General features: G+C 57.5%; 354 protein-coding genes, 4 tRNA genes and 1 pseudogene (1 of these 359 only partly in view). 187 read left to right on the forward strand and 172 right to left on the reverse strand.

Annotation, left to right across the window (positions count from 1 at the left end):
- Positions 1–180: the 3' portion of a carboxymuconolactone decarboxylase family protein gene (locus tag AC2FGB_RS05135; protein ID WP_496693530.1), read on the forward strand. 222 nt of this gene lie to the left of the window's left edge; 180 of the gene's 402 nt are visible here — the last part of the coding sequence; its start codon lies off the left edge, out of view; the stop codon is at positions 178–180.
- A 130-nt stretch (positions 181–310) separates the two neighbouring features.
- Here AC2FGB_RS05135 and AC2FGB_RS05140 read toward each other — a convergent pair whose 3' ends face one another.
- From AC2FGB_RS05140 to ubiA, 3 genes are all read right to left on the reverse strand, one after another.
- A complete protein-coding gene (locus AC2FGB_RS05140; RefSeq protein WP_142635291.1) occupies positions 311–631 on the reverse strand; it encodes a hypothetical protein in 321 nt (106 codons plus the stop codon).
- Position 632: 1 nt separating this feature from the next.
- Entirely contained in the window at positions 633–2,531 is a 1,899-nt protein-coding gene (locus tag AC2FGB_RS05145) for an OmpA family protein (protein WP_496693531.1), read from the reverse strand.
- A 65-nt stretch (positions 2,532–2,596) separates the two neighbouring features.
- Complete coding sequence (gene ubiA / locus AC2FGB_RS05150; RefSeq protein WP_496676706.1) at positions 2,597–3,559, reverse strand: 4-hydroxybenzoate octaprenyltransferase; 963 nt, start codon at positions 3,557–3,559, stop codon at positions 2,597–2,599.
- Positions 3,560–3,571: 12 nt separating this feature from the next.
- On the opposite strand from ubiA, the gene AC2FGB_RS05155 reads away from it, so the two are divergent.
- From AC2FGB_RS05155 to AC2FGB_RS05205, 11 genes are all read left to right on the forward strand, one after another.
- A complete protein-coding gene (locus AC2FGB_RS05155) occupies positions 3,572–4,297 on the forward strand; it encodes a 16S rRNA (uracil(1498)-N(3))-methyltransferase (RefSeq protein WP_271948572.1) in 726 nt (241 codons plus the stop codon).
- The gene (locus tag AC2FGB_RS05160; RefSeq protein WP_496693532.1) at positions 4,294–5,142 is read left to right on the forward strand and encodes a GNAT family N-acetyltransferase; all 849 of its coding nucleotides are present in this window, start codon (positions 4,294–4,296) and stop codon (positions 5,140–5,142) included. The genes AC2FGB_RS05155 and AC2FGB_RS05160 overlap by 4 nt, the downstream gene beginning before the upstream one ends.
- Complete coding sequence (locus AC2FGB_RS05165) at positions 5,139–5,666, forward strand: hypothetical protein (RefSeq protein ID WP_496689087.1); 528 nt, start codon at positions 5,139–5,141, stop codon at positions 5,664–5,666. The genes AC2FGB_RS05160 and AC2FGB_RS05165 overlap by 4 nt, the downstream gene beginning before the upstream one ends.
- Before the next feature lie 65 nt (positions 5,667–5,731).
- Complete coding sequence (locus tag AC2FGB_RS05170; RefSeq protein WP_281995270.1) at positions 5,732–7,102, forward strand: glutamate--cysteine ligase; 1,371 nt, start codon at positions 5,732–5,734, stop codon at positions 7,100–7,102.
- A gap of 70 nt (positions 7,103–7,172) precedes the next feature.
- Positions 7,173–8,246 (forward strand): phenylalanine--tRNA ligase subunit alpha, encoded by a 1,074-nt coding sequence (gene pheS, locus AC2FGB_RS05175; protein ID WP_281972601.1) that lies wholly within the window; start codon positions 7,173–7,175, stop codon positions 8,244–8,246.
- A 79-nt stretch (positions 8,247–8,325) separates the two neighbouring features.
- On the forward strand, positions 8,326–8,553 hold the full coding sequence (locus AC2FGB_RS05180) for a hypothetical protein (protein ID WP_496693533.1): 228 nt from the start codon (positions 8,326–8,328) through the stop codon (positions 8,551–8,553).
- 269 nt (positions 8,554–8,822) lie between these two features.
- Positions 8,823–9,614, forward strand: coding sequence for a CE1 family esterase (locus AC2FGB_RS05185; protein ID WP_496693534.1), 792 nt, complete (start codon positions 8,823–8,825; stop codon positions 9,612–9,614).
- Between the two features lie 66 nt (positions 9,615–9,680).
- Positions 9,681–10,088, forward strand: coding sequence for a cupin domain-containing protein (locus AC2FGB_RS05190; protein WP_271948559.1), 408 nt, complete (start codon positions 9,681–9,683; stop codon positions 10,086–10,088).
- 85 nt (positions 10,089–10,173) lie between these two features.
- Positions 10,174–12,570: a phenylalanine--tRNA ligase subunit beta gene (gene pheT, locus AC2FGB_RS05195; protein WP_496693535.1), complete on the forward strand. Its 2,397-nt coding sequence runs from the start codon at positions 10,174–10,176 to the stop codon at positions 12,568–12,570.
- Between the two features lie 263 nt (positions 12,571–12,833).
- A complete protein-coding gene (locus tag AC2FGB_RS05200) occupies positions 12,834–13,793 on the forward strand; it encodes a hypothetical protein (RefSeq protein WP_496693536.1) in 960 nt (319 codons plus the stop codon).
- A 63-nt stretch (positions 13,794–13,856) separates the two neighbouring features.
- Positions 13,857–14,306: a YtoQ family protein gene (locus AC2FGB_RS05205; protein ID WP_271948554.1), complete on the forward strand. Its 450-nt coding sequence runs from the start codon at positions 13,857–13,859 to the stop codon at positions 14,304–14,306.
- A gap of 36 nt (positions 14,307–14,342) precedes the next feature.
- Here the strand turns inward: AC2FGB_RS05205 and AC2FGB_RS05210 are convergent, their stop codons facing one another.
- Complete coding sequence (locus AC2FGB_RS05210) at positions 14,343–15,041, reverse strand: glutathione S-transferase family protein (RefSeq protein ID WP_496693537.1); 699 nt, start codon at positions 15,039–15,041, stop codon at positions 14,343–14,345.
- Between the two features lie 134 nt (positions 15,042–15,175).
- On the opposite strand from AC2FGB_RS05210, the gene mscL reads away from it, so the two are divergent.
- Complete coding sequence (gene mscL / locus AC2FGB_RS05215; RefSeq protein ID WP_142635318.1) at positions 15,176–15,604, forward strand: large conductance mechanosensitive channel protein MscL; 429 nt, start codon at positions 15,176–15,178, stop codon at positions 15,602–15,604.
- 98 nt (positions 15,605–15,702) lie between these two features.
- A complete protein-coding gene (locus AC2FGB_RS05220) occupies positions 15,703–16,512 on the forward strand; it encodes a mechanosensitive ion channel family protein (RefSeq protein ID WP_246097177.1) in 810 nt (269 codons plus the stop codon).
- A 169-nt stretch (positions 16,513–16,681) separates the two neighbouring features.
- On the opposite strand, the gene ald is transcribed toward AC2FGB_RS05220, so the two are convergent.
- Positions 16,682–17,800: an alanine dehydrogenase gene (gene ald / locus AC2FGB_RS05225; protein WP_271948547.1), complete on the reverse strand. Its 1,119-nt coding sequence runs from the start codon at positions 17,798–17,800 to the stop codon at positions 16,682–16,684.
- A gap of 136 nt (positions 17,801–17,936) precedes the next feature.
- On the opposite strand from ald, the gene AC2FGB_RS05230 reads away from it, so the two are divergent.
- The gene (locus tag AC2FGB_RS05230; protein WP_142635322.1) at positions 17,937–18,395 is read left to right on the forward strand and encodes an Lrp/AsnC family transcriptional regulator; all 459 of its coding nucleotides are present in this window, start codon (positions 17,937–17,939) and stop codon (positions 18,393–18,395) included.
- Position 18,396: 1 nt separating this feature from the next.
- Here the strand turns inward: AC2FGB_RS05230 and AC2FGB_RS05235 are convergent, their stop codons facing one another.
- A complete protein-coding gene (locus AC2FGB_RS05235) occupies positions 18,397–19,236 on the reverse strand; it encodes a CPBP family intramembrane glutamic endopeptidase (protein WP_496693538.1) in 840 nt (279 codons plus the stop codon).
- Positions 19,237–19,512: 276 nt separating this feature from the next.
- On the opposite strand from AC2FGB_RS05235, the gene ppk2 reads away from it, so the two are divergent.
- Positions 19,513–20,430, forward strand: coding sequence for a polyphosphate kinase 2 (gene ppk2 / locus AC2FGB_RS05240; protein WP_496689073.1), 918 nt, complete (start codon positions 19,513–19,515; stop codon positions 20,428–20,430).
- 58 nt (positions 20,431–20,488) lie between these two features.
- Here the strand turns inward: ppk2 and AC2FGB_RS05245 are convergent, their stop codons facing one another.
- Together AC2FGB_RS05245 and rpsU are read right to left on the reverse strand one after the other, a co-directional pair.
- On the reverse strand, positions 20,489–21,616 hold the full coding sequence (locus AC2FGB_RS05245; RefSeq protein ID WP_496693539.1) for a CAP domain-containing protein: 1,128 nt from the start codon (positions 21,614–21,616) through the stop codon (positions 20,489–20,491).
- A 267-nt stretch (positions 21,617–21,883) separates the two neighbouring features.
- Complete coding sequence (gene rpsU, locus AC2FGB_RS05250; RefSeq protein ID WP_005614280.1) at positions 21,884–22,090, reverse strand: 30S ribosomal protein S21; 207 nt, start codon at positions 22,088–22,090, stop codon at positions 21,884–21,886.
- A 111-nt stretch (positions 22,091–22,201) separates the two neighbouring features.
- On the opposite strand from rpsU, the gene AC2FGB_RS05255 reads away from it, so the two are divergent.
- Positions 22,202–22,894 (forward strand): COQ9 family protein, encoded by a 693-nt coding sequence (locus tag AC2FGB_RS05255; RefSeq protein WP_496693540.1) that lies wholly within the window; start codon positions 22,202–22,204, stop codon positions 22,892–22,894.
- A gap of 62 nt (positions 22,895–22,956) precedes the next feature.
- On the forward strand, positions 22,957–23,943 hold the full coding sequence (locus AC2FGB_RS05260) for an NAD(P)H-quinone oxidoreductase (protein WP_496693541.1): 987 nt from the start codon (positions 22,957–22,959) through the stop codon (positions 23,941–23,943).
- A gap of 9 nt (positions 23,944–23,952) precedes the next feature.
- Here the strand turns inward: AC2FGB_RS05260 and AC2FGB_RS05265 are convergent, their stop codons facing one another.
- Positions 23,953–24,810 (reverse strand): DUF2189 domain-containing protein, encoded by an 858-nt coding sequence (locus tag AC2FGB_RS05265; protein ID WP_496693542.1) that lies wholly within the window; start codon positions 24,808–24,810, stop codon positions 23,953–23,955.
- Positions 24,811–25,005: 195 nt separating this feature from the next.
- Between AC2FGB_RS05265 and AC2FGB_RS05270 the strand changes: the two genes are divergently transcribed.
- Entirely contained in the window at positions 25,006–25,989 is a 984-nt protein-coding gene (locus tag AC2FGB_RS05270) for a quinone oxidoreductase family protein (RefSeq protein WP_496693543.1), read from the forward strand.
- A 44-nt stretch (positions 25,990–26,033) separates the two neighbouring features.
- On the opposite strand, the gene AC2FGB_RS05275 is transcribed toward AC2FGB_RS05270, so the two are convergent.
- From AC2FGB_RS05275 to AC2FGB_RS05325, 11 genes and pseudogenes are all read right to left on the reverse strand, one after another.
- Positions 26,034–26,567 (reverse strand): outer membrane protein, encoded by a 534-nt coding sequence (locus AC2FGB_RS05275; protein ID WP_271948532.1) that lies wholly within the window; start codon positions 26,565–26,567, stop codon positions 26,034–26,036.
- A 262-nt stretch (positions 26,568–26,829) separates the two neighbouring features.
- The gene (locus AC2FGB_RS05280; protein WP_496693544.1) at positions 26,830–27,306 is read right to left on the reverse strand and encodes a YHS domain-containing (seleno)protein; all 477 of its coding nucleotides are present in this window, start codon (positions 27,304–27,306) and stop codon (positions 26,830–26,832) included.
- Positions 27,307–27,522: 216 nt separating this feature from the next.
- Positions 27,523–27,891 (reverse strand): annotated as a pseudogene (locus AC2FGB_RS05285) (fatty acid desaturase); the annotation flags it as partial.
- Positions 27,892–27,990: 99 nt separating this feature from the next.
- Positions 27,991–28,359, reverse strand: a complete 369-nt coding sequence (locus tag AC2FGB_RS05290) for a hypothetical protein (protein ID WP_496693545.1) — start codon at positions 28,357–28,359, stop codon at positions 27,991–27,993.
- A 65-nt stretch (positions 28,360–28,424) separates the two neighbouring features.
- Positions 28,425–28,967 carry a GbsR/MarR family transcriptional regulator gene (locus tag AC2FGB_RS05295; protein ID WP_496693546.1) on the reverse strand — a complete coding sequence of 181 codons (543 nt, stop codon included), beginning with the start codon at positions 28,965–28,967 and terminating at the stop codon, positions 28,425–28,427.
- 81 nt (positions 28,968–29,048) lie between these two features.
- Positions 29,049–29,657 carry a glycerol-3-phosphate 1-O-acyltransferase PlsY gene (gene plsY / locus AC2FGB_RS05300; protein WP_142635346.1) on the reverse strand — a complete coding sequence of 203 codons (609 nt, stop codon included), beginning with the start codon at positions 29,655–29,657 and terminating at the stop codon, positions 29,049–29,051.
- Positions 29,657–30,937, reverse strand: a complete 1,281-nt coding sequence (gene pyrC, locus AC2FGB_RS05305; RefSeq protein WP_496693547.1) for a dihydroorotase — start codon at positions 30,935–30,937, stop codon at positions 29,657–29,659. The genes plsY and pyrC overlap by 1 nt, the downstream gene beginning before the upstream one ends.
- On the reverse strand, positions 30,934–31,320 hold the full coding sequence (locus tag AC2FGB_RS05310) for a hypothetical protein (RefSeq protein WP_496693548.1): 387 nt from the start codon (positions 31,318–31,320) through the stop codon (positions 30,934–30,936). The genes pyrC and AC2FGB_RS05310 overlap by 4 nt, the downstream gene beginning before the upstream one ends.
- A complete protein-coding gene (locus AC2FGB_RS05315; RefSeq protein WP_496693549.1) occupies positions 31,305–31,823 on the reverse strand; it encodes a hypothetical protein in 519 nt (172 codons plus the stop codon). The genes AC2FGB_RS05310 and AC2FGB_RS05315 overlap by 16 nt, the downstream gene beginning before the upstream one ends.
- Positions 31,820–32,755: an aspartate carbamoyltransferase catalytic subunit gene (locus AC2FGB_RS05320; RefSeq protein WP_496693550.1), complete on the reverse strand. Its 936-nt coding sequence runs from the start codon at positions 32,753–32,755 to the stop codon at positions 31,820–31,822. The genes AC2FGB_RS05315 and AC2FGB_RS05320 overlap by 4 nt, the downstream gene beginning before the upstream one ends.
- Positions 32,756–32,829: 74 nt before the next feature.
- Positions 32,830–33,489: a scavenger receptor class F, member 2 gene (locus AC2FGB_RS05325; RefSeq protein WP_496693551.1), complete on the reverse strand. Its 660-nt coding sequence runs from the start codon at positions 33,487–33,489 to the stop codon at positions 32,830–32,832.
- 40 nt (positions 33,490–33,529) lie between these two features.
- On the opposite strand from AC2FGB_RS05325, the gene AC2FGB_RS05330 reads away from it, so the two are divergent.
- The 6 genes from AC2FGB_RS05330 to AC2FGB_RS05355 all read left to right on the forward strand — a co-directional run bounded on the left by AC2FGB_RS05330 (position 33,530) and on the right by AC2FGB_RS05355 (position 41,022).
- Positions 33,530–34,294: a uracil-DNA glycosylase gene (locus AC2FGB_RS05330; protein WP_496693552.1), complete on the forward strand. Its 765-nt coding sequence runs from the start codon at positions 33,530–33,532 to the stop codon at positions 34,292–34,294.
- Entirely contained in the window at positions 34,294–34,890 is a 597-nt protein-coding gene (locus tag AC2FGB_RS05335) for a metallophosphoesterase family protein (RefSeq protein WP_271948518.1), read from the forward strand. Before AC2FGB_RS05330 ends, AC2FGB_RS05335 begins: the two co-directional genes overlap by 1 nt.
- Positions 34,890–35,510 carry a LysE family translocator gene (locus tag AC2FGB_RS05340; RefSeq protein ID WP_281995253.1) on the forward strand — a complete coding sequence of 207 codons (621 nt, stop codon included), beginning with the start codon at positions 34,890–34,892 and terminating at the stop codon, positions 35,508–35,510. The genes AC2FGB_RS05335 and AC2FGB_RS05340 overlap by 1 nt, the downstream gene beginning before the upstream one ends.
- 6 nt (positions 35,511–35,516) lie before the next feature.
- Positions 35,517–36,059 carry a molybdenum cofactor biosynthesis protein B gene (gene moaB, locus AC2FGB_RS05345; protein WP_496693553.1) on the forward strand — a complete coding sequence of 181 codons (543 nt, stop codon included), beginning with the start codon at positions 35,517–35,519 and terminating at the stop codon, positions 36,057–36,059.
- Between the two features lie 104 nt (positions 36,060–36,163).
- Positions 36,164–37,618: an efflux RND transporter periplasmic adaptor subunit gene (locus AC2FGB_RS05350; RefSeq protein ID WP_281995251.1), complete on the forward strand. Its 1,455-nt coding sequence runs from the start codon at positions 36,164–36,166 to the stop codon at positions 37,616–37,618.
- Between the two features lie 5 nt (positions 37,619–37,623).
- The gene (locus AC2FGB_RS05355) at positions 37,624–41,022 is read left to right on the forward strand and encodes an efflux RND transporter permease subunit (RefSeq protein WP_496693554.1); all 3,399 of its coding nucleotides are present in this window, start codon (positions 37,624–37,626) and stop codon (positions 41,020–41,022) included.
- On the opposite strand, the gene AC2FGB_RS05360 is transcribed toward AC2FGB_RS05355, so the two are convergent.
- Positions 41,019–41,435 (reverse strand): NUDIX hydrolase, encoded by a 417-nt coding sequence (locus AC2FGB_RS05360; protein ID WP_496689045.1) that lies wholly within the window; start codon positions 41,433–41,435, stop codon positions 41,019–41,021. The two genes, AC2FGB_RS05355 and AC2FGB_RS05360, sit on opposite strands and share 4 nt — an antisense overlap.
- 7 nt (positions 41,436–41,442) lie before the next feature.
- Complete coding sequence (locus tag AC2FGB_RS05365; RefSeq protein WP_496693555.1) at positions 41,443–42,255, reverse strand: protein-disulfide reductase DsbD domain-containing protein; 813 nt, start codon at positions 42,253–42,255, stop codon at positions 41,443–41,445.
- A 145-nt stretch (positions 42,256–42,400) separates the two neighbouring features.
- On the opposite strand from AC2FGB_RS05365, the gene AC2FGB_RS05370 reads away from it, so the two are divergent.
- Positions 42,401–42,955: a YqgE/AlgH family protein gene (locus AC2FGB_RS05370; RefSeq protein ID WP_142635367.1), complete on the forward strand. Its 555-nt coding sequence runs from the start codon at positions 42,401–42,403 to the stop codon at positions 42,953–42,955.
- Here AC2FGB_RS05370 and AC2FGB_RS05375 read toward each other — a convergent pair whose 3' ends face one another.
- The gene (locus AC2FGB_RS05375; RefSeq protein ID WP_142635369.1) at positions 42,956–43,906 is read right to left on the reverse strand and encodes an L-threonylcarbamoyladenylate synthase; all 951 of its coding nucleotides are present in this window, start codon (positions 43,904–43,906) and stop codon (positions 42,956–42,958) included. It abuts the gene before it with no gap.
- Between the two features lie 138 nt (positions 43,907–44,044).
- Here AC2FGB_RS05375 and AC2FGB_RS05380 point away from each other — a divergent pair, with 138 nt between their 5' ends.
- The 7 genes from AC2FGB_RS05380 (at position 44,045) to AC2FGB_RS05410 (ending at position 50,558) form a co-directional block, all read left to right on the forward strand.
- Positions 44,045–45,751 carry an acyl-CoA dehydrogenase gene (locus tag AC2FGB_RS05380; protein WP_282027238.1) on the forward strand — a complete coding sequence of 569 codons (1,707 nt, stop codon included), beginning with the start codon at positions 44,045–44,047 and terminating at the stop codon, positions 45,749–45,751.
- A complete protein-coding gene (locus AC2FGB_RS05385; protein ID WP_496693556.1) occupies positions 45,751–46,797 on the forward strand; it encodes an MBL fold metallo-hydrolase in 1,047 nt (348 codons plus the stop codon). Before AC2FGB_RS05380 ends, AC2FGB_RS05385 begins: the two co-directional genes overlap by 1 nt.
- A 5-nt stretch (positions 46,798–46,802) precedes the next feature.
- On the forward strand, positions 46,803–47,252 hold the full coding sequence (locus AC2FGB_RS05390; RefSeq protein ID WP_142635374.1) for a DUF6173 family protein: 450 nt from the start codon (positions 46,803–46,805) through the stop codon (positions 47,250–47,252).
- A gap of 36 nt (positions 47,253–47,288) precedes the next feature.
- On the forward strand, positions 47,289–49,154 hold the full coding sequence (locus tag AC2FGB_RS05395) for a glycerophosphodiester phosphodiesterase family protein (RefSeq protein WP_271948505.1): 1,866 nt from the start codon (positions 47,289–47,291) through the stop codon (positions 49,152–49,154).
- Positions 49,141–49,701 carry a hypothetical protein gene (locus AC2FGB_RS05400; RefSeq protein ID WP_142635376.1) on the forward strand — a complete coding sequence of 187 codons (561 nt, stop codon included), beginning with the start codon at positions 49,141–49,143 and terminating at the stop codon, positions 49,699–49,701. The genes AC2FGB_RS05395 and AC2FGB_RS05400 overlap by 14 nt, the downstream gene beginning before the upstream one ends.
- 68 nt (positions 49,702–49,769) lie before the next feature.
- Positions 49,770–49,904 (forward strand): aa3-type cytochrome c oxidase subunit IV, encoded by a 135-nt coding sequence (locus AC2FGB_RS05405; protein WP_142635378.1) that lies wholly within the window; start codon positions 49,770–49,772, stop codon positions 49,902–49,904.
- A 21-nt stretch (positions 49,905–49,925) separates the two neighbouring features.
- A complete protein-coding gene (locus AC2FGB_RS05410; protein WP_142635380.1) occupies positions 49,926–50,558 on the forward strand; it encodes a hypothetical protein in 633 nt (210 codons plus the stop codon).
- On the opposite strand, the gene AC2FGB_RS05415 is transcribed toward AC2FGB_RS05410, so the two are convergent.
- Both AC2FGB_RS05415 and AC2FGB_RS05420 read right to left on the reverse strand, forming a co-directional pair.
- A complete protein-coding gene (locus AC2FGB_RS05415) occupies positions 50,547–50,879 on the reverse strand; it encodes an AzlD domain-containing protein (RefSeq protein ID WP_142635382.1) in 333 nt (110 codons plus the stop codon). The genes AC2FGB_RS05410 and AC2FGB_RS05415 overlap by 12 nt on opposite strands.
- Positions 50,876–51,586, reverse strand: coding sequence for an AzlC family ABC transporter permease (locus tag AC2FGB_RS05420; RefSeq protein WP_281972575.1), 711 nt, complete (start codon positions 51,584–51,586; stop codon positions 50,876–50,878). The genes AC2FGB_RS05415 and AC2FGB_RS05420 overlap by 4 nt, the downstream gene beginning before the upstream one ends.
- On the opposite strand from AC2FGB_RS05420, the gene AC2FGB_RS05425 reads away from it, so the two are divergent.
- The 5 genes from AC2FGB_RS05425 to AC2FGB_RS05445 are packed head-to-tail and all read left to right on the forward strand — an operon-like array spanning position 51,585 to position 55,447.
- Positions 51,585–52,523, forward strand: coding sequence for a formate dehydrogenase accessory sulfurtransferase FdhD (locus tag AC2FGB_RS05425; protein WP_496693557.1), 939 nt, complete (start codon positions 51,585–51,587; stop codon positions 52,521–52,523). The two genes, AC2FGB_RS05420 and AC2FGB_RS05425, sit on opposite strands and share 2 nt — an antisense overlap.
- Positions 52,520–53,056, forward strand: coding sequence for a hypothetical protein (locus tag AC2FGB_RS05430; protein WP_496693558.1), 537 nt, complete (start codon positions 52,520–52,522; stop codon positions 53,054–53,056). Before AC2FGB_RS05425 ends, AC2FGB_RS05430 begins: the two co-directional genes overlap by 4 nt.
- Complete coding sequence (gene mobA, locus AC2FGB_RS05435; protein WP_496676636.1) at positions 53,053–53,697, forward strand: molybdenum cofactor guanylyltransferase MobA; 645 nt, start codon at positions 53,053–53,055, stop codon at positions 53,695–53,697. The genes AC2FGB_RS05430 and mobA overlap by 4 nt, the downstream gene beginning before the upstream one ends.
- Positions 53,694–54,185 (forward strand): molybdopterin-guanine dinucleotide biosynthesis protein B, encoded by a 492-nt coding sequence (mobB, locus tag AC2FGB_RS05440; RefSeq protein ID WP_142635390.1) that lies wholly within the window; start codon positions 53,694–53,696, stop codon positions 54,183–54,185. Before mobA ends, mobB begins: the two co-directional genes overlap by 4 nt.
- Positions 54,182–55,447 carry a molybdenum cofactor synthesis domain-containing protein gene (locus AC2FGB_RS05445; RefSeq protein ID WP_496693559.1) on the forward strand — a complete coding sequence of 422 codons (1,266 nt, stop codon included), beginning with the start codon at positions 54,182–54,184 and terminating at the stop codon, positions 55,445–55,447. The genes mobB and AC2FGB_RS05445 overlap by 4 nt, the downstream gene beginning before the upstream one ends.
- Here AC2FGB_RS05445 and AC2FGB_RS05450 read toward each other — a convergent pair.
- From AC2FGB_RS05450 to AC2FGB_RS05460, 3 genes are all read right to left on the reverse strand, one after another.
- Positions 55,444–56,436, reverse strand: a complete 993-nt coding sequence (locus tag AC2FGB_RS05450) for a hypothetical protein (protein WP_142635394.1) — start codon at positions 56,434–56,436, stop codon at positions 55,444–55,446. The genes AC2FGB_RS05445 and AC2FGB_RS05450 overlap by 4 nt on opposite strands.
- A gap of 17 nt (positions 56,437–56,453) precedes the next feature.
- The gene (gene greA, locus AC2FGB_RS05455) at positions 56,454–56,924 is read right to left on the reverse strand and encodes a transcription elongation factor GreA (protein WP_142635396.1); all 471 of its coding nucleotides are present in this window, start codon (positions 56,922–56,924) and stop codon (positions 56,454–56,456) included.
- Between the two features lie 238 nt (positions 56,925–57,162).
- Positions 57,163–57,543, reverse strand: coding sequence for a VOC family protein (locus AC2FGB_RS05460; protein WP_142635398.1), 381 nt, complete (start codon positions 57,541–57,543; stop codon positions 57,163–57,165).
- 86 nt (positions 57,544–57,629) lie between these two features.
- Between AC2FGB_RS05460 and soxR the strand changes: the two genes are divergently transcribed.
- The 4 genes from soxR to AC2FGB_RS05480 all read left to right on the forward strand — a co-directional run bounded on the left by soxR (position 57,630) and on the right by AC2FGB_RS05480 (position 62,495).
- Complete coding sequence (gene soxR / locus AC2FGB_RS05465) at positions 57,630–58,085, forward strand: redox-sensitive transcriptional activator SoxR (RefSeq protein ID WP_142635400.1); 456 nt, start codon at positions 57,630–57,632, stop codon at positions 58,083–58,085.
- Between the two features lie 136 nt (positions 58,086–58,221).
- Positions 58,222–59,868 (forward strand): electron transfer flavoprotein-ubiquinone oxidoreductase, encoded by a 1,647-nt coding sequence (locus tag AC2FGB_RS05470; protein WP_281972570.1) that lies wholly within the window; start codon positions 58,222–58,224, stop codon positions 59,866–59,868.
- 7 nt (positions 59,869–59,875) lie between these two features.
- Positions 59,876–61,684, forward strand: a complete 1,809-nt coding sequence (locus AC2FGB_RS05475) for a tetratricopeptide repeat protein (RefSeq protein ID WP_496693560.1) — start codon at positions 59,876–59,878, stop codon at positions 61,682–61,684.
- Positions 61,674–62,495, forward strand: a complete 822-nt coding sequence (locus tag AC2FGB_RS05480; RefSeq protein ID WP_496693561.1) for a 4-(cytidine 5'-diphospho)-2-C-methyl-D-erythritol kinase — start codon at positions 61,674–61,676, stop codon at positions 62,493–62,495. Before AC2FGB_RS05475 ends, AC2FGB_RS05480 begins: the two co-directional genes overlap by 11 nt.
- Here the strand turns inward: AC2FGB_RS05480 and AC2FGB_RS05485 are convergent.
- On the reverse strand, positions 62,488–63,486 hold the full coding sequence (locus AC2FGB_RS05485; RefSeq protein ID WP_496693562.1) for a polyprenyl synthetase family protein: 999 nt from the start codon (positions 63,484–63,486) through the stop codon (positions 62,488–62,490). The genes AC2FGB_RS05480 and AC2FGB_RS05485 overlap by 8 nt on opposite strands.
- Positions 63,487–63,542: 56 nt before the next feature.
- Between AC2FGB_RS05485 and AC2FGB_RS05490 the strand changes: the two genes are divergently transcribed.
- The 3 genes from AC2FGB_RS05490 (at position 63,543) to AC2FGB_RS05500 (ending at position 64,814) form a co-directional block, all read left to right on the forward strand.
- A complete protein-coding gene (locus tag AC2FGB_RS05490; RefSeq protein ID WP_142635410.1) occupies positions 63,543–63,758 on the forward strand; it encodes a putative signal transducing protein in 216 nt (71 codons plus the stop codon).
- The gene (locus AC2FGB_RS05495; protein WP_496689021.1) at positions 63,755–64,528 is read left to right on the forward strand and encodes a tRNA1(Val) (adenine(37)-N6)-methyltransferase; all 774 of its coding nucleotides are present in this window, start codon (positions 63,755–63,757) and stop codon (positions 64,526–64,528) included. Before AC2FGB_RS05490 ends, AC2FGB_RS05495 begins: the two co-directional genes overlap by 4 nt.
- Positions 64,529–64,649: 121 nt before the next feature.
- On the forward strand, positions 64,650–64,814 hold the full coding sequence (locus AC2FGB_RS05500) for a YdcH family protein (RefSeq protein ID WP_142635414.1): 165 nt from the start codon (positions 64,650–64,652) through the stop codon (positions 64,812–64,814).
- On the opposite strand, the gene yddG is transcribed toward AC2FGB_RS05500, so the two are convergent.
- From yddG to AC2FGB_RS05555, 11 genes are all read right to left on the reverse strand, one after another.
- Entirely contained in the window at positions 64,811–65,677 is an 867-nt protein-coding gene (gene yddG, locus AC2FGB_RS05505) for an aromatic amino acid exporter YddG (protein ID WP_496689020.1), read from the reverse strand. The two genes, AC2FGB_RS05500 and yddG, sit on opposite strands and share 4 nt — an antisense overlap.
- The gene (locus AC2FGB_RS05510; RefSeq protein ID WP_142635418.1) at positions 65,674–66,621 is read right to left on the reverse strand and encodes a transcriptional regulator GcvA; all 948 of its coding nucleotides are present in this window, start codon (positions 66,619–66,621) and stop codon (positions 65,674–65,676) included. Before AC2FGB_RS05510 ends, yddG begins: the two co-directional genes overlap by 4 nt.
- A gap of 301 nt (positions 66,622–66,922) precedes the next feature.
- On the reverse strand, positions 66,923–67,645 hold the full coding sequence (gene phbB / locus AC2FGB_RS05515) for an acetoacetyl-CoA reductase (protein ID WP_271948478.1): 723 nt from the start codon (positions 67,643–67,645) through the stop codon (positions 66,923–66,925).
- A gap of 113 nt (positions 67,646–67,758) precedes the next feature.
- Positions 67,759–68,145: a hypothetical protein gene (locus AC2FGB_RS05520; RefSeq protein ID WP_496689016.1), complete on the reverse strand. Its 387-nt coding sequence runs from the start codon at positions 68,143–68,145 to the stop codon at positions 67,759–67,761.
- Between the two features lie 7 nt (positions 68,146–68,152).
- Positions 68,153–69,328 (reverse strand): acetyl-CoA C-acetyltransferase, encoded by a 1,176-nt coding sequence (locus AC2FGB_RS05525; protein WP_142635424.1) that lies wholly within the window; start codon positions 69,326–69,328, stop codon positions 68,153–68,155.
- A 179-nt stretch (positions 69,329–69,507) separates the two neighbouring features.
- Entirely contained in the window at positions 69,508–70,341 is an 834-nt protein-coding gene (locus AC2FGB_RS05530; protein ID WP_271948473.1) for an EAL domain-containing protein, read from the reverse strand.
- Positions 70,342–70,426: 85 nt separating this feature from the next.
- Positions 70,427–70,615 carry a hypothetical protein gene (locus AC2FGB_RS05535; RefSeq protein WP_281995235.1) on the reverse strand — a complete coding sequence of 63 codons (189 nt, stop codon included), beginning with the start codon at positions 70,613–70,615 and terminating at the stop codon, positions 70,427–70,429.
- Between the two features lie 88 nt (positions 70,616–70,703).
- Positions 70,704–71,675: a sterol desaturase family protein gene (locus tag AC2FGB_RS05540; RefSeq protein WP_496693563.1), complete on the reverse strand. Its 972-nt coding sequence runs from the start codon at positions 71,673–71,675 to the stop codon at positions 70,704–70,706.
- Positions 71,672–72,058 (reverse strand): hypothetical protein, encoded by a 387-nt coding sequence (locus AC2FGB_RS05545; protein WP_281995234.1) that lies wholly within the window; start codon positions 72,056–72,058, stop codon positions 71,672–71,674. Before AC2FGB_RS05545 ends, AC2FGB_RS05540 begins: the two co-directional genes overlap by 4 nt.
- A gap of 117 nt (positions 72,059–72,175) precedes the next feature.
- The gene (locus AC2FGB_RS05550; RefSeq protein WP_496693564.1) at positions 72,176–72,541 is read right to left on the reverse strand and encodes a dihydrodipicolinate reductase; all 366 of its coding nucleotides are present in this window, start codon (positions 72,539–72,541) and stop codon (positions 72,176–72,178) included.
- 66 nt (positions 72,542–72,607) lie between these two features.
- Entirely contained in the window at positions 72,608–73,174 is a 567-nt protein-coding gene (locus AC2FGB_RS05555) for a TlpA disulfide reductase family protein (RefSeq protein WP_281972560.1), read from the reverse strand.
- A gap of 21 nt (positions 73,175–73,195) precedes the next feature.
- Between AC2FGB_RS05555 and argH the strand changes: the two genes are divergently transcribed.
- The 5 genes from argH (at position 73,196) to AC2FGB_RS05580 (ending at position 78,910) form a co-directional block, all read left to right on the forward strand.
- Positions 73,196–74,584, forward strand: a complete 1,389-nt coding sequence (argH, locus tag AC2FGB_RS05560) for an argininosuccinate lyase (protein WP_281972559.1) — start codon at positions 73,196–73,198, stop codon at positions 74,582–74,584.
- On the forward strand, positions 74,584–74,766 hold the full coding sequence (locus AC2FGB_RS05565) for an argininosuccinate lyase (protein ID WP_281972558.1): 183 nt from the start codon (positions 74,584–74,586) through the stop codon (positions 74,764–74,766). Before argH ends, AC2FGB_RS05565 begins: the two co-directional genes overlap by 1 nt.
- Positions 74,767–74,848: 82 nt before the next feature.
- Entirely contained in the window at positions 74,849–75,004 is a 156-nt protein-coding gene (locus tag AC2FGB_RS05570) for a hypothetical protein (protein ID WP_185956656.1), read from the forward strand.
- Between the two features lie 65 nt (positions 75,005–75,069).
- Positions 75,070–76,335, forward strand: coding sequence for a diaminopimelate decarboxylase (lysA, locus tag AC2FGB_RS05575; RefSeq protein WP_496693565.1), 1,266 nt, complete (start codon positions 75,070–75,072; stop codon positions 76,333–76,335).
- 37 nt (positions 76,336–76,372) lie between these two features.
- Positions 76,373–78,910 carry a TIGR02302 family protein gene (locus tag AC2FGB_RS05580; RefSeq protein ID WP_496693566.1) on the forward strand — a complete coding sequence of 846 codons (2,538 nt, stop codon included), beginning with the start codon at positions 76,373–76,375 and terminating at the stop codon, positions 78,908–78,910.
- Here AC2FGB_RS05580 and AC2FGB_RS05585 read toward each other — a convergent pair whose 3' ends face one another.
- Positions 78,911–79,645: a zinc-ribbon domain-containing protein gene (locus AC2FGB_RS05585; protein ID WP_496676603.1), complete on the reverse strand. Its 735-nt coding sequence runs from the start codon at positions 79,643–79,645 to the stop codon at positions 78,911–78,913.
- Between the two features lie 182 nt (positions 79,646–79,827).
- Between AC2FGB_RS05585 and AC2FGB_RS05590 the strand changes: the two genes are divergently transcribed.
- The 5 genes from AC2FGB_RS05590 to AC2FGB_RS05610 all read left to right on the forward strand — a co-directional run bounded on the left by AC2FGB_RS05590 (position 79,828) and on the right by AC2FGB_RS05610 (position 83,880).
- A complete protein-coding gene (locus tag AC2FGB_RS05590) occupies positions 79,828–80,505 on the forward strand; it encodes a cell division ATP-binding protein FtsE (protein WP_142635446.1) in 678 nt (225 codons plus the stop codon).
- Positions 80,502–81,404: a cell division protein FtsX gene (locus tag AC2FGB_RS05595; RefSeq protein WP_496693567.1), complete on the forward strand. Its 903-nt coding sequence runs from the start codon at positions 80,502–80,504 to the stop codon at positions 81,402–81,404. Before AC2FGB_RS05590 ends, AC2FGB_RS05595 begins: the two co-directional genes overlap by 4 nt.
- Positions 81,404–82,144 (forward strand): lysophospholipid acyltransferase family protein, encoded by a 741-nt coding sequence (locus AC2FGB_RS05600; protein ID WP_496693568.1) that lies wholly within the window; start codon positions 81,404–81,406, stop codon positions 82,142–82,144. The genes AC2FGB_RS05595 and AC2FGB_RS05600 overlap by 1 nt, the downstream gene beginning before the upstream one ends.
- Positions 82,131–82,736 (forward strand): pyridoxamine 5'-phosphate oxidase family protein, encoded by a 606-nt coding sequence (locus AC2FGB_RS05605; protein WP_496693569.1) that lies wholly within the window; start codon positions 82,131–82,133, stop codon positions 82,734–82,736. Before AC2FGB_RS05600 ends, AC2FGB_RS05605 begins: the two co-directional genes overlap by 14 nt.
- Positions 82,737–82,827: 91 nt before the next feature.
- Positions 82,828–83,880, forward strand: coding sequence for a sterol desaturase family protein (locus tag AC2FGB_RS05610; protein ID WP_496693570.1), 1,053 nt, complete (start codon positions 82,828–82,830; stop codon positions 83,878–83,880).
- A gap of 102 nt (positions 83,881–83,982) precedes the next feature.
- Here AC2FGB_RS05610 and AC2FGB_RS05615 read toward each other — a convergent pair whose 3' ends face one another.
- On the reverse strand, positions 83,983–84,576 hold the full coding sequence (locus AC2FGB_RS05615) for an NAD(P)H-dependent oxidoreductase (protein WP_142635456.1): 594 nt from the start codon (positions 84,574–84,576) through the stop codon (positions 83,983–83,985).
- Between the two features lie 99 nt (positions 84,577–84,675).
- On the opposite strand from AC2FGB_RS05615, the gene AC2FGB_RS05620 reads away from it, so the two are divergent.
- Positions 84,676–85,254, forward strand: a complete 579-nt coding sequence (locus AC2FGB_RS05620) for a TetR/AcrR family transcriptional regulator (protein WP_142635458.1) — start codon at positions 84,676–84,678, stop codon at positions 85,252–85,254.
- Between the two features lie 16 nt (positions 85,255–85,270).
- Here the strand turns inward: AC2FGB_RS05620 and lpdA are convergent, their stop codons facing one another.
- From lpdA to mdh, 13 genes are all read right to left on the reverse strand, one after another.
- Positions 85,271–86,659, reverse strand: a complete 1,389-nt coding sequence (gene lpdA / locus AC2FGB_RS05625) for a dihydrolipoyl dehydrogenase (protein ID WP_142635460.1) — start codon at positions 86,657–86,659, stop codon at positions 85,271–85,273.
- 84 nt (positions 86,660–86,743) lie between these two features.
- Positions 86,744–87,133 (reverse strand): MAPEG family protein, encoded by a 390-nt coding sequence (locus AC2FGB_RS05630; protein WP_142635462.1) that lies wholly within the window; start codon positions 87,131–87,133, stop codon positions 86,744–86,746.
- A 43-nt stretch (positions 87,134–87,176) separates the two neighbouring features.
- A complete protein-coding gene (locus tag AC2FGB_RS05635) occupies positions 87,177–87,446 on the reverse strand; it encodes a hypothetical protein (protein WP_142635953.1) in 270 nt (89 codons plus the stop codon).
- 2 nt (positions 87,447–87,448) lie between these two features.
- Complete coding sequence (odhB, locus tag AC2FGB_RS05640) at positions 87,449–88,951, reverse strand: 2-oxoglutarate dehydrogenase complex dihydrolipoyllysine-residue succinyltransferase (protein ID WP_496693571.1); 1,503 nt, start codon at positions 88,949–88,951, stop codon at positions 87,449–87,451.
- A 2-nt stretch (positions 88,952–88,953) separates the two neighbouring features.
- Positions 88,954–91,911: a 2-oxoglutarate dehydrogenase E1 component gene (locus AC2FGB_RS05645; RefSeq protein ID WP_496693572.1), complete on the reverse strand. Its 2,958-nt coding sequence runs from the start codon at positions 91,909–91,911 to the stop codon at positions 88,954–88,956.
- A 37-nt stretch (positions 91,912–91,948) separates the two neighbouring features.
- Entirely contained in the window at positions 91,949–92,647 is a 699-nt protein-coding gene (locus AC2FGB_RS05650; RefSeq protein ID WP_281972552.1) for a sulfotransferase family 2 domain-containing protein, read from the reverse strand.
- A 57-nt stretch (positions 92,648–92,704) separates the two neighbouring features.
- Positions 92,705–93,247, reverse strand: a complete 543-nt coding sequence (locus AC2FGB_RS05655) for a DUF805 domain-containing protein (protein WP_425596244.1) — start codon at positions 93,245–93,247, stop codon at positions 92,705–92,707.
- A gap of 27 nt (positions 93,248–93,274) precedes the next feature.
- On the reverse strand, positions 93,275–93,523 hold the full coding sequence (locus AC2FGB_RS05660) for a hypothetical protein (protein WP_142635470.1): 249 nt from the start codon (positions 93,521–93,523) through the stop codon (positions 93,275–93,277).
- 204 nt (positions 93,524–93,727) lie between these two features.
- Positions 93,728–94,609 (reverse strand): succinate--CoA ligase subunit alpha, encoded by an 882-nt coding sequence (gene sucD / locus AC2FGB_RS05665; protein WP_496693573.1) that lies wholly within the window; start codon positions 94,607–94,609, stop codon positions 93,728–93,730.
- 13 nt (positions 94,610–94,622) lie between these two features.
- On the reverse strand, positions 94,623–95,024 hold the full coding sequence (locus tag AC2FGB_RS05670; RefSeq protein ID WP_058281906.1) for a hypothetical protein: 402 nt from the start codon (positions 95,022–95,024) through the stop codon (positions 94,623–94,625).
- Between the two features lie 82 nt (positions 95,025–95,106).
- The gene (gene sucC / locus AC2FGB_RS05675; RefSeq protein ID WP_496693574.1) at positions 95,107–96,300 is read right to left on the reverse strand and encodes an ADP-forming succinate--CoA ligase subunit beta; all 1,194 of its coding nucleotides are present in this window, start codon (positions 96,298–96,300) and stop codon (positions 95,107–95,109) included.
- A 216-nt stretch (positions 96,301–96,516) separates the two neighbouring features.
- A complete protein-coding gene (locus tag AC2FGB_RS05680; protein WP_185956640.1) occupies positions 96,517–97,365 on the reverse strand; it encodes a putative nucleotide-diphospho-sugar transferase in 849 nt (282 codons plus the stop codon).
- A 69-nt stretch (positions 97,366–97,434) separates the two neighbouring features.
- Positions 97,435–98,397, reverse strand: coding sequence for a malate dehydrogenase (mdh, locus tag AC2FGB_RS05685; RefSeq protein ID WP_142635480.1), 963 nt, complete (start codon positions 98,395–98,397; stop codon positions 97,435–97,437).
- A gap of 161 nt (positions 98,398–98,558) precedes the next feature.
- Here mdh and AC2FGB_RS05690 point away from each other — a divergent pair, with 161 nt between their 5' ends.
- Entirely contained in the window at positions 98,559–99,314 is a 756-nt protein-coding gene (locus AC2FGB_RS05690; protein ID WP_271948427.1) for a sulfite exporter TauE/SafE family protein, read from the forward strand.
- On the opposite strand, the gene AC2FGB_RS05695 is transcribed toward AC2FGB_RS05690, so the two are convergent.
- Positions 99,311–99,610: a hypothetical protein gene (locus AC2FGB_RS05695; RefSeq protein WP_496693575.1), complete on the reverse strand. Its 300-nt coding sequence runs from the start codon at positions 99,608–99,610 to the stop codon at positions 99,311–99,313. The two genes, AC2FGB_RS05690 and AC2FGB_RS05695, sit on opposite strands and share 4 nt — an antisense overlap.
- A gap of 171 nt (positions 99,611–99,781) precedes the next feature.
- Here AC2FGB_RS05695 and AC2FGB_RS05700 point away from each other — a divergent pair, with 171 nt between their 5' ends.
- The 8 genes from AC2FGB_RS05700 (at position 99,782) to sdhA (ending at position 105,960) form a co-directional block, all read left to right on the forward strand.
- Entirely contained in the window at positions 99,782–100,639 is an 858-nt protein-coding gene (locus tag AC2FGB_RS05700) for an HpcH/HpaI aldolase/citrate lyase family protein (protein WP_496688979.1), read from the forward strand.
- A gap of 6 nt (positions 100,640–100,645) precedes the next feature.
- Positions 100,646–101,200 (forward strand): NnrU family protein, encoded by a 555-nt coding sequence (locus AC2FGB_RS05705; RefSeq protein WP_496693576.1) that lies wholly within the window; start codon positions 100,646–100,648, stop codon positions 101,198–101,200.
- Between the two features lie 12 nt (positions 101,201–101,212).
- Positions 101,213–101,419 carry a DUF1737 domain-containing protein gene (locus AC2FGB_RS05710; protein ID WP_142635490.1) on the forward strand — a complete coding sequence of 69 codons (207 nt, stop codon included), beginning with the start codon at positions 101,213–101,215 and terminating at the stop codon, positions 101,417–101,419.
- Entirely contained in the window at positions 101,419–102,447 is a 1,029-nt protein-coding gene (locus AC2FGB_RS05715) for a MaoC family dehydratase (protein WP_496688975.1), read from the forward strand. Before AC2FGB_RS05710 ends, AC2FGB_RS05715 begins: the two co-directional genes overlap by 1 nt.
- A 50-nt stretch (positions 102,448–102,497) precedes the next feature.
- On the forward strand, positions 102,498–103,160 hold the full coding sequence (locus AC2FGB_RS05720) for a DUF1194 domain-containing protein (RefSeq protein ID WP_496693577.1): 663 nt from the start codon (positions 102,498–102,500) through the stop codon (positions 103,158–103,160).
- A gap of 199 nt (positions 103,161–103,359) precedes the next feature.
- A complete protein-coding gene (gene sdhC / locus AC2FGB_RS05725; protein WP_142635496.1) occupies positions 103,360–103,743 on the forward strand; it encodes a succinate dehydrogenase, cytochrome b556 subunit in 384 nt (127 codons plus the stop codon).
- A gap of 11 nt (positions 103,744–103,754) precedes the next feature.
- Complete coding sequence (locus AC2FGB_RS05730) at positions 103,755–104,126, forward strand: succinate dehydrogenase, hydrophobic membrane anchor protein (protein ID WP_142635498.1); 372 nt, start codon at positions 103,755–103,757, stop codon at positions 104,124–104,126.
- 25 nt (positions 104,127–104,151) lie between these two features.
- Positions 104,152–105,960: a succinate dehydrogenase flavoprotein subunit gene (gene sdhA, locus AC2FGB_RS05735; RefSeq protein WP_142635500.1), complete on the forward strand. Its 1,809-nt coding sequence runs from the start codon at positions 104,152–104,154 to the stop codon at positions 105,958–105,960.
- Between the two features lie 78 nt (positions 105,961–106,038).
- Here sdhA and AC2FGB_RS05740 read toward each other — a convergent pair whose 3' ends face one another.
- Positions 106,039–106,905, reverse strand: coding sequence for an FkbM family methyltransferase (locus AC2FGB_RS05740; RefSeq protein ID WP_496693578.1), 867 nt, complete (start codon positions 106,903–106,905; stop codon positions 106,039–106,041).
- Positions 106,898–107,869: a glycosyltransferase family 4 protein gene (locus AC2FGB_RS05745; RefSeq protein ID WP_496693579.1), complete on the reverse strand. Its 972-nt coding sequence runs from the start codon at positions 107,867–107,869 to the stop codon at positions 106,898–106,900. Before AC2FGB_RS05745 ends, AC2FGB_RS05740 begins: the two co-directional genes overlap by 8 nt.
- Before the next feature lie 254 nt (positions 107,870–108,123).
- Between AC2FGB_RS05745 and AC2FGB_RS05750 the strand changes: the two genes are divergently transcribed.
- The 3 genes from AC2FGB_RS05750 to AC2FGB_RS05760 all read left to right on the forward strand — a co-directional run bounded on the left by AC2FGB_RS05750 (position 108,124) and on the right by AC2FGB_RS05760 (position 109,428).
- On the forward strand, positions 108,124–108,903 hold the full coding sequence (locus tag AC2FGB_RS05750; RefSeq protein ID WP_496693580.1) for a succinate dehydrogenase iron-sulfur subunit: 780 nt from the start codon (positions 108,124–108,126) through the stop codon (positions 108,901–108,903).
- Positions 108,904–109,039: 136 nt separating this feature from the next.
- Positions 109,040–109,180: a hypothetical protein gene (locus AC2FGB_RS05755; protein WP_496693581.1), complete on the forward strand. Its 141-nt coding sequence runs from the start codon at positions 109,040–109,042 to the stop codon at positions 109,178–109,180.
- Between the two features lie 50 nt (positions 109,181–109,230).
- A complete protein-coding gene (locus AC2FGB_RS05760; protein ID WP_496693582.1) occupies positions 109,231–109,428 on the forward strand; it encodes a hypothetical protein in 198 nt (65 codons plus the stop codon).
- A gap of 39 nt (positions 109,429–109,467) precedes the next feature.
- On the opposite strand, the gene deoD is transcribed toward AC2FGB_RS05760, so the two are convergent.
- The 3 genes from deoD to AC2FGB_RS05775 all read right to left on the reverse strand — a co-directional run bounded on the left by deoD (position 109,468) and on the right by AC2FGB_RS05775 (position 112,621).
- A complete protein-coding gene (gene deoD / locus AC2FGB_RS05765) occupies positions 109,468–110,178 on the reverse strand; it encodes a purine-nucleoside phosphorylase (RefSeq protein WP_496693583.1) in 711 nt (236 codons plus the stop codon).
- A 17-nt stretch (positions 110,179–110,195) separates the two neighbouring features.
- Positions 110,196–110,513 carry an H-NS histone family protein gene (locus AC2FGB_RS05770; RefSeq protein ID WP_281995213.1) on the reverse strand — a complete coding sequence of 106 codons (318 nt, stop codon included), beginning with the start codon at positions 110,511–110,513 and terminating at the stop codon, positions 110,196–110,198.
- A 125-nt stretch (positions 110,514–110,638) separates the two neighbouring features.
- The gene (locus tag AC2FGB_RS05775) at positions 110,639–112,621 is read right to left on the reverse strand and encodes a protein meaA (protein ID WP_281995289.1); all 1,983 of its coding nucleotides are present in this window, start codon (positions 112,619–112,621) and stop codon (positions 110,639–110,641) included.
- 129 nt (positions 112,622–112,750) lie between these two features.
- Between AC2FGB_RS05775 and AC2FGB_RS05780 the strand changes: the two genes are divergently transcribed.
- The 6 genes from AC2FGB_RS05780 (at position 112,751) to AC2FGB_RS05805 (ending at position 119,661) form a co-directional block, all read left to right on the forward strand.
- Positions 112,751–114,136: a 1-acyl-sn-glycerol-3-phosphate acyltransferase gene (locus tag AC2FGB_RS05780; RefSeq protein WP_496693584.1), complete on the forward strand. Its 1,386-nt coding sequence runs from the start codon at positions 112,751–112,753 to the stop codon at positions 114,134–114,136.
- Between the two features lie 115 nt (positions 114,137–114,251).
- Positions 114,252–115,538: a crotonyl-CoA carboxylase/reductase gene (gene ccrA / locus AC2FGB_RS05785; RefSeq protein ID WP_142635517.1), complete on the forward strand. Its 1,287-nt coding sequence runs from the start codon at positions 114,252–114,254 to the stop codon at positions 115,536–115,538.
- 363 nt (positions 115,539–115,901) lie between these two features.
- On the forward strand, positions 115,902–116,621 hold the full coding sequence (locus tag AC2FGB_RS05790; protein ID WP_142635521.1) for a helix-turn-helix transcriptional regulator: 720 nt from the start codon (positions 115,902–115,904) through the stop codon (positions 116,619–116,621).
- 82 nt (positions 116,622–116,703) lie between these two features.
- On the forward strand, positions 116,704–117,342 hold the full coding sequence (locus AC2FGB_RS05795) for an acyl-homoserine-lactone synthase (protein WP_496688967.1): 639 nt from the start codon (positions 116,704–116,706) through the stop codon (positions 117,340–117,342).
- A gap of 61 nt (positions 117,343–117,403) precedes the next feature.
- On the forward strand, positions 117,404–118,936 hold the full coding sequence (locus AC2FGB_RS05800) for an ATP-dependent DNA helicase (protein ID WP_142635525.1): 1,533 nt from the start codon (positions 117,404–117,406) through the stop codon (positions 118,934–118,936).
- Positions 118,933–119,661 (forward strand): SDR family oxidoreductase, encoded by a 729-nt coding sequence (locus AC2FGB_RS05805; RefSeq protein ID WP_496693585.1) that lies wholly within the window; start codon positions 118,933–118,935, stop codon positions 119,659–119,661. The genes AC2FGB_RS05800 and AC2FGB_RS05805 overlap by 4 nt, the downstream gene beginning before the upstream one ends.
- A 4-nt stretch (positions 119,662–119,665) precedes the next feature.
- On the opposite strand, the gene AC2FGB_RS05810 is transcribed toward AC2FGB_RS05805, so the two are convergent.
- From AC2FGB_RS05810 to trpS, 13 genes are all read right to left on the reverse strand, one after another.
- A complete protein-coding gene (locus AC2FGB_RS05810) occupies positions 119,666–120,433 on the reverse strand; it encodes a TIGR02186 family protein (protein WP_142635529.1) in 768 nt (255 codons plus the stop codon).
- A 2-nt stretch (positions 120,434–120,435) separates the two neighbouring features.
- A complete protein-coding gene (locus AC2FGB_RS05815) occupies positions 120,436–121,356 on the reverse strand; it encodes a sulfite exporter TauE/SafE family protein (RefSeq protein ID WP_496693586.1) in 921 nt (306 codons plus the stop codon).
- 356 nt (positions 121,357–121,712) lie between these two features.
- Complete coding sequence (locus AC2FGB_RS05820) at positions 121,713–122,681, reverse strand: ABC transporter permease (protein ID WP_142635533.1); 969 nt, start codon at positions 122,679–122,681, stop codon at positions 121,713–121,715.
- Between the two features lie 3 nt (positions 122,682–122,684).
- A complete protein-coding gene (locus tag AC2FGB_RS05825) occupies positions 122,685–123,776 on the reverse strand; it encodes an ABC transporter permease (RefSeq protein WP_142635535.1) in 1,092 nt (363 codons plus the stop codon).
- Position 123,777: 1 nt separating this feature from the next.
- Positions 123,778–125,307: an ABC transporter ATP-binding protein gene (locus AC2FGB_RS05830; protein ID WP_496693587.1), complete on the reverse strand. Its 1,530-nt coding sequence runs from the start codon at positions 125,305–125,307 to the stop codon at positions 123,778–123,780.
- Between the two features lie 92 nt (positions 125,308–125,399).
- Positions 125,400–126,398 carry a BMP family lipoprotein gene (locus tag AC2FGB_RS05835; RefSeq protein ID WP_142635539.1) on the reverse strand — a complete coding sequence of 333 codons (999 nt, stop codon included), beginning with the start codon at positions 126,396–126,398 and terminating at the stop codon, positions 125,400–125,402.
- Between the two features lie 158 nt (positions 126,399–126,556).
- Entirely contained in the window at positions 126,557–126,970 is a 414-nt protein-coding gene (locus AC2FGB_RS05840) for a GNAT family N-acetyltransferase (protein WP_496688963.1), read from the reverse strand.
- On the reverse strand, positions 126,967–127,554 hold the full coding sequence (gene tsaB / locus AC2FGB_RS05845; RefSeq protein WP_496693588.1) for a tRNA (adenosine(37)-N6)-threonylcarbamoyltransferase complex dimerization subunit type 1 TsaB: 588 nt from the start codon (positions 127,552–127,554) through the stop codon (positions 126,967–126,969). Before tsaB ends, AC2FGB_RS05840 begins: the two co-directional genes overlap by 4 nt.
- The gene (locus tag AC2FGB_RS05850) at positions 127,544–128,107 is read right to left on the reverse strand and encodes a NifU family protein (RefSeq protein ID WP_496688961.1); all 564 of its coding nucleotides are present in this window, start codon (positions 128,105–128,107) and stop codon (positions 127,544–127,546) included. Before AC2FGB_RS05850 ends, tsaB begins: the two co-directional genes overlap by 11 nt.
- 75 nt (positions 128,108–128,182) lie before the next feature.
- Complete coding sequence (locus AC2FGB_RS05855) at positions 128,183–128,770, reverse strand: 2-hydroxychromene-2-carboxylate isomerase (protein ID WP_496688959.1); 588 nt, start codon at positions 128,768–128,770, stop codon at positions 128,183–128,185.
- 10 nt (positions 128,771–128,780) lie between these two features.
- Positions 128,781–129,236, reverse strand: coding sequence for a universal stress protein (locus AC2FGB_RS05860; protein ID WP_142635548.1), 456 nt, complete (start codon positions 129,234–129,236; stop codon positions 128,781–128,783).
- A gap of 60 nt (positions 129,237–129,296) precedes the next feature.
- Positions 129,297–130,160, reverse strand: coding sequence for a branched-chain amino acid aminotransferase (locus AC2FGB_RS05865; RefSeq protein WP_496693589.1), 864 nt, complete (start codon positions 130,158–130,160; stop codon positions 129,297–129,299).
- 60 nt (positions 130,161–130,220) lie between these two features.
- Positions 130,221–131,249: a tryptophan--tRNA ligase gene (trpS, locus tag AC2FGB_RS05870; protein ID WP_281995207.1), complete on the reverse strand. Its 1,029-nt coding sequence runs from the start codon at positions 131,247–131,249 to the stop codon at positions 130,221–130,223.
- 86 nt (positions 131,250–131,335) lie between these two features.
- Between trpS and AC2FGB_RS05875 the strand changes: the two genes are divergently transcribed.
- On the forward strand, positions 131,336–132,022 hold the full coding sequence (locus AC2FGB_RS05875) for a rhomboid family intramembrane serine protease (RefSeq protein ID WP_142635554.1): 687 nt from the start codon (positions 131,336–131,338) through the stop codon (positions 132,020–132,022).
- Here the strand turns inward: AC2FGB_RS05875 and murJ are convergent, their stop codons facing one another.
- The 3 genes from murJ to AC2FGB_RS05890 are packed head-to-tail and all read right to left on the reverse strand — an operon-like array spanning position 132,023 to position 137,512.
- Entirely contained in the window at positions 132,023–133,564 is a 1,542-nt protein-coding gene (murJ, locus tag AC2FGB_RS05880; protein ID WP_496693590.1) for a murein biosynthesis integral membrane protein MurJ, read from the reverse strand.
- Complete coding sequence (locus AC2FGB_RS05885) at positions 133,561–136,380, reverse strand: [protein-PII] uridylyltransferase (protein WP_496693591.1); 2,820 nt, start codon at positions 136,378–136,380, stop codon at positions 133,561–133,563. Before AC2FGB_RS05885 ends, murJ begins: the two co-directional genes overlap by 4 nt.
- Positions 136,340–137,512, reverse strand: a complete 1,173-nt coding sequence (locus tag AC2FGB_RS05890) for a penicillin-binding protein activator (RefSeq protein ID WP_142635560.1) — start codon at positions 137,510–137,512, stop codon at positions 136,340–136,342. The genes AC2FGB_RS05885 and AC2FGB_RS05890 overlap by 41 nt, the downstream gene beginning before the upstream one ends.
- 87 nt (positions 137,513–137,599) lie before the next feature.
- Here AC2FGB_RS05890 and rsmI point away from each other — a divergent pair, with 87 nt between their 5' ends.
- Genes rsmI through gshB form a run of 3 tightly spaced genes read left to right on the forward strand, consistent with a single transcriptional unit; the run spans position 137,600 to position 139,826 of the window.
- Entirely contained in the window at positions 137,600–138,457 is an 858-nt protein-coding gene (gene rsmI / locus AC2FGB_RS05895; RefSeq protein ID WP_496693592.1) for a 16S rRNA (cytidine(1402)-2'-O)-methyltransferase, read from the forward strand.
- 1 nt (position 138,458) lies between these two features.
- A complete protein-coding gene (locus AC2FGB_RS05900) occupies positions 138,459–138,833 on the forward strand; it encodes a YraN family protein (RefSeq protein WP_142635564.1) in 375 nt (124 codons plus the stop codon).
- A gap of 60 nt (positions 138,834–138,893) precedes the next feature.
- Positions 138,894–139,826, forward strand: coding sequence for a glutathione synthase (gene gshB / locus AC2FGB_RS05905; protein WP_281995201.1), 933 nt, complete (start codon positions 138,894–138,896; stop codon positions 139,824–139,826).
- Here gshB and AC2FGB_RS05910 read toward each other — a convergent pair.
- From AC2FGB_RS05910 to cobU, 4 genes are read right to left on the reverse strand one after another with little or no spacing between them, the layout of a single operon-like run.
- Positions 139,823–141,334: a YifB family Mg chelatase-like AAA ATPase gene (locus AC2FGB_RS05910; protein WP_282021625.1), complete on the reverse strand. Its 1,512-nt coding sequence runs from the start codon at positions 141,332–141,334 to the stop codon at positions 139,823–139,825. The genes gshB and AC2FGB_RS05910 overlap by 4 nt on opposite strands.
- A gap of 45 nt (positions 141,335–141,379) precedes the next feature.
- Positions 141,380–142,264: a glutathione S-transferase N-terminal domain-containing protein gene (locus tag AC2FGB_RS05915; protein WP_496693593.1), complete on the reverse strand. Its 885-nt coding sequence runs from the start codon at positions 142,262–142,264 to the stop codon at positions 141,380–141,382.
- A 58-nt stretch (positions 142,265–142,322) separates the two neighbouring features.
- On the reverse strand, positions 142,323–142,901 hold the full coding sequence (locus AC2FGB_RS05920) for a histidine phosphatase family protein (protein WP_496691771.1): 579 nt from the start codon (positions 142,899–142,901) through the stop codon (positions 142,323–142,325).
- Positions 142,898–143,419: a bifunctional adenosylcobinamide kinase/adenosylcobinamide-phosphate guanylyltransferase gene (gene cobU, locus AC2FGB_RS05925; protein ID WP_496693594.1), complete on the reverse strand. Its 522-nt coding sequence runs from the start codon at positions 143,417–143,419 to the stop codon at positions 142,898–142,900. The genes AC2FGB_RS05920 and cobU overlap by 4 nt, the downstream gene beginning before the upstream one ends.
- 100 nt (positions 143,420–143,519) lie before the next feature.
- Here cobU and AC2FGB_RS05930 point away from each other — a divergent pair, with 100 nt between their 5' ends.
- From AC2FGB_RS05930 to AC2FGB_RS05955, 6 genes are all read left to right on the forward strand, one after another.
- On the forward strand, positions 143,520–144,398 hold the full coding sequence (locus AC2FGB_RS05930) for an RNA polymerase factor sigma-32 (RefSeq protein WP_142635576.1): 879 nt from the start codon (positions 143,520–143,522) through the stop codon (positions 144,396–144,398).
- On the forward strand, positions 144,395–145,210 hold the full coding sequence (locus tag AC2FGB_RS05935; protein ID WP_496693595.1) for a ChaN family lipoprotein: 816 nt from the start codon (positions 144,395–144,397) through the stop codon (positions 145,208–145,210). The genes AC2FGB_RS05930 and AC2FGB_RS05935 overlap by 4 nt, the downstream gene beginning before the upstream one ends.
- Before the next feature lie 63 nt (positions 145,211–145,273).
- Positions 145,274–146,470, forward strand: coding sequence for a bifunctional phosphopantothenoylcysteine decarboxylase/phosphopantothenate--cysteine ligase CoaBC (gene coaBC, locus AC2FGB_RS05940; protein ID WP_496693596.1), 1,197 nt, complete (start codon positions 145,274–145,276; stop codon positions 146,468–146,470).
- Between the two features lie 15 nt (positions 146,471–146,485).
- Positions 146,486–146,941: a dUTP diphosphatase gene (gene dut / locus AC2FGB_RS05945; RefSeq protein WP_496688939.1), complete on the forward strand. Its 456-nt coding sequence runs from the start codon at positions 146,486–146,488 to the stop codon at positions 146,939–146,941.
- Positions 146,941–147,984, forward strand: a complete 1,044-nt coding sequence (locus AC2FGB_RS05950) for a HesA/MoeB/ThiF family protein (protein WP_496693597.1) — start codon at positions 146,941–146,943, stop codon at positions 147,982–147,984. Before dut ends, AC2FGB_RS05950 begins: the two co-directional genes overlap by 1 nt.
- A gap of 59 nt (positions 147,985–148,043) precedes the next feature.
- Entirely contained in the window at positions 148,044–150,059 is a 2,016-nt protein-coding gene (locus AC2FGB_RS05955; RefSeq protein WP_496693598.1) for a M3 family metallopeptidase, read from the forward strand.
- On the opposite strand, the gene AC2FGB_RS05960 is transcribed toward AC2FGB_RS05955, so the two are convergent.
- The 6 genes from AC2FGB_RS05960 to AC2FGB_RS05985 are packed head-to-tail and all read right to left on the reverse strand — an operon-like array spanning position 150,056 to position 156,619.
- Complete coding sequence (locus AC2FGB_RS05960; protein ID WP_496693599.1) at positions 150,056–150,988, reverse strand: 2-hydroxyacid dehydrogenase; 933 nt, start codon at positions 150,986–150,988, stop codon at positions 150,056–150,058. The genes AC2FGB_RS05955 and AC2FGB_RS05960 overlap by 4 nt on opposite strands.
- Positions 150,989–151,003: 15 nt before the next feature.
- On the reverse strand, positions 151,004–152,143 hold the full coding sequence (gene rodA, locus AC2FGB_RS05965) for a rod shape-determining protein RodA (protein ID WP_496693600.1): 1,140 nt from the start codon (positions 152,141–152,143) through the stop codon (positions 151,004–151,006).
- Entirely contained in the window at positions 152,140–154,089 is a 1,950-nt protein-coding gene (gene mrdA, locus AC2FGB_RS05970; protein ID WP_496693601.1) for a penicillin-binding protein 2, read from the reverse strand. Before mrdA ends, rodA begins: the two co-directional genes overlap by 4 nt.
- Positions 154,089–154,622, reverse strand: coding sequence for a rod shape-determining protein MreD (locus AC2FGB_RS05975; RefSeq protein ID WP_496693602.1), 534 nt, complete (start codon positions 154,620–154,622; stop codon positions 154,089–154,091). Before AC2FGB_RS05975 ends, mrdA begins: the two co-directional genes overlap by 1 nt.
- Positions 154,615–155,517 (reverse strand): rod shape-determining protein MreC, encoded by a 903-nt coding sequence (mreC, locus tag AC2FGB_RS05980; RefSeq protein WP_496688931.1) that lies wholly within the window; start codon positions 155,515–155,517, stop codon positions 154,615–154,617. The genes AC2FGB_RS05975 and mreC overlap by 8 nt, the downstream gene beginning before the upstream one ends.
- A 55-nt stretch (positions 155,518–155,572) precedes the next feature.
- Positions 155,573–156,619 (reverse strand): rod shape-determining protein, encoded by a 1,047-nt coding sequence (locus tag AC2FGB_RS05985; RefSeq protein WP_142635599.1) that lies wholly within the window; start codon positions 156,617–156,619, stop codon positions 155,573–155,575.
- A 154-nt stretch (positions 156,620–156,773) separates the two neighbouring features.
- Between AC2FGB_RS05985 and rlmJ the strand changes: the two genes are divergently transcribed.
- The gene (rlmJ, locus tag AC2FGB_RS05990; protein ID WP_496688929.1) at positions 156,774–157,559 is read left to right on the forward strand and encodes a 23S rRNA (adenine(2030)-N(6))-methyltransferase RlmJ; all 786 of its coding nucleotides are present in this window, start codon (positions 156,774–156,776) and stop codon (positions 157,557–157,559) included.
- A gap of 181 nt (positions 157,560–157,740) precedes the next feature.
- Here the strand turns inward: rlmJ and AC2FGB_RS05995 are convergent, their stop codons facing one another.
- Positions 157,741–159,312, reverse strand: coding sequence for a 2-isopropylmalate synthase (locus AC2FGB_RS05995; protein WP_496688927.1), 1,572 nt, complete (start codon positions 159,310–159,312; stop codon positions 157,741–157,743).
- Positions 159,313–159,595: 283 nt separating this feature from the next.
- Here AC2FGB_RS05995 and AC2FGB_RS06000 point away from each other — a divergent pair, with 283 nt between their 5' ends.
- Complete coding sequence (locus AC2FGB_RS06000) at positions 159,596–160,261, forward strand: SDR family NAD(P)-dependent oxidoreductase (RefSeq protein WP_142635605.1); 666 nt, start codon at positions 159,596–159,598, stop codon at positions 160,259–160,261.
- A gap of 6 nt (positions 160,262–160,267) precedes the next feature.
- On the opposite strand, the gene AC2FGB_RS06005 is transcribed toward AC2FGB_RS06000, so the two are convergent.
- Positions 160,268–161,737, reverse strand: coding sequence for an MORN repeat-containing protein (locus AC2FGB_RS06005; protein ID WP_142635608.1), 1,470 nt, complete (start codon positions 161,735–161,737; stop codon positions 160,268–160,270).
- Between the two features lie 146 nt (positions 161,738–161,883).
- Between AC2FGB_RS06005 and AC2FGB_RS06010 the strand changes: the two genes are divergently transcribed.
- From AC2FGB_RS06010 to AC2FGB_RS06020, 3 genes are all read left to right on the forward strand, one after another.
- Complete coding sequence (locus AC2FGB_RS06010; protein ID WP_496693603.1) at positions 161,884–163,542, forward strand: NAD+ synthase; 1,659 nt, start codon at positions 161,884–161,886, stop codon at positions 163,540–163,542.
- A gap of 288 nt (positions 163,543–163,830) precedes the next feature.
- Positions 163,831–164,082: a hypothetical protein gene (locus tag AC2FGB_RS06015; RefSeq protein ID WP_281972510.1), complete on the forward strand. Its 252-nt coding sequence runs from the start codon at positions 163,831–163,833 to the stop codon at positions 164,080–164,082.
- Between the two features lie 154 nt (positions 164,083–164,236).
- Positions 164,237–165,565 (forward strand): NAD(P)/FAD-dependent oxidoreductase, encoded by a 1,329-nt coding sequence (locus tag AC2FGB_RS06020; protein WP_496693678.1) that lies wholly within the window; start codon positions 164,237–164,239, stop codon positions 165,563–165,565.
- A 3-nt stretch (positions 165,566–165,568) separates the two neighbouring features.
- Here the strand turns inward: AC2FGB_RS06020 and AC2FGB_RS06025 are convergent, their stop codons facing one another.
- Positions 165,569–166,501 (reverse strand): MBL fold metallo-hydrolase, encoded by a 933-nt coding sequence (locus tag AC2FGB_RS06025; RefSeq protein ID WP_496693604.1) that lies wholly within the window; start codon positions 166,499–166,501, stop codon positions 165,569–165,571.
- Positions 166,502–166,641: 140 nt separating this feature from the next.
- Between AC2FGB_RS06025 and gltX the strand changes: the two genes are divergently transcribed.
- Entirely contained in the window at positions 166,642–167,967 is a 1,326-nt protein-coding gene (gene gltX, locus AC2FGB_RS06030; protein ID WP_281995370.1) for a glutamate--tRNA ligase, read from the forward strand.
- Between the two features lie 51 nt (positions 167,968–168,018).
- Here the strand turns inward: gltX and AC2FGB_RS06035 are convergent, their stop codons facing one another.
- Positions 168,019–168,588: a gamma-glutamylcyclotransferase family protein gene (locus AC2FGB_RS06035; RefSeq protein WP_142635620.1), complete on the reverse strand. Its 570-nt coding sequence runs from the start codon at positions 168,586–168,588 to the stop codon at positions 168,019–168,021.
- Positions 168,589–168,681: 93 nt separating this feature from the next.
- Between AC2FGB_RS06035 and AC2FGB_RS06040 the strand changes: the two genes are divergently transcribed.
- A complete protein-coding gene (locus AC2FGB_RS06040; RefSeq protein WP_142635622.1) occupies positions 168,682–169,128 on the forward strand; it encodes an RrF2 family transcriptional regulator in 447 nt (148 codons plus the stop codon).
- Between the two features lie 2 nt (positions 169,129–169,130).
- Here the strand turns inward: AC2FGB_RS06040 and AC2FGB_RS06045 are convergent, their stop codons facing one another.
- Together AC2FGB_RS06045 and AC2FGB_RS06050 are read right to left on the reverse strand one after the other, a co-directional pair.
- Positions 169,131–171,659, reverse strand: coding sequence for an ABC transporter permease (locus AC2FGB_RS06045; RefSeq protein WP_496693605.1), 2,529 nt, complete (start codon positions 171,657–171,659; stop codon positions 169,131–169,133).
- The gene (locus AC2FGB_RS06050; RefSeq protein ID WP_496693606.1) at positions 171,656–172,351 is read right to left on the reverse strand and encodes an ABC transporter ATP-binding protein; all 696 of its coding nucleotides are present in this window, start codon (positions 172,349–172,351) and stop codon (positions 171,656–171,658) included. The genes AC2FGB_RS06045 and AC2FGB_RS06050 overlap by 4 nt, the downstream gene beginning before the upstream one ends.
- A gap of 26 nt (positions 172,352–172,377) precedes the next feature.
- On the opposite strand from AC2FGB_RS06050, the gene AC2FGB_RS06055 reads away from it, so the two are divergent.
- A complete protein-coding gene (locus AC2FGB_RS06055; protein ID WP_496693607.1) occupies positions 172,378–173,037 on the forward strand; it encodes an arylesterase in 660 nt (219 codons plus the stop codon).
- On the opposite strand, the gene AC2FGB_RS06060 is transcribed toward AC2FGB_RS06055, so the two are convergent.
- The 5 genes from AC2FGB_RS06060 to AC2FGB_RS06080 form a co-directional block, all read right to left on the reverse strand.
- The gene (locus AC2FGB_RS06060; RefSeq protein ID WP_142635628.1) at positions 173,038–173,595 is read right to left on the reverse strand and encodes a L,D-transpeptidase; all 558 of its coding nucleotides are present in this window, start codon (positions 173,593–173,595) and stop codon (positions 173,038–173,040) included.
- 179 nt (positions 173,596–173,774) lie between these two features.
- Positions 173,775–173,981 carry a cold-shock protein gene (locus AC2FGB_RS06065; RefSeq protein WP_142635630.1) on the reverse strand — a complete coding sequence of 69 codons (207 nt, stop codon included), beginning with the start codon at positions 173,979–173,981 and terminating at the stop codon, positions 173,775–173,777.
- A 311-nt stretch (positions 173,982–174,292) separates the two neighbouring features.
- Complete coding sequence (locus AC2FGB_RS06070) at positions 174,293–175,039, reverse strand: hypothetical protein (protein WP_142635632.1); 747 nt, start codon at positions 175,037–175,039, stop codon at positions 174,293–174,295.
- Complete coding sequence (gene ettA, locus AC2FGB_RS06075) at positions 175,036–176,691, reverse strand: energy-dependent translational throttle protein EttA (protein WP_282021610.1); 1,656 nt, start codon at positions 176,689–176,691, stop codon at positions 175,036–175,038. Before ettA ends, AC2FGB_RS06070 begins: the two co-directional genes overlap by 4 nt.
- A gap of 81 nt (positions 176,692–176,772) precedes the next feature.
- Positions 176,773–177,297: a DUF2059 domain-containing protein gene (locus tag AC2FGB_RS06080; protein ID WP_496693608.1), complete on the reverse strand. Its 525-nt coding sequence runs from the start codon at positions 177,295–177,297 to the stop codon at positions 176,773–176,775.
- Between the two features lie 400 nt (positions 177,298–177,697).
- On the opposite strand from AC2FGB_RS06080, the gene AC2FGB_RS06085 reads away from it, so the two are divergent.
- The 3 genes from AC2FGB_RS06085 (at position 177,698) to dacB (ending at position 180,150) form a co-directional block, all read left to right on the forward strand.
- The gene (locus AC2FGB_RS06085; protein ID WP_416383917.1) at positions 177,698–177,949 is read left to right on the forward strand and encodes an MOSC domain-containing protein; all 252 of its coding nucleotides are present in this window, start codon (positions 177,698–177,700) and stop codon (positions 177,947–177,949) included.
- A gap of 32 nt (positions 177,950–177,981) precedes the next feature.
- Positions 177,982–178,602, forward strand: a complete 621-nt coding sequence (locus AC2FGB_RS06090) for a nicotinate-nucleotide adenylyltransferase (protein ID WP_496693609.1) — start codon at positions 177,982–177,984, stop codon at positions 178,600–178,602.
- Between the two features lie 66 nt (positions 178,603–178,668).
- A complete protein-coding gene (dacB, locus tag AC2FGB_RS06095) occupies positions 178,669–180,150 on the forward strand; it encodes a D-alanyl-D-alanine carboxypeptidase/D-alanyl-D-alanine endopeptidase (protein WP_496693610.1) in 1,482 nt (493 codons plus the stop codon).
- 2 nt (positions 180,151–180,152) lie between these two features.
- Here the strand turns inward: dacB and AC2FGB_RS06100 are convergent, their stop codons facing one another.
- The gene (locus tag AC2FGB_RS06100; RefSeq protein ID WP_142635642.1) at positions 180,153–180,575 is read right to left on the reverse strand and encodes a tellurite resistance TerB family protein; all 423 of its coding nucleotides are present in this window, start codon (positions 180,573–180,575) and stop codon (positions 180,153–180,155) included.
- Between the two features lie 81 nt (positions 180,576–180,656).
- Positions 180,657–181,124, reverse strand: a complete 468-nt coding sequence (locus AC2FGB_RS06105) for an Lrp/AsnC family transcriptional regulator (RefSeq protein WP_246097185.1) — start codon at positions 181,122–181,124, stop codon at positions 180,657–180,659.
- 106 nt (positions 181,125–181,230) lie between these two features.
- On the opposite strand from AC2FGB_RS06105, the gene phhA reads away from it, so the two are divergent.
- The 4 genes from phhA (at position 181,231) to AC2FGB_RS06125 (ending at position 184,539) form a co-directional block, all read left to right on the forward strand.
- Complete coding sequence (gene phhA / locus AC2FGB_RS06110) at positions 181,231–182,031, forward strand: phenylalanine 4-monooxygenase (protein WP_496693611.1); 801 nt, start codon at positions 181,231–181,233, stop codon at positions 182,029–182,031.
- A 7-nt stretch (positions 182,032–182,038) separates the two neighbouring features.
- Complete coding sequence (locus tag AC2FGB_RS06115; RefSeq protein WP_496693612.1) at positions 182,039–182,392, forward strand: 4a-hydroxytetrahydrobiopterin dehydratase; 354 nt, start codon at positions 182,039–182,041, stop codon at positions 182,390–182,392.
- A gap of 122 nt (positions 182,393–182,514) precedes the next feature.
- Positions 182,515–184,089: a lysine--tRNA ligase gene (locus AC2FGB_RS06120; RefSeq protein WP_281972498.1), complete on the forward strand. Its 1,575-nt coding sequence runs from the start codon at positions 182,515–182,517 to the stop codon at positions 184,087–184,089.
- 48 nt (positions 184,090–184,137) lie between these two features.
- The gene (locus AC2FGB_RS06125; protein WP_496693613.1) at positions 184,138–184,539 is read left to right on the forward strand and encodes a DUF4864 domain-containing protein; all 402 of its coding nucleotides are present in this window, start codon (positions 184,138–184,140) and stop codon (positions 184,537–184,539) included.
- Here AC2FGB_RS06125 and AC2FGB_RS06130 read toward each other — a convergent pair.
- Positions 184,536–184,694 carry a hypothetical protein gene (locus AC2FGB_RS06130; protein ID WP_496710095.1) on the reverse strand — a complete coding sequence of 53 codons (159 nt, stop codon included), beginning with the start codon at positions 184,692–184,694 and terminating at the stop codon, positions 184,536–184,538. The genes AC2FGB_RS06125 and AC2FGB_RS06130 overlap by 4 nt on opposite strands.
- Here AC2FGB_RS06130 and AC2FGB_RS06135 point away from each other — a divergent pair.
- On the forward strand, positions 184,678–186,966 hold the full coding sequence (locus tag AC2FGB_RS06135; RefSeq protein WP_496693615.1) for a glycosyl hydrolase family 28-related protein: 2,289 nt from the start codon (positions 184,678–184,680) through the stop codon (positions 186,964–186,966). The two genes, AC2FGB_RS06130 and AC2FGB_RS06135, sit on opposite strands and share 17 nt — an antisense overlap.
- A gap of 43 nt (positions 186,967–187,009) precedes the next feature.
- Here the strand turns inward: AC2FGB_RS06135 and AC2FGB_RS06140 are convergent, their stop codons facing one another.
- Positions 187,010–187,693 carry a hypothetical protein gene (locus AC2FGB_RS06140; RefSeq protein WP_246097186.1) on the reverse strand — a complete coding sequence of 228 codons (684 nt, stop codon included), beginning with the start codon at positions 187,691–187,693 and terminating at the stop codon, positions 187,010–187,012.
- Between the two features lie 123 nt (positions 187,694–187,816).
- On the opposite strand from AC2FGB_RS06140, the gene AC2FGB_RS06145 reads away from it, so the two are divergent.
- The 4 genes from AC2FGB_RS06145 to AC2FGB_RS06160 all read left to right on the forward strand — a co-directional run bounded on the left by AC2FGB_RS06145 (position 187,817) and on the right by AC2FGB_RS06160 (position 189,568).
- Positions 187,817–188,137: an antibiotic biosynthesis monooxygenase family protein gene (locus AC2FGB_RS06145; protein WP_142635654.1), complete on the forward strand. Its 321-nt coding sequence runs from the start codon at positions 187,817–187,819 to the stop codon at positions 188,135–188,137.
- Positions 188,138–188,208: 71 nt separating this feature from the next.
- Positions 188,209–188,616: a universal stress protein gene (locus AC2FGB_RS06150; RefSeq protein ID WP_281972496.1), complete on the forward strand. Its 408-nt coding sequence runs from the start codon at positions 188,209–188,211 to the stop codon at positions 188,614–188,616.
- 158 nt (positions 188,617–188,774) lie between these two features.
- The gene (locus tag AC2FGB_RS06155) at positions 188,775–189,176 is read left to right on the forward strand and encodes an excalibur calcium-binding domain-containing protein (RefSeq protein ID WP_246097187.1); all 402 of its coding nucleotides are present in this window, start codon (positions 188,775–188,777) and stop codon (positions 189,174–189,176) included.
- A 38-nt stretch (positions 189,177–189,214) separates the two neighbouring features.
- Positions 189,215–189,568 (forward strand): MmcQ/YjbR family DNA-binding protein, encoded by a 354-nt coding sequence (locus AC2FGB_RS06160; RefSeq protein WP_142635658.1) that lies wholly within the window; start codon positions 189,215–189,217, stop codon positions 189,566–189,568.
- Between the two features lie 43 nt (positions 189,569–189,611).
- Here the strand turns inward: AC2FGB_RS06160 and AC2FGB_RS06165 are convergent, their stop codons facing one another.
- Positions 189,612–189,836: a hexameric tyrosine-coordinated heme protein gene (locus AC2FGB_RS06165; protein WP_142635660.1), complete on the reverse strand. Its 225-nt coding sequence runs from the start codon at positions 189,834–189,836 to the stop codon at positions 189,612–189,614.
- Between the two features lie 110 nt (positions 189,837–189,946).
- On the opposite strand from AC2FGB_RS06165, the gene AC2FGB_RS06170 reads away from it, so the two are divergent.
- The 4 genes from AC2FGB_RS06170 (at position 189,947) to AC2FGB_RS06185 (ending at position 192,121) form a co-directional block, all read left to right on the forward strand.
- Positions 189,947–190,393: a MarR family winged helix-turn-helix transcriptional regulator gene (locus AC2FGB_RS06170; RefSeq protein ID WP_496693616.1), complete on the forward strand. Its 447-nt coding sequence runs from the start codon at positions 189,947–189,949 to the stop codon at positions 190,391–190,393.
- A 275-nt stretch (positions 190,394–190,668) separates the two neighbouring features.
- The gene (locus AC2FGB_RS06175; RefSeq protein ID WP_496693617.1) at positions 190,669–190,959 is read left to right on the forward strand and encodes an antibiotic biosynthesis monooxygenase family protein; all 291 of its coding nucleotides are present in this window, start codon (positions 190,669–190,671) and stop codon (positions 190,957–190,959) included.
- Positions 190,960–191,295: 336 nt separating this feature from the next.
- Complete coding sequence (locus AC2FGB_RS06180; protein WP_496693618.1) at positions 191,296–191,724, forward strand: hypothetical protein; 429 nt, start codon at positions 191,296–191,298, stop codon at positions 191,722–191,724.
- Between the two features lie 31 nt (positions 191,725–191,755).
- Positions 191,756–192,121 (forward strand): hypothetical protein, encoded by a 366-nt coding sequence (locus tag AC2FGB_RS06185; RefSeq protein WP_496710096.1) that lies wholly within the window; start codon positions 191,756–191,758, stop codon positions 192,119–192,121.
- 22 nt (positions 192,122–192,143) lie between these two features.
- Here the strand turns inward: AC2FGB_RS06185 and uvrB are convergent, their stop codons facing one another.
- On the reverse strand, positions 192,144–194,333 hold the full coding sequence (uvrB, locus tag AC2FGB_RS06190; protein ID WP_496693620.1) for an excinuclease ABC subunit UvrB: 2,190 nt from the start codon (positions 194,331–194,333) through the stop codon (positions 192,144–192,146).
- Positions 194,334–194,414: 81 nt separating this feature from the next.
- The gene (locus AC2FGB_RS06195) at positions 194,415–194,894 is read right to left on the reverse strand and encodes an SRPBCC family protein (protein WP_271948305.1); all 480 of its coding nucleotides are present in this window, start codon (positions 194,892–194,894) and stop codon (positions 194,415–194,417) included.
- Positions 194,895–195,052: 158 nt separating this feature from the next.
- On the opposite strand from AC2FGB_RS06195, the gene AC2FGB_RS06200 reads away from it, so the two are divergent.
- Together AC2FGB_RS06200 and AC2FGB_RS06205 are read left to right on the forward strand one after the other, a co-directional pair.
- Positions 195,053–195,364: an ETC complex I subunit gene (locus tag AC2FGB_RS06200; RefSeq protein ID WP_142635668.1), complete on the forward strand. Its 312-nt coding sequence runs from the start codon at positions 195,053–195,055 to the stop codon at positions 195,362–195,364.
- Positions 195,365–195,841, forward strand: coding sequence for a GNAT family N-acetyltransferase (locus AC2FGB_RS06205; protein WP_142635670.1), 477 nt, complete (start codon positions 195,365–195,367; stop codon positions 195,839–195,841). It begins immediately after the preceding gene.
- An 8-nt stretch (positions 195,842–195,849) separates the two neighbouring features.
- Here AC2FGB_RS06205 and AC2FGB_RS06210 read toward each other — a convergent pair whose 3' ends face one another.
- On the reverse strand, positions 195,850–196,719 hold the full coding sequence (locus tag AC2FGB_RS06210; RefSeq protein ID WP_496693621.1) for a LysR family transcriptional regulator: 870 nt from the start codon (positions 196,717–196,719) through the stop codon (positions 195,850–195,852).
- Between the two features lie 103 nt (positions 196,720–196,822).
- Here AC2FGB_RS06210 and glyA point away from each other — a divergent pair, with 103 nt between their 5' ends.
- Positions 196,823–198,130: a serine hydroxymethyltransferase gene (glyA, locus tag AC2FGB_RS06215; protein ID WP_496693622.1), complete on the forward strand. Its 1,308-nt coding sequence runs from the start codon at positions 196,823–196,825 to the stop codon at positions 198,128–198,130.
- Between the two features lie 101 nt (positions 198,131–198,231).
- Here glyA and hutU read toward each other — a convergent pair whose 3' ends face one another.
- The 3 genes from hutU to hutI all read right to left on the reverse strand — a co-directional run bounded on the left by hutU (position 198,232) and on the right by hutI (position 202,751).
- The gene (gene hutU / locus AC2FGB_RS06220) at positions 198,232–199,905 is read right to left on the reverse strand and encodes a urocanate hydratase (protein ID WP_496693623.1); all 1,674 of its coding nucleotides are present in this window, start codon (positions 199,903–199,905) and stop codon (positions 198,232–198,234) included.
- Between the two features lie 105 nt (positions 199,906–200,010).
- A complete protein-coding gene (hutH, locus tag AC2FGB_RS06225; protein ID WP_496693624.1) occupies positions 200,011–201,546 on the reverse strand; it encodes a histidine ammonia-lyase in 1,536 nt (511 codons plus the stop codon).
- Positions 201,543–202,751, reverse strand: a complete 1,209-nt coding sequence (gene hutI, locus AC2FGB_RS06230) for an imidazolonepropionase (protein ID WP_496693625.1) — start codon at positions 202,749–202,751, stop codon at positions 201,543–201,545. The genes hutH and hutI overlap by 4 nt, the downstream gene beginning before the upstream one ends.
- Before the next feature lie 216 nt (positions 202,752–202,967).
- Here hutI and hutC point away from each other — a divergent pair, with 216 nt between their 5' ends.
- The 5 genes from hutC to AC2FGB_RS06255 all read left to right on the forward strand — a co-directional run bounded on the left by hutC (position 202,968) and on the right by AC2FGB_RS06255 (position 206,698).
- Positions 202,968–203,672 carry a histidine utilization transcriptional repressor HutC gene (hutC, locus tag AC2FGB_RS06235; protein ID WP_496693626.1) on the forward strand — a complete coding sequence of 235 codons (705 nt, stop codon included), beginning with the start codon at positions 202,968–202,970 and terminating at the stop codon, positions 203,670–203,672.
- A gap of 96 nt (positions 203,673–203,768) precedes the next feature.
- Positions 203,769–204,572 carry an N-formylglutamate deformylase gene (gene hutG / locus AC2FGB_RS06240; RefSeq protein WP_281995358.1) on the forward strand — a complete coding sequence of 268 codons (804 nt, stop codon included), beginning with the start codon at positions 203,769–203,771 and terminating at the stop codon, positions 204,570–204,572.
- A gap of 44 nt (positions 204,573–204,616) precedes the next feature.
- The gene (locus AC2FGB_RS06245) at positions 204,617–205,993 is read left to right on the forward strand and encodes a formimidoylglutamate deiminase (RefSeq protein WP_496688875.1); all 1,377 of its coding nucleotides are present in this window, start codon (positions 204,617–204,619) and stop codon (positions 205,991–205,993) included.
- Between the two features lie 175 nt (positions 205,994–206,168).
- Positions 206,169–206,432, forward strand: a complete 264-nt coding sequence (locus tag AC2FGB_RS06250; protein WP_496693627.1) for a hypothetical protein — start codon at positions 206,169–206,171, stop codon at positions 206,430–206,432.
- A 188-nt stretch (positions 206,433–206,620) separates the two neighbouring features.
- Positions 206,621–206,698 (forward strand) — tRNA-Arg (locus AC2FGB_RS06255).
- A gap of 37 nt (positions 206,699–206,735) precedes the next feature.
- Here the strand turns inward: AC2FGB_RS06255 and AC2FGB_RS06260 are convergent.
- Genes AC2FGB_RS06260 through AC2FGB_RS06285 form a run of 6 tightly spaced genes read right to left on the reverse strand, consistent with a single transcriptional unit; the run spans position 206,736 to position 217,434 of the window.
- A complete protein-coding gene (locus AC2FGB_RS06260; protein ID WP_496693628.1) occupies positions 206,736–208,718 on the reverse strand; it encodes a DNA/RNA non-specific endonuclease in 1,983 nt (660 codons plus the stop codon).
- A 36-nt stretch (positions 208,719–208,754) separates the two neighbouring features.
- On the reverse strand, positions 208,755–211,892 hold the full coding sequence (locus AC2FGB_RS06265; protein WP_496693629.1) for an ATP-binding protein: 3,138 nt from the start codon (positions 211,890–211,892) through the stop codon (positions 208,755–208,757).
- On the reverse strand, positions 211,889–213,697 hold the full coding sequence (locus AC2FGB_RS06270) for a S1 family peptidase (RefSeq protein ID WP_496693630.1): 1,809 nt from the start codon (positions 213,695–213,697) through the stop codon (positions 211,889–211,891). The genes AC2FGB_RS06265 and AC2FGB_RS06270 overlap by 4 nt, the downstream gene beginning before the upstream one ends.
- Positions 213,698–213,704: 7 nt before the next feature.
- A complete protein-coding gene (locus AC2FGB_RS06275; protein ID WP_281972481.1) occupies positions 213,705–215,312 on the reverse strand; it encodes a S8 family peptidase in 1,608 nt (535 codons plus the stop codon).
- Entirely contained in the window at positions 215,299–216,000 is a 702-nt protein-coding gene (locus AC2FGB_RS06280; protein ID WP_281995353.1) for a copper chaperone, read from the reverse strand. The genes AC2FGB_RS06275 and AC2FGB_RS06280 overlap by 14 nt, the downstream gene beginning before the upstream one ends.
- Positions 216,001–216,006: 6 nt before the next feature.
- Positions 216,007–217,434, reverse strand: coding sequence for a tyrosinase family protein (locus AC2FGB_RS06285; RefSeq protein ID WP_496693631.1), 1,428 nt, complete (start codon positions 217,432–217,434; stop codon positions 216,007–216,009).
- Between the two features lie 365 nt (positions 217,435–217,799).
- Between AC2FGB_RS06285 and iolG the strand changes: the two genes are divergently transcribed.
- The 9 genes from iolG (at position 217,800) to AC2FGB_RS06330 (ending at position 227,492) form a co-directional block, all read left to right on the forward strand.
- Complete coding sequence (gene iolG, locus AC2FGB_RS06290; RefSeq protein WP_271948273.1) at positions 217,800–218,813, forward strand: inositol 2-dehydrogenase; 1,014 nt, start codon at positions 217,800–217,802, stop codon at positions 218,811–218,813.
- Positions 218,814–218,930: 117 nt separating this feature from the next.
- On the forward strand, positions 218,931–219,851 hold the full coding sequence (locus AC2FGB_RS06295; protein WP_142635704.1) for a sugar ABC transporter substrate-binding protein: 921 nt from the start codon (positions 218,931–218,933) through the stop codon (positions 219,849–219,851).
- A gap of 68 nt (positions 219,852–219,919) precedes the next feature.
- A complete protein-coding gene (locus AC2FGB_RS06300) occupies positions 219,920–221,026 on the forward strand; it encodes an ABC transporter permease (RefSeq protein ID WP_142635706.1) in 1,107 nt (368 codons plus the stop codon).
- Between the two features lies 1 nt (position 221,027).
- Positions 221,028–221,849, forward strand: coding sequence for an ATP-binding cassette domain-containing protein (locus tag AC2FGB_RS06305; RefSeq protein WP_142635708.1), 822 nt, complete (start codon positions 221,028–221,030; stop codon positions 221,847–221,849).
- Positions 221,850–221,932: 83 nt separating this feature from the next.
- Entirely contained in the window at positions 221,933–223,765 is a 1,833-nt protein-coding gene (gene iolD, locus AC2FGB_RS06310) for a 3D-(3,5/4)-trihydroxycyclohexane-1,2-dione acylhydrolase (decyclizing) (RefSeq protein ID WP_496693679.1), read from the forward strand.
- The gene (gene iolE / locus AC2FGB_RS06315; protein ID WP_142635712.1) at positions 223,762–224,661 is read left to right on the forward strand and encodes a myo-inosose-2 dehydratase; all 900 of its coding nucleotides are present in this window, start codon (positions 223,762–223,764) and stop codon (positions 224,659–224,661) included. The genes iolD and iolE overlap by 4 nt, the downstream gene beginning before the upstream one ends.
- 48 nt (positions 224,662–224,709) lie before the next feature.
- Positions 224,710–225,891: a phytanoyl-CoA dioxygenase family protein gene (locus tag AC2FGB_RS06320; RefSeq protein ID WP_496693632.1), complete on the forward strand. Its 1,182-nt coding sequence runs from the start codon at positions 224,710–224,712 to the stop codon at positions 225,889–225,891.
- Positions 225,892–225,930: 39 nt separating this feature from the next.
- Positions 225,931–226,737 (forward strand): 5-deoxy-glucuronate isomerase, encoded by an 807-nt coding sequence (iolB, locus tag AC2FGB_RS06325; protein ID WP_281972475.1) that lies wholly within the window; start codon positions 225,931–225,933, stop codon positions 226,735–226,737.
- Complete coding sequence (locus AC2FGB_RS06330) at positions 226,734–227,492, forward strand: SDR family NAD(P)-dependent oxidoreductase (protein ID WP_496688858.1); 759 nt, start codon at positions 226,734–226,736, stop codon at positions 227,490–227,492. The genes iolB and AC2FGB_RS06330 overlap by 4 nt, the downstream gene beginning before the upstream one ends.
- A 49-nt stretch (positions 227,493–227,541) precedes the next feature.
- On the opposite strand, the gene AC2FGB_RS06335 is transcribed toward AC2FGB_RS06330, so the two are convergent.
- The 3 genes from AC2FGB_RS06335 to iolC are packed head-to-tail and all read right to left on the reverse strand — an operon-like array spanning position 227,542 to position 230,192.
- On the reverse strand, positions 227,542–228,381 hold the full coding sequence (locus AC2FGB_RS06335; RefSeq protein WP_496688856.1) for a class II fructose-bisphosphate aldolase: 840 nt from the start codon (positions 228,379–228,381) through the stop codon (positions 227,542–227,544).
- On the reverse strand, positions 228,378–229,214 hold the full coding sequence (locus AC2FGB_RS06340; RefSeq protein WP_496688854.1) for a 5-deoxy-glucuronate isomerase: 837 nt from the start codon (positions 229,212–229,214) through the stop codon (positions 228,378–228,380). Before AC2FGB_RS06340 ends, AC2FGB_RS06335 begins: the two co-directional genes overlap by 4 nt.
- 9 nt (positions 229,215–229,223) lie before the next feature.
- Positions 229,224–230,192 carry a 5-dehydro-2-deoxygluconokinase gene (gene iolC, locus AC2FGB_RS06345; protein WP_496689155.1) on the reverse strand — a complete coding sequence of 323 codons (969 nt, stop codon included), beginning with the start codon at positions 230,190–230,192 and terminating at the stop codon, positions 229,224–229,226.
- A gap of 126 nt (positions 230,193–230,318) precedes the next feature.
- Here iolC and AC2FGB_RS06350 point away from each other — a divergent pair, with 126 nt between their 5' ends.
- Together AC2FGB_RS06350 and AC2FGB_RS06355 are read left to right on the forward strand one after the other, a co-directional pair.
- Entirely contained in the window at positions 230,319–231,422 is a 1,104-nt protein-coding gene (locus AC2FGB_RS06350) for a Gfo/Idh/MocA family protein (RefSeq protein WP_496693633.1), read from the forward strand.
- Positions 231,423–231,459: 37 nt separating this feature from the next.
- Positions 231,460–232,593: a Gfo/Idh/MocA family protein gene (locus tag AC2FGB_RS06355; RefSeq protein ID WP_496693634.1), complete on the forward strand. Its 1,134-nt coding sequence runs from the start codon at positions 231,460–231,462 to the stop codon at positions 232,591–232,593.
- Here the strand turns inward: AC2FGB_RS06355 and AC2FGB_RS06360 are convergent, their stop codons facing one another.
- Complete coding sequence (locus tag AC2FGB_RS06360; protein ID WP_496693635.1) at positions 232,594–233,592, reverse strand: LacI family DNA-binding transcriptional regulator; 999 nt, start codon at positions 233,590–233,592, stop codon at positions 232,594–232,596.
- A 381-nt stretch (positions 233,593–233,973) separates the two neighbouring features.
- Here AC2FGB_RS06360 and AC2FGB_RS06365 point away from each other — a divergent pair, with 381 nt between their 5' ends.
- From AC2FGB_RS06365 to AC2FGB_RS06405, 9 genes are all read left to right on the forward strand, one after another.
- A complete protein-coding gene (locus AC2FGB_RS06365; protein WP_271948255.1) occupies positions 233,974–234,162 on the forward strand; it encodes a Flp family type IVb pilin in 189 nt (62 codons plus the stop codon).
- 163 nt (positions 234,163–234,325) lie between these two features.
- Positions 234,326–235,153, forward strand: a complete 828-nt coding sequence (gene cpaB / locus AC2FGB_RS06370; RefSeq protein ID WP_142635731.1) for a Flp pilus assembly protein CpaB — start codon at positions 234,326–234,328, stop codon at positions 235,151–235,153.
- A gap of 30 nt (positions 235,154–235,183) precedes the next feature.
- Entirely contained in the window at positions 235,184–236,668 is a 1,485-nt protein-coding gene (locus tag AC2FGB_RS06375; protein WP_496693636.1) for a pilus assembly protein TadG-related protein, read from the forward strand.
- Complete coding sequence (locus AC2FGB_RS06380) at positions 236,665–237,156, forward strand: TadE/TadG family type IV pilus assembly protein (RefSeq protein WP_271948250.1); 492 nt, start codon at positions 236,665–236,667, stop codon at positions 237,154–237,156. Before AC2FGB_RS06375 ends, AC2FGB_RS06380 begins: the two co-directional genes overlap by 4 nt.
- Positions 237,153–237,791, forward strand: a complete 639-nt coding sequence (locus tag AC2FGB_RS06385) for a TadE/TadG family type IV pilus assembly protein (RefSeq protein ID WP_496693637.1) — start codon at positions 237,153–237,155, stop codon at positions 237,789–237,791. The genes AC2FGB_RS06380 and AC2FGB_RS06385 overlap by 4 nt, the downstream gene beginning before the upstream one ends.
- An 11-nt stretch (positions 237,792–237,802) precedes the next feature.
- Positions 237,803–239,008 (forward strand): CpaE/TadZ family protein, encoded by a 1,206-nt coding sequence (locus AC2FGB_RS06390; RefSeq protein WP_142635739.1) that lies wholly within the window; start codon positions 237,803–237,805, stop codon positions 239,006–239,008.
- Between the two features lie 48 nt (positions 239,009–239,056).
- Positions 239,057–240,454 (forward strand): TadA family conjugal transfer-associated ATPase, encoded by a 1,398-nt coding sequence (locus AC2FGB_RS06395; protein ID WP_496693638.1) that lies wholly within the window; start codon positions 239,057–239,059, stop codon positions 240,452–240,454.
- Between the two features lie 11 nt (positions 240,455–240,465).
- Positions 240,466–241,494: a type II secretion system F family protein gene (locus tag AC2FGB_RS06400; RefSeq protein WP_496688845.1), complete on the forward strand. Its 1,029-nt coding sequence runs from the start codon at positions 240,466–240,468 to the stop codon at positions 241,492–241,494.
- Between the two features lie 13 nt (positions 241,495–241,507).
- Positions 241,508–242,491: a type II secretion system F family protein gene (locus AC2FGB_RS06405; protein ID WP_142635745.1), complete on the forward strand. Its 984-nt coding sequence runs from the start codon at positions 241,508–241,510 to the stop codon at positions 242,489–242,491.
- A 13-nt stretch (positions 242,492–242,504) separates the two neighbouring features.
- Here AC2FGB_RS06405 and AC2FGB_RS06410 read toward each other — a convergent pair whose 3' ends face one another.
- Positions 242,505–242,996 carry an A24 family peptidase gene (locus tag AC2FGB_RS06410; RefSeq protein ID WP_496688841.1) on the reverse strand — a complete coding sequence of 164 codons (492 nt, stop codon included), beginning with the start codon at positions 242,994–242,996 and terminating at the stop codon, positions 242,505–242,507.
- The gene (locus AC2FGB_RS06415; protein WP_496689153.1) at positions 242,996–243,841 is read right to left on the reverse strand and encodes a helix-turn-helix transcriptional regulator; all 846 of its coding nucleotides are present in this window, start codon (positions 243,839–243,841) and stop codon (positions 242,996–242,998) included. The genes AC2FGB_RS06410 and AC2FGB_RS06415 overlap by 1 nt, the downstream gene beginning before the upstream one ends.
- A 758-nt stretch (positions 243,842–244,599) precedes the next feature.
- Here AC2FGB_RS06415 and AC2FGB_RS06420 point away from each other — a divergent pair.
- The 5 genes from AC2FGB_RS06420 to AC2FGB_RS06440 all read left to right on the forward strand — a co-directional run bounded on the left by AC2FGB_RS06420 (position 244,600) and on the right by AC2FGB_RS06440 (position 249,813).
- Positions 244,600–245,946, forward strand: coding sequence for a substrate-binding protein (locus AC2FGB_RS06420; protein ID WP_142635750.1), 1,347 nt, complete (start codon positions 244,600–244,602; stop codon positions 245,944–245,946).
- Positions 245,947–246,042: 96 nt separating this feature from the next.
- Positions 246,043–247,074, forward strand: a complete 1,032-nt coding sequence (locus tag AC2FGB_RS06425) for a branched-chain amino acid ABC transporter permease (protein ID WP_142635752.1) — start codon at positions 246,043–246,045, stop codon at positions 247,072–247,074.
- 3 nt (positions 247,075–247,077) lie between these two features.
- Complete coding sequence (locus tag AC2FGB_RS06430; RefSeq protein WP_142635754.1) at positions 247,078–248,283, forward strand: branched-chain amino acid ABC transporter permease; 1,206 nt, start codon at positions 247,078–247,080, stop codon at positions 248,281–248,283.
- Between the two features lie 9 nt (positions 248,284–248,292).
- On the forward strand, positions 248,293–249,048 hold the full coding sequence (locus AC2FGB_RS06435; protein WP_142635756.1) for an ABC transporter ATP-binding protein: 756 nt from the start codon (positions 248,293–248,295) through the stop codon (positions 249,046–249,048).
- Between the two features lie 9 nt (positions 249,049–249,057).
- Entirely contained in the window at positions 249,058–249,813 is a 756-nt protein-coding gene (locus tag AC2FGB_RS06440; RefSeq protein ID WP_142635758.1) for an ABC transporter ATP-binding protein, read from the forward strand.
- A 324-nt stretch (positions 249,814–250,137) separates the two neighbouring features.
- On the opposite strand, the gene gph is transcribed toward AC2FGB_RS06440, so the two are convergent.
- Positions 250,138–250,803 carry a phosphoglycolate phosphatase gene (gene gph / locus AC2FGB_RS06445; RefSeq protein WP_496688840.1) on the reverse strand — a complete coding sequence of 222 codons (666 nt, stop codon included), beginning with the start codon at positions 250,801–250,803 and terminating at the stop codon, positions 250,138–250,140.
- Positions 250,804–251,023: 220 nt separating this feature from the next.
- Between gph and hemP the strand changes: the two genes are divergently transcribed.
- The gene (gene hemP, locus AC2FGB_RS06450) at positions 251,024–251,191 is read left to right on the forward strand and encodes a hemin uptake protein HemP (protein ID WP_142635762.1); all 168 of its coding nucleotides are present in this window, start codon (positions 251,024–251,026) and stop codon (positions 251,189–251,191) included.
- Positions 251,188–251,664, forward strand: a complete 477-nt coding sequence (locus AC2FGB_RS06455) for a hypothetical protein (RefSeq protein ID WP_142635764.1) — start codon at positions 251,188–251,190, stop codon at positions 251,662–251,664. Before hemP ends, AC2FGB_RS06455 begins: the two co-directional genes overlap by 4 nt.
- A gap of 52 nt (positions 251,665–251,716) precedes the next feature.
- Here AC2FGB_RS06455 and AC2FGB_RS06460 read toward each other — a convergent pair whose 3' ends face one another.
- The 7 genes from AC2FGB_RS06460 to AC2FGB_RS06490 all read right to left on the reverse strand — a co-directional run bounded on the left by AC2FGB_RS06460 (position 251,717) and on the right by AC2FGB_RS06490 (position 260,137).
- Positions 251,717–254,782, reverse strand: a complete 3,066-nt coding sequence (locus tag AC2FGB_RS06460) for an aminotransferase class III-fold pyridoxal phosphate-dependent enzyme (RefSeq protein ID WP_496693639.1) — start codon at positions 254,780–254,782, stop codon at positions 251,717–251,719.
- Positions 254,783–254,890: 108 nt separating this feature from the next.
- Positions 254,891–255,763, reverse strand: a complete 873-nt coding sequence (locus tag AC2FGB_RS06465; protein WP_496693640.1) for an NAD(P)-dependent oxidoreductase — start codon at positions 255,761–255,763, stop codon at positions 254,891–254,893.
- 97 nt (positions 255,764–255,860) lie between these two features.
- Positions 255,861–256,250, reverse strand: coding sequence for a Cu(I)-responsive transcriptional regulator (gene cueR / locus AC2FGB_RS06470; protein ID WP_142635768.1), 390 nt, complete (start codon positions 256,248–256,250; stop codon positions 255,861–255,863).
- Complete coding sequence (locus AC2FGB_RS06475) at positions 256,247–258,727, reverse strand: heavy metal translocating P-type ATPase (protein WP_496693641.1); 2,481 nt, start codon at positions 258,725–258,727, stop codon at positions 256,247–256,249. The genes cueR and AC2FGB_RS06475 overlap by 4 nt, the downstream gene beginning before the upstream one ends.
- A gap of 103 nt (positions 258,728–258,830) precedes the next feature.
- Positions 258,831–258,992: a hypothetical protein gene (locus AC2FGB_RS06480; protein ID WP_185956647.1), complete on the reverse strand. Its 162-nt coding sequence runs from the start codon at positions 258,990–258,992 to the stop codon at positions 258,831–258,833.
- Between the two features lie 47 nt (positions 258,993–259,039).
- Entirely contained in the window at positions 259,040–259,660 is a 621-nt protein-coding gene (locus tag AC2FGB_RS06485; RefSeq protein ID WP_142635772.1) for a pyridoxamine 5'-phosphate oxidase family protein, read from the reverse strand.
- Between the two features lie 12 nt (positions 259,661–259,672).
- Complete coding sequence (locus AC2FGB_RS06490; RefSeq protein ID WP_496691709.1) at positions 259,673–260,137, reverse strand: nuclear transport factor 2 family protein; 465 nt, start codon at positions 260,135–260,137, stop codon at positions 259,673–259,675.
- 296 nt (positions 260,138–260,433) lie between these two features.
- On the opposite strand from AC2FGB_RS06490, the gene AC2FGB_RS06495 reads away from it, so the two are divergent.
- A complete protein-coding gene (locus AC2FGB_RS06495) occupies positions 260,434–261,009 on the forward strand; it encodes a TetR/AcrR family transcriptional regulator (RefSeq protein WP_496693642.1) in 576 nt (191 codons plus the stop codon).
- Between the two features lie 106 nt (positions 261,010–261,115).
- Positions 261,116–262,273 (forward strand): acyl-CoA dehydrogenase family protein, encoded by a 1,158-nt coding sequence (locus tag AC2FGB_RS06500; RefSeq protein ID WP_496693643.1) that lies wholly within the window; start codon positions 261,116–261,118, stop codon positions 262,271–262,273.
- 55 nt (positions 262,274–262,328) lie between these two features.
- On the opposite strand, the gene AC2FGB_RS06505 is transcribed toward AC2FGB_RS06500, so the two are convergent.
- Positions 262,329–263,222 carry a LysR substrate-binding domain-containing protein gene (locus AC2FGB_RS06505; RefSeq protein ID WP_496693644.1) on the reverse strand — a complete coding sequence of 298 codons (894 nt, stop codon included), beginning with the start codon at positions 263,220–263,222 and terminating at the stop codon, positions 262,329–262,331.
- Positions 263,223–263,320: 98 nt separating this feature from the next.
- On the opposite strand from AC2FGB_RS06505, the gene AC2FGB_RS06510 reads away from it, so the two are divergent.
- The 4 genes from AC2FGB_RS06510 to AC2FGB_RS06525 are packed head-to-tail and all read left to right on the forward strand — an operon-like array spanning position 263,321 to position 269,034.
- Positions 263,321–264,490, forward strand: a complete 1,170-nt coding sequence (locus tag AC2FGB_RS06510; protein ID WP_496693680.1) for a pyridoxal phosphate-dependent aminotransferase — start codon at positions 263,321–263,323, stop codon at positions 264,488–264,490.
- 10 nt (positions 264,491–264,500) lie between these two features.
- A complete protein-coding gene (locus tag AC2FGB_RS06515) occupies positions 264,501–266,693 on the forward strand; it encodes a dehydrogenase E1 component subunit alpha/beta (protein ID WP_496693645.1) in 2,193 nt (730 codons plus the stop codon).
- Positions 266,690–267,724, forward strand: coding sequence for an ACP S-malonyltransferase (locus AC2FGB_RS06520; protein ID WP_496693646.1), 1,035 nt, complete (start codon positions 266,690–266,692; stop codon positions 267,722–267,724). The genes AC2FGB_RS06515 and AC2FGB_RS06520 overlap by 4 nt, the downstream gene beginning before the upstream one ends.
- Positions 267,725–267,765: 41 nt before the next feature.
- The gene (locus tag AC2FGB_RS06525) at positions 267,766–269,034 is read left to right on the forward strand and encodes an NAD(P)/FAD-dependent oxidoreductase (RefSeq protein ID WP_496688824.1); all 1,269 of its coding nucleotides are present in this window, start codon (positions 267,766–267,768) and stop codon (positions 269,032–269,034) included.
- Here the strand turns inward: AC2FGB_RS06525 and AC2FGB_RS06530 are convergent.
- On the reverse strand, positions 269,021–269,926 hold the full coding sequence (locus AC2FGB_RS06530) for a LysR family transcriptional regulator (protein WP_496688822.1): 906 nt from the start codon (positions 269,924–269,926) through the stop codon (positions 269,021–269,023). The two genes, AC2FGB_RS06525 and AC2FGB_RS06530, sit on opposite strands and share 14 nt — an antisense overlap.
- Positions 269,927–270,002: 76 nt before the next feature.
- On the opposite strand from AC2FGB_RS06530, the gene AC2FGB_RS06535 reads away from it, so the two are divergent.
- The 5 genes from AC2FGB_RS06535 to AC2FGB_RS06555 all read left to right on the forward strand — a co-directional run bounded on the left by AC2FGB_RS06535 (position 270,003) and on the right by AC2FGB_RS06555 (position 277,179).
- A complete protein-coding gene (locus AC2FGB_RS06535) occupies positions 270,003–273,215 on the forward strand; it encodes a reductive dehalogenase (protein ID WP_496693647.1) in 3,213 nt (1,070 codons plus the stop codon).
- Positions 273,216–273,343: 128 nt separating this feature from the next.
- Positions 273,344–274,210 carry an FAD binding domain-containing protein gene (locus AC2FGB_RS06540; protein WP_142635792.1) on the forward strand — a complete coding sequence of 289 codons (867 nt, stop codon included), beginning with the start codon at positions 273,344–273,346 and terminating at the stop codon, positions 274,208–274,210.
- Positions 274,207–274,686: a (2Fe-2S)-binding protein gene (locus AC2FGB_RS06545; protein ID WP_142635794.1), complete on the forward strand. Its 480-nt coding sequence runs from the start codon at positions 274,207–274,209 to the stop codon at positions 274,684–274,686. The genes AC2FGB_RS06540 and AC2FGB_RS06545 overlap by 4 nt, the downstream gene beginning before the upstream one ends.
- Positions 274,686–276,941, forward strand: a complete 2,256-nt coding sequence (locus tag AC2FGB_RS06550; RefSeq protein WP_496676366.1) for a xanthine dehydrogenase family protein molybdopterin-binding subunit — start codon at positions 274,686–274,688, stop codon at positions 276,939–276,941. The genes AC2FGB_RS06545 and AC2FGB_RS06550 overlap by 1 nt, the downstream gene beginning before the upstream one ends.
- Positions 276,934–277,179, forward strand: a complete 246-nt coding sequence (locus tag AC2FGB_RS06555; protein WP_142635798.1) for a MoaD/ThiS family protein — start codon at positions 276,934–276,936, stop codon at positions 277,177–277,179. Before AC2FGB_RS06550 ends, AC2FGB_RS06555 begins: the two co-directional genes overlap by 8 nt.
- On the opposite strand, the gene AC2FGB_RS06560 is transcribed toward AC2FGB_RS06555, so the two are convergent.
- A complete protein-coding gene (locus tag AC2FGB_RS06560) occupies positions 277,176–277,883 on the reverse strand; it encodes a lysophospholipid acyltransferase family protein (protein ID WP_496688816.1) in 708 nt (235 codons plus the stop codon). The two genes, AC2FGB_RS06555 and AC2FGB_RS06560, sit on opposite strands and share 4 nt — an antisense overlap.
- A gap of 143 nt (positions 277,884–278,026) precedes the next feature.
- Here AC2FGB_RS06560 and AC2FGB_RS06565 point away from each other — a divergent pair.
- A tRNA-Trp gene (locus AC2FGB_RS06565) sits at positions 278,027–278,102 on the forward strand.
- Between the two features lie 145 nt (positions 278,103–278,247).
- Here AC2FGB_RS06565 and AC2FGB_RS06570 read toward each other — a convergent pair.
- Both AC2FGB_RS06570 and AC2FGB_RS06575 read right to left on the reverse strand, forming a co-directional pair.
- Positions 278,248–279,267 carry a hypothetical protein gene (locus tag AC2FGB_RS06570; protein WP_496710097.1) on the reverse strand — a complete coding sequence of 340 codons (1,020 nt, stop codon included), beginning with the start codon at positions 279,265–279,267 and terminating at the stop codon, positions 278,248–278,250.
- Between the two features lie 73 nt (positions 279,268–279,340).
- On the reverse strand, positions 279,341–280,222 hold the full coding sequence (locus AC2FGB_RS06575) for an EamA family transporter (protein WP_496693649.1): 882 nt from the start codon (positions 280,220–280,222) through the stop codon (positions 279,341–279,343).
- Positions 280,223–280,299: 77 nt separating this feature from the next.
- On the opposite strand from AC2FGB_RS06575, the gene AC2FGB_RS06580 reads away from it, so the two are divergent.
- The 3 genes from AC2FGB_RS06580 (at position 280,300) to AC2FGB_RS06590 (ending at position 282,783) form a co-directional block, all read left to right on the forward strand.
- A complete protein-coding gene (locus AC2FGB_RS06580) occupies positions 280,300–280,782 on the forward strand; it encodes a MarR family winged helix-turn-helix transcriptional regulator (protein ID WP_281995324.1) in 483 nt (160 codons plus the stop codon).
- Between the two features lie 162 nt (positions 280,783–280,944).
- Positions 280,945–282,084 carry an LPS export ABC transporter permease LptF gene (gene lptF / locus AC2FGB_RS06585; protein WP_142635808.1) on the forward strand — a complete coding sequence of 380 codons (1,140 nt, stop codon included), beginning with the start codon at positions 280,945–280,947 and terminating at the stop codon, positions 282,082–282,084.
- 108 nt (positions 282,085–282,192) lie between these two features.
- Positions 282,193–282,783: an HD domain-containing protein gene (locus AC2FGB_RS06590; RefSeq protein WP_496693681.1), complete on the forward strand. Its 591-nt coding sequence runs from the start codon at positions 282,193–282,195 to the stop codon at positions 282,781–282,783.
- Here the strand turns inward: AC2FGB_RS06590 and speB are convergent.
- The 10 genes from speB to AC2FGB_RS06640 form a co-directional block, all read right to left on the reverse strand.
- Positions 282,780–283,622, reverse strand: coding sequence for an agmatinase (gene speB / locus AC2FGB_RS06595; RefSeq protein WP_496693650.1), 843 nt, complete (start codon positions 283,620–283,622; stop codon positions 282,780–282,782). The two genes, AC2FGB_RS06590 and speB, sit on opposite strands and share 4 nt — an antisense overlap.
- Positions 283,619–284,788 carry a carboxynorspermidine decarboxylase gene (gene nspC, locus AC2FGB_RS06600; RefSeq protein ID WP_496693651.1) on the reverse strand — a complete coding sequence of 390 codons (1,170 nt, stop codon included), beginning with the start codon at positions 284,786–284,788 and terminating at the stop codon, positions 283,619–283,621. Before nspC ends, speB begins: the two co-directional genes overlap by 4 nt.
- An 87-nt stretch (positions 284,789–284,875) precedes the next feature.
- Complete coding sequence (locus AC2FGB_RS06605) at positions 284,876–286,099, reverse strand: saccharopine dehydrogenase family protein (protein WP_496688810.1); 1,224 nt, start codon at positions 286,097–286,099, stop codon at positions 284,876–284,878.
- A 21-nt stretch (positions 286,100–286,120) separates the two neighbouring features.
- Positions 286,121–288,010, reverse strand: coding sequence for a biosynthetic arginine decarboxylase (gene speA, locus AC2FGB_RS06610; protein ID WP_281972444.1), 1,890 nt, complete (start codon positions 288,008–288,010; stop codon positions 286,121–286,123).
- A 99-nt stretch (positions 288,011–288,109) separates the two neighbouring features.
- Positions 288,110–289,192 (reverse strand): DUF1513 domain-containing protein, encoded by a 1,083-nt coding sequence (locus tag AC2FGB_RS06615; RefSeq protein WP_496688807.1) that lies wholly within the window; start codon positions 289,190–289,192, stop codon positions 288,110–288,112.
- 3 nt (positions 289,193–289,195) lie between these two features.
- Positions 289,196–290,206 (reverse strand): imelysin family protein, encoded by a 1,011-nt coding sequence (locus AC2FGB_RS06620; protein WP_496693652.1) that lies wholly within the window; start codon positions 290,204–290,206, stop codon positions 289,196–289,198.
- The gene (locus tag AC2FGB_RS06625) at positions 290,206–291,747 is read right to left on the reverse strand and encodes a di-heme oxidoreductase family protein (RefSeq protein WP_281995321.1); all 1,542 of its coding nucleotides are present in this window, start codon (positions 291,745–291,747) and stop codon (positions 290,206–290,208) included. Before AC2FGB_RS06625 ends, AC2FGB_RS06620 begins: the two co-directional genes overlap by 1 nt.
- Positions 291,707–292,192 carry a bacterioferritin gene (gene bfr / locus AC2FGB_RS06630; RefSeq protein WP_142635826.1) on the reverse strand — a complete coding sequence of 162 codons (486 nt, stop codon included), beginning with the start codon at positions 292,190–292,192 and terminating at the stop codon, positions 291,707–291,709. The genes AC2FGB_RS06625 and bfr overlap by 41 nt, the downstream gene beginning before the upstream one ends.
- Positions 292,140–292,433 (reverse strand): (2Fe-2S)-binding protein, encoded by a 294-nt coding sequence (locus AC2FGB_RS06635; RefSeq protein ID WP_142635828.1) that lies wholly within the window; start codon positions 292,431–292,433, stop codon positions 292,140–292,142. The genes bfr and AC2FGB_RS06635 overlap by 53 nt, the downstream gene beginning before the upstream one ends.
- A 128-nt stretch (positions 292,434–292,561) precedes the next feature.
- Positions 292,562–293,833, reverse strand: coding sequence for an imelysin family protein (locus tag AC2FGB_RS06640; protein WP_496688803.1), 1,272 nt, complete (start codon positions 293,831–293,833; stop codon positions 292,562–292,564).
- A gap of 249 nt (positions 293,834–294,082) precedes the next feature.
- Between AC2FGB_RS06640 and AC2FGB_RS06645 the strand changes: the two genes are divergently transcribed.
- The gene (locus AC2FGB_RS06645) at positions 294,083–294,604 is read left to right on the forward strand and encodes a ZrgA family zinc uptake protein (RefSeq protein WP_496688801.1); all 522 of its coding nucleotides are present in this window, start codon (positions 294,083–294,085) and stop codon (positions 294,602–294,604) included.
- Between the two features lie 57 nt (positions 294,605–294,661).
- Here AC2FGB_RS06645 and AC2FGB_RS06650 read toward each other — a convergent pair whose 3' ends face one another.
- From AC2FGB_RS06650 to AC2FGB_RS06665, 4 genes are all read right to left on the reverse strand, one after another.
- Entirely contained in the window at positions 294,662–295,234 is a 573-nt protein-coding gene (locus AC2FGB_RS06650; RefSeq protein WP_496693653.1) for a bacteriocin fulvocin C-related protein, read from the reverse strand.
- Between the two features lie 249 nt (positions 295,235–295,483).
- Entirely contained in the window at positions 295,484–296,545 is a 1,062-nt protein-coding gene (locus AC2FGB_RS06655) for a YeeE/YedE family protein (RefSeq protein WP_496688797.1), read from the reverse strand.
- Positions 296,546–296,586: 41 nt separating this feature from the next.
- Positions 296,587–296,895 carry an ArsR/SmtB family transcription factor gene (locus AC2FGB_RS06660; RefSeq protein WP_142635976.1) on the reverse strand — a complete coding sequence of 103 codons (309 nt, stop codon included), beginning with the start codon at positions 296,893–296,895 and terminating at the stop codon, positions 296,587–296,589.
- 100 nt (positions 296,896–296,995) lie between these two features.
- Positions 296,996–297,370 carry a hypothetical protein gene (locus AC2FGB_RS06665; RefSeq protein WP_271948177.1) on the reverse strand — a complete coding sequence of 125 codons (375 nt, stop codon included), beginning with the start codon at positions 297,368–297,370 and terminating at the stop codon, positions 296,996–296,998.
- Positions 297,371–297,450: 80 nt separating this feature from the next.
- On the opposite strand from AC2FGB_RS06665, the gene AC2FGB_RS06670 reads away from it, so the two are divergent.
- The 14 genes from AC2FGB_RS06670 to AC2FGB_RS06735 all read left to right on the forward strand — a co-directional run bounded on the left by AC2FGB_RS06670 (position 297,451) and on the right by AC2FGB_RS06735 (position 310,364).
- Positions 297,451–298,191 (forward strand): cytochrome c biogenesis CcdA family protein, encoded by a 741-nt coding sequence (locus tag AC2FGB_RS06670; protein ID WP_496688795.1) that lies wholly within the window; start codon positions 297,451–297,453, stop codon positions 298,189–298,191.
- A gap of 14 nt (positions 298,192–298,205) precedes the next feature.
- Positions 298,206–298,781 carry a thioredoxin family protein gene (locus tag AC2FGB_RS06675; protein ID WP_496693654.1) on the forward strand — a complete coding sequence of 192 codons (576 nt, stop codon included), beginning with the start codon at positions 298,206–298,208 and terminating at the stop codon, positions 298,779–298,781.
- Between the two features lie 134 nt (positions 298,782–298,915).
- On the forward strand, positions 298,916–299,392 hold the full coding sequence (gene soxX / locus AC2FGB_RS06680; RefSeq protein WP_142635844.1) for a sulfur oxidation c-type cytochrome SoxX: 477 nt from the start codon (positions 298,916–298,918) through the stop codon (positions 299,390–299,392).
- A 46-nt stretch (positions 299,393–299,438) separates the two neighbouring features.
- Positions 299,439–299,855 (forward strand): thiosulfate oxidation carrier protein SoxY, encoded by a 417-nt coding sequence (gene soxY, locus AC2FGB_RS06685; protein WP_142635846.1) that lies wholly within the window; start codon positions 299,439–299,441, stop codon positions 299,853–299,855.
- 34 nt (positions 299,856–299,889) lie between these two features.
- Positions 299,890–300,219: a thiosulfate oxidation carrier complex protein SoxZ gene (gene soxZ, locus AC2FGB_RS06690; RefSeq protein ID WP_142635848.1), complete on the forward strand. Its 330-nt coding sequence runs from the start codon at positions 299,890–299,892 to the stop codon at positions 300,217–300,219.
- 70 nt (positions 300,220–300,289) lie between these two features.
- Positions 300,290–301,135 carry a sulfur oxidation c-type cytochrome SoxA gene (gene soxA / locus AC2FGB_RS06695; protein ID WP_281995318.1) on the forward strand — a complete coding sequence of 282 codons (846 nt, stop codon included), beginning with the start codon at positions 300,290–300,292 and terminating at the stop codon, positions 301,133–301,135.
- An 87-nt stretch (positions 301,136–301,222) separates the two neighbouring features.
- The gene (soxB, locus tag AC2FGB_RS06700; RefSeq protein WP_496693655.1) at positions 301,223–302,920 is read left to right on the forward strand and encodes a thiosulfohydrolase SoxB; all 1,698 of its coding nucleotides are present in this window, start codon (positions 301,223–301,225) and stop codon (positions 302,918–302,920) included.
- A 24-nt stretch (positions 302,921–302,944) separates the two neighbouring features.
- Complete coding sequence (soxC, locus tag AC2FGB_RS06705; RefSeq protein ID WP_496693656.1) at positions 302,945–304,207, forward strand: sulfite dehydrogenase; 1,263 nt, start codon at positions 302,945–302,947, stop codon at positions 304,205–304,207.
- Complete coding sequence (locus AC2FGB_RS06710; RefSeq protein WP_496693657.1) at positions 304,191–305,516, forward strand: c-type cytochrome; 1,326 nt, start codon at positions 304,191–304,193, stop codon at positions 305,514–305,516. The genes soxC and AC2FGB_RS06710 overlap by 17 nt, the downstream gene beginning before the upstream one ends.
- A gap of 2 nt (positions 305,517–305,518) precedes the next feature.
- The gene (locus AC2FGB_RS06715; protein ID WP_142635858.1) at positions 305,519–306,223 is read left to right on the forward strand and encodes a c-type cytochrome; all 705 of its coding nucleotides are present in this window, start codon (positions 305,519–305,521) and stop codon (positions 306,221–306,223) included.
- A gap of 27 nt (positions 306,224–306,250) precedes the next feature.
- Positions 306,251–307,513, forward strand: a complete 1,263-nt coding sequence (locus AC2FGB_RS06720) for an FCSD flavin-binding domain-containing protein (protein WP_496693658.1) — start codon at positions 306,251–306,253, stop codon at positions 307,511–307,513.
- A gap of 80 nt (positions 307,514–307,593) precedes the next feature.
- Positions 307,594–308,028, forward strand: a complete 435-nt coding sequence (locus AC2FGB_RS06725; protein WP_496688783.1) for a DUF302 domain-containing protein — start codon at positions 307,594–307,596, stop codon at positions 308,026–308,028.
- Position 308,029: 1 nt separating this feature from the next.
- A complete protein-coding gene (hemA, locus tag AC2FGB_RS06730) occupies positions 308,030–309,253 on the forward strand; it encodes a 5-aminolevulinate synthase (protein ID WP_496693659.1) in 1,224 nt (407 codons plus the stop codon).
- A gap of 52 nt (positions 309,254–309,305) precedes the next feature.
- Complete coding sequence (locus AC2FGB_RS06735) at positions 309,306–310,364, forward strand: YeeE/YedE family protein (RefSeq protein WP_496693660.1); 1,059 nt, start codon at positions 309,306–309,308, stop codon at positions 310,362–310,364.
- 1 nt (position 310,365) lies between these two features.
- Here the strand turns inward: AC2FGB_RS06735 and AC2FGB_RS06740 are convergent, their stop codons facing one another.
- From AC2FGB_RS06740 to AC2FGB_RS06775, 8 genes are all read right to left on the reverse strand, one after another.
- Positions 310,366–311,310 carry an MBL fold metallo-hydrolase gene (locus AC2FGB_RS06740; protein WP_496693661.1) on the reverse strand — a complete coding sequence of 315 codons (945 nt, stop codon included), beginning with the start codon at positions 311,308–311,310 and terminating at the stop codon, positions 310,366–310,368.
- A complete protein-coding gene (locus AC2FGB_RS06745; protein ID WP_496693662.1) occupies positions 311,307–312,233 on the reverse strand; it encodes an MBL fold metallo-hydrolase in 927 nt (308 codons plus the stop codon). Before AC2FGB_RS06745 ends, AC2FGB_RS06740 begins: the two co-directional genes overlap by 4 nt.
- Before the next feature lie 341 nt (positions 312,234–312,574).
- Positions 312,575–312,651 (reverse strand) — tRNA-Met (locus AC2FGB_RS06750).
- 82 nt (positions 312,652–312,733) lie between these two features.
- The gene (locus tag AC2FGB_RS06755) at positions 312,734–313,708 is read right to left on the reverse strand and encodes an alpha/beta fold hydrolase (RefSeq protein WP_496693663.1); all 975 of its coding nucleotides are present in this window, start codon (positions 313,706–313,708) and stop codon (positions 312,734–312,736) included.
- A 102-nt stretch (positions 313,709–313,810) separates the two neighbouring features.
- Positions 313,811–316,231 (reverse strand): GcvT family protein, encoded by a 2,421-nt coding sequence (locus tag AC2FGB_RS06760; protein WP_496688715.1) that lies wholly within the window; start codon positions 316,229–316,231, stop codon positions 313,811–313,813.
- Positions 316,232–316,356: 125 nt separating this feature from the next.
- A complete protein-coding gene (locus AC2FGB_RS06765) occupies positions 316,357–316,581 on the reverse strand; it encodes a hypothetical protein (protein WP_142635874.1) in 225 nt (74 codons plus the stop codon).
- A 47-nt stretch (positions 316,582–316,628) separates the two neighbouring features.
- Positions 316,629–317,783, reverse strand: coding sequence for an aromatic ring-hydroxylating oxygenase subunit alpha (locus tag AC2FGB_RS06770; RefSeq protein ID WP_142635876.1), 1,155 nt, complete (start codon positions 317,781–317,783; stop codon positions 316,629–316,631).
- A gap of 91 nt (positions 317,784–317,874) precedes the next feature.
- On the reverse strand, positions 317,875–318,780 hold the full coding sequence (locus AC2FGB_RS06775) for a LysR substrate-binding domain-containing protein (RefSeq protein ID WP_282021563.1): 906 nt from the start codon (positions 318,778–318,780) through the stop codon (positions 317,875–317,877).
- Positions 318,781–318,929: 149 nt separating this feature from the next.
- Here AC2FGB_RS06775 and AC2FGB_RS06780 point away from each other — a divergent pair, with 149 nt between their 5' ends.
- From AC2FGB_RS06780 to AC2FGB_RS06795, 4 genes are all read left to right on the forward strand, one after another.
- A complete protein-coding gene (locus AC2FGB_RS06780) occupies positions 318,930–319,076 on the forward strand; it encodes a hypothetical protein (protein WP_416383911.1) in 147 nt (48 codons plus the stop codon).
- Positions 319,077–319,195: 119 nt separating this feature from the next.
- Positions 319,196–320,737 (forward strand): trimethylamine methyltransferase family protein, encoded by a 1,542-nt coding sequence (locus AC2FGB_RS06785; protein WP_496693682.1) that lies wholly within the window; start codon positions 319,196–319,198, stop codon positions 320,735–320,737.
- Positions 320,738–320,804: 67 nt separating this feature from the next.
- Positions 320,805–321,536 carry an SDR family NAD(P)-dependent oxidoreductase gene (locus tag AC2FGB_RS06790; RefSeq protein ID WP_142635880.1) on the forward strand — a complete coding sequence of 244 codons (732 nt, stop codon included), beginning with the start codon at positions 320,805–320,807 and terminating at the stop codon, positions 321,534–321,536.
- Positions 321,533–322,267 carry an SDR family NAD(P)-dependent oxidoreductase gene (locus AC2FGB_RS06795; RefSeq protein ID WP_496693664.1) on the forward strand — a complete coding sequence of 245 codons (735 nt, stop codon included), beginning with the start codon at positions 321,533–321,535 and terminating at the stop codon, positions 322,265–322,267. Before AC2FGB_RS06790 ends, AC2FGB_RS06795 begins: the two co-directional genes overlap by 4 nt.
- On the opposite strand, the gene AC2FGB_RS06800 is transcribed toward AC2FGB_RS06795, so the two are convergent.
- Genes AC2FGB_RS06800 through AC2FGB_RS06815 form a run of 4 tightly spaced genes read right to left on the reverse strand, consistent with a single transcriptional unit; the run spans position 322,268 to position 326,740 of the window.
- On the reverse strand, positions 322,268–323,608 hold the full coding sequence (locus tag AC2FGB_RS06800; protein WP_496693665.1) for an NAD(P)/FAD-dependent oxidoreductase: 1,341 nt from the start codon (positions 323,606–323,608) through the stop codon (positions 322,268–322,270). It lies immediately after the preceding gene.
- Complete coding sequence (locus AC2FGB_RS06805) at positions 323,605–325,101, reverse strand: aldehyde dehydrogenase (protein ID WP_496693666.1); 1,497 nt, start codon at positions 325,099–325,101, stop codon at positions 323,605–323,607. The genes AC2FGB_RS06800 and AC2FGB_RS06805 overlap by 4 nt, the downstream gene beginning before the upstream one ends.
- Before the next feature lie 3 nt (positions 325,102–325,104).
- Positions 325,105–326,022 (reverse strand): dihydrodipicolinate synthase family protein, encoded by a 918-nt coding sequence (locus AC2FGB_RS06810; protein ID WP_281972422.1) that lies wholly within the window; start codon positions 326,020–326,022, stop codon positions 325,105–325,107.
- 7 nt (positions 326,023–326,029) lie between these two features.
- Positions 326,030–326,740: a GntR family transcriptional regulator gene (locus tag AC2FGB_RS06815; protein WP_496693667.1), complete on the reverse strand. Its 711-nt coding sequence runs from the start codon at positions 326,738–326,740 to the stop codon at positions 326,030–326,032.
- Between the two features lie 154 nt (positions 326,741–326,894).
- Between AC2FGB_RS06815 and AC2FGB_RS06820 the strand changes: the two genes are divergently transcribed.
- The 3 genes from AC2FGB_RS06820 (at position 326,895) to AC2FGB_RS06830 (ending at position 329,943) form a co-directional block, all read left to right on the forward strand.
- Positions 326,895–327,845, forward strand: a complete 951-nt coding sequence (locus tag AC2FGB_RS06820) for a GlxA family transcriptional regulator (protein ID WP_271948134.1) — start codon at positions 326,895–326,897, stop codon at positions 327,843–327,845.
- Positions 327,846–328,254: 409 nt separating this feature from the next.
- Complete coding sequence (locus AC2FGB_RS06825; protein WP_496688700.1) at positions 328,255–328,761, forward strand: hypothetical protein; 507 nt, start codon at positions 328,255–328,257, stop codon at positions 328,759–328,761.
- 183 nt (positions 328,762–328,944) lie between these two features.
- A complete protein-coding gene (locus AC2FGB_RS06830; RefSeq protein WP_496710098.1) occupies positions 328,945–329,943 on the forward strand; it encodes a formylglycine-generating enzyme family protein in 999 nt (332 codons plus the stop codon).
- A 29-nt stretch (positions 329,944–329,972) separates the two neighbouring features.
- Here the strand turns inward: AC2FGB_RS06830 and AC2FGB_RS06835 are convergent, their stop codons facing one another.
- Positions 329,973–330,881, reverse strand: coding sequence for a LysR family transcriptional regulator (locus tag AC2FGB_RS06835; RefSeq protein WP_496693669.1), 909 nt, complete (start codon positions 330,879–330,881; stop codon positions 329,973–329,975).
- A gap of 143 nt (positions 330,882–331,024) precedes the next feature.
- Between AC2FGB_RS06835 and AC2FGB_RS06840 the strand changes: the two genes are divergently transcribed.
- Complete coding sequence (locus tag AC2FGB_RS06840; protein ID WP_496693670.1) at positions 331,025–332,764, forward strand: arylsulfatase; 1,740 nt, start codon at positions 331,025–331,027, stop codon at positions 332,762–332,764.
- Between the two features lie 175 nt (positions 332,765–332,939).
- On the opposite strand, the gene AC2FGB_RS06845 is transcribed toward AC2FGB_RS06840, so the two are convergent.
- The 3 genes from AC2FGB_RS06845 to AC2FGB_RS06855 form a co-directional block, all read right to left on the reverse strand.
- The gene (locus AC2FGB_RS06845) at positions 332,940–333,275 is read right to left on the reverse strand and encodes a hypothetical protein (RefSeq protein WP_281995305.1); all 336 of its coding nucleotides are present in this window, start codon (positions 333,273–333,275) and stop codon (positions 332,940–332,942) included.
- A gap of 224 nt (positions 333,276–333,499) precedes the next feature.
- Positions 333,500–334,222: a hypothetical protein gene (locus AC2FGB_RS06850; protein ID WP_496693671.1), complete on the reverse strand. Its 723-nt coding sequence runs from the start codon at positions 334,220–334,222 to the stop codon at positions 333,500–333,502.
- 66 nt (positions 334,223–334,288) lie between these two features.
- A tRNA-Val gene (locus AC2FGB_RS06855) sits at positions 334,289–334,364 on the reverse strand.
- Between the two features lie 318 nt (positions 334,365–334,682).
- Here AC2FGB_RS06855 and modA point away from each other — a divergent pair.
- The 4 genes from modA (at position 334,683) to AC2FGB_RS06875 (ending at position 337,736) form a co-directional block, all read left to right on the forward strand.
- Positions 334,683–335,462: a molybdate ABC transporter substrate-binding protein gene (gene modA, locus AC2FGB_RS06860; RefSeq protein ID WP_281995303.1), complete on the forward strand. Its 780-nt coding sequence runs from the start codon at positions 334,683–334,685 to the stop codon at positions 335,460–335,462.
- Between the two features lie 3 nt (positions 335,463–335,465).
- Positions 335,466–336,158 carry a molybdate ABC transporter permease subunit gene (modB, locus tag AC2FGB_RS06865; protein WP_271948121.1) on the forward strand — a complete coding sequence of 231 codons (693 nt, stop codon included), beginning with the start codon at positions 335,466–335,468 and terminating at the stop codon, positions 336,156–336,158.
- Positions 336,155–337,255, forward strand: a complete 1,101-nt coding sequence (gene modC / locus AC2FGB_RS06870; protein ID WP_496693672.1) for a molybdenum ABC transporter ATP-binding protein — start codon at positions 336,155–336,157, stop codon at positions 337,253–337,255. Before modB ends, modC begins: the two co-directional genes overlap by 4 nt.
- A gap of 73 nt (positions 337,256–337,328) precedes the next feature.
- A complete protein-coding gene (locus AC2FGB_RS06875) occupies positions 337,329–337,736 on the forward strand; it encodes a hypothetical protein (RefSeq protein ID WP_496688687.1) in 408 nt (135 codons plus the stop codon).
- Positions 337,737–337,776: 40 nt separating this feature from the next.
- On the opposite strand, the gene hemF is transcribed toward AC2FGB_RS06875, so the two are convergent.
- Genes hemF through clpS form a run of 4 tightly spaced genes read right to left on the reverse strand, consistent with a single transcriptional unit; the run spans position 337,777 to position 340,845 of the window.
- The gene (gene hemF / locus AC2FGB_RS06880) at positions 337,777–338,661 is read right to left on the reverse strand and encodes an oxygen-dependent coproporphyrinogen oxidase (protein WP_281995301.1); all 885 of its coding nucleotides are present in this window, start codon (positions 338,659–338,661) and stop codon (positions 337,777–337,779) included.
- A 4-nt stretch (positions 338,662–338,665) separates the two neighbouring features.
- Complete coding sequence (locus AC2FGB_RS06885; RefSeq protein WP_142635913.1) at positions 338,666–339,469, reverse strand: SDR family NAD(P)-dependent oxidoreductase; 804 nt, start codon at positions 339,467–339,469, stop codon at positions 338,666–338,668.
- 37 nt (positions 339,470–339,506) lie between these two features.
- Complete coding sequence (locus AC2FGB_RS06890; RefSeq protein ID WP_496693673.1) at positions 339,507–340,472, reverse strand: class I SAM-dependent methyltransferase; 966 nt, start codon at positions 340,470–340,472, stop codon at positions 339,507–339,509.
- Positions 340,473–340,503: 31 nt separating this feature from the next.
- On the reverse strand, positions 340,504–340,845 hold the full coding sequence (gene clpS / locus AC2FGB_RS06895; RefSeq protein ID WP_142635917.1) for an ATP-dependent Clp protease adapter ClpS: 342 nt from the start codon (positions 340,843–340,845) through the stop codon (positions 340,504–340,506).
- Between the two features lie 93 nt (positions 340,846–340,938).
- On the opposite strand from clpS, the gene AC2FGB_RS06900 reads away from it, so the two are divergent.
- Positions 340,939–341,640 (forward strand): HAD family hydrolase, encoded by a 702-nt coding sequence (locus AC2FGB_RS06900; protein ID WP_496693674.1) that lies wholly within the window; start codon positions 340,939–340,941, stop codon positions 341,638–341,640.
- A gap of 281 nt (positions 341,641–341,921) precedes the next feature.
- Positions 341,922–343,295 (forward strand): D-alanyl-D-alanine carboxypeptidase family protein, encoded by a 1,374-nt coding sequence (locus AC2FGB_RS06905; protein WP_496791767.1) that lies wholly within the window; start codon positions 341,922–341,924, stop codon positions 343,293–343,295.
- Between the two features lie 95 nt (positions 343,296–343,390).
- Here AC2FGB_RS06905 and AC2FGB_RS06910 read toward each other — a convergent pair whose 3' ends face one another.
- The 4 genes from AC2FGB_RS06910 to AC2FGB_RS06925 form a co-directional block, all read right to left on the reverse strand.
- A complete protein-coding gene (locus tag AC2FGB_RS06910) occupies positions 343,391–344,638 on the reverse strand; it encodes a hypothetical protein (RefSeq protein WP_496688679.1) in 1,248 nt (415 codons plus the stop codon).
- A 148-nt stretch (positions 344,639–344,786) separates the two neighbouring features.
- The gene (locus AC2FGB_RS06915; RefSeq protein WP_271948108.1) at positions 344,787–345,548 is read right to left on the reverse strand and encodes a LamB/YcsF family protein; all 762 of its coding nucleotides are present in this window, start codon (positions 345,546–345,548) and stop codon (positions 344,787–344,789) included.
- Positions 345,549–345,559: 11 nt separating this feature from the next.
- Positions 345,560–346,558: a 5-oxoprolinase subunit C family protein gene (locus AC2FGB_RS06920; RefSeq protein ID WP_496688677.1), complete on the reverse strand. Its 999-nt coding sequence runs from the start codon at positions 346,556–346,558 to the stop codon at positions 345,560–345,562.
- Positions 346,555–347,310 (reverse strand): 5-oxoprolinase subunit B family protein, encoded by a 756-nt coding sequence (locus AC2FGB_RS06925; protein WP_496693676.1) that lies wholly within the window; start codon positions 347,308–347,310, stop codon positions 346,555–346,557. The genes AC2FGB_RS06920 and AC2FGB_RS06925 overlap by 4 nt, the downstream gene beginning before the upstream one ends.
- Positions 347,311–347,830 lie beyond the last annotated feature (520 nt).

Genomic DNA, 347,830 nt, shown 5'->3' on the forward strand with positions numbered 1-347,830 from the left:
GGCAAGATGCACGAATGGGAACTCCACTGTCGCGGCGCCATCAGCAACGGCGTCAACAAAGAAGAAATCCGGGCCATTATTCACGTGATCGGCATCTATTGTGGCGTGCCGCAGGCGCTGGAATGCTTTCGTGTCGCGCGCAAGGTTCTGGACGAGGCAGAAACAACCTCTGAGACATGATCATGAATTGAACTGTGCCCAAGCTGCATCAAGCTGAAGGGATTTTCGGGCCCGGTTTGGCAGGTGTCTGAAACACACAACGGGGCCCTATATTTGCGGGTGTCGCAAGTTGCCGATTCCTCTGGTTCTCTTAGTCCGCGTTGTTGATCCGGCCGCGTAATTCTTCGGCCTCCTGCCGCGCGGCGCGCAACCCGTCCATGGCAGCGCCCAGTTCCGCCTCGGTCTGGGTGAGCTGATTGGTTAGCTCGGCCTCACGCTGTTGCAGATAGGTGATGGCCTGATCGCGGGTTTCTTCGGCCTCATGCAATTCCTGGCTCATGCGATCCAGATCGGCGACGTCGCTTTGGCGAACACGAGACAGACGATGGGCCAGCCAGTTGGCGAACCACCCCATGCAGAAGGCTGCGAACAGGATGATGGCGGTGGCAATGATGAATTCTATTCTGTTCAACTTACTGATCCTCTGCGCCGGTATCTGCGGCGTCTTCTGGCGTCTCTGTCTCGGCCTCCAGCGCCTCAAGCCCGGTCTCGGAATTGGCAATGGGCTCGGGCCGGATCAGGCGGAATTCAATGCGACGGTTTTCTTCTCGGCCTGCCTCGATATCGTTGTCTGCGATCGGTTGCGTTTCACCATATCCCACGGCCGAGTAGCTTGACGTTGGGATGCGGCGTCCGCGCAACTCATTCAGGATCGACTGAGCCCGCGCCTGGCTGAGTTGCTGGTTCATCTCTTCGCGGCCCTGACTATCTGTATGGCCCTGAATTTCAATCCGGATGGGGCCGCATTCGCGCAGAATCTCGGCGATCTGATTGACGGTATCGCGCGAATCCGCGGCAACCGTGGCCGATCCCGGTTCGAATGCGATTTTGCTGCTGGCCTGAACCTCAGCAAGCTGGTCTTCGCACAGCTCTGGGTCGGGCAGGCTGTCTGCGGGTTTCGGCGGCTCTTGATAGGTGATCGAAAGGGTGAAACCTTTGGCATCCCCAAGCTTTTCCGACAGCAATCCGGCGATACGGGCTTTGGCGTCCGGGTCGTAGCTGACCCCGCTGAGAGAAACGTCGTCAGGGGTAACAGTCAGAGCGCCGTTATGCAGCAGAGACAACGCTTCCAGCCCCGCCAGAACACGCACCGGCCAGTCTGCGGGTAAGTCGGAGGCGATGCGGGTGGCGGTATAAACCTGTTCCGATCCAAATGCCGCGCGGGCAAAACTGTCGGCCATGTCGCGCGATGTCTCATTGCTCAGACGACCGCGCATTTGGACCAGCCCTTCGGGGCTGCGCGTGGTCGAGAACTCGGGGGGGCCGGTGGAGTCGTCGGTTTCGGGTTCGGGCAGGACGGCGTGCAGGGCGAAAACCTCGGGCAGCGCATTTTCCAGCTCGCCCACCACACGGTCAAAGACCCCAGCCTCTGTTCCCTGCGCCGCCACCAGCGTGATATCCGCATCCGAAATCGTGACCGAACCCTGACCAATCTTGGACAGGGCACGAATGCTGAGCGTTGCCGCTTCGGGCCAACGGGGTGAGGGCACGCCCAAACCGATTGTACAGTTAAACGGGCCAGCAAGGCCTGCTTCTTTGGCAGCAGCGACGATGGCATCCCGCGCTTTTTCATTCTGGGCCGAGCAGGCATCGAACTGGCCGCCGTTGGCATCAATCAGGTAGCGCAGTGTAAAGGGGGTGATTACGGGGCGCGGAGCCGAGATCGACAACCCGATTCGCAAACTGGGAGGTGCTGCGCGGGTCAGGCTCTGTTCCAGTCGTTCTTTTTCCCGCAGGCTGTCTGCAATGGCGGTGATTTTCACCAAACCGGGGCTGGCCGATATTTTGGCGCGCGGCAGGCGGGTCAACGCTTCGAGCGCATAGTTCAACGCGTCGTCCCAGCCTTCGGGTATAGGGTAATCCGCCGTTTCCATCAGGTCCGAAACGGTGTCGCCGTCCATCCGGCGCAACCTTTCGATCAGCTCGCTGCGGTCTTGGCTTGCGGGTATCAGACCAATAATCGAAATACCGCTGTCGTTTCGCAAAATTTCAGCGGAAAAGCGCGGTGCTGCCAGTTGCCGGGTGGGGGCGACCTGCATGTCGTCAATAACGCGTGAGGTATCAACCTCGGTCCCGGCTGCGGTCAGCGCATTGAACCGCGTTGCTTCGTCAATGGCTATGCCGGTCAGGACAACGCGCAGGCCATCGGATTCGACTTCGGCCCAGTCATGCCCTTTTAGGTCAAGCGCACGCCGCACGGCGAGTTCCGACGCTTCTTCAACTTTGGTTACCGCATATCCTGCGGCCACAAGCGATAGGCTGGCCGAAACGAGGAATATCAGGGAGGCAGCTAGGAAATAGGGCAGGCGCATGTGCGGGCAGACGACTCCTGAAGTTATTGAGCAGGACTCTTACAGAGGCCCGCGCCGAGGTGCAATCAGAGCAACCCAGCAATGCAAAGGAAGATCAGCGGAATAAGGCCGGTATCCCGGTTGGCCCGGAAAAGCTGCAGCAATTTGGCGTTGTCTTCGGTGTCCAGCCCGCGCAGTTGCCACGTCATATGCCACCCCATTGCCCAAGGTCCCGCCAGTGCAACGAACATGGCTGTAATCGGCTCCTGCCCTGTCATGGCGTCGATAATGGCCAGCGCCATCAGGGATACGGTTGCGGCCAGAAAATACTTCAACCACCGCGCGGTATCTGCGCCGAACAGGCGGGCGGTGGATTTGATACCGATCAGCTCGTCATCTTCGGCGTCCTGATGCGCATAGATCGTATCATAGAACAGCGTCCAGGCGATGCCACCCAGGTACAGAGTGATCGCCGGCCCGCCGACCGTTCCGGTATGCGCGGCCCAGGTCAGCAGGATGCCCCAGTTGAAGGCCAGTCCCAGAAATACCTGTGGCCACCAGGTGAACCTTTTGGCGAAGGGGTAGACAGCGACGGGCAACAGGGACAGCACGCCCATGGCGATGGCGGCCTGGTTGAAACTCAGCAGAACCAACAATGCCAGCAGGCATTGCAGCACCATCCAGATCGCGGCCTGCCGAACACTGACCTGCCCAGAAGGGATCGGGCGCGACCGGGTCCGTTCCACTTTTGCATCAAAGTCGCGGTCCGAAATGTCATTCCAAGTGCAGCCCGCGCCGCGCATCAAAAAGGCACCGATGGCACAACCGATGGCGATCCAGAGGTCCTCCCACCGCGGGGTGCCGTCGCTGAGGATGGCCAGCGTCAGTCCCCACCAGCAGGGGATCAGCAGCAGCCATGTGCCGATAGGCCGATCAGCCCGGCTCAGCCGCAGGTAAGGGCGCGAGAATTCCGGCGCATAGGTGTCGACCCAGTTGCCGCTGACCGCATCAGCGACCTGACCGTCTGGTGTTGGCGCATTGCCTTGCATATGTAAGGTCTCATGAGTGCAAAGATCAGACTGTATGTAGAGCACCCTTTGGGTCCGGGGCAATCGGTAGAATTGACGCGCGAGCAGGCACATTACCTGTTCGGTGTCATGCGCCTGGCTGTGGGGGGGCAGGTTGCCTTGTTTAACGGACAGGACGGAGAATGGCAGGCCGAAGTGGCCGAAGCGGGAAAGCGTGGCGGTGTACTGACCTGTGTCGAACAGACCAAACCGCTGCAACGGCCACCTGACCTGTGGTTCCTGTTCGCCCCGATCAAAAAGGCACGCACCGATTTCATCGTTGAAAAGGCGGCGGAAATGGGTGCGGCGCGGATCATGCCGGTGCAGACAGAATTCACCAATTCCGAACGTATCCGTCAGGACCGCTTGCAAGCCCACGCGGTCGAGGCCGCCGAGCAATGCGGCGGTACCTTCGTGCCCGAGGTCGCCGATCTGCAGCGGCTGGACCGAGTTCTGGATGGCTGGCCCGAGGGGCGTCAACTGATGTTTTGTAACGAGGCCGAGGTCGGCTCGGCCCTGCGCCTGGCGGCGCATGAAAAGGGGTTGCCATGGGCGATCCTTATCGGACCCGAGGGCGGCTTTTCCCAACGTGAACGTGCCCGGCTGACCGCCTTACCCTATGCCCATGTCGTCAGTCTTGGCCCGCGTATCCTGCGCGCGGATACTGCAGCCGTTGCGGCTCTGACCATGTGGCAGCAGGCGCTGGGGGACTGGTCATGATTTGGCGTCTCGCGCAGGAGGCGGATGTACCGAAGATCGACCAGTTTCTAATGCGCCACATTCAGACGTCGATGTTCCCCTTGGCCAATCTGCGTGATTTTGGATTGCGGGGCACGGACCGACGTGCCGTTAATATCTGGGTGTTGGGCGACGATCCCCGTGCGGCGTTCTCCATCACGAATGAGGGCATGGTTTTACCGCAATGTCCCGATTGCACAGATGAAGAACTGGCCGCTGCGATTGATCTGATCCGGGGGCGTGCCTTGTTCGGAATGGCGGCTGAGGCAACACAGGCCCGCCGGATCATGCGTCTTGCGGGGTGGGAGGATCGGCCGGCAACGCTGAACAGCGATGAACCGGGTTTCACGCTGGATTTGGAACAGCTTGCTATTCCGGATGCCACAAGCGCAGAATTGGTGCCTTTAGGTGCGTTTGATCGTGAAATCGTCGAAAGGTGGCGGTCTGACTACCTGATCGAAGCAATGGAATTCAATTCGTCACGAGCGCAAAAACAGTCTGGCTTGGATTGCGACGCCTATACCGCACGTGATTCTCATCGTGTGTTGCTGGTCGACGATCGGCCTGTCGCCATGACTGGTTTTAACGCGTGCTTGCAAGAAGTCGTGCAGATTGGTGGGGTCTTTACACCTCGTGAAATGCGCGGCCGTGGATATGCGCGTCTGGCCGTCGCGCTGCATCTGGAGGAGGCGCGCCGTACGGGTGCGAAACGCGCGGTTTTGTTTGCGGCTTCCGATTCCGCTGCGCGTGCTTATATCGGTATCGGTTTTCAATCCGCGGGGCAGTACTCGCTCATCCTGTTCATAAACCCAGAGGATACCGCATGAGTTTCATCCGACCCGAAGCGAAACTGGCCCTGTGGCGCTGGCGCGAAGTGCTGGTTGCCGGTGTCATTCTGTTGGTTGGCCTCAGCTGGATCAGCGGCCCGGGTGGGTTGCTGGGCTGGTTGGGCTGGGTTTTGGTGGCGGTGTCGCTTGCACTGGCCGTGATCGGGGTTCAGCGCTCCAGGTTTCGCACCGGCGTCGGTGGCCCCGGAGTTGTGACCATCGACGAAGGCCAGATATCCTATTTTGGCCCGCTGGACGGTGGCATGGTAGCGACGCGGGAAATCGAACGGTTGGCGTTGGATCCATCCTCGAATCCGGCGCATTGGGTGTTGGAACAGCCTGGCCAGCCGACGCTTCACATTCCTGTGAATGCCGAAGGGGCCGAAGCGCTGTTTGACGTGTTCTCGGCGCTGCCGGGGTTGAAAACAGAACATATGTTGTCGGAATTGAACGGTGGGGCCGTACATCCCGTAGTAATTTGGGAGCGTCAGTCGATGCGCCCTGCGCATATGCGGTTGCATTGACACCGCCCTCGTTTGCGACCACGACTGACCAACAAGACAGACACATCAGGATCGGAGCACGGTTCATGTCCATCCCCCAGTCCGGCGGCGGACCGATCGAACGCCACGAGCAACTTGCCGAATATCTGGAAGCGGGCTGCAAGCCCAAAGCCGATTGGCGTATCGGAACCGAACATGAAAAGTTCGGCTATTGTAAAGACTCACTGAAACCGCTGCCATTCGAAGGCACGCGGTCGATTGTGGCGGTGCTTGAAGGGCTGCGCGACCGGCACGGCTGGGCCGAGGTGCGCGAAGCGGGCCACCTGATCGGTCTGGAAAAAGACGGCGCCAATGTCAGCCTTGAACCGGGCGGTGCACTAGAGCTGTCTGGTGCGCCGTTGGAGACGATCCACGAGACCTGCGACGAGGTGAACACCCACCTGCGCGAGGTTAAGGATATCGCTGATGAAATCGGCGTGGGCTTTATCGGTCTGGGCGCGGCCCCGATCTGGACCCATGAGCAGATGCCTCTGATGCCCAAAGGCCGTTATCGGCTGATGAACGATTACATGGAAAAAGTAGGCTCCATGGGCCGCGCCATGATGCGGCGCACTTGCACGGTTCAGGTCAATATCGACTTTGGGTCCGAGGCAGACATGGTGCAGAAACTGCGCGTGGCGCTGGCTTTGCAGCCTGTGGCGACTGCGCTGTTTGCCAACTCGCCATTTTTTGAGGGTAAGCCCAACGGCCAGAAAAGCTGGCGCAGCCATATCTGGCGGCATCTGGACGATGCACGCACCGGTATGTTGCCCTTTGTGTTCGAAGAAGGCTTTGGGTTCGAGCGCTACGTGCAATACGCGTTGGATGTGCCGATGTACTTTGTCTATCGCGATGGCCAGTATATCAACGCGCTGGGCATGTCCTTCCGCGATTTCCTGCAGGGCAAACTGCCCGCGCTGCCTGGTGAAACACCTACCCTGTCTGATTGGGCCGATCACCTGACCACCGCCTTCCCCGAGGCGCGGATCAAGAAATTCATGGAGATGCGCGGCGCGGATGGTGGCCCTTGGCGGCGTCTGTGTGCGCTGCCTGCCTTCTGGGTTGGCCTGACCTATGATCAGGGCGCGCTGGATGCGGCCTGGGATCTGGTCAAGGGCTGGGATGCCGAAACGCGCGAGGAACTGCGCGTTCAGGCGGCCGTCAATGGCCTGCAGGCGCAGGTTGGCGACATCAACATGCATGATCTTGCCCGCGAAGTGGTTGCGATCTCGGAAAGTGGTCTCAAGGCCCGGGCCTATCCCGGCGCAGGTGGTCTGGTTCCCGATGAGACGCATTTCCTGAATGCGCTGAAGGAAAGTCTCGATACCGGCAAGGTTCCAGCGGATGAGTTGCTGGAACACTACAATGGCGACTGGAACGGCGATCTGACTCGAATTTATCCCGAATACAGCTATTGACCCACCGCGTCCCGCTTGCATTCGCGGGGCGGGGCCGATAGCAGGTTGGCGACCAAATTCAGAGGGCGTCATGGACGATCTTAAGGCAAAATATCTGGGGCAGATCGCCGAGGCGGGCGATGAGAACGCGCTTGAGGCGATCCGCGTCGCCGCCGTGGGCAAAAAGGGCGAGGTCGCGCTGAAGATGCGCGAGCTGGGCAAGATGACCCCCGAGGAACGTCAGGTCGCAGGCCCCGCGCTGAACGCCCTGAAGGATGAGATCAACTCGGCGCTGGCCGCCAAGAAAGCCGGTCTTGCCGATGCCGCGCTGGATGAACGTCTGCGCACCGAATGGCTGGACGTTACCCTGCCGACGCGCGCGCGCCGCCAAGGCTCGATCCACCCGGTCAGCCAGGCGACCGAGGAGCTGACCGCGATCTTTGCCGAACTGGGATTCTCGGTGGCCGAAGGGCCGCGGATTGAGACCGATTGGCACAATTTCGACGCGCTAAACATCCCCGGCCACCACCCCGCGCGGGCCGAGATGGACACGTTCTATATGCACCGTGCCGAGGGCGACGAGCGCCCGCCGCATGTGCTGCGCACCCATACTTCGCCGGTCCAGATCCGCTCGATGGAGCTGCAGGGCGCGCCGATCCGCATCATTTGTCCGGGCGGCGTTTATCGCGCTGATTATGATCAGACCCACACGCCGATGTTCCATCAGGTCGAAGGGCTGGCCATCGACAAAGACATCTCGATGGCGAACCTGAAATGGGTTCTGGAAGAGTTCGTGAAAGCGTTCTTCGAAGTCGACGATGTCGAACTTCGTTTCCGCGCCTCGCACTTCCCCTTTACCGAACCGTCGGCAGAGGTCGATATCCGCTGTTCCTGGGATAACGGCCAGCTGAAGATCGGCGAGGGCGACGACTGGATGGAGATTCTGGGCTCGGGCATGGTCCACCCCAAGGTGATCGCCGCCGGTGGCATTGATCCCGAGGTCTATCAGGGCTTTGCCTTTGGTATCGGCATCGACCGTCTGGCGATGTTGAAATACGGCATTCCGGATCTGAGGGCGTTCTTTGATAGCGATCTTCGGTGGCTGCGCCACTACGGGTTTGCGGCGCTGGATATGCCGAACCTGCATGGTGGTTTGAGCCGGTAGGTGTATCCACTAGGCGTATATCTGGCTCGATACATCGAATGGTGGCGCCGCCGTGTAGCCAATGCTCCCTTTTTTGTGGATGGTTGGAATAATTGTTGCGGGAAACTTTCTTCAATATTTGGCTATCCGTTTCTTCGGATCGGTTTTTGCGTGGGCATTACCAATTGTAGGGCTTGCTCTACTGCCCGGCCTTTGGGCGTCTTTTTCGATTTTTTCAAATAAAATGAACCAAATGAAAGAGGCGCAAAGGCAAAAAGATATGGGTAAAAAACTCATTGATGAATACGCAAAACAAAAATCGAAGTAGTCTCCTCTGTCTAGTTCAGGCTTTGAATTGCAAAAAACTGGTGCGGAGCAAAGGCCGATAGGCCGCCGCGCCATCGCCAGACCGCCCGCACGGGCTGGCGATTTGTCTCAGCTAGCGCAACGCTCGAACAGCGCACGGATTTGGCTAAGATAAACTGCCCTCCACAGCCCAAGGATCGCCACCCCACGGTCTGGCGATAGCGCGGCTTGTTTCAGCCTCCCACGGGGTTGTGACGTGACTTCGTGCGCTGGCCGGGTAGGCTCCGAGTTATGTTCCGGATTCTGACCTGCCTGTTTTTCCTGATCCCGCTCCAAGCTGTAGCAAATGGCTGCCACGGCGACACAGCCTGCCCGCTGGGCGACCGTTCCTATCATGTGCTTGAACCCGATGGCTGGGACGGCGAAACCCTTCTGCCGGTATTGCTGCACTTCCATGGTTGGGCGCGGCAGGGGGATGTGGTGGTCAACCACGAAAGGATCGCGGGGGCCACCAAACTGCGCGGCGTGCTGCTGGTGGCCCCGAACGGGCGCGGCAAAAGCTGGGATTTCTGGACGTCCGACACTGATGACGTCCCCTTTGCGGATCGGGTGCTAGAGGATGTGGCGGCGCGCTATCCCATCGACCCGGATCGCATCTATGTCTCGGGCTATTCCTATGGCGGCGCGATGGCGTGGCGCTATGTCTGTCAATCCGGCAATGATATTGCGGCCCTGCTGGCTGTGGCTGGCAGCATTCGCCAGACCGAGGACTGCCCGCAGGCCCCGCGTCAGGTGCGACATGTGCATGGGTTGGATGACACGGTGATGGATTTTCCCTTGGGGCCGGGCGGGGACACGACCTATCCGGTGGCGTTGTGGAAGGCGAAGTTCGATTGCAACGGTGCAACCCCGCGTGGCGATTGGAGCGTGAAGCCTTTCCTGACCCTCAGCCGCGTGGAGTGGACCGATTGCGCGGAGGGGCAGGTCACGTTGGACACGCATCCGGGCGGGCATTTCATCCCGCATGGCTGGATCGGCTGGCAGTTGGATGAGCTGGCCGGGCGCACACCAGCCTATCCCTGACCCGTTTGACAGCCCCCTACATCCGGGGTCATCTGCGCAGGCCATCTGACCAAGGAGCCTTGCCCGATGAAACCCCTGCTGGTGACCGCCGCGATCCTGACCGCAACCTCTGCCCTGGCGCGCGACGCCTATCCGCCTGTTGATGTGTTGGTGCAAACGGACAAGTCCGTGATCGGAGAGCCACTGGAATACCCGGACGGCATGCCGCAGATCACCATGGCCATCATCACCATGCAGCCGGGTCAGGTGACCGGTAGTCACCGGCATAATGCTCCGCTGATGGCCTATGTGCTGGAAGGGGAAATCACTGTCGATTACGGCGCGGCGGGGACAAAGACCTACAAAACCGGTGATGCCTTTGTCGAAGCGTTCCGATCCCCGCATGTGGGGGAGAATACGAGCGAAAACATCGCGCGGATTTTGGCGGTGTTTGCCGGATCGGACAGCGTCGCCAACACAGTTGCCGCACAGTAGGCGATCATGTGGCACACGGCCTCTTTCCCCTTGTCTGAATATCCGTTACACGCGGGCTGACCCAAGATTATGCGGAATACGACCGATGAAATTCACCCTTTCCTGGCTCAAGGATCACCTGGACACTGACGCGTCGGTCGATGAGATCGCCGAAACGCTGACCGATCTGGGGCTCGAAGTCGAAGAGATCGTCAATCCGGCGGACCGACTGGCGGGTTTTACGCTGGGAAAAGTGACCTATGCCGAACAGCACCCTGATGCCGACAAGCTGCGGGTCTGTACGGTTGCGACGGATGAGGGTGATCTGCAGATCATCTGCGGCGCGCCCAATGCGCGCGAAGGCATCACCGTCGTGGTCTGCAAACCGGGCATGTATATTCCGGGCCTGGACATCACCATCAGCGTCGGCAAGATCCGCGGTGTTGAGAGCTTTGGCATGATGGCCTCGGAGCGCGAGCTGGAGCTGTCGGAAGAGCATGACGGCATCATCGAGCTGCCCTCGGGTGAGGTCGGCGATCAGTTCGTTGACTGGCTGGCCGAGAATGATCCCGCAAAGGTCGATCCGATGATCGAGATTGCAATCACCCCGAACCGCCCCGATGCGTTGGGCGTCGCCGGGATCGCGCGCGATCTGGCGGCACGCGGGGTCGGCACGCTGAAAGAGCGCGACTATGTGCCGGTGCCGGGCGATTTCGTCAGCCCGATCAAGGTGACGATTGATGATGACACGCTGGACGGAGCACCGCATTTCACCGGACGTCTGATCAAAGATGTCAAGAACGGCCCCAGCCCGCAGTGGCTGCAGGATCAGTTGAAGGCGATCGGCCTGCGTCCGATCTCGGCCTTGGTGGATATCACCAACTATATGACCTTCGACCAAAACCGTCCGCTGCATGTCTTTGATGCGGACAAGGTTCAGGGCAACCTGCGCGTACATAGGGCCAAGGGCGGCGAAAAGCTGGTGGCGCTGGACGAAAAGGAATACACGCTGCAACCGGGCATGATGGTGATTTCGGACGACAACGGCCCGGAATCCATTGCAGGGATCATGGGCGGCGAAGAAACCGGCTGTACCGAGGATACCGTGAACGTCTTCCTCGAAAGCGCGTTCTGGGATCATGTGCAAATTGCACTGACAGGCCGGGCGTTGAAAATCAACTCGGATGCGCGGTACCGATTCGAGCGCGGCGTCGACCCGGAATACACGCTGGAAGGATTGGAACATGCAACGCAGATGATCCTGGATATCTGCGGTGGCGAGGTCTCTAAAGTAGTTGAGGCAGGCAAAGCACCAAACCATGCGCGATCCTACAAGTTGGACTCGGCCCGGGTGCAATCGCTGGTCGGGATGGTCATTCCCGAAAGCGAGCAGCGCCAGACCCTGACCCGTCTGGGTTTCCGCCTTGAAGGCGAGATGGCCCATGTCCCCAGCTGGCGCCCCGATGTCATGGGCGAGGCTGATCTGGTGGAAGAGGTCGCACGAATTGCCTCCCTGACCAAGCTTCAGGGCAAGCCGCTGCCGAGGGTCACTGATGGCATTCCGAAACCGGTTATGACTCCCACTCAGCGCCGCCAGTCGATGGCGCGCCGCACCTGTGCCGCATTGGGTTATAACGAATGCGTCAGCTATACATTCATTGATCAGACTTCCGCGGCGCTGTTTGGCGGTGGCGATGAAGCGACGCAACTGGAAAACCCGATTTCGTCCGAGATGAGCCATATGCGCCCCGATCTGCTGCCGGGGCTGTTGCAAGCGGCGGCCCGCAATCAGGCGCGCGGCTATGCGGATGTGGCGCTGTTTGAAGTTGGCCCAGTTTTTCACGACGGCGAGCCAGGCGATCAGAAAATCCAGATTACCGGCCTGCTAGTCGGTCGCGACGGCCCCAAGGATGTGCATAGCGCCACACGCCCGGCGGATGTGTTCGACGCCAAGGCAGATGCCGAGGCCGTTTTGGCCGCCATCGGCGCACCCGCCAAGGTTCAGATCCTACGCGAGGGCGATGCCTGGTGGCATCCGGGCCGGCACGGCAAAATTTGTCTGGGTCCGAAAAAGGTACTGGGCGTTTTCGGCGAGTTGCATCCGCGTGTGTTGCAGGCGATGGACATCAAGGGCCCGGCGGTGGCTTTCACTATCTGGCCGGATGAGGTGCCTCTTCCGCGTAAAGCCGGGGCGACCCGCGCGGCGCTGGAGCTGCGCGATCTGCAGGCGGTCGAGCGTGACTTTGCTTTTGTCGTCGATGAAGGCGTCGAGGCACTGACGCTGGTGAATGCCGCTGCCGGGGCCGACAAGGCGCTGATCGAGGATGTGCGCGTCTTTGATGAATTCATTGGCGGCAGCCTGGGTGAGGGCAAGAAATCTCTGGCCATCACTGTTCGGCTGCAGCCAACAGATGTGACCCTGAAAGAAAAAGACATCGAAGCGGTGGCCGAGAAGATCATCGCCAAGGTTTCCAAGGCAACAGGCGGCGTTCTGCGCGGCTAACGCGACCGTAATCCAAATGCAAAGCGCGCCAATTGGCGCGCTTTTCTCGTTTCTCAGACGCCAGTGTTGCCGTGCTGCAACGTCCCTGCGTCCTGAAAATCCAGGGGTTGAGTGGAATCACCCCCTGGCCGTAAGTCCAGCCCCCTGATGCAATCACAATCCGGAGTCGGCCCAATGCCAGATCCCAGCCTCGCAAAAGCAATGCCCAAACCCTGATTGCCCGCCAACTGACCGGCGGGCCTGTTTCCCGTTGGAGAGTTGTCATGAAACGCCAAGACGTCTCGATGATCCGGCAGATTCTGCCGGAAGAGATGCCATTCTACTATTATACCGACCGGCAAAGCCCCTGGTTGCTGTGCCAGTCGATGGAGGCCGAAATGTCGGTTTCGGATCTAAAGCAATCGGGGCTGTCCCGTTTGCTGGCGCGTCCTTTGCTGAAACCCATGATCGCGCGGTGCGGCGGGGTTTTGCGGCGGCACGATGTGCTGGCCGTGGCCCATGCGGATCGCGCCGTGCGTCTGAAGGGGCTAAGCCCTGCGGCGTTCCATGGTTTAGAAGCGGTCTATCAGTCCGAATGGCTGGATTTCTGCCTGAGCTTTGAGCGCTGGTCTGATGAACAAACCACGCGCAAGGCGCATAACCTTGTGGTGCAGTTGGGCTTCCCGACCGAGCATGCCGAACTGTTGTGGAAATTCGAACAGCGCGCGGCGGCGGGTGCGTTCCAAAGCTGTTGGCACCCGGTACGCACGCATGGCCGTCCGACTCTGGCCTGGTGCCGCTTGGATATAGATTTAACAAGTGGCTATTGTCTGATTGAAGAAATTCAGTCCGACTGGTTGCGCTTTGTCGGCCATGCCCGGCGTCGACTGCAATGCCGGGCGCCCCGGTCGCGTGAGTTGCGTTTGACGCGTGAATACGAGCAGGCGCTGCAGCAGAAATACGCGAAAATATGGGCCGAGGTCATGATGTTGGCAGTGTTGGTGCTGCTGCGCGACGAATTCGCCATTCGCGAAGTCTGGATGCACCAGCCAGAACCGGGCGCGCAGCTGAAAGGGATCACCTGGGGACGGTTGCCGCCTCGGTCGATCTATACCCGTTTGCCCCGCAGTTTCGGGTTCGAGCCAACATCCGAGATGCCGGGGTTTCTGGGAAGCAAGCAGCGCAGCGCGGCCCGTAAGGCAGTTCCCAACGGGCAGCCGGTGTTTTGGCGGCTGGCTTTCTGAGCCCCCCCTTGGGTCAGGTCCATTTTGTCTTTAGGGTCGCCAATAAAATCAAAGGAGAAATCAATGGGCCTGAACGTCTACCTGTCCGGAGAGATACACACCGACTGGCGCGAGCAGATCATTGACGGGGCGAAAGGGTTGGACATTTCGTTCAACAGCCCTGTCACGGTTCACGAAGCCAGCGACGATTGCGGCGTTGCAATTTTGGGGTCCGAGCCAAACAAGTATTGGCATGACCACAAGGGTGCGATGGTCAATGCGATCCGAACCCGCAAGGGCATTTCAGACGCGGATGTCGTGGTCGTCCGCTTTGGCGATCAATACAAGCAATGGAACGCAGCCTTTGACGCGGGATATGCGGCGGCTTTGGGCAAGTCGATCATCGTAGTTCACGGGCCAGATCATCAGCACGCGTTGAAAGAGGTTGATGCAGCTGCCCTGGCTGTTGCTGAACATCCCTCGCAGGTGGTGGATGTGCTGCGGTATGTTTTGACGGGTAAGCTTCCAAGCTAAATGGATGGGGTGAGGTATTGCCTCACCCCACACGTGTTAACCTGGGGAAGGAATCTGCAGCCCGCGCTGAACGGCGGGACGCGCAAGAAACCGATCAAGATAAGGTTGGAGATTTGCGTACTCATCCCAGCCAACAATGTCTCGGGCATCATAAAAATCCAACCCGCGCAGCCAGGGGACGATTGCAATGTCGGCGATCGAGTAATCCCCGGCGATCCATTCCTGGCCATCAAGTTGATTGTTCACGACATTCAACAGCCGCTTTGCCTCGTTGAGATAGCGCTCACGGGGGCGCGGATCTTCGATCTCTTTCCCGGCGAATTTGTGGAAAAAGCCAAGTTGCCCAAGCATGGGACCAATTCCACCCATCTGGAACATGAGCCATTGGGTAATGCGATGTCCGTCGCTTTGTGTCTGGCCCATGAATTTCCCTGACTTCTCGGCCAGATACAACAGGATCGCACCGCTTTCAAACAGGCCCAGGGGATGTCCATCAGGACCGTTCGGGTCAATGATTGCAGGGATTTTGTTGTTTGGGTTCAGCGACAGGAACTCGGAGCTTTTGACATCCGCATCCGCAAGCGTGACCAGATGTGCCTCGTAGGGCAGGCCGGTTTCCTCAAGCATGATCGAGGCTTTGACGCCATTAGGCGTCGGATAAGAATAGAGCTGAATGACCGAAGGGTCTTTGGCGGGCCATTTGTCTGTAATGGAATAAGACGCAAAATGTGTCATGGGGTCTCCTGAATAAGCCGATTGGGGAAAAATAGTTACGATTTCCCATAAAAACATACATTTTATAGTGCAATTAGCGCACAGTTGCCGTGCGTTTAGGCGCATAAAAATGACAACAGGGAAAGAGGGAAGTTATGTTCCAGGAGTTCAAGACATTCATTGCCAAAGGCAATGTCATGGATATGGCGGTGGGTATCATCATTGGAGCCGCATTTACCGCAATTGTTACGTCGCTTGTTGGTGATCTGATCAATCCATTGATTGGCCTGTTTACGGGTGGGGTTGATTTCACCAACAACTACTCCGTTCTGGCCGGTGATGTCGCCGAAGGGGCGAGCCTGGAAGCGGCGCGGGAAACCGGTGCTTCTGTTTTTGCATATGGTGCGTTCATAATGGCGATCATCAACTTTCTGATCATCGCCTGGGTGGTTTTCATGCTGGTCAAAATGGTGAACCGGGTCAAAGAGGCGGCAGAAGAGGAAGCACCGGCGGAAGAAGAAGCGCCAGCCGGGCCAAGCGAGCTGGACATCCTGATGGAAATCCGCGACGCACTGAAAAAGTGACTCCTGCAGTTACGGCAGAAGAGGAGCCCACCAGATAGGTGGGATTCAATTAACGATCTGAAAGCAGAAGGAAACCCGAATTGGAGCAGACGATGGAAATGGCAAATCAAGCCATGGATATGGCAAACGGCTATGTGCCAATCTTGATGAGTGCGGGCAAGGCTCTGATTGTTCTGATATTGGGCTGGATTGCGGCAGGAATGATCGCTGGGGTTGTTCGCCGCCGTATCAACAAAACGCCCCATATTGATCCGACGCTGGGCAATTTTGCCGCCAGCATGATCAAATGGGCCATTCTGGCCATGGTAATTGTGGCTGTTCTGGGCATCTTCGGGATCGAAGCAACCAGTATCGTTGCCATTTTGGGCGCTGCTTCGCTGGCCATTGGCCTGGCGCTGCAGGGTACACTTAGTGATCTGGCAGCAGGCGTGATGTTGGTTGTCTTCCGGCCGTATAAGCTTGGCCAATATGTCGACATCGGCGGAACAGCCGGAACTGTCAAAGATCTGAATCTGTTCACGACCGAACTCGTGACCCCCGACAATGTGCAGATCATTGTACCCAATGGCCAGGCTTGGGGGTCAGTTATCACCAACTACTCGGCACACGAGACGCGTCGTGTAGATTTGGTGTTTGGTATCGACTATGGCGATAGCGCGGATGAGGCGATGAAAATCATTCTGGACCTCGCAATGGCTGACGGGCGCATCCACGGCGATCCCGAGCCCTGGGTGCGGGTCACAAATCTGGGGGACAGCTCGGTCGATCTGACGGTGCGCTTGTGGTGTGCCGCTGTCGATTATTGGGATGTCAAATTTGAAATGACCAAAGCAGTCAAAGAAGCGTTTGATGCAAAAGGCGTTTCGATACCATACCCGCATTCGGTCGAGATCCAGAAACAGGGATGATGCTCCCGCCCGTCGCTCGGGCATTGAAATACCCTCCTCCGGTTGGGCCCGGCGCCGCGCTAATCGCGCGGCGTCGTTGTTTTTGGTGCCCCGTTCAACGCTGTGAACAGGTCACGCCGCTTCGAAGAGGCGGCGCTATGCCCAACGCTTCAGGGGTTGGAGGCTTCCGTCAGGATTTGATGACGACGTTGGGGGATACCACGTCAATCCCAAGCGCTTTGCCAACCGCATAATAGGTGAGTTGGCCGGCGTGAACGTTCAAGCCAGCCAGCAGGTGCGGATCATCCTGACAGGCCTGTTTCCATCCTTTATCCGCCAGTGCTAGCATGAACGGCATTGTGGCGTTGCCCAGTGCTATTGTTGATGTTCTTGCAACCGCGCCGGGCATGTTGGCCACGCAGTAATGCATGACGCCGTCAACTTCATAGATCGGGTCCGCATGGGTTGTGGCCTTTGAGGTTTCAAAACAGCCGCCCTGGTCGATGGCAACATCCACAAGAACCGCGCCGGGTTTCATGGTGGACAGCTGCGCGCGCGTCACCAGTTTCGGCGCTGCAGCACCCGGAATCAGCACAGCGCCAATCACCATGTCGGCTGTCTGGATCAACTCCGCGGTCGCACCTGCAGTTGAATACTGGTTCTTGAACTGACCGCCGAACACGTCGTCCAGATAACGCAGCCGGGGCAGAGACCGGTCCAGTACCGTCACATCCGCGCCCATACCTGCAGCGATCTTGGCGGCATGGGTACCGACGACGCCCCCACCGATAACCACAACTTTTGCTGGACCAACGCCGGGGACGCCACCCATCAGCACTCCGCGGCCGCCATTCGCCTTTTGCAGCGTCCAGGATCCGACCTGTGGTGCCAGACGGCCCGCAACCTCGGACATGGGTGCAAGCAGGGGCAGACCTCCATTTGCATCGGTCACTGTCTCATAGGCGATAGCCGTACAGCCCGATTCCAGCAGGTCATGGGTCTGATCCGGATCCGGGGCCAGATGCAGGTAGGTGAACAAAAGCTGCCCTTCACGCAGCATCTTGCGTTCGCCCGCCTGGGGTTCTTTGACTTTGACAATCATCTCTGCGGTGGCAAAAACTTCTTCTGCACTGTCCACGATGCGGGCACCTGCGGCGACGTAATCATCGTTGTCAAACCCGGCGCCAATGCCAGCTCCGTTTTCGATTATCACGTCATGGCCACGAGACACCGCCTCTTGTGCGGCGTTGGGCGTCATGCCGACACGGAATTCCTGCGGCTTGATTTCTTTGGGGCAACCGATTTTCATTAGGTCTCTCCGTTCCTAAACTGCCTAAATAATGGGCGGTTTCGGGTGCAATTTCTGTGAAACTCTGCCCGCATTCCGGCTTTTCTTCGGGAAAATCTTCGCTACAATGGGTAAAACCCGCAAAGGAATTGCGTGGATGAGCCTTGATACGACAGATAGAAAGATTTTGGCTGCCTTGCAGCGGAATGGTCGTATGTCGAATGCTGAATTGTCCGAGCAGGTGAATTTGTCGCCTTCGGCCTGCCATAGGCGGGTACAGAGGCTTGAGGCCGATGGCTATATCCGCAACTACGTTGCCTTGTTGGACGCGCGCAAGATGAATGTGCCAACAACGGTGTTTGTCGAGATCACCTTGCAGGGCCAGGCCGAGGAAGTACTGGAGGCCTTCGAAAAAGCTGTTGCGCGGATCCCGGATGTTTTGGAATGCCACCTGATGGCAGGAACTGCGGATTACATCCTGAAGGTCGTTGCCGAAAACACCGAGGATTTCGCCCGCATCCATCGCCAATATCTGTCTCGACTTCCAGGCGTGGCGCAGATGCAAAGTTCATTCGCGCTTCGGACTGTGTTCAAGACGACGGCGTTGCCGGTTTAACCTAGGCTGGGCCGGGATAGGTGAAAATCACCAGATGCGCCGCGTTAAAGGCGAAATGCATCAGAACCGGAACCCAAAGCCGTCCTGTCGCGTAATATCCCAGGCCACATGCCGCGCCAAGAAGGGCTGCAAAGACAACCAATGCAGGTCCACCTGCAAAATGTGCAAGCCCGAAAAGCAGGCTGGTCGCAGCAATCCCCGCAGCAGCCCCCAGGCGTTCGGAAAGTGCTGATTGCAGATAGCCACGGAAAAAGGCCTCTTCCGTGAGGCAGGTCAGAAACAGGTTGGAAAGTGCAAAGATCATCCACCAATGGGGAAGGGTGAACTCTGGCCGGATGGCACCGACTGAGAGGCCCAGTAGAAACAGGGCCGGCAATGCGACCAGCCCGACCGCCAGCGGCGATTTGCGTATATACGCTACTCCATCATTCATGCGTGGCCAGGCCAGAAGGACGGCGAACAGGATCAGAGGCTTGTCCAGGTTCAGGTACATCGTGAAATCGGTGCTGCCCGGACCGGCATGAACCCGGTCCAGTACCAGTAGGTTATGAAAGCCCGGAACCAGATGTGCGCCCATGGCCAGGCACCACAGGATCAAGGCGATATGTCCAACAAAGGAAAACGCACCGTTCAAACCGCGTAGCATCAACGCTCCGGTAAGACCTGCTGACGCAATAGCTGCGGCAAAGGGCGTGACCAGACCCAAGGTCAGAGCAATCAGGCCAAAACAGGTCAGCAGAACGAACCCCAAAGACCATTTCCCTGAAACAGCGCATATCTGCGCGGCGATCAGGATAAACCAGGGCCAAACAACCGGCAGAACAGATATGAAATGCGCCACGGCCCCTCTCTGAAATGACCTGTGCTTTGATGCCCTCAGAACACTCGGGCTGGCAAGTCATGTTAACAGGCTTCATACAAGCTGAAGTAGGGGTGGCTCTGGCGATTGAATGATCCAGCCGAGCGGAAATGCCAAGTTTCCGAATTCCTGGGGCAGTGATCTTGCTGACCCCGGCAGATAAGCTTAGAAAAAGGCTTTCATCTACCTCTGTGATGACATCAGGCGGTTACACGCGCCTGATAGGGTCCTGACCCGTTAATTGATAAGGAGCAGACCTTGACCGACGAATTTAACCATGCACCAAAAGACTGGCTCGAAGCCGAGTTGGAAGACGCGCTGGACGAAGATTTTGAGATCGAATTCAGCGAGCCCATGCTGTCGGTGGAAGTGCGGAAGATCTACAAGGATCAGCATCCCGACATGCTGGATCGCAAGGTCTATTTCCGTAACTTGCTGCGACTTCAGGCTGAACTGATCAAGGTGCAGGACTGGGTGCAACATACCGGTGCCAAGGTCTGTATCCTGTTTGAAGGCCGGGACAGTGCTGGCAAGGGTGGGGTGATTAAGCGGATTACGCAGCGCCTGAATCCGCGTGTTGCCCGGGTGGTTGCTCTGCCGGCGCCCAGTCGTCGTGAGCAGAGCCAGTGGTATTTCCAGCGTTACGTCCCGCATCTGCCCGCCGCCGGTGAGATCGTTCTATTCGATCGGTCCTGGTATAACCGTGCCGGGGTCGAAAGGGTGATGGGGTTTGCCAGCAAAGATCAGGTTGATCAGTTCTTTCAGGACGTTCCCGAATTCGAACGGATGTTGGTTCGATCCGGGATCATCTTGCTGAAATACTGGTTCTCGATCACGGATGAGGAACAGCAGCTGCGATTCCTTATGCGGATTCACGATCCTATGAAACAGTGGAAACTGTCCCCAATGGATCTGGAATCCCGTATCCGCTGGGAGGCCTATACCAAAGCCAAAGAGGACATGCTGTTCCGTACCAACATCCGAGAGGCGCCCTGGTACATCGTCGAAGGCAACGACAAAAAGCGTGAGCGCCTGAACTGTATTGAGCATCTTCTGACCAAGATCCCCTATACGGATGTACCGCAGGAAAAAGTTGATCTCCCGGATCGCAAATATAATCCGGAATACGAACGGCGTGTTTTGCCGGACGAGCTGTACGTGCCCAAGATTTACTGATCACGAAAAACGCCCCCGGATTCCGGGGGCGTGGCTTTAGTTTTCGCTTGTCCGGCCTTCAGAACACAAAGTCGTCTCTGGCCAGGTCCGATAACAAGGTATCTTCTAGTGTCAGGGTGTGGCCGTTACCGGCATCGATGATGACGTCATTTCCGGATTGCGAAATGTGGTTCTTCATCAGATCGTTATACCCAACGATAGACTTGGCCTGCCGGAGGTTGACGATATCCTCGTCGGTGAAATCCGTCACAGTATCCGCGCCCTTGGTGAAGTAGAATTGATCCACTCCGGTGCCACCGGTCATGACATCTGCTCCATTGCCACCAAGCAATTTATCGTTGCCAGCGCCACCGATAAGAATGTCGTTGTCCTGCCCGCCTTTAAGCACATCGTTTCCGGCGCCGCCGTCCAGCTGGTCAATGCCATAGCCGCCTTTCAGAAGGTCTTTGCCATCACCCCCATTCAGGTCGTCATTATCAGCTCCGCCAACCAGAGTGTCATTTCCGCCTTCGCCGTTCAGGGTGTCGTCGCCGGAGCGGCCAAGCAGCTTATCTCGGCCGCCGCCACCAACCAGGGTATCATCACCGCCGCGCCCATCCAAAAGGCCAGACTGTCCGGATTTCAAAACGAACCAGTCATCCGCAGCAGTGCCGATCTTGCCAGCCCTGACGTCCAACTGCCCCGAGGGCGGTGGAGGTGTGGAACCACCGGAACCACCCGAACTGCTGGTATCAAGCTGCAAAGGCGCAGAGGTCCGTGCAAAGTTCTGGGTCACCATGATGGCGTTCCAGCCGTCATAGTTTCCGACCTCAATCCCAATTCCGATAACGGTCACGTTGGCGTCCAGAATATTCGCGCGATGGCCGGAACTGTTCATCAGGCTGTTGTGCAGATCCTGAACGTCATCCGACAGCCCCGGCGCACCGCGGACACTCTGCCATGCGATGTTTTCAGTCGCACGCCAGCTTCCGGAGAATTCGAAGCCCGCATCTTCCATTCTGTCCGATGGTCGCGAACCTCCGGCGCCGGTATGGCTGAACTTATCGACGTTCAGCATCCACTCGCTGTGATCCTCCGCCGCTGCGTTCAGCCGAAGCTCAAGCTTGACCGGTTGTAAGCCCGCCTTTGCCCGCTCTGCATTGATCAATGCGAGCATCTGCCGCTCTAGATCGCTGGCCGTTGACATGATTCTGCCTCCAATAGATTGCGTTATTTTGGCGGGACATTAGTGGCGAGAACTTGGCGACGAGAAGACACAATCGTGCCGCTCGCGGTTGGTGGGCAGATCGCCACCGGAAGTTGAATCTGAGTTCGCGATTTATCGCGCATTGACGCGGGGTTGCGTCAGCCAGTCGCGAAAAAGCGCGCAACGTCACCCTGAAAACGACAAACCCCCGGGCGATGCCTCGGGGGTCGTCAAATAGTGTCATCCAAAACTGGACGAGGAAGGTGCTTAGAGCAAACCTTCGCGCTGTGCTTTCTTACGTGCCAGTTTACGGGCACGGCGGATCGCTTCAGCTTTCTCGCGCGCTTTTTTCTCGGACGGTTTCTCGAAATGTTGCTTAAGCTTCATTTCGCGGAACACGCCTTCGCGCTGCAGCTTTTTCTTCAGGGCACGAAGCGCCTGATCAACGTTATTGTCGCGAACACTAACCTGCATGTGGTTGTCACCACCTTTCTAGATAGAGTTGCAAGGAAATTGCAGGAATTGGCCGTATAGCAAAGCGCCTCTATCTTGTCTAGTACTGGTCCTGATAACCGGAGAACCGCCATGACCACCACCTATGAAGACGCCAAGCAGCAGCTTTTGGATGCGATGCTGACACATGTTCCCTTCGATGGCTGGTCGGAAACCAGCTTTCGCGCGGCGATTGAAGAATGTGGAATGGATGACGTTCTGGTGCGGGCGATTTGTCCGCGTGGTGCCGTTGACCTGGCGTTGGCATTTCATGCGCGCGGGGACGCGGTGATGGCAGATCGCCTTAAAACTGAGGATTTGGGCGATATCAAATTCCGTGACCGGATCGCTGCTGCCGTCCGGTTCCGGCTGCAGGCCGTGCCGGATAAGGAACTCGTGCGCTGGGGTATGACCATGTTTTCGCTGCCAAGCCACGCGGCTGATGGCGCAAGGGCAGTATGGCAAACCTGTGATCTGATCTGGGACACGTTGGGAGATACTTCGGACGACGTGAACTGGTACACCAAGCGGGCGACATTGTCGGGGGTCTATTCCTCGACCCTGTTGTTCTGGTTGGGGGATGATTCGCCCGGGAATCAGAAAACGTGGGAGTTTCTGGACCGTCGTATCGACAATGTCATGCAGTTCGAAAAGCTTAAGGGGCAGGTGAGGGACAATCCTCTGTTCAGACCGTTTCTTGCTGTTCCGAATTGGTTGGCCGGGCAGGTTAAAGCTCCGGCTAAAACCCACGGCACGCTTCCCGGATTCCTGACACCGCGCAAGTAGTCCTCTTGCTACTGGGCCTTGACGTTTCAGCCTGCTAGGCATTGGCCAAAGGAGATCTACCCATGACTCAGATGATGCGCGCCGTTGAAATCGCCGAACCCGGCGGTCCGGATGTTCTGCAACTGACAGAACGCCCGATGCCCCAAGCTTTGGCCGGTCAAGTGATCCTCAAAGTCGCCTATGCGGGGGTGAACCGCCCGGACGCTCTGCAGCGCGCCGGTGCCTATAATCCACCTCCGGGTGCCAGTGATCTGCCGGGTCTTGAGGCCGCGGGTGAGGTCGTGGCCATCGGGGCGGGGGTCGAAGACCTATCCGTTGGCGATCAGGTCTGTGCCTTGCTGCCGGGCGGCGGCTATGCCGAATATGTGGCCACACCTGCGGCGCATTGTTTGCCGGTGCCAGCGGGGATGGGCCTAAAAGAAGCCGCCTGCCTGCCCGAGACCTTCTTTACCGTCTGGTCCAACGTCTTTATGCGCGGCAGCCTGAAGGCCGGTGAGCGGTTTCTGGTGCATGGTGGTTCCAGTGGTATCGGCACAACGGCGATTCAGCTGGCGAACGCCTTTGGAGCGCGGGTTTTTGCTACTGCAGGCTCGGCTGAAAAATGTGAGGCCTGTGAAAAGCTGGGTGCCGAACAGGCGATCAACTACCGTGACGCGGATTTCGTAGCCGCGATGCGGGCCGAGGGCGGGGCGAACCTGATACTGGACATGGTGGGCGGCGACTATATCCCACGCAACGTCAAGGCGCTGGCCGAGGATGGTCGGCTGGTGCAGATAGCCTTCCTTCAGGGGCCCGTGGTCGAGCTGAATTTTGCGCTTATGATGGTCAAACGGCTGACCTTGACTGGCAGTACCCTGCGCCCGCAAAGCGATCTGGCCAAGGCAAAAATTGCTTCGGATCTGCACGAAGCGGTCTGGCCTTTGCTCGAGGCGGGAAAAGTTGCCCCTGTCATGGATAGTGAGTTTGATCTGGCTGATGCGGCGGCGGCCCATGCCCGGATGGAAAGCTCTGGCCATATTGGCAAGATTGTTCTGAAAGTTGCGGGATAAAGCTATGTTTCAGGCCACAGCACACCGATAGAGATGCCAGGTGGCGTGGCCCAGTACCGGCATCACGACGATCAGGCCCAGCAACATCGGGATCGCTCCGATGACCAGCAGCGCGGCAACGATGAATCCCCAGCTCAGGATGACGCCCGGATTGCGACGCAACACCCGTACGGATGTCACCACGGCGACCGGAACGCCCACTTTGCGGTCCAGCAGCAGCGGAAAGCTGACGACGCTGATTGCCAGGGCGACGAGGGCAAACAGAAACCCAACAGCATGCCCGAACAAGATCATGGTCCATCCAGCGGCGGTGGTGAACACTTGGGTTAGAAAGGCACCCAGCGACGCGGGCAGGTCAGGGCCGAGTGTCTGAACATAGATGCTCTGCGCGACCATCAGCCAGACCAGAAACAGCATGACCATGTAAAACGCCAAAGCCAGAATTGCACCCAGGGAAGGGGACCGGAACACGCCAAACGCATCCAGCCATCCAGCCTCGCCACCTTGTTCTCGTTTGCGGCTGATTTCGTACAGGCCAAGGGCGGCTAACGGACCCACAAGCGCAAAACCACCAACCAGCGGTGCCAGCAGTGGAACCATGTTTGTGTTCAGCCCAATTCCGAACATCAGAAAACCTGCGATCGGATAGATGAGCACCACGAATATCGCATCGGCCCTTGTATCCAGAAAATCGCTGTATCCTGCCCTCAGGCAGGCCCAAAGATCATCCATCGTCAGCGTACGAACCACTGGCAGGTGCCGTGTATCCGCGCTGCCGATATGGCTGATGTTTTCAGCTAGGTGATCCCCGGTTGCACCTATGTTCCGTGCCGCCCAGGTGATCGGATTGCCAATCGTTTTGTCCATTGCCGTCCCCTCCTGCATTGCGATGTTGCGCAGCGGGGTCAATCCGGCGACTTGTTGCTTTTGGCCGGACCAGCCAGCAACGCCTTGGGCATAGTATAGCACAAATTTTCGCGTTTGGGTTGCGCCTCGCGTAATCGTGTCGATTGCCCTGCGTCACAGGCATGTTAGCTTGGCCTGAGGCTAGAGGAGGACAACATGCAGAAAACGGCACGAACCGTCGTCATCCATGAACACGGCGGCCCCGAGGTTCTGAAGATCGAAGATCGCCCACTTGGTGAACCCGGCCCCGGTGAGGTTCGTATTCGTCATCATGCCTGCGGGCTGAATTTCATTGATGTATATCAGCGCACTGGGCTGTATCCGCTGGATCTGCCGCAGGCTTTGGGCATGGAGGCCGCTGGCGTGATCGAAGCCGTCGGGGAAGGTGTAACGCATCTGGAATCCGGGCAGCGCGCGGCCTATGCTGCCTCTCCGCCCGGAGCCTATTGCGAGGCACGGGTCATGCCCGCCGCACAGGTGTGCCCGCTTCCGGATGGAATTTCTTTTGATGCGGCGGCCGCGATGATGCTCAAGGGGATGACAGTCGAATATCTGTTTCATCGCACCACACCGCTAAAACGCGGGGATACCGTGTTGTTTCATGCAGCTGCCGGGGGTGTTGGCTTGATTGCCTGCCAATGGGCCAAATCCGAGGGGATCACGTTGATCGGTACTGCCGGAACCGATGAAAAATGCAGTCTGGCGCAGTTCAACGGTGCCTCGCATTGCATCAATTACCGGACCGAGAACTTTGCCGAGCGTGTCGCGCAGATCACCAAAGGCAAAGGCGTAGACGCGGTGATGGATTCCATCGGGTCGGACACGTTTGACGGATCGCTCGACAGCCTGAAACCGCTTGGCATGATGATCTCGTTCGGCAATGCCTCGGGCCCGGTGCCTCTGATTGATATCGGTATTCTGGCCAAGAAAGGATCGCTCAAGATAACGCGGCCAACGCTCTTCACACATATTTCGGACCACGCGGTCTGTCAGGCCATGGCGCGGCGCCTGTTCAACAAGGTCGAAGGCGGCGAGGTCAAAATCCACATTGATCAGAGGTTCCCGCTGGATCAGGTGGCCGAGGCCCATCGCGCACTTGAGGCGCGCCAAACCACAGGCAGCACAGTTCTTGAACTGTAAATGAAAGGAACCCGGCGTTTGTGCCGGGTTCCGTCACTGTTTTCTTAGAACCGGTAGGTGGCGCGGGCCTGGATTGTGGTCGCGTCCACATCAATTCCGGTCGAATCGAAATCGTTGAATTCGTGATACAGGATTTCGCCTCCAACGCTGACATTGGGGGCGACAATCTGTTCATACCCAGCGCCGATGAACCAACCATCGTCACTGCCAAGATTGTCCGTACTCGCCTCGGCATAGCCCCCGATACCATATAGCAGCCCCACCGGAGTCACTTTGTATCCGGCGCGTGCTTTCAGGCGCCAAACGTCTTCGACCTCGACGCCGGGGGTCAGTTCAATGCTGGTCCAGTCATAGTCAAAGCCGCCACCGACAACCCAATCCCCCAGATCATAATCATATCCCAACACGATACCACCAATCGCGCCATCACCGTCGACGCCCGAAACATTGGTGTCGATATCGGCATAGCCGACCTGAAGGCCGCCGTAAAAGCCCGTCCAGTTGCCCGAGGATTGCGCCGAGGCGCCTCCGGCCGCAATAGAGGCGATAAAGGCCGCAATAAAAAATCTACCTGTCATTCTGTTAACCTTTCTTTCGAATTGGTCTTCAGCAAACCTGTGCTGCTCATTTGTACGTCGTATTGTCAGGGCCCGGTCTGACGACCGGATCGCTGTCTTTTGGCTGTTTCCGTACCTGATTTCTGTGCCGCAGCTTCGGGGCACTGGCCCACGTTTTTTTGGGCTCGTTCCTGCTTGAACAACTAGGGTGAAAAATGGCGGTTTCAAATGACAATCGGCGGCAGGGTGAACTGCCGCCGATCCGGTGTTTTTCTTAGGCGGATTATTGCGCCTGCAACTCGGCCGGGCTCTTGTCGGCGATATCTTTCCAGTTGGTGTCGGCGCTCTTGTTAAAGCCGGGGATGTCGCCTTCCCAGCGTTCCTGAATATCTGCGGACAGATTCAGGTACAGCTTGTTGTCGACGATTCTCCAGTAGTTCGGGTCGCCGTCAAACTTGAAGCCCATCGCGGTGCCGAATGCGCAATAGCCACCATAGGCGGGCAGGTAGGCTTCGGGGTTTTCTTCAAACGCGACTTTGTTTTCTTCCGAGGCAAAGCGGTACAAGGCTTCGTTGTGCAGCGCAGTGATGCGGTAATCGCCCTTGGTGGCTTCGCCAGCGGTGAAGTAAGCGACCGGGTCATAGCCCTGTAGCGCCAGACCGGTCGAACTTGCGTTCAGTTCGACGCCTGCAGCCAGGGTTGAGCTAGCGATGGCAACAGACAGCGCGACGCCGCCGATAAGGGATTTGATCTTGTTCATTGTTTTCACCTTTCGTGAATCGAGCTGCCGGGGGATTCCGTAATTGAGTCTGGGCAACTCTGATTGTTTTGTTCCGTGCGGTCGGTAATTGGCCGCCACGACCCCGAAGTGGGCAGCGTATTGATCACGTTCAAAACAACTAAAGGTGATTGTGTGCTGGCAAACGGATCCTGTGCATTTCCGCTCAGGATCCTTGGGTGCGCGTATCAGTAAGGATTAGGGTTCTACCCGGAACCGGCGGGGTTCCAGCCAGCCGATGACCGGCTTGCGACTTGCGGCATATCCTGCAACCGAACGTTCCAGCCGATCCGCGAGAACGGGCAACCGGCTGACAGGAACCTTCGGGAACAGATGGTGTTCGCGGTGGTAGAACATCAGATAGGCCAGCCGCGCCAGCACCCCGCGCTGACTGCGCGCGGCAACGCCACTGTCATGCGTGCCCTGATGGGTTATCCAGACCGCAAACAGGGCGGCAAGGCATTGGGCTGTGCTCATCGCAGCCACGTGCAGCAGCAGGGTTTGCGATCCGCTCAGCACAGCAGCGGCGATCACGGCAAGCACCAGCCCCCAGTCGATCAGGATGCGACGACGGGCCTTGGTGTTGGCGACCCGCTAGGCCGCACGGTTGATGTCGAAGGGAAACCGGGGTCCGTATACCAAGACCTGCGCCAGGGTCATGTGCCCTCAATTCCCCTCGCAATCGCCCGGACCCATGGCGTGTTTGTGATGCAGCAGGTGGCATTGGCAGAAAGCGTGATTAGAACCCAACATAAGCGCGCTGAGCACATGCATCACCAAGGAATCCTGCCGCCGCGACAGCCCGAGATTGCCATGGATCGCTTCGTGGTTCAGGCGCAGGGCGCACAGAAAGAACAGAAAGCTGGCCATAGCACCAAGTGGCCAGAGGGCAGTACTGTAGAGCGTCAGAGACAGCAGCAACCAAGGCAGCGGTAGCATCAGTTCCTTGATCTTGTCCCAGCGGTTCAGGGGAACCAGGTCGGCCCATTGGATGCCTTTCGGGGCGCGTTCGGGCGGGCGTTTGGGCTGGATCATGTCATGCTCCTTCTTACATCATATTCTGAGATTTCTGTATTGAGAGAAATTTAAGGGTAAAATTTTTAGGGCGACTTGTCCCCTTGTCCCTTGGGCAGCAGCCGGGCGATGCGTCCGCCAAGTTTGACGATTGCCAGTTGAACGCGGCGAGGTAGACGGTTCACATCGACATACCAGTCGTCGAACATCTGCATGGTCTCTAGCGTCTCATCAATCCGCTGGCGCACTTTGGGCGAGGTGCCGTCAATCTGAGCCTCTTGGGCAACGATACGCAGCGCGGCCAGAGTGGGCGCATATTCACGTTCGCGGCGGCCTTCGACCACAGCTTTGGTCAGGTCAAACATGTCCCGGATCGAATGAAAGTGATCGCGCCGGTCACCCAGGTTTCGGCTGGCTTTGATCAGCTTCCAGCCTTGCAGTTCCTTCAGCCCGGTCGAGACGTTCGAGCGGGCCAGCCCGAGCGTTTCACAGATCTCATCTGCAGTCATCGGTTCGGGCGAGATGTGCAATAGCGCGTGGATTTGCGCGACCGAGCGGTTCACACCCCACTTGGTACCCATTTCCCCCCAATGGAGGATAAAGTCGCGCATGGATTCAGTAAGGTGCATAATTGTATCCAGTAATTTCTGTAATGACAGAAATTACAGATAGAATTGATTCGATCAAGAACCAATTAACTCGGGCGGATATCAGGTCTTGGACCCGATCCTGGGTTCGGTGCCAGCTTTGATGCGCGAGATATTGGCGGCATGGCGCCAGTACACAAGCAATGTCAGGACGATTCCCAGAATAAACGTCGACCCGTCACTCAAAACCATGACCCAGGTTGTAGACAGGGACGCTGCTGCAAGGGCCCCAAGCGACGAAATCCGCCAGATGGCAGCGGCCACCAGCCAAGTTATGCAGCAGGCAATGCCCACGCCCCAGTCAAGCGCTAGCCAGAGGCCCAGAAAGGTCGCGACACCCTTGCCACCTTTGAAGCCCAACCAGACTGGAAAACAGTGGCCCAGAAACGCGGCCAATGCGGCGACCTGTACGGCGTCTTCCCCGGCCATGGCACGGGCGAGCAAGACGGCAGCGGCCCCTTTCCCGGCGTCAAAGATCAGAGTCAGCGCGGCGGCGGCCTTGTTACCGGTGCGAAGTACATTGGTCGCCCCAATATTGCCCGATCCGATATCGCGCAGATTTCCCAGTCCCATCACCTTGGCGATGATCATGCCAAAGGGGATCGACCCCATCAGGTATCCAATCGCGGCCCAGAGGATCAGCTGGGTCATCGTACTGTCGATCAGGGGCATCAGGGTCTCCGGTATACTTCTTGGCCTGCCACAAAGGTTGCGGTGACCTTACCTTGCATCCTCTGGCCGTCAAATGGCGTATTCTGCGATTTGGATCTAAGCGTGAACCGGTCCAGCACAAAGGGCACATCCGGGTCGAACAGAACCAGGTCGGCCGGCGCGCCCTCAGACAGGCGACCGCTGTCCAGACCCAGTCGTTTAGCTGGGTTCAGAGCCATCGCGCGGAACAGAGTCGGCAAGTCCAGTTGATCAGAATGGTACAGGCGCAAAGCCGCAGGCAGCAAAGTCTCCAGCGCCACCGCGCCCGAGGCCGCCTCTTCAAACGGGAGGCGTTTGCTTTCTTCGTCCTGTGGCGTGTGCATGGAACTGATCGTGTCGATCAGACCTGCCCGCACCGCTTCGATGACAGCCTGCCGGTCATCTTCCGACCGCAGCGGAGGTTTGACCTTGAAGAAGGTGCGATAGTCGGCCACGTCCAGCTCATTCAGCGTCAGATGGTGGATCGAGGTGCCAGCAGTGATGTCCAGCCCGTTCCGCTTGGCCCGTTCCAGCGCGGGCAGGGCGCGGGCGGTGGTAATCTGATCGGCGTGATAGGTCGCACCGGTCATTTCCAGCAACGCAATGTCGCGGTCCAGCCCCATACGCTCGGCCATTGGGGAAACGGCGGGCAATCCGCGCAAGGCGGCGAATTTGCCGCTGGTGGCGGCGGCGCCAGCGCTCAGCCCCGGTTCCTGAGGGTGGGCGATCACCAGCGCACCGCAGGATTTCGCATAGGTCAGCGCGCGGGTGAACACTTTGGTATCTGCAATGACATGATCACAGTCGGTAAAGGCGACGGCACCGGCATCCAGCAGAAATCCGATCTCGGTCATCTCGCGCCCTTCGCGCCCTTTGGTCAGGGCCGCCATGGGCAGCACGTTGACCGGGGCATCCGCCTGTGCGCGCCGGGTCGCAAATTCCAGCGTTTCCGGCGTGTCCACGGCGGGTAAGGTATCGGGGCGCGTCACGATCGTGGTCACACCCCCTGCCGCCGCCGCCAGGCCTGCGGATTTATAGCTTTCCTTGTGCCGCTCGCCCGGCTCGCAAACCTTGACGCCGAGATCGACTATGCCCGGTGCCAGGCAATGCCCGCCGCAGTCGATGACCTGCGCGTCAATCGACGGGGCCGCACCTTCGCCGTTGGCCACGATACGGCCATCAGCCACATGCACCCATCCCAGTGCGTCTGCGCCAGTTTCGGGGTCGATCAGGCGGGCGTTGGTGAAGATCAGATTGCTCATGCCATGGCCCTTTCAATAGCGGTTTTGGTAGCGGCGGGATCTGCCTGATACTTGATCAGGTGCTTGTCCCCGCCTTTTGTGACGATTTGAACAAAGCTACCCATGGTTTTGACAGCCTCGATCTGGTTCAGCGCCACTTTGCGCGGGCCAGGACCGGTCAGAGTAGTGTCGGTCATTTCCCATGCGGCCGTCAGCTCTTCTGAGGCCAGATACCACGCACGAATGCCGATTGCAGCAAGGCCCGCTGGCGCGCCGGTCCAGACATAGGGATTACCGATCAGCCAAAGGATGACCATGGCCCCTGCCATAGCCGCGGCTGCCATCCACGTGTTGGTGCGGATATAGGCCCCTTTGTCGGGCGGGAAAGTCACAGGATCAGCCATAGGGCACCTCCGATAACCAGAAGGATCAGCAGCGCCAGAACCGCAGAGCCCATGCGACGCGGTTTGTCATTTTGCGGTGCGGATTGCGACGCCGAATACGGTTTCGCGCTTTCCGTCTCAATCCGGCCACCTGCCCAGCTTGTTGCTTCTTCAGTATAGAGCCCGATCAGGCGCAGCCTGCGGTCGGGGCGCAAAGCGGCTGCACGACCGCGAAATGCGGCGCTGCGGACTACCAGAACCCAGCCGTCAATCGCATCCAGCGCTGTGCGGTCCAGCTGATCTGCGGACACGTCGCAGCCCTCGGTCAGATAGCCATAGAGGCCGAGGTCTTCGAGGTCCGAGACCGGAAAGACGTCGACCTGCTCGGGATCCAGCCCCGCTACCCCTAGAATCTGATCGGCGGCTCCGGGTTCGCGCAGAAACTTGGCCTCTTCCGGGCGCATGTCGAGTGCGAACAGGCGGATAACGCCGTGTTCATGGGATGCGACGGCCAGATCGCTCATGCGGCCTCGCGCAGATTGCGGGCCAGCAGTTCCATCGTAGCCATGCGGACGGCGACACCCATCTCAACCTGCTCCTGAATGACCGAGCGGTTGATATCATCGGCTAGCGTTCCGTCAATCTCGACCCCGCGGTTCATTGGGCCGGGATGCATTACAATGGCATCGGGTTTGGCCTGCGCCAGTTTGGCGGCATCCAGCCCGTAGCGATGATAGTATTCACGTTCCGAGGGGATGAACCCGCCATCCATCCGCTCTCTCTGAAGGCGCAGCATCATCACGACATCGACGTCTTGAAGGCCTTCGTTCATATCGTCATAGATCTCGGCTCCAAACTCGGCAAATTGGCTGGGGACCAGCGTTGGCGGGCCGATCAGGCGAATGCGGTTTTCCATCTTGCCGAGCAGGATCAAGTTCGACCGCGCCACGCGGGAATGGGCAACGTCGCCGCAGATCGCGATGTTCAACCGGTGCAGGCGACCCTTGGCGCGGCGAATGGTCAACGCATCCAGCAGCGCCTGTGTCGGGTGCTCATGCCGCCCGTCGCCTGCGTTCAGTACGGCGCAATTCACCTTCTGCGCCAACAGATCGACCGCGCCGGAATGCGGGTGCCGCACCACCAGAAGGTCGGGATGCATTGCGTTCAGCGTCATCGCCGTGTCGATCAACGTCTCGCCTTTTTTGATCGAGCTGGCCTGCATTGCCATATTCATCACATCCGCACCCAGCCGCTTGCCTGCCAGTTCGAAACTGGCCTGAGTACGGGTCGAGTTCTCAAAGAACATGTTGATTTGCGTCAGCCCGGCCAGCACATCCGAGTGCTTGTTCGGTTGCCGGTTCATCTCGACATAGGTCTCGGCCAGATCAAGAATGGCAGTAATATCGGATTGGGACAGGTGCTCGATGCCAAGAAGGTGACGATGGGCGAAACGCATGGGCGGACTCCTGTCTGACAATCGGCCCGCTTATAGAAAGCCGCGCCGCGCAAGGCAACCTTGGGATCAAGGCGTTAGGGCAGTTTCTCGCACCCCCCCTCGGGCAAGCACTGTTCGCCGGGTTTGCACCATTTGCCATAGCCGCAGTCGATCGCCTTAACCGGCACACATCCTTGGTGGTTCGAACATTTGAATCCAGGGCGGCATTGTGATCCGGTTTTCTCGCACAAGAACCAACCGGGCTGTGCGCATCCTCCGCCTGGCAGGCAGGATGATCCGGCCGCACAGGTCAAGCCGTCGTCACAGGTGATGGGGCTGCCGCTGGTGGCTGAATCCGGGTCGAATTCGGGGGTGTTTCGCTGGCATTCCCCGCGCGCGTTGCAAAAGCTGTCGCCGGGGCAGTCCAGACGCGTGGTGCATGCGTTGGCCCCTTTGGGTGCGCAGCGCAACCCGCCTGCCACGCAGCGCTCGAACGGCCCGCAGCTGCGGCCGCCGCCGCAATAGGTGCCGCCCAGCGGGATGCAATGATTGTCGAAACTGCATCTTTGCCCACCGGAACAGCACCGACTGCCACAGGCGAACTGCCCCGCGCGGCACTGGTCGTTACGGTCAAACAGCTGCGCCGAAACCGGCCCACTGGCCAAGGCCAGCAGCGCCCAAATTGAGAGGATTCGAAACAGGATCAGCATGATTGCCCCAATGGTCGGTGCGACCGAGCGCGCAATCAAGGCCAATTCGCTTTCCCTCGGTCAAAAGGAGGTTAGATTGAGGTCTATGGAATCGGCTTTGGATTATCACACAGCGCGGGCTCTGCTGGATTGGCAGATTGAACTCGGCGCGACGGATGCGATCGGGGATGCCCCGGTGGACCGCTATGCGTTGCCCGACACTGCGCCCAAATCCAAAAAGCCCACAGCGGTACAAACGGCGCCGGAAAAGCCCAAGCCGGTCGATGCGTTGGCGATTGCCGATTCAGTCGCCAAGACTGCTGGATCGCTGGACCAGTTGCGCGCTGCGATGGATGCGTTTGATCATTGCGATTTGAAACGTGGTGCGCGCCAGTTGGTGTTTGCCGACGGGACGCCGGGTGCTCGGGTGATGATTATAGGCGAGGCTCCGGGCCGGGATGAAGATCGCGAGGGCAAGCCCTTTGTTGGCCGGGCCGGGCAGTTGCTGGACAGGATGTTGTCCGCGATTGAGCTGAACCGTGCCGAAAACGTCTATATCACCAATGTTCTGCCCTGGCGGCCCCCGCAGAACCGGGATCCCAAGCCCGAAGAGATCGGCATGATGAAGCCGTTTCTGGAGCGCCACGTCGCATTGGCCAAGCCCGAGGTTCTGGTCGTGATGGGCAATATCAGCTGTCAGGCGGTGCTGGGCAAACGCGGTATAACTCGGTTGCGCGGCCAGTGGGATCAGGCTTGGGGGCTGCCGGTCATCCCGATGTTTCACCCTGCTTACTTGCTGCGGCAACCGCCAATGAAACGGCAGGCCTGGGCAGATCTGTTGGAGTTGAAGGCCCGGCTGGAGGGCAAGTGATGCGCATCCTGGCCTTTTCCGACCTGCATATGGCGCGCAGTCGGGCGGTAGAATTGGTTGCCGCCAGCGCCGAGGCGGATCTGGTGATCGGTGCTGGTGATTTCTGCAATATGCGGCAAGGGCTGGATCAGGCGATGGAGATGCTTGCGGGCATTTCGGCCCCTCTGGTCCTAACCCCCGGCAATGCCGAAAGCGTCCAAGAGCTGACAGCGGCTGTGCCCGAAGGTGTCCACGTGCTGCACGGTACCGGGATGACTGTGGACGGGGTGCGCCTGTTTGGTCTGGGATATGGTGTGCCCGTGACGCCTTTTGGCGGTTGGTCCTGCGATCTGACCGAGGCCGAGGCCGCCGAGTTGCTGGATCGGTGCGACGCTGCCGATATTCTGATTACGCATTCTCCGCCCAAAGGGCATGGCGATGTCACGTCAATGGGCGGCGCCGTCGGTTCGGTCGCGGTGCGCGACGCGATCGAGCGGGTGCAGCCGCAGCTTTCTCTGCATGGCCATATCCATGACAGCTGGGGGTATCGCGGGGCAATCGGGCGCACCCAGGTGGCCAATCTGGGGCCCAGACCAAATTGGTTTGAGCTGCATTGATGATCGAAACTGTAACCCTTCTGGCGTTTATCCCGGCTGCGCTCGCTCTGAACCTCACACCCGGAGCTGATATGATGTTCTGCTTTGGGCAGGGCCTGCGCAAAGGCGCACGGCCCGCGCTTGCGGCCAGCGCCGGTATTTCTGCAGGGTCGATGGTGCATGTCCTGCTGGCTGGGCTTGGGTTTGGCGCGGCGGTATCGACGCTGCCCTGGCTGTTTGATGTGATCCGTTGGTTGGGGGTGGCCTATCTGCTTTATCTGGCCTGGCGTTCGATCCAAAACGGTGCTGTGCCGGCCGAGGCACCGGCACATAGCGGGAAACTTGCGTTTCGTGATGGGCTGCTGGTCAATCTCACCAATCCAAAGGTCATCCTGTTCGTGCTGGCCTTCATCCCGCAATTTGTGGACCCGACCTTGGGGCCAATCTTGCCGCAGTTCCTGACCCTTGGCCTTATCATCGCGGTGGGCGGCTTTGTGGTGAACGGGATGGTCGGCATGTTTGCCGGTGGCGCGGGCCGAGTCTTGGTCTCGAACCCGCGTGCCTCGCGTTTCATGGGCTGGGTGACCGGAGGGATTTTTACGGCGCTCGCCATTCGGCTTGCGATTATGGAAAGGGCCTGACGTCATATGTCAAGCATCGACGAAAGCAAAAAATTCATTCCAGTTCGGATCGCCGTCCTCACTGTCTCGGATACGCGGACGCTGCCCGAGGACCGATCGGGACAGACTTTGGTGGATCGGATTCAGGCGGCGGGCCATTTGGTCGCGGACCGCAAGATCCTTCCGGATGAGCGCGCCCAGATTGTAGAACAGCTGCGCGTGTGGATCGCAGATCCTGAAATAGATGCCGTCATCTCGACCGGGGGTACCGGCCTGACAGGGCGCGACGTTACAGTCGAGGCGCATCGGGATGTCTACGAGAAGGAAATCGACGCGTTCGGCACGGTTTTTACAATCCTGTCGATGCAAAAGATCGGCACCTCTGCCGTCCAGTCGCGCGCCACAGGTGGCGTCGCCGGGGGCACCTATCTGTTTGCATTGCCCGGCAGCCCCGGTGCCTGCAAGGATGCCTGGGATGGAATATTGCTAAAACAGTTCGATTATCGTCACCGGCCCTGCAATTTCGTGGAAATTATGCCCAGATTGGACGAACATCTGCGACGGAAGTAAGCTGGTTACACGTTCAAATGTGTATTACCGCTTTGTGGCTTGGCATTTTTCGGGGCAAAGCTACCTTCTGAAATGCTAGCCTGATGCGAACGGGGTGATAGTAAATGCGCTTTCTGAGGCAGAGCCTTGCCGGAGTTTTCCTGACGTCCTTGACGTTGGCACTCTTGTTTGTGGCGGTTCAGATGATCGCGGGTGCAGTGCAGGATGTTCTGACGCGCGAGGATGCCGCTCCGCAGGCGCGGGAGCGCATTTTTGCGGTTACTGTCCGGAATGCCGAAGTGGAAACCGTAACGCCTTATCTTGAAGCATTTGGCGAGGTGCAAAGCCGCCGCCGCCTGGAACTGCGTGCAGCGCTTGGTGGCCGTGTGATTACCTTGTCCGAAGATTTCGAAGATGGCGGTGCTGTCACTGCAGGAGAGGTTCTGGTCGAGCTTGATCCGGCGGATGCACAATCGGCGCTGGATCGCGCCAAGTCGGACCTGCTGGATGCTCAGTTTGAGGAACGCGATGCCGAACGGTCGCTGCTACTGGCGCAGGATGAGCTGAACTCGGCCGAGGCGCAGGCCGAATTGCGGGGCCGTGCCCTGCAGCGTCAAAAAGACTTGAAAAGCCGGGGGGTGGGCGCGGCGGCATCCGTGGAAGAGGCGGAACTGGCCGAGGCATCGGCACAGCAATCTGTTTTGGCCCGGAGGATCGCGCTGGCACAGGCGGAATCGCGCGTCGATCAGGCAACGACTTTGCTGGCACGTGCCCGTATCGCGCTTGCGGCTGCCGAACGTGATTTAGAAGACATGACCATCCGCGCTCGGTTTGGGGGAACATTGACCGACGTGACTTTGGTTGAGGGTCGCCTGGTGTCAGCCAACGAAAAACTGGCCGAATTGGTTGATCCCAAATCACTTGAGGTGGCCTTTCGCGTCTCGACCGCGCAATTCGTGCGCCTGCTGGATGCTGAAGGGGATCTGATCAATTCCCCGGTCACTGTATCGCTAGAGGTTACAGGAGCCGATCTTGCGGCACAGGGCCGCATAAGCCGCGATAGCGGCTCGGCCGGAGAAGGGCAAACCGGTCGCCTGCTTTATGCCTTGCTCGAGGATACTTCGGGATTCAAACCCGGTGATTTCGTGACAGTCTCGGTTCAGGAACAGCCGCTTGAGAACGTGGTGCGCCTGCCGTCTTCGGTTCTGGATTCAGCAGGGACGGTTCTGATTCTGGGCAAGGATGACCGGCTTGAGGTTCTACCAGTGCAGTTGATCCGCCGTCAGGGGGATGAGGTGCTGCTGCGCGGGCGGGGGTTGGAAAGTCGCGAGGTTGTCGTTGGTCGAACGCCTCTGCTTGGGGCCGGTGTCCGGGTCAGGCCGCTGCGGGATGAGGCCAACGCAGGGGGCCAGACGGATATGGTCGAGCTGTCCGAGGAACAGCGTGCCCAGCTGGTGGCGCAGGTCGAAGCCAGTGATGCATTGCCTCAAGATGTCAAAGCCCGCGTGCTGGGCCAACTGGGCGAAGCCAAGGTTCCCGCGTCGTTGGTGCGCAGCATCGAAAACCGAGCCGGAGGTTAGGCGCGATGATGCGCGAAATTCCCGGCGCGGCTGGGGGGATACTCAGCTATTTCACGCGCCACAGGACGGTCGCCAACCTGCTGCTGCTAGTTATGCTGGTGCTGGGCGCGGCGGCCATCCCGAATATGCGGGCGCAGTTCTTTCCCGATGTGATCCTTGAACGGGTGGATGTCAGCGTTAGCTGGGATGGAGCTGGCCCTGAAGATGTTGATAATGGCATCGTTCAGTTGTTGGAGCCGGCCCTTCTGGCCGTTGAAGGCGTGTCCAGCACCTCTTCGACTTCGCGCGAGGGCACAGCCCAGATCCGGATGGAGTTCGAGCCGAACTGGGATATGTCTCGCGCGGTCGAAGAGGTCAGAACAGCGGTCGACAGTGTCACCAACTTGCCAGACGACGCTGATGAGCCGACCATCCGACGCGGTGCCTGGCGCGATCGCGTCACGGATGTTGTCGTCACCGGCCCTGTCGATCCTGAACAGCTGGCCAAGTTCACCGATGAGCTGATCAACCGTTTGTTCGCTGTTGGCGTGACCCGCACCACGATCCGGGGCCTCGCCGCGCCGCGCGTTGTAGTCGAGGTGCCCACAGCACAGCTGATCGCCAACGACATCACCCTGTCCGAGATCGCATTGGCCATCGCTGCCGAGGTCAACGCCAATCCGGCAGGGGATGTGACAGGGGCCAATGCGCGCATTCGCACCGGCACCGAAAAGCGCAGCCCGGAAGAGATCGAAGGGATTACGCTGCGCAATTTCGCCGATGGCTCAAAGCTGTTGATCGGTGACGTGGCGCAGATCCAGATTGAAGGTGTCACCAGAAATCGTAGCTATTTTGTTGGCAAGAATCCGGCAATGTCCGTTCGTGTGGACCGGTCAAATCTGGGCGACGCGATAGAAATTCAACACACGGTCGAAGATGTCGTCTCGCAGATGCAAGCCAGCCTGCCCGAGGGCGTAAAGGCCGAGCTGATCCGGACACGGGCGCAAGCGATCACCGACCGGCTGGATATTCTAGTCGATAACGGGCTGGTTGGGCTGGGTCTTGTGGTCTGCCTTCTGTTTCTGTTTCTGAATGCGCGGATTGCCTTTTGGGTTGCCGCGGGTATCCCGGTGGCAATGTCGGCAGCGATTGCGTTCATGTATATTGGTGGCCTGTCGATCAACATGGTGTCGTTGTTCGGCTTGATTATCACTCTGGGTATCGTCGTGGATGACGCCATCGTTGTGGGTGAACATGCCGATTTTCGCGCGCGACGGCTGGGTGAGCCACCAATGGTGGCCGCCGAACGCGCCGCACGTCGCATGGCGATGCCGGTCTTTGCTGCGACGCTGACCACGGTTATCGCCTTTTTCGGCCTGACTGCGATTGGTGGCCGTTTCGGAGAGTTGATCCGCGACATCCCCTTCACGGTGATAGCGGTATTGATCGCCTCGCTGATCGAATGCTTTCTGATTCTGCCCAACCATATGGCCCACGCGATTGCGCACTCTGCCAAGGAACATTGGTATGATCTGCCGAACCGTGTGGTTAACAAGGGGTTTCGCTGGGTGCGTGATACGCTGTTCCGACCGCTGATCGCCTGGGTAATCTGGGCACGCTATGTGGTGGTGTCGGCGATGATCGTCATTCTGGCCAGCCAGATTTCCCTGTTCATCCGCGGGGACGTGAACTGGCGGTTCTTCAATGCGCCCGAGCGTGGATCAGTTACAGGCAATTTTATCATGGCCGAGGGCGCAGGCCGCGCGGATACGTTGGCCATGATGCACCAACTACAGGCCTCGGTAGAAGCGCTTGGCCAACGCTATGAAGAGCGGCACGGGCGCAACCCCATTGATTACGTGCTGGCCGAGATCGGGGGATCCGCGGGCCGTGCACTTTCGGCAGCGGATGGCAAGGACACGGATTTGCTGGGCGGGATTTCGATCGAGTTGATAGATGCCGACCTGCGCCCCTATTCGAGCTTCGAGTTTGTCGGAGAGTTGCAGGAAATGGCGCCAAGCCATCCCAAACTTGAGCTGCTCAGCTTCAGGGGCTGGCGGTCTGGTCCGGGAGGAGATGCGATTGACGTGCAGCTCTACGGCGCCGATGTGAACACGCTTAAAACGGCTTCCGAGGACTTGCAGGTCGCGCTTTCGAAATACCCTGAGGTTTCAGCGCTGGAAGACAATCTGGCCTATGACAAGGAAGAATACATTTTGGATCTGACCGCGCAGGGACAGGCGCTGGGCTTTCGGATCGAAACATTGGGCCGGGTGCTGCGGGACCGTCTGAACGGGATCGAGGCCGCGACCTTCCCGGATGGCCCGCGCAGTGCCGAGATCCGGGTTGAATTGCCTGAAGGAGAACTGACCGCCGATTTCCTGGAACGCACACTGATGCGCACGCCCGATGGAGTCTATGTCCCGTTGGCCGATATCGTTTCGGTTCAGCGTAAATCCGGATTCTCGACCGTGCGGCGTGAAAACGGACTGCGGGTGATTTCGGTCTATGGCGATATCTCCGAGGATGATCCAACACGCGCGGCCGAGATCGCCCGTGCGATGAGCGAGGAAATTCTGCCCAATATCGCAGCCACACGTCAGGTCGAGTGGACCATGGCAGGTCTGAGCGAGCAGGAAGAAGAGTTTCTGTCCGAAGCCCGTACCGGTCTGATCCTGTGCCTGACGGGCATCTATCTGGTGCTGGCCTGGGTCTTTGCCAGTTGGACCCGACCATTGGTGGTGATGGCGATCATTCCGTTTGGTTTGGTCGGAACCATTTGGGGCCATTATATCTGGGAGGTCCCGCTCAGTATGTTCACGGTTGTTGGCCTGCTTGGGATGACCGGAATCATCATCAACGACTCGATTGTTCTGGTGACGACGATTGACGAGTATCAGCAGACTCGTGGGCTGATGCCCTCCATCGTCGAGGGGACATCGGACAGATTGCGGCCAGTAATGCTGACGACGCTGACCACGGTTCTGGGCCTGACCCCACTGTTGTACGAAGGATCGCAGCAGGCACAGTTCCTCAAACCGACCGTGATCACGCTGGTCTATGGGTTGGCGTTTGGGATGGTGCTGGTATTGCTGCTCGTTCCTGCCCTGCTGGGGATCCTGAACGATCTGTCGCGGCCAATGACGGCCATGCGTCGCGCAATTCGGGCGCCGGATCGTGTGGTGCAGGGGGCGCTTGTTGTCACCGGGTTTGCCTTGATGCTCTGGTTTGCGTTGACGATGATCTGGCCTGCGGTGACCGGGTCTCCACCGGGCCTTGTTTCGGGGCTTTATGCCGGGCCAGAGGGCCCCTCAATCCTGCGGATGGGGTTTGGAGCTTTTACTGCCGGCGCCACGGTGATTCTGGTGGTGAGCATTGTTTTGTCGGGCCTGTTGTACGCCCGTCTCAAAGGACGCACTGCCTAGCCCTGACGCAGGGCGGTTTCCAACAGGTTTGAGACTCGGTCGCTCATGGGCAGTGCGCCTTGTCGGATCAAGTCCAGTGGGAACCAGCGTGCATCCATTGCGTCATCCCCCGCAACCGGTAGCCCGGTCTGATACTGGCAGGCCACGCCAACCAACAGGTAATGAGACAGAACCGCGCCATGAGCGTCGCGGCGCAACAGGTCCAGATTGTCCAGATACCGCAACGGCTCGGCAATCACCGAGGTTTCTTCGCGCAGTTCCCGCTGTGCTGCCTGCAGGACGGTTTCGCCCCATTCCACATGGCCGCCGGGAAAGCCCCATAGCCCCTTATCCGGTTGCTTGCTGCGCTGAACCAGAAGGACGTGCCCGTCATGAATGACGACCGCAAGCGCACCGATTTTCGGAGTTTGCATCATGGGGTCAGCCAGCGCTGCACCCCAGAATGTCCACCGCGTGATTGGCACCCAGAACAGTGATCCGGATCTTTGAGCGATCCAGCGCAAACGGACCGCCCGAGGCGTTGATCACCTCGGATGTGGCGACCAGAGTACCGCCCTGCCGTTTGGCGTCGGTTTGCGAGGCCCACAGCTCGGGGTTGCCGGGTTCGATCACGGCGATCTCGCGGCCACCTGCGGATGGCATGGTGACGCGCGCCTCGATCTGCATTCCGTCAGACGTCGGGGTCAGGTGGCACCGCGCGTTGGCGACCCGGGCTTCTTTGGCGGAATAGGGACGCTTGGCCAGTGCCGCCGCGATCGTCGGGTTGCGCTCTGCTTCGGCGTTCAGGGTATGATCGAAGCCCAAACGTTCCGGGATGCAGACGTCTTTGCAGACCCCCAGATCCACCGTGCCTTTCAGCCGCACGGGTTTGGCCGGGTTCTTCGGCGAAATCTCGACCGGCAGGACCATTTGATTTTCGTATCCAATCGACTGCAGGCCATTCTGGTCAAAGACATCCGGCGCGGGCCATGTGATCGACACGCTGCCGACATTGGTTGATCTTTTCCAGTCGAACTGTGGCGGAATACCCGCATCGCCCGGCGCCCGCCAATAGGTCTTCCAGCCGTCCTGCAGGGTCACCCGCAGCGCCCCAAGATAGGCTCCATTTGCTGTGCGCCCGCCGTCCAGGATATCCAATTCGGCCACCGAGCCGACCACTTGTGCAGATGCCGGTCCAATCGCGCCAACGGTCACGGCAAAGGCGGCTGCCAGAAATGTCTTGTGAATGTTCATACCCTATAAATGCGTGGTCTCGAGGCGAATTCCAAGTCACGTTCGGGTCACTCGAATGAAATCTAGCGAAATCGCCGCTCGTCCCTTGCCAATACCGGGACTGCGGGGGCATTGTTGATGGGAGCTCAGCAAGAGATGTCGTCTTATGGATCTGACCGGTAAACTGTTGATTGCGATGCCTGGGATGGGCGATCCGCGTTTCGATCATTCGGTTGTCTATATTTGCAGCCATGGCGACGATGGCGCGATGGGTCTGATCATCAACAAACCTTCGGATTTACGCATAAAGACGCTGCTGGGTCAGTTGAACATCGCTTGCCGTATCCCGATCGTGGGTGAGCGTCTGGTGCATTTCGGCGGCCCGGTCGAGATGTCGCGCGGATTCGTCCTGCACAGCGCCGATTATGACGCGAACCTCCATTCCCTGCAGATTTCGGACGATTTCAGCATGACTGCAACGTTGGACGTGCTTGAAGACCTGGCCTCGGGGCAAGGACCGCTGAATTCTATGCTGACGCTAGGGTATTCAGGCTGGGGACCCGGGCAGCTTGAGGATGAGATCGCGATGAACGGATGGCTCACAACCGAGGCGGATTCGAAGCTGGTGTTCGATGTCCCCGATGATCAGAAATGGGAGGCGGCGCTGGCAACGCTGGGCGTCGATCCTCTGACTCTGTCGGCCAGTGCAGGGCGCGCCTGATCAACTGTCACGCGGTGCTGCAGCCCGGCGCAACCGGTCGTTGATAGCGGCGCCCAATCCGTGGTCCGGAATAGGGGACACGGCAATCGGGCGTCCGGTGCTGTTGAGCTTGTGCAAAGCGGCAAAAAGATTGGCCGCTGCCTCGGTCAGGTTACCATCAGCGGACAGGTTCAGGTCGCATTCGACCGGTCCAAATCCCAAGAGAATCTCGTCACCATGTGTAGTCTGCGCGTTCAACCGGACCGCCACGTCCGGGGCGTAATGCGACAGCATCTGTCCGGGTGCTGTTAGCGTGTCGCCCGATTGGTGTAGATGCAATGCCGTACCGAGAGCTGCCTCGATCTGGTCCAAAGCCACCCCTCCGGGGCGTAGCAAAGCGGATTCTCCAGCGAGGCCGACAATGGTGGATTCCAGCCCGACACCGCAGGGACCGTCATCCAGAATGGCAGCGATGCGCCCGTCCAGACCGGCGCGGACATGCGCGGCTGTTGTCGGGCTGATCTGTCCCGAAGGGTTGGCCGAGGGCGCAGCGACCGGCCCGTCGAACATCTCGAGAATAGCCCGGGCAGAAGGATGCGCAGGCACCCGAACCGCCAATGTATCCAGCCCGGCAGTGACAAGCGACGATACACCGTGCCCTTCCCGCAGCGGCAGAACCAGAGTCAGCGGGCCGGGCCAGAACGCCTGTGCCAACGCCTCGGCCTGATCTGACCATTCAACAAACCTGCGCGCGGACTCTACCGATGCGACATGCGCAATCAGAGGGTTGAAACTGGGTCGGCCCTTGGCGGCATAGATGCTGGCGACAGCCTCTCCGTTGCGGGCATCCCCACCCAGCCCATAGACCGTTTCAGTCGGGAAAGCGACCAGCTGTCCCTGCCTCAGAAGATCCGCAGCCTGAGCAATTCCCGCCGGGTCGGCTGACAGTTCGAGTGTACCGTTAGAGATCATTGTGAGTGACGCCGCGTTTTGATTGCTTGTAGCATAAGGATGGGTACGTAATCGTTCAAACCCAGATGAATAACGGCGAGTCAGCGGATTTCCAACCCCGGCGTCGCGGACCGTTCAAGACAGCCCCGAGGTAATATTATGCCCTATCGCGCACCAGTTGCAGATTACGAATTTCTGTTCCGCCATGCGGTTGATTTTGATCGTATTGCAGCGACCGACAAGTTCGCGGAAGCAAGCGAAGACGTCGTCAGCGCCATCCTGACCGAGGCTGGAAAACTCTGCGAAGAGGTCATGGCGCCGCTTCAGCGGAACGGAGACCTAGAGCCCGCGCGTCTGGAAAACGGCGTGTTGCGTACCTCGCCAGGATTTAGCGACGGTTGGAACGCTATAGCTGAGGGGGGCTGGATCGGCATGAGCGCTGATCCCGAATATGGCGGTATGGGGCTGCCGATGACCTTGACCACTGCCGTCAACGAGATGATGTCTGCGGCCTGCCTGTCACTGCAACTGGCGCCGCTGATGACGCAGGGCCAGATCGAAGCACTGGAGCACCACGCAAGTGATGAGCTGAAGAACCTGTACCTGCCCAAAATGATCGCTGGTGAATGGTCGGGCACGATGAACCTGACCGAGCCGCAGGCGGGATCGGATGTGGGTGCGCTGACGTCGAAGGCAGAACCGAATGGAGATGGCACTTATTCGGTGTCTGGTCAGAAGATCTTCATTTCCTGGGGTGACAACGATTTTGCTGAAAACGTGTGCCATCTGGTGTTGGCACGCCTGCCCGATGCAGTTCCCGGAACCAAGGGAATATCGCTGTTTCTGGTCCCCAAGCACCTGCCGGACGAGAATGGCAATCCAGGTGTGGCAAATGACCTGAAAGTGGTTTCGCTCGAGCACAAGATGGGCCTGCATGGTTCGCCAACTTGCGTGATGCAGTATGATGGCGCCAAAGGTTGGCTTGTGGGTAAGGAACATGGCGGAATGGCTGCGATGTTCACCATGATGAACAACGCGCGACTGGGCGTCGGCGGACAGGGTATCGGTGCCGCCGAAGGCGCCTATCAGCAGGCCCTGGAATATGCGCTTGAGCGGAAGCAAGGCAAGACACCTTCGGGCACAATCCTCGATCACGCCGATGTACGCCGGATGCTGATGAGTATGCGTGCGGATACTTTTGCTGCGCGCGCGATCATGCTTGCAAACGCAGCCGCGATTGATATGGCCAATGCAACAGGCGACGCGGACTGGGTTTCGCGCGCGGCCTTGTTGACGCCGATAAACAAGGCCTTCGGTACCGAAACCGGTATGCGGGTTTCTGAAGAAGGCGTGCAGGTCCATGGCGGTATGGGCTTTATCGAGGAGACCGGCGCGGCACAGTTCTATCGCGACGTCCGTGTGACCGCGATTTACGAGGGCACCAACGGCATTCAGGCCATGGACCTTGTCGCACGCAAGATGATGGATGGCGGCGAAGCGGCGTCCCGTTTGCTGGACGAAATCGAGGATCACGCCGAACGCGCGCGTGGGTCAATGCCGGAACTGGCGGGTCCTGTCTGGGAGGCCACGGAAAGCCTGCGTGAAACGACCGAGTGGCTGATATCGCAGCCCGACATGAACACGCGATTTGCCGGCGCCGTGCCCTATCTGAAGGCATTCGCCCGCGTTCTGGGCGGTCACTATCACCTCAAGGCGGCCCTGGCCGAGCCAAACGGCACCCGTTTCAAGCTGGCACGCTTTTATATCAATGCGCTGTTGCCTGAGTTTTCGGGGCTTTTGGTTCAGGCGCAGAACGGTGCGGATGACGTCTTTGCTCTCAGCGCCGAGGAAATGGTAGCTGCCTGATGGACGGTGATACACATTTGACGATCCGCTATCCTTGGCCCGAGGCTCCGACCCTGGGTGAAGCCGTTGAAATTGCCGAAGGCGTGCTTTGGATGCGGTTGCCGCTGCCTATGGCGCTGGATCACGTCAATATCTATGCGCTGGATGATGGCGACGGATGGACGGTGATCGACACTGGCATGTCCTCGAACAAGACGCGCCGTATTTGGGCGGACCTGATGGCGGGACCGCTGGGGGGCAAACCCGTGACGCGCGTGGTGGTGACCCATCACCATCCCGATCACGTTGGCAATGCTGGTTGGTTTCAATCTGAACACGGGGCCGAGCTGGTCACGTCGCGTACTGCATGGCTGTTTGCACGGATGCTGACGCTGGATGTGCAGGAAAACTGGCCGCAGGAAACGCTGGATTACTACCGAAGCGCCGGGATGGATGCCGATTTCCTTGCCAAAAGGATGACAGAACGGCCCTTCAATTTCTGCGACACGGTCTATCCGATGCCGCTGGGCTTTACCCGGATCAAGCAGGGCAGCGTCATTCGTATGGGCGGGCGCGACTGGGATGTTCATATGGGCAATGGCCACGCTCCCGAACATGCAACTTATTGGAGCCGTGACGATAATCTGGTGATCACGGGCGACCAGGTTCTCAGCTCGATCAGCCCCAATCTGGGCGTCTATGTTACCGAGCCCATGGCGGATCCCGTGGCGGAGTGGATGGAAGCCTGCGAGCGCCTGCAAGACCTGGCGCGCCCGGATCATATGGCGCTGGGCGGGCACAAACTGCCCTTTACCGGCCTGCCGGTCAGGATGAGGCAGTTGATCGACAACCACCACAGCGCGCTGGACCGTCTGCAGAATTATCTGGACCAGCCCAAAACCGCTGCTGAGTGCTTTGTGCCCTTGTTCAAACGCCAGATCGGTGAAGGAGAGTATGGGCTTGCTCTGGTCGAAGCAGTTGCACATCTGAACCATCTCTACCACATTGGTGCTGTTACCCGAACGCGGCGCGCGGACGGGGCGTGGGAGTTTCAGCGCAAAGGGTAGAAGGCATGGACAAGATCGAAACCTCAGCCGAGGCAGCGGAATCAGCAGCATTGCCCCGATGTTACGAGGTGCATGCCAACCCGGATGCGAAATCCGGCGCCAAGGACCTGCCCGGCCAGTTGCAAAAGCCCGTAGCCACCAAAAGCTCGGCGCAATGGGCCTATGAACGGTTGATCCTGTATATCCAGAATTTCGAGAATACGCTGGATGCGGATCATGAGGTCGCCATGGGATTTACTGGCGGTGATGCCGGGGTAATGCGGATCGAAGGAATGGGCTATTTCGACCCTGATATCATCACTTTTTACGGCGCAGATGGGTCCGGGGCGCGAACCCAACTCGTGCAGCATGTCAGCCAGTTGAATGTAATGCTGCGAGCGCTGCCCAAATCGGTCGAGGATAAGCCCGCCAATCGCATCGGATTCCGGCTGGCGGCTGATCTCGAAGAAAACTGATAGCCTGACTTGCAATTCACGTCTGCGCAGCCTTGAATGAATCAATCATTTGGGGGGCGCAACGTGGCCACTTTCTCTGCCGTTACAAAAGCATACAAGGGCGCGTGGGCACGCCGCCGGGTCTTTGTGCCGATCTATGTCGCCGTGCGCCTGTTGCTGATTGCGCTGATTGCGCCGGGCGTGGCGATTGCGGTGAACCTAGCAGTTTCGCTCTCCAGCCAGACCGCCCTGACGGATCAGGATATTGCCGCGTTCATCCTGTCTCCGCTGGGGTTTGCGGTCGCAATCGCAATGCTCAGCCTGTTCCTGCTGGCCGAGGTCTTTGTCTTCTCGGTCATGGCCGGGTCGCTGAGGATGGGTGAAAGCGATCCGTGGCGCGCGGGGAGCGCGGCGATCAAGTTGATCCTGTCGCGGCTGCCTGCGCTGTTTGGATTTGCTGCACGCCTGGTTCTGCGGATCATCCTGTTGATCCTGCCTTTCGCCGCTATCGCTGCTCTGATCGCCTGGTGGACGCTGACCGAGTATGACATCAACTATTACCTGACCTTCCATCCGCCATCTTTCTGGATCGCCGTTGCGCTGATCGGAGTTGTGGTGCTGGTCATGGCATGGGTGCTGATCCGCAAGCTGTCCGCATGGGCGCTGGGACTGCATCTGGTTCTGTTCGAAAACCTGCCACCGGCTGATGCTTTCCAGGTCAGCGCGGATCGGATGGAGGGCAAGCGCGGGCGGCTCAAGATCGCACTGGTGTTCTGGCTGGGGCTGAGGGCAGTTCTTGCCGCGCTGATCGCTTGGGGCGCGGGATCATTATTCGCGTTGGTGCCCCTGCAGGGGGCAGAGCATCTTCGGCTGGCGCTAGTCTACAGCCTTCTGGTCGCCGGGCTCTGGTCGTTGGCTGGGCTGGTTTTGGCAGCCACAGCGCTGGGAGCACTTGCGGTTTTGCTGGACGGTTTTTTCGAGATCCGGACCTCTGAACCACCACATCCCGCGCCAGGCAATCTGCGCATTGGTCTGCTGAGTGCTGTTGGCATTGCGGCGGTGGCGGTATTGGTCGGGCTCTGGTTCGGTCAATCCCTGCTGGAACGCGTTCAGGCCCCTGACAGGGCCGAGGTGATCGGCCACCGTGGTGCCGCTGCGTTACGGCCGGAAAACACCATGGCCTCGGTTCTGAAGGCGATTGAGGACGGGGCGGACTGGGTTGAAATCGACGTGCAGGAAACGGCGGATGATGAGATAATCGTCGCCCATGATAGCGATTTCATGAAGCTGGCCGGGGTGAACCTGAAGGTCTGGGATGCCACGATGGAAGACGTGGCCGAGATCGATATCGGCAGTTGGTATGACCCGGAATATGCCGATGAACGCACGCCAACGCTGCGCGACGTGCTGGCTGCGGCCAAAGACAGGGCCAAGGTGATCATCGAGTTGAAATATTACGGTCATGACGTCGATCTGGAAAACCGCGTTGCGGCCTTGGTCGAGGAATTCGGCATGCAGGATGACATCGCTACCATGTCGCTGAAATACCCTGCCGTGCAAAAGATGAAGGCTCTGCGTCCCGATTGGCGCGCGGGGGTTTTGGCGGCAACCGCTGTTGGCGATCTGTCGGGTCTCGAAGGGGATTTTGTGGCTGTCAACGCCGCCATGGCCACGCCGGGGCTGGTACGTTCGGTGCAGGCCGCGGGCAAGGATATCTATGTCTGGACGGTGAATGACCCGTTGCAAATGTCGGCCATGGCCTCGATGGGGGTGGATGGGCTGATCACGGACCGACCGGCAATGGCCAAAGAAGTCTTGCGTATCCGCGCTGAAATGGGGCCGGCAGAACGTCTGATGCTGTGGCTGGCAACGGTGCTCGGCATGGCCGTTGATACCGATGCGATGCGCGATGAAAGCCCGTAATCTGGCCGTTTCTCTGGCGCTGATCGCGGCGCCAGTCGGGGCGCAGGACTTTATGCGCAGTCTTGAGATGCCCGCCCATCGCGCGCTGATCGCACAGCGGGGCGCTGCGGAATTGACGCCATTTGAAACGGATGGCTGCTCGGGCGGGTTGTCAGCCAGTTGGCGCTTTGTGGCCGACACGTTTCCCAGCTTTCAGGCCCTGTTCGAGGCGCATCCCCCATGGGAGAGTTGCTGTGTCAGCCATGACCGGGCCTATCACCACGCGGGCGGAGGCCTGCGCCCCGAAGACAGTTATGACGCGCGCCTGTCAGCCGATGACAGCCTGAGAGCCTGCGTGCGGCAACACGGGGATGAGAACGCCGAAATTTACGCCGAACGCTATGACATGACTTCGGATCAGATACGATCCGCCCATGCCATAACCGCCGAGGCCATGTATGGCGCGGTGCGATTGGGCGGGGCGCCCTGTTCGGGTCTGCCCTGGCGGTGGGGGTTCGGATATCGCGGGTGTTCGGTCTTTGATTCCGTGTCACCTGCGCCCGAATGACGTGGTGACAGGCCCGGGATTTTCGATTATCCAACGTATCAAACACGCGAATTAGGATTCTGAAAATCATGGCTGAACATAAGCACGGCGAAATGGACATCACCGTTCAAACCAAAACCTTCAACGGTTTCGTAAAAGCGACCACATGGTGCGTGGTGGCGATTGCTTTCCTTTGCCTGTTTCTGGCGGTTTTCGCCGCTTAATCCCGGGCGAGGCTGACCGCCGTGATCAGATTTGTGATTGCCTGCCTGCTGGCAGCAACAGTGGCTGGCTGTGCCGGTTCGCAGCGTCCGCAGGCCGATCAGACCGAAGTTGTGGCCCGTTCCTATCGTGATCCGGGGCCATCAACACTGACGCTCTATACCATGATCAGCACCCGGACCGGTTCGGGGGCGCATACCTCGCTGATGATAAGCGGCAGCGAAAGGGTGATCTTTGACCCCGCAGGCTCGTTTCGCGCCGATGTGGTGCCGATCCGAAACGATGTTCTGTATGGCATCACGCCGAATGTCGAACGCGCTTATCGCAGCAGCCACGCACGCGAAACGCATTATGCGCGTATCCAGACGATTCAGGTGACACCACAGCAGGCCGAAATTGCCCTGCAACTGGCCAAGCAGATGGGCCCTGTATCCGAAGCGTTCTGCGCCAACTCGACCTCGCAGCTATTGCAGCAGGTGCCGGGTTTCGAGCAGATCAATACGACCTTCTACCCGGTCAAGCTGTCCGATCAATTCGGTGAATTCCCCGGCGTCGTGACCACCGAGTACCGTGAGAATGACGATGCTGACCTGCAGGCCGGTTTGGCCTCGAACAATGCGCGCCTGAACCAGTTGGAAGCGGCTTCAACCCAATAGGTATAGCAAGCCATAGAGCGTGCCCGCCCCGGCAAAGATGGCAATGACCACGTTTTTTGTGATGACACCAACCGCCAAAGCAACCGCTGCGGCGGCCATGCGCGGCACGTCGGGCTGACCATCCGTTGCGGTTGGCCAGACCACCAGCGGCGCAATCAGGGCCGGGACGATGGCAACGGCGGTATAGCGCAGGTGGCGTAACAACCAGGGTGGCATCGGGCGGTCTCCGACGATGCCGATAAAGGTAAAGCGTAGGGCAAAGCTGCCAATCGCCAAGCCAACGATAATGCTCCACATGGTCACCGGATCAATCTGTGTCATGGCCTATTCCGCTCTAACATCAATTCGGCCTGCGCCCCTGCGATCATCCCGGCGGTCCCGGCGATCAGCAGGCCTAGGTTGAACGGCACGCCTACGGTCAACAGAGCGACGGTTATGGCGACTAAGGCGGCGATGACATGGGCAAGCGTCCTCATCATCGGCCCGATCATTGCCAGGAATGTGATCGGAAGTGCAAAATCCAGCGCCCAGCTTTCTGGAATCTGTGCGCCCAAAACTGCGCCCAGATAAGTTGCCAAAATCCAAAGCGGCGTGATCGGTGTGACCGAGCCAAAGAAATAGGCCATGCGCTGCGGCACGGTCATATCCGGCTCTTTTTCGAACTGTACAATGGAGCAGGCATAGGACTGATCGACCGTCAGATAAGCGGCGCAGGCCCGCTGCCACAGGGGGGCCGCCCCAAGATAAGGTGTCAGTGAGGCCGAATACATTGCCACGCGTAGGTTAACCGCCAGGGCCGATGCCAGAACGATCAGGCTGGGTGTGTTGTCCTGCAACAGCTGCAGGGCAGTGAACTGGGCCGCCCCGGCAAAGACAGCCGCCGAAAAGGCGATTGTCTGGACAATATCCAGCCCAGCCTCGGTCGCAAATACGCCGAAAAGGGTGCCGAACGGAATTGCCACAAAGATAAACGGCGCTCCATCACGAAAACCCTTCCAGAAGTATGACTTGGATGTGGTGTAAGCCATGGCAAATTCCTATGGTATCGCCAACAGCAGTAGCGATCTTGGGAAAGGGTTGCAATTGGCCACGAAACCGGATGCCACCGACTACATCATCGCCCCTGATCCTGGCGCGGTCCGCCTGACCCGTGCGGTCGAAGGCATCGACCAGAATGGCGCGGTCAGCCGGATCTCGGTTGTCGAGGAACGCCCCCTGACGATTTTCCTCAACGCGCAGGAAATCGTGACTGCAATGACAATCGGCGATTACCCTGAATATCTGGCGCTGGGGTTCCTGCGCAATCAGGGGATGCTGTTAGCCGATGATGACATTACCGGCGTGGATTACGATGACGATCTGGAAACCGTGGTGGTGCGCACCGCGCGCGAAACCTCATATGAGGACAAGCTGAAGAAAAAGACCCGGACCAGCGGCTGCGCGGTCGGCACTGTGTTTGGTGACATGATGGAAGGGCTGGAGGACGTGCGCCTGCCGCAGGTTCAGGTCCGCACCTCATGGCTGTATGATCTGGCAGCCAAAATCAACCGAACCCCTTCATTGTATCTTGAGGCTGGTGCAATTCACGGCACGGTCCTGTGTCGGGAAAACCGGCCGTTGGTCTATATGGAGGACGTGGGCCGCCACAACGCGGTCGACAAGATTGCAGGCTGGATGCTGTCCGAAAGTGTAGGGGCCGAAGATAAGATCCTCTACACCACAGGTCGTTTGACCTCGGAAATGGTGATCAAGACCGCGATGATGGGCATCCCGGTGCTGGCGTCACGGTCAGGCTTCACCGCCTGGGGTGTCGAAATCGCGCGTGAGGTTGGCCTGACCCTGATCGGCCGCATGCGGGGGCAGCGGTTCGTGTGTCTTGCGGGCGAGGACCGGTTGGTGCGCGACGTCGACCCGTCGACAGTGGCGGTCGAAGATAGAAAGCATAGACGGAAGAGTGCGGAATGATTTTGGAAGTCTTTGGTTTATCTATTTTATTCGTCGCGACATTGGGCTTGCTGCCAATGATGGTCTATGTGTTCTGGCTCCTTGAGCGGTCGAAACGCGCGATCATTGAGGGTATGGCGCAATTGGACGTCAACCTGCGTAACCGTCTGGGGTGGGCGCCAGAGGAATACATCAGCATTTGGAACATCGCTGCCCCCTTTCGGCTTGGTTGGCAGGCATGGGGGGAGTTGTCTCAAAAACAAGCACTCGTGCTTCAGCGGGTTTTGATGCACGGTCTGCCAGAGTTTGCCGGGATACCAGATGAGGTCAGAAAGGCGGTGCGCACGTATCGGTGCTGTTTTGGTCTTATCTTTGCTGTTGGGGCCGTCTTAGTGTTTTTGCCAGCCCACTATAGCCTGAGTTACAAGGCGGCCGAATTGACGGGGTGGCCTGCAATTATTTGGTTTACAGCATTCGGATTGGCCGTCTGTCCATTGCTTTTCCTGCCCACCCAGAAATTCAGGAAATGGCCCGCGCCTGAGGAGATCAAATGACCCGCCCTCTCGGCATCATCCTCGCAGGAGGCCTTGCCACTCGGATGGGTGGTGGCGACAAAGGCTTGCTGACAGTCGGTGGGCAGAGCCTGCTGTCTCATGTCATTGACCGGTTTGGCCCGCAGGTGGTCGGTCTGGCGCTGAATGCCAATGGTGATCCCGAACGGTTCGCCGACCTCAACCTGCCGGTTCTTCCCGACACGATTGAAGGTTTCGCCGGGCCTCTGGCGGGTGTGCTGGCGGGGCTCGATTGGGCAGCAGAACAGGGGGCCGACAGTATCGTCACCGCCGCTGCCGACACGCCGTTTTTTCCGCGCGATCTTGTGGCGCGCCTAATGGATGCTGCTCAAGGGCAAACCCATCCGCTGGTGCTGGCGACTACGCCTCGAAACGGGGATGAAGCACTGAAATCCGGCGGCGGCAAACGGGTCAACCGGCATCCGACATTTGGCCTCTGGCCTGTCGCGTTGCGAGATGATTTGCGGGGCGCCTTGAATGACGGGCTGCGCAAGGTTGTGCTGTGGACCGATAAACATGATGGGCGTGAGGCGTTGTTTCCGGCTGAGCCGTTTGACCCCTTCTTCAATGTCAACACGCCCGACGATCTGGCGCGTGCGCAAAAGCTGCTGGAGCAGGCATGAAGGTCTATGGCGTCACCGGCTGGAAAAACGCGGGCAAGACCGGCCTGATGGAGCGTTTGGTGGCCGAGATCACCGCGCGTGGCTTTTCGGTTTCGACCGTCAAACATGCCCATCACGCCGCCGATGTCGACCAGCCCGGCACGGACAGTTTCCGCCATCGAGAAGCCGGTGCGTCCGAGGTGCTGTTGGCGTCCGGCAAGCGCATTGCGATGATGCAGGAACTGCGCGGCGCACCCGAGCCGCCTCTCTCTGATCTGCTGGCACGCTTGGCTCCGGTTGATCTTGTGCTGATCGAGGGGTTCAAACGCGAAGCCCACCCCAAGGTCGAGGCGTATCGGGTGGCCGCAGGAAATCCGTTGATTGCGGCCGAGAACGAAACTGTGCGCGCGGTTGCCAGTGACACAGAGCTGAACTTCGACCGTCCGGTTTTTGATCTGGACGACACCGCAGCCATCGCAGGGTTCATTCTGCAAGAGGTAGGATTATGAGCAAACCGGACATTGCCCCACCGCCCTTGCGCAACGATTGTTTTGCCTTGCCTGCGGGCGTGAGCTGGACGCCGGTTGACGAAGCGTTGGCCCTGCTGCGCGACCGCCTTTCGGTCGTGATGGGGGCTGAAACCGTTCCGTTGGCACAAGCCGCAGGTCGGATTTTGGCCGCCGATGTATATGCCCAACGTTCGAACCCGCCGCAGGCAAATACGGCGGTAGATGGCTATGGCTTTGCCGGTCCGGTTCCGGATGGGCCTCAGGTGATGCCGCTGCAAGACGGGCGTGCTGCGGCTGGTGTTCCCTTTGATGGTCAGCTTGCGCCCGGCCACGCCATACGGATTCTGACTGGTGCGGCCCTGCCCGTTGGGGTGGACACCGTTATTCTGGAAGAGGACGTGACAGTTCAGGACGGGCATATCGCCTTTCGCGGCCCCCTGAAACAGGGTGCCAATACCCGCAATGCGGGCGAAGATGTGGTTGGAGGTGATCTGGCTTTGCCCGCTGGACGCCGGATGACACCTGCCGATCTGGCTCTTCTCTCCGCGACGGGTGCTGGTGATCTGCTGGTTCGCAAAGCTCTGCGGGTGGCCGTCCTGTCAACGGGGGATGAGCTAGTCGAGGCCGGCGAGGTTGCTGAGCCAGGGCAAATCTACGATGCCAATCGCCCAATGTTGCTGGCTCTGATCCAGCGGATGGGATTCCAGCCACTGGATATGGGCCGCGTTGCCGATGATCGTGAAACCCTGCGCGAGCGGCTGAACGAAGCTGCGAAAGAGGCGGATGTTGTTCTGACTAGCGGCGGCGCGTCGGCAGGGGACGAAGACCATGTCTCCGCGCTGTTGCGGCAGGCCGGAGCGATGCAGGAATGGCGTATTGCCCTGAAACCGGGGCGACCTCTGGCTTTGGGGATTTGGGACGGAGTGCCGGTTTTCGGACTGCCCGGCAATCCAGTAGCGGCATTGGTCTGCACCCTAATCTTTGCCCGCCCGGCGCTGGGCCTGATGGCTGGCGAGGGCTGGCGGGACCCGCAGGGGTTCGATCTGCCAGCCGCCTTTGATAAGCGCAAGAAACCCGGGCGGCGGGAATATCTGCGGGCCCGCATCCGAGACGGAAAAGCCGAAGTTTTCACTTCGGAAGGGTCCGGGCGGATCAGCGGGCTCAGCTGGGCCGAAGGGCTGGTCGAGATCGAAGACGGAGCGCGCCACATCCAACCGGGTGATCTTGTCCGGTTCATCCCCTATGGAAGTTTCGGAATCTAGTCGAAGGTTCCGGCCACACGCCCCAGCAACATGAAGGCCCGCGCGGTTCTTGTATCACCCAAAGCGGTCAGCTCTGCATCACTGGCACGGGGTTCAAACTCGATGATCATGTGATCGAACCTGCGTAGAAAGTGATGGGCGGCGTCCCGGAAAATGGGATCCTGCTTCATCCGGGCCGAAGTCAGCGCCAGCGAGGAGCGGTCGCGAATGCCGCCCAAGGCCGCGACAGCCCGTCCGCGCCCACCCTGCGCAAATTGCCGCCAGATCTCGGGGCGGGCCATGTCAGGGCGCAGGTCATCCATATAGATGCCCTCTTGGCTGAGCAGGGTCAGCACGTCCTGAGAGGCCTGTACAAGCTTGGCTGTCTTGCGGTCCTTGAGCGCCAGCCGTAGGGCATCAAAGCCTTCGGTATCTTCCTGTGTTTCCGGAAAATTCAGCGCACGGATAAAGATGTCGGTGCCAAGCGGGGGCACGATATCCCCAGCTTGTGTACCCAGTTCCAGCGAAGTCTGATCGCCGTTCCCCACGGCTGTCGGTTGCTGTGCGGGTTCCCTGCGCTTGGTTGAAAACGTGGCCAGCGCGCTTTCGGCTTTCTTGGCCGTTTCCGCGATCTGATCCAGCTTTTTGGATACGGCTGGCTCATAGGTGCTGGAAGATCGCTGTTGCTGAGCGATATATGCGTTTCGGATGGCGTCAATCGAGGTTTGTAGTCGTGCGCTTTCCTCGCGCATGATCCGGCTGGCGCGCATGGCCATTGCCGCGACCCAGATCATCGCTACCGGCATAAAGACCGCCAGTAAGGTCACGACAAAGCCTCCGCCGTCGACCTCGTCGGGCAGCACCAGAAAAACAACCGAGACGATCAGCCAGATCACGCTGAGGGCGACGGCTGCAATTTCGATCTCGGTTATCGAAGGCTTGGTTGGCCTATCATATATGCCCAGTGAGGTTGGCCGATTGGCTTCCTGCTCTGGCGTGGGCTCGGACATTGTGAACGCTCCGGGGCTCAGGCGTAGGTGATACTCAGGACTTCATAAGAACGTACGCCGCCAGGTGTGCGTACCTCGACACTGTCGCCTTCGTCCTTTCCAATCAGGGCGCGGGCAATAGGGGATTTGATGTTCAGCAGGCCGGCTTCGATATTGGCCTCATATTCCCCTACAATCTGCCAGGTCTTTTCCTCGTCAGTGTCTTCGTCAACAAGCGTGACCTTGGCGCCAAATTTGATAGCACCAGACAGTTTGGCAGGGTCGATCACATCGGTCAGTGAAAGAATGCCTTCCAACTCTTTGATGCGGCCTTCGATAAAACCCTGCTTTTCCCGGGCCGAATGATATTCGGCGTTTTCTTTCAGGTCACCCAGTTCCCTGGCCGAGGCGATGGCTTCGATAATAGCTGGCCGCTCGACGGATTTTAGGTTCTTGAGTTCGGCCTGAAGCGCAGCATTGCCCGCAGGCGTCATGGGAATTTTTTCCATATTCTTGTCGTCCACGCTGAAATTGTAACGCCCCGCCGCATGGAACCAGCGTCGGGGCGATTTGATGGGTTGGCAAATACCTGACCCAAATGATGCGTGAAATGCAAGAGGTCAAAGAAGACAGCAAGCTGGATTTGCGACTTAACGCCGTTGGATTGTGCGCCGTGGGCACCTGTTACGCTGTCCAAACAGCTGACCGCGCTGCCATTTCCAGGTGGTTGAGGCCATCCAGAGTGTTTCAAGCATATTGCACCACCTCAAACTCGATGCCGTTCTCATCATCGAAATAGAACCGCCTGCCGGGCTCGTAATCTGCATGCGACTTGGGGGTGAAACCTGCTTTGACCACCTTGTCTTCGGTTGCGTCGATGTCTTCGACCAGAACGCCGACATGATTCAGCCCCCCGATGATGTCATAGCTGCTTTCACCCGAGGGTTTGGGATCGCTGGGTGCATAAAGCGCCAGGTAGGTATGTGCGCTACCGACATGCACGGTATAGCCACCCGCGATTGCAGGGCCTTCCCAGCGGGTTTTCCAACCGAAGACGTCCTGCATCCATTTTGCCGAAGCCTGCGGGTCGCGGACAGTGAAATTGGTGTGTTCAAGTGTCGCCATCATGGGATCTCCTATTCAATTTGAGGCTTGTCCCGACTCACCGTAATTTCTAAACCTAACTTTAGGTCAAGGAATTTTTTGAGGGCGAGATGGCGATTTCAGAGGGGCTGGCAATAGGCGCTTTGGCCCAGCGCACCGGGCTGGCGGTTTCAGCGATCCGATATTACGAGGCGCAGGGTCTGATCGCCCCATGGCGCAACGCGGGTGGGCAGCGGCGATATCAGCGCGCCGACATAAGACGGTTGAGTTTTGTGATGATAGCGCAGCAATTCGGATTAACCCTGCCCGAAATCCGAGAAGTCCTGTCCGGCTTGCCCGGAAATCGTACACCAACGCCGCAGGATTGGAAAAACATCAGCAAGGATCTGCGGTCGCATTTGGATCAGCGAATCGATACGTTGATGCGCCTGCGTGACAATCTGGACGGATGCATTGGCTGTGGGTGCCTTAGTTTGCCCAAATGTGCTCTTTACAATCCTGATGACCGTGCCAAATCCAAGGGAAGTGGCCCCAGATACCTGATGGGTGACACTCCGGACACGTGATCTGCCGCATAGCGGCATAGTTACGCCGTGTTTCGATTGACCTGTGGCTTTCCCAGCATGTAATCAGCCGTGAAACAAAATTGCGCCGACCGTGCGTTAGATGCGCCAATTCGGAAAGTTAGCGAAGGAGCCCGCAATGGCCGAGATTGAACGCGAAGCGATGGAATATGACGTGGTGATCGTGGGCGCCGGCCCCGCGGGACTGTCGGCGGCCATCCGTCTGAAACAGCTGGATGCCGATTTGAACGTCGTCGTTCTGGAAAAGGGCTCGGAGGTGGGTGCGCATATCTTGTCAGGTGCGGTGCTGGACCCGTGCGGCCTGGATGCGCTGATACCGGACTGGAAGGAAAAAGGTGCGCCGCTGAACACGCCGGTTACCGAAGATAACTTCTATATGCTGGGTGAGGCCGGAAAAATCCGCATTCCGAACTTCCCGATGCCGCCGCTGATGAACAACCACGGCAACTATATCGTGTCGATGGGCAATGTCTGCCGCTGGATGGCTGAACAGGCCGAAGAGCTGGGCGTGGAAATCTTCCCTGGCATGGCCTGTTCCGAGCTGGTCTATGGCGACAATGGTGAAGTCAAAGGCGTTGTTGCCGGTGTGTTCGGCCTTGAGGCCGATGGCTCCTACGGCCCGAACACCGAGCCGGGCATGGAGCTGCACGGCAAATATGTCTTCTTGTCCGAAGGTGTGCGCGGGTCGCTGTCCAAGGAAGTGATCGCGAAATACGATCTGCAAGCCGGAAAAGAAGTCCAGAAATACGGCGTCGGCATGAAAGAGATCTGGGAGATCGACCCGGCCAAGCACAAGGAAGGCACCGTCACCCATACGATGGGCTGGCCCCTGGGCAGCAACGCGGGCGGCGGGTCGTTCATCTATCACCTGGAAAACAATCAGGTCTATGTCGGGTTTGTGGTTCACCTGAATTACAAGAACCCGCACCTGTACCCCTATATGGAGTTCCAGCGCTTTAAGCATCATCCGATGGTGGCCGAGCTGCTGAAAGGCGGCAAGCGCGTGGCTTATGGCGCTCGTGCGATTACTGAGGGTGGATATCAATCGATGCCCAAGCTGGTCGCGCCAGGCGTGGCGCTGCTGGGCTGTTCGGCGGGCATGGTCAATGTGCCGCGCATCAAGGGCAACCACAACGCGATGCTGTCTGGCAAAGCTGCGGCCGAGGCGGCATTTGATGCCATCAAAGCCGAGCGTTCGGGCGATGAATTGAATGTCTATGAAGCAGATGTTCGCGAAGGTGCCATCGGCAAAGACCTCAAGAAAGTGCGCAACGTCAAACCGATGTGGTCAAAGTGGGGTCTGATGCCCTCGCTGGCGCTGGGCGGTTTGGACATGTGGACAAACACTCTGGGCTTTTCGCTGTTTGGCACTCTGGGCCACGGTAAGAACGACGCGGAATCGACTGAAGAAGCCAGTAAACATAAACCGATCGACTATCCAAAGCCGGATGGCACGCTGTCCTTCGACCGCCTGACCAACGTCTCGTTCGCGATGACGAACCACGAGGAAAGTCAGCCTTGCCATCTAAAACTCTCGGACCCGGCGATTCCGGTCAGTGTCAATCTGCCCGAATTCGACGAACCTGCGCAGCGCTATTGCCCGGCGGGGGTGTATGAGATGGTCGAGGATGAAAATGGCCCGCGATTCGTGATCAACTTTCAGAATTGCGTTCACTGCAAGACCTGCGACATCAAAGATCCCAGCCAGAATATCACCTGGACCACGCCGCAGGGAGGGGATGGCCCGAACTATCCCAATATGTAAGCGAAAAATGGGCAATGGCGGCGTCGTGAAGGCTCTGCCATTGCCTCTTTCTGGTCAAAGCCCTAGCTTATTGCGCAACCGACAATCGCAAGGCAGGAATTTGGTGACTTTTCTCATTCGTCGCACAGCGTTGGCTGTGCTGTTTACCACGTCATTCGCCATTCCGGCTTATGCCGACACTGGGTTCGGTGCGTATCTTGCCGGGCGTCAGGCGATTTTTCAGGACGACTATACGGCGGCTGAGAAATACTTTGCGCAAGCATTGCGCGCAGATCCTCAAAACGACCGGTTGCTGGAGAATGTCGTCGTTGCGCGCTTGTCGCTGGGCGAGGTTAAGCGCGCTTTGCCGATTGCCCAAACCATCGAAGAGTTGGGCCTGCCCAACCAGCCCGCGAAAATGGCGATTGCCGCTAATCTGGTGGCTGAAGGCAAGCTGGATGAACTGCTGGCCCGCGACCCCGAAACGCAAGGTGTCGGGCCGCTGGTTGACGGGTTAATATTGGGCTGGGCCCATATGGGCCAGGGCGCGATGACCAGCGCGCTGGAGCAGTTTGACCAAGTTGCAGCGCAGGAAGGTCTGCGCGAGTTCGCGCTTTACCACAAAGCTTTGGCACTGGCCTCGGTCGGAGACTTTGAAGGCGCCGAGGCAGTCTTTGCGGCCGATAACGGTGTTGTGGCGCGATTTACCCGCCGCGCAGCGCTGGCACGGACCGAGGTTCTGTCGCAGCTGGACCGCAATGAGGATGCGCTGCAGTTTCTGGATGACGTGTTCGAGTCCGGCTCTGATCCCTCGATTGAAGGGTACGAATCGCGTCTGAGCGCTGGCGAAACGCTGCCCTTTACTCATGTCCGCACATCGCAGGACGGTATCGCAGAAGTGTTCTTTTCCGTGGGAGCCGCGCTCAGCAGTGAGGCGGCTGAGAATTACGTCCTGCTTTATGCGCAGGTCGCAGCCTTTCTGCGCCCGGATCACGTGGACGCAATCTTGTTGAGTGCCGAACTTTTGGACGAGTTGGAGCAATACGATCTTGCCGTCGAGGCCTATCGCAAAGTGCCCACGAGCAGCAGTGACTATCACGCTGCTGAACTGGGCCGGGCCGAGGTGCTTGTCACGGCAGGCAAAACCGATGCGGCGGAAGAAGTCTTGCAGACCCTTGCGACGCAGAGACCGGATCTGCCAAGTGTTCACGTGGCGCTGGCTGATTTGCAAAGACGTGAAGAAAACTATGCTGCGGCTGTCGAAACCTATAGCACAGCGATTGAATTGATTGATGCTGATGGTGGCGGCAACTGGTTCCTGCACTACGCCCGTGGTATCTCGTACGAGCGACTAAAGCAGTGGGACAATGCTGAGGCCGATTTCCGCCGTGCGCTAGAACTTAACCCCGACCAACCGCAGGTCCTGAATTATCTGGGTTATTCGCTTGTAGAACGGCGCGAAAATCTGGACGAAGCGCTTGGCATGATCGAACGCGCCGTCGCCGCACGCCCTGGTAGCGGCTATATCGTCGACAGCTTGGGATGGGTTCTGTTTCGACTGGGCCGCTATGAAGAGGCGGTCGAGCATATGGAGCGTGCCGTCGAGCTGATGCCGGTAGACCCAGTGGTGAATGATCACCTGGGTGACGTTTACTGGGCCGTGGGCCGCGCACGCGAAGCCGAGTTCCAGTGGAAGCGGGCATTGTCTTTCATTGACCTCGAAGACGCCGATGGTGAGGCCGACCCCGAGCGTATTCGCCGCAAGATCGAGGTCGGGCTGGACGAGGTTCTGATCGAAGAAGGTGCCGCGCCGCTGAAGGTCGCCAATGAAGGCTAAGGCTTTCGCGCCCGCCAAGATCAACCTTACCTTGCACGTCACCGGCCAGCGCGTGGACGGCTATCACCTGTTGGATTCGCTCGTGGTGTTCGCCGATCTGGGCGATACGCTGCATTTCACCGCAGGTGAGGCGCTGTCGATCTCTGTCACCGGCGAACATACGGCGGGTGTGCCAAGCGATAGTCGCAATCTGGTGTGGAAAGCCGCCGAGGCTGCAGGCTGGACTGGGCATATTGACCTGAACAAAGTGCTGCCGCATGGAGGCGGGATCGGTGGCGGTTCTTCCGATGCCGCCGCAACTTTGCGGATGATCGAGGGCCAGGGTGGGCACGTCCCGCCGGGAACTGCGCTGCGCCTAGGGGCGGATGTTCCTGTTTGCACGGCGGCCAGTCCCAGCCGTATGCGCGGCATCGGAGAACGTTTGGACCCAGTCACGCTCCCGCATCTACCGGCCTTGTTGGTCAACCCGGGCGTAGAGGTTCCAACCCCTGCTATTTTCGCGGCTTTGCAATGCAGGGAAAACCCGCCCATGGCAGAGGATATCCCGGTATTTGAGGGGCCTCAGGATTGTGCCGAATGGCTGGGGAAACAGCGAAACGACCTGGAAGATCCAACCACATTGCTGGCCCCCGAAGTCGCGCAGGTGCTGGATGCGCTGAGCGATACAAAAGCGGCGTTGTTGGCGCGCATGTCGGGGTCAGGATCGACCTGTTTCGCGCTGTATCCGACGATGAAAGCTGCCCATTTCGCCGCCTATGAGATTGGAGCAGCCCATCCCGACTGGTGGTGCCGTGCGGTTCAGCTTAACTAAGGCGCGCGACAACGAAGTCTGCCAAATCGCTCAGCAGGGTGCGGATCTCATGTTCGGGCAGGATGGTCAGCGACGCCTTGGCCTTATTGGCCCAGCCAAGCGCATCTTTGCGCGTCGCAGCAAGCGTACCGTATTTGCCCATAAGACCAAGAGCGGTTTCGAGATCACCGCTTTCCTGACGACCCTTACCTATGGTGCGCTGCCAAAACGCGCGTTCTTCAGGCGTGGCCTGCGCCACGGCCTTGATCACCGGCAGCGTCAGCTTACGCTCGCGGAAGTCGTCGCCGACATTCTTGCCGGTCGCTTTGCTGTCGCCCTGATAATCCAGCAGGTCATCAGCGATCTGGAAGGCAATCCCCAGCGCATCGCCATAATCGAAGAGCGCCTTGACCTGGGCTTCTGACGCTTGGGCGATGACCCCGCCCACCTCGGTTGCGGCTGAGAACAAGGCTGCGGTCTTGCCGCGCACAACCTGAAGATAGATGGCCTCATCCGTGCCCAGATCGGTTGCAGCAGTCATCTGAAGCACTTCGCCCTCGGCGATCGTGGCAGACGCATTGGCAAGGATGTCCAGAACCCTAAGAGACCCGGTCTCGACCATAAGCTGGAAGCTGCGTGAGAACAGGTAATCCCCAACCAGAACGCTGGATTTGTTATCCCAAAGCAGATTCGCTGTTGGCCGTCCGCGCCTTTGTGCGCTTTCGTCGACAACATCGTCATGCAACAGGGTCGCGGTGTGGATGAACTCAACCGTTGCCGCCAGACGCAAATGATGGTCGCCAGCATAGTCGAACAGCCGCGCCGCGGCCAGTGTCAGCATCGGACGCAGGCGCTTGCCACCCGCTTCGACCAAATGTGCGGTGACTTCGGGAATGCGAGGCGCGTGTTCTGAGGCCATGCGCGTGCGTATCAGGTCATTGACCGCGTCCATTTCACCCGAAAGAATCTCGGCCAGCCGCTCATGCGGTTTTGAGACTGTGCTGATGTTCATCACACTCCTGATACAAGGCTCGACTTCCGCCTCACCTTGCCCTTACATCCATCCCCATGAAAGAACTTTTGCGCAGCACCGATCCGACGATCCTGGCCTTTGCATCCGCCCTTCTTCAGGGCGAGGATATAGACTGCTTTCAGATGGACGTAAATATGAGCATCCTAGAAGGCGGCATTGGTATTTTCCCCCGGCGCCTTATGGTGCGGACCGATGATTTGACCCGCGCTGAACGGGTGATGCGCGACAACGAGATCCCGCTGGGCCGATGACGCAATTCACTGACCCAGAGCTAAGTTTGAACGACTTTCTGAATGGGCGCGTTCGGCTTTGGCAGCCCCTGTCCGGCTATCGCGCCGGGGTCGATCCTGTCTTGCTGGCGGCAGCGGTACCGGCCAAGGCTGGGCAATCCGTGCTGGAGCTGGGATGTGGCGCTGGTGCCGCCATCTTGTGCCTGATGGCGCGCGTGCCGGGATTGAACGCCACGGGTGTTGAGCTGCAATCGCCCTATGCCGATCTGGCCACCCGCAACGCGGATCAGAATGCGCAGGCGCTGACAGTGGTGCAGGCCGATCTGAGCAAACTGCCCGCTGAACTGAAACAACAGCAGTTCGATCATGTGATTGCGAATCCGCCCTATTACTTGGCCGGTGCCCACAGCCCTGCGGCGGACTCGGGTCGCGGAATTGCCTTGGGCGAGGATACACCGTTGCGCGATTGGTTCGATTGTGCGGCAAAGCGCCTTGCACCGCGGGGCTATCTGCACATGATCCAAAAGGCCGATCGGTTACCCGACATGCTGTCAGCCTGTGCGGGGCGGCTTGGCTCAGTCGAGGTTCTGCCTCTGGCCGCGCGGGCAGGTCGGAAGGCTGAATTGGTGATCATTAGGGCCAGAAAAGGCGGTCGGGCTGCGTTTCAACTGCATGCCCCGCTGATTTTGCACAAGGGTGTGCGCCACGAAAAAGACGGCGAAAGCTATACCTCTCAGATATCGTCCGTTTTGCGCGACGGTGCTGCGCTGAACGGGTTTTCGGATCAATAGGCGCCAACCAGCCGAATTTGTCAGATTTATTATAGAATCTGTGCGTCTGCAGCGTGACAGGCTGGAAACGATGTGCTCAACTTCCTACGTTATTCAGAGACACCAATGAAGGAGTATCGCCATGAGCGTGAGCGCACATCTGACGGAACTGAAGAAGAAGCACGAAACTCTCGGTCTCGAAGTAGAACAAGCCCAGCGCGCGCCAGGCATCGACGATCTCCATATCGCTCAACTCAAGAAACAGAAGCTAAGGCTTAAGGAAGAGATAGAGCGACTTTCCAGTTAACTTTTAAGGCTGGCGCGCGCGGCGATGGCCGCGCCGCCGGTGACCAGGACGGCTGCGATTGCCAGGCCCCAGGATGGGGCTGCGATCCCGGCAACCACCAAAACGACGGTAGACAACAGGGGCGCTGCATAAGACGCGGTGCCAAGAATCTGAATGTCGCCTTGTTTGACCCCGATATCCCAGACATAGAACGCCAGACCAACAGGCCCCAGCCCAAGTGCCGCGATCGAGGCCCAGCCAAAGGCCGTGTCCGGCCAAACGGTTTCTTCGATGGCTAGATGCAGACCACCCGAGGCGATGGCGGTAAAGATGCAGAACACAGCGACAGAGCTTGTGGGCGTATCCCCAAGACGACGGGACATAACGGAATAGCCCGACCAGGTCAGAGCACACAGCAGCGCCAGCCCGTAACCGGGTAGGTGGCTGGCCTGAAATCCTGCGCCACCACCCCCGGCGATGATCACAGCCGCCCCAGCAAAGCCCAGGCAGGCTCCGATCAGGTGCCCTGCACGCAGATGCTCGCCCGGTAGCAAGCCTGAGAACAGCACAATCAACAGGGGCCAGAGATAGGCAATCAGCCCGGCCTCGGCTGCAGGGGCCATGCGCAGGGCCGAGAAGTAGAGTGCGTGATAGCCAAACAACCCGATGGTGCCAAACAGATAGGTGGTCCAACGCACGGTCCGCAGCTGCCCCAGCCCGCCATTGACCCAGGTCCAGATCAGCCCCAGCGTCCCCCCGATCGAGAAACAGATCGTATTCAGCAAAAGCGCAGGAACGGGGGCTGAGCCGACGGTGAACAGGGCCAGAAGGGACCAGAGTAAAACGGCGACAAAACCGATAGTAGTGGCGCGGTTTCGGGTCATGCGGCTGACAGGTCCTCGACTGGAATGATGTCGAACTCATCGGATATATGTGCGGTCTTTTCAATCTCGGCCAGAAACCAATCCCGAAACGCCGCAATCTGAGGGCGGTTCTCGGCCCCCGAGAGGCACAGGAAGCGAAAGCGCCCCTTTGTTTCGATGGCGGTCTTGAAAGGTGCGACCAGCGTGCCTTCGGTCAGATCTTTCAGGATCATGGCCCGGCGGCCAAGCGCGACGCCAACGCCAGCAACAGCCGCGTCAATTGCGTGATCGGCGTTCGAAAACTCGGCACCATGGGTCGGGGTATGTGCGATGCCCACGGCCCTGAACCAGGCGGGCCAATCACTGGGTGGGGTCAGAAAGCGGATCGAGGCGTCATGGATCAACGGTGCATCCCGCAGGCTTTCCGGCGTGGTGAACTGGCGGGCGAGCTCGGGCGTCATGACCGGCGTCAGCCATTCCCGGCGCACTGGCACGGAATACAGCCCCTTATCCGCACCTTCGCCAAATCGGATGGCCACATCCACATCATCCCGTTCAAGGTCGATGATGCGTAACGTGGCCGAGAATTTCAGATCTATTTCGGGATGTGCGCGGGCAAATTCGTACAGGCGGGGCGCCAGCCATTTGGCCGTCAGGGCAGGGCCCGCTGTGACGGTCAGGCTAGTGTCGTCACCCTGTCTGCTCACGGCGCGCCATGCGGCTTGTAACGTGGCAAATCCATCCGCGGCGCCCGGGGCCAGGGTGCGCCCAGCCTCTGTCAGCTCCACCGCGCGGTTCAGGCGGTGAAACAGAGGGCGGCCCAAATGCTCCTCAAGGGATTTGATCTGAAAGGACAGGGCCGCAGGCGTTACATGCAGCTCTGCCGCGGCTTTGGCAAAAGACATGTGCCGGGCGGCGGCATCAAAGGCACGCAAAGCGGTCAAGGGCGGCAGGTAGTCGCTCATAGTATAGAAATTCTTAACTGAATGTTCAAAAAAGCTCGTTTGCGGCTTTGTCAACTAGAGTTCATATTGCTCATAAGTCAAGGAAAACTGTTTTGAACTGAGAGGCTGCCATGATTGAGATGACAACAAATCCAGCTGCACAATCGGCGATTCTGCGCGCGCATGAGGCGCGGGGCAAAGCGGTTCTGAATGTGTTGAAGTGGATTTTCGGTTCCCGCTGATCGCAGCGCGCGCGGTCTTACGGGATAAAAGAAGGGCCGGTTCTGCTTAGAACCGGCCCGCTTGCATTTTGACAGCCAACTTAGGCGAAGAACTGAGCACCATTGGCCGAGATAGTCGATCCGTTGATGAATTGCGAGTCTTCAGAGGCCAGGAAAGCAACGCAGCGTGCGATCTCTTCCGGTTCGCCCAGTCGGCCCGCCGGAATCTGGCTGATAATGGAATCACGAACCTTCTCGGGGACAGCCATGACCATTTCGGTTGCGATATAGCCAGGGCAGATAGCGTTGGCGGTGATGCCCGCGCGCGCGCCTTCCTGCGCCAGCGACTTCACGATTCCCAGATCGCCCGCCTTGGTGGCGGCATAGTTCACCTGAGCGAACTGACCCTTTTGACCGTTGATCGAGCTGATGACGATGACACGGCCAAACTTGCGCTCACGCATGCCAGGCCAAACCGGGTGAACGGTGTTGAATACGCCGGTCAGGTTGGTGTCGATCACCTGATGCCACTGCTCGGGTGTCATTTTGTGGAATGGGGCGTCCTTGGTGATGCCGGCATTGGCAACAACGATGTCGATCGGGCCAATCTCGGCTTCGACCTTTTCGATGCCCGCTTTGGATTCGTCATAATCCGCAACGTTCCATTTGTAGGTGGCGATTCCGGTCTCGTCGGTGAAATTCGCGGCGGCTTCGTCGTTCCCCGCGTAGGTGGCTGCAACATTGTACCCTTCGGCCTTAAGCGCCTTGGAAATTGCTGCGCCAATGCCGCGGGAACCGCCGGTGACGAGTGCTGTTCGTGCCATTTAGGAATCCTCCAATTTATGTCGTCTTGGTAATGCTGTTACTATTCCGAACCAGCCAGCGCAACAATATTGCGCAGGCAAGTTGCCGCAGCGCTGGGGTTTTTGGTTTCGCCTCAGGGTAGTGTGAGGCCACGATCTTTACCCAATGCACGGCAATAGTCGATCCAGTCCCTATTTTCCTTCAGCAGAGCCAAATTGCCAAAGCGAACGTGCCATGTCTCGGACAATCGAACCTGCGCGGACTGGATGTGTTTGTAGGGGTTCTTAATGCCTTCCATTGCGGCCTGATCACGAGCTTCCACAACGAATAACGCCGCGCTGGCAAGCGCGGCGTCTGTGGTTGTTTGGTCCTTGTTCCGGCGTGCTCTCAGCTCGGCCAGCTCTGTAAAGATGACGCTGCACTCCGTCAGGCTGGTCGAAAGCGGTTGACGGTTCTGTGCGTCTGCGGCCCCTGCAAAGCAAATCACAAGGGCCGAAATAAGAGTGGGCCGAGAAGGCATTGTTAGATCAGTCGCGCTCGACACATAGGGCGACGCCCATGCCGCCACCGATGCACAGAGTCGCCAGACCTTTTTTCGCGTCCCGCCGCTTCATTTCGAACAACAGAGTGTTCAGAACGCGGCAGCCCGAGGCGCCGATCGGGTGACCGATGGCAATGGCGCCGCCATTGACGTTCACGATGGACGGGTCCCAGCCCATGTCTTTGTTCACTGCACAAGCTTGTGCTGCAAAGGCTTCGTTGGCTTCGATCAGATCCAGATCGTCAACCGACCAGCCCGCCTTTTCCAGCGCCTTGCGCGAGGCATAGATCGGGCCGACGCCCATAATCGACGGGTCCAGACCAGCGGTAGCATAAGATGCAATCCGCGCCAGAGGCTCAATCCCGCGCTTTTCGGCATTTGCCGCCGACATCAGCAGGGTCGCAGCCGCGCCGTCGTTCAGGCCCGAGGCATTGGCGGCGGTGACCGATCCGTCCTTAGCAAAAGCCGGGCGCAGTTTGGCCATGGCTTCCATGGTTGCGCCGTGGCGGATGTATTCGTCCTTGTCCATCACGATGTCACCCTTGCGGGTCTTGATGGTAAAGGGGGTGATCTCATCGGCGAATTTGCCTGCCTTCTGCGCAGCTTCGGCCTTGTTCTGACTTGCGACGGCGAATTCATCCTGCATATCGCGGCTGATCTGCCACTTTTCAGCAACGTTTTCGGCGGTTTGACCCATGTGATACCCGTTGAACGCATCCCACAGTCCATCGCGGATCATTGTGTCGATATACTTCATGTCGCCCATCTTTTGTCCGGCGCGCAGAGCGGCGGCATGGGGCGACAGGGTCATGTTCTCTTGTCCGCCAGCAGCGACGATATCAGCATCGCCCAGTTGGATATGCTGTGCGCCCAGTGCCACGGCGCGCAGGCCGGATCCGCAGACCTGGTTGATGCCCCAGGCCGCGCTTTCTTGCGGCAGACCGGCGTTGATATGTGCCTGACGCGCCGGGTTCTGACCCTGGGCTGCGGTCAGAACCTGACCCAAAATTGTCTCGCTGACTTCGCCTTTTTCGATTCCGGCGCGTTCGACAACGGCTTCAAGAACGGCTGTGCCCAAATCATGGGCTGCGGTGTTCGCAAACGAACCACCAAAGCTGCCGACGCCTGTACGTGCGGCGGATGCGATAACTACATTGGTCATTATGATCAGTCCTTTACCGTCATGGTCCGGCGGAATGTCTGACGGCGCAGGTCGAGAGGTTCCCCCCGCAACAAGAGCGCCCCGTAATCCCCCGCTCAAGTATCACTGCAATAGCGCAATGCTGCATTTGCAGCAACGGGCAGCTTGTCTCAGGACCCAAGGTCCCTAGTTTTTTGGGGTTAACCCGCCGATTTCTGTTCGTTTTCCGTTTTCCAGGGCGCAGAAACCGTAGGTGCGCCGAACAGAAATCCTTGCAGACAATCGACGCCATTGGCCACCAAAAACTCAGCATCCGCCTTGGTTTCGACCGATTCGGCCGTGACCAGAATCTCAAATTCCCTTGCTACTGCGATCAGGGCACGAACCAGCGCCTGATTATCCGGGTTTTCACTGATGCCGCGGATGAACTGGCCATCAATCTTGGCGGCATCAAAAAGAAACTCGCGGAAATGGCGGAAGCAGAAATTGCTGGCCCCAAAATCATCCAGCGCAAATGCAACGCCACGTGGTTGCAACCGGTCCATGAAATCGACCACGAGTTCCGGCACGGTCATGGCCGAACTTTCGGAAATTTCAAGGATCAGCCTTTCACCGATACTGGCATCTTTTTTCATGAACCGGTCAAGAACACGCGACCAACGTCCATATCCGATCGACCGTGCGGACATATTGATCGACATGCGGATGTCCGGGGTGCGTGCCAATGTGCGCAGGCCCATTTCAAGCGCGATGCAGTCCAATTCGCGGCCAATCGGGGTGTTTTCAAGCTGAGGCATAAACTCGCGTGCCGGGATGACACGACCGGTTTCGTCCAGCACCCGGATGAAGCCCTCATAGAAGGCGATACCATGTGGCGCGTTAGCCTGCATGACCGGTTGAAAGGCCAGTTTGCACTGTTTGTGTTTGACAGCATCCGTAGCCATCTGGATCGTTGAGTTGTCGCGCGACAGCACAGCCGCGTTTAACGGGCTGTCTGATCCTTCGGGTAAATCTGCCAGTTTCCTGTCCCGCATGATCGAAATCGCTTCCCTACCGTCGTCGGTCAGGATCCAATTTCAGGGCAAAGATGTGAATCTGCGGTTAATGGAAATGAAAATGTCAGCGGGCTGCGTCCAGAACACGTCCCAGAGATCTCGCGGCACCAATAACTGCACCCGTAAAACCCAGCACCATCATGGCCAGTCCAAACGCGATCAGCGTTGCGGTCCCGGCGGCCAGCGCTGTCAGCATTGCGACAAGCAGGCCTATCAGTCCTAAAACTGTGGAAAATGTTGTCCAACGGGTCATGATAATCTCCGGTCACTCGTAATGCACATCGTTTGGATATGTGCAGGCTAAGCTAATTTTCAAGAAAATCAGCACATGACCGGCGGATTCAAGCTCGTTTTGCTTCGGATTTGTGCGTTTCGGTCTCAAAATGCTCAAATCCAGGCGTCCCTCGATCCCTGGGGTTGCGCGAGATATGCTTGGCTTTGATCTGCTCCGAGCTATCCCGGCTGCCGTCATGGCTGTAACCGGGTGGGGCAAAGCAATAGGCCAACCGCTGACGCAAAGTTAGCCCCGATTGCGTGGCATCCTGCCAGATTCCGACCCATTCGTGAAAAGCGACGCGCAACGGGTTGAAGGTTCCGATATTGTGAACCAACCCATAGTCGACCTTGTCATCGACCTGCTCTGGCACAAAGGTGCCAAACATCTTGTCCCAGATGATGAACACGCCAGCATAGTTGCAATCCAGATAGCGCGCGTTGCGGCCATGATGGGCGCGGTGGTGGCTGGGGGTGTTCATAACCGCCTCGAACCAGCGGGGCATCTTGCCGATGGCCTCGGTGTGAATCCAGAACTGATAGATCAGGTTCAGACCGCCGACAAACAGAACCATTGCCGGATGAAACCCCAGCAGGATCAGCGGCGCGCGCACGACCATCATGAAGGTGAATGTATAAGTCCAGGTCTGACGCAACGCTGTGGTCAGGTTGTAATGCTGAGAGCTATGATGGTTCACATGGCTGGCCCAGACCCAACGGATGCGATGCCCGAACCGATGCACCCAATAGTAACGCAAATCGTCCAGCAAAAAGCACAGGACAATCACCGGGATCGAGGTGCCCAGGTTCAGCGGAGTAATCTGCCACAACCACATAAAGAACCCGTAGGCGATGAAACCGAGCAGAAACCCCGAGGCAATATTGCCCGCGCCCATGATCAGCGAGGTGACCGCATCCCGCGTTTCATAGCGCCCGCCCCGGCCTTTGAAAGCGATCCAGACGAACTCGGCCAGAATTGCGGCAATAAAGAACGGGACTGCCCATTGCACGGCATCGGGAAAGGAAATCTGGTCGGTCATGCGGGCTCCATCAGGTGTCGCCAGTGGGCGCGTTCGATGTCATCGAGGTGGATGCGGGTTGAGGGGGTTCCGAAATCATGAAACTGAACTTCGAATCCGTCCGGATGCTCGATCCAGTCATAATCCTGCAGGTGGCGGGCCACGGTATCCGCGCCGAACGACCACAAAAGGCCCGAACCGGTTGTGGTTCGGATCAGCGCGGAACGTTGGTCATGCGCTACGGTTACATCTGCGATCACGTCATCTGGGAAATGGCGCGACCATTGCGCGCGCGCCAGATCAAGTGTCAGGGCAAACTGCCGCGAACGGCCAGTCAGATGCAGCAGAATAGTAATTCCGCCTATCCCCCCGATGACCAGAACTAACAATATCTCCAGCGGCATGACTTCCTCCTGACCCACAAACTGCAAAGCGGAGGCTTGGCTGTCAAAGGTGGCGTCGCGTAAGCTGAAATTCGACCTGAAGCACCGGTTGGGGATCACGGTACCCGTGCAAAGAGGTCAGTTGGAAATCGTATAGGTCCCCCCGGAATCACCCTTGCCCTTGTTGCGGGTAAAGGTCACCTGGTTCCCTTCAATCGTTACTTTCTGGCAATCCTGCGGGATCTGATTTCCGCCAACAACAAGCGTTCGGCACCAAAAACGTTTGTTCCAGATCCACGCGCCCGAGAATTTGACCTTGTCGCTGGTTTGTCCGGAAATCTTCCCGTCGGGTGAAATAAGCACCCAAGTGCCTCCATCTACCAGTTTTTTACCAGCGACAGCATTCTGAAAATCTTGCTTTTTCTTGATGTCTTTGGCCTCGGCGACCAATGCCGAGCCCAAAATCAGACAGGCAGCAGTGGCCAGAGTGAATAGGTTCTTCATAAAGAAAGCCTCCTCGTTACAACGACGGGGAGGCTATCATAAATTCAGGACTTCAGGAAAACGACCTTAGCTTTCTTCCGCTACCAGTGCCGCAATGATCGCCTTGGCACTGTCTGAATTCCACTCGGCATCCCCGATCAGGCGGGCGACTTCATTGCCATCGGGGTCAAGAATGACCGTGATTGGCAGGGCAATGACACCGAACTCACGTGCCACAGCCGAGCCCGGATCTTGATGGCGCGGCAGGTTCTCGATGTTGTTTTCCTCGAAAAACTTCTTGATCCCCGCGGGTGAGTTGCGCCCAGTGGCCAATGTCAGGACTTCGAATTTGTCACCCCCGAATTCCGCCTGCAACTCGGCGATCTGAGGCATTTCCTTGCGGCACGGTGCGCACCATGTGGCCCAAAAGTTCAGCAGAACGTATTTGCCCTGATAGTTGGCAAGCGTTGCGGTGCCACCGTCATCTTCCAACTGAAATTCGACCAAGGTGTGCGGTTTGGGCTCTTTGTGCAGGATCAACCGCTTCAGGGTGCCTTCGCGCAGCGGACCCAGAGTTTCCGCATCTGTGGCCAAAGCCGCGTTTGCACCTAGCGCAAGGGCCATATAAAGGGGGATCAGACGAAATAGGCGCATATCAACTCCGGGTTTTCTTACATGACCGATCAATCTTCGAACCAGATGTGGGGCGGCCGCTTTGCCGCCGGTCCAGACGCGATCATGGAGGCAATCAATGCCTCGATCGGGTTCGATCAGCGGATGGCAGCCCAGGACATTGCAGGCTCGCGCGCCCATGCCGCCATGTTGGCTGCCACAGGCGTTATAACTGATAGTGATGCTGAAGCTATTCGGGAAGGGCTGCTCACCGTATTGTCAGAAATTCAGAGTGGCGCGTTTCAGTTCTCGACCGCGCTGGAAGACATCCACATGAATGTCGAGGCACGGCTGAAAGAGGTCATTGGCGAACCTGCAGGCCGTTTGCACACAGGCCGGTCGCGCAATGATCAGGTGGCAACCGATTTTAAACTGTGGGTGCGTGATCAGTTCGATGCCGCCGATACCGGTCTGCTGGCCCTAATCCGCGCGCTTTTAGCGCAGGCAGAGGCCGGGGCGGACTGGGTCATGCCGGGCTTTACGCATCTGCAAACCGCCCAGCCTGTGACCTGGGGTCATCACATGATGGCTTATGTCGAAATGTTCGGGCGTGATCTGTCGCGCGTCCGCGATGCCCGCGCGCGGATGAACGAATCCCCACTGGGGGCTGCCGCGCTGGCTGGAACCTCGTTCCCTATTGATCGGGTCATGACCGCCGAGGCGCTGGGCTTTGACCGTCCCGCTGCCAATTCGCTGGACGCCGTCAGTGACCGCGATTTTGCGCTGGAATTTCTGTCAACTGCTTCGATCTGCGCAATGCACCTGTCGCGCTTTGCCGAAGAACTGGTGATCTGGTCTTCTGCCCAGTTCCGCTTTGTCACCCTGTCTGACCGTTTTTCGACTGGCTCGTCTATCATGCCGCAAAAGAAGAACCCGGATGCGGCAGAACTGATCCGTGCCAAGGTCGGGCGCATTTATGGCGCCAACACCGCGCTGATGATGGTGATGAAGGGCTTGCCGCTGGCCTATTCCAAGGACATGCAGGAAGACAAGGAACAGGTTTTTGACGCTGCCGATAACTGGATGCTGGCGCTGGCAGCGATGGAAGGCATGGTCAAGGATATGACCGCCAACCGCGAAAGCCTGGCTGCGGCTGCAGGGTCGGGTTTTTCGACCGCGACTGATCTGGCCGACTGGCTGGTGCGCGTTCTGGGCCTGCCGTTCCGCGATGCCCATCACGTCACCGGATCGCTGGTTGCGATGGCCGAGAGCAAGGGCTGCGATCTGCCGGACCTGACGCTTGCGGATATGCAAACAGTGCATGCGCAGATCACCGATGACGTCTTTTCTGTCCTTACGGTGCAAAATTCGGTAAACTCGCGCCAGTCTTACGGCGGCACGGCACCGGATCAGGTGCGGGCTCAGGTCAAGCGATGGAAGGCGTTGGTGTAATGCGAATTCTGACTGCGGTTCTGTTGATTCTGGCCGGGGTAACCCTGGCCGGATGCGGTGCGGATGGTGAACCGATCCAACCAACGATGAGCGCCAATATCGGCGTCGGCACCAGCGGCGCCTATGTCGGGGGCGGCGTTGGCCTGCAACGCGGCCCCCTGAGCGTTTTTCTCGGGCGGTAGTGTTTCCCGAGTTGCAGTTTCAGCACTCAGTTCCCATTTCAGACCGATCAATGGCGCTTGGCCGTAAACCTTGGAAAAAGAAATGAATATGAAGATTTTAGGCCTGTTCTTTGGCCTCGCCATTCTTGCGGCTTGCGACCCATCCTATAAACCGCGACCCGATCCCGAACCCCAATCCGGCGGATCTGGAATTTCGATATCCGGTTATGGGCGGGTCGGCGTTTCGCATATTGAATGACGCGACACCCCTGTTTGCGTAGAATCCATTGATCCGCCGGGGCATTCTGGTCTAAGCGCGTCTTTATGGATCACTTTCTTTACCGCGACGGCGCGCTTTACGCCGAGGATGTCCCGATCTCCGAAATCGCAGCTGCGGTTGGGACACCCTTTTACGTCTATTCGACGGCGACGCTGCTGCGTCATTTCCAGCTGTTCGATGAGGCGTTGGACGGGACCGACCACCTCGTATGTTATGCGATGAAGGCCGCCAGCAATCAGGCGATCCTGAAGACGCTGGCCGAGGCAGGCGCGGGGATGGACGTTGTTTCGGGTGGAGAATACCTGCGGGCCAAAGCTGCCGGAGTGCCCGGCGATAAGATCGTGTTTTCGGGCGTTGGCAAAACAGCCGAAGAAATTCGCACCGCTCTGACCGGTGGCATTCGTCAGTTCAACGTGGAATCCGAACCCGAGATGGAGGTGATCAACGCCGTTGCGCTTGATTTGGGCGTCGTTGCTCCGATCACCGTTAGAGTAAATCCGGATGTGGACGCCAAGACCCACGCCAAAATTGCCACCGGAAAATCCGAGAATAAATTCGGCATTCCGATCGCCCGTGCGTCAGAAGTCTATGCCCAGGCTGCCAGCCTGCCCGGGCTGGAGGTCATTGGCATCGACGTCCATATCGGCTCGCAACTGACCGAGCTGGAGCCTTTTGCATTGGCCTATCAGAAGGTTGCTGAGCTGACTGAGACGCTGCGCAGTGAGGGCCACAATATTCGCCGCCTCGATCTGGGCGGGGGGCTGGGCATTCCTTATGCGCGCTCAAACGAAGCGCCGCCGCTGCCTTTGGAATACGGTGCGCTGATCAAAGACACTCTGGGTCATCTGGGATGCGAAATCGAAATAGAGCCGGGCCGCCTGATTGCCGGTAATGCTGGTTTGATGGTCAGCAAAGTGATCTATGTGAAATCCGGCGAGGGCCGGGATTTCCTGATCCTCGACGGTGCCATGAACGACCTGATCCGCCCGGCCATGTACGAAGCCTATCACGATATCGTACCGGTGATCGAACCCGTGCCGGGCACGGAACAGCAACCTTATGATATCGTCGGTCCGGTTTGCGAAAGCGGCGATACATTTGCCAAGCAACGGCAGATGCCGCTACTGGGTGCTGGTGATCTGGTCGCCTTTCGCAGCGCAGGGGCCTATGGCGCGGTCATGTCCAGCGAATACAACACGCGGCCCCTGATACCCGAAGTTCTGGTGCACGGAGATCAATTTGCCGTAATTCGTGAACGTCCGAGCTTTGACGAAATCATAAACCGCGATACCATACCCGAGTGGCTCTGACGCAATAGACGCGCGGGCCGGTGAACGGAGGCCCGACTTGACCGCAAGAGAAACCTTGCCGATCCCCAGATTGTCTTTGCTGCTAACGCAGGTGGGGATGCTAAGCGAGCAGGTTTGGCGGTCTTTCTGGCCGTTTTTCTCAATTTCCATGGCGCTGTTGGCCGCGCTGATGCTCGGACTGCAGGACCATGTCGGGGTGGAAACCGTTTGGGTCGCGGGGTCGGCGGCGTTGATTGGGCTGTTGGTTGCACTGATCCACGGCGCGCGGCGGTTCCGTATCCCAACACGAAACGAAGCGTTGATCCGGATGGATGAGACCCTGCCAGGGCGTCCTATCCAGGCTCTGATGGATGAACAGGCCATCGGCGCGATGGATGCTGATTCTGTGGCCCTGTGGCGGGCTCATCAGGCGCGTATGGCTGAACGTGCCGCGCAGGCTGCGCCGGTAAAGCCCGATCTCCGACTGGCCGACCGCGACCCCTATGCTCTGCGGTTCATAGCTTTGCTGGCGCTGGTGATTGCCGTGCTTTTCGGCTCATTTTGGCGCATAGGATCCGTGACAGAGATGACACCGGGTGCAGCTGTTGCCGGGCAGGGACCAAGTTGGGAAGGCTGGGTCGAGCCGCCACGCTATACCGGCTTGCCAACGCTTTATCTGGCAGATCAATCCGACCCGGCACTTTCGGTCCCGCAAGGCAGCCGCATCACATTGCGATTCTACGGCGAGGTCGGTGCGCACAGCTTGACCGAAACCTCGACACCGCTGGGCACGGAAGCGGTCACCGACCCTGAACAGGAATTTGTCGTCGAACGTTCGGGCCGAATGACGATAGACGGGCCTTCCGGGCGCGATTGGGCGTTAGAAGTGATCGCAGATACGTCTCCGCAGATCACTGTGTCGGATGTTGCCAAATCCGAAGCGGGCGGCCAGATGAAACTGCCCTTTGCGGCCAAAGATGATTACGGTGTGATAGCAGGCTCTGCACTGATCGAACTGGATCTGGATGCAATTGATCGGCGCTATGGTCTGATGGCGATTCCAGAACCGCGTGAGGTGATCGAGGTTGAGTTACCGATGCCCATTACAGGCGACCGGGCTGATTTCACCGAGAATCTGATCGAGGATTTCTCACAACATCCCTGGGCGCATCTGCCAGTCAAGATCACTTTGATGGCGCGTGATGCTGCCGATCAGCAAGGGCAGTCTGAACCCTATACAACAGCGCTTCCGGCGCGTCGGTTCTTTGATCCGCTGGCGGCTGCGATCGTTGAACAGCGGCGCGATCTGCTGTGGTCACGGGACAACGCGAAACGGGTATCTCAGATTCTGCGGGCGGTATCGTATCTGCCCGAGGACCTGTTCCGCTCGGATACGGCCTATTTACGCCTGCGGGTGACACTTCGGCGGCTTGAGACATTTACCGAATACGGGTTGAAGCCGACGCAGCAGGAAGAAATCGCGGCCTCACTATGGAAGCTGGCCGTATTGATCGAGGACGGTACGCTTGCCGACGCTCTTGAGCGGATGCGCCGGGCGCAGGAGCGCCTGACGGAGGCGATGCAGAACGGGGCAAGCGACGAAGAGATCGCTGAGCTGATGCAAGAGCTGCGCGAGGCCACCCAGGACTACCTGCAACAGTTACAGCGGTTGGCAGAGCAGAACGGTGAAGAAGGTCAGCAGGGGCAAGACGGAGAATCCTTGCAGATGACGCAGGATGATCTGCAACGGATGATGGATCGAATTCAGGATCTGATGGAGCAGGGCCGTATGGCCGAGGCGCAGCAGGCGCTGGAGGAATTCCAGCAGATGATGGAGAACATGCGCGTCACGCAAGGTCAGGGTCAAGGTCAGCAATCCGAAGGCCAACAGGCGATGGAGGGTTTGGCAGAGACATTGCGCGATCAACAGGGGCTGAGCGATCAGGCTTTCCGCGATCTGCAAGAGCAGTTCAATCCCGGTGCGCAGACTGGTGAAAACCAGGGCAATCAGGGCCGCAATGGCGGTCAGGGCCGTGGTCAGAGCCACGAAGGCCAGGGCGGACAGGGGCAGGGTGCGGACCAGGCTGATGAAGGTCAGCAGGGTCAGGGTTCGCTGGCCGATCGTCAACAGGCCCTGCGCGATGAACTGGGCCGCCAGCAACAAAACCTGCCCGGTGCCGGTACCCCGGAAGGCGAAGCCGCCCGTGATGCGCTTGGGCGCGCTGGCCGCGCCATGAATGAGGCTGAGCAGGCTCTGCGGAATGACGAGCTGGCTGATGCTATCGACAACCAGTCCGAAGCGATGGATGCGCTGCGGGAAGGGATGCGCTCGTTAGGTGAGGCCTTGGCCCAGAACCAGCAGAATCAACCAGGTCAAGGCAGCCAGGAAGGCGATATGCAGGCCAACAACCGCGATCCACTGGGCCGCAACCCTGGGGCAAACGGGTCGATGTCAACCGATGAGAGCCTGCTGCAGGGTGAGGACGTGTATCGCCGTGCCCGCGAGTTGCTGGACGAAATTCGCCGCCGGACCGGTGAATCTGAACGTCCCGAGATTGAATTGGAATATCTCAAGCGCCTGCTTGAACGGTTCTGATCAGTTCTGAGAAGCGCCAGCCTGGGTATCCAGCCAAAGCCGGGCTTGATCCACCAAAGACACATAAGGTTTGAGAACTGCATCCGCCTGAGGAACAGCCTCACTGATTTGCGGAGCATTGCCGTAGATCAGGAACAGGATCACACCAAGTATCAAGATCAGAGCGAACCCACGCAGAAAGCCACCGGATTTGCGGGGCGCAGGCGCTGATACCTCGGGCGCATCTGCAGAGGCGTCGCCGCGGAATCCGGAATTGATCGTCTCGACATCGGGCAGGGTGTCACCTTGCCCGGAATCTTTAGCGGTTTCTGTAGCTGTCAGTTCCTTGACCGCCTGTTCGGGGTCTGGTTCCGGCTCGGAAGGTGGATCAAGAGCAAGATCAGGCTGGCTTTCAAGGCTGCTGCCTTCCTGGGCCCGCAATTCGGCTTCGCGTGCGGCTTCTTCCTTCAGAATATCGGCGACCGAAGGATCCACATTGCTGACCGGCGCACCATCCTTTGGTGGGGTTTCGGGCTCGGGCTCGGTCTGGTCGGCGGTTTCTGGCTCCGCCGGTGGAACAGCCTTATCCTCGGCAGTCGTTTCATCTGCAGGTTGCTCAACGGTTGGATCCGCCGGATGTTTGGCCTGGAACCACGTTTTCTCGCAATTCGAACACTGAACATCGCGGCCTTCCTCTGGAATGACCTCGTCTGGCACCTCGTATTGGGCACTGCAGTTGGGACAAGTAAGACGCATGCTGCCTCCGGGCCGGGGGTTGGCCTGATAATAGTTTTTTTAAGAATGATATTCCGTTAGAACCAAACAGCAAAGCGCGTTTTCGGTTTCGCGGGCCAAGTGTCACCATTTGGACCCGGTACGGGCATTGAAACCTGAACCGCGCTGGGGCAAGAAGAGCGGCACAAAAATTGGGGGCCCCCGTGATCGAGCTGGACCATGTCAGCTACACCTATGGTGGAGGTGAATTGCTGAGCGACGTATCGCTTAAGCTTCAACCGGGGTCGTTTCATTTCCTGACCGGGCCGTCCGGTGCTGGCAAAACAACCCTGTTAAAGCTCTGCTATGGCGCATTGCTGCCCACATCGGGAAGGCTGAGCGTGTTCGATCAGGATATCGCCCGCCTTAACCGCGATCAGATGGCCCTGATGCGCCGCCGGATAGGTGTGGTGCATCAGGATTGCCGGTTTCTGGATCACATGACTTTGGCCGAGAATGTCGCTTTGCCGTTGATGGTATCCGGTAAGGCGGAAATTGCCGAGCAAACAGATCTGTCAGATCTGTTAAACTGGGTCGGGCTGGGTGCGCGTCTTGACGCGCTGCCACCAGAGCTGTCAGGCGGTGAACGCCAGCGTGCGGCGCTGGCCCGTGCGGTGATGCTGTCGCCCGATGTCGTGCTGGCCGATGAGCCGACGGGCAATGTGGATTGGGAAATGTCTCAGCGCCTTTTGCGCCTGCTGGTCGAGTTGAACAAGATGGGCAAGACAGTCTTGATTGCGACCCATGATCTTAGCCTGATCCGTGCGGCGAAAAGCCAGGTGCAGGCGCGTGTTTTGCGCATCTCGCAGCGCCAAATTCAACTGGCGGGGGCGGATCTATGAACGTGGAAACCTTCCGCAACCTGTTGAAACGTGATGGTCGTGCCGATCGGGTTGTTCCGCCCACTGGCTATACTGCACATCTCACACTGTTCGTGTCCGGTGCGATGGGCTTTCTTGCGGTGTTCGCGCTGGCTCTGTCATTGGCGTCGGGGCGAGTGGCAGACCGCTGGGCAAGCGAACTTGCCGGCGCTGCCACGGTGCGGATCAATGCCCCGGCCGACCAGATGGCCGCCCAGACTGAAACCGCGCTGACGGTGCTGTCGCAAACACCCGGTGTCGCCTCTGCCCGGGCGTTGACCATCGAGGAGCAGATTGCGCTGTTGTCGCCCTGGTTTGGCCCGGATTTGCCACTGGACACGCTGCCCGTGCCGCAGTTGATCGAAATTGTCGAAGGTGAGCCAGGTCTGGATGCAGCAGGATTGCACCTGCGTCTTGGGGCCGAGGTGCCCGGAGCCGTTCTGGACGACCACTCGCGCTGGCGCGAACCTTTGGTTGATGCGGCCCGCTCGCTCCGGAGGCTTGGCTGGGTCTCAATCCTTCTGATTGGCGGAGCGACCGCCGCCATGATCACATTGGCGGCCAATGCGTCGCTGGCAGCCAACGCGCAGATTATCGAGGTGCTGCGTCTTGTCGGGGCCCGGGATCGATTTATTGCCAATGCGTTTGTTCGCCGCTTCACCTACCGCGCATTTTTTGGCGCGATGGTTGGTGTGCTGTTCGGAATGACAGGTGTGTTGTTGCTGCCCGAGGCATCGTCGGACGAGGGCGGCTTTCTGACGGGCCTGGGCTTTCAGGGGGCAGGGTGGCTGTTGCCAGCCCTCATCCCGGTACTGGGTGCTGCGGTGGCCTTTCTAGCCACATGGACTGCGGCAAACCGCAAATTGAAGGAGCTTTCGTAATGGCCACTCCAATTCAATGGATCCGCTCACTGGTCTTCATGATCGTGATCTACATGTGGATGCTGGTCCTTGGCCTCGTGTTTGCTCCTTACGCCATGTTTGCAAAGCGCGGAGCGCTGCATGCATGCAAGACCTATGCGCGCACAACCATGTGGCTGGCGCGTTGGATGGTTGGTATTCGATGCGAAATTCGCGGGACTGTGCCAGTGGACGAGGTGGTCATCGGGGCCAAACACCAGTCTTTCCTCGATATCATCATGATCTTTAGCGCGATTCCTCATGGCAAGTTCATTATGAAGCGCGAATTGCTGTGGACGCCAGTCATTGGGCTTTACGCAAGCCGCCTAGGGTGCATCCCGGTCAATCGCGGCAAGAAGGGCGCCGCTGTGGCCAAGATGGTCCAGGATGTGGCGAAGGAATTTACAGAACCTGGCCAGTTGGTGATCTATCCGCAGGGCACCCGTGTCGCGCCAGGCGTTCACAAACCGTATAAGGTTGGAACTGCCGTCCTGTACGAAGGCTTGGGAATCCCTTGCGTACCTGTTGCAACAAATGCCGGAGTGTTCTGGCCCCGAAGCGGCGTGATGCGCAAACCCGGCCTTGCGATCGTCGACTTCCTTGATCCGATCGAACCCGGCGTCGAACGTGCGCGCTTTCTGGACCGATTGGAAGATGTGATCGAGACGCGCTCGAACGCTTTGATGACAGAAGTGGGGTTTGATCCTGATGCAGTTCATTGACGATATCGAAACGCTCCAGGGACATTACAGCGCACCGGGCGCCCCATCATTGCGTAAAGTAGCGCACCGGTTGACGCCTCTGTACCGGCAATGGGTCATGGCTTCGCGGCTATGCGTACTCAGTACGGTTGGGCCCGAAGGGGTCGATGGCAGCCCACGTGGCGATGATGGTCCGGTGATTCTGGAACTGGATCCAAAGACATTGGCGATGCCCGACTGGCGCGGAAACAACCGGCTGGACAGCTTGCGCAATATCGTGCGCGATCCGCGTGTGTCCTTGATGTTCATGGTCCCAGGGTCGAACAATGTTGTGCGCGTCAACGGGTCGGCCCGACTGACAGCGGACCAAGACCTTCGAACCCGGTTCGAAAAACAAGGCAGGCTTCCGGCCACCGTGATCGTCATCGACATTACAGAGGTCTACACTCAGTGTGCCCGTGCGCTGATGCGTGCGCGGACTTGGAGCAGCGGGGACGAAGCCGCCATATTGCCGACAATGGGTGAAATCCTGGCCGAAGCGTCAGACGGCGAGGAAGGTGGCACGCAATATGATGAGGCCTGGGGGCAACGCGCCGCAAAAACGATGTGGTAGCCTGTTTACTTATCAAGGTTTGGTCAAAGAATCGTCACACGGGTAAGTAAGTAGATAACCGTGAGGCAAATACAGAATACAGGAGCCGTCAATGGAGCAGCTTAGTTCAGTTTGGGATTCTTTCCTGAACCACGCCCGCTATGTGTTTACGTCTCCTTTGGATCCCACGAACCGGATTTTCTATGTCTATGTCGGCAGTTCTCTGCTGATTGCCTTCGCCATCTATGCCGTGAAGCGCAGAAACGCGTCACATGTAGACGGAGAGAGCAGCTTTCTGGGGTTCCTGTTTCCCCGCAAGGTCTGGAACCATCCTTCTGCATGGCTCGATATCCGCTATTTCTTTTTCCACAAACTGATCGGGCATTTCCTGATATTGGGTCTGCTGGCCGGATCAGCCGCCTTGTCCTATCAATGGGCAAGCGGTGGGCTTGACCCCAATTACTCACCCCGGGCAGAGCCCTTGGTTGGCTGGTTGGGGGCTTTGGCTACCTTCACCTACATGCTCATTCTATTCCTGATTATGGATTTCATCGGCTACGCAGCCCATTACCTGCAGCATAAGGTCCCGCTGTTGTGGCAATTTCACAAAGTTCATCACAGCGCCGAGGTGATGCACCCGTTGTCGAATTTTCGCGAACATCCGATAGACAATATCCTCTACAATGTTGCGATTGGGTTTGGTGCCGGCGCAGTAACCGGGTTTGCGTTTCGACTGTTAGGGTACCAGCCGAACATGCCGGCATTGCTGGGCGTGCCGGTGCTGATGTTCTTGTTCAATGTCGGAGGCTATAATCTGCGACATTCCCATATCTGGTTGCGTTGGCCGGGTGTGTGGTCGAAAGTTTTTCCCTCGCCTGCGCATCACCACGTGCATCACAGTTGCCACCCGGACCATCTGGACAAAAACTTCGCCTTCATGTTTCCGTTCTGGGATGTGTTGTTCGGCACCTACATCATGCCCGAGGATAACAGGGACGTAAAATTCGGCGTGACCGAGAAGGACAAGGGTCACGAGATGGACACCTGCATGAAGCTCTATTTCCTGCCGTTCAGAGATGCGTGGCGTATTCTGAACAAGAAACGGCGGCCAACGTCTTACCAAGCGCCCGATGCAGATGCCGCCAGTCGCCATTCGGTCAAATAGCGAGCATCTGAGGTGGTTGCCGGCCTGACGTGATCCGCTGATCGCCTGTGTCCGCCAACGCCTTGGCGGTGGTTTCGGCTGGGCATAGTGACGCAAACGCCCTCAAGCCGCGGCGGCTCCGATCTTGGCGATCTTGCTGACCCAGCGGTCCACGTGACCCGGTTTGGGATAACTTGCCCCGGCAAAATAGGTGAACCGGGTCGGCTTGAAGCCAACAAATCCCAATATCTGATCGCGTACCTGGCGGATCAGGGCCTGGCGATAGATCAGGCGCATGAACCAACCCGGCGTATCTGATGTCAGAATGACGCGCGCGGTGCGTCCGCTCAGCATCGGGGCGGGCAATCCAATCTTAGTGGTGTTTCGCGTGTCAAAGGTGCGTCCGGGGATGAACATCCGGTCGATCAGACCTTTGAGTTTTGCGGGCAATCCGCCCCACCACATTGGTGTGGTCAAGACCAGATGCTCGCTCCATTCGAAATCTTGCAATACCTGCTCAAGAACCGGTTCTAGCGGTTTGAAATCGTGATAATTGCCCTGGCCAAAATCAAAGTCGAACTGCATCTCACTCAGATGGACTAGACGTACGTCATGTCCCTTGCCTCGGGCGGCGTCGGCATAAGTTTCAGCAAAGGTCCGCGACAGGCTGCTATCGGCGGGGTGTCCGTCGAGGACGAGTATTTTCTTCGGTTGCATGGGGCTCTCCTGAAAATGACCGTGGTCACTTATAGAATCAGAAAATGACCGCGGTCAATAAAAATTTGACCATGGTCAGAAAACATGCGAGCAAACCATATGCAAAAACCACCCCAGAAACGAACTCTCAAAACTCGGGCCCGGCTTTTGGCGGCTGCCGAGGCGCTCATTGAAAACAGCGGATACGAGGCGCTGAGGGTAGAAGAGGTCGTCCAGAGCGCTGGCGTCGCCAAAGGGACGTTCTTCGCGCATTTTCGCGACAAGGATGCCTTGATGGAGCTTCTGATCGCAGATCGGCTGAATGCCTGCCTCGATCAGGCCGAGGCTGGGACAGCGCCCAAATCGGTGAATGATATCATGACCGCCCTGCAGCCGGTTCACAGCTTCATGACATCCGAACGGTATGTCTTTGACTTGTTGATAAGATATTCGGGGGCGACGGCTATCGCCGATATCGGACCGATCGCATATTGCTTTGAGCGCTACTTTCGTGTGGTGATGATGTGGCTTGACGCTGCGGATGTCCGACAGGACATTCCGACCGAGCTGTTGGCCGAAGGTGTTCAGGCCTTTGCCATTCAGGCCATGTCCCTTAAGTTCTGCGCCTTGCACGCCTCGACCGGTTTTACCGACCGGTTGAGGGTCTATCTCGATGCATGGTTGACCCCGGCGACCTAGTCACCGGGGTCCTTTTTTAGCTGTGAATTGGCCCGTCACCGCAGGCCAGGGCCGCCTCACGCACCGCTTCGGAATATGTCGGATGCGCGTGACAGGTCAGCGCCAGATCTTCGGCCGAGGCGCCGAATTCCATCGCCACGCAGACCTCGTGAATCAAATCACCCGCAGCCGGGCCAATGATATGCGCGCCCAGAATGCGGTCGGTTTCCTTGTCTGCCAGAATCTTGACGAAACCATCCGAGGCAAAGTTCGCCTTGGCGCGGCCATTGCCCATGAACATGAACTTTCCGACCTTATAGGCACGGCCCTGTTCCTTGAGCGTCGCCTCGGTCTCGCCGACATTGGCGACCTCGGGCCAGGTGTAGATCACGCCCGGAATGACGCCATAGTTCACATGCCCATGCTTGCCCGCAATCTGTTCGGCAGCGGCCATGCCTTCGTCTTCGGCCTTATGCGCCAGCATCGGGCCTTCGGTCACGTCGCCGATGGCGTAGATGCCGGGGACGTTGGTCTGCCAATCGGCGCCTACCTTGATCTGACCGCGGGGTGTCATTTCAACACCCAAAGCGTCCAGCCCCAAACCATCCGAGAACGGTTTGCGCCCAGTAGCGACAAGGACGGTATCGGCGTCAATCACATGCTCGCTGTCATCCTTCAGCAGCTTATAAGTTACCTTGGCCTTGGTCTTGGTGGCTTCGGTCTTTTGCACCGCAGCACCCATGACAAAGTTCAGGCCCTGTTTCTTGAGGATGCGCTGGAAGGTTTTCTGAACCTCAGGGTCCATGCCCGGGGTGATTTCCTTGAGGAATTCGATAACTGTCACTTCGGCGCCCAGACGGCTGTAGACCGAGCCCAGTTCAAGCCCGATCACACCTGCGCCGATGACGACCATTTTTTTCGGGATTTTTCCCAGCGCCAACGCACCGGTCGAGGTCACGACAACCTTTTCGTCCACTTCGACACCGGGCAGCGCGGATGGCTCGGACCCGGACGCGATGATGATGTTCTTGGCTTCATGCACCTCGTCACCCACCTTGACCTGCCCAGCGGCCGGGATCGAACCCCAGCCTTTCAGCCAGTCGATCTTGTTCTTCTTGAACAGGAATTCGATGCCCTTGGTGTTGCCGTCAATGACTTCGTCCTTATAGGCCTGCATCTGCTTCCAATCGACCGAAGGGCTTTTGCCCTTGAGGCCCATCTTGGCAAAGTTATGTTCGGCCTCGTGCAGCTGATGGCTGGCATGCAACAGCGCCTTGGACGGAATGCAGCCCACGTTGAGGCAAGTGCCGCCCAGCGTCTCACGCCCTTCGACCACGGCGGTTTTCAACCCCAGCTGCGCGCAGCGGATGGCGCAGACATAGCCGCCGGGGCCTGCTCCGATTACGATGACGTCATAGTTTGCCATTTGTCCGGTCCTTGTATTTGGTGGGGTCGGATGCGCTTGTCCGCGCAATGCACCCCCATTGAATAATCTATGCGGCAGCTCGAATCAAAACACAGCTGCCAACAGCATTGCAGTGGTCGCCAGCAGCCCGATCATCCAGATCACCGTACGCCATGGTGTCCAGCCAAATGCATAGGCCGGAACATAGGAAGCGCGTGCGATCAGGTAGACCCAACTACAGGCGGCAGTAAAAGCGCTGGATTGCCCCGAGGTCGTAATGACCAAAGATGCGATAGAGAACAAAACCAACCCTTCGGAATGGTTGCTAAGTGCACGGTGCAGACGTCCCATTGCAGCAGGTTTGTCAAACGGGGTATCACGAGGTCCCAACGCGTGCAGCACATCGACCTTACCGTGGCCAGAGATCAAATAGGCGACAAATTGAGCGACCCAAAGAAGGGCTGCCAGCGACAAGACGGTCAATTCCGTGGTCATTCAGTTTGTTTCCTCGCACTAGGAACGGATGCGATAAATCGGTTTAAACTGGCGTCAGAAGCTTCACCTGAATATGCGCGATCCCGCCACGTTCGTGATGCATGGCCAATTCCTCGGAATCAAAGAAACTCAGGGCCTTTTCAAGATCAACCACCTCAAACATTGCAACGGCATGATCACGCTGATCGGGGTCTTTCCAGATGTGGAGGTCGCGGATACCCGCAGCCTCCCGCATTGGCTTGTCTTCGCGAAACACCTTTAACCAGACATCGAAATCGGCAACGTCAGCCTGCCAGAGAACATGAGTTGCCATGGTTATAGATCCATCAGCAGACGACGTGGGTCTTCCAGCGCCTCTTTCACGCGCACTAGGAAGGTCACAGCACCTTTGCCGTCCACGATCCGGTGGTCATAGGACAGAGCCAGATACATCATCGGGCGGATCTTGACCTCACCGTTGATGGCCATCGGACGGTCCTGAATCTTGTGCATACCAAGAATACCCGACTGCGGCGGGTTCAGGATCGGCGAGGACATCAGCGAGCCATAGACGCCGCCGTTCGAGATGGTGAACGTGCCGCCCTGCATTTCTTCCATGCTCAGCTTGCCGTCACGGGCGCGCCTGCCCTTTTCGGCGATGGCCTTTTCGATCGCGGCAAATGACATCGAATCCGCATCACGGATGACCGGAACAACAAGACCGGTCGGCGTGCCTGCGGCGACACCCATATGCACAAAGTTCTTATAGACTATGTCGGTGCCATCAATCTCGGCATTCACTTCGGGCACTTCTTTCAGTGCATGACAGCAGGCCTTGGTGAAGAAGGACATAAAGCCCAGACGGACGCCGTGCTTCTTCTCGAACTGGTCTTTGTACTGGTTTCGCAGGGCCATCACCTCGGTCATGTCCACCTCGTTATAGGTGGTCAGCATGGCGGCGGTGTTCTGGCTGTCTTTCAGGCGTTTGGCGATGGTCTGGCGCAGGCGTGTCATGCGCACACGTTCCTCGCGGCTGGCATCCTGTGCAGCAACGGGTGCGCGTGGCGCCTGGATCGCAGGTGCGGGTGCCGCGACAGCGGGCGCTGGGGCCGCGACTGCCTTGGCCACATCTTCCTTCATGATACGTCCGTCGCGTCCGGTTCCCGTGACCTGATCGGCGGACAGGCCAGCCTGGGCCATGGCTTTTTCGGCCGAGGGTGCATTGGCCACATCTTTGCCGCCAACGGAATCACTTCCGCTTGCAGGTGCAACCGCTGCCGGAGCGGCTACTGCCCCTGCTGCTGAACCCGAGATCACCGCCAGCTTGGCAGCGGCGTCTACAGTTGCGCCTTCAGGGGCAACGATTTCTGCCAGAACACCCGCCGCAGGAGCGGGAACCTCGACCGAGACCTTGTCGGTTTCCAGCTCACACAGCATCTCGTCCTGTGCGACGCTGTCACCGACCTGTTTGAACCAGGTCGAGACCGTCGCTTCGGTCACGGATTCGCCCAGCGTGGGCACCATCACATCAACGCTGCCGCCCGAGGCTGCCGGTGCTGCGGCAGGCGCAGGCGCGGCGGCTGGGGCTGGGGCGGCGCCTTCTCCGGCGACGATTGTCGCCAGCAGGGCATCAACACCAACGGTTTCGCCTTCGGCGGCGACAACCTCACCCATCACGCCAGCGGCGGGTGAGGGGACCTCGACCGTGACCTTGTCGGTTTCAAGCTCGCACAGCATTTCATCGACCGCGACTGCATCACCGGGTTTCTTGAACCAGGTGGCAACGGTGGCTTCGGTAACGGATTCGCCCAGCGTGGGAACACGAACTTCAATGGACATCATTACTTTCCTTCAATGCTCAGCGCTTCGTTCACCAGCGCTTCTTGTTGGGCTTTATGTTGGCTGGCCAGACCCGTTGCAGGCGAGGCCGAGGTGGCGCGGCCGACATAGACCGGGCGGGTATTCTTGGCGCCGATCCGGGTCAGGACCCATTCGATATTGGGTTCGATAAAGGACCACGCCCCCTGGTTCTTGGGCTCTTCCTGACACCAGATGATTTCGGCTCCCTTGAACCGTTCCAGTTCATTGATCAGCGAATGCGCGGGGAACGGATAGTACTGTTCGATCCGCATCAGATAGACATCGTCGATGCCGCGCGCGTCACGCTCTTCCAGCAGGTCGAAATAGACCTTGCCGGAACACATCACGACCCGTTTGATTTTGTCATCATTGACCAGGGTTGTGTCCGAGTTACCCTTTTGCGCGTCGTCCCACAGCACCCGGTGGAAGCTGGAGCCGGTGGTGAAATCCTCGGCCGTGCTGATCGCCAGCTTGTGGCGCAACAGCGATTTCGGTGTCACCAGGATCAGCGGCTTGCGGAAGGTTCTGTGCAGCTGACGGCGCAGGATGTGGAAGTAGTTCGCAGGCGTCGTGCAGTTGGCTACGATCCAGTTGTCCTGACCACACATCTGCAGAAAACGTTCCAGACGCGAGGACGAGTGTTCAGGCCCTTGCCCTTCGAACCCGTGCGGCAGCAGGGTCACCAGACCGGACATGCGCAGCCATTTGCTTTCGCCCGAGCTGATGAACTGATCGAACATGATCTGCGCACCGTTGGCGAAATCGCCGAATTGCGCCTCCCACAGGGTCAGAGCGTTGGGTTCAGCCAGGGAAAAGCCGTATTCAAAGCCCAGAACCGCGTATTCCGACAGCATCGAGTCGATCACCTCATATTGTGATTGACCAGCCCGGATGTTGTTCAGTGGATAGTACCGCTCTTCAGTTTCCTGATTGATAAAGCCGGAATGGCGCTGGCTGAACGTACCGCGCGTTGCGTCCTGTCCCGACAGGCGAACTGGATAGCCTTCGGTCAGCAATGACCCAAAGGCCAGCGCCTCACCCGTGGCCCAGTCAAAGCCTTTGCCGGTTTCGAACATCTGCTTTTTGTGGTCCAGCAGGCGGCCGACAGTTTTATGTAGTGCAAATCCCTCGGGGGCCCGGGTTAGCGATGCGCCAACCTCGGCCAGGGTTTCTGGTGCAATCGCAGTATCGCCGCGAACATATTCGTCTTTGTTCTTATCCAGATGCGCCCAACGCCCGTCCAGCCAGTCGGCCTTGTTGGGCTTATAGTCTTTGCCGGCTTCGAACTCATCATTCAGATGGGCCTGGAAGGCGGCTTTCATATCTTCGATCTCGCCTTCGGGGATCAACCCGTCCTTGACCAGCCGTTCCGTGTATAGTGACAGCGTGGTCTTATGGGTCTTGATCTTCTTGTACATGATCGGGTTGGTGAACATGGGCTCGTCGCCCTCGTTATGCCCGAACCGGCGATAGCAGAATATATCCAGAACCACGTCCTTGTGGAACTTCTGGCGAAACTCGGTCGCAACCTTGGCTGCGTGTACCACCGCCTCGGGGTCGTCGCCATTCACGTGGAAGATCGGGGCTTCAACCATCAGTGCGATATCCGTGGGATAAGGGCTGGAGCGCGAGAAATGCGGTGCGGTTGTAAAGCCGATCTGGTTGTTCACCACGATATGCATGGTGCCGCCGGTCCTGTGACCGCGCAGGCCGGACAGGCCGAATCCTTCGGCAACGACACCCTGACCGGCAAAGGCCGCATCGCCATGCAGTAGAATGGCCATGACTCTGGTCCGGTCGGTGTCGTTCAACTGATCCTGCTTGGCGCGGACCTTGCCCAGAACAACAGGGTTCACCGCCTCAAGGTGGCTTGGGTTAGCGGTCAATGACAGGTGTACGCTGTTGCCGTCAAATTCGCGGTCGCTTGAGGCGCCTAGGTGGTATTTTACATCGCCCGAGCCATCCACGTCCTCAGGCTTGAAGCTGCCCCCCTGGAATTCGTTAAAGATGGCGCGGTATGGCTTGGCCATTACATTCGCTAGAATGTTCAGACGTCCGCGGTGTGGCATGCCGATGACAATATCGCTTAGGCCTAGGGCCCCGCCGCGTTTGATGATCTGTTCCATCGCGGGGATCAGTGCTTCGCCGCCGTCCAGACCAAAGCGCTTGGTGCCCATGTATTTCACGTGCAGGAACTTTTCGAACCCTTCGGCCTCGACCATCTTGTTCAGGATGGCCTTGCGGCCCTCTTTGGTGAACGCGATTTCCTTGCCATAGCCTTCGATCCGTTCCTTCAGCCAGGCAGCCTCTTCCGGGTTCGAAATATGCATGTATTGCAGCGCGAAGGTGCCGCAATAGGTGCGTTTCACGATCTCGACGATCTGGCGCATGCTGGCCATCTGCAGGCCCAGCACGTTGTCGATAAAGATCGGGCGATCCATATCGGCATCGGTAAACCCATAAGTCTTGGGGTCCAATTCCGGATGCGTGCTGGCAGCCCGCATGCCCAACGGGTCCAGATCGGCGGCCAGATGACCCCGAATACGATAGGCTCGGATCAGCATCAGCGCCCGCAGACTGTCCAGAACTGCGCGCTTAATCTGGTCTTCGCTGACGGCAACACCTTTGTCGGCGGCTTTTTCCTTGATCTTCTTGCCCGCCGCCTTGGCGTCGATCTCGGCCCATTCGCCAGTCAACGCACCGGTCAGATCATCCGTCGGCATCGGCGGCCAGTCGGACCGCGCCCACGAAGGCCCCTCGGCCTCGCGCTGGACATCAGGCGAGGCGTCGCCCATGGCCTTGAAGAACTCGGCCCAGGCGGCATCCACCGCGCCGGGGTTCTTGGTATACTGGGCGTAGAGCTGCTCCAGATATTCGGCATTATGCCCCTGCATAAAGCTTGAGGCGTGGAAGGCAGAGTTGGGCGAATGTTCGGTCATTGTAGGACCTCAAATGCGATTTCGGATTTGGTAGGATTTAGTCTTGCGGATCTTCGGGGTAGTTTCCGGCCTCGAATACCCAGGTCATTCTTCGTCGAACGATGTCTATCGTATCTGCGTCGAAATAATCGGGCACTGGAATGCCTTTTCGTCGTTCGGCCATCGACTTTTCGTGCGGCAATTCAAAGCTGTCTTCCGGCAGCCCAAAGGAGCGATAAATCTCTTTCAGATCTGACTGCAGGTTTTCCTTGCGGACGAACTTGTCCACGATCAGCTTGTTGTTGATCGAGACTATCTCCCAGTTATTGCCCCAGGCCTTTGACCGGATGAACTCTTTGAACTGAGCAATTTCGGTCTGCGGGTCTTCCGAGGGCAATCCTTGCTGATGTTTCCGAAAGTGGTAGTCGGATACAGCACGATCGAAAGGATTTCGTACGTTGGCGATCTTTGTATAGGAATCAAAGGTCTTTGACCCAAGATTGGCTCGAACCTGTTTCGCAGGCATATGGTTGCGCCATGCGTATTTGCGCCAAAACTGCCATTTTGGCCGGACCAAACCTGCAGTTTTCCCACGAGCACCGACAATACCGTATTTCGATACGCGGATTTGCCCATTTTCAAGCCGCGGAAGACCGGGTTCTTCGCATAAAGGCTGTAGCGCTATCTCGGTAGAGGTTCCCGCAGTCTTCGTCGTCTTGAGATAGATGAATTTGTGCTCATGGCAAACCAAAACCATGTCAGATGGCCTTTCTGGCCACAGGGGCCGCTTGTAGAGAGTTTACGCTCAGCAGGTTCATTGAGGGACCTCTGAAGGATTGGGACCGTATTGGTTGGTGCCTGGCTGGCTGGGGCGGGTCAGCCACCATAGGACCAGGAGGGGCGACACAAACAGGATCAGAAGCGTCGGAATGACGATCAGCAAAGTGGCGCGGGTGAACAGGATGTCCAGATTGCCACCATGCTGGAAATGCGAGGCGAGGCCGATGCCAAAGACCAGTACGGCCCCGGCGCCAAAGAACAGCAGGATTGGCAGCAGCGCATACAGCCCGCTGCGCCCGGTATCATGCATCCGCCGCCATGCGACGGCCAGATGCGGGAAGAACACGATTAGACCAACAATGCCCTGCACAGGCTGCGAAGACGTGACGGACACGGATCTGGACGTCTCGGTCTCAGTCACAGCGACTTGCGTGAAGAACTGCGCGTCTATGATCCCGGCAATAATGCTCCAGATCAGGATGAACAGGAAAAAGAACCAGTATTCGGGCCTCGAGGCCCTCCCTGAGAAGGTGAAGAACTTGGCGAAACAGGTGCGGATGGCGTCAGAGAAGGTCATGGTTGTTGTTTGGCTCATGCCTTGCCCCTAATTTTGGACCGGGCAGTCGAAAACTGACTGGCGGCGTTCAAATAGCAGAAGTGAGCTGCCGACCGAAGTATCGGAAACAAGTCTAGCGGATCCTTCAAATTGCGAGCACCAAAAATCGGCAGCTGCTTGCAACTCTTCATCGTCGACACGAATGCTCAAATAAGTAAATGAGATGCGGTCATCGCCCAATGTTTTTGTCGAGCCACCTGTGACGCCAGGAATGGCGCGAACGATGAATTGATCCATCGGTGCTTCACTAGATGCGTCGGCGCTGGCTAGGTTACCTAAGCAGGCGACCGCTACAACGAGTCCTGCCCAGCGGCATCGCCGGGCAGCGTCCGTCCACCCCGTTTTGCCGAAGGCAAACCAAAGAATTGACGGGCAGGTGCTTCGCACCCACCCGCAGTTGGGCGCCGCCCTCAGCTCATATGGGCAACAGGGAGTCACAGCTCACCCAATCGCTTCCAGCACAGCCTCACCCAGCTGCGCCGGGCTTTCGGCCACGACGATACCGGCCGAGCGCATGGCTTCGATCTTGTCCTCGGCACCGCCCTTGCCACCGGCGACAATCGCGCCCGCGTGGCCCATGCGGCGGCCCGGAGGGGCCGTGCGGCCTGCGATGAAACCGGCGGTCGGCTTGGAGCGACCCTTCTTGGCCTCATCCGCCAGGAACTGCGCGGCTTCTTCTTCGGCCGAGCCACCGATCTCACCGATCATGATGATCGAGTGGGTCTCGTCATCGGCCAGGAACCATTCCAGCACGTCGATATGTTCGGTGCCTTTGATCGGGTCGCCGCCGATGCCGACGCAGGTGGACTGACCCAGACCCACATCGGTGGTCTGCTTGACGGCCTCATAGGTCAGAGTGCCCGAGCGGGACACAACGCCGACCGAGCCGCGCTTGTGAATGTGGCCGGGCATGATGCCGATCTTGCAGGCGTCGGGCGTGATGACACCGGGGCAGTTCGGGCCGATCAGGCGCGAGTTCGAACCTTCCAGCGCGCGCTTCACCTTCATCATGTCCAGAACCGGGATGCCTTCGGTGATGCAGACGATCACTTCCATCTCGGCGTCAATCGCTTCGAGGATCGAGTCAGCCGCAAAGGGTGGCGGAACATAGATCACCGAGGCATTGGCTTCGGTCACGTGCTTGGCTTCGTGGACCGAGTTGAACACGGGCAGGCCCAGATGCTCCATCCCGCCTTTGCCGGGGGTCACGCCGCCGACCATCTTGGTTCCATAGGCGATGGCCTGTTCAGAGTGAAATGTGCCCTGCGAGCCAGTAAAGCCCTGACAGATCACTTTGGTATTTTCGTCGATGAGGACTGCCATTTTTAGGAGTCTCCTATTTCAGTTTCTCTGCGGCGACAGAAAAGAAGCCCGTCGCCTTATCGAATTCTTGGATGCGCCAACCATGGTTTGCGCGCTGCGCGGGCAACCAAGGATCAGCAGCGCCATATCCTTGTCCGGGAACACCATTGACTACGATCACATCTACCCAACCATCGAACTCCGAAACTGCACGCTCAACGTGATTTGCGCGCTTTTTGTGTCCGGGTTGGTTTTCCCAATCAGTTGAGCCAGGCGTCCCCCGTGTCCAAAGATCAAGACGCGGAGGTACAGGGGTCCATTGAACTTCGGATTTCCAGAGTGTGATGCAGACTCCATCATCTTTCTCGGCGCTCCAATCCTGACGTGGATTTGGAACTTCGTACCCAAGTGAATTGAAGGCTTCTACATATTGCATCACATACCCCCGGGGCTCCGCCCGTTCGTGCCTCAAACGCACCGCTGGAGCGTTTGCCGGGGCAAAAGCCCCGGATTGGCCCTCACCCCTTAACCGCCTTCACGATCTTCTCGGCACCGTCTTTCAGGTTGTCCGCTGCGATCACGTCCAGGCCAGAGGTGTTGATGATCTCTTTGCCTTTTTCGACATTTGTGCCTTCCAGTCGCACGACCAGCGGAACCTGCAGGCCGACCTCTTTCACCGCGGCGACAACGCCCTCGGCGATGACGTCACAGCGCATGATACCGCCGAAGATGTTGACCAGAATGCCTTTGACTTGCGGGTCCGAGGTGATGATCTTGAACGCTTCGGTGACTTTCTCTTTGGTGGCGCCGCCGCCGACGTCGAGGAAGTTGGCAGGTTCAGCACCGTAGAGCTTGATGATGTCCATCGTTGCCATCGCCAGACCGGCACCGTTCACCATGCAGCCGATCTCACCATCCAGCGCGATGTAGTTCAGGTCGTATTTGGAAGCTTCGAGTTCCTTGGGATCTTCCTCGGTCGTGTCGCGCAGCTCGGCGATGTCGGGGTGGCGGTAGACCGCGTTGCCGTCAAAGCCGACCTTGGCGTCCAGCACTTTCAGGTCGCCGCTGTCGGACACGATCAGCGGGTTGATTTCCAGCATTTCCATGTCCTTCTCGACGAAGGCGGCATAGAGCTGGCTCATCAGTTTGACGCATTGTTTGACCTGTGCGCCCTGCAGACCCAGCGAGAAGGCGATGCGGCGGCCGTGATAGGCCTGATAACCGGTGGCTGGGTCAACCGAGAAGGACAAGATTTTCTCAGGCGTGGCTGCGGCCACCTCTTCGATATCCATGCCGCCTTCGGTCGAGCAGACGAATGAGATGCGGCTGGTCTGGCGGTCTACCAGCAGGGCCAGGTACAGTTCGCGTTCGATGCCGGAACCGGCCTCGATATAGATGCGGTTGACCTGTTTGCCCGCGGGACCGGTCTGATGGGTGACCAGTGTGCGGCCTAGCATCTTTTTGGCTTCCTCCGCGGCCTCTTCAACCGACTTAGTCAGACGGACACCGCCTTTTTCCCCGGCATCGGATTCTTTGAAAGACCCCTTGCCGCGGCCGCCCGCGTGGATTTGCGCTTTGACGACCCAAAGAGGTCCGTCCAACTCACCGGCTGCGGTTTTAGCTTCCTCGGCGCGCAGGACCGCGCGACCGTCGGAAACCGGGGCGCCATAGCTGCGAAGAAGCGCTTTGGCCTGATATTCGTGAATGTTCATCGAAACTGTCCCGTCTGACTACGATTGACCGATATAGGCGTGTCTAAGGGGTAAGTTTAAAGGCTTTTTTGACGTAAAGGAGGTTTTTCACGAAGATTTTCATTATTTGTGATCACAGCTTTTCAGGGTGTGATCACAAAACTTGAGCTGGTATTGAGCGTTGATTCGGCAGGAAATTCACCCAATAGAATATGACGTTTTCAAGCTAGCGCTAACCTATCCGCGTCTGAGGCGGACGATACCCTTTTTCACAGACATCACCAGTTTGCGCAGTTTGCCCAACAAGCCTTTGTCGACCAGTGGTCGGACTTTTTTCGACGCGCCGGGCGTGAGCTGTGCGTCGGCTTCGATAAGGCTGTTGATATGACGTTCGAGATCGGGCCCTACCAAACCGGCGACAGTTCTAGCGCTGTCCAGCCGCTTGTCATGACGGCTGTGAAATTTGTAGTGATGCAGCAGGCGCGGGGCGCTGTGCAGAAAACCGAACATCTCGGCCTGACGATAATCGAGGAAGTTGTACTCGGGTGGCAGAACTGCCAGTCGCAACGCGCTGGCAAACAGCTTTTCGCGGATCAGCGCCTGATCTGAGGTCAGGTTTTCCGAGATGATAGTCTCTTGTACATCTCGCAGGAAATCCAGCACTGCGTCCGAAGTGCGAATTCCAACCAGCCCGCCATTGAGATGGGGAAATGCGTTGGGCAGCGGAGTTTTCCAAACACGTTGCGCATGGGCCGAGTTGCGCAAAGGGTCATGGACCATCGCGATATCAAACTGCTCTAGGACGGTGAAGATATCCGACATATCTGCCAGACAGCGCACATCGGCATCCAAATAGACCGTCTTTTCGAACCGGGACCGCACAAGGCTTTCGAACTTGGGTCGGAACCAGCTTTTGTCCAGCATGTGGATTTGGTCAAACACTTCTGTTCCCGGGATGTTTTCGAGGTCGGTGAACAGGTCGACCGGTACATCCGGCATGGCGACCTTTAACGACCGAGCCGCTGCCACCGCTGTTTCGATGTAATCCTTACCGCTTGCGGCAATGACAAATCCCTGAGACGACATGGCAATCTTCCAAAAAATGACCCGGCCCACCATGGGTGAGCCGGGTTCTGTTTAACCGTATAAGACGGATCAGGCCAGAGAGCTGTCGATGCCTTTGCATGCTTCGATCAGGCCCTTCACGGCGTTGACCGAATTGTCGAAACCAGCCTGCTCTTCTTCGTTGAGCTTGATGTTGACGATACGCTCGATACCGCCTGCGCCGATCACGGTGGGGACGCCGACATACATGCCTTCGACACCCAGCTCTCCGTCGCAATAAGCGGCGCAGGGCAGGACGCGTTTCTGGTCTTTCAGATAGGCTTCGGCCATTTCGATTGCCGATGTGGCAGGCGCATAGAAAGCCGAACCTGTTTTCAGCAGGCCAACGATTTCAGCCCCGCCGTCTCGGGTGCGCTGCACGATTGCGTCCAGTTTCTCTTGTGTGGTCCAGCCCATCTCGACCAGATCAGGAAGCGGGATGCCCGCAACGGTAGAATAACGAACCGAAGGAACCATGGTGTCGCCGTGGCCACCCAGAACAAAGGCAGTGACGTCGCGCATGGACACGTTGAATTCTTCCGACAAGAAGTGGGCAAAACGGCCTGAGTCCAGAACGCCCGCCATGCCGCAGACCTTGTTGTGCGGCATGCCCGAGAATTCACGCAGAGCCCAGACCATCGCGTCCAGCGGGTTGGTGATGCAGATGACAAAAGCATCGGGCGCGTTGGCGGCGATGCCTTCACCGACCGACTTCATGACTTTCAGGTTGATGCCCAGCAGGTCATCACGGCTCATGCCTGGCTTGCGTGGGACACCTGCGGTGACGATGCAAACGTCGGCGCCTGCGATGTCCTCGTAGGACTGGGTGCCTTTCAGCTTGGCGTCGAACCCTTCGGAAGGGCCGGATTCTGCGATATCCAGCGCCTTGCCTTCCGGAGTGCCCTCGGCGATGTCGAACAGCACGACGTCACCGAGTTCCTTCATTGCTGCGAGGTGGGCGAGCGTGCCGCCGATCTGACCTGCGCCGATCAGCGCGATCTTGGGTCTGGCCATTTGGAAAATCTCCGGTCGGTATTGAAATCGCGGTTTTGCTAGTCCTAAAACCGGCGCTGCGCAAGCCTTCTGCGGCGCGGCATGCCACCGCATACCGTTTGCATGTCTCCTACCGATTGCGCTAAACCGCCTGTGACTCATGCATATTTACGGGACGCCGCATGTTCGAGATGGACCTGATGTTTTTTGCCGTGGCGATCCCTGCTGTGATCTTCGCCGGCATCTCGAAGGGTGGGTTCGGCTCGGGGGTGGCGTTTGCCGCGTCATCGATTCTGGCACTGATCCTGACACCGGGACAGGCGCTTGCACTGATGTTGCCAATTCTGATGGTAATCGACGTCGCTACGCTGGGCCCCTATTGGAAACGCTGGAGCTGGCCGGATTCACGCCTGCTGATCGTGGGGGCAGTGCCGGGTGTGGCTGTGGGCGCCTGGCTGTATCGCGCCACGAATGACGACCTTCTGCGCCTGCTGATCGGAGGGATTTCAGTGGGGTTCGTGATCTGGCATGTGGCCCAGAGAAAGGGCTGGATCCGCGGCTTTGCCAATCGCCTGCCGCCATTTGCGGGAATTCTTGCGGGGTTGGTCGCCGGATTCACCAGCTTTGTCAGTCATGCGGGCGGCCCACCCGCCGCCGTCTATCTGATATCGCAGCGTCTGTCTAAAACCGAGTTTCAGGCGAGCACAGTGCTGGTCTTCTGGGTCATCAATGTCGCTAAATTCATTCCGTATGCCTATCTGGGTCTGTTCACATGGCACACTGCGCTGGCCGACTTGTTGCTGGCTCCATTTGCCGTGCTTGGTGCATGGCTAGGTGTGCGCGCGCATTTCATGATATCCGAACGCCTGTTCTTCGGTATTGCCTACGTTTTGCTGATGCTGACCGGAACAAAACTGATCTGGGAGGCCCTGAGCTAGACATTGGGCGGCAGTGCTTCGGCCATATCTTCGTAGGACTGGCCCGAAGCCACAAGGCAGGTCATTCCATCCGGTAATGTCACCGTAATAGTCCAGCTTCCGCTTTGATCAGAGGCAAAGACTTCCATCACCGCACTTTGTCGGGCGATGCCAATGCTCTTACGCGTTTCGCCATAAGTCTCGGCCAGTCGAGTTATGACCTCGTCGCGGGGGGCGCAGCTTTGAGCCTGCACCTGCTGGGCGGCCAGAACCATGATACCCAGCCCCATTGTCATATTGAACAGCGTCTTGCTCATCGGTGAACCCTTTTGATTGCGATCTGCCAAGACGGTGACCGGTGCAGACCGAAATACGGTTAAAGGAACGCACGTTGCGTCGTTAATGCTGCGGTGCGGCAAGTTTACGCTTGAACTTTCCTGCAGAAAATGCCCCATTCTGCGCAACATTATTTCAAGAGGCCGAAGCCAATGGACTCCCGTCAGCGACCCTACCGTTCCGTATTGTACATTCCCGGTTCCAAAGACCGGGCGTTGGACAAGGCCCGCAACCTGCCTGTTGATGCGGTTATTTTTGACCTCGAAGATGCGGTCGCGGCGGAGGAAAAAAACAACGCGCGCGAAACGCTGGGGGCTGCCTTGGCTGCTGGCGGTTATGGGGCGCGGGTCAAGATCGTACGAATCAATGGCCTAGATACCGAATGGGGCCGGGCCGATGCCCTAGCCGTGCGGGACATGGACGTGGATGTGGTTCTGCTGCCCAAAGTGAATTCTGCCGCAGATGTGGATGCGTTGGCCGCAATAACCGGTGAGCTGCCGATATGGGCCATGATGGAGACGCCGCGCGGGATGCTGAACGCCGCCGAAATTGCCGCGCATCCGCAGATGGCGGGCTTCGTCATGGGCACCAACGATCTGGCTAAGGAATTGCAGACACGGTTCCGCCCAGACCGCCTGCCGTTGCAGACGTCGCTGGGCCTGTGCCTGTTAGCCGCGAAGGCCGAGGGGCTGATCATCGTAGATGGCGTCTATAACGCCTTCAAGGACAGCGAAGGCCTGGCGGCCGAATGCGCGCAGGGCCGCGATATGGGCTTTGACGGCAAGACCCTTATCCATCCCGCACAGGTCGATGTCACCAACGACGCCTTCGCCCCATCGGATGAGGAAATCGATCTGGCCCGCCGCCAGATCACCGCCTTTGAAGAGACCGAAGCACAAGGGCAGGGCGTCGCGGTCGTCGATGGCAAGATCGTGGAAAACCTGCACGTTGCAACCGCCCGTGAAACTCTGGCAAAAGCAGAGGCGATTTCAGCTTTGCAAGCGGGGTAAGCCAGCATGGGCTTTGTTCTTCTGATTCTTGGTGTGGCGCTCTGGTGGGCCGCACATCTGTTCAAACGCGTGATGCCGGACCAGCGCGCGGCGATGGGCAAAGGCGGTGCGGGCGCGGTGGCGCTGGCGCTGCTGGCGTCAATCCTGTTGATGATCTTCGGTTATCGCATGACCGATTTCATCCCAATATGGTCGCCGCCGACCTTTCTGATCCACGTCAACAACCTGCTGGTGCTGATCGCTATCTATATGATGAGCCCCGCAGGCCAAAAGGGTCGTCTGCTGAACAAGCTGCGTCACCCGATGCTGGGCGGCATGAAGCTCTGGGCCTTTGCGCATTTGCTGGTCAATGGTGATCTGGCCTCAATCGTCCTGTTCGGCGGCTTGCTGGCCTGGGCGGTGGTCGAAGTGATCGTGATCAACAAATCCGAGCCGGACTGGATACCGGGCGAGCCGGGCACTTACGGCAAGGATGCGATGTTCTTTGTCGCGTCGATCGTTCTGCTGGGCATTATCGGCTATATTCACGGGTTGGTCGGCCCGTCGCCGTTTGGTTCATAAAGGTTTGACAACATGGCAACACTCTATCGTCTGCTGACCGAGGAAGACACCGCAGCCTTCTGTCACAAAGTGTCGGACGCGCTGGCAAAAGGGTGGGAGCTGTATGGCGACCCGTCCTATGCCTTTGACACTGCAAACAACGTGATGCGTTGTGCGCAGGCCGTGACCAAAGAGGTTGCGACCGACTATTCCCCTGAAATGAAACTGGGACAGCAATAATGGCAAAAACCAATCCGGGCCGTTTCTTCGAGGATTATTCTGTAGGGCAAGTGCTGCACCACGCGGTGCCTCGCACCGTGACCGATGGCGAACGGGCGTTGTATCATGCGCTCTATCCGGCGCGTCATGCTCTGTATTCCTCGGATGAGTTCGCCCGGAATTGTGGCCTGCCGCAAAGCCCGATCGATGATCTGGCGGCGTTTCACGTGGTGTTTGGCAAGACTGTCCCTGATGTATCGCTGAATGCAGTGGCCAATCTGGGCTATGCTGAGGGGCGTTGGTTGAAGCCGGTTTATCCCGGCGATACGCTGCGGTCGGAATCCGAAGTGATTGGGGTCAAGCAGAACTCGAACGGAAAAACCGGTGTTGTGTGGGTGCGAACCCGTGGCCTGAACCAGCGCGATGAGGTGGTTATTGAGTATGTCCGCTGGGTGATGGTGCGCAAATCGAACCCTGACGCGCCCGCCCCGGACACGGTGGTGCCCGAGTTGAAACAGGCGCTGGAGCCTCAGGATCTGGTAGTGCCACAAGGGCTGAACTTTTCCTCCTATGAATTTGTTCAGGCCGGTGAGGCGCATCGGTGGGGCGATTACGCGATTGGTGAAAAGATTGATCATGTGGACGGCGTCACCGTGGAAGAAGCCGAGCATATGCTGGCCACGCGGCTTTGGCAGAACACTGCCAAGGTTCATTTCGATCTGACCTTCCGCCCCGAAGGCCGTCTTATCTATGGCGGGTACGTGATCTCGATGGCGCGGACCCTGTCGTTCAATGGATTGGCAAATGCGCAGATGATCGTCGGGTTGAACGGTGGCGCCCATGCCAACCCTTGCTTCTCAGGCGATACCATTAAGGCCTGGTCTGAGGTGCTGGACAAAGCCGAAACTGGCATCCCCGGCGTTGGGGCGGTCCGGTTGCGGCTGGTCGCCACGAAGGGTGGAGAGCCATTCGAGTTGAAAAATGACGATGGCCGATATCTGCCCAACGTTCTGTTGGACCTCGACTACTGGGCTTTGATGCCAGTCTGACCCCACATTCATTTGAACGCAGCCTGCAATATTCGTGCTAGGCTGCAACCATGTCTCTGCTTCGCTCTTTCGTCGCCTGTTTCTTTCTGGCCCCGACCGCCGAGGCGTGTGATCTTGCTTTGGCTCTGGCCGTTGATGTCTCGGGATCGGTGGATTCGAACGAATACCGCATACAAATGGACGGCCTGGCCGCTGGATTGCGTGACCCCATCGTCTCCGAGGCGCTGGTGCGCGGGAATGCGCGGTTGATGCTGGTCCAATGGACCGGAGCCTCTCGTCAGAAGGTGACGATCCCCTGGACACCTATGGATAGCTTTGAAGCCATAGATAGCTTCGCCAGACAGGTGGCTGCGGATGCCAGAGTCTGGCGCAATTTTTCGACTGCAATCGGTGAGGCGCTTGAGACCACAATGTCCAGTTTCAGCGAGGTAACCGAATGCAAACGGCACCTGATTGATATTTCGGGTGATGGGGTTTCCAACGAAGGGGTTGAACCGTCCGAGATTCACGATGTGTTGCGTGGAAAAGGTGTCACGGTAAATGCCATCGCCATCGAGGAAAGCGAACCCGACTTGACGGCCTATTTCTTTGAGAACGTCATTGTAGGTGAGGGAGCGTTTGTCGTTTCGGCGGCCGGGTTCGAGGATTATCCGGCCCGCATCCGAAAGAAACTGTTGCGGGAAGTGACCCAGCAAACGGCCGGTCTGAAATAAGTGTGGCAGGGATTCGGAGCTGCAGGCGCTAACATCTGTTTCGTCTGATTTGATTTGTGATCACAAGAATATTTTGTGTGATCACTTTATCGCTTAATCTGTCATTTTGCGCGAATTCTGAGCTTTTTTGCGGCTGCAGCACGTGACAGTGTCGCAAAAACCAGTAAAACCTTCGGAAGCCAACCGAAAAGGAGCCGCCATGAGCGATGTAAATCGGGGCAACCGCCCGCTCTCACCGCATATCCGCATCTACCGCCCACAGATGACGTCTCTGTCGTCGATCATGGTTCGGATGACTGGATTGGCCGTGTTCGCAATCGCAGCACTTGTGGTGTGGTGGCTGTTGGCGGCGGCAACCTCTGAGGCGGCCTTTGCAGGCATAGACGGGTTTCTGCGCAGCTGGTTCGGTGATCTTGTCATGACCGGAGCGGCCTGGGGTTTGTGGTACCACACATTGGGCCGGTTGCGTCATGTCTTTTGGGATTTCGGCTACTGCCTGGATGTCGATCTATCTGAAAAGCTGGGATGGGGCATGTTCGTTGGTGCCACGATCCTGACCATCATCACCGTTCTTGTGGTTTAAGGAGACGTTCGATGCGATACCTGACTGACCGTAAACGCGCCGAGGGTCTGGGAGCGGGCAAATCCGGAACCCAAACACATTGGAACACAATGGTCCGGGCCATGATCCTGACTGTTCTGATTCCTCTCTTCATCTTCACATTTGGTGCCGGTCTGGGCGGAACCTACGAAGAGGTTCTGGCTTATTTCAGTCGCCCCTTCCCGGCGATCGTATGCGCGCTGACACTGATCGTTGCCCTGTTGCAGCTGATGTACGAAGCGCAGGAGGCCATCGAAGACTATATCCATGGTGTCGCCGAAAAAGTGACGCTGGTTGCGATGTGGGCGTTTGGCTACACGCTGATGGTTGCGGGGCTGTTCGCCCTGGTGAAACTCGCCCTGTGATGATGCGCGGTAAGGAATAAGAACAATGACAGCAGCATATGAATACGAAACCCACGAATACGACGTCGTTGTCGTAGGCGCAGGTGGTGCAGGTCTTCGCGCAACGCTGGGTATGGCGGAACAGGGTCTGCGTACGGCATGCGTGACCAAGGTGTTCCCGACCCGCTCACACACGGTTGCCGCGCAGGGCGGCATCGCGGCGTCGCTGTCGAATATGGGTCCTGACCACTGGCAGTGGCATATGTACGACACGGTCAAGGGCTCGGACTGGCTGGGCGACACCGACGCGATGGAATACCTCGCACGTGAGGCACCCAAGGCGGTCTATGAGCTAGAGCATTACGGTGTGCCCTTCAGCCGGACCGAGGAAGGCAAGATTTATCAGCGTCCCTTTGGCGGCCACACCACCGAATTTGGTGAAGGCCCCGCGGTTCAGCGGACCTGTGCCGCTGCTGACCGGACCGGCCACGCAATCCTGCACACGCTCTATGGTCAGTCGTTGAAAAACAATGCTGAGTTCTACATCGAATATTTCGCCATCGACCTGATCATGTCCGACGACGGACAGTGTCAGGGTGTCGTCTGCTGGAAGCTGGACGATGGCACCATGCATGTCTTCAACGCCAAGATGGTGGTGCTGGCGACCGGCGGCTATGGCCGGGCGTATTTCAGCGCCACTTCGGCCCATACCTGCACCGGTGACGGTGGCGGTATGGTGGCCCGCGCGGGTCTGGCGCTGCAGGATATGGAGTTCGTTCAATTTCACCCGACCGGCATCTACGGCTCGGGCTGTCTGATCACCGAAGGGGCGCGGGGTGAGGGCGGGTACCTGACCAATTCCGAAGGCGAACGGTTCATGGAGCGCTATGCGCCTCAGTACAAAGACCTGGCACCGCGCGACTATGTCTCGCGCTCAATGACTATGGAAATCCGCGAAGGGCGCGGTGTGGGTGCAGAGGGCGACCACATCCACCTGAACCTTAGCCACTTGCCTGCCGAGGCTTTGGCCGAGCGTCTGCCGGGTATTTCCGAAAGCGCCAAGATCTTTGCCGGTGTGGACGTGACCAAAGAGCCGATCCCGGTTCTGCCGACCGTGCACTACAACATGGGCGGTATCCCGACCAACTATTGGGGTGAGGTTCTGAACCCTACCGCCAAGGACCCAACCGCCGTGGTCCCGGGCCTGATGGCTGTGGGTGAGGCTGGCTGCGCCTCGGTCCATGGGGCGAACCGTTTGGGCTCAAACTCGCTGATCGATCTGGTGGTCTTTGGCCGCGCGGCGGCGATCCGGGCCGGCAAGGTTGTGGATGCCGATAGCGCCAACCCGGTTCTGAACCAGGGGTCGGTCGACAAAGCCTTTGATCGCTTTGACACCGTCCGTAACGCCAGCGGAGCGATCCCGACCGCCGATCTGCGGCTTGAGATGCAAAAGACCATGCAGGCTGACGCGGCCGTATTCCGCACCGCCAAAACCATGGCCGAAGGTGTTGAAAAGATGACGGCGATTGCCGCCAAGATGGACGACCTGAAAGTCACCGACCGCTCGTTGGTCTGGAACAGCGATCTGATGGAAACGCTGGAACTGACCAACCTGATGCCAAGTGCGCTGGCCACCATCGTCGGTGCCGAAGCGCGTAAGGAAAGCCGTGGTGCCCATGCGCATGAGGATTTCAGCGAACGCGACGACAAAAACTGGCGCGTTCACACGGTGTCCCGCGTGGATGGTAATAAAGTGAACCTCAGCTATCGCCCGGTGATCGTCGATCCGCTGAGCACCGAAGCAGAAGGCGGAATCAGTCTGAAGAAAATCGCGCCCAAGGCGCGGACTTTCTGATGTGATTGGGCAGTCCGCGACCAACCACCGGACTGCTCAAATTCTATGGGTCAGTAATATCTGTACTTAGCCAATCGGCTATGGCGAGATGAATGTTTCAATGTACTGATTCACATCGGCTTCAGAGATTTCCTGACGCTGTGCCAATATGTCGAGAATTTTCAGGCTGACATCTGTGAACCCAAAAACACCTTCGGTTAGAATTGCCAGTCGCTTTAGTATCTGGCTGTTCAGCTCTGCAGGATCAGACAAGTCCCTGAGATAGATAATGTCCCCGTCCAGCATTTGTGTCGATTCAAAGTCCGAAAGAACTCCCGACCATTTCGATACGACCAGCCTGTTCTCGATATGCGCAAAACTATGGGGCAAAAACCCCAATTTTCTGAGAAATGTGTCAACCTCGCCAAAACCTGGCTGATTCTCGTACAATGGAAAAAACGATACTTCGGTCTGTATGGCGGCGACATTTTTCAGCGTGTTTTCCGCCGAGGTAAACACCGAAAGTTCGGCACCCTGAATGTCAATTTTCAGAAAATCCACTGGACCCAAACCTGCGATATCATCCAGCCGCTGGGTTTGCATCTCCATACTGCCAATTTGCCTTGCAGCATTGCGTAGGCCACGTAGGTAAAGAAGTGTTTTTTCCCTTATTTTCAGCAAGGATGTCAAGCCCGAGCCCTTGTAGATATTCAACAAGGCCGGTTTGCCGTCTCCGACTGCAAAGTTGAAATACTCTTCATTTGCACCTTTATTGCGGACGACCTCTTTCATCGTGTCTTCCTGAGGTTCAAAACCGACGACATTGCAGAGGTCGTTCTTTAGCAAATCACGGTAAGGGGCGTCATGGCGCATTGGATTGGCGCCAATATCGGCAATGCGTACAAAACTGCTCAAATCCAGAAGATCGTACAAAGCAGAAATGCGGGCGCTGAAAAGATTATCCATTTCTTAGAACCGTAAGCGCTTCGGCCAACTTGCGGCTGATCCGCTCTGGCGCGCGTTCCTGAGCGAATTCGAAGCACGCCCTACGTTTTTCAGCGAGTTCTGAATCGGACATTTCCATCACCTTCATCATCATGCGGATCAGTCCTCGAGGGTTTTGTGCCGGATACAGTAGATCATGACAGGATTCCGGGGTCGTCTGCCGGTGGGGTTCAATGTCCGGAGCGACAACTGGCAAGCCGAAGGTCATGGCAAGCATTGCGGTTCCAGAGGTGAAGGTTTGTGTAGATGGCAAAACATAGGCGTGAGCTTGGGAAAAAACACTCGGAATAGCCTCATCTTCTACGCGTTCGCCTATCACGGTTACGTTTGAAATGGCGTCCAGCCGTCGTACCAATCGCCGACTGGGCCGGAAGACTCGGCCTACCACTGACATATGAAAGTCGAAACCCCTGTTGGTTAGCTTGCGGATGGCGAAATGAAGCCGGTCCAACTCGCGGTTTCCGCGCATCGCGCCAAAGGTCAAAAAATGGGTCTGATCGCGTGGTTGCATCAGGCGCGCAAGCGTGATTTCAGCGCTTTCATAAACGCCTAGATAGCTTGGGTGAGGGATCAGGCAAATCTTATTCGGTTCCGCGTCATATTGGGCGATCATATGTTGTCGCGCGTTTGGGGTATGGACATGGATCATATCGACCAGCTCTGCCAACTTGCGTCGCGCCGCGTGAAACCCATCGTTGCCCTCACGCGCTGAATGCGCGGCGCGATTGTGAATGGTCCAGATGACGCGACCACCGTTTGATTTATACAGCTCAAGTCCCGACACGGCATCTTGAAACAGAGCGTTGTTCGCGGGATCTTCACCATCCTTGATCGGAAACAGCCTGTCATCCCATTGGATATGCAGGATTCCGTGTTCGGTCTGAAACTCTGGTTTCGCAATCTCTGCAAAGTTCAGCTGTTTCATTGCAGCTAGAGAAAACTCTGGCTCGCATGCGCTGTACATCATGTTTTGGTAGGGGTTTTTGGTGCCGTAGGGAATATTCAATACTCGTGTCTGCATACGGCACTCAGCTTTTGCTTTCTCGGGTGCAGACTCCACGCACATAAGCTCAATGTAAAGGTGAAATCACCCATCTTTATTGACTGTTTTCAAGGCTAAATGGTTGGCTTTCGCACTTGCAGCGTGTATCTATACACGGGAATTTAGCGAGGTCGGAAATGGTACAACTCACCCTGCCAAAAAATTCTCGGATTACCACCGGAAAGACATGGCCCAAGCCAGAGGGCGCGACGAATGTGCGCAAGTTCCAGATCTATCGCTGGAATCCTGACGACGGTCAAAATCCCCGGGTGGATACCTATTTCGTCGATATGGACAGCTGCGGTCCGATGATTTTGGATGCGCTGATCAAGATCAAGAATGAGATCGACCCAACCTTGACCTTCCGCCGGTCTTGTCGCGAGGGCATTTGTGGGTCCTGTGCGATGAATATCGACGGGATCAACACGCTGGCCTGCATCTATGGCATGGATGAGATCAAGGGCGATGTGAAAATCTATCCTTTGCCCCATATGCCTGTGGTCAAGGACCTGATTCCGGACCTGACCCATTTCTATGCCCAGCACGCAAGCATCATGCCCTGGCTAGAAACCAAGACCAACCGGCCTGCGAAAGAGTGGAAGCAATCCATTGAAGACCGCAAAAAGCTGGATGGTCTTTATGAATGTGTGATGTGTGCCAGCTGCTCGACCTCGTGCCCAAGTTATTGGTGGAATGGCGACCGCTATCTTGGCCCGGCGGCTCTGCTGCATGCATATCGTTGGATCATTGACAGTCGAGATGAGGCAACGGGTGAGCGCCTGGATGAGTTGGAAGATCCGTTCAAGCTGTATCGTTGCCACACGATCATGAACTGCGCCAAAACCTGCCCGAAGGGTCTGAACCCTGCAAAGGCAATCGCCGAGATCAAAAAGTTGATGGTCGAACGCACGGTGTGAGGCGGACTTGATCCATGTGCCTGCTGTGTTGCGGCAGGTGCAATTCCCATTTGCAAGAATATGTGGTGTGAACGCCTGCAGCCTGTCCTATGTTCGGCTCAGGGAGGAGTGATTATGTCACAATGGGATCACTCCGATGAGAACCAAAACCAATTCCGCTGATGCCGCCGAAGCCCTGGAATTTCTGGAACAGGCATGGGCCTATTATACGCCAGAAACGGTAATCCCCACTTCAGAGCGGATGCCAGAGCTGTTCGAATACGCAAATGCTGCCTGATCTGCGATTGCAGGGCTTGAAAACAACCGACTGATCAGCAAAGCAGGAGAATGCCTGTTATTCTTCTGCTTCTTGCTGCCGCCGTATTCGCCTATTTTCTGTGGCGCGCCCGCACTTCGTCACTGACACGTGAATGCCGCTGGCGCCAGCACCGAAAAGAAGGGCAATGGGTCTGCTCGTTTTGCGGTGCTCAGACCGATGGGGCGGAAAGTCCCAAGCAGTGTTTAAAGGGATCGACCGGTGGATAGCCGATGCGGGACAGGGTCGACCCTGCCCCAACCCGTTTGCTAAGCCTTTGGAAACGCCGCCTGAAGTGCGATCTCAACCATGTCGCCAAAGCTGCTTTCACGTTCGGACGATGGCAGAGCTTCTCCTGTCAGCAAGTGGTCGGAAACAGTCAGCACGGCAAGGGCCCGGCACTTGTGGCGCGCGGCCAGGATGTAAAGTTCGGCGGCTTCCATTTCGACGCCCAGAATGCCGTGACGCACCATCTGTTCGTTCAGATCGGGACGTTCATCGTAGAACACATCCGAGGAATAAATCCCGCCAACATGAGTTGGTGTTCCTTTGTTTGCCGCAGCCTCAAAGGCGGCCTGCAACAGGCTCCAATCCGCGCAAGGTGCAAAGTTGAGCTCTTTCATGATCCCCCGAGACGGCGTGCTGAGCGTGGTCGAAGTCATCGCCAAAATGACATCACGAATGTTCAAACTGTCCTGCATCCCGCCACATGACCCAATACGGATCAAAGTTCTGGCGCCAAAATCGCGGATCAATTCATTCACGTAAATTGACAGCGAGGGCATTCCCATACCGCTGCCTTGAATCGTGACCGGATTACCTTTCCAGGTTCCGGTGAAGCCCAACATGCCACGCACGTCATTCACCAGTTTGGCGTTATCCAGAAAAGTTTCTGCCGCCCATTTTGCCCGGTAAGGATCACCGGGTAAAAGAACTGTTTCAGCGATTTCGCCTTTTTCGGCGCCTATATGAATCGTCATTTCGTTATCAATTCCATTCAGATTTCCATATCCGAAATATCCGCTCCGGCTTTCAAAGCTTCGTGTACCCAATGCGGCTTGCGACCGCGCCCCGACCAGGTTTGATCGTGGTTGGATGGATTTCGGTATTTTGCTTTTGTTTTCGATATCTTAAGAGATTTCGAGGACCCATCAGAAAGTTCGGAAAGGGAAAACCCAAATTCCGCTGCGGCTTTCTGAGCAGCTTTCAAAGCCTCTTTCCTATCACGTCTTTCGGCTGCTTTCAGCGCCACATCTACATTGGCACGCAATTCCAACAGTTCATTGCGCGTCATCTTTTCGAGATTCATTCCCATTTACATTCCCCTGATGTTACCGAATTACAATGTCCCCGAAGAGTCACCGTAGTTCTAAAAGTATCCATTATCTATCCCTTTTGCGAAGGCGATAGATACGGGGAAAATGGGTGGCAAATCGGCGGTTATTCAGCGGCCAGGTTTTGCGGATCAACCAAGGAAACTATGTCGCCCATGATTGCATTCAACTCGAAGTTTTTTGGCGTGTAGATTTTGGCCACACCCATCGCTTTGAGTTTTTCAGCATCGTCATCTGGGATAATGCCACCGACAACAACAGGAACATCGTTCAGGCCCGCCTCGCGCAGACGGTTCAGAACGTCCTGAACCAACGGAATGTGACTGCCGGACAGAATTGACAGGCCGATCACATGGGCTTTGTCCTCGATTGCGGCGGCCACAATTTCCTCGGGTGTCAGACGGATGCCGTCATAGCTGATGTCCATGCCGCAATCGCGGGCGCGGAAGGCGATCTGTTCAGCGCCATTTGAATGGCCGTCCAGACCGGGTTTCCCGACCAGGAATTTCAGGCGACGTCCAAGCTTGTCGCTGACCGCGTCAACGGCCGAGCGCAAGTCCTCCAGCCCTTCGGTTTTGTTTGAGACCGAGCCGGAAACGCCGGTCGGGCCGCGATATGTGCCATAGACTTTGCGCATCTCTTCGGCCCATTCGCCGGTGGTGACGCCAGCCTTGGCGGCGACGATTGACGGCTCCATTACATTCGCACCGGATTGTGCGGCCTCACGCAAAGCGGCCAGCGCTGCTGCAACTGCCGCGCCATCCCGTTCGGTGCGCCATTCGTTCAGGCGGTTGATCTGTTCCTGCTCTACTGCCGGATCAACGACCATGATGCCGCCGTCTTCGGTTTCCAGGGGTGAGGGCTCGCCCTCGGTCCATTTGTTCACGCCGACCACAATGGTCTCGTTGCGCTCGATCCGGTTGAGGCGCTCTGCGTTCGAATCCACCAGGCGTGACTTCATGTATTCGATCGAAGCGACAGCGCCGCCCATCGAATCCAGGTTTGCCAGCTCCGCACGCGCGCCTTCTTTCAACTCTTCAACCTTGGCATCAACAGCCGGGTTGCCATCAAACAGATCGCCATATTCCAACAGGTCGGTCTCATAGGCCAGAATCTGCTGCATCCGCATCGACCATTGCTGATCCCAGGGCCGCGGCAATCCCAGCGCCTCGTTCCAGGCGGGCAATTGCACCGCACGGGCGCGGGCCCTTTTCGACAGTGTTACGGCCAGCATCTCAATCAGGATGCGGTAGACATTGTTTTCAGGCTGCTGCTCGGTCAGACCCAGCGAGTTTACCTGAACGCCATAGCGAAAGCGGCGGAATTTGGGATCCTCAACGCCATAGCGTTGTTGCAAAATCTCATCCCAAAGGTCGACAAAAGCCCGCATTTTGCACATTTCGGTAACAAACCGTATGCCGGCGTTCACAAAGAACGAAATCCGGCCACACAGCGCCGGAAAATCCTCGGCCGGTACCCGTGGGCGCAACTCATCCAGAACTGCAATCGCTGTTGCCAAGGCGTAGGACAGTTCCTGCTCGGGCGTCGCGCCAGCCTCTTGCAGGTGATAGGAACAGACGTTCATCGGGTTCCATTTTGGCACGTTGGTATAGCAATACTCGGCCACGTCGGCGATCATCTTCAGCGACGGTTTCGGCGGGCAGACATACGTTCCGCGGCTCAGGTATTCCTTAATCAGATCGTTCTGAACCGTGCCCTGCAGTTTAGAGACATCAGCACCCTGTTCCTCGGCAACCGCTATATAGAGCGCCAGCAACCAAGGAGCCGTGGCGTTTATCGTCATCGACGTGTTCATCTGTTCCAACGGGATCTGGTCGAACAAAACCCGCATGTCGCCCAGATGGCTGATCGGCACACCCACTTTACCAACCTCGCCGCGTGCCAGCGTGTGATCGCTGTCATAGCCGGTTTGCGTCGGCAGATCGAAGGCCACCGACAGACCCGTCTGACCCTTGGCCAGATTCCCGCGATACAGCGCGTTGGACGCTTTGGCGGTGGAATGACCGGCATAGGTTCGGATGAGCCAGGGGCGATCTTTCTGCGTCTGCGTCATAACTGGGCCTCGTATTGCGGGTGGGCAAGAAAATTACGTTCATGGGTTCTAAAGCGCAATTTTCGGGACATGTCAATTCGCTGCGCCGCGGCATTTCCGGTTGTGCCGATTGTGGGATGCAGCGATTGGTGGCAGGGTGCATTTATGACACAGACCGTGGAACTTCCGCTTTGGCTGTTTTTGTTGATCCTGGTATTCGCCGCGGTCACACTGGCCTCGCATTTTCTGTTTCCGTCAGTGCGGTGGTTTTTTCGCCGTAGGTTGGAGCGCGCGGTCAAACGCCTGAACACGCGCCTGCAGCGCCCGATACAGCCGTTCAAGCTGGCCCGACGCCACGATATGATTCAACGTCTGATCTATGATCCTCAGGTAGGGCAGGCCGTGCAGCAGCACGCACGTGAAGAAGGCATTCCCGAAGCGGTCGCCTTTGAGCAGGCCCAGCGGTATGCGCGCGAGATCGTGCCTTCTTTTTCCGCCGTTGCCTATTTCAGTATCGCCATCCGGTTGGCGCGGATTCTGAGCAACGCCTTTTATGATGTACGGCTTAGTTATCAGGATGAAGATGCCCTGAAAGATATTGATCCAAATTCGACAGTTGTTTTTGTGATGAACCACCGCAGCAACATGGATTATGTGCTGGTCACCTATCTGGCGGCCCAGCAATCGGCTTTGTCTTATGCTGTTGGCGAATGGGCGCGTGTTTGGCCGCTCAGTCGGTTGATTCGTGCGATGGGGGCCTATTTTATTCGCCGCAAGTCCGGCAGCGAACTCTATCGTCAGGTATTGGCCTGCTATGTCCGGCATGCCACCGATGCCGGTGTTACACAGGCCATGTTCCCTGAAGGCGGGCTGAGCCTGACGGGGGCCATGGCACGCCCCAAGCTGGGGCTTTTGAAATACATAATCGATGGTGCCAGGGTGGATGGGGCGGATGTGGTGTTTGTTCCCGTTGCGCTAAACTATGACCGGGTTCTTGAAGATACGATCCTGACCAAGGCCGCACTTGGCAATCAAAGGCAATTTCGTGCCCGAATCGGGGTTATAACTGGGTGGATGTTGAAACAGATAGGCAGGCGTCTGACCGGTCGCTACCAGCGGTTTGGATTTGCTGGAGTGCGATATGGTCACCCTATCTCATTGAAGGAATTCCGCACCGCCCATGACGATGTGATGACTGATCTCGCGCGCGAACTCATGCAACGGATCAAAGAAGCGATTCCGCAGGCGCCTGTTCCTGCAGCGTGCTGGCTGGTTCGCACCAAAGGAGAAATGCCCGAAGACGAGCTTAAAAGCTTGATCACCGGATTTTTGCAACGTGACGGAACTTTGGGTGATCAGGATGAGTCCGCGGTTTCAGCTGCCTTGGATCAGCTGGTCGAACGCAGAATTCTGAAACGAGAAGGTGGGAAAATATCTCAATCCGGGCAAAGGGTTGATCTGCTCGACTACTATGCAGCCTCAGCCCCGATTGGCGACGGCTGGCCTGATGCTGCGGCAGCGAAAGAAGTTTCTGCAGGCGCTGGGTCATAAAATTACAAAAATGATGCAAAATCTATTGCATTATTTCCTTCAGGCCAATATCTCATCATCCAACGCAAGCGCTTCTGCATCGCGGCAAACAGGAATGAGAAATAAGGAGGCCAACATGGCTCTGGACACCGACAGCGGTATCGCAACTTACGACGCGCCGGAAAAAGACCTCTATGAAATGGGTGAAATCCCTCCGATGGGGTTTGTGCCTAAGAAAATGTATGCATGGGCAATCCGTAAGGAACGCCACGGGGAACCGGATACTGCGATGGTCCAGGAAGTCGTGGACGTACCAGAGCTGGACAGCCACGAGGTGTTGGTTCTGGTGATGGCGGCGGGCGTTAACTATAACGGCGTCTGGGCATCCCTGGGCAAGCCGATCTCGCCCTTTGACGGCCACAAAGCCCCGTATCATATCGCCGGTTCTGACGCTTCGGGGATCGTATGGGCCGTGGGTTCGAAAGTAACGCGCTGGAAAGTGGGCGACGAGGTTGTCATTCACTGCAACCAGGACGATGGCGACGACGAACATTGTAATGGTGGCGATCCGATGTATTCGGACAGCCAGCGAATCTGGGGTTATGAAACGCCGGATGGGTCTTTTGCACAGTTCACCAATGTTCAAGCCCAGCAGTTGATGCCGCGCCCCAAGCACCTGACCTGGGAAGAAAGCGCTTGCTATACTCTGACGCTGGCGACCGCGTATCGGATGCTGTTCGGGCACGAGCCGCATGATCTGAAGCCGGGCCAGAACGTTCTGGTCTGGGGTGCCTCGGGCGGTCTGGGCTCTTATGCGATCCAGCTGATCAATACCGCAGGCGCCAACGCAATCGGCGTGATCTCGGACGAAAGCAAGCGTGACTTTGTTATGGGGCTGGGCGCCAAGGGCGTGCTGAATCGCAAAGACTTTAACTGCTGGGGTCAGTTGCCCACAGTAAACACACCGGAATATGCGGACTGGTTCAAAGAAGCGCGCAAATTCGGCAAGGCGATCTGGGAAATCACCGGCAAAGGCAAGAATGTCGACATGGTGTTTGAACATCCCGGCGAAAGCACATTTCCGGTGTCGACCTTTGTCGTGAAAAAAGGTGGTATGGTTGTGATCTGCGCCGGTACCACAGGCTATAACCTGACTTTCGACGTTCGCTATATGTGGATGCATCAGAAACGCCTGCAAGGTTCGCATTTTGCGCATCTCAAGCAGGCTGCTGCCGCGAACCAACTGATGGTCGAACGCCGTCTGGATCCCTGCATGTCCGAAGTGTTCGCCTGGGGTGAATTGCCCGACGCGCATATGAAGATGATGCGGAATGAGCATAAACCAGGCAACATGTCGGTTCTGGTTCAGGCGCCGCAGACGGGCTTGCGCACGCTTGAAGAGGTTCTAGACGCAAAAGGCTGAGCCCCCAAAAAAAGAATATTAGCACCCGCGAATCGCATCGAGCGAGCGCGGGTGTATCTATTTCGAGGCATAAGGAAATAATTACAGTGGGTTACAGAATCGTGACCCGCTAGTTTTGGGGAGTAGAAACCAGTGAATAGGCTTAAAATCATCTCACATGTTATGGTTGTGTTAACCCTTCGTTAACCGTTTCGGAGAGACTTTAGATGGCGCATAATGAGTGGATACTGGACGTTTTGTCGGACCTCAACGCCTTCGCTGTTGAAAACGGTTTGACCGCACTTGCCGAGCAGCTTGATGATACCAAGTTGATCGCAGCGGCCGAGATTGCGTCCATGCAGGATAAGGCACAGGCGCTCGCGAATGGGAACACAACTCGACATGAGTCAGGTCCTAGAGGACTTGGAAAGCACCAACACGCTTGACGAGTTGGGCGATGTAGCCGTTCGATTGCGCGACCGGCTGCAGGTTGAACATCTTATCTATCATTGGGTTGATGGTGCCGGGGATCAATACGGCTATACAACTTACCCGGACGCTTGGGCCGAGCGATACCGTGAGCGGAATTATCACCGCATAGATCCGGTGATCCTGGGGTGTTTCCAACGGTTCCACCCGGTTGACTGGAAATTTCTGGACTGGTCTGGAAAAGTGGCGAAAGCCTTTTTGCAGGATGCCCTTGAACATGGGGTTGGCAATCAGGGTTATTCGATCCCCATCCGGGGGCCGAACGGCCAGTTTGCCTTATTCACAGTGAATCACTCATGTGATGATGAGAAATGGAAGTCCTTCATCGAGGCCCATGGCCGCGAGCTGATTTTGATCGCGCATTACTTTAACCGAAAGGCTCTGGAGTTCGAAACCGACAGGCAGCCGGATACGACCCGAGGCCTGTCGCCTCGTGAGACGGATGCCATGACCTTGCTGGCGCTTGGATACAGCCGGGCACAAGTCGCGCACTCACTGTCAATCTCGGAACATACGCTGCGTGTCTATATTGAAAGTGCGCGTGCCAAGCTTGGGGCGCAGAACACAACCCATGCCATCGCAACAGCACTCAGCCGTGGATTAATAGTGGTTTAACAAGCGCGCGCGCCAAAAACGGGAAATTAACCACGACTTTGTACCCCCTTCGTTCCTGCACAGGACGACAAGGGGAAAAGTCATGTTGCGCTATTTGTTTGCCGACGAACTACATAAGTTTCCGAATTTGGCCCAAGGGATGTTCCGGGATCGAGCGGATCAGTTCAAAACGCGGCTGGGCTGGGATGTTCACGTGGACGAAAAAGGAGAAGAGCAGGATCAGTATGATGACCTGAATCCGCTCTATGTCATCTGGGAAGAAGAGGATGGCAGTCATGGGGGGTCGATGCGGGTTTTGCCGACGACAGGACCTGTCATGGTGAATGAGGTGTTTGGGCATCTGACAGGAGGTAAGCCTGTCCACAGCCCGCTGATCTGGGAGGTGACGCGGTTCTGCCTGTCACGAACGGCCAGTGCCCATACTGCCGGTGCCATCATGCTGAGTGGCGGCGAAATCATGGAAGGGTTCGGGCTGACCCATATTGCTGGCGTCTTTGATGCGCGCATGATTCGGATCTACCGTCTGATCGGATCGTCTCCAGTCGTTCTGGGGTCACAAGGAAAAGGGCGTGATCAGATTTCGGTTGGGCTCTGGCCCTATTCGCCCGAGGATTGCAATCGGGTGGCTGAACGGGCGGGCATCCCACGTGAGCTGTCCAGGATGTGGTTCAAAGCCGCGTTTGGCACTGTCCGGCAACACCGGTTTGCCCTGTCCGCCTGACGGGGTCTGAAAGCCAATTCCATATCTGGCGATAGCTGGCGTGGCCCTGTAGGGTCGCGCCATGTCTATACCCACAGTAACCTTTTCTGACGATCAAGCCGCCGCCTATGACAGCATTTCCGAGATGCTGAAATCTGCTGGTGTGGACCTGGATGATGATGCCCTGCTGAAAATGCCCGGCAATGGCGAATCCGGGGTGATGGCCGTGATCGGCAAGGCGGGTTCAGGGAAAACGCTACTGCTGGCAGAGCTTTACAAAGCATTAGCTGACGCGGGTCTTCAGATTGTTTCCGGTGATTTCGAAAGCCGCAAAGCGCGCGAGAAACGCAGTTTGGCCATTCTTGCGCCAACGAACAAGGCCGCCAGTGTTTTGCGCCTGCGGGGTGTGCCTGCGACCACGATCCACCGCATCCTCTATACGCCGGTTTATGACCCGGAATATGAACGCATTGCCGAATGGCTGGCGGGCAACGATGAACGCCCCGAGGTTGAAGGGTTGACTGACGAAGCCCTGGACCGGGCCGCTGCTTTTTATCAGAACAACAAGTCGATCCCCGGCGCGCTGGCCGCTGCGGGCCTTCGTGGGTCCGACTTTATCACCGGCTGGAAGCGTCGGGAGGAGCCGCTGGACATAGGCTTTGTAGATGAGGCCTCAATGCTGGATGACCGGCAGTTCGAAGACCTGAAAGAGATCTTTCCGACCCTGTTGCTTTTTGGCGATCCGGCGCAGCTCGCCCCGGTCAATCAGTCCGGCAGCATGGTATTCGAGACGCTGCCCGAGCCGCGAAAGCAGGTATTGCACAGGGTCCACCGGCAGACGGCAGACAACCCGATCCTGGACCTCGCGCATGCGCTGGCCGACCCTCAGATGGGGTTTGAGGATTTTGAACGGCTCGTCGAACAGACCGCCCGACAGGATGACCGAGTTGTTTGGGGGCAGCGTGTTGAAGTTGACCTGATGGCCCGCAGCCCGGTTCTGGTCTGGCGAAATGCCACCCGAATTCGCTTGATTCAAGCCTTCCGCAATGTTCACGCTGCACCCGACACCGAGCTTCTGGCGGGAGAGCCGCTGATTTGCGATGGAATCGAACTGCCGCTGAAGCACCGCAAGAAAAGGCTGGATCTTGAGGCGCGCGGGCTAATCAAGGGTGCTCAGGTCATCTATCTGGGGCCAGGACGAAAACCGGGGTTTTCGCGCCTGCATGTGATGGGAGCCGAGGATCCTCAGGTCAGCGCAGCGTCGATTGTCAAAATAGAAATGCCTGATGAGGAGGAACCGTTTATTCCGTTTGCAGCGCGTATGGGGGCAACCTTTTTGCATGGCGCAGCAGTGACCATTCACAAGGCGCAGGGGTCGCAGTGGGACACGGTACAGGTGTTTGCGCCGGATATATATGCGGCTGCCCGGATGGGGCGAACCGAGGCTGGGCAACCGTTGTGGAAACGTCTGGCTTATGTTGCGATCACGCGAGCGCAAGAAAGGTTGATTTGGGTGGTGCGCAACAGGCTGGCCAAGCCCACTTATCCGCTGCGCGTGGATGATTTGCGCGCGGCTCCGGCGGCGACGCTGACCCTGGAGGCCGAAGAGATATGAAATCCATCATCATTACAGGCGCCAGTTCAGGCATCGGACGGGCAACTGCCGAGCTGTTTTTGACCGAGGGCTGGGCGGTTGGGCTGCTGGCGCGCAGCGCGGATGTGCTGAGCAAATTGGCTGAAAGGCACAAGAATGCGATCCCCTTGGTGACCGATGTTACCGACCCCACCGCTGTTTCGGGTGCTTTCGAGACATTCCAGAATGAGACGGGACGTCTTGACGTATTATTCAATAATGCCGGAATCTTTGCCCCCGGCGGCACGATAGACGAAATCCAGTTGGAGGATTGGTACCAGAGCGTCAGCGTGAACCTGAACGGGATGTTCCTGAGCGCGCGCGAAGCCTTTCGCATCATGCGGCATCAGGCCCCGCAAGGGGGAAGGATCATCAATAACGGTTCGATCGCCGCGCATGTACCGCGTCCGAATTCGGTCCATTACACCGCTACGAAACACGCGATAACAGGCCTGACACGCAGCCTATCACTGGACGGGCGCGCCTTTGGTATCGCCTGTGGTCAAATCGATATTGGCAACGCGCGAACACAGATGGTGCAAAACCTGGTTGAAAACGCCATCGCGGGCGGGCAGCAGCCCGACCCGACGATGGCTGTTGACGATGCCGCACGTTCTGTACTGCACATGGCGTCTTTGCCTGCAGAGGCAAACGTCCAGTTCATGACCGTCATGGCCACTACGATGCCCTATATCGGGCGTGGATAGGGCTTTAGTTCTCGCGCAATAGTCGGAAGGCTGTGGACGCTCCCCAACCCGCCGCGATGGCGATGACCAAAGACATCAGGCCGTACCAGACCGGCTGCTGACGGGACATGTTGTAGAGGAACCGTTCCAGCCCGACCTTCCGCACGTCGATTGTGGTCTCGAACTGGGAAACAACTTCTCGGCCGCGGGTCAGGTATATGCGCGCGAAATAGGCGCCTTCGGTCAAATCGGCTGGCATGTCGATTGATGTTCGGAACAATGTCTGCTCGTCCACCGCAACCGTATTTTCGCGGATAGAATACAGGCCCTCATCCTCACGGATGCGAACGACGGCCTCGGCAAAATTCTGCGCGCCCCGGATATTCATCGCGGCACCCACTGATCGAATGGCCCGTTCAATCGAGATCCTGTACCGCAGGTCTTCTGTATCTGACAGGATTTCTGTAAGCGGAGCGCTGGTGGCAACCGCATAAAAACTGGGCGCAAGGTCGACCAGGACGCTGTCGGTGTTGACCCAGATACCCAGCCTGCGTTCTTTTCGCCGGACCGTCACTGGGCTCGAGGGGCCTGCAACGGCCACGATAACTTGAAGCGGTGGGCCGGAAGGGATCGGCGTTTCACGTTTCACGGCACCGAAAATAAGAATTTCCGAGCCATCGAAATTCGCCGTGATGGCAACCCGGTCTTGGCTTAGGCCAAGCACGACCTGTTCCTCCTCGGCGATGGCCGGGGTGACACAGAGGGCGAGTAGCAGGATCAACCGTCTCAGCATGATCAGTGCCCCCCTGCAACGCCGAGCGAATAGAGCTCGGAGGGTTCCAGAAGCAGATCCAGCGCCAGTTTGCCACAAACCACCAAGACCAGTGCAGCCAGCAATACGCGCAGCTGCTCGGCAGGCATTCGTGCGCCGATCACCGTTCCGATCTGCGCCCCGATCACGCCGCCGACCAGCAACAACACAGCCAGAACAATGTCGACTGTGTAGTTGGTTGTCGCGTGCAGCATCGTGGTGAACGCTGTTACGAAAATAATCTGGAATAGGGAGGTGCCGACAACGACTTTGGTGGGCATTCCCAGCAGGTAAATCATGGCAGGAACCATGATAAAGCCGCCTCCGACACCCATGATCGCAGAAAGGATACCTACGCTAAGCCCGACCAGGACGGGGGGGATGACCGAGATATAGAGGCCCGATGTACGGAACCGCATTTTGAACGGCATCGCGTGAATCCAGCCGCGCTGACGACGTGCAACAGGGGCGGCGGTGCCCTTTTTGGATTTACGCAGCGCGTTCAGGCTTTCGATGAACATCAAGCTGCCGACGACGCCCAGAAAGACCACGTAACACAGGGTTACGAGCAAATCGACTTGTCCGAGGCTTTTGAGATAATTGAAGATCACCACCCCGATCGCAGCACCGATCAGTCCCCCGACCAGCAATACCGTGCCCATCTTCAGGTCGACCGTCTTTCGGCGGAAATGGGCCAGAACACCAGAAAAGGACGAGGCGACAATCTGGTTCGCTTCGGTGGCTACGGCAACTGCTGGTGGGATGCCAATGAAAAACAACAGCGGGGTCATCAGAAACCCGCCGCCGACCCCGAACATCCCTGACAGGATGCCGACCATGCCGCCCAACCCCAGCAGCAGAAAGGCGTTTACGGAAACTTCAGCGATAGGAAGGTAAATTTGCATGAGGTACTAGTAATTAGGGCCAGCTGCGTCGCGCAATGTGACACATTCGACTTCTGGAATTTGTGAAAGGGTTCGTATCTGACGCGCAGAATCACGCCCTTGGCGAGGCAGGGTAAAGCAGGGCTGGCGGCTTGGACCAGTCTGAAACTGTGCATCCGCAAAAGGCGTTTTGACAGGGAGTATCCCCTTAGACCAAGCGCAAGACCTAGCATCCGGCACCCCGGCGAGAAACTCTCTCAAATCAGCTGTCACTGGAAACACATCCATGCCCCTTTAGAGCCGTTGCGGCATGTAAAATCAACTCTACATGCCGCCATGCAGCGAACAGGACTGACGTGTGTTTCAAACTGGACCTATTACCGCTCTTTTACATAGGGTTCGCCACCGGCTTTCGGTGGAACGGCCTTGCCGACAAAGCCGGCCAAAATGACGACGGTCAGGATATATGGCAGCGCATCCATGACCTGCACAGGAATCACCACGCCACCCAGGTCAATATTTTGGAACCGCAACGCAACCGCTTGCAACAGTCCGAACAGCAGGCAAGCCCACATCGCGTGCCATGGCCGCCATTTTGCAAAGATCAGTGCCGCCAGCGCGATGAACCCGCGACCGGCAGTCATTTCCTTGACGAATCCAGCTTGCAGGGCCGTGGCCAGATAGGCACCGGCAATGCCGCAAAGCACGCCACAGATCGCGACGGCCGCAAAACGCAGCCCAACGACAGAAACCCCGGCCGTATCCACCGCGGCTGGGTTTTCACCCACCGCGCGCAGGCGCAGGCCAAAGCGGGTGCGGTACAAAACCCACCAAGTTGTCGGGACCAGAAGGAAAGACACATAGACCAGGATCGAATGGCCGGACAGCAGCTCGGAATAGATTGGCCCAAGAAATGGGACATCACTCACGGCATCCGCAAAAGGGAAGGTGATCGGTTCAAAGCGCCCTCCGCCGAACAGCGAGGGGGTACGCCCGCCTTGCTTGAACCAGCTTTGCGCGATCAGGACCGTCAGCCCCGAGGCCAGAAAGTTGATGGCGACGCCTGAAATCAGCTGGTTGCCCCGAAAGGTGATCGAGGCCACCCCATGCAGGGCGGACAGAACAAGAGAGGCCGCGATCCCGGCCAGCAATCCCAGCCAGACCGATCCGGTCACGGCGGCGACGGCAGCAGAAAAGAAGGCCGCGATCAGCATCTTGCCCTCAAGCCCGATGTCGAAAATACCGGCGCGTTCGGAATACAGACCGGCCAGACATGCCAGCAACAGCGGCGTGGCCAGGCGGACGGTCGAATCGAGGACCTGGATGAGGGTAACGAAAGTATCCATCGCTTAGCCCTCCTTCCGCATGGCAAGGAACAGTTTCTCAAGCGGCATGCGGACCATGTTGTCAAGCGCGCCGGTGAACAGGATCACCAGGGCCTGAATGACTACGATCAGCTCGCGCGGGATAGACGTCCATAGCGCCAGCTCGGCCCCGCCTTGATAGAGGAAACCAAACAGCAGCGCCGCCAGAAACACCCCAAACGGATGGGATCGACCCATCAGCGCCACGGCGATACCGATAAAGCCAGCGCCCTCGGTCGAGTTCAGAACCAGCCGCTCTGCCTCACCCATCACGTTGTTCGTGGCCATCAGACCAGCCAGCGCGCCCGAGATCAGCATGGCGATGATGGTGATCCGAACCGGAGAAATACCGGCATAGACGGCACCGGTTTCCGAATGCCCATAGGCGCGGATCTCATAGCCCAGCCGGGTGCGCCAGATCAGCGCCCAAACGATCACACAGGCCAGGACTGCAACAAAGAATGAGATATTGGCAGGTGCGCCACGGAATACGACGTTTTCAGCGGTCGAGAACATCGACTGGAACGTCGGCAGATGCACCGCCTCGGGGAAGCGTGCAGTTGCCGGGTCTTGCGAGCCCTGCGGGCGCATGACGTTGACCAGCATATAGTTCAGCAAGGCAGCAGCGATGAAGTTGAACATGATCGTGGTGATCACGATATGGCTGCCGCGTTTGGCCTGCAGATAGGCCGGAATGGCCGCCCAAGCGGCCCCAAACACCATCGATGCGGCACAGGCGGCCAGCAAGGCGATGCTCCAATGCGGCCAGTCGATGTAAAGGCACACCACGGCCACGCCAAGCCCGCCCAGCATCGCCTGACCTTCGCCACCGATATTGAACAGCCGTGCGTGAAAGGCGACCGCCACAGCGAGTCCGGTGAACATGAAATTCGTGGCGTAATACAGCGTATAGCCCCAGCCATAGGTCGATCCCAGCGCGCCGGTGACCATCAGGTTCACCGCTTCGATCGGGTTTTCGCCAATGGCGAGGATCACCAGCGCCGACAGGATTGCAGCCAGAAGCAGACTGATCACCGGGATCAGAACGACATCGGCCCATTTGGGCATTTTTTCCATGTTACGCTGCCTCTCCCGCAACACCGGCCATCAACAGGCCAAGTTCTTTTTCATCAGTTTCATGGGGCAGGCGTTCGCCCATGATATGTCCGTCAAACATGACCGCGATTCGATCCGACAGCGAGAAAATCTCTTCCAGCTCGACCGAGACCAGCAGGATCGCCTTGCCCTGGTCGCGCAGATCGACGATCTGTTTGTGAATGAATTCGATCGCCCCGATATCCACGCCTCGGGTCGGCTGACCGACCAACAGCAGGTCCGGGTTACGTTCGATTTCACGCGCGACGACGATCTTCTGCTGATTGCCGCCCGAAAAGCTTTTAGCCGACAGCCAGGGGTTCGGCGGGCGCACATCGAATTTTTCGATCTTGGCTTCGGTATCGGCGCGCAGGGCGGCGTTATCCATGAAGAGGCCACGCTTATAGGCCGGGTCTCGGTGATAGCCGAAGGCCACGTTCTCCCAGGCGTGGAAATCCATGATCAGGCCTTCGCGCTGGCGGTCTTCGGGCACATGCGCAATGTGCTGCGCGCGCCGCGCCTGGCCATCTGACCCCGCCCCGCTGAGCGCAAGCGGCGTGCCGTTCAGTTTGATCTGGCCCTGGCCCGGGCGCATCCCGCCCAGAACCTCTAGCAGTTCGGATTGGCCATTGCCGGCGACGCCTGCGATGCCCACGATCTCACCAGCGCGCACGGTCAAGTCGATGCCTTTGACACGCTCGACGCCCGCGCTGTCGAAAACACGCAGGTTTTCAATCTCGAGGATGGGCTTACCGGGCTGTGCCGGAACCTTGTCGACCTGCAGCAGAACCTTGCGGCCCACCATCAGCTCGGCCAGTTCTTCGGGGCTGGTCTCGGCGGTTTTCACGGTGGCCGTCATTTGCCCGCGGCGCATGACCGACACGGTGTCGGTGTTTTCCATGATCTCGCGCAGTTTGTGGGTGATCACGATGATCGTCTTCCCCTCGGCCCGCAGCCGGTCGAGGATGCGGAACAGCTGATCCGCCTCGGATGGGGTCAGCACGCCGGTTGGTTCGTCCAGAATCAGGATCTCGGCCTTGCGATACAGCGCCTTAAGAATCTCAACCCTTTGCTGCATCCCCACACCGATTTCGTCGATACGCTTTTCGGGGTCAACGAACAGTTCGTATTCTTCTTCCAGCTCTTTCAACTCTTTGCGGGCTTTATTCAGGGACGGGGCCAACAGCCTTCCATCCTCGGCGCCCAGCACGATGTTTTCCAGAACGGTAAAATTCTCGACCAGTTTGAAATGCTGAAACACCATCCCGATGCCCGAGGCGATCGCGGCCTGGCTGTCAGGGATTTCGGTCTTTTGACCATTGATCCAGATTTCACCTTTGTCGGCTTTGTAAAAGCCGTAGAGAATGCTCATCAGCGTGGATTTGCCCGCACCGTTTTCACCGATGATCCCATGGATCGTACCGGGGGCGACGCTGATGGAAATGTCTTTGTTGGCCTGAACCGGCCCAAAGGATTTGGATATCCCTTTGAGCTCAATGGCGGGGACGGTCATGTCTTGTCCTCAGTTGCCGAAAGGACTGCCCGGTCATCCCGGTGCAGCAAAGTGGAATCGGGCCGGGAGCATCACCCCCGACCCGCGCGATATCAGAACTGCAGTGCTGGGCAGCTGTCGTTCTCGTAATAGCTGACAACTGAAACATTGCCGTCGATGATGTCCTGACGGGCTTTGTCGACTGCTGCTTTCATATCATCCGAAACCAGCGGAGCGTTGTTGTCGTCGATCGCATAGCCAACGCCGTCTTCGGCCAGACCCATGATATATACGCCGGTCTCAACGTTCTCGCCTGCGCTCATCGCCTCGTAAACAGCGACGTCCACGCGCTTCAGCATCGAGGTCAGAACTTTGCCCGGGTGCAGGTGGTTCTGGTTGCTGTCGACACCGATTGACAGGATGCCTTCGTCAGCAGCGGTTTGCAGAACACCAACACCGGTGCCGCCAGCTGCGGCATAGACCACGTCGGCACCCTGGCTGATTTGTGCCTTTGTCAGTTCCGAGCCCTTAACCGGGTCGTTCCATGCCGCAGGCGTTGTGCCGGTCATGTTGGCAACCACGTTGATATCGGGGTTCACCGCCTTGGCACCCTGAGCATAGCCGCAGCCAAAGTGACGGATCAGCGGAACATCCATGCCGCCGATGAAGCCAACAGTCCCGGATTCGGATGCCATCGCCGCCATCATACCAACGAGGTAAGACCCTTCGTGTTCAGCGAATCCAACCTGACGCAGGTTAGGCGCGTCCAGCCAGGTTACATCGACAACGACAAATTTCGTGTCCGGATAGTCGGCAACAACCGCGCTGAGCGGGTCAGCCATACCGAAACCCATGGTGATGATCGGGTTCGAGCCTGCTTCGGCAAAGCGGCGCAGGGCCTGTTCGCGTTGCGCTTCGGACTGCATTTCGATCTCGCGGTATGTGCCGCCCGTTTCTTCCGCCCAGCGTGAGGCGCCGTTATGCGCGGCTTCGTTGAACGATTTGTCGAACTTGCCGCCCAGATCAAAGATCAGTGCCGGTTCGGCCAGTGCGGCACCCGCTGTCAGTGCAACCGCCGCTGCGGCGCCCATCAAGGATTTCATCAGGGTCATTTGTTACTCCCGTTTGTTTTTTCGGTCGGAGCCAAGATAGCCCCGTTTACCCACTGTTAGCGAGCATAACCGTTGTGATGGCGGGAATTAAGGCCGTTTGCAACCGCCGCGGTCAACAGATTTTTGACCATTTGGTCCAAGAAAATTCGCGACCTGTCTCAGGTTAAATTGCATTCCATGACGATGGCATCAATTTTCTGATTATTTTCAACCGTATAGTAATTCTTGCGCGTGCCGCACACACGATACCCGCAATGCTTGTAAAGTGTAATCGCGGGCTGGTTGGCGATGGAAACATCCAGAATCGCCCGGATAGCGCCCAGTTTTTTGGCAGCCGCGTGCCATTCGACCATACGCTTCCTAGCCAGTCCCTGACGCTGAACTGTGGGATGGGTGGCAATCGTCAGCAGTTCGGCATCGTCAGCGATTGCCTGAAAAAGGGCAAAGGACTGGGTGTCGCCGACGATATGGGTAAAGCGATTCTGCAGCAGCTCTGCAAACTCTGTGGCGGTCCAGGGGCGCGCTTGCGTAAAAGCCGCCGCATGGGTATCGGCCAGGTCTTCCGGGGTCATCCGTCCAGCAACATCGGCGGTTGATCCTTGGAGGGCGCCGCGTCTGCGGGGCGTATGTATAGGGGGGCCGGTGCCTCGGTCGTAGTCTGCCATCTTTGCGCTGCCACGCGGGCAATAGCGCAGACCTGAGCCTTGGGGTTGTCGTTGAACATCAGTGTGCCCAGCGATTTTGCCTGATCAAGCTGGATCAGTGCCGGTTCCATATCAGGCTGAGAAACATAGACCTGATCTCTGGGCGCGCGAATTGCGGGCAACGCATCGCTGTCCAGGGTGGCAAGCGCGTCAAAGCCCGACACACCGATGGCCGGTATCCCCAGACCTAAGGCCAGACCCCGCGCGGCCGAGACCGAGATGCGGATGCCTGTGAAATTGCCTGGGCCTATTCCAACGCCGATCGCTGACAGGTCGCGCCATGAGCATTGTTCTGATGACAGCACCTCTTCGAGCAGCGGCATCAGACGTTCGGCTTGTCCCCGCGACATGGGCTCGACACAAGACGCCACAATCCGGTCACCGCGCAACAAAGCGGCCGCGCAATGCGCGGCCGATGTGTCAAACGCCAGAATGAGTGGTTCAGACGGCAACAGGGCGAACCTCGGTCACTTCGGGAATGTAGTGACGCAGCAGGTTTTCGATTCCCATCTTCAACGTCAGCGTCGAGGATGGGCAGCCTGCGCAGGCCCCTTGCATATGCAGGTAGACAATGCCGCGGTCAAAACCGTGAAACGTGATGTCGCCCCCGTCCTGCGCGACTGCCGGGCGCACACGGCTGTCCAGCAGGTCTTTGATCTGGTTGACCACCTCGGCGTCTTCGCCGCTGTGTTCAGCATGGCCCGAGGCCGTATTGGCATCCGCTCCCATGATCGGCTGGCCGGATTGATAATGCTCCATCACCGCGCCCAGAATGGCGGGTTTGATGTGGTCCCACTGAACGTCGTCCGCTTTGGTCACGGTCACGAAGTCATTGCCGAAAAAGACTCCGGTCACGCCACTCACAGCGAAAATGCGGTTGGCCAGCGGCGACTTTTCCGCAGCCTCAGCCGATGGGAAATCTGCAGTGCCCGCTTCCAGCACGGTCTGGCCGGGCAGGAATTTCAGGGTTGCAGGGTTCGGTGTGGATTCGGTCTGGATGAACATGGCGCGGCTCCGTATCTGTTGTCTCTGATATGCGGGTCCGCGCACTGGAAGTCAAGAATTGGAACGATTCTAAATTTATGCAGCCAAGCTTATCGCGTCGTCCAACCGATCATCGCCCCAGAACAGCTCATCCCCGACCAGAAAGCTGGGCGCGCCAAAAAGCCCTTTGGCCTGAGCGGTTTCTGTCTGCGAGATAAGCGCTGCTTTGATCGCCGGATTCTGGGTCTGGGACAGCAAATCTGTGGCAAGCCCGGCTGAGTTCAGGCATCCGGCCAGAACAGTATCATCTGCGATGTTCTGCCCTTCGGCAAATTCGGCGGAATAGACGGCGCGCACAAAGGCAGCTTTTTGCATCTGGTCGTCAATCGCCAGTGTTAACCTGGCCGCTTTCAGGCCGTTCTGCGGAAAAGGATCGGGCCGGACAAATGGCAAGCCGCGCTGGGCGGTCAGGCGTTCCATATCGCGCCACATGTACCGGCCTTTCGCCGGATACAGATTGAACGGAGAATTATCCCACCCTTGGGCGGCAAAGATCGGCCCCAGCAGAAAAGGCTGCCATTCAACCGACACGCCCTGGCGTGCGGCGACCTCTTCGATACGCATCGCGCTGAGATAGGAATAGGTCGAGGCGAATTCGAACCAGAATTGAATGCTGCGTTGCATCGGTGTGGCCTCAGGTAATCGCTTCGAGTTTTTCTTTGCTCAGATCACCAGGAACAATAGTGATTGGGATCGGCAGGCTGCCTGAGTTTTTGGTCAGTTGAGTCACCAATGGGCCAGGTCCCTTTTTGTCAGTGCCTGCACCCAGAACCAGAACGCCGATATCAGGATCGGATTGCACATGCTCGATGATCTGGGCAACGGGCTCGCCTTCGCGGATGGCCAGTTCAGGATCAACGTCTTGCTTGTCGCGCATCCATTTTGCGAAAACTTCAAAATGCGCATGGATACGCTCGCGCGCTTCTTCACGCATGACGGTGGCAACGCCGATCCAATGGTTGAATTCGTCCGGTGGGATTACCGACAGGATTGTTACGCCGCCGCCGGTATGGGCCGCGCGCATAGCCGCGAATCGCATCGCATTCAGGCATTCGCGACTGTCATCCAGAACCACTAGGAACTTGCGCATGGGTGTCCTCATTCATTTCCGGGGATCATGCCCGACTAGGTGCGTGCTGGCAACCAGAGCCTAACGCCCACTGGCGGCCCAGTCCCAATACAGGTCGCGTGCACGCCGGGCGACGGGCCCGACCTGAAACCGGGTGTCCTCCAGCGCGGTCACCGGGGTGATCTTGCTCATGTTGCCAGTCATGAATACCTCGTCGGCCCCGTAGAAATCCTCGAAACTCAGAACCGCCTCATGCACAGCCACGCCGTCGGCCCGCAGGTTTTTGATATGTCGTGCACGGGTGATGCCGGCAAGGAAGGTGCCGTTGGGGACGGGGGTAAAGACCTCGCCGTCGCGGACCATAAAGATATTGGCGGTTGCGGTTTCGGCTACGTTGCCCAATGCGTCAGCCACCAAAGCATTCGAAAACCCGTTCGCACGTACCTCGTTCAGCATCCGTGCGTTGTTGGGATACAGACACCCCGCCTTGGCATTCACCACTGCTGATTCCAGTACCGGACGGCGGAATCGGGTCAGTCCCAGCGTGTCCGAGGCGGTCTCAGGCGCCATCGGAATCTCTTCCAGGCAGACAGCAAACCCGGTGCTGTTTTCCTGCGGTACGATCGCTGTCGCATCTCCGTCGATGCCCCAATACATCGGGCGGATATACACGGCCGCGTCGGGCGCATAGGCTTCAAGCCCTTCCAGCACGATCTCGACCATCTGGTCTTTAGTGACGGTCGGGGTCAGCATCAGCGCCTCGGCAGAGCGGTTCACGCGGGCGCAATGGGCCTCCAGATCCGGGGTCAGCCCGTTGAAGAACCGCGCGCCGTCAAAGACGGATGATCCCAGCCACGCACCATGATCTGCAGCGCGCATGATCGGTGCATCCCCATCATGCCATTGCCCGTTGAAATAGGTGCGGATGTTCTTGCCGACTGCCATGACGCCCTCCCAAGCTTTGAGGCAAACCTAGGAAGGCGTTAAGGCAACGTCCAGAGCCAATCAGCCCCGTTTCGCACCAACCATGCCGACGATGTCATAGGTCTGCTGCAGGATCGGGGCTGCAATCGCCCGCGCCTTTTCTGCGCCATTGGCCAGAATGCGATCAATCTCGGCCTCTTCACCCATCAGGCGGGCCATTTCGGTCGAGATCGGAGACAGTTTGGCAACCGCCAGATCGGCCAGCATCGGTTTGAACTCGCCAAATTGCTTGCCGCCAACGTCGGCCAGAACCTGATCCGCCGTCTGATCGCTGAGGGCGGCGTAGATATTCACCAGATTGCGGGCCTCGGGGCGGTTGTCCAAGCCATCGACTTCCGAAGGCAGAGCGTCCGGGTCGGTCTTGGCCTTTCGGATTTTCTTGGCGATCGTCTCGGCATCATCGGTCATGTTGATCCGGGTCATGTCAGAGGGGTCGGATTTGGACATCTTTTTTGACCCATCGCGCAAGCTCATGACCCGAGTTGCCGCACCTTTGATGACGGGTTCGGTCAACGGAAAAAAATCGACGCCATAGTCATGATTGAACTTAGTTGCGATATCTCGGGTTAGTTCCAGGTGTTGCTTTTGATCATCTCCGACGGGTACATGTGTCGCGTGATATACAAGGATATCTGCGGCCATAAGCGCCGGATAGGCGAATAGGCCCAACGATGCATTCTGTGCGTTCTTGCCAGCCTTATCTTTGAACTGTGTCATGCGCTGCATCCAGCCAAGCCGGGCAACGCAGTTAAAAATCCATGCTAGTTGCGCGTGCTCAGGAACCTGGCTTTGGTTAAACAGGATCGATTTTTCGGGATCTAATCCTGATGCGATATACCCCGCGCACAGCTCACGCGTTGCGTGCTGCAACTCTTTGGGGTCCTGCCAAACGGTGATCGCGTGCAAATCGACCATACAGTAGATTGTCTGATAGTCGGACCCTTGCATCCGAACCCAGTTCCGCAATGCGCCCAAATAGTTGCCAAGGTGCAGGTTACCGGATGGCTGTGCACCGGAAAACACGCGCGGCGTGAACTTGGAATCGGTCATCGAAGGGAACTCCCGTCTGGAAAAATCAGCCCCCGTCGCTTACCCATGAGGCAAAGGGACGTCAACAGCCGCGAAAGGCCCGCCCAATGAGCAGTGAGCATTATACACCCGCCGTGAACCCTCTGCCGCCCGTGGTGGTGGCTTTGTGTGTGTTCATCATGGGGGTTGAACTGGCATTTACTCTAGGTACGCGCGGGATCATTGGGGGGCCAACTGCTGTAGGCTGGCGCCTGGACGCTTTGCAGCACTATTCGTTTTCGCCGGATATCTTCGACTGGATGGTGGAAAACGGGCGCTGGCCGTTCGAGCATCTGATCCGCTTTGTCACCTATCCGTTTGTATCCGGTACGTTCACACAGGCCATCTTTGTCTGCGTCTTTGTGCTGGCCATGGGTAAAATGGTGGCCGAGGTTTTTGGCAGCGTTCAGATGCTGGTGATCTTTGTGCTGTCGGGCGTGGGTGGTGCGCTGGCTTATGCACTGTTGCTGGATCCGCGCTTTCCGCTGGTGGGTGGGTTCCCTCCGGTCTATGGGCTGATCGGAGCGTTTACGTGGATATTATGGCGCAAGCTGTCGCTGGTGGGCGCAAACCAATCCCGCGCCTTCAGCCTGATCGCCGTTTTGATGGGCATTCAGTTGTTGTTCGGCCTGCTGTTTGGCGGAACGCTGGACTGGGTGGCTGATCTGGGCGGTTTTGCCACTGGTTTTGCCCTGTCGTTCCTGGTTGCTCCGGGGGGGTGGGCGCGGATTGTCGGGCGCATCCGACGCGACTGATCAGGATCGACGCAGAGCCTTTCTGAACTCGGAAAGTTTGAATGCACCAATCAGGTGGCCGAGCAGGAAATACGTGACTGCAGCAACGATGATCAAACCGAGCAGTGCCAGGTAACGCCAGCCTTCCAGGGCAAAGGCCCAGCCAAACAGCTCAATAGCGGCATACAGGACAGATCCCATCCCCAGGGACGCCGCAATGATCCGCCATGCCCTGTTCTTGAACCGGTCGTCAAACTGCGCTTCTTCCCCCATTTTTCGCGCGCCCAAGGCCAGCAGTCCAACCATGGCCCATCCGGCCACCGAGGCGGCAATCGCAGGTGCGAACCATCCCACCAACGGATACAGCCCGAAAGCCAGTGCAGCGTTCACGACCATCGCAAACACTGCATAGTGAAAGGGCGAGCGTGTATCTTCACGCGCGAAATACAAAGGCTGCAACAATTTCTGCAGCATGAACGCGGGCAGGCCGATGCCATAGATCGCCACGGCAAGTGCGGTGGCGGCGGTGTCTTCGGGGGTGAACTGTCCGCGCTCGAACAGAACCGAGACCAGCTGGGTGGGGATGAGCACAAAGGCAACGGTCGACGGGATGGTCAACAGCAACGTAAACTCACCTGCGCGAGAAAACGCATCGCGGGCGCCCGATTTGTCCCCAGCGCGCAGGCGGCGAGATAGATCGGGTAACAGGACGATGCCGACGGCGATGCCCACGACGCCCAATGGCAACTGGTACAAGCGATCCGCTGCAAACAACCAGCTGACGGCCTTTTCGGTTTTCGAAGCAACCAGCTGGCCCACCACCAGATTGACCTGTGTAACCCCCATGGCCATGGCGGCCGGAACCGCAATGCGGACCATGTTGCGCATTTCAGGGCTGAGTTTCGGCAGGCCCGGGCGGATACGGATGCCCGCACGTTCGGTTGCAACCCAGACCAGCGCTAGCTGCGCAACACCAGCGATGGGGATGACGGCGATCAGCCAACGGATGACCTCTCCGCCTGATATAGCGCCGGCGATCAGTGCTATGCAGGCAAAGATGTTCAGTAAAATCGGCGCGGCGGCGGCAGCCGCGAAACGGCCGGTTGCGTTCAGCACGCCCGAGAACAGCGCCGCAAGCGACATGAAAAAGATGTAGGGAAAGACCACATATCCATAATCAACGGCAAGGTCGAAGCGGTCGTCACCGTAAAAGCCCTCAGCCGTCAGCCAGACCAGACCAGGCATGAAAACCATCGCCAGCCCGACCAGCGCCAGCACCGCCACGGCCAGCAGGTTGAACGCGTCCTGTGCAAAGCCTTGCGCGTTTTCCCCGCCTTCCAGCCGTTTGGAAAACATCGGCACAAAGGCTGCGTTAAACGCACCTTCGGCAAAGAAGCGGCGGAACATGTTGGGCAGGCGAAAGGCGGCGACGAATGCATCCATTACTGGCCCGGGCCCGATGTAGGCGGTCAGCAGGATTTCCCGCAGAAAGCCCAGAATACGGCTGGCCAGGGTCCAGAACCCGACAGTGAACAGGCCTGAAAACAGCCGGATCTGCTTCATGAGACCGCGCGCTCGGCGCCTTCGGAGATGGCCTTGCGCAGCTTGGTCTCAAGCCCGCGCTGCTTGCTTTCCGAGTGATATTTCAACCCAAACATATCCTTGACGTAAAAGGTGTCCACCACCTGTTCGCCATAGGTAGCGATCACCGCATTGGCGATATAGACATTGGCGGCAGCAAGCGTTCGTGTCAGATCATAGAGCAGGCCGGGCCTGTCCCGGGTATCGACCTCGATGATCGTGTAGATCTCGGACCCGTCATTGTCGAAGATGATATGGGTCGGCACGTTAAAGGCCCGTTCGCGTTTCTTGATCTTGTCGCGTGATTTAAGGGCATCCCGCGCCACGACCTCGCCTTTCAGGGTCTTGTGGATCATCTGTGTCAGGCGCGGCAAGCGGCTGGCCTCGAACGGGTGTCCATCGGCGTCCTGAATCCAGAACGCATCGGTGACATAGCCGTCTTTGGTGGTGTAACTGCGCGCATCAACCACATTAGCCCCGACCAGCGCCAAAGCGCCTGCGATACGGGCAAAAATGCCGGGGTGATCACCCATGGCAAAGCAGGCCCGCGTCGCATCGCGGTCTTCATCCGGGTGCAGACGGATTTCCATCGCGCCAGCATCACCGCTGCGGTCCAGCTCTTTCAGCATCTCGGCAAATTCTACATGGGTCGAAAGGTTCAGGCCCTGCCAATAGGGGTCATAGTGCCGACCCGTCTCGGTTTTGAGGGCGGCTTTTGTCCATCCCGCCAGCTCGGCCCGCAACGCCTTTTTGGCACCGGCACCGCGATTGGCACGGTTGAGGTCTTCCATCCCGGTCTCAAGCGCGCGCTTGGTTTCTGCATGCAGCGCGCGTAGCAGGGTGGCTTTCCAGTTGTTCCAGGTGTTGGGTCCAACGCCGCGAATGTCGCAGACGGTCAACACGGTCAGTAGGTCCAGCCTTTTGACCGTTTTCACGGCCTTGGCAAAGTCGCGCACCGTGCGCGGGTCGGAAATATCGCGTTTCTGCGCCATGTCCGACATCAACAAGTGATAACGCACCAGCCATTCCACGGTTTCTGAATCCGATTTGTTCAGACCCAGCCGAGGTGCAATCTTGCGGGCCATCTGTGCGCCCAAAATCGAATGATCCTCGGGTCGCCCCTTAGCAATGTCATGGATCAGCAGGGCAACATACAGAACCTTGCGATTGACCCCGCCCTCCAGGATTGAAGACGCCAGCGGCAGGGATTCCCCCAACTCTCCGCGTTCAATCTGGGCCAGATTGACGATGCACTGAATGGTGTGCTCATCCACCGTATAGCTGTGGTACATGTTGAACTGCATCATCGCCACGATGTGTTCGAACTCGGGCAGAAAGGCCGACAGCACCCCCAGTTCGTTCATGCGGCGCAGGGCGCGTTCCGGGTTGCCGTGTTTCAGCATCAGGTCGAGAAAGATGCGCCGCGCCTCTTTGTCTTCGCGCATGTCGTCATCAATCAGGTTCAGGTTGGCGCTGACCAGCCGCATCGCGTCCGGGTGGATCAGCATGCCGGTGCGCAGACCTTCCTCGAACAGGCGCAGAAGGTTCAGCTTGTCCGCCAGAAACTTGTTCGGGTCGGCTACATCCAGACGTCCATGGACGACTTTATATCCGGCTTTGATCCTGGGGCGGCGGCGGAAAATACGCTCTAGCAGAGGCGCGCCTTTCATATGCGTCGCCTCGAGTTTGGTCAGGAAGATGCGCGTCAGCTCGCCAACCTTCGTGGCCTCGCGGAAATAGCGCTGCATAAACACTTCGACCGCCCGACGACCGGCCCGGTCTTCGTATCCCATTCTGGAAGCAACCTCGACCTGCATGTCAAAGGTCAGTTGTTCGGTTGCGCGCCCGGTCACCAGATGCAAATGCGAGCGAACGGCCCACAGGAAATCCTCGGCTTCCACAAAAGTGCTGAATTCCTCGGGGGTGAACAGACCCAGCGGTACCAACTCGGCCACGTCCTGAACGCCGTAAATATATTTGGCAATCCAGTAGAGCGATTGCAGGTCGCGCAATCCGCCTTTGCCCTCTTTTACGTTGGGCTCGACCATATACCGCTCGCCCTGTTTCAGATGGCGCGCGTCGCGTTCCTGCAGCTTGGCCTCGATGAACTGGCGCTCAGTGCCTTTGAACAGATCGTCTTTCAGGCGCGTTTCCAACTCATTTGCCAGATCGGCGTCGCCAGCCAAATAGCGCTGTTCCAACATCGCGGTGCGAATGGTGAAATCCTCGGATCCCAGGCGCAGGCAATCCTTGATGGTGCGCGAAGAATGCCCGACCTTCAGCCGCAGATCCCACAGGATATACAACATGGATTCGATCACACTCTCTGCCCAGGCAGTGATTTTGTAGGGGGTCAGAAACAGCAGATCGACATCCGAGGACGGGGCCATTTCCCCGCGCCCATAGCCGCCCACTGCCAGCACGGCCATTTTTTCTCCCTGTGTCGGCGTGGCCAGCGGGTGAAGCTCTCGACTGGCCACTTGCATCGCGGTGCAGACCAGCCCGTCGGTCAGGTAGGTATAGGAATGGGTCAGCCGCCGCGCGTCAAATGGATCGCGGACAAAGGCATCGGCGATTGCCTGACGACCGGATTTCTGGACGTTGCGCAAAATCCGCACGGTTTCGCCGCGCCTTTCGGCGTTATCAGATGTCTTGTCGAAGGCCTCTGACAGCTGTGCCATAACGGCTGCGCTGTCAAAGATTTCTTCGGGCTGGCAAATCAGGTCACCCCTTGGGATGAGTGTCAGAGCCAGCCGATCAGAATCCGGCGCCAGAGAAGCTTTGGGGGGCAGGGTCAATCACAACCACCTGTTTGTTCTGGATCGTGGCAATGGCCAGACCACGTTCATTCGTACCGTTGGGTCGCAGACGGAAGATACCGCCAACGCCCTGAAAACCGGCGTTCTGAGTTAGGGCAGATGCGGTCAGAGCGTCGGATTTGCCCTGGCTGACCAAGGCAGCAATCGCGGCTATGCCATCATAGGCTAGGCCACTGATCGGATGTGGTGCCTCGCCATAGGTGTTGTTGTACCGCTGACGATAAGCCTGTGCCTTGGATGGGTCCGGCAATGCGAACCAGCCACCCTGAACGCCTGGCAGTTCCAGTGTCTGGGCCGGGATGTCCCAGCGGGTCAGGCCCATATATTGCGTGGTTGCCGGGGAAACGCCTGCTTCTGGTAGAAGCTGGGAATACAGCGGCAACGCCCCTGCTGTGGTCGAAGTCAGAAAGATCGAATCCGCCCCCGAGGACGCTACAGTAGCCTTGATTGTCGGCACCGAGTTGATGACCCCCTGCTGAGAGCGGTCATAGCCGACCGTGCCTGCATTACCCACTCGGCTGTTGCTCAGCGCGGTTGCGATAGCCGATTGTCCAAGCCGCCCTGCGGCATCGTTGCTATGCACGATGACCGTTCCGGTCTTGCCGCGCGAACCGGCATAGTTGACCAACCGGTTGGCGGTGTTTTCAAAAGTGGGGCCGAGCACGAAGACATTGCCGCCTGCGATGCTGGTATTGTTCGAAAACGACAGCAGGTTGACCTTGTTGTTCAGTACCGCAAGACCAGCTGAGTTTGCCGCCTGGGCGTAGACCGGACCGATGATTATCTTTGCACCGTCTGCCACGGCTTGCTGCGCGACTGTTGCGGCGGTACCCGAATTGCCCCGGGTGTCGTAGACCCGCAAATCAATCTGTACATTCTGCAGATCGGACATCGCCAGGCGGGCTGCGTTTTCAAGGCTGCGCGCCAGTTCAGCGTCCCCGGAATTTCCAGATCCAGCCGGAACCAGCAAAGCAACCGGTACAGGTTTTGAAGTGTTGATCGACGGGCCTCCGCCGATACTGCTGACGTCACACGCCGTCAGAATGGTCGCGGTGGCCAAGACGGCGGCTGCACGCGCCAACTTGCGAACGGGCTTGCAAACGGTAAACATCTAAACGAAAACTCCCTGATCCGGCGGCTTGGGATGCTGCCATTATTTGCGCCGCGATAATAGACGTCACGCTGTGAGGGTCCAGCTTTGAATTTTCAAAAAGTCAAATTGGGCACGGGCCTGTATTTTGTTGCCACTCCGATCGGGGCGGCGCGCGACATTACACTCAGGGCGCTAGACGTGTTGGCGTCGGCGGATATGATCGCCGCCGAAGACACGCGCAGCCTGCGCCGGTTGATGGAGATTCACGGCGTTCCTCTCGAGGGGCGCCGCATTCTTGCCTATCACGATCACAGCGGTGCAGGCGCCCGCGGCAAAATCCTGGACGCGCTGGCTGAGGGGAAATCGGTGGCCTATGCGTCTGAGGCCGGAATGCCTCTGATCGCGGACCCGGGATATGATCTGGGACGACAGGCGGCCGAGGCGGGGCATACTGTCACCTGCGCGCCGGGGCCGTCCGCCGCGCTGATGGCGCTGACGCTGGCCGGTTTACCGACGGATGCCTTTTTCTTTGCGGGGTTTTTGCCCAATGCCTCAGGCGCGCGCCGGACGCGGATCGAGACGCTGCGAGATGTGCCTGGGACGTTGGTATTTTATGAATCTCCGAAACGTGTGGCGTCCTGTCTGTCGGATCTGGCCGAGGTTCTAGGGGAAAACAGGCAGGCCGCGATGTGCCGCGAATTAACCAAGAAATTCGAAGAAGTTCGGCGCGGGTCGCTGGCAGAGCTGGCAGAAGAATTGGCGAGTCAGACGGTCAAAGGCGAAATTGTTCTGCTGGTAGACCGTGGCGCTTCGGAAACTGTTAACGATTCAGACATAGAAGAGGCTTTGATACGCGCCCTGGAAACTCATTCAGTACGCGATGCGGCGGATTTGGTGTCGCAGATGTATAAACTGCCGCGTCGACCGATCTATCAGAAGGCGCTGAAACTCGGGAAAAGGTAAGATGACCTCACGCAGCACTGTCCGAAGTTCGGTTTCTTATCATGCGGGTCAGGCGGCGGAACAGCAGGTTGCGGCAGATTACGAGCGGCGGGGATATTCCATAGCACATCGCCGTTGGCGCGGGGCAGGGGGCGAGATTGATCTGATCGTCCGCAACGGCGATGGATTGGTTTTCGTCGAGGTCAAGAAAAGCACAAGCTTTGAGATGGCTGCTGCCCGGATCAAACGGCGCCAGATGGACCGTATCTGTGCCTCGGCTGCCCAATTTCTGGAAGGGGAACCCAACGGCCAGCTGACAAATGTTCGGTTTGATGCGGCTTTGGTGGATGCGTTCGGCGCGGTGCAAATCATCGAAAACGCCTTTGATCAGGTCTGACCCCATTGAACCCCCGGCCTGGCTGGGCCATGTATCTGGCGTGAAACTGAGGGACACGCCATGAAAATTGCCTTTCAGATGGACCCGATCGGGGCCGTGGATATCAATGCCGACAGCTCATTCCGTCTGGCCGAAGAGGCACAGGCGCGCGGGCATACGCTGTTCTTCTACAGCCCTGACAAACTGGCTTATCAGGAGGGCCGGATCACGGCCCGCGGCCACGATATGACGGTGCAGCGCGTGGCTGGAAACCCGGCAGAATTGGGGCCCGAGCGCGAGGTTGATCTGGCCGAGTTCGACGTGGTCTGGCTGCGTCAGGATCCCCCGTTTGACATGCACTATATCACTTCCACCCACCTGCTGGACCGGCTTAAGGGACAGGCGCTGGTGGTAAATGATCCATTCTGGGTTCGGAACTATCCCGAAAAACTCCTGGTGCTGGATTTCCCTGATCTGACGCCACCGACAACCATCGCCCGCGATCTGCAGACGATTAAGGCGTTCAAAGAAAAGCACGGCGATATTATCCTGAAACCGCTTTATGGAAATGGCGGTGCGGGGGTGTTCCGGTTGGATGGCAACGACCGGAACCTGACATCTTTGCACGAATTGTTCACCGGGTTTTCGCGCGAACCTCTGATCGTTCAGAAATTCCTGCCCGATGTCAGCAATGGCGACAAACGGGTCATTCTGGTGGACGGTCAGGCTGTGGGTGCAATCAACCGTGTTCCCGCCAAAGGTGAAACACGATCCAACATGCATGTGGGGGGACGGCCCGAAAAGGTTGGTCTGACGGATCGCGATCTTGAGATTTGCGCAGCCATTGGACCTTTGTTGAAGGAAAAAGGGCAGGTTTTTGTTGGTATCGATGTAATCGGCGATTACCTGACCGAGATCAACGTGACTTCGCCAACCGGAATTCAGGAATTGGAACGGTTTGATGGCGTGAACATCGCAGAAAAGATTTGGCAGGCCATCGAAGCCAGGCTTTAAGATGCAATATTGGCGCTGATGCGAAAGCTCAGCGCCTCGGCCACATGGGGTCTTCGGACATCTGATGCGCCGTCCAGATCGGCGATGGTGCGCGCGACCCGCAAGATGCGGTGAAAGGCGCGCGCTGACAAACCAAATTTCTCGGCCGCTTTCAACAGCAGCTCTTTTCCTTCGGCATCCGGCGCGGCGATTTCTTCCAGCACATTGCCCTCAACATCCGCATTCTGGCGCGCGGACGTTCCAGTGTATCTTTGCGCTTGAACCGCACGCGTCTGCTCGACACGCGCGGCAACCGTGGCCGAACTGTCCCCGGATGGAGGCAGGTCAAGGTCGGTGAACCCGACCGGAGGCACCTCGATCCTCAGGTCGAACCGATCTATCAGCGGGCCTGATATGCGCCCCAGATAATCCTCGCCGCAGACCGGCGCACGCGAGCAGGCCCGCGCCGGATCTGTCAGGTAGCCGCATTTGCAGGGGTTGGCGGCGGCAACCAGCATAAAGCGGCAGGGATATTTCACATGCGCATTGGCACGTGCAATCATGACTTCTCCGGTTTCGATGGGTTGGCGCAGGGTTTCCAGAACGGTTCGTGGGAATTCGGGAAATTCATCCATGAACAAAACCCCGTTATGGGCCAATGAGATTTCTCCTGGTTTGGCTCCTTTCCCTCCACCAACAATGGCCGCCATCGATGCCGTATGATGCGGCTCGCGAAATGGTCTGGTGCGGCTGATGCCGCCTTCGTCAAGCAGGCCGCACAGGGATTGGATCATCGAGGTTTCAAGCGCCTCGGTCGGTGTCAGCGGCGGCAATATCCCCGGCAGGCGCGCGGCCAGCATGGATTTCCCGGACCCCGGCGTGCCGATCATCATCAGGTGGTGCCGCCCTGCGGCGGCAATCTCCAACGCGCGTTTCGCCCGCTCCTGCCCTTTGACATCGCGCAGGTCGCGGGTGCTGGGGGAAAGGTTGACCTCGCCGGGCAGGGCAGCGGGCAAAGGGGCTTGGCCCGAGAAGTGGCGGACAACATCGCCCAAAGATTCAGCGCCGATCACCTGAGTAGCGTCAACCCAAGCCGCCTCGGCGCTGGAGGCCCGAGGGCACAGCAGGGTTCGGTCCTCGGCCGCGGCGGTCATCGCGGCAGGAAGCGCCCCGACAACAGGCACAAGAGACCCGTCCAGTGACAATTCCCCCAGTGAAACGGCCCCTTCAGCCGCGTCCTTGGGAATGATTTCCAGGGCTGACAGCAGAGCCACCGCAATGGGCAGGTCGAAATGGCTGCCTTCTTTGGGCAGGTCAGCGGGGGATAGGTTGATGGTGATACGCTTTGACGGCAGGGCAATGGCCATCGAGCTTAGCGCGCTTCGGACGCGATCGCGGGCCTCTGAAACTGCTTTGTCGGGCAGGCCGACGATGGAAAAGGCAGGCAACCCCGGTGAAACCGCGCATTGCACCTCGACCGGGCGGGCGTCGACACCTTGAAAGGCGACTGTATGAGAACGAGCGACCATGAACGACCTGCTTGGTTAACAGGTCGTTACTGGCACGCCGCCGGTTTAGGAATCGTTAACGGCGCTGACCATCTGAGTGAATTTCGGCCATGCCTCCGGATCGGCGAGGGTTTTGTCGCGGCAGAACCGATTGCAGAATCCCCAGCGCTGACCGTCCAGGTCCAGAAAATCTGTGACGGGCTCTCCGGAATAGGGGCAGGTCTGGTTGACCGAGGGACCGCTCTGGGCGGCCACAGCAGACGATGCCCCGCCGATTGGCCAGGGATCCGATTGAAGGTCCAGCGAATACGGGAAAGGGTCGTACTGGACTGTCAGACCCATCGCACGCCACTGCCTGACAACCGGATCCGACAGGAGGGTCAGGCAATAGTCCCGGTTGGCGTCCGAAACAGGTAGCCCATAACCGATGATCCGCGCGGCAACGGGCGTGTAAAACACATCCACCAAAGAATATGTACCGAACAAAGGGCCGGTGTTCGCCCCAGACACTTGGCGCGCATGATCCCAAAGGGTTTCGATCCGGCGCAGGTCAGAAAGCGTTTCGGCCGCCGGTTCGAACCCCTTCCAACTATGAAGCAGCTGCATCGCGCATTCCCCGCGGAGGGCTGAAAACCCGGCCACCATCTCGGTGCAAAGCCACCGTGCAGTGGCGCGGGCAGCCGCGTCAGAGGGCCACAATCCGACCTGTGGGTGGCGCTCAGCCAAGGTCTCGGCCATGGCAAGGCTTTCACCAACCACAGTTCCGTCTGGCAGGCGCAGAGCAGGCACCAGACGCGCCGGGAACAGGGTTTTCATATCCTCGGCCATAGTGCCTGAATAAAGGCCGATCATGTGGTTTCGATAGGGCAGGTCGAACTTCTCCAGCATCAACCAACCACGCAAGGACCAACTGGAAAACAGGCGGTCTCCGATAAACAAATCATAGGTCATGGGTCTAGGATGACTCAGGCTATTCAATCCGTAAAACAGAGATTTGTGCGCGGCCTGATCACGGGCAGTGATTGATCCGACCGACCGACCAACGGTCGCCGTGATGAGTAATCTCAGTCACGGAAAGATTGTCGATCCGGTGGCCGAAAGCCTCTTGCGCGTCCACATCCATGGCACGCTGGACCTGTGTCAGGATGACGCCGAAATGGGCAACAATGATCAGGTCCTGGCCGGTGTGATCGCCAATCAACCTGTCAATAACCGCGTTGACGCGGGCTCGGACTTCATTCCAGCTTTCGCCGTTTGGCGGGCGAACTTCACCGGGATTGTCCCAGTAGGCGAAGGTTAGTTCGGGGTCTTCGGCCTCGATTTCCTCGAAGCCCCGCAATTCCCAACTGCCAAAATTGATCTCACGCAGGTCGGGGTGGTGGGGCAGGCGGTGCCGGGTGCCCTGTACCGCCGAAGCCGTGTCAGCGGCACGGCACAGGTCGGATGAGATCAACAACCCGTTGGCCGGCAGGTAGCTTTGTAGCCGACCAATGGCGGCGTGGTCGCTTAGGTCAGCAGGCAGATCGGACCAGCCGACCATGGTTTTGGCATGGGTCGGACCATGCCTGACTAGATGCAGACGCGTCATGGCAGTTGCCCTTTCAACACCACAGGAAGCCCGGCGGTGACCTGAACCACCAGATCAGCCTGCGCGGCGAGCGCGATGTTCAGGCGGCCTTGCGCCTCGCGGAATTGGCGAGACAGGGCGTTGCCCGGGACGATCCCGTGGCCAACCTCGTTCGAGACGATGACGACCGGGGCAGGACAGTCTCGTAACGCATCAAGCAGTGCTGTCTGGGCCTGCTGCAGGTCGTGTTCCGCCAGCAGGTGATTGGTTAGCCACATGGTAGCACAATCTATCAGACAGATCTGATCCGGGGTCAGCTCGGCCAGCGTTGCGCCAAGGTCCAGGGGGGCCTCGATCGTGTACCAACCGCTGCCGCGCTGTGAAACATGGCGCTTAACCTTATCGCGCATCTCATCATCAAACACTTGTGATGTGGCCAGATAAACGCGGCTTTTCCCTGATAAAACAACAAGTTGCTCGGCGAATGCCGACTTGCCTGAGGCTGCTCCGCCCAGCACAAAGGTTAAATCCGAACCCACGATCATTACCTTTTAAGTGATCCACCTGGTGTTGTTCTGCGTATCGACCATGGGTCGGCAAGGCAAGCCCGGGCCGCGCCAGCGAAAAAGGGAGATTTCCATGGCACTGGACAGCGCAAACGATTTCTCGATGTCGCGCAGGGCGATGAAGGCCGAGTTACTGGATGCAGAAACCGAGTTGAAGCTGGCCTATGCCTGGCGCGACCAGCGCGATGAAAAGGCGCTGCACCGGTTAATCACCGCCTATATGCGACTGGCAATTTCGATGGCGGCCAAGTTCAAACGTTATGGCGCGCCGATGAACGACCTGATCCAAGAGGCCGGATTGGGTCTGATGAAGGCCGCTGACAAATTTGACCCGGATCGCGGGGTTCGGTTCTCGACCTACGCCGTCTGGTGGATCAAGGCGAGTATCCAGGACTATGTAATGCGAAACTGGTCAATGGTTCGGACCGGGTCCACCTCTGCCCAGAAATCCCTGTTTTTCAACATGCGTCGCGTCCAGGCCCGGCTTGAACGCGAAGCGGCCACTGATGGGATGGCGCTGGACCGTCACCAGTTGCACCAGATGATAGCAGCCGAGATCGGTGTTCCGTTGCGCGACGTTGAGATGATGCAAGGCCGGCTGGCAGGGTCGGATTTCTCGTTGAACGCTGTGCAATCCACGGATGAAGACGGGCGCGAATGGATCGACGCGTTAGAGGATGACCGGGAACAGGCCGCTGAAACCGTTGAAAACAAGCACGACACCGAACAGTTGCGCGAATGGCTGGTGATGGCGATGCAGGCCCTCAACGACCGAGAGCGCTTCATAGTGCGCGAACGCAAGCTGCGTGAACCGGTGCGCACACTGGAAAGCCTGGGTCAGGAACTGGGCCTGTCGAAAGAGAGGGTGCGTCAGCTTGAAGCCGCGGCTTTTGTAAAAATGCGTAAGAACCTTGAAGCTCAATCGCGCGAGGTGCAACACTTCATCGCATGAAACAGATTGCGATTCTGATGTGTACGCTGATGGTTATGGCTGGGTCCGGTCATGCCGATGACCTGATCCCTGACGATGTCGCGGCAGCGATGCGAATGGCAGACGTTGTTTTGCTGGGCGAAACCCATGACAATCCCCGCCATCATCTGGTTCAGGAACGGGCGATTACATTGATCGACCCCTCCGCCGTGGTCTGGGAAATGGTCACCGAGGAAGGCGCGCAGCGCCTGGCGCAAAAAGCGGCGTCCGATCCCGAAGAACTGTCACGCATCCTGCGTTGGGCGGAATCCGGCTGGCCCCCTCTCAGCCTGTATTACCCGATCTTTCAGGCCACGGATGCGCCGGTCTATGGCGCAATGGTCCCGCGTAAGGCAGCGCGTACAGCGATGGAACGTGGCGCTGCAACTGCGCTGGGCGCTGACGCAGCGCGGTTTGGGTTGACCGTTCCTCTGTCAAAGGCGGAACAGGCGGCGCGCGAGGCTGACCAGATGGCGGCGCATTGCGATGCGCTGCCGGAAAGCGCTCTGCCGCAGCTGGTTGCGATCCAAAGGTTGCGCGATGCGGTGCTGGCACGGGCCATATTGCGTGCCGTTGACGAAACTGGTGGCCCGGTTGCAGTTATCACCGGAAATGGCCATGCGCGAAAGGACCGCGGTATTCCGACATTCCTGTCGCGTCTGCGTCCGGGTCTTAAAGTGTATGTCCTGGGTCAGTCTGAAGACGGTACGATCCAAGGGGACTATGATGCAGTCATCGACAGCCCGACCGCGGACCGAGAAGACCCCTGCCTGGCCTTTCAACCGCAGAATTAACCGCTGGAACTGTCGGGCGCGCTTGCCTAATGTCGGGGCCGACCGAGACGGGAAGGGCACAACATGCTGGCATCGAAACGGATTCTGCTGATCATTGGTGGCGGTATTGCTGCCTATAAGTCACTTGATCTGATCCGGCGACTGAAGGAACGCGGCGCCGCCGTTACGCCGGTCCTGACCCGCGCAGCAGAAGAATTCGTGACACCTCTGTCTGTTGCCGCGCTGGCCGGCGAGAAGGCCTATCGCGATCTGTTCGATCTGACCGATGAGGCCGAGATGGGGCATATCCAGTTGTCCCGCTCTGCGGATCTTGTCGTGGTTGCTCCGGCGACTGCGGATTTAATGGGCAAAATGGCAGGTGGGTTGGCGAATGATCTGGCCTCGACCCTATTGATGGCGACTGACACACCGGTTCTGTGTGCGCCTGCGATGAATGTCCGTATGTGGGATCACCCGGCGATGCGTCGTAATTTTGAACAGTTGCAGGCGGACGGCATTCGTTTTGTCGGGCCGAACGAAGGCGACATGGCCTGTGGCGAATATGGTCCGGGCCGCATGTCGGAACCGCTTGAGATCGTCGCCGCGATTGAGGCATCGCTGGGCAGCGGACCGCTCAGCGGTAAACGCATTCTTGTGACCTCGGGTCCCACGCACGAGCCGATTGACCCGGTGCGCTATATCGCGAACCGCTCATCCGGGGCGCAGGGCACAGCGATTGCACGTGCTCTGTCTGCGTTGGGTGCAGAGGTTGTGTTTGTAACCGGACCTGCCGAGGTTCCTGCACCCGATGGGGTCGAGGTTGTGCGGGTTGAAACAGCCCAGCAGATGTCAGACGCGGTGGATGCAGCATTGCCTGTCGATGCCGGGGTATTTGCCGCCGCCGTGGCGGATTGGCGGGTGGCCAGCGCGTTGGACCGCAAGCTGAAAAAGACGCGCGACGGTCTTCCGGCGCTGGATTTTGCTGAAAACCCGGACATTCTGAAGCGGGTCGCCAAGCTGGACGATGGACGCCCCGCGCTAGTTGTTGGCTTTGCTGCGGAAACCGACAACGTGATCGAACATGCGACCGCCAAACGCGATCGCAAAGAGTGCGACTGGATCGTTGCCAATGATGTCAGCCCTGCGACCGGGATCATGGGAGGGGCCGAAAACGCGGTGATCCTGATTTCCGACGATGGGGCCGAGGAATGGCCACGCATGGGCAAAGACGCAGTGGCCGAAAAACTGGCACGCAAGATTTCCGACGCGTTGGCCGGTTAGACAAGAGGATATCCGATGGTAGCAATTCGTGTGATCCGTGAGGACGGGGCCGACCCTTCGGTGCCCTTGCCATCTTATGAAACCACCGGAGCGGCAGGTGCGGATGTGCGTGCAAACTTGCCGGACAAGACGCCGGTCACGCTGCTGCCCGGTCAACGGGCTCTGGTTCCCACCGGACTGCGGATTGAAATCCCAAATGGGTATGAGGTGCAGGTCCGGCCCCGCTCGGGCCTTGCGTTGAAATACGGGATCACGCTGCCCAATACGCCGGGTACGATCGACAGCGACTATCGCGGCCCTCTGGGGGTGATCCTGTTGAACGCTGGGCAGGAGAGCTTTGAAATCACACATGGGGAACGTATCGCCCAACTGGTCGTCGCCCCGGTGGTGCAGGCGTCATTTGAGGCCACGGATACGCTCAGCGATACTGACCGCGGTGCAGGCGGGTTCGGTTCGACCGGGCGCGGCTGATGTTACTTGTCCTGATCATCGCCGCAGCGCTTTGGGGGCTCGGCTATCTGGCCGGCGTGTCACGCAATGCACTGATGATTTCGGTTGGGGTGTTGTTGCTGGGGGTAATCTCGGCACAGCTGGTTTTGCCCCTTGGTAACCCCCTGCGTCAGGCCACGGGTGGTTCTGCTGCGACCTGGTTGATTTTGGTTGGTACGGCGGTTCTGGTTCTGATCTATGGAAAGGGACTGAAAGCGCTGCGAAAACGCGCGGCGCCGGCCTCGAACAAGGAGCCAGCCATGCCCTCAGACAAATTCTCCGAGACCGAGCTTGACCGCTATGCCCGCCATATCGTGTTGCGCGAAATTGGTGGGCCAGGGCAGAAAAAGATGAAGCAGGCCCGCGTGCTTGTGATCGGCGCCGGGGGGCTTGGGGCGCCCGCTTTGCAGTATCTGGCTGCGGCCGGGGTCGGCACGATCGGGGTGATTGATGATGATGAGGTTGAGAACGCCAATCTTCAGCGTCAGGTGATCCACCAGGATGCGGATATCGGCATGCCCAAGGTTTTTTCGGCCCAGCAGGCCATGCTGGCGCAAAACCCGAATGTGGTTGTTCTGCCCTATCACCGCCGACTGACCGAAGAGGTCGCCACCGAGCTATTTTCCGATTTTGACGTCATCCTGGACGGAACTGATAATTTCGACACGCGCTATTTGGCCAATCGCACGGCGGTCGCGTTGGGCAAGCCGCTGATTTCGGGGGCTCTGTCGCAATGGGAAGGCCAGCTCAGCGTTTTCGACCCGGCCAACGATGCGCCTTGTTATCAGTGCATTTTCCCCGAGGCTCCGGCTCCAGGTCTGGCCCCGTCCTGCGCCGAGGCTGGGGTGATCGGCCCCTTGCCTGGCGTCGTCGGTTCGATGATGGCTGTTGAGGCGATCAAGGTGATCACCGGGGCGGGTCTGGCACTGAGGGGTGAGATGCTGATTTACGACGCTCTCTATGGCGAAAGCCGCAAGATTACACTGCCTCGCCGTGCAGATTGCCCCGTTTGTGGCAAAGGATAACCCCCCTGCTCTGGATCGAACGCGCCGTCGTTCTTAGGTAGGGGACAAAGGAGACTTCAATGACCAACCCGATTCTGTCCGCCTGGACCAGCGCGTTCGAAATTGCACCGTTCGACACGATATCCGACACGGATTTCGCCCCGGCCCTGGACGCGGCCATGCAGGCCCATAACGCTGAGATTGGCGCGATTGCCTCTAACCCGGAGGCCCCGACTTTTGCCAACACGGTCGAAGCGCTGGAAGCTGCAGGAGAGATGATGGACAAGGTTCTGTCTGTATTCTTCACGGTCGCGGGCGCAGACAGCAATCCCTTGCGTGAGGAGTTGCAGCGCGAATTTTCACCCAAGCTGGCCGCGCATTTCTCGGGGATTTCGTCCAACAAGGCGTTGTTTCAGCGGGTCGCCGACCTGTGGGCGCGCAAGGATGAACTGGGCCTGACGGATGAGCAGGCACGCGTTCTGATGCTGTCGCATCGCGGGTTTGTGCGCGCTGGTGCGGCGCTTGAGGGAAACGAAGACACGCGGATGCAAGAGATCAAAGCGCGGCTTGCCTCGCTGGGGACGTCCTTCACCCAGAACCTTCTTGCCGATGAGCGCGATTGGTTCATGGAATTGTCCGAAGATGACCTACAGGGGCTTCCTGATTTTGTGGTCAATTCTGCCCGGGCAGCGGGTGAGGAAAAGGGTGCAAAAGGACCGGTTGTCACCCTGTCCCGGTCACTGATCGTACCGTTTCTGCAGTTTTCACCGCGCCGGGATTTGCGCCAGAAAGCCTATCGCGCATGGACTGCCCGGGGGGCAAATGGCGGCGAGACTGACAACCGGGAAATTGCCGCCGAAATCCTGCAGTTGCGTCAGGAACGTGCAAAGCTGCTGGGCTATGAAAGCTTTGCCGATTTCAAACTGGAAACCGAAATGGCCCGCACGCCCGACCGCGTCCGTGATCTGCTGATGCAGGTTTGGGAGCCTGCCAAAACGCGCGCCAATGCTGATGCCGAAATCCTGACGCAGATGATGCAGAATGATGGGGTCAATGGGCCCTTGGAAGCGTGGGACTGGCGTTACTACGCCGAGAAACGCCGCAAGGCTGAACACGATCTCGATGAGGCGGCGCTGAAACCGTACCTGCAGTTGGATCGCATGATCGAGGCCTCTTTTGCCTGCGCGAACCGTTTGTTCGGGCTGGAATTCAAGCAGTTGGACATACCGCTGTACCATCCGGACTGCCGGGCCTGGGAGGTGACACGGAACGGGCAACATATCGCGGTGTTCATTGGGGATTACTTTGCACGCGGCTCCAAACGGTCAGGCGCTTGGTGCAGCGCGATGCGCGGGCAGGCAAAGTTTCCCAAGGTGCAGGCTCCGGTCGTGATCAACGTCTGTAATTTCGCCAAGGGTGATCCGGCGCTGCTGTCTTATGACGACGCTCGGACTTTGTTCCATGAATTCGGCCATGCGTTGCACCAGATGCTGTCGAACGTGACCTATGAAAGCATCTCGGGCACCTCCGTTGCGCGCGACTTTGTCGAGCTGCCCAGCCAGCTATACGAACACTGGCTTGAAGTCCCAGAGGTTCTGGCCGAATTCGCCACTCATGCCGAAACCGGCGCGCCGATGCCGCAGGAGATGCTAAAGAAAGTGCTCAAGGCCGCCAATTTCGATCAGGGGTTCCAGACTGTAGAATATGTGGCCTCGGCGCTGGTTGATCTGGCCTTTCATGAGGGCGCAGCGCCCGACGAGCCGATGGCGAGACAGGCAGAAGTTCTGGCGGATCTGGGAATGCCCGCGGCAATCGGGATGCGCCATGCCACGCCGCATTTTGCGCATGTGTTTGCTGGTGACGGCTATAGCGCTGGCTATTACAGCTATATGTGGTCCGAGGTCATGGATGCTGACGCCTTCGCCGCGTTCGAAGAGGCGGGGGGCGCCTTTGATTCCGAACGCGCAAAAGCGCTTGAGGAAAATATCCTGTCCACCGGCGGTTCCCGCGAAGCCGAAGAACTATATCTGGCCTTCCGCGGTCGTTTGCCGGGGGTTGAGGCCCTGCTGAAGGGGCGCGGCCTTATCGCAGCCTAATATCCCAATTCGCGGTCAACGAGGTGCAGGAAAGGCTCGCCCGCCTCACCTCTGCGAATATTTTCACAGATCACCTGCGCCGATGTAACGGGGCGGGTTTCAGAGGCAATGTGAGGCGTCACCGTGACGTTTGGATGCGTCCAATACGGGTGGCTCGCAGGCAGCGGCTCGACCCGGAAAACATCCAGCGTTGCGTGACCGATCTGGCCCGTATCCAGAGCTGCCAGCAAGGCGTGATCGTCGATCAGCGGTCCTCGGCCCGGGTTGATGATATGCGCACCCTTAGGCATCAGCGACAGGGTTTCGGCGTTCAGTGTGTTTTCCGTGGCAGGCGTATCGGGCAGCAATAAAACCGCGATCTCGGCCTGTGTCAGTGCCGCACGCAACCCATCCTCACCGTGAAAGCAGGTGACCCCGGGGATGGCCTTGGCCGAGCGGCTCCAGCCGGTAACGTTGAAATTCAGTGTCGACAGCGCGCGGGCTGCGGCCTCTCCCAATGCGCCAAGGCCCAGGATGCAGACGGTTCTGTCCGAGGCCAGCGGTGGTGGATCTGGGGCCCAAACCCCATCCTGAACCGTGATGTGCCGGTCCATACCCAGATGATAGCGCAGCACGTGACCGACGACCCATTCGGTCATTCCCTGCGTCAACCCGTGGTCCACCATTCGCGCCAGCGGCACAGTCAGAGTGTCATTCTCGACGATGCTTTCGATCCCAGCCCATAGGCTGAGCACGGCCTTGAGGCGGGTGTAAGGTGCAAAATCCCGTAAGCCGCTATTGGGCGCATAGACGACGTAATCCACCTGATCTGGTTCAAACGTGGTGCCTAGCTGAAACGCGACCCCGGCATTAGTCAGGTACTGTGTCATCAAGGGTTGATACACGGGCCATAGTTCGGGGCGTGCCGAGAACAGGATGTTTGCAGTCATAACGGGCCTTTCGGATCAGCGGGGGCGGTGAATATGGGCACTTTGGACGATGCCGAAAGCTGCCATCAAAACCAGCATGGCCGAACCGCCATAGCTGACCATCGGCAGGGGAACTCCTACGACTGGGGCCAAGCCCATGACCATCGACATGTTCACGGCAAAGAATAGGAAGAAGTTCAGTGCGATACCCAGCGTGACCAAAGAGGAAAACCTGTCTTTGGTTGTCAGGGCCGTAACCAGGCAAAAGATCAGGATCAGCCCATAGAGAACCAGCAGGGTGATGCCGCCGACAAATCCGAATTCTTCGGCCAGTGTCGTAAAGATGAAATCTGTGTGTTTCTCGGGCAGGAAGTTCAGGCGCGATTGTGTGCCCTGCATGAACCCGCGCCCGTTCCAGCCTCCGGACCCCAGCGCGATCTTGGACTGGGTGATGTGATACCCCGCGCCCAGCGGATCGGTGGAGGGATCAAGGAAGGTGTCGATCCGGCGGAACTGGTAATCCTTGAGCAACTGCCACTCGGTTCCGCGGCTGTTGAAGACCGTAGCGATCAGACCGACACCTGCGGCAATAACCGCAGCGAAATAGGCCCAGTGAACGCCGGCCAGAAACATCAGGCCTCCCCCCGCCGCCAGCAGCAGGATCGAGGTGCCGAGATCCGGCTGGCGCAACACCATGAAGGTGGGGATCAGGATCAGGATGACAGGGATCAGAACCCAAAGGGGGCGTGACGTTTTATGCGATGGGAGCCAGTCGTAATAGGCCGCAAGCACCATCACCAGTGCTACTTTCATCACCTCTGATGGCTGCAGGCGCATGAACCCCAGGTCGATCCAGCGTTGCGCGCCCATGCCAACCGTTCCGAACAACTCGACCACCACAAGTAGAGCGATCGAGGCCAGATAAGCCAGAACCGACATATTTCGCCAGAACCAGATCGGGACCAGTGCCACAGTGAACATCGCGATCAAGCCCAACCCAAAGCGTTCCATCTGAGGTTCGGCCCAAGGGGTCCATGATCCACCCGCCACCGAGTACAGCATCAGGAACCCTGCGCTGGCCACGCTGATCAGCAGCAGGGTCAGGGGCCAGTTCAAATACAGGAACTTGCGGAACCCCGATGGCGTGGATTTGACGGCATATTCAAGATAGCTCATGCGCGGTCCTTCTGGGGCGGACGCGCTTTGGGGCGGCGGTCGCCCTCCAGCCGTTTTTGCTGTTCCTTGATACGCTCACGATCGGCGGCCGGATAGGCTTCGAGTGGTGGCGTACCGTTGTACAGCGCCTGCAGCATGATATCCCGTGCAACCGGTGCCGCGGCCTTCGACCCCCCGCCGCCATGTTCCACCACGACGGCTACGGCGTATTTCGGGTTGTCATAGGGGGCAAAGCTGACGAACAGCGCGTGGTCACGGCGTTCCCACGGCAGGTCTTCGTTGCGGATAACGCCAGCCGCACGTTCTGCCTTGGTGATATTGCGGACTTGGCTGGTGCCGGTCTTGCCCGCCATACGGAACTCATCCGAGATGATACGGCTGCGATAAGCCGTGCCGCGCCGGTCGTTCGAGACCGAGAACATCGCCTTGCGGACATATTCCAGATTAGTCCGATTGACCGCGAGCGGTTCCCCCGCGCCCAAGGGTTGTTCAACCCCATTGACCGAACGCACAAGGCGTGGCGAGACCGCACGCCCAGTTGCAATCCGGGCTGTCATGACGGCTAGTTGCAGCGGTGAGGCCAGCATAAAGCCCTGACCGATTGAGGCATTGGCAGTGTCACCTACCAGCCATTCTTCGCCGTGGACACGCTCTTTCCAAGCCTGATTGGGGGCAAGCCCTGCAGCCACTGCGGACATCGGGATATCGTGTTTCACGCCCAGCCCAAAGATACGAGCCATGTCGGAGATATTGTCGATGCCTGTGCGCAGGGCAACGTCGTAATAATACACATCGCAGCTGCGTTTCAGAGACAGACCAAGATCAACTGTACCATGCCCGCCGCGTTTCCAACAATGGAACCGGCGACTGCCGACTTTCAAGTGGCCGGGGCAGTAAACAGTGTTTCCAGGACCGATGACCCCAGCCTCAAGCGCGGCCATGGCAGTGATCATCTTAAAGGTCGAGCCGGGTGGATAGGTGCCCTGTACTGTCTTGTTGGCCAACGGGCGATAGTTGTCTTGTGTCAGAGCCCGGTAATCGGCAACCGAGATTCCGCGCACAAAAAGGTTGGGATCAAAGCTGGGTGCGGAACTGATGGCGCGGATATCACCGGTCTCACAATCGATCACCACTGCTGCGGCGCTTTCACCAGCCAAACGGGCCTGAGCGTATTGTTGAAGATCGGCATCGACCGACAGTTGCAAATCGGCCCCGGCCAAACCTTCTTGACGGTCAAGTTCACGCATCACGCGGCCGGTGGCGTTCACTTCGACGCGTTTGGCGCCTGCTTTGCCACGCAGACTGATTTCCTGTTTGGCCTCAAGCCCGACCTTACCGATCTGAAAACGGGGAATGCGCAGAACGGGTTCCGGATCTTCTATCTGACTGAGGTCGTAATCGCTGACCGGTCCGACATAGCCGACGATATGCGCGAAATCCTCATATCTGGGATATTGCCGGGTCATCCCGACCTCGGGTGTGACACCGGGCAGGGCGGGGGCGTTGACGGCAACTTTCGAGATATCTTCCCAGGTGACTTGATCGGCCAGAGTGACCGGCAGGAACGGGGCCGATCTGCGCATTTCGGTCATGGCGCGTTCGACCTCATCCTCGGTCAGTGGGATCAGTTCAGAAAGCTTGGAGATGACTGCTTCAACATCGCCCGCATCTTCGCGCACCATGACGATACGGTAGGACGGAGAGTTTTGCCCGATGATCTGCCCGTTGCGATCGTATATTCGACCACGTGTGGGCGGGATCAGGCGGATGTTAATCCGGTTTTCCTCGGCCAACAGGCGGTATTCGTCAGCCTGATCTACCTGCATAAACCGCATCCGGGCGGCCAGACCTCCGATAAAAGCGGCTTGCAGGCCTCCAAGGATCAGCGCACGGCGTGGCAATCGTTTATAGGCGAGGCCCTGTGACTTGGGTTTGCGCTGTTTCATTACCGCCCTCCCGACAGGCCAGGGTCAGAAGGTGCTACACGACGCACACCAAAACCGTTCTGACTGAGCAGAACGATCAATGGGTAGATCCCGATTGTCAGAACCACTTGCACCACGACCATCCCCAATGCCGCTTGTTGCACGGACAGAATAGCAAGAATGACGCGATTCAGGAAAAAAACAGCTGTGATCACGACGGCAACGGTGGTCCATTCGCCCAAAAATCCCGCTTCGCGCAACCCGGGAGTTGCGGACCGAAGATAGGCAGTACCCAACACAACAAGCGCGGCCAGCAAGCCGGGGGGACGTTGAAACAGAAGGTCGGCTGCCAGCATGATCAGGGCGACCAGCAGGGTTGGCACATATTCGGGGCGCCGCAGAACCCAGGCAAAGGTCAACGCAATCAGGAAATCCGGAAACGGCCAGCGATCCGGCTGCGTGTCCAGTGGCAGCAGGTGCAGGAACAAGACCAGCAGCGCCAACAGCAGATACAGGCCACGTTTGAGCCACAGATCGGACGCGGCACTATCCATCGCCGGTCTCCGTCGGTGTCAGTGCCGCCTCGGGTTGGCGTGGGCCGACAATTCCTCCGGGGTTCTGAATAAGTGGCGCAGACTGATAGCGCAGCACTCTTAGAAATTTGAGCCGTTCAAAATCTGCAGACAGCCGCACCCGCAGGCGGCCACCCGGATCAGCGGTAATCTGACCGATCAGCAGGCCGCCAGGGAAAACGCCGCCATCCCCCGAGGTCACAACCCTGTCGCCCGGGCGGACCAGTTCGCGATTCTCCAGAAACTCAACCACAGGCGCGGCGGTGTTGTCCCCGGCAATCAGAGCGGTCTGCCCCGACGGTTGAATCGTGGCAGGTATCGCGCTGGTTGCGTCGGTCATCAGGATCACCCGTGCGGTATCTGGACCAACTCCCGAGATACGGCCGACAACGCCAATCCCGTCCATGGTGGCCCATCCATCCATGATTCCGTCACGCTCGCCCACGTTCAACAGAACCGACTGCCGGAACGGAGAACCGCTATCGGCCATGACGACCCCGGTAATATAGGTCAGGCGCGGATCGAGACGCACATTGTTTAGATCCAGAAGCCGGGCATTTTCCTGCTCAAGTTGCAGTGCGGCCTCTTTCCAGGCGCGCATCAGACGCAACTCGCTGCGCAATTCCTGGTTCTGCTCGCTCAGGCGTTGATAGCTCTGAAAATCCCGTGCCAGATTGACCGCAGCGGTAACCGGAACCATCGCCCAATCCATCGAGGGCACCACGTTGTCGACAACCTGCGCCCGAAACCGTTCGACGCGAGGGCTGTCAATGCGCCAGACCAGAAAGATGCCCAGAAGGCACAGAACCACGATCCCCAGCAGCAGACGGCGGAGCGGGGTGGTGTATTCATCGCGCTGTGATCGGTCCTTTGCCACAGGACTCCTTCCCGTGCTGCTCGCGCCCGAATGTACCCTTTAGAGGGTGCGCGCCTTAGCTTTCGTAGTCAATCGCGTGGCGCAGCTGTTTTTCGTATTCCAGTGCCTTGCCGGTGCCCAAAGCCACACAGTTCAGGCTTTCATCAGCAATTGACACGGCCAGACCTGTCTGTTCCCGCAGTGCCAAATCCAAATCGCCCAACAAAGCACCGCCACCGGTCAGCATGACGCCGCGGTCCACGATATCTGCGGCCAGATCAGGTGGCGTGGTTTCAAGTGCGGTCATAACGGCTTCGCAGATTGCCTGAACCGGTTCCGACAGGGCCTCGGCGACCTGCGCCTGGCTGATTTCGATTTCTTTGGGCACGCCATTCAACAGATCGCGGCCACGGATATGCATCGACTGGCCGCGCCCGTCATCAGGCATACGGGCGGTTCCGATGGTGGTCTTGATCCGCTCGGCGGTGGATTCACCCACCAACAGGTTCTGCTGGCGGCGCAAGTATGAGATAATCGCCTCATCCATCCGGTCTCCGCCGACGCGGACCGAACGGGCATAGACAATGTCGCCCAGCGACAGAACGGCAACCTCGGTGGTACCGCCGCCGATGTCCACAACCATGTTGCCGGTCGGGTCGGTGATGGGCATTCCTGCACCAATAGCCGCAGCGATGGGTTCGGCGATCAGGCCCGCCCGGCGAGCGCCTGCGGACATAACCGATTGGCGAATGGCCCGTTTTTCAACAGGCGTAGCACCATGGGGGACGCAGACAATGATTTTGGGCTTTGAGAATGTGGAGCGTTTATGCACCTTACGAATAAAGTGCTTGATCATTTCTTCAGCGGTGTCGAAATCCGCAATCACGCCTTCGCGCATGGGGCGGATCGCTTCGATCGAACCAGGGGTTCGGCCCAGCATCAGCTTGGCATCCTCACCGACGGCGAGGACTTTCTTAACCCCATCCTTGACGTGGTAAGCCACAACTGAAGGTTCCGACAGGATCACACCGCGCCCTTTGACATAAACAAGCGTATTTGCTGTTCCAAGGTCGATCGCCATGTCCGCTGAGAACAAGCCGCCCAGATTGCCAAAGATGCCCATGTTGTACTGATCCCGTTCGTCAGAATTTCTACTGCCCGCGACTCGACGGTTCCGGGACGGATGTCTTATAGGGTGCCATCTCGCCCGGTAAAAGGGCTGATTCCGCGTAACTCAGCACCTTTCCGCCTTATTGAGAGGGACTTTAGAAGGCAACATGCTCTCTTATCAACACATTTACCACGCCGGGAATCTGGCTGATGTTCAAAAGCACGCTCTTTTGGCATGGGTACTGGACTATCTGACGCGAAAAGATAAGCCGATAACCTATCTGGAAACCCATTCCGGGCGTGGCCTGTACCAGTTAGACGCAGCAGAAGCCGTGCGCACAGGCGAGGCCGCAGTAGGTATCAAGCGAGCGCAGCGCGAAGGGTGGTTTCCATCTGATCATCCTTTGTCGCAGGCGCTGGCCAAGGTTCATGAACGGCACGGAGAAAACAGCTATGCCGGTTCGCCGCTGATCGCGGCCAACCTGCTGAGGGATCAGGACAGCCTGCATTTCGCAGAGCTGCACCCGCAGGAATACGCGGCATTGTCGATGACCATGTCCCCCTTTGGGGCAAAGGAGTACAAACAGGACGGGTTTGAGCTGGCGCAGTCGTTGCTGCCGCCAACGCCGCGGCGCGGGATGCTGATGATTGATCCCAGCTATGAGGTGAAGGCGGATTATGACCGGCTGCCGGGCGTGATCTCAAAACTGCACCGTAAATGGAATGTGGGCGTCATCGCGCTGTGGTATCCGATCCTGACCGATCAACGCCAGGCCCCGATGATTGCCGCGTTGAAGGCGCAGGGCTTTCCCAAGGCGATCTGTCATGAAGTCCAGTTTGCACCTGCGCGGGAAGGTCATCGAATGGTCGGATCAGGGATGTTCCTGCTGAACGCGCCCTTTGGAATCCAAGATGAAATGGACCGTCTGTCAGAGCTGTTCAAAGGGCTGTGACGCCAGTCTGATTTCGGACCACAGGGTTCTCCCGCCCCATTTGCCAGCATCTAAAGATGCCATCAAACGTGTTGGGCCCGGCAGCGCGCCGCAGGCGCGCTGCCGGGCCCAAAGCCGCAAGGGCGTCCGGCGTAGCCGGGCACCCGCGGGTGCGGGAGCCCTTGGGAGTGTCATCCGGCTGTCAGGTCAGGTCCTTATAGCTGATTTCACGCGTGTCTGCTCCTGGCCCGGCCTTTTCACGGCGCATGATCAGGCGGTTCAGTGCGTGGATATAGGCCTTGGCGGATGCCACGACCGTATCGGTATTCGCTGACTGACCGGTGGCGATCATGCCGTCCTCTTCCAGCCGAACCGATACGGTTGCCTGCGCATCAGTACCCTCGGTCACAGCATGGACCTGATACAGTTGCAGGCGGGCGGTGTTGGGATAGATTCGGCGAACGGCTTTGAAGGTGGCATCGACTGGACCGTCGCCATGTTCGGTCGCGACAATGTCCTTGCCATCCACTTCCAGCTCGACCGTCGATTCCGCCTGACCGCCGGTGCCGCAGGTGACTTTCATCGAAACCAACTGCAGGTGATCGTCGGCCTCATCATCCTGGCTCATCAACGCGATCAGGTCGTCGTCAAAAACCTCTTTCTTGCGGTCGGCCAGATCCTTGAACCGCACGAAGATGTCCTTGAGCTGATTGTCACCGACCTCAAAGCCGAGCGTTTCCAGCTTATCGCGCAACGCAGCCCGGCCCGAGTGTTTGCCAAGCGGCAAAGAGGTGCCCGACAGGCCGATATCTTCAGGGCGCATGATCTCGAAATTCTCTCGGTTCTTCAGCATGCCGTCCTGATGGATTCCGCTTTCATGCGCAAAGGCATTCTTGCCGACAATGGCTTTGTTGAACTGAACCGGGAAGCCCGCAACCGTCGCAACCCGGCGCGAGATATGCATGATCTTGGTGGTGTCGATGCCGGTATGCCACGGCATGATGTCATTGCGGGTGCGCAGCGCCATCACAACTTCTTCCAGCGCAGTATTGCCCGCACGCTCGCCAAGGCCATTGATGGTGCACTCGATTTGACGCGCACCACCAGCGACAGCCGCCAGTGAGTTCGCCGTCGCCATGCCAAGATCGTTGTGGCAATGGGTGGCAAACACCACCTCATCCGCGCCCGGAACCGTTTCGATCAGGCGCTTGATCAGGTCAGCGGATTCGACAGGTGCCGTGTAACCGACAGTGTCGGGGATGTTGATCGTCGTGGCACCGGCCTTGATCGCGATCTCGATCACACGGCACAGATAATCCCACTCGGTCCGGGTCGCATCCATCGGTGACCACTGTACATTTTCGCACAGGTTGCGGGCGTGGCTGACGGTTTCGTGGATCTTGTCGGCCATCTCGTCCATGGTCAGGTTCGGAATGGCACGGTGCAGTGGAGAGGTGCCGATGAAAGTGTGGATGCGGTTCTTGCCAGCGTGTTTGATCGCCTCCCAGCAGCGGTCGATATCAGCGAAATTCGCACGGGCCAACCCACAGATGCGGCTGTTTTGTGATCGCTCGGCAATCTCGCTGACGGCTTTGAAGTCGCCTTCTGATGCGATCGGGAAACCGGCCTCGATGATGTCAACACCCATCTCGTCCAGCAGTTCCGCGATTTCCAGCTTTTCGGCATGGGTCATGGTCGCGCCGGGGCTCTGCTCGCCGTCGCGCAAAGTGGTGTCAAAGATCAAGACGCGGTCTTGGTCGGTCACATTGGTCATGGGATTCTCTTTCTTCTTCTGTCCTAAAGCCTATGGCGCGCGGGCGTCCTCCTCTGAGCGGGCGCGCCGGGTGGCACGCTCAGAGGCGGATTAGGATCAGTAGGCCACGCAGAGACGCACCGCAGGGGGCGGTGTCGGCAACAAGGATATCTGCGCGGTTGATCATGGGGTTGAGCTTATACAGCGCATGCGGGGAATGAAAAGTAGGAATTTCATGCAGACGTCAAAACCTGCACGAACCGTGACGGTTGATTGCCGAGTGAAGACCGCTAGTTGATCCGGAATGGAAAAAGCTCTCATCATAGGTGCCTCGGGTGGTATCGGTGCCGCGCTGCAAAGGCTGTTGACCATGCAATCCGTAGACGTAACCACCTTGTCGCGTTCTGCTGATGGTTTCGACCTCACGAATGTCGAAGCTGTCGGCCCGGCTCTGGAAGCATTGCAATGCCCGTTTGACATGATCTTCATTGCGACGGGTGCTTTGGAAATCAATGGTGCACAGCCAGAGAAGTCCATCAGATCAATTTCAGCGCAAGCAATGATGGACCAGTTTGCCCTGAATGCGGTTGGTCCGGCCCTTGTGCTGTCACACGCTGCGCGGCTGCTACCACGGGACAGGCGATCTGTCGTGGCGGTGTTGTCCGCCCGCGTCGGATCAATCGGAGATAATCAGCTGGGTGGATGGATCAGCTATCGGGCCTCAAAAGCTGCGGCCAACCAGATTGTGCGCACATCCGCGATTGAGCTGGCCCGCACCCACAAACAGGCGATCTGTGTGGCCCTGCATCCGGGCACAGTGCGTACAGAATTCACGCGCAAATATGTCGGGCGACACCCGGCCGTTGAATCGGATGAAGCTGCGCGAAACCTGCTGAGCGTCGCCAAGGCGCTTGTGCCCGCAGACACGGGCGGGTTCTTCGACTGGGCTGGAAAACCTGTGCCGTGGTGAAACCCGCTAACCGTCAGAGGCAGGGCTGGTTGCCGTTGTCGCGCTGTCGTCTGCCGGAGCACTCTCCTGCGGCTCGCTGGTGTTTTCACCCGGCAGAACACCGTTTTCCCAGACGCCGGTTTCTTCTTTGCCGTCTGCATAGCGCATCGTGCCGTCACCGTGGCGTTTGTTGTCCAAAAACCCACCTTCGTACACGTCACCAGTCGCATAGGTAGCGGTTCCGGTGCCGCTGATCTTCCCCTCGACCCAACCGCCTGTATAGGTGAAGCCGCGCGGTGTGGTTATCGATCCTTGCCCGTGGCGCTGCCCATCTTTGAAATCGCCCTTGTAGGTCGTTCCGTCCGGGAAGCTGGCTGTGCCCTCGCCCTGGCGCGCACCGTCGACCCAATCGCCTTCATATTTGTACCCGTTTGCAAATGTCAGAACACCGGTGCCGTGGTTCAGACCGTTCTTGAACTGCCCATCGTAGATGGCGCCGTTCGGGTAAGTGGCCTTGCCCTGACCCTCGAAGACGCCGGCGATCCAGTCGCCGTCGTAAATCAGGCCATCAGGATAGGTGTGCATTCCTTTGCCATGGGGCAGGTCTGCACTGAAATCACCGACATAGGTCGAACCGTCAGGATAGGTCAGCTCTCCGAGGCCCTCAATCTGGCCGTCTTTCCATTCACCAGTATAGTCAAACCCGTCCGTGCCCAGAAAACGGCCTTTGCCGTGGCGGCGATCATCGTGATAGTCACCTTCGTAAATGGCGCCACTGGCATAGGTTGCCTTGCCCTTGCCTTGTCGGCGCCCATCAAAAAAGTCGCCTTCATACAAATCGCCATTGGCTTGCAGTAGACGGCCTTTTCCGGTCATGCGATTTTCGGACCAGTCACCCGTATAACTCATACCTTCCGGCCGTGTCAGGCTACCTGTGCCATGACGCTTGCCGTCTTTGATGTCGCCCTCATACACGTTGCCTTTGGCTGAGGTGATCTTGCCTTTGCCCTGCTTGACCCCGTCGACCCAGTCGCCCTCGTAGACCTCTCCGGTCGGGTCGGTCAGAGTGCCTTTGCCGTGGTGCCGGGCATTCTTGAACCCACCTTCGTATTTCGCTCCGTTGGCATAGACGGCGACTCCTTGGCCGTTGAACGAGCCATCGGCCCATTCCCCTTCATAGCTGCCACCATCAGCATAGATGATCGTTCCGAACCCTTCGGGTTGACCGTTGGCAAAGGCGCCCTGATAGATCGACCCGTTAGCATAGCGCGCGATACCCTGACCCTGAATTTCGCCTTCGATCCATTCGCCTTCGTATTCGAAACCATCCGGCAACTGGTAGGTGCCGGTTCCGTGCCGCAGGCCATTTAGGAACGTGCCTTCGTATACGCCGCCCACTTCGTCATCGGCCACGACTACCTGATCGTTCTGCGCGAAGGCGGTCAGCGCTGACAGGGTCAATGCAACTGCGGCGATTGAAGTGCGAAAAACGTTCATGTTTGGTCCTGTCTGCGCGAGCATCGTGCTTTTGCGCAAAACTAGGATACCGACGCAGGCAGGGCAACGGCTTTTGCCTTATTGGTCTTTCACTCGCGGTGCGATCTGGTAAATGGCAATAGGACAGACGAGGGCAAGAGGGCAGTATGGCCGACCGTTTCCGTATCACTCTGGCGCAACTCAATCCCATTGTCGGGGATTTGGAAGGCAATGCGGCCAAGGCTTTTTCTGCGTGGGAACAGGCGCGCGAGGCCGGTGCCCAACTTGTTGCTTTCCCCGAGATGTTCATCACCGGCTATAATACGCAGGACCTTGTGATCAAGCCCGCGTTCCACAAAGCCGCAATGAAAGCTGTTGAGGCGCTTGCGGAACGTTGCGCCGATGGACCTGCGATTGCGATCGGTGGGCCGTGGTTCGAAGATGACCGGCTGTATAACGCCTATCTCATCCTCAAGAACGGCAGGATCAGCAGTAAAGTGCTGAAACATCACCTGCCGAATGAGACAGTCTTTGACGAAGTGCGCCTATATGATTCCGGCCCGCTGGGCGGTCCCTATTCGGTTGGCAACTCTCGGATCGGCAGCCCGATCTGCGAAGACAGCTGGCATCCGGATGTTGCCGAGACGCTGGAGGAGACAGGAGCCGAGTTTCTGCTGATCCCCAACGGCTCGCCTTATTTCCGAAACAAATATGATGTGCGCCTGAACCATATGGTGGCGCGCGTGGTTGAGACCGGATTGCCGCTGATTTACCTGAACATGGTCGGAGGGCAGGACGATCAGGTCTTTGACGGGGCGACCTTCGGGTTGAATCCAGGCGGAGAACTGGCATTCCGAATGCCTGTGTTCGACGAAGCGATAGCGCATGTGGATCTTGAACGCGGCGATGCAGGTTGGCGCATAATTCCGGACGAGATTGTGCCGCAGCCAGATGCGCGGGAGCAGGACTATCGCGCGATGGTCCAGTCTCTGCGTGATTACATGGCCAAAACCGGGTTCAAAAAGGGTGTTCTGGGTCTCTCTGGCGGCGTTGATTCAGCCCTTGTCGCGGCAATAGCGGTGGATGCGATTGGCGCTGAAAATGTTCGCTGCGTGATGTTGCCGTCGGAATATACCAGCCAGGATTCTTTGGATGATGCCGAAGCGGTGGCTAAGTCGTTGGGTGTTCACTATGATTTCGTCCCTATTGCACAGGGGCGCGCGGCGATCACGGATACGCTTGCCCCATTGTTTGCCGGGCGAGACGAAGATCTGACCGAAGAAAACATCCAGTCCCGCCTGCGGGGGCTGTTGCTGATGGCCCTGTCGAACAAGTTCGGCGAGATGCTGCTGACCACAGGCAACAAATCCGAAGTCGCCGTTGGATATGCCACGATCTATGGGGATATGAACGGTGGTTATAATCCGATCAAAGACCTGTACAAAACCCGCGTGTTCGAGACCTGCCGCTGGCGCAATGCCAATCATCGCGGCTGGATGAAAGGCCCTGAGGGTGAAGTCATCCGACCCTCGGTCATCGACAAACCTCCTAGTGCCGAGTTGCGCGAAGACCAGAAGGACAGTGACAGCCTGCCGGATTATCCGGTTCTGGACGCCATTCTGGATATATTGGTTGATCAGGATGGGTCGATCGCGGATTGCGTAGCCGCCGGGTTCGAAGAAGCCGTTGCGCGCCGGATCGAACATTTGGTCTATATCAGCGAATACAAACGGTTTCAGTCCGCCCCGGGGACACGTTTGACCAAGCGGGCATTCTGGCTGGATCGTAGGTATCCTATCGTGAATCGTTGGCGCGACAGGACCTGACGCCTTACAGGAATCACCATTCTGACGCGAAAACTGTTTCCAATTTATGGGCAATAGTCGCCTGCTTCTGGAACTGTTTTTGTTTTTGAATGCAGCGGCTTAGATTTTCTTGGGCGTATCCGAGCCCCACTTGATGCTCGGTCTTTTTTTTGCCACATTTTAGCTTGATTGTTGCCCCATGTGGGGCGGATGCGACGCATTGTGGGAAATAGGTGTTTATGAGCTTTCCCTTCGGTCTTTAGCGACGCGTCCGAAATTGGATGTCTGAGTTAACGATTTGGTGCCATTATGTACGATGAATACGATAAACCGCTTCATTCACCGCCAAAATGGCGGTCTATGCAATCCGAAGGTCGGTCTCTGGATGAGGCAAAGGTAGATGCTGCCATTGCCAATTTGTTGAATGAAGAGGTGCCCAAAGAGGAATCCACGACGGTGGGCCCCGGCGCGCAGTTTCTGGAAACAGAAGCCAAGGTGCCGGAAGGCAGTATCGCTACCTCTTTGCGTCAGAAACTGGCTGAATTGTGCGGCGCGGCCTGAAGTTTTCAAAATCCTGAATTAGATGCGCTGGCTTGCCACGTTGGCCGAATGGTCACAGGCCTGAGCAATAGTCATTGAAGCGAAGTTTCTTCTGTTGCGTCTGTCCTGATCCCGCGCCTTCATTGCGGTCCGTGCAATGAGTTATGAGCGGTTGATGCCTGGCCCCAAGCCTAATGCTGTTGAACCCGATCTAAAGCTGCCAAAAGCCGTTGATGTTGTTGTCATTGGTGGAGGAATTATTGGGGCATCAACCGCCCTCGAACTGTCAGAGCGGGGAATGTCTGTCCTTCTGTGCGAAAAGGGACAAATTGCCTCTGAGCAGAGTTCACGGAACTGGGGATGGGTGCGTTTGGGTATGCGCGATCCTCGGGAAATCCCGCTGATGCAGGAATCACAGCGTATCTGGGCGCAGCTCGATCAACGCACCGGGCGCAAGACAGGTTTCACACAGGCCGGTATCCTGTTCGGCGCCTCAGGCAAGCGGGAACAGAGCAATCTTGAACGCTGGCTTCGCCATGTGGAGGGGTTGAATACTGGGGCAAGGATGTTGTCCGGGGCTCTGTTGGCGGAACTTATGCCAGACCATCAGACGGGGTTGGATTGCGCATTGTTTATGCCGCAAGACGGTAGGGCGGAACCGCAATGGGCTGCACCCGCAATCGCCGAAGCTGCGCGTGACCGGGGGGCCCTGTTGATGACCAACTGTGCAGTGCGCTGTCTGGATACAGAGGCGGACCGTGTCGTCGGTGTCTTCACAGAACGCGGTCGCGTGGCCTGCGGCAATGTCGTACTGGCGGGCGGTGCGTGGTCGCGCTTGTTTGCAGGGAATGCTGGAGTTGATTTTCCACAACTGAAGGTGCTGAACACCGTATTCCGAACCTCTCCGGTTTCCGGTCCTGAGGCTGCCTTGTGGTCGGACAATTTTGCAATACGCAAGCGGGACGACGGAGGGTATACGATTGCGTCCGGGCACGAAAACACCGTTGATATCGTGCCGGATAGCCTTCGTCTGGCGTGGCAATTTCTTCCTGCGTTTCGCCAGGAGTGGCGGTCGCTGCGGTTTCGGGTGTCGAAGCGGTGGGCCGAAGAGGCGCGACAAGATCGGAGGTGGTTGCCCACGGATGTGACACCGTTCGAACTTTGCCGCACTCTGGATCCCGAACCATCGCTCCGGGTGTTGCGGCGGGCTTGGAAAAGCGCAATCAGTGGTATTCCCGCGCTAAAGCAGGTTGAAATCGTTCAAAGCTGGGCAGGGATGATTGATGTAACGCCGGATGCGATCCCGATCATCTCGCACGTGGACCACAGGCCCGGCTTGTTCATCGCTACGGGTTTCTCGGGTCATGGGTTCGGAATCGGGCCCGGTGCCGGGCGGCTGATGGCTGATCTGGTCTCGGGCAATGTCCCCTGTGTTAATCCGGCCGTTTTCCGCCTGTCCCGCTTTACGGACGGGTCGAAAATCCGGCCGGACCTGGGGTACTAGACGTTAACCCATCATCTGATAGCTGACCGGGACAAATCGGAACCCATCGCCGCGCGTCTCGACGAAACCGGCGGCAGGGAAGGGCATGTGATATCCGATCATCGGGATTTTGTCCGCCGCCAGCATTCCCAGCACATTACGCCGAGAAGCGGCGGCTGCGGCTTTGTCCATGTCGAATTTCACTTCCCACTCGGGTTGGGCGAAGGACCAGACATAGTGATTGGCCAGATCGGCCGTCAGCACCAGACGTTGACCGTTGCTTTCCAGATGAAAGACCGTGTGTCCGGGGGTATGCCCATGCGCTGAAACGGCGGTTATTCCGGACAGAACCTCGCCGCCATCGCCGACAAAGGTCATCTTTTCGGCCATTGGGGTCACTTTGGCGGCGACCAGATCGCCGACCCGATTGCCGGAATCCTGTGCGGCCCAGAAGTCATACTCGGATGCTGCGGTGACATAGCGCGCATTCGGGAAGGTGGGCGCGTCATTTGTGGTCATGCCGCCAATATGGTCAGGGTGCATATGGGTGATGACGACGACGTCGATTTGATCCGAGCTCACGCCTGCATCTGCCAGTGCCGCCTGAATGCCGCCTTGCCCAAGGCCAGTATCAAACAGCACAAGTTCAGACCCGGTATTGACCAGCGTTGGTGTGAAAAAGAATTGGGCCATATCTGCCGAGATGAAATTCTGGGCCGAAACGTTTGCAAATTCCTCATCCGTGGCACCGCCGCCGAAAATTTCTTTGGCGCCATCGCGCGGCAGGCTGCCATCCAGCAGAGTTGTTATGGTGAAATCGCCCAGCTGGAACGATTTCGCGATGATTGAATTCGCTTTGGTATCGCTTGCTGCAGCCAGGATTGGGGTAGCAGCTGATGCAAAAGGCAATGCTGCCGCCGCGCCCAGTGCGGCCCTACGAGTCAGTGTAACGGTCATTTTGAGATCTCCCTGTGTGTGCCAGCACTTTGAAGATAGGGTATCGCCCGAGGATTGCCACCTGACGTTGGCGTGAACCGGTGCGGTGGCTGGACAATTTGCCCATCCTGTGAGAAGAGCCGCGCCAACAGGAGACTCCTATGACAACCACCCGTTTCGCCCCGTCACCCACCGGTTACATCCATGTGGGCAACCTGCGCACAGCGCTGATGAACTACCTGATTGCCCGCAAGGCTGGCGGCACGTTCATCCTGCGTATCGACGACACAGACCCCGAGCGATCGAAGGAAGAATATGTCGATGCCATCAAGCAGGACCTCGAGTGGCTGGGCCTGCATTGGGACCGGGTCGAACGACAGTCCGAGCGTCTGGACCGCTATGCCGAGGCAGCCGACAAGCTGCGCGAGATGGGCCGGTTCTATGAAGCCTTCGAAACCCCGACCGAGCTGGACCTCAAGCGCAAGAAACAACTGAACATGGGCAAGCCGCCGGTTTATGACCGCGCAGCATTGAACCTTAACGACGCCGAGAAAGACGCGCTGCGGGCAGAACGTGGTAACGGTGTCTGGCGCTTTAGGCTGGATCATGAACGGATCGAGTGGACCGACGGCATTCTGGGCGATATCTCGATTGATGCATCCTCGGTGTCGGATCCGGTACTGATCCGGGGCGACGGTCAGGTTCTGTACACGATTGCGTCGGTGGTCGATGATACCGAAATGGGTGTGACCGACGTGGTGCGTGGCTCGGACCATGTGACCAATACCGCGACGCAGATTCAGATCATCCAAGCGCTGGGCGGTACTTGCCCGCGTTTTGCACATCATTCTCTGCTGACCGGCCCCCAGGGCGAGGCGCTGTCTAAGCGACTGGGCACGCTGGCTCTGCGTGATCTGCGCGAGCAGGGCGTACAGCCGTTAGCATTGCTCAGCTTGATGGCGCGTCTGGGCTCATCCGACCCGGTTGAGTTGCGGACAGAGATGGCCGAGCTGATCGATGGATTTGACATTGGTCGTTTTGGTGCCGCACCGACCAAGTTTGACGTTCAGGACTTGTTTCCGTTGACGGCAAAACACCTGCAATCTTTGTCATTGGCCGACGTTGCGGATGCTGTGGCAGATGCGGGCGTACCGGCCGAACTGGCCGAACCATTCTGGGCCATGGCCCGCGAGAACATCACCACTCTGGCAGACCTGAAAGGGTGGTGGGAGCTGTGCCGTAACGGTGCCGAACCACTGATTGCCGATGAAGACCGAGAGTTCATCACCGAGGCCGTGGCGTTGTTGCCAGAAGGCCCTTTCGACGGCGCGACCTGGGGGCAGTGGACCAGCGCGGTGAAAGACGCGACAGGCCGCAAGGGCAAGAGTCTGTTCATGCCTTTGCGCAAGGCACTGACAGGAATGGAGCGCGGCCCCGAGATGGCCACCCTGTTGCCCCTTCTGCAGGTGATCCGCGCGCGCGGCTGATCTTAGTGCGTTAGATTGTGATAAGGCGTGGTCTGCTGGCCGCGCCTTTTTCTATAAGGTCTTTACGATCTGGGCTGCTATTCGCTTCAGCCGATCATCCACAAAACAAGTCTCATCCGGTTTCAATGCCTGGTGGCGCGGATACCGCGGCTCTGCCCGGTCATTCAGGATCGGGGCGTCCCAGCCATCAGTGGTGGCAAAAAAGCGATCGGCGCCCTCGGACCCGAACGCACGCAAATAGCCCTGCACAACCACATCGATATAGCTCATCAGCAGGGGGTGGCGCCGGCTGGCCGCGGATTGACGGTCATCAGGTACGGCATAAACAGCGATCTCAACCTCGTGTGGCAGAGAATGGGTGACGGCCTTAGTCGCTGGAACGCGGTCGTAGGCCCACTCACGTTGATCCAGCGCGTCCCAGTCATTGCCCGGGACATGGGCAATCATGCCGTCGATTTCAGAAGTGGGATCCGGAATGGCAGTCAGGAAAGCGACCGGGCGCAAATCGGTATGCCGCCAGGCCCGCCGCCATCCCTTCAACTGCGCGGGATGCGGGTCGGGGAAATCGTGGGTCGCGAGGTTCACGAGGCTGCCGTAGCCAAAGAAATAGGGATCTGCCATGCGGGATCACTTCTGACCGGGAATTGATGTATGTCAAACCGCTTTTTTGCCCAACATGCAATAAGGCAGCATGTTGAACTTAGGGAGGCAAACATGCGGATAACCAAGCGGACAAATATTGCTGTGCGCCTACTGATGTATTGTGCAGCAAATCCAGACAGGTTGGTGACCAAATCCGAGATCGCAAAGGCCTGCAATATCTCGGAAAACCACTTGGCGCAGGTGATCAACCAACTCAGCCAGTTAGATTATCTGAGCACTCATCGCGGTCGCAATGGTGGTATGGTACTCGCTAGATCTGCTGATCAGATACGGATCGGTTCGGTTTTTCGACATATCGAGGGCGACTTGCCGATTGCCGAGTGCTTTGCGGATGCCGACAATACATGCCCGCTCACCAACGCCTGCCGGCTGCGCCTTGCGCTGCGGGACGCGGCCGAGGTCTTTTATGCCTCGCTGGACGAAATCACGCTGGATTCGCTGGTGTGTGACAATGCAAATCTGCTGACGATTTTGCAGCCCGTCGCCTGCGTCCGATAAACTCAGTCGCTGGCGCGCAAGATGCGCGCCGGGCGAACGGCAAGGGGTTTCAAGGCAAAGATCAACCCCGCGCCCAGCGTGACGATGATCCCGGCCAATACGATGCCGATGGCAGATGGCCAAATGACGTCAAAGCTGGTGTCGAAAATATATGTCGCAACCGCCCAGCCGCCGAGGATGCCCACCATCAGGGCTACAATTCCAGCGGCAGACCCCAGCAGAACAGCCCGAAGGGCAAAGCTGATCAATATGCGCCGTCGGTCGGCACCGATGGTCTTCAGGACTGCGGCCTCGTACCGCCGGGCTGGTTCACCCGCTGCCGCGGCGCCGATCAGGACCAGAAAGCCGGTTAGCAGCGATACACCAGCCCCATAAGACGTCGCAGCGGCCAACCCCGCCAGCAGACCCGAGACCCGGTCAATCGCATCGCGGACACGGATTGCGGTGATATTGGGGAATCTACCCGCCAGATCACGAAGGATCGCGGCTTCAGCCTGCTCTTCGGCATAGACGGTGGCAATGAAGCTATGCGGTGCGCCGGCCAGGGCCGACGGGTTCATGGACATGATGAAATCCATGCCGGCGGTCGAGAAATCCACCTCGCGCAGAGAGGTGAGCTCTGCGGTGATGTCGCGCCCCAATATGTTGACGGTCAGTTGGTCACCCAGCTTCAGGCCCATCTCTTCGGCCTCTTCAGCGGCGAAGCTGACCTGAGGCGTTCCGGAATAGTCTTCGGACCACCATTCCCCGGCGGTGACCCGTGCGTTCGAGGGCGGGGCGTCAGAATAGGTGACCCCGCGGTCGCCTTCCAGAACCCAGTGGTCCCCGGCGATCTCAATCGCGGGCTGCCCGTTAATCTGTGTGATGATCCCGCGCAGCATGGGCGCGCTTTGGATCCGGCTTACGGCAGGGTCGTTTTCCAGCCGTTCGGTAAAGCCAGGCATCTGCTCTTTCTGGATATCGACGAAGAAATAAGAAGGGGCGACATCGGGCAGGTTTCCTGAAATCGCGTTTCGCAGCGTGCCGTCGATTTGTCCGACTGCGGCCAGTACCGACAGGCCCAACCCCAGCGACAGGACAACCGATGCGGCCCCTTCGCGCGGATCGGAAATGGCCGACAGGGCCCATCGCAGGGGAGGATTCCCTCGGGCGGGTTTTGTGGTCAGGCGCGCCAGTTTGCGGATCGCCAGCGCTGCCATCGAAAGCAGAACCAGCGCTCCGGCCAACCCGCCGCTGGTCCAAAGGGTCAGGCGCGCCGATCCGCTGAAAAAGGCAGCTGCGCCGATCAGCGCCGCAAGCCCGATGCCTGTCGCTAGGATGTATTTTGCACGGGGCAGGAAGCGCGCCGAAGACAGCGCATCGCGAAACAGGGTCGCAGCGCGGACTTCTTCAGTACGGGCAAGGGGCCAGAGTGTGAATAAAAAGGCGGTGAGCACGCCGTAAAGCGCGGCTTCAGCCAGAGGCTGCGGATAGAACGAGAACACTGCGGGCACAGGCAGGCGAGTTTCGATCAGCGGCGCAAGCAGCAGAGGCACCGATCCACCCAATATGATGCCCAGAAAAATGCCGATGCCAGAGAGAATACCGATCTGGATCAGATAAGTCTGAAACACGGTCGCCCGATCGGCACCCAAAGTACGCAAGGTAGCAATGGTTTCAGTCTTTTGCGCCAGATAGGCGCGCACCGCTGCAGATACGCCGATGCCGCCAACAGCCAGCCCGGATAGTCCAACCAGAACCAGAAAAGCGCTGAGCCGGGCAACAAATTCTGAAATGCCGGGGGCACCGTTCCGTGCATCGGTCCACCGCATTCCGCTGCCTTCAAGGGCTTCGCTTGCCTGCGCCGAAAGAGCTGTAAGATCAGACCCCGGCGGTAGATCCAGGCGGTATTTGGTGGAAAACAGAGTACCCGGTGCCAATAATCCGGAAGTCAGCAAGTCCTGTGTGCGGATCAGCGTGCGCGGACCCAATCCAAACCCGTCTGCCGCCCCGTCCGGTTCGTGGATCAGGGCTGCCATCAGGACAAATTCCTGAGTTCCAAGTGAAAACCGATCCCCAACCGATAGCTGAAGCCGGTCGATCAGAGCGGGAGCCATTACGGCACCGGGCGCCCCTTGCTGGCCTGTAAAGGCGTCACGCAGGGGCATCTGGGGCTCTAGTATTGGCTTGCCCAACAATGGATAGGAGTCGTCAACGGATTTGACCTGCGTAAGCGCCCGCTGTGGGTCACTATTCTGCTGCGCGACTGCCATTGACCGAAAATCGACGACTTCGGAGATGGCTAAGGCCGCGTCGTTCATCCATGCACGCTCAGCCTCATCCGCAAAGCGATAGGTGAATTCCAGCTGTGCATCCCCGCCCAGCAGAGCCGCGCCTTCTTGCGTCAGTCCGGTTTGGATGGCGTGGCGGACCGAACCCACTGCGGCAATGGCAGCGACCCCAAGTGCAAGACAAGCCAGAAACACCCGAAAACCGCGCAGACCTCCGCGCAGTTCCCGCCGCGCCAGCCGCCCGGCCATCCGCAGGCTCATTCGGCGCCCTCTTGCCTTGTGTCATCGGCAATCCTTCCATCGCGCAGCCGGACAACACGGTCACATCTGCGCGCAAGGCTGTGGCTATGGGTCACCAGAACTAAAGTAGCACCATGCCTGTCGCGCAGGCCAAGCAGCAGATCAATGATGGCGGCTCCGTTTGTTTCGTCCAGATTGCCGGTAGGCTCATCCGCCAGCAGGATCTGTGGTCGCGGGGCAGAGGCACGGGCGAGCGCGACGCGCTGCTGCTCTCCACCGGAGAGCTGCGCCGGATAATGGTCGCGTCGATGCGTCAGCCCTACGGACTCCAATTCGGCTTCGGCCCGTTGAAAGGCATCTTTGTGGCCGGCCAACTCCAGCGGTGTGGCCACGTTCTCAAGGGCAGTCATCGTGGGGATCAGGTGGAAATTCTGAAATACAACGCCCATGCTGTTGCGTCGGAACCGCGCGAGCTCGTCTTCGTTCATGCGGGTCAGATTTTGCCCGAGTGCGGTTACCTGGCCGCCCGTCGCCTGTTCCAGCCCGCCCATCAGCATTAGTAACGACGATTTTCCTGACCCGGACGGCCCAATCAGACCCAGTGTCTCGCCCTTGTGTACGGAAAGCGTGATGTCGTGCAGGATATCTACCCGACCGGCATTGCCATCCAGCGATAAAGCGGCATTTTCAAGCGATAGAACAGTTGCGATCATGGGTAGGTCCGAACCGAGGTAATCAAATGGGATATGGAGCAGTTGAGATGTTGCGCAAGGCTTTGATGCCGGTGCTTATCACGTGTTGCGGCTTTGCGGCCACAGCAGAAACCGTAGTGATTGCAGCTCTCGGGGATTCTTTGACTCAAGGGTACGGCCTGCCCGAGCAAGACGGATTTGTTCCGCAGCTGGATCGTTGGTTGAAAGATCACGGAGCGGATGTGCGCCTGATCAATGCGGGTGTATCCGGGGACACCACCGCCGGAGGGGCGGCACGTGTGGACTGGACACTGACGCCCGACGTGGATGGGATGATCGTCGCATTGGGCGGGAACGATCTGTTGCGAGGGCTTGATCCGGCAGTTGCACGCGCAAATCTTGAGACGATCCTGAAAGCAGCAGATGGCGCTGAGGTCGCCGTGTTGTTGGTCGGGATGCAGGCGCCGGGGAATTACGGTCCAGATTACAAAGCCGCATTTGATGCGATCTACTCCGATCTGGCGGATCGATATCAGACTGGATATGCGCCAAGTTTTTTCACAGGTTTGACTGCGGCAGGAAACCCCGAAGAAGTACGGGAACACATGCAGGCAGATGGCATCCATCCCAACGCCAGTGGTGTGGCCCTCATCGTTGAAGACCTTGGACCAAAGGTTTTGGAACTTGTGAATTCAGCAGAAGATTGATCAGACGACCGTCACAACTGTTCCAATCGGCACCCGCTGGTACAGGTCGATGACATGCGTGTTCAGCATGCGTATACATCCGTTCGAGGCCGCACGGCCTATGGTCTGCGGCTGAGTGGTCCCGTGAATTCGGAAATAAGTGTCAACGCCGTTCTGGAACAGATAAAGCGCCCGTGCACCTAACGGATTGCCGTCACCGCCAGGCTGCACATAGTCGTTATCCTTGAAACGAGCATATGTAATTGGTTCACGCTCGATCATTTCATTGGTGGGGCGCCAGGTGGGCCACTCCTTTTTGACGTCTATGGTCGCTGTTCCGGTGAACTCCAGCCCGGCTTTGCCCACCCCACACCCGTAACGGATTGCCTTGCGAGGTTCTGTTACGAAGTACAGATAGAACGAGCGTGGAACCACCAGAAGCTGGCCTGGCAGGAATTGCTTTTTGATTCGAACAAATTGTGGAGTAGGGTCGTATTCGACGGCTTTCTTTGCCGACGCGGCGGTCGAAACAAGGCTTGCTGCTGCTGTTGCAGTCAGGAATGTACGGCGTGTCAACATATCAGCTCTCTTCAATACAACAGAAAAATCATGACCATAGTGTCCGGATGATATCCGATCCGGTCAATCGTCGGGGAAGAGTAACTGAATTGTGATGTAATCGCCGAGACACACTTTTACAGGTGGTCGCTCAGGCACAAATAGAAAAGGGCAGAGGAAAACCCTGCCCTTACAGCGGCTTACGCCAGCTGGATGTCGTCGGCGCTTTCGCGACCGTCACGACCCGAGCGCAGCTCGTACGTGACTTTCTGGTTGTCGGCCAGACCGGTCAGGCCCGAGCGTTCGACGGCCGAGATGTGAACGAAGATGTCTTTGCCGCCATCTTCGGGTGCAATAAAGCCGTAGCCTTTGGTGGTGTTGAACCATTTTACGGTGCCTGAAGGCATATCCGTGTTCTCCTTATCTGGTGCTGCCCACGGAGTTGCGACAGCCTGGCGTCGTCGTCTGTATCGATAGACTGAACGCCGTAGAAGGAGACAGTGGGTCGAAATAGAAAAACGGTAGCACTCTGAGTATGCCAGTTCAGACGAGATGTGACAAGCCGGATTTGCAATCCTGAACGACTGAAACTAGCGCCAGGCATCAGAATCTACGCATCAGAATATCCTGAAACAATCTATACAATGTATGTGGTTAGACTGAATTTTTTGGATTCGCGAGCGCCCGGAAGAACGTCACGCGCCAGACCGTCCGAGGATCACTTTGCGAGCGGCAATTTGCCCACGATCTCGTTCATTTCGGGCGAGGCCACAAAACATCTGGGAAGCTGGGAAATCACTTCGTCAATCGGATCGTAGATTTGGCTCGCGGCCTTTCGCAGATCTTCCGGAATATCTTTTTCAGCCCGTTCACGCCGCGGAGCCGGTACAAATTTCAATCCGGTAAATTCAGAGATTTCGTCCTGATATTCCCACAACGCATCGTAGTGAACGCACAATACCGGGATGTCGTCATAAGTGACCCATTCCTTGATCTGCCGTGCCTGTTGCAGCACATCACGTTCGAAAAGCTCGTCATATGTGCCCGTCGCATGCAGATTGTAGAAGTGCTTTTTTATCCACTCAGGGCCATAGCCTTCCATCGCTGTGTAGACTGAAAAGGTAGAGTCCTTTGTCGAGCCAAAGCAAAAGACGACTCGGGTATCTTTTGACCAGTTTGACAAAACCTGCGGAAAATCATGCGTCTTGTAAAGAAACGGCGCCTGGAAGGTGGCGTCGTCCAACCGAGACACGAAACTGGCCTGACCCGAGAGGTTTGGGTCCAGCCTTTCCAGTGCATCGCGCAGCGCATGGTAGGTCATGGTGCTGCCCGACCGGCCATTGCTTGCGACGATCACACAGTAATCTGTCTTGTACATTTGCCGGATGCGCTTGCGCAGCGGCGCGCTGATTTTCAGCGCGCTACGTTGCCATTTTTCCAACCGTCTTTTGAGCTTCCGTCTCATCGCGCAAACTTCTTATGCTTCAACCGCTTCGGCTCCAGCGCGTCTGGTCCCAGACGGCGTTTCTTGTCCTCTTCGTAATCCTCGAAGTTGCCCTCGAACCATTCGACATGGGCATCACCCTCAAACGCCAGAATATGCGTGCAGATCCGGTCGAGGAAGAAGCGGTCGTGGCTGATGACCACGGCGCAGCCGGCGAAATCGACCAGCGCGTCTTCCAGGGCGCGCAGGGTTTCGACGTCCAAATCGTTGGTCGGTTCATCGAGCAGCAGGACGTTGCCGCCCTCTTTCAGCAGGCGGGCCATGTGGACGCGGTTGCGCTCACCCCCTGACAGCAAGGAGACCTTTTTCTGCTGGTCGCCGCCCTTGAAGTTGAAGGACGAGCAATAGGCGCGGGAATTGACCTGCGCATCGCCCAACTGAATGATCTCGGCGCCGCCGGTGATCGCCTCCCATACGGTGTCGTTGTCCTTGAGGTCGTCGCGGGACTGGTCGACATAGGACAGTTCAACCGTGTCGCCAAGCGTGATGGTGCCTGCGTCGGGCTGCTCTTGACTAGTAAGCATCTTGAACAGGGTCGATTTACCGGCGCCGTTGGGCCCGATGACGCCGACAATTCCGCCGGGGGGCAGGGTAAAGTCGAGGTTCTCGATCAGTTGCTTATCACCCATGTGTTTGGACAGGCCTTCGACCTCGATCACCTTACCGCCAAGGCGCTGGCCGTTGGGGATGACGATCTGTGCGCGGGTCAGCTTTTCGCGCTCGGACTGTTCCGCCAAATCATTATAGGCGTTGATCCGGGCTTTGGATTTGGCCTGACGGGCCTTCTGGCCTTGGCGCATCCAGTCGAGTTCGCGTTGCAGGGTCTTCTGCTTAGACTTGTCCTCGCGGGCTTCCTGCTCCAGCCTCTTGGCCTTTTGTTCCAGCCACGCGGAATAGTTGCCCTCATACGGCAGACCACGACCTCGGTCGAGTTCGAGGATCCAGCCGGTGATACTGTCGAGGAAATAGCGGTCGTGAGTGACGATCAGGATGGTGCCTTTGTAATCGATCAGGTGCTGTTGCAGCCAGGCGATTGTTTCGGCATCCAGGTGGTTGGTCGGCTCGTCGAGCAGCAGCATGTCGGGCGCTTCGAGCAGCAATTTGCACAGCGCGACGCGGCGTTTTTCACCGCCTGAGAGGTTGGCGATATTGGCATCGTCTGGCGGGCAGCGCAGCGCCTCCATCGAAACGTCGATCTGGCTGTCGAGATCCCAGAGGTTCTGGCTGTCGATCTCGTCCTGCAGCTTGGCCATCTCATCCGCGGTTTCGTCTGAGTAGTTCATCGCCAGTTCGTTATAGCGGTCGAGGATCGCCTTTTTCTCGGCCACGCCCAGCATGACGTTTTCGCGCACGCTGAGGCTTTCGTCCAGCTTCGGTTCCTGCGGCAGGTAACCGACTTTGGCGCCTTCGGCCGCCCAGGCCTCGCCGGTGAAATCCTTGTCGAGGCCGGCCATGATCTTCATCAGCGTCGATTTACCCGCGCCGTTGACGCCGACAACACCGATTTTCACGCCGGGCAGAAAGCTCAGGTGGATGTTTTCAAAGCACTTCTTGCCACCGGGATAGGTCTTGGAGACACCCTGCATGTGGTAGACATATTGATAGGCGGCCATGTCGCGTCCTTTGGGTCGGAGGAATTTGGTTGGACGGTGTGATACCCGAGCCGACAAGGGCGAGCAAGAATAGTTCTGAGCTTATTCGAAGGCTTCCAGCAATTTGTCGGTGAAAGATCTATTTTCGATTACGAGACCTTCTTCGTGGATGCGCCGAACAATTTCGGGTTGAACCATCTGAGCCGCTTTTGCACCGGCCACCTGACCCGTTTTTGCGCCATGCTGCATCATTGCAGGCGTTAATCGGAGTAGCTTCTTTCCCGTCGGGCTGTCGTAGAACTGGGTTATTTCGTGCAATTCAGAAGCTGAGAAATTTTCAACATAGAATTGAGCCGTTGGAATCCGCAGTTCGTGGATGAATCCATCCATGAATACGTCCATCACAATGTCGAAAAACGCTTCGGTATCAGATACTTTTATGCCCCTGGAAATTAGATCTTGTTGCACCGCTTGTATCAGGACCGGACGCATTGCGACCAGCACACCTTGCATGACTTCTTCGTTTACGGTGACGTTGGCTATATAATCGGCATCCTCCTGTGCGCCTGCATACAAAACATTCGACGAGAGGGCGAGGAAAGCAGTGGCCAATGATAGGTTGCGCAATAGATTGTTCCTATTGATTTAGTGTTTTTCTGTCGGGGTAGTGCTTATCCAGTCAGTACAGGTGCTGCAAGCTATGGCAGTGCCTTGACTCTGCAAATAATCCTTGCGTTGTGGGCTTGGAGGGAAGCTAGGAAACTGCAAGAAGGTCCGTTCAGTAACGCAGACTGAAGGAACCGCTATAACAACGGCATTCCAATACGTTATTTCTTGCTACTCACAAGCAGGTTGCGCTGACTGGATTAGTTTGCGGCCTGCGCTGCGGAATGAGATAGTCGCTGTAGAGGGGGCCATGTTCTCTGCTAATGGGCCGGACGGAGACCGCAGCTGCGCGGGCAAGCGAGCCGTGACCCTGATCCAGCGGGAACATCTGTCTGCGATAGGCTCCTATCTCGGGTAGGGTCTGGTTGCGCCTGAAACCCTGCGACGCAATCTGGTGGTATCAGGAATCAATTTGGCGGCGCTCAAGGGGCGTGAGGTGCAGGTGGGCGAGGCCATCCTGCGTTTCACTGTGATCTGCGCGCCGTGCAGCCGGATGGAGGAGGCGCTGGGCAAGTGTGGTTATTCCGCCGTTCGGGGTCATGGCGGTTGGTGCGCCGAGGTGGTGCGGCCCGGGCGGGTCAGGTTGGGCGACGCTGTGCAACCTGTTGATTGACAACCCCGCCGAGTTCTGAACATCAGCAAGAGATGCAGCGTAGCTCTATCCCATATGTACGGCCCGGGCAGGTTGTGGGGTTGTTCGGGGGGTCATTTGATCCGCCGCATAAGGGCCATGTGCATGTGACACTCGAGGCAATGAAGGCCTTTGGGCTGGATCGGGTGTGGTGGCTGGTCTCTCCGGGCAATCCTTTGAAAGAGCGCGGGCCTGCGCCATTGGCGCGGCGGGTGAAGGCAGCGCAAGCTGTGATGCAGCATCCACGTGTCGAGGTGACGGATATCGAGACCCAGATCGGCACGCGCGCCACGGCGGATACTGTCGCCGCCCTGCAGAAGCTTTATCCGCAGGTCAGGTTTGTCTGGCTGATGGGTGCAGATAACCTGGCGCAATTCCATAAGTGGAAGGATTGGCAGTCGATTATTGAAACCGTACCGGTTGGCGTTGTTGCCCGTCCCGGAGACCGCATCTCTGCACGTATGTCCCCTGCGGCGCGTCGCTATGCCAAATACCGCATCGACGGGCAGGCGCGGCATTTACTGGGCCGGGCACAGGCCCCGGCGTGGTGTTTTGTGAATGTGCCGATGCTGGATGTCAGTTCGACCCAGTTGCGCATTCAGGGGGTTTGGGGCAACAAGGTGTTGCCTGAATAGCCCCTGTGGGCCCATAATTCGGATCTCAGGTTGTTTGCCTGTGATCTCTGGGATTTTAATTAACCCATGAATGATCGTTATTCGCGACGAGGATTTATTGCTGGGCTGGGCGCGGCCCTGATGCCTGTAGCCGTTATGGGTGAGGCACCGCTTACATCATTGAGGCCTCAGATTCGTGATGAGCCGATCGTAGGTGTTGTGCGCTTGGTCGAAGCCGCGAACCTGCGCGGCGAAGTCGCCTTTGCTGTAGCCGACGCTGATACAGGCACGGTGCTTGAAGCCTATGGTGGCGACCGGGGTTTGCCACCGGCAAGTGTTGGCAAGGCCCTGACCGCGCTTTACGCGCTGAATGTGTTGGGTGCTGACTACAGGTTCGAAACTGCGTTGGTCGCTGAGGGGCCCATAGAAAACGGCATTTTGAACGGCGATCTTGTTCTTGTTGGCGGTGGTGATCCTTTGCTGGATACGGATGCGCTGGCCGCGATGGCGGCAAACTTGCGCGAGGCCGGAATCACCGAGGTCCGCGGCGCGTTCAAAGTTTATGATGGCGCGTTGCCTTACGTGTTCAGCATTGATCCGGGGCAGCCAGATCATTTGGGGTACAGCCCTGCGATCAGCGGCATTTCTCTGAATTTCAATCGCGTGCATTTCGAGTGGAAAAAGCAGGGCGCCAGCTATGACGTGACCATGGATGCCCGAAGCACGCGCTATACCCCTGCAGTGGAAGTGGCGTCCATGAAGGTCGAGGGCCGCAACCTGCCGATCTATACCTACGAACCCAGCGCCCGTCAGGACCGGTGGACTGTTGCCAAAGGCGCGTTAGGTAGCGATGGGGCGCGGTGGCTGCCTGTCCGCAAGCCCGCGCTTTATGCAGGTGACGTTTTCAGAACATTGGCCCGATCCAACGGAATTGTGCTGGGGCGGACGCAGGTCACGCGGCAGATGCCGAATGGAACCCCTTTGGTCATTCATCAAAGCGACCCGCTCGAGAGCATATTGCAGGGCATGCTGAAATACTCGACCAACCTCACTGCCGAGATGGTAGGGCTCGCTGCCTCGAGGGCGCGCGGTACGCGACCGCAGACTTTGGCGGAGTCAGCCGCCGAGATGAACAGATGGGCCACAGAGACCTATGGTGTGACCGGGGTTGCGATGGTCGATCATTCAGGGCTTGGGGGCGATTCACGCGTAGCGCCCGAGGATTTGGTGGTCGCGCTGCTGGCGGCGCAGAAAGCCGGAGACCTCCGGCCTTTGCTGAAGAAATTTACCCTTGCCGACAGTCAGGGGCGGCCGGTCAAGGATCATCCGATCAGAGTGAATGCGAAAACCGGAACCCTGAACTTTGTCTCGGGCCTGGGTGGGTTCATAACCTCACCAGATGGGGCAGAGCTGGCCTTTGCGATATTCACGGCCGACATAGAACATCGCGCAACGATCCCCCGAGCGTATCGTGAACGGCCCGAAGGCGGGCGGAGCTGGAATAACAGGTCGCGCAAATTGCAGCGCGCACTGATCGAAAGGTGGGGGAAGCTGGCCGGCAGCAGCTGATGTCAGGTCGTGTGCCGTGCTCGCGCGCCGCGCTCGATGGCAGCGGCATGCAAACGGTCGATGTCCAACTCGTAACGGATTTCCTCGAGCAGCCGCAATTCGGATTCTGCCAGCGTACCATCTGCAGCCGCAACATCACATGCAAGCGCATAGGAGGTTTCGTTCAGGCGTTCGGGCAGGTTGTCGCGAATCAGTCCAAACAGGGCATCCAGACCATCTTCTTGTTCAAACAGATCGAAGACGATCTGGGAAACGCGATACATCCGGTCGATGTCATATTCTGCAAAGACAGGCAGCATGTTGACCGCGCCCTCGATTTTGACCAGCTCGGCGGTGCGGATGGTCTCATCTGATGCAGAGATCGCAACCATAATCGCCACGAGGCAATCTTGAGGAGACATCGGGTGTGGCACTTGGTTGGTCATAGGGGTGTCCTGATTGAACTGTTCTGATCCCGCACGATAGGTGGGGCAGGGAATAGGTTCAACGGATTTTGGAGCGATAGATCAAAGAATGGGCAAAGGGCCACGTGTTTTCGTCTGCCGCAGTACAAAATTGCTGCGAGTGTCGCGGACTAACCCCGATTTCAACAGCCTTTGCATGATGAACGCCTCAAGATCTTCGGGTGTTTTCGAATAGACTTTCAGAATGAAGTCATGATCCCCGGTGATTGAGGCGCACTCGACAATCTGAGCCTCGGTCTCAACCAGCCGCAAAAACGAAGTGATGCTGTCTTCCTGATGATCGCGCAGCGCAACATGAACATAGGCTATTGCGTTCAGGCCGACGGATTTGGCGGGCACACGAGCGGTATAGCCTGCCACAACCCCAGCAGCTTCGAGATCGCGAACCCGCCGCCAACATTGCGAGGCAGACAGGCCGGTACGATCCGCGAGCTCTTGCATAGACAGACGGCCATCGGTCTGAAGCTCTTGCAGGATGGCGATATCCGCGTTTTGAAGCATTTGCGTCATATCTTTTGAGTTTGTGAAATGTTTCGTTCATATTGTATGATCCTGAAAAACATTCAAATGAAATTTTTCACGATGGCTGGCTATGCTCTTTTCAGGAGGAGCTTCCATGCCAAAGTCGACAAAATACGTCGCCAAGGTGGCCAATGCCGATGGTCACATCACATATACCGACGAAGAGGATGCTGTCTGGGCTGATCTTTATGCCGCTCAGCAAGAGAACATACAGCGCTATATGGCGCGTGATTATCTCGCGGGGCTGGACCGGCTGGAGCTTCCGAAAACCCGTGTTCCATCATGCGCTGATATTTCTGAGAGGCTTCTGGATATGACAGGCTGGAAAGTGCAGCCTGTACCCGCGCTGATCGGGTTCAAGACCTTCTTTGGCATGTTGGCCGACCGGGTTTTCCCGGCCGCCTCGTTTATCCGGTCCCGCGAGGATTTCGATTATATCGAGGAACCGGACATCTTTCATGAAATTTTCGGCCATACTCCGTTGTTGAGCGATCCGCGATTTGCTGCGTTCAGTCATGCTATCGGAATGGCTGGGGTGCGGGCCGGTGAAAAGGACTATGCTTGGCTGATCCGACTGTATTGGTTTTCGATCGAATTTGGTCTGCGGCGTCAGGATGGGGTGATCAAGGCGCTGGGATCGGGGCTTGCCTCATCCCCGACCGAACTTGTCTACGCGGTGGAAAGCGAAATACCCGACCGCGATCCCTTTGACGTTCTGACGATCCTGCGCACGCCCTACCGGATTGATATGCACCAGATGGGCTATTTCGTGCTGGACGACCCCGAGGAACTGTTTGCTGCCGCCGATCGGGATTTGCTGGCGGATGTGCATAAGGCGCAATCACTGGGCCTGTTGCCGAATAAGTTTCCCGAAAAGGCAACAGCGGCGGAGTAAGCTGGACATGACCACATCAGAACAAACCTGCACCCTATCGGATCGGACCTGTGCCCCTTGTTCCGGCGGCATTCCAGCTTTGAACCGTGATGCGGCAAGCGCGCATCTGGCCCAGTTGACCTCCGATTGGTCGCTGGATGCGGATGCAAAAACTCTCAGCCGTCATTTCAAATTCAAAGGCTTTGCCAAGGCGACCTATCTGGCAAACCTTTGCGCCTGGCTGGCCGATCAGCAAGGGCATCATCCCGACATTAGATTTGGATGGGGATATGTGGATGTTCAGCTGATGACCCACGAAATTGACGGCCTTAGTGAGAATGATTTCATCTGGGCGGCCAAGTTGGATCAGTTAGTCGTCTGAGGCCAGTTTCCAGACAGGAAAAACAGCTTGCTTTATTGACTCATGCTGCACCGGCACAATAGGAGGGGTCGGTCGGCGGCAAACGAAAGCCGACGCTGTTTTCCCGATGGAGCTTGAAGAAAATGTCTGAACTGCGTGAAACCGCGATGTCGTCCAAGGCTTGGCCTTTTGAAGAGGCGCGCCGGTTGCTCAAACGCTATCAGAAAGGGGCTCCGGACAAGGGGTATGTGTTGTTCGAGACGGGCTATGGCCCGTCCGGCTTGCCGCATATCGGGACATTTGGCGAGGTGGCGCGGACCACCATGGTCAAGCGTGCGTTTGAGGCGCTGTCGGATATTCCGACCAAGCTGATCTGTTTCTCGGACGATCTGGACGGTATGCGCAAAGTTCCCGGCAACGTGCCGAATCCCGAAGCGCTTGAAGAGCATTTGCAGCGTCCTCTGACTTCGGTCCCTGATCCGTTCGGCGAATACCCAAGCTTTGGCGAATACAACAACGCAATGTTACGCCGGTTCCTCGACACTTTTGGGTTCGAGTATGATTTCTATTCGGCGCGCGACTTTTATCGCTCGGGTCAGTTTGACGAGATTCTGAAGCGGGCGGTCGACAACTATGATGCCGTAATGGCCATCATGTTGAAAAGCCTGCGAGAAGAGCGGCAGCAGACCTATTCGATCTTCCTGCCGATCCACCCCGAAACGGGTCGGGTTCTGTACGTGCCGATGAAAAAGGTCTGCGCCGAGACCTATACCGTCACCTTTGATGACGACGACGGCAAGGAATGGACGCTGCCGGTCACGGGTGGCAACGTAAAGCTGCAGTGGAAGCCGGATTTCGGTGCGCGCTGGGCCGCGCTGGGCGTTGATTTTGAAATGTATGGCAAGGAACATGCAACCAACGAAAAGATCTATGACGCGATCTGCCGGGCGTTGGGTGGCCGTGCGCCAGAGCATTTCAGTTATGAGCTGTTTTTGGATGAGAACGGTCAGAAGATTTCGAAATCTTCGGGCAATGGCGTCTCGATCGACGAATGGCTGACCTATGCACCGACTGAGAGTCTTGCGTATTTTATGTATCAAAAGCCCAAGACCGCCAAGCGGATGCATTTTGATGTGATCCCCAAGGCCTATGATGAATATCATCAGCAACTGCGGGCCTATCCGGGGCAGGAGCTGAAGGCGCAGTTGAACAATCCGGTGTGGCATATCCACGGCGGGGAGGTTCCTGAATCGACCCTGATGGTGCCGTTTGCGATGCTGTTGAATCTGGCGTCGGTTTCGGGGGCTGAAGACAAAGAGGCGCTGTGGGGGTTCATCCGCCGCTATGCGCCTGAGGCCACGGCTGAGACGCATCCTGATCTGGATCAGGCGGCGGGCTTTGCGGTCCGCTACTTTAACGATTTCGTCAAGCCCACCCGCCAGCACCGGGCGCCGACGGATCAAGAGCGCGAAGCGCTGGAGGCGTTGAAAGCAGAGCTGGCGGCATATGACGGACCGATCGAGGATGAGGCGTTGCAATCGGTGGTTTACTCTGTCGGGCGCGAGCGGTTTGACCCTATGCGGGGTTGGTTCACCGCGCTGTATGAAGTGCTGTTGGGCGCATCCCAGGGGCCGCGATTTGGCGGGTTCATCGCGCTTTATGGCGTGCCGGAAACCATTGCGCTGATCGACAAGGCGCTGGCCGGAGAGCTGGTCTGATTTGACCTGATCGCGCGTGGGGCTATCCTTCGATCAGGAGGTGGCCCCATGCGTCGTTTATTGCTTGCTGTATCTTTGAGTGCCGGACTGGCATCCGGAGCCATTGCCCAAAACGCCGAGATCGAGGCGAATATCGCGGGGCAGATACAGGCGTTCAAGGCGGATGATTTCGCAACCGCCTTTACATTTGCCAGCCCCACTATCCAGCGCCTTTTCGGAACGCCTGAGAATTTCGGGGTGATGGTCCGGCGTGGCTATCCGATGGTCTGGCGGCCTGCGGACGTGCGGTTTCTGGAACTTCGCGAAATTTCAGGGGCGTTGTGGCAGAAGGTGATGATCACGGATGGCGACGGGCAGGTTCACATTCTGGACTACGAGATGATCCCTCAGGGACGGGGCTGGAAAATCAACGGCGTGCAGCTTTTGGGAAATTCGGATCCGGCGGCCTAGCGCAACACCACCGTCACGGTGATATGAGCGGCGGTTAATTCCTTTTCGATACTCAGGCTTTTGCGTTCGGGGCCGACCCCGAACACTGGGTTTATGCGCGTGGTGATTGGCCGCTGCGCGAATGGGAAAGGGATTTCTATGAACAAGGCAATCACCGACGGCATCGTGTTCATGCCGCCTGCTTTCGCAAACGGTCTGAACGTATGGTCAAGTGGTGACGGAACACCGGGTTCGCCAACCTATCATGGATCGGGGAATGGTATATTTGTTCCGGCAGATGCGGATTTTGGCGGATGTCTGGAAATTCTGAAGGTGAACGCAACACAACAGCTGCGCTATATGGGTCAGACACCGCTGCTGCCCGGGTGCTACTTACAGATCAAAGCCCGGATAAAAGCGATTAGCGGCCCCTTGCCCGAGGTTCGTATCGCCGCCTGGGCGGGCGGGGCAGGTGATGTTCAGGTGCCGGGCGTGGTCAAACAGGGCCCGGCAACACAGCTGTCCGGGTACGGCACCGTGCATGAAATCACTGCGATTGTGGGCGCGGGGCAACGGACGGGTGTGGATATGCCTTGGGGTGTTTCCACCCTGTACGGGCATTTCGGGCTGGATATTGAAGGCACCAACGGCGCTGTGGTCCGGATCGACGATATCGAGATTACGGATGTCACCAATGTGTTCCTGCGCGACATGATCTCTCTGGTCGATATCCGTGATTTCGGGGCGGTCGGTGATGGTGTAGCGGATGACACAGCAGCGTTTGTCGCCGCTGATCAGGCAGCGAATGGACGACGTGTCTTTGTCTCGGATGGCACCTACCTGTTGACGGAAAACACGACGATCTCGTCTGAGATTGAATTTGAGGGCATGGTCACAATGCCCGATGACAAGATGCTCTTGCTGACGAAGAACTTTAACCTGCCGGCCTATATCACGGCCTTCGGCGCCGAGGACCTGGCATTCAAAAAGGCCTTTCAGGCTTTGCTGAACAACTCGGATCATGAATCGCTGGATCTGGGCGGGCGCAAGATTTCGGTGAGTGAGCCGATTGACATGGCAGCGGCGGTTCCGAACAAACAAACAGGGTTTTCGACACGCCGGATCATCCGCAATGGCCAGTTCGATGTTCAAAGCAGTTCGGCCTGGGGCACCGAGACATTCACATCTCTGGCAACCTACAGCCCGTCGGACCCAACGCGTTTGACCAATGTTGCGAATGTTGCCAACATTCCTGTCGGCGCGCTGGTGCAGGGCAGCGGCGTTGGCCGCGAGATCTATGTCCGGTCCAAGGATGAGGGGGCGGGAGAGATCACTTTGAACGCGCCGATCTATAACGCATCCGGGACGCAGACATTTACCTTTTTGTCTTTCAAATATTTGCTTGATTTCAGCGGTTTCAGCACGTTGCGCAAGTTCGGAATGGAAGAGATCGAGTTTCAATGCAATGGCCGCTGTAGCGCAATCCGCCTTGCGCCGTCAGGCAGCACATTTGCCATAACGAACTGTTTTATCAGCCGACCTTTGGATCGCGGTATCACCTCGATCGGTACAGGGTGTCAGGGCATGTTGGTCGATAATTGTCAGTTCCTGTCTTCTGAAGAGTCCTTTGACGTCTCGGATCGCAAGTCGATTGCGTTGAACTCAACGGCCAATGACATCAAGTTGCGCCACAATCGCGCGGTTCGTTTCCTGCATTTTGCGGTGCTGGCAGGGACCAACAACATGGTCCTAGGCAACCATTTTTTCCAGGGAGACAGCATCACTCAGGGGGTGCGCTCGGCCGGTTTGGTCATGATCGGAACTTACAACAGCTCGACCATCGCCGAGAACTATGTCGATAACTGTTTTGTCGAATGGACAAATGAGCGGGATTCAGACCCTGTTTACACCGCTGGCTTCTCATTCAGCGCCATGAGCATTACCGACAATATCTTCTACTCGAACGAGGTCGCGCCCTGGTTCAGCAGCATTGTCATTCGTCCCTATGGCGCCGGGCATTTCCTGAACGGCGTCGTCGTGACGGGAAACAAATTCCGGTCCATCAACGGAGGGATCGACCGGGCCGAACGCGTGGACACGACATTCGCTGATCTGAACAACACAGCCCATTTGAACGTGACGTTTGAAAACAATACGTTCCATGGTGTCACTGCTAAAACCGCAAATCCACTGAGGGTACGGCACGCACAGAACACAGCTGCAACGGCGTGGACGGTGTCTTCTGAGGACCGGTTGCCCTTTGGTGGCAAGGCGCGCAGTTGTGACTCGGTTACCGTTCTGGGACCTTTGAAGACAGCGCTTGGGTCAACCAAATATTCGCACCCCTATGTCCTGCTGGAGCACGGGGTGGATGGATCTGATATCCAGTTACGCTGGCCTGAGGGTCTGAAGGGCGAGGTTTCAGCAATCCTGAGGATGGAGCGCTGACGGTGCGGGCGTCTGCCGGAATTAATGTAGGAACGGATTGGGCTTAGAATTCGTTCCACAAAGCCAGTTTGATGCCCGTGTTTTTGCGGGCATCATTTCTTTCCACCCCCAGAACCCAGGTAGTAGAACTGTCTTTGGTTCGGATCATGACCGAGGGGCGTGCCTTCCAATATATCGAGTGCCCAGACCTGTAGGCCGTTTCGATTTGGATTAGGGGATTGATCAACCTGTCCGATGAAAGCCCTGTTGTCAGGTCGAGCTTTCGATAGATGTCATCATGTGTTCGGTTTTCGATGGCGGCATCAATCGCGATCCAACCGCTTCCCAAGGCGCTCTGGAATCCTTTGCCGTAAGACAGCGTCACTTTGTACTGTGCCCAGGCCCGTTCATGTTTGTGATATGCACCGGCACCAAATTCAGCAGCGAACCGACCCCATTGGCCCAAATCCGCTACTGGGACACGGGCAAAGATGAGTGCATGGCCATAGAGGTCTTGGTTTTGTTCGAAATCAAAGCCGACCGTCAGGTTCTGGCTGTATCCCCATTCCGCATAGAGAGAGGTTTTATAGTCGTACCCATCCTCAGGGAGCCGAAAAGCTGTCAGTGAGGCGGCTGTGAATGCTGCATCCTTTTCTCGCAGCCATGCACCTGACCAGGCAGGAGAGGCCATCAGCAACAGGTGCAATATCAGGGCAATGCGATACATGCTTGCAGCTTCCGTCAGCATGGTTAACGGAGTGTTAGTGTTTTGTTTATTTTTCGAATTGAAAAGAGCGCGCCTAGGCCAAAAGGAAACACAAGACCTTTCAGAATCCTGTGTTAGGTTTGAGACAGACAAGGGAGTTTCAAGATGCCAAAGATTTCCAAAAACGCTACTGTGCAGACCGTAATCACAACATTTGAAATGACGCCTGGCACCTGCCAGGATCTGCTTGAGGCGTTGACGGATGCCTATGCCAGCTTCATCTCAAAGCAACCTGGATTTGTTGCAGCGGGATTGCACGTGAACGACGCCCAGACCCGGATTGCCAATTATTCGCAATGGGAGCGTCGCGAGGATTTTCTGGCCATGCTGCGTACGTCAGAAATGCGTGATAGAAACCGTAAAATCAACGAGTTGTGCAAGAGTTTTGAGCCCGTCATGTACGATGTTGCGGAAACCTTCAACTGATCCTGACCTGGATCAAGGTCACGCGTCTGGTAATCGACCAGTATACTTGAGCAACCAAGGAGGCGCGTGCCATGTATCACAATATTCTTGTACCAATATCATTCGACGACGCGCGTGATATGCCGTCCGCATTGAAACTGGCGCAACTGTTGGCGGCACCCGAGTCACAGGTCACGCTGCTGCACGTGGTCGAACATATACCGGCCTATGCCAGCGCTTATATGCCGGTCGGGTATCTGGACGATGCGCGCAAGGCCGTTCAGGCCGAGTTGGATGCGCTGGCGGAAAATATTTCGGGCGCCCGCGGAGTCGTTGTCGAGGGGCATTCCGGTCGGACGATCCTTGACTGGGCCGACGTGAATAAGCCGGATCTGATCATCATCGCGTCTCATCGACCAGGTATGCAGGATTTGCTTTTGGGCTCCACCGCTACCCATGTTGTCCGCCACGCTGCATGCTCAGTGCACGTGGTACGTTAGGTCTCTGCCAGATCACAAGCGAGCAGCCAAGAAATTGGACGGTCTGTCTTGTTTGCTTGGCCCAGGTTCGTAGAGCGTCCTGCATCGTGACAGAGTTTCACAGATATGTTTGTCCCTTAGGTATCGGCATCCCACGGATACTGGTGTATTGATCGGGAATGCAGCCAGAAAAGACCACTCCCAAGGCGCTGTTCACGGATCCGAAATCGGCCAAACGTGTTCAACGCGCCGAAGCTCTGCGCCGGCGCGCATTGTCACCGGTGCGGATTCTGCTGATGGTCCTCATGTTGCCGCTGACGACAGGCATCATTGCCCTGAGCGTCTGGTTGCGCACTTCAGAATTCGAGCGTGATGAGGCGGTTTTACATCTTGTTGCCCTTGCCGGATGTGGTGCTGCGCTCTCGGTTCTTCCTGGTCCGTTTCTGGAGGGCGAGCCGGGCTATCACCTGCAAAACGATCCCGATCAGGATGGTGTGGCCTGTGGGGTGATTGCCCCGAATGCAGAACAAAGCGCTGCCCCTCAAAAACGCGTTGGCAATGCCAAATTCGTGAGGCCTTGACAGGTGGGTAAGGACTTCGGAACAAAGAGGCAAAGCCGATGACGCGAGCAGAGTTCAACAGTTTCTGCGCGGGCCTGAAGGCCAGCTCTCATGTGGTTCAATGGGGCAACGCAGACGTGTGGAAAGTGGGGGGCAAGGTGTTTGCGATCTGCGGCTGGAATGACGGTCAGGACGCCTTCACCTTCAAAGCCACTGAACTGGCCTTTGAGGTGTTGAGCGACGAACCCGGAATTCGCCCTGCGCCATATCTGGCCTCGCGCGGAATGAAATGGCTGCAGGTCTATGAGGACCGCGGGATGAGCGACACGTCGCTGCGCGAGCATATCGTGACGTCCTATGATCTGGTCGTGGCCAAGCTGACCAAGAAGATGCGGGCGGAACTGGGCGTATAGGAATAGGTCATCCCATCCGCCACCCAGCCCATTTCACCTTTACTCACTTGCGCCAATAGTTGTTCGCTGCCGCCACGGTCTGGTAATTTGTCGCCACGACATGCGACACCATAGTCAGGCTGTCCGCATCGTTTTCGTAGATCGGCCTCAGGCGCTGACGAATCTCGTCATTGGGCTGCGTCTTCTTAACCGCCATCCGTGATAGTTTGATTGCCAGGTCAAATCCCTCCTCGGGTGTCTCGGTGATGAGCGTTGGTAGCCAGGACATGTGTTGTCTCCTATATCGCGTACGATAATATCGAGCACGATATAAACTGCCTTGTGGGCGTGGGTCAATGAATTATATCGTGCACGATATAAGCGAGCGAAGGTGCTGCCGTGACAGATTCTCCGACCCAACCGAAGACCGATGAGATGTTTTGCCATGCGGTCTATACGTCATGGCATGTAATCAACCGCGCTTATAAGAGACACCTCGGCCCGCTAGGGCTGACCTATCCGCAATACATCACCCTGACTCTGCTGTGGCAGAGAGACCGGCGAAATGTCAGTGAGTTGGCCAACGCGTTGTCGATGGAAACCAGCACGCTGACCCCGCTGCTGAAACGCCTTGAGGCCGACGGGCTTGTCGACCGAACCCGTAGCAAAGAGGACGAACGCCAGGTTGTTGTTTCTCTGACCGGGGCGGGATCGGCCTTGCGGTCTGTGGCGCATGAGATCACCGCCTGCATGATCGCCGATACCGGGCTGGACGAAGCTGACCTAGACCGCCTTTTGAATACGCTGGAGAAGCTGAAAGCCGGCTTGTCTCAGGCCGGCAATTAGCTCAGGCCGCAAACACCGTGAACGGCGCTTTGGTTGTTCGGGTTCGGTCTGGCTGAGGCTGTGGAATCAAAATATGTGAATTCAGATGTCGCGCCTTCCGCGCTGGGCAGCAACTCTGACGTGTCAGTGGCCCAAATACAGTGAGGCGTATGGTTGAAAATGGCCGCAAATCACGCCTATCAATATGAGATTTCAGGCTGCCATGCTAGGTTGCATGCGGCGAGGCCGCTCCGGTTTCGCCCTATGGCGATTTCGCCGGACGAGGGAGGAAAATCATGTTTGCACGTATTACTCAATTCAAGATGAAGCCCGGCACGCGTGAGGCGGCGACGGCGAAAATGAACGCATTGAAATCAGAAATCATGGGCATGCCCGGCATGCACAGCTTTACCAATGTGATGAACGAGGACGGGTCGGGCTATGTGATCTCGGTCGTTGAAAGCGAGGAGACCTCAAACGCAAACGCACCCAAAGTGGCCGAGCTGTGGGGCCATTTCGCCGAGTTCATGGAAAGCCCGCCAACGCCGGTTGGGTATGATGTGATTGCCCATTGGGATAAGGGGTAAGGTATCGGGCGGGATATTCCCGCCCTTTTTTTGCAAAAGAACCTGTGCCAGATCCTCGGCCAGCACCACACGGGTGCCGCGCACCCGGTGAATGGCGCTTTGGACCTCATGGGTGCTGGGCAGGGTGTTCGGGTTTGTCATGGCAACCGTTTGGAATCACAATTTGTGATTTCAAACGTGGAGGAGAGGGCGCTGGGCTGGAAGGGTGGAGTATGAGGTGGCGAGTAGGATGAATGATCCCACCCATCGTGGAGCGCAATCGAAAATGGTGGGTGCGAGCATCCATCCTACGCTTGCTGGGGTTTTCCCATCAAACGTTTAGGTCGCCTAGGAGTGATGGTTGGAAACTCATCCTACGCCTGCCGGACTGTATTGCTTAGAAGCAGAAAATTTGGTAATTTTTGGATTTGTGGAGGAAGAGTATTGGAAGGCCTCAAAAACAAAGAAAATAAACCAGACAAACAAACTATTAGCCGATGGCCATTGGCGGGATTACTCGTTGGCTTACCGCTATTTTTTGCTCTGATTTCGATATTTGGGTTTGCGCCGGTGTATTGGGAAGATTTGGAATTCCCGAGGTCTTTGCTGAGTTCTTTCCTTGGACCGTTATTGGCCGTAATTGCTTTGTTAGTTACTGTAGCGCTTTGGGCCCTTTTGTTCAGTGCTCATCTAAAACTTTCTAATGTCGAAAGAAAGTTACAGGCAATGAAGGAACAGCTTGAAGTACTTGATAAGTTGAATTTTGGTAAAAAATTCAAACAATAGTGTACAAATGTATTCGCACGATTTCAGACATGTGAACGTTGATGACCTCAATGACCTGCTACGCGACAATGGTAGCCAGCTTGTAGAGATTGCTCAGAGAATAGAAGATAACCGAATTCTCGTAGATCAGGAAAAAGATAGGCTAAGAGAACTTGCGCCACGAGCTTTCATAGAAACATTTGGAAACATTGCTTCTGCTTTTGCGGCCACATTAAACCCTATTGGATTTCTATTTCTCTTAGTTAGTTTGGGATACTCTTTCAAGGACGCATGTAGTGCTGCCGAAATCTATGCTAGAATTTGCTCACTTTCTGAGGAAGTAGATAGGCTGGAGAATGAAGCTCACATTCGTTTGAACGAAAAGCAGCTGATTGAATTGGAACTTTCAAAGAGATAATTGACTGTATCCAGTCGATCAATTATTTCTGCTTCCTCCGCTTCACATTCCCACCCCGTTGTCCCGGCCTGCCAGCGGTTGACCGTCCGCGTGATTTCACCGCGTCCTCGGATGCTTTCTCGACCGCCCATTGGCGCGCCATAGGGTCGTCGGCGATGGCCAGATCGACCGCTTCCAGACGCTTGATCTCGTCCCTAATATTGGCGGCCTCTTCGAACTCCAGGTTCTCGGCGGCCTTGCGCATCTTGTCGCGCAGCCCGTCCAGATGCGCCTCGAGGTTCGCGCCGTGCATTGGTTTGTCGATGGTGGCGGTGACGCGGTTCATGTCGACGTCGCCTTTGTAGAGACCGGCCAGAACATCCTCGACGTTTTTCTTCACCGTTGCTGGGGTGATGCCGTGTTCCTCGTTATAGGCGATCTGCTTGGCGCGGCGGCGATCGGTTTCGTTCAGCGCGCGCTCCATGGAACCGGTGATCTTGTCGGCATACATGATCACCCGCCCGTCGGCGTTGCGCGCGGCGCGGCCAATGGTCTGAACCAGTGAGGTTTCCGAGCGCAGGAAGCCTTCTTTGTCGGCGTCCAGAATGGCGACCAGCCCACATTCAGGGATGTCGAGCCCCTCACGCAGCAGGTTGATGCCGATCAGCACGTCAAACGCGCCCAACCGCAGGTCGCGCAGGATTTCGATGCGTTCCAGCGTGTCGATATCCGAGTGCATGTAACGGACCCTGATGCCCTGTTCGTGCATGTATTCAGTCAGGTCCTCGGCCATGCGTTTGGTCAGAGTGGTGACCAGCGTGCGATATCCATCGGCAGCGACCTTGCGCACCTCGTCCAGCAGATCGTCGACCTGCATGCCGACAGGGCGGATTTCGACCTCGGGATCCAGCAGGCCGGTGGGGCGGATCACCTGTTCGGTGAAGACGCCGCCGGTCTGTTCGATCTCCCACTTGGCAGGCGTGGCAGAAACGAACACGGATTGCGGGCGCATGGCGTCCCATTCCTCGAACTTGAGGGGTCGGTTGTCCATGCAGGATGGTAGGCGGAACCCGTGTTCGGCCAGGGTGAATTTACGCCGATAGTCGCCCCGGTACATGCCGCCGATCTGCGGCACGCTGACGTGGGATTCGTCGGCAAAGACGATGGCGTTGTCGGGGATGAATTCGAACAGCGTCGGGGGCGGCTCGCCCGGCGCGCGACCGGTCAGATAGCGCGAGTAGTTTTCGATTCCGTTACAGACGCCGGTGGCCTCCAACATCTCCAGATCGAAATTCGTGCGTTGTTCCAGACGTTGCGCTTCCAGCAGTTTGCCCTCTCCGACCAGTTGATCCAGTCGGATGCGGAGTTCCTTCTTGATGCCGATGATCGCCTGGTTCATCGTTGGCTTCGGCGTCACGTAGTGCGAGTTGGCGTAAACCCGCACCTGTTCCATATTCGCAGCGCGTTCACCGGTCAGCGGGTCGAACTCGGTGATGGTTTCCAATTCCTCACCAAAGAACGAGAATTTCCAAGCGCGATCTTCAAGGTGGGCGGGCCAGATTTCCAGGCTGTCACCCCGCACCCGGAACGAGCCCCGTTGGAATGCCTGATCATTTCGGCGGTATTGCTGGGCGACCAGATCGGCCATGATCTGGCGCTGGTTGTATTCGCCGCCAACCTTCAGGTCCTGCGTCATCGCCCCATAGGTTTCGACCGAGCCGATACCGTAGATGCACGACACTGAGGCGACGATGATCACGTCATCGCGTTCCAATAGCGCCCGCGTGGCCGAGTGGCGCATCCGGTCGATCTGTTCGTTGATCTGGGATTCTTTCTCGATATAGGTGTCGCTGCGCGCGACATAGGCCTCGGGCTGGTAATAGTCATAGTAGGACACGAAATACTCGACCGAGTTTTCCGGGAAGAAGCCTTTGAACTCACCATAGAGCTGCGCCGCCAGCGTCTTGTTGGGCGCAAGGATGATGGCGGGTCGCTGGGTTTCCTCGATCACTTTGGCCATTGTGAAGGTCTTGCCCGTCCCGGTCGCGCCCAGCAGGACCTGTTCTCTTTCGCCGTCGAAGATACCGTTGGTCAGCTCTTTGATCGCGGTGGGCTGGTCGCCTGCCGGTGAGAACTCGGTATGCATGACGAATTCTTTACCGCCTTCCAGTTTCAGGCGGGCGCGGACGTCATCAGCAGTCAGCTGAGTCTTGTCGGAATGGGCGTAAGGCATGGGCAGGCTCCGGGTCAGGCCACTACATTTGTTCTTATTTTGTCCAACTGCAAGACCTGATCCGATCTAGAAACGGCAGTTTCAGTAATACGCAAACCGATGATCCGGTATTTGATCCGAACGCACCTTTTCTTCAAGCGCTTTCAGGTTGTCACCCAGGACACGCCCCATCATCGCTTTCAGCACAGTCTGCCCCATCAGCCATCCCAATGGACCAAACTTCATTTGATAATCCATGCTCCAGACTACTCTGGATTGGTTGTTGGCAAGGGGTTCAACGGCGATTGCTGCATGTGCTTGGGTCAGAGGCATTGCAGACATCTCAGACAGGCGGACACGGTAGCCCCGGTTGATTTGCCAATCCGTGACTTCTTCTACCAGAGACGTCCCATTTTCAAAATGGCATCGTCGTTTCGATCCCACCCCATCCGCACCTTGTGTTAGCGCATCTACTGATGTCACCTGCGGGGCGAAATCGTCGATATGCATGAACCGGCTCAAAATGGCCCAGATATCTTCGGGTCGGGTATCAATGTCGAGGCTGCGTTCGTGGTGGATCATCTTGCTGTCCTTGTTGTGGCGTTTGAATGATTATACCATTTCCCTAATGACAGTTTTCGTCATCAGAACATCCTTGTCCTCCGCGACATTTGCCACCTTGTCCCAGGCCTCGCTCTGACGCATAAACAACTTCAGCCAAGTGAGTACGGAGAGGCGACATGCGCGCACGGATCTACCAGCCTTCGCGGAATGCGATGACATCGGGTACGGCCAAGACCCGGCATTGGGTGTTGGAATATGCCCCAGCATCCACGCGCGAGGTTGATCCGTTGATGGGCTGGACGTCTTCCAGTGACACCCAGACCCAGGTGCGTCTGAATTTCGACACCAAGGAAGAGGCGCTGGATTACGCCAAGGACAACGGTATCGACGCACAGGTCAGTGAACCGCATAAACGCAAGCCGAACCTGCGCGCGCGCGGTTATGGCGAGAATTTTGCCACCGATCGGCGCGCACCCTGGACGCATTAAATGATCGACATTCGCGAGGCTGACCCAACCTCCGACGCATTGCGCCCGGTGGTCGAGGCGCATTTTGCCCATAGCGAAACCGCCGGGCCAGCCGAGAGCAATCACACGATGGATGCCAGTGCCTTGGCCGGGCCCGGAATGCGGTTCTGGGCTTTGTATGAGGGTAACAAGGTGCTGGGCTGCGGCGCGCTCAAGGCGCTGCCGGATGGGACCGCCGAAGTCAAATCCGTGCATATCCTTGCAACCGCACGTGGCCGCGGTCTGGCGCGAGTGATGATGACCCATCTTGCTGATCACGCACGGGTCGAAGGGACCTCGGCGCTGGTTCTTGAGACGGGCGCCGATCATCTGTCCTACTACGACGCCGCGCGCAGGCTGTATGAAGCGCTGGGCTATTCCTATTGCGGCCCGATCTACGGCTATGAGGCCGACCCCAACAGCGCCTTCATGCGATTGGATCTAAAGCCCGCAGAATAGGCCGGTTGTTAGGCACTACCTTCGTTCAGCAATGCCACGACCTGTTGCGTTTCGGGCCTTTGCCGCGTTGCGCCAGGTATGTGGACGAACAGAAAGCGGCCCGTTGGGCAGGTGTATTCGCTTGCAGACTTAAGAGCGCGGCTTGCCAGGGCATCCTCAAGCAAACATAGATGCCCCATCAGAATACCCGCACCTGCCTTCGCTTCCTCCACGGCCAGGCTGTACAGAGAAAACTGCGGCCCGGTCTGCGCATCCTGCAGTTCAATTCCCGTGTTCTGTGACCAGATTGTCCAATCGTCGTTCCAGGTCTGGTCATGCAGAAGGACGGTGTCGACAAAGTGGTTCATATGTTCAATCAGGCTAGGCGCGCCGACCGGAGAGATGAGATCGGGGCAAATGCAAATCTGCTCGGGCTCAGCATCGGGTTCGCCAATGAATATGGCCAGATCGAACAATTCCCGATCAAGACTGGGTGGATTTTCCATCGCGGTCACCGAAAAATTGATATGCGGAAACTGCGCCCTGACCCGGCTTAGCCGTTTTGGTAGCCAAAGCTGCGCAACAGATGGCAAGGCGGCGATATGAAAATCGGCGTTGGGTTTGAGGTTGCGGAGGGCACGCGCCGCCTCGGCCAACCCGTCGAACGCCGCAGAGAATTCAGCCACCAGCGAAGCCCCGGCCTTGGTCAGTTCCACCCCCTGCGCGTTGCGCCGAAACAACGCGGTACCTGCCCAGCCCTCCAATGTCTTGATGTGCTGCGAAATCGCTCCGGGCGTGACGCTCAATTCCTCAGCGGCGGCGACAAAGCTGACATGACGTGCGGCAGCTTCAAAGGCGCGCATTGCATTCAGCGGGGGCCCTTTCGGGCGTTTGGGCATGACACTCATTTCAAGCCTTAGTTTTTCTACGCCAAGAAATAGCAAATCTGCTTTGCGCTGTCACGAAATGGCTGCCACCATGCTGCAAAACGGAGGACGTCCAATGACGCTTGCACAACGAGATTGGGTGCCGAGCACCAGTGAAACCCTGATTCAGGACATAGCGGCCACGACGGCGTCCGCAACGTCTGCCGATCTGCTGGCCCGTATCGAGCAGCTGGCCGAGCAGAACCGAGTGATCCATGAGGAAGAGTGCTTTAACCTCAACCCTGCGACCAATGTGATGAACCCGAAAGCCGAAGCGCTATTATCCTCTGGCATCGGGTCGCGCCCCTCTTTGGGGTATCCCGGCGACAAATACGAAATGGGACTGGAAGCGATCGAGGAAATCGAAGTGATCGCGGCCCAGCTTTGCGCGGATGTGTTCGATGCCAAATTCGCCGAGGTTCGTGTGCCTTCTGGTGCGATTGCCAACCTCTATGGCTTTATGGCCACCTGCAAACCGGGCGACACAATCATTGCGCCGCCCGCATCCCTAGGCGGGCATGTGACGCATCATGTCGATGGCTGCGCCGGCTTATACGGCTTGCGCACGATAGAGGCCCCGGTGAATGCCGATGGCTATACCGTTGATCTGGACCAACTGCGGGCGCTGGCACGGGCCGAGCGGCCCAAGTTGATTACGATTGGTGGCAGCCTGAACCTGTTCGAGCATCCCGTGTCCGAAGTGCGGTCCATCGCCGATGAGGTCGGGGCCAAGGTCATGTTCGATGCGGCCCATCAATGCGGCATTATTGCCGGGCGCGCCTGGTCCAACCCGCTGGCCGAGGGCGCGCATTTCATGACGATGAGCACCTATAAAAGCCTTGGTGGCCCTGCAGGTGGGCTGATCGTTTCGAATGATGCAGAAATCGCCAAAGTGCTGGACGCTATCGCCTTTCCCGGCATGACGGCCAATTTCGATGCGGCGAAAACTGCCGCACTTGCGGTCACGATGCTGGACTGGAAAGACTTTGGCGTGGCCTATGCGAAAGAGATGATCGCTATGGCGCAGGCATTGGCTGCGGCTTTGGATGCACAAAATGTGCCTGTGTTCGCTGGGGCCGAGGGCTTTACCAACTCTCACCAGTTCGCTGTGCTGGCCGAGCCATTCGGGGGCGGGCAAGCGGCCTCAAAAACCTTACGCCAAGCTGGGTTCCTTGCCTGCGGCATCGGTCTGCCAGTGGCGGCGGTTGAAGGTGATATGAACGGTCTGCGAATTGGCACGCCTGAGCTTGTGCGCTGGGGGATGACCGCAGGCGATGCGGATCGTCTGGCTGGGTTGATCAAACAAGGTCTGCAGGGCGCGCCGATTGCCTCCGAGGTTTCAGCCTGGAGACGCGCGTTCAATACGCTGTGCTTTGTCCATTAGATCACCGTTTCCAAAAGCAACCGGCGCGCACGGTGTTTGGTGATCGTTCAATCCCGGCCTTCACAAATGAATGGCCGGGATCTGTTCCGCTTGATCCAAACTTAGTTTCCCAGAATTCCAGGCAGGCGCAGCCCGTGTTCACGAGCGCAATCCTTGGCCAGGTCATAACCCGCATCGGCGTGACGCCACACACCCGAGGCAGGGTCGTTCCACAAAACGCGCTCCAGGCGTTTGGCAGCATCATCGGTGCCGTCGGCGCAGATCACCACACCCGCATGCTGGGAAAAGCCCATGCCAACGCCACCGCCATGGTGCAGAGATACCCATGTCGCGCCCGAGGCAGTGTTGACCAGTGCATTTAGCAGAGGCCAGTCCGAGACCGCGTCAGACCCGTCCTTCATCGCTTCGGTCTCGCGGTTGGGCGAGGCGACTGAACCGGAATCCAGATGGTCACGACCAATGACCACCGGCGCGCTTAGCTCGCCCGTTCTAACCATCTCGTTAAACGCCAGACCCAGGCGATGTCGGTCACCCAGACCAACCCAACAGATACGCGCAGGAAGGCCTTGGAATGCGATCCGTTCGCGCGCCATATCCAGCCAGTTGTGCAGATGTGTGTTGTCGGGCAGCAGTTCCTTGACCTTTTGATCGGTCTTATAGATGTCCTCGGGGTCGCCCGACAGGGCCGCCCAGCGGAACGGGCCGATGCCACGGCAAAACAGCGGGCGGATATAGGCAGGCACAAAGCCGGGGAAGGCAAAGGCGTCTTCCAGACCTTCCTCAAGCGCCATTTGCCGGATGTTGTTGCCATAGTCGACGGTTGGAACACCATCATTGTGAAAGGCAACCATCGCCGCGACCTGCACCTTCATCGAGGCGCGGGCTGCCTTTTCCACTTCCTTCGGAGCGGTTTCGGCCTTGGATCGCCACTCGGCTACGGTCCAACCTTGAGGCAGGTACCCATTGATCGGGTCATGCGCGCTGGTCTGATCGGTGACGATGTCGGGCTTGACGCCGCGTTTGTGGATCTCGGGGAAGATATCGGCGGCATTGCCGATCAGCGCCACGGATTTGGCTTCGCCCGCTTTGGTCCAACGCTCGATCATATCCAGCGCCTCGTCCAGGCTGTGGGTTTTCTCGTCGACATAGCGCGTGCGCAGTCGGAAATCGGCGGATTTCTCGTCGCACTCCACGGCCAGACAGCAGGCACCCGCCATCACAGCAGCCAGTGGCTGAGCACCGCCCATACCACCCAGACCCCCGGTCAGGATCCAACGGCCTTTCAGACTGCCACCATAGTGCTGGCGTCCTGCTTCCATGAAGGTCTCATAGGTGCCTTGGACGATGCCCTGCGACCCGATGTAAATCCAGGAACCCGCAGTCATCTGGCCATACATCGCCAGACCTTTCTTATCCAACTCGTTGAAGTGATCCCAATTCGCCCAATGCGGCACCAGGTTCGAGTTGGCAATCAGCACGCGCGGTGCGTCCTTGTGGGTTTTCACGATGGCGATAGGCTTTCCCGACTGCACGACCAGGGTTTCGTCCGCTTCCAGATCTTTCAGGCTGTCGACGATCAGGTCGAAATCCTTCCAGGTTCGCGCGGCCCGGCCTATGCCGCCATATACTACCAGCTCGTGCGGGTTTTCTGCCACGTCGGGATGCAGGTTGTTCATCAGCATCCGCAGTGGTGCTTCGGTCAACCAGCTTTTGGCATTCAGTTCGGTCCCGGTTGGCGGATAGATGTCCCGGCTGTTCTTACGAGGATTGCTCATCGGTCATTCCCTTCAGATTGGATAGAGCCCGGCAGGGCAAGGGCATTGAAGTTTTCAATCATGTGTCTCGGCTGCGGTCGCGCGCCATCATGGCAAAGACCGCCATCAGTTAAGGCCCGGCAAAGAGGCGTTCAGCGCGTTCAGCAACGCGCCCGACGCGACTAATTCCTTTGCCGCTTTCAGATCGGGCGCCATATAGCGATCCTCTTGCAGGCTCGAAACATCCTCGCGCAGCCGTGCGATGGCCTGTTGCAGCAACGGGCTCGTCTGGAGGGGGGCGCGGAATTCGATGCCACGCGCGGCGCAGAGCAGCTCGACCCCAAGGATATGGTTGAGGTTTTCGACCATGCGGGACAGCCGCCGCGCACCATGCGCTGCCATCGAGACGTGATCTTCCTGATTGGCGGAGGTGGGTGTTGAATCGGTGACACATGGGTTGGCCAGATGCTTGTTCTCGCTCATCAAAGCGGCTGTCGTCACCTCGGCAATCATCAGGCCGGAATTCAATCCGGGTTCAGGTGTCAGAAAGGGCGGAAGATCGAAGCTGAGCGTTGGATCGACCATCAGAGCAATACGCCGTTGACTGATCGCGCCAATCTCGGACAATGCCAGCGCAATCATGTCAGCAGCGAACCCAACGGGTTCCGCGTGAAAATTACCACCGGACACGATCATATCCGCTTCGGTCAGCACAAGTGGGTTGTCTGTTGCAGCATTCGCTTCGATCAAAAGGGTCTGTGCGGCCTGTCGCAGGACATCCATCGCCGCACCAGTCACCTGCGGCTGACAGCGGATGCAATAGGGATCCTGAACACGTGTATCATCATCCCGGTGGCTTTCTCGAATTTCGGATTGCGCCAGTATCTCACGCATCGAACCTGCCGCTTCGATCTGGCCACGATGTCCTCGCAGTGCATGGATTTCGGGCTGCAGCGGAGCGGTTGATCCCATGATGGCATCGGTGGACATGGCCGAGATGACCAGCGCATTGCGCACAGCACGCCAGACTTCGAACAGACCGGCAAGCGCATAGGCCGTTGAAAACTGTGTGCCATTGATAAAGGCCAAACCTTCCTTGGGGCCAAGCTCGATCGGGGACAGGCCAGCCTTTGCAAGCGCCTCGGCACCCGGAAGAATTTCGCCTTTATATTCCGCCTCTCCCTCACCGATCACTACTGCGGTCATATGTGAAAGAGGTGCCAGGTCGCCTGACGCGCCAACCGATCCCTGATTCGGAACAACAGGGGTGACGCCTTTTTCCAGCATGCCTTGCATAAGTTCGACCAGTTGCCAGCGGACGCCAGATGCGCCACGGCCAAAACTCAATAGCTTAAGAGACATCATAAGCCGAACCATCCGGCGGGGCATCGCGTTTCCTACGCCGCAGCAATGGCTGAGGATCAGGTTTCGCTGCAAAGTGGCGGTGTCTTCAGATTTGATCTTGAGGCTGGCCAATTTGCCAAAACCCGTGTTGACGCCATAAACCGGTACATCACCCGCAGCGGCGATAGCGATCCGTTTCGCGGCCGCCTCGACCGCAGGACGACACGTCGGATCAAGTATGACCGAGGCTTCATCCCGATAGATGGTTTCAAGCTGAGGCAGAGTAGCCTGCCCGGGTGCCAGAGTGAGAGTTGTCACGCTTGACCTCCAAAGATGCGTTTGTGAAGCGGGTTGAACCCGATACGATAAGAAAGCTCGGCCGGACGGCCCACATTCCAGACCGCCAGATCGGCCCGCTGACCCGCGGCGATCATACCGCGATCACTCAAACCAAGGGCACGAGCTGCGTTACAGGTTACGCCCGCAAGTGTTTCCTCTGGCGTCATGCGGAACAGGGTGCAGCCCATATTCATGGTCAGAAGAAGAGATGTCAGGGGGGATGATCCCGGATTGCAATCGGTTGCCAGTGCCATTGGGACATCGTGTTTGCGCAGCAGCTCAATCGGAGGCTGACGCGTTTCACGCAGAGTATAGAACGCACCGGGCAGGATTACGCCCGCTGTTCCCGCCTGGGCCATGGTGATCACGCCGTCTTCGTCAAGATACTCGATATGATCCGCAGACAATGCGCCATAGGAGGCGGCAAGCTGCGCCCCGCCCAGATTAGAAAGCTGCTCGGCATGCAGTTTAACCGGAAGGCCAAGCGCTGCGGCGGCGTCAAAGACACGGGCGATCTGTTTGGGCTGAAAGGCGATCCCTTCGCAGAATCCGTCAACCGCATCGACCAGCCCTTCTACATGGGCGGCCCGCAAGGTCGGAATGACGACCTCGTCGATATAGGCGTCATCGCGCCCCTTGTACTCTGGCGGAGTCGCGTGGGCGCCCAGATATGTGGTTTGAACAGAAACCGGGCGACGTTTTCCAATTTCGCGCGCGGCGCGCAGCATGTTCAGCTCTGTCTGTTGTTCTAGCCCATAGCCGGACTTGATTTCGATAGTGGTCATGCCCTCTTGGGTCATCGCGTCGACGCGGGGCAATGCACTTTCTATCAGCTCTTCCAGGCTGGCGGCCCGTGTCGCTTGAACGGTTGCGTTAATACCGCCTCCGGCGCGCGCAACCTGTTCATAGCTTGCACCATTCAGGCGCATTTCAAACTCTTGGGCGCGGTCGCCGCCAAATACAACATGGGTGTGGCAGTCGATCAAACCGGGCGTCACAAGGCGTCCGTTCAGATCCTCGGCCTCAAGCTCGGTATATTCATCGGGCAGATCGCGTCTGGGTCCGACCCATTCGATAAACTCACCTGATATTACGATGATGCCATCCTCGATTAGCCCATAAGGGCCCTGCTGGCTGGCTTGTGTTGCAATTTTTGCGCCACGAAGGGTTGTTTTACCAGTCATGAGAATCTGATCCCAAGTTGCAATGCTTCTGAAATAGGTATATTGATTACTGAATAATGTGTACACAAAATAATGAAAGGCATCGCGCCGAAGCCGCCTTCTTGGAGTCAAATTAGGTAGAGGTCATAGGTGCGGGGCAGCGTTACATGCTTCATTGCAGATGTCTTATGTGTATGTATAAGCCAATTAAGGCCGGTTTTTGAGTTGGGGAATTTTATGGCAAGACCTCAGGGGAACATGAGCTTTCGGGACATCAAGCAGGTGGTTTTGGATCGAATCCAAACCGGTATCTGGAGCCCGGATTCCATTTTGCCAAGCGAGGTGGATTTGGCCGCTGAATTCTCAAGTACACGAACAACGGTCAACCGGGCGTTGAGAGAGCTTGCCGAAGAAGGATACCTGGAAAGAAAACGCAAGGCCGGCACGCGGGTTCTGAATTCTCCCATCAGAAAGGCGCAATTTGCGATCCCTTTGGTGCGTGACGAGATAACGGCCACCGGTGCGGCCTATCGGTACTCTTTGGTGGACCGAGAGGTGCAACCCGCACCGTCCTGGCTGGCATCACGCCTCGACCTGAAAAAAGAGCAGGACGTCTTGCACCTGCGATGTATGCATTATGCCGACAACGTAGCGTTTCAGCTTGAGGTGCGATGGATAGTTGCCGACGTTGTACCTGAAGTGTTGGAGGAAAGTTTCGATCAATCGGGGCCGAATGACTGGTTGGTTAACAGGGTGCCATTCAGCAATCTGGAGCTTAGTTTCATGGCGACCAAGGCTGATGGTGAAATCTCCAAGTTCCTGGACACGCCACCTGGCGACCCGATCTTTACTGCCGAACGCATTACCTGGCTGCGTCACGCGCCGGTGACATATGCCAAGCTTTACTTTGCGCCGGGATACCGGATGACGACGCATCTCTGATCTGACCGGAGTCCAGCTTTTGGGGCGGTAAAAAATGTCGGTTTTCGTCGGTCTGCCGAATTATGGGCTGACAGAACATCAAACAAAGGGAACGCGATGGCTGTTCAGAATCTGATGACGTTTAAGGTGGGTGCAACGCCGATTTTGCTGAATGTCCCACATGCCGGAACCTTGCTGCCTCCGGAGATAGAACGCCGTTTGCGACCCGCCGCGCTGGAGCTGAAGGATACGGATTGGCACATGGACAAGCTGTCGCTGCCTTGTGCCGAATTGGGTGTGGGTGTCATGGCGGCGCAGTATTCGCGCTATGTGGTGGACCTGAACCGTTCAGCTGATGACGCGCCGCTTTATTCCGGTCCGACAACCGGCCTGATATCGCAAATCGATTTTGACGGTCAGCCGCTTTATCTGGAAGGGCAAGAGCCAGATGGGCAGGAGACACAGGCGCGCATCCAATCCTATTGGGCACCGTATCATCAGGCGCTCAAGGCTGAGATTCTGCGGATCAGGGCGCAGTTTGGCACCTGCATACTGTTGGATCTGCATTCCATCCGTTCCGAAGTGCCAAGGCTGTTTGATGGGGTGCTGCCGGATTTGAATCTGGGCACAAATAGCGGGGCCAGCACAGCCGCGCGCTTTGAGGCCTGCGCCGAAAGATCGCTGGGGTCCGGCCAATACAGCTTTGTCAAAAACGGCCGCTTTAAGGGAGGCCATATTACCCGGCACTATGGCCAACCCGACCAGAACATTCATGCGCTGCAACTCGAAATTGCACAGTCCGCCTATATGATCGAGCACGCCCCTTGGGACCTTGTGCCCCCTAAGGCAGAGGTGCTTGGCGCCGCGATCAAGAACCTTGTTACCGCGTTGCTGGATGAAGTTAACACCACCCGTGGATGACCCAAACAGACTCGCCGATACGGCAGCCAAGTAAAGGAAAGTGGATGACAACTGGATTTCATTTCAAACAGGCACTGACGGACCAGGGCTGGCTTAGCAATATCTCCGTAACCGTTACGGAATCTGGTGAGTTCGGAGCACTGGTCGCGGACGACAATCCCAACGCCTATCCGGTGATTGAAAGCCCGGTTGTGCCGGGCATGCCCAACCTTCACAGTCATTCCTTTCAATACGCGATGGCGGGGTTATCAGAAGTGCGCCGGAATCCGGTCGACAGCTTCTGGTCCTGGCGCGAAATGATGTATTATTTCGCTCATAATGTATCGCCCGAGGACCTGCAGGCAATCACTGCCAAGCTGTATATGGAATTGCTCAAAGGCGGTTATACCGAGATTGTCGAGTTTCATTATCTGCACAATGAAGAAGATGGAGCGCACTATGCCCAATCTGAGGAGCTGTCTTCTGCAATTGTCTCTGCTGCAGATCGAACGAGCCTCAGCCTGACGCATCTTCCGGTGTTTTATGCACACGCAAATTTCGGCGGCGTGTCTCCGCAAGATGCTCAGAGGCGATTCACCAACACACGTGATCAATACGCTTTGCTGATCGAAACCCTGAAGCAGCAGCATGAAAAGCTTAACCTCGGAATCGCGCCGCATTCCCTGCGCGCCGTAACCGAGGATGAAATGTCATGGCTTATGGAGCTTCGGCAAGACCAGTTGCCGGGGTGTCCAGTTCACATCCATGTGGCCGAACAGACCAAAGAGGTGGAAGACAGTATCGCCCATAGTGGCAAACGCTCTGTTTCGGCGCTGATGGACCAGGTCCAGATTGACGCCGCGTGGTGCCTGATCCATGCCACCCATCTGGATGACGCCGAGGTTGCGGCCATTGCCGCTTCGGGCGCGACCGTGGGTCTGTGCCCGCTGACGGAATCAAATCTTGGAGACGGGATTTTCCGGGCGGTCGATTTCGTGGCAGCAAGTGGCCATTTTGGTATCGGCTCTGACAGCAACATCTGTACCCAGGCAGTTCAGGAGCTGCGCACACTGGAATATAGTCAGCGCCTGCTGCACCGGCAGCGCAATGTTATGTGCTCCAAGGACATGCCCAATGTCGGCGGTTATCTCTGGCAAGCAGCCGCCCAAGGTGGAGCGCGTGCAGCCGGGCGCAATATCGGCCGTATCGCAGAAGGGTGCCGTGCCGATTTTGTAGAACTGTCTTACGATAGGAATGGTCTGATGGCGGCGGTGTCGCCCGGAGCCGTGCTGGATTTCCACATGTTCTCGGGTCAGCAGGCAGAAATCATTGCCGTCTATGTTGCTGGTCAAAAGGTCATTGAAGATGGTCAGCACCCCGATCACGAGTCCATCGACGCCGGATATATTTCCACCATGCGTCGGTTGGCGCAAAAACTATGATGAAGGGTGAATAGAACCAACGGAACTCATTACTGCGCGAGCTTAAGAACCTTGGGGCACTTGGTGCTGGTCAGGCTGAAATCATTGTCCGAGATCGCCGAGGAATTTTCTGTCACCCAGCCCATTGGTTTCGAACATTCCAGTTGGTTCGCGCCTTCCGTACCTTGTCACATCAATGGCGCGCGTGATGCTGGCGGATCTGAGCGAAACGGAACTGGATCACCGTACCCCCCCCCATGACGGGTCTGGGCATGTGTGCGGTGCTATTAACAATTCCGGCCACCGCAATCAGCTGGGATCTGCGGAAGATCTGATCAAACAGGTTTGCCACTGCGCGGTGCAATATCAAATTGCAGTGATGCAGGTGACGGCATCCCAGTTTGCCGATGTATTCTGTCATCGTGACAGGCTGCAAATGCGGCCTGAATTAGTCTGGTAAGTTCGACTCGGTTAGGGCCTTTTGAGGCATGGCTTCGAGGTGCAGTTCACCCAGCAATCAAGGTACCTGTATAAGCTTGCTCCGGTCAGAGATAATGCTGAAATCAGAGAGGTTTTTTGCCCCAAAACCTCATCTCTCCATCAAGTTGACAAGGCGAGGGATTTGACTGATACAGCCAGAATATGAGCGGGCCGTTAGCTCAGCTGGATTAGAGCAGGGAACTTCTAATTCTCAGGTCGGGGGTTCGAGTCCTCCACGGCTCGCCAAATGCACAATTCCTAGTTGAGTATACATCCGCCACCCTCAGATTACGACGTTGGCAAAGCTCTCGACTGTGACGATCGGACGTGGTTGTCCCGCCAGGCTTTCTGCATCGGTCAGACGCTGCGCCAATGGGTCGGCATCGCTAAGGGGGCCAAAGTTCAGCCCGGTTAATTTTTCCAGATCCCGGACGCGGATCTGGAATGTCTTATAGGCACCAAACTCAAATCCACCGACAGATTCCACGCTCCCCTGGTTCGAGAGCATCTGTTGGATGACCTCAACCTGGCTGAGTACATAGGCGGTGGAATGAAGGCGAAGAATGCCTTCGCTGCCATCCTCTTCGGCCAGCATGGTCACAAGCTTGAAGAACTTCAGGGGTACCGGCGATCCGGTATCTTTCAACATCGGCTCGTCACCGGTCAGGATTGGTCCGGTGAACACACAGGCCTTGAATCCATGTGTGCGCACATTTGTCATGATAAAGTTCTCAAGACCCAACCATTGCGCGTGGCTCCGGTTAAAGGCCCGGTGCTGTGGGGCAGCAGCGGTATAGTGAAAGCTGTCATCATTGGCCTGTTTGGCCTGTGCATCATCGACACCCCAATTTGTCGCCGCACGGCGAACCAGGTGGCCCCGGTCAATATCCGCGTGATCATAATCCTCTTTGCCGAGTTGGACATTTGCCGGGATGCGCAGGTCAGCGAACCACTTGTCGCTACCTCGTTTTTGCGGTCGGGTTTTGGCACCATCGATATTCAGCGCGGCAATGATCGGTGTTTTGAAAGTCGCAGAATAGAGAATGCCGAAATTCTGATAGCGCAATTCGTTGGGGCGTTCCGGGGTCGCATCCGACGGAGTGGCAAGTCCAAACGCATTCGGTACTATCGGCAGAGGGACCTCTGCCACTTGAAGGAAGTCCGGGTTGTACCCGTCGCGCGGTTCAAAATGGTCTGCGTCATGGTTTCCGTCAGGTCGTTCTGGCCGGACGATTTCAGTTCCGGGGATCGAGGTCGGCACCGCCCCGTCCAACAATGCGTTGACCGTGCTGATCCTGACCGCCGAGTTTCCGACGCCGAAGGTACCTGCATAATGCAGACCAACCGCTTTGCCGCTGTCCAACGAGATCACAGGCGAGCCCGAGTTGCCGCCCAAAGTCGTGCAGTCATGGCGCAGGATCGTCACGCCGCCATCTTCGATGAGAAATCCGGGCGAAAAGCGTTTCACGTCATACAGGTCGTTGAAATAGTTGGACATCTGCGTGGGGTCATTGCGCAGGGAATCCTTGGCGGGATACCCGATCACCGCGACGCATTCGCCGTGCTGGGCATCCGTATCGGCGCGCGGGATCGGCGTAGGCGTGAAATTGGCCGTATCTGCGGGCAGGTCGATCTTTCCAAGCGCGATATCTGCGGCCGCATCTTCGGCGATATAGGTGAACTTGCGAATGTCGAAAAGCCGGTCGGGGTCGGGTGTCGAGCCGACCTCTTCCAGGAAATCTATCCGGGCGCCATAGCGGGCATTGCCGGGGGCAAACATGAAGACACCATCGCCCAGGAAACTGCGCCGCGCGACCAGCTTGGCAACATGGCGATTGGTGATGATCAGCAGATGATCGTCCTTCTTTTCGATCACCCAGCCAGTGCCACCCCAGCTAAAGTCATGATTGATAAACTCGATCCGCCCGACCGAGGCGATATTGTCTTCGGCCTTGCCGATACGAATGTCGATATCCGGCGGAAAGTCGGATGACAGCGATTGTTTGCCTTCAACCTTGCCGCCACGCACAATCAGGGGAGGGCGTCCCACGGCGCGCACGATGGCTTCAAGTTGCGAGGGCGTGGAGCCAAAGCTCTCTAGCTTGTTCAGCTGCGCGCCCATCAGTTCACGGGCACGATCCGGCGTCAGGCCCATTTCGCCAAGAATGCCGGGACTGGCATCCAGAACCTCGCGCGCCTTGTCGATCGCGCCGGCATTTCCAAGGCCTTCCAGCCGGTTGAAGGTTTCCTTTTCGAAATCGCTCATGACATTGGTTCCTCAGCTAATATGAAGTCTTCTAAGTCAATCGGTCTGACCTTTGGGATCGAGGTAATCTGGCCGCATCCCGGTTTCGACAAGCATGGCCAGCGCCGGGTGAAACACCACCGGCGCCCGGCTTTTGGTCAGCCGACCCAGGATGGCCTCGGGTCCTGACCCCTGGGTAAGCCCTTTGGCAACACTCGCCAGACGGCGTTGCAGGGTCTGAGTGGTTTTCTTGCGCCCTTCGTTCAATGGGTCCGCCCAAAAGCTAAGAACACGGTCTGCCAGGCCATGACTGCCACGTTCCAAAAGCTCGAGGGTTCGGCTGGACGTCAGGTCGCTCCATTTCCGAGAGGAATTCCATTCCGGAGGCGGGGGCGACGGGAAGGCCCAATAGCCGCCGATGACCTGCTGCCAACGTCTGGCCGCACGCGCAAGCGTTGGGAGATCGGGAATCGGGTGGTAAAAGCTGTATCCTTCGGCCCAGTCCGAGGTCAGGCCCATGGCGCGCAGCAATGACAGCACGTCGGTGGGCCGGTCGGACATCTGGGCCATTGCGTCATCGATCCCCTGCAGGCCCGGGGCAAAGATGTCAGCCGCCTCATACAGGCCGGTGGCAAGGTTGGACAAATCGCTCAGAACACGACCCCGGCCGCTCACCTGAAACTCGTCGACAAGTGCCAGCATCCGGTCGAAATAGGGGTTCAACGGGGCCAGGGCGAGCCCGTAATCATCCGTCGGTAAGTCTGGGTTGGGCATGTCTGGTTCCGAATACTCCAACCCGAATTCCTGACGGATACCCCCCGCGAAGCGCAGTCTTTCATAGGTTAGTTCACGCGGGCCGTGATCCAGATAGGGGGCGATCAGGCCCAGAACCTCATGATCCCCCTCAAAGCTCATGCCCATTGCGATAAGCGCGAATTCCAGCGCTGCGGACTGCATTCCAATCCGGGATGATCGGTTCACAACGCGCAACGCGACTTCGTGGAATTCCTTGTCGTGCAGGTTCTCGATCAACTGTCTGAACCGGAACTCCCCCAATACCTCCAGCAGGATGCGGCCTTCCAGCTCGGGCCGCTCGTGCATTTGCCTTAGCACTGTGTCTTCGGGCAGAAGGTTGAACAGATCACGTGCCATGGACCAATGACCGCTTTGCCAGTTGTGGCACAGGATCAGGATACCAACCTCGCTTGCCGGATCATAGGCGCCCCGCAGCCCCTCGCGGATGATATGGGTCGCTTCGCGACGCTGGCCCTGTTCCAACATCGCGCGCAGGTCATTGACAGCGCGCTCATCCGGTGAGGCGACATATCCGCGGCTTTTGATAATCTGCGCCCGTGCAGTGGCCGCTTTTGGGGAAATTTGTACCAGTTTCGATGGGGGCAGATCGGAACCGCTGTCCAGCCCGGCTGCGCTGTATTCCCGCTGCTCGGTCTTTTGCACCGGGGCCGAACGCTGGCCGCGTGCCTGACGGATCAGGTCCTGCGCGTCGATTGGCAGCTCGGTCAGAAGATGTTCGGGGAAGCGTTCGGCCAATGAGGGGTCGATGCTTGGCGCGGCTTCTCCGACGCGCATAAGCTGAAGCGAATGGTACAGGAACAGCAGCGGATCGCGGTCGGCGTAATACGCACAGGCCGCGCGGTTGACCTGCGCGGTTTCGATGGGGCTTTGGCTGTAGGTCGGTTCCAACAGGTCCCGCCGCATATCGGCCTTATGGGTCAGTTGACCTTCGGTGGCGGCGTCCATCAGCCAGGATTGCAGACCAAGATCCGCGACGATTGTGCCTGCTTCGTCGCTGAGGTCGCCCAGCCCAAGCGCCGGTGCGACGATGCCGTTCAGATTGTCGGCGTTTATCTCGCTAAGAACCATGCCGTAATTGGCAATGCCGCGCAGATGCACGGGCAGGCGCGATGTGACGGCCCGGTTTACGATGCCTGCAGCAATCGGGTCATTCTCGTCTTCGGAGACTTCGGCCAATCGGCCCTCGGTCTGCACCTCGTCAATCAACAGCCGCAATTTCAACGGGTTGCCCTGACAGCGCAAAATGATCTGATCGCGGAATTCCTCGGGGATTCCGGCCTCATCCAGCGTTTGATTGACCAACTCGTCTTCGATCTGGTCGAGCTTGATGTATTCGCCCCGTCTTGGGTGATCATCGCCGAAAATCGGCCCGCGACCGGCAGAGATGATCGATACTTCGATCTGTTCCTTTTCCACAAAACGGTCCAGATCGCTCATCAGGTTGTTCACGAAAGTAGCGCCCTGACCATCCAGAACTTCAAGCGTATCCAGCAGGATAACCAGGCGCAGACCGGCATCAGCCACCGCATTGATCATCGCCCGGATCAACTGACGCGGTGTAAGGTCCGAGCTTTCGTAGATCTCTCGGGTGACCTGTTCGGAATAGCGCAGCCGCAATCTGCGCAAATCGGGCGCCGCCTGTGGTATCGCGGTGCCGATCTGGCGCGAGACCTCTTCAAAGATCGGACCGGTCTGCAATGAGGGCTGATCGAAATCCAGCCGGATCAGGATGACGTCGTCGCGTTCGCCGGTGATCTGGATGATGCGTTCCAGAAGGTAGGATTTGCCGATTCCGTACTGACCTTCGATATGCAGGGTTTTCAAAGGGGCATGGCGCAACGGATGGTCGATCCAGCGTTGAATCATGTCGATTTCGCTGACTCGCCCCACGAATTTCTCACCTAGGCGCTCTTTTGATCGGCGCTCGCGTCTGAGCAGGTTCAATCGGCTGCGCAGCCTGAACAGGCGGTCATATCCCGGCGCTTTTTGGCCTGCACGCTCTAACGTGACAAGGTGCTGCGACAGGTTTTGTTCATCTGTTTCCGCCTCGATAAGGTGATCCAAAGCGCTCGGTGCGAAACCTTCTCGTCCCGACAGAGCCTGCACGATCTCGGTCTGCGTTGCCGCCGAGTCGAACTCTTCGATCCCGGATAATTCGCGATGTCGTGCAGTCAGGCGCAGTATCCATTTCGTAGAGCTGCCCGACTTATCAACATGGCTCAACTCGCGCAGGGATGACATCAGCCGGGCCCGTAGCACCCGGTTGCGGTACTCATCTTCGCTCAGCACCTCGCGCATAAGCTGCCGTGGTTCAAATGCCCCGCGAAGGGCGGCGGCGCGCAACAGGCGCGAACGGAGTTCTTCCTGCGCCTCGTTCATCCTTCTATCTCCAGAAAGCGTTTGGCCTCTTGGCGAACACGGGTGACAACGGTTTCCAGATGTTCGCCATCGAATTCACCTGTGTTGTCAGGGCTCAACCCGGCCAGAGCAGAGTCCACCATTGCCCGTCGAGCAGCCGGTGTCAGCTCTTTTGCCGGGTCAAGCGAAGTGATCATGCTGTGAATTGTAGCCTCAACATCGCTACGTGTGAATGGTCCCAGCTCTTCCACCAATAGGCCGCTGCGCTGCGCGCCGTCGACAGCGCCGACATTGGCAAAACGCAGGGGCGACAGGCGATAGGTCTCATAGCCTGCGAGGATCAGGCGCAGGTTCTCGGATGTGGGCAAGCATTTGGCGATGTGCTCGAACTGTACCTGGGCACGTGGTGAGAGCCCTTCGGGCGGGTTGTCGAAATAGATCCACCATGTTTGCCCTGCGGTTTGGGCGGCCAGGTCCATGTCCGCAATCAGGGTCTCCGCGCGGCTGCCCTCGAATGCAACATCGGTGGTCTGGGCGGCGGTTGTTCCAGCAGCAGCGTCTGGCGAGGCGACGGTCCCGTTGACCTTCTCGGCTAGATCAGCAAGTAAATCGTCCGTATTCAGGGTCGGCCCCAAACGAATGCAACGATGTTGCGGCGCGGCGTTAGGTGCTTCTTGCATCAGCAGATAGGATTCCAGCATGTCATAGCTGAATCCGAGACCGCGAATAGACGTCGTATCCTCGCGCCTGATCCAGATCCCACGCAGTTTGGATTTGGGATGATCCAGCATATGGGCAAGGCCGGTTACGAATTGGTTGCGGCCGATGATGATGGTTCCGTCAATGTCGCGGCTCAGCGACCACATGTCCCGCTGGTTCGAGTTCTTGTTGATCAGATCTTGGAAGTCGGGGTCATCGTGGAACTGCTCGAAAGGGACAAGCCGTTTGGTCGTCTCCCATTTGCCCTGGTGGATGCCCAGAAACCTGAACTGGCTGTCAAAACCGGGGCCACCCGATGACCCGCCGGATGTGTCGATGTCATGAGGGAACCGCTTGGCGCCAGGTTCTCGGTGCACTTTGCCGGGCATGAACCCCTTGGTGACACCTTCGGGGTAGTGGACCAATGTGAACAGGTCTGCACCCTCAAAATCGGGGGGATCGCCGGTCACATCGACACTGCCATAGGTATGCCCCAGCGGCAGGAATATCCGCAGCAGCGCGATATCCACCTCATCGCCCGGCGGCAGGTTCCCGGCCTTTTCACTGTCGTGATAGGGCCAGAGCTTTACGCATTTTGCCCGGTACCGCTTTTCGTCCGAGGCCAGTATTTCAAGCCGAGGGTCGACCCCGGCGGGCACGGCGTTTAGCGGGTCCAGAACATGGGCTGCGGTCAGCACTAGGTTTGGGGCCACAAACGCGCCGGATCCTTCGAATGTGTTGTTGATCCAGATCTGACAGCGAAAGCTTTCCGCGCGCGGGGCAAAATCGCCCAATGCGGCAAAGTCGAACGAATTATTTGCCGGTGTGCCGATCAGGGTGCCGTCAAACCGAGCGATGTTTTCGGCAAAAATCAGGTTACGGTCGCGCGGCACAGGGTCGGCGCCGCGCGCGCGCAGAAAATTGAGGAACTGTTTGACCTTCGCAGCGTCGACCAGAATTTCCAGCAAGACATCGGCAAGCGTTTCGCCGATATCTTCGTCTACACTTTCCTCGACGGCTTCATAATTCACCGGGTCATCAGGGTCGGGAAACAGCGCAGTCAAAGCATGACGCACAATCGGTTCATGCTTTCGGATTGCAATCCGGATATGCGCTGCATTCACCATCCGTGGCTTATCCCATGCCCAAATAGGCGCTGAGGGCCGGTTTGTCCGACAATGCGGTGTCCAGCCCCGAGGTCGGGGCGTCTTCGCCAACCATGGCCTCGGCCCCACCATCGCTTTCGGCGATGCGTTTGCGGGCCCCACGGCGATAGCTGAGCCAGATGATCTCATTGGCGTAATCGGCCATGTCAGGGGTAACCTCTCCGGCGGCGGTGCTGTCTGTTCCCGCAAGATGCGAGACCAGAATGTTCAATGTTGGGGTCGCATTCGGATCGGGTGCCGCCGGGCTTTCGGCGCCTGTGGGTAGCGGCGCGTCCAGGACCGCCTGAGCGTTGATGATGCCCGCGCCAAGATCGGTGGCCCCGTTCCAGACGGCTGGCTTGTTCATCCCGTGTTTGGCACAGTGCAACCACATCGCCTGAACGGTGGTCCCAGCATTCTGGGCCTTTTGCAACAGCGCCGCCCGACCGCCGTGATGTGCGACCCACAGCGCTGCAACGCCTCCAGTCATTGAGGTGGCAAGCGTGGTACCCTGGCTGGCGCGGATACCCGAGTTTGGGTCGGTCGCCTTGTTCTTGGCCGCGCCCCACACGTTTTCGCCATAGGCCGAAAAGCTGACCTCGGGGCCACGCCCAGTTTTGCGCCAGGGGCGTCTGTCGGGCTGCAGTGCAGCGACAGCTGTGCAGATTTCCAGTGATGCATAGGCGGCGGGAAAGACCACGTTCGGATAACAGTTGCCCGCGGCGCAGACGATGACCAGTCCGGCCTGTACCGCATTGCGCAGCGCCTGTTCGGTTGAAGAGACCCGCACCGGCCCGCCAAGCGCCATCACGATGACATCGGCGTTTTGGTTGACCGCATGAGAGATTGCCGCAGGAATACGCAGCTGTGTCATGTCGATCACCGATTTGATCGCCCGGATTGGCAGAACCTTGGCCGCAGGGGCCGTACCGGTTATCGCCCCCGGCGAGGTGGTATCGCCATTCATATCGGCCCCGCCCCGCGATCCGACGACCGAGGTGACAAGCGTGCCATGACCAGGATGTTTAAGGACGCCGCCTGAAAACCGGTCACGCGCATCCCCGTTCCCTTCGACAAAATTCCACATGCCGTTGGTTTCAATCACGCCCGCCAGTTCGCTATGGTCGGAATAGCCCGTGTCGATCACCGCGACCTTGCTGCCCTGACCCCGGGTGTGCTGCCAGGCCAGCGGTGTCTTGATCCGTTTGTGGTGCCAGCCATAGGGCCGAGAGTTGTCGCGCTTGGTTTCGCAGAAACTGAGAAAGCTTTCCGTACCCACATGTGCAGCCCCGTACAGGCTGTCTGGCAAGACCGGGTTGGCCTCGGCTACGTCCAGCGCCATACGGAGGGCACGGCCAAATGCAAAAACCTCACGCTCTTGGCCTTTTGGATCGATCTCGGGGAATTCAACAAAGAAAAATCGATCCGCATCTGCGTCGAAGACCGCTTGGGTACTGGTGGCAACATCAGGAAGTGCACTACCCACACGTTCTTGAATAGCCGACAACGATTGCGGTGTATCCGAGACCACTTCAATGACTAGCGGATCGCCGTCGAGCGAGACATCGGACCTTGTTAGGGCGTCATATTCCTGCATGGCAAATATCCTTATACAAAAGCAAAAGATGGTGGGGCGCATGGGCCAACGCCGTAAGCGCCAGCGCGGTCAGCAACAGGGTGAATGCGCTGGCGCGGGGGTCGGGGCGAAGAACGGCGCGCTCCGACAGGATGATCACTGTCAAAAAGATCATGACGGCAAAGTCGTGGGTCCCCAGCATGACAAGCATCATCGGCAAGCAAGAGGTGATGCAATCGCGCGCATAGGTCAGCCCAAAGATCAGCACATCGCGGTCGGCACTTGGACCAAAGGCGGCCAGGACCGGACGGCTGTGGCATTTCCTTAATGCGCTGCGTTTTTGCGGGCTGAACTGCCATGCTGCGGCGCACAGGCAAGCCAACGGTGCAAACACGGTTTGGTGCAGAACCGGCGCCAGAAGAAACGCAGCAAGCGCGCCTGCGACCAGCCAGGCCAACAGATATGGCAGAACAAACAGAAGTGCCGCGCGTGATCTTCGATCTGCGAAGCTGCGCGCGCGGACATGTGCGATCTGCGGAACAAGCGTTGGAAGCATCATCGCCAGAACCATCGCCGGCCAATGCAATGAGGGCGCGGGCACCAAAGCAAGCCAAAGCCATGCAAGCGCGGCCACGCCAAGTGTCGTGCGTATTTCGATATCGGCCCGTCCAAACAGGCGAGGGCGATCTATTCCGGTAGCCGACGCCATGGGCGATCAGTCGAAATAAAGGTTTATGCGGCCGATCTCAATGTCTGGCTGCTGTTCTGTTGGGGCGATCTGTTCCAACCCTGGTACTTGGCCAAAGGCCTCGCTGTCATCAAACATCCGTTGAAACCGGATTTGCAACCTGTTGGCGTCGCCTTGGCTCAGCCCCAGTGCGAAGGCCAGCTTTGTGATCTCGTAAGTCACCGCAAGGCCGTTGCCGCCATGTGGGCCGTCCGGGTTGCTTGCCTGTTCAAGGCCAAACGGCGACAAGGTGCCGATAATCGCTGGCGGCAAAGCGTCATCCGGAAGATCCAGCATGACGCGGTAAGATCCGGGCATGCCACGGCCCTTGATCCCCTCAAGATGCAGGTGAACGCGCCGGGTGGTGCCGGGGGCCTCGGCGCCGGAAATCAACGCGACTGAAGTGTCGAGCTTTACGCCGGCAGTGGTCATTGCACCACGCAACTTGACCGGAGCTTCGCTTGCGCCGGCAAGCTCGGGTTCCTTGCCTGCCATGACGAACTCCTCTGCTGGAATGGCGGGTTCTACTGCTGTTGGAACGCCGTCATATTGAAACCCGTGCAGGACGCTTGTGCTGTCCAGCATTTCTTCGCTGTTGAAGGTGAATGCCGCGCCATCGCCATCATGCATCGAGAATGTCTGGCCTGCGCGCCACAGTGGCGAGGGTGGGGCGACATGGCTCGGGTCGGCGTTGCGCCAGACTTCCCATAGCCGATCAATGTTGCAATGGTGCAGCCAGAAAATCGGATCAAAGGCCGCAGTGGCCGGATTTGCCATAAAACCGCCAGAGCCCCCAATCCAAACGTGTATATCGTTATGGGGCGTGCTTTCCAATGCGCCATTGTCCCCACCGCCGGGGTGAAACCCGGTTTGCGGGCCACCAAACCCTGATGAGAAGCCGGGCGTATCATTGGTGAAATCTTCATGATCCAACGCATCCAGCGACACCACGTCGTCCGGAAATCCGAAATCTCCATTCACCACTACACGTCGGCGGGAAAACAGGAAGTTGCGCGTGCCGTCTGACTTGGTCGGCTCACGGAACGCCACAGGAAGGCGGCGCGCATTCGGGTTTTCTGACAGGGGTTGGGAATAGTCCCAATAAGGCAGCGCCCAATCCTGCGGCCCGCCCAGATCGGCGACGGCTTTGCCGACGACGGCCTCAAATGCGGTGATATATCCGCGGTGCCAGGGCAGGAAGAACCAGCTTTGGTGCTGGCATTGGTTCCAGAATTGTCCGGAACCGGGAATGTCCGGAAAATTCTGCGGCTGCCCATGAACTGCGCCCATGAAAAACCACGATGTCGGGTCTTCCAGATCTCGGTCCCAGAGAACTTCGACAGCACGCTCATACCAGATCAGAGTTTCGTCGTTGGCTGGCAGGGTCCAAACGTTTTTGCGGATTCTTGTGGCCATAACAATACCTCAAACTGCAAATAAATCTTGGAATCTAATAATGCGCCGAGTGTAACACTTGCGTGGTTTTATGTTAACCAAAATGAATCCAAGCCATAGCAGGGTAGGCCTAGACAGGTGTTGACAGTGCCGATGTGCGTTTCCCAGATAAGGTGATTTCAGAGTGACGCGCGGCCTTTCGCTTGCATTCTAAGTCAGAGGCGCCAGTTACTGTTTATTTGTGAATTGGACGGCCGCAGCTGCAGTGGGCACACTTGCCGAGTACCCGAAAACAAGGGTGAATTCACGTAACTGTGAAATAATTCTTGCAACCGGTTGCAAAGAGAATCATTGTGGTGTCGAAAAAAGGGAATCGGGGGCGCGGGATGCTAAAAGTAGGATTGCTGGGGGCTGGGCGCATTGGGCGTGTTCACGCGCAGGCTATTGCAGCGCATCCTTACAGTGAACTGAGCGCGGTGTCTGATGCACTGCCCGAAGCTTCGGCGCGTTTGGCTGAGGAATTCGGGGCCAATGCGCGACAGTCACAAGAGATTATTTCCGATCCTTCGATAAATGCGGTGCTGATCGCCACGCCGACGGATACGCATTCCGACCTGATCGAAGCGGCCACCCAAGCCGGGAAAGCGGTATTGTGCGAGAAGCCGGTTGATTTGAGCCTTGAGAGGGCTTTTGCTTGTCAATCCGTTGCAAAAGCCACCGGCCAGCCTGTCATGGTCGGCTTCAATCGTCGATTCGACCCGAATTTTGCTGCTTTGAAGGCTGCGTTTGAGGCTGGTGAGGTCGGCAAGGCCGAGTTGTTGTCCATTACATCTTTCGACCCAGCGCCGCCACCGGTGAGCTATGTCAAAGTATCAGGAGGGCTGTTTCGGGACATGATGATTCATGATTTCGACATGGCGAACTTCCTGATGGGTGACCTGCCGGAAGTAATCTCGGCAGTGGGCACATCGGTTGTTGACCCCGAAATCGGTGCCGTAGGTGATGTGGACACGGCGGTCGTGACAATGACTTATGCAGATGGCCGGATCGCTGTGATCAAAAACTCTCGGCGTGCGGCTTATGGGTATGATCAGAGGGTTGAACTGCTGGGATCAGAAGGGATGCTTCAGGCGCAAAATATCCTTGAAAACTCAGTGGTTAAGTCAACTTCGAATGGCGTGACCGGTGCCAAGCCGACTTACTTTTTCCTTGAACGCTACATGTCTGCCTATCGCGCCGAATGGGATGCATTCGTTAGGTCAGTAAATTCTGGATCAGGGGTGCCTGTAACTCTGGACGACGGTGTCGCCGCGCTTGCTATGGCCGAGGCCGCAACCCGTTCTGCGCAGTCCGGACAGTCGATGGTTTTGGCCAAAGTTTTGAAACCGGTTGCAAAATGATCGGATATGCGGAAACTTGGGGCAGCTTCGCCCCGGATCGGGGCGAAGAAGATTCGGTTTAATCGGAAGATTGGGGCCAAGACCCCAACACACTGTTCAAACGGGAGGAGAAACCATATGAATAATTTCTTTAAAGGCGCACTGGCAGCTGGTGCACTGGCGATGGCCACGCCTGCATTCGCGCAGGAGATCGTCGTTGTGTCTCATGGTCAGGCCAATGACGCCTTCTGGAACGTCGTGAAAAACGGCGTTGAGCAAGCGGGCAAGGATGTCGGCGTGAACGTGGAATACCGCGCACCCGAGACCTTTGACATGGTTGCGATGTCACAGCTGATCGACGCCGCCGTGAACCAGGAACCGGACGGGTTGATTGTCTCGATCCCGGATGCCGATGCACTTGGCCCGTCAATCGAACGTGCTGTTGCTGCCGGAATTCCGGTGATCTCGATCAACTCGGGTTCGGACGTGTCCAAACAGCTGGGCGCATTGCTGCATGTCGGTCAGGACGAGTTTGATGCGGGCAAGGCCGCAGGCGAAAAGCTGGCTTCGATGGGTGGCGCAAATGCGATCTGTGTGAACCACGAAGTCGGAAATGTGGCGCTTGACCTGCGTTGCGCCGGTTTTGCCGAAGGCTTTGGTGGCAGCGTCGAAGTTCTGCCGACCTCGAACGATCCTTCAGAAATCGAAGCGAAGGTCTCGGCCGCTCTGGCCGCGAATGACGCTGTCGACACAGTCATGGCGCTGGGTGCAAGTTCGGCTGGTGAACCCACGGTAGCGGCTGTGAAAGCATCGGGCCGTGATGTGAACGTGGCCTCGTTCGACCTGTCTGCGAACTTCCTGCAGTCCATCGCCGATGGAGATGCGGCATTTGCCATCGACCAGCAGCAGTATCTGCAGGGCTATCTGTCTGTGAACTTCATGGGCCTGCATGCCAAATACGGTCTGATGCCAGGTGGCAACGTGCCATCGGGTCCGAACCTGATCACACAGGACAAGGCAGCCCAGGTTATCGACCTGTCGGCACAGGGTATCCGCTGATCCGTTTGGGACAGTGAAAAACAGAAACGGCGCCAGGTGCGCCGTTTCAACCGAATTGGGAGGGAAACATGAGTGAGTCAGCGCCCGTCACTACGGACGAACGCGTAAAGAAAGAACCGTTTCTGACCAAGCTGATGAAACGTCCAGAGCTTGGTGCCATGGCCGGTGTGGTACTGGTGGTCATTTTCTTCGCGCTCACGGCAGACGATTCCATGTTCACGCTGGCTGGAGTTATGAACTTCATGACGCCCGCGGCACAGCTGGGTATCCTGGCTATCGGAGCGGCGCTGCTGATGATCGGGGGTGAGTTTGACCTGTCGATCGGTTCGATGGTTGCCTTTGCAGGCCTGTTCTTTGGTGTCTGCGTGGTGACTTGGCAGTTACCTCTGATCATTGCGATCCCAATGACATTTGTTTTTGCGGCCTTTGTTGGGGCGGTGAACGGCAATATCGTCATACGGTCGGGTTTGCCTTCTTTTATTGTAACTCTGGCTTTCCTTTTCATTCTGCGCGGTCTCTCACTGGTGGGTCTCAAAGCAGCCACTGGGGGGTCAACCCAGCTGCGTGGCGTGCGCGACGTAGTCGAAAACGACTGGCTGGCCCCGTTCTTCTCGGGCGAAGCTTTTGCCGGTTTGTTTGCCTGGCTGGCTGCAAACGGATTGATCGACACATTCAAAAACGGGGCGCCGAAAGTACCGGGCATTCCGGTCGAGATTTTGTGGTTTATCGTTCTGGCCCTAGCGGCGACCTATGTTTTGCTGCGGACCCCAGCTGGAAACTGGATTTTTGCCGCCGGTGGCGACAGTAATGCGGCGTCGAATTCTGGTGTGCCGGTGAGCCGTATCAAAGTTTCTTTGTTCATGCTAACCGCCTGTTGCGCGGCGCTGGTTGCAATCATCACCGTGATCGACGCGGGATCGACCGATGCGCGCCGTGGCTTCCAGAAAGAGTTTGAGGCCATCATTGCGGCGGTGATCGGGGGCTGTCTGCTGACCGGCGGCTATGGATCGGCCATCGGGGCGTTCTTTGGCGCGATCATCTTTGGCATGGTGGTCATCGGGCTGACTTACACGGATTTCGATCAGGACTGGTTCCAGGTGTTCCTGGGCGCAATGCTTCTGATCGCGGTATTGTTCAACAACGCCATCCGCAAACGCGTAACCGGGGAGCGCTGATATGACTGAAGACAGCAAGTTCCATCACGGGGATGCGGTAAAGGATGTCGCGCCGATCGTGCAAATGAAGAATATCGAAAAGCACTTTGGTAACATTATTGCCCTGGCAGGCGTCAGCTTTGACGTCAGGCCTGGCGAATGCCACTGCCTGCTGGGCGACAACGGTGCCGGAAAGTCGACCTTCATCAAGACCATGTCCGGAGTTCACAAACCCACCAAGGGCGAGATCTTTTTCGAAGGCAAACCGCTGCAGTTTGACACGCCACGCGATGCGATGGAGGCGGGCATTGCGACCGTGTTTCAGGATCTGGCGATGATCCCGCTGATGAGTGTGACGCGGAATTTCTTCATGGGTCGCGAACCGACCAAGGGCAAGGGATTGCTGAAACGGTTCGATATCGACCAGGCCAATGAGGTCTGTATGGCCGAGATGCGCAAGATGGGTATCAATCTGCGCGGGCCGGATCAGGCCGTTGGAACCCTGTCAGGGGGCGAGCGTCAGACGGTTGCCATTGCCCGGGCGGTTTACTTCGGGGCCAAGGTTTTGATCCTTGATGAGCCGACCTCGGCACTTGGGGTACGTCAGACATCGAATGTTTTGGCAACCATCGACAAGGTGCGTAATCAGGGCGTGGGTGTGGTGTTTATCAGCCATAACGTGCGCCATGCGCTGGCAGTGGGTGATCGCTTTACCGTGCTCAATCGTGGCAAGACGCTGGGCACGGCCACACGTGGAGAGATCACACCCGAGGAATTGCAGGACCTGATGGCCGGAGGTCAGGAAATGGCCCAGCTGGAAGGCTCTTTGGGCGGAACGGTTTAACCGTTCCCCCGTCTGGGCCACAGGCCCGCTAATTTCGAAATTGCAGGAATGGCCGAGATGGCCTTGTGTTGAAAGGTATCACTATGGGCAACACAGTCCGACTGACCGCAGCGCAAGCTTTGGTGCGCTATCTGGGCGCGCAGATGAACGAAGCGGGCGAGCCCTTTATCGCCGGTGTCTGGGCCATTTTTGGCCATGGCAATGTGGCCGGGCTGGGCGAAGCGCTGCACGGCGCGAAAGACAGCCTGCCAACCTATCGCGGGCAAAATGAACAGACAATGGCACATTGCGCGATTGCCTATGCCAAGCAGACGCGGCGGATGCGGGCGATGGCGGTGACCTCATCCATTGGACCGGGGGCGACCAATATGGTCACCGCGGCGGCGTTGGCGCATGTGAATAGGTTGCCGGTTCTGATTATCCCCGGCGATGTGTTTGCCACCCGCGGGCCTGACCCTGTGTTGCAACAGATCGAAAGCTTTGGTGATGGTACGGTTAGTGCCAATGACTGTTTTCGCCCGGTCAGCCGGTACTATGATCGCATCTCGCGGCCTGAACATCTGTTGACGGCCTTGCCTCGTGCCTTTCGCACCATGACCGATCCGGCCGATTGCGGGCCTGTGACGTTGGCCTTTTGCCAGGATGTTCAGGCCGAAGCCTATGACTATCCCGAGAGTTTCTTCGAGCCGAGGGTCTGGTATCAGCGCCGCATTCGCCCGGATGAGGCGGAGTTGGCCCGTGCGGTGGCTGCGATCAGATCAGCCAAACGTCCCGTTATCGTTTCCGGAGGTGGCGTGCATTACTCCGGAGCGACGGATGTGCTGCAGAGCTTTGTGGAATCCCACAATATCCCGATCACCGAGACGCAGGCCGGGAAATCGGCGCTGGCCTGGGATCATCCGTTGAACCTTGGCCCGGTTGGTGTAACCGGTGGTGAACCGGCCAACGCCACCTGCGCCGAGGCCGATCTGGTGCTTGCTGTTGGGACGCGGTTGCAGGACTTTACCACCGGGTCCTGGGGGCTGTTTTCCAATCCGAACCGCGAGATGATCTGCCTGAACACAGCCGCCTATGACGCCGAAAAACACGGCGCAATGCCGCTGCAAAGCGATGCGCGTGTCGGGTTAGAGGAACTTGGCGAAGCCTTGCACGGCTACCGGGCCGACCCGGTGGCGGACACGCTGAAGGCAGATTGGTTTGGCAAGGTGGATGCACTGACCGACGCGCCCGGTGATGGAAACGCGTTGCCTACGGATATGCAGGTGGTGGGTGCGGTACAACGCGCCTCGGACAATAACACTGTGGTCATGTGCGCCGCGGGCACCATGCCGGGTGAGCTGCACAAACTGTGGAAAGCGCCCCGCCCCGGTGCCTATCACATGGAATACGGGTTCAGTTGCATGGGCTACGAGATCGCCGGTGCAATGGGGATCAAGATGGCCCAGCCCGATCGCGACGTGATCTGCTTTACCGGTGACGGCACCTATATGATGGCAAACTCGGAAATGGCGACGGCGGCGATGATGGGGGTCTCTTTCACCGTGGTGATCACCGACAATCGGGGCTTTGGCTGCATCAACCGTCTGCAAATGGGCACTGGCGGAGCCGAGTTTAACAATCTGCTGGATCATGCGGTGCACGAAACGCCCTCGGCCATAGACTTCGCTGCGCATGCGGCGGCGATGGGGGCGACCTCGGTCAAGGTGGGCTCGATCGTTGAGCTGGAGCAGGCATTGGCCAAACGTGGCGAGGTCACCGGCCCCTATGTGGTCGTCATAGACACCGATCCGTACCCGTCGACCGAATATGGCGGCACCTGGTGGGAAGTGGCCGTGCCCGAGGTCAGCATCCGCCCGGAAGTGAATGAAAAGCGCGCAGCCTATGAGGTTGCCATCAAGGAAAGAAACACGAAATGAGCGTGAAGATCGGCATCTCTCCGATTGCCTGGCAGAACGATGATCTGCCGGACCTGACCGCGGCTTACACGATGGAACAGGCCCTGAAAGAGGCGCGCGAGATCGGCTATACCGGCGTCGAACGCGGTCAGCGGATGCCCGGCGATACCGAAGGTCTGCGCGCCTATCTCGACACCAATGATATCGTCCTGTGTGGCGGTTGGTGTTCTGGGGCTTCTCTGGTTAACGATTTTGCCACCGAGCGCGAGGCCGTGCGCGCGCAGGTCGAACAATTCGTAGCGCTCGACAGCCCGTGCATCGTCTATGCCGAATGTTCGAACACCGTGCAGGGGCAGATCGGGGTCGCGGTTAATGACCGGGTGAAACTATCCCGGGATGAGGTGTTGGCCTATGCCGCCAAAATCACCGAGCTGGCCAAATGGATGGCTGATCAGGGCATGCCGATGGCCTATCACCACCACATGGGCACGATTATCGAAAGCGAAGAGGATGTGAACTGGTTGATGGAAGGGTCGGGCCCCGAGGTTGGCTTGTGCTTTGATACCGGCCACTTGCTGTTTGGTGGGGGCAATGTAATGGCGACGCTCAATCGGTGGGGCGACCGGGTGCGCCATGTGCATTTCAAGGACATCCGCCCGGCCGTTGTCCAGGATGTGCGCGAGAATAACCGCAGTTTCCTGGATGCTGTCGTCGCGGGCGCGTTCACCGTGCCTGGTGATGGTTGCATTGATTTTCAAGCCGTGGCGAATGCGTTGAAATCTATGGGTTATAGCGGCTGGATCGTGGTCGAGGCCGAACAGGACCCCGCCAAGGCCCCACCCCAAGAGTATTCCAAGATGGGTTACGACCACATTGTCGATGTCTGCGCTCAGGCAAGATTGGAGATCACCAACTAACAAACCGCCCCAAGGGGCAACACCAAGGCCATGAAGAAGGAGAAAATCATGGTAAGTCAAAGAATTGGATATGTCGGGTATTTTGACCGGGAATCCTGTGATCTGGACGAATTCAAGGTGTTGACCTCTCGGAAACTGACCTCGGACATGGTTCCGCAGGCCGCGATGATCGAAAAGAACGTCCCCGTCTATGACATGAATGCCCTGCGTCCCGCGCTGGAAGATACAGGGCAACGGCGCGCTTTGATGGCGGAATGGGGCCATGTGCTGAACCAATCCGCCGGGGTGATCGCGCTGAAAGGGGCCTATCAGGATCTGTCGGTGATCGACCGGGCGACCGAGGTTTTTCGGCAGATCATCGACGAGGAACGCCAAAGCGGCGAAGGCGAGGGTGATCATTTTGCCGCCTCGGGTGCGAATGACCGGATCTGGAATGCGCTGCAAAAGCACTGCCTGCGCGATCCGGAAGGTTTCTCAAAATACTTCGGCAACGCTGCTGTTGCCACCGCCGGCGAGGCATGGCTGGGGCCGAACTATCAGGTCACGGCTCAGGTCAATCAGGTCCGCCCCGGCGGTAAGGCACAGCAGGCGCATAGGGACTACCATCTGGGCTTTCAGACCGCTGAAAGCGCTGCCCGGTACCCGGTGCATGCACATCTGCTGACGGCGGCGCTGACCTTGCAGGGGGCAGTGGCACATTGTGACATGCCGGTGGAAAGCGGGCCCACCAAACTGTTGCCGTTTTCACAGCTATATCCAGCCGGATATATTGGCTTTCACGACCCCGCGCACAGGGACCACTTTGAGAAGAGCTATGTTCAGGTGCCGTTGAACAAAGGCGACGCGGTGTTCTTCAACCCCGCACTGTTCCACTCGGCCGGCGAGAACCGCAGCACGGATATCGACCGTATGGCGAACTTGTTGCAGATCTCATCCGCTTTTGGTCGTGCGATGGAGGCCATCGACCGCCGGTCCATGGCGCAGGCCGTACTGCCGTCACTGGTGGCCTTGAAGCGAAGCGGCGAGCTGACTGGGTCCGAGCTGGACGCGGCCATCGCGGCGACTGCCGAAGGCTATCCGTTTCCGACAAATCTGGACACAGATCCCCCGATTGGCGGTAATGCTCCGGAAAGCCAGGCGGATATCTTGCGGCGTGCGGTCGCCGAAGAATGGACGTCAGAGCAACTGACCTCGGCACTTTCGGCGTTGAAAACCCGACAATCCGCCTGACGTTACGAACCGGGCCAGCGCGCCCAGAAAGGAGGCCCCATGGCCAACCTGCTCAGGAAACCACGCGGCCCCTATGGCAAGGTGCATGACATCACCCCTGCCTCTGCGGGATGGCGCTATGTCGGGTTCGGTCTTTACCACCTACGCGCAGGCGACAGGGCGACCGAAGAAACCGGTGACAATGAGGTCATACTGGTCATGGTCGAGGGCAAGGCGCATATCACCGGGGCCGGGCAGGATTGGGGTGTGCTGGGTGACCGCATGGATGTCTTTGAAAAGACGCCGCCGCATTGTCTGTACCTGCCCAACGGAACCGATTGGCAGGCCGTGGCGGAAACCGATTGTGTTGTGGCCGTGTGTTCGGCTCCCGGCACAGGTGGCCACCCGGCGCGACGGATCGGGCCGGGTGGCATCACACTGACCGAACGCGGGAAGGGTGTGAATACCCGCTATATCAACAATATCGCGATGGAGGCCGAAGACGTCGCTGACAGCCTGCTGGTGACCGAGGTCTTCACGCCCAATGGCCACTGGTCCTCCTACCCCAGCCATCGCCATGATGAGGATGACTTTCCTCGCATAACCTATCTGGAAGAGACCTATTACCACCGTTTGAACCCCTCGAACGGGTTCGGCATTCAGCGGGTCTATACCGATGATGGCGATCTGGACGAGGCTATGGCTGTATCTGATGGCGATGTCGTGATCGTCCCGCGCGGGCATCATCCCTGCGGTGCGCCCTATGGGTTTGAGATGTACTATCTGAACGTCATGGCCGGCCCATTGCGGAAATGGCGCTTTGTTGCCGCCCCCGAAGTTGAATGGATCATGGAGCGTGACGCATGAGCGCGAATTTTGCGAATTACCCCGGTCTTGCGGGAAAAACAGTTTTTATCACCGGCGGGGCCGGGGGGATCGGCGCCGAAACGGTTCGCGCCTTTGCCGCCCAGGGGGCCAGGGTCGGGTTTGTTGATCTGAACGCAGATGCGGGCCAAGCGCTGCTGGCAGAACTGGATGGGCAGCATGCCTTTGCCCAATGCGATTTGCGCGACATTGAGGCATTGCAGGCCGCCTTCGAGCGGCTGGTCGCCGCGCTGGGCGAGGCGGATGTTCTGGTCAACAACGCTGCCCATGACGAACGCCACGACTGGCGCGAGGTAACGCCGGAGTATTGGGATGACCGAATGGCAACCAATATCCGCCATATGTTCTTTGCCATCCAGTCGGTGGCCCCGGGCATGATCGCTAAGGGCAAGGGGGCCATCGTCAACCTAGGCTCGAATTCCTGGTGGGAATGCGGGGCGGGGTTCCCGGCCTATGCCACCGCCAAATCTGCCGTTCACGGCCTGACCCGCACCATGGCGCGCGAGCTGGGCGACCATCGCATCAGGGTGAACACGGTAGTTCCGGGCTGGATCATGACGGAGAGGCAAAAAGAGTTATGGGTGACACCCGAGGCGCTGGCCAAGCAGGTGGATCGTCAATGTCTCCCGGACCCGATTGAGCCGATCTATGTGGCGCGCATGGTCCTGTTTCTGGCCTCGGACGACGCGGCCATGTGCAGCGCGGGGAATTTCATGGTCGAAGGCGGCTCGATCTGAGGTGATGCCGCTTGACGGTGCGCTCCCGACCGACTGGTAACTTGACGCCCTAATGCTGCGGCGGGGCGCCAAAGGCACGGATCACGGTGCGGGCAGCAGCCTCAACTGGGTCGTGCGTTTCCTTCAGGATCGTGACGCGGTCAAACCGTTCAGGATCACGATTGACGGCTTCACGCATGGCATTTCCGAATGCCATACGCAGCTCGGTCCCGATATTGAACTTGCAGATCGAGGTCTCGCGCGCCAGCTTCATACGCTGCTCTACCGGCACACCGGACCCGCCATGAATGACCAAAGGCACTTCGGTCACGGCATCGATTTCGGCGATACGCGCCTCATCCAGGCCACCTTCTTTGTTTTGCTGCAAGTGAACATTGCCAACCGAAATCGCCATCGCGTCGACGCCGCTTTCGCGTGCAAACTTCGCGGCTTCCTCGGGGTCGGTACCATTTGAGCCTTCGCCACCGGAATACCCCACAAAGCCGATCTCTCCCTCGCATGAAATCCCTGCCGCATGGGCCATTTCGGCAATGGCCGCGGTCTCATCGATGTTTTGCTGCAATGGCTTACGCGACCCGTCGAACATCAGCGAGGTAAAGCCGCTGTCCAACGCGATTTTGCAGTCCTCGAACGTGTACCCATGGTCCAGGTGGGCGACGACGGGGATAGAGGCGTTTTCGGCCAGATAGCGGAACATCTTGCCCAGAATGGGCAGGGGTGTGTGCTCGCGGCAACTGGGTCCGGCCTGCAGGATCAGAGGCGCGTTTTCGGCCTCGGCTCCGGCCACATAGGCGCGCATATCCTCCCATCCTAACGTGACCAGGCCGCCCACGGCATAGCCTTGTTCATAAGCCGGTTGCAGAACGTCTTTCAGTGTGGCGAGGGTCATTTGAATTTTGCAATCATGTCTTTGATGCCCGGTATGGTTTCGATCTGATAGGCATGGGTGGGTTGGAAATACTGGACTAGCGAGCGTTGGGTCAGGCCGCCGAGGATCGTGAAATAATACATCTCATACCCCGGCAGGACGCAGCAGGGGTGATAACCCTTGTCGATACAGACGGTCGATCCGTCCATGATATGATAGGCGTCGCCCGGTTCGTTATCCTCGCGCTGCAGCATCTGCAGGCCAGAGCCCCAGTTGGGTTTGAAACGGAAATTATAGGTCTCGTCATGGCGGGTCTCATCCGGCAGGCGGTTGGTATCGTGTTTGTGGCTGGGAAATCCCGACCAGCCGCCCTGACCCACGGTGAACAGCTCACTCACCAGCAGACGGCCCACCTTGTCATGCTGTTTCTGGCCCAGGATGTGCTTGATCTTGCGGTGGGTTTTGGTGTCGTCGCTGCCGTATTGCACCAGATCGTGCTGGCGGACATCGAACGGGTCCAAAACCTTGTCGTATCTGGCGCCTGCGATGAAGACTTCGGAATGATCCGAGATGCAGACGATCTGCACCTTCGCGCCAACAGGTGCATAAACGCCCTCTGGCTCTCCATCCCAGACATCCTCTCCTCGGTTGCCCAGCTTGGCAAATTGCACGCCTTCGACATCCACATCGACCGTACCTGTGGCCGGGACGATGCAGGTCTCATATCCCGGCACTTGATATTCGAACGCCTCGCCCTGTTTCAGTTTGACGATGTTGAAATAGTTCAGGGGCACCATTGGGTCATCGACATCCACGATGGGTTTGTTCTGGTTGTCATAGGGGGCGATATGCATTGGGATCTCCTATGCCGTGGGGCCGGGATGGGTGGCCAGAAACGCGTCCAGCTGTTCGGTGGTCGGCATCGCGGGCGCGCAGCCGGGTTGAGACACGACGATCGAGGCGCAGGCCGAACCGCGCATCACCGCGTCCTTCAGCGAGTACCCCGCTGCAACCGAGGCCAGTAACCCGGCCATGAAACTGTCACCTGCGCCATTCGGCTTGACGGCAGTCACCGGATAGATGCCTGTCTGAAATTCCTGCCCGCCCATCAGCGTGATGGCGCCTTTTTCACCCATTTTATAGATCACCACGCGGCCTGGTTTGGCCGCCAGTTCCTGCGCCTTGGCAAACCCTTTGTTTATCCCGCCCGCCATGAAACCGAATTCTTCGTCATTGCCTACGATCAGATCACTGGCGTCACCGGCGCGGGACAGGACCTCGGACGCGACTTCGGGTGAGGGCCAACTGTAAGGGCGATAGTCTATGTCAAATATTACGGGCACACCGGCCTTACGGGCCGTGTCGATGGCCCGGAATGTGGCGCTGCGCGAAGGCTCGGCCGCAAAGACGGTTCCGGCCGAGATCACAGCCGAGAAGGAGCTGAAATCGACCTGGTCCATATCCTCTTCGGTGACTTGGAAATCGACTGCGCCATTGCGGTAGATGACATTCTGGAAATCTTCTGTCCGGCTTTCGTAGATTGCCAGCGACATGCGGTATTCGCCCCTTACAACCCGTATGTTGGACGTATCGACGCCGTAATGCGCCAGCCGGTTCAGGCAGAACCGCGCGACCGCGTCGTCAGATACCGAGGTGATCAGCGACGCTTGACTGCCCAGCTTGACCAGACCCACACATATATTTGCCGATGAACCGCCCAGATCGGCCCGGAACGCGTCGGCATCCTCACTTTTCTCGCCGATGGGATCGGCAAACAGGTCCATGCCCGCACGACCCAAGACGCCAAAGCGGTTTCCTTTGATACCGTCCATCAAAGCGGTCAAGTCATTTCCTCCGGCGAAAAGGGTCGGCAAGGTGTGTTGATCCTTGCGTTGAATCGATTCACACGATACTGATTTTGCAACCGGTTGCAAATGATATGTGCGAGGCCGCGGCAGATGCCTGAAATTGGAATTGGAATTGTTGGCGGCGGCTATATGGGCAAGGCCCACTCGGTCGCGATGTCAGCGGTAGGTGCGGTGTTCGATACCGTGCTGCGCCCGCGACTTGAGGTGATCTGTGCCTCGACATCTGCAAGCGCGGAAGTCTATCGTGCCGCCTACGGGTTCCAGCGCGCCACCGATGACTGGCGCATGTTGGTCGAGGATCCAAAGGTCGAGGCCATTGTGATCGCCTCACCTCAGTCGACACACCGTCAAATCGCTGAGGCGGCGTTTGCCCTTGGTAAACCGGTGCTGTGCGAAAAACCCTTGGGGGCGTCCTTGGACGACAGCCGCGCGATGGTGGCGGCAGCCGAGGCCACAGGTGCAATCAACATGGTCGGGTTCAACTATATCCGTACGCCCGCCAGCCAATATGCGCGTCAGCTTATTGTTGAAGGGGAAATCGGTCAGGTCACATGGTTCCGTGGCGAACATACTGAGGATTTCTATGCCGACCCCGAGGCCCCGGCAACCTGGCGCACAACGGGAATGGCCAATGGAACCATCGGCGATCTTGCTCCGCATATGGTGAATGGTGCGTTGGCGCTGATCGGGCCGATCACTCAGGTTATGGCCGATGTGGAGACGGTGCACCGGCATCGCCCCGGCGGCGAAGTTACCAATGATGATCACGCGCAGATGATGTGCCGTTTTGAAAACGGGGTCATGGGAAACCTTTATTTCAGCCGCGTCGCAACGGGTCGCAAGATGGGTTACGCCTATGAGATCTCGGGTACCAAAGGTGCGATCCGGTTCGATCAAGAGGATCAGAACGCCCTGTGGCTGTATCGCCGCGAAGGCCCCGAGGCCACGCGCGGGTTCACCAAGATCCTGACCGGCCCCGCGCATCCGGATTACGAGCCCTTTTGCCAGGGCCCTGGCCACGGGACAGGATATCAGGATCAGATCATTATCGAGGCCAAGGATTTCCTGCAGGCCATCCATTCCGGGCAGAATATCTGGCCCACCTTCCACGATGGGCACGAGGTGAACCGCGTTCTGGCGGCTGCATTGGCATCGTCAGACGGGCGGCAATGGACAGATATCAGCGATTTCTGAAAGCACACCACCCAATTTCCAAAGAGAGACTAAGACCATGACAAAGCTGAGATGGGGCATGATCGGTGGCGGTGAAGGCAGCCAGATTGGCCCTGCGCACCGCCTTGGCGCACAGGCCGATGGGCTGTTTGAGTTCGCTGCCGGAGCGTTGGACCACCGCCCCGACGTGGGACGTGAATATGCACAGCGTCTGGGCGTTGCAACTGATCGCGCCTATGGCGACTGGCAAGAGATGCTAGCCGGTGAAAAAGACCGTAGCGACCGCATCGATCTGGTTACAATCGCGACACCGAACTCGACCCATTTTGAAATTGCCAAGGCCTATCTCGAGGCGGGTTTTAACGTTCTGTGCGAAAAGCCGATGACGATGACCGTGGAAGAAGGCGAAGAGATCGTGCGCATCGCCGAAGCATCGGGCAAGCTATGCGCCGTGAATTATTGCTATTCGGCTTATCCGATGGTGCGCCAGGCACGTGCAATGGTGAGGGTCGGGGATATCGGCAAGGTGCGTCTGGTCGTGACGAATTTCAGCCACGGCCACCACGGGGATGCCACTGACGCCGACAATCCGCGCGTGCGCTGGCGGTATGATCCGGCGATGGCCGGTGTCTCGGGGCAGTTCGCGGATTGCGGTATACACGCGCTGCATATGGCCAGCTTCATTTGCGATGATGAGGTCACGTCGCTGTCCGCCGACATGGCCTCGACCATATCAAGCCGCGTGCTGGAGGATGATGCCATGGTCAACTTCCGGACAGAGCGTGGCACCGTCGGGCGCTTGTGGACTTCGTCCGTTGCGATCGGGCGCCAACATGGGTTCGACATTCAGGTCTTCGGTGAAACCGGCGGTCTGCGCTGGACCTCGGAACAGCCCAACCAGTTGCTCTATACACCGGTCGGCGGCCGCACACAGATCATTGAAAAGGGCGAAGGTGGCTTGTACGAGGACGCCCAGCGCCTGTCGCGGGTGGCCATCGCACATCCTGAAGGGTTTCCCTTGGCTGTGGCCAACATCTATTGCGATCTGGCCGATGCCATTCGTGGCGAAACCCGCGACGGGTTGCCAGGCGCAGCGGATGGGGTGCGGTCTATCGCAGCGGTCCATGCTGCCGTTGCGTCGGGCAATGAAGACGGAGCCTGGAAGGATGCGCGCCCCCCTATGTTCCGCTGACTAGGTGCGGGGGCGCAGCGTGCCCCTTTCGACTACGCGGCAGGGGAAAATGCGGGCCTCGGGATAACGCTCGGGGTCTTTCAGCATCTCTTCCACCAGATCCACAGACGAGGTGATGATTTGCTTGATCGGTTGGTGGATGGTCGTCAGATTCACGCTTTCCCAACGCGACATCTCCATGTCATTCAGGCCGATGATCCCGATATCCTTGCCCGGTTTCAGCCCGTGATCCGACAGAGCGGACAGCGCACCGACGGACAGAATGTCATCGCCGCAGAAATAGCTTTCGGCTGGTTGACCCTTTAGCAGATCCAGCATTTCAGCGCGCCCCGCCTCAAATGAATAGGCCCCGGCGAAAGAGTATGTCACCTCAAGATCGGGGTGCTTTTCGACCTCTTCCATAAAGCCCTGATAGCGATCCATGGCCGAGGTCGCATCTTTTGGCCCGCCTAAATATCCAACGCGCCGATAACCCCGCGCCTTTAGCTCGCGGGCTGCCATGCGACCACATTCGACATTGTCGATCCCGACGACATGTACCTCTGGTGAGGTCGCCGAGCGCCCGAACGTATGCACAACCGGAACACCGGCATCGTGAAACGCCTTGGCGAAACTAGGCGGCAGGGTCGAAGAGGCCACGATGGCAGCGTCAACAGAATACTGGCGCAGCATCCGAACGGAATTGGCAGGCTCGGTCTCATCCGTCAGATTCACGATCAACGGGCGTAATCCACGTTCTTGCAAGGCACGTGTGAACTGATCGAACACTTCAAGGAAAATCGGGTTGTGAAAGTTGTTCGAGATCAACCCAATCAGTTTTGTCCGCCCCGTGGTCAGGGACGAGGCCAGGGCGTTTGGGCTGTAACCCAGTTCCGCCGCGGCCTTTTCCACCTTGCTTCGGGTTTTTGCCGAAACCGAGGCGCCCTCGGTAAAGGTGCGCGACACGGCAGAGCGCGACACCCCGGCCAGAGCTGCGACGTCTTTTAGGGTGACGCTCATGTTTCGTACCTGCAGAAGAAAGTTGGGATGACAGACATTTTCATGTCGTGATACTAAGCCAGTTAGTCTGGCGGCTGCAATCGGTTGCAAATGATTGCTCGTTTGACGCGGGGCCCGGTTTATTGACCCCGAGCAGCTTCTCACCAGTCGATTCTTTCTGACGGGAGATCAGGTAAATCTGCCGCCGCGCACCGTAAATCGGTCCGCGATTTGACGCATTTCCGCCCAAAATGATCGAAAATTCGCCCTAAGCGGGAATTTCTTTTCGTTTGTGGGGAGGTTTCGGCACCTCCTCATAGGTAACGATTTAGTTAACGGGGGTGTGTTCCTCGTGTCAGTGCGGGATTTCGCACTTTGGTAAAACAGTCTGGAGTTCAAGTAATGTTGAATGGAATTCGCAAAGTATTTCTGAAGCTGCGCAAAGACGAGCGTGGCGCCACCCTGGTTGAATATGGCATCGCGCTGTTTGTTGCGATTGTCGTCGGCGGGACAATTCTGACTAATTTGGCTGGCACGACCAGCAGCAACTTTAGTGATGCAAACTCGGCAGCCCAGCGGACAACGCCTTAAGCTGCGCGCCAATTTCCTAAGTGAAAAAAACCTGACTTCCCATTCGCAAGAGTGGGGCGTCAGTTTCCTACCAGACCACCTTTGATTTGCATAAGCGGTCTGTTTGGCCATTCAGGCCCAATTAAGTAATTATCCTGAGTTTTCCCGGGAATTGGAGGATACCATGCGTATTAAATCATTTTTGATGACTTTCCTGGGAATAGGTTTGGCGGGTGGCGCAGTCATTCTGGCACAGGATCAAATCCGACGGAATCAGTCAGCGGGTGAACCAACCATAGTTCGTGTTGTGGCCGTGGCCGAAGATATCGCGTTCGGAACGCCGATCGAAGGGCACAAGCTGACGACCATTGATTGGCCTACTGCATCTGTGCCTGCAGGTGTTTTTACAAGCTTTGATGATGTCCTGCCTGCCGCCGGCATAGAACCTCGCCGGGCCAAGCGCGCTTTGGCGCAGGGTGAAATTCTTTTGACCTCGAAAGTTTCCGATTTTGGTGAAAAAGTGACAATCGTTCAGACGATTGGCGAGAATAACCGCGCGATGGCGATCAATGTCGACGCGCAGACAGGGGTAGGCGGATTTGTAACGCCTGGCGACTTTGTCGACATTGTTCTGACCCGCGGCACCAATGATACACTGCGTGCAGTGACGATCCTGCAGAATATCCGGGTCATCGGCGTGGACCAAACCGCGGATGAAGAGCTTGACCAACCGGGCATTGCCCGCACGGTTACGATCGAGGTCACCCCGGATGAAGGTCAGAAGTTGGCTCTGGCGCAGAAGGCCGGGCAGCTCAGCCTGTCTCTGCGGTCTCTGCAAACAGAAGAGGATAAGCCGCTGGAAGCGGTTCGCCTCAGCGACATCCTCCTTGAAAAATCACCGCTAGAAGAGGGCACGCCCAGGCCGATTGTGAAAGTTCGCCGTGGGGCAACCGACGTTCAGGAAATTCAGGTCTTTGGGAACACCAGTGCAACAACTGAGCCGGTGAACTGAGGTCAGGTTGGTCTTTCGAGGGAGGTTGATATGACTTCGCTACGCAAAATCAGGGACAAAGAAGACGGCACAATTCTGGTTTTTGTCGGCATATTCATGGTCGTCATGATCGGAATGGCTGCACTGACTTTTGATCTGGGGCGTATCGCCTCTACCCAAACTGACATGCAAGCCTATACCGACCACGTGGCGCTTGCCGCCGCAGGAGAGCTGGATGGCAATGCTGACGCCATTACACGTGCAACAGCTGCGGCATCCGGCATGATCGACGACGAACAGTTTTTCGCGGATGGCAGCCAAAGCCTTGGAACTTCTGCGGATTTTTCGCTTCGCTTTCTGACCGGATTGCCTACTCCGGTGGCAGACCCAGACGATAACGACTCGGTTTCGCCCTTTGTGACGACAGACCCGGCGCGTGCCGTCTTGGTCGAGGTGACCGCGACACCACGGACTGTTTTCCTGCCCTTTGGCCGATCGCTGGCCAGCTTGCTGGGTGTCGCCAGCCCGTCCGGAGAGGTGAATTCAGTCTCGATCGCTGGGTATTCAGCATATGCCTGTGACGTAACGCCGTTGATGTTCTGCATCCCGTCGGGCTGGACCTCCAGCGCCAATATCGGCGCTTCCATCAAATTGCGTACTGGCGGCAACAACTCGGCCTGGGGGCCGGGGAATTTCGGATTTCTGGATCCAACGGATATCGGGATCAATCCAAACGGGCCATGCGCCGGTCTAACTGGCTCAAAGCTGTATATCTGCCTCATTGCTGCGAATGGGAACCTGACCAAATGCGTGTCTCAGCGCGGTGTCGACACCGAACCCGGTCAGCGGAACGGGATTGGCAGCGCGATCTACAATTCGCGGTTCGATATGTTCCAGGCGACCATGAACCAACTGAAGAACGATCCAGACTATGCGCCGGGTCCAAATGTGATTTCAGGCTGGGACCATTCCGGCGGGGGCTGTGTGAAAAACAACCCGGACCTGTCGACCAATACTATTCCAATGCCGCCGGATGATTGCTTTGACCCGGTGAGTGGTCTTTGCAATGGCAGCCGTTTTGGCGATGGCAACTGGACGTCAGGGCAAGCAGCTTACAACCTTATGAATTATGGCGTTGGACCGGACGGTACGCTGACACCGCATGCGCAGGGTGCACCGACAGGAAACACCCGGTATCAGGTATATCTGGATGAGGTCAGCCGGGCCGGGTCAGGCGATATCGTCACCGGACGGGACGAGACCGGCCGCGCCCAATGTTCAGGCCAACCCAGCACCGATCCCGAGCGGCGTACGTTCATCGCCGCAGCGATTGACTGCACCGCGAACCCGGTTTCCGGGCGGGCCACCGATGTGCCGGTGAAGGAATTCGTAAAAGTCTTTCTGTTTCAGCCACTTGAAGAATCCACAGGTTCGGATTTTGACATCTTCGTCGAGGTGGTCAAACAGGTTGGCGGCGGAGTTGGTGGCAGTGCCGTTGATGGCATTTTCCGCGATGTCGTGAGGCTGTACCGATGAAGCCGCTGGGTCGCTTCCTCTCACGCTTTCAGCGCTGCGAGTCTGGCGCGCCGATGGTCGAGTTCGCCATGGTTCTGCCGGTTATCTTGCTGTTCTTTGTTGTGATCATCGAGGGCAGCCGGATCACCTGGATACATCAGGCGACATCTGCCGGCGTACGGGATGCGTCACGCATGATCGCTCGAATCGCACCGCTGGATCTATGCAGCGCGGGAGGCGTCGCAAGCTATGATGCAATGGCCACAGATATTGTCGCCAACCGACTGGGCGGTGGGGCGCATTTGCCGGTCGGAACAACGCTGGTAGATGTAACCCCGACCTGCATATCGCGGTCTGGCAGCTATCGTATTGACCCGACCTCAGTGGTCGAAGTGACCGCGAAAATCCAGATTGATTTTATCCTGGGCAATGTTCTGGGCCTGTTCGGCGGGGCTGTTAGCACGCTTGACACGGTGATTTCGGATCAGAGCCGGGTGTTCGGCGTATGACCCGGGTGTCGCATATCCTGCGGACCTTCCGGCGTCAGGAGCGTGGCGCCGCCCTGGTCGAATTGGGGATGGTCATTCCACTGTTCCTGTTGCTGATGTTCGGCATAGTGGATTATGGCCGGTTGTTCTGGTCGACAACCATGGCGCAGAAGGCGATGCAAAAAGCATCCCGGCTGGCAACTCTTGGGCCTCCGCTTTGCGGTGCGTTGCCGACCGAGCACACGCTGGCAAGCGGCGCTCCTACAAGTACGAAATTTGGGGTGCTCTGCCGCAGTGGCAATGTCTGTGCCGTGCCTGCCCTGCCTGCGCCTTGCCCGTTGAATACCGCGACGGATTACGGCGCACGTGTCTGGAATGATATCCGCATGTTGCTGCCACCGGGAACGACTGCCGCCAACGTGCAGATCGGATATTCGCATGACGCGCGCCTTGGATTTTTAGGGGGGCCATATACGCCGGTCGTTACCGCCGAACTTGTTAACGTAGACTTTAACTTCATGATGCCAATCGCCGGTCTGGCCGCTCTTGCGTCGAACGGCACAACACCTGCGTCAAATACCCCCAACAGTATTTCTCTTCCCGCGATGAGCACATCGGTTCCCGCCGAAGATCTGGCGGCCGGGGCGAGTGAGTAAGGAGAAACATAATGAGTGCCAAGCAGATTTCAGTATTGTTGATTTCACCGGACGAGCAGATTTACTCGGCCATAGAAGGCTCGTTACGGGGGCAGGCGAACTGCCGGTTCACCGGTCGTCAGGACACCGTTGCGGGGGTAAACGGCTCTGCGATCTCGCTGACTGCAGAGCATGATGTTGTTCTGTTCGATGTGGATGAGAATTCCGGGGACCTACTGCAAACAGCACGGAAAATCTGTGATGCCCGTATGCCAAATGCGATCATCATTGCGTTGGCCCACGAGGATCTGCCCTTGGAAAAGGCGCGCCAGTTGAAAAAGCTTGGTGTCGACGACGTTCTTCCGAGAAAGTGGATCGACGAGGAAATTGTGCCGCAGGTGGACGCAATCCGGGCCCGCCGTCAAGCGCAGTTGCCGGCCGTGTGGGGCGGTCAAGCAACCCTGGGCAAAGTGATCGCCGTGGCCAAATCCCGTGGTGGGGTTGGATCGTCTATCGTCGCTGCCAATCTGGCCAACGAGCTACAGGCCAAGGAAGGGTTCTTCAAGAAGAAAGCCGCCAACGAAGTCGCGGTTGTCGATTTGGATTTTCAGTTCGGATCTATTGCCGCCCTGATGGATGTTGAGGAAAGTGACGCCATGTGGCGGATGGCGATGGATGAGAGCATTCCCGATGGCGCCTTTCTGGAACAGGCCATGACCAAATCCCCCTGTGGGGTTGATGTTCTGGCTGCACCGTCGCGCTTTGGTCCTCTCAGTGCCATTAATGAAGAACAGATCTCGGCCATTTTGGACAGCCTTAAGCGCAGCCATGATTATGTGATTATTGATCTGCCGCGAGCTCTGGTCGAGTGGATCACGCCGGTTTTGTCGCAAGCCGACCGGCTGCTTTTGGTGACGGATGTCGCGGTGCCTTCGATCCGGTCAGCACGGAAATTGATGGATTTCTATCACGCCGAAAACCCGGCCTTGGAAATCCAGCTGGTTGCGAGCCTGGAAAAGAAACCCCTGATCCCGGCCGCGCACCACCGCGCAGCGGCAAAGCTGTTGGAACAGGATTTCGCCCACTGGATCCCCAAGGATGAGCGAACCGTTCGTGAATGCGTGGATCGGGGCGTACCTCTGCAAGAGGTCTCAAACCGGGCGCCTCTGACACGGGCCATCCGCCGCATCGCGCAGGAAACCACAGTTTCTCTGCCGCCACGCGTGGGCAAACAGTAAATCGAAGTCCGAAGATGTGAAGATCAGTTAAGTAAAAGGTAAAGCAGAATGTTTCGTGAATTTGACAGAACGGGTCGCACAACATCCCAATCCCCAAAAGTTGTGCCGTTGGACACGAAACAGCCGAACGGAAATGTTGCTGATATCGAGGTCAAGAACGCCGAACGCCGTGCCATGGAGCGCGAGCGCGAGATGGACCGTATTGACCTCAAGGCTCGAATGCACAACTCGTTGCTTGATAAGCTGAATCTGGCTGTGATCGACAAGGTCGAAGAAGACACATTGCGGGGCGAAATCGGCAAACACGCAACTGATCTGTTGCGGTCCGAGGGCCGGGCCATGCGGTCTGAGGAAATCAAGCTTTTGGTCGAAGAACTGATGCACGAGGTGCTTGGGCTTGGGCCACTGGAGCCTTTGCTGGCCGACCCTTCGATCAACGATATTCTGGTGAACGGTCACAAGCAGATTTTCGTCGAACGTTCAGGTATTCTGGAAAAAACCTCGGCGCGTTTTCGGGATGAACGTCATTTGCTTCGGATCATCGACAAGATTGTCAGTCGTGTCGGCCGTCGTATTGATGAACGCCAACCCTGGGTGGATGCGCGGCTTGAGGATGGCAGCCGTGTAAACGCGATCATTCGGCCCTGCGCGCTGGACGGGCCGGCCTTATCGATCCGTAAATTCGCGCGCGTACCGCTGACGATGGAGCGGTTGGTTAAGAACGATGCATTGAATGACAGTGCCGCGTCGTTGTTGCGCGGTCTGGTCGAGGCAAAGATGAATGTCCTGATTTCCGGAGGAACCGGATCAGGAAAAACGACGATGCTGAATGCCTTGTCTTCCTATATCGGCGGCAACGAACGGGTCGTGACCATCGAAGACGCTGCTGAACTGCAACTGCAGCAGGAACATGTTCTCCGCATGGAGACCCGCCCAGCCGGTTTGGACGGGACCGGCGCTGTGGCCCAGCGTGATCTTGTCCGCAACGCGCTGCGGATGCGCCCTGACCGTATTGTGGTCGGCGAGGTGCGCGGATCAGAGGCCTTCGACATGCTGCAGGCGATGAATACCGGCCATGACGGTTCGATGACGACCGTTCATGCCAACAGTCCACGCGATGCGCTGTCTCGGGTCGAACAGATGGTACAGATGGGCGGGATGGAGCTGCCGCATTCGGCGATCCGGGCCACCATCGCTTCGGCCATCCACTTTGTACTTCAGTTGAACCGACTGTCAGACGGGACGCGCCGGGTTACTTCAATCTCGGAAGTGACTGGAATGGAAGGCGACATCATCACCATGCAGGACATCTTTGTCTTCAAGCGCGAAGGCAAGGATGAAGATGGCAAGGTTCTGGGCCGGTTCATGCCCACGGGAATTCGGCCAAAATCCAGCGATGCACTGGCGGCTGCCGGGGTCGACCTGTCCACGGTCAAGTTCAACTAAGGAGGTCCGGGATGTTCGAGGAAATCAGGTCATATCTGGCCAATCTGAACATCAACAACCTGATCGGCCCGGAAATGGAAGTTGCCGGGTTCGATGTCAGGTTTGTTCTGGCGCTTGCGGTTTTCCTGGGTGCGCTGATTGCTTTTGAAGGGCTGCGTCAGTTTATGCGGCGTGGCGAAAACCGCGAAGAGGCGATCAACCGCCGAATTCAGATGCTGTCCGAGGGGAAGTCGGGTGAGGATGTCCTCAGCCTGTTGAAACCGCAGGAAGCCAAGCCACTGTTGCGGAGTTTCCCGCTGGTGGGGGATTTGCCTCTGGCGTTGAAGGTTTCGGGCCTGAACATGGTTCCCGAAATGTTTCTGGCCGGTTGCGGCGCAGCCTTTCTGATCTCGGCCATTGGTGGGTCTATGGTGGCTGATCCGTTGAAAGTGGTCCCCACCTGCGCCCTTGTTTTCCTGATCGCGCCACTGGTTGCGTTGGGGGTGACGTTGCGCAAGCGCAAGGCGGCGTTGATCAAGCAGTTGCCCGATGCGCTGGACCTGATGTCCCGTGGATTGAAGGTGGGGCACCCACTGAACACAACCTTACAAAGTGTCGCCGAAGAAATGCCTGACCCAATTGGAACTGAGTTTGGGCTGGTCGTTGATCAGGTCTCTTATGGCGAAGAACTGACGACTGCGATCAAAAGCATGGCTGACCGCATCGATGAAGAAGATATCCAGTATCTAGCTGTTGCGCTGATGATGCAGCACGGCACAGGTGGTGACCTGGCCGGCATCTTGCGCACGCTGGCCCGCGTGATCCGAGCGCGAATGTCATTGCGTCGCAAGGTCAAGGCCATCTCGGCCGAAGGCCGCATGACGGCTTATATCCTGTCATCCATTCCCGTTGGCATTGCCGTGTTCATGACCATCATGACGCCGACATATTATGGCGATGTCGCGGACTCTCCGGCCTTTGTGCCAGTCATGAGCGTTATCGCAGTGACCATCGTCCTGAACGCGATTGTGATGTTCAAGCTTGTGAATTTCCGGATTTGAAGAGGCGTATTCGATGGAGTATTTGAGTTCGATTTTTGATAGCGAATTATCAACGCAGATCCTGGTTCTGGGTTGTGTGCTGATAGGTGCGGTCGTAGCGTTTCTTGGTATCTCGTCCTCGCTTAGCGAACGGTCCACAGCCGCAGAGCGCATGGTGTCAAGCCGACCACGTCAGGCTTTGTCACGGGCAGTTCCTGAAAAAGTCGAGGGCGAAGCGCCGACAGGTTTGAGTGCGGCCCTGATACCCAGCGATGCCAGTGTACGTTTCGAAGTTGGGCAAGTGTTGGCGCGTTCCGGATTTCGCAGCAAAAACGCAATCGTGAATTTCTATCTTATCCGTTTGGGGCTGGCGACGTTCCTGCCGCTGGCCTTCCTCTTCCTGATGTCCTGGCAACCGGCAAACAACTTGGGTGCGCGGATCGCGGAATATACGTCCAGCCTGAACGCGTTCGAGATTATCCGGAATGTCGGCGTATTGTGCGGGATCGGGTATCTCATACCGCAGTTATGGATGGGCGCCCGGATCAAAGAGCGCAAGCGTCTGATGGAAAATGCGTTTCCGAACATGCTGGATCTGCTTCAGATCGGTATCGAGGCTGGCCTCGGTTTTGATCAGGCCTTGCTGAAAGTGGCGGTCGAAATGCAACTTGTCGCGCCAGAAATGTCCGAAGAGATGCTGATTGCGCTTTCCGAGATTCAGGCAGGGCGTGACCGAGATACCGCGCTGATGCGTATGGCGCGTCGAACAGGTATCGAGGAAATGAGCTCATTCGTAAGCGTTGTGCTGCAATCGACCCGGTTTGGCGTTCCCCTGGCTGCGGCTTTGAACACTTATGCCGAAGAAATGCGTGAACTGCGCGAGGTGCGGGCACAGGAAAAGGCCAACAAGTTGCCTGTCCAAATGTCGGCGGTTATGGCCAGTTTTATGCTGCCTGCAATCGCTGGGCTGATCCTGGCCCCGATCGTGATCCGTTATATGGATGCGTTTGGCCCCTAAGACGCTGGCATGGTCAGAACCAAAGCGCAGTAGCCGACCAGATTGCTAGGATCACCCCGGATGATCCGATAGCGATTCCAAGAGGAAATTCGCGCGACTGGGCGGTTGACTTGATATGCGGGGAAGTTTGTCGGGCGAGACGCCGAAACAGCGACATTCCGATCAGCCCCGCTGCCATGCAGCCTGCCAGTATTAGCAGATAGGTCGATACGACCGGGACCGGAATTGCGGCAAATACGATTGGCAATATCTTGGCGTCGCCACCGCCCAGCCAACCCGCTGCAAACAGACCGAAACAAATCGCAAAACACGCTGCGGCCACAAGAAGGCGCAGCAGCAGTTGGTTCCAATCCGGAAACGGCGCGGTCATAAGCACGACTGCACCGCCCAGCAGGCAGTACAGGTTAGGGATGCGCATTTGGGTGAAATCCGTCCAGGCGATCATTACGAACAGCGGTGTGAATACCCACAATGTCAGCCAGGACTGCCAGTCCAGTTCAGGCATCAGGCACGTGCCTGGCTAGGTTTCCCATGAAGGGCCTCGCGCTCTTCTACCGATACCAAGCGCCGGGCCAGCATGTGGAAGGTGTCCAGCGCCGTTTTTGAATAGATATGCTTGAGATGCGTGCGAACTGTCGCTGGTCCGATCTCAAGTTCGGCACCAATGGACTGAGGCGACAACCCGCGTGAAACAAGAACGCAAACACGCCATTCGGCACGGGTCAGGCCCGTTGGGTTCTCGGTGCTGAGAATAGGTGCTTCACTGTATGATTTTCTGAGTGCGGTGACTGATTGCCGAGACAATGATTCAGTGATCAGTCCGGCTCGGCGGGCCTGATAGGTCTCGGATAGTTGCGGAGCCACCTGTTCAATAGCTTCGCGGTAACCGGGTTCGGAACTCTGCCCGAAATGAAGTTCCAGAAAGTCGATTTCGCCGCCGTTATGGTCCAGGCATATGAACAGAATGTCATCCAGCTTGCGGTGCGACATCCAATCTAACAAAACTGCGGAGATATCACTGGGGTCTGCCCCGTCATCTCGCAGACTAAACACCGAGGCGCGTTTTGGTTTGTTCCGAAACGGGCCGAGGGCGTCGTTGGCGAAAGAATGAAACAACGGTCTTTGGAATTTTGGATCCCGTGTGTCAGCCCGTGCGGCAACACGATGGGCCCCTTTGTTCAGCCACACACGGCTGATGACAGCACAATCGGCGCCAAATGCTTTGACGATACCTTCAAGCGCGGCATCAAGAACGACGCCTGCCTGGCTCCAATGAATGAAATTAATGATGGCTCTGGCATGAAGCGCGTTTGGCAACCACGCTGCGCTCTGAGCATTCCCCCGGACCATAGATAACAACCTGTACTCGAACAAACATAAACGCGCATTTGCAATATAAGAGTGCGCAACCTCCTACCGATTCTTTACATTCCTATAGTTCTATATAATCGTCTAAAACTCATCTAAAAAATCATTAACCTAATTATGTACGATCAATTCGTCGCGTTTCAGTAAACAAACTGCACAAAATCCGCGGACTATTTCTTTGACCTATTCGCGGAATGCGGGGTGAAGCGTAGTGGTTTATGCCTTTTTTGTAAGGTTATTGCGCTTGTTTGGTCGTCGGTTGGTCGGGCGGTTGCCTGTATTCACCGATGCAGCCGTGGAGGGATTAACCGTTTTTCAATTTGTCACAATTCTTGATTTGCACGACGCTTCGGGTTTGAGACCCAGGTTCAAACGGCTTGATCTGCAGGGGATGTCGGCTCGTCCCGGTGACCATCTGAGCTGTATCATACGGCCTGGGCTCTCCTTTAGATTTAGCAACGACTTCTTGCTTGCCGAGCAGAGCGGCACTGCCTGCATGGCGATCACCAGTATCTTTTCAGACAATACATTTTAATTACAATCATTAAGAAGGAAGGGATGCTTGAAATTTTACAAAAATCCGTACCCAGGTGTTCATTTGTTTACATAACATAGCTGCTTTTTGAATAGGTTATTGAGAAATTTTCAGAACCCCCGCCATACTCGCGGTGCGTAAACCTGCGCAATCGTTTGCTGGAAGAGGAGCCAACAGACGTAAAACAGGGAACTGGGAGGAATGAATGACTAATAAATCTGTCACACGCCGCGGCGTGCTGAAGTCTGGTGCTGTTGCCGGTACCGGTCTGGCCCTACCTACGATTTTTACTGCATCGTCGGCTGCTGCATATACTAACGAACCTTCTGGGTCGTCTGTCACATTGGGTTTCAATGTTCCGCAGACCGGGCCTTATGCAGAAGAGGGTAATGATGAACTGCTGGCACAGCAGCTTGCAGTCGAGCATCTGAACGGTGAGGGAGATGGCGGTTGCCTGAACACCTTTACGTCCAAGGCCCTGAAAGGGAACGGGATTCTTGGTAAAAAGGTCGGGTTCGTAACCGGCGACACCCAAACCAAATCGGACGCCGCACGCGCATCGGCCAAGTCGATGATCGAAAAAGACGGTGCGATCATGATCAACGGCGGCTCGTCCTCGGGCGTGGCTGTCGCAGTTCAGGGTCTGTGTCAGGAAGCGGGCGTGATCTTCATGGCTGGCCTGACCCATGCCAACGACACGACCGGTAAGGACAAGAAGGCGAACGGTTTCCGCCATTTCTTCAATGCTTACATGTCGGGCGCTGCTCTGGCGCCGGTTCTAGCTGCCGAAATGGGCAGTGAACGCCGGGCCTATCATCTGACCGCTGACTACAACTGGGGCTGGACTCAGGAAGAGTCGATTGTGGCCTCGACCGAAGCCCTGGGATGGGAAACGGTCAACACGGTCAAAACACCGCTCGCGTCGACGGACTTCTCGTCCTATATCGCGCCGGTTCTGAACTCGGGCGCGGATGTGCTGGTTCTGAACCACTATGGCGGCAACATGGTGAATTCGCTGACCAATGCGATTCAGTTCGGCCTGCTCGACAAGGTGGCCAACGGCAAGGACTTTAAGATTGTCGTGCCGCTGTATTCCGAATTGATGGCTGCCGGTGCTGGCGAGAACATCAAGGGCGTGCTGGGTTCGATGAACTGGAACTGGCAGCTGCAAGACGAAGGCACCAAGGCCTTTGTGAAATCCTTTGGTGAGAAATACGGCAAGCCGCCGTCCAATTCGGCTCAGACCTGCTATGCACAGGTTCTGCTCTATGCAGATGCGTGCGAACGAGCGGGTACTTTCAACCCCTGTGGTGTCGCCGAAGCGCTGGAAGATTTCGAGTTCGACGGTCTGGGCAACGGGCCGACCTGGTATCGTGGTGCAGATCATCAGTGCTTTAAGGATGTGCTGGTGGTGCGGGGCAACGAGAACCCGACCAACGCCTATGACACGCTGGAGATCGTCGAGATCACCCCACGCGCGCAGGTCGAATACGATCCCGAGCACCCGATGTTTGCCGGTGGCGAACTGGGTAAATGCAATCCGGGCGCGTAACACAAGCGCGAGAATTTTCGACGAAAATTCTCTGACCTAGAAAACGGGCTCTCCCGCCTATGGGGGAGTCCACTGGACAGGCCAAAGGTGGGGACTATGGACGCCATTCTTCTGCAAATTCTGAACGGGTTGGACAAGGGGTCGGCTTATGCGCTGATCGCGCTTGGCCTGACGCTGATTTTCGGAACGCTTGGAGTTGTGAACTTTGCCCATGGGGCGCTGTTCATGATTGGTGCGTTCTGCGCCGTGTCTTTGCAAAAACTCTTTAACTTGAGCTACGTGACCCTTGATGAAAGTCAGAAAGATTTTCTGGGCAACCCGCTGAAGGTTGAAACCCCGTATATAGAGGCCTGGTTCGGCCCCGAGATTGGCGCGTCAATCATAGATTGGTCCGTTCCTCTGGCTGTCCTGTTCGCGATCCCGATCATGTTGTTTGTCGGCTACGTGATGGAGCGCGGGCTGATCAAACATTTTTACAAGCGCCCTCATGCGGATCAGATCCTTGTGACTTTTGGCCTGGCGATCGTGCTGCAGGAGATCATCAAATATTTCTTCGGTGCCAATCCGATCCAGACCCCGCCCCCCGATATGCTGAGTGGGTCTGTTGATCTTGGCATCATGGTTGGATTCGATCCCAACGCCATCATCTATCCGATCTGGCGGCTGGTCTATTTCGGGTTTGCCGTTGGCATTATCGGAGCGGTGTTCTCGTTCCTGCAATTCACAACCTTTGGCATGGTCGTGCGGGCTGGCATGGCAGATCGTGAAACGGTGGGCCTGCTGGGGATAAATATCGACAGGCGGTTTACCATCATGTTCGGGATTGCGGCCGCAGTCGCGGGCCTCGCAGGCGTGATGTACGGGCCGCTCAACCCCCCGAATTATCACATGGGCATGGACTTTCTGGTTCTCAGCTTTGTGGTTGTGGTTGTGGGGGGGATGGGCTCATTGCCTGGCGCGGTTCTGGCCGGGTTCCTGCTGGGCGTGCTCGAAAGCTTTGCGTCGACCACCTGGGCCACGACCACGATCCCCGGCATCAACCAGATCATCATCTACCTTGTCGCCATCATCGTGCTTTTGACCCGTCCACGCGGGTTGATGGGGCGCAAAGGCGTGATGGAGGAATAAGCCATGTTGGGACTGAACAAGAGAGATACCAGCCTGCTGATCATCGTCGCCATACTGACCCTGTTGGCGCCCTTTATCCTGAACCCGTTCCCCGAAGGCAGCGCCATGGCGCAGTTCAACGCGGGCTATCCCGATTTGATGCAGCGGTTCGTGATCTTTGGGATTTTTGCGATCGGCTTCAACATTCTGTTTGGATTGACCGGATACCTGTCCTTTGGCCATGCGGCCTTTCTTGGGGTGGGGTCGTATTCCGCAGTGTGGATGTTCAAACTGCTCAGCTATAACGTCGTTCCGGCCATCGCGCTCAGCGTTCTTGTCGCCGGGGTGTTTTCGCTGCTGATCGGATTTGTCAGCCTGCGTCGGTCGGGCATCTATTTCTCGATCCTGACGCTGGCTTTTGCACAGATGAGCTTTGCTCTGGCCTATTCGGTGCTTTCGAACCCAAAATTCAACCTGACAAATGGTGAGACCGGCTTGCAGGTCTATGCGGACGATCCGCAGATCCTGCAATCGGCCAGCGCACCGAACCTACCGCATCTGTTCGGCATTCCCATGCGCGCGACCTATACGTTGGATGTGGGTGCCTGGAGCTTTGACTTTAACGCGGGCTATTACCTGTGTGCGGTGATCATGATGGCGGTGTTCTATCTCTCTATCCGCATATTCCGCTCGCCCTTTGGCATGATGCTGCGGGCGGTGAAATCCAACCAGCAGCGGATGAATTATACCGGTCTAAATTCGAAACCCTACACACTGGCAGCCTTTGTGATTTCGGGCATGTATGCCGGTCTGGCGGGGGGGCTGATGGCCGCCATGGACCCGCTGGCCGGGGCCGAACGGATGCAGTGGACTGCCTCGGGCGAGGTGGTGCTGATGACAATTCTGGGCGGTACAGGGACCCTGATCGGGCCGGTACTGGGAGCAGGCTTTATCAAGTATTTCGAAAACATCTTCTCGAAGATCAACGACAATGTTCTGCACAGCTGGTTCGCTTTCCTGCCCGATGGGCTTGAGGACGCGGTTGTGTTCCTGATCCATCCGTTCATCGGCAAGGGTTGGCATCTGACGCTGGGTATCCTGTTCATGCTGGTGGTGATCTATCTGCCGGGTGGGCTGGTTGAAGGTGGTCAGCGGCTGATGGGCTGGTTCAAGCGTAAGAAACCGGGCGCCGATGATGCCCCGAAGGGCAAAACCGAGCCAGCGGAATAAGGGGGCACCATGGCAATTCTACGAGTCAAAGACGTCAGCAAACGCTTCGGTGGCCTCAAGGCGCTGTCGGATGTGAACCTCAACGTCGAAGAAAACTCGGTCCACGCGATCATCGGCCCGAACGGTGCGGGCAAGTCAACCTTGCTGAACTGTTTGGTGGGAAAGCTGATGCCGGATACCGGTTCTGTTTTGTTCGACAACAATTCTGTTCTGGGGTTGGAACCCTATCAGATCAACCAGATGGGTATCAGCCGTGTGTTCCAGACGCCCGAGATTTTCGGCGATTTGACTGTGATGGAGAACATGTTGATCCCGATCTTTGCGATGCGGGACGGCGCTTTTCGGATGCACGCCTATGAAACCATCTCCAGTGAAAAGGCGATTGTCGAGCAGGCCGAGGCGATGCTGTTAGAGATGAACATGGCTGACAAACGCGAGATGCACGCGGCATCGCTGTCACGTGGGGACAAGCGACGACTTGAGATCGGCATGTGCCTCAGCCAGAACCCGCGCCTGCTTTTGCTGGACGAACCCACCGCCGGGATGGCCCGGGCAGATACCAACAACACGATCGACCTGCTCAAACAGATCAAGGACGAGCGTGACATTACCATCGCCATCATTGAACATGACATGCATGTGGTGTTCAGCCTGGCCGAGCGCATCACCGTTCTGGCGCAGGGAACACCTCTGGTCGAAGATACGCCAGAAAACATCCGCGGGCATCCCAAGGTTCGCGAAGCTTATCTGGGTGAGGCCGCGTAAGGAAAAGCAATGAACGAGAAACCTGACTTTTCGAAAAACGCCAATATGGCCAGCACCGCCCCTGCGTTTTTGTCCGTATGGGACATGCATTCATACTATGGCGAAAGCTATATCGTGCAGGGCGTCAGCTTTAACGTGCACGAAGGTGAAATTCTGGCCCTGCTGGGCCGGAATGGTGCTGGCAAAACCTCGACGCTCAGATCCATCGCGCGGGTCAGTGACCCCGAGGTGCGTCATGGTGAAATCTGGCTGGATCACAAGCCGCTGCACAAAATGACCAGCTATGAGGCCGCCGCCGCAGGCCTTGGCCTTGTGCCCGAGGATCGCCGTATCATCCCCGGTCTGACGGTCGAAGAGAACCTGCAACTCGCCCAGATCGCTCCACCTGTCGGCTGGTCGCTGGAACGGCTTTATGAGCTGTTCCCAAGGCTGGGTGAGCGCCGCAAGCAAGAAGGAATTACCCTGTCTGGCGGAGAGCAGCAGATGCTGTCGATTGCGCGGGCTTTGGCACGGGACATCAAGGTGTTGCTTCTGGATGAACCCTATGAGGGGCTTGCCCCGGTGATTGTGGATGAGATCGAAAAGACTCTGCTTCACGTCAAACAGCAGGGTATGACCACGATCATTGTCGAGCAGAACGCGGTGCGCGCCCTGGAATTGGCGGACCGTGCGATCATTCTGGATACGGGCAGCATCGTGTTTGATGGAGCCGCCAGCGAGGTGTTAGAGAATCCACAGCTGCGCGAGGAATATCTGGCAATCTGAACATGCGGATTCAGCAATTTTTCTGAACCGTCGGGCGGGGTGTTCATCCCCGCCCTTTTTCGTTGTTCAATTTTCGATTGGCGGTGTCCTGGGGCCGGGTCACCAACGGAAAATGACAATATTCAACGAATTTCTAGAATTTACGGATAATTTATTATGTAATTTCAATACCCTATCTAGGGCTACGGGAAACCCCCTATATCTTTGATTGGAGCGATTCGTTAACTTCAAATCGTCCAAGGAGTTTCCAAGGACCTACCACTTTTCCCCCTTGAGGGGCTGGCTACTTACCCCCTCGGCCGGCCCCTCACTAGTTGGGGGACATCAACCCAATTCCCCCAAAAGCTCACTTACAAGCGCAGGCACTTCGTACCAGTCGGCGAAGTTACGGGTATGATACAGTTCAGAAACCGGGCTTTTCCGATAACCTTCCGTGAATAGCAAAAAGGGAACCTGGGCCCGTTCAGCGGTTTCTGCATCGACCTCACTGTCACCCACGAACAGGCGCGGACCTATAGCGGCCACTGCGTTAAAACTTGCCTCAAGATGGGCTGGGTCTGGTTTGCGCGTGGCCAGGCTGTCACCACCCAGGGTGGCATCGAAATGATGGGTCAGGCCCATCGACTTCAGAACATGGTCAGCCGGTGCTTTGGGTTTGTTTGTACAAACACCCAGAACACATCCCATCTGGCGCAGCTGTTCAAGCGCTTCGGCCACGCCGGGGTAGACGACGGTTTTGTCGCTGGAGGCTGCGTTGTAGTGGGTCAGCGTCAGTTCCGATAGCTCGGCATGGCGATCCATAGGCAGGTCGCAATGAAACATCATGCGTTCTACCAATTTCGGGAGGCCATTGCCGACGAATTGTTTGATCGTGTCCTGGGGCAGGGGCGAGACACCAGTGTCCCGCAGCATTGCATTCGCAGCGGCGGTGATGTCCGGAAGGCTGTCAACCAGTGTTCCGTCCAAATCGAACATAATTGTAGCGCTCATTGAAATCCTTGCCTCTGAAGCTGCACCGCAAGTCCTAACTGGTGTGTTCAGGCAGTGCAATTCAACCCGGTTGCGAGAGTGAGATATTGAGGCTTGACATACCTGACTAAAATAATCAGATTATATTTCAAGCCGTCAGCAACCCCAGAATCGGGCCAGCCAGATACCTGAAAAGTAAACCGATAAGGCGCATTGCCCGAAACCTTCCGGAGTGATCCTGATGAATGTTCAGAACCCGAATCCCAGCCAGTCTTTTGCCGTATCAATGCTGCCTGCACATAAGGCTGAAGATCTGACCAAAGGGGGCAATCTGGCCCATATCGAGCTGGGCGATCAGCTGTACACCCTGCGCATCACGCGCGCGGGCAAACTGATCTTGACGAAATGAGCGCGCCTGCAGCCCGGGGTGGCGCGACCGTTGGCCGTCTGTCCGACCTAAGCCCTGTCGAGGCCGGTGCGGTCATGTATCTGCGCCTCTGGGGGGACGGAATGCAAACGCGTATGGATGCGGCGCAGGACTTTCAGATCGCCCTGGGTACGGATCAGGGCCGGGCAGCGATGTTGACGCTGGACCGGCTGTGCTCGCTTTGTGCCCATCACGGGCGGCGCCCGCTGATCCGGCATGGGTTGGGCTGTGTCTGCCTTGGCGCGGATGAAAACTGTTTCGCCCAGATGATTGCGGCGGCATCAGAAGGCGCGCGCGAAGACGCTATGATGATGGCGTCCCTGATCGTCCGTCCCGATTTTGCCCCCGCATTGGCCGCTTTGTCTGAGGAATTAGGGCTGGCTTTGCGACGCATGACGGTCTCGATCCCGATGCCAACCCCAAGACATCAGAACCCCACTGCCACGCTGCACTAAGCAGCAGGGCAGGTGCAGAACCCCGGCGAATGCGCGCCGGGGTTCCGTGCCCTCAGCAGCAGCCGCACCCTGCGTGGTGATGGTCATGATCGCATGAGGGTGGCGGGCTGTAATCACCAACTTCTGCCAGCACATCCCGTAATGCCCACAGGATCATGTCCACATCTTCCGCCTCGATCGTCAGCGGCGGGCGAATTTTCAGGATGCTGTCCTTTGGGCCTTCGCTGCCAATAAGAATCCGGTGGTCGCGCATCCGGTTTTTGACATATTGGCAGATCTCACGGCCTTCAGAGCCATCGGGGTTGATCAGTTCGACTCCAACGAACAGGCCCATGCCGCGCACATCACCGACAGATCCGAAATCGGTCTCGATCTGACGCAGGCCTGTCATCAACCTGTCGCCCATCAGGCGGGCATTATCCTGCAAGCCTTCATCATCGACGATATCCAGAACTTCTTTGCCGATGCGGCAGGACAGGGTCGATCCGCCAAAGGTCGAAAAGAACTCGATCCCGTTATCAAAGCTGCGGGCGATCTCTTTGGTAGTAACCAGAACGCCCAATGGATGACCGTTGCCAATGGGTTTGCCCATGACCACGATATCCGGCAGCGCGCCTTGATGCTCAAAGCCGAAATAATATTCGCCCAGACGCCCCAGACCTGTCTGCACCTCGTCGGCGATGCAGACACCACCAGCGGCGCGGATTTTCTCATAAACCGCGGGCAGATAGCCTTTGGGTGGTATGATCTGCCCGCCAACTGAAGGGAAGGTCTCGGCAATGAAACCGGCAACGCCCTGACCTTTGTCCTGTAGGGCTGCAATCGCTGGGTCCACTAGATCTGCAAACTTCTCGGCGCGATCGGGGTCGTCGCGCCGGAAAGACCCTCGGTAGTCATCCGCGACCTCAACCAGTTCCACCCAATCCGCCTGACCAACTCCGCCCGGTTTGTTGAACTTATAGGCCGAAATTGCAACGGCGGCGGTGGTATTGCCGTGATACCCGTGATCGGGCGTCACGATCCCTTTGGCGCCGGTATGGGCGCGGGCCAGCCGCAGGGCGAGCTCATTGGCTTCGGTGCCGGAATTCACAAAGAAGCAGACCTCGAGGTGATCGGGCAGCTTGGACAGAACCTTATCGGCAAAAGCCGTCTGGGCCGGATGCAGATACCGGGTGTTGGAATTCATCCGCTTGAGCTGATCTGCTGCGACAGCCTGAATGCGCGGGTGGGCGTGGCCCACATGGGGTACATTGTTATACGCATCCAGATAAGGGCGACCCCATTCGTCAAACAGGTGATGCTTCCAACCGCGTACCAGCATGACTGGATCGTCATAGGTCAGGGACAGGTTGCCTCCGAAGTGGTCCTGCCGTCCCTGCAGGATCGCCCGTTTATCGGTCGGCCGATAGAACACCTTGTCATCGGGAAGGTTCAGCAGAGCCGCCGGATTCGGGCAGACGGCGTGCCACAGTTCAAGCTCGTCAGGGTCGCCAACACCCGGCCAGTTGGCCCGCATCCCGTTCGTAGTCAGGGCCAGCTGGAAATGTACATGTGGGGCCCAGCCCCCGTTCTGTGTGACATCCCCAAGCCGTGCAAACGCCGCTCCCTGTGCGACTGGATCGCCCGGGTTCAGCCTGTCGCAGACCTCGGGGTCCAAATGTCCGTAGAGTGTATAGAACGGATCGCCTTGGGGTGTTTCGTGATGCAGGATCACCACCCCGCCATAGTCAAGGTGACTGTCGCGATTCTCGACCGCCTCGACCCGGCCACTGATCGGGGCATTCAGGACAGTGCCGGCAGGCGCGAACACATCCACCGCCAGATGCACGGTGCGTCGGTCCGAAGCTTTCCATGGCCCTTTGCGGAACCCCGGCTCTGCGTAAATCAGGCGGGGTTCATTGTAATACCCCAACCAGAAGTCTGTGCCATTTTCCTCGCCAACACGTGCCGCCTCGGCCAGGGGCATGTGGAATGGGTTTTGCGGCCACACAGAGTCTTCGACCGATAGCGAGCCCATGGGCACATCTTTTAGACCCTGTCCAAACATCTCGGCGAATTGACCGCGATGCGCGGACAGATAGGCATGGATGCGTTCGGCCCCATCGGTGACCGGCAGACTACAGGCGACGCGCAGGCGCGCTGGCATCAATCCGCCGTTGACGCTTTGGTCCTCAAGAAACCGCCAGGCCGGCGCCTGACTGATAGTGACATAAGGATCATCCGGGTTTTCAAGGGCCATCAGGGTCGAGTTCACAACCGACACAGCCAGTCGCATCCGCAAGAGAGGCCAGATCAGTTCGACTTCGTCCGCGCGCAGGGGGTTTGCCGCCTGATAGCCGCGCACCAGTGCCGCCAATGCGCGATCGGGTTGCGGATGATCCAATACGATATAGGCCCCGGCAATCGCCAGATCGCAAACGCGTGGCGCGGCACACATATCGCCAAGGTCAATCAAGCCCGACACCCCCGGGCGCTGGCCAGGCTCTGCTTCGACCAGAACGTTATAATCATTGGCGTCATTATGAATCGCCTGACTGGGCAAGCCTGCCAACTTGTCTGATATCGCATTGAATTCGGAACATATCTCGGCCAGCACTGCCTGCCGTGCGGGGCTACTAACGGTGTCCAGATGCTGTTCGATCCACCCTGCCTGCGTCAGATTCCATTTGAAATCGCCCCGGGCCAAACCCTCATGAGTGAACCGCTCTAATGCACGGTCTGTAGCACCCAGAACGCGACCCAGCTTTAGGATCAACTCTTCGGATTTGGGTGCCGATTTCGCATAGCATTGCCCAGGCAGGCATTCCAGCAACCAAACAAGGCGCGGTACCCCCTCGTGATCTTCGATCCGGGGCAGATAATCCCCCTGCAAATCGGGAAACACTGTAGGAAATGGCAGCCCCGGTGCTTCTGAGGCGATATGTTCCAAGGCTTTGACCTGGAGGTCCACAAGCTCTGCTTCGCATCCGGGGCGCATGACTTTCAGAACATAATCCTGTCCGTTGGTTGCCCGGACCAGAAAATTAAGATCGTATTCGCCGTCCAATCTGGTCAGCCGCGCGTCCAGCCCCCAGTCTTGCCGCAAAGCATTAGCCCAAAATGCGATGATGTCGTTCATTTGAAACCCTGTCCCAGTAAACCGGGGTCCTTTTCATCTGGCTAAAAATATCTTCGGGAGTGAATTGGCCCTGCGGGCCAAGAGGGGGCAGACAGCCCCCTTTTCCCGTTACCCCAATGCGCGCAACCGTTTAATAAGCGAGGAAGTATCCCACCGATTCCCGCCCATTTTCTGCACATCCTTATAGAACTGATCAACCAAAGCCGTCACCGGCAGGGATGCCCCTGTTTCATCTGCGGTATCCAAGCAAATTCCCAGATCCTTGCGCATCCAGTCCACCGCGAAACCGTGATCGAAATGATCGTCCAACATGGTTTCATAGCGGTTCGCCATCTGCCAACTGCCTGCGGCCCCCTGACTGATCACTTCCACAACCGCCCGGCCATCCAGCCCGGCTTTTTCGGCAAAATGCAGCGCCTCGCTGAGGCCCTGAACCAGTCCGGCAATGGCGATCTGGTTGCACATCTTGGTCATCTGACCGGCGCCACTGTCCCCAATGCGGCGACAGATTTTGGAATAGACCTGCATAATGGGCTCGGCCGCGTCATAGGCAGCCTGATCCCCCCCGCACATGATCGACAGAACGCCGTTTTCAGCCCCGGCCTGACCGCCCGAAATCGGCGCGTCCACAAAGGCAATCCCTGCGGCTTTGCCCGCGCCATAAAGCTCTCGGGTTACCTTTGCCGAGACGGTCGTATGGTCGACGAAAACCGCGCCGCTTGACATTGCGCCGAAGGCACCATCGTCGCCGGTGCAGACCATGCGCAGATCATCGTCATTGCCCACACAAGCCATGACAAACTCGGCTCGCTCAGCCGCCTCGCGCGGGGTAGCGGCCATTGAGCCGCCATATTGGGCGACCCAAGCCTCGGCCTTAGCGGTTGTTCGGTTGAAAACCGTGACCTCATGACCTGCAGCCTGCAGGTGGCCGGCCATTGGATATCCCATGACACCCAAACCAAGGAACGCAACTTTTGCCATTTGGTGAACCTCTCTGCTGTCCGGGTCCGGTCAGACGCCGCAAGCCGGATTGTTTGGCAGAGACAAAGCAAAGCTGAAGACAAAGGGCAACCCCGTGTCAGGGTTGTCCGCCCAAATCCTTCAGGATCGGACAATCAGGCCTGTCGTCGCCGGCGCAGGCGTCAATTAAATGACCCAACGTATCGCGCATCGCATTAAGGTCGGCGATCTTCGCTTCGATCTGGACCATATGCGCGCGGGCAACCTTCTTCACATCTGCACTTGCGCGGGTTTCATCCTCATACAAGGCCATCAGGGTCCGGCAATCTTCGATCGTAAATCCCAATGCGCGGGCCCGGCCCAAAAAGTTCAGTTTGTGCACATCCTGACTGCGGAACCGGCGATAGCCATTATCATCGCGCAGCGGTTTGATCAGTCCGATATCTTCGTAATAGCGGATGGTCTTGGCCGGGAGACCGGTTTGGTTGGAAACGTCGCCGATATTCATGACGTCACCATTTGTGGAGCCGCCGTATGTGATCCCTCGGGCAGGCTGGCGCGAACCCTGCGAAGTCGCAACGCGTTGGTGACGACAAAGACGCTGGACAAAGCCATGGCTCCAGCCGCCAGAACCGGGGAAAGAAGCGGGCCGCCAAAAGGATACAGAATCCCGGCGGCGACAGGTATCAGCAAAACATTATATCCAAACGCCCAGCCCAGATTCTGTTGGATATTGCTCATGGTCCGGCGACTGATTTCGACTGCATTGGCAACCGCGCGCAGATCGCCCGACATCAGTACCACATCCGCCGTTTCAATCGCCACATCTGTACCCGTGCCGATAGCGATGCCGACATCCGCCGCAGCCAATGCCGGGGCGTCGTTAATCCCGTCACCGACAAAGGCCAGCTCTCCGAACTGGTCGCGCAGGGCGTTGATTGTAGCGAGCTTTCCGTCCGGCAGGACCTCGGCTGTGACATGATCGATGCCCAGCTTGTCTGCCAAAGCCTGCGCAGTCAGGGCGTTGTCCCCGGTGACCATCGCCAGCGTTAGGCCCATAGTGTGCAGCCGGTGCAAAGCTTCGATCGTGCCCGCTTTGACCGGATCCGAGACCGTAAGAAGTGCCGCAGCCTGACCGTTGATCGCGACGAATACGGGGGTTGCCCCTTCGGCGGCATGCTGGTCGGCCTGTTGGCTCAGCGCGGATAGATCAATGCCGTTCTGCGCCATTAATCTGGGTGAGCCGATCAGCAGATCGTGCCCATCGACAGACGCGCGGGCGCCCAGCCCAGTCAACGATTCAAAGCCGGCGATAGGGGGCAGGTCCGCCGGTCCGGCCCGCGTGATGGCCGTGGCAATCGGATGCTCGGATCGCGCCTCGACCGCAGCGGCCAGCCGTAAAACGGTATCGCGGTCAAACCCATTTATGGTCGTGACATTCGCCAGTTCAGGGCGCCCCAGTGTCAGAGTCCCGGTCTTGTCCAAAGCGATGATCTTGGCCTGTTGCAACTGCTGCAAAGCATCGCCTTTGCGGAACAGCACGCCCAGTTCAGCCGCGCGCCCCGTGCCCACCATGATCGACGTCGGAGTCGCCAGCCCCATGGCGCAGGGGCAGGCAATGATCAAAACCGAAACCCCTGCGACCAGCGCCATCGGCAAGGCAGGCGCAGGGCCAAAGATCAGCCAGATCGCAATGGTCAGTAGGGCAACGCCAATCACAACGGGAACAAACCACGCCGTGATCCGGTCGACTAGCCCCTGTATCGGCAACTTGGCACCCTGAGCTTGCTGAACCATCTGGATGACCTGCGCCAGCACCGTTTCGGACCCAACACGCGTGGCGCGCACGCGCAGCGCGCCCGTGCCGTTGACCGTGCCCCCTATCACCTGATCTTCGGCCGATTTCCCTATAGGAACGGGTTCGCCGGTAATCATGCTTTCATCCACGTATGAGGTGCCGTCCAACACCTGAGCATCGACTGGGACGCGCTCTCCGGGTCGGATCTGCAGCACATCGCCAACCAGTATTTCGGATATGGGTCGATCGACCGTGCCCCCGTCCTGTTCTAGCCGGGCTGTTTTCGGTTGAAGCCCGACCAGTTTGCGAATGGCGGCCCCGGTCCGGCCTTTTGCCCGCGCCTCCATCGCGCGACCCAGCAGGATAAGGACCACGATGACCGAGGCGGCCTCGTAATAGACATTTGCACTGCCTTGTGGCAGAACCTGAGGCGCAAAGGTGGCCAGGACGGAATACAGATAGGCGGCACCGGTTCCCATCGCGACCAGCGCATTCATATCAGGTGTCCCGCGCAGCAAGGCCGGGATACCCTTGGCATAGAACACCCTTCCGGGGCCGATCAGCAGAACCGACGTCAGGACAAACTGGATGATATGGCTGGTCTGAAACCCGATTGTTGCCTGAACCCAGTGATGAAAGGCTGGGATCATGTGCCCGCCCATCTCGAGTATAAACACGGGCAAAGCCAGCGCCGCAGCGATCAGGGTGGTGCGGATCAGCGCAGAGGCTTCGCCCGGTTTCTCATCGTTGCTTTCGGCCATCCTGGAAGGGTGCGCCGGATAGCCCGCTTTAGTGCTTAGCTGCGCCAGCTTCACAGGATCAGTTGCCCCGTCGGCAAAACGAATGGTCGCGGTTTCAGTGGCCAGGTTGACCCGAGCACTTATGACGGCCGGATCTGCGCAGAGTGCTCGTTCAATCCTTGCGACGCAAGAAGCACAACTCATTCCGTCAATCTGCAGAACGGCTTCTGCCACTGACACCGGATAACCAGCTTTGTCCAGCGCGCCGGTCAGGTCGCTGATCGGCCTGTCATAAGTGACCTGTGCAGTCTCGGTTGGGAAGTTGACCGAAGCCTCGGTAACCCCGGGAACATTGCGCAACGCAGATTCCACGCGGCCTACGCAGGATGCGCAGCTCATTCCGGTGACCTTCAGTCTGATAGTATGTGAGTTGGCCAATCGACTCATCCTGTCCTGTTTCCAACCCTAGATGGGGGTTCCAGTCACAGGAAGGTCAAGGGCAGAGATCATGATTCAGGCACAATCTCTTGTTTCGAGGGCCGTACGGTTCTTAGTCTTGGGCCAGTTTTTCCAGCAGCAGCGAATTATAAAGCGCGGGCGGGGATGTCCGAACAGCTTCGGGAGATGCGAAAAACCCCAGCATAAGAAAGGCAATCGACAGAGCGAAACCAAACAGGACTATGAAGGCTCGGTGAAGCGTTAACGTTATCATGGTGTCAGTCCTTGAATCACAAGTTGGGGAATGCTTGGCACTGGGGCTTATTTCTTATTTTCCAGTTCCCGTTTCAGCCGGTCATTTTCCGCCTGAAGTTGGGCCAGCTGCTGGCCCAATTCGTTCAGGTGGGGGCGCAGCTCGGCCTCGGTGAATCGTGGGGTAATGTGACTTGGGCAATTCCAGTCCAGACCTTCGACCTTGATAATGACGGCGCGTTCGGCCGGGGTCTGGGTGCCTTCGGGGGAGAGGCTGGCAGCCGCCGCAGCGCCTTCGGCAATTTCGACACGCCCAAGTATTTTCAGGCGTCGCTGGTTGGCATAATCCATCAGGATCAGCGCAACCCGGTCATTGCCATCCAAATTCCCGCGCGAGATATACTGTTTGTTGCCCGAAAGATCAGCATACCCAATGGTCTGCGCATCAAGTACTCGTAAAAACCCCGCGGGTCCGCCACGATACTGCACATATGGCCAGCCGGTCTCGGACACGGTTGATTGGTAGAACCCGTCGCGGGCCTCGATGAACTCTTTTTCGGCGGCTCTGATTTCGTGACCCTGCACAGGGCCGCTTTCCAGGAATTTCGCATAGGTTTTTGCCGATCCCATCCTTTCTTGATGGGTGAGAACGGCAGGCGTGAAGGTTAGTTTGGAAAAAGCACGTGGCATAATAGGTCCTTTCTACAGGCCCAGATCAGACAGGTCGGGATGGTCGTCAGGGCGCGGACCAAGAGGCCAAAGGAAAACCCGATCCTGTTGCCTGATCGGAAGGTCGTTCAGCGAGGCATGACGTTTAGCCATCCGACCATCCCTATCGAATTCCCAGTTCTCGTTACCATATGAGCGGAACCACTGGCCGCTGTCGTTCCGCCATTCATAGGCATAGCGCACGGCAATACGGTTTTCCGAATAGGCCCAGAGTTCTTTGATCAGCCGGTACTCCTGCTCATTTCTCCACTTGCGGGTCAAAAGCGCGTGAATTTCAGCATGGCCCGCGACAAACTCCGCCCGATTCCGCCATTGGCTGTCCTCGGTATAGGCGGGCGTCACGATATCCGGATCGCGGCTGTTCCAAGCATTTTCAGCCATGCGGACCTTTTGTGTAGCGGTCTCAGCAGTGAATGGCGGCAGAGGGGGGCGGCTCATGTCATGGTCCTTCAGGTCAGCGATGCAGCGAGCAGCGCGAGGGTCAACAGAAATGGGATGTACTGGCGGTTGAAGGGGCTGGTACGGCGTTTCATGACGGCTCCATAGTTAACTGATCGGTACATCGTGTCGTTAAGGTGTACTGATCGGTACCTCTTTGCAAGGGGCGCCTGTAAAATATCTAAAATTTTTCTCTATCCAGGTGGAAAATAAAGAGAATTTCCTGAACATTGGTGGCCCTTGCGGATTATGGAGGGTACAATTATGTACAGATCGGTACGTATAGGAGGCGAATCATGCGCCCAAACAAAAGGGATGAGCTGGTCCGCAAGGCCCTGAAGGTCTTTTATCGTGACGGTTTTCATGCGACCGGCATGGACAAGCTGGTGGCTGAGACGCGTGTGTCGAAGACTTCGATGTACAAACATTTCCGCACCAAGGAAGATCTGATTCTGGCGGCTTTGCGTCTGCGGGACGAGAATTTCCGCAACTGGTTCATGCGTCGTGTCGAGGAATTGGCCGACACCCCTGCGGACCAGTTGATTTCAAGCTTTGATGCACTGGGCGAGTGGTTCGCCGAAGACGGGTTTCGCGGCTGCATGTTCATCAAGGCTGGCGCCGAATTCCAGGAGAAAGAGCACCCGATCCACGTGCAGGCGGCGGAACACAAGCGGTTGTTGTTGGAATATTTCACGGATCTGGCCCGCAAAGCCGGTGCCTGCGACCCTGAAAGCCTGGGATGTCAGATTCTTCTGCTGAAAGAAGGGGCAATCGTGACGGCGGTTCTGTTGAAAAGCTGTGATCCCGCGCAAGATGCCAAAGCTGCAGCGCGGGTCTTGCTGGAAAACGCGTTGGCCGCACCGATCCCGTGACCCGGCGAAATCTTCCAAAAGACGTTGCGTAGCGTTTCATCCAACGCATTGGATTAATTGGCGGTCCAAATTACGCTGGCGGCAAGTTGATCTTGGAGGATGCGCAATGTCTCTTATTACCCCTACATCCAGCTGGGTGTCCGAAGAGCACCAGATGTTTGCCGAAATGGCGAACCGTTTCATGCAGGACGAACTGGTGCCCAATATCGAGCGCTGGACCGAAAACGGGGTTGTTGATCGTGCGTTCTGGCGCAAGGCCGGTGACATGGGACTGATGGCTGGCGCGATCACCGAAGAACACGGCGGTGTCGGTGGTGGCATGGGATTTGATGCTCTGACCATGTACGCCCAGACCTCGCACGGAGATTCCGGTTGGGGCTATGCGATCCAGTCGATTGTCATCCACTATATCACCGCTTATGGCAGCGAAGATCAAAAGCTGAAATGGCTGCCGAAACTCGCCTCGGGCGAGATGGTCGGCGCGCTGGCCATGACAGAGCCCGGAACCGGTTCGGATGTGCAGTCGATCCGCACAACTGCGGAAAAGAACGGTAACTCCTACTGTCTGAACGGGTCCAAGATCTTTATCACCAATGGGCAATCTGCGGACTTGATCCTTGTGGCCGCAAAGACCGACAAGACTCAAGGGTCGAAAGGGGTATCGTTGGTCGCGGTCGAAACGCAGGGCGCAGATGGGTTCCGCAAGGGGCGGAACCTCAAGAAATTGGGCATGAAGTCCAATGACACGGCCGAGCTGTTCTTTGAGGACGCCAAGGTCCCGATGACAAACCTGATTGGTGCGGAAGAGGGGCAGGGTTTTTACCAGATGATGCGGCAACTTCCCTGGGAACGCCTGACGATTGCAATCGGTGCCCTGGGTGCGATTGATTTCGCGATTGCCGAAACAGTGAAATACACGCAGGAGCGCAAAGCCTTCGGTCAGCGCGTGATGGATTTCCAAAATACCCGCTTCAAGCTTGCCGAGTGTAAAACCAAGGCCGAAGTGCTGCGCAGTTTTGTCAACGATTGTATTGCCCGGCTTGAGGCTGGAACTTTGGATGCATCGACCGCGTCGATGGCCAAATACTGGGGGTCTGAGGTGCAGAATGAGATCATGCACGAATGTCTGCAGCTGTTTGGTGGCTATGGGTTCATGATGGAATATCCGATTGCTCGGCTTTATGCGGATGCGCGGGTTCAGATGATCTATGGCGGGACAAATGAGATCATGAAGGAACTCATTGCCCGGTCGTTGGACACATAATCCTGTTCGGAACGCTCCCTCCCCGCAGTTTTCTAGGGTGGCCGGAATGGCCCGGTCACGAGATTTGGTCGACTTGGCCTTGCAGCCAAGAACAGAACGACTTCAGCGGCTCGGATGCCACCCGGGATTGCGGCCAGACCAGAAAGAAATCGCCCAGACTGACGCCCGGGCCTTTCCAGGCGGGAACGAGTCGCCCGGTTTTCAGGTCGTCTTCGACCAGATAGCTGGGCAGTAGCGCCACCCCAAGCCCATGAATTGTGGCTTGTCCCATGGTCGAGAATTGGTCGAACAACATGCCGCCAAGCCCGGATGCCACAAGCCCTTGTGCGGCAAACCATTGCTCCCAGGCATCAGGGCGCGTTTCCAGGTGCAGCAGCGGGGCATTCATTAGCCAGTCAATCTGTTCCGGGTTTTTGGGCAGAATTTCCGGGGCGCAAACCGGTACAACGTTTTCACGCATGATCGGCAGGTAGTTGACGCCGTGCCAATCTCGACGTCCGAAATGAATCGCGGCGTCGAAATGTTCCGTTTCGAAATCGAAGGGGCGAAGCCGGGTGTTCAGATTGACGGTCACCTCGGGATGTCGGCGGGCAAAGTCCTGAAGACGCGGCGCCAGCCAATGCATCCCAAACGCTGGCAGGATCGACAGGTTCAGCGATCCTCCGGTCGGATTGGCTCTGAGTTTTAGGGAGGCCTGCGCCAGTTGGTGCAAGCTTTTGCGCGCGACCTGAACGTATTCTTTTGCCGCCGGGGTAAGCTGCAGCCGCATCTGGGTTCGCTGGATCAGTTCGATGCCCAGCTGTTCCTCCATCGACTTGAGCTGTCGGCTGATGGCGCTTTGGGTCAGCGAAAGCTCTTCCGCTGCCGCCGAAGCACTGCCAAGGCGGTCAACGGCCTCGATTGCCAGCAGAGAGGGGATAGACGGCAGAAAACGACGGGGGGCGATCATATGATAATTCCTCATACCTTTCGGATGGAATATCACTGGCTTTTAGGGCCCGCCAGCCCGATACCAAATGAATATTTTGGTCAAGAGAGACGTTGGCAGTGTCCAGGGATATCGCAGCAGATAGTTTTAGGCGTGCAGACAGGCTGCGCGGGATTGAGTTGTCAGAGATTGTTCAGATCTCTGAGCAGGCTGCGCGCCTTAAGGCGCAGGGTGTCGATGTGGTCGCGCTCAGTACTGGCGAACCTGATTTTCCGACCCCTGAACATGTGGTCGAAGCGGCCCATAAAGCGGCGCTGGCCGGGCAAACACGGTACCCGGCGACGGCAGGGGCGCCGGACGTTCGGGCGGCTATCGCCGTCGGGGCCAGTGTCCAGCCGGAAAACGTGATCGTCTCGACCGGTGCTAAACAGGTTTTGTCCGGGGCGCTGATGGCCACGCTCGATCCCGGGGATGAAGTTATTACCGCGGCGCCGTTCTGGACCAGCTATGCGGATATGGTCAGGTTGTCCGGCGGTATTCCGGTTGTCCTGGACTGTCCGGTTTCTCAGGGGTTCAAGCTGACCCCAGCACAGCTTGAGGTCGCAATTACGCCGCGCACTCGCTGGCTTTTGCTGAACACGCCCTCAAACCCGACCGGCGCGGTCTATACTGAATCGGAAATGCAGGCCCTGGGTCGCGTTTTGGACAGGCATCCCAATGTTTGGGTGATCTCGGATGAGATCTACCAACACCTGACCTATGTTCCCTTCACGCCATTTGTTCAGGCCGTGCCGCATCTGGCGGATAGAGTGCTGACCGTAAATGGAGTTTCCAAGGCCTATTCGATGACCGGGTGGCGGATCGGTTGGGGAATCGGGCCATCACCCTTGATCAAGGCGATGACCGCTGTTCAGGGGCAGATTACATCAGGCGCATGTTCCATCGCGCAGGCGGCAGCATTGGCTGCGATTACCGGGCCGCAAACGCTTTTGGGCGAACGCCTGCAGGCGATGCGAGCACGCCGTGATCTTGTGGTTGCTAGGTTGAATGCCGCGGGTCTGGAGTGTGCCGTTCCGGATGGCGCGTTCTATGTCTTTCCCAAAACACCGGCTGAAATGCCGGTCGATCACGAATTCTGCCGGTATCTGCTGGACGAAGTCGGGGTGGCACTGGTGCCGGGGCGTGCCTTTGGTTTGCCGGGCCATCTGCGGCTTTCTTTTGCTTACGCCACCGAAAGCCTGCAAGAAGGGTTGCGGCGCATTTCTGTTGCGACCGCCAGATTGAAGTAGAGGGGCCGCCATGGATCGCGCTCAGATCGTTCATGAGAATTTCCTGACACGTGTGGCGCAAGGCCACCTGCCTGACGGCGCAGCCCCGCGCCCCGGACTTAGCAATACCGAGGCGGTGTCGCTGTACCGGTCGCAGGTTCTCAGCCGGGCGTTGGACCGGACCAGCCGCGCGATGCAGAAGGCGGGGCAGGGGTTCTACACGATCGGCTCGTCCGGCCACGAAGGCATGGCGGCTGTCGCCCACGCGCTGCGGCCCACGGATATCGCGTTTCTGCACTACCGGGATGCCGCCTTTCAGATCGCACGTTCCGAACAAGTGCCGGGCCAGCAAATCGCCTGGGATATGTTGCTGAGTTTCGCCTGCTCGAAAGAGGACCCGATCTCGGGTGGTCGGCACAAGGTACTGGGCTCAAAGGCGCTGATGATCCCGCCGCAGACCTCGACCATCGCCAGTCATCTGCCCAAAGCTGTGGGTGCGGCCTATTCGCTTGGCGCGGCACGGCGGCACCCGCCCGACCATCGCGAACTGCCTGCCGACGGGATCGCCATGTGTTCCTTCGGGGACGCATCGGCCAACCACTCGACTGCGCAGGGGGCGATCAATACGGCGGGGTGGACCAGCGTACAGTCGACCCCTTTGCCCCTGTTGTTCGTCTGTGAGGATAATGGGATCGGTATCTCGGTCAGAACGCCAAAGGGATGGGTTCAAGCGTCGATGCAGCACCGGCCGGGGATCAAATATTTTCAGGCCAACGGTTTGGATATTTTCGAAACCTATGCGGTTGCGAAAGAGGCAGCGGAATACGTGCGCACTCGGCGCAAACCGGCTTTCCTGCATCTAAGAACCGTTCGGCTTTATGGCCATGCGGGGGCGGACGTCCCGACGACCTATATGGCGAAATCCGAAGTCGAAGCTGATGAGGCAAATGATCCGCTGCTGCATTCGGTGCGGCTGTTGGAACAGGCCGGGGCGCTATCGTCGGATCAGGCGCTGAAGATATATCAGGATACCTGCGCCCGCACCGACAGGATCGCGGCAGAGGCCGTGACCCGCCCGCATCTGACCACCGCGTCCGAAGTCATGGCCAGCTTGATCCCACCAAAACGCACCTGCAAACCCACCAATGGTCCGGGGGCCGAGGCCCGTGCAGCCGCTTTTGGCGGCGACATGCGCGCGATGGACGATCCCCAGCCGATGAGTCGTCTGATCAACTGGGCACTGACCGATCTGATGCTGGAACACGCCGAGATCGTGTGTATGGGCGAAGATGTGGGACGCAAGGGTGGCGTCTATGGCGTGACCCAAAAGCTGCAACAGCGGTTCGGCCCGGATCGGGTGATCGACACGCTGTTGGACGAACAGTCCATTCTGGGGCTGGCCATCGGTATGGGGCATAACGGCTTTGTCCCGATCCCTGAAATTCAGTTTCTTGCCTATTTGCACAATGCCGAGGACCAGATCAGGGGCGAGGCCGCGACCTTGCCGTTTTTCTCGAACGGGCAATTCACCAACCCGATGGTCCTGCGGATCGCGGGGCTGGGATATCAGAAGGGGTTTGGAGGGCATTTCCACAACGACAACTCTCTGGCCGTTCTGCGCGATATTCCCGGTGTGATCATTGCCTGCCCCTCGACCGGTTCGGACGCGGTGCAGATGCTGCGCGAATGCGTAAGGCTGGCGCGCGAAGAACAACGCGTCGTGGCATTCTTGGAACCCATTGCGCTTTATCCGATGCGCGACCTTCATCAGGCGCAGGATGCCGGATGGATGACGACCTATCCTTCGCCGGATCGCAGCATCCGCCTGGGCGAGGTCGGGGTACAGGGGGACGGCACCGATCTGGCGATTGTGACCTATGGCAACGGCCACTACCTGTCGCGGCAAGCCTTGCCCGAACTTGAGGCCGCAGGGATCCGAACCCGGATTATCGACATGCGATGGTTGGCTCCATTACCTGCAGAAGCGTTGCGCGAGGCCAGCAAAACCTGTGCGCATATTCTGGTCGTTGACGAATGCCGCCGGACCGGAAGCCAGTCAGAGGCGCTGACAACTTTCTTCGTCGAAGAAAGCCCCGACACCCCAATCGCCCGGGTAGTGGCAGAAGACAGCTTTATCGCGACCGGGCCTGCATATGCTGCGCCATTGCCGTCAAAGGATAATATTGTCGCCGCTGCGCTCAATCTGACTGGAAACCGCTCATGACCCGTACCGCCGTTGTGATCTGCCCGGGTCGGGGCACCTATAACAAGGCCGAGCTGGGGTATTTGCACCGTCATCACGCAAACCGGATGCAGATGATTGGCGGGTTTGACGCCATCCGCGCCAATGCGGGGCAAGCGGCAGTCACGGCGCTGGACGGTGCTGATCGGTTCACGGTCAGTAAGTACTCGCGCGGTGATGTGGCCTCACCCCTGATTTATGCGGCCTCTTTGGCTGATGCTCAGGTGCTGGCCGATGACATTGAAGTGGTGGCTGTCACCGGCAACTCGATGGGCTGGTACATCGCCCTCGCCGCCGGAGGCGCGGTGTCGCCTGAGGATGGCTTTCGTGTGGTGAATACAATGGGGACGTTGATGCAGGACCACCTAATTGGTGGGCAGCTCGTATACCCATTCACAGACAATAGCTGGGCGGATGACCCACAGCGTAAGGCTGAATTGCTGGCCGATGTGGCGCGGATCAACGCGCAGGACGGTCAGGTTCTGGCATTGTCGATTGATCTGGGTGGAATGCTGGTTCTGGCGGGCAACGAAGAGGGCTTGCGAGCGTTCGAGGCATCGTGGCCGAGTGTGCAAGACAGGTTCCCCATGAGGTTGGCAAATCACGCCGCATTTCACACCCACCTTCAAGCTCCGGTGGCTGCGGAAGGGCGCACGCAACTTGGTGCGGAGCTGTTCAAACAGCCTGACCGGCCTCTGATCGACGGGCGTGGCAAAATCTGGTGGCCGGGTGCGACGGACACGCAGGCACTGTGGGATTACACCCTGGGACATCAGGTGACCGCTGCCTATGACTTCACCCGCGCAATCCAGACCGCCGCGTGCGAATTCGCGCCTGACCTGTTCATCGTGACAGGCCCCGGAGCGACTTTGGGCGGTGCCGTTGCGCAATCGCTGGTTCTGGCCGGGTGGCAGGGGATGTGCGATCGGGCAGCGTTTCAGTCGCAGCAAAAGGCGCGGCCTTTCCTGATCGCGATGGGGCGTGAGGATCAAAGGGCTCTTGCGACGACCTGATCCCGCGTCCTAATGGTTTTTGACACCGCAAGGAGACCGCATTGAGCGACTACGATCAATCCCTTTGGCTAAACACCTGCCGCGAGCATGTGGAGAGCGCCCCGCTGACCAGCGATTTGTCTGTGGACCTTGCGGTGATCGGCGGCGGTTATACTGGCTGTTCCGCGGCTTTGACGGCCGCACGGGCCGGAGCCTCGGTCTGTGTCTTGGAGGCACAGGAGATCGGGCATGGGGGATCCGGGCGCAATGTGGGGCTGGTCAATGCCGGACTCTGGGTGCGCCCTGCTGACATTTGCGCCCATCTGGGGGATGCGGACGGAACGCGTCTGATCGAAATCCTTGCGGCGGCCCCAAGTGAAGTATTCAGCGTGATCCAGACACATGGGATCGAGTGCGAGCCGATGCGCAAGGGCACGTTGCATTGTGCGCATTCTGGCTCTGGTCTTGCTGATTTGAAAATACGCCATGCACAGTTGCGTCAGGCAGGCGCTCCGGTCGAGTTGCTGTCGTCGGACAAGACGTACCAGCGCACGGGCAGCGCCACCTTTCGTGGAGCTCTGTTCGACCCGCGCGCCGGAACGATCCAGCCGATGGCATATGTGCGTGGTCTGGCCCGCGCGGCTGCCGCAACCGGGGCACGCGTTCACACGCACAGCCCAGTGATGACGATGCGCCATGTCGATGGCCAGTGGCTGTTGGAAACCCCGCAGGCCACGGTGCGCGCCAAATCAGTGATCCAGGCCACCAACGCGTATCATCGGAACCTGCCCGATACGGCACCGGCCTATGTTCCTGTCTCGTATTTTCAATTCACTACTGCGCCGTTGTCCGACAATCTGCGCGCGAGTATTCTTCCCGGAGCCGAAGGATGTTGGGATACCGGCCTGATCATGACCTCTTTCCGAATGGATCACGACGGGCGCTTTATCCTCGGCGCAATGGGCAATCTAGAACATGCGGGCAGCGCCGCGCACACCGGATGGATCAAGCGCAAACTGTCAGAGCTTTATCCTCAGCTTGCGGATCAACCCTTGCAGCAGGGATGGCATGGCCGCATTGCGATGACCTCGGACCACATTCCCAAGATCACCCGGATCGGACCGGATGCGGTTTCGATCCATGGCTATTCAGGCCGGGGTATCGGGCCGGGCACGGTGTTTGGCCGTATGGCGGCTGAGAGCCTTTTGGCAGGGGATCCGGCGTTGCTGCCAGTTCCCGCTGTGGCGGAACATACTGAACGCTGGACCCGCCTGCGTCACGCCTACTTTGAAACCGGTGCTGCACTGACCCATTTGATCAAGGCGCGCTGATGTCAGCTGCTATGGCTTCGATCCTTCTGCGCAGCCAACGATGCGCCGGGTCATTGGCCGACCTTTGGTGCCAGACCATGTAAAGCGGAACCGGGGTGCATTCGAAGGGCAAATGCGCACAGTCCAACCCGGCCAGAGGACCTTGTCTCATCAAGGCGGTATCGGTCGAGATCAACGAGCTGCCCCGCACAAAGGCCGGTATCGCGTTGAAATGGGGCAGAGTCACAACCGGTGCCCTGATCTGGCTTTGATCAACGCCCCGCATGACGGCACGGGTGTTGCGGCCATCGGAAAAGCGAACCTCGATATGGTCGCTCTCGCAGTAGGTCTGCCAACTGTTTGGCGGGGTGCAATGGCCGGCATCATAAAACATCATCAGCGGGCTTTCGAGCAGCCGTTTCTGGTAAATGTCCGGCCCATCCGGTGGCAGAGGGGTGACCATCAACTGACACCGGTCGCTGCGCAACAGGTCCGGATCGGGAACGCCCGATGGGATGAACTCCAACCGTAGCCGTGCACCCTCGGCGCGTGTGTCGCGCAACAGCCTTGGGAATATCACTTCGCGTGGCATGTCATTTGTGGCGATGCGAATGTCGATCTGTTCGGATAACGGGTCAAAGGGGCGACCGTCAGTCAAGGCACGCATCCCGTCCAGCACCGTTTGAATAGGGTCCTTCAGGGACAAGGCACGTTCGGTCGGGGTCAGGCCCTGACCTGAACGTACAAACAACGGATCGCCCAGCACCTGCCGCAGTTTGGACAGCGTGTGGCTGATTGCCGATTGCGTGACCCCCAGCCGATCCGCTGCTTTCGAGACCGAGCTTTCCTCGAGTATTGTCAGAAAGACCCGCAGGACTTTGCCGTCCAAATCAGTAAAATCATTTTTATTCATATTATTTATGATTAAGTATGAATGGTTTTGCTGTCTACCGGGCATTAAGGGTCAGACGGGCTAGGGGAGGCACGCTATGGGAATCCGTTTCTTTTCAGACCGGAACAGGCCAGTTCATATGGGCGGCTACCCGCTAGAGCGGTTGGCGCGGCAAGACACAATGCCGGACCTGTCACAGGTGCCGCCTATGGGCGATCTTAGTTTTCGCCGCCCCGATCAGCCCCACAGCATCGTCAATGCGATGGGTGAGTTTCAGGCGATGATGGATGCGATCCGCGACGGGTTGGTGAACCCGGCAATGGGCGATATCCCGTCAGATCCGAATGCGCGCGCCAACCATCTGAAAGCCTTTGGTTATTTCAACGATGCGTCGATGATTGGGTGCGGACCACTGCCGCCCGAAGCACTGTTGCCCGAGCCGCGCCGCAACCCTGATATAGACCGGCTGGCTGATGCCCTGAGGACACGGCAAACCAAGACGCTGGCCTCGGGCATTGATGTCATCATGGCGGATTTGAAGGACAGTATCGAGGCTGCGCCAAAGCCAATCGACAGCCACCGCCATGCAATCGTGTTTCTGTACGAACACAACCGAGACCCGGACCTGTCCGAGCCCGGAACCGATTGGATCGTGGATGCGCAGGATCATCGCGCTTGTTTGTTGGCAACCGAGAATGCGGTGGTGATTGCCAACTACATCCGATTGCTTGGCTTTGATGCACGGGCGCATACGGCGATGTCGTCGGATGTTGATCTGGGCAAACTGGCGGTCGCCGCGGGATTGGCCTCGGCCGAAGGTGGACAACTTGTTGCCCCGTGGCTTGGGACCCGGTTCGGGTTGGCCGTGGTAACGACCGAGCTGCAGATCACGCATGACAAGCCGCTGTGTCCGATGGCTCAACAACCGTGGTTTCGTACGCAAGGTCCGGCATGGTGGTTGGGGTCGGGTTTTGCCAAGAATGCGCTGAACCGCGACCCCTATGCTAAGCGCCGTTATGTGGATGGGGCGCATCCGTTCGAAAAGCTCAAGCGCGTCGAAACGCCGACCACCTACATTGATGAAGAAAACGTCGCCCGCGTCCCCAAACGGGCCGACATGTTTGCACGGGCGCAATTCGGCGACATGGGTAAGACTCTGCAGGACGCCGCCAAGGGTGGGCATTATGTGCGCAAGGCGGCCCCCAGTTTCGCGCAACGGCGCGCGCTGGGCGCGTTTGTTCTGCTGCAGGATGGCGACAGCGCCGAGACAGCGCCGCCGACAGATGCCGCCCGGAACGCCGCCAATATCAAGGCCGCGACCTATTTTCTGGGTGCGGATGCCGTCGGTCTCAGCCGGTGCCCCGATTGGGCGTGGTATTCACATGATGCCGCCGGAGAAGAGATCACGCCGCCGCATGATCAAGCCATCAGCATGATCATTGATCAGGGTTACGAGACCATGGAAGGGTCCAGTGGTGACGACTGGATTGCAGTGGCCCAATCCATGCGCGCCTATCTGCGGTTCTCGCTTTTGGGTGGGGTCGTTGCACAGCAGATCCGCAACCTTGGGTACAAGGCAAAGGCCCATACGGTGATGGATGGCGAGGTGCTGCAGCCTCCGCTTTTGCTGTTGTCGGGACTGGGAGAGGTCAGCCGGATTGGCGAGGTCATCCTGAACCCCTATCTGGGCCCGCGTCTGAAATCCGGTGCGGTCACAACAGATATGCCTCTGGTTCATGACAAGCCGATAGATTTCGGACTGCAGAGTTTTTGTGAAAGCTGCAACAAATGCGCGCGAGAATGCCCTTCGGGGGCGATCACCGCCGGGCCAAAACTGATGTTCAACGGCTATGAAATCTGGAAATCCGACAGCCAGAAATGCGCAACTTACCGTGTAACAACATCGGGTGGTGCGATGTGCGGGCGGTGCATGAAAACCTGCCCATGGAATCTGGAAGGCATCTTCAAGGAACGTCCCTTCCGCTGGGCCGCGATGAACTTCCCCCAAGCTGCGCCAGCGCTGGCGAAACTGGACGATGCGGTGGGCAATGGTGGCTTGAACGACACCAAGAAATGGTGGTGGGATATCGAATTGCAGCCCGACGGAGCGTATCGCCCGACCCAGCATCCGCTGAACCGGCGCAACCTGCAGACGGACCTTGCCCTGAAATATGAGGATCAGACGCTGGCGGTCTATCCCGCCTATCTGGCCCCGCATCCCTGGCCCTATCCTTTTGCCATGGACCGCGAAGCCGGGATTGCAGCTTATGAAGCGATGGTCACGGCAGAGGAGTACAAGGCACGCAAGGCCGCCGGGGACATGTCTGTTGTTCACAGCTATACGATCGCCGGGGATGCTCCCGTCATGCGGGTCGAGTTGAGCAAGGTCGACCGGATGACCGATGATGTGACCAAATATGAGTTTGCGACGCTGGATGGCGCGCCGCTCCCCCTCTGGACGGCAGGGGCTCATCTGGACGTGCTGGTCGCGCCAGAGTTCCTGCGGCAATATTCAATGTCCGGCAATCCGGCGAACGCAGCGACCTATCAGATCGGTGTCTTGCGCGAGGATGAGGGGCGGGGCGGCTCGGCCCTGTTGCACCGGATTTTTACCGAAGGGCGCAAGGTTTTCATCTCGAAACCCATCAACCATTTCGAACTGGATGAGACCGCCACCAGGACATTCCTGATGGGCGGCGGGATCGGCATCACGCCGATGATCGCCTTTGCCCACCGCCTGCACAGTCTGGGCAAACCCTTTGACCTGCATTACTCGGCCAGTACCCGCGCCGGGGCGGGGTATCTGGACGATCTGGCCGCAATGCCCTGGGCCGATCACGTGCACTATCATTTCTCGGACGAAGGTACGCGCGCTGATTTACAGTCAATCCTGTCGGGATATCAGGCAGGTTGGCACGTCTATACCTGCGGCCCGGATCGGTACATGGAAGGCGTGATGCAGGCAGCGGAACGTCAGGGGTTCCCAGACGAGGCGCGGCATCTGGAGTATTTCTCCGTTCCCGAGCAGCCCGAATATGAGAACCATTCTTTCACGCTGAAACTGGTCAAATCGGGGCGAGAGCTGCAGGTTCCCGCCGACAAACACGCGGCGCAGGTGCTGAACGAAGCCGGAATTCAGGTCGATGTGAAATGTTCGGACGGAATTTGCGGCGTCTGTAAATGCGGTGTGATTTCGGGTGAAATCGAGCATAGGGATTTCGTGCTGTCGAACAAGCAGCGCGAAGGCGCAATCATCCTGTGCCAAAGCCGTGCTGCGGACCCGGACGGGGTGGTCGAGATCGACCTCTGATCCGAGGTCTGGAAACGTCATTTCGGGATCGAAAAATAGGTCGTTCTTGCCATGGACGCCAGTGTGTTGCTGCATTAACGTCCCTGCGAACCCCAGTGGATCCTGACCAACAGGCGCGAGGTAAAATCATGGATTATCACAGCCCTGCCAGCTTTGCCGAGGCGTCGGCTCTGGCAGAAAATGCAAAAGGCGTTACACGGTTTCTTGCCGGTGGCACCGATGTTCTGGTGCAGTTGCGCTCGGAATTGGTGACGCCTGATACATTGATAGACATCAAGAAAATCAATGGCGTAAGCGATATCACCCGCAATGCTGACGGCAGCTGGACGCTGGGCGTGGCGGCGACAGGTGCGGAAATGAGCGAACATCCTGGGTTGGGCCTCGACTGGCCCGGCGTGGTCGAAGCGATGGATTTGATCGGATCGACTCAGGTGCAGGGGCGGGCGACGCTGACTGGCAACCTGTGCAATGGCTCGCCTGCGGCGGATTCGGTGCCAGCCATGGTGGCAGCGGGCGTGACCGTGACAGTCACCGGACCAAGTGGCACACGTGAGGTTGCCGTCGAAGATATTCCGACCGGCCCGGGCAGAACGTCCTTGGCCAAGGGTGAACTGATCTCGGCGGTCAATATTCCTGCACGCGGCGAAAACGGAGGTGATGCCTATCTGCGGTTCATCCCAAGGACCGAGATGGATATTGCGGTGGTTGGCGTAGGTGTAAATCTCCGTCTGGACGGGGATACCATCACCGAGGTCCGCGTGTCGCTGGGCGCTGTGGCTCCGACTGTTCTACTTGTCGAAGACTGCGCCAAGGCGATCATGGGCAGCACCCTTGACGATGCTGCATTGGACGCGCTTGCCGCTGCCGCATCTACTGCCTGTAACCCGATCGACGACAAGCGCGGCACGATCGCATTCCGTACAGAAGTGGCCGGGGTTCTGGCCAAACGCGCCGCGAAAATCGCCTATGCCCGCGCCAAGGGAGAGCAAGCATGAGCAAGTTCCACGTATCCACCACCGTCAATGGTGACACGGTCGAATACCTGTGTGACCCACGCGAGACCCTGCTGGACTGTCTGCGCGACAAGCTGAACCTTACCGGTGCGAAAGAAGGCTGCGGCACCGGCGATTGCGGTGCCTGCTCGGTAACTGTCGATGGCCGTTTGGTTTGTTCCTGCCTGATGCTTGGGATCGAAGCAGAGGGTAAACAGATCGAGACGGTCGAAGGTATTGCAGACGGGGACGTTCTGCATCCGCTGCAGAAGAAGATGATTGAATATGCTGCTCTTCAATGCGGTATCTGCACCCCCGGTATTCTGGTCGCGGCCAAATCGTTGCTGGAAAAGAACCCGAACCCGACCGAGGAAGAGACACGGTATTGGTTGGCTGGTAATCTCTGCCGCTGCACCGGGTATGACAAGATCATTCGCGCCGTGATGGATACAGCGGCTGAACTGCGGGAGGCTTCGTAATGGCACTCGACGATCGCAAATCTGAATTCACTTTCGTTGGCACCCGACCGAACCGCCCTGACGGGCTGGACAAGGTCACGGGGCGCGCGAAATTTGGTGCTGACGCCACCGCACCGGGCATGTTGCACGGGGCTATTCTGCGCTCGCCCCATGCCCATGCGCGGATCGTAAAGATCGACACCTCCAAGGCCCAAGCGCATAAAGACGTCAAAGCCGTTGTGACCCGTGACGATTTCGCTGAGGTGCCGTTTAAGCCCGGTCTTGAAGGTGAGTTCTGGAACGTGCTGGAAAACGTTATGGCAGGCGAGAAGGCCCTGTATGACGGCCACGCGGTGGCAGCTATTGCGGCAACTTCGGCGCTGTCGGCTCGTGACGCACTCAAACTGATTGAGGTCGAATATGAGGTGCTGCCCCATGTGACCGATGTCGACAAAGCGATGGCCCCGGACGCTCCGGTTATACGCGAGGGGGCGGCGGACTATTCCGTGCCCGAAGGGATGCACCCGAACGTCGTGCGCTATCACGAAAGCGGGCATGGCGATGTCGAGGTCGGTTTTGCCGAAGCGGATCTGGTTGTTGAAGACAGCTTCGTCACCGAGGCAACCCATCAGGGCTATATCGAACCTCATGCCTGTTTGGCGACGCTGGGAAATGACGGCAAGGGTGAGCTGTGGTGCACCACCCAAGGGCACTGGATCGCGCAGAAAACCTGTGCGGCTTTGCTGGGGATCGAAACATCGCAACTGCGGGTGACGGCGTCCGAGATTGGCGGCGGCTTTGGTGGCAAGACAACCGTATTCATCGAGCCGGTCGCGCTGGCGCTGAGCCGCAAGGCCAACCGCCCGGTCAAGCTGGTGATGACCCGATCCGAGGTATTCCGGGCCACCGGTCCGACGGCCTCCGCGTCGATGGATATCAAGATCGGGATGAAGAATGACGGCACGATCACCGCAGCGCAAGGCGTGTTCCGCCTGCAGGGTGGGGCCTTCCCCGGCGCGCCGGGTGATATGACGGCCATGTGTGCCTTTGCTCCTTATAACCTGACTAACGTCAAGCAGGTGGGCTATGATGTCATGGCCAACCGCCCGAAACAGGCCGCCTATCGCGCGCCCGGCGCGCCGATGGGGGCGTTTGCGGTTGAATCGGTGATTGACGAGCTGTGCAAGAAGCTGGGGCTGGACCCCGTGGATGTGCGCCTGAAAAACGCCGCCTACGAAGGTACCAAGGCCAGCTATGGCCCGCGCTACGAACGCATCGGTCTGGTCGAAACGCTTGAGGCCGCCAAGGCGCATCCGCACTATTCTGCGCCACTGAAACCAGGGCAGGGGCGTGGGATATCCTGTGGATTCTGGTTCAATCACGGGGGCGAGACATCCGTGTCGCTGGCCCTGTCCGAGGATGGTTCGGCCCAGCTGATGGTCGGCACGCCCGATATCGGCGGTTCGCGCGCGTCGATGGCGCTGATGGCAGCCGAGGTGTTGGGCATTCCCTACGAGAATATTCGCGTAACCATCGCGGACACGGCAACACTCGGCTATAACGACGTTTCGCACGGCTCGCGCGTGACTTATGCCTCAGGGCTGGCCACGATCAAGGCGGCCCGGCATGCGGTTGAAAAGCTGAGCGAACGCGCGGCGGCCAAGTGGGGCATCTCGGTAGATGCGGTGAAATGGGAAAACGGCTGCGCGGTGCCCTCGGGCCCCAATGCGGGCGATTTCGATCCGATGCCGCTGGCCGATATCACCGCCGATATGGGTGCGACCGGTGGTCCGATCTCGGGCCATTTCGAAGCGACCCCGGAAGGCGCAGGCGTGTCATTCGGCACACATATCGTCGATGCCGAGGTCGACCCGGAAACCGGCAAGACCAGCATCACCCGCTATACGGTCATTCAAGACGCCGGAAAGGCGATCCACCCGACCTATGTGGAAGGCCAGTATCAGGGTGGCGCGGCGCAGGGCATCGGTTGGGCGCTGAACGAGGAATATGTCTATGGCGAGGATGGTCGTCTGCAGAACTCGATCTTCCTCGATTATCGTATCCCGGTCGCCAGCGACTTGCCGATGATCGATACGGTGATCGTCGAAGTTCCCAACCCCGGCCACCCGTTTGGGGTGCGTGGTGTGGGTGAAACCGGCATTGTGCCGCCGCTGGCAGCCATCGCCAACGCGGTTTCGAACGCTGCAGGAGTGCGGATGAAGCAACTGCCAATGTCACCGCCGCGCATTTTGGCGGCGCTCAAGGACAATGGTTGAGGTCCACCTTTGGTCCGGCCTCCGGTCTCTGACCGGGGGTCAACAGGTGGTCGAGGTCGAGGCCAAAACCACCGGCGAGCTGCTGCGGGAACTTGCGCGGGTTCATCCGCAGCTTCAGGCACCGATTGATGCCGGTGTATCTATCTCAATCAACGGGCGCGTGATCGCCAGCGGGCTGACTGAACCGATCCCCGAGGGCAGCGAAGTCTATCTGATGCAAAGGCTGCGCGGCGGTTAGCCTTGGGGAGACCAAGGTTCGCGCCCGACCATCCTGTCTGCTTCGGCGGTGATGTCGTTCATATGCGCCTCAAGGCTGAGGCGAAGGGCCTCGAGTTCTTCTTCACTGGCCTTGCGGGGAACGTTTTCGGTCCATTCCCGGCACAAAAAGACGCCCTGATTGCGCCAAGGGCGTGGCATCAGCAGGCGGTCCCAGGTTCCGGCCTCGCTGCCGTGGCGAGCGGAAAAGGTGATCCCGAAGACCCGCTTGCCCGAGGTGCGGGCCCAGACCAGAGGCACGGTCGACAGCACCCGTTCCGGGCCGCGCGGGCCGTCAGCAGCGATCCCGATGGAAATGCCGCGCTTGATCTTGCCGATCACTTCGCGTGACACCGCGATGTTGTTGGCGTTTTTGCTGGTCATGGCGATGGTGTCCATGCCGAACAGTTTCTGCACCCGACCAACCATGCTGCCAGCGCGTGCCGAGGATGTGATCGAGCAGATACGCCCCTTATCCAACGGAAAGAAATAGGGCGATTGTGCCAGTCGCTGATGCCAAAGGACAACGATGACCGGCTCGCCCTGATCGGCCAGTTGGTCCAGCTCTTCATAGCCGATGCGTTGCCATTGGGTGTTGCGGTTAACCATCCGAATATAGCTCGCGATGCGGCGGGCGGTCCAATTCAGGACGGCCTCGCTATCGGCGATTTTCTTGCGGATACTCACTAATGGTGACCCTCATATTGATCAAACCGTGTCTTATAGAACTCAACGCCATACGCAACTTGTTTGTCGTGCGCATAACTGAGGAGGAATCTGAAAAAGCCTCTTGAGTCCGCCGCGCGGCTAGCATATTTGAGGCGCACCTTAGGGGTATAGCTCAGTTGGTAGAGCGACGGTCTCCAAAACCGTAGGTCGCGGGTTCGAACCCTGCTGCCCCTGCCATTCTCTCCATTGCCAGAAGTTTGTGCCAGCTTGGGCGGAATGGGACATGCGTGACCCTTTGCGCAGCCTAGCTGTTACAACTTGGACCAGCAGAGCATTCGACCGATGCGATAAACCGCGTTCTGGTTGCTCAACAAATCACGGTCTAACCCAAAATCGGTGATATGCCACCGGCAAAAGCGGCCAAGATTGGGGCCGTCAGGGCGAAGCCGGCGCGGATGATGTCACCTGTTCCTTCTGTCAGCTTATGCGACGATCTCCAGTCATCAATGTCGAATGTCTGGTCTGTGCCGCCCTGATTTCGGGCAGCCAAAGCGAGGTTAGAAATTCTTCCGTCCAGAAGGACTGCCACGGGAAGAAAGTAGCTGAGCATTAGCAAGCAAAAATATGTGCCGGTGAACAAGGCCGATGCGTTGAGCAATGCGCTATAGGCGGCCCTTTCTGATTCAGCGATCATGGGCAAGGGCCAGTACATCCAGCTTGCGGCAAAGAACATGCCGAAGGTCAGCACCAGACTGGACAGGTAGAGCTGCTGCCGCATCTGCCGCAAGTTTTGCGCCAGCTCAGCTGCGGTTGCTTCGATGTCCTGAGATTCATGCCGACCAAGACACAATATCATTCCGACAATCAACGACCCGATCGCAAGGCCGGCCATTGCATTCACCAGGTCCAGAATACGGTTGAACAGCGAAAGAACAGGGGCCTGCCCGCATTTCCCAAACATCCAGCTATCTTCCGAACCGGAACATGCCGGCAAGGTGCCTTGCGACAATGCTGTTTCAAAAACGGCTTTGCCGATCTGGTGGTAAATCTGCGGGCTTTGGTCGGTCATATGCTTTCGAATGGTCGGCACGAGAGCCAGAAACACGATGGCGACTACAATCGCGATTGCCGCGATCCGGGTGTTTTTTTCGATCGGGCGTGACAGGGTCCGGAACAAGACTGCCACGGGCAACAAGGCCAGCGATAAAAAGAACCAGGACGCGGCAAGAAACCGAAATCGACCAACGGCTTCCTGCCAAGAGCTACCGCTCAACACAAAGTTTACTGGAACGTCCAGTTCATTGGCGATCATTTGGTTCTGGATCAGTTTATGGATTGCGAAAACACATACCGGCAGCAGGGCGATGGCAAAATAGCGCGGTTTTACTCGGCTTTTTGACACGTGATACCTTTCTAGCCCGGGCGTTGCACAGCACACAGTTTAGCACAAAACTCGTACATCGATGCCTGGAGTTTCAGGCGGGCTTTCTGATGGTGACAATCGAACGGCCGGTACGTTTGCCCATTTGCCCCAGCCAGACCGCCAGAAGTACAATACAGACACCGGCGATCTGCACAAAGGTCAGGTTTTGCCCAAGCATGACCCAACCAATCATTACGGCGGATAGCGGGCTGAGAAAGCCAAGTGCCGAGACCGCAGAGGGTTCGATCCGGGCGAGGCCTCGGAACCACAGGATATAGGTCAGGGCAGCCCCGATGACGCTCAGATAACCAATTCCGAGAAGGTTGTTTTTTTCAAGCGCTGGTAAGGCGGGCTCAAACATCAGTGCAAGCGGCACCAGCATCAGCCCGCCGGCGGTTAGTTGCCAAGCGGTAAATGTCAGCAGCGGCACTGGCGGTTGCCATTTGCGCGTCAGGACAGTTCCTGCTCCCATCGAAAGGGCGCCACCCAGTCCAGCGATCAGGCCAACCGTATCAAGATTGATAGCTGTACCGAGGACAAGGCACCCGACGCCGATCACCCCCAACAGCGCTGCGCCGACCGATCTCAGCCCAACCGGGGTGTTCAGCAGAAATGCCGACAGGAAGACTACAATAAGAGGTTGTACCGCGCCGACAGTGGCTGCGACCCCACCGGGGAGCCTGTAAGCCGCGACGAAAAGCAGGGTCCAGAACACGGTGAAATTGAGCGCGCCTAGAATGAATATGCGGCCCCACCAATGACCCCTTGGAAGTTGACGGGACAAAACTAGAAGCAGCAGCCCGGCAGGCAGCGCACGCAGCGCGGCCATCGTGATCGGATATCCGACGGGCAAAAATTCGGTCGTAACATAATAAGTGCTACCCCAGATCAAAGGGGCAACAGCAGTTAGGGCGATGTCGGTTTGGTGTCTCATGGCGAATCCCTTTATCTTGACGTCAAGATATATTGTAAAATCTTGACGTCAAGATAAAGTTGGGCTAGCCAGAATTCATGGATCATGTGGAGCAAATTATCGCGCAGTGGAACAGTGCCCGGCCCGACCTGGATGTGGGGCCAATGGAAACCGTTGGTCGACTGACGCGGTTGGCGGTTCAGTTGCGAAGGGCGATGGAGCATACTTGGGCTCTTCATGACATGAACGCTGCCAGCTTTGATGTCCTTGCCACGTTGCGAAGGTCTGGCAAGCCAGAGGGTCTTTCACCTGGCGAGCTTTTGGAGCTTACAATGGTGACGTCCGGCACAATGACGAATCGCGTCGATCAACTGGTTAAGGCGGGGATGGTCGAAAGAGTGCAAAACCCTGAGGATGGCCGGGGCTTCCTGATCCGTCTTACCCAAAACGGATTCAAAGCGATTGAGGCCGCCGTTTCGGATCATGTAGAGACTCAGCAGCGCCTGGTTCAGGGTTTGTCCCTGCAACAGCGCGATCAACTCAATCACCTGCTCAGATCGTTGTCTGAAACGCTGGACTGATCCGGGCAGGTAAGCATTCTGGATCGGGGTGCCAATTCCGATGTGGCATAAGCCGTTTTAGTGCGCACGGCTCAAATTCTATAATTCTTGGGCTATGCGGTTTCCTCGGTCAGGGGATTGGCATATTGTCCAAACGAATTTCAGGTAGCCGGATGAGGATACATGTCGCGCTTCGATGGATATTTCCTGCGGCAACTGCTGATTCTGTTCGGCTTTTTCACTCTGATTCTGGTGGGGGTTTTCTGGATCACCCGCTCGGTCAGCCTGTTTGACCGTGTCATCAGCGGTGGTCAATCGGCCATGGTGTTTCTTGAATTTACCGCTCTTACTTTGCCGACGCTGATCCGTACGGTGATGCCCATGGCCGTGTTCGCAGCGGCCGTCTATGCCACCAACCGCCTGAGCCGTGAAAGCGAGCTAACGGTGATGCTGGCCACAGGCTCCAGCCCGTGGCGGCTGGCTCGCGCTGTGGTTCTGTTCGGTCTTGTTGCTGGTCTGATGATGGCCTCGATCAGTGTTTTCCTGCGCCCGGCCTCGGTCGATCTACTGGAAAAACGGCAGGCCGAAGTGGCGGGTGACGTCACAGCGCAGTTATTGAATGAAGGCGAATTCCTGCATCCTGCAAGTGACGTGACCGTCTATATTGGGGGAATTGATCTGGACGGGACTTTGCGCGAAGTTTTTGTTTCGGACCGGCGGGATAAAACCAGCCCGGTCAGCTATTCCAGCCAAACAGCTTATCTGGTCAATAACGGCTCGGGCATTCATCTGGTGATGGTTGACGGAGTTGCCCTGCGTCAGGACCGGCAGGGACGTACCCTGTCGTCTACACTGTTTCAGGACGCGTCCTATGACATCTCAGAATTGACGAGTACTGACAACGCGGCCGAGCGAAGCCTCGAGGCCATTCCCACCGCAGAGCTGTTGCGCGACCGGGCTGCGATTGCGGCAGCAGAAGGGTTCACTGAGGGCGCGTTGATCGACGAGCTGCATCAGCGATTTTCGTGGATCACCATTTGTATCGCGGTCGCGATGGCGGGCTATGCAACCCTTATGTTGGGCAGCTTTTCCAGATTTGGCCTGTGGCCACAGATTTTTGGAGCATTCATAATTCTGGTCCTTTTGGAAGGTATGCGCGGCTTTGTGTCCCCGTTGGTGATCGAAGACCCGAAATTGTGGCTATTGCTCTATTTGCCTGCTGTCATGGGCATATTGATCTCGTGCCTGTTTCTTTTGATTGCAGGTCGTCCGCTTCTGCGCGTGCGCGCAAGAAAACACTCGCGGGCATTGTCCCAAGCCTGAAGTTACGGCGCATTTCGGCGCAATGTTCTTCGGCCAAGCTAATTTGTTTTTTCGCTCAGGTTTTCTGCGTTAGGCTGCGGTTGGATGATCAGTCAAAAGGACCGGACCATGCTGGACAAAACCCACAAACCCACCTGGACCAGCTTTGAAGAGGCGACCAAGGCCGATTGGGACGCCGTTATGGAATACGAAGAGGCCTATAACGCCGCGTTGCCGGACAGGATACTGGATGCGATCCGTTCGCTGGACGAGGATTGGACGCCCTATCCCGTGAACCGCTATCAGCACAGCCTGCAGGCCGCGACGCGCGCCTATGAGGATGGGGCGGAAGAAGAGCTGGTCGTCGCAGCGCTGATCCACGACACCGGCGATATCCTGTCTCCCTATAACCATGGAGAGCTGTCAGCGGCGATGATGAAGCCCTATGTCAGCGAGAAAACCCATTGGATCCTCAAACATCACTGCGTGTTCCAGGGCTATTACTACAATCACCACCTGGGCGGAGACCGCAACGCCCGAGACAAGTACCGCGACAGTCCTTATTGGGAGGACTGCCGCTATTTCTGCCATGAATACGACCAAAAGGCGTTCGATCCGGATTACCCGACCAAACCGTTGGAGTTCTTCGAGCCGATGCTGCGCCGTGTCCTAAGCCGCGGCGAGGGGCATATGGAGTTGAACGAAACCGCCGAAGGTTAGCAGGCGGCCATCAGACGGTAAACGATCTGTGCGGCGGTAAAGTCCCAGGCGGCATTGCCGTCCGGGGCGAGTTCGACCACGTCGAACCCCACGCATTTGCGCCCCCGAAGGGCATGCTCGACCAGTTGTAGCGCCTGATAATAGCCCAAGCCGCCGGGCACGGGTGTTCCTGTGGCCGGCATTTGCGAAGGGTCCAGCCCGTCGACATCAAAGCTGACATAGACCAGTTCGGGGAAATCCTTGGGCAGATCGACCGCGTGGATGTTGCCGGTGACCAGCTCCTCGGCATCAATGTGGAACACGTTGTTCTTCACCCGGCTCTGCGCCTCTTCGGTCGAAAAGGCCCGGACGCCGAATTGGGCCAGTCGGACGCCTTCTTCGGCCAGTAGATGCATGACCGAGGCATGGCTGTGCTTTTCACCCTGATACGTGTCGCGCAGGTCCGCATGCGCATCAATCTGGACGATCCCGATCGGTTGGTTCAACGCGCGGGCCACACCCATCACCGCACCGTAGCTCAGCGAATGCTCACCGCCCAGAGTGACCGGCACTTTACCAGCGCGAATGGCGGCTTCGGTGCGCAGGGCAAGGCGTTCCATCACTGCAGGCATAGGGCCGTCACAGCTCAAAGGTTCCTCGGTGAAAATACCCGCTGTGCAGGGCTCGGCAAGGCCGGTGATGCGCTCCAGCTCGTTGCTGGCCTCTATGATCGCCGCCGGGCCACCGGCTGTACCCGAGCCGTAGGATACCGTGCGCTCCAGCGGTACTGGGATTACACGAAACCGGGCGTTTTCGGTCCGTTCCAATGTGGTCAGTTCACTGTCGAGGAAAACGCTCATGAGAGCCTCTCTTTAAAGTCGTCATAGCCGAACTGTTTGATAATTTTCAACGCGCCGGTTTCGCTGTTCCACAGGGCGATTGTGGGCAGGGGGACACCGTTGAAGGTGTTGGTCTTGACCATCGAATAATGCGCCTGATCGAGGAAGGCAAAACGCTGGCCGATCTGCAGCGGTTTGTCCCACGCATAGTCGCCGATCACATCCCCGGCCAGACAGGAGGGGCCGCCCAGACGGTAGGTATGCCCTGCCTCGGCCTCGTCCATTAGGGCAGGGCGATAGGGGGCTTCGATCACATCGGGCATGTGGCATGTGGCCGAGATGTCGGTGATCGCAAGGGCCATGCCATTGGTCGGCAGGTCAAGGATTTCACCGACCAGAATCCCCGCATCCAGTGCCACAGCCTCGCCGGGTTCAAGATAGACGTCGACGTCATGGGTTTCGCGGATCTCCTTGATGAACGCGATCAACCCATCACGATCATAGTCGTCACGGGTGATATGGTGGCCACCGCCGAAGTTCAGCCATTTGAGATGACCCAGGAACGGGGCGAGTTTTGGTGCAACGGCTTCCCATGTGCGCATCAAGGGCTCGAACCCTTGTTCGCAAAGTGTATGCATATGAAGGCCGTCAACACCAACCATGATTTCATGGCTTAGTTGGCTGACCGGTGTGCCCAGACGCGAACAGGGCGCGCAGGGGTCATATTTGGGTATCTCGCCTTCGGAATGTTCCGGATTGATGCGCAGGCCGACCTGTACTTTGGCTGCCTGTGCCTTGGCTAGGAACCGGTTCTTTTGCGCGGGCGAGTTGAAGATCACATGGTTGGACAGCGACAGGATTTCATCGATGTCAGCGTCTTTGTACCCGGCGCAGTAAGTGGCGACTTCGCCGCCATATTCTTCGCGGCCTAAACGCGCCTCATAGATACCGCTGGCGCAGGTACCGTCAAGATGTTGGCGGACCAGCGGAGCAAGCGAGAACATTGAGAACGCTTTGAGGGCACCGAGGACATGGGCGCCGGACCTGCTACCGACGTCGGACAAGATCACCAGATTGCGCTCAACCGCCTTTTGGTCAACCACAAAGCAAGGCGTTGGCACGCGGTTTAGGTCGAAATTGCGGAAGGCACCGGCATCGCCTGCTTGGGTGGTCATCATGTCGGACATATCAGGCGTCTCCGAATTTGGAGAGGGCGGGGGGCGCTGCCCCCCCGGACCCCCCGAGGTATTTAGGGCCAGATGAAGCTTGGCGGATCAGAACTCGACCGGGCCATCCAGTTCGTGGACCTGCCATGGCAAGCCATGGGCGTTTAGCATGTCCATGAAATCATCCGGGTCGAGCTGTTCCATGTTCCACACACCTGGCTGCGTCCAGTTGCCTTTGAGCACCTGCGCGGCACCGATCATGGCGGGGACACCGGTGGTGTAGCTGACGGCCTGGCTGCCGACCTCGGCGTAGCATTCCTCGTGGTCACAGATGTTGTAGATGTAATATGTTTTCTCACCCGAACCATCCTTGGCCTGACCTGTAGCGATGTCGCCGATGCAGGCCTTGCCCTTGGTTTCCGCACCCAGATCGCCGGGATCAGGCAGCAGGGTTTTCAGGAACTGGATCGGGATGATTTCCTTGCCGTCATGCATTACCGGGTCGATGCGGGTCATGCCAACATTTTCCAGCACTTTGGCATGGGTGATATAGGCGTCGCCGAAGGTCATCCAGAAGCGGGCGCGCTCAATTTCGGGGAAGTGGGTGGAAAGGGATTCCAGTTCCTCGTGATACATCAGGTACATGTTTTTGGGGCCGATGGCGGGGAAATCGAACTCGACCTTATGGGTCATGGCGGGGGAGTGTTTCCATTCGCCAGCTTCCCAATGGCGCACTTCGGCCAACACTTCGCGCAGGTTGATCTCGGGGTTGAAGTTGGTGGCGAATTCCTGATCGTTGCTGCCACCATTGGCGTCCAGCACGTCGATCTGGCGGATCGTATCCAACTTGTGTTTCTTTAACCACGTCGCAAAGACAGACGTCACGCCCGGATCAAAGCCCGAACCGAGGATGGCGGTCAGTCCTGCCTGTTTGAACCGATCCTGATAGGCCCATTGCCAGTGATACTCGAACTTGGCTTCGTCCTCGGGCTCGTAATTCGCGGTGTCGATGTAGTGGATGCCCGCCGCAAGGCACGCGTCCATCAGCACGAGGTCCTGATAGGGCAGGGCCAGGTTCACGAGGACCTCGGCACCGGTGTCCTTGATCAGTTTGACCGTGTCCGCGACCTTATAAGCGTCCAGCTCCGCAGTAGCGATATCAACGCCCACACGCTCTTTCACGGCCTTGGCAATGGCGTCGCATTTCGACTTGGTGCGGCTGGCCAGCGTGATTTCAGTGAAGATGTCCGAATTCATCGCCATCTTGTGCACCGCAGCGTGAGAGACGCCGCCCGCGCCGACAACCAGCGTTTTGCCACTCAAAGTTCCCATGGGGTCATCTCCTCTCGGGGGTTATTCGTAATAGGTGTAGCCATTGATCGAGTCGCGATATGCGCTCATCAGGGTTTTGCGGTCTTTGGCCAGCAGAGTACCGGTCGAGATCGCCTCGTCCACCATTTTGCGGAAGGCGGCGACACAGTCGGCCGGATCAAACTCGACATAGGACAGGACCTGACCAATGGTGTCGCCCTCTTGCTCGTGCAGCAGATCGAAACCGCCATCGGAGCGCAGGTCGATGGTAACCACGTTGGTGTCGCCGAACAGGTTGTGCAGATCGCCCAGCGTTTCCTGATAAGCACCAACAAAGAAGACGCCCATGAAGTATTCGTCATTCTCGGGCAGGGAATGCACTGGCAGGCTGGGCGAGACACCGTCGGCCAGAATAAACCGGTCGATCTTGCCGTCGCTGTCGCAAGTGATATCGGACAGCACCGCGCGGCGGTCGGGCGTTTCGTTCAGACCCTGCAGCGGCACGATCGGGTGTAGCTGGTCAATGGCCCAGACGTCGGGCAGCGATTGGAACAGTGAGAAGTTGCAGTGATAGATATCAGCCACTTTTTCCAACTGTTCGTCGACATCCGTGTCGAGCTCATCACTGGCAGCCAACGCCTTGAGGCGGGCCATCAATGACAGATAAATGCGTTCGGCACGCGCCATCTGGCGCAGGTCGATATATCCGCGGCGGAACAGGGCGCGCAGCTCGTTGCGATAAAAAGTGGCGTCGTTCCAGCATTCCTGAAGGCGGTCGCTGGAGAGGTATCCGTGCACGGCGGCAAGGTCCGAGACTAAGTGATGATCATCCGCCTCGACCTCAGGGCCGTCTGGCGCGTCATAAAGCGTGCTTTCCAGCACGTTGAACACCAGCATGGATGAGGTCGCAACGATAGCGCGCCCGCTTTCGGTGACCAATGTGGGGTGCTTGACCTCGGCTTCATCCATGGCATAGGCCACGGTTTCGACCACGTTGGCGCAGTATTCTTCTACCGTGTAGTTGATCGAGTTTTCGGCGGCTTTCTTTTCGCCCGTGTAATCTACGCCCATGCCGCCACCCAGGTCCAGATGGGTCAGCGGTACGCCTTCGCGGGTCAGTTCGGTATAGTATCGGCAGGCCTCACCCACGGCGCGGCGCACGTCATTGACGTCCTGCACCTGCGATCCAAGATGCGAGTGCTGCAGCTTCAGGCAGTGCAGCAATCCGGCGGCCTTCAGCTTGTCCACCGTGGCGACCAGTTGATCGGTGTTCATGCCAAAGGCGGAACGGTCGCCCGAGCTTTCTTCCCATTTTCCGCTGATCTGGTTGGTCAGTTTAACCCGCACGCCGATCAGCGGTTCGATGCCCAGTTGGTTATAGACTTCGATCACCGTGTCGGCCTCTTTCGGGCTTTCCAGCACGATCACCGTATTGAACCCGATTTTGCGGCTGAGGATGGCCAGCTGGATAAACTCGGCATCCTTGACGCCGTTGCAGACGATCAGCGCCTCATTGGCCAGACGATGGGCAAGCGCGACCACAAGTTCCGGTTTCGAGCCAGCCTCAAGGCCATAATTGTACTTCTTCCCAAACTCGACGATCCGGTCGACCACCTGAGCCTGTTGGTTGACCTTGATCGGAAAGACACCGCGATAGCTGCTTTTGTACCCAACCCGGGCAATCGCCTCTGCAAAGCTTTCGTTAATATGGACAATCTCGTGCTCCAGATAGGAGCTGACGCGCAGGATCATCGGAGCCTTGATGCCGCGATCGTCCAGATCACGCAGAATACCGGGCAGGCTGATAGCAGCAGTCTCTGGTGCAAGGGGATTGCGCAGACCGATTTCGCCGTCTTCCGTCACCTCGATGAGGTCTTTGCCCCATTTCTCAACCCCGTAGATGGAATGCGGTGCGTCGGGCGTCTGTTTCAATCAAGTCTGTCCTTAACCTAGGGTGCCTGCTTCGCGCCCGCCAATACGGCAGCAATTCGATTCGTCCAAGTGTAATCTATGTGACGGGTATTTCCGAATTTATACAGGCAGACCAACGGGAACCAGATGGTTATCCCACTGACAATCCGGCCGGGCGGAAATGCGGGCCTTGGCAGTAAGCGCTCCGACCAGCCCGGTGCCTGTGGTGAAGACAAAACCGGAAGGCCCGGCACCCAGGCCGCAGACATCCTCAAGCGGGGTCGTGTCGTTAAGTCGACCGGTCAAGCTGTCGAACCGGAGCAAATTGTTGCCGCGAGGGCAGGTGATGGCGATGGTTTTGCCGTCCCCGGCAAAAGCAATGCTGCCAGCGTAACCCTGCAAGGCACTTTGCACCGATTCCGGGGCTGCAAGCAGGCGCGGAGCCTCGCCTCTTTTGTGCAGTCCCAGCAAAGGCGGTTGGGTTAACCTGTTGCCCTGCCATTGCATTGCAAACCCAACCAGACCGTCGGATCGAACGGCAAGGTGCCGGATCGAATTTTTATGCAGTGTCCGGGGCAGCTCTATCTGTTCCAGGACCGAGCCTGACAGACTCAGATAACTTAGGCGCGGTTGCATGATGGGCAGATTCAGCTTGGTTCGGCCCATTTCAGGATGTGTTTCAATGCCGCCATTTGCGATGATCAGAGTTTCCCCATCCGGCATGATCCGCATATCATGCGGCCCGACTCCGCCCGAAGAAAACTCGCCCAACCGCGTGTAGTCCTCCGAGTCCCAGACGCCAATCACACCCTCACCGGCCTCATAGTCGTTTTCGGTGGTGAACAGATGGGTTCCATCCCGGGAAAACACGCCATGGCCATAGAAATGGCGGCCTTTGGGAGCATCCATCCGTGCGGTTTGGGTTCCGCTCTTGCAATCGATCACCACGCCAAAGGTGCCAGGGCGGCGGGCGAAAGCCACGGCTTGCGCGCGCAAGGGATGCGCCGCAGCGGCATGGCCGCGCGCCGGCAGGGGGAGAGAGAATAAGATACCGCCTTCAGAACTCAGGCCCGCCAGCCGATAGGTGCCGTCCGGAAACAGCGCCGCCGCCAGGAAATCCGGCGCGCCGACAGTCGACCAACCTTGTGTCGGGGCAAGGCTGGCTGCAGCCAGGCCCGCAAGGAATTGTCGACGGCTTGTCATGGCTTAGTCCCCGTCCAGCGAATTGAATCCGGCACTGATACCCAAGGTCGGGCCCAGCTCGGTTGCTGCAATCGTGCGGATGTCGTTAATCATCTGCTGCAAGGCTTCGACCCGTATCCGACCCGAAGGTGTCGAGACACCGGCCAGTGTAAGGTCGTCTAACTCACGCGTGCGGATGATAGCCTTGTCGAACGCATTATCCAAATCAGCGGCAATCTGCGGATGATCTGCGGACAGCCCGGTGGCCAGATCGCGCAGCGTGATCAATGACAGTTCGACCTGGCGTAGTGACCGTTCAGACCTGCGCGCTTCGGCCCGATTGGGACGGGGGCGCTCTAGGGTGCCCATGGGGCGTCCAAGGCGTGTTTCGGCAGTGAATTCCAATCCGGTGATCAGAGCTTTGTAAAGTTCCTGCATGGCCTCATCAGCAGACCGGTAAGGACTGTCTCCGCCGGGCATGGTCAGGTTGGCAGAGAAAGGTCGCCAGTCGTGATCCATCGCCTTGGCATTGCGGTTTATATCTGCAGCAATCGCCCGGATCAAAGCGCATCGATAGGCCCTGTCGCCCTGATCCGCGAGGGCTGGGTCGAATAGCATCATTTCAAGTGCAAGAAACCCGCGTCCCGCGATCGAAGCCTCGGCATAAGCCTCGGGGGTTTCAACCACCGCGTCTTGGGTGGCAATCAGGCCGGATAGGGTTTTGGGTGTAAACCCTTTTGTGTCTGGCCAGAATGCCATCGCAAATGCGCGGTCATCGACCTCGGAGGGGCCAAAGCGCAAGTGGCTTACCGTGACCCAGCGGTCGAATGCCAGGTGATAGGCTGCACGAAGGTTCAGTGAAGCGGCTGTGCAATCCGCCTGCGCGGCCGCATCCAGCGCAGCTGTTGCGTCAGATAGCTGTGCGTATCCGGGAAGAATGTGCCCTTCAACAACATCTGTCAGGATCTGGCTGGGATTTTGCGCCAAGGCTGACAGGGGCAGAATAAGGGCAATGGCCAGGCCGAGGGCACGCATCAGAGGCTCTCCAGAAAGCGGATCAAAGCGTCGCGGTCAGGTTTTGGCATAGACACAACGGTGTCGCGCGCCGATTGTGCCTCTCCGCCGTGCCACAAAATAGCTTCCAACAGCGACTGCGCCCGCCCGTCATGCAGAAATTGTGTGTGGCCAGAGACCTGCCCGGTCAGGCCGATCCCCCAAAGCGGGGGTGTGCGCCATTCCCGGCCTGTTGCGCGTGCTTCGGGTCGGTTGTCGGCCAGACCATCGCCCATGTCATGCAGCAGAAGATCCGTATAGGGCCAGATCAGCTGAAAACTGTGCTCGGGCCGGTCGTCCATCCGGTGGGTGACATAGGATGGCGTGTGGCACGAGGCGCAGCCGGTATCGAAGAATACCTGCTTGCCGTGCAGGACCTGCGGGTCACCGATATCGCGCCGCGCGGGTACGCCCAGATTGCGGCTGTAAAACGCAACGAGGTCCATGCCCAGTTGGTCGATTTCAAACACACGGTCATCGTTGTCCCCATGGGGGGCGCCAACGCAATCCACCTGCAATTCCGTACACTCCCCATAGCCAGCAGGGTAAAGCGGGCTTGAGATGCCGATATCCCCTGCAAAAGCTGCAGCAGACTGCTCCATTATCGTGGGCATCCCGGCTTTGTGTCCGAACCGGCCCATCATCGGTTCACCATATTCGGTTGACCAAACGATGTTGGGGCGGCCGGAAATACCATCGCCATCCGCGTCATCCGCGTCGGCCTGGGCCAGCAGGTCCTGCACGGGAATTGCCTCAAGCAATCCCAGGCCGATCATCTGCGGAGCCACGCGCGGGCTCAGCATCGCCTCGGGGTGCAGCGGGCCATATCCAAGATCCGCCGCGGTATAGGTCGGGCTGCGGAGAATGACCGTTTCGCCGTCTGATAGCGCGACAGGAAGGTCTTCATAGGTGATGTCCAGCCGGTACTCGGCGGGGTGGCCCGCGAGGGCCAGATCCTGCATCTGCCCGCCGTAATTGGGTTCGGGCTGAGTGGCGATGTAGTCCGCGATTTCATCGATTGCGCCGCCACCGGGGATTGAGACCCGAAGGAACATCGAAACGGCCCCGTCATCGGGCCCATTTGGTGTGTGGCCGCGCCCGTCCTTAATGTGACATCGTTGGCAAGAGCGCGCGTTGTACAATGGCCCCAAACCGTCCGAGGCCAGGGTCGAGGAAGGCGAAGACACCCAGATTTTCTTGAACAGCCCGTTGCCGACCTTGAAATCCAGTTCCTGTTCGAATTTCAGATTGCCCGAAGGTTGCGAAAATGCATCTGCGTCCTGACGTGCCCTTACGGTTGCAGCACCGGCGGGCAGGTCCTCGAACCGTTGCGCGGCGTCGAAATCCGTGGGCGCGGCGATCACATCCGCGATCCGGGCCTTTTCATCTTCGGTTCTGGGTTGGAAGTTGAGATGCAGATCCTGCAGTTCAGCGGACAGGATCGGGGTGGCTGCAATCGCAGCCACCGCTACAAGCGAGAGCTTACTCGCCTTCGTCCATTTTCGATGCGTTAAGTTGCGCATAATTGGCTTCGCCAATCCTTTCGTACAAATCAAGCTGTGTTTCGAGGAAGTCGATATGGCCTTCTTCGTCACTGATCAGGTTCTCGAACAGAGACATAGTCACGTAGTCACCCGCCTCTCGACAATATTCACGGGCCTCAACGTACAGGGCACGCGCATCATTCTCGGCAGCCAAATCACATTCCAGAGTTTCCTTCGGGGTCTGTCCAATCCGAAGCGGGTCCAGTTTCTGCAGGTTGGGGTGACCTTCCAGAAAGATTATGCGCTCGATCAGCTTGTCGGCATGACCCATCTCTTCGATGCTTTCCTCACGGCTTTTCTTTGCCATGTGGGTCAGGCCCCAATCCTCTTGCAGACGGTAATGCAGCCAATACTGGCTGACTGCCGTCAATTCATGCCGCAGAGATTTGTTGAGGTATTCTATGACTTTGGGATCGCCCTTCATCTACACTCTCCTGTGATGCCTTGGTGCGTAATGCACAAAGCTGCATGGGGACTTCCAGATTATCGCTGGCGCGCATGGTGTCTAGGAAAAGCGGCATGCATCCGCCACAATCCGCTGATTTTCCAAGGGCATGATAGATCTTGCCAGGGGTTATGACTGCCCTAGGGTCGGAAACGCGCATCCAGTCAATGGCGGCATGAATCTCGGTGTCTGTGATCTTGGTGCAATGGCAGACGATCATGGAGGTGGCGCTCTGGTTTGTATTCCGACTATATTAGTCAGTTATTAAGTGCGTGTCCTGCGGCATACTGTCAGTTAGCCGAAAATGAGTTGGGGGCGGGATAATCCTCCGCCCCCGAACCGCTAGGTTTACTGGAAAACAGCTGTCGGATTATCCAGGCTTTCAGATCCTTCGAACTCAATCTGATCGACGTCCAGAATGGTGACGATCCGCTCGATTGTCTTGGTCTGGTCCACCAGCCCGTTCACACCGCCCATGATCAAAACTTCGCCACCTTCGTTGCCGCGTTCCAGCATCTGGTCATAGGCGAACCCGGCCTCGGCTGTGGATTTGATCCGACCCAGCGCCTGCATTGTGTTGGCCAGCTTCAGCTTCATCTCGGCGTCAAGAGATGGGTCGGAGGCAATCACCAAGTCCGAAAGCGATGCGCCGCTGACAGGAGTTCCGTCGATGCGGGTATAGCTGCCCAAATAGACGTTCTGAATGCCAAGACCATCATAGTAGTGGCTGTTATGCGTGTTGTCCGAGAAGCAGTCATGCTCTTCCTCGGGATCGTTCAACATCAAGCCAAGACGCATCCGCTCACCGGCCTGCTCACCATAGGACAGCGAGCCCATTCCGGTGAGGATCGCGCTTATTCCTGCGCTTTCATTTTCGGTCAGGGAGGTTCGGGCCGCGCCTCCGTCCTGCCACTGGGTCGCCATCCATTCCAAATCGGTGACCAGCAGTTCAGTCACGGCCTCAAGGTACTGGGCGCGGCGGTCACAGTTGCCGCCGGTGCAGGCATCACCTTGGGCATAGTCCGTCCATGGACGGCTACCCGCGCCTTCACCGTGGCCGTTCAGGTCCTGGCCCCACAACAGGAACTCAATCGCGTGGTAACCAGTGGCGACGTTGGCCTCGATCCCGTCTGCTTCGTGCAAGGTGCCAGACAGCAGTTCCGGAGTGATGTCGTTGGCATCGATTGGTTCGCCTGAAAGTTCAAAGCTTGGGTTGGCGATGACGTTCAATGCGGCGAACTCATTCTCGTCGCTCGGGCCGCCGTAGGTGGTGTCTACATAGTCGATCAAGCCCTCATCCAAGGGCCATGCGTTCACTTTACCTTCCCAATCATCAACGATCGCATTTCCGAACCGATAAACCTCGGTCTGCTGATAAGGGACGCGGGCCGCAATCCAAGCGGAACGGGCGGCATTCAGTGTTGCGTCGTTTGGTTCGGAAATCAGCGCGGTCACGGCGCGCTGCAGCGATTTGGCTGCAATCAGGCTGTCATCGTACTTCGCCTCGGCGATATTGGCGTAGGTATTCAGAACATCTACTTTCGAGGGGGTCTCGGTTGCAAAAGCCGATGTGGCGGTCATCAGAGCCACGGCGCTTGTCAGGATCAGGGGGGTATTCATTGGGGGGTAGTCTTTCTTGTCAGATAACAATGGGTTCGCGCGATGCGACGCTCGACCAAATAACTGATAGAAATAGTCAACTAAGTCAACCTGAGTTTTATAGTCAGGTAAATTGTGAGCGAAAATAGCTCATTCCTACCCAATTCTAGTGGGCTTTGGTGTATCGTGACGCGATTGCGCGAATGTTTTTTCAGTTTAGAGTCGCTTAGTTGATTCTTTTCAGATGGTTCCATGGTCATGAAGTTCTTAGTGTTTGTATTAACGCTTTTCCCGGTAAACGCGTTGCCTCAGTCCCAGGTTGCAAATCAGCACGAGCATGGGCAGGGACGATTGGCGGTTTCCTTTTCGGAAGCCGGGATTTCAATTTCCCTTGTGGTTCCTGGTCTTGACGTCCTGGGGTTCGAAGGCCCAGCGGAAACCGAAGGCGATCAGGCCTCGGTCGCCGGAGCCATTTCTGAATTGTCCAACCCCCTTGATCTGTTCAGTTTGCCTGAAGAGGCGGGGTGTTTCACTGTCTCGGCCAATGTCACGCTGTCTGGTGAAGGGTTGGGACCGGTCGTAGACAACGGATCAAATGTGCATACCGAATTCAGGGCAGACTATCAGATGCAGTGCCAGGACATGACGCATCTGGACCACGTCAACTTTCCTTATTTTGACCGCTTTCAACGTGCTGAGTCTCTGATTGTTCAGATCGACAAATCCGGGAAGGTTGATCGTCACACCGTGACGCGCGACGCGCCTGATTTAGACCTCAACACAGGCCTGTAATTCGGCAAAGAAAGCAAAGGCTTTGCTGCCGGAATAGGTAGAGCTTTCCTGCGTTCTTCAGCACCAGTTCCCAGTGCAAAGGCCATCGCATGTCTGAAGCCACAGGACCCCACATCCAACGTTAGTCTTCTTGCACCCACCGGCAAGACATTCCTGCATTGCCCCACAATCATTGTGCCACCACATACAGGATCTCGAAGACGAACATGTGCACGTAGGCGGCGCGCCTTTGGCAATTTCGATAATCGGGCTTTCGCAAGCATTGTCGCCGAGTTGCTGCGTATATTTATGAAACACCGAGTGATCTGGAAAAACCTTCTCGATCACAGGCGACAACTCCTCAAGACGAGAAGTGGCCGTATGGTTCGCTTTGTCTTCGGAGTAGCAGTCAGGATTGAGTAAATCCTGTAGCTCGGAAAGTAACCGGCACTGAGACTTGTCAGACAGTGCCGCAATGCCTTCACTAAGCCGGTCTTGCCACACTGCCGCCTGAACAGCGGCGGGAAGGCAGTCAAAAATTGACTTCTGTTCGGCGATGTTCAATGCCGACAAGCCGATCCGAAATTTTGAGATAGATGATACGGGATTGTACATAGTAGCCCCCTTTTCTAAGGGGCCATCATAACACATTTTTCGTTTGCGCGTTTGTCCCGACCTTCTGAGGGCGCAGAGAACAGGCTGAAGCAAGGGCTCGATAAGCCTTGGTATGTCCTTAGAAGCGAGATCGAGGACAAAGTCGGAAAGAGAGCGTTTTGGCTTGCTTTTGTGATGGCAGAGTCGCCAGCACCATCACAAATTAACCGGGTTTCTTTAGGTCTTGGTGCAGGGCATCAGCTGCACCGGTGCAAACCCGGATTCCCGCTGATTTGAACTGTGAACTCAACGCTCAGTTATGAAGGACAATCCAGACACAAGCTGTCTCAATCCAAGTGCTGCGCCTGCAAAGATTGCAGCGAATGTTACGGGCGCGCTGTAGGCCAGAAGTGAGAATGCAGATATGCCTTGACCGACGCTGCAACCAACCGCGATGATCGCACCTGGACCCATAATCGCAGCGCCCAGCATTTGCCGCTTGAGTTCACGTGGATCTTCACATGCTTCCCATCGGAAATGGCCCTTAGACCACGACCCCAGAAACGCGCCAATGAGAACGCCGGAGACTGATCCGACCGCAAAGGACAAAGTGTTTCCGGACGCAGTCATAAGGTAGAATATTGTGTCACCCAGGGGTGCCGCGAAGGTATGGGTTTGCACCGGCTCACCATCGAAACCATGTGTTGCAACCCAATTCGTGCCAAGCCAGCCCGAAACGATTGCCAGTCCAACTACAGACCCCCAAAACACCTGTGCCGGAGCGCGGCGGAAGCGATGGCTTGCCAAAGCAAAAAACACCAAAGCCACACCGATAACAGAGCCAATGAGCCAAGCTGGAATAGAGGTCAACCGTTCGGCAAGAAAGCTAATGCTCTGGGGGCCATTGAGATCCATTTCCTCTGGAAATATCCATACCCGCAGATAGGCGAGGGGTCCGGACATTACGACATAAGCGGAAAGACCCATGATCAAAACAATAACGAATGATCGAAGGTCACCACCTCCCAGCCTTGCCAGCGCACCATAGCCGCAGTTACCGCAGATGGCCATTCCGTACCCGAACATGAGGCCCCCCACGATCGAACCGAGGGGGTTCCAGGTCTGCGCAAGATACCTTGTTCCGACAGGGTCAAGTCCCCCCAACGCCATAGCGGTGTGGCTGCCGACAATCGCAACACCGATTGCCATTGCCCACATGCGCAGCCGCCGGTCATCATCTGCGTAAAGGTAGTCTTCGATTGCACCCAACGTGCAAAAACGGCCGATGCGTGCGGCCAATCCCAATACGATGCCACCAATCAAACCGATCAGAGCAACGGTATTTGTGTCTCCCAATGCTTCGAGCATTGCCAGTCTCCTCCCAAAGCTGGCGGCTTTCTGACCGGCTTCTACTTCTCCCTGCAGAAAAGGTCGTAAACGACTTCCAGGATTTGGGTCGAACGATCATCAGCCAATCTGTAGTAGATCGTTTTCCCCTCGCGTCGTGTCTTCACCAAGCCCTCGAAGCGCAAGCGGGAGAGTTGTTGAGATACCGCGGCTTGACGCGCTGAGAGCATTTCCTCCATCTGCGTGACCGATTTTTCCCCTGACGACAGATAACATAAAATCATCAGGCGCCCCTCATGGCTGATTGCCTTGAGGAAATTTGACGCGGTCTGAGCATTCTCCATCATTCTGTCCATGTCTTCGGCGCACATGTCCTTGGAGAACACAGGCAGGTTCGAAGATTTGTCCAACAAGATCGCCTCGCTTTCATGGCTTCACGCATTCAAAACAGTTTATGTAATATACCGCAGTTTATCCAGAGGTCTCAATTAGTATCCCAGCGTCACGCAGTAAAACGCCCAACACACCCCAGAAAAAATCTTCACCGGGATAGCCTTCGATTCGTCCGACCTCTCGGCCATTGTCCAACAGAACAAAGGTTGGTGTGTAGTAGAGAGGCCGTTCCAATGTGATGTCGTCAGGCATGGCTGCGTGGATATCGACACGCCGAAGCGGTGCGGCATTTCCTTCAGGTGTCTTAGGGTAGATTTCTGAAATTTCGGAGTCCCAGCGGGCGCACCACATGCACCCATCTTCTTCTGCCATCAGAAGCGTCATTTCGGCCCGTAAAGCCACGGGAAAAACAAGCAACGTGATCGCAAGCAAACGTAGGATTAGGTGGCGCATCCAAAGCTCCGATTGACCGCAGTGACATATCTTTATAATTTTGAATGTGTGAATGATAGCGCGCCAGGACAGGTTTGACCATGCTCGACATTACTTTTGCAGGAGCTTTGGTCGCCGGACTTTTGTCCTTTCTGTCGCCTTGCATCCTGCCAATTGTGCCGTTTTACCTCAGTTATCTGGCGGGGGTCGGTATGGAGCAGATTACAGCGACATCCGCCATTTCCGGCGAAGTTCGCCGCCGGGCAACGCTTGCTGCAATCGCATTTGCGGCTGGAATCATAACCATCTTTATGGCTCTCGGGGCCACGGCTTCGATATTTGGTCAGCTGGTACGAGAATACTTCGATATTCTGCGTTGGATTGCTGCAGCCATCATCATAGCGATGGGCCTGCATTTCCTGGGGTTAATTCGCATCGGGTTCCTGTATCGGCAGTTACGTGCAGATATTGGCGAGACATCAAACGTGAGCCTCACTGGGGCATATGTACTTGGATTGGCATTTGCTTTTGGCTGGACGCCCTGTGTTGGGCCGGTGCTCGCTGCAATCCTGTTTACTGCGGCCGGAACCGAAACGGCTTGGCGGGGCGCGGGGCTTCTGTTCGTTTACGGGGTTGGAATGACTGCACCGTTTGTTCTGGCGGCCTTTTTGGTTCGCCCCTTCATGCAATGGATGGCGCGGTTCAGGAAGCACTTGCCGCAGATCGAAATGGCAATGGGGGGGCTGTTGATCCTGTTCGGGGTCCTGATCGCAACCAACTCGATCAATCACATCGCACAATGGATGCTGGACTATATGCCCTGGCTTGCGGCCATAGGTTAATCCGGGAGGAAGACATGAAACGCACTTTGTCAGTTTTGATCGCATGCATGATAGGGGCTGCAGTCTCTGCTGCTGATCTGGGCGACGATGGATTGCATAAAACACCGTGGATGCGTGACACGTTCAAAGATCTTCGCGAGGATCTTGAAGAGGCGTCAGGTGAAGGTAAGCGGTTGGTTTTGTTCATTGAACAACGGGGCTGCATCTACTGTAAAAAGATGCACGAAGAGGTTTTCCCACAGCCCGACCTGGCGGCGTTTATCGAAGAGAACTTTTTTGTCGTCCAGCTGGATTTGCATGGAAGCACCACGGCCACAGATTTTGACGGAGAAGAGAGTGAGCAGAGAGCGCTGATGCGCAAATGGGGGATTCTGTTTACCCCAACGCTTGTTTTTCTGCCGGAAGAGGTGCCCGAGGCTGCCTCAGCCATCGATGCTGCCGTTGCTGTAATGCCGGGAGCATTCTCCAAGGGAACAACCTTAGACCTTTTCACCTGGGTCGATCAGAAGCGATATGAACTTGATAATGGCGAAGATTTCCAAAGGTATCACGCGCGGCGCATTCAGGAGCGAAACAATATTTCGCAGTAGTGAGATTGGGCGTTACAGATAAAAAAATTCATTATGATGAATTTGATGTTGCGATAAACCATGTTCGTCGACTACGGTGCACAAAGTCTTTGGGTCGCAAAGCGCCACAGGCGCGGTAGCAAATGGGAGGGATCATGAAGCTGAGACTCTTAACACTGGCATCCGCTATGATGGGCGTTGCCGCATTTGCCGAAGAGACAAGTCCGAAAGACGTACCCTATGACGACTATGGTGCAATCGAGGTCTCTCTGACCGATGTTAATGGGGACGCGGCAAACGGTGCACTCATCGTTGGCGACAAGTCCAAAGGTAATTGCGTGGCATGCCACGCGGTCTCAGCTTTGGCGGACATTCCGTTCCATGGTGAGGTTGGCCCGATGCTGGATGGCGCCGGTGATCGTTGGACCGAAGCAGAGCTTCGCGGTTTAGTCGCAAACGCAAAAATGACGTTCGAAGGCACGGTAATGCCGGCGTTCTACAAGGATGACGGTTATATCCGTCCAGGCGATGCCTATACGGGCAAAGCGCCAACGGCGCCTCTAACGACGATCCTGACTGCACAGGAAATTGAGGACGTGGTCGCGTTTCTAGCGACACTGAAAGAGGAATAATCTCGCCTTCTGGCGTGGCTTTTCGAAGAATCAAAGGAGATTGAAAATGGAACTCTCTCGCCGCGAGACTCTGGCCCTTGGGCTGGGCGCCGCGTTCCTGACAATTATGCCGCTACGAGCGAATGCAGCTGCTGAAGATGCGATCTCCGCATTTTCAGGCGGGGCAGATGTGGCTGATGGCGGTGTTACACTGACGGCACCGGAAATCGCGGAAAACGGAAACACCGTACCAATCGAAGTTAGTGCTCCGGGCGCAGCTGCAATTCTGATCGTGGCCGCAGGCAACCCCGAACCGGGCGTGGCAACGTTCAATTTCGGCCCGCTGGCTGCTGAACAAGCCGCTTCAACCCGTATCCGTCTTGCCGGAACGCAGGATGTCATTGCCGTGGCGAAGATGGCAGATGGCAGTTTTGCCAAAGCGTCCGCGACCGTAAAAGTGACAATCGGCGGTTGCGGCGGTTAATCGCCACGCGCCCTGAAGAACAGGAGATTAACCAATGGCATCCGGTGTAAAGCCCCGCGTCAAGGTTCCAAAGACAGCCGCTGCTGGCGAAGCTGTTACGATCAAGACACTGATCAGCCACAAGATGGAAAGCGGCCAGCGCAAGGATAAAGAAGGCAACGTCATCCCGCGTTCGATCATCAACCGTTTCACCTGCGAGTTTAACGGTGAAATGGTGATTGATGTGACTATGGAGCCTGCGATTTCGACAAATCCGTACTTCCAGTTCGAAGCAACCGTGCCCGAGGCCGGTGAGTTTGTCTTCACCTGGTACGATGATGATGGCTCAGTTTACGACGAGAAGAAAACGATCGAGATCGCCTGACGGCTCGACCACTAAGGAAGGTAAGCGCTGGTTGTGATTTCTGGCGCTGGCCCACCAAGGGAGGAACGTAATGAATACCAAGGCACTTACGGCGATCGCGGCTGTTCTGGCTTTCCCAATGGCAGCAATGGCTGGACCGGACGAAGATAATCTTGTGATCAATGACGAGCTGAATATGACCTCGGTCACCGAGGCCTCGGCGCATCTGGAGAATTTGGACACGGTCTATTCGGGTTGGCATTTCCGCACAGATGAAACTCAGGCACTGCAGATTGATGATTTTGACAATCCGGCAATGATCTTCGTCGATCAGGCAGCCGACCTCTATGAGGCAGTTGATGGTGCTGCAGGTGAAAGTTGTGCCTCGTGCCATGATGGAGTGGAAAGCTTCAAAGGATTGCAGGCGTCCATGCCCAAGGTCGATGCTGAAAGCGGCGAGCTGGTGGTTATGGAAGATCTGATCAACAAGTGCCGTACCGATCGCATGGAGGCCGATGCCTGGAAATGGTCTGGTGGTGACATGCAGGGTATGGTCGCATTGATCGGTCTGCAGTCACGCGGGATGCCCATGAACGTTGCTATTGATGGTGATGCCGCGCCATTCTGGGAACAGGGAAAGGAAATCTATTATACCCGCTACGGTCAGTTGGAACTGAGCTGCGCCAACTGTCATGAAGAAAACTGGGGCAATATGATCCGAGCGGATCACCTGAGCCAGGGGATGATAAATGGATTCCCTACCTATCGTTTGAAGCAGGCCAAACTGATCTCGCGCCACAATCGGTTCCGCGGTTGTATTCGCGATACGCGTGCGGAAACCTTTGCCGAAGGGTCGGACGAGTTCCGGGCACTGGAGCTCTATGTCGCTTCGCGTGGCAACGGGCTTTCAGTCGAAACCCCAGCTGTACGTCAATAACGAATGACCCGCCTGGGCAATGCCCGGAGCGGGTTTTTCACTTATATAACATTCACACATATATATGTGTAAAAGGAAAGCTGATAGATGATTTCTCGACGTGACTTCTTGCAGGTTTCAATGGCGGCCTCGGCTCTGTTCGGAGCGTCCGGGTTTGGCAACTGGGCCAAGCTTGCTGCGCAGCAAAGTCTAACGCAGGATCAACTGCTAGAGTTCGAGACCTTTGGCAATATCAGCCTGATTCATGTCACCGACATTCACGCGCAACTCAAACCAATTTATTTCCGTGAACCCGAAGTCAATCTTGGTATTGGCGATGCAAGAGGACAGATGCCGCATGTTACTGGCGCCGCGTTCCGCAAGGCATACGGGATAGAAGATGGAAGCCCGTCGGCCTATGCGCTGACCTACACCGATTTTGAGTCACTGGCCAAGACCTACGGTCGGGTGGGTGGCTTGGATCGGGTCTCAACTGTCATCAACGCCATTCGAGCGGACCGTCCTGATGCGTTGCTTCTTGACGGGGGTGATACTTGGCACGGTTCTTACACCTGCTATCAGACGGCCGGTCAGGACATGGTCAACGTCATGAATGCGCTGAAACCCGATGCGATGACTTTCCATTGGGAGTTCACGTTGGGCAGTGATCGTGTCAATGAGATTGTCGAAGGTTTGCCTTTTGCCGCCTTGGGGCAGAACATTTTTGACGCGGAATGGGATGAGCCCGCAGAGATGTTCAAACCCTACAAGTTCTTTGATCGGGGCGGTTCCAAGATTGCGGTGATCGGACAGGCCTTCCCTTACATGCCGATTGCAAATCCGGGATGGATGTTCCCCGAATACTCGTTCGGGATCCGGGATGAGAACATGCAGGAAATGGTGGACGAAGTTCGCGATGCCGGCGCCGATGTCGTTGTCGTCCTAAGCCATAACGGCTTTGATGTGGATAAGAAGATGGCGGGTCGCGTTCAGGGGATAGACGTTATCCTCAGTGGCCACACCCATGACGCACTGCCCGAGCCGGTTCTGGTGGGTAAAACGCATATAATCGCCTCTGGATCGAACGGCAAATTCGTCAGCCGTGTGGATCTCGACGTGCGGGATGGGCAGATGATGGGGCTAAAGCACAAGCTTATCCCGATTTTCTCTGATGTTATTGCACCAGATCCTGCGATCACTGCTCTGATAAATGATCAGCGCGCGCCTTATGAGGCGGCGCTGAGCGAGGTGATCGGCAAAACAGACTCGTTGCTGTACCGCCGCGGCAACTTCAACGGCACTTGGGATGACCTGATCTGCGATGCTCTGATCAATGAGCGTGAGGCAGATATCGCAATGTCGCCCGGCGTCCGTTGGGGGCCGTCAATCCTGCCGGGACAGGAAATAACGCGCGAGGATATTTGGAACGTCACCTCGATGTCCTATCCGAACGCCTATCGCACAGAAATGACCGGGGAGTTCATCCATGTCATCCTGGAAGATGTCGGCGACAATCTGTTCAATCCCGACCCCTATTACCAGCAGGGTGGCGACATGGTCCGCGTTGGCGGGCTGGGTTATCGGATCGACGTAACCAAGCCGCAGGGGCAGAGGATCAGCGACATGACGCTGTTGAAAACCGGTGAGGCGATCGACCCGGCCAAGTCCTATGTCGTGGCCGGTTGGGCCAGCGTCAACGAAGGCACCGAGGGCCCGCCGATTTGGGATGTCGTCGAAAACCATGTTCGCAACCTTGGCACCGTAACGGTGCAAGAGAACACCAGTGTCGAAGTAATCGGCGCTTAAGAAACCGATGGAGACCTAAGAGATATGGATGACGCGTTCAAACCGTCCCGCCGGGCCTTCCTGAAAGGCAGTGCCGCGGTCGCCGCAGGATCCGTTGCAGGTGCGGCAGCGGCAGAAACACTCGACCCACTGATAACAGAGCTTCAGGATTGGGCATCTTATACGGGGGCAGGTGTTGATGAGACGCCTTATGGCATGCCGATCAGCTTTGAATCCCATGTCGTGCGCCGCAATGTGGAATGGCTGACCGCCTCTCCGATTTCGTCGATCAACTTCACGCCGATCCACGCGCTCGATGGCACGATCACTCCGCAGGGATGCGCCTTTGAGCGTCACCATTCAGGTGCGATCGAGCTGCGCAAGGAGGACTACCGCCTGATGATCAACGGGCTGGTTGATCGCCCGCTTGTCTTTACATACGAAGACATTGAGCGGTTCCCGCGCGAAAACCACGTGTATTTCTGCGAATGTGCGGCGAACACGGGTATGGAGTGGGCTGGTGCGCAACTCAACGGCGTCCAATTTACTCATGGCATGATTCACAACATGGAATACACCGGTGTTCCGCTGCGCACGCTGTTGCAGGAAGCAGGTGCCGACATCACACCTGACAAATGGGTTTATGTTGAGGGCGCAGATGCGTCGTCCAATGGCCGCTCTATCCCGATGGAAAAAGCGCTGGATGACGTGTTGGTTGCATTCAAGGCGAATGGCGAAGCGCTGCGGATGGAGCATGGGTACCCTGTGCGTCTCGTGGTGCCGGGTTGGGAAGGCAACATGTGGGTCAAGTGGCTGCGCCGGATCGAGGTTGTCGATATGGCGGTCGAAAGCCGCGAAGAAACATCAAAATACACCGATGTTTACGTCGATGGCACGGCCCAGAAATGGACTTGGGTGATGGATGCTAAGTCTGTCATCACCTCACCCAGCCCGCAAATGCCGATCAAACACGGACCGGGTCCGCTGGTCATTTCCGGGCTTGCCTGGTCAGGACACGGACAAATTACACGGGTCGATGTGTCAAAGGACGGTGGGATCACATGGGAGACAGCGCGTCTTGGTAAGCAGGGCGACACCAAGGCTCTTACACGTTTCTATCTCGATACGAACTGGGACGGGGTGCCAATGCTCTTGCAGGCCCGGGCAATAGACGAGACCGGTTATGTGCAACCAACCAAAGACCAGTTGCGTGAAAAACGCGGAGAAAACTCGGTCTACCACAACAACTGTATCCAGACTTGGTACGTGAGCGCAGAAGGGATCGCCGAGAATGTTGAAGTCTCTTAGTCATGTTTTCCTGCCCGTATTTGGCGGTACGGCGTTGGTGCTTGCGGTAGCTGTGTCTTTCGCGAACCGGAACTACGGCCACTCGAAGATTGAGACATTGGAGACCCGGATAGGGCAGGTTGAGGCGCATGCAGCAGTTGCCCAGGAGAATGCGGAAGCAGAATCCAAACGAGCAGCCGAACTGGAGATCAAAGTCGAAGAAATCCGGGCAGCGGCGGCAGAACGGGTCGCCAATGGTGCGAACTTGACCGCATCCGCGCCCATCCGCGAGAGTAGCCTTGGGCTTGGGCGGTCGGCACTGAAGGAAGAGATCGCGGCCTGGGACGTTGACGTCTTGCCTGATGGGCGTGGCCTACCCGTAGGTTCAGGCGACGTCTGGACCGGAGAAGAGGTGTTTGTGGCCCGCTGTGCGTCGTGCCACGGTGAATTTGCCGAAGGTGCCGATAACTGGCCTGTTCTGGCCGGTGGGTTTGACACGCTTGCAGACGAAGATCCTGTAAAAACCGTTGGGTCATATTGGCCACATTTGTCGACTGCCTGGGATTACATTTCCCGCTCAATGCCCTTTGGTGAAGCGGGCACGCTGACAGCGGATGAGACCTACGCAATTGTCGCATACATCCTCTACTCCAATGATTTGGTGGATGACGATTTCGAGCTGAACAACGAAAACTTCGCCGAGTTCAAAATGTACAATATGGACGGTTTCGTTGTCGATGTACGACCCGAGACCGAATACACTGAATGGCGCAAAGAGCCTTGCATGGAGAACTGCAAGGCAGAGGCCGCCGTCACGATGCGTTCTGTTTTTCTGGTTGAAACACCCGCGGAGGGTGGTTCGAACTCGGTCATGAATAATGCCAGCCCGGATGAGTTGCCGACGTTTTCGGCTAAAGGCCCCTCGTTCATTCCAACTGCAGCGCCAAAGCCTGATGAAGAGGCCGCAGCCATACCGGCCGCTCAAGAAACCGAAGTGACAGACGAGGTTACAGAACTGGCTGCTGCCGGAGAGAAAGTCTTTAAGAAGTGTAAATCCTGCCATCAAATTGGTGAAGGTGCAAAGCACAGCACTGGGCCTGCTCTGAACGGGGTAATCGGAGCTAATGCTGGATCGGTCGAGGGCTTCAAATACTCCAAAGCGATGCAGGCGTCTGCGGAGGCAGGACTAGTCTGGACCGATGAAGAAATGACTGCCTTTCTTACGAAGCCCAAGGAATACATGAAAGGCACAAGGATGTCTTTTGCAGGTCTTAGAAAACAGGACGATATCGAAGCTTTGATCATCTATCTTAAGACGTTTGGAAGTTGACGATGCGTTGGTCGAACGCGCTTGTCTGTGCCGCGTTCTTTGGGGCTACTGCTTCATCGACCTACGCTGCAGAAGACCTTGGCGATGCTGAGGCAGGGAAAGCCGTGTTCGCCAAATGCAAAGGCTGTCATCAGGTTGGAAAGGGGGCCGAAAACAAAATCGGTCCGCATCTGAATGGGATTTTTGGGCGCAGGGCAGCTGGTCTGGATGGCTTTAGCTATTCCAAAAGCCTTGCGCGCGCGGGTAGCTCGGGTCTGGAGTGGCACGCTGACACACTGTCTGCGTACATCGAAAACCCACGTGCATTCGCGTCAGGCACCAGGATGAGTTTTGGTGGCCTGAAAGACCCGGAAGACCGCGCCAACGTGATCGCCTATTTGCGGGATTTTTCCGACAATCCTCAGGACATCCCAGAAGCGGACCCGACGGCGAAGGGCACGGATCATTCTATCGACCCCGCGATCTTGGCGATTCAAGGAGATCCGGAGTACGGCGCATATCTCAGCAGCGAATGTACAACGTGCCATCAGATCGACGGAGGCGATGAGGGCATTCCCTCGATCGTGTACTGGCCTGACGAAGACTTCGTGGTCGCCATGCACGCATATAAAGACAAACAGCGGCCACATCCGGTCATGCGAATGATTGCCGGACGGCTGAGCAATGACGAGATCGCGGCATTGGCTGCCTACTTCAATAATCCATAGTGACGGTGTCCAAGAGGAGGAATCGCGATGACGCTAAATAGACGAGTATTTCTTGGAGCCGCCGGGGTGGTAGCAGCCGGGTTATCGGCACCGATGGTGTTGGCGCAAGGCAAACCACGCGTGGTAATTGTCGGCGGCGGTGCGGGCGGTGCAACTGCTGCGCGCTACATCGCAAAAGACAGCAGGGGTGAGATCGACGTAACGTTGATCGAGCCGTCGCGGACCTATTACACCTGTTTCTTCTCAAACCTGTATCTGGGAGGGTTTCAGGAGCTTTCGGACATTGCCCACAGCTATGGCACGCTTGCCGCGAACTACGGCATCAACGTGGTGCATGATTGGGCCACAGGGGTGGATCGCGATGCCAAGACTGTGTCCTTGGCAGGTGGCGGGTCCGTTCCATATGACAAGCTGATCCTGAGCCCGGGTATCGACTTTGTTGATGGTGCGGTCGAGGGCTGGGACGTCTCGGCGCAAAATAAAATGCCGCATGCGTACAAGGCTGGATCTCAGACCGAGCTTCTCAAGGCGCAGATCATGGCAATGCCCGAAGGCGGTACATTTGCAATGGTCGCGCCACCGAACCCGTACCGTTGCCCACCCGGACCGTATGAGCGGGTTTCAATGGTTGCGCATGTTCTGAAGGCGAACAACCCGACAGCAAAGATCATCGTTGCCGACCCGAAACCGAAGTTTTCCAAGATGTCATTGTTCCAAGAGGGTTGGGCCAACCACTACGAAGGAATGGTTGACTGGATCGGCGAAGATTTCGGCGGCGGCAATGTCGCCGTAAACCCGGATGCAATGACCGTTACTATCGACGGCGAAGAAACCAAGGTCGATGTCTGCAACGTGATCCCAGCGATGAAAGCCGGACGCATTGCGGAAATGGCAGAGGTGACCGATGGCAACTGGGCACCCGTGAACGCCGCGGATATGTCCTCCAAAGCCGACCTGGATATCTACGTTCTTGGTGACGCCAGCCAACAGGGTGACATGCCCAAATCCGGCTTCTCGGCCAACAGTCAGGCGAAAGTCTGTGCGAATGCCGTGCGAGGTGCGTTGACCGGGTCCAAAGTGTTTCCGGCCAAGTTCTCCAACACCTGCTGGTCGCTCATCGACACCGATAATGGCGTCAAGGTTGGCGCAACTTACGAAGCGACTCCCGAAAAGATTGCCAAAGTGGACGGCTTTATCAGCCAGACCGGCGAAGATGCGGACTTGAGAAAAGCAACTTATGAAGAGTCGCTGGGTTGGTACGCTGGTATCACTTCAGACATGTTCGGTTAAGGTATTCAGGGGCTTTGACTGGTGTCAAAGACCTTGATGAGCAATCTGAGAAGATGCGGCTCAAGAGGAGGATTAAAATCATGAAACACTTTATCGCTGTAGCCGCTTTTTCCACTGTTCTGGCGAGCCATGCGTTTGCAGAGGAGATCATCACCGCCCCATTTGACGGCAGTTTTGATGATGCAACCTTCGCCGTCGAGTCCGCGATTGTCGGACAGGGACTGGTCATCGACCATGTAAGCCACGTAGGCGACATGTTAAATCGTACGGGCGCTGATGTCGGCAGTGACAAGCAGATATTTGCGGCCGCAGACATCTTCATTTTCTGCTCGGCAAAAACCTCGCGCGAGGTGATGGAAGCCGACCCTATGAATATCGGATTCTGCCCCTACGGGATTTTTGTAGCCGAGGACGACAGTGGCGTGATGGTGGGATATCGAGGCTACCCTGACGGGCCAATGCAAAAGGTTCAGACTCTGTTATCCGAGATCGTCGAAGAGGCCGTAGGGAATTGAAATGAACTATCAGCAGTTTTTTCGTGATCAACTGGACCAGCTTCAAGATGAAGGGAACTATAGGGTCTTTGCGGATCTCGGAAGGCAATGCGGTGCATTCCCGACCGCGCGCAATTACGCAGAAGACGGTCCCGAAAAAGTCACTGTCTGGTGCTCAAATGATTATCTTGGCATGGGTCAACACCCCTGCATTCTTGCAGCAATGCACCAAGCGATTGATGAGTGTGGTGCCGGGGCGGGTGGTACGCGGAATATCTCTGGAACCACTCATGAGCACGTTTTGCTGGAACAGGAACTAGCCGACTTGCACTGCAAAGAGGCGGCATTGCTATTTACGTCCGGCTACGTTTCAAACTGGGCGGCTTTGGGAACTTTGGCCTCCCGCATTCCTGGTATCACCGTACTGTCAGACGAGTTGAACCATGCCTCGATGATTGAGGGAATTCGCCACAGCCGTTGTCAAAAGCGGATCTGGAAGCACAATGATATTGCAGACCTTGAAAGGCAGCTTGCTGACATACCAGCCAACGCACCAAAGCTCATTGCGTTCGAAAGCGTCTATTCCATGGATGGTGATATCGCGCCAGTTGCCGAGATCTGTGATCTGGCGGATCGCTATGGCGCGATGACCTATTTGGATGAGGTTCACGCCGTAGGGCTTTATGGACCGCGCGGCGGTGGCATCGCCGAACGTGAAGGCCTGATGGATCGCCTGACCGTTATCGAGGGGACATTAGGCAAAGCCTTCGGTGTCGTCGGTGGATACATCGCGGCGTCGAAAGAGCTTGTGGACTTCGTCCGGTCCTTTGCCAGCGGGTTTATCTTTACCACTGCATTGCCTCCGGCCGTAGCCGCAGGTGCGGCAGCCTCGGTTCGGCACCTGAAGCAAAGCAATACGGAACGATATCTGCACCAGCAGCGAGTGCGCGAAGTTCGAGACAGGCTGGACGAACTGAGTATTCCCCATACTCCGAACCCAAGTCACATCATTCCGGTCATGGTCGGCGATCCGGTTAAGTGTCGCTTCATCTCTGATGTACTGATGCGTGACTATGGAATTTACATCCAGACGATCAACTATCCAACCGTTCCCAAGGGAACGGAGCGTCTACGGATTACACCGTCGCCGGTGCATTCTACTGAAGACGTGGATCGACTGGTATCTGCATTGGGTGAGTTGTGGACGCAATGCCAGTTGGCGCGCAGGCCAATGGCCGCGCAATGACAACTTGACCGAAGACAAGGATGCACACGTTACGAAGTGAGAGTTTCTGTTGATGGAGAGACTCATCGATCTGTTGGGAGACTCTGGTGCCTTGGCATTTGCCGGAGTGCTCGTCGGTATCTTGTTCGGCGTGACGGCTCAGAAGTCTCACTTTTGTTTAAGAGCGTCGGCAGTCGAAGTCGCCGAAGGCGAGTTAGGTCCCCGCTTGGCGGTTTGGCTGATCGCCTTCACCACTGCGCTAGCCTTGGTGCAGGTGCTTATCGCGTTTGAGTGGCTAGACCTTTCCGAGACACGTGCAATCGCGTCGACAGGTAGCCTGAGCGGCGCGGTAATTGGTGGAGCGATGTTCGGCGCAGGCATGGTTCTGGCGCGTGGATGTGCATCTCGCCTTTTGGTATTAGCCTCCTGCGGTAATCTGCGCGCCCTGGTTACGGGGTTGGTTTTGACCTTAGTGGCTCAAGCCGCCTACACAGGTGTTCTTAGTCCCGCCCGTGAGTTGCTGTCTGGTATCTGGGCTGTCCCAGGAGGCGAGCCGCGTGATCTTTCAGAAATACTTGGGTTCTCGCCAACGGTTTATACAGCCGTTGCAGCGTTGGGATTGGTGTCGGCCATTGTCTTTGCGTCCCACCGGAAAGTCGCGCCTATAAGGATCATAGCGGCCGCAGGAGTTGGCCTGGCTGTGGCGCTCGGCTGGTTGATAACATTTGCCATCGCGCAAGCATCTTTTGAAGTCGTGCCTGTGTCTTCAGTCACGTTTACCGGACCGGCCACGGACACACTAATGGCGTTGGTTGCAAGTCGAAACGTTGTGTTGTCCTTCGGTATCGGCCTTGTCCCAGGCGTAGTAATTGGCGCGGCAGGCTCAGCCTTGACTGCAGGGGAGTGGAGGATCGAACGATTTGGCTCGGATACTCCGATGGAACGCTACCTCGTAGGGGCTGTTCTCATGGGGTTTGGGGCCATGCTGGCGGGAGGTTGCGCGGTGGGTGCCGGGCTTTCAGGAGGGTCCGCCCTGTCATTGACCGCATGGGTTGCCGTATTTTTCATGTGGGTTGGGGCGATCAGCACGCATAGACTATTGATGCTAATCCCTGTTCCGCAACATTCCTGAGCTACTCGAACTCCATCTGTTCGAAAACGCGCCCTGCATTTTTCGTGGCCAGTTCTTCAAACGTGTCCAGGTTGGCATAAGGTGACTGATCGACGTAGTAAGCCTCAGCCAGATCACCTCCTGCATCCATATGCTCTTGAATCTTGCCGCGCAGATATATCAGGTAGTCGCGTGTATAGCGGCGCACCTGATCCATGTTCGTAGGATGGCCGTGTCCCGGTATCACATAAGTGGCATCTAAAGCCTCGAATTCGGTGTCCCAAGTTTCAAGCCAATCCGCTGTATAGGTGTCTTGAAAGATTGGCAGCATGCGTTCGTGAAACGCCATGTCGCCCGCAATGACAAGGCCTTGGTTTGGCAACCAGATCGAGATATCGCCGGGACTATGGGCAGGGCCGAGGTACTTTGCCTCAATCTGGAATTTACCCATCTCAACCACGTATTCATCATCGAATGTCTCGGTTGGGCCAGCCAGGAATGTTCCGTCTGCCTTGTCCTGATTGTATCGCTGCATTCCCTGCAGAATTTGCGGGCCATATTCCTCGAATTCAGCCGCTGCTTCTGAATGTGCGATGATCGGAATGCCGAGTTCTGACCAGTAAGCGTTGCCGAGCATCGCGTGCCCCTGGCCATTCTCGTTGAAGACAAGTCTGACCGGCTGATCCGTGATGGCCTGAATTTCCTTGTGAAGCGCTTCGGCAAGGACATAGGCTGCACCGCCGTTTATGACGACTACACCTTCACCGGTTACAATGAAGCTGAGGTTGTTGTTGTGACCAGAGTTTTCGTAGGTTGGTGGTGCGGTTGCGCCAATGGCGGAATAGACGCCAGGGAAATACTCGACCGGTTTGGAATACAGCACGCTTTGCGGATATTGGTCTGCAATTTCCTCGCTTGCCCAAGCTGGTGCGGCCAAGGCCAAGGCAATCGCAAGCGTTCGTATCATGTTGGTTCTCCAATGAACTTATACGCAGAGCCAGTTTTTTCGACCCGGCCGATTCCACCATTCGGCAGGTGGAAGCCAATTATCTTCATTTGCTCGCGAGAAATCTCATCTAGCAGCAAACTACGAGTTGCTGCAGCTGTCTGTGGATCCTGATCCGTACCACTGTGCCAATCAGGCCGTTCAAAAGCTACGTGTGGATTTCCCAACGCATCGCCGACAATCATCACGGATTCACTGCCGCTGCGGATTTCAAACGCCATGTGGCCGGGTGTGTGCCCAAAGCTTGCACGGGCGGCAATGCCTGGAAGGATCTCTTGTCCGTCGTCAAAGAACGCCACCTGATCCTCAATTTCTGCCATCCGGCGCTTCGCGCCTACAGCGAACGCAGCGCGATCTTCTCCTATTGAATCTACCGTTGAAGGGTTCCACCAATAATCCCACTCTTTACGGCCAAAGTGATGCGTCGCGTTGGGGAAAAGCAGGTCGTCGAAGTCATCCAAAATGCCCCAGATGTGATCCGGGTGCGCATGGGTGAAAATCACGTGCGAAACGTCTTCGGGCGACAGGCCGATTGTTTCAACAGTTTCCATAAGTTTGCCAGACGTGGGCATGAAATCCGGCCCAGCTCCGACATCGAATAATACCGTGTTTTTACCATCACGATAGAGCGCCACGTTGCACTCTGGCTCGTACTTGGTCGTGCCCACTCGATTGCGATTCAGAAGCTGCTCGAGTTCTTCTTTCGGCATGGACCCAAAGACCATTTCCGGTGGCAATGACAGGTACCCGTCTGATACGGTTGAAATCCGAGCTGAAGAGCCGAGTTGCAACTCGGCCCTCACGATCCTGGATTGAGTACCAAGCATCCCAAGGCAAGCGGCGCTGTACAAGAAAGTGCGGCGAGAAAGTGCATTTCCATCCATACACAATCAATAAAATGAATGTTATTATTTGTAAATGGAGAAAGAAAGGCTGTGTGTGCAAAGCTGCTTTCGTCTTGATCACTAAGAAGTCTACTCAACTTCTTCGGTACCGGCGGGTAAGTCAGCGATTACACCGGTGCCCCTGAGAGCCTGCATCTCAACTCTTGGAGCGAAATGGGACTGGTTGCGGCGTGTGGCGTTTCCCGCTTTTTCGTGACGATTCCCAGTTCTTTTTGAACACAAAATTCGTCTGCTGTTACCCAAAATGCCACCCAAACTATGTTTGCGGTACGTGAGAGCAACGCTGAGTTCACGTTTCTAACTGATATGTTATGGGGTTTTGGTAGCGGAGGAGGGACTTGAACCCCCGACACGCGGATTATGATTCCGCTGCTCTAACCAACTGAGCTACTCCGCCATGAGTGAATGGCGATTTAAGGGAGGGGTTGGGGAGGGTCAAGAGGGAAATGGCGCCTTTGTTGGGAATATTTTAGCTGGGACTAATCCGAATTCGGCACAACCGTCGCCCTGGGTTCTGTATTTTGTACCACGCCGCGAATGAAGTTGTTGCAGATGTCCGGGACTGTCAGGGGGATCATATGGCCCAGCCCTTCGATCTGTTCAAAACTCAGACCAAACGCCTGCATTGATTCACCGTGTTGCGTGGCTGACAAGAGCGCATCCTGTGCTCCAAACAATATGGAGCCAGGCACTTTCAGGTCGCCATAACGGGCGACCTGCGCCGGCATGCTCTGTTCAATCCCGATCACATCCTGTGAGGCGCTGATAAACGCGGATGGACGCATCCCCAAAGCGCCGCCGGCGCGGTCCAGAAAGTCTTGGGGCGCGGGTTCTGGCGCAAAAGCCGCGCTAAGGGTGTGCGGTGCGGTTTTTGCGGCCAGCGGGACGGCAATCGTGTTGCCGATCAGACTGCGCAGCCATTCTGTCCGGATTTCAAGCGGTTTGAACACGGCGGGCGGGCCAGGCATCGCCTGAGTAAGCGGGGCTAGCAGGGCCAGGGCCTTGATCTTGTCCGGGTAATCCAGCGCCATCGCCAGAGAAACCGCGCCACCCAGCGAATGGCCGACCAGAATTGGGTTGCTGACCCCCTTTGCCTCTAGAAATTCATGTATCATGCGGCCCTGTTCGGGCAACCGCCCAAGCTCTGCCGTCTCACGAGTTGAGTATCCGCAACCGGGGCGATCCACGGCAATGACGTGAAAATCCTCGGCCAGTTTATCCATCAAGGCGTAGGTGAAATGTTGCAACTGCCCGGCCAGCCCATGAATGAGCACAACCGTCTGATTGGAAGGGTCGCCCTTTTCCACATAGTGGATATCGCCGCCGCGCACGGAAATGATAACCCCCTGTTGTGGGACACGCGTCCGGCCGTCACGGGTCAGCTTGCGTGTCCAAAGATTCATCGCAACAAGAAACAGCGCAATGAACAGCGCAATAGTCAGGAAGATTGTCATCAGCCTATCCTCTGGATGGAGCAGATCAGATTACTGACCGGATAGCGCCACAACCCGAAGGCAATGTCCACAGCTCGCTTAAAGGATCTAATGCGGACTGGGTTAGCCGCGCAAGATCGTCCCAGTTGGATCAAAGGGCGGTTCTTTCAGGATCGTTGCCCTATGCAGGCGCCCTAATACCATGACCTCGACCCTATCGCCTGCCTCGGCACCCGAAACATAGCCCAAGGCCAGCGACATACCCACGGAATAGCCATAAGCGCCCGATGTCACCCGACCAATTCCGCGCCCGTCCATGAAAATGGGTTCGCCTCCGGTCGCGTCAGCGTTCGAAGCTGCGGTGTCGGCTTCGTCCAGATGCAGCAGGACAAGCTGCTCTCTGGCTGGAGAGGTCATGGCAGTATTGGCGGCATCTTTGTTCAGGAACGATTTGTCGAATTTGCACAACCGGTCCAAACCGACCTCGTGTGGCCAGTATTCGGGGCTGTATTCGCGCCCCCAAGACCCATAGCCCTTTTCGATCCTCAGCGACATCAGTGCGCGGCTGCCAACTGGGCCTGCGCCGAACTCTTTTCCGGTCTCGATCAGCGCCTCATACAGGCGGAGCTGATCTTTCGCGGCGCAATGCACCTCCCAGCCCAGATCGCCGGTGAAGGAGACACGCAGCGCCAGGACCGCAATTCCGGCGATTTCGATCTGTTGCGAGCGCATGAAGGGGAAATCCTCGGGGCTGAGCGAGGTATTCGTAAGCCGTTGCAGGATTTCCCGCGATTTCGGTCCAGCCACGTTAAAGCCGCAAGTCTCTTCGGTGCGGCTTTCGAAACGGGTGCCGTCGGGCAGAGGAACTTGTTTGAAGAACCGTTTGTGATAGCGCTCGGCCATGCCCGAGCCGATGATCCAGAATTCGTCGTCGGCCACGCGGGTCACGGTGAAATCGCCGGCAATACCACCCCGTTTTGAGATCAGCGGGGTCAGGCAGGATCGACCAACCGATCTCGGCATGGAATTTGCGAATACGGCATTAAGCCAACCCTCGGCTCCCGGACCTTTGCAAACATATTTGGCAAAGTTTGAGATGTCGATGATCCCGGCCCGATCGCGCAGCATCCGGCATTCCGCGCCCACCGGTTCCCACCAGTTCTGGCGGGTGAATCCGTTGGTGTCCGTGGCGCCGGGCGCCTCTGCGAACCACAGCGGGTGTTCCCATCCGACATTCAGGCCAAAGACGGCACCCATGTCCTTTTGCCTGTCATAAATCGGGCGGGTCCGGGCAGGGCGTCCTGCGCTGCGTTCTTCATTTGGGAAGTGGATGGCAAAGCGGTGTGCGTACTGATCCTGCACGCGGGCCTTGGTGAAATCTTTCGTAGCCCATGTGTCGAACCGCGCCACGTCCCAGGCGAACATGTCGTATTGGGTTTCGCCTTCGATGATCCACTGCGCCGCCATCAGGCCCATGCCACCCGATTGCGAGAATCCCGGAATGATGCCGTTGCAGCAGAAATAGCCGTTGACCTCGGGCACTGGTCCCATCAGAACGTTGGCATCCGGTGACCAGATCATCGGTCCGTTGATGACCCGTTTGATCCCGGCGTCGCCCACGGCAGGTACGCGTTCGATGGCGTTCATCATATTCTCTTCGATCCGCTCCAGATCGTCGGGAAACAGATCATGGGCAAAATCCAGGGGTGTGCCGTCCTCGGCCCAGAATTTCATATCCTTTTCATAAGCCCCCACCAAAAGGCCCTGACCTTCCTGCCGCAAATAGTACTCGCCATCGCGGTCACTGACCGAGGGCAGGCGGGTATCATGCGCCGCGACGTCAGCCATGGTTTCGGTGACGAAATACTGATGCTCGGTCGGTTGCAGGGGTAGCTCGATCCCGGCCAACATGGCAACTTCGCGGCCCCAAAGACCGGCGGCATTCACAACCCACGGCGTTTGGATGTCCCCCTTAGGGGTGCGTACGATCCAGGTGCCGTCTTCTTGCTGATCTGTCGCAGTGACCGGCGTAAAGCGGTGGATTTCGGCCCCACGCTGGCGCGCGCCGACAGCGTAGGCGTTGGTGACCCCCGAGGGATCAACATTACCGCCATCAGGTTCGTACATGACACATCGGATGCCATCGTAATTGACCAGCGGGTTCAGACGCTGCGCCTCTTCGATGCTGATCTCATAGAAATTCATCCCGTACAGCTTGGCCTTGGCGGCCTGCAGCCTCAGCTGGTGCTCGCGCTCTTCGGTTTGGGCCAGATATAACGAGCCGGGCTGGAACACGCCGCAGCTTTGGCCGGTTTCAGCCTCAAGCTCTTTGTACAGCGTCATCGTATAGTGTTGGATGCGGCTGATATTGGTGCTGTCATGCAGTCCGTGGATGTTCGCCGCCGCGTGCCAGGTCGAGCCGGATGTCAGTTCATCCCGTTCCAACAGCACCACGTCTGACCACCCCGATTTGGTCAGGTGATACAGGATCGAGCACCCAATCACACCACCGCCGATTACCACTGCCTGTGCATTTGTCTTCATGAGTCTGTCATCCAAAATTTTGGTCTTGTCGTCATGTGTTACCAGTACTGAACCCAAGACAACGGGTTTAAATTTCACGTGGGATTGAACAGATATAAACCAAGGTTAGTCTCCGATGCCCACCACTATGCACGTCCATACTCGACCAGTCTGTGGTTCAATTCATCTGTTTCAGAGGCCCCGGCTTCCAGGGCGAATATAAAGGCGTGGGTCAGGTAAAAACAGGCCGCGTCGATATCTTGCACCGCTTCGCATTCATCTGCTGCAATAGTGTAATAGCGGACCAACGCGGCAGGATCATCATGATCATGCGCCTCAAGTAGCAAGCGATCCAGTTCTGTTCTGTCCATCGGGTCTCCGTCGCGTCTGGCCAGTCGTGCGTGGCCAGACAGCTGGTTCAGTCGGCGCGACCGCTTTCAATCTGTGTCGCAACCCAGTGATGGAAATTATGGGTCGGACCATCCATCACCGGAGAGAATCGACCGCCGTCGAACAACATTCCGTGCCGACCCTTTTGCATCCCTTCAACAACGAACACATCCTCTTCAAACACAGTTTTCCATTGCTGGGCGTTTGCCGCCCTCAGGCCATCATGTTCAGGTGTGTCTTCGATGCTTTTGGCATAATAAAGCTCGATATGCTCAACGGTATTTTCGTGATCAACCGGTTCCAGGACAATGGCAAAGGCATGGTCACGCTGCACACCCAAAAGAACATTCGGATACACGGCCACATACTCTGCACCCTCATTCCATCGATCGCTGAGCCCGTCGAAATCGGCGAATGTGGTGCCGTCATGGTCAGTGAGTTGTCGATAGACAAGCGTGCCTTGACCGGAATAGTGCCCGCGCACTTCGATGTTATAGTGATCCTCAAGTCGCGAATAGCTGTTCAGGCCGGGATGCACCCAGGGCAGGTGATAGCTTTCGCAATAGTTCTCAACCGCCAGCTTCCAGTTGGTCTTGACCTCCAACTTGAACGAAGAGGCCTCACCGCCGTGATGTACTGGTTGATCAAACTCTTTCCAGCGTTCCAATAGGGCGGCGTGCGCCTCTTCGAATTCGGGTGCATTGCCGTCCACATTCACAAAGACCACGTCCCGCCAGACATAAGAGCGAATACGGATCAGGCCCAGAGATTTGCGATCCACGTCCTCATGGGTGTTGTGACCGGCGCCGCCAACATGTGGCGTCGCACGCAGCTCTCCCTTCAGGCTGTAGCACCAGCTGTGATAGGGGCAACGGATCGCGCCACTTATCTTGCGAGGGGTATCGACAAGGATCATCCCGCGGTGACGGCAGGTATTTTGAAATACGCCAACCTCACCATCCCGATCCCGCACGATTAGTAAAGGCATGCCTAGGAAATCGACCGGCATGGCATCGCCTTCCTCGGGCACGTCTTTGCCAAAGCCGATCCCGGACCAGTTGGCGTACAAAACCGATCTACGCTCTTCGGCGAAAAGTGCCGGGTCGATATAGTGTTCGTTTGGCAGGCCGTTTGCGACATTCACATCGACCAGAACGGAAGACAACGCAGTATGCTTGTTCATCGGGCTCTCCTGCAGGTGTTGTTTGGTCTCTATTGGCGGATACGCTGGCATCCACTCAATATCAGAAAACCTCATCACAGGGTGATTTCACCTAAACCGAACCGTCCTGAACCTCTTGAATGATCCAATCTTTCAGCGCCCGGGCACTTTCGGACAAGTCTTCATCCGAGCGGCCAACCAGATAAAACTGGTTTGGAGCGATCTGGAGGTGGGGCCCGATTGCCACCAGCTTTCCCGATTGCAGCATGGGTTGGATCAAGCGTTGCCATCCAAGAACCAGCCCGGCCCCCTTACGCGCCCGCTGGAGGGCTACCGAATAGCTGTTCACACGAGAATCAATCGGAATGGTCCCCGTGTACCCGAGTTGTTGAAACCATTCGGGCCAAGTGGTCCAGCTGCGGTCTTCAGAGTCTAGATGTATCAGTCGTTCAGCGGCGAGATCTTCAAGGCTTGCACCGGCCAACCGATCCGCCACCTCTGGGCAGGCGACGGGGACCAGACAATCCCGAAACAGAGGAGTGTGCGAAAGGTCACCGTTGCCGTCCCGGCCGTAGCGAATAAAGAAATCGATATCCGGCCGATCCCGAAATGGTCGATCCTGTGAAAGCTGGTCAACATTTACTTCAGGCATTTCGCGCCAGAACCGGATTACCGATGGCGACAACCAAAGAGCAGCCACTGCAGTGGTTGATCCTACGGTTACCTTTTCGACGGTGGCACGGTCGCGGATTGTTGCCAGTGTTTTTGAGATGCGGGTAAACGAAGAAGCCAGCGCGTCATACAGCGCTTTGCCGTCTTCCGTCAGTTCGACCCCTCGGTGTTTGCGCTGGAACAAGGCGGTGCCAAGATCACCTTCCAACGCTTTGATCTGATGACTGACCGCGCCCGGCGTTACCGACAGTTCTTCAGCCGCATTCTTAAAGCTTAGATGGCGCGCAGCGGCTTCGAAGGCCGACAGCGTGGTGAGTGGCGGCAGATTATAGTGGCGTCTGGACATGACAGGTGTAGCCGTTGGTGGTCTTCAGGTTAATTCTTCTCACTCAAATATTGGACTTTTTAAGATTGTGCGCCAGAAGAAATTTTCCAAAACGATGATGTTGAGTGCCGTGTTTCCGATACGTGCGGTAAAGATCAGGCAATGTTTCTGTGACGACCGGGTTTGGTGTCAGCCAGTTCATTGACGGTTCTTATGCCATCACCGACATGGAGTGGATCATGGATATGGGCGGAGATGATCCCGCGCTAAGCATGGCAGAACTGATAGCAGGTCTGGTCGTCATCATGGGTCTGTAGATCATTTCGGCGGTTTCGGGTGCGGGTCGCTTCCTGCAAACATGTATCGCAATTAGTGAGGCTTGCTTTGACCAAATACCGCAATCTTTTGGGGAGGATTGGAGGATCGCCCTGTGAATATGCGTACCATGACCCGAACCGGTGGCCGTGCGGCCCGGCGCGCGCTGCGCTCTGCTCCGAATTTCGAGATGTTGCCCGGCCTGACCCGAGGCATCCCCCTATGCGAGGTGATGGATGGCAGCCAGATCGACCGGATCGACAGCGCCTCAATGGATATTCTCGAGAATGTCGGTGTTCAGTTTCGCGATGCAATCGCACTGGAGGATTGGAAAAAAGCTGGTGCAAAGGTCGAGGGCGAACTGGTCTATCTGGACCGGGGCCTGGTCCGAGAGCTGATCGCCACCATTCCCAGCACCTTCACTTATCATGCTCGCGATCCGAACAAGAACGTGCGACTGGGCGGACGGCACTCGATCTTTGTGCCGATGACCGGCGCGCCCTTTCTGCGCGATCTCGATGACGTGAGGCGCAATCCGACGCTCGATGATCTAGCAATGTTCCACAAACTAAGCCACATGCTGCCGGCGATGCATTCCTCGGCGCATCACATTGTCGAACCTTACGACCACCCGATCAGTCAGCGACATCTGCGGATTACCTATTCGTCGATGAAACATTCGGACAAGACGTTCATGGGTATGACCACCTCGCCCAGAAACGCCGAAGACGTCATTGAGATGTGTGCGATCCTGTTCGGGGAAGATTTCATTGAAGATCATCCGGTCACCACGGGCAACTGCAACGGAAACTCTCCGCTGGTCTGGGACGAAACGATGCTGGGCGCGATGCGGGCCTTTTCTCGCCGCAATCAGCCTGTGTTGTGCTCGCCCTTTGTTTTGGGCGGGGCCAATACGCCCGCATCGGTTCCCGCCACCGTGGCGCAATTGAACGCCGAAGCACTGAGCGCGCTGGCCTATACCCAAGTCATTCGCAAAGGTGCTCCGGCGATTTACGGGCACTACCTGTCGACGGTGTCGATGAAATCAGGTGCCCCGATGGCCGGCACGCCCGAGATCAGCCTGATGAACTTTATGATCGGGCAGATGGCCCGGTTCTACGACGTTCCATGGCGCACCTCGAACACGCTGGGTGGGGCCAAGACATTTGATGCGCAGGCCGGGTACGAATCCGCCACGACGCTGCAGGCGGTTCTTCATTCCGGTGCGAACTATATTTGGCATTCGGCTGGCTGGAATGAGGCTGGGATGCATTGTTCCACCGCCAAGTTCATTGTCGATGCTGAACAATGTGCGATGGCTTATCGCATGGCAGAAGGCCCGCAATGGGATGATTTCGACCAAGCTCTTGCCGCCATTCCAGAGGTCGGTCCAGGCGGGCACTATCTGGGTCATCCGCACACGCAGGACAATTTTCAAACGGCGTTTTTCATGCCCGAGATGTTCGACAATAACTCGATTGAGCAATGGGTGGCAGAAGGCGGGTTTGAGATCACTGAGCGCGCGTTGAAGCACGCGCGCAAGCTGCTGGCCGAATACCAGGAACCGACACTGGACGTGGCCAAAAACGAGGCCCTGCTGGACTATATTGCCCGGCGAGAACGGGAAATTCCCGCCGCTGACGAGCTGAACCAAACCTATTAAAGATTTCGCCTTGGACCTATCCCGACTGCATTGTCGGGTGGGTTTCCATTTAGCACTCGGAGGGAAAATGGAGCTGACGGGCAAAACAGCGCTCATCACAGGGGCTGCGGGCGGCATCGGATCTGCTATTGCACAGCGGATGCGGCAGGCAGGGGCACGAGTTGCGGTTGCGGACGTTTCGGTTGAGGGTATCGAGGCCGACGCCCATTTGCCCGGCGATTTGCGCGAGAGCGCTTATGCAGATGCATTGCCGCAACATGCGGCGGATGCGCTGGGCGGGCTGAATATCGTTGTCAACAATGCGGGGGTCATCACCCGCGGAGCGGTGACCGAGACCTCGGATACCGACTGGGCATTGTCGCTGGGCGTGAATGTCGAGGCGCCCTTTCGCATCTGTCGCGCCGCAATCCCGATCATGGCGGCGCGTGGTGGTGGCGCCATCGTGAACACCGCGTCATGCTGGGGCCTGCGCCCTGGGCCGAACCACGCGGTCTATTGCATGACCAAGGCAGCCATTGCGTCGTTGACACAATGCATGGGTATGGACCACGCGCATCAGGGCATCCGCATTAACGCCGTATGCCCGAATGAAGTAAACACGCCGATGCTGCGGTCGGGGTTTGAAAAACGCGGCTTTGATCCGGATACTGCCGTGGCCGAGCTGGGCCGGACGGTGCCCTTGGGGCGTATCGCCGAGCCCGAGGATATTGCTGATGTGGTGATGTTTCTTGCCTCGGACGCCGCGCGCTATGTGTGCGGGGCATTGCTGGAAGTGAACGGAGGAAAACCGGTTTCATGACGCGATTTACCGGCAAAACCGCGCTGGTCACGGGCGGGCGCAGCGGTATCGGACGCGCCATCGCGGAACGTTTGCAACACGAAGGTGCACGGGTCTTTACCGCGCAACGTGGGAGCGATCCGGAATTCGAAGGGTTCGAGGCCGATTTCAGAGATCCCCTCAGCCCGCAAACGGTGGTCAATCAGGTCGTTGATCAGGCCGGGCGATTGGACATTCTGGTCAATAATGCAGGCATGATGCAGGAAGCCGGCGTCGAGCAGATGAGCCTTGCGGACTGGCAGCGCACGTTGACAGTCAACCTCACGGCCCCGTTCCTGCTGATCAAGGCGGCGCTGCCCCATTTACGACGGGCCGGCGGGGCGATTGTCAATATCGGCTCGATTGAGGGGCTGGGCAGCAATCCCGGCCATGCCGCCTATTGCGCATCCAAAGCCGGGTTGCATGGTCTGACACGAGCGGTGGCCGTGGATCATGGGGCAGAGGGCATTCGTTGCAACGCCGTGGCCCCTGGCTGGATCGACACCGAGTTGAACGTGGATTTCATCGCCTCAATGCCGGACCCGGAGACATTTCACGAGGATATCAAGCGCATACACCCCATTGCCCGAACCGGAAGCCCACAAGAGGTTGCGGCGCTCGTCGCCTTCCTGGCGTCGGGTGATGCCAGCTTTATCACCGGGCAGGTCTACACAGTAGACGGAGGCCGCATGGCCAAGCTGAGCCTGCCCTGATCACTCGTCCCGCGCGCGCCATTCTTTCCAGCGCAGCACCGCATTGGCACCGATCTCGCGGAATGGCTTTGGGGGCAGGCGTTTGGGTTGACCCTGGGCGTCGAAATACCGGGTGATATTCGAGCTGTGGCCGCAGGCGCGTTCTGCCGCCGCGATACCGGTCAGGGTGCCGCGCGCCGTGCCCAGCCCGTTCTGGACACAGCCAGAAATTACGCCCTGTTCGACCTCTCGTGCGACGGCGACGCCGTTCAGGCTGAGGCAGAGATGACCGGCCCAGCGATATTGCATGTCCAGCCCGGCCAACTGCGGAAATCGCTGGTCGAATTTGCGCTGCATCACCCGCGAGGCGCGCGCCAGATCACCAGCAGTCGAGGTCATGCCCGGGCGCAAGGCCGCGCAGGTACGAGTTATGATCCGATTGCCGCCCTGTGCCGTATCAATGCGCCGCATCGTTGTACCCAACGGATCAGATGGTGTGACACTCCAGCGGGGTTGCCCCCCCAGCCGCGACAGTACTTCGGCGTCCAGCTCCGGGGTCATTGCCGCAAACAGGAACAGCTGCATCAGGCGGTCACGCTCGATCCCAAAGCTTTCCAGATGCCCGTTCACCGTGAGGATGACTGTACCAGTGCTGACGGTACCGCGCGCGGTTTTTACCAGCCACGCACCGCCTTGCTTCTCAAACCCGGTCACGCCAGAGCTCTCGTACAATGCAATGCCATCCTTGATCAGTCCCGCAGCCAGACCACGAATATAGCCTGCTGGTTGCAACATAACCGTGCCGGGCGTGTATAGCCCCGACCGATAGTGGCGCGACCCTGTCAGGGCGTGCATCTGCTGTTGGTCGAGCATTTCACTGGTCTCACCCAAAGTGCTGAGATGATGCGCATAGCTGATATTATGTGCATGTCCCGCCGCGCTCACCGCTCCGTTAACCTTGCCAGCCGGATCAAAGAAATTCGGGTCGATCTGATATTGCTCGACCGCCGATCGGGCAAAATCAATTGCAAGTCGGTTTAGTGTGATCATGGTGCGATCATCCCCCGGCCCGGAATAATTGTCCGAGGCCAGGTCATGTGGCAGATCGATCATAAAACCCGTATTGCGCCCAGCAGCCCCTTCGGCCACGCGGCCAGCCTCAAGCACGATGATCTTTGCGTCGCTTTGCAGCTGCCTCAAACGCTGTGCCGCTGACAGGCCTGCGAAACCGGCACCAACAATCACGACATCCGCCGTCAGATCACCATCCAGTTCTTGGGCTGGGGGTGGATCGCCTAATATGACGCTCCAGGCCGCAGGTCCGCGATGGACTGGCAGGGTTCGGGCGGCATAGCTGCTCAATCCACGGCCTCATCCGCATCGTCGGACAGGTCGACCCAGATGGTTTTTAGCTGGGTATACTGGTCATGCGCATGGATCGAGTTGTCGCGCCCACCAAAGCCAGACTGTTTATAACCGCCAAAGGGCGTGGTGATATCGCCCTCTCCAAAACTGTTTACAGTCACCGTTCCCGCCCGGATCATCCGCGCCCCGCGAATGGCGCGTTTCGCATTGGCTGTGAAGATCGACGCACACAAACCATACTCGGTATCGTTGGCGATCTTGATGGCCTCATCAAAGCTGGAAACCGTGATCACCGAAAGAATGGGACCAAAGATCTCGTCACGTGCCAGGATGGCGTCATTGCCAGGGAGTTCGACTACGGTGGCCTCGACAAAGCCATTGTCCGCTTTGCCTCCGATCACTACGTTTTCGGCCTGATCCAGATATCCGCAGACCTTATCGAAATGAGCTTCGCTGACCATTGCGCCCAATCGTGTTTCCGGGTTCAGAGGCTCGCCGACATTCCATTGCTTTACATGATGGGCGATGCGGTCGAGCAACTCGGCCTTTACGGCCTTGTGGACAATCAGGCGGGACGTGGCCGAGCAGTTCTCACCCATATTCCAGAACGCACCATTGACGATATGTGCCGCCACGCGGTCCAGATTTTCTGCATCTTCCATCACAATGGCCGGATTCTTGCCGCCCATTTCAAGCACCACCTCTTTGGCGTTGCTTTCCGCCGAATAGCTCAGAAACCGTTTGCCAGTCACGGTTGAACCGGTGAAGGACACCATATCGATATCCATGTGCCGTCCGATAGGTTCGCCCACCTCGGCACCTGCGCCGGGGACGATGTTTAGGACGCCGCGTGGCAGACCGGCCTCCATCGCCAGTTCGGCCAGCCGCAATGCCGTCAGTGAAGTCTCCTCGGCCGGCTTCACCACCACCGAGCAGCCCGCAGCCAGAGCGGGCCCGATCTTCCATGCCAGCATCAGCAATGGGAAATTCCAGGGCAGGACTAACCCGACAACGCCAATCGGCTCGCGCACGACCAAAGCGATGTGGTCGTCACTGGCGGGCGAGACCTGATCATAGATCTTGTCGATCGCCTCGGCGTGCCATTTCAGGCAATGAATGGTCTCGGGCAGGTCGACGGTCTCGCAGTCAAAGATGGTCTTGCCACTGTCGAGACTTTCCATCACCGCCAGTTCACGTGCATTGCGTGTGATCAGTTTGGTCAACCGGATCAGTACATTTTTGCGCTCGGATGGGTGCAGCCTCGACCAGCGGCCATCTTCGAACGCTTCGCGCGCCTTCTCGACGGCAAAATCTACGTCCGCTACGCCGCAGGCGGCAATGTTGGCCAATTTCTTGTTGGTCGCCGGGTTAACCGTTGTGAAGGACTGCCCAGAAATCGCCGGGCGGTACGCGCCATCAATAAAGGCGCCGGTTGGCAAGGTCAGACCCGCGGCGATGGAGTCGTATTCGTCCTGCGTCAGCAATGTCATACCTTACCCCTCTGCCATGATGTCAGCGATTTTCTGTTTCAGCACGCGCGTCACTTGCTCTAGCGCGCGTTTGTCATCTTTGTTCAAAGATTTCAGCGGCGGTCGAACGGTGCCCGCGTCAATCCCATTCATTGTGACACCATGCTTGATGGTCTGGATGAATTTCCCACCCTGTTCTAATACCCGCATCAAGGGCATCAGCGCCGACATGATCCGGCGGCCCTTGGCATAATCGCCCTCGATTACACAGGCCTGGTATAGCGCCACATGCTCGGCAGGCAGAAAGTTCGAGCCGCCACAGACCCAGAACGGCGCGCCCCAGGCAAAGAATTCCAGCGCCTGATCGTCCATACCGCATCCCAGTTGGATATGCGGATAGTCCCGCGCCAGAAGATGCACCCGGTTGATATCGCCCGAGCTTTCCTTGATGCCGCAGAAATTCCTGCTGCGTCCGACGCGGTCCAGGAATTCTTCGCCCATCATCGTGCCTGTGCGGTGAGGATAATTGTACAGCATTACCGGCAGGTCGGCGGCCTTGTCGATGGCCAGCGCATTCAGCGCATTTTCGCGGTCGGTGGGCACCGAATAGGGCGGGCTGGCTAACAGGATCGCATCCGCCCCGATTTCCTTTGCACCCGACGCCAGCGCAACCGAGTCCGACGTCAACATCGCGCCCGTGCCAACAACCAGAGGCAAACGGCCTTTCAGACGCACATGGGTGAACCGCGCCAATTCGAGCCGTTCCTCCACGGTCTGCGCATAATTCTCACCAGTCGACCCGCCCGAGATCAGACCATGCACGCCATTCTTGATCAGAAGCTCGATCACCTGCGCCAGCGCGTCCCAGTTCACGCTGTCGTCGGCCTGATAGGGCGTGACCACCGGGGTATAGACCCCCTCAAATCGGAAAATTGGGTTCATTCCGTCCTCATGCAGGTTTCGAAAGCGGTGGGAGGCCCATTGGGACATCCAGCGCATCGGGCATCACGAACAGTTCGATCTGATCGCGTGACAGGTTCCAGTGATCTTCGGCCAGCTGCGCAGCAGCCGTTTCATCGCGTGCCTCTATGGCGTCGATGATGGCGTCGTGTTGCTGGCTTGCCTCGGACAGGTTTTCGACCATCCTGCCCGACCGTGGCCGGTAGAAGGTCATGCCGATACGGGCATGGTCAATCAGCAAACGGTTGAAAGAGGGCAATAGATAGACATTGCCCGACATTTCGCCGGTCACTTCGTGAAAGCGGTTATTGGCCAGGGCGCGCTCTTCGGCTGCCCCATCCCGCAGCGCGGCCTTGAATGCCTGCTGTGCGGTTTTCAGGGCTTCAATCTGCACAGGCTTTGCATTCGCCGCTGCCAGTCGCAGGATTGCACCATAGATCATCGGCGCGGCCAGAAAGAAATCGCGCAAGGTGGTATACGACATTTCGGACACGCGCGCGCTGCGGTTTGTGCGCAGGTCCAGATACCCTTCTCCGGCGAGTTGTCGGAACACTTCGCGTAAAGGCGTTCTCGACAGGCCAAACGCATCGGACAGATGCACCTCGTCCAGATCGGTGCCGGGTTGCAGGCGCAAAGTCAGGATCGAGACCTTCAAGTGCTCGGCCAGCTGCGTTTTGCGGGTTTTTGCGACGTCCTTCATCCGGATCCTCCAGCCCAGCCAGCAAGAATCGATTGGGTTCGATTGCCTCCTTTTTGTATCCGAATAAAATACATATTGTATACATAGAAATTTCGTGCAGCATAATCCAACGACAAAGACTCAGCCAATCCGGCCGAACAAAGTGGAAAGCCCTATGCCTCAGATGCGGCACATCACCATTGTTCTGATCGAGGAGTTCTCGCATCTCGCCTTTTCCTGCGCCGTCGAACCACTGCGGATCGCCAATCTGGTCAGTGAGGAAACGCTATATGATTGGACGCTGATATCGGAGGACGCAGAGCGTGCAGTGTGTTCCAATAAGGTGGTGACACTTGTGCATGGCGGGTTGGGCGATATTCCAAAGACTGATCAGTTGTTTGTCTTGTCGGGCATCCACATGCGCAACCATGTCTCACGTGACCTTCTGGCGACGTTGCGACGCGAACGTGCGCGGGGCACGCCGATCGGGGCATTGTGTTCTGGTGCTTGGCTTCTAGCAGAGGCCGGATTTCTGGATGGCTCTCAGGCTGCGATCCACTGGGAATATCACGATGCGTTTATGGAAGCGTTCCCAGAGGTGAACCTTGTGCGCAGTGTCTTCGTGGCAGACGCGAAACACATCACAGCATCGGGTGGGACGGCAACTGCCGATCTTATGCTGCATCTGATCGGACGCGACCACGGCGAGGAGCTGGCGATCGCGGTTGCAGACCAGATGGTGTATAATGCTGCCCGCAACGCAACGGCCAAACAAAGGGTATCATTGCAATCGCGCAACGGGATGCGTAACGCACATCTGGCTCGGGCTATCCATACCATGCGCGAATGCCTTGAAGCACCGGTTTCTCCGTCAAAGATCGCGGATGATCTTGGCATATCCACGCGCCAGTTAGAGCGGTTATTTGGTAAGTATCTCAACACTTCGCCCAAAAAATACTTTATGGAATTGCGCCTGGAACGCGCGCAAAAGCTTTTGCTTCAGACCGAAGCATCCGTCACCGAGGTCGCCTTGGCTTGTGGCTTTGAAAATCCCGGTCATTTCTCGCGGGTTTATCGATCCAGTTTTGGTGTCACACCGCATTCGCAAAAAAGCAAAATCGACTGACGGAAGGCGGCGGGGGGAGCTGCTCTGCCCTAGGGCGAGCCCGGCCCGGCAGGCGCTCACCCCCTAGTCCCGCTTGTACCCCCTCGTTAAATTCAAACTCGTAAACTGATCAGCAGGATTGACTGTTTGTATTTGGTAAAAAGGGCACAAATTCTGCAAGATCGTGTCAGATGTAAGGGGGTTTAGGGCGATATAAAGGCCCAGATTTCTGCAAAAAATGCGGCTCAAATCCCACACAATTAATAGCTCAAATAGCCAAGTTTGTCCTTGAGTTTGCGTTACATATGAAAAATGGCTTTTAAGTTCAGCCAAAATACCGGGTATACTTACAAACTATGGCAGAGATTCACATCGGGATGCATTTTCGAACCCCCATGTTCCCTTCAGCAACCAAAGCCGGAGGCCATGCATGAATTTCGAAACTTACCAGCCGGTCGTGACACCTGTCCCGCCAGTCATACCCGTAGACGTGCGCGAGGATCAGATTATTCAGGCCTCGCAGGCGGCCAGTTCAGCATTTGAGAAGATATCCGCCACGGCAATATTTGAGGTTGATACAGTCACTGATACTCAGAAGCGCATACTTGCGATCTTTCGCTGGTATTTTCTGGCGGCCTATTGCACGCGGATGTTGTCTGGGGCAACGCATCGGCTGGATCATTTGACGATGCAAGTAGGCATGGATGTATACAGTGCGGTTGGTATGATTTTGTCCCGCGATGAGATCGAGTATTCGAGAAACCTGATTGAAAAAATGCCGGATTCTGCGGCTGATGCACGGATGAAGGCGATCGGTGCGCGGGGGCACAAGGCAGGTTGGATCGCGGCCAATCAATATAAACAGGGCAGAGGCATGCCCTTAGAGATCAAGGTCGCTCTGTCGGGTGCTTTGGCGGCTGTGGATCGTTTGAATTGAACAGCGGTCCCAATTTGACATGAATTTACAAGTGTAGGTGAATTTGCCTCGCAGCAGGCAGGCGCGCTCCTTTCGTTGAAGCTCAGGTCGAAGGGTGGAAATGCTGCCCATTCACAGTAGGGGATTGAAAACCTTACCAAATCACTACATTCACCCCTGATAGATCCAACAGGTTAATTCTACATGCCCCTTTCAAAAAGATTGCTAGCCTATGGCTCGGTTCCCGTGGTTGCGATTGTATGCTTTGCCGTTTGGTATACCAGTATCGGTTCCAAACCAGGTCCTGAGTTTGTCCGGCTGGATGGTGGAGAATTCCTGATGGGTTCGCAAAACTTTCAAGCGGAAGAGACTCCGGTCCATCCAGTGAATGTCAGGTCCTTTGACATTACGCGGACAGAAATTACCAACGACCAATTTGCGAAATTTGTCGAAGAAACCGGGTATCAGACAACGGCAGAGCGTGGCTTGTCGGCGGAGGATTTCCCGGGTCTGCCTGCAGATTTGCTTGAGCCTGGGTCGATGGTCTTCGCCCAGCCTAAGGAAGCGGTGTCGCTGAATAATCCCAACGCATGGTGGCGCTATGTCAAAGGTGCAAGCTGGCAACACCCGGCAGGACCGGGCAGTTCGATTGCGGAACTGGGCGACCATCCGGTGGTGCATGTGTCACCCGAGGATGCCGCAGAATTTGCAGAGTGGATCGGAGGTCGTCTGCCGACCGAGGCCGAATGGGAATTTGCAGCTCGCGGCGGGATCGAAGGCGCCGACTACACCTGGGGTGACAGCTATGATCCCAGCAATGGGTGGAAGGCAAACACCTGGCAAGGACAGTTCCCAAGCGAAAACCTGGCTGACGATGGCCATGTCGGAACCGCACCCGTAGCTTCATATGTGGCCAATGGCTACGGCCTGTATGACATGGCGGGCAATGTCTGGGAGCACGTGGCCGACTGGTGGGTGCCGGGGCACATTCCTGGCGACCAAATTGATCCTACCGGCCCGGAAAAGGCCTTTGCCGCCCAGTTCGGTAGCGCATCGATGGGTGCAATGCGGTTGGTCAAAGGGGGCTCATGGCTTTGCGCGTCGAATTTCTGTCTGCGTTACCGACCTGCAGCGCGGCAGCCGGTTGAGATGTCGTTGGGCAGCAATCATGTCGGATTTCGCGTTGTCCGCGATGTAGACTAACCGCCGGGCATTCCGGTCATGCGGCGGGCTTATTCCGCCCCGTACCGGTGGCACAATCGATTCCAGAACATATCAAGCGCGGCAAATTTAACGCCCTTGCGACGGGCAGCGCATATGTTCCAGGTCAGAGGTTGCGTGGTTCGTATCTCTTTCAACATCCCCAATTTCAGGTGCTGATCAAAATCTTCCTTCATTCCTCCGGCAATCAGGTCTGCTCTGCAGGCCATATCGGCAACTAAAGAGAAATCGTCACTTTCGATCTGGGGCAATCGGTCAACAATATGCCAGGCTTTCTCGTCATTCCCCAGAGTGGCGGCAATGGCAGAGCGCCAGTGGCGATGCATATGCGCGGTTATAAACGGATGCCGAAACACCTCAGCGATTGAGACCGGAGTTGCCTGATGAATGGGATGGTCGGGGCGAGCGCAGAAGAAAACGGGTTCCTTTCGAACGACCTGAATGTCCAGATCGCTTAGGTTGGGCGTGTGCGTCAGATCGCAAACCGCCACGTCCAGGCGCCCTATCCGCAATGCTTCGAGGGGTTCCATGGTGGCCCGCACATCAACGCGGACGCGAAGATCTGGCCAGTTATCAAGCAGCTCTGCCAGAAGCGGCGTGATGATCGTCCGGGTCGTCAGGGGGCCGCAGCCGATATTCAGCACCTCCGGGCCGACCGAACGCAGCCGTTTGACTCCTGCTTCAAACTGGCTGGTCGCATTGTGCAGCGCGTCCAGAAGTTGCAGAAAGCGTTTCCCCGCCGGTCTGATGGTTGCGCCGCGGCCTGTCCGTTCGAATAGCGCCTGACCGGCATAAGTTTCTGCCTGGCCGATATAGCGTGAGAAACTTGCCGGAGAGGTTCCGATTGCATCCGCTGCCACGCGAAAGTTGCCGTGTCTGGCCAATGAGCGCACCGCATCTATGGCTTTGGAATCAATCATTTGCACCCTCGTTCCAATATTCAGAACGCTCATACCAAATGATGGAATGACCGTCTCTTTCTGTAGCCGGAAATGTCGTTTCCTGCGACATTATTGTCGACCGTGGCACGACGCCCCGGACTTCCCACATAACGGAGGATTCAATGGTTCCTTTAAGGAATATATTAGCTGTGCTTGGCGCTTCGGCGTTATCAACGACTGCAGCACTTGCCGATTCTGAGGATACACGCCCAAACGTTCTTATTCTAATCGCAGATGACATGGGGTTTTCCGATGTTGGCGCATTTGGCAGTGAAATCGAAACGCCCTCGATCGACCAACTGGCAGATGACGGTATGCTGTTCACCAATTTCCACGTCGGAGCGTCTTGCTCGCCCACTCGGACTATGCTGATCAGCGGTGTCGACAACCATCTCGCAGGCCTCGGCAATATGTTAGAGATTCAGGCCGATAACCAATTCGGCAAGCCTGGCTATGAAGGTCATTTGAACGACAAGGTTGTTGCGTTGCCGCGTCTGTTGCGCGACGCAGGATACCACACCTATATGACCGGCAAATGGCACCTAGGTCATGAGCCTGGCACGATCGCTTATGACCGCGGATTTGAGAAATCCTTTATGCTGGGCGAAAGCGGTGCGGATAACTGGGTCGAGCAGCCCTATGCCCCGTTCTATACGCGGGTGCACTATTACGAGGACGACAAGCTTGTCAGCCTGCCAACGGACGACTACTTCTCGTCGGATTTTTATACCCAAACGATGATCGATTACATCGACAGCAACCTGGATGACGGTAAACCATTTTTGGCCTGGGTCGGGTATCAGGCCGTCCATTACCCTCATCAGGCGCCAAAAGAATTCATCGACAAATATGACGGCGTTTATGACGAAGGGTTCGAGGCCCTGCGGGTTTCGCGTCTGGAAAAGCAGAAGGAACTTGGGCTGATCTCTCCGAATGTGGAATTGGACCCGGAGTTTGCGAAAACCTCTTATGAACCGTGGCAGATGCCGGATTGGGAAAAGCTTAACGACGAAGAAAAAGCATTCAACGCGCGACGGATGCAGACCTATGCCGGAATGCTGGACAATATGGATGTCAATATCGGCAGGATCCTGAGCTATCTGGATGAAAAAGGTATTGCGGACAACACCATCGTCATTTTCCTTGCGGATAACGGCCCGGATCCGAACCAGTTGCCGCTGTCTGAAGCCTATCGTGATTGGTACAAAGCCCATTACGACAAGGTCTATATCGAGGATTTTGACGGCGATTATTCGGATATGGGGCAGCAGGGTGTCTATGCTGATTACGGCCCTGGCTGGGCGGCAGCCGCAGCGGTTCCGGGCAGCTACTTTAAGACATTCTCGACCGAGGGTGGTTTGCGTGTCCCTTTGATCGTGAAATTCCCGGGTGTTGTCGAGCCCGGATCGCAAGTCGATAAATTTGCCTTTGTTCGCGATATCGTTCCAACACTTCTTGAAGTTGCCGGCGTAGACGTTCCCGGACCGGTCTATGACGGTCGCGAAATCTATACGCCAGACGGTATCAGTATGATGCCGGTCCTGAAGGGTGAGACGGAAACCGTGCGCGACGATAACAACCCGGTCGGATATGAGCTTGCAGGGTCCTCGGCAGTATTCCAGGGCAAATATAAACTGATGCAGAATCTGGCCCCTAAAGGCACAGGCGAATGGGAACTGTTTGATATCGAAGCTGATCCGTCGGAATTACACAATCTGGCGGACCAGATGCCCGAGCGTGTCGCAGCGATGCAGGCCTATTTTGAGGACTATGCAAAAAGGGTAAATCTTGTGCCTGTTCCAGAAGGCTATAACCCTCTGGAGCAGACGGTCGTCAACGCCAAGCGTAGTGGCGCGCATTAACTGAAATGTCATCGCGCCGTTTCGGGACGGAAACGGCGCGATGCGTATATTTGAAAAAGGGACTGTGCTGGTTGGTCCGCCGATAGATATGTGGCGCTACTGCGGGTGCAGCCACTGTTTGCCGCAAGCACACGCCCATGGAACAGGCCGGTGCATTGTTAGGAGGAGATGCGGGTTATTGCCCTGTGATTTCCGTGCAAGTTCCTTTGCCCCAACCGGTTCTACTACCAGAGGCAGAGAAATCGAACGTGCCTTTCTGGGGGTGGACGTTATAACTCAGCGTGTGATCCTCGCCGATATACAGGTAGGTCAAGGTATCGAGCCCCGGGAAAACATCGACCTCTTTGTCGATGTCACCGATCTTGATACGACCTTTATTTTGATCTTCATATTTGATCAGTTTCGCAGCCATTTCGGGATGCTGTTCGTCTGGCGACTGACATTCAAACACCCGCTCTTCTGCAAGCGCCGTGAAGGGCATAGATATAAGAAGAATGGCCAACTTTTTCATTTGATCTCACCTAGAGCAGATTCGTTTCGAACGCCGCAGCTAGGTGTGATTTCTGTCATAAATTTGCTGAAATTCTGGCCAGACTGTGCCTTGGGCACAACCAAAGAAAATATAGGTGTTGGACCGTCTGCAAAATCAAGATTCTAGCGTCTCGGCAAGAAGCCTGTGGCAAAGATCGCATCCCAGAACAGAATGCAGGTCGGCTCAACTGAGCATTGCATTCACTACCAATCAAATCTCTCATAAGTATCTGTTTCAATACAAGTAATATTTGCATCTCCGAGGGTTGAGATCGGCTCGTCCAGAACATCCACCTCTGGGGCATTGTCGGTCGAATGGATAGCATCCCAAGGCAGGGTTCCAGGAGTACTCGAGTGCAGCGCTTCGTAAGCCAGTTCTTCGTCCAAAGAAATCCCTGGGCTGACAGGGTCGTCACCGACGGTCAGGGCAAATGGGTTTTCCGAAGTGATGAGAGTGCCGGCGCTGTCTATGTCTGACACAACGATCTGACCATGAATTACGCCCTCGAAACCTACTGGCGGGGAAAGCTCCAGGTGGTTCAGGTTACAACCCGACAAATCCACCGGATCACCATTGGTGATCACCGAATACTCACCACTGATTATCAGGGTATTTGCCGGTAACCCCTCCAGTGTAACACTCGCCTGATCAGACGCATGCGACACCTGGATGCCAACTTGGATCGCGTCGTCCTTGGGAACCGACAAACCGGGATCGGCCTGCATCACCTCACGGCCATGGGTATCCGGACCGTCCCATTCCAGCTTCAGCCCCACATGGCCGTGGTTCTCGACATATCGGACTTCGATGCCATAAGTCCCAGGCTCAAGTTTGACCTCTTCTGAATACGTGCGAAACCCATGTGGCTTATCTCCTGTGTTGGAGACATCATCTCCGTTTAAGTGCAGCGGAGGCGCAGCGGACACAGTTTCATGCGCAGCACAGCAAAAGGTGCTAGCCGCGTAAGACCTTGATACATTGTAGGGAAAGAATGGTGGGTGATGAGAGACTCGAACTCCCGACATCTTCGGTGTAAACGAAGCGCTCTACCAACTGAGCTAATCACCCGTGAGGCTGCATTTAGCCAAGCCGGCGCGCGGGCGCAAGAGGGTCTGGCACAATTTCTTTCACTGAATTTAGACAAGGCGGGCATCTGGGGTGATATCTCCGCCAACCGGGCTCTGATTTATCAGACTTTTTGAGGGATCACGAAATCTGAACCGGTCGTTTCGGATCAGGCACCTCCAAAATATCTTGGGTGTTGTAGCGGCTATGAATTGCCCGTTTCAAAGGTTCTTATTCACGATGCGTCCTATCGATGCTTGCGCGCCCCCCGCCGCCTCAGATATCCCCTGATGGAACCTTAACCTACGAGACGGGAACAATATGACCCTGTCATCCGCAAGCCGTTTTCTGGCTGCTGCTATTGTTTTGGGTAGTTTGATATCGACTCCGCAGCGTGCAGAGGCCGACGATGTTTTGGTTTTTGCTGCTGCCAGTCTGAAAAATGCTCTGGATTCACTTGTACCGGGTTTTGAACGGCAAAGCGGTCAGGAGGTTGTCATATCGTATGCGGCGTCTTCTATACTGGCACGTCAAATTCAACAGGGCGCCCCGGCGGATGTGTATATTTCAGCCAACAGTGACTGGATGGATGTCCTTCAGGAGAATCGGCTGATTGATGCTGGATCGCGGGTTAACCTTTTGGGAAATGGGCTTGTCCTGATCGGTGGGCCGACGGCCGTTGAAATTGAGGGGCTTTCCCCGCAGACGGACATCTCAGCCGCTTTGTCAGGTGGGCATCTTGCGATGGCCCTGGTCGATGCCGTGCCTGCGGGAATTTACGGCAAAGCGGCGCTGCAAAACCTAGGTCTTTGGGATAGTGTTCAGCAGCAGGTGGCACAGACCGACAATGTACGCGCGGCTCTGGCTTTGGTTGCCGCGGGGGCTGCCCCCTTGGGTGTTGTCTACCGATCGGATGCCCAGGCCGAGGATCGGGTGCGGGTTGTGGCCTCTTTCCCTGCAAATCTTCACCCGGAAATTGTCTACCCGGCCGCTGTAACAACGCAAGCCTCAGCCGAGGCATATGCTTTCCTAAGCTACCTACAGACCGATGCAGCGATGGCAGTCTTTGCAGAGCAGGGATTTGCCCTGCCGGGCGACTAGCCGATGGGTTGGCTGGGACCGGAAGAACTTGAGGCGCTGAAATTGTCGCTGCGTGTCTCTTTCTGGGCAACGCTGGTTACTTTGCCCTTTGGTATATTCGTTGCCTATGCACTGGCGCGCTGGCGCTTTCCCGGACGACAAGTGTTGAATGGGTTGGTGCATTTGCCATTGATCCTGCCGCCGGTTGTTACGGGATATCTGCTGCTATTGACCTTTGGTATTCAGGGCCCGATTGGTGGACCTCTGGCGGGGCTTGGAATTGTCTTTGCGTTTCGCTGGACCGGCGCGGCGCTGGCCGCCGGGATCATGGCGTTTCCGCTGATGGTCCGTGCTATTCGCCTTTCGATCGAAGCCGTCGACCCTAAGCTCGAACAGGCCGGAGCCACGCTGGGTGCCTCGCGTCTGTGGGTTTTTGTCACCGTAACCTTGCCGATGATTCTGCCGGGGGTGATCGCCGGGACCATCCTTGCCTTTGCAAAAGCCATGGGTGAGTTTGGCGCGACGATCACCTTTGTTTCGAACATACCTGGACAGACACAGACGTTGCCATCGGCCGTTTATGCGTTTCTGCAGGTTCCGGGTGGTGAGGCGGCGGCGATGCGGCTAGTGGTGATATCGGTCATCATCGCGATGGGGGCGCTGCTGTTGTCAGAGTTTGTCGGTCGTCGCGCCGCGGCAAGGGTGTCGGGGACATGAGCCTTTCCGTCAATCTGCAACATGATCTGCCAGGTATTCAGTTGGATGCCGAATTTGATGCGCCTGCCGGGGTGACGGTTCTGTATGGAAGGTCCGGCGCCGGTAAGACGACAATCGTTAACGCTGTGGCGGGATTGCTGGAGCCCAAAGCTGGTCGCGTATCCGTGGACGGGTGGACGTTGTTCGATACGGAAAAGCGCCTTTGGCTGCCTCCGCATAAACGCCGCTTGGGGTATATTTTTCAGGAAGGCCGGCTGTTCCCACATCTAACTGTGCGCCAGAACCTGTCCTATGGGTGCTGGTTCGCGCCCAAAAGCGTGCCGCGCGAAGACCCCGATAAGGTGATTGAAATGTTGGGGATCGGGCATCTTCTGGACCGTCGTCCACTGAGCCTGTCAGGTGGCGAGAAGCAGCGTGTCGCCATAGGCCGCGCCTTATTGGCCAGCCCGCGTCTGATCCTCGCGGATGAGCCTCTGGCCGCATTGGATGATGCACGGAAGGCCGAGATACTGCCCTATTTCGAACGGCTTCGGGATGAGATTTCGGTGCCGATCCTTTATGTGACCCACTCGGCAGCAGAAGTTGCGCGGCTGGCAACTTCTGTCGTAGCCCTGCAGGACGGTAAGGTGGTTCGGCAAGGCCCGGCTTCCGAAGTGATGGCTGATCCTTCTGTGGCCCCGCTCGGTGTCAGAGCCGTTGGTGCGGTGCTTCAGGTGCAGGTATCAGCTCACCATGCAGACGGGTTGACCGAGTTGGCAGCCGAAGAGGCGCGCCTATTTCTGCCGCTTATTCCCCATAAGGTCGGTGAAAGCCTGCGTATTCGCATCCCCGCACAAGAGGTGATCCTTGCCAGTAAGCGGCCCGAGGGCCTGTCAGCGCTGAATGTACTGGAGGGCAGGGTTGATACGATCCGAGCCGGGGAAGGCCCCGGTGCGATCGTCTCTGTCATTACACCTGCAGGGACTATTCTGGCTCGGATCACCCGACGTTCGGTTGAAGCCCTTGGGCTTGCTGCAGGCAAACCTTGCTTTGCGGTGATAAAAACCGTGGCGCTTGCGCCGCAGGATGTCGGTGGGCGGCTGCACTTTGCGGATTGAAACTGCGCTTTACGGAAAGCGTATCTGTTCTATGATTTTCCAAGGAAATCTTTTTTGCCCGGGGTCAAGCACCATGAAATACTTTGTATCAACATGTATTCTGACGCTGATGATGGTGCCTGCCATGGCCCAGGCTGTTGGGTTCGGGGTCGGTATAAACCCCGCATTCCGAACGACAGTGACACCACGTGACAATGGCGTTTACGAGGTCTCAACCAGCGGCAGTTCTGCGCCAGTGGCCTATTGGTGCGGGATCGGGGATTTTGCGATACGCACGCTTAGAACCAAATCGAACCAGCGTATTTACATAACCCGGGCCTATGACAAACAGACACGGACGGTGCAATTCTCGCTGACTGCGCCCGAAGGGGTTGATACGACGCCGGGCTATTCGGTTACTGTCAAACGCGTTGGCGAGAACATGTCAGCGGCATCGGCGCAGCGCTATTGCTCTGACAATTTCATGGATTTCGGGTTCTGAAACCCCGGAAGTAAAAAGCACCGCAGGGGCAGGTCAGGCGCTAGACCCATTTGGCCAAGGGCGGCAGGCTCATAAGCACTGCGTCCGGGTCGTGCCCGGTCTCTAGCCCGAATTTGGTTCCGCGGTCATAGACAAGGTTGTATTCGGCATAGAGCCCGCGATGAATCAGTTGGGTATCCTTATCAGCGGCGTCAAAGCTCTGTTGCCTGCGCTTTTCAACCAAAGGCAGAAAGGCTGGCAAGAAGGCCCGCCCGATATCCTGTGTCAGGGCAAAGTCCGATGACCAGTCTCCGGTGCAATAGTCATCCAGAAAGATACCGCCGACACCGCGGGCGCGCTTGCGGTGCGGGATAAAGAAATACTCGTCGGCCCATTCTTTCAAACGCGGATAGTGGCCCGGTCCGTGGGGATCCAGATGGGCCTTCTGGGTTGCGTGGAAATGGGCAGTGTCTTCGTCATATTCGATACAGGGATTCAGGTCTGATCCGCCGCCGAACCACCAGGCGTGAGGTGTCCAGAACATGCGCGTATTCATGTGAACAGCGGGAGCGTGCGGGTTCTGCATATGGGCAACCAGGCTGATACCCGAGGCCCAGAACCGCGGGTCCTCGGTCATTCCGGGAATGCCTTTTCGGGCAGCCATTGCCTGTTGCGCCCGTTCCCCGAGCTGGCCGAATACTGTCGAGACATTGACGCCGACTTTCTCGAACACGCGGCCGCCGCGCATCACGGACATCAAACCGCCACCGGCGTCCGCCCCGTCATCCGAATGCCGTTTGGTCTCTTTGACTTCGAAGCGACCGGGTTGAGCATCGGAAAAAGGTCCGGTGTCGTGGGAATCCTCAAGCTGCTCAAAAGCGTTTACGATTTCATTGCGCAAGTCACGAAACCAGGCTGCGGCGGTGGCTTTTTCAGTATCGAACATCTGTTTAATGGGCCGGGGCTGCGACGGGGTCCAGCAAAGTGCGTCCACCGTCAATGGTTAGGATTTGTCCAGTGATGAAACCTGCGGCGTCCGAGGCAAGGTACTGTGCGGTTTCGGCCAGTTCGTTTGGCGCGGCAATCCGGGAAAGGGGTGTGTGCTTTTCGATATCATCCCGAAATGTGCGATTTTCCTTGAGCGTGGATTGCAGCGAAGCGCTCATCACCGATCCCAGCGCAATCGAGTTCACGCGGATGCGGTTTGGGGCAAGGGCAACGGCCAGGGATCGGGTCAACTGATCAAGCGCTGCTGTAGACACCGAATAGGCCATCAGATCGGGATGGGTGCGACGGGCAGCAATCGAAGATAAGTTGATGATGGATCCCGCAGGGTTTTCGTTTTCATCATCACCGGATTGCTTGATCATCCGTTTGGCAACTAGTTGGCTCAGTCGCAAGGCCGGCATCAGGTTCTGGTTCAACAAGGTGCGGACCGAGTCGTCTTCCATGTCCAATGGATCAGACGGAATAACCTGGCGCGAGCCATTTATCAGGATGTCGACCTGTTCGAAAGCGTCAATCGTGGCCGAAAGCAGGTTCGCAATCGTCAGCTTTTCACGCAGATCCCCGGCGAAGAAACGGATGTTGCTGTCATCTGCCTGCTCGCCCAGTTCATTGGCCAGTCGTTTTTCATCCATGTCGGCGAACATGACATTGGCCCCGGCATCCGCGAAGTGACGTCCGATGGCCAATCCGACACCATTTGCACCACCTGTGACGATCGCGGTCTTGCCGGCTATGGAAAAGGACATGCGTGTTCTCCTGATGTGCGGTGCAGGTTAGCGGGTATCACCGCCGAGGGCGAGAGGCGTGGAAGACCTTGAAACGATTGTCCCCGGTCACTTCCTTCATCTGCGCGAAGGCCTCGTTCAGCGTAATTTCATAGGGTAGGTGTCGATTGGCGACCATCCAAAGGGAACCGCCCCGTGTCAGACTGCGCGCAGCAGATTTGATGAATCCCTGACCCAACGTGGGATCAGCACTGCGCGATGCGTGAAACGGCGGGTTCATAATGACCGTATCCAGCGGCTCAGGCGCGCGCCAGGTGACCGCGTCAGCCCAGTGGAACTGTGCACGGTCGTCTTTTACATTTGCACGAGCACATTGCAGGGCGATGTGATCGGCCTCGACCAGATGCAATTCCTGCAGCCCCTTTGCACCCATTAGCCCTGTGGATAGGTATCCCCAGCCAGCCCCCAGATCGGCGACCCGACCGCCCAGTTTTTCAGGCAGGGCGGCAAGCAGCATTACTGAGGCCGGGTCGACCCCGTCTGCAGAAAATACTCCGGGCGCTGTCTGAAATCCGTCGGCGGATTGGGTGGCGGGTGCGGCCCAGTCCTCGAACGCGTTTACGTCGGACTGGAACCAAAAGATCTTGCCATGTGCTTTTGCGATGGGCCCCTGCACGGTTACGCGTTTGCGAATATCCTTCAACAGGCTGTCGACGCCATTTGTCTTGGCGCCGTCGACCACAACCAATCCGGCCGAACGCTGGCAAGCCTGATACACGAGGCTGCGGGCCAAAGCCTTAGCACGCGGCAGGAAAACGATGGCATCCTGGCACAGGTCATCGGCCTCGGGCGTGGCCCTGAATCCGTGATCCGCAAAATGGTCGTGAAACGGCTTGAATGGCTGGACTACCTGCGTATCTGAAGCCAGCCCAGCGAGGTCTTCCTCGGGCGTTGGCCCAATCAACGACAGGGGTTGCGCGATTTCAAGGCCGCTTTGCAAGGCAAGATCTAGGCGAAGGGACATTGGCAATTCCGAAAAGAGGTCAGGCGTCGCCTTACTCTTCGCGTTCCATAGTGCACTGCAGGGGGTGTTGATGGCGGCGAGCAAAATCCATGACTTGCCCGACCTTGGTTTCGGCAATCTCATGACTGAAGACACCAACAACGGCGACGCCCTTCTTGTGGACGGTTAGCATGATCTCGAACGCCTCTGCGTGGGTCATGCCGAAAAAACGTTCCAATACGTGAACGACAAACTCCATCGGGGTGTAGTCGTCATTCAAAAGCAGCACTTTGTACAGCGGCGGGCGTTTGGTCTTGGGGCGCGTCTGTACCAGGATCGACGAATCTGCATCGTCGTCCGGTTTGTCAGACATCATCCATTGGTTCTCAAACATTAGGCGCAAACGTCCGATTCAGGCTTCGGTTTATCTGTGCGCTTATATAACGTCCAATGCGTCAGATAAAAGAGCCAGCAGGACGTTATCCAAATGGGCGAAAAACTAACCACAATCGGGTTCGATGCCGATGACACGCTGTGGCACAACGAACGGTTCTTTCAGCTGACGCAGGCACATTTTGTCGACCTGCTATCAGATCATGCCGAATCGGATCACCTGAAGGACCGATTGCTGGCTGCCGAAAAACGCAATATCCGGCATTATGGGTATGGAATCAAAGGCTTCACCCTCTCCATGATCGAAACGGCGATCGAAGTGACCGAAGACCGTGTTCCTGCAGGGCTCATTCGCCAACTGATCGAAGCGGGGCAAGAGATGTTGGCCCATCCGATCGAGCTGTTGCCCTATGCCCGGCAGGCCATCGAAAGCGCTGCCGACACCCACCGCGTAATTCTTATCACCAAGGGCGATCTGATAGACCAGGAACGCAAACTTGCGCAGTCCGGTTTGGGCGATCTGTTCGACGGGGTCGAGATCGTGTCTGAAAAGACCCCGGAAATCTATCGCCAAATCTTCGCGCAGCATGGCGAGGGGCCCGCTGCGGCTATGATGGTCGGAAATTCGATGCGGTCCGATGTGGTTGCTCCGATTCAGGCCGGATGCTGGGGCGTATACGTGCCGCATGGGCTGGTCTGGGAGATCGAGCAGGCCGACGTGCCGGCCGACAGTTCCAGATACCACGAATTGCCCGATCTTGGTGGATTGACGGCGCTTGTTCGCTCTTTGAGTTGATGTTGCCATTTGGTCGCAGTTTCCGAAAATAGGGGCCGGCCGACGACACAGTCTTGACGAAATGGCAGGTTTAGCGGTGCACCGCCGTTTGCACCGCCACATCTAGTGGGTCTTTGACATACGCTGAAAGCGCTAAAGTTATGAGCTTTCGGTTTCTTTCGCGGGGGTGCTGTGCTACGCTGATGGGTAATAAAATAAATAGTAGCTGACCGGGAAAACCCGGCGGCCTGAGGTAGACAGAGGCAAAAATCGTGCAGGTACGGCGGACAGTTCCGGCCCCTATGGGCGTATTCCTTGCAGCATTCCTGTTGTTGTTTTCCTTCGCTCCGGCGCAGGGCATTGCTGCCCCATATGCGGCGATGGTGATCGACGCGCGAACGGGCGAAGTGCTGCATTCCCGAAACGCCGATACACGCCTCCATCCGGCCTCGTTAACCAAAATGATGACACTGTACATCGCATTTGAAGCGGTTCGGAACGGCGAAATCACTCTCGATACGCAGGTGACCATCACCAAAAAGGCTTCCTCTGAACCGCCTTCAAAGCTGGGTTTACGTTCGGGGCAGAAAATTGCTTTCCGCTATTTGATCCGTGCTGCGGCGGTGAAGTCGGCCAATGACGCTGCCACTGCCATTGGTGTCGCCCTCAGCGGGTCCGAGGCTGCCTTTGCGCGCCGCATGACACGTACCGCCAAGGCGATGGGAATGAGCCGTACAACCTTTAAGAACGCACATGGTCTGACCGAGGCCGGACATCTGTCGACCGCACGGGACATGACCACGCTGGGACGGCATCTGCTGTATGATTACCCGCAATATTACAACCTGTTTTCGCGCCAATCCACGAATGCGGGGATCAAAACCGTTCCCAATACGAACCGTCGCCTGCTAGCGGCCTATCGCGGTGCGGATGGGATCAAGACGGGCTATACCCGTGCAGCTGGGTTCAATCTGGTTGCCTCGGCCAAGCGCAAGGACGAACGGATCATCGCGACTGTCTTTGGTGGCAAATCCGGCGCATCGCGCAATGCCAAAGTAGCCGAGCTGTTGGACATGGGTTTCCGCCGCGCCCCGTCGCGCGCGCCGATCCGCAAACCAGCCCGGCCGGCCTATGCCGGTAATGCAGGTTTGAATGCGAAAGTCGCCAGCGTAAGCGGCGCGCCCACCAGAAGCCTGCGACCGGTTCTTCGACCCCAGCGGGGGAGTACCGTTCTAGTGGCGAACAATGTCGCCGCAACCGCAGCCAAGAACGACGCGCGGATTCAGGACGGTATCGCCGCAGCCATCGCCTCGGCCGGTGTAGAGACGCCGACCGAAGGAACGACGCGCCCGACGGTCCGCACGGATGATCTAGTGCTGGCCTCGGCAGAACAGCCCGAGCCAGAGCAGGAAATCGTCACACGCTTGTCGACCTCTGGCGGTCATTTGTGGGGCGTGAATGTGGGGCGCTATACGACCCGGTACGAGGCTGAAAAGGTTCTACTGAAAACGGTCCTGTCGGAAATGACTACATTGGAAGGCACGCTGCGCAAGGTCAATCAAAACTCACGCGGGTTCGACGCGACGTTCCAGGGCATGACCCGAGAGCAAGCCGATCTGGCCTGCCGCAGACTTCAGGCCCGCAATGTCACCTGTTTCATGATCGGGCCGTCATAAGACCCGACATATACTCTCCTGGATGGGTCTGGCCACGGAATTCCGTGGCCCTTTTTTTCTGAGCGAGCGTGCCGTAGTAGGTGGCAGGGGTCAGGTCAGTCGAATACGTGGCCGTGCTGATATTGCTCATCCTGACCGGCGGCCGCAGTCAGGGCCGCGACGTTATCTTTGGTAAAGAACCCATCATACTTATGACAGCGCTCTATATACTCGGTGATCAGCAGAGTGTTCTTCGAATGTTTTGAGAAAATCTGCTTGAGGTTCGGATCGTCTTTGCACTCTCCAACCACATGGGCCAGGAATGGCACCCCCTGGTCTTTCAGAGTGTTCACAACGAAATCCACATTCTTTTCGCCCGCACCGTGATCGCCGTCCAGAATCTCGATCGCCATGTGATGCAGCCGACGTCCGAAATTGCGGACGAAATCCTCGGTTGGCATGGGCCGTTTGGCAAAAGAGTTTACAAACGAAGGCGTATTATTGGCTGTAAATACCTTAGCCGGGGATTTCTTGTCATCATTCACACTGGCATTGCGGTTCACATTGGTCGACGAATTCATGTCGAAAATGTTGTACGCCCCCCAGAAATAGTAGGGCACCATCGTCAGAAATTCGAGGATCGCATCCTCGCGCTCACCAGCCAGAACGCGTGTCGCCAGATGGTCGATGCCCAACATCAGTGAAGAGATATTGCTATCGGCACCAAAGGCAGCAGCCTCATCCAGTCGCGCTTGTTCTGCGCTGCTGAGCAATACCCTGTCGCCCAGACCCAAACTGTCGGTATCGTTGAAATCCAGCGTTGAATAACCGACCCGGTTGCAGGTGAAATCAGAAGGGGTGGTGAACCGAAGGCCCTTTAGCGTGTAAAACGGGTTCTCGGTGTCGCCGGAATATTCGAACCGGATATTCTGATCCTCCAGCGTTTTGGTCAGCGTGTTCAGGTCAGTGGCGCCAAACACTTCGCCAACATAGCGCGTTTGCGGCGTGTTTCGTGCCAACGGGTACATGCGGTTGATGCGCGGGATGAAGTCTTCGAATGTCGGGCTAAGCGGAGCCATCACGATGAGCGCCGGGTAGTTCAGGTGTGAATGCAGGACCGAGTATTTATGCGTCCGTCCAAGATAGCTGGCCGTGTGACGGTATGGCGACATCACATATAGCTCGACCAGAGTGTCGAAAAGAACGTCAGTTTCGACCTGAAGCACGACAGCGCGCATGGGCCCAACCTGCTGGGCGACACCAGAGCTGGCACGGCGTTCGTAAATTTTTGGCAAATACTCGTTGAAGAAGTCCGAATTCTTCTTGTCGCCGCGTGGTTCGTAAGACGCTAAATCAAAAGACATAAAGTTACTCCTTGCCCAGACTAGGCAAACCAGGTGCGGTTCGTTGCCGGGATTGTGGTATTCAGAACATATGCTTGCTGACATGCTAGGGAGGGAATTCAGCCTCGGCAACAGTCTGAGTACGGGCGGACGCATTGCACCCGCGGGATTACCGCAGGAACTTTGTCACCTCGACACCGCCCGCGATCAGGTTTTCGCGGACCGAATGCGCAATCTGAACGGCGGTTGGTCCATCCCCGTGCAGGCAGATCGTGTCGATCGCGGTATTAAGCCTTTTGCCGGTTTCGGTAATGATGGCCCCTTCGCTGACCATTTCCAGAATTCGAGGCCCTGCAATTTCGGGGTCGTGGATGACGGCGCCGGGCAAGCTTCGGTCGACCAGAGTGCCATCGTCGTTATAGGCGCGGTCGGCAAAGATCTCGCCGACCCACTTGCAGCCCAATTCCCGAACGGCTTCTTCCTGCTTGGTGACGGCCAGCACCATGATGATGATATCTGGGTTCACGTCCAGCGCGCCCTGATAACAGGCCCGCGCCATGTCGATATCGACCGAACACATGTTGGACAATGCACCGTGCAGCTTCAGATGCCGGACCTGCGTTCCAACGGCGTTTGCCATACCGATCGCCGATCCCAACTGATACCGAACAAGATTTCGCAGGCTATCGTGGGGTATTTTCATATTGCGGCGGCCAAATCCCTGTAGGTCAGGAAAGCCGGGATGCGCGCCAATGCCGACACCGTTTTCCGCAGCCAGGGTCATCGTTTGCGCCATGACGTCCGGATCGCCCGCGTGAACGCCACAGGCAATGTTGGCCGAAGTGATAATCCGCAACAGGCTTTTGTCATCGCCCATGCTCCAGGGGCCAAAGCTTTCCCCCATATCGGCATTAAGATCTACGCTGGGCATCGGCAAACTCCTTAGTCTGTGGCAGAGATCATTCCGCTGACCAGTTGATAAGATAGCAGGTCAGCAATGTCATGAGGATCACGGATCAGCGGTTCGACCTTGGATGGCAAGTTGGCCAGTTCTTTTTGAAAAGCCGCCTGCAGGGAAATGGCCTCGTCCATTTCGACCAGCCTGAACTGAAGCTGTACGCCCGCCGGGGTTTGCGCAGCCCGCGGCAGGTCACAGGGAAGGACGGTCGCAATTCTGGGATACCCGCCGGTTGTCTGACACTCGGGCAGCAGAATAAAGGGATTGCCAGTGCCGGTCATCTGAATGTCGCCGGGGGCGATGACCTCGGACAATATGTTCAGCTGCCCCTTTGCGGCGAAACCCTCTCCGTCGCCTTCCAGCTGCATTCCCATGCGATTTGCGCGGGACCCGCGAGTGAATGTCGTGCGCAAAAAGCGGTCCAGCGTTTGCCGGTCGAACAGTTCGGTCTGAAAACTGGCCACAACCCGCAGCGAACCGCCCGAGAACCGATCTTCAGCGCGCAACTTCTGTCCTGCCTGCTGTGACGCTGCCCCGGCGGATAAGCTGTCTCCGGCCTGTAGGGCGCGCCCGATTTTGGCAGTAAGGTGAGTTGAGCGGGATCCCAGAAACTCCTGCACCTCAATACCGCCGCCCAGGTGCAAATATCCATAGGTTCCCCGTGTGGCGGCCCCGACTATCACCCGCTGTCCGGTCTCAAGGCGGTAAGAGGCATTCCACGAAATGGCAGCGCCATCAATACTGGCCTGCATCGGTGCGCCCGTCAGTGCAATCTGTATGGGATGAGTGGCCTCAAACTCACCGCCCATTCCGGCCATTTCAAGCGCGGCAAGTTTAGGACTTTGCCTCAACAATGCGGCACCTTCGTGCAGGGCCAGTAAATCTGCTGCGCCAGATCGGGAAAGCCCTTGATCCAGATATCCGTGGCGGCCTTGGTCCTGTATTGTACAAGCAGGCCCTATGCGCAGGACAGACAGGCTCAAACCGCGATCTCCTGACAGGTCGCGCCGCCTGATCCATCAACGTCATTGGCGCGTATCGCCTCTAATTCCTCACGCGTGACTGACACGAACTGCATTTCGTCGCCGGGTTTCAGGGCAAAGCTGTTCTGTGCTTCAGGGCGAAAACAGCGAAAAGCGGTTTGGCCAATATGTCGCCACCCGGTTGGTGTGGGTCCCGAGAAAAGGACAAATTGCGAAATCGCCAATACCAAAGCGCCCTCGGGCACCATCGGGGTCAACTTCTTGAGGCGCGGTATGTTGAACTCAGGGCCGAGCGGGCCAAGATATGGCTGACCGGGAGCAAATCCGATCGTCAGGACGCGGACGGTTGTGGCGCTCAATCGATGAACGGCTTCATCGGGGGACAGCCTGGCCGCAGCCGCAGCCTCATCTAATTGAGGGGCAAGCGCGCCGCCATAAACCGTGGGGACACTCCATAACCTGCGCCCCTGGGGGAGGGGCGCTTTGTACCAATCCTGCCGCCGCAACAGCTGCTCGACCCGGTCGCGAAGGTTTGCGTGGGCAGACTGGGATGGTTCAAATCGGATATAAGTCGACGCCAGCGTCGCAGAGGTTTCAATGACACCTTCCCACCGTTCAGAATCCACCGCAGCTCGAAACGCCAATGCTGCCCGGTTCGATGGCTCGGCCATGGTTTCGGCGAAAGAGACCAGCAGGCCGTCAAAGCCGACGGTGCATATGCGTGGGAAGATGGCGGCGTGTGTTCGTGTCATCTCGCTGCGTGCCAGTATGTAACTAGTCAGGTGACCTGAACGCAATCCAGAGCGTTTCGCAAGAGAGGGTGCAAAGTATTTGCCGGTGCATCCCCGTTTCAGACCGCGTGCAGGCAAATTCCGACTCGGTGCGGGTGTGTTTCATACCGGGCGACTCATACGAGTCTTGTAGTAGACGTGGGGAGCTCAACAATATGTTGATATCGGGCATAGCTCGTACGGAAAGCAGTGTGGATACCTTAGGCGTGATAATGGGCTTTCCTGGGTGCATCGGTCGAATTTATCACCTTAATTATCTGAATTTATTGAGTAAAATAAGAAAGTGCAAAAAAGTTGCTCAGGGCGTGATTTTCTGCTTGCGGTGTATGTTTGTAATGCTTAGAACCCCCTTCACCGGCGCTGCTGAGGCGCTTGTGACACACTGGAGAGACGGTGGGACGGGCTGGAGAGACGGCCGGACGCATCGGAGAGACGGTGGGCATCTTAGGGAATGATTTAGGCGGGCGCGCTGATGTTATTG

The sequence above is a fragment of the Ruegeria sp. CDSC021 genome, assembly GCF_059610845.1.

Bases quoted from the DNA above. Each gene is read 5' to 3' on its own strand.
- AC2FGB_RS05145 (WP_496693531.1), bottom strand. From the start codon at position 2,531: ATGCGCCTGCCCTATTTCCTAGCTGCCTCCCTGATATTCCTCGTTTCG.
- ubiA (WP_496676706.1), bottom strand. From the start codon at position 3,559: ATGCAAGGCAATGCGCCAACACCAGACGGTCAGGTCGCTGATGCGGTC.
- AC2FGB_RS05155 (WP_271948572.1), top strand. From the start codon at position 3,572: ATGAGTGCAAAGATCAGACTGTATGTAGAGCACCCTTTGGGTCCGGGG.
- AC2FGB_RS05160 (WP_496693532.1), top strand. From the start codon at position 4,294: ATGATTTGGCGTCTCGCGCAGGAGGCGGATGTACCGAAGATCGACCAG.
- AC2FGB_RS05165 (WP_496689087.1), top strand. From the start codon at position 5,139: ATGAGTTTCATCCGACCCGAAGCGAAACTGGCCCTGTGGCGCTGGCGC.
- AC2FGB_RS05170 (WP_281995270.1), top strand. From the start codon at position 5,732: ATGTCCATCCCCCAGTCCGGCGGCGGACCGATCGAACGCCACGAGCAA.
- pheS (WP_281972601.1), top strand. From the start codon at position 7,173: ATGGACGATCTTAAGGCAAAATATCTGGGGCAGATCGCCGAGGCGGGC.
- AC2FGB_RS05180 (WP_496693533.1), top strand. From the start codon at position 8,326: ATGGTTGGAATAATTGTTGCGGGAAACTTTCTTCAATATTTGGCTATC.
- AC2FGB_RS05185 (WP_496693534.1), top strand. From the start codon at position 8,823: ATGTTCCGGATTCTGACCTGCCTGTTTTTCCTGATCCCGCTCCAAGCT.
- AC2FGB_RS05190 (WP_271948559.1), top strand. From the start codon at position 9,681: ATGAAACCCCTGCTGGTGACCGCCGCGATCCTGACCGCAACCTCTGCC.
- pheT (WP_496693535.1), top strand. From the start codon at position 10,174: ATGAAATTCACCCTTTCCTGGCTCAAGGATCACCTGGACACTGACGCG.
- AC2FGB_RS05200 (WP_496693536.1), top strand. From the start codon at position 12,834: ATGAAACGCCAAGACGTCTCGATGATCCGGCAGATTCTGCCGGAAGAG.
- AC2FGB_RS05205 (WP_271948554.1), top strand. From the start codon at position 13,857: ATGGGCCTGAACGTCTACCTGTCCGGAGAGATACACACCGACTGGCGC.
- AC2FGB_RS05210 (WP_496693537.1), bottom strand. From the start codon at position 15,041: ATGACACATTTTGCGTCTTATTCCATTACAGACAAATGGCCCGCCAAA.
- mscL (WP_142635318.1), top strand. From the start codon at position 15,176: ATGTTCCAGGAGTTCAAGACATTCATTGCCAAAGGCAATGTCATGGAT.
- AC2FGB_RS05220 (WP_246097177.1), top strand. From the start codon at position 15,703: ATGGCAAATCAAGCCATGGATATGGCAAACGGCTATGTGCCAATCTTG.
- ald (WP_271948547.1), bottom strand. From the start codon at position 17,800: ATGAAAATCGGTTGCCCCAAAGAAATCAAGCCGCAGGAATTCCGTGTC.
- AC2FGB_RS05230 (WP_142635322.1), top strand. From the start codon at position 17,937: ATGAGCCTTGATACGACAGATAGAAAGATTTTGGCTGCCTTGCAGCGG.
- AC2FGB_RS05245 (WP_496693539.1), bottom strand. From the start codon at position 21,616: ATGTCAACGGCCAGCGATCTAGAGCGGCAGATGCTCGCATTGATCAAT.
- rpsU (WP_005614280.1), bottom strand. From the start codon at position 22,090: ATGCAGGTTAGTGTTCGCGACAATAACGTTGATCAGGCGCTTCGTGCC.
- AC2FGB_RS05255 (WP_496693540.1), top strand. From the start codon at position 22,202: ATGACCACCACCTATGAAGACGCCAAGCAGCAGCTTTTGGATGCGATG.
- AC2FGB_RS05260 (WP_496693541.1), top strand. From the start codon at position 22,957: ATGACTCAGATGATGCGCGCCGTTGAAATCGCCGAACCCGGCGGTCCG.
- AC2FGB_RS05265 (WP_496693542.1), bottom strand. From the start codon at position 24,810: ATGGACAAAACGATTGGCAATCCGATCACCTGGGCGGCACGGAACATA.
- AC2FGB_RS05270 (WP_496693543.1), top strand. From the start codon at position 25,006: ATGCAGAAAACGGCACGAACCGTCGTCATCCATGAACACGGCGGCCCC.
- AC2FGB_RS05275 (WP_271948532.1), bottom strand. From the start codon at position 26,567: ATGACAGGTAGATTTTTTATTGCGGCCTTTATCGCCTCTATTGCGGCC.
- AC2FGB_RS05280 (WP_496693544.1), bottom strand. From the start codon at position 27,306: ATGAACAAGATCAAATCCCTTATCGGCGGCGTCGCGCTGTCTGTTGCC.
- AC2FGB_RS05290 (WP_496693545.1), bottom strand. From the start codon at position 28,359: ATGATCCAGCCCAAACGCCCGCCCGAACGCGCCCCGAAAGGCATCCAA.
- AC2FGB_RS05295 (WP_496693546.1), bottom strand. From the start codon at position 28,967: ATGCACCTTACTGAATCCATGCGCGACTTTATCCTCCATTGGGGGGAA.
- plsY (WP_142635346.1), bottom strand. From the start codon at position 29,657: ATGCCCCTGATCGACAGTACGATGACCCAGCTGATCCTCTGGGCCGCG.
- pyrC (WP_496693547.1), bottom strand. From the start codon at position 30,937: ATGAGCAATCTGATCTTCACCAACGCCCGCCTGATCGACCCCGAAACT.
- AC2FGB_RS05310 (WP_496693548.1), bottom strand. From the start codon at position 31,320: ATGGCTGATCCTGTGACTTTCCCGCCCGACAAAGGGGCCTATATCCGC.
- AC2FGB_RS05315 (WP_496693549.1), bottom strand. From the start codon at position 31,823: ATGAGCGATCTGGCCGTCGCATCCCATGAACACGGCGTTATCCGCCTG.
- AC2FGB_RS05320 (WP_496693550.1), bottom strand. From the start codon at position 32,755: ATGCGTTTCGCCCATCGTCACCTTCTTGGCATCGAGCACCTGTCCCAA.
- AC2FGB_RS05330 (WP_496693552.1), top strand. From the start codon at position 33,530: ATGGAATCGGCTTTGGATTATCACACAGCGCGGGCTCTGCTGGATTGG.
- AC2FGB_RS05335 (WP_271948518.1), top strand. From the start codon at position 34,294: ATGCGCATCCTGGCCTTTTCCGACCTGCATATGGCGCGCAGTCGGGCG.
- AC2FGB_RS05340 (WP_281995253.1), top strand. From the start codon at position 34,890: ATGATCGAAACTGTAACCCTTCTGGCGTTTATCCCGGCTGCGCTCGCT.
- moaB (WP_496693553.1), top strand. From the start codon at position 35,517: ATGTCAAGCATCGACGAAAGCAAAAAATTCATTCCAGTTCGGATCGCC.
- AC2FGB_RS05350 (WP_281995251.1), top strand. From the start codon at position 36,164: ATGCGCTTTCTGAGGCAGAGCCTTGCCGGAGTTTTCCTGACGTCCTTG.
- AC2FGB_RS05355 (WP_496693554.1), top strand. From the start codon at position 37,624: ATGATGCGCGAAATTCCCGGCGCGGCTGGGGGGATACTCAGCTATTTC.
- AC2FGB_RS05360 (WP_496689045.1), bottom strand. From the start codon at position 41,435: ATGCAAACTCCGAAAATCGGTGCGCTTGCGGTCGTCATTCATGACGGG.
- AC2FGB_RS05365 (WP_496693555.1), bottom strand. From the start codon at position 42,255: ATGAACATTCACAAGACATTTCTGGCAGCCGCCTTTGCCGTGACCGTT.
- AC2FGB_RS05370 (WP_142635367.1), top strand. From the start codon at position 42,401: ATGGATCTGACCGGTAAACTGTTGATTGCGATGCCTGGGATGGGCGAT.
- AC2FGB_RS05375 (WP_142635369.1), bottom strand. From the start codon at position 43,906: ATGATCTCTAACGGTACACTCGAACTGTCAGCCGACCCGGCGGGAATT.
- AC2FGB_RS05380 (WP_282027238.1), top strand. From the start codon at position 44,045: ATGCCCTATCGCGCACCAGTTGCAGATTACGAATTTCTGTTCCGCCAT.
- AC2FGB_RS05385 (WP_496693556.1), top strand. From the start codon at position 45,751: ATGGACGGTGATACACATTTGACGATCCGCTATCCTTGGCCCGAGGCT.
- AC2FGB_RS05390 (WP_142635374.1), top strand. From the start codon at position 46,803: ATGGACAAGATCGAAACCTCAGCCGAGGCAGCGGAATCAGCAGCATTG.
- AC2FGB_RS05395 (WP_271948505.1), top strand. From the start codon at position 47,289: ATGAATCAATCATTTGGGGGGCGCAACGTGGCCACTTTCTCTGCCGTT.
- AC2FGB_RS05400 (WP_142635376.1), top strand. From the start codon at position 49,141: ATGAAAGCCCGTAATCTGGCCGTTTCTCTGGCGCTGATCGCGGCGCCA.
- AC2FGB_RS05405 (WP_142635378.1), top strand. From the start codon at position 49,770: ATGGCTGAACATAAGCACGGCGAAATGGACATCACCGTTCAAACCAAA.
- AC2FGB_RS05415 (WP_142635382.1), bottom strand. From the start codon at position 50,879: ATGACACAGATTGATCCGGTGACCATGTGGAGCATTATCGTTGGCTTG.
- AC2FGB_RS05425 (WP_496693557.1), top strand. From the start codon at position 51,585: ATGGCAAATTCCTATGGTATCGCCAACAGCAGTAGCGATCTTGGGAAA.
- AC2FGB_RS05420 (WP_281972575.1), bottom strand. From the start codon at position 51,586: ATGGCTTACACCACATCCAAGTCATACTTCTGGAAGGGTTTTCGTGAT.
- AC2FGB_RS05430 (WP_496693558.1), top strand. From the start codon at position 52,520: ATGATTTTGGAAGTCTTTGGTTTATCTATTTTATTCGTCGCGACATTG.
- mobA (WP_496676636.1), top strand. From the start codon at position 53,053: ATGACCCGCCCTCTCGGCATCATCCTCGCAGGAGGCCTTGCCACTCGG.
- mobB (WP_142635390.1), top strand. From the start codon at position 53,694: ATGAAGGTCTATGGCGTCACCGGCTGGAAAAACGCGGGCAAGACCGGC.
- AC2FGB_RS05445 (WP_496693559.1), top strand. From the start codon at position 54,182: ATGAGCAAACCGGACATTGCCCCACCGCCCTTGCGCAACGATTGTTTT.
- AC2FGB_RS05450 (WP_142635394.1), bottom strand. From the start codon at position 56,436: ATGTCCGAGCCCACGCCAGAGCAGGAAGCCAATCGGCCAACCTCACTG.
- greA (WP_142635396.1), bottom strand. From the start codon at position 56,924: ATGGAAAAAATTCCCATGACGCCTGCGGGCAATGCTGCGCTTCAGGCC.
- AC2FGB_RS05460 (WP_142635398.1), bottom strand. From the start codon at position 57,543: ATGATGGCGACACTTGAACACACCAATTTCACTGTCCGCGACCCGCAG.
- soxR (WP_142635400.1), top strand. From the start codon at position 57,630: ATGGCGATTTCAGAGGGGCTGGCAATAGGCGCTTTGGCCCAGCGCACC.
- AC2FGB_RS05470 (WP_281972570.1), top strand. From the start codon at position 58,222: ATGGCCGAGATTGAACGCGAAGCGATGGAATATGACGTGGTGATCGTG.
- AC2FGB_RS05475 (WP_496693560.1), top strand. From the start codon at position 59,876: ATGGGCAATGGCGGCGTCGTGAAGGCTCTGCCATTGCCTCTTTCTGGT.
- AC2FGB_RS05480 (WP_496693561.1), top strand. From the start codon at position 61,674: ATGAAGGCTAAGGCTTTCGCGCCCGCCAAGATCAACCTTACCTTGCAC.
- AC2FGB_RS05485 (WP_496693562.1), bottom strand. From the start codon at position 63,486: ATGAACATCAGCACAGTCTCAAAACCGCATGAGCGGCTGGCCGAGATT.
- AC2FGB_RS05490 (WP_142635410.1), top strand. From the start codon at position 63,543: ATGAAAGAACTTTTGCGCAGCACCGATCCGACGATCCTGGCCTTTGCA.
- AC2FGB_RS05495 (WP_496689021.1), top strand. From the start codon at position 63,755: ATGACGCAATTCACTGACCCAGAGCTAAGTTTGAACGACTTTCTGAAT.
- AC2FGB_RS05500 (WP_142635414.1), top strand. From the start codon at position 64,650: ATGAGCGTGAGCGCACATCTGACGGAACTGAAGAAGAAGCACGAAACT.
- yddG (WP_496689020.1), bottom strand. From the start codon at position 65,677: ATGACCCGAAACCGCGCCACTACTATCGGTTTTGTCGCCGTTTTACTC.
- AC2FGB_RS05510 (WP_142635418.1), bottom strand. From the start codon at position 66,621: ATGAGCGACTACCTGCCGCCCTTGACCGCTTTGCGTGCCTTTGATGCC.
- phbB (WP_271948478.1), bottom strand. From the start codon at position 67,645: ATGGCACGAACAGCACTCGTCACCGGCGGTTCCCGCGGCATTGGCGCA.
- AC2FGB_RS05520 (WP_496689016.1), bottom strand. From the start codon at position 68,145: ATGCCTTCTCGGCCCACTCTTATTTCGGCCCTTGTGATTTGCTTTGCA.
- AC2FGB_RS05525 (WP_142635424.1), bottom strand. From the start codon at position 69,328: ATGACCAATGTAGTTATCGCATCCGCCGCACGTACAGGCGTCGGCAGC.
- AC2FGB_RS05530 (WP_271948473.1), bottom strand. From the start codon at position 70,341: ATGCGGGACAGGAAACTGGCAGATTTACCCGAAGGATCAGACAGCCCG.
- AC2FGB_RS05535 (WP_281995235.1), bottom strand. From the start codon at position 70,615: ATGACCCGTTGGACAACATTTTCCACAGTTTTAGGACTGATAGGCCTG.
- AC2FGB_RS05540 (WP_496693563.1), bottom strand. From the start codon at position 71,675: ATGACCGACCAGATTTCCTTTCCCGATGCCGTGCAATGGGCAGTCCCG.
- AC2FGB_RS05545 (WP_281995234.1), bottom strand. From the start codon at position 72,058: ATGCCGCTGGAGATATTGTTAGTTCTGGTCATCGGGGGGATAGGCGGA.
- AC2FGB_RS05550 (WP_496693564.1), bottom strand. From the start codon at position 72,541: ATGAAGAACCTATTCACTCTGGCCACTGCTGCCTGTCTGATTTTGGGC.
- AC2FGB_RS05555 (WP_281972560.1), bottom strand. From the start codon at position 73,174: ATGCGCCTATTTCGTCTGATCCCCCTTTATATGGCCCTTGCGCTAGGT.
- argH (WP_281972559.1), top strand. From the start codon at position 73,196: ATGACCGATCAATCTTCGAACCAGATGTGGGGCGGCCGCTTTGCCGCC.
- AC2FGB_RS05565 (WP_281972558.1), top strand. From the start codon at position 74,584: ATGCGAATTCTGACTGCGGTTCTGTTGATTCTGGCCGGGGTAACCCTG.
- AC2FGB_RS05570 (WP_185956656.1), top strand. From the start codon at position 74,849: ATGAATATGAAGATTTTAGGCCTGTTCTTTGGCCTCGCCATTCTTGCG.
- lysA (WP_496693565.1), top strand. From the start codon at position 75,070: ATGGATCACTTTCTTTACCGCGACGGCGCGCTTTACGCCGAGGATGTC.
- AC2FGB_RS05585 (WP_496676603.1), bottom strand. From the start codon at position 79,645: ATGCGTCTTACTTGTCCCAACTGCAGTGCCCAATACGAGGTGCCAGAC.
- AC2FGB_RS05595 (WP_496693567.1), top strand. From the start codon at position 80,502: ATGAACGTGGAAACCTTCCGCAACCTGTTGAAACGTGATGGTCGTGCC.
- AC2FGB_RS05600 (WP_496693568.1), top strand. From the start codon at position 81,404: ATGGCCACTCCAATTCAATGGATCCGCTCACTGGTCTTCATGATCGTG.
- AC2FGB_RS05605 (WP_496693569.1), top strand. From the start codon at position 82,131: ATGCAGTTCATTGACGATATCGAAACGCTCCAGGGACATTACAGCGCA.
- AC2FGB_RS05610 (WP_496693570.1), top strand. From the start codon at position 82,828: ATGGAGCAGCTTAGTTCAGTTTGGGATTCTTTCCTGAACCACGCCCGC.
- AC2FGB_RS05615 (WP_142635456.1), bottom strand. From the start codon at position 84,576: ATGCAACCGAAGAAAATACTCGTCCTCGACGGACACCCCGCCGATAGC.
- AC2FGB_RS05620 (WP_142635458.1), top strand. From the start codon at position 84,676: ATGCAAAAACCACCCCAGAAACGAACTCTCAAAACTCGGGCCCGGCTT.
- lpdA (WP_142635460.1), bottom strand. From the start codon at position 86,659: ATGGCAAACTATGACGTCATCGTAATCGGAGCAGGCCCCGGCGGCTAT.
- AC2FGB_RS05630 (WP_142635462.1), bottom strand. From the start codon at position 87,133: ATGACCACGGAATTGACCGTCTTGTCGCTGGCAGCCCTTCTTTGGGTC.
- AC2FGB_RS05635 (WP_142635953.1), bottom strand. From the start codon at position 87,446: ATGGCAACTCATGTTCTCTGGCAGGCTGACGTTGCCGATTTCGATGTC.
- odhB (WP_496693571.1), bottom strand. From the start codon at position 88,951: ATGTCCATTGAAGTTCGTGTTCCCACGCTGGGCGAATCCGTTACCGAA.
- AC2FGB_RS05645 (WP_496693572.1), bottom strand. From the start codon at position 91,911: ATGACCGAACATTCGCCCAACTCTGCCTTCCACGCCTCAAGCTTTATG.
- AC2FGB_RS05650 (WP_281972552.1), bottom strand. From the start codon at position 92,647: ATGGTTTTGGTTTGCCATGAGCACAAATTCATCTATCTCAAGACGACG.
- AC2FGB_RS05655 (WP_425596244.1), bottom strand. From the start codon at position 93,247: ATGACCTTCTCTGACGCCATCCGCACCTGTTTCGCCAAGTTCTTCACC.
- AC2FGB_RS05660 (WP_142635470.1), bottom strand. From the start codon at position 93,523: ATGGATCAATTCATCGTTCGCGCCATTCCTGGCGTCACAGGTGGCTCG.
- sucD (WP_496693573.1), bottom strand. From the start codon at position 94,609: ATGGCAGTCCTCATCGACGAAAATACCAAAGTGATCTGTCAGGGCTTT.
- AC2FGB_RS05670 (WP_058281906.1), bottom strand. From the start codon at position 95,024: ATGCAATATGTAGAAGCCTTCAATTCACTTGGGTACGAAGTTCCAAAT.
- sucC (WP_496693574.1), bottom strand. From the start codon at position 96,300: ATGAACATTCACGAATATCAGGCCAAAGCGCTTCTTCGCAGCTATGGC.
- AC2FGB_RS05680 (WP_185956640.1), bottom strand. From the start codon at position 97,365: ATGTCGTCTCAGGGATTTGTCATTGCCGCAAGCGGTAAGGATTACATC.
- mdh (WP_142635480.1), bottom strand. From the start codon at position 98,397: ATGGCCAGACCCAAGATCGCGCTGATCGGCGCAGGTCAGATCGGCGGC.
- AC2FGB_RS05690 (WP_271948427.1), top strand. From the start codon at position 98,559: ATGTTCGAGATGGACCTGATGTTTTTTGCCGTGGCGATCCCTGCTGTG.
- AC2FGB_RS05695 (WP_496693575.1), bottom strand. From the start codon at position 99,610: ATGAGCAAGACGCTGTTCAATATGACAATGGGGCTGGGTATCATGGTT.
- AC2FGB_RS05700 (WP_496688979.1), top strand. From the start codon at position 99,782: ATGGACTCCCGTCAGCGACCCTACCGTTCCGTATTGTACATTCCCGGT.
- AC2FGB_RS05705 (WP_496693576.1), top strand. From the start codon at position 100,646: ATGGGCTTTGTTCTTCTGATTCTTGGTGTGGCGCTCTGGTGGGCCGCA.
- AC2FGB_RS05710 (WP_142635490.1), top strand. From the start codon at position 101,213: ATGGCAACACTCTATCGTCTGCTGACCGAGGAAGACACCGCAGCCTTC.
- AC2FGB_RS05715 (WP_496688975.1), top strand. From the start codon at position 101,419: ATGGCAAAAACCAATCCGGGCCGTTTCTTCGAGGATTATTCTGTAGGG.
- AC2FGB_RS05720 (WP_496693577.1), top strand. From the start codon at position 102,498: ATGTCTCTGCTTCGCTCTTTCGTCGCCTGTTTCTTTCTGGCCCCGACC.
- sdhC (WP_142635496.1), top strand. From the start codon at position 103,360: ATGAGCGATGTAAATCGGGGCAACCGCCCGCTCTCACCGCATATCCGC.
- AC2FGB_RS05730 (WP_142635498.1), top strand. From the start codon at position 103,755: ATGCGATACCTGACTGACCGTAAACGCGCCGAGGGTCTGGGAGCGGGC.
- sdhA (WP_142635500.1), top strand. From the start codon at position 104,152: ATGACAGCAGCATATGAATACGAAACCCACGAATACGACGTCGTTGTC.
- AC2FGB_RS05740 (WP_496693578.1), bottom strand. From the start codon at position 106,905: ATGGATAATCTTTTCAGCGCCCGCATTTCTGCTTTGTACGATCTTCTG.
- AC2FGB_RS05745 (WP_496693579.1), bottom strand. From the start codon at position 107,869: ATGAAACAGCTGAACTTTGCAGAGATTGCGAAACCAGAGTTTCAGACC.
- AC2FGB_RS05750 (WP_496693580.1), top strand. From the start codon at position 108,124: ATGGTACAACTCACCCTGCCAAAAAATTCTCGGATTACCACCGGAAAG.
- AC2FGB_RS05755 (WP_496693581.1), top strand. From the start codon at position 109,040: ATGAGAACCAAAACCAATTCCGCTGATGCCGCCGAAGCCCTGGAATTT.
- AC2FGB_RS05760 (WP_496693582.1), top strand. From the start codon at position 109,231: ATGCCTGTTATTCTTCTGCTTCTTGCTGCCGCCGTATTCGCCTATTTT.
- deoD (WP_496693583.1), bottom strand. From the start codon at position 110,178: ATGACGATTCATATAGGCGCCGAAAAAGGCGAAATCGCTGAAACAGTT.
- AC2FGB_RS05770 (WP_281995213.1), bottom strand. From the start codon at position 110,513: ATGGGAATGAATCTCGAAAAGATGACGCGCAATGAACTGTTGGAATTG.
- AC2FGB_RS05780 (WP_496693584.1), top strand. From the start codon at position 112,751: ATGACACAGACCGTGGAACTTCCGCTTTGGCTGTTTTTGTTGATCCTG.
- ccrA (WP_142635517.1), top strand. From the start codon at position 114,252: ATGGCTCTGGACACCGACAGCGGTATCGCAACTTACGACGCGCCGGAA.
- AC2FGB_RS05790 (WP_142635521.1), top strand. From the start codon at position 115,902: ATGGGAACACAACTCGACATGAGTCAGGTCCTAGAGGACTTGGAAAGC.
- AC2FGB_RS05795 (WP_496688967.1), top strand. From the start codon at position 116,704: ATGTTGCGCTATTTGTTTGCCGACGAACTACATAAGTTTCCGAATTTG.
- AC2FGB_RS05800 (WP_142635525.1), top strand. From the start codon at position 117,404: ATGTCTATACCCACAGTAACCTTTTCTGACGATCAAGCCGCCGCCTAT.
- AC2FGB_RS05805 (WP_496693585.1), top strand. From the start codon at position 118,933: ATGAAATCCATCATCATTACAGGCGCCAGTTCAGGCATCGGACGGGCA.
- AC2FGB_RS05810 (WP_142635529.1), bottom strand. From the start codon at position 120,433: ATGCTGAGACGGTTGATCCTGCTACTCGCCCTCTGTGTCACCCCGGCC.
- AC2FGB_RS05815 (WP_496693586.1), bottom strand. From the start codon at position 121,356: ATGCAAATTTACCTTCCTATCGCTGAAGTTTCCGTAAACGCCTTTCTG.
- AC2FGB_RS05820 (WP_142635533.1), bottom strand. From the start codon at position 122,681: ATGGATACTTTCGTTACCCTCATCCAGGTCCTCGATTCGACCGTCCGC.
- AC2FGB_RS05825 (WP_142635535.1), bottom strand. From the start codon at position 123,776: ATGGAAAAAATGCCCAAATGGGCCGATGTCGTTCTGATCCCGGTGATC.
- AC2FGB_RS05830 (WP_496693587.1), bottom strand. From the start codon at position 125,307: ATGACCGTCCCCGCCATTGAGCTCAAAGGGATATCCAAATCCTTTGGG.
- AC2FGB_RS05835 (WP_142635539.1), bottom strand. From the start codon at position 126,398: ATGACCCTGATGAAATCCTTGATGGGCGCCGCAGCGGCGGTTGCACTG.
- AC2FGB_RS05840 (WP_496688963.1), bottom strand. From the start codon at position 126,970: ATGACCCCGGAAGACCTGGCCGATACCCATGCGGCGGCTTTTACGCAA.
- AC2FGB_RS05850 (WP_496688961.1), bottom strand. From the start codon at position 128,107: ATGTTCATCCAGACCGAATCCACACCGAACCCTGCAACCCTGAAATTC.
- AC2FGB_RS05855 (WP_496688959.1), bottom strand. From the start codon at position 128,770: ATGCAACGCAGCATTCAATTCTGGTTCGAATTCGCCTCGACCTATTCC.
- AC2FGB_RS05860 (WP_142635548.1), bottom strand. From the start codon at position 129,236: ATGCGCAAGTTCCTAGTGGTTCTGGATGACAGTCGCGAATGCCTGAAT.
- AC2FGB_RS05865 (WP_496693589.1), bottom strand. From the start codon at position 130,160: ATGGCAGTCGGCAAGAACATCCGCACCTATTTCAACGGGCAATGGCAT.
- trpS (WP_281995207.1), bottom strand. From the start codon at position 131,249: ATGACCGATTCCAAGTTCACGCCGCGCGTGTTTTCCGGTGCACAGCCA.
- AC2FGB_RS05875 (WP_142635554.1), top strand. From the start codon at position 131,336: ATGAGCAGTGAGCATTATACACCCGCCGTGAACCCTCTGCCGCCCGTG.
- murJ (WP_496693590.1), bottom strand. From the start codon at position 133,564: ATGAAGCAGATCCGGCTGTTTTCAGGCCTGTTCACTGTCGGGTTCTGG.
- AC2FGB_RS05890 (WP_142635560.1), bottom strand. From the start codon at position 137,512: ATGTTTACCGTTTGCAAGCCCGTTCGCAAGTTGGCGCGTGCAGCCGCC.
- AC2FGB_RS05900 (WP_142635564.1), top strand. From the start codon at position 138,459: ATGACCTCACGCAGCACTGTCCGAAGTTCGGTTTCTTATCATGCGGGT.
- gshB (WP_281995201.1), top strand. From the start codon at position 138,894: ATGAAAATTGCCTTTCAGATGGACCCGATCGGGGCCGTGGATATCAAT.
- AC2FGB_RS05910 (WP_282021625.1), bottom strand. From the start codon at position 141,334: ATGGTCGCTCGTTCTCATACAGTCGCCTTTCAAGGTGTCGACGCCCGC.
- AC2FGB_RS05915 (WP_496693593.1), bottom strand. From the start codon at position 142,264: ATGACCTATGATTTGTTTATCGGAGACCGCCTGTTTTCCAGTTGGTCC.
- AC2FGB_RS05920 (WP_496691771.1), bottom strand. From the start codon at position 142,901: ATGACGCGTCTGCATCTAGTCAGGCATGGTCCGACCCATGCCAAAACC.
- AC2FGB_RS05930 (WP_142635576.1), top strand. From the start codon at position 143,520: ATGGCACTGGACAGCGCAAACGATTTCTCGATGTCGCGCAGGGCGATG.
- AC2FGB_RS05935 (WP_496693595.1), top strand. From the start codon at position 144,395: ATGAAACAGATTGCGATTCTGATGTGTACGCTGATGGTTATGGCTGGG.
- coaBC (WP_496693596.1), top strand. From the start codon at position 145,274: ATGCTGGCATCGAAACGGATTCTGCTGATCATTGGTGGCGGTATTGCT.
- dut (WP_496688939.1), top strand. From the start codon at position 146,486: ATGGTAGCAATTCGTGTGATCCGTGAGGACGGGGCCGACCCTTCGGTG.
- AC2FGB_RS05950 (WP_496693597.1), top strand. From the start codon at position 146,941: ATGTTACTTGTCCTGATCATCGCCGCAGCGCTTTGGGGGCTCGGCTAT.
- AC2FGB_RS05955 (WP_496693598.1), top strand. From the start codon at position 148,044: ATGACCAACCCGATTCTGTCCGCCTGGACCAGCGCGTTCGAAATTGCA.
- AC2FGB_RS05960 (WP_496693599.1), bottom strand. From the start codon at position 150,988: ATGACTGCAAACATCCTGTTCTCGGCACGCCCCGAACTATGGCCCGTG.
- rodA (WP_496693600.1), bottom strand. From the start codon at position 152,143: ATGAGCTATCTTGAATATGCCGTCAAATCCACGCCATCGGGGTTCCGC.
- mrdA (WP_496693601.1), bottom strand. From the start codon at position 154,089: ATGAAACAGCGCAAACCCAAGTCACAGGGCCTCGCCTATAAACGATTG.
- AC2FGB_RS05975 (WP_496693602.1), bottom strand. From the start codon at position 154,622: ATGGATAGTGCCGCGTCCGATCTGTGGCTCAAACGTGGCCTGTATCTG.
- AC2FGB_RS05985 (WP_142635599.1), bottom strand. From the start codon at position 156,619: ATGGGCATCTTTGGCAATCTGGGCGGCTTGTTCTCAGCGGACATGGCG.
- rlmJ (WP_496688929.1), top strand. From the start codon at position 156,774: ATGCTCTCTTATCAACACATTTACCACGCCGGGAATCTGGCTGATGTT.
- AC2FGB_RS05995 (WP_496688927.1), bottom strand. From the start codon at position 159,312: ATGACCAATGTGACCGACCAAGACCGCGTCTTGATCTTTGACACCACT.
- AC2FGB_RS06000 (WP_142635605.1), top strand. From the start codon at position 159,596: ATGGAAAAAGCTCTCATCATAGGTGCCTCGGGTGGTATCGGTGCCGCG.
- AC2FGB_RS06005 (WP_142635608.1), bottom strand. From the start codon at position 161,737: ATGAACGTTTTTCGCACTTCAATCGCCGCAGTTGCATTGACCCTGTCA.
- AC2FGB_RS06010 (WP_496693603.1), top strand. From the start codon at position 161,884: ATGGCCGACCGTTTCCGTATCACTCTGGCGCAACTCAATCCCATTGTC.
- AC2FGB_RS06015 (WP_281972510.1), top strand. From the start codon at position 163,831: ATGTACGATGAATACGATAAACCGCTTCATTCACCGCCAAAATGGCGG.
- AC2FGB_RS06020 (WP_496693678.1), top strand. From the start codon at position 164,237: ATGCCTGGCCCCAAGCCTAATGCTGTTGAACCCGATCTAAAGCTGCCA.
- AC2FGB_RS06025 (WP_496693604.1), bottom strand. From the start codon at position 166,501: ATGACCGTTACACTGACTCGTAGGGCCGCACTGGGCGCGGCGGCAGCA.
- gltX (WP_281995370.1), top strand. From the start codon at position 166,642: ATGACAACCACCCGTTTCGCCCCGTCACCCACCGGTTACATCCATGTG.
- AC2FGB_RS06035 (WP_142635620.1), bottom strand. From the start codon at position 168,588: ATGGCAGATCCCTATTTCTTTGGCTACGGCAGCCTCGTGAACCTCGCG.
- AC2FGB_RS06040 (WP_142635622.1), top strand. From the start codon at position 168,682: ATGCGGATAACCAAGCGGACAAATATTGCTGTGCGCCTACTGATGTAT.
- AC2FGB_RS06045 (WP_496693605.1), bottom strand. From the start codon at position 171,659: ATGAGCCTGCGGATGGCCGGGCGGCTGGCGCGGCGGGAACTGCGCGGA.
- AC2FGB_RS06050 (WP_496693606.1), bottom strand. From the start codon at position 172,351: ATGATCGCAACTGTTCTATCGCTTGAAAATGCCGCTTTATCGCTGGAT.
- AC2FGB_RS06055 (WP_496693607.1), top strand. From the start codon at position 172,378: ATGGGATATGGAGCAGTTGAGATGTTGCGCAAGGCTTTGATGCCGGTG.
- AC2FGB_RS06060 (WP_142635628.1), bottom strand. From the start codon at position 173,595: ATGTTGACACGCCGTACATTCCTGACTGCAACAGCAGCAGCAAGCCTT.
- AC2FGB_RS06065 (WP_142635630.1), bottom strand. From the start codon at position 173,981: ATGCCTTCAGGCACCGTAAAATGGTTCAACACCACCAAAGGCTACGGC.
- AC2FGB_RS06070 (WP_142635632.1), bottom strand. From the start codon at position 175,039: ATGAGACGGAAGCTCAAAAGACGGTTGGAAAAATGGCAACGTAGCGCG.
- ettA (WP_282021610.1), bottom strand. From the start codon at position 176,691: ATGGCCGCCTATCAATATGTCTACCACATGCAGGGTGTCTCCAAGACC.
- AC2FGB_RS06090 (WP_496693609.1), top strand. From the start codon at position 177,982: ATGCAGCGTAGCTCTATCCCATATGTACGGCCCGGGCAGGTTGTGGGG.
- dacB (WP_496693610.1), top strand. From the start codon at position 178,669: ATGAATGATCGTTATTCGCGACGAGGATTTATTGCTGGGCTGGGCGCG.
- AC2FGB_RS06100 (WP_142635642.1), bottom strand. From the start codon at position 180,575: ATGACCAACCAAGTGCCACACCCGATGTCTCCTCAAGATTGCCTCGTG.
- AC2FGB_RS06105 (WP_246097185.1), bottom strand. From the start codon at position 181,124: ATGACGCAAATGCTTCAAAACGCGGATATCGCCATCCTGCAAGAGCTT.
- phhA (WP_496693611.1), top strand. From the start codon at position 181,231: ATGCCAAAGTCGACAAAATACGTCGCCAAGGTGGCCAATGCCGATGGT.
- AC2FGB_RS06115 (WP_496693612.1), top strand. From the start codon at position 182,039: ATGACCACATCAGAACAAACCTGCACCCTATCGGATCGGACCTGTGCC.
- AC2FGB_RS06120 (WP_281972498.1), top strand. From the start codon at position 182,515: ATGTCTGAACTGCGTGAAACCGCGATGTCGTCCAAGGCTTGGCCTTTT.
- AC2FGB_RS06125 (WP_496693613.1), top strand. From the start codon at position 184,138: ATGCGTCGTTTATTGCTTGCTGTATCTTTGAGTGCCGGACTGGCATCC.
- AC2FGB_RS06135 (WP_496693615.1), top strand. From the start codon at position 184,678: ATGAACAAGGCAATCACCGACGGCATCGTGTTCATGCCGCCTGCTTTC.
- AC2FGB_RS06140 (WP_246097186.1), bottom strand. From the start codon at position 187,693: ATGCTGACGGAAGCTGCAAGCATGTATCGCATTGCCCTGATATTGCAC.
- AC2FGB_RS06145 (WP_142635654.1), top strand. From the start codon at position 187,817: ATGCCAAAGATTTCCAAAAACGCTACTGTGCAGACCGTAATCACAACA.
- AC2FGB_RS06150 (WP_281972496.1), top strand. From the start codon at position 188,209: ATGTATCACAATATTCTTGTACCAATATCATTCGACGACGCGCGTGAT.
- AC2FGB_RS06155 (WP_246097187.1), top strand. From the start codon at position 188,775: ATGCAGCCAGAAAAGACCACTCCCAAGGCGCTGTTCACGGATCCGAAA.
- AC2FGB_RS06160 (WP_142635658.1), top strand. From the start codon at position 189,215: ATGACGCGAGCAGAGTTCAACAGTTTCTGCGCGGGCCTGAAGGCCAGC.
- AC2FGB_RS06165 (WP_142635660.1), bottom strand. From the start codon at position 189,836: ATGTCCTGGCTACCAACGCTCATCACCGAGACACCCGAGGAGGGATTT.
- AC2FGB_RS06175 (WP_496693617.1), top strand. From the start codon at position 190,669: ATGTTTGCACGTATTACTCAATTCAAGATGAAGCCCGGCACGCGTGAG.
- AC2FGB_RS06180 (WP_496693618.1), top strand. From the start codon at position 191,296: ATGGTTGGAAACTCATCCTACGCCTGCCGGACTGTATTGCTTAGAAGC.
- uvrB (WP_496693620.1), bottom strand. From the start codon at position 194,333: ATGCCTTACGCCCATTCCGACAAGACTCAGCTGACTGCTGATGACGTC.
- AC2FGB_RS06195 (WP_271948305.1), bottom strand. From the start codon at position 194,894: ATGATCCACCACGAACGCAGCCTCGACATTGATACCCGACCCGAAGAT.
- AC2FGB_RS06200 (WP_142635668.1), top strand. From the start codon at position 195,053: ATGCGCGCACGGATCTACCAGCCTTCGCGGAATGCGATGACATCGGGT.
- AC2FGB_RS06205 (WP_142635670.1), top strand. From the start codon at position 195,365: ATGATCGACATTCGCGAGGCTGACCCAACCTCCGACGCATTGCGCCCG.
- AC2FGB_RS06210 (WP_496693621.1), bottom strand. From the start codon at position 196,719: ATGCCCAAACGCCCGAAAGGGCCCCCGCTGAATGCAATGCGCGCCTTT.
- glyA (WP_496693622.1), top strand. From the start codon at position 196,823: ATGACGCTTGCACAACGAGATTGGGTGCCGAGCACCAGTGAAACCCTG.
- hutU (WP_496693623.1), bottom strand. From the start codon at position 199,905: ATGAGCAATCCTCGTAAGAACAGCCGGGACATCTATCCGCCAACCGGG.
- hutI (WP_496693625.1), bottom strand. From the start codon at position 202,751: ATGACTGGTAAAACAACCCTTCGTGGCGCAAAAATTGCAACACAAGCC.
- hutC (WP_496693626.1), top strand. From the start codon at position 202,968: ATGGCAAGACCTCAGGGGAACATGAGCTTTCGGGACATCAAGCAGGTG.
- hutG (WP_281995358.1), top strand. From the start codon at position 203,769: ATGGCTGTTCAGAATCTGATGACGTTTAAGGTGGGTGCAACGCCGATT.
- AC2FGB_RS06245 (WP_496688875.1), top strand. From the start codon at position 204,617: ATGACAACTGGATTTCATTTCAAACAGGCACTGACGGACCAGGGCTGG.
- AC2FGB_RS06250 (WP_496693627.1), top strand. From the start codon at position 206,169: ATGGCGCGCGTGATGCTGGCGGATCTGAGCGAAACGGAACTGGATCAC.
- AC2FGB_RS06260 (WP_496693628.1), bottom strand. From the start codon at position 208,718: ATGAGCGATTTCGAAAAGGAAACCTTCAACCGGCTGGAAGGCCTTGGA.
- AC2FGB_RS06265 (WP_496693629.1), bottom strand. From the start codon at position 211,892: ATGAACGAGGCGCAGGAAGAACTCCGTTCGCGCCTGTTGCGCGCCGCC.
- AC2FGB_RS06270 (WP_496693630.1), bottom strand. From the start codon at position 213,697: ATGGTGAATGCAGCGCATATCCGGATTGCAATCCGAAAGCATGAACCG.
- AC2FGB_RS06275 (WP_281972481.1), bottom strand. From the start codon at position 215,312: ATGCAGGAATATGACGCCCTAACAAGGTCCGATGTCTCGCTCGACGGC.
- AC2FGB_RS06280 (WP_281995353.1), bottom strand. From the start codon at position 216,000: ATGGCGTCGGCTACCGGAATAGATCGCCCTCGCCTGTTTGGACGGGCC.
- AC2FGB_RS06285 (WP_496693631.1), bottom strand. From the start codon at position 217,434: ATGGCCACAAGAATCCGCAAAAACGTTTGGACCCTGCCAGCCAACGAC.
- iolG (WP_271948273.1), top strand. From the start codon at position 217,800: ATGCTAAAAGTAGGATTGCTGGGGGCTGGGCGCATTGGGCGTGTTCAC.
- AC2FGB_RS06295 (WP_142635704.1), top strand. From the start codon at position 218,931: ATGAATAATTTCTTTAAAGGCGCACTGGCAGCTGGTGCACTGGCGATG.
- AC2FGB_RS06300 (WP_142635706.1), top strand. From the start codon at position 219,920: ATGAGTGAGTCAGCGCCCGTCACTACGGACGAACGCGTAAAGAAAGAA.
- AC2FGB_RS06305 (WP_142635708.1), top strand. From the start codon at position 221,028: ATGACTGAAGACAGCAAGTTCCATCACGGGGATGCGGTAAAGGATGTC.
- iolD (WP_496693679.1), top strand. From the start codon at position 221,933: ATGGGCAACACAGTCCGACTGACCGCAGCGCAAGCTTTGGTGCGCTAT.
- iolE (WP_142635712.1), top strand. From the start codon at position 223,762: ATGAGCGTGAAGATCGGCATCTCTCCGATTGCCTGGCAGAACGATGAT.
- AC2FGB_RS06320 (WP_496693632.1), top strand. From the start codon at position 224,710: ATGGTAAGTCAAAGAATTGGATATGTCGGGTATTTTGACCGGGAATCC.
- iolB (WP_281972475.1), top strand. From the start codon at position 225,931: ATGGCCAACCTGCTCAGGAAACCACGCGGCCCCTATGGCAAGGTGCAT.
- AC2FGB_RS06330 (WP_496688858.1), top strand. From the start codon at position 226,734: ATGAGCGCGAATTTTGCGAATTACCCCGGTCTTGCGGGAAAAACAGTT.
- AC2FGB_RS06335 (WP_496688856.1), bottom strand. From the start codon at position 228,381: ATGACCCTCGCCACACTGAAAGACGTTCTGCAACCGGCTTATGAACAA.
- AC2FGB_RS06340 (WP_496688854.1), bottom strand. From the start codon at position 229,214: ATGCATATCGCCCCCTATGACAACCAGAACAAACCCATCGTGGATGTC.
- iolC (WP_496689155.1), bottom strand. From the start codon at position 230,192: ATGGACGGTATCAAAGGAAACCGCTTTGGCGTCTTGGGTCGTGCGGGC.
- AC2FGB_RS06350 (WP_496693633.1), top strand. From the start codon at position 230,319: ATGCCTGAAATTGGAATTGGAATTGTTGGCGGCGGCTATATGGGCAAG.
- AC2FGB_RS06355 (WP_496693634.1), top strand. From the start codon at position 231,460: ATGACAAAGCTGAGATGGGGCATGATCGGTGGCGGTGAAGGCAGCCAG.
- AC2FGB_RS06360 (WP_496693635.1), bottom strand. From the start codon at position 233,592: ATGAGCGTCACCCTAAAAGACGTCGCAGCTCTGGCCGGGGTGTCGCGC.
- AC2FGB_RS06365 (WP_271948255.1), top strand. From the start codon at position 233,974: ATGTTGAATGGAATTCGCAAAGTATTTCTGAAGCTGCGCAAAGACGAG.
- cpaB (WP_142635731.1), top strand. From the start codon at position 234,326: ATGCGTATTAAATCATTTTTGATGACTTTCCTGGGAATAGGTTTGGCG.
- AC2FGB_RS06375 (WP_496693636.1), top strand. From the start codon at position 235,184: ATGACTTCGCTACGCAAAATCAGGGACAAAGAAGACGGCACAATTCTG.
- AC2FGB_RS06380 (WP_271948250.1), top strand. From the start codon at position 236,665: ATGAAGCCGCTGGGTCGCTTCCTCTCACGCTTTCAGCGCTGCGAGTCT.
- AC2FGB_RS06385 (WP_496693637.1), top strand. From the start codon at position 237,153: ATGACCCGGGTGTCGCATATCCTGCGGACCTTCCGGCGTCAGGAGCGT.
- AC2FGB_RS06390 (WP_142635739.1), top strand. From the start codon at position 237,803: ATGAGTGCCAAGCAGATTTCAGTATTGTTGATTTCACCGGACGAGCAG.
- AC2FGB_RS06395 (WP_496693638.1), top strand. From the start codon at position 239,057: ATGTTTCGTGAATTTGACAGAACGGGTCGCACAACATCCCAATCCCCA.
- AC2FGB_RS06400 (WP_496688845.1), top strand. From the start codon at position 240,466: ATGTTCGAGGAAATCAGGTCATATCTGGCCAATCTGAACATCAACAAC.
- AC2FGB_RS06405 (WP_142635745.1), top strand. From the start codon at position 241,508: ATGGAGTATTTGAGTTCGATTTTTGATAGCGAATTATCAACGCAGATC.
- AC2FGB_RS06410 (WP_496688841.1), bottom strand. From the start codon at position 242,996: ATGCCTGAACTGGACTGGCAGTCCTGGCTGACATTGTGGGTATTCACA.
- AC2FGB_RS06415 (WP_496689153.1), bottom strand. From the start codon at position 243,841: ATGGTCCGGGGGAATGCTCAGAGCGCAGCGTGGTTGCCAAACGCGCTT.
- AC2FGB_RS06420 (WP_142635750.1), top strand. From the start codon at position 244,600: ATGACTAATAAATCTGTCACACGCCGCGGCGTGCTGAAGTCTGGTGCT.
- AC2FGB_RS06425 (WP_142635752.1), top strand. From the start codon at position 246,043: ATGGACGCCATTCTTCTGCAAATTCTGAACGGGTTGGACAAGGGGTCG.
- AC2FGB_RS06430 (WP_142635754.1), top strand. From the start codon at position 247,078: ATGTTGGGACTGAACAAGAGAGATACCAGCCTGCTGATCATCGTCGCC.
- AC2FGB_RS06435 (WP_142635756.1), top strand. From the start codon at position 248,293: ATGGCAATTCTACGAGTCAAAGACGTCAGCAAACGCTTCGGTGGCCTC.
- AC2FGB_RS06440 (WP_142635758.1), top strand. From the start codon at position 249,058: ATGAACGAGAAACCTGACTTTTCGAAAAACGCCAATATGGCCAGCACC.
- gph (WP_496688840.1), bottom strand. From the start codon at position 250,803: ATGAGCGCTACAATTATGTTCGATTTGGACGGAACACTGGTTGACAGC.
- hemP (WP_142635762.1), top strand. From the start codon at position 251,024: ATGAATGTTCAGAACCCGAATCCCAGCCAGTCTTTTGCCGTATCAATG.
- AC2FGB_RS06455 (WP_142635764.1), top strand. From the start codon at position 251,188: ATGAGCGCGCCTGCAGCCCGGGGTGGCGCGACCGTTGGCCGTCTGTCC.
- AC2FGB_RS06460 (WP_496693639.1), bottom strand. From the start codon at position 254,782: ATGAACGACATCATCGCATTTTGGGCTAATGCTTTGCGGCAAGACTGG.
- AC2FGB_RS06465 (WP_496693640.1), bottom strand. From the start codon at position 255,763: ATGGCAAAAGTTGCGTTCCTTGGTTTGGGTGTCATGGGATATCCAATG.
- cueR (WP_142635768.1), bottom strand. From the start codon at position 256,250: ATGAATATCGGCGACGTTTCCAACCAAACCGGTCTCCCGGCCAAGACC.
- AC2FGB_RS06475 (WP_496693641.1), bottom strand. From the start codon at position 258,727: ATGAGTCGATTGGCCAACTCACATACTATCAGACTGAAGGTCACCGGA.
- AC2FGB_RS06480 (WP_185956647.1), bottom strand. From the start codon at position 258,992: ATGATAACGTTAACGCTTCACCGAGCCTTCATAGTCCTGTTTGGTTTC.
- AC2FGB_RS06485 (WP_142635772.1), bottom strand. From the start codon at position 259,660: ATGCCACGTGCTTTTTCCAAACTAACCTTCACGCCTGCCGTTCTCACC.
- AC2FGB_RS06490 (WP_496691709.1), bottom strand. From the start codon at position 260,137: ATGAGCCGCCCCCCTCTGCCGCCATTCACTGCTGAGACCGCTACACAA.
- AC2FGB_RS06495 (WP_496693642.1), top strand. From the start codon at position 260,434: ATGCGCCCAAACAAAAGGGATGAGCTGGTCCGCAAGGCCCTGAAGGTC.
- AC2FGB_RS06500 (WP_496693643.1), top strand. From the start codon at position 261,116: ATGTCTCTTATTACCCCTACATCCAGCTGGGTGTCCGAAGAGCACCAG.
- AC2FGB_RS06505 (WP_496693644.1), bottom strand. From the start codon at position 263,222: ATGATCGCCCCCCGTCGTTTTCTGCCGTCTATCCCCTCTCTGCTGGCA.
- AC2FGB_RS06515 (WP_496693645.1), top strand. From the start codon at position 264,501: ATGGATCGCGCTCAGATCGTTCATGAGAATTTCCTGACACGTGTGGCG.
- AC2FGB_RS06520 (WP_496693646.1), top strand. From the start codon at position 266,690: ATGACCCGTACCGCCGTTGTGATCTGCCCGGGTCGGGGCACCTATAAC.
- AC2FGB_RS06530 (WP_496688822.1), bottom strand. From the start codon at position 269,926: ATGAATAAAAATGATTTTACTGATTTGGACGGCAAAGTCCTGCGGGTC.
- AC2FGB_RS06535 (WP_496693647.1), top strand. From the start codon at position 270,003: ATGGGAATCCGTTTCTTTTCAGACCGGAACAGGCCAGTTCATATGGGC.
- AC2FGB_RS06540 (WP_142635792.1), top strand. From the start codon at position 273,344: ATGGATTATCACAGCCCTGCCAGCTTTGCCGAGGCGTCGGCTCTGGCA.
- AC2FGB_RS06545 (WP_142635794.1), top strand. From the start codon at position 274,207: ATGAGCAAGTTCCACGTATCCACCACCGTCAATGGTGACACGGTCGAA.
- AC2FGB_RS06550 (WP_496676366.1), top strand. From the start codon at position 274,686: ATGGCACTCGACGATCGCAAATCTGAATTCACTTTCGTTGGCACCCGA.
- AC2FGB_RS06555 (WP_142635798.1), top strand. From the start codon at position 276,934: ATGGTTGAGGTCCACCTTTGGTCCGGCCTCCGGTCTCTGACCGGGGGT.
- AC2FGB_RS06575 (WP_496693649.1), bottom strand. From the start codon at position 280,222: ATGAGACACCAAACCGACATCGCCCTAACTGCTGTTGCCCCTTTGATC.
- AC2FGB_RS06580 (WP_281995324.1), top strand. From the start codon at position 280,300: ATGGATCATGTGGAGCAAATTATCGCGCAGTGGAACAGTGCCCGGCCC.
- lptF (WP_142635808.1), top strand. From the start codon at position 280,945: ATGTCGCGCTTCGATGGATATTTCCTGCGGCAACTGCTGATTCTGTTC.
- AC2FGB_RS06590 (WP_496693681.1), top strand. From the start codon at position 282,193: ATGCTGGACAAAACCCACAAACCCACCTGGACCAGCTTTGAAGAGGCG.
- speB (WP_496693650.1), bottom strand. From the start codon at position 283,622: ATGAGCGTTTTCCTCGACAGTGAACTGACCACATTGGAACGGACCGAA.
- nspC (WP_496693651.1), bottom strand. From the start codon at position 284,788: ATGTCCGACATGATGACCACCCAAGCAGGCGATGCCGGTGCCTTCCGC.
- AC2FGB_RS06605 (WP_496688810.1), bottom strand. From the start codon at position 286,099: ATGGGAACTTTGAGTGGCAAAACGCTGGTTGTCGGCGCGGGCGGCGTC.
- AC2FGB_RS06615 (WP_496688807.1), bottom strand. From the start codon at position 289,192: ATGACAAGCCGTCGACAATTCCTTGCGGGCCTGGCTGCAGCCAGCCTT.
- AC2FGB_RS06620 (WP_496693652.1), bottom strand. From the start codon at position 290,206: ATGCGTGCCCTCGGCCTGGCCATTGCCCTTATTCTGCCCCTGTCAGCC.
- AC2FGB_RS06625 (WP_281995321.1), bottom strand. From the start codon at position 291,747: ATGCGCAACTTAACGCATCGAAAATGGACGAAGGCGAGTAAGCTCTCG.
- bfr (WP_142635826.1), bottom strand. From the start codon at position 292,192: ATGAAGGGCGATCCCAAAGTCATAGAATACCTCAACAAATCTCTGCGG.
- AC2FGB_RS06635 (WP_142635828.1), bottom strand. From the start codon at position 292,433: ATGATCGTCTGCCATTGCACCAAGATCACAGACACCGAGATTCATGCC.
- AC2FGB_RS06640 (WP_496688803.1), bottom strand. From the start codon at position 293,833: ATGAATACCCCCCTGATCCTGACAAGCGCCGTGGCTCTGATGACCGCC.
- AC2FGB_RS06650 (WP_496693653.1), bottom strand. From the start codon at position 295,234: ATGTGTTATGATGGCCCCTTAGAAAAGGGGGCTACTATGTACAATCCC.
- AC2FGB_RS06655 (WP_496688797.1), bottom strand. From the start codon at position 296,545: ATGCTCGAAGCATTGGGAGACACAAATACCGTTGCTCTGATCGGTTTG.
- AC2FGB_RS06660 (WP_142635976.1), bottom strand. From the start codon at position 296,895: ATGTGCGCCGAAGACATGGACAGAATGATGGAGAATGCTCAGACCGCG.
- AC2FGB_RS06665 (WP_271948177.1), bottom strand. From the start codon at position 297,370: ATGCGCCACCTAATCCTACGTTTGCTTGCGATCACGTTGCTTGTTTTT.
- AC2FGB_RS06670 (WP_496688795.1), top strand. From the start codon at position 297,451: ATGCTCGACATTACTTTTGCAGGAGCTTTGGTCGCCGGACTTTTGTCC.
- AC2FGB_RS06675 (WP_496693654.1), top strand. From the start codon at position 298,206: ATGAAACGCACTTTGTCAGTTTTGATCGCATGCATGATAGGGGCTGCA.
- soxX (WP_142635844.1), top strand. From the start codon at position 298,916: ATGAAGCTGAGACTCTTAACACTGGCATCCGCTATGATGGGCGTTGCC.
- soxY (WP_142635846.1), top strand. From the start codon at position 299,439: ATGGAACTCTCTCGCCGCGAGACTCTGGCCCTTGGGCTGGGCGCCGCG.
- soxZ (WP_142635848.1), top strand. From the start codon at position 299,890: ATGGCATCCGGTGTAAAGCCCCGCGTCAAGGTTCCAAAGACAGCCGCT.
- soxA (WP_281995318.1), top strand. From the start codon at position 300,290: ATGAATACCAAGGCACTTACGGCGATCGCGGCTGTTCTGGCTTTCCCA.
- soxB (WP_496693655.1), top strand. From the start codon at position 301,223: ATGATTTCTCGACGTGACTTCTTGCAGGTTTCAATGGCGGCCTCGGCT.
- soxC (WP_496693656.1), top strand. From the start codon at position 302,945: ATGGATGACGCGTTCAAACCGTCCCGCCGGGCCTTCCTGAAAGGCAGT.
- AC2FGB_RS06710 (WP_496693657.1), top strand. From the start codon at position 304,191: ATGTTGAAGTCTCTTAGTCATGTTTTCCTGCCCGTATTTGGCGGTACG.
- AC2FGB_RS06715 (WP_142635858.1), top strand. From the start codon at position 305,519: ATGCGTTGGTCGAACGCGCTTGTCTGTGCCGCGTTCTTTGGGGCTACT.
- AC2FGB_RS06720 (WP_496693658.1), top strand. From the start codon at position 306,251: ATGACGCTAAATAGACGAGTATTTCTTGGAGCCGCCGGGGTGGTAGCA.
- AC2FGB_RS06725 (WP_496688783.1), top strand. From the start codon at position 307,594: ATGAAACACTTTATCGCTGTAGCCGCTTTTTCCACTGTTCTGGCGAGC.
- hemA (WP_496693659.1), top strand. From the start codon at position 308,030: ATGAACTATCAGCAGTTTTTTCGTGATCAACTGGACCAGCTTCAAGAT.
- AC2FGB_RS06735 (WP_496693660.1), top strand. From the start codon at position 309,306: ATGGAGAGACTCATCGATCTGTTGGGAGACTCTGGTGCCTTGGCATTT.
- AC2FGB_RS06740 (WP_496693661.1), bottom strand. From the start codon at position 311,310: ATGATACGAACGCTTGCGATTGCCTTGGCCTTGGCCGCACCAGCTTGG.
- AC2FGB_RS06745 (WP_496693662.1), bottom strand. From the start codon at position 312,233: ATGGATGGAAATGCACTTTCTCGCCGCACTTTCTTGTACAGCGCCGCT.
- AC2FGB_RS06755 (WP_496693663.1), bottom strand. From the start codon at position 313,708: ATGACAATCTTCCTGACTATTGCGCTGTTCATTGCGCTGTTTCTTGTT.
- AC2FGB_RS06760 (WP_496688715.1), bottom strand. From the start codon at position 316,231: ATGAAGACAAATGCACAGGCAGTGGTAATCGGCGGTGGTGTGATTGGG.
- AC2FGB_RS06765 (WP_142635874.1), bottom strand. From the start codon at position 316,581: ATGGACAGAACAGAACTGGATCGCTTGCTACTTGAGGCGCATGATCAT.
- AC2FGB_RS06770 (WP_142635876.1), bottom strand. From the start codon at position 317,783: ATGAACAAGCATACTGCGTTGTCTTCCGTTCTGGTCGATGTGAATGTC.
- AC2FGB_RS06775 (WP_282021563.1), bottom strand. From the start codon at position 318,780: ATGTCCAGACGCCACTATAATCTGCCGCCACTCACCACGCTGTCGGCC.
- AC2FGB_RS06785 (WP_496693682.1), top strand. From the start codon at position 319,196: ATGCGTACCATGACCCGAACCGGTGGCCGTGCGGCCCGGCGCGCGCTG.
- AC2FGB_RS06790 (WP_142635880.1), top strand. From the start codon at position 320,805: ATGGAGCTGACGGGCAAAACAGCGCTCATCACAGGGGCTGCGGGCGGC.
- AC2FGB_RS06795 (WP_496693664.1), top strand. From the start codon at position 321,533: ATGACGCGATTTACCGGCAAAACCGCGCTGGTCACGGGCGGGCGCAGC.
- AC2FGB_RS06805 (WP_496693666.1), bottom strand. From the start codon at position 325,101: ATGACATTGCTGACGCAGGACGAATACGACTCCATCGCCGCGGGTCTG.
- AC2FGB_RS06810 (WP_281972422.1), bottom strand. From the start codon at position 326,022: ATGAACCCAATTTTCCGATTTGAGGGGGTCTATACCCCGGTGGTCACG.
- AC2FGB_RS06815 (WP_496693667.1), bottom strand. From the start codon at position 326,740: ATGAAGGACGTCGCAAAAACCCGCAAAACGCAGCTGGCCGAGCACTTG.
- AC2FGB_RS06820 (WP_271948134.1), top strand. From the start codon at position 326,895: ATGCCTCAGATGCGGCACATCACCATTGTTCTGATCGAGGAGTTCTCG.
- AC2FGB_RS06825 (WP_496688700.1), top strand. From the start codon at position 328,255: ATGAATTTCGAAACTTACCAGCCGGTCGTGACACCTGTCCCGCCAGTC.
- AC2FGB_RS06830 (WP_496710098.1), top strand. From the start codon at position 328,945: ATGCCCCTTTCAAAAAGATTGCTAGCCTATGGCTCGGTTCCCGTGGTT.
- AC2FGB_RS06835 (WP_496693669.1), bottom strand. From the start codon at position 330,881: ATGATTGATTCCAAAGCCATAGATGCGGTGCGCTCATTGGCCAGACAC.
- AC2FGB_RS06840 (WP_496693670.1), top strand. From the start codon at position 331,025: ATGGTTCCTTTAAGGAATATATTAGCTGTGCTTGGCGCTTCGGCGTTA.
- AC2FGB_RS06845 (WP_281995305.1), bottom strand. From the start codon at position 333,275: ATGAAAAAGTTGGCCATTCTTCTTATATCTATGCCCTTCACGGCGCTT.
- modA (WP_281995303.1), top strand. From the start codon at position 334,683: ATGACCCTGTCATCCGCAAGCCGTTTTCTGGCTGCTGCTATTGTTTTG.
- modB (WP_271948121.1), top strand. From the start codon at position 335,466: ATGGGTTGGCTGGGACCGGAAGAACTTGAGGCGCTGAAATTGTCGCTG.
- modC (WP_496693672.1), top strand. From the start codon at position 336,155: ATGAGCCTTTCCGTCAATCTGCAACATGATCTGCCAGGTATTCAGTTG.
- AC2FGB_RS06875 (WP_496688687.1), top strand. From the start codon at position 337,329: ATGAAATACTTTGTATCAACATGTATTCTGACGCTGATGATGGTGCCT.
- hemF (WP_281995301.1), bottom strand. From the start codon at position 338,661: ATGTTCGATACTGAAAAAGCCACCGCCGCAGCCTGGTTTCGTGACTTG.
- AC2FGB_RS06885 (WP_142635913.1), bottom strand. From the start codon at position 339,469: ATGTCCTTTTCCATAGCCGGCAAGACCGCGATCGTCACAGGTGGTGCA.
- AC2FGB_RS06890 (WP_496693673.1), bottom strand. From the start codon at position 340,472: ATGTCCCTTCGCCTAGATCTTGCCTTGCAAAGCGGCCTTGAAATCGCG.
- clpS (WP_142635917.1), bottom strand. From the start codon at position 340,845: ATGTTTGAGAACCAATGGATGATGTCTGACAAACCGGACGACGATGCA.
- AC2FGB_RS06900 (WP_496693674.1), top strand. From the start codon at position 340,939: ATGGGCGAAAAACTAACCACAATCGGGTTCGATGCCGATGACACGCTG.
- AC2FGB_RS06905 (WP_496791767.1), top strand. From the start codon at position 341,922: ATGGGCGTATTCCTTGCAGCATTCCTGTTGTTGTTTTCCTTCGCTCCG.
- AC2FGB_RS06910 (WP_496688679.1), bottom strand. From the start codon at position 344,638: ATGTCTTTTGATTTAGCGTCTTACGAACCACGCGGCGACAAGAAGAAT.
- AC2FGB_RS06915 (WP_271948108.1), bottom strand. From the start codon at position 345,548: ATGCCCAGCGTAGATCTTAATGCCGATATGGGGGAAAGCTTTGGCCCC.
- AC2FGB_RS06925 (WP_496693676.1), bottom strand. From the start codon at position 347,310: ATGACACGAACACACGCCGCCATCTTCCCACGCATATGCACCGTCGGC.